Origin of the sequence: Flavobacterium aquiphilum (assembly GCF_027111335.1) — a bacterium.
GTDB lineage: Bacteria > Bacteroidota > Bacteroidia > Flavobacteriales > Flavobacteriaceae > Flavobacterium > Flavobacterium aquiphilum.
Genome location: NZ_CP114288.1, coordinates 1326033 through 1787405, shown reverse-complemented (window position 1 = coordinate 1787405; position 461373 = coordinate 1326033). Strand labels below are relative to the sequence as shown.

Here is a 461373-nt window from a genome sequence, read left to right as displayed (position 1 = left end):
TTTATGTTGTTCCCACCCATGATACAAATTAGGCCCAACCAAAACCAACTCAACATCGTCAATCTCTTCTATATTATCCCCTACCACTCGTTTCACTCCTTTTCCATTCAATATAAAATTGATCTCATATTCCGGATGATAATGAATCGGATAATCAAACACATCTTTGACTCTATCAAAAACCAAAAAACTATCCTGTGCCGCAAGAGGAACAATTTCCCTGTGAAATTTTTTAAAAGCGCTCATAATTCATTTTTTATTTGCAATAATAAGATATAAAATTGATAAAATAATATTAATACAGAAGATCTTATTAGCATATCTTTGAAAAATGAATTTATGCTTTTTAACTAAAAAGACGATTAAAAAATATATTCTATTTTAAAAGCATTACTTTATTGACTTTTTGATAAAAAATTAATAAAAAACACAAAACAACAATTTTAAAACTCAACCCTTTTACATTAAACTGGAATCAATTTTAATTTTAACTAAAAACTATCAAAAAAGCATTAGTATAAATATGACAAAAACTAACTACATACTCACTCTTTTTCTAAGCTTTAGCATGTTTTTCACCTCTTATTCACAATTTAGTGATACTAAATTATCATTATCAGATAAAAAATCTACCAACAACACAGTTCAGTTGTACCAAAATTTTAAAAAAACAACTCAAAAAGGTATACTATTTGGTCATCAGGATGATCTTGCCTACGGTGTAAATTGGAAATATGAACAAGGAAGAAGCGATGTAAAAGATGTAGTTGGAGATTATCCAGCAGTATATGGATGGGATTTAGGTGGACTTGAAACCAAATCGGACAAGAATATTGACGGTGTGCCTTTTGACAAAATGAGACAATACATCGTTGATGCATATAAAAGAGGCGGAATTATCACTATCAGTTGGCATTTCAACAACCCGTTAACGGGAGGAAATGCCTGGGATACCACTCCAAAATCATTGGCATCTGCTTTGCCAGGAGGTGTAAGCCACGAAAAATATACAACTTGGCTTGATGAAGCTGCAAAATACCTATTAACTTTGAAGGACAAAAAAGGGAATTTAATTCCAATATTGTATCGTCCATTTCATGAACTGACAGGAACTTGGTTTTGGTGGTGCAAAAACAACGGAAGTCCCGAAGAATTTAAAGCGCTTTGGAAATTCACAACCGAATATTTTCAAAAAAAAGGAGTTCATAATTTGATTTATGTGTACAATACTGCCGATTTCAATTCAAAAGAAGATTTCCTGGAATATTACCCAGGCGATGAATATGTTGATATTTTAAGTTTTGACAAATACAATTATAACGATCCTTTAAAAGACAATTCGTTCGTAGAAAGTTGCCAAAAACAATTTGGGATAATGGATAATATTACCAAAGAACACAATAAAATAATGGCATTTGCGGAGACGGGTTACGAAGCTATTCCGTATGACAAATGGTGGACAGATACTTTGATGAAGGCCATAGGCAACTATAAAATTTCTTATGTACTGGTTTGGAGAAACCATGGCTGGCAAGAAAAAGAGAAAAAAATGCACTACTATGCACCATTCAAAGGACAAACAAGTGAAAAAGATTTTATCGAATTTTACAATCTTGACAATACCCTTTTTGAAAAAGACGCCGCAAAAATAAATCTATATAAAAAACAAAACCATGACGACAAACCCAAAGAAAGGAATGGATATTAAAATTAGTTTAAAAGAAAAAATTGGTTACGGACTAGGAGATGCTGCTTCCTCAATGTTTTGGAAAATTTTCAGCATGTACCTTATGTTTTTCTACACAGATGTTTTTGGGATCGCACCGGCCGTGGTTGGAACCATGTTCCTGATTACCCGTATTTGGGATTCTTGCTTTGACCCCTTGGTAGGGATTCTTGCGGACCGCACCAAAAGTCGTTGGGGAAAATTCAGGCCTTATTTGCTGTGGACTGCAATTCCATTTGCAATAATTGGTGTACTTACATTTTACACACCCGATTTTGACGAAAAAGGAAAAATAATATACGCATACGTTACCTATTCTCTAATGATGATGGTGTATTCGATAATAAATGTCCCTTATGCATCATTGTTGGGAGTTATGTCAAGCGACCGAAAAGAGCGTACCACACTTTCCTCCTACCGCATGGTTTTTGCCTTTGGCGGAAGTTTGTTGGCACTTTGGTTAATTGAACCTTTGGTAAATCATTTTGGCGGAAATTTAAATTCCAAAACAGGTTGGTTATACACGATAATTACTTTTGGAACCATCACTACTATGTTCTTTTGGTCTTGTTTTTTCCTAACCAAAGAAAGAGTACAACCGATTAATGACGAAAAACCAAATTTAAAAGAAGATTTAAAAGATTTGATTAAAAATGGTCCTTGGTGGATTCTATTGGGCGCAGGAATAGGTGCTTTGATTTTCAACTCTATCCGTGACGGAGCTGCCGTATATTATTTTAAATATTACGTAAGCAGTACAGTAAACTACAGCTTCAATATTTTGGGCGAAAATTTCACGATGACTCCAACCACACTTTATCTTGTCTTGGGACAGGCCGCCAACATCATCGGTGTAATTGCAGCCACTCCTATTGCCAATCGGATAGGCAAAAAGAAAACTTTTTTTGGTGCCATGACACTTGCCACAATTTTAAGTTTCTTTTTTTATTATTTAGGCAAAGAAAATATTGCTCTTATCCTATTTTTTCAAGTACTAATCAGTATTTGTGCAGGATGTATTTTCCCTTTAATCTGGTCTATGTATGCTGATAGCGCCGATTACTCCGAATGGAAACAAGGAAGAAGAGCCACTGGACTTATATTTTCGGCTTCTTCGATGTCCCAAAAATTTGGATGGACTATCGGAGGTGCCGCGACAGGATGGCTTTTGGGATACTTTGGTTTCCAGGCCAATGTTGCACAAACTGCCATTGCACAAAACGGAATATTACTAATGCTAAGCTTTCTTCCGGCAATCGCCGCTGCATTGTCGGTACTTTTCATACTCTTCTATCCCCTTTCAGAAGAAAAAATGCAAACCATTGAGGATGAACTTAACCTCAAGCGAAATTTAAATAAATAATTATTTGACATAGAACTTTTTAGTTATGAACACAAATGAAGTAATGGCCGATTTTAATCAAAAAAAAATCGAGCTTAAGGGACAGTTTATTGCCTTAATCGAACGTAAAAACGAACCTCTGAACGAAATTGGAAACGGAATATACACACGTTATAAATACCCTGTTTTAACGGCTTCGCACGCTCCTTTGGAATGGAGATTTGACTTTAATCCTGATACAAATCCTTTGTTTTTGGAAAGAATTGCCATCAATGCGACTTTCAATGCAGGTGCTATGAAATGGAAAGACAAATACATTCTTGCTGCCCGTGTAGAAGGTGCCGACAGAAAATCTTTCTTTGCTGTAGCCGAGAGTCCAAATGGGATCGATAATTTCAAATTTTGGGACAAACCATGCGTGATTCCGCAAACGGAAGAACCTGATACCAATGTGTATGACATGCGTCTTATAAACCATGAAGACGGATGGATTTACGGTATTTTTTGTACCGAAAGAAAAGACCCGTCAGCGCCAAAAGGCGATACGAGCACAGCTGTTGCCAATGCTGGAATTGTGCGTACCAAAGACTTAATCAACTGGGAAAGATTACCTGATTTGATTTCGAACACGGGACAACAGCGCAATGTAGTCTTGCATCCTGAATTTGTAAACGGAAAATACGCTTTATACACCCGCCCGCAGGACGGATTTATTGACGTAGGAAATGGCGGCGGAATAGGACTTGGATATGTTGATGACATGAAAAATCCAATCGTAAAAGACGAAGAAATCATTTATGGAAAACAATACCATACTGTTTATGAACTAAAAAACGGTCTTGGCCCAGCTCCTATTAAAACTGAAAAAGGCTGGTTACATTTGGCTCACGGAGTTCGTAATACCGCGGCTGGTTTACGTTATACCCTTTATATGTTCATGACCGATTTGAATGATATTTCCAAAGTAACACACGCTCCTGCTGGACATTTTATGGCTCCTGAAGGTATTGAAAGAGTTGGTGACGTATCCAATGTTTTATTTTCAAACGGATGGATTGAAGATGAAGATGGAACCGTTTATATCTATTACGCTTCGTCTGACACCCGCATGCATGTAGCGGTTTCCAGCGTGGACAAACTTGTGGATTATGTCATCAATACTCCTGAAGACACCTTGACTTCTGCAGGTTCTGTCAACACAATTATCAAACAAATAAATAAAAACAAAGAAATTTTTTAATTGTGCAAACCGATTTAAAAAATCTAAAAACAGAATTAGAGCTTGAGCTTCAAAGCATCCTTTCCTATTGGATAGAAAAAACTATTGATACAAAAAACGGAGGTTACATTGGACAAATAGATTACAACAACATAACAAATTATGAAGCAGAAAAAGGGTCTGTATTAAATGCAAGATTACTATGGACCTTTTCTGCTGCATATAAAATATCAAAAAACAAAGAACATTTAGACACCGCAAAACGTGCTTTTGAATACTTTTCGGAGCACTTTTACGACAGTGAATTTGGTGGTGTTTTTTGGAGTGTTCATTACGACGGAACCCCAAAAGACACTAAAAACCAAATTTACGCTCTGGCTTTTGCTATTTATGGATTGAGCGAATATTATTCGGTTTCCAAAGATGAAGAAGCATTGAAAATGGCAATTGCTCTCTATCAAAAAATTCAGGAACACAGTTATGATACCAAAAACGGCGGCTATCTGGAGGCTTTTACCCGCGAATGGCAACCCATTGCCGACTTGCGCTTAAGCGAAAAAGATGCCAACGAAAAGAAAACGATGAATACCCATTTGCATATCGTAGAAGGATATGCCAGTTTATATACTGTTTGGAAAGATGAATCGCTGCGAAAAGTCATAGTTGAACTATTAGAAACCATCGAAAAGTATTTTATCAATACTGAAACCGGTCATTTAAATTTATTTTTTGATGAAAATTGGGTAGAAAAGAAAGACGTTATTTCCTACGGCCACGACATTGAAGCCGCTTGGCTTTTATTGCAATGTGCCGAAATTTCAGAAGATCCTAAACTAATTGTCAATTATAAAAAACACGCCATTCAAATTGCAGATGTAACCAGAGAAGGGCTTGATTCTGATGGTGGTTTATGGTACGAATACAACCTTGAAACTTTCGAATTAATCCCAGAAAAACATTGGTGGCCACAAGCCGAATTGATGATTGGTTATTTTACCGCCTGGCAACTTTCCGGTAAACAGGAATATCTGGACATCGTTTTCAAAAACTGGGATTTCACGAAAAAACACATCATTGACAAAGAAAATGGCGAATGGTTTTGGGGAATCAACTCCGATTATTCCACTATGAAAAAAGATAAAGCGGGATTTTGGAAATGTCCTTATCACAATGGCAGAGCCTGTATTGAATTAATTCATAGAATCTAAAAGATATTGTGGTATGAGAAATCCTTTTTTAAAAATCATAATCCCAAGTCTTATAATCGCACTTAGCAGTTGTTCCAAAGACGACCCTGCGCCCGATCCCGTAGTAGTAGTTCCTCCAGTTGAAGTTACTGACGGACTAACAACTCAAAACGTAAAAACCTATCTGGTTGACAAAAATGCCACCACCGAAACCGTTGCATTATTCTACAACTTAAAGAAATTAGCCAAAACCAAATTTGCAATTGGCCAGCAAGACGCTTTTAACGGGTTTTACAACAATGGTTCTACAGCAGAATCGGATATCAAGAAAACGACGGGCTATGATCCTGCGATTCTTGGTTCAGATTTTATGTTTATTACCGATAAAAATAACAACGGACAAGCCAGCAATTGGTTTTACCAACAAGAAGTTATCATTACCGATGATGTAAAAGAAGCTTACGCCAAAGGGATGATCAATACTTTTTCGTGGCATATCCGAGAACCATATAATGACAATAGCTTTTATGCTGCCGACATGACGACGGAACAAAAGGCGACCGCATTCAAAAGTATTCTACCAGGTGGCGTAAACAATGCCTGGTACAAAACAAAACTGGATAAAGTCGCCAGTGTGGTATCCAATTTAAAAGGTTCAAAAGGAGAATTGATTCCGATTATTTTCAGGCCTTTTCATGAATTTGACGGAAGCTGGTTTTGGTGGGGAGCCGATTATTGTTCACCAGAAGATTATAAGGCAGCTTATCAATTTACTGTGGAGTATTTAAGGGACACGAAGGGAATTCATAATATTTTATATGCTTTCTCTCCTGATAATTCCTATTCGACATCAACGAATTATTTAAGTCGTTATCCTGGTGATGCTTATGTCGATGTTTTGGGAATGGACAATTATGGAGATTTTAATAATCAAGGACAAACTGGAGCAGATAAAGCGAATGCTAAACTGAAAATGATATCCGACTTAGCGATTTCAAAAGTAAAAATTGCCGCAATGGCCGAAACGGGTTATCAGGTTACCGCAACGATTCCGCCCATCGACAATTGGTTTTCTACGTATTTGTACAGCGCACTGACGGCAAACAATATCCAAATAAGCTATGTACTATTTTGGAACAATACCCAAAATGCCTATTGGGTACCAACGCCAACTGCATCGAATGCGGCAGATTTTAAAACTTTTGTAACCAAATCGAAATCGGCATTGGTGAATTCGTTGCCGAACATGTATGTTTTGCCGTAATTGAGTATTAAGATTTTGAACGTTGAACTCAAACCTTTAAACTTTTAAACCATAAATTGAATAGCATAGTCTCTAGCCCTGATAACAGTGGAAAGCCCAGAATACCGATGGCTTACATTTCATGTAGTGGCAAAGCGACCAGAGGAAGCTCTTGCCGGTACAAAAAAAATGTTGCCAGCGGTATGAGGACTTGAAACGGATAGCAGGATAAAGCTCCTGAAATAAATCAAATTAATTATGAAGAAATCGGCATTAACAATCGTTTTGGTTCTTTTTTGTTTGACCAACATCACTTGTCAAGCGCAAAAACAGCAAGCCAGAATCACCGTAAAAGGAACTCAATTTTACAAAGGCGACAAACCTTATTCCTACATTGGAACCAATTACTGGTACGGAAGTCTGCTTGCTTCAAAGAAAGTGGGCGACCGAAAAAGATTGCTTCGAGAGCTGGATTTAATGCTAAAAAACGGAATTGACAACCTGCGAATTTTGGTGGGTGGTGACGGTGGAAAATACGATTATACCGTTCGCCCCGCTTTACAATACGAACAGGGAAAATACGATCAGGATTTACTGGATGGATTGGATTTCCTGATTGCCGAAATGGGTAAACGCAATATGTATGCGGTTTTGTACCTGACGAATAACTGGGAATGGTCCGGCGGAATGTCACAATATTTGGAATGGAATGGTCATGGGCCGATTCCGATTCCTGCTATTCCACCAAATACTTGGCCGCAATTTATGTCCTATACTGAAAAATTTCATAGCTGTGAACCGTGTATGGAGGCACTGAACAATCATGTGAAATTTATTTTGGGCAGAACAAACACCTATACGAAAAGAAAATACACCGAGGACAACACGATTATGGCGTGGCAGGTGGGCAATGAACCGCGCTTATTTACTACCGAGAACGAAGAAAAATTCACGGTTTGGCTCAACAACATTGTGAACTTGATTGACAGTTTGGACAAGAATCACTTGATTTCTACCGGCTCCGAGGGGAAAAACAGTTCCAACGACAGTATGGAAATTTTTGAAAGAACGCATCGCAATCCGAATATTGATTATTTAACGATGCATATTTGGCCTAAAAACTGGAATTGGTACAAGGCTGATGATGCCGAGAAAACACTGCCGATCACATTGAAAAATGCTGGAGAATATATTGACCTGCACGTAAAAGTTGCCAATGATTTAAAAAGACCAATCATCATTGAGGAATTTGGTTTACCAAGACAAAACGAAGGTTTGGACGCTACTGTTTCTGTGACTAACAGGGATATTTTTTACAATTATATTTTCAACAGAGTTGCCGAAAGCCATAAAAACAACGGAGTGTTACAAGCCGCTAACTTTTGGGGATTTGGCGGAGAAGGAAAAGCAGTTACCAAAGACGGGAAATGGAATCCAGGAGATCCTTTAACTACAGATCCATCACAGGAACCACAAGGGCTTAACTCGGTTTTTTCGACTGATAAATCGACTTTGGATTTGGTTAAGAAGTACAATTTGGAATTGAGTAAAAACTAATAAAATTGATTTAAAACATATACATAACTAAATTATTTTAAAGATGAAGAAGGAATATGCTGTAGGATTAGATATTGGAGGGACTCACATTACCACTGGTGTCATTGATATTACCAATATGGAAGTTCTTGAATTTACCATGCGAAAAGAGTCTTTTAATTCTAATTTACCTGTAAATCAGGTTTTGAATATTTGGGAAAAAACGATTCGCGCTTCGTGGGATAGTTCAGGAGTCGAAAACATGGAGGGAATAACAGTCTGTATGCCCGGGCCGTTTGATTATGAAAAAGGGATTTGCTGGATAAAAGGGCAATCAAAATATGAGCATTTTTATGGTGCAGATGTTGGAGATTTGATTCGCAAACAAATAAAACTTCCAAATGATTTTAAAGTGTTGTTCGAAAATGATGCTGTTTGTTTTGGAAAAGGAGAAGTGCATAAAAACCCTACTAACCTTTCAAAAAAAGTAATGGCTGTTACACTCGGGACAGGTTTAGGTTCTTGTTTTATAGACAAAGGAATTTCAATCAGTTCTGGAAGTCAAGTACCAAAAGACGGTGAAATATGGAATCTCTCGTTTAAAACCAGCATGGCCGAAGATTATGTTTCCCTAAGAGGGCTTATCGCCAATTATTATTGCAATAACGAAACATCTGTAGAAAACGGATTGGAGCTTTATAACCGAGCAATTCTTGGTGATGGAGCAGCAATCAAAGCATTTGAAAAAATGGGAGAAGATTTAGCCGAAATTGTAATTCCTCTGTTAAAAAACTTTTCGGCAGAACATTTTATTATTGGTGGTAAAATTGCCGACTCGAGTGCGCTTTTTCTTCCTACTTTTGATAAAAAAATAAAAGCAGCTGATTTAGAGATTAGTATACAAGTTTCGACTGACAATGAGAATGCGGCTTTATTGGGTGCTGCCAGCTTGCTATACAATTCAAAACGCCATTTTGATATTACCGTCAACTAGTGATATTATTTTTAGAATTATGAACAAAGCAATTTTACTACTAGCACTATTTCTTTTTAACCCCGTTTTCTCCCAAAAGAAACAAAACTTTCAATTGGCTTCCCCAAATGGAAAAATTGAAATTGCCATTGTTCTTTCGGATAAAATAACTTGGGAAGTCACACATGAAAAGGAACCGATTTTGAGTACCTCCCCCATGTCGATCACTCTGAATGAAGGCGAAATATTGGGTAAAAAACCAATGCTTTTGAATTCTAAAAAAGAAAGCATACGAACTTCTTTTGACACTCCGTTTTACAAAAAGAAAGTTGTCGAAAACAATTACAACCAACTCGTATTGAATTTCAAAGGTGATTTTGCTATTGAATTTCGAGCTTTTGACGAAGGGGTCGCTTATCGTTTTATAACCAAAAAGAAAGGGGATATTGTTGTAAAATCAGAAGAAGCTGTTTTAAATTTTGACAAAGACTACCCTACTCTAATGCCTTATGTCAGAGATTTAAGAAACCCAAAAGATCCGTTTATTTCTTCTTTCGAATCTCATTACGAAAACAAAAAAATAAGCGAGTTTACTAAAGATACGTTAGCATTTTTGCCCTTTCTGATTGATTTTAAAAACCATAAAAAAGCCGTTTTCTTAGAAGCAAATCTTCAGGATTATCCGGGAATGTTTGTGACCAACAATAAAGAAAAATCAGGATTTGAAGCCCGTTTCCCAAAATATCCTTTGCAGGAAATGAACGGCGGATTCAACAACCTCAACAAATTAATCACCCAAAGAGCCGATTATTTGGTTAACACAAAAGGCAGTCGGAATTTCCCTTGGCGAATTTTGGTCATTTCAGAAAGCGACAAAGATTTGGCCAATAATGACATGGTTCAACGATTATCCGAACCACCTAAAATAAAAGATGTAAGCTGGATTAAACCGGGAAAAGTAGCTTGGGACTGGTGGAACGATTGGAATATCTACAACGTCAATTTTCAAGCTGGAATCAATACGGAAACCTATAAATATTACATTGATTTTGCTTCCAAAAACAAAGTCGAATACGTTGTTTTGGACGAAGGCTGGAGTGTTGAGACTAACATTATGAAGCACAATCCTAAAGTAGATCTAAAAGCCTTAATTGCTTATGGCAAGGAACGAAACGTTGGGATTATACTTTGGTCTTCATGGATGGCTTTACACGAAAATATTGATGTGGTATTCAAAAACTACACTGATATGGGCGTAAAAGGTTTCAAAGTTGATTTCATTGACCGGGATGATACCAAAATGGTAAATTCGGTTTATGAAATTGCGCAAAAAGCAGCCGATCATAAATTATTGCTGGACTTTCATGGTATGTACAAGCCTACTGGAATACAACGAACTTTCCCGAACATTTTGAACTTTGAAGGTGTAAAAGGACTCGAAAACAACAAATGGACACCCAATGATGATGTTCCTACTTATGATTGCTCTATTACTTACATCCGAATGATGGCAGGGCCAATGGATTATACACCGGGCGCAATGCGAAATGCCACAAAATCCGAATTCAAACCTAGTCATTCCAACCCTGTAAGTCAGGGAACAAGATGTCATCAACTGGCGTTATACACTATTTTTGAGGCGCCATTGCAAATGATGGCCGACAGTCCGACCGCTTATATGAAGGAGCAGGAAAGCACAGATTTTATAGCAAAAATCCCGACCACTTTTGATGAAACGGTTGCTTTAGAAGGAGAAGTCGGAAAATTCGTTTCAATTGCCCGAAAAAAAGGAAACAATTGGTATTTGGGAGCTATCACCAATTGGAATAGCAGGGATATTACGGTTGATTTTTCGTTTTTGGAGAAAGGAAAAACATTCGAAGCCGATTTGTTTACCGATGGTTTAAATGCCGAGAAAGCGGCCGTAGATTACAAAAGGGAAAAAATCACTGTTGATTCAACTACCAAAATGACAATACATTTGGCCAGCGGTGGCGGTTTATCGGCGATTATTTCGCCTAAAAATTAATTTTATCACATTGTTAAAAACGTAGAGACGCACGTTGTAGAGACGCACTGCAGTGCGTCTCTACGCATACGTTTTACCAAACGTTAATAATCTTTTATTTCAAAATAGATTCAATAGCCTGTAATTCATCTGATGAAAATTCCAGATTTTTCAACGAATCAATATTATTATTCAATTGTCCCACAGAACTGGCACCAATTAATACCGAAGTAACTCTTTTGTCTTTTAATATCCATGCCAATGCCATTTGAGCCAAAGACTGATTTCTTTGTTTGGCAATTTCGTTCAATTGGATAATTTTCTGAATTTTTTCTTCAGAAACCTCTTCTTCTTTTAAATGTCCATTTGGATTGTGCGCACGAGAATTTTCTGGAATTCCTTTTAAATATTTATCGGTTAAAAGGCCTTGTGCCAAGGGTGAAAAAGCAATACAACCCACTCCTTTTTCTTCAAGAACGTCAAGCAATCCTTGTTCGGGAGTTCTAACGAACATTGAATATTTAACCTGATGAATCAAACAAGGCGTTCCCAAACGTTGTAATATTTCGGTAGCCTGTTTTGTTTGTTCCGGATTGTAATTTGAAATCCCAGCATACAAGGCTTTTCCGCTTCTAACGGCATAATCCAAAGCCATCATTGTTTCTTCCATCGGTGTTTCAGGATCTGGGCGGTGTGAATAGAAAATATCCACATATTCTAAATTCATTCTTTTCAAACTCTGATCCAAACTGGAAAGTAAATACTTCCGAGAACCCCAATCTCCATAAGGTCCGTCCCACATAGTGTAACCAGCTTTGGTTGTGATTACTATTTCGTCACGAAGGTTTCCCTGGAAATTATTTTTAAGGATAGTTCCAAAATTGGTCTCTGCCGAACCAGGAACCGGCCCATAATTATTAGCCAAATCAAAATGGGTTATTCCTTGGTCAAAAGCTGCTTTGGCAATACTTTCAGCATTTTCAAAACTATCTACAGAACCAAAGTTATGCCATAATCCTAATGATATTTCAGGCAACAACAACCCGCTTTTTCCACATCTATTGTATTTCATATATGTAAAATTTATATGTTATAAGTCATATATGTTATCGCTTTTATTTATAGGTATTTGCTTTCGCAAATTTATTGTAATGGCGATTTCATTATATTGATTTAAGGTTTGAAATTTAATTTTTAGAATTTGGTAAAGTTCGCATTCATAATGTAATAATACAAATAAACCCAACCTGTTTTTTAATACAAGCCGGGTTTATAAATAAAAAATATAATTTGATTTACTTCAATTCAAATCCACTTTCCAAACCTTTATCTGAACTTCCTCCTACCCAAATTTTAAATGTCCCAGGTTCAACCAAATAATTCCCTTCATTGTCGAAGAAGCCCAATTCTTTGTCTGTTAAAGTGAAGATTACTGTTTTGGTTTCTCCTTTTTTCAAAGTTACCAAATCAAAACCTTTTAATTCTTTCACAGGTCTTGCAATACTTGCAGCAACATCCTGAACATACAATTGTGCCACTTCTTTTCCGTCATAATTTCCGGAATTGGTTATATCCACCGAAACCACTACCTGCTCCCCTTTTGCGAAAGCGGACTTATTTATTTTTAAGTTTTTATAATCAAAAGTTGTGTAGCTCAACCCAAATCCAAACGGATACAATGGTGTTTTTTCCACATCAATATAATGCGACCAAAACACATTTTTATCACTGTTTACAGGTCTTCCTGTATTGTAATTATTGTAGTAAATTGGCACTTGACCTACGTTTCTTGGGAAAGACATTGGCAATTTCCCGCTTGGGTTATAATCTCCGTAAAGTACTTGTGCCACCGCATTACCCGTCTGTGTTCCCAAATGCCAAGCCTCAACAATCGCAGGGATATGGTCTGCGGCCCAAGGCAAAGCCAACGGTCTTCCATTATTTAAAACCAAAACAATATTTGGGTTCACTTTGTAGATTTCTTCAAGTAATTCCTGTTGCACTCCAGGCAAATCGAGATTGGTTCTGCTGCGGCCTTCTCCCGTTTGAAAACCGTGTTCTCCAAGAACCATCACAACCACATCAGCATTGGCAGCTGCTTTTTTGGCCGCCTCAAACCCGCTTTTATCAGTGGTATTAAAAACCAATTCGTCCACAAAAGTCGCTTTGCCCACAATCAAATCGGCTCCTTTTTCAAACGTTAATTGATTGCCTTTATATTGTTGCATTCCCTCGAGAACTGAAACTGCAGTGTTGTCATCCGAAGCGATTCTCCAACTTCCCAACGGACTGTTTTTGTCATTGGCCAAAGCCCCAATCAAAGCGATTTTCTGCCCTGATTTTTTCAACGGAAGCAATCCTTTTTCATTCTTCAAAAGCACAATCGCTTTTTTAGCCATATCCAACACCCCGTCGTTATTAGCTTTGCTACCTATCGTTTCTTTCTCCCTTTCCTCATTACAATATCTATAAGGGGCATCAAACAATCCTAATTCAAATTTCACACGCAATATTCTTCGAACGGCATCGTCAACCAAAGCCTCTTTGACTTTACCATCCTTAACCAGTTTTACCAATTCGGAGACAAACAAATGCGACTCCATATCCATATCCGATCCGGCAATCACCGCTTTGGCTGTTGCATCAGCACCGTCTTTTGCAAAACCATGAGAAATCATCTCCCTAACTGAAGCCCAATCCGAAACCATAAAACCGTCAAACTTCCATTTTCCTTTCAAAATGTCTCTTTGCAAAAATACATTCCCCGTTGCCGGCACACCGTTCAAAATATTGAACGAATTCATAAACGTACGCACACCAGCCTCGGTTGCTGCTTTAAACGGAGGTAAAACTGTATTGAACAATTTTGAATTACTGATATCCACCGTATTGTAATCCCTGCCGGATTCGGCAAAACCATAAGCTGCAAAATGTTTGGCGCAGGCAGCAATTGTATTCACCTTTTGCAAATCGGCTCTCGTTTCTCCCTGAAAACCGGTAATTCTTGCCTTTGCAATTTTACTTCCCAAATAAGGATCCTCACCCGCACCTTCCATCACACGCCCCCAACGCGCATCCTGCGAAATATCCACATTTGGTCCAAAAGTCCAATTAATTCCAGATGCCGAAGCCTCAGCCGCTGCTATCTGAGCCGACTTTTTAATCGCTTCCATATCCCAACTCGCAGCCTCTGCCAGCGGTATCGGACTCAACGTTTTGTAACCGTGAATGACATCAAAACCAATAATCAATGGAATCCCCAATCGGGTTTCCTCTACAGCGATTTTTTGAACTGCCCTAACTTCTTTCACGCCACGAACAGACAACATCGAACCTACCCAACCGTCTCTCAAATGCTTATATTTCAATTCAGCGTTACCGCCCTTTGGTGCCGGCCCTGTTACTTCCCAAAAACCGTTATATTGATTCATTTGTCCGACTTTTTCCTCCAACGTCATTTCTTTCATCAACAAATCAATACGCTCTTCAATCGGTTTTGTTTGGTCTAAATGTGGTAATTTTTGTGCAATCATATTTCCTGTACTAATCAGGGTAAAAATCCCTGCAATCATTAATAGTTTATTCTTCATACTTTGGTTATAATTTTTATGGCGTGTCCCTTGTCCTGAAGAAAAATCAGGACAAGGGTCGGGCTATACGGCTTTATCTCTCCTCTCATCCCAAAAGACGAGATGCGAGGATATCGCCTGCTATCCCTCACGCAGCCTTTGCAACAGCATTCAATTTTTTAGTTTTCAGTCTCAGTTTTCAGTGTCGAATAGAATCCAGTGAAAACTGCGACTTACCTTATTCACTTATAAAAGACGAAGCCGGCAATTTTGCCTTATTGAAAAGAGTCGATTGATCGGTATTCTTCCAGGCGTAGCGCACTTTCACAGGAACTTTAACCTCATCCGACTGCACCACAACCGTATTATTTTTAATCACGGCTGTCGCTTTGTAAAACACATTATCTGCTCCGGCTATTTCAAACAAATCGGCTTTTTTATCCTTAAAATACAAACCGTCTGCATACTCAAAAGTGACCGTTACTTTATTCTTCTCAATCTTCATCCCTTTATAAAGTGGGCCGTTTACCAATGCCTCATTCATTTTGTAGGTATTGGCCAAAGCCAAATTTGCCAAACGGATTCCCACCGATTTTTTATCTTTTGGATGTATGTCATCTATGGGCGAAATATCGCTAGTCAAAACCATTCCTGTATTGGGAACTTCCTGTAATACCTTTCGCTGTGCATCCCGAATTATAGCTCCGCCAAAATGATTTTCACCATATTTATAAGGCGCTATCTGAACATAATAAAATGGAAAATCATATCCCCATAATTTTCGCCAAGAGGTAATCAAAGCCGAAAGCGTTTTATCATAAACCGTTGACCCCACATTACTTTCCCCCTGATACCACAAGGCTCCGGCAATTTTGAATTTAGTCCAAGGAAAAATCATTGCATTAAAAGCCCTTCCGGGTTGGTTAGGGCCATAACTTTCTTCTTTCCTCGTCTTAGCCGATTCCAATAAAACAGGATCATTTTGAATCACTTCTTCAGGCATCCATATCTCCGCCGGTGTTCCGCCCCAATTGGAGGAAATCAAACCAATAGGCACATCTTTCAATTCTTCCTGCAAATGCTTTCCAAAAAAATATCCCACCGCACTGAAATATTTCATAGTTTCAGATGAACATTCCGTCCAAGTCCCTGATATATTATTTTGCGGCGTGGTAGCTGTTAATTTTGGCACCAAAAAAAGTCGGATATTTGGATTTGCAGCATTTTTTACTGCTTCATCCCCATTCTCAATTCCCCAACTGGCATTCATTTCCATATTGGATTGTCCGGAACAAATCCAAACCTCTCCAATCAAAATGTTTTTCAGTACGATTTCATTGTATCCTTTTATAGAAATGGTATAAGGCCCTCCTTCTTTTGGAGTCGGAATTACAATCTCCCATTTTGCTTGATTGCTAGTTTTTGCTTTATATGTTTGATTATTCCAACTTGGTGTAATCACCACTTCTTCCTGCGGATTCGCCCAACCCCAAACGGTAACTTCGGTATTTCGCTGCAAAACCATATTATCCGAAAACACGTTCGGCAGCGTAACATTTGCGAAAGCGGTATTTGAAAGAATCAAGAAGAGAACAAAAACAATACTTTTATTTTTCATTTAATATTTTTTAAAATAAGGAATCAACTGAGATGCCATGGCTTTATCATCAGCTATATCAGGATGGTAGCCACAGCCTTTTGGTGTCATCGGTTGGAACTCGAATAATGTAATTGACTTGTGCAAAGTATCGTTTTCAAAAGCCTGAATCACTTTTTTCAGACATTTAATAAGAGTAACATTTTTTTCGCCCGAAACCATCGGACTGGACAAAAGTACAATTCGGGTATTTGGAGCATGTTTGTAAACCGTTTTGATAAAATCGATATAATTAGAAACGTATTTTTTCTCATTAAATGGTAATCTCGCTTTTTTTCCGTCACCGTCAGAAAGGTCATTCGTACCTAAACAAATACTCACCAAATCGGGTTGAAAAGCAAAATCATACGGTTTGGAACTATCTTTATTTAGGTATAAATTTTCATAAACATCAGGAATGATTGGCTCGTCGATATGCTCGTCATTCCAGTTGCGGTACATCCCGTAACCTGAAACGGAGCTCAACACAAAATCAAGATCCAAAGCCCTTGCCAATATTGGCCCGTAAGCCCAATAAGCATTGTGCTGGTCATACCATTCTCCACTGCCGCAAGGAATCGTAGATGCATCATTCCCAAAACCGCAAGTTATGGAATCGCCTATGAGTTCAATTTTTTTTCTTTTTTTAGTCGCAGGACTTTCAATTAATTTTGCATTGGTTCCGCCAAACAAAACACCTCCGTTGGCAGCTTCCGTAGCTTTATAAATTGAAAGATGGTGCGTTTTTTTTCTATCGGAAACCGCAACCGGATAACTTTTCATTTCTCCGGCATCGATTCGGACCCTCCCGATATACTTTCCATCGAGTTCCAGTGAGACATAAACTTGATGGTCAACAGCACTTTGCAAAGAAACAGAACAAGAATCCCCACTAAAATCAAAAGAAACCGATGAAGCTGAGCCTACTAGCACCACCTTATCGTCAGCCAATTTTTCGACTCTTCCGTGATATTCAAAATATGACTTGGTTTCTGCCTGTTTCTGGGCAATTGAACCGAATGAAACGGAAACCAATAAAAATAGAAAACCAATTTTTTTATAATTCATAGTGGAAAATTGTAATCATTAATAAACAGCAAACAAATTTACAGATTCCACTTAGTCTGAAAGAATACTAAAATATCAAAAGATGACAAAAAAATGTCATTTTAAATGCATTTACTATTTTAATTAAGAGAAAAAAGTATAATTTGATTGTTTTTTTAACAGCTTACAGAAATTCCAACAGCGGCCAATTATTTATAAAGCCATTTTTTTATTAGTTTGGTGTACCTTGGCATAAGCCAATAAACCATTATAAAGACAACAGTTCCTGAAATAAAAAATGAATTTACGAATCGGTTTTCGGGAAAATGTAAAGTATTCAAAACAGGTAAAACTATCAACGGAATGAATATGGACAAAGGAAAAATGGCTGACCAAGTGACCAAATATTGTTTCCAACGAACGGGTGCTTTCTGATTTCCCTGTTCTGGCAAAAAAAGAAAATCCAAACCACTTTTAATAAAATATTGATCACCGATAACAAAAAAAGGCTTGGCTTTTTCTATTAGATTTTTTCTTGTATCTGATTCCATCCAAAATTTCAAATTTTCTACAGTATCAAAGCGAATGATCACCGTATAAGTAAAAGTCAAATTAGGGATTGGCTTGACTATTTGCAAATCCATATTTCCCTTATAACTTCTACAAATCGGAACAACTTCTTCCAACCATTCCTCGTATTGTTTTTGTTTTCCCTCCTTAATTTGATGAGATATTACAACAGTTGCTCCTTGATTTTCCATGTAATATAGGTTATTTGTTTAACTACAAAAAAACTTCGGTACGATTTAAAAGAATAGTTTACTCAAAAATATCAAATTAAGATTAAGTTAACAAATGTATAAGTGGCATTAAATCAAACATTAAAATCTACTTTTTTTCAACCATTATTAATAGTAATTTTTTTTCCTTTTTTAAACTTGGCAATTCCGATTTTTCTTCTAAATTTGTAACCATTGTATAATGTTAAACAACATGGTTATGAATGAAGAATATATGACACTTTCTGAAACTTCGGAATACATTGGTAAAAGTAAAGAAACTTTGAGACGTTGGGATAAAGAAGGTAAATTGACTGCTGTTCGTGAACCGATGAGCAATTACAGAGTTTACAGAAAATCTGATGTTGAGACTTTATTTTTTAATTTTTTAGATGAAAAAATTCAAGAGACAGTATCTAATTATACAGAACCTCATAATGAATATACTGTTTTAGAGCTTTTTGCGGGAGCCGGTGGATTAGCCGTTGGGATGGAAAAAGCAGGACTAAAATGTGTTGCTTTAAATGAAATTGATAAATGGGCATGTCAAACTTTGCGAAAAAATCGTCCAAATTGGAATGTTTTGGAAGGAGATATAAAATCTTTTAATTTTTCTGAATATAATAACAAAGTTGATATTGTAACTGGTGGATTTCCTTGCCAAGCATTCAGTTATGCAGGAAAAAAATTAGGTTTAGCAGATGCAAGAGGAACTTTATTTTATGAATTTGCAAGAGCTGTTAAAGAAGTAAATCCGCCTATTTGTATTGGGGAAAATGTACGTGGTTTGCTAAGTCACGAAAATGGAAAAACTCTCGAAGGAATGATTTCTATTTTAGATGAAATAGGTTATAATGTTGTCCCTGTTCAAGTTTTAAAAGCAATAAATTATAATGTCCCTCAAAAAAGAGAACGATTAATTCTAGTTGGAATTAGAAAAGATATTGATTTAAAATATGAATATCCCAAACCTTATAAGAAAATATATAACTTGAAAGATGCTCTTAAAAAAGGTGATTTATTTGATTGTGACGTCCCTAAATCAGAAGGTTCAAAATATCCGAAAAGTAAAATTGATGTTTTAAAATTAGTTCCGCAGAAAGGCTATTGGAGAGATTTACCTCTTGAAATTCAAAAAGAATTTATGGGAGGAAGTTTTCATCTTGGCGGTGGAAAAACTGGAATTGCAAGGAGAATAGGCTGGGACGAACCTTGCCTTACACTAACTTGCAGTCCCGCACAAAAACAAACAGAAAGATGCCATCCCGAAGAAACTCGCCCATTTACTGTTCGAGAATATGCTAGAATACAAACTTTTCCTGACGACTGGAAATTTGAAGGATCTATTGCTCAACAATATAAGCAAATAGGAAACGCAGTTCCTGTTAATTTAGGAAAAGAAGTTGGCTATTCGATTGTGAAGTTTTTAAATAGTTATTATAATTTATTGAAGTCAAAAAGTTGAGAACTTTCAATTTCTTTTGCAAGTTCTTCAACTCCTTTGTTAATTAAATCCTGAGTATCAATATTGTTAATTAATCTTTGTAAACTATCAACTAGACCATCATAAAAACTAGGAAATCCAGTAACTCTGTGCCAAAAATCTTTTCCAATAATAACTGGATGTGTTTTATCTATGACTTTGTAATGCATACTTAACTCATTCTGTTCACCATAAAGAACACCAACTATAAAGTCTGTATTATTTATATTTTTAAATGCTTTGTTTGTTCTGGCAAGATTAATTGTATCTGTAAACTTTTTTATTAAAGGTTTTACATCTTCAGAATTAATTGTATTTGGCCCAGACTTTAATTGACACCATTTTCGTCGATTATCAATTTTATCTATAAATTCTATATCCATTCCTTTAATTAAAGAGCCTTCACCAATTTTTAAATCAACAAACATATTTTGAATTCTTGTACCAAAAGAAGTATTTATTGAAGTTCCTAAAACCCTAGGATAATAAAGTGCCTTAGCCACACCAACTGCATTATAATTTCCTTCTAAAACTTTTGACAAATACTTCACTACAATAGGATTAATATTGTAGGATTTGAGTTTTGAGTGAACTTTTAAAGCAGCATTTATATGATTTTCAAAAATATATAAATTGAAATACTCTACAATTTCAATTAAAAGTTCTTTTTCAGTTCTATTTGGCATTTGATTTATCAATTTAATTTTAATGGGCTAAAATAGCACTTATATTTTACAAAGGAATATTTCCGTGTTTTCTTTTAGGCGTATCAACAACTTTATTCTCCAACATACTAAACGCCTTTATCAATTTGCGTCGGGTATCTTGCGGTAAAATTACCTCATCCACAAAACCGCGCTGGGCAGCCGTGTAAGGATTCGCAAAAAGTTCAGCATATTCAGCTTCTTTCTCCAAAAGTTTGGCTTCATGGTCTTCGGCGTCGTGGATTTCTTTTTTAAATATAATTTCCGAGGCTCCTTTGGCTCCCATCACCGCAATCTCGGCAGTTGGCCAGGCAAAATTCATATCGGCTCCAATGTGCTTGGAATTCATCACATCATAGGCACCACCGTAAGCTTTGCGGGTGATTACGGTTACCCGAGGCACCGTAGCTTCGCTCAAAGCGTAAAGTAGTTTTGCCCCGTGAACAATGATTCCGTTCCATTCCTGATCGGTTCCCGGCAAAAAGCCCGGCACATCCACCAACACCAAGAGCGGTATATTAAACGCATCACAAAAACGGGTAAATCTCGCCGCTTTTTTGGAACTGTTCACATCAAGACATCCCGCCAAAAACATCGGTTGGTTGGCAACAATCCCTATACTTCGTCCTCCCAATCGAGCGAAACCCACAAGAATATTTTCGGCATAATTTTTATGTATTTCAAAAAACGAATCTTCGTCTATAATTCCAGCTATTACGCTGTGCATGTCATAAGGCTTATTTGGGTTCTCTGGAATAATGTTTGCCAATTGTTCTCGTATTTCTTCTTTCAGCTCATACGGCAAATTCTTTGGCGTTTCTTTGTTGTTTTGCGGCAAATAACTAAGTAGCTTCTTAATATCCTCCAAACAAGCCACACCATTAACAGCAGTTCGATGTGCCACACCCGACTTAGTGGAGTGTGTGCTGGCACCTCCCAACTCCTCCGAAGTAACCGATTCGTTAGTCACGGTTTTCACCACGTTTGGTCCCGTTACAAACATATAGCTGGTTTCCTCTACCATAATCGTAAAATCGGTCATAGCCGGAGAATAAACCGCTCCACCTGCACAAGGTCCCATAATGGCCGAAATTTGAGGAATCACACCGCTAGCCTGCACATTTCGGTAGAAAATATCGGCATAACCTCCCAATGAACGAACACCTTCCTGAATACGTGCCCCGCCCGAGTCGTTAAGTCCGATCATGGGTGCTCCCATTTTGACAGCCATATCCATAACTTTACAGATTTTCTCGGCGTGAGTTTCGGACAATGAACCTCCAAAAACCGTAAAATCCTGTGCAAAAATATACACCAACCTTCCGTTGATGGTTCCGTAACCCGTGATGACTCCATCACCGTAATACATTTCTTTTTCCATCCCGAAATCGGTGGTTCGATGTGTCACCAACATCCCAATTTCTTCAAAAGAACCTTCATCCATCAAATAATCGATACGTTCCCTTGCCGTGAGTTTTTTACTTGAATGCTGTTTGGCTATACGCTTAAGTCCTCCACCCAAAAGGGCTTGGGCAATTTTATCGTTGAGTGTTTTTATTTTGTCTTGCATATTTTTTCAACCACTAAGTTTTATTAATTCTTCTTTTTGGCTAAAGCCAAATAAACATTCATTCTTTTTTTGAACCATTAAGAGATTAAGAAAATTAAGTTTTGACTTCCTTAATGAAACTTAATAACTTAATGGTTATCCATTTAACCCCCATTTTTACCAATTCTTTTCTTTTGGCCAAAGCAAAATAAACATTCATTCCTTTTTTTTAAAACCATTAAGAGATTAAGAAAATTAAGTTTCACTTTTTCTTAATGAGACTTAATATCTTAATGGTTCAAATTAATTTTTATAATTCAAACTAATTTTTCAATTCGGTAAGCGAACGATCTTTTGATCTTCAAAATATTGTTTCAATGCGATCAAAGCTGCAATCTCCGCTTCCTGAGCCATTTGGTTTTTCAACACATCTGCATTGTAATATTTCTTAACAAAATGCGTGTCGAATTTCCCCGAACGAAAGGCCTCGTGTCCGAAAACAAATTTCCCGAAAGGCAAAGTCGTCTGAACTCCTTCCACACGGTAATTTTCGATCGCTTTAATCATCAACTGAATCGCTTCTTCACGAGTTTTCCCATAAGTGATTAATTTCGCCAACATCGGATCGTAATAAATCGGGATGTCCATACCCTGATCAAAACCGTTGTCCACGCGAATCCCTTCGCCAACAGGCAATTGATAAACATCCAAATGTCCTACACTCGGCAGGAAATCATTCATAGGATCTTCGGCATAAACACGCAATTCAAGTGCATGGCCTTTTATATGCAAATCTTCTTGTTTTATGGTCAATTCTTCTCCCCTTGCAATTCTAATCTGCAATTCAACTAAATCAGTTCCTGTAATCAATTCCGTAACGGGGTGCTCTACTTGCAAACGAGTATTCATTTCGAGGAAATAGAAATTATTATTTTCGTCCAATAAAAACTCCACTGTTCCCGCTCCCAAATAATCACAAGATTTAGCCACCAAAACAGCTGCCTCACCCATTTTTTTACGCAATTCAGGTGTTAAAACTGCCGAAGGTGCTTCTTCTACCACTTTTTGGTGACGACGCTGAATACTGCATTCCCTTTCAAAAAAATATAAAAAATTGCCGTGACTGTCCGCCATCACCTGAATTTCGATATGACGCGGTGATGCCACATATTTTTCTATAAAAACCGATCCATCTCCAAAAGCAGCCATTGCTTCGCTTATGGCACGATTCATTTGCGATTCAAAATCAGCTTCGTTTTCCACCACTCGCATTCCTTTTCCTCCACCACCCGCCGAAGCTTTTATCAAAATAGGAAAACCAATTGCAGTGGCAGCCTGTTTTGCTTTTTCGATATCGGTAATCACTTGGTCAATACCGGGAACCATTGGGATATTATAAGCTTTTACGGCATCTTTGGCAGCCAGTTTACTTCCCATCATTTTTATAGCCTTTGATTTTGGACCAATAAAAATGAGGTTGTTTTTATCTACTTCTTCGGCAAATTCTGCATTCTCACTCAGGAATCCGTATCCCGGATGAATCGCATCTACATTCAAAGATTTTGCCACCTCAATAATTTTACTTCCCATCAAATACGATTGGCTCGAAGGAGCTTCCCCAATCCAAACCGCTTCATCAGCAAATTTCACATGCGGGGCGTTTCTATCCACAGTCGAATAAACGGCAACGGTTTTAATCCCCATTTTTTGCGCAGTTTTCATCACCCTAATGGCAATTTCCCCTCTATTGGCAACCAGTATTTTTTTCATATTTTACAATTATAAAGAATAATAGAGTAGAGAATATAGATTTTTCAAAAGGCTGAAAAATAAACAGCTTAATTTTCTATTCTCCTTACTCAAACTCAATTAACAACTGACCTTTTTCCACCGCATCGCCCTTACTCACCGAGATAGATTTGATAACCCCGTCACGAGGCGAAAGAAAACTATTCTCCATTTTCATCGCACTCAAAATAATCAAATTGTCATTCTCCTTGACGGTTTGTCCTGCAACGACATTGATTTCCAAAATAAGCCCCGGCATTGGTGCTTTGATCGCATTGACCTGTTTAGCCGATCCAATTTCAAATCCCATTTCCTTGATCAAAATATCCAACGCGTTGGCAATAGAAACAGTATAATCGGTATTATTCACCTTCACTGTATAGCGTTTATGATTAAAATCCGAAGAGATGATTTCCGCTTTATAAGGCGTGTTTTGATGCAGGACATGAAATTCATTTACCTCTGTAGGTATTGCATCCAATTTGGAAACGCTTTCTTTTTCAAAATCAAAATGGAAAGCATCGTTTACGGTTACTTTGTAGTTCGAACCCATTCTTTTTCTTTTTAGCTTAGTAAAAATAGGAAAGAAAACGTTTTCGTGAAAAAAATTATAAAAATAAGATTGATTTAGAAGCAAATAAAAAACTTCCATTTCAAAAAAAAGGAAATGATTTCAATAAAAACAATATCTATAATCAATCTTTTTGCGCAAAATTCAGTAGTCATTGCAATTATTATTTAGTGTTATTATCTGATAAATTAGACTCAAAAAACGACCTTATGACCATACAAATTAGGATCGAATAAGATCAAATTATTGCACTTTTTGCTCTCCGCTGACGTTTATTTCAATCAAATTATTCTCTTATCGACTAAATCGATATAATTATACCGAAAAAGGCATTGTGATAAATGTTAAAAAAACACTTTTTTATTAATTTTAACATATTTGCAATTTCATTTTATTTGACAATACTTCAATGAATTTATAAAAAACAATCAATAAAATATAAAAATCATTTTTAAAGTATATTTTTTTTATTCAATTCTCTTTTTTGACTACTTTTAGAATACAAAATAAAACAACGGTTTTTAAATAAAAAACAATATAAATTTAAATCATAATATCATGAAAAATTCAATCTTTTTTTTAGGAATTGCTTTACTTTCTTTCATTACTGTTTCAACAGCTTCAAACAATATTCCAACTGCAAAAAATGAATTCGCAACTGTAGCATACGATGATGATGTAACACCATTGTGTCAAGCTATCATCAAAGGAGATGTTGAAGTAGTTAAAAAATTCATCGAATACGGAGTGGATGTAAATCAAAAATCTAACGGGTTAACCCCTTTGATGATTGCTGCCCGTAGCAACAAAGTAGAAATTGTTAAATATCTTATTGAAAATTGCAAAGTAAAAATCAACGAAAAAGATTCTAACGGATTTACTGCCTTGAAATATGCTGAACTTTCAAATGCTACCGAATCAATTGAAATTTTAAAAAACCATAAATAACCAATTTTAACCAAGCACGCACCTAAGTTTGCCCCAAATCCTTATCGTCCTCAATAAAATTCATTTTTTGAAAATTATTGGGGACGATTTTATTTTTGGACATTATAAAACCAACAATCCAAATTCCCTCAAAGTGTTTACAGGTTTCGAATACCAAAACAACTCGAAGTCTTCCGATTGCTTTTCAAAATCGGCTTTTATTTCCTGAAAAGAATAAGTTTTCACGTTTGAAATCGAGATTTTTTGAAGTATTTCGACAAGCCATTCGCCTTCATTTTTTGAAGTTTGAATCGTAAAACTTTCCTTTTTGTCATGAAAAGTTAAAGACAACATTTCCCATGAGTTACCTTTTTTTGATTTGGTGAAATGTTCAACAGTAGGTTTTCCGCCTAACCAAACAATTTTGGCAGTAGGCTTAATATTAAAATTGGCATCTTTCTGAAGTGCATCATAAATAAAATCGGGACCAATTTTGCTCTTTGGAATTTTGAAATCGAACCATTCCTGCAAGTCATAATCAAAACAGATTCCGTGCATATAATTGAACAGCGATTTCTTCAATCCAAAACTGAATTTATCGTGGTCGATTCCTGTTGAATCTATAAATTGTATATCGTTATTGGCAAAAACCACCCCTAGCCCCTCCAAAGGAGGGGAAGTTGGAACAGCTCCATACTGCTCCGGAAACATTCCCACCGGACTGTGAGCCGTCATCGCAAATTGATGCCAAAACCCCGATTGCAAAACGCCTGCTTCAAACAATTGACGTACCATTTCAAGGCTATCCACCGTTTCCTGAACCGTTTGGGTTGGATAACCATACATCAAATAAGCGTGTACCATAATGCCCGCTTCGGTAAAATTACGGGTAACTTTGGCCACTTGCTCTACCGTAACACCTTTGTCAATTAGTTTCAGCAATCTGTCCGAAGCTACTTCGAGTCCGCCAGAAACGGCAATACAACCAGAAGCTTTTAATAGCAAACACAAATCGGCCGTAAAACTTTTTTCGAAACGAATGTTTGTCCACCAGGTAACCGATAATTTCCTGCGAAGGATTTCGAGTGCCAAAGCCCGCATCAAAGCAGGAGGCGCAGCTTCGTCAACATAATGAAAACCGGTTTCTCCAGTTTGGACAATCATTTCCTCCATTCGGTCGCAAAGCAAACTCGCCGCGACAGGTTCATACAACTTGATATAATCCAGAGAAATGTCGCAGAAAGTACATTTTCCCCAATAACAGCCGTGCGCCATCGTAAGTTTGTTCCAGCGTCCGTCACTCCACATTCGGTGCATCGGATTTACAATTTCGATAACCGAAATGTATTTATCCAACGATAAATCCGAATAATCCGGTGTTCCCACTTGGGATTGTTTGTAATCCGGTTGAGTGGAATTGTTTTTATAAACTACTTTTCCATCTTCTAACAGAAAAGTCCTTTTAAACTCCCCTAGCCCCTCCAAAGGAGCAGGATTCGATACCAAATTGCATAACAATTCTATTGGCGTTTCGCCATCATCCAAAGTGATATAATCAAAAAACTCAAAAACCCGAGGATCCGAGAGCGAACGCAATTCGGTATTTGGGAAACCGCCGCCCATTGATATTTTTATATTTGGGTAATGCTTTTTTACCCATTGTGCAGAGCGGAAAGCACTGTATAAATTTCCCGGAAATGGAACCGAAATCAAGAATAATGTCGGCTGAATATTTTCTATTTTTTCCTTTAAAATCGAAAGCAGAATCGAATCAATATAAGTTGGTTCCTGTTGCAAGGCTTCATACAATTCATCAAAAGAATTGGCACTCCGACCAAGACGTTCCGCATAGCGGCTGAAGCCAAAATTTTCATCGATGCATTCCACGATAAAATCCGAAATATCTTCGAGATACAAAGTTGCCAAATGCTTTGCTTTGTCCTGTGTTCCCATTGTTCCAAAAGCCCAATCCAATTCTTCCAACTGAGCAAAACGAGAAGCTTCGGGCAAGAAATCCTCCTGACAAATTTGAAGTGCCAATGTTGGATTTTTTCCCTGCAAAAAAGCAATAACCGAATCGATGGTTTTGATGTATTCGTCTTTTAAGGCAAAAATTCTTTGGGCATTTGTTGTTTTTGGTTTATCGCTTATTGTAGTCTGACTAAAAATAGCTTCTAATCCTTCTTTTGAGAACAATTCCAATATCACATCAATACCCAAATCCGCCTGAACCGATTCGATGTTTTTAGTATTCAAAAAACCCTTTATGTACGCAGTTGCCGGATACGGAGTATTCAGTTGGGTAAAAGGCGGTGTGATGAGGAAAAGCTTTGGTTTCAAGAGAAATATTTTCTGCAAAAATAAGGGATATTTATAATCTTTTTTTGGAAAAGATTTTTCTGGTCAACATTTAATTTTTTATTTTGTCTTGTAGATATTTAATTACATTTGTCAAAACCCAAATTATTCAAATGAAATATAAATTACTTCTTATATTTTTCTTTATCGCTTTACAACTGTTTTCTCAAAGCAAAAACCAATCTACAGGTTTTAAAGAAAACAAGGGGCAAATTATTGATCAAAAAGGCAAACCCAACAATGCTGTAAAATATCTTTTGAACTCTAGTGGGCTAAATGTTCAGTTAAAGAAAAATGGATTTTCATATGATATATACGAAGTAAAAAAAAGTCCTATCACACCTTCAAAAACAGCTAAAACACTACCCTATCAGATTCCTGAAAAAGATAAAAACGAGGAACAAAAATATAGTTTAGAATACTTATATCACAGAATTGATATCGACTTTGTAAACTCAAATCCAAAAGTAGAATTGGTTACAGATCAAAAATCTACAGATTTTGACAACTATTATAATGTTCCAAATAAACCCGAAGGAATTACTGGAATTTATCAATACAAACAAATAACCTATAAAAACATTTACCCAAATATTGATATTGTTTTTTCAATTCCGAATGATCCTAAAAAAGTCGTTGAATATAATTTTGTGATTTATCCTAAAGGAAAAGTTTCTGATATTCAATTAAAATTTAGTGGAGCTCAAACAGATTTAGTTGACAACAAAATCCAAATGGATGTTCGTTTTGGAAAAATGGAGGAAACGCTGCCTGCCAGTTGGGTTGAAGATGAAGCCAAAAAGAAAGAGATAACTATTGCGTATCGAAAAATTAAGAATAATATTTATGGATTCGAAACTTCCAATCAGGTTTCAGATAAAACTGTAATTATTGATCCGGTGCCTACAAGATTGTGGGGGACTTATTATGGGGGAGATGGAGAAGAGAATAATTTTAACGGAATCGTTAAGACAAATAATCAATTTGTTTATATCGGAGGGTATACCACCAGTTTAACAAATATTTCAACTAGTGGAAGTTATCAACCAAACTTTATTTCCAATGAAGATGGCTTTATTGCAAAATTTGATTCGGATGGCCAGAGAATCTGGAGCACCTATTATGGAGAATCACATAGAGATATATTTAGAGCTTTAGATTTTGACACATATAACAATATTTATGCCGCAGGGCAAACTGGCAGTACAAATAACATTTCTACATCTGGTTCACATCAGCAAAATTACAACAATTGGTATGATGGTATGATAGTTAAATTCGACTCAAATGGTCATAGAATATGGGGAACTTATTATGGAGGAGGAGGTATAGACCAAATTACTAGCATTAAAGTTGACCACAATCAAAACATAATTGTGACGGGATATACCCAGAGTGTAAGCGATATTGCAACACCAAATAGTTTCAAACCCACAGCAAATACTTACGTTAATAATTCTGGAGAAGATGGTTTTTTAGCTAAATTTAATGAAAATGGAGTAAGAATATGGGCAACTTATTACGGAGGAGATGGACTAGATAATTTTTTTTCAGTTGATATTGATTCAAATAATAATATTTTTTGTTCTGGAACAACTAGTAGTTTTCAGGGAATTTCAACCCCAGGATCCTATAGAGAAACATTTAATTACAAAACCATATTGTGGAATGACACTTTTGTTGTAAAATTTAATACTAATGGAGAAAGGTTATTTGGAACTTATTATGGTGGATTAGATTACGATGTTAATTCTCAAATATTAATTGACAAAGAAGATAATTTTATAATTTCTGGTTACACTAGAAGCACCGATGATATTGGAAAAACAAATTCTTTTCAAGCAAACAACAATGGTCAATATGATTCTTATTTAGCAAAATTCACTAATAAAGGAAATCTAATCTGGAGTACATTTTATGGAGGCGAAGGGTTTGATGGCCATTGGGGCAAAAATTCAGTAGCTATTGATGAAAACAACTCAATTTATTTATATAGCAGCGGAACAAGTTCCAATAACATTTCGACAATTGGTTCTTTTCAGGAAAATTTAAAAGGATATAGCAATCTGTATATAGTCAAATTTAGACCGAACGGTGAAAGAGTCTGGGGAACATATTATGGAGGGTCATCCTCTAATTATTCAGGAGATATTTCCTATGATAAAAATGGCATTTTTTATCTTTCTGGTTGGACTTATAGTAGCACAGACATAGCAACTCCTAATGCCTTTCAGACGCAACTTAAAGGCACATATGATACTTTTCTAATAAAATTTAAAGACTGTGAATCAACCACTTCAGCAACAAGTAACTCACCGATATGTAATGGAAATTCCTTAGAACTTAAAGCATCAGGTGGAACAAATTATTCTTGGACAGGGCCAAATGGGTTCATATCAACGGATCAAAACCCAACGATACCAAATGCTACTACAATTAATAGTGGAGAATATAGTTGCCTAATCACAGGAACTGGTAGTTGTGATGACACCAAAAAAATCAATGTTGTAGTTGCTAATACAGCTTCTCCAACAGGAAATACAAATCAAACTTTTTGTTCTAATCAAAATGCAACAATTGCAAATATCCTAGTTACAGGAAGTTCAATAAAATGGTATGATGCTGCAAACAATGGTACTTTGTTAGCCGAAACAACAAGTTTGCAAAATGGTAAAACCTATTATGCTTCACAAACCATCAATAATTGTGAAAGTCCTAGATTTGGAATTACTGTTTCTATAGTAAACACCCCTTCTGCTCCAACGGCAAATGCTAATCAAGCCTTTTGTAAAAACCAAAATACAATGTTGAACAACATTCAAATATCAGGACAAAATATAAAATGGTACGACACTAATTCTTCGACTACCAGTTTGTCAAATACAACTTTATTAGAAAACAATAAAACCTACTACGCCTCACAAACTGTAGGATGTGAAAGTGCGAGAACAGCCGTTTTAATCCAAATTAATGTTACGCCTTTACCAACCGGAAATAATAACCAACAATTTTGCATCTATGAAAATGCCACTTTTTCAAATCTCAATATTACAGGGACTAATCTAAAATGGTACAATTCGGCAGTAAATGGAAATAATTTACAAGAATCAATATTGCAAAATGGTGTTTATTATGTAACCCAAACATTGAATAATTGTGAAAGTGAAAGATATGCTGTTACTGTAAAAGTTCAGGATACTCAAATTCCGATAGCCGATTCCCCACAGGCATTTTGTATTCAAAAAAATGCTTTAATTAGGGATATTGATATTACGGGACAAAATATAAAATGGTACGATAGCAACACTTCTTCTACAAGTTTGACAGAATCAACTCTGCTTGCAAACGGAATTACATATTATGCTTCACAGATTATAAACAATTGTGAAAGCGATCGAATCCCAGTAGCTATAAATATTCTTAATGCAACCGCTAGTGATTGTATCAACCTTATTGACGAACTTCCCTATCCCAAATTCTTCACACCCAATAATGATGGATTCAATGATCATTGGACAATTGACTTTGCTTATTTGGCACCAAATTCAACCATCAAGATATTTGATCGTTATGGAAAATTAATCAAAGAATTAATATCTGGTACTTCCTGGGATGGAACCTATCAAAATCTACTCTTGCCCTCAACGGATTATTGGTTTGTAGTAACCCTATTTAGCGGTGCTGAATTCAGAGCTCACTTTAGTTTAAAAAGATAAAATAGACATAAAAATAAAGCCCTTAATTGGGCTTTTCTTTATTTTACCTGCTTCAAAATCCAACTTGAAATTTCCTCCAAGGCAACTGGTGAAAAGGTTTGCTCAATTGTTTCATATTCAGTAGGTAAACCTGTTTTACATTCCTGAAAAAGATGATTCAAATTAGGCAATACTTTGGTCGTTGTTTTTTTATTTTCTCCTTTAGCGAGTGCTTTTTTTATCGCATTCAAGTTTACATCAGCTTGAACTTGAAGGTCTTTATCACCGTTTATGGCCAAAACAGGACATTTCACTTTTTCTAAAGCTGATGCCGGATCAAATTTCAGAAAATAAAACATCCAGGGATTCGTAATTTGAGTAGTTAACCCACTTATTTGTTGCTCGCTCATTTTATTTCCAAATTGCGATTTGAAGTAGCTATTGATTTTCATTTTTAGATTATCATCATTTGCGGTCGATGCCAAAATTATATCATACACTCCCTTAAAAATTCCCTGTCCTTTTTGGATTTCGCCTTCAGGAACTCCCATTTGGCGCTCTATTTTTTCTTTTTGCAAAAGCATCAATTTATCCCCGCGAATTCCAGTTCCGGCTAATAAAACTATGAAACCTACATCCTTTGAATTTCCAGCTACAATCGGTGCTATCACTCCTCCTTCACTATGTCCTATCAATCCTATTTTGGTTTTATTAATTTCTTTTCTGGTTTTCAAAAAATCAATTCCTGCCTGAACATCACGGGAAAAATCCATTGTAGTCGCTGTTTTAAAATCACCTGTTGATTTTGCAACACCACGATCATCAAATCGCAACACCGCAATTCCTTTTTTAGTCAAATAATCAGCCAAAACAAGAAAAGGTTTGTGACCAAATAACTCTTCATCCCTATTCTCCGGCCCACTTCCGGTTATCAAAATTACAGCGGGAAAATTTCCTTGTTTTTTGGGCAAAGTCAAAGTTCCTGCCAAAACGTTCTTATCGGTTTTATTTTCGAAGGTAACTTCTTCAGAATAATATGGATAAGGTTTTTGCGGCTCTTGTGGTCTTACTATGTCCTTTTTTTCAACTGCTGTTCTTGATAAATTCAAAGGAAAAACTTGGCCTCTTTGCGTAAATTCACCAACTAAATTATTATCACCATCTAACTTTCCTTCGTAAACAATTAGAGCGCTTGGTATTTCTAATTTCAAAATAGAATTCTCAAAACTGGTCTTTGTGAATGGAATTCCTTTTGCCCCTTGATCGGGACTGTCCATAGTTGAACTATAGCCCTTTTCGGATTTAGTAATATTGAACACAACTCTTAATTGACTTCCCGGCACTTTTATGATACCATTCCATTGACCTGTGATTTCTTGTCCTGTCATTATAAAAGCAGACAAAATTGTCATTACAAAAATTACTTTTTTCATCATTTGATTTGATTTGATTATCATGAACTATAACTGATCTTAAAAATGAACTCAGATTTTTAAACACTCTTATCTTTTTTCTCTAATTCCTTAAACTTAACATAGGAATAAACCATTGGGACAGTAGCTAAAACAACAACTAAGGAAATAAACACAAAAGCAAACGAAGGATTTTGAAAAATCAATCCTCCCAATACGATAAGAAGCCCTCCCATAAACCAAAGTTTTCCGGCAAAATTATGAGTAGCTTTCCAAACCTCATTATTTTCCAATGTCCAAGGAGTACGAATCCCGATAAAATAATTGGGTTGAATTACTTTGAAATAATTTCCCAAAACCAAAAATAAAATTCCGATCAGAATGTAAATGAAATTTGGACTCGAAAAAGAGGGATTCTTGGTTATGAAAATGATAAACAAAGCCATTATCGACATGCATAAAACAAGGAAAAACCTTAATTGATAAAACTTCCCACCCATTAAAGCGATTCTTTTCTTGGGATCTATTTTTGGAACAACTAACAATAAAACATACATTAAAACCGGCAGCATAAACACCATTCCTATTAAGGAAAACTTGTCGCCCCAATGATCCACTTCGCCTTTGTAATTCCAATGAGTAGGCACTTTTTCCGGTAATGTTTTCCAAATAAAAGCCAAATAGGCAAACGGCATTAAGACAAGTGCGATAATAGGAAGTTCTTTCCTAAAAGTTGAGTTCATAACTTATTTTTTAAAGGTTAAAATCCATTGTAAAACATCTTCCATTATCGTGGTATTTATGGAATAGAAAATAAATTGTCCCGATTTTTCGGCAGTAATCAAATCGGCACGTTTTAAAATATCCAAATGATGCGAAATACTGGGTTTTGAAATATTAAAAGCATCTGCAATTTCTCCTGCAGTCAAATCCTTCTCTTTCAAAAGCTCCAAAATCTCTCTCCGAGTAGCATCATTCAATGCTTTAAATACATCATTCATCATCTAAATCATTTAAATATTTAGACAAATATCTAAATACTTTTTTAATCTGCAAAAAAAATGGACAACAATTTAATTTGCTGCCCATTTTATATAGTGTTTAAATGAATTTTAAAATTTATGTTCTTGCTTACTAATTACCAATAATGCAATTAGCGAAATACAAGCTGCAGCAGTAAGATACATCCCCACTGAAGCTATTCCATAAAGATCAGATAACTTAATTGCGATCATTGGTGCAAAAGCTGCACCTAAAATCCCTGCCATATTAAAAGTCAATGAAGCTCCTGTATAACGAACGGTTGTTGGAAATAATTCAGATAAAAAGGTGCCTAACGGTCCGTATATGAATCCCATTAATGACATTCCCAAACAAACAAAAGTGGTAACCAGTACAATATTATTTGTCGTTAAAAAGAATGAAAAGAAGAAACCAAAAATAGCTATTGCAATAGTTGTGTAAATAAGCATTTTTCTGCGACCAATTTTATCTGCTGCCAAGGCTGAAATTGGAATAAAAATAGCAAAAAACAATACTGAGAACAACTGAATTAAAAGTGCTTCCCTATTAGAAAACCCTAAACCTTTAGTATTCCAATTCAACATAAAAACAGTCATTAAATAGAACACCAAGAAGGTTGTAACAGCGGCCAACGTACCAAAAATCAATTGATTTTTATACAATTTAAAAACAGTTACAAAAGGCACTTTCACTTCCTTTTGTTCCTCTTTTGAATTTTCAAAAGCTGGAGTTTCAGTAATTTTTAATCGAATATAAAAACCAACAATCACCAAAAGAGAACTGGCAAGGAAAGGAATTCTCCAACCATAATCCATAAAATCGGCACTACTCATACAATCCGTCAAAACTAAAAAAGTACCTCCTGACAACAATAAGCCTATCGGTGCTCCTAGTTGCGGGAACATTCCATACCAGGCACGTTTGTTTGGCGGTGCATTTTCGATAGCCAATAAAACGGCTCCACCCCATTCGCCTCCTAAACCAACACCCTGACCAAATCGGCAAAGCATTAATAAAATAGGTGCCAAAATCCCAATACTAGCATAACCTGGTAAAAAACCAATGCTTATTGTCGAAAGACCCATCGTCAATAGAGCAACAACCAACGTTACTTTCCGCCCAATCTTATCGCCATAATGACCAAAAACCGCCGACCCTAAAGGTCTTGCAAGAAAGGCTATGGAAAAAGTAGCTAATGATTCTAAAGTAGAACTTGTACTATCGGCACCCGGAAAAAACAATTGAGGAAAAACCAACACAGCAGCATTGGCGTAAATATAAAAATCAAAAAATTCGATGGTTGTACCTATTAAGCTTCCAAAAAGAACATGCTTAAGAGAATTCACCTGATTAGGTTTATTTTTCATTCTGGTTTTAATCTAATTTTATTTTTAAGAAAATTGGGTGTAAAAATGCTTCTATTTTTTTAAAGCAACAAACATTTATTTATTAAAACAGGACTTTATTGTGAAAAATTCAAAATTGACAACTAAAATCAAACCTCTTTTTCAAACACGAATTGCACTAATTTTCACGAATTAATTATTGCTTTAAATCACACAAATCAGAAAATATGCCTTTTAAAATCCATGCATTCCCGTTTGCTTTTTGAATTTTGCCTTTTGCTCTTTGCTTTTACCCCTTGCTTTTATTTATTTTCATTAAATTTACAGCTATCAAAAAATAAATCTAAAATTATGCCTACCGACTGTATCAGCTATCAAACCTCAGGATATTTTTCCAAATTGATACATGATTATTTAGATCAAAAACCAGAATTAAAGCCCTTATACAACCATTTCCCTACTCTCGAAAACTTTGAAAAACAAATCGAGGAAAAAAAAGTCAATTTCAATGACAATTACAAAAGACAAACTTTAGTTAATGTCTTAAAAAGTCAATATGCTGAATTGAACGTTTCCAAAGAAACTTTAAACAATATTGAGCTTTTAAATAATGACAATACTTTCACGGTTACGACTGGACATCAATTAAACTTGTTCAGCGGCCCATTGTACTTTTTATACAAAATCATTTCAACCATTAATCTTACCAAGGAATTAAAAGCAAAATATCCGGAAAATAATTTTGTCCCAATTTATTGGATGGCGACGGAAGACCATGATTTTGAAGAAATCAATTATTTCTGTTTCAAAGGGAAAAAATTCCACTGGAACAGAGAAAGTTCCGGCCCTGTTGGACGACTATCTACTGAAGGTTTGGACGAATTCCTTGAAATATTTGCTCTTGAAATTGGGCACAGCAACAATGCCAACACTATCAAAAAGTTATTTGAAGATTCGTATCTAAAACACGATAAGCTTGCCGATGCCACTAGATATTTAGCAAACGCTCTTTTTGGCGATTCAGGATTAGTTATTCTGGATGGAGACAATGCCGAATTGAAGTGCAGTTTTATTCCTTATATAAAAGAAGAATTACTTCAACAGACTGCAGTCAAAAAAGTAAACGAAACCAACGAAAAACTCAGCGATTACTTTGTTCAGGTGAATCCACGAGAAATCAATTTATTCTATATCGAAGATAATTTACGTGAGCGAATTATTCTGGAAAACGGAATTTACAAAGTCAACCACACTAAAATCGAGTTTACCGAAACTGAAATCTTAGCACTATTAGAAAGCAATCCCGAAAAATTCAGTCCGAACGTAATCATGCGTCCTTTATACCAAGAAGTGATTCTGCCTAATTTATGTTACATTGGCGGTGGTGGAGAAATTGCTTATTGGCTCGAACTTAAATCTTTTTTCGCTTCCGCAAAAGTGACTTTCCCAATGTTGCTGATACGAAATTCTGTTCTTTTGGCTACCGAAAAGCAAAACAAAAAAGCTAATAAACTCAACTTAACTTGGTCTGATTTATTTTCAAAGCAAGCAGCTTTAGTCAATCGCATTACTGAAAAACTTTCAGATTTTCCAATTGATTTCTCCGAACAAAAAGAAGCATTACAAAAGCAATTCGAAAAACTTTTAGAACTTGCCAATCATACCGACAAATCGTTCTTAGGAGCTGTAAAAGCACAGGAAGTTAAACAAACCAAAGGATTGGAAAATTTGGAAAAACGATTTCTCATTGCCCAAAAAAGAAAATTCCATGACGAATTGCAACGCATCATTGACCTCCAAAACGAATTGTTCCCGAATCAAAGTCTTCAGGAGCGTCAAGCCAATTTTTCGGAATTCTACTTGGAAAATGGAGAACAACTTATTCCCAAATTAATGAATGAACTCAAACCATTGGAACAAAATTTTAATATAATTATTTTCTAAGCTACTAAGATTCTAAGTCACTAAGTCGCTGAGATATTAAATCTCAAAAAACTTAGTAACTTACAAGCTTAAAAACTTAGCAACTAAAAAAGATGACCAAAGACCGCCTTATTTCACTTGATGTTTTTAGAGGATTAACCATTTTATTAATGACCATTGTCAACAATCCTGGTAGTTGGTCAACCGTTTATCCTCCATTACTTCACTCAGAATGGCATGGTTGCACTCCAACCGATTTGGTTTTCCCTTTTTTTATTTTCATTATGGGAGCGGCAATTCCTTTGGCAATGCCAACTAAAACTTATGACGAAACCACCTTCAACAAAATCCTGACCCGTTCGCTGCGGATGTTTTGTTTGGGTATTTTTTTCAACTTTTTTGGAAAAATACAACTCTTTGGTCTGGAAGGAATTCCTTTAATGATTGGTCGTTTAGCTATAGCGGCTGCTGTTGGATACGCTTTGATGGGGAATTTCAATGCCAAAACAAAAACTATTTTGGCACTTTCAATTTTGGTAATCTATTTAATCTTAGCCTATGGCGACTTCGAAGATTACGAAATAGTAAGGCTTCCTGGAGTCTTACAACGTATCGGGATTGTTTATTTTGTTGCCTCCCTTTTGTACCTAAAAACCAGTCAAAGAACGCAATTATTGGTTACGATTGCAATACTTCTTGGTTATTGGGCAATCATGACGCTTATTACAGCTCCAGGCTTTGAAATCACAAATCTTGAAAAAGAAACCAACCTTGCCGCTTGGGTGGACAACCTTTTGCTAAAAGGACACATGTGGGAAGCTACCAAAACATGGGATCCAGAAGGAATCCTCAGCACCATTCCGTCAATAGCAACCGGAATTATCGGTTTATTCGTTGGACAATTACTCAACAATCCTCTGTCAAAATTGGAAAAAGCCAAAAAAATGGCAATTTCAGGAATCGCTCTAACCATTTTGGCATTGCTTTGGAATATCGTTTTCCCAATAAACAAATCGCTTTGGACCAGTTCTTATGTATTATTAACAGCAGGATTGGGCACATTTATCTTTTCCTTTTTATACTATTGTATCGACATCTCAGATTATAAAAAAGGAACCAAATTATTCCTGATTTGGGGCGTAAACCCAATGATAGTATTCTTCCTGTCCGAAATTATTCCACAGGCAATGATTATGGTTTCGTTCCCAAACCCATCAACGCCCGATGAAAAAATCAATCTTTTAAACTACCTTTACACCTTTGGAATACACCCGTATTTCGATAACCCAATGACAGCTTCCTTAGTGTTTGCCTTGCTTTATGCCGGTTTATGGTCGTTGCTGTTGGCCTATTTTTACAAAAAGAAAATGTATTTCAAAGTTTAAATCCGAAGTTTGTTTATTGTTTTTAGGAGCAGAACATTTGCATTTCTATCAACATTGTTCCTGCCGTCCGCTATATCTGCGCCGAACCCCGGGACCACAGGATGCCACTCCCGTCAGGGCTAAAAATCAACAATCTGCATTTATACAATAATCCCAAAAGACCTATACGTCCCTAAACTCTCAATAATGACAAATTTTCATCACTAAATTGACAATTTGCTAAAATCATTCGATAAAAAAAGTATATTTTTGCACAAATTTTTAAAACACAGAAAAAAATGGCGACTAATAGAACATTTACAATGATTAAACCTGATGCGGTTCAAAACGGACACATCGGAAACATATTAGCAATGATCACAAACGGTGGTTTCAAAATCGTTTCTTTGAAATTAACTCAATTAACTGTTGCAGATGCTAAAGCATTTTACGCAGTTCACGCAGAAAGACCTTTCTACGGAGAATTAGTAGAATTCATGTCTCGTGGTCCTATAGTTGCCGCTATTTTGGAAAAAGAAAATGCAGTTGAAGATTTCAGAACTTTAATTGGTGCTACAAACCCAGCTGAAGCTGCTGAAGGTACTATCCGTAAAGCATACGCAACTTCTATCGGAGAAAATGCAGTTCACGGTTCTGACAGCGACGAAAACGCTGCTATCGAAAGTGCATTCCACTTTTCAGGAAGAGAGCAATTTTAATTTAAGATTTCTGAATTTAGATTTTAGATTAAAAAAACATAAAAAAATCCCGTTTCGGTTTAATTCGAAACGGGATTTTTGTTTCTAAAATAGTACACCTAAAAAATCATTTCACTGTAGCCACATTTCCTGTTCGTGTGAGCACTCCCCAGCTTTGACTTTCGCCTTTTAGAGCTTTTCTGAGTGCCCTAAATAAAATCACATACATCAATTGTCGGTAAACAAATCGTTGTGGGATTAACCAAAACAATTTGGTCAATTTTTCTTTTTCAAAAATAAAGGCAATCACACTAACCAACACGTCAACCAACATAAAAACGAGATAGTAAATCAGTATTTTATAAAGACTTTCGGGATTGTTATGATTCCATATTAAGCTCAAAATAAGCACTAAATCAGCCAAAGGAGCAAATATCGGCAACACAATCTGAAAAATCAGAATATTCGGCAATGCGACCATTCCCAATCCTCTGTATCTAGGATTAAAACACGCATCACGGTTTTTCCAAAAAGCCTGCATGATACCATAACTCCATCTAAAACGCTGCTTCATAAACTCTTTCAAACTCTCGGGAGCCTCGGTTACCGCAATAGCTTCAATGCAATTGATAATGCGATAATCGCTTCTCAAAATACGAATAGTCAAATCGCAGTCCTCCGCAAGCGTATCGGTCGTGAAGCCTCCAGCTTTTTCAATAGCAGCTTTCTTAAACGCTCCAATTGCACCTGGCACAACTGTTATTCCATTAATCAAATCAAAAGCTCTTCGGTCAAAATTCTGTGCCGTGGTATATTCTATGCTCTGCCATTTGGTAAGCATGGTATTTTCGTTTCCTACTTTTACATTTCCGGCTATTGCACCAATTTCAGCATTATTTTTAAGCCGCATTGTGAATCCTTTCATTAATTGCGAAATGGCATTTTTTTTCAGTTGCGTATCAGCATCAATACAAACAACATAATCATTTTGCGTCAATTTGATTCCGTAATTCAATGCCGATGCTTTTCCTCCATTAGGTTTGGTATGCACTTGTACTTTCGGATTATCTTTGAAAGCTGTACTTACCATCTCAAAAGTTTTGTCTTTGGAACCATCATCCACAAAAACAATATCAAAATCCGGATAATCCTGGCAAAGTAAATTTTCAATGGTTTTAACCGCATTGATTTCCTCATTGTAAGCAGGCACAATAATGCTTACTTTAGGATTTCCTTCATTTACTTTATAAACTGGCGGATATTTATAATTTCTCCATTTATTTGTAAAAGCCATTATCGCCATTAATGCGATACGCAGAAAACCAAGCAAAATAGCAACCCAAAATGTGGCAATGATAAAATGTCCTAACCAATAACCAAAATCAAAAATGATATTATCGACCGTTAAATAAGGGCCTTTTGCTTTAGGCATGATTTCGTTTTTCTTCTTGCCTAATAATTGATGAACCGTTGTAAACTGAATATTTTTACTTTTAAAATATTTGATAATTCGAGGTAAGGCATCAACTGTCGCCTGTCTGTTTCCACCGGCATCGTGAAGCAGAATAATTCCTTTTTCAGGATTTGCCTCATATTCTTTTACTATTCGTTTGTAAATAGTATTGGCTGTTACTCCTTTTTCCCAATCGTTTGGATCAATACTTTCCCCGACTGTATAATAATTTTGCGCTTTACTTAACGCAATTGGTTTTAATTCGGTTTCCGTTGTTGGCTCGGCATCGGCATTATAAGGCGCCCGAAAAAGCACAGTGCTTCTTCCAGTAACGGCTTCGATTAACAATCTGGTTGTTTCCATTTCTGATGAAGCCCGTTCAGGACTAACTAATGCGATATTAGGATGGGTAAAAGTATGATTCCCAATTTCGTGTCCTTCATTATAAATTCTTTGCAACAGAGGAATATTATCTTCACCCTGAAGGCCTATAACAAAAAATACAGCCGGCACTTTTTCTTTTTTCAGAATGTCTAAAATTTGTGGTGTATAGATTGGGTCAGGTCCATCATCAAAAGTCAAAATGACTTGTTTGTGCACGTTTCCGAATTTACTAATGACATATTTGGTTGGCAATTCCAAATACTTTTGTTCGGTAATAATGTGATCACCTTTATCGATTTCCAAATGTATTTTTCCGGGTTCAGGATCGGCGATAACATTTAGAATTTCTCCGTCTCCAATATAAGAAGGACTCTCGATTCGGGTATTAATAATCTCCATTGACTTAAAATCAAAAGACTTATTGTTGAAGCTTTCGTTGGTCAAACTCCTTTGATAATAACTCCACAAACGTTGATCTTCGCTGCCCAATCTCCACAAAGCAGTTCCAGCCAAACCATATTCATCGCTAAATCGGATGGTATTAAAATTGGTAGCCGCATCGGTAAAATTTACCTGATGTTTTTTACCGTTTATATCGGTATAGCTGAAAGAATTGTTGTAACTGTTGTCATTGAACTTAATGGTTGCTTTATACTGCTTTGCCATAGCAATTGCCTCATCGTAGGTAATCGTTTCTCCTTCGTCTTTTTCCTGCCAATCGTAGCCATACCCCGCAAAACAAAGAATGATTTTGTTCGACGGAATCTCTCTTGCGGTTTTATCTACAACTCGTTCAATCCATTTCTGGCTGCTGATATCGCCGGGAATACTACTTGCATAATGTTCATCATAGACCATCAAAAACATATAATCATTGTATTTTGACAATTCTTTTATATTAAAATCTTCGTCATTGGCCATTATATCTTGGGTAACCGTATATCCAAGTGGATGAAGTTTTTCATACAACTCTTTCTGAAAAGCAATTATAGGTTCATCACTATTTTCTTTGAATTCCTCAAAATCAATATTTATTCCTTGTAATTTGTATTTATTTAAAGTCTTAACAATATCATTAATAAGTCTTTCTTTTTTTGACTTATCATGAAGAATTCGATGAATAAGATTTCCATCAAAATCGCCTTCTCCTATTGATTCGTTGATGTTATTAATTAATGGAACGATTTTCACTTTGGATTTCTTCATTATCTTCAAAGCTGCTGTATCAATTTCAGTTTTCAGCAAATCGGTTTTCGGGTCAATAAAAAACCATTCCGGAACCACCATATTGAGTTTGTCGATATTTTTTTGAAGAGAAAACAAACTTTGCGGATCCCAGTCAACATAAAAGGCAGCGCGAATTTCTGCGGCAGTTTTGGTTGTTTCTGGTTGTTTTTGCAGTTTTTCGACTTTTGATTTTGCTCTTAGAAAATAATCAAACCCTTTGAACTTTTTTAATTCCTTTGCGCTTAAATCTCTTGGAATTACTGGATTTTCCAAACTATGTTCAATCTGAGTACTATTTGCCAGAAGTGGTAATTTTGGTTTCAACCCACTTTTTAAAGTGATATAAAAAATGGGAATCATTAAAATCAAAAGAAACAAAATTAGTCGGCTTGACCATTGAAAAGTTCTCCAGCGATTTTTTGTCGCAGTCTGAAATATTTGTTTTTTATCATCCATATCCTTATTGCTTTTAAACGAATATTGAAAAGAAAACCAATCGAAAAACTTAACTTATAAATTCTAAAAATTCCGAGAATTTCGATATATCAAATCAATTTTAACTAGAGAAAAACATTTTCCTCATAAATAAAATTCTTGATAAATATAAAAATGACAAATGAAGATAAAATGAATATAGAATAAATACAGCGATTAGCTCCCAAAATCCTAATTCCATAAAATTACAAAAGAAAACTTCCAAAAAAAACAACTAACAAAAAGACTACCAATACATTAAGCCAATTACAAACCATAAAAAAAAGCCTGAACACATTATTATGCATTCAAGCTTTTTATATTTTTTTCTAAAATGAAACTGAAAAACTATCTCAGCACTACATCCTTCACAACATCTCTACGCAACTCTTCATTGATCATTTTAATAATCTTTGATTTACCATGACTTAACTCCTCGCGCAAAACCGATGAAGTCAATTCAACATACAATGTAGTTCCTTTCAGAATAACATTTTTAGTATACGTTTTCACTCCATTCCCCATCAAATTGCACCAGGCTTCCCTCACATCAATTTGATCCATTCCGGATTGCAATTTATTAACCTCAATAATTTGCTTCAGAACATCACCTACACTGCTGTGATCATTTAGTCTTTTTGCCATCGTCCGTCAGATTTATAGGTCCAGTTTTTTTATAATGATATTCCTTTTTTTCAGCATTCAAAACCACTAATTCCTTGTCTGTCAAAGTTAGTAATTCCTCGCTCCACTTCATATATGGTGTATTGTAATCCAAATAAATATGCTCATCAGCAAATCTAACTTTCACATTTTCAAACGTATTGTTTACCAAAAAAGTGCCATCCAATTGTGGTACTACTTTCTTTCGTATTCCAACATTATTTTTGTCAATTTGAAAATAATCATACGCCTCATTCATTCCATATTGCTTCTCTTGCCCATCATCAAAAACCACTTTTTCAATCTCCCAATAACCGTTGATTTTAGCAACATCAGCTGGAGTTATTTTTTGCTTACAACCCGAAAATAAAAGGGCAACTAGTAAAACACCAAATACTTTTTTCATATAATAATTATTTTTAGAAGCTAATTCCTGCTATCAAAGCACATTAATTAATGCGACAAAGTTAAACTTTATAATTCCAAAGAAAATAAAAAAACACCTTCACACTAAACTATTTTGCATATTTTTGGTCTTACCCAAAACTAACTTTCACAACCATGTCTAAATCAATACTTTTAATAGTTTTTGCATTTTTCTGCATCAATTGTTCTTCAGATAATAACGAACCTGCTCCTACGCCAACTCCTACAGAAACCTTATATTTTCCGCCGCTTTCAGGAACCACTTGGGAAACCAAAACCTTAGAAAGTCTTGGGTGGAAACAATCTGCAGTACAACCACTATTGGATTATCTCGAACTAAAACATTCTAAAGGCTTCATTATCCTTGTTAACGGTCGTATTGTTATGGAAAATTATTTTAATGGCCATGATGCCATTACCAATTGGTATTGGGCTAGTGCTGGCAAAACATTGACATCTACTATGACCGGAATCGCACAACAAGAAAACCTTATCAATATCAACAATAAAGTATCTCAATATATTGGAACTGGCTGGACAAGCATACCACTTGCCAAAGAGAATTTAATAACCTGTAAACATCTATTGACAATGACTTCTGGCTTGGATGACAGTACTGATGATGTTTCCCCTGCAGCACTTACCTATGTTGCAGATGCAGGAACACGCTGGGCATATCACAATGTATATGTAAAATTACAGGATGTCATTGCACAGGCAAGCGGGCAATCGTGGAGTAATTACTTCAATGCCAAATTAAGAGATAAAATAGGAATGAATGGCACGTGGTTTACATCCGGCAACAATATTGTTTACTACAGTACCACAAGAAGCATGGCCCGTTTTGGATTACTGATGTACAATAAAGGAAAATGGGAAAATAACGTAATCCTTAACGAAAATTATTTTAATGAAGCCACCAATACTTCTCAAAATATCAACTTAGGATACGGTTATTTGTGGTGGCTCAACGGTAAAGCCAATTATCATCTACCACAATCACAGCTTACTTTTCAAGGGAGTATTATTCCTTCTGCACCAAGCGATATGTTTATGGCTTTGGGTAAAAACGATCAAAAAATCTATATCGTTCCAAGCAAAAAAATGGTAGTTATCCGAATGGGAGATGCCGCCGATAACGTAAATCTCGCCCTATCCGATTTTGATGACACGCTTTGGAAAAAAATAAATGCTTTATATCAGTAAAAGCTTTTTACTATTTATTTTTAACTCTTTTTATTACGCCCAAAACAAAGAAAATAACGCCAATTAAAAGTAAAGCATAATATAGAGGAATGCTTTTCCCTCTAAAGACATTAGCTAATACAAAACCAACAATACTTACAAAGTAAAAGTGGATAGGACTAAAATTTTTCATAAAAACAACAGTCAATTATTTAAAAAAACTATCCACAAACTCGTACTTATTGAAAACCTGTAAGTCTTCAATACCTTCACCAACACCAATATATTTAACCGGAATCTGGAATTGATCTGAAATACCAATAACAACACCACCTTTGGCTGTTCCGTCCAATTTGGTAACCGCAAGCGAAGTTACTTCGGTAGCGGCAGTAAATTGCTTAGCTTGTTCGAAAGCATTTTGTCCTGTAGAACCATCCAAAACAAGCATTACATCATGTGGTGCATCGCCAACCACTTTTTGCATTACACGTTTTACTTTTGAAAGCTCATTCATCAGGTTAATTTTGTTATGTAAACGCCCAGCTGTATCAATAATAACAACATCTGCATTTTGAGCCACCGCTGATTGTAAGGTATCAAAAGCAACCGAAGCAGGATCACTTCCCATTTCCTGACGAACAATAGGAACACCTACTCTATCAGCCCAGATTTGCAATTGATCAATAGCTGCCGCACGGAAAGTATCGGCTGCACCCAAAACCACTTTTAAACCAGCCTTCTTGAATTGGTAAGCCAATTTCCCAATTGTAGTTGTTTTACCCACACCATTAACACCAACTACCATTAAAACATAAGGTTTTGTGTTTTGAGGTATTACAAATTCTGTAGTGTCAGCTGTATTGGTTTCCGATAGTAATCCTGCAATCTCATCTCTCAAAATATGGTTGAGCTCATCAGTTCCAAGATACTTGTCAGCTTCTACTCTTTTTTCAATTCGGTTAATTATCTTAAGGGTTGTATCGACTCCTACATCCGAAGAAACCAGGACTTCCTCTAAATTATCCAAAACATCATCATCCACTTTTGACTTTCCAGCCACAGCTTTGGTTAATTTGGAAAAGAAACTGGTTTTTGTTTTTTCTAGACCTTTGTCTAATGATTGCTTCGCCTCTAGGCTAAAGTTCGAGTCTTTTTTCTCTGAAGAGAATATTTTTTTAAAAAAGCTCATTTAAAATGAAATTTTACGGTTTGGAATTTACATTTATCAACTTAAACAAGAAAAATCAATTAAAAACAGAGTAATTTGTCTTTAAAGAAATTCCTAAAAAAGTATCTTAATTTCAAGATGTAAATATAGAAAATAAAAAAGCTACTTCCGAATGAAAGTAGCTTTTCTATAAATTGTAATAGTTATTATTTCTTTTTCAAGAATTCATCAACTTCTTCAGGAGCCATAATAGATTCTACGAATGTATATGCTCCAGTTACAGGAGATTTCACCATTTTAATGGCTTTTGATAATCTCTTAGAAGATGTTTGTAACGATGCTACGGTTTTCTTTGCCATGATTCAAATGTTATTTGAGTCTTATAAATCTTCAAATGTTTCCACTTTAGATTTTAATAAAATCTCTAATTATTATTTAATTTCTTTATGAACAGTAACTCTTTTCAAGATTGGATTAAATTTTTTAATCTCTAATCTGTCTGGAGTATTTTTTTTGTTCTTAGTTGTAATGTATCTTGAAGTTCCAGCAACACCTGATGCTTTGTGCTCAGTACATTCTAAAATTACCTGGATTCTATTTCCTTTCTTTGCCATCTTGCTATATATTTATTTTGGAAAAGATTATTTAATAAACCCTTCTGACTGCGCTTTTTTCAAAACTGCAGCGATTCCATTTTTATTAATTGTTTTTATCGTAGATGCTGCTACTCTAAGAGTAATCCATCTATCTTCTTCTGGAAGATAAAAACGCTTTTTAACTAAGTTCACAGAAAACTTTCTCTTAGTTTTGTTCATAGCGTGAGAAACGTTATTTCCTACCATCGCTCTTTTACCTGTAAGGTCACAAACTCTTGACATTATGCTTATCTTTTATCGTTATTCAAAATCAGGGTGCAAAGAAAAGAAAAATAAACCATCTACCAAAATATTTATTACTCTTTTTTAGAAATTTCTTTCAGTAATATTTCAAGCCCTTTTACCGAAGCTCTATCTATCACTTTTTCACGTGGTTGGCCAAAATCAAACCCTTCTACCAAAACTTCATTTGGCGTAGCCAAAGCAACATAAACCGTTCCCACACCAGCATCTGCCTCACCTTTTGACGGACCGGCATTACCGGTCGTCGCAATGGCATAATCCGTTTTCAGTAACTTTTTCACATTCAGAGCCATTGCTTTTGCAACCTCTGCACTTACAACAGAATGTTCCAGAATTAAATCCTCAGAAACTCCAAGAACGTTTATCTTCACTTCTGTTGCATAAGCCACGACACTTCCTTTAAAATAATTGGAAGCCCCCGGAACCGAAGCAATCATTTCAGCCATTTTTCCACCGGTGCAACTTTCGGCAGTTGATAAAGTAAGATTTCTTTTAGACAACATTCTCCCCAAAATCACTTGTATGGTTTCATCTTCCTCAAAACCAACAATAATATCCCCAATTATTTTAGTCAAAGAAAACACATTCTCCTCTATAGCTTTTTCTAGCAAGTCCCTATTAATTCCTCTCGCCGAAAGGCGCAAATTCACCCTTCCATACGAAGGCAAATAAGCTAACTTTATAAATTCGGGTAAATTATCTTCCCATTCTTCAAGTTGTTCGGCAACTGCACTTTCTCCACGTCCATAAGTCAGGATCGTTTTATGAAGAATATATGGTCGCTTGTAATCTTGAACAATTTTAGGAATAACTTCATTTTCAACCAAATATTTCATTTCAAAAGGAACACCCGGCAATGACACAAAAACAGTATTTTCCTTTTTTATCCACATCCCGGGAGCAGTACCAACCTTATTATAAAGAACAGTACACTTAGAAGGAACCAACGCCTGATCCTTATTGATTTGAGTAATAGGCCGTTTATAAAAACCTTCTATCAATTGGGTTACATGTTCAAGAACCGCAGCATCAACAACCAATTCATCTTCAAAATAATCACAGAATGTTTTCTTGGTAATATCATCCTTGGTTGGCCCTAATCCCCCCGTAATCACAACAATATCCACCTCATTTTGGAGTTTTAAAAAGGTATTTAAGATATGCTCTCGAGAATCACTTACAGACAGCATTTCATGAACCTCAACACCAATCCTATCCAATGATTTGGCTATAAAACCAGAATTTGTATCTACAATTTGACCAATCAGAATTTCATCTCCAATTGTAACTATGGCTGCTTTCATATTTTTAAACTTCTTCTATTATCTAAATAAAAAAATCCAACTATTGTACTTCCATACAACCGTTAGATTTTTATGTTTTATACTTTTTATAAAAAAATCAATACAATCATTAAAGGTCAAAATCTTTCCTCAACTCTTTAATAGCATCTTTCACTTGGGTTTTAACACTCTTATAAGTCTCGATTATCTCTTTCTTTTTCCCTTCAGACTTTGTCCAAGCCTCTATTTGCAGGATTTCTTCAAATGCCACATTCAAACCCAATAAATCCAAAGTAGGCTTCAATTTATGCGCAAAGGCATAAGTGTGTTTAAAATCCTTGTTCTTTATTCCTTCACCAATTTGCTTTAAATCTTCTGGAACTTCGGTAACAAATAAATTTAAAATTTCATCCACAAACTCCGGATCATTGTCTGAAAGTGCGTACACTTTTGATAAATTATATTTTAAAGCCATTATTTTACTTGTATTCTAAATAATTTTTTTTCTTCTAAAAACCCTTCCAAAACATCATTGGGTTTTACGGCCGCAACGCCCGCCGGAGTCCCGGTAAAAATAATATCTCCAATCTTTAATGTGAAAAATTGAGAAACATAAGACACTAACTCATCGATACTCCACATCATCATATTGGAATTTCCCTTTTGTACCGTCTCATTATTATTCTTCAATTCAAAAGTAATATTTTCCAACGAAACAAATTGGCTTTTAGGCAAAAAATCACCTATGACTGCCGAACCGTCGAAAGCCTTAGCTTTTTCCCAAGGCAACCCTTTTTCTTTCAACTTAGATTGTAAATCTCTTGCCGTAAAATCTATCCCCACACTAATCTCATCATAATATTTATGAGCGAATTTGGGCTCTATATACTTTCCTACCTTGCTTATCTTTACAATAAGTTCAATTTCGTGATGCACATCTTCCGAAAATTCAGGAATCACAAAAGGATGTTGTTTTAACAAAATTGCCGAATCCGGTTTCAAAAAAACAACTGGCTCCGTAGGGCGTTCGTTTTTTAATTCCTCAATATGATTGGCATAATTTCTACCGACGCAGATTATTTTCATTTTTTTTCTAAGTTGCTAAGCCTCTAAGAAACTAAGTTACTAAGAAATCCCAAAAACTTAGAATCTCAGAAACTCAAAGTCTTAGAAACTTACTTCGTATTTAATTTTCTTAATTTGATTCCGGTTAAAACCTTCTTAGTATACAAAGGAAAATCGGCATTTTGAATCCAACTGAAATAACCTGGTTCTATTTCTAGGATTTTTTCGACTTTAGCTCCTTTATGCTTTCCAAAAGTAAAAATCTCTTCATTATCATTATCAAAAGCAATCATTCCGGCAAAATCGGCTATTTTTTTTCTGGTAGTAAATTCAGATAGCGATTTCATGTCGTTTTCCAATTCCGGATAACGTTCCAACTGCGCTTTCAGGATTTCGTAAGTCGCCATTGTATCAGCCTCAGCCGAATGTGCATTGTTTAATTCTTTCCCACAGTAAAATTTCAAAGCCGCACTCAAAGTTCGCTCTTCCATTTTATGAAAAATAGTCTGAACATCAACAGAAACCCTGTTTTTCATATCAAAATCAACCCCTGCACGCAACAACTCTTCGGCCAACAATGGTATATCAAAACGATCCGAATTGAATCCCGCCAAATCACTATCCTTAATCATATTATAAACATGAGGAGCCAGTTCTTTAAATGTAGGCTCATTAGCTACCTTTTCGTCACTGATTCCATGAATAGCCGTTGACTGTGGAGGAATTGGAATTGTTGGGTTTACCAACCACGTTTTACTTTCCTTATTTCCGTTCGGAAAAACTTTAAAAACTGATATTTCCACAATTCTGTCTTTTCCGATGTCAATTCCCGTAGTTTCAAGATCGAAAAAACAAATTGGCTTATTAAGTTTGAGTTCCATTTTTTTTGTTTGAATTGGCGCAAATATAAAAATTTGAGATTGATTACCTTTAAAAATAACTCAAAAACACCAAAAAAAAGAAAACCCGACAAACGATAAAATTTGTCGGGTCCATTTTCAATATATACTGAATTAATAATCTCTATTTACATCAAAGGCTTCAAGATATTCCGCTACCCTTTTTACAAAACTACCTCCCAGCGCACCATCAACCACACGGTGGTCATAACTGTGCGATAAGAACATTTTTTGACGGATTCCAATAAAATCACCTTCTGGAGTTTCAATAACGGCCGGTACTTTGCGAATAGCCCCCAAAGCCAATATTCCCACTTGCGGCTGATTGATAATTGGAGTTCCAAAAACACTTCCAAAAGTCCCCACATTGGTAACTGTATAAGTCCCACCTTGAGTATCATCCGGTTTTAATTTTCCGGCTTTTGCACGATTTCCTAAATCATTTACTGCTTTTGCCATACCTACCAAATTCAATTGGTCTGCATTTTTAATTACCGGCACAATCAAGTTCCCGTTTGGCAAAGCGGCAGCCATCCCAATATTGATATTTTTCTTTTTAATTATAAAATCACCATCAACAGAAATATTCATTCCCGGAAAATCTTTCAGCGCTTTAGCAACCGCTTCCATAAATATAGGAGTAAAGGTCAATTTCTCTCCTTCTCTTTTTTCAAAAGCAGTTTTTACTTTATCACGCCATTTTACAATATTAGTCACATCAACTTCTATAAACGATTGTACGTGAGCCGAAGTCTGAATCGAAGTCATCATGTAACCCGAAATCAACTTGCGCATTCTGTCCATTTCCACAATTTCATCAGCTCCGTTTATAGAAACCGGAGAAACTGGTTGTGATGGAGCAACCCCAGAAACAACTCTTGGTGCTTCAATAACTGGAGCTGGAGTCGACACAACATTTGCAGGCTGTGAACCTCTATTTTTTATATATGCTAAAATATCATCTTTAGTCACGCGACCATCTTTGCCGGAACCTACAATATTTTCAAGTTCTGCCGAACTAATACCTTCTTCTTTTGCTATATTTTTAACTAACGGTGAAAAGAACTTTTCACTTTCGCCAAAACTAATCGGTGCAGCAACCAATTCTTTTGCCACCTCAACTGTTTTTAAAACCTCTTCAACAATAGCCGGAGCAACTTCTGGAGCTGGAGATTCAGCACCTACCGCCTCAGTTTCAATTATAGCAATAGTTTGTCCAACCTGAACTAAATCGTCTTTTCCAAATAATTTTTCGACAAGAATACCGGAAACTTCTGAAGGGACCTCAGAATCTACTTTATCGGTAGCAATTTCCAAAACGGCATCATCCGTTTCAATTTTATCGCCAACTTCTTTCAACCAATTTGTTATGGTTGCTTCTGCAACGCTTTCTCCCATCTTTGGAAGCTTTAATTCAAATCTTGCCATATTGTTAATCTAAAAGATGATTTTGATTTTTCGATTGCGAAATTAATAAAAAAAATGAATTAAAATTTTATTAAATTTATTTTTTACTCAAATTTTATAATTTCTCCTCTTTCATTAGAAGAATCACTTCCGATAATAAATTTTGAACTTTTAGGCACAATCCTAAAGGTAACGCCCATGTTTTTAAACCTTTCCAGAATATTTATACATTCTTTGAACGTAACAAACTCATTATCTAATATAACCCGCACTCCATTTCTTACTGAAATCGATGACAAATTTACCTCTTTTTCTGTTTTCCAATTGAGAAAATCTACCTTTTTTTGGACAAGATCGGCTATTATTTTTATCAATATTTCGGAGTCCGATATCAATAAATACTTTTTGGGAACAATTTTTTCTTTCACTCTACCCTGTATTCTTTTGATTATTGAAAAAAGGACAATTCCACACTTCATGAATACCGAAAAAAGAAAAGAAACCTTAAAATGCTTTTTATAAAAAAACTCCATAGCTTCCTTAAAGCGTTTCATATAAATTCCATCCTTGACGGTGCTTTCTCCTTTATAATGTATTACAACTGTTTCATGGAAATAAAAATTACTTCTTCCCTTTTGTAAAACCCTATAAGAAAGATCAATATCATCAGAATACATAAAGCAATCTTCATCAAAGCCCCCAAGTTCCTGATACAATTCTTTTTTAAGAAGCATAAAAGCCCCAACCAATATTTCCACTTCACCTGTTTCATTTTCGGATAGATGCTGGGCATAATATTTATTAAAAAGAGGTGATTTTGGAAATATTTTATACAAACCTGCAACTTTTGTAAAGGCAACCCATGGTTTTGGAATCCCTCTTTTACTTTCTGGCAAAAAAATACCGGTTCCGTCGATAAGTTTCGTACCAACGATTCCTAGATTTTTTTGTTTTTGGGCAAATGCCAACGCTTTTTCAAAAGTATCTTCGGCCACGACCGTATCAGGATTCAGAATACAGATATAGTTTCCTTTGGCTTCATCAACACCGATGTTATTTCCTTTCGGAAAACCAACGTTATCATTATTTTGAATGAGTTTGACATTTGGAAAACGAGATTTTACCATTTCACAACTGTCATCGGAAGAATTATTGTCAACGACAATAATTTCGGAATCGATGTTTGTCAAAGCGCTTTGTACGCTTAACAAACACAGCTCCAAAAAATAATGGACGTTATAATTGAGGATGATTACGGATAGTTCCATTTTCAAAACAATTACAGCAACTTAATTAAGTCAACAGGATTTTTTGAATTATTCCAAAACAAAATTAATTCAATTTGATTTTGGAATTTATTAATTCTATAAAACAATGTAGTTTGTTTTGAAATAACGAATGAATAGATTTCTTTTTCTTTTCTGTATCTGCCAATTTCAGGATGGATAGACAACCTTTCGATAGCCATTTCAACCAATTTTATAAATTTTAAGACTTCTTCTAAATTCCATTTACGGAAAATAAAATCAACCTCATCATTGAATGATTCTTTGGATAAAACTGACCAATAAACGAAATATGTCATCAAGAAATATTGAATTTTTTCTTAATATCGTTCATTACTTTTTCGTGAGGAATTAATTCTCCATCTTCACACTGTTTTATGCCTTTTTCAATTAATTTATGCAGTATTTCAGGCATGCTATGCCAATCATCATCCGAGATTTCACTTCCTAAATCTACTTTAGATTGGTAAACAGCAGGACTTTCTTCTACTTTTGGAAGGCTTTTGTTGTCTTTATCTTTTTTGGAATTTGAATTCATTGCCATTCTTTTGATTATCAAATATACGACAAAATTCTTGTCTCTTCTCTAAAAATTCTCCGAAAGCGCAACCCGGAACGTCCAATCGTCCTTGCTGATTCCGTAATCCAAAACGAGATTAGAATCATTGATTTTGTTCCATTTTATGCGCAATCCGGTGCCGATTGCGGGAGTCCAATTATTGAAACGATAAGTATCTAAATTAGAAACTGATGAATAGTTAGCATAAAACACGGCACCAAGAAATCCGTTTTTGGTGATATCGGTGCGGTATTCCGATTCAAAATACAACAGGGAATTACTGCGGTAACGGTTTCGGGTAAATCCCCTGCCGGTTTTACCGTAACGATCCCAACCAATGCTGGGTAAATCCAAATAATGGGGTTTTCCATCAAAAACTGCCCAATAAAAGGCTCTGGTTGCCAAAACCTTATGTCTTATTTCGCTAAAAGAATGGTATTTTCGGGCGTCTATGTAGATAGATTTCCAATTGGTGTCGCTTCCAAAAGCTTTGGAATTAATGCGATAATCCGCTTCAAAATAATAACCTTGTTTGGGATTCAATATGTTTTTTCGGGAATCGTACAACGCCTGAAAAGCGATTCCGGAGGAAAGTTCGTCAGAGTAATTGCCTTCTTGGTATTTATTGAAATCCGTTTGGCCCGTAATCTCCACGTCTTCGGAGATATCTTGGTAATTATCCAACTGAAAACCTAATCCTAAATTAAAATTCCCTACTATTTTTCGGGTTACAAATTGATAGAAACGAATTTGCTGATAATGCACCTCCGATTGTGGATTCTTGGAACTGTTTCCTCCCAAACCATAAGTGAATTGGGGATAAATCATAAAACGGTAATCGCCTATGAAATTGTATTTATTATCCTTACTGTAGATATAAGACTGAATAGGAAACGAATACTGCCCGGAGAAACTGGTTGTCGGGGTAAAATAAACCTCAGACATCTTAGTAGTTTCATGATTTTTATCCAAAAAGAAAGTGGTCACGAATGACACCACAAGCCCGCCTTCGGCGCTTTTCATATCGGGTGCAGGCATTAATGCAAACGCAACTTTATTTGGATTTTTTTTCTGAATGGTATCGTTTTTCAAAAAAACACTTTTCAGAATATACTTCATATCCAAACTGTCGCTCCTGAAATCAATTTTCTGGGAATAGGACGAAAATGAAGAAACAATAATCAATGTCAGAAGCCAATTTCGCTTAATAAAACCCATATAATTTGGTTGGTATTTTAGAAAAGGTATGATTTGTTTAGTTTCTCAAATATAATAAAAGTTGGAAACATTTAGGGCGGTTTTGAGTAAGGTTTTCTATTTCCCGAACGACTTATTTGAGTGAAAATATGGCGCGTTGATTTAGCAGATTTTCGCAGATTAAAATCGAGGGTGATTTCTCGCAAAGGCGCAGAGGCGCAAAGTTTTTCTTTTGTTCTTTGCGTCTTCGCGCCTTTGCGTGAAAAATTTCAATCACCCTTCAAGATGAAAATTTCACAAAACCATAATGGCTCTTGAGCCCTGATGGAGCCGGTATCCTCGTAGCGTAGCGGAGAGATAAAGGCGACAGCAGGAACCCATGTTTCCCGAAAACACCTAATCATTCGCTCCTAATCATTTTTATTTGGGAATTGTTTAATATCTTGCTTTTGGATTTCTTTTTGGACAAATGATGCAAAAAACACTGTTGCTTTTCTTTTTGTTTATAACCGGTTCCTATGCCCAAACCAAAGGGTGTACGGATCATTTTGCGAAAAATTTTGACCCAAATGCAACCGAAAATGACGGAAGCTGTGTGTATGCTTCCGCAAAAGTGAAAGCGCAGTTCTCTGAAAAAATAAGCGACACGATAAGGGAAACTTCGGGACTGACGACCTTTGACAATTTGCTTTGGACGCACAATGATGACGGGGACACGGCTATTTATGGAGTGAGCACAAAAGGCAAAATCGAGAAAAAAGTTATTTTTCCGAGGGTAAAAAACAATGACTGGGAGGAAATTTCGCAGGACAGCCTGTACCTGTACATAGGCGATTTTGGTAATAATTACAGGGGAAATCGGCAGGATTTACGGATTTTGAGAATCGAAAAAAAGTCGGTTTTGGACAATGCGCCCGTGGTGGACACCATTGCTTTTTCGTATGCAGACCAAACGGATTTTACGGTTCAAAAACCCAATACGACTAATTTTGACTGTGAGGCTTTTGTGGTTATGAAAGACAGTATTTATTTGTTTACCAAGCAATGGACGGGAGGAAAAACGGGTGTTTACACCTTACCAAAAACTCTAGGAACTCATATTGCCCAACTTAAGGAAACGCTGGATGTTCAGGGACTAGTTACCGGCGCAACGGCTTTGCCTGACGGGAAAGGTGTTGTTTTATGCGGATATTCGCGAATGCTTCAGCCGTTTGTTTACTTGCTTTATGGTTACAAAAACAATGATTTTGCCAATGGAAACAAACGGAAAATTAAAATTGAGCTTCCGTTTCACCAAATCGAGGGAATTGCCACCGAAGACGGTTTGTTATTTTACCTGACGAACGAAGCAACGGTAAAAAAACCTTTTGTAAACACGCCACAGCAAATCCATACGATTGATTTGGAGCCGTATTTGAAGAAATAAAAATCAAACACGAATTGCACGAATTTGCACGAATTCTAATCATTATTAAAAATTACATTAATTATCCCTTTGACAACAAGTTCGTGAAATAATGCATCAGGCAGATTCGTGTAAATTAGTGAAATTCGTGTTTTTTTCCTTTGAATCTGATGTTTGCTGAATAGTTACAAATAAACAATTCGCATTTAGTTACATAATAGCTTACTTTTGCCAAAAAATTAACCTTGTGAATTATTTATCAGTCGAAAATATATCTAAATCTTTTGGGGAGCGCACGCTTTTCAAAGATCTTTCCTTTGGGATTAACAAAGACCAAAAAATTGCTTTTATTGCCAAAAACGGTTCGGGAAAAACCACACTTATGAATATCCTCAACGGTTTTGACGAACCTGATACAGGACAAGTGGTGCTTCGAAAAAGCATCCGAATGGCATTTTTGTCACAGGACAATAAACTTCAAGACGAGCTGACGATTGAGGAAAGTATCTTTGCATCTGATAATGAAAGTTTGAAAGTAATTGAGGCTTACGAAAAAGCATTGGAAAATCCTGAAGACGAGGAAGCTTACCAAAAAGCCTTCGACGCGATGGATCGTCACAATGCTTGGGATTTTGAAACGCAATACAAACAGATTTTGTTCAAACTGAAACTGGAAGACTTCAAACTGAAAGTCAAAAGTCTTTCGGGAGGGCAGAAAAAACGTTTGTCACTTGCCATCATTCTGATTAACCGTCCTGATTTGTTAATTCTCGATGAGCCGACAAACCACTTGGATTTGGAAATGATCGAATGGCTGGAAAGTTATTTTGCCAAAGAAAACATTACGCTATTTATGGTAACCCACGACCGTTTCTTTTTGGAGCGCGTGTGCAACGAAATCATCGAACTGGATAACGGACAACTGTACCAATACAAAGGAAATTACTCTTATTATTTAGAGAAAAAAGAAGAGCGAATTGCCTCCGAAAATGCAAGTGTGGACAAAGCGCAAAACCTGTTCGTGAAAGAATTGGAATGGATGCGCCGTCAGCCCAAAGCGCGAACCACCAAATCGAAATCGCGTCAGGATGATTTTTATGTGATTAAGGAAAAAGCACAAAGTCGCCGTCGGGAAAATAAAGTAGAACTCGAAATCAATATGGAGCGAATGGGAAGTAAGATTATCGAGCTTCACAAACTTTCCAAAAAATTCAAAGACCGCGTTATTCTGGACAATTTCAGTTATGATTTTCAGCGTGGCGAACGCATCGGGATTATTGGTAAAAACGGAACCGGAAAATCTACTTTCCTGAATCTTTTGACGGGAACGATACCTCTTGACGGCGGAAAAGTAGTTGTGGGAGACACCATCAAAATAGGTTATTATACCCAAGCTGGTATTGACCCGAAACCCGGTCAACGCGTGATTGATGTCATCAAGGAATTTGGTGAATTTATTCCGCTGACGAAAGGAAAAATTATTTCAGCTTCGCAATTATTGGAACGTTTTCTATTTGATGCCAAAAAACAATACGATTATGTCGAAAAATTGAGCGGTGGCGAATTAAAACGTTTGTATTTATGTACCGTTTTGATTCAGAACCCAAACTTTTTGATTCTGGATGAGCCTACGAATGATTTGGACATTGTAACTTTAAATGTTTTGGAAAGTTTCCTTTTGGATTATCCGGGATGTTTGGTAGTGGTTTCGCACGACCGTTATTTTATGGACAAAATCGTGGATCAGTTATTCGTTTTCAGAGGTCAGGGAGAGATTGAAACCTTCCCAGGAAATTACTCCGATTTCAGGGCGTATGAAGACAGTGCCGATGTTGCCCAAAAAGAGGAAAACAAAGCCGAAAAGAAAGATTGGAAACAAAACAATCCAACCGGAAACCTGACTTTCAACGAGCAAAAGGAATACCAAAAAATTGAGCGCGAAATCAAGGATTTGGAATTGGATAAAGCCAAAATCGAGCAATTATTTTCCGAAGGAAAAGTAGCCGATGCCGACATTGAAAAGAAAGCCAAAGAACTGGAAAACATCATCAAAAAAATTGAAAATAAAGAGGAACGATGGTTTGAGCTGAGTGCGAAGATGGAAGGATAGAATGTCATTGCGAGGAACGAAGCAATCCCACTTTGTTGCTCTCGATATGTGATTGCTTCGTTCCTCGCAATGACGAAAAGACTAATTATTATTATAAAACAAAAACCACAACAGAATCTAACTCCGTTGTGGCTTTTTTCTTTATGATAAAAGTCATTACCAATTTAAAGACAAAAATGTATTTTTGAAACAGTAACAATTACAGATCAAAATTACCTCTCAAACCTCATCCATGAAAAAAGCATTACTTCTTGTTTTTATTGCCTTTTCGATGCAATTACAGGCCCAATCTGCAAACGGAACAGACACAAATAGCAAATGGAATTTCGGAATCGAACTAGACGTTTTGCCCTACGCCACCGGAGGTTATTTTGGTGCTGGCTGGATAGGTAAGGACAAATGGCGAGGCAGAGCCCTTTTTGCAGATGTCAACAAACCCGATTTTGTGACCAAAGATGGTTTTACTGATCATCACATAAAAGCGTATGCCGTTATTTTGGATCGTTTTTTAAAAGACAACTGGAAAGGTTGGTGGATTGGTGGAGGACCTGTTTATTGGAAAAGTGATATTCAAAGTGACAGCAGCAGCGCTACCAAAAATTTCGATAACTTCTTATTGAATGGAAGCTTGGGTTATAATTTCACTATTTATAAAAATATCTACGTTTCGCCTTGGGCAGGTTTAAGCCTTAAAGTTGGAGGCAACGACAATTTCGTTTTGGACAACAAAGAGTACAATTTGCCTTTGCTTAATCCGGAAGCTTCAGTCAAATTTGGAATTTATTTTTAACAATTAGCTTTAAACAAATTAGCACAGATTAAAAAGATTGGCACAGATTTTATTTCTTCGTCCAAAGAATCTGTGTTAATCAGTGGCAAAAAAATTTCATAGAAAATCCACGCACAATTTTTAACAAAAATCACAATCTCATTTTGTTATATTTGTCGCTTATAAAAAACAACCCATTTCTATGAAAAAATTATTATTTGCCTTAGTGGCCATGACTCTTTTCATTTCTTGTAAAAAAAATGAAGAAACAAACGAAACTGCAAAAGGAGAACCAGTTGATTTAGTTGCCAAAAACGACAAAGAGATCATCGACTATCTTGCCAAAAATAATCTAAAAGCACAAAAAAGCGATTCTGGTTTGTACTATGTAATTAACGAACCAGGAACAGGAGCGCAACCTACAGCAACTTCAAATGTAACCGTGGCTTACAAAGGATCATTCACTAACGGAAATGTTTTTGACCAAAGCGGTCCTGAAGGAATTTCTTTTGGTTTAAACCAAGTGATTAAAGGTTGGACTGAAGGTATTCCTCATTTAAAAGTTGGAGGTAGCGGAATCCTTTTGGTTCCTTCTCATTTAGGTTATGGAGATAACGACATGGGACCAATTCCTGGAGGTTCAGTACTTGTTTTTGAGGTTAAATTAATTTCCGTAAATTAAAAGTAATCGCCCATAAAGAACAAGTATTAAAACCATAATATAAAAAAAACCACATCGGAATCTTAATTCTGTTGTGGTTTTTTCATTATATGAGCCCATGATCATTATCGAAAACTACAAACCAAATCTTTCTATTTAAAACCCGTTGAAAAAAAACTATCTAATATTTTGCCACTTCACCCGAGAAAACATCGCCAGATTGAAGCTATATTTTATTTATTATTTTAAATAGTCATATTCCAAAAATCCTGATAATTTACAGAGCATCTATCGTTCAGAAAGACATATATTCTTAAAAAAAACAATGACAAAAAAAGATTTACTCAAAATAAAATTCTTAAATTTAATATGGTTTTTTACAGCTTTCTATTTCAACGCAGAAAGCTGGATTATAACAAAACAATCTCACAATCAATTTGTTACTATTTTTTTTTTAATCATACCACTTACTTATACTTGACAATTATGGAAATTTTTAGTTTAAGACCAAAAGGGGATTTTATCTGGACTGCCGAATACAAAGAATTATATATTCTGACCGAACATTGGCAGTCAGATTTGAAGTTCTACAAAGAGGATTTACACTTTTTGTATCATCTTGTTGATAAATATTTCATTTCGTTGATCAATAAAGAAAATCTGGGAGAAATGAGAAACCTATCATCTGGTTTGTCGGAAACAAACATGGACTGTGACAGACTTCTTGAAAAAACATCCAAACATCTGAGTCATTTAGCAGAACTAATCGATGATCCTTTTAAATATGATTCTCATAAATTTAGAAGCGAACACGAGGAATTAGAAAATGAAATTTCATTATTTGAAAAAAAATTTCGAAAAATCAAAAAAGAAACCTTCGTCGATATGGAACAAATTATCCAAAAAGAAGTCAAAAAATTAATGCCTTAAGACTATTGCAAATTCAAAACCAATTGAATCAGCCCAAAATCAGAGTTGCTCGAAATATATCAATATTCATTCGATGAAATATTTTAATAAAGTAACAATAACCCACAACAGAATTGGATTCTGTTGTGGGTTGTTGTTAATAGGAACATTCGAAATTAAACCTCATTTAATGTAAAAAATATAGCTTAACTTTATAGATGAATTTGTCCTGTTTATCAAGATTTATCCAATTGGGTTAATCTTGAGAAATTGTTTTTTCTCATCACTATACTTTTGCAAATCAATTTAAAACTTTATCGGCGTGAAAAAATTAATTTTACTTTTAATTTTTGCCCCAATAGTCGGATGTAGTCCCGTTTATTATGTTCCAAACACCCAAAATGTGCCCGCAATAACTGAAAAAGGCCAAACTAATATCTCTTTTGGTCTCAACAGCTCTGAAAGTACTGATGGAATCGAATTTCAAGGCGCATACGGATTGACAGACAAAATTGCCTTTCAATTTAATACTGACTGGCCTAAATATTCAGATGATTCTTCAAATGGCTCTGGCCATATTATTGAATTTGGTCCTGGTTATTATAAACACTTATCAGAACACTTTGTCTTTGAAATATATGGTCTAATAGGTTTTGGAGGTTTAAAATATGAAGAAAACAATACCAATTATCAAAGTATTAAAGCTAACTTTTTCCGTATTGCTGCACAACCCAGTATTAGTTTTACCAGCAAGTACTTTATTGCTTCTTTTTCTAATAGAATTTCAAATCTAAATTATAATTCTATCAGTGGAAATTATTATGATATTGAATACTTAAAAGCAAATAATTCGCAATGGTTATTCGAGCCTGCTTTAACACTGCAAGCTGGGATCAAAAATATTAAATTACAACTGCAATATCAACACAGTATAAATCTGACAGACTCTAATTTTCTCCAAGATTATGATTTCGTTTCACTGGGCCTAAAAGTTAATTTTAATGCTTTAAAAAATTAAGTTTTTTTGAAGTCAAATGCCTTTTCCAAAAAAAAATCGTCCAAAAATAAATTTCTTGGACGATTTTTTAGTTTAAAGCTTTTGATTATTTCTTGAATAAAGGATCTGCTCCAATGGTTCCAATCAAACTGTCAATGTAGTCAGGTGAACTGGCAGTTGCCAACAAACCTTTTACGTTTTGCAAACGCGTATTCAAATCCATTTCGGCAACCAATAATTTATTTCCGTCATTGGCTATAAAACGCTCTAAATAACTTATCTGATTTGTATAGAAATTAATGTCTTTTTGTTGTTTCAGGTTCAATCTTTCTTTGTACCAATCACTATTGATTACATAATCCCTTTCAAAATAAGCTCTCAATTCAGGATCGCTCATTTCTTTGCCTTCATAATTTCCATACGCCATCATGTGCAGCAATATTTTCAATGGTGGTATAGCCGATTCGATACTACCGTCTTCAAAATAGCTCAAAGCCACTTTTTGCTGTGCTTCGACAATATTGGCGATTCCATCAACATAATCCTCTATTCCCTGCAGTTCCGGTTTCAGCATTTTTTCGTTGAAAACGGCATTCGGCTCATCAAATAAACGATTCAAACATCTTAAAGAGAAAGTACTTGTAATTCGGTAACCTAATCTACTAGCCAATACTTTTTTGCCTTGGTATTCAAAATCATCAATTTTCTCCAAAGAACCATTGGCTATCAAAACCTTCGGATCGCGATCTGCCGGAGCCAAACGAGCCCAAATTTCGGGTATCAAAAGACTGATATCATGATCTACTTTATTTTCGCCACCAACATAACCCGCAGCAGTACTGAAAGCATTTGATTCGGTCAAAATATGCGATAACAAAGCATTATTCAAATCAGTCGTTGGAATCAACATATTAAAAGGGCCTTTTGTCAAAGCTCCTTCAGAACCAGCTCCAGTTGTTGAAGGTGATTTACCGGTAAGGCTGCAAATAAAATCCATGAACAATTCAGGTGTTTCCTGATAATGGATTGGATTATAAACCGCTAGCGGACGAATTCCTGCTTTTTTATCCACAGGATTATTTCTTCTTCCTGGCAATACGGCATTTACCACGTTGATAACCGGATCTTCTGATTTAATTTTTCTGTATAAACGAACACCTACTTCTCCCAAATAACTCGCCTCAGTTTCATTAATGAAAATGTTGCGCTCCAAATAACGGGGATTCTGGGTAGGTTTACCATCTACGATTCGGGTATGTGATGGCAAACAAAAATATTCCTCTTCGTTTGGACTATTTACAATATTTAAAATCAAATCCTTAACCGGCTGGGTATATTTATCAAAATTGATAGTGTCTTCAAAAATCTCAATAGCATCTTTCTTTCTCAACAATTCATAGTTGGTCAAAAACACATTGTCGCTCACAATATCCAATTCGGCACCTTTATCATACCCTCTGATAATTGCTTCATCAGGTCTTTGGAACAAATGCGCTTCACAGTTGGCAACCACTTTTAAACTTTGGTTGGTATATTGCGGATTAAGATTTTTTATCTGATTTCTTGGTAAAGTGATTGATGCCGAAATATCGTCCTCCATCTGGATTTTTTGACTCGCAGAAAAATCAGAACGCAATTTATTCAATAGCCAAACTCCTTTTTGATTAAAACCGATTCGAACATAACTTCCCACAACCGGAGTGTTATGGTATTGCAAACCTGTTCCGTTTTTACCATTCATAATTTCAACCGACATGCAATCTTTCCAGTTCAAAGCGCCATGATCCTGACGATACAATCGTTTTACAAACAATACCAAAGATCGGATATGCACAGGAATATTTTTGATAAATTCATTGAACTCATCACTGTTTTCCTCCGAAGGCGTTAACAATTTTACTGCCGAACCTAAAGTTCTACGCTGATCCAAAAACGTTCTTGAAGGCGGCAATGATGGATCTTTTTTCTTCCATCGGTTGGAATAATTGTATTCAATGATTTCATCTGCCTTTTTAAAATCTTCTTCAATATCTATAATGTTAAATGCGCTGTAGGTAATCGCATTTTGCATCGATTTGGAAATCTCCGATTTTCCACCACCCGAAACCGTACAAGGTTTGTGGCAAAAAACACCTTCCGGGGACGTATTTACAATTCTCCACAAAGCAATGGCATTGTGTTTTTCTAATTTGAATTTATTTCCCGTAGGGTGAATGTAAACTTTATTTGGAGATAGAATTAACTTTTGTTCAGCATCTTTGTATGTCCAGGTTATGCTGTTCGTATTTGTGTTTATATAAGCGTTTTCTGGTATGTAAACCAAATTTGGATACTTTTTATCAATCGCATAATTACCTGGCTTTACCTCTATTCTATTGCCCAAAAAAGCTTTTACTCCTTCAAAATTATATTGATTCCCAAATTTCTCCGAATAAGCTGCACCATCGACAATATCCCCCATTACACCGCGAGGATATGCAATCGCTCCACCCGAATGTTCTTCCTCTACCAATCCAAATAAATTAGCCGAATAACTGATTTGAGTTTTGATTTCTTTTTTAGAATAGCCATAGTAATTATCGGCAATTATGGTAACCACCACTCCTCTATCGTCTCTGCAAGTTACTTTAAAGGCGCCTCCATTATTATACAACTCATTTTCATCTTTCCAGCACATTCCTTCACTTTTTTGACGGTCTGTGGCGTTATCAAAATGAGGCAAACCAATGTCTTTTTTCTTTAACAAACGTAATTGCGGAGCAAGAATAACACAACCGGTGTGACCTGTCCAATGTTCAGTATCCAAAGCGGCATCATTTTGGGCAAGACCCGGATCACCGGCATTTCCAAAAATAGCTTCTACGAAATCCAAATTACTTACCAAACTTCCCGGTGCAAAAAATCGGACTTCCATCGACTTTTTAGAAATAATCCCTTTTACTTCCGGGCAAACCATTGGTCGCATTAACAACGAAACCATCAATTTGGCTTTTTCTTCTTGATTAGACGTAAAAGGCAATATTTTTAACTCATCCGAAGGATTAAAAGCTGCATTCAGAAAATGTGCAAAAGCAATTTTAGGAACTTCTTTTTTATCCAAAGGTACTGGTAAATTCCCCTCCACAATATGAAAAGTACCTACGGTAGTCCTTTTATCATTGGTTGGATTGTTCAAAATCCCTTGTTTAATTCTGTATGAAGTAACGTCCTCCCCCTTAAAAACAGTTCCATTAGGAGGCAAACTCAATTCTCTTGCATGACCACTTTGTGTTAGGACTAAAGTATCATTTGGCAAAAGATAAGATTTATCAAAAGGAACTTCTTTTAGATAATCATTTAAAAAGTTCTGAATTCTGGTATCCGCTGGTGAAAGATGACTGGACAACAACCTTGATTTCTCACGAAAATTTTTGATCAAACCGTTGGTTAATTCCTGAAATTTTGGATTGCAAAAAGGTTGTTCTGAATCTTCATCGTCCTTGTAAATAGGCTGTCCCAGTGAAGCCAATTGGAGGTTTATATACTGAACGGTGTCTTTTCTACTTTGTTTTACTAACTCTTGACTTGCATTAATTACTGTACTCATAAATAAAAAATTAATTGAAGGACTTATAATAAATCATTAAAAAAGGTTGTTCAATACACAGAAAAACAAAACACATTTCGCTGATTATTAACAAAATAAAGATCAAAAAACCTTGCTTACAATTTACACCTTAATTTTTGATGGATTACTTTAATATTTGATATTTATTCAGAGGTCGAACATAAACAAATAATTGATTTACAATTAACTAAAAAAAATTACAATATATTTAACACCTTTAAACATTCTTGTTATAAACCATCAATAAACTAATTTAGGCTAAAGATTAAAAACAATAAAACCACAACAGAATAAATTCCGTTGTGGTTTTCAGTTTTATAACAAAAAGTTTTACCAAGCGATAGGTCGGTAATCTTTCAGGAATTTTCCGGACCAATGCTTTCCGGTGTTGATTCCGTCAAATAACGGATCCATCACACGAGCGGCACCATCTACGATATCCAACGGCGGCTGAAAGTCTTGTTCTTCCTGTTTCCGTTTGGCTAATTCAGCGGGATCTTCATCAGTCACCCAACCGGTATCGACAGCATTCATAAAAATTCCGTCTTTTGCCAAAGTCCCTGCTGCAGTATGTGTCAGCATATTCAATGCTGCTTTTGCCATATTGGTATGCGGGTGACGATCTTCCTTAAAATCACGGTAAAATTTTCCCTCCATCGCCGAAACATTGATAATATGTTTTTTTCCGGTATTGTCCTTTTTCATCACTTCCGAAAGACGATTGCACAACACAAAAGGCGCAACTGAATTGACCAATTGCACTTCGATCATCTCGGTAGTTTCAATTTGTCCTAATTTCAATCGCCAACTGTTAACTTTTCTCAAATCAACTTGTTGCAAGTCGGCATCAAGCTCCCCTTCGGGAAAAACTTCCTGTGCAACCAAAGTATTGTCAAACGAATAAGGAATCTGTGATAATTTGGCGGAAGCCCTTAAACCAATTCCAGGTTCAGGCCCGTGCCAGGTTACAGGCATATTTTGATTGGAAGAAGCTCCTGTTGTCAACACTTTTAGTTCTTCCAAACAATTAGTATGATCGAGCAATAAATCTTGTGCTTGTTGCGGCAAAGAACCAATTGGTCGTTCTTCATTTTCCATTAAATGAGTATAAAAACCAGCCGGTCGTCTCACAGTTTGAGCAGCATTATTGATTAGAATATCCAATCGACCGTATTTTTGTTCAATAAAATTGCAAAAAATCTCCACACTCGGAATATGACGCAAATCCAATCCGTGAATTTTCAAACGGTCACCCCATTCATGGAAATCCTCTTCCTTAGAAAAACGCAATGCCGAATCCACCGGAAAACGTGTCGTTGCAATAACCGTCGCACCTCCGCGCAAAAGCATTAAAGTAATATGATAACCAATTTTTAAACGGGAACCTGTGACCACTGCAATTTGACCTTTTACATCAGCCGATTGAAAACGCTTGGCATAATTAAAATCACCGCAATCTGTACACATCGAGTCGTAAAAATGATGCATTCTGGTAAATTCCGTTTTGCATACATAACATTTTCTTGGCGTTTCGAGTTCCAATTCCTCTTTACTTGCAAACTCATTCAAAGCCAATAATTTTGGAGCCACAAAGACTGTCGCTTCACGTGCTGAACGAATTCCTGTTTCTTTACGGGCAGTTCTATCTTTCTTTTCCTGTTTACGTTTGGCCAGTGCTTTCGCATCTTTCTTTCTTTTGGCAAACTCATCACGATCGGGACGCGAAAATTGTCCAGCCGCTTTAATTAAAGCAGTTCTTTGTTCTTTTGGGATTTCAAATATCTGCTCGGTATCAATATTCAATTGCGTCAGAATAGCGATGCACCTATCAATTTCTTCAGTATTTATTACAATCTTTTCTTTTATTTCTTCCATTATCATTTATAAAAAACAGCTCATTCATTGAAAAAAATGCTGCGATGCAAATATAGTGTTTAAAGCCCCAAACTATTTCTATAAGAGACACAAAACGAATACAGATTCTTATAAAGTTTAATTTTTTGTTTTTAAATTTTTAAAAAATCTCTGTGTATCTTCGCGTTTTCTTAGTGAACCTTTGCGTAATTTCTATGTTATTCCAAATAAAATCATATTTACAATTTCTGTGGCATTCCAAAAACGAACACGCTGTGCATTCGCCATTTGTCTTTAATTTATTGACAAAATGCTTTTATGATAAAAAAATCAAACCAGAATACAGTATTTTAAAAGAGTATAGAAACTCGCTTTTGCAAAATAAAAACACTATCGAAGTAACCGATTTTGGTGCAGGTTCCAAAGTTTTCAAATCCAACACAAGAGCAATAAACGAAATTGCCAAAAACGCGGGAATCAGTCGCAAACGAGCCGAGTTATTGTTCAGAATCACCAACTATTTTCAACCACAAAATATTCTGGAAATTGGAACTTCATTGGGATTAGCGACTTCTTCCTTAGCCTTAGGGAATCCAAAAGCTACTATCACAACATTAGAAGGATGCCCTAACACAATGGCAATTGCAAAAAATCAATTGCAATCATACGATATTACTAATGTAGAATGCATTACAGGTGAGTTTAACGATTACTTACAAATCTGCAATCTAAAATCTAAAATCTTCAATCTCATTTATTTCGACGGCAATCATTCTAAAAAAGCCACTTTAGAATACTTCGAATTACTTTTACCTACGATAAACAACGAAACAGTATGGATTTTAGACGATATTCATTGGTCTTCAGAAATGGAAGAAACCTGGGAAATTGTAAAAAATCATCCAAAGGTTACCGTAAGCATCGACACTTTTCAATGGGGACTCGTTTTCTTTAGATACGAACAACCCAAACAACATTTTATAATCAGAAGTTAGAGATTTGAAAATAGAAATTAGTAACCTCAGATTTATGGATTTTTAAAAATCCTTTTTTAATCTGTGAATTTGTGGCAAAAAAAACCAAGCAGAGCTTCTAGGAATTAAACCTAAAAAGATTAAACCTTTAAACAATTAAACTTTTAAACAATTAAACCCTTCAATATGAAAATCAAACAAATTTTTGAAAACAATAAAAAATGGGTGATTAAACAACTCGAAATGGACGAGCATTATTTTGAGAAACTCTCAAAAGGGCAAGCTCCGGAATTTCTGTACATTGGTTGTTCAGACAGTCGGGTTTCAGCCGAGGAACTTATGGGACTTGAACCAGGAGAAGTTTTTGTACATCGCAACATTGCCAATATGGTTCCCAATACCGATTTGAATTCCATGTCAGTTATCAACTATGCAGTTGTTCATTTAAAAGTTAATCACATTGTTGTGTGCGGGCATTATGGCTGTGGCGGTGTTCATGCTGCCATGCAACAATCTGACTTGGGAATACTAAATCCATGGTTGAGAAATATCAGGGATGTTTATCGACTCCATCGAAAAACACTTGATGCCATAACAAATGAAGAGGAAAAATACAAAAAGCTAGTCGAATTGAATGTTCAGGAACAATGCATTAATGTTATTAAAACTGCGGAAGTTCAAAAAGCAAATAATGAGCGAAACCTCAAAGTATATGGATGGATTTTTGATATTCACAGTGGTAAACTAATAGATCTTGATATCAACTTTACCGAAATATTAAAAGACATTACTAAGATTTACAAAATATCGAACTAACAATTTTATAAAAAGCGCCTTGATAATAAGGCGTTTTTTTTATTCCAAAACTCAAAATATTCAATAATACCATTTGTGCATACAAAAACTCTTTTTTGTAACAATAAATTAAGACAAAAAAAAGACAGTCACCCCCATGACTGTCAATTTTCATTTTGAAAAACAAAATCTAAAACCTAACCAAATAAAATTAAAGATTAAAAAAAACGTTCAAAATAGTAAAGTTTGAATTTGATAACCTACTAACTAACTCATAAACTTATAATGCAAAGCTACAATTCTTCAATAAATTTTATTTCTAAAAAATCGTTAAAATTTATATTTTTATCGACTAAATACGTTTTTTAAAAAAATTAACACTATTTAACTTTCTATTTAGATTTTGAATTATATACACAAAATACTATTTTCTAATATATGATTTCATAACCCAAATTTCGTGCCAAATAATTAAAAATACCTAAAACCAAAAAGCATGTAACAAAATTCAGTCTATAACTACTTATGAATAAATTAAAAGTCTTTTGTACTTTTAAAAACATAAATCAATAATCTGCTCAAAAGCTCAAAAAGCGAACTGGCGAAGCAACCAATATTAATCCTAATGAAAAAGCCACTTATAAAAATTACCAATATAAAACGAGATTTTGCACTTGGAAATGAAATTGTATATGTATTAAAGGGCATCGATTTAGAAATTAATAAAGGAGAATATGTAGCCTTGATGGGGCCTTCGGGATCAGGAAAATCAACATTAATGAATTTATTAGGGTGTTTGGACACGCCTACTTCCGGGACTTATATTTTAAATGGAAAAGATGTGAGCCACATGAGAGACGACGAATTGGCCGAAATCAGAAACAAAGAAATTGGTTTCGTTTTTCAGACGTTCAATCTTTTACCCAGAACAACCGCACTAGACAATGTAGCCTTGCCGATGATTTATGCAGGCCATTCAAAAAAAGAACGAACTGAACGTGCCTCCGAAGTATTAAGCCAAGTAAACCTTAGCGACCGAATGGACCATCAGCCCAATCAGCTTTCGGGAGGACAACGCCAACGTGTTGCCATCGCAAGAGCATTGGTCAACAAACCTTCCATTATCCTTGCCGATGAACCAACAGGAAATCTCGACAGTAAAACTTCATTGGAAATCATGAAGCTTTTTAGTGAAATCCACGCCTCAGGCAACACCGTAATCCTAGTAACCCATGAAGAAGAAATCGCCGCTTACGCTCATCGTGTAATTCGTTTGAGAGACGGTATGATTGAAAGTGACACGATAAAATAATTTTAGAAAGTAGAAGTTAGAGATCAAAACTTAAACAACTGACTACTAACCTCTATTTCTATTTGCTAACCTCTATTTTCTAACTTCCAACCTCTAACTTAAAATGAAAGTATATACAAAAACCGGAGATAGCGGAACTACAAGTCTTTTTGGAGGAACACGAGTTCCAAAAGACCATATGCGCATAGAAAGCTACGGAACTGTAGATGAACTGAATTCTTACATTGGACTAATCCGCGACCAGGAAATCGACAAACATTACAAAGACATACTTATCGAAATACAAGACCGTCTTTTTACTATAGGCGCAATCTTGGCCACACCTCCTGAAAAAGAAGTGATGAAAAATGGCGAGCTTCGTTTAAAAAAACTCGGAATTTTAGAAACCGACATCGAATTATTGGAAAAAGAAATTGACAGTATGGAAGATGCACTTCCACCAATGACTCATTTTGTTTTACCCGGAGGCCATCAAACTGTGTCATATTGTCATATAACTAGATGCGTTTGCCGTCGTGCTGAACGACTTGCAGTGCATTTAAGTCATAATGAACCTGTTGCCGAAATAGCAATTAAGTACTTAAACCGACTTTCTGACTATCTTTTTGTATTGGCACGAAAATTGTCTGTTGATCTAAAGGCAAATGAAGTAAAATGGATTCCTAGAAAATAGTATCCAATTTACTGATGTTAGCTAATTAGGAAACAGTATTTAGAATTGATTTTCAGGCATTAAATCTGAAATATTTTTCTTTAAAAATATTGTCTGAAAATACGTTCTTAACTTTATAAAAAATAAATCATTTTTTACTTGTCTTTTTCAGTAAAAAATTTATTTTTGCAGAAACTAAATCGACAAATATGTATTGGACATTAGAATTAGCATCATATTTAAGCGATGCACCGTGGCCTGCTAACAAAGACGAACTTATTGACTACGCAATTAGAGCGGGTGCTCCATTAGAAGTAGTAGAAAACCTTCAATCGATCGAAGATGAAGGCGAGATATATGAATCAATGGAAGAAATTTGGCCAGATTATCCTACAGACGAAGATTATCTTTGGAATGAGGATGAATATTAAAAAAGTAAACCAAGAAAAAGTCTCAGAAGAGGCTTTTTTTTTGCTTAATTTTACGCAGTTTTTTTACAATTAGAATAAAATAGAAATATAAATAAAATTATGAGCTTCATAAACAGTATTATTAAAATCTTTGTTGGAGATAAATCCGAAAAAGATGTCAAAGCCCTTCAGCCGTATTTAAATAAAATCAAAACTTTTGAAGGCCCTTTACAATCTTTGTCTAATGACGAATTAAGAGCAAGAACCGTTTTTTTTAAAGAAAAAATAAAAGAAGCCCGTGCCGAAAAAGACGCAAAAATAGCCGCTCTTAAAACAGAAGTGGAAAGTATTGAAGACATTGACAAACGCGAAGATATTTACACTGCAATTGATGCCCTTGAAAAAGAAGCTTACGATATCTCTGAAAAAACTTTGAAAGAAATTCTTCCTGAAGCTTTTTCTGTTGTGAAAGAGACTGCTAGACGTTTCAAAGAAAACTCTCAAATAGTGGTTACCGCTACCGCAAAAGACAGAGAATTATCTGCAACAAAAAGCTATATTACCCTTGATGGGGACAATGCTATCTGGGCAAACCAATGGAATGCTGCAGGTAAAGACATCACTTGGGACATGATCCACTATGATGTTCAGTTAATTGGAGGAATGGTATTGCACGAAGGTAAAGTTGCCGAAATGCAAACGGGAGAAGGTAAAACTTTGGTGGCTACTTTGCCTATTTACTTGAATGCTTTGACCGGAAACGGTGTTCACTTGGTAACTGTGAATGACTACCTTGCAAAACGTGACAGCACCTGGAAAGCACCATTATTCGAATTCCACGGTTTGACTGTTGATTGTATCGACAACCACCAACCAAGTTCTGAAGGAAGAAAAAAAGCATACGAAGCTGATATTACTTACGGTACAAACAACGAATTTGGTTTTGACTACCTAAGAGATAATATGGCTCATTCACCGGAAGATTTAGTTCAGAGAAAACACAACTTCGCAATCGTCGATGAGGTTGACTCTGTTCTAATTGACGATGCCCGTACTCCACTTATCATTTCTGGCCCAGTTCCACAAGGTGACCGTCACGAATTTAACGAATTGAAGCCAAAAATTGAAAATTTGGTTGCTTTACAACGCCAATTGGCAAATGGTTTTCTTGCTGAATCCAAAAAATTAATCAAAGAAGGAAATACCAAAGAAGGTGGTTTCCTTTTATTGAGAGCTTACAGAAGTTTGCCTAAAAATAAAGCATTGATTAAGTTTTTGAGTGAAGAAGGAATCAAACAACTACTTCAAAAAACCGAAAACCAATACATGGAAAACAACAACCGCGAAATGCCAAAAGTGGATGAAGCGTTGTATTTTGTGATTGAGGAAAAAAATAACCAAGTTAGTTTAACTGACAACGGTATCAAATTCCTTTCTGGAGATACTGAAGCCAACTTCTTTGTACTTCCGGACATTGGAACAGAAATTGCCGCTATCGAAAAGAAAAAATTGGATAAAGACGCCGAAGCAGAAGAAAAAGAAAGATTATTCCAAGACTTCGGAGTAAAAAGTGAGCGTATTCACACATTGACTCAACTTTTGAAAGCCTATACCCTTTTTGAAAAAGATGTGGAATATGTAATCATGGACAACAAAATTTTGATTGTTGATGAGCAAACAGGACGTATCATGGATGGCCGTCGTTATTCTGACGGTTTGCACCAAGCTATTGAAGCCAAAGAAAACGTAAAAATCGAAGCTGCAACCCAAACATTTGCTACCATTACATTGCAGAATTATTTCAGAATGTACAACAAATTGGGAGGAATGACCGGTACAGCTGTTACCGAAGCTGGTGAGCTTTGGGAAATTTACAAACTGGACGTAGTTGAAATCCCAACCAATAGACCATTGGCTCGTGTTGACAAGGAAGATTTTATCTACAAAACAACTCGTGAGAAATTCAATGCCGTTATTGAAGACGTAACCGAATTATCAAAAGCAGGAAGACCGGTTCTTATTGGAACAACTTCGGTTGAGATTTCAGAATTATTAAGCCGTATGTTGAAAATGCGCGGTATTCCTCATAACGTTTTGAATGCCAAAATGCACAAACAAGAGGCTCAAATCGTTGAAGAAGCAGGAAAACCTGGAGTAGTAACTATTGCCACCAACATGGCGGGTCGTGGTACCGATATCAAATTGACTCCTGAGGTAAAAGCTGCTGGAGGTTTAGCAATCGTGGGGACAGAGCGTCATGATTCCCGTCGTGTGGACAGACAGTTACGTGGTCGTGCCGGTCGTCAAGGAGACGTGGGAAGTTCTCAATTTTATGTTTCCCTTGAAGACAACTTGATGCGTTTGTTCGGTTCTGAAAGAGTTGCGAAAGTAATGGACAGAATGGGATTGCAGGAAGGTGAAGTTATCCAACATTCTATGATGACCAAATCAATCGAACGTGCTCAGAAAAAAGTGGAGGAAAACAACTTTGGTGTTCGTAAACGTTTATTGGAATACGATGACGTAATGAATGCGCAACGTGAAGTGGTTTACAAACGTCGTCGTCACGCTTTGTTTGGTGAGCGTTTGAAATTGGATATCGCAAACATGCTTTACGATACCTGCGAGTTAATCGTTGATGAAAACAAAGCTAAAAACAGCTTCAAAGATTTCGAATTCGATATTATCCGTTACTTCTCATTTACTTCGCCAATTACACAAGATGAGTTTTCTAAATTAACTGAGATTGAAATCACAGGTAAATTGTATAAAGCAACTCTTGCTTTCTATAACGAAAAAACAGCGAGAAGCGCTAAAGAAGCTTTCCCAATCATCAAAAATGTTTACGAAGACAGAAACAACCATTTTGAGCGCATCGTAGTTCCGTTTACAGACGGAATAAAAATGTTCAACGTAGTTACTGATTTGAAGAAAGCCTACGAAACTCAAGGAGCTCAATTAGTAGCCGATTTTGAAAAGAACATCACTTTGTCTATTGTTGATGAAGCTTGGAAGAAGCATTTACGCAAAATGGACGAATTGAAACAATCAGTTCAATTGGCTGTTCACGAACAAAAAGATCCGTTGCTAATTTACAAATTGGAAGCCTTCAACTTGTTCCGCGGTATGCTTGATAACGTGAACAAAGAAGTGATCTCGTTCTTATTCAAAGGTGATTTGCCTGTTCAAAATGCGCCAATCGAGGAAGCAAAAATTGAACGTCAGGTTGAGGATTACCAATTAAGCAAAGACGAAATTCCAAATAGTGAAAGTGCTAATCGTGAAGCGGGAGAAACCCAACAACGACAAGTTACCGAAACTATCGTAAGAGATATGCCAAAAATTAACCGTAACGATACTGTAACGATTAAACAAGTGGCAACCGGAAAAACGGAAAGCATGAAATACAAAAAAGCTGAAAGTTTATTATCTACCGGAGAATGGGTTATCGTAAAAGAATAACTTTATTCTAAAACAATTAACAAATCCCCAACCTTAAAATCGTTGGGGATTTTTACATAAAAGACATCTGTGTCTCAAATAAATCCGTTACTTTTGCATAAAAATAAAACAGTCTGAAACGCATTTTTGTCATATTACTTTCATCCATTATTTTGATTCCATCTTTTGGAACCTTAATCATATATGTCAAATTCAAAATAAATCAGGACGAAATTGCGAGAACAATCTGCGTTCAGAGCAAGTTTCCCAAAAACACTTGTCAGGGACATTGTGCCCTTAAAAAAAGCCTAAAACAACAGGAAGAGAATGAAAAAGAAATGCAAAACAACCTCAAAGAAAAAATGGAGTTGGTTTACATTCCAAATACTCATGAAACAGTTGCTACTTTCATAGTTTCTTCTTTTTCTTCTCAAAAAAACTATCTTCATAATGACGGAAAACCAATTTCGGTTGTGTTATCCAATTTCCGTCCACCGTCCTATTTTATATAAATTATAATTCAGCCGGTTTTAACGTAAAACCCTAAGTCCGATTATTTTTATTTTTTGGAGCAATAACTTTTGATTTTCTCTCAAGTTCCCTCCCGCTTTCCGCTACAATCTTGTGAACCTCTCGCCTTTTGGGACGAGACGTTCCACAAGGATTTTCGCTGCAATCGGGGCTAAAAATCGACATTCTGCTTCATTAGCGATTCCAAAAAGTTGAAAATTCAACAATCGCCTTCGGGTTAACCGTTTCAAACAGAAAGAACACAAAGTTTTGTTTTCTTAAAATTATCCTACAGTCAGGAATCCACCCCGCCCCTTGGGCACCCCTCCAAAGGAGGGGAAGTCGTTCGTATTCCCCTCCTTTGGAGGGGTGCCTGAAAGGCCGGGTGGTTTTCATAATATTTATACCAAGACATCGGATAATTATCGGAATTATGCAATCCTTTGCGCCCTTTTCCGTTAAACCAAAACTAGCTTTCAAACCTCTTTTCATTGCTAAAAATCAATGAAACGATAGCTATTATATTCAATTTATATAACACAAAATGAAGAAAACACTATTTACTCTTTTGTTAATGACACAGATAGCTTTTGCACAAAACAAAACAACAAAAGACAGCACAAAAACAGAGACACTTGAAAATGTATTCATAACTGCCAATCGTTCGGCAACTTTGCGCAAAGAAACACCGTCTGCGGTCAGCAAATTGACTGCCAAAACCATTAACGAAACCAAAGCCGTTGCGGCTTACGAAATCATCAATAAAGCACCGGGCGTATTGATGGTTAATCTCGGAAACGAACAGCACATGATGGCTATTCGTCAACCGATGACAACCAATGCCTATTATTTATATCTTGAAGATGGATTGCCAATTCGTCCGATGGGGATTTTCAACCATAATGCCTTATTGGAAATCAACCAATTCAATCTTCAAAACATAGAAGTGGTAAAAGGCCCTGTTTCGTCATTGTACGGTTCAGAAGCCGTTGGTGGAACCATTAACCTAATCTCAATTAAACCGCCCGTTAATCCCGAATTCAAATTTGGAATCCAAGCCGATCAATGGGGCTACAGACGACTTCAAGCTGCAGGAGGAACAACCATCGGTAAAGTGGGTTTTCATATCGCCGGAATTTCAAGTTTACAGGAAAACGGTTGGATGACCTACTCGGATTATAAAAAAGATAATCTTAATGCGAGAATCGATTACAACATCAACAGCAAAACACGATTAATTAGTAATACCATGTGGGGCAAATATTATTCTGACATGAGCGGAACGGTTAATGAAGAAGCTTTTTACAACAGGACATATAAAAGCACTACTGATTTCACCTATCGCAAATCGGATGCCTTAAGAACACGGTTGACCTTAGAACATGATTGGAATGACAATGCCAACAGTTATATCACGGCCTATTACAGAGACAACAAATTGGGACAAAATCCATCCTACGGAATCAAATGGAGCCCGACACTTAACCCAACTACGGCAACGGGCGAAGTTAATTCTAACAACTTCAAAAGTTACGGTGCGATTGGACAGCACGCCCAAAAATTTAATTTTTTAAATGCTAAAATCGTTGGAGGAGCATTATATGATTATTCTCCTGTAAACTACTGGGCTTATTTGCTTGAAATGAAAGCAAATCTAAATCCAGGTGCTCCTGGAAAACAAACGGTGAATTATTATGAAATTACCGCTGAACGTCCCGATGTGAAATTAGCCGATTATACCGCCGATATTTTTAATAAGGCCGCTTATGCGCAACTTAGCTTCAATCCTTTGGAAAAATTATTAATTACCACCGGTGCCCGTTATGACAATCTGAAAGTTAATTACAACAATGCTTTGGACCATTCAAGCGGAACAAAAATTTACGACAAACCCACTTTCAAAGTTGGAGTAAATTACAATCCGTTTGAATCTACAGGATTTTACGGCAACTATGCACAAGGATTTGCTCCTCCGGGAATCACTTCTATTTTTAGAGCCAAACCCGGAACTGGCGGAACAACCGGAAAACCAGCCGAGTTCTACTACAATCTGGAGCCAGCAACTTTCGATAATTACGAAATTGGAGGTTGGCTTTCGTTTTTAAAAGGAAAACTAAACTTTGATTACGCCTTTTATTATATGGAAGGAAAAAATGAGTTATTGAGCGTTCGTTTGCCTGACAACTCAACCGACTACCGTTCTGTTGGAGAAACTAGGCACAAAGGCGTTGAATTTGGAGGTAATTACAACTTCCTTTCTAACCAATTAAATATTCGCTTTGGAGGAACCGTTGCTGAACATACTTTTATAGACTTCGCGGTTTCAGATAAACCAACAGATGCTTTGCAAAACCTGAACGGAAAAGAAATGCCTCAAGCCCCGAGATGGTCCGGCAATTCCGAAATCAGTTATTATCCGAACTGGTTCCCAAAATTCAGAACTTCATTTGAATGGCAGACTGTCGGAAACTATTATCAAGACCAAGTTAACACTGTAAAGTATGCCGGTTATGACATCTTTAATTTCAGGGCTGGTTATGAATGGAAAGGGATTGAAATCTACGGAAACGTAATTAATCTTACCGACAAATTATATGCTTATAATGTTTCCAGAGCAAATACAGCCAGCTCCCAACCTACTTATACTGCTGCTGCCCCAAGAACATTTTTAATTGGTTTACAGTATAATTTTTCCCTAAAAAAACAACCGAAATGAAAAACAAATATTTATCCTTATTGATTTTGCTTACTATTAATATATCAATTGGGTTTGCCCAAAAAACAAACTCATTGCCAATATCCATTCTGAATGAAAGCAATACCAAAACGAGCTGTCCATTTTTTACAAAGAACTCAAAAGGAATTACCGTAATGAGTTTTGCAAAAGAAATTAATAAAGAAACTGTTCTCTGTTATTCCTTATTTGATTCCAACAAAAAGAAATTTGGTAAACCAATTGCTATCGAATCCAGCAGAGGTGTAGAATTGCACGGTGAAAATGCGCCAAAAATAATCTTCAAACCCAATAACGAAATCATTGCGGTTTGGGGTGTTAACAATGCAAGCGAAAAGAAAAAGTACGGTGGATTAGTCAAATATTCGCAATCATTTGACAATGGAAAAACATGGACGAAAGCTATCAATTTAGTAAAAGAGCCATCAAGCATCGACCAACGTTATTTTGATATCGATTTGCTTCCAAACGGAGAAGCTGCAATTATCTGGTTAGACAACAGAACAAATACCGACAAAGAAGGCTCAACATTGTATTATGCAGCGACTGTTGGAAAATCAGGTTTTCAAAACGAAAAACCTATTGCTGAGACTACCTGTCAATGTTGCCGAACCGATTTGTTTATAAGCAAAAAAGGAAAAATCAACGCTGCATTCAGGGATATTATCAACGAAGAAATCCGCGATATGGTTTTAACCTATTCGAATGACAATGGAAAAACTTTTTCGCAACCCAAACGAATCAGCCCGGACAATTGGAAAATTAACGGATGTCCTCACACAGGTCCGACTATGACCGAAAACGAAAATGGATTACATTTCGCTTGGTACACTTCGGGCGGAGGATCGGGAGTTTTTTATTGCAATTCTTCCGATTATGGAAAAAACTTCTCAAAACGAAACATTGTCAGTGACAAACCATCGGCAAGGCATCCACAAATTACATCATTGAACAATAAAGATGTATTTGTTGTTTGGGATGAAACCGTAACCGAAAATGATAATATGTCGGTTAAAATTGGGTTACAGCACCGGGACAAAAATGGAAAAATCATTAAAACAAAATTCATTTCCCCAAAAGGAAAAACAGCGACTTTTCCAATTATTAAAGCAATTAACAAAAATCAATTACTCGTTGCTTGGAGCCAAGAATCTACGGATGAAAATGTTTACTATAAAATAGTTTCGATGAATTAATTCAACGTTTAGAATTTGCTTTTCAAAGCCATTAACCGTTATTTTTTTTACCATTAAGAAATTAAGTTTCATTAAGTCTAAATGTTATTTAATTTCTTAATGGTTATTTTTTTAGATGATGGCAAAATGCCAATTGCTTCCTTTTAGCCCCGGGTGAAGCGAAAATTCTCTTGTCCTGGGGTTCAGGACAAGAAATTGAAGCGGAAAACGGGAACCATGTTTATTAATATGCCTCATCTTTCCGCTCCAAAAAAAGAATAATCAACTTGGATTTAAACGTAAACTTCAAAATTTATTTCGTTAAATTTACTTTCAACAAAATAAAACCGAAAATCAAATGAACGAAATAATAAGCAAACTAATCGATTTCATTGACCTGCATAAAGGAGAAGAAGACAAAAAAAAGGTTTTAGAAAATATAATCAGTAACATCTCGTTCAGAGGTTCTAATCTATGGATTTTGGCGTGTGCCATTGTTATCGCTTCGGTTGGGCTTAATGTGAATTCGACTGCCGTAATTATTGGCGCTATGTTGATTTCGCCATTGATGGGGCCAATTGTTGGAGCTGGTTTTGGATTGGGGATGTATGATTTTGAATTGGTTAAAAAATCAATAAAAAATCTTTTGATAGCAACAGTTGTCAGCCTGATTGTTTCGACATTTTACTTTTATATCAGTCCGTTTAAAGAGGTGCAATCGGAATTGTTGGCGCGTACTTCACCCAATATTTATGATGTTTTGATTGCTTTTTTTGGTGGATTGGTTGGTGTTATTGCCGTTACGAGAGTCGAAAAAGGGAATCCAATTCCGGGAGTTGCCATTGCTACGGCTCTGATGCCTCCTTTATGTACTGCCGGTTACGGACTGGCAACCGGAAATTATTTATTTTTTGGGGGAGCTTTGTATTTATACACTATCAATTGTGTTTTTATATGTATCGCTACTTTTATCATTGTCAAATTTTTGAAATACCCAATTGCCAAGCAAATCGATATAAAACATCAAAAACAGGTGAAGCAAGGAATTACAGTGCTTCTTTTAATAATGATTGCTCCGAGTGTTTATTTTGCCTATCGTTTATTTGACGAAAAAAAATACGTCCAACGAACTGAAAATTTTATAGAAACAGAATTCCCTCAAAAGGATTTTACACTTATTTATAAAAAAACAGATTATAACACCAATCCAAAAATTATTGAATTGGCTTTTTTGTCCAAAAAATTCAGCGCTTTGGAAATCAAAAACTTTAATCAGAAGCTAAAAGAATATAATTTATTGAATACGCAACTTCTGATCAAACAAGACACTTTTGACTTAAAAAACGACATTTTAAATACGATTGGTCATTACAAAAAATCAGGAGTCGATAAAGACCAATTAATCGAGGATTTACAAAAAAAGATTTCCAATTTCAAAGCGAACAACACAAAGGTCAGTCAGGAAGTTTCTATTTTATTCCCCGAAATAAAACCAATTGCTATCACACAATATACGAGTAAAGACAAAACGATTCCGGTCTTATTGTACAAAAGCAAAATACCAATAAACTCTAAATCTCAAGAGAAATTAATCATTTGGCTAAAGCAAAGATTGGAAAAAGACAGCGTTGAAGTTTACAGACAATAGTAAAATACAAAAGGCAAATTGCAAACTAAAAAAACAAAAAAGTGTTCAGCTAAAAAACTGAACACTTTTTTTATCGAATGCTGAAAACTTATTTTACGGGTATATTTTTCAAAATTTCCAAGATAAATTTCCAATATTTTTGTGCTGAAGAAATGCTAGCCCTTTCGTCTGGAGAATGTGCACCGTGGATTGTCGGTCCAAAAGAAATCATATCCATGTGAGGATAATTTGTTCCAAGAATACCGCATTCCAATCCGGCGTGACAAGCCGCTACATTTGGTTTTTCTCCATTTTGTTTTTCATAGATGGAAACCAAAACATCCAATATCTCTGATTTTGGATTTGGAGACCAACCCGGATATGAACCTGAAAATTCTACCTCGCAGCCCATTAACTCGAATGCAGAACGCAAAGCATTCGCCATATCAAATTTGGATGATTCAACTGAAGAACGTGTCAAACATTGCACCGAAAGTTTCCCCTCACCTACAGTAACTTTGGCAATATTGTTTGAAGTTTCAACCAAATTTTCAAAATCGGCACTCATTCGGTAAACGCCATTGTGCGCAGCATACATCGCTCTAACGAAATAAAATTGGGCTATTGGTGGCAAAACTTTTGCCGGAACTTTATCTAGTTTTTCGAAAACCACTTCCAAATTTGGTTCGGTTGTTTGAAACTCCGCTTTGATTTCATTTACGATTTGTAACATATCAAAAACAAAAGCCTCGTCGTAAACAGCGGCTATAATTACTTTCGCCGCACTTTCACGAGGAATTGCGTTACGAAGGCTTCCCCCATTGATTTCGGAAATTTGCAATCCAAAATTATCAAAACCATCAAACAATAAACGGTTCATGATTTTGTTTGCATTTCCCAAACCTTTATGAATATCCATCCCTGAATGCCCACCGTTCAAGCCTTTTACTTTTATAAGATAACCAACGGAACCTTCAGGGGTTGGCTCTTCGTCGTACTCAGCAGTGGCTGTAACATCCATTCCTCCGGCGCATCCAATACCTATTTCATTATCTTCTTCGGTATCTAAATTCAATAAAATATCACCTTTAAGAATCCCTCCCTGCAAATTCAAGGCTCCGGTCATTCCGGTTTCCTCATCAATGGTAAACAAAGCTTCAATTGCCGGATGTGGAATCTCTTTGCTTTCCAAAATCGCCATTATAGTAGCAACTCCAAGACCATTATCGGCACCAAGTGTTGTCCCGCGGGCACGAACCCAATCCCCATCAACATACATATCGATTCCTTGAGTATCAAAATCAAAAACCGTATCGGCATTCTTTTGATGAACCATATCCAAATGTCCTTGCAAAACAACCGTTTTTCTGTTTTCCATTCCCGGAGTGGCAGGTTTGCGGATAATTACATTTCGGATTTCGTCCTCAAAAGTTTCTAGTCCCAAACGGGTACCGAAGTCTTTCATAAATTCAATTACACGCTCTTCTTTTTTCGAAGGACGAGGTACCGCATTCAAATCGGCAAATTTGTTCCAAAGCTCTTTTGGTTCTAGATTTCTTATTTCTTGACTCATTTATATTTTTGTTTTTATTCAATTCCTTCAATACGATCCATAAAAACGTTCACTAGTTTGTGGTTTTTATTTATTACAACAATATCATCCCAAAGTTTTGTAATTGTTTCAAAAAAAGAATTCATCTTCATGTTTCCAAAACGAAGATGAATAACCCTAGGAGGTGGATCTACAAACATTATTTTATTTGAAAAGTCACTATCCTTACTGATAATAGTTAAATTATTTATTTTGGCATAATTCCAAATTTGCTCATCTGTCCATTCATCGTTAATATCCTTAACATGAATAAAATCGGGAGTATTCCAAAGCGAAAAGTAGTAGGGTAAATTGGCATCGATAACAAACTCAGCCATTAAGCGACTCTTTTTATGGTAAAATTTCTATTCATCAATTCTGATGCAAATTTCAAGCAAGCATCAATATCCTCTGCTTCTAATGAAGGATACTGTTTTAAAATTGTTTCTTTTTCTTCGCCGGCACTTAAAAATTCAAGAATCGTTTGCACAGCTATTCTCTTGCCTCGGATAGTGGGTTTTCCGTTGCAAATTTTATCATCAATGGTAATCCTGTCTGCAATATATTCCATGTTCTTTAATTTTACTCAAATTTACAAAAAAAAGGGTGCGCAAATTTCAATTATAGATTTAATAAAATCTAGTCTTGGCATCATTTCGAAAATATTATATTCGCATTAAAAGCCTCATAATTCTCCAAGCTTCACAAAATTACAAAAAAGAAACAGTACTTCTTTATTTATAATTAAATTTACCGTCAAATTCTACATTGTGAAAAAAAGCTACATTCTACCTATATTTTTGCTGATACAAATCCTAATCCTAAAAATACTCCGGTCTTTTCCGGAAAGTGTTGAGCGTTTTTACAGCAACGGATTTTATCAATTCCTTTCAAAACCTTTGCGAATTATTTTGGGGAAAATTCCATTCTCGGTGGGCGATTGTATCTATTTTATTCTAATTTTATTTGCTTTAAAATGGTTTTGGAAAAACAGAAAATCTTGGAAATCCGAATGGAAAAAAAATATCTTAACTGTTTTAAGTGTTTTGTCTGTCTTTTATTTTTTCTTCCATTTCTTTTGGGCATTGAATTATTACCGTGAGCCACTTTTTGAAAAAATGAACATTGAACGAGACTACACTGATAAAGATTTGTTGGCTTTTACCAAAAAATTAATTGCCAAAACAAACGATATCCAAAATCAGATTACCAAAAATGACAGTTTGAAAGTAGTATTTCCGTATTCTCAAAATCAGGTTTTTGACATGAATCAAAATGGATATGAAAATTTATCCAAAGAATATCCATTTTTCACTTACACTCATTTAAGTATAAAAAAATCACTTTTTAGTTTACCACTTACTTATATGGGTTTTGGTGGCTATCTGAACCCGTTTACCAATGAAGCGCAAGTTAATTATTTGGGACCAATGTACAGTTTCCCGATGACCACAAACCACGAAATGGCACATCAAATGGGGTATGCGAGCGAAAGTGAATGCAATTTTATTGGTTTTATGTCTTCTATAAAAAATAAAAATCTGTATTTTCAATATTCGGGTTATAGCATGGCGTTGCGTTACTGTTTGGGTAATTGGCAGGTAAGAGACGAAAAAGTGTTAAAGCAATTACTGAAGATCGTTAATAAAGGAATCCTGAAGAATTACAAAGAGAGTGAGGATTTTTGGGATCAATACGAAACCCCGATCGAAACCGGTTTCCATATTTTTTATGACCGTTTCCTAAAAATCAACCAACAAAAAGACGGAATGGACAGTTATAGCAAATTTGTGAATTTGATGGTGAATTATTACAAAGAAAGACCCTTATAAATCACTTGTAATCTTTAATTTGTACACAAGAAGCATTTTTTACTTTGCTTTCAGAGCATTTCTTTAACAAACCTGTAACCAAATCTCTTTTGAAAACAACTACATTTCCAGTCGATTGATTGGCTACAATTACAAATTTTCCTTGTGGATCAATAGCAAAAACTCTTGGAGTTTTGCCAAAAGTAGGCTGATATCCCACCAATTTTAAAGTTCCGTTATTTTCAATCGAAAAAATAGCAATATTATTTTCTTCACCACGATTGGAAGCGTACAGAAAACGACCATCGGGAGAAATGTGAACCTCGCTGCTGCCAAAGCCTTTTACAATCTCATCAGGATGTGTTGCGATTCTTTGAATTCGGTCTAATTTACCGTTATCATAGTTATAAATGCAAACAAAACCAGCCATTTCTTCAATGCAATAAGCAAATTTTCCATTGGGATGAAAGGCAAAATGTCTTGGTCCACTTCCTAAAGTAACTTGGGTAAATGGATACTGAGTCTCTTGGAGTGGCTCTTTTTTTGAACTGTCAAATTGGTAGCATCTTATTTTATCAGAACCTAAATCAGGCAGGAAGACATAATCACAATTGGGAGAAAACACACTGGAATGAACATGAGATCGGTCTTGTCTTTCTTTGTTTACACTTCCTTCCGAATACGAAAAACTTTGAACAAGCGGACTTATTTTTCCATCTTCGCTTACTGCATGAACGTCAACACTTCCTTCTGTATAATTGGCATTTACAATCCATTTTCCGCTTTTATGTACCGAAATATAAACGGGATTTTCGCCACCGCTTTTTTCACTATTTATAAATATCAACCTCTTATTTTGAGGTTTAAACTCAAAACTACTTACACTTCCTGCTTTTGGTGTTTTGGCATCGGTACAGGAATAAACATATTTTCCGTTTGGAGAAACTGTTAAATAAGCGGGATTTAAAACATCCTTAACCGTTGTAATTTTCTTTAGTTTACCTTTTACCGTATCCAACTGGAAAACATAAATTCCTTTTTTGGCTTTATCTAAATTATAAGACCCTACAAAAACATATTTGCTTTGAGAATAAAAATTGAAGCTTATAAAGGATATGAATAAAATAGTAAGCATCGATTTGCTTTTTTTGGAAATCGCACTTTTAATTCTTGAAAGGAAATTTGATGGCTGCAAAATTTTTGTATTTAATATATTTTCAGAGTTGCTAAGTTATGGCATTTTAATTAGGTTTGCGGCCAAAAATTATTGAATATTCGTCGTCTAAGGGCTTATGAAAAACTAAACTCCCGGATTAGCCCCGATTGCAGCGAAAATCCTCTTGTACTGGGGTTCAGTACAAGAGATTACTTCGTCAGTTCGCTATCGCTCGTGTGTAGCGGAAAGCGGGACAAATGTTGTTATACAAAATGTTTTTCTGCTCCTAAAAATTAAAATATAAAAACTGTTTTGTAACAAAATGTTCAGTCGTTGTACTAATGGAATATGAGTGAAAATTTAGAACCTTCTTTTGTCAAGCAACTGCAAGAAAACCAGAATATAATCCACAAGATTTGTCGATTGTATACAGCTGGTGAGGATGCGCACAAGGATTTGTTTCAGGAGATCACGATTCAGCTATGGAAGGCTTTTCCAAAATTTAGGGGCGAAAGCAAATTTTCTACTTGGGCTTATCGAGTCGCCCTGAATACAGCAATCACATTGTACCGAAAAAACAAACGCAGTATTGCAACTGTTGAGTATGAAGGCAAACAACATTTTACACATGACATAGAATACAATTATGAAGAGGAAGAACAGTTGAAATTGATGTATCGGGCCGTTTATCAGCTGAATGACATTGAAAAAGCATTAGTATTTATGTATTTAGAAGACAAGGACTACACTGAAATATCGGAAACTTTAGGAATTAGCGAAGTGAATGCAAGGGTAAAAATGAATCGAATAAAAGGGAAATTAAAGAAAATCTTAAATCCATTAGGTGTATGAAAGAGTTGGATTTATTAAAAAAAGACTGGCAGAAGAATAGTGGATCTTTTGAACAGGTATCGGAAAATGACATTTACAAAATGATTCACAAAAAATCGTCTTCGGTAGTGAAGTGGATTTTTATTGTGAGCATCATCGAACTTGGATTGGGACTGGTTTCAGGACTGGCTTTATCTTTTACAAAATATGACGAAAAAAATGTAGAATTGATTAAACGTTTGGGTGTCTATGGTTACTACATTGCAGCCACTATTGTCCTTTATATTGTCATTTTGTATTTTATATTTAAGTTTTACACTATGTACCGTAAAATTGCGGTAGATGACAACACCAAAAAACTTCTTTCGACGATATTAAAAACACGAAAAGTGGTAAAACAATACATTGCATTTAACTTATCGTTTTTTGCATTGTTTTTTATCATTTTTGGAGGGTATTTGTTTTATGAAGGCTACCTTGAAGGAGCATCCAAAAATGGTGTGATTCATCCCGAAATGCCATTAAACATAGCTTTGATATCTTTCATAGTATTAATACTGGCCACAGCAATTTTTACTTTTGTTTTATGGTTAATCTACAAATTAATCTATGGTCTATTATTAAAACGACTGCAAAATAACTTCGAAGAATTGAAGAAAATTGATTTATAAAAAAGGAGGCTATCGTTTTGAAACAGCCTCCTCTTTTTTTAATAATTCCATTGTCGCGTTTTATTCAACTCTTCTTGTTCCTGTAATTCTTCTATTGGAATTACTTTAAGGAAAGAAGGATGTTGCTCTATCGCATATTCGATCATTTCAACAATTTCTTCAATAGTATCATTTTCATAATCGATAGCCAAAGGTTCTTTTATAACAAGTGACTGAAGGATTCCTTTCTTTTTCATATACAGCCCTTTTCTGCAAAACGAACGTCTAAAGCCATCAATTACAATAGGAACAACTATAGGCTTGTGCTGTTTTATGATGTGTGCCGTTCCTTTTCGAACAGGTTTAAAAGATTTGGTTGTCCCCTGCGGAAAGGTAATTACCCACCCATCTTCCAATGCAATTTTGATATTCTCAGTATCATTTGGATTTACTTCTTTTTTCTCCGCAACATCCTTTCCTTTGCTACGCCAGGTTCGTTCTACTGAAACAGCACCAGCATAAGCCATAATTCGAGGCAATAAACCGGCTCTCATCGTCTCTTTGGCCGCCACATAATAAATATTCAATTTTGGTCGCCACATATACCATACATTCTTTATAGAATCTTCCCTACCACTCAAACTAGCATTAAACACATGAAACATTGCTGTTACATCTGCAAAATATGTTTGATGATTCGAAATAAAAAGTACGTTTGTATCTGGAAGTTTTTTGATAATTTCAGAACCTTCTATTTGTAGTTCGTTAAAACCACGGTAGCGTCTGTGGCTAATAAATCCAAAGAATCGGATTAACCATTTTTTTATAAACAGTATATGTCCAAAAGGATTTCGTTTAAATAATCCCATAAGATTGTTTTGTTTGTTTTTGGGACTGCAAAATTACGAATTATTTCCTCTTTTTTATATTAAAAAACTTAGCTTTTAACAAAACAGATTGCTCAAAAACCTATTTCCCTAAAAATTGTACTCAAAACAACTTTTAGCTCACTTAACATCATAGCTGTTGCCCCCCAAACAATATGCTCCTCAATTTTAAAAGCTGGAACTTCGACAGATTTAGCATACGAAGTTGTCATTTCGGCATTAACAAGAATCGAGTCGCTTAAGAATGTAGTTAACGGTAATTCAATAATATCCGCTACTTCCACCGGATCGGGATAAAAAGTAATTTCCTCTCTACAAATGCCCAAAAATGGGTAAACCATAAAATTACTCGGCGGAATGTATAAATGGGTAAAAGCTTTCAAGACTTCTATTTTCTCCTGACGAATCCCAATTTCCTCATAAGTTTCTCTCAAAGCAGTCTGCATAAAATCGGCGTCTTCATTTTCATATTTTCCACCTGGAAAAGCTATCTGTGAAGAATGAACTCCTTTGTACGAATTCCGTACTATTAAAACCAAATGTGTAATACCTTCTTTAGGATAAAACAGCATCATTACACCAGCTTTTTTGTATTTGATGTGATCAAAATTCAATTTTCTGGTAATTTCAAGACGTTCCTTTGGCACCATAATATTATGAGCCTCTTCACCTGGAAGACTTACAGAACTAAAATAAGGAACAATTCGTAAAAAATCTTGAAAATCCATAATCAAAGGTTATTTTTGCAAATAAATCAACACTTAAATATACTTTAGAAATAAGTACCAAACAAATTTTAAACATCCAAACCCAACAATATGTATAGTAGAGAAGAAAATCAAAGGTTAAAACATGAATTTTGGGTTGAATTTGCTCAAAAATATCCAAGAAAATGGATTTTATACGATACTAAAATCAAAGATTTCTCCTTTAAATTTTATGTAGAAAACAAAAAAGCTCAAGTACATATTGACATCGAAATGAGAAATACGGAATTACGCATGCAATATTTTGAAAAACTCGTTGCACTAAAAAATATTCTCGAAGAAGAATTCATAAAAGATCTAGTCTTCGAAAAAAATTATACTTTGGACAATGGAAAAACCATCAGCCGCATTTGGGTTGAAAAACTAGATGTAAGTGTAAGTAACCGCAATCATTGGAATGAAATTTTTGATTTTTTCTTTGAAAAAATGAACGCTCTTGAACTATTTTATTTCGAATACGATGAATTCATTAAAGACATTGAGAAATAGTATTTATTTTTTGTAAATTACTTATCCAAAAACTATTTGAAATGGACTTATTTGAAACAAAAAATGATTGGGAGGCCAAATTAGTCCCAATATTAGAGAAATACAAAGGTCAAAAACATCCGTTAGATTACGAAAATCTGTATCAACTTCTTGTTATGGTAGTTCTTTCTGCTCAGGATTCCGATGCGAATATCAATAAGATAGCACCTGCTCTCTTCGAAACTTTTCCCAACATGGAAAGTCTCTCTGTTTCAAATGTTGATGCATTAATCCCATATATTTCAAAAGTTCGAAATTTTGGCACGAAAGCCAGTTGGCTTATTGACATTGCCCAAACCATTCAAAAAGACGAAAACATTCCTCTAACAATGAATAGTTTAACCGCATTAAAAGGAATTGGCCGAAAATCTGCCAACGTCATTATGCGGGAAGCAGGAGTTCCTGCTGAAGGTATCATCGCCGACTTGCACGTGATTCGTGTCTCCCCCAGAATAGGATTAATTCCTGAAAATCAGGATGGCAATAAAGTCGAAAAACAACTAATGCAAATTTTACCAAAAAGCATTTGGGGAGAAATTGGCTTGGCCATTTCTTTTCTAGGAAGACAAATATGTAGACCCAAACCAAAATGTCCGGAATGCCCAATCAATATGATTTGTGAGTATTATAAAATTAATCCAATCGTATAAAACTTATTGCTTTCATTTCAAAAATCTTCAATCACTCAATATTTATTTAGACATTACATGCCGAAAAAGCCGGATAGGAATATACAATACATTCTAAATAACAAAAATTGAGAATAATTTTAAAGCTCTTTTTTCATTCCCACCAGAAGAAATGATATTAGCCAAACTAAACCACTCTGCACTGAAAGTGCAGAGGTTTGTTTTTACGAGGGACTAAAAGTCCCTCATTTCTTTCATTCGAGAATGAAATTTGAATTGTCATCACTCTCTTTTCTTCTATGATGCTCCAAATATTCATTTACCATTTTATCCGTAATATTTCCAGTACTCCAAACACCATAACCACTTGCCCAAAAATGTTGTCCCCAATATCGTTCCTTCAATTCTGGAAATTCCATCTGCAATTTTCTCGAAGTTCTTCCTTTGAAACTTTGTAAAATCGAGCTAACATTATGTTTTGGAGCGTATTCTATATGCATGTGAACATGATCTGAGCTAACAACTCCTTTTAAAATTTCTATTCCTTCAGCTTCACATATCTGTATTAAAATCTCAAGGCAACGTTTTTGAATATCGCCTTTCAAAACTTTAAATCTATATTTAGTAACCCAAACAACATGGCAATGTTAGTCGGCTTACTGTGTGCGAACCTTTTCTTAAATCTGTACTCATAAGCTAAAGATAAAAATTTTTTCGCATTACTAAAGTACTGCAATAAATTGCAGGGTTTTAAACCCAAACCTGAGACCAATAAAAAAAGCTCCAAACAAAGTTTGAAGCTTTATGTACTCAGAGCGGGACTTGAACCCGCACGAACATTGCTGTTCACTGGATTTTAAGTCCAGCGTGTCTACCAATTTCACCATCCGAGCATTATAAAGTGGTACCTCCAGGGATCGAACCAGGGACACATGGATTTTCAGTCCATTGCTCTACCATCTGAGCTAAGGTACCTAATCTATTACCAGATTTTTATAAAAAACCCCTCATCATTTGATGAAGGGTTTTTAAAGAATCTGAAACAAGTTCAGATTAAAGAAAGGCAGCGACATACTCTCCCACAAAATTGCAGTACCATCTGCGCAGGCGGGCTTAACTTCTCTGTTCGGGATGGGAAGAGGTGAGCCCCGCCGCAATAACCACCTTAAGGTTGTTAGTGATTAGTGAATGGTAATTAGTGATTAGCTAATCATTAGTTACTTTTTACTAGTCACTGCTCACGTCGAGCTAATATTTTAACATACTGAGATAAAGAACATAAAAAGTTTTAGAAAGTTTCTTCTCCTCCCGTTTTGAACGGGAGGAGAGGAGTCGTACATAAGCTTACGGGTTATTAGTACTACTCGGCTATGACATTACTGCCTTTACACCTATAGCCTATCAACGTGGTCATCTTCCACGACCCTTAAAAGAAATCTCATCTTGTGGTGGGTTTCGCGCTTATATGCTTTCAGCGCTTATCCCTTCCAAACGTAGCTACTCTGCGGTGCCCCTGGCGGGACAACAGATACACTAGAGGTTTGTCCAATTCGGTCCTCTCGTACTAGAATCAGATCCACTCAAATTTCTAACGCCCACAGTAGATAGAGACCGAACTGTCTCACGACGTTCTGAACCCAGCTCGCGTGCCACTTTAATGGGCGAACAGCCCAACCCTTGGGACCTTCTCCAGCCCCAGGATGTGACGAGCCGACATCGAGGTGCCAAACCCCCCCGTCGATATGAGCTCTTGGGGGAGATCAGCCTGTTATCCCCGGCGTACCTTTTATCCTTTGAGCGATGGCCCTTCCATGCGGAACCACCGGATCACTATGCTCTACTTTCGTACCTGATCGACCTGTATGTCTCTCAGTCAAGCTCCCTTATGCCATTGCACTCTTCGCACGGTTACCAAGCGTACTGAGGGAACCTTTAGAAGCCTCCGTTACTCTTTTGGAGGCGACCACCCCAGTCAAACTACCCACCAAGCAATGTCCCCCGGTTTACGGGGTTAGGCCTCAGATAAACAAAGGGTTGTATTTCAACAATGACTCCACAACGCCTGGCGACGCCACTTCACAGTCTCCAACCTATCCTACACATCATTTATCCAAGGTCAATACTAAGCTATAGTAAAGGTGCACAGGGTCTTTTCGTCCCACTGCGGGTAAACGGCATCTTCACCGTTACTACAATTTCACCGAGCTCATGGCTGAGACAGTGTCCAGATCGTTACACCATTCGTGCAGGTCGGAACTTACCCGACAAGGAATTTCGCTACCTTAGGACCGTTATAGTTACGGCCGCCGTTTACTGGGGCTTCAATTCAATGCTTCTCCGAAGATAACATCTCCTCTTAACCTTCCAGCACCGGGCAGGTGTCAGGCCCTATACTTCATCTTACGATTTTGCAGAGCCCTGTGTTTTTGATAAACAGTCGCCTGGACCTCTTCACTGCGGCCCCGATTGCTCGGGGCGACCCTTCTCCCGAAGTTACGGGTCTATTTTGCCTAATTCCTTAGCCATGAATCTCTCGAGCACCTTAGGATTCTCTCCTCAACTACCTGTGTCGGTTTACGGTACTGGTACTAATTACCTGAAGTTTAGAGGTTTTTCTTGGAAGCCCTTAGGTACACTATCTCTTTGTCCGAAGACGCCGAGTACTATCGCATTTCACCAAGTTTTACGGATTTGCCTATAAAACCTATAGCTAGGTGCTTTAACGAACTATTCCGTCAGTTCGCGGTACTTTCATCACTCCGTCACCCCATCACAGTAATTAGTAGTACGGGAATATTAACCCGTTGGCCATCGACTGCCCCTTTCGGGTTTGCCTTAGGTCCAGACTAACCCACAGCTGATTAGCATAGCTGTGGAAACCTTAGTTTTTCGGTGTGCGGGTTTCTCGCCCGCATTATCGTTACTTATGCCTACATTTTCTTTTCCAGCCAGTCCAGCATACCTTACGATACACCTTCAACCCTGCTGGAATGCTCCCCTACCACTTACAGTAAACTGTAAATCCATAGCTTCGGTAATATGTTTATGCCCGATTATTATCCATGCTCGTCCGCTCGACTAGTGAGCTGTTACGCACTCTTTAAATGAATGGCTGCTTCCAAGCCAACATCCTAGCTGTCTGGGCAGACAAACCGCGTTCTTTCAACTTAACATATATTTGGGGACCTTAGCTGATGGTCTGGGTTCTTTCCCTCTCGGACTTGGACCTTAGCACCCAAGCCCTCACTGCAAGGAAACATTATATAGCATTCGGAGTTTGTCAGGAATTGGTAGGCGGTGAAGCCCCCGCATCCAATCAGTAGCTCTACCTCTATATAACTTATGCCTTGCGCTGCACCTAAATGCATTTCGGGGAGTACGAGCTATTTCCGAGTTTGATTGGCCTTTCACCCCTACCCACAGGTCATCCGAAGACTTTTCAACGTCAACCGGTTCGGACCTCCACACTGTGTTACCAGCGCTTCATCCTGCCCATGGGTAGATCACACGGTTTCGCGTCTAACACTACTGACTAAAGCGCCCTATTCAGACTCGCTTTCGCTACGGATCCACTACTTAATAGCTTATCCTCGCCAGCAACGTTAACTCGTAGGCTCATTATGCAAAAGGCACGCCGTCACCCCACTTAAGGGCTCCGACCGCTTGTAAGCGTATGGTTTCAGGATCTATTTCACTCCGTTATTCACGGTTCTTTTCACCTTTCCCTCACGGTACTGGTTCACTATCGGTCTCTCAGGAGTATTTAGCCTTAGCGGATGGTCCCGCCAAATTCAGACAGGGTTTCACGTGCCCCGCCCTACTCAGGATACCACTATCTATTACACTTGTTACCCATACGGGGCTATCACCCTCTATGGCATCACTTTCCAGTAACTTCCGGTTCCTTGTGCATAAAATCTCGTGGTCCTACAACCCCAACATTGCCGTAACAACATTGGTTTGGGCTAATCCGCGTTCGCTCGCCACTACTTACGGAATCACTTTTGTTTTCTTCTCCTCCGCCTACTTAGATGTTTCAGTTCAGCGGGTTTGCCCACCTATCGGTGTACTATGTCTTCAACATAGTGGGTTGCCCCATTCGGATATCTACGGATCAATCGGTGTGTGCCCGTCCCCGTAGCTTTTCGCAGCTTATCACGTCCTTCTTCGCCTCTGAGAGCCTAGGCATCCCCCATACGCCCTTATTTTGCTTATTGTACTTACGTTTTTATCCGTTTCCAGATAAAAAGCGTGTTCTTTCTACTTTTTAAATATTTTTTTATCTCAATATGTCAATGAACTTTTTCTTTTTAGAATAAAGAACACAGAGAATAGATATTAGACATTGTCTATATTCTTTTTTCTATATTCTATCTTCTTAAAGATAGTGGAGAATAACGGAGTCGAACCGTTGACCTCCTGCGTGCAAGGCAGGCGCTCTAGCCAGCTGAGCTAATCCCCCAATCTAATTATGAATTGTGAATTATGAATTATGAATGACTATTCATAAGAACTCAACTCTAGAATTTCCTTGTAAATTAAGCTTTTCAGTTTCTTTTCTAATCTTAAATCTAAAATCTAATTTCTTAAATCTAAAACCTTTAAAAAAGTAGTCCCGGGCAGACTCGAACTGCCGACCCCTACATTATCAGTGTAGTACTCTAACCAGCTGAGCTACGAGACTCTGTTTTTACTTAATTCTTTATTCTTTTAAATTAACAGCAAGAGTAATAAAATTTTAATCTCTGAAACCAAAAGTCTCTTCGTCTTCTTTCTTTGGCGTGCACTTGGCTAACACCAAAGCTCTAGAAAGGAGGTGTTCCAGCCGCACCTTCCGGTACGGCTACCTTGTTACGACTTAGCCCTAGTTACCAGTTTTACCCTAGGCAGCTCCTTGCGGTCACCGACTTCAGGCACCCCCAGCTTCCATGGCTTGACGGGCGGTGTGTACAAGGCCCGGGAACGTATTCACCGGATCATGGCTGATATCCGATTACTAGCGATTCCAGCTTCACGGAGTCGAGTTGCAGACTCCGATCCGAACTGTGACCGGTTTTATAGATTCGCTCCTGGTCGCCCAGTGGCTGCTCTCTGTACCGGCCATTGTAGCACGTGTGTAGCCCAAGGCGTAAGGGCCGTGATGATTTGACGTCATCCCCACCTTCCTCACAGTTTGCACTGGCAGTCTCGTTAGAGTTCCCGACATGACTCGCTGGCAACTAACAACAGGGGTTGCGCTCGTTATAGGACTTAACCTGACACCTCACGGCACGAGCTGACGACAACCATGCAGCACCTTGTAAATTGTCTTGCGAAAGATCTGTTTCCAAACCGGTCAATCTACATTTAAGCCTTGGTAAGGTTCCTCGCGTATCATCGAATTAAACCACATGCTCCACCGCTTGTGCGGGCCCCCGTCAATTCCTTTGAGTTTCAGGCTTGCGCCCGTACTCCCCAGGTGGGATACTTATCACTTTCGCTTAGCCACTGAAATTGCTCCCAACAGCTAGTATCCATCGTTTACGGCGTGGACTACCAGGGTATCTAATCCTGTTCGCTACCCACGCTTTCGTCCATCAGCGTCAATCCATTAGTAGTAACCTGCCTTCGCAATTGGTATTCCATGTAATCTCTAAGCATTTCACCGCTACACTACATATTCTAGTTACTTCCTAATAATTCAAGTCTAGCAGTATCAATGGCCGTTCCACCGTTGAGCGATGGGCTTTCACCACTGACTTACTAAACCGCCTACGGACCCTTTAAACCCAATGATTCCGGATAACGCTTGGATCCTCCGTATTACCGCGGCTGCTGGCACGGAGTTAGCCGATCCTTATTCTTACGATACCGTCAAGACATTACACGTAATGTTGTTTCTTCTCGTACAAAAGCAGTTTACAATCCATAGGACCGTCATCCTGCACGCGGCATGGCTGGTTCAGGCTTGCGCCCATTGACCAATATTCCTCACTGCTGCCTCCCGTAGGAGTCTGGTCCGTGTCTCAGTACCAGTGTGGGGGATCTCCCTCTCAGGACCCCTACCCATCGTTGCCATGGTAAGCCGTTACCTTACCATCTAGCTAATGGGACGCATGCTCATCTTTTACCGTTGGAACTTTAATAGCTGATTCATGCGAAACTGCTATACTATGAGGTATTAATCCAAATTTCTCTGGGCTATCCCTCTGTAAAAGGTAGATTGCATACGCGTTACGCACCCGTGCGCCGGTCTCTAGTTCCGAAAAACTATACCCCTCGACTTGCATGTGTTAAGCCTGCCGCTAGCGTTCATCCTGAGCCAGGATCAAACTCTTCATCGTATATTGTTTATCCTGAATTTATTTCAGGATCATTTTATATTTGACTCCGATTCTAGTGGTTTTAATTCAAATCTCTCGATTATATTACTCTTATTTTATTTGTCTCGTCTTTTGGACGAGACGGCTGTCAATTCAATATGTCTACGAACGTATATTCCTTTTTTCGCTTTTCGTTTGTCTCTCAAAGCGGGTGCAAAAGTAGTATTTTCTTTTTAACTGGCAAGAACTTATTGAAGTTTTTTTGAAAATTTTTATTTTCGTTTTTCTTCTCGTTTTCTTATCAGCCTGTCAAAGATCATTGCATGTTTTGCGGGGTGCAAAAATAAACTACTCTTTTAAATCTCACAAGCTTTTTTTAAATTTTTTTTGAAAATAAATTTCCAATTTGTTTTGTTATACTTGTCAGTCTTTCCAAGAGCGCCATCGCTGTTGCGGGTGCAAAAGTAGATAGTTTATTCGTTTAAACAAGGGGTTTTTGCATTTATTTTATATTTATTTTTTAAAACTCTGATAACCTTAATTTTACAAACACCCTTTTCTTAAAACCTTTCCGCTTTTTGGCGTGACGAGCTCGTTTTACTGCAAACAACACTACCCTTATCTATAATATTGTCCCTTTTTGGATCGCTGAATTATGCCCATTTTTTCTTGATTCCCTTATACTTCTTGACTCTTTTACTCCTTTGCAGGCCAAAATCGCTCCCAAAGGCGCTAAGAACTTCATTGGATTATATTAAAAACCATCCTTCGGATACTTTTTTCCTTATACTATATATAAGTATTGATTTCTTTCTGATGAAATACCACTACCCTAGCCCTGATAGTAGTGAAAAGCCCACAGTGAATATGGCTTACATTTTATGTAGAGGCAAAGCGACCAACGGAAGCTATTGCAAATACATAAAAATGTTGCCAGAGGAACGAGGACTTGCAACGGATAGCGGGAAAGAGCTCCTATAAATATGCAAATTATTACAATCAGTCTCTCCCCTCATTAACATATACAAAACAAACCTTACACATCTATTGTATGTGTTTTGCTAATACTTTATATTTGCAGCCTTAAAACACAAAAAAATGATTAAGATTACTTTGCCCGACGGGTCAGTTAGAGAGTTTGCTCCCGGAGTAACTCCAATGGATGTTGCAAAAAGCATCAGTGAAGGATTTGCCAGAAATGTTATTTCGGCTTCTTTTAATGGTACAACTATTGAAACAGCCACTCCATTGACGACCGACGGCAATCTTATATTATATACTTGGAATGATGCTGATGGGAAGAAAGCTTTTTGGCATTCGACTTCCCACGTAATGGCACAGGCTTTGGAAGAAATTTATCCTGGAATAAAATTAACTCTTGGACCAGCAATTGCCAACGGATTTTACTATGATGTTGATTTTGAAGACCAAAAGATTACCGAAGCCGACTTTAAGAAAATAGAAGACCGTGTGCTTGAGATTTCAAGAGAAAAACACGAATTCAAAATGCGTCCTGTTACAAAAGCAGAAGCTTTGGAAATGTACAAGGACAATGTTTACAAAACAGAATTGATCACCAACCTTGAAGATGGTACGATTACTTTTTGCGATCACTCTACTTTTACAGACCTATGTCGTGGAGGACATATTCCAAATACCGGAATTATCAAAGCAATGAAGATCATGAGTGTTGCTGGTGCTTACTGGAGAGGTGACGAGAAAAACAAACAGTTGACTCGTGTTTACGGAGTTTCGTTCCCTAAACAAAAAGACCTAACAGAGTACTTGGAATTACTTGAGGAAGCAAAACGTCGTGACCACAGAAAACTTGGTAAAGAATTGGAATTGTTCGCTTTTTCACAAAAAGTTGGTCAAGGTTTGCCATTATGGCTACCAAAAGGAGCTGCTTTGAGAGACCGTTTGGAGCAATTTTTGAAAAAAGCACAGAAAAAAGCAGGTTACGAACAAGTTGTCACTCCACATATCGGGCAAAAAGAACTATATGTAACTTCTGGACACTATGCCAAATACGGTGCCGACAGTTTCCAACCAATCAACACTCCGGCTGAAGGAGAGGAATTCTTATTGAAACCAATGAACTGTCCTCACCACTGCGAAATCTACAACGTAAGACCTTGGTCATACAAAGATTTACCAAAACGCTATGCTGAATTCGGAACCGTTTACAGATACGAGCAAAGTGGTGAATTGCACGGTTTGACTCGTGTACGTGGGTTTACTCAGGACGACGCACACATATTCTGTACTCCGGAGCAATTGGACGAAGAGTTCAAAAAAGTAATTGACTTGGTACTTTATGTATTTGGTTCATTAGGCTTTGAAGACTTTACCGCTCAAATTTCTTTGAGAGACCAAGAAAACAGAGAGAAATATATAGGTTCTGACGAAAACTGGGAAAAAGCAGAAAACGCAATCATCAACGCAGCAGCAGACAAAGGATTGAATACTGTAGTTGAATACGGAGAAGCTGCTTTTTACGGCCCGAAGCTTGATTTCATGGTAAAAGATGCCCTTGGCAGACAATGGCAACTAGGAACGATTCAGGTTGATTACAACTTGCCGGAGCGTTTTGAATTGACTTACAAGGGATCTGACAATGAATTACATAGACCGGTAATGATTCACAGAGCACCATTTGGATCTATGGAGCGTTTTATCGCGATTTTACTAGAACATACAGCAGGAAATTTCCCTCTTTGGTTAATGCCTGAACAGGCAATTATACTGTCACTGAGTGAGAAATATGAAAATTATGCTAAAAAAGTTTTAAATCTGCTAGAAAATAACGAAATTCGCGCCCTAATTGATAATAGAAACGAGACGATTGGGAAGAAAATCAGAGATGCAGAGATTCAAAAAATCCCATTTATGCTGATTGTTGGTGAAGAGGAAGAGAAAAACGGAACGATTTCTGTTCGTCGTAAAGGTCAAGAAGGAAAAGGAAATATCAGCGTTACAATAGAAGAATTTGCTTCGATTGTTAACGAAGAAATAAAGAAAACATTAAAAGTATTTACAGTTTAACTTAAAAATTATAAAGCCATAGCAATAAGAAGCAATAGAGGTTACCAACCTCGAGTAGAAAAGAAAGATGCTCACAGAATAAATAATCTTATTCGTGTGCCGGAAGTACGTCTTGTAGGAGATAATGTAGAAACAGGTGTTTACAAAACTTCTGAAGCTTTAAAATTAGCCGACCAATTTGAATTGGATTTGGTTGAAATTTCTCCTAATGCAGAACCACCTGTATGTAAAATAATGGACTATAAAAAGTTCCTTTACGAACAGAAGAAAAGAGAAAAAGAACTTAAAGCAAAATCTACTCAAATTGTAGTAAAAGAAATCCGTTTTGGTCCTCAAACAGATGAGCACGATTACGACTTTAAGAAAAAGAATGCTGAAAAATTCTTAAAAGAAGGATCTAAATTAAAAGCCTTTGTTTTCTTTAAAGGACGTTCTATTATCTATAAAGACCAAGGGCAAATCTTGTTATTGAGATTAGCTACGGACTTGGAAGAATACGGAAAAGTTGAGGCGATGCCGGTTCTTGAAGGAAAGAGAATGATTATGTTCATCGCTCCTAAGAAGAAAAAACAATAGCTATTACAATCTCAGTGTTCCGTTTTGAACCTGAAAATTGAAATAAAATATAAGTAAGTAATAATAAATTAAAACACTAGGAAAAAATGCCTAAAATGAAAACAAAATCTAGCGCCAAAAAACGTTTCAAAGTTACTGGCTCTGGTAAGATTAAAAGAAAGCATGCTTTTAAAAGTCACATCTTGACTAAAAAATCTAAAAAACGTAAATTGGCTTTGACTCACTCAGCGCTAGTTCACTCAACAGATATGAAAAGCATCAAACAACAATTAAGAATTATCTAATATTAGTAATTAGTCCTTAGTAATTAGCACTAAGCTAGTCACTAATCACTGTTTTCTAATCACTAAGATTTCTTTAGGTTAAAACAAATTTAATAACCTTGGAGTATGGCCAACAAGTTCCTTTGATTAAATTCAGGACGCCTACTACAAAAAAACAATAAAATTATGCCAAGATCGGTAAATTCAGTTGCTAAAAGAGCAAGAAGAAAAAAAATAATGAAGCAAGCCAAAGGTTTCTTTGGTAGACGTAAAAACGTTTGGACAGTTGCAAAAAATGCGGTAGAAAAAGCAATGTGCTATGCATACCGTGATAGAAAAGTGAATAAAAGAAACTTCCGTGCATTATGGATTCAACGTATCAACGCTGGAGCTAGATTGGAAGGAATGTCTTATTCTCAATTCATGGGTAAAGTAAAAGCTAACGGAATCGAATTGAACCGTAAAGTTCTTGCTGATTTAGCGATGAATCACCCTGAAGCTTTCAAAGCAGTACTTAATAAAGTAAAATAAACGTTATATAAACTCAATTTAGAATTACTTACTTATAGAAAAACCCATTCACCTCGGCGAATGGGTTTTTTGTTTTTCTATACTTTTTTTATTATTACTTTTTGGAGCAGAACATACTGCATTTCAACAAGATTCCGCCCGCTTTCCGCTATATCTTTTCCTTTTTAAAGAAAAAGGAAAAGGATGCCGCTTCACTCGGGGCTAAAAATCAACATTCTGTTTTTTTACTAGCGACTGTTTTTGTCCATACCAAGACCTAACAGGTTTTAAAAATCACAAAACCAATAATGGAGCTATAAATCCAAAGCCCAAAAGTCCCGTCGTATAATCTTTGACTCCAAATGCATTTTCGGCATAGCTTGTATAATTATATTTTCGGGCTGTGTAGGCAAGATAAAATTTGATATTTAAGTCTTTGAAAGGCATATATTGGATTGTTGGAATTAGTCCATAACTAGTCGATAACCTTGAACTGCCATTTGGATCCGGATTGTCTTTCCAGGAATGATTACTGTTCATTACTGTCAAGAGCAAATTAATCTTTGGAGAAGCCGCATACTCCGCCCTTACCCAATTTTCTAAATAAACAGCCTTTTGTGCCGCATATTGATATTGACTACTTATAATACTTGAGACAATTCCTTTGCGGTCGAGTCCTTCATCGCTGTATTGAAAATCATAATACAAAACAAAATTCTTGGCTTTGTACTTATTTCCAAGAGCAATATAGTTCATGTGCGCACCTTTTGCCTCATTGAAAAAACTATAACTATAAGTAGTTTCAAATTTCCCATCAAAAAAACTGCCTCTCCAATTCGCAACAGCCGCCAAAGGATATTCTGAAGGGTTGATGTTCGGAGGAGCTGTACTACCATACTGCTCTTCATAGGTTTTGGTTCTTGAATTTAGCAACTGAAAAGACAAAGAGTTTTTACCATCAGCGAAATCATGCGAAATCCCCGCCCCCACCAAAAAGTTATCCGCATATTCGATAACATCATTATACGTTAAGATATCAATTGGATTAAAATCAAACTCATAACCTCCCCAATCTGCGCATAATTTACCAACAGAAAGTTTAGTGCTTTTAGATAAATCTACTCTAATAAAAGCAAGATCGACTGACCGGCTTATGTTATCCAAATTCCCGGGAACAGGTTCTCTAGTGTATCTGTTACGGAATCTGAAATATACCTTATCATGAATTTTTCCTTTCATCTCAAATCGGAGTTGGTCAACGTTAAAAGCAGAAAGCGTATGATCACCATCCATAAATTCACTATTGTAAGCCATTCGTGAATTAAAGATTACATCAACGTCTCTCAACAATGATTGCTTGGTAACAGGTATCAACGATTTTAATGAATCCGGTATAAAAAAACTACCTTCATTCGTCTGTTTTTCTAACTGCTTCACTTGGGCTGAAGCAATAATTGGTAACAGACCAATCATCAAATAAGTAAAATATTTTTTCATAATTGTTCAATTTTAAAATTTACAATAAAAATGATCCCAATAAAAAACCAACTGCAATTGCCACACCAATAGCAACTACACCCGGTAAATTAAAACTATGATTAATCACATATTTACCAATTCTAGTACTTCCTGTTCGGTCAAAATTTATCGCAGCCAACAAAGTAGGGTAACCCGGTAATACAAAATCACTGTTTACGGCCGGAAATATAGCTATCAAAGCCGAATGCGGAAGTCCCAATGCAATTCCTAAAGGCATCATGGTTTTAGTAGTGGCCGCCTGACTAAACATCAACACTCCCATAATGAATACTGCTATGGCAAAAGTCCAAGGATATTCGGCAACAATTCCTCCCAAAGCTTTCTGAATTAATTCATTATTGGAATGCATAAAAGTGGAACTCATCCAAACCACACCAAACACCGAAACTACCGCAGAAGCCATAGAGGTAAATAAACTGGCTTTGGTCACATCTGCAGTACTAGTTTTGGTTATCAACATCATGGCAGCAGAGGCAGTGAGCGTTATCACACTGATTATGGTCACCATAGACAATGAACCATCGGCTCCAACTGCAAGGCTTTTGGCTCCTGGTTCAAAACTGGGAATTAGATTCGGAAAAGCTCCTGCAACAACAATTAATATGATAGCACAAGTAAAAATCAAAACCGATGTTTTAGCCCCCTTCTTCAATGTTTTTTCCCCACTGCCTTCTTCCATATCCATACTTTTGGCAAATTCAGGGTCTTTCATTTTTTCTATAAAAATAGGATCCTCGCTTAATTCAACGCCATATTTATAAACGGAAAAACAACCAATAAGCAAACCAATGATACAAGCCGGAATACAAATCATCATAATGTCCATCAATGCTCCCGGATAAGCCAAAACAACCACCAAGGCAGCTGTAGCCGCACTCATAGGACTTCCTGTAAGAGCCAGATGAGAGGCAATAACTGAAATACTCAATGGCCTTTCAGGACGGATTCTTTTTTTGGCTGAAACTTCGGAAATAATAGGCAACAAAGAATAAACGATATGTGCTGTCCCTGCAAAAAGACATAAAAAATAAACCGTAAACGGAGCAATAAACGTAATGTTTGACGGATTGCTCCTGATTATTTTCTCTGCCAACTGAACTAAATAATCCAATCCTCCAGATGCCTGTAAGGTTGCTGCAGTTGTCACAATGGCCATAATAATCAACATCACGTCAAGAGGGGGATCTGTAGGTTTCATCTTGAATACAAAAAGAAAAAGAAACAACCCCACCATCCCCATAACACCCAACCCGATTCCTTTCATTTGAGCCCCAATAAGGATCATTGTCAAAAGAACGGCAAATTCTATCCAAAACATAGTGTCGAGATTTTAATGGTTAATAATTTAATAGATTGCGACAAGTTTTTTACAGATAACCATCCATTAATATTCAAAGAAATTTTGCTGAATTTTGGTTCTATCAGCCGTTTCTGTCAAAGACAACATCAATAAAACCCTGGCTTTTTGAGGATTCAAATCGTCCGACACCACAAAACCCAACTCCTCGTCTTTCACTTCATTATCTAAAGTAATTCTTCCTGAGCCTGCTCTGGCAGAACGACAAACGACAATTCCTTTTTTTGAAGCTTCTGCAAGTGCTTTACCCACCGGTTCTCCAAAATTACCATTTCCCATCCCGGCATAAACGATGCCTTTCACCTCCGAACCTAGTATTCCTGTCACTGATTGTGGACTAGCATCTGCATATCCATAAACGATTTCTACCTGAGGCAAAGAAGTCAATTTAGTAACATCAAATTTTTTGGAAGGATTTCTCAAAGATTGGTAGTAGTAATTCACTTTTCCGTCATAAATCAAACCAATGGGACCAAAATTACGGGACTGGAAAGTTTCCAAATTTGTCGAACTGGTCTTGGTAACGTCTCTGGCGTCAAAAACCTTTTCATCCATAGCCACGATCACTCCTTTTCCTTGGCTTTTTGGACTTGCCGCAACCATTACCGCATCCAATAGGTTTCGGTTACCGTCTTGACTCATGGCCGTTGATGGACGCATAGCTCCAACTATCACCACCGGTTTATCGGACATAATCGTTAAATCCAAGAAATAAGCCGTTTCTTCCTGGGTATCTGTTCCGTGAGTCACGACAACCGCATCGGCTTCGTTGTTTTTGAAAATTTCGTTTATTCTTTTGGACAGTTTTAACCAAGTAACAACATTCATATCTTGGCTTCCGATAGAAGCAATTTGTTCTCCGGTGATTTTTCCGTAATCGTGAATTTGGGGAACCGCATTCAACAAATCATCAATAGGCACTTTTCCTGCTGTGTAAGCCGCTTTGGTGGATGATTCTCCCGAACCTGCGATAGTACCTCCGGTAGCCAAAATTATGATTCTGGGAGAGGTTTTGGCTGTTTTCGGTTTGTCTTGCGCCTGTAATTGTAATGTCGCAAAAGACAATAAAAATAAAAAGGCAATTTTTTTCATGGTCTTAAAGTTTTTGGTTGTAATTATTTGTTTTGGTATTTAGATTTATCCAATCCGGTCATATTAGCCGGTGAAAGGATTTCTTTGATTTCATCTTCGGTAAGCAATTTTTTCTCACGAACCAATTCTATGATTCCCTTGCCCGTAGCTTGGGCTTCCTTGGCCAATTCATCGCCAACGTGGTGTCCTAATTTAGGATTTAATGCCGTCACAATTCCGATGGTTGTTTCCAAATTGTGGGCATCCACTTTTTCATTAATCGTGATTCCGTCTATGCACTGAACGCGGAAGGCCTTCATCGTATTCGTCAATAATTTTTGTGATTCGAAAATGGCGAGACCTGCCACTGGCTCGTAGGCATTCAATTGCAAATCGCCATCTGAAGCAGCAATATTCACCGTCACATCATTGCCTATAACCCGATAACTGACCAAAGCCATCAATTCCGGCATCACGGGATTTACCTTGCCCGGCATGATAGAAGAACCCGGTTGTCTTGCCGGAAGATTGATTTCATACAAACCATTTCTTGGCCCGGAGGAAAGTAGAATCAGATCATTGGAAATTTTGGACAAAGTCGTGGCCAATGTTTTCAATGCCGATGAATACACCACAAATCCATGTAAACTTGAGGTTGCAGCAATCATATCGTCACTGTTGACAAACTCTAAACCCGTAATTTGCTTCAAATGTTTGATAACGGCAATATCATATCCTTTGGGAGCATTCAGACCTGTACCAATTGCAGTACCACCCATATTGAGAGTCATCAACGATTTATTAGCAAAATCTAGATTGGCAATGTTCCATTCCAACATCGTAGCATAGGAATGAAACTCCTGCCCAACAGTCATCGGCACCGCATCCTGAAGTTCGGTTCGTCCCATTTTGACCACGTCGATGTATTTGTTCCCCAACGTACGGAAAGATTTGGCCAACAAACCCAATTGCTCTTTCAGGTGTTCGTTGTGCAAAATCATGGTCAATTTCAAAGAAGTAGGATAGGTATCATTGGTGGATTGCGACATATTGAGATCGTCATTGGGCGAAATCTTGTCATATTGCCCTTTTTTGAGACCTGCTTTAACAAGTGCGATATTGGCAATAACTTCATTGGCATTCATATTCGTTGAAGTTCCTGCACCTCCTTGATACAAATCCAATTTGAATTGATCTAGATATTTTCCGTTAATCAATTCCTGACATGCGGGTTCGATAAGCTTCAGTTTGGCTGCTGGCATTTCGCCCACTTCGGTATTGGCACGGGCGCAAGCCAATTTTATCATTCCCCAAGCTTTAATAAAATCGGGATAATCGTTATTGTATTGATCCGAGATTTGAAAATTTTCCATACCTCTGGCCGCCTGGGCTCCATAATAGGCATCAGCGGGAACTTTTATTTCCCCTAATAAATCAGTTTCGGTTCTGGTTTGAACTTGACCATAGGAGCCAAATCCCAAAACAAGAAAAGAAATTGCCAATAGAATTTTTCCTTTATTTTTCATTTGCTTCATTATTTTTAACTATTAATATCTCAGTCTGAATAGTTTAAATCTTGAAAAAAGCGCTTATGATGTAATAAACTTAGGATTAATTAGATTTTCTAATGAATAAATTTCATCCCATTTTTCCTGGGTTATCAATTTACGTTCAACCACGGCAATTTGATGGACACTTTTTCCGGTTTTCAATGCTTCGCCTGCAATACTGGCACTTTCTTCATATCCAATGATTGGGTTTAGTTGAGTCACGATCCCGATGCTGTTCATTACCATGTTATAACAATGCTGTTCATTTGCAGTAATTCCAACAATACATTTATCAATTAATGTTTGGATAGCGTTTGACAAATAATCAAATGAAGTAAACATTGCAAAAGCGATTACCGGTTCCATCACATTTAGTTGCAATTGTCCTGCTTCAGCAGCCATAGTCACCGTCAAATCTTGTCCTATCACATAAAAACAAGCCTGATTTGCCACTTCGGGAATTACCGGATTTACTTTACCAGGCATAATGGACGAACCCGGTTGGCGTGGCGGAAGGTTTATTTCATTAAGACCTGTTCTTGGTCCTGAACTCAACAATCTCAAATCATTGCAAATTTTTGAGATTTTAACAGCAGTTCGTTTCATGGTTCCCATTATTTGCACATAAGCACCCGTATCAACAGTTGCTTCAATCAAATCTGGCGACAATGTCAATGGAATTCCAACTTCTTTGGCCAAATAATTAACACAAATTTCGGGATAACCTTCCGGCGCATTTACTTTGGTACCTATTGCCGTTGCCCCCATGTTTATGTCTAGCACCAAACTTTGCGCATCTTTTAACCTCAAAACATCTTCACCTATCGTAGTTGCATAGGAATGAAATTCTTGTCCCAAAGTCATTGGCACTGCATCTTGTAGCTGAGTTCTTCCCATTTTTAAAACATTTTTAAACTCATTGCCTTTGGCTAAAAATGCTTTTTCGAGATTTTCGACTGTTTTTATAAAATGGTCCATTTTTAAATACAATGCTATCCTAAAGGCCGATGGATAGGCGTCGTTGGTTGATTGGGAGCAATTCACATGATTGTTGGGATGCAAGAAGTTATACTCTCCTTTTTTATGACCTAAATATTCCAATCCAATATTGGCGATGACCTCATTGGCATTCATATTCACAGAAGTCCCCGCTCCTCCCTGAATCATATCACTGACAAATTCTTTATCAAACTTACCCGCAATTACCTGATCGCTACCATAACAAATGGCTCCGGCTATTTTTGGATCCAAAGCTCCGCAATCCCTGTTGGCCATAGCTGCCGCTTTTTTCACATAACCCAATGCCTTAATAAACAATGGCTCTTTTGAAATTGGAATACCGGTTATGTTAAAATTCTCAACGGCCCTAAAAGTTTGTATTCCGTAATATAGATGATCTGGAATTTCCAATTCTCCCAAAAAATCGTGTTCTTTTCTTGTTGTTCCCATAATTAGAATTAATAATATTTATGTTAGAATTTATTTGATACTATTTCTTTAGTTCATCATTGAAACCAAAATAGGTCCCCAAGCAGTCAAGAGAATATTTCCCAAAGCATAAGGGATTGTATATCCCAAAACCGGAAATTTACTAGCCGAGGCATCCTGAATTGCTTTTAGTCCAATCGTTGAAGTTCCCGCTCCTGTTTGGGCACCCAATAAAATTATCGGGTTCATTTTTAGAATATATCTCCCGAAAAATAATCCGATGACATGAGGCACAACAGCCACAATAAAACCTGAAATCACAATGCTAAATCCCATTTCCTGAAGTCCGGAAATAAAACTAGGCCCCGCCGCCATTCCCACCAAACCTATGAAAGTCGCCAATCCCACATTGTCAAAAATCCATAAGGCCGGCTCTGGAATACTCCCAAATATCGGTGTTCTGGAGTGCAACCATCCAAAAATCAGTCCCATGACCAATGCGCCGCCACTCGTGGTTAACGTAATCGATATTCCAAAAACCGTAACCGAAAGCAAACCAAACAGCCCTCCCAAAACAATTCCAAGCCCCAAAAAAACAATATCGGTTGCTGAACTTAATCTGTCCAAATACCCTATTTCTTTTGCTGCTTTTTCTATTAAAACCATTTTGCCTGTAACTTTCAAAACGTCGCCCCTTTGCAGAACAGTATCTAAGTTAAATGGTATCTCCTGATATTCTCTAGTAATCTTGTCTAACATTAACCCATTACCAAAACGATTGCGTAAACTCCTAATTGTTTTACCTGAAATTTCTTTATTTGTAATGGTAATATCCATATGAGCTAATGGAAATTTCAGTAATTCTTCATCTAAAACTTCAGGGCCAATATTAGAAAGACTGTTTAAGATAATACCATGTTGTGCCATTATAACCAATATATCACCTTTATGAATAATCGCTTTGGGCGAAGGTTCAATCAACTCTTCGTTATGTCTCATTCTCTGGATAACCAATCTTAAATCCTTATTCTTTTTTTCAAATTCTGAAATAGTAAGACCAATCCATTTTTCATTGGTTATTTCGTATGCCCTGATAATCCATCGTTGATAAGCAGATTGTATGCCCGGTTCATGTTCGGTTTCGCCTGTCAATGTTTTACTAAGTTTTTCACTTTCTACAACTAAATTAATTCCCAACAATTTTGGCGCAATCGATGTCAGAAAAAAAACAAATGAAGTTGCTCCTATAAGATAAGTAAGAGAATAAGCAACGGGTATGTGGTTGACTAATCTTGTTTTCTCCATTTCGGAAATCGGTAATTGATGAATGGCTTCGGAAGCGGTTCCTATAAGTGTTGACTCCGAAAATGCCCCTGCCAAAAGTCCTGCTGCCGTACCCGTATCATAATTCAAAAACATGGATATTCCGAAAGCAATCAACAAACAAGAAACACAGATTACAATTGTCAGCATTAATTGTGGGAAAGCATTTTTCCTTAATCCCTGAAAAAATTGAGGCCCTACTTTATAACCTGTAGCAAAAAGAAAGAAATCAAAGAAAATAGTTTTGACAATTGGGGGAATTTGTATGTTCAATTGTCCTATGAGTACGCCGGCGAACAAAGTTCCCAAAACGACCCCAATTTTAAAAGTACCGATTTTTATATGCCCTAAAGCAAAACCCAATGACAATGTCAAAAAAACAGCCAACTCAGGATGTTGTTGTAAAATATGTGCAATTTTTTCCATTAACTTCAGATTAAAAAAATTAAAAAGAACACATTCTTAAAAAACAGGGCTAACTTTTAAATTATCACTAAGTTAGTACATAAATACAGACAAAAAAAAGTTTTTTACAATCAAACTAAACCGAATATAATTAATGATAAAATTATATTCAATTTGAATACTATTTATGGAAATTAATAGGTTAGAATTCTCTTTAATCAATTCAAAAAAAATAACTTAAAAAAGAAAAAAAAAGATAAGGGGGGCAATTTATTTATATTCGGGTACGTACATTTTACTTTTGATAAAATCACAAATGCTTTCAGGTCTTTCTACACTCGCCAAACCTGAATTAAAAATTTCTTCGGCAACTTTCACAGCGACATTCTCCGACACTCGCAAAATATCGGCAACATTGGGGTAAATCAATCCTTTTTCAAAGTCAGTCAAACACACTTGTTTTGCTACTGCTTCAGCGGCAGTCAATAAAATATCATCCGTAACTCTTTTAGCTTCGGTGGCAAAAATGGCTAATCCTAATGCCGGAAAAATAAAGACATTATTTCCTTGGCCTGGCGTAAAGGTTTTCCCTTCATATTCAACTGGGGCAAATGGACTTCCACTAGCAAAAACAGCTTTTCCTTTACTCCAATTATAAGCTTGCTCAGCAGTACATTCTGAATGGGAAGTGGGGTTTGAATAAGGAAAAATTATCGGTCTTTCATTGATGGCACTCATGTTTTCTATTACCTGCTGATTGAAAGCTCCACCAACAGTGCTGACACCAACAATAGCTGTAGGTTTTATTTTGAGAATAGCTTCGGCAAAGTCTGTGCAAGGCTCCAAATCGTGGGCAAACTGCAATTGATGTTCGGCAAGATCGGTTCGGCTATTGACCAACAATCCATTTACATCAAACATCCAAATTTGCCCTAAAGCTTCATCCTCTGTCAAACCATCTCTTTGAAACTTTTTGACTAACATATCGGCTATGCCAAATGCGGCCGCCCCTGCTCCCAAAAATAAAAACCGCTGGTCAATAAACCTTTTTTTCATAGAACGGCTTATTGAAATAAAACCTGCAATGGCAATCGCTGCAGTTCCTTGGATATCATCATTAAAAGTACAGACTTTCTCTCTGTAGTTGTTTAAAATCTTAATGGCATCGACTCCGGGGAAGTCCTCCCACTGAATGCATATTTTAGGAAAAACTTCATTTATGGCTGCTACAAAAGCAGCTACAAAATCATCAAATTCCTTACCTCTAATCCTTTTGCATTTCAAACCTGGGTACAGTGGATCATTCAAAAACTCTTCATTATTGGTACCCACATCCAAAACAATTGGTAACGTATATTCGGGCGGGACGCCTCCACAACTGGTATAAAGAACTAATTTACCGATGGGAATACCTAAGCCAAAAATACCTAAATCGCCCAATCCCAAAATACGACCACCGTCTGTAACAACGGTAAACCGCACATCTTTTTCGGGCCAATTTTTCAGAATCTTCTTTAGATTGTCTTTGTCTTTTATGGAAAGGTACAACCCTCTAGGTCTTCGGCTAACTTGACCAAATTTTTGGCAAGCCTCTCCAACTGTCGGGGTGTAAACTAAGGGAAGAAACTTAACCGGGTCATTAGAAATGGTTTTGAAAAACAAGGTTTCATTGTTTTCCAACAACTGCATTAAGTACACGTATTGATTTATCGGTTTGGAAAAATTGTCAAGTTGTTCATGGATACGTACTATTTGAGTTTCGATAGTTTCAACAGCTTCCGGCAACAATCCTTGCAAACCATATTTTTCCCTTTCTTCTAAAGTAAAAGCAGATCCTTTATTTAATCGGGGATTTCGCAATATTGAATAACCGGTATTGTCTTCCATTGTAGTAATTTTGAAGTATCTATTTATAAAAACAACCTAAAACCTATTACCTGAAAACAGAAATGATTCATTTTTAAATCATTTCACCAATAAAAAAACAATTCAAAAAAACTTTTTTTGAATTTTAGAACATAAACTTACAAAAAAATTTTAATACCCGTTCTTTAAATAACGGTTAAGAGTGATATAATCCGTTGTCATCTATCTTAAAAATTACTCATCGCCCGAATGATGATCTGGAGCTTTGGCCACTTTGTGTTTTATAACTGAATTCAAATAGAAAAACAATCGGATGGTATGATTCATATCATACTGATATCCTGAATATTTTTGTTGACTGACATTCATATATCCTAAATCAAAGCTCAATTTTGGACTAACATTTTGTTTAATTCCAACAAAAAATCGATTTTGATCAAAGGTATTGTAAACCACTTCTTGACCAAAATGAATTAAAATTTCATCAGACAGAACCAAAGAAGGCAGTCTTTTATCGTTAAAAACCGGAATCGTAAAACTGGCTAAATACCGTACCCTGTTCGTAAAACGATTTTTACCGGTAGGTTCGTCATTAACTATTTTTTCCTGCCATCTTTGTTCGTTCCTCAATCTTTGGAGAACACTTACTTTCCCAATCTTTGTTGTTAATTGTACCTGTTCATAAATTCTGTTTTCATCAGCATAAGTTGACCATCCTTCCTTTGTTGGAGCCAGCCACATGTGCGCGTAGCCCCCCGTAACTGAAACGGATGAATTGGGGAAATAAGAAACACCACCTCGTAAAAAATAAAAATTATTACTTTCAAAAAATCCGTTTTCACGAATATGCGCATCTGCAACAACTCCCCAATGATCACTGAACTTTGTCACAGTATTTAACGAAACCCAAGTTTGCACCTGCTCATTAACATCTTTTTGTGTAGGTACTTGGGAAAAAACCAAAAAAGGAAACAAAAAAACTAGAACTCTAAATAAGTTTTTCAAAATAATATGAAATTTGAATGGAAATAAATTTTTATAAAATTAATTAAAATAGCACTGATTTATCGCATTAAAATTAATTTGCTTCATTGAATATTAATATGACTTTTATCAGTAGAAAAGCATAAAAATCAATTTAAATTGATTCTAAAAAATAGAATATATCCTTTTCACAATAATGTAAAACCATAAATTTTTAATAGAAGCTTACCTAAAAATAAGATACATTTGCGGGCTGAAAATCTTTGCCTCAAAATGAAAACAAAACTTCTTTATTTCTTTTTCTTAAGCTCTTTAACTGTATTTTCCCAAACCAAACTCCTTTCCTGGAATCTGGAAAACTTTGGAAAATCCAAATCAGACCAAGAAATTGCTTTTATAACCAATACAATAAAAGACTACGACATAATTGCCGTCCAGGAAGTAGTAGCAGGAAATGGTGGCGCACAAGCAGTGGCAAGACTTGCTGACGAACTTAACCGAAAAGGAACAAAATGGGATTATCGAATAAGCGACCCTACTTCCAGCAGTTCTAAAAAGACCGAACGTTACGCTTTTTTATGGAAAACAACCAATCTCAAACTAAAAGGCAAACCTTGGCTGGAACAAAAATACCATTCCGAAATTGAACGGGAACCCTATTTTGCCACATTCGAAATAAAAGGAAAGACTATAACAGTTGCTTCTTTTCATGCCATTACCAAAAGTCATCAACCTGAAACTGAGATTAAATATTTCAAGCTTTTGCCACAGGAATATCCATCGTTAAACCTAGTCTTTGCAGGAGATTTCAATTGTCCACAATCACACTCGGTTTTTACCCCTTTAAAAAATATGGGCTTTTCTCCTATCCTAAAAAATCAAAAAACATCATTGAAAACAAAAGTCAAAAAGGGTAATTATCTTGCATCCGAATATGACAATATCTTTTATAAAATAAATTCAATAACCTTTATAAAATCGGACGCAATTCTATTTTATAAAAATTTCATTTCTTTAAAAGAAGCCCGAAAAATATCAGACCATCTGCCCATTTGGTTTGAGTTTTCCCTGAATTAATTTTCTAAAAATTCCAAAAAAACAAAATCCCAAATACCAATTATTGCAATTGAGATTTGGGATTTTCAGTTTTAGTTTTATTCTTTTATGTTTTTTGCTTTTTCTTTCTGGCAGCAGGGAAAAGCACATTATTCAAAATCAATCTATAGCCAGGCGAATTAGGGTGCAAATCCAAAACTGTTGGAGGATCACCTACCTGGTGCTGGTAATCTTCAGGATCATGGCCTCCATAAAAAGTAAACATTCCTTTTCCTTTTTCGCCGTGAATGTAACGGGCTTCACCATTCAGCTCACAAGTTCCCATAATCAGGACATTTGATTTTATCAAATTTTGATCAAATGAAGTCGTTTGTCCCATAAAACCTTTAACCAATTGTGTGTGGTTTTGGCATAACATACTTGGAATAAAATCCCATTTGGCCGAATATTCCATCAACGTAAAATAATCTTTGTCCATAGGAATCTTTCTTTTCAAGGTCATATCGATATCCGAAAACTCATATTGCTCAGGTCTTCGCTCCAAAGTAAAATTCTTGAAAGCAAAAGTATTATTAAAATTCAGTTTGGACTGATAATTAGGCTCACTAGGATCACCATCAAACATAGATTCGCAAATATCGACTCCATCTGCTGCCAATGCAATATCAAAGCTATCTGTAGCAGAACACATTGCGAACAAAAATCCTCCGCCAATTACAAAATCCCGAATCTTCTTAGCAACTGCCCCCTTTTCTTGAGAGACTTTTGCGTAGCCTAACTTTTTAGCCAAAGCTTCGGCATCTCTTTTCTGATCGATATACCATGGTACATTTTTATAAGCCGCATAGAATTTTCCATACTGCCCTGTATAATCCTCATGATGCAAATGCAACCAATCATAAAGCAATAATTGGTCACTCAATACTGCTTCGTCATATATCGGAGTGAACGGAATTTCGGCATAAGTTAGTACCAAAGTAACTGCATCATCCCACGGCTGTTTACCTTCTGGAGTGTAAACCGCAATTTTTGGAGCTTTTTCTAATACTACAGCTTCCATATTTTGTGAAGGACTTGAAATCTCATTCAATATTGCTGTTTGTTCAGCATCCGAAATAACTTCAAAACTTACCCCGCGTATTTGACATTCCTTTCTGATTTCCTCGGCATCCGGCAATAGAAAAGAACCACCTCGATAATTAAGCAACCAACTGGCTTTATAATTTTTGGCCAAAACCCAATAGGTAATTCCATATGCCTTGAGATGATTTTGCTGCGTAGTTTCGTCCATTGGCAACAAAATAAAAGAAGCCTTCGAAGAAATCGATAACAGAAAAATAAATAAGAAAAGAATTCTTTTGCGTGCCATTATGAAACTATTTTACAACAAAGATAATCGGAACGAGTTAAAGTATCTCTTTTATCCTTTATAATCATGCAAAAAAACTTTTTATAACTAGAATTAAATTTCCAAAGTCACAATTGAATTTTGAATGGCATAAACCACCAATCCAGCCACATTCTTTGATTCGGTTTTGATGAGTAGATTATTTCTATGTCCTTCAACCGTTCTCGGGCTTATGAACAGTTTTTCACCAATTTCCATGGTACTTTTTTGTTTGCAAATAAGTTGTAAAACTTCCAATTCCCGAGAAGTAATAAAATTAGTATCAAGATTGCATTTTATTTTTTTATTGGCAATCAAATCATTTTGGATAATCCCCATCACATATTCAGAATAATAAAATCCTTTCGAAGCCACTTCATTTATAGTTTCAAACAATTCCTGTGGTGTAGTATTTTTAACCAGATAAGAAACAGCTCCCACATCAATCATATTAGCTATAAATGATTTTGAATCGTAACTTGTCAAAGCAATGATTTTTATTTCCGGAAAATCCCTGTGAATAATCTTAGTGGCTTCAATTCCATTAAGCAAAGGCATTTTCAAATCCATAATCACGATATCTGGTTTAGGATTATCTCCTTTCAGAAAATCAATTAATTCAACACCATCTGAAGCTTCAAAAATCACTTCAATATTTTTTTCTTTGGATAATAAAAAAGAAATTCCTTTTCTGAACAGGATTTCATCATCCACTAAAATTATTTTTATAGTTTCCTCCATAATTTAGAAATTAAATATCACTGAAACTCCATTATTCATTTGTGACTCGATAGAGAAATTCCCCTCCAAAACAGAAATTCTACTTACCACATTTCGCATTCCAAGACCTTTATGATTAGCCAATTGATTCAAATCAAAACCAGTTCCGTTATCTGAATACCTACATGTTTTTTTACCATCAATTTCGTCAAAAAAAACAGAAATTGAAGTTGCTTTTCCATGTTGAATCGAATTAGCAAATAACTCCTGTAAGATTCTAAAAACATGTATGTGTCTACTATTCTCTTTAAAATCAAAACTTAAATTGTTTTCATATTGAATATCAACTGTTGCGTTTCCGATTAATTCAGAACACAATTCTTCAATTCCTGCATGAAGTCCAAATTTATCCAAGACTGGAGGAAGTAAACTATAGGTCATTTTCTTAGAACTATCCAAAGCCATTGATGTATATTCAATAATATTTTTGGTAATTTCTTCAACATCTTTCTGAGGTAAATTTGGAATCCTTAGAAGATGACAATTCAATGATATTACATTCAATTTTGAACTTATATCATCATGCAGATCTTGAGCAATTCGCTTTCTTTCCAATTCCATTGTTCGAATCGCTGCCGACAATTGACTGTTTTTCAACAAAAGGTCTAAATCATTAAATTCTAATCTTTTTCCCATATTTATTTTATTGAAGTACAACTAATTTTTACATTTCTAATCTACAACATATTTATAATACTTATCTTATTATTAAGATAAAAATACGCATTTCATCTTTATTTTTTTAAACTTTAACGATAAATATAATCAAACTTAGTCTTTTTCTTAATAAAATAAAATATTTTCCCTCAACACAAACTTAATGAAAAATCTTATTCAAAAAGATCGAAACGAATATTAAATAATTGTAAAACAATAATATACATGTAAAATAAAACTTTTTATCATAAAAAAAAGAGAATATCCTATTACTAGTATATTCTCTTTTTTTTAGAAATTATCCTTTTAAATTTTAAAACGGAACATCACCATCGTCATCGTCATCATGGTTAAAATTGCTTCCAAAAGCCTCATTTGCCGATGGAAGATTTTTAGTAATGAAAGGACTATCATCGTGATTCATACTTGAAGGCAAATCATCATAACCACTTCCATAATCTTCTAAGTTGTCAAATCGCCCAAGATGTCCAATAAATTTCAAACGGACATTTTCGATTCCACCATTTCTATGTTTAGCAATCATAATCTCTGCCTGTCCGGCTGTTGGAGAAGCTTCTTCATCGTCCCATTCCTCGATTTTGTAATATTCAGGACGATACAGGAACGAAACAATATCCGCATCCTGCTCAATAGCTCCCGATTCACGAAGATCCGAAAGCAAAGGTCTTTTACTAGAACCACGGGTTTCAACAGCACGCGATAACTGAGAAAGGGCAATTACCGGAACATTAAGCTCTTTTGCCAATGCTTTTAGGTTTCGGGAAATTGTCGAAATCTCTTGCTCTCTGTTTCCGCCGCCTCCTTTAGCTGAACTTCCGGCAGTCATTAACTGCAAATAGTCAATAATTATAATTTTAATACCATGTTGTGACACCAAACGTCTCGCTTTGGCACGCAAATCAAAAATCGATAACGAAGGAGTATCATCAATAAAAATTGGAGCTTTTTCCAAATTCTTAACTTTCGTACTCAACTGTTCCCACTCGTGCTTTTCTAATTTTCCAGTACGTAATTTTTCCGAAGACAATCCTGTTTCAGACGAAATCAAACGCGTAATCAACTGTACCGAAGCCATCTCAAGAGAGAACAAAGCAACTGGCTGATTAAAATCAATAGCAATATTTCTAGTCATGGACAAAACGAAAGCCGTTTTTCCCATCGCAGGTCTCGCAGCAATAATGATTAAGTCACTCGGCTGCCATCCCGAAGTCAATTTATCGAGTTTATCAAAACCGGTAGCCACTCCACTAAGTCCTTCCTTACCGGCAATCTCCTCGATTTTTTTCTTAGCCTGTAATACTAAACTTTGCGCTGTCTCGGAACTTCGTTTAATATTTCCTTGGGTCACTTCGTAAAGCTTCGATTCGGCTTTATCCAATAGATCAAATACATCGGCGGTTTCATCATACGAATCTTCAATGATTTCAGAAGAAATTCGGATCAAACTACGTTGAATAAACTTTTGAAGGATAATTCTAGAGTGAAATTCAATATGCGCTGACGAGGAAATCTTTTGCGTAAGCTGAATTAAATAGAAATCACCCCCCGCTACGTCCAATTTGGCATTTTTTCGAAGTTGAGCCGAAACGGTCAATAAATCGATTGGCTGAGTGTCGTTAAACAATTGTACAATTGCCTCAAATATATATTTGTGTGCATCTTTATAGAATGCATCAGGTTGGAGAATATCAATTACGTCATCTACTCCTTTTTTGTCAATCATCATTGCCCCAAGCACAGCCTCTTCCAAATCTACAGCCTGTGGGGGTAACTTGCCTTTTTCCAGGTTAATAATCGTTGATTTGTCCACTTTGACGGGACTTATATTTTTGAAATTTTCCATATAGCGAAAGTAACTAAAACTTAAAAAAAATCACAATTGAGTTATTAGGATTTATTGTTCATAAATTCTTATTTTTTGTTTATAACCAAAAAAAAATCCGAAACGATAAGGCTTCGGATTAAGGTCTTAAAAATGGTGTTTTACTCTTTAAACTCACCCATTTTACAGTATTTATCCATTCTCTGCGCGATTAACTCTTCTGTTGATAAGTCTTTCAACTCGTTGTATCCTTTCAAGATAAATTGCTCAACTGTTTTAAAAGTAGTCTCTCTGTCATAGTGAGCTCCCCCAAGTGGTTCCGGAATGATATCATCAACTAATTTTTGTTTCTTCATATCGGAAGAAGTCAGTTTCAATGCTTCGGCAGCTTGCTCTTTGTAGTCCCAACTTTTCCATAAAATAGAAGAACATGATTCTGGTGAAATTACGGAGTACCATGTGTTTTCCAACATATAAACACGGTCTCCAACACCTATTCCCAAAGCACCTCCAGATGCACCTTCACCAACAATAACTGTTATGATTGGCACTTTCAATCGCACCATTTCAAAAATATTTCTTGCGATGGCTTCTCCTTGTCCTCTCTCTTCAGCTTCCAATCCTGGATAAGCACCGGGAGTATCAATTAAAGTAACTACAGGAATATTGAATTTCTCAGCCATTTTCATCAAGCGCAATGCTTTTCTGTATCCTTCAGGATTAGCCATCCCAAAGTTTCTGTACTGACGTGTCTTAGTATTGAATCCTTTTTGTTGTCCGACAATCATAAAAGATTGCCCTCCAATTTTTCCTAAACCACCAATCATGGCCTTGTCATCTTTGAAACCTCTGTCGCCATGAAGCTCCAAAAAAGTATCTCCACAAATCCCTTTGATATGATCCAAAGTATAAGGTCTGCTAGGATGTCTCGATAACTGCACACGTTGCCAAGCAGTTAAGTTTTTATAAATCTGTTTTTTAGTTTCTTCTAATTTTTTATTGATTTGTTTACACGTATTCGTAACGTCAACATCCGACTCTAAACCAATAACAACACATTTATCTAATTGCTCTTCAAGCTCTTTTATAGGAAGCTCAAAATCTAAATATTCCATAGGATTTGTGCGTATAATTTTTGTTCTTAATTTCTCAATTTGGAACTGCAAATATAGAATTTAATATCGTTTTACACTTATTTTTTTGTCCAAGTAGAAAAAAATAGGCTTTGCTAAAATAAAAATCTTACAGTTCGTCTTCTTTTCTATAATGTTTTATAATTCCGTTCAAAAGTACCGTAATCACGATTACTACGGCACCGATATAAAATTCAATGCTCATTTTTTCTTTTCCTCCAATGATAAAATAAGCCAACACAATACCGTAAACTGGCTCTAAATTAGTGGTTAACATTACTGTGTAAGGAGATAATTGACGCATCACTTTTACCGAAGCTGTGAAAGCATAAGCGGTACAGATGGATGCCAAAATTAAAATCAAAATCCAGTTTTTGGCTGACATGATAAAAATTTCAGGCGAGAAAAAACCTTTGAATAAAAAATAAATGGAAATAAAAATAAATCCAGCAGAAAACTCATAAAACGAGATCACCGAAGGATCATGATTTGCAATTAATTTTCCGTTTATCAAAGTGAATAAAACTCCTAAGAACACCGAAATTAAAGCCAATAACATTCCGCTCCAATAATTGATCTCCACCTGCATAATCAAACCTAAACCACCAATGATAAGTAATCCGAAGAAAACTTCGTACCAAAGCACTTTTCGCCCATAAAACAAAGGTTCCAACAATGAGGCAAAAAAAGCGCCCAATGAAAAAACAGACAAAGTAATCGAGACTGTCGAGATTTTTATGGATTCAAAAAACAAAATCCAATGCAAGGCTATTAATAGACCAACTATAACAAACTTCAATAATGACTTGGGAGCCACTTTGAATGATTTCTTTTTAATAGCAAGAAAAATTGCGATAAAAACCGCCGCAAAAAACATTCTGTACCAAACCAAAAACTCAGACTGAATGGTAATTAATGCTCCTAAAATTGCTGTAAAACCCCAAATAAAAACAATTAAATGTAAATTAAGGTAACTTTTTAAATTATCGTTTTGCATTTCGTAATAAGTAAACGGCTAATATTCCAAAAAAGACATTCGGTAACCAAACCGCTATAAGAGGTGAAAATGTAGATTTTTCGGCCAATACGCCAAATATTTTATCAAAAAAGACAAATGAGAAAGCCACTGCAATTCCGATGGCTAGATTTACTCCCATTCCCCCTCTTCGTTTCATTGCAGACACAGAAACAGCAATAATAGTCAAAATAAAGGCCGAAACAGGAACGCTGTATTTTTTATATAAAACAACCAAATAGACATTGATATTTGATGAACCACGCTTTCTTTCCTTATCAATAAAAGCATTCAAATCACCAAGGCTCAAGGTTTCGGCAATATAAACTACCGGTGTCAAATCCTCCAGGTCAAAAGTAAATTTCATCTTTTTTTCAGGAGCTTTTTCAATCACATCGCCTTCAGTTCCAACAATTCTTTTGGTGTAATCATACAAGGTGTAATTCTTTTCTTTTGGGTTCCATTGGATTCTGCTGGCTGTAATTTTGTATTCCAGTTTCTCTTTTTTAAATCGTTCCAAAGAAAAATTATAAGCCGTCTGAGACTCTGTATTAAAACTGTTTACATAAATAAAATCATTATCATTTATCTGTCTGTAAACATCAGTATTATCGCCCCGCATAAGTGCTTTTCCATCATTCCGGAGGTAGGTGTACCTAAAATTATTATACCCCTCACTGGACACTGGAATAACCCAAAATCCCATGAGCAAAACTATAACAGAAACAATCGAAGCTCCAATAATATAAGGCCGCATAAAACGCGTAAACGAAATCCCGGAACTTAAAATAGCAATAATCTCCGTATTGTTTGCCAATTTTGATGTAAACCAAATCACCGATAAAAACAAAAATATCGGAAAAAGATTGTTCATGAAATAGATCGTAAAATGATAATAATAAATTGCAATTTTCAGAACCGGAACTTGATTCTGAAGCATTTTATTGATCTTTTCCGAAATATCTATAACAATCCCAATTGGGGCAAATAACAAAAGCATCACCGCAAAAGTGGCTAAATATCTTTTTAAAATGTATTTGTCAATTATTGTTAATTTCATACGAAGTTAGAGGTTAGAGGTTAGAGGTTAGAAATTAAGTCTAAAAGCTGGAAATTAAAATAAAAGAGAAAAACTAATTTAACATTCACTCCATTATTTCTAATTTCTAACTTCTAATTTCTAACTTTATAATCGTTGGCTCATATTTTTAACCATCATCTCTTTCCATGGCTTGAAATCACCTGCTAAGATATGTTTTCTTGCCTCACGAACCAGCCACATATAAAAACCAAGATTGTGTATCGTTGCAATTTGTTTCCCTAAATATTCGTTGGCTGCGAATAAATGACGTAAATAAGCTTTAGAATATTCCAAATCCACAAAAGTGTGCCCCATTTCATCAATTGGAGAGAAATCGGCTTCCCACTTCTTATTTTTAATATTGATCGATCCATTTGCAGTAAACAACATACCGTTTCTGGCATTACGTGTAGGCATCACACAATCAAACATGTCGATTCCAAGCGCGATATTTTCCAAAATATTAATCGGAGTTCCTACACCCATTAAATATCTTGGCTTGTCTTCAGGCAGGATCTCACAAACCACTTCGGTCATTGCGTACATTTCTTCTGCAGGCTCCCCTACTGAAAGTCCGCCAATGGCATTTCCTTGTTGACCGGAATTAGCAATATACTCCGCCGATTGACGACGCAAATCTTTATAAGTACTTCCCTGAACAATTGGAAAAAACGTTTGCTGGTAACCGTATTTAAAAGGTAGTTTTTCTAAATGATTGATACAACGGTCCAACCAACGGTGTGTCATGTGCATTGAGCGTTGTGCGTAACGGTAATCACAAGGATACGGCGTACACTCATCAAAAGCCATGATAATATCGGCACCTATGGTACGTTGGATTTCCATCACACTCTCAGGTGAAAAAAAATGATAAGAACCGTCAATATGCGATTTAAACTTTACCCCCTCTTCCTTAATTTTTCGGTTACCCGAAAGAGAATACACTTGATACCCTCCAGAATCGGTCAAAATATTTCGGTCCCAATTCATGAATTTGTGCAATCCCCCTGCTTTTTCAAGAATTTCAGTTTGCGGACGCAAATACAAATGATAAGTATTTCCAAGAATAATATCTGGGTTTATTTCTTCTCTCAATTCCCTTTGGTGTACTCCTTTTACTGAAGCAGCAGTTCCAACGGGCATAAAAATAGGTGTTTCAATTACACCGTGATCAGTGGTGATACTTCCCGCACGGGCTTTTGATTGCGGATCTGTTTTTAGTAAATCAAACTTCATATAGACTTTTTATCAGTCGGCAAAGATAATTTATTTAAGATTTAAGATTCAGAATTTAAGATTTTATTTAACAATGAACTCTATTTGGGCGTAACACCACCTCCGCAAGCTACGGCGCTGTCGGGCTGTACGCTATATCTCTTCGTTTCACTACGAGGATGCCGCTTCCATCCCTTACGCGATTTACAGAACATAAAAACTCCAAAAACAACAGCTATTACACTAATTAATAGTAAATTAGATACACAAAATCAAATTCTATCCAAATTATGATAAAAAGATCCATCTTAATAGAAAACAAAACCTCCATTACTACCAAAAATTCACAATTAGTCATTCTATCAGAAATTCGGGAAAGTACTATCCCTATCGAAGATATTGGCTTTTTAGTTTTGGATCATCAGGAAATTTACATCAGTTTACCAGCGATGAATTTATTGGTCGAAAACAACACCGCAATTATTATTTGCGGCAAAAACCATTTACCTAATGGAATGTTCCTGAACCTCAACAGTCACTACATACAGCAGGAAATTTTCAAGAATCAGATTGAGGCTTCGGTTCCTCTAAAAAAACAATTATGGCAACAAACCATTATTGAAAAAATCACCAATCAGGGAATCCTTTTGAAAACTATTTCCGGAAATAAAAATTCTTTTGATTTTTTGGCTTCCAAGGTTTTAAGCGGAGACAGCTCCAACATGGAAGGTGTTGCCGCAGGACAGTATTGGAAATCATTTTTTGATACCTACGACATAAATTTCAGAAGGGAGCGCTTTGGTGATTATCCCAATAGCTTTCTCAATTATGGCTACGCCATTTTGAGGGCCGCTACAGCCAGATCCTTATCCGGAAGCGGTTTATTAAACACTTTGGGAATCCATCATAAAAGTAAATACAATCCATTTGCCCTCGCCGATGATATTATGGAACCCTTTAGGCCGTTGATAGATGAAAAGGTTTTTGAAATCATGCAAACCTATGACGAACAGGAACTAAACACCAAAATTAAATCCGAACTTTTACAAGTTCTTACTAAGACCGTTTACTTCAAAGAGGAGAAAAGTCCGCTGATGGTGGCTTTACAAAAAACGGCTAGTTCCTTGCAACAATGTTATACAGGCGAACGAAAAAAGATTAAATATCCAAAATTATGGAGCTAAATGCCTATCGGATTATGTGGCTATTTGTATTTTTTGATTTACCGACGGAAACCAAAAAAGACCGAAGAAACGCTTCGGGATTTCGAAACAATTTGCTTAAAGATGGGTTCTCCATGATGCAATATTCCGTTTATGTGCGTCATTGTGCCAGTGCAGAAAGTGCCGATGTACATGAAAAACGTATTCATAAACTTTTACCTCCGTTAGGAAAAGTAAGCGTTTTACGCATTACCGACAAACAATTCGGCAATATCCAAAATTTTTGGGGCAAAGCCGAAATACCAAAAGAACCTCAACCCACACAATTGGAATTGTTTTAATGATTTTCAAAAAAAGTATCTACCACCCATTTTTCAGGATTCGAGTCAATGTAATTACTTATATTTTAATAAGATCGCTCATTTCGAATAATATGATCATGAAAAGATCGTTGCCAGGCAAAATCTGCAAAACCAACCTGATGAATCATTTTTGACGATGTTGTTTTAAAGGCTCCCATCAAACTTGACAATGATTTTATTTTTATTTTTTTATCCTGTACGGACAGATTACCTTCCAACAGGTGCACGGACTGATCGCCTTCCAACAAATGTACGGACAGGTCGCCTTCCAACAAATGTACGGACAGGTCGCGACCTGTCCCTACCGTTAATTTCTTCTTATCAATTTCAATAATCATATGAACATGATTGGGCATTATCACAAAATTATGGACATCAACATATTTATATTGCTCGAGATTAACTCTAAAACTTCTAATCTTTGAGATTCTTCAAGACGTTGTTTTTTTCCATATTCAATATTATTTATAAACTTATAGGCTCTAAATTCTTCAAACAAAGGATGAGATAAATGGCAAGGTGTTTTTCCTTTTTGAATATATTTCCCTATTTCATCTTTCAAGTCAGTCTCAAATCTACATTTCGCTAATAATTTCTTTTGAGATTGTAATGGTCTCTGCCAAAACAAAACACTTTCACTACTTTTAAACTTTAGATTTCCTTCGTCATCATTTTCAATTTTACCAGCCAAAAATTCTTTCAATGGTAATTTAGTGGTCACTTTTAAAAACAATTTCTCCTTACCTTCATTTAGAGTAATAATCTCTACATTTTCAGACCCTTTTGTTAATTTAAGATGTTCAATTTTTTTATTATTCCTTTTGTTTCTTATACTACCATTCAAAAGCCTTGTTTTCACATTTAAATAATCAATAACATCTAAACCAAGTTGATGTGATTGTCTATTCCAAATTGCTTCAAATTCCGTAACATACATATCTCTCAATGTGTATCTGGATCTAACTCTTAACTCATTTCCGGCTTCATCTTGAATGATTTTATAAGGCTCTCCTTCTTTTGGTAAAATATTAAACAGATATTTCCCTAAAGTAGAGTTTTCTAATTCTTTCTGAGTAGCATCAATTCCTTTTACATTTTCTTTTCCTTTGTAAATTGCTCCATCATCTTTACCTTTTCTATTACTTAAAAACCCTCTTCTTTGAATTAAGTGATATAAAACTCTTCCAAACTCTTCTAACGTTAAATCCTCATTTAAAGCTTTATCTCTTAATTGATATGGATTTTGTTTTAGCCATAAATTATAAATATGATTACTAGGAAGAGATAATTCTGGAGCCATTCTTCCTTCTTTCTTTTTTTGCTTATCCCATTTGCTCCAAACATCAAGTTCATCATGCCTCAAAGGACACATGTTAAAATTAATAAGAGTTCTTAATAATTTTATTTTTCTTAATCTCTTTCGGTAAAATTGCTTTCTAAGTTGTCTGCCATTTCGTCTTTTAGCATTCTTGCTTTCTTCTTTATCTCCTGAACCAATAGTCTTTGCAATAACTCCTTCTGGAAATATTCTAACACCTGAGTCGATAATTTTATTATCAACATCATCAACAATCGCCCACCCAATCGAGTTTGTCCCTAAATCCAATCCTAAAATTTTCGCCATAATCTTCTGGTTTTTTAACTTTCTAAAACTACAAATAAAAAATCTTATTATTTACTATTTTTCTTATGTAATTACAACTTTTTTATTTAAGTTTGCATCAGATTAAAACAATTCTAATCTTTAATCTTATCACAATAAGGCTATATGCCGTAGATGAAAATCTTTAGTCCTGCTTCGGTGGGACTTTTTTGTTTTCTTTTAGCAATTTTATTTCTCAATTTTTCCTGCGTTTTCCCTTATGTAACTTTTGTTACCAAAAAACAAAATTCTCTCCTTTACTTTTGTCATCAAATCCAAAAACAAACACTTTTATGACATTAGAAAATATAATTAAAGAAAATCAAGGCACCATTGTAGATGTGCGAACCCGCGAAGAATTTATGGGCGGACATGTTGCCGGTTCCATCAACATTCCTTTGGGCGAAATTCAAACCCGCATTGAAGAAATTGAAAACCTAAAAATGCCATTAATCCTTTGCTGTGCTTCCGGGAATCGAAGCGGACAAGCGCAACACTATCTTTCGCAAAAAGGAATCGACTGCTACAATGGTGGTTCGTGGTTAGACGTCAATTATTATCAATCCAAGTAAAAAAATAAAAATGATAAAAATACTTCAAAAGTTATTCGGTTTCGGGACAACTGTAAATTATACCGAACTTATAAAAAAAGGTGCCATTATCCTAGACGTGAGAAGCAAAGGTGAATTTTCCGGCGGACATATCAAAGGAGCTATCAATATTCCCGTAGATGTTTTAAAAAACAACCTGAATCAATTAAAAGACAAAAACAAAATCATCATTACCTGTTGTGCTTCGGGAATGAGAAGCGCTTCGGCTAAAAACATCCTGAAAGCTCACGGCTATACCGATGTTCACAATGGCGGTGGATGGAGTAGCCTGAAAAATAAAATATAAATTTTTTACAGAATTTTGTGAATATTTTTCATTTACTCTTCCTAATTGACCAGAAGAAATTTGTATTAAAACAATCAGATAACGGATAGCACCAAACCATTAATTTACGCAACCGGTTGCTTATATAAAGCCCTGCCACGTTGAGAAAGCAGCTTTATAAACATTGACGTAAGTAAGTCCCTGTACCCCATGTAAACACCCCAAAACTATTCGGAAATCAAGAGTCCATTAGATGTTTTAATTTCATCGAAATTGTCTTTAGCATTGAAATTGCTCTTGAAATCATTTGCCGTACTGCAAAAAAAAATTACTTTTGCACCAGTTTAACTTTTACATAAAAAATGAAGCCTAACACACAACAATTAAACGATTTAACTATCCAAGTAAGAAGAGATATTCTTCGTATGGTTCATGCTGTTAATTCAGGTCACCCGGGAGGGTCTCTTGGATGTACCGAATTTTTAGTGGCCTTATACCAAAACATAATGGATCGCAATGAAACCTTTACAATGGACGGAATTGGAGAAGATTTATTCTTCCTTTCAAACGGTCATATTTCACCTGTATTCTATAGCGTTTTGGCAAGAAGCGGTTATTTTCCGGTAAAAGAATTGGGAACTTTCCGTTTGATCAATTCAAGATTACAAGGACACCCAACAACACATGACAATTTACCGGGAGTACGTATTGCTTCAGGTTCATTGGGACAAGGATTATCTGTTGCAATTGGTGCGGCTCAGGCTAAAAAACTAAACAAAGACAACCACCTAGTTTACACACTTCACGGTGACGGTGAATTACAGGAAGGTCAAAACTGGGAAGCTATTATGTATGCTTCCGCAAAAAATGTAGACAACCTTATTGCAACTGTTGACCTTAACGGAAAACAAATTGACGGTACCACCGACGAAGTTTTAGCAATGGGAAGCCTAAAAGCCAAATTTGAAGCTTTTGACTGGGAAGTTGTTGAAATCACAAAAGGAAATGACATCGAAGCTATCATTGGCGGAATGAATGAAGCAAAAGCAAGAACCGGAAAAGGAAAACCAGTTTGTGTATTGCTACATACTGAAATGGGTAATGGTGTTGATTACATGATGTACAGCCACGCTTGGCACGGTAAAGCACCAAATGACGCACAACTTGCAAATGCTTTGGAACAAAATTACAACACTGGAGGCAATTCAGATTATTAATCCCCTCCCAACCTACCGCCACCGCGATGAGGAATAATTAAAAATCGATAAATAACATAAACCCTATTACCCCAATAGGAACTCCCCTCCTTCGGAGGGGTTGGGGGAGGAAAATGAAAAAATATATAAACACAGGAAGTAAAGATACCCGTTCAGGTTTTGGAGTGGGAATGACTGAATTAGGTCAGAAAAATGAAAATGTAGTAGCACTTTGTGCTGATTTGATTGGATCGTTAAAATTCGATGATTTCAAAAAAAATCACCCAGAGCGTTTTTTCCAAATTGGTATTGCTGAGGCAAACATGATTGGAATTGCTGCTGGTTTAACAATCGGAGGAAAAATTCCTTTCACAGGAACTTTTGCTAACTTTTCTACAGGAAGAGTTTATGACCAAATTCGTCAATCGGTTGCTTATTCTGATAAAAATGTAAAAATCTGTGCGTCTCACGCAGGGTTAACTCTTGGAGAAGATGGTGCAACTCACCAAATCCTGGAAGACATCGGATTGATGAAAATGTTACCGGGAATGACTGTAATCAACACTTGTGATCACAATCAAACCAAAGCGGCTACAATTGCATTAGCTGATCACCACGGTCCAGCTTACTTGCGTTTTGGACGCCCTGTAGTACCTAACTTTACTCTGGCTGACGAACCATTCATCATTGGAAAAGCGATTATGTTAAACGAAGGTACTGATGTAACAATTGTTGCTACAGGTCACTTAGTTTGGGAAGCTTTGGTTGCTGCAGAGAAATTGGAAGAAAAAGGAATTTCTGCCGAAGTAATCAACATCCACACCATCAAACCTTTGGACGAAGAAGCTATTTTAAAATCAGTAGCTAAAACTAAATGTATTGTAACTGCCGAAGAGCATAACTACCTTGGAGGTCTTGGAGAAAGCATTGCAGGTGTATTAGCTTTAAACAATCCTACTCCACAAGAGTTTGTAGCAGTTAAAGATAGTTTTGGTGAATCTGGAACTCCTGAGCAATTGATGGAGAAATACAAATTGAACAATCAAGCGATTGTTGAAGCTGTAGAAAGAGTTATCAAAAGAAAGTAATCTTTCCCTATAAATACAAAATCCCATTCACTAAACGAATGGGATTTTTTTTGCCTAAATTCTTTTTTAGGAGCAGAAACAATAGGTTTATCAGGAAACATGGTTCCCGCTTTCCTTTACAATCTTTTTACCTCGTCGCAAAAGACGAGATAAAAAGGATTTCCATTTCAATCGGGGCTCACTGGAAACAATTAGCTTCCTTAAATCCAAATTTAAACCCGAGACAGGTTTTAAAAACCTGTCGGTCAAAAAATTCAAACCATAATTTCAAACCATAAAAAAAGGAACTTTCACTCAACATGAAAATCCCTTTTTCTATTTAATTACAAAAACAAACTATTGATTCATTTTGATACAATTTTTATCTAAATGTCTTTTAATTCTGTTTGGATCAGTCTGATTACCTGAACAATCCGGGATTTTATCAAATGCGTAGTAATTTCCATTTGCATCTTTGATTTCACCTCTTGTGGCATAATTATCACCATCATCATCAAAATCATTAAAGTTTGGAATTCCATCACCATCAGTATCATCAGCTAAAACTCCATTTACAAAAGTATTCACATACCTGTCTCCACCCAAATCTTCCTGATAAGAAGGAATACCATCCAAATCATGATCATATCTTTTTACGCTGTACAATTTCACACTGAACATCAAAGGTGAATAAGCAGGAATAGTTCCTTGAGCACTATTATAATACCCCAAGCCTGAGGGAATAAACATAACACCGACCCCAAAATCATTATATTTAATTGTACCATCCGTATTAGAAGAAACCCATCCCGTTTTGAATTGTGGAAACCCTTCTGACCAACCACGAATTACACCTGACCCACCATCATGAGTACTTCCATCAAGATTAAACAAAGTTTGCCCATTATTTGAAGAATCAAATACAGTTCCTGCTTCATCTAACAAAGTTCCTTTATAACCTGCGTATACTCCATCAACATTACAAGGGTATTCTCCTCCTCCATTTGCAGCATCATTCCTAATCCCTTCTCTAATCACTAAAGTATAAAACTTATATGTTACACCGTGAGTAGCTACATACACATCTCTGGAAGTTAATCTTGGAACAGCAGGATACGTATTTGCAGAATAAGACATCAACGACTTCTGCGTGGCAGGATCGGTAATTTTATCAATTATTACATCCTGATCATCTGGGAATCCTGGATGATTTACTACTTCCTTTATATAATGTGTATTTAAATAATCTTCTATCGCCGCAATATCTGTTTTGTATTGTTCGTCAAAAGGTCTTGGTGGCGTTACATCCGGACTATCATCTTTATGACATGAACTTATTGCAACAGCCGCAATCAATAAAATAAAATAAAACTTAATTTTGCTCATTATTGGGTATAGTTTAGGTCGCAAATATACATTAATGATTTACTTTTGTAAAGTATTTAACTCCGATTTTAGAATTTTCAATGAGAATAGATAAATATTTATGGTGCGTAAGGTATTACAAAACCAGAAACATGGTTACAGAGGCTTGCAAAAAAAATCACGTAACCGTAAATGGAATCATTGCAAAGCCTTCAAAAGAGGTTTTCCCTACTGATAAAATTACATTCAGAAAAGACCAAATCACACATATTATTACGGTATTAGACATTCCTGAAAATCGTGTGGGTGCAAAACTCGTTGATATCTATCGAAAAAATGAAACCCCGGCCGAAGCTTACGAACATTTGGAATTATTAAAACTATCCAAACAGCATTACAGAAAAACCGGCACCGGAAGACCTACCAAAAAAGATCGAAGAGATATCGATGATTATGGAAACGAAATTGAGGAAGGCGATGATGAATTAGAATAAATAGTAAACACAATTCATCCAACTTTTTTATCTTTGAAAAAACAAACAACAATACGCCATGAGCAACAATATAATCCTTACCAATCAACAAATAGAACATACTACAAAAAGGATAGCATACCAAATCTACGAGACTTTTGTCGATGAAGAAGAAATTGTGATTGCAGGGATTACAGCAAATGGTTTTATTTTTGCCCAAAACATTGCCAAAGTATTAGCAACTATTTCTCCGATAAAAATTTCGATTTGCGAGGTGAACATCAATAAAGAAAACCCAGAACTTCCCGTAACAACTTCGTTGACAAAAGAACAATATAGCAATAAAGGACTAGTACTTGTTGACGATGTATTGAGTTCAGGAACCACATTAATATATGCAGTAAAACATTTTTTGGATGTTCCTTTGAAAAAGTTCAAAACCGTTGTTCTTGTAGATAGAAACCACAAAAAATTCCCGATTAAAGCCGATTTCAAAGGAATATCACTTTCTACATCACTATTAGAGCATGTGAACGTTGTTTTTGATAACAATGGACACAGCTATGCCAGCTTAAGCTAACAAATTTAAAATATCGTTTACAGTTTCCTCGATGGTTTTATCATCGACGGTTACTTTATGCTGTGCATGATTGTAATAAAAACTTCTGTCAAAAAGATGCTTGGCGATGAACTCTTTCATTTCCTCTTCGCTTTTATCTGCAATAAGAGGTCTTTTGCTTTTATTAGACACCAATCTTTCAAATAAAGTCTCTACAGATGCTTTTAAATAGATAGAAACCACATTATCCCCTATCAACAATTCATGATTATTGGCATAACAAGGTGTTCCTCCTCCCAAACCGATGATATTTTGCTCAGGAGTATTTAATAATTCCAGAAAATATTTGTGCTCTAATTTTCGAAAATGGATCTCTCCAAAATTTTCAAAAATCTGTTTTATGGACATTTTTTCGTTTTTTTCGATAAATTCATCGAGATCAACATAGGGAATTGAGACGATTCCGGAAAGTTTTTGGGCAATTGTAGACTTACCGCATCCCATATAGCCTAACAAGATAATTTTTTTCATTTTAATAAAAGCTTACGTATTAAGGGGTTAAGAGTTTTTATTTAAAAAAGACAAATTTATAATAAAATTGCTTGGAAACTTCGAAAATAAGTCCTTATATTTGCACCCGCATTCAAGAAACGAAATGACTCGATAGCTCAGTCGGTAGAGCACATCACTTTTAATGATGGGGTCCTGGGTTCGAGCCCCAGTCGGGTCACAAATTTTGTGATTAACAAATTAGTTTCTTGAAGCAATGACTCGATAGCTCAGTCGGTAGAGCACATCACTTTTAATGATGGGGTCCTGGGTTCGAGCCCCAGTCGGGTCACTAAAAGGTTGTTCGCCTAAGCGAATGACCTTTTCTTTTTTAAGGCCATGTGGAGAAACGGTAGACTCGCCATCTTGAGGGGGTGGTGCTCGCAAGGGCGTGAGGGTTCAAATCCCTCCATGGTCACATATAGCACTGTACTCATTGACTTAATATCAATTTTTGCTACACATTTGCTACACATTTTTAAAAACGCTTTCATAACGAAGCGTTTTTTTATGCAATGTCACCAACTACAACACCCCCTCATCTTAAATTACTCAAATCAAATTCTTTCAATTTACAACTAATTAGTATTTTACGAGGTAGATTTTTTTAATCTCATGATTTTTATCATCCCTATTTGCGTCAAAACCAAATAAATTTGTCCCGCATTTAAAATCAATAGTTCTTCTACGTAATTAAATTAAGCATTAGCATAAAATTCAAGTGTTTTTTTTATTTAGATTTTACAACTATTCTCTATCGAAAGCGAATAAACTAAATAAATCTGCTTGAAAAAACGATAAAAATCCAAATACGGATTTTGAATTAAATAATGTAATTTTACCTTAAAGGCTTATTTTCAAAAGAAAAAATTTTAACTGCAACCCTATTTTTCTTTTTTAAAGTTTACTTATTTCGAATTTCTAATTCATTTAATGAACTTTTTAATATTACAACAATATAGAATACTAATTGGCATAAATAATACAACTATTACTTGTGCGTGATTTAATCCAAATAAAATTAACCTGTAAACAGCGCAATAATGTTAGAGAAAATTTTCAAACTTCAGGAAAGAAACACATCTTTCAAACAAGAAGCCATTGGTGGAACAGTTACTTTTTTAACGATGGCCTACATCATTTTTGTAAATCCTAATATTCTTTCAGCTGCAGGAATGGACAAGGCTGCACTTATCAGTGTAACTTGTATCGCCGCAATCATCGGAACGCTTTTAGTTGGACTTTGGGCTAATGTCCCTTTTGCAATGGCACCAGGAATGGGACTCAACGCAATGTTTGCTTTTACACTTGTAATGAGCCACGGAACCTCATGGCAACAAGCCCTAGGAGTCGTTACCTTGTCCGGGATTGTATTTATCATTATTTCCATCCTCGGAATTCGCCACAAAATAGTCGATGCCATACCCGAATCGCTCCGGGTTGCCATTGGAGCAGGAATCGGATTATTTATTGCTTTCATCGGTTTCAAACAAATGGGACTAATTGTTGCGAATCCAGCGACTTTAGTTGGACTAGGAAAATTCACGCCGGCTGTAGTCATCGGACTGATTGCTTTTATTGTCACAGTATTTTTGGAAATCAAAAAAGTAAAAGGCTCAATTCTAATAGGAATTTTACTTGCCACCATTCTTGGTTTCATCTTTGACGACAGCATAAAATTACCCACCGAATTCATAAGTACTCCACCATCAATCACTCCTGTTTTTGGAAAACTGGAAATTATATCGGTCTTAAAAATCACTTTCATTGCTCCTATATTTTCATTTTTGTTCGTAAACCTATTCGATTCCATTGGAACAGCAATTGCGTGCTCTATGGAAGCAGGACTAATTGACAAAGACGGAAAAATGCCTCACATCAAAAGAGTTCTAGAAGCCGATGCCGTAGCAACTGCTTTCAGCGGGGTTTTAGGAACAAGCAGCACGGTGACTTATATAGAGTCGGCTGCAGGAATTGCGAATGGCGCCAGAACTGGTTTGAGTTCTGTTTTTACAGCTGGATTATTCTTTCTAGCCATGTTCTTTGCTCCTGTCATCGGGATTGTACCTGTTTACGCTACTGCGCCGGCGCTTATCTTGGTAGGAATTTTCATGGCCAAACATTTAATCAAAATTGATTTCTCAGAACTTTACATAGCTGTCCCTACTTTCCTGACATTAATTCTAATGCCATTAACTTATAGCATCAGTTCAGGAATTGCATATGGTTTTTCATCATTCATCATTCTTTGTCTTTTAACAAAAAACACTGATAAGGTTCACCCAATCATGTGGGGAATTGGAGCATTCTCCATACTAGAAATAATCCTTTCACAAATGGGATAATCTCAAAACAAAGAACATAAGCAATATGAAATTGCCTTTATCCAAACATTTGCGTAAGCAAACAAAAACGATTCCATATATAACCGTCGACAAATAAACTTTAGATATATGAAAATAAAAATTTTACTATTTATTCTTCTGTTTTCTTCTTACGCCAAAGCACAAGAATTACAATTACACTATGACTTTTTACCCGAAAGAGATTATCTTACATTTACATTCGAATTTTTTAAACCAGACAAATTAGGAAGCACGTTCTTCTTTACCGATTTTAACTTTGACCGAAAAGACGCAGCCAATCTTGCTTATTTTGAGCTTGCAAGAAAGTTCAATATCAAAAACGACCTCATCGAGGGATTAAATTTTCATATTGAATACAACGATGGACTTCTAATGACCAACGACAAAGCAGGTAGCCCTGAAAATCCGCTCGGATTCCCAATCAATCGGGCATTTTTGGTTGGTTTTGGCATTCCAATTAAGATTGGCAATTTTACCCTGAATACTACCTATATGTATAAAAACACACATGGTTCTTCGGGACTTGATGGACAATTTACAGCCGTTTGGTTCCAAAACCTATTCAACAACAAAGTAACTATAAGGGGATTTCTTGATTTCTGGTCTCAAGACCGGACTGATGGTTCAAGCAAAAAAGCAATATTATTGACGGAACCACAAGTGATGTACAACTTCAATAAAAACTTCTCGCTTGGTTCCGAGATTGAAATCAGCAATAACTTTGTTCCATCAGAAGAATTTAAAGTGTTTCCAACTATTATGGGCAGATACGCATTTTAAAAATCAAAATTCAATAAAAACAACAAAAAGACACTACAAAACAAATACATTACAATTTTAACACTCTTTTTATTTCAAATTCATTTTAAAAACAATAAAAAATTAGATATTATGCATTTTTTTAACTTTTTTTAATGCTTATATAAAAAAAAGAATTAATTTGGTATCCCTAAAGATTTTAGGCGTCCTTTTCTACTATAAATAATAAAGCCTATGGAAAAAAATACTATTAAACAATTGAAGAAAAACTTATCGCTATGTTTTAGCCTTGCGTTTATGTTTTTTACTGCTGGAAATATGTATTCACAGGCAGTAAAATATGATTCTGTTAAAAAACAGAAGTTCATTCTCGTTGATGTCCAAAAAACATATCAACGAATTGCCGATAAAGGATATGAATCTTTGGAATTATTTGAATATTTGGGTAATTTCTACTATGAAAACAATAATCCCAAAAAATCAAAATTATATTTCGACAAACTATTCGGCAAATACAACATATCTTTAATTTCCCCTACAAGTAAAGAGAGATATTCATTAATCAGTAAATAAAACCAAAAACCATACAACCACACAAAACAGTAGCTATACACAATTTATAGCTGCTGTTTTTTTTTATTTATAATTCTCACCATCGATCTTCTTCAAAAAAAATTAAATATAAATCTTTAAAAAAAAGTCATAACTTTCAACTTCTTAATTGCAAAATTGAAATTCAAATGACAACACTACTCATAAACAAGAAGAAATACACTATCGATATTGATCCGGAAATGCCTTTACTTTGGGCTATCAGGGACAGTATAGGTCTTACGGGAACCAAATTTGGATGTGGTATTGGTGCTTGTGGAGCTTGTAAAGTATTGGTTGATAATGTAGCAACTTTTTCATGTTTGACACCCGTTTCAACTGTTGTCGGTAAAAACATAACAACGATTGAAGGAACTTCCGAAAATTTGCAATTATTACAAAAATCCTGGGAAAAATTCAACGTTCCCCAGTGCGGTTATTGTCAGTCCGGGCAATTAATAACAGCCACTTCCCTGCTCAACTCTAATAAAAATCCCTCAGATACAGATATCGATGACGCGATGAGCGGCAATATATGTCGTTGTGGTACTTACCAACGTATTAAAAATGCCATTAAGCATACTGTAGAACTTAAAAAACAACGCTAATCATGAGTGAAATTCAAAACATAAGCCGCAGGCTATTTATTAAAAACGTGGGATTAGCGTCTGGTGGATTAATTTTAGCATGCAATTACACTTTATTTTCCAAAGATATTGAATCAGGAAATCTAACTGAATTCAATCCTAACCTATTTGTACAATTAAATTCGGACGGAAGCCTTATTATAGTTGCATCTCGTTCAGAAATGGGTAATGGAGTACGTACTTCCCTCTCCTCTGTTGTTGCTGATGAAATGGAAGCCGATTGGAGCAGGGTTACTGTTAAGCAAGCTGTAGGCGATGAAAAATATGGTGACCAAAACACCGATGGATCCAGAAGCGTAACGTATTTATACGAAACGATGCGAAAAATGGGTGCGATGACACGAATGATGCTTATAACCGCTGCTTCAAAAAAATGGCAGGTTCCTGAAAATGAATGTACAGCCAAAAATCATTTTATTCTTCATTCCAGCGGAAAAAAAATAGGTTTCGGCGAATTAGTAGACACAGTACAAACATTACCGGTTCCGACGACTATTAGCTATAAAAACCCAAAAGATTTCAAGTACATTGGAAAAAACTTAAAAAGTATCGACATAAAGAATTTTGTAAATGGAAGTGCCGTTTACGGAATTGACAAACGATTGCCCAATATGAAATTTGTAGCGATTGCAAGATGTCCGGTAACTTTTGGAACTGTCAAATCCTTCGACAAAACGGCAGCTTTAAAAATTAAAGGCGTTTTAAATATAATTGAACTTCCTAAAATCGACAGACCCTTTGGCCCTCTTGGCGGCGTTGCTGTTATCGCTTCGAATACCTGGGCTGCTTTTAAAGGTAGAGAAGCCCTTGAAATAAAATGGAATTACGGCAAAAATGAAGGCTATGACTCCGAGAAATACATGGCCGAATTAACTGAAAGAGTCCACAAAGATGGTAAAATAGAAAAGGAAATTGGCGATATCAACAAAGCTTTTGGAGAAGCTTCAAAAGTTGTCGAGAGCACTTTTCAATTACCTCATCTTGCTCATGCTCCTATGGAAGTCCCTAATGCTGTGGCCTGGGTACAAGGCGACACTTGCGAAGTTTGGGCTCCTACTCAATCTCCGCAAACTGCAAGAGAAGAAGTTTTAGCCTATTTGGGAACAACAAAAGACAAAGTTACGATCAATGTAACTTTTCTAGGCGGTGGTTTTGGACGAAAATCAAAACCCGACTATATCGTGGAAGCTGTTATGGTTTCAAAAACCATAAATGCTCCAGTACAAGTAGTTTGGTCACGTGAAGACGATATCAAACACGGTTATTACCATACCGTAAGTTCGCAATACATGAAAGCCTCACTGGATACACAAGGTAATGTTACAGGCTGGTTGCATAGATCTGCTTTCCCTACTATCATGTCCACCTTTAAACCCGGCACCGAATATCCCGCAGGATGGGAAGCATCAAGTGCTGCCGACATACCTTTTGAAATAAAAAATCTTAAAATTGAATCGGGGCAGGCTCCTGCAATGGTTAGAATTGGCTGGATGCGATCTGTAATCAACATCCTTCACGGTTTTTCCATCAATGTTTTTACCGATGAATTAGCATATGCTGCAAAACAAGATCCATTAGAATTCCGATTGAAATTAATTGGAAGCGACCGTATAGAAGACACCAAAGACCCCATAAAATACGATACAGCTCGTCTTAAAAATGTTTTAAAAAAGGCTGCAAAAAATGCCAATTGGGGAAAACCATTACCCAAAGGACATGCTCATGGATTAGCGGTTCATTACAGTTTTAACTCTTATGTAGCTTCGGTAGTGGAAGTTTCAATGGTCGATGATAAAATAAAAACACATAATGTCCACACCGTTATTGATTGCGGAACGGCAGTTAATAGGGATACTATCAAATCTCAACTGGAAGGTGCGGCTATTTTTGGAATGTCTATAGCCTATTACGGAAAAATCACAGCCAAAGACGGAGCTATCGAACAAAACAGTTATAGTGACTACCGTATGATCCGCATGAACGAAATCCCAAAAGTTCATGTAGAAATTGTGGAAAGTACTGAAATCCCAACTGGCGTTGGTGAGCCGGGCGTTCCGGTAATTGCCCCAGCGATAATTAATGCTGTTTACAAACTTACAGGTAAAAGATATTACAACTTGCCATTGAGTGATTACGATCTAGCCTAACAAATAAAATCCCCAACGAATATTTATTTTAATGAACAACTGGATTGAGCAATTACTCGAATTCAAAAGCAAAAAAAAGGCTGTTGCACTCGTTACCATTACCAAAATTCTTGGCTCGGCTCCCTGTAGGCTCGGGTCAAAAATGATTGTTACGGCTCAAAAAAAAATTTATGGAACCATTGGTGGAGGAAAATTAGAATTTCAGGTAATCGAAGAGGCCGTTCGAGCTATAAAAGAAAATAAAATTTTAGAATCGACTTACACTTTAGGTCCCGAGTTTGAGCAATGCTGCGGAGGAAAAGTCGAATTAATCATTGAACCCATGAATCAATCCCCTGAATTATATCTTTTTGGTGCCGGACATATCGGAGTTGCGATTTGTGATGTTTTGAAAGACACTCCCTTCTCAATTACACTCCTTGACACCCGTAAAAACTGGGAAGAAACTTTCAGCATTGACCCAAGCGTTACCTATAGCAACGTTCCTTTTGATCTTTACAAACAAACAGTAAACTGGGGTCCTAACTGTTACGTAGTTATTTTGACACACGACCACAAACTGGATTTCGAGATAACAGCTTTGGCTTTGCACGAACAAACAAAATACATCGGATTGATTGGAAGTAAAACCAAAAAAAACAAATTCAACAATTTGCTAATAAACGAACTGAATTTCAAACCCGGAATCACACCGGTTAATTGTCCTATCGGATTGGATTTAGGAGGGAATTCTCCAAAAGAAATTGCTATCAGCATCGCCTCGGAGCTATTGAAAGTTTATTATGGAAAATAATCCCGTATTTGTTTTATTAGCAGGTGGAAAATCAGAAAGAATGGGATTTCCAAAAGGATTATTGGAATACGAAAACACCTATTGGATTTTGGAACAAATAAACCGTATTTCAACTTCAACCATAACTAAAGTCTATATCGGGTTGGGGTATCATCAAGAAGAATATTCAAATAAAATTCCTTGGTTTTCCCAAGCACAATTGGATTTTGTAGTTTATAATAATTTAAAAATAAAAATTGTAGTTAACCAAGATCCGCAACTGGGTTCTTTTTCAACGCTGCAAACCGTTTTGAGGCAAATCCCTAAAAACAAATCGGTTTTAATTACCCCTATTGATATTCCGATTTTGAATACAACCGAATTACAAAAGATTATAGAAGCACATAATCAAATTGTTCTTCCCAATTTTGAAGGCAAAAATGGGCATCCTATAAAACTGCATTCTGAATTTTGGAAAACTTTACTCTCGCTTAACCCGACTGATGAAAAAAGTCGATTGGATTTGGAAATCAAAAAAACAATTCCTTCCAAAATAACAACACTTACCGTAACCGATTCCGTTATTCTAAAAAACTTAAACGCACCGGATGATTGGGAAGCCTATTCAAAAACCAACTTGAAATAAGCATAAAAAAAGCGTCTCGATATCTACCGAAACGCCTTCTTTAAAATTAAATTCTAACCCTATTTCTTTATTAATCCCTGCAAAGGCTTTAACTGCTCCAAATCAATTTTTGATTCTTTCAAAACCGAAACCATATTCATAATATTCGTCGGATTCATATCTTTTCCCAAAACCCTTACGACAGCAAAACCCGCATCATTTTTATTGGCAAAAACTACAAATTCATTGATCTTACCATCCTTTTCAATATAACTCACAGAAGCTCCTTCTTTGCCCGAACCAAACTTTATCAATTGTTGGTACGTTGGATTTTTCAGAATCAAATTTACTTTTGTGCGTTCTGTCTCAAATTCGGCTTTGTTTTTATCATCTAATTTAAAAGCCAAAACATTTATTTTATCAAAAGATTGCAAAGCCTCTTTCTGAACTGCTGTCAATTTGGTTTGATCAACATTCAAAATATTTGATGAAATATCCAAAGCGATAAAATCTTTCTTTTCGTTATTTTCAACAAAATATTTTTGCAGAGTAGGTTCCGAATTACAGCTCCCTAAAAGCAAACTACTCAAAAAAGCGATTATGAATAAAGTTGGCTTCATTTTACTTTTTGCCTTTAGTTGCTTTTTTCAAATCATCTCCGCCAGGAATTTTCATTTTGTCGGTCAACACCGAAATTTCACTCAAATCAAAATCTCCTGTTAAAGACATCAAAACGGTATCTTCCTCTTTTCCGCCTTCTATAAACATCAACAACTCTTTAATTTGGCTGTCTTTCGCACCGGATTTCACCATAATTTTTATGTTTTTTCCCTTATCATTTACACGCATTAATTCTTCCAAACCGGCGGTTTTGATGTATTTGTCAGCTGTGGCTTTCATTTCACCTTCAACTCTTGTACTCTGAGTAGTAAATACTTTTAAATTATCCAATTTCTTGATCAGGTTCATATACTGCTGAGCCTCTTTATCTGAAGTATCCACTTTTACTTTACTCATCAACTCGAACATTTTCTTATTGACAACAATTGAGGTTACATCGTCTTGTCCGTCAAATTTATCGAATGCATTCTGAGCAAAAAACGGACTTGATACTAATACTAATACTAATGTTATTATTAACTTTTTCATTTTAATTTATTTGATTTAATGATTGTTTTTTAAATTCAATTCAACTATTGGGCCAGAATGCTCTAGAATCACTCTCGCTTTATTTTTAATTCTAATTTCTCTCTTTAACTTTTACTTCAAAAGCCACGAATGCACAAATGTTATGTCCTTTGCTTTTTGATTTCCCTCTTTGCTTTTTGCCTTTTTGCTCTTTGCTTTTTGCCTTTTCCCTATCTATTCAACAAACACCTTGTCTTTGGTTACTTCATATACCTGTAGGTACTGTACTCCTCCAACACCAACATTTACATTAGTTGACAACATTGCCAATGCTTTTTGGGTTGCTTCAAAAGCTTCTTCCGGATCATCATACGTTCCTAATTCCTTACTTTCTTTTTCTGTCTCCATCGAATTGAAATAAGTGTAAGCTCCTACTCCAATCAAAACTACAACAGATGCCGCTATTGATAACCATAACGCTTTTGGTTTTTTAGAAATCAATGAAACATTATTGGTAAACTTCTGCTCTCTTGCTTCTGTAAAATATCTAAATAATGGTCGGTATTGTTCAAAATCTGGCGCAACATTTGAAGAAGAAAAATACTCCTTCAACTCATTTTCTTCGTCAATACTTGTTTCTCCTTCAAAGTATTTTTCTAAAAGTGCTTCCATTCTATCGAACTCCATAACTGTGTGTTTTTAACATGTATTCTCTAATTGTTTTTCTTGCTCTAGAAAGTGCTACTCTTACGGCAGCTTCATTCATCTCTGTTATTTTTGCGATTTCCGAAAATTCGCATTGCTCTATGTCCCGCAGCTGAATAATCAAACGCTGCTGTTCCGGCAATTGATCAATAATTTTTTCTACCCAAATTAAGCTATCGGTATCTTCAACTTTTCTATCCAAACTTGGTTCCCGATCTGTAAAATTATTGTGCACAATTTTAAGATTGCCTGCTCTTTTCGATTTTAACTGATCCAAACAGTAATTTTTGGTCATTGTCATTGCCATAGCCTCCACACTGTTATACGAATCTAAATTCTCATTCTTGCTCCATAATTTCACCAAAACTTCCTGCGTCGCATCTTCAGCTTCCTCAGTGCTCACAAGCAATCGCTTGGCCAACCGAAAGAGCTTATCCTTGAATGGATTGATTAAATGCACGAATTCATTTTGGTTCATAAAACTATTTTATCAGTTCGGTTATACAATCAAGACGACTCACTATCACATTTGTAACAAAAAAAAATATACTTTAGACTAAAGTTAGTATTTTTGCGTTCTATACCTACAAATAAATTAATAATATGAAGACATCTTTCAAAATTGCGTTTCTATTATTCATAGCCTTTTTTACTTTTCAGAGTTGTGAAGACATGGATGATGTTCCAGCTCCACAAAACCTGGAAATCAATGACTTTATTTGGAAAGGTCTTAATTTATATTATTTGTGGCAAGCCGATGTTCCTAATTTGGCCGATAACAGATTTACGAATCAGTCTGAACTGAATAACTTTTTAGCTCAATATACAAAACCTGAAGATTTATTTGATGCACTACGAGTTGATAAATCAATCGATCGATTCAGCTGGATTGTCAGTGATTATAACGAATTGGAAGGAATGCTCCAAGGAACGACGAAAAATGACGGAATGGATTTTGGACTCTACTATAAATCTTCTGGTTCAAACGACATCTTTGGTTTTGTTCGCTATATTATCCCAAATTCTGATGCTTCGACCAAAAACATCAAACGTGGAGATATCTTTTATGCCGTTAACGGAACACAACTTACAGCGAGCAATTATCAAACCTTATTATTGAATGCTGAAACGTACACGTTAAATCTAGCCGATTACAACAACGGTCAAATTACACCAAATGGAAAATCAGTAACCTTGACCAAAACAGAACTTTCCGAAAATCCAATTTTTCTAAATAAAGTAATGGTAAATGGAACCCATAAAATAGGTTACTTAATGTACAATGGATTTTATTCCAATTACGACACTCAATTAAATGATGCTTTCGCCTCATTAAAATCACAAGGTGTTACCGATTTAGTTCTTGATTTACGCTACAATTCAGGTGGTTCCGTACAATCGGCAACAAGATTGGCCAGTATGATTACCGGACAGTTTACAGATAAAGTGTTTTCTAAACAAAGATGGAATGACAAAATCAATGCTTATTTCGAGTCTGAAGACCCAGATGCACTGAAAAATTTATTTACCAGCACTATTGGCAGTACTCCAATAAACAGTTTAAACCTTACTAAGATTTATATTTTGACCACAAAAAGTACTGCTTCGGCAAGTGAACTGGTTATCAATGGATTGAAACCTTATATCGACGTGGTTCAAATTGGGGATATAACAACCGGAAAAAATGTAGGTTCTATTACCATTTATGATTCTCCTACTTTTGGAAAAGAAAACAGAAACCCAAATCACCGTTATGCAATGCAGCCTATCGTTTTGAAAATTGTTAATGCTTCTGATTTTGGCGATTACTTTAATGGCTTGACACCAACCTATTCTTTAAAAGAAAACCTAAACAATTTGGGTGTATTAGGAGATAGTGCTGAACCTTTATTAAGTACTGCAATCGGAAAAATTACGGGAACTGCCAAAATGGTTAAAATTACTGAAGGAAAACAATTCCCTTATTTTGAAGATGCAAAATCAATTAGCGGACAAAATCAAATGTATGTTGAAAAAGTACCTGCTGGGCTTTTAAAATCTTTATAATTACTGATAAATATCTTTAAAAGAATATATCGCTTCAAATTAAACAAATTGCTTTAGCCATACTTCTTTTCTCTGTTTGCTATTACTAATTTTTTAAGTAAAAATCATTTTGATTGCGGTATTCACCTGGCGTTAAGCTAACTATTTGTTTGAATATTTTTGAAAAATGCGGTAAATTCAAAAAACCCGTATCCATAGCTATTTCCAAAAAACTCTTGGCAGTCGTTGCGATAAGGTATTGCGCCCGTTCTATTTTTTTCTCATGAATATAATTTAAAGGACGCTGCCCTGTGTGAATTAGGAATTGTTTCGAAAAATAATCCTGATTTTGATTGACTCTTTGGGCTAATTCGGCAACAGTCAGTTTTTTGTCTAAATGAAGCTGAATATAACTCATGCTGTCCAGAATTTTTGAAGGTGTGCTTTGCGGAGCATTTTGTTTGAAACTTTTATCATTCAAAAATCTAGAAATCAACAATAACAGGATTCCTTGGTTTTCAAATTTCAACGGCGTTTTCATAGTGTCATTGAGCGAACGATATTCTTTGTAAAAAGCTTCTTTTTCATATTCTTTCGGGTTGTCTGATCTGTTTATACCTCTTCCGGGATTGCCTTGAAGCATTTGTTTGATAAGAATAATATCAATTTCGGTAGCGGGTAATTTCATCACATTTCTATTTTGATTAAATAACGAAATTCCATCGGGTGATTCTTCGAAAAACTGAATGAAATATTGACTTAAATAGTCTTCACAATTCAAATTGCAGATTGTAAAACTCGGAATAAGATATAAATAACCGGGCTCCAAAATTAATTTTTCCGAACTGTTCGAAATCGACCCCATTCCTTCATCAATATAATACAGGCGATAATAGGGACTAATTACATTATTGAAATTCCATTTATGGTTAAGTTTCACATAATCAATATGTAATAGGGAGAATGAGTATTTGAAAACGTTTTTGGACATAATGATAGAAAAAAGATGTAAAAATCGTTTTTGAATAATAAAAAGTCGTTTTTGAATAATAAAGATATACGATAGCTAAGCTACATTTGTTTTTATTAATACAAAAATAAGCGATTAAAAAAACTAATAATCAAATTTATATCTAAAATAGGTGCCATTAAAAAAGTATAAGTCCTGTTTTAGTACTGAATTTAAAAAAGAAACAAACCGACAAAATCGGAAATAAATAATTATCATACTATCCAAATCATAAAAAGATGAACAGAAGAAACGCTTTAAAACTAGGTGTGTCTGCTTTAGCCGGACTTTATTTATCTCCTTTATTGGGACAATCCTATATACTTAACTCCTCTGCTTTAAATGGCCCTTTTGAGCCTACTTGGGATTCGTTGGAAAAATACCGCGTACCCGATTGGTTTCGCGATGCCAAATTTGGAATGTGGGCACATTGGGGACCTCAGTGTGAACCCGAAGCGGGAGATTGGTACGGTCGAGGAATGTATGAAGAAGGTTCAAGGCAGTATAAATACCATGTGGAAAAATATGGACATCCGTCAAAATTTGGATTCAAAGATGTCATCAATGTTTGGAAAGCTGATAAATGGAATCCGGAAGAATTGGTGAATTTATATAAAGATTCCGGAGCTAAATATTTTATGGCAATGGCCAATCACCACGATAATTTGGATTTGTATGATAGTAAGTTTCAGCCACAATGGAATTCGACCAAAGTTGGACCTAAAAAAGATATCATTGCGGGTTGGGAAAAAGCAGCCCGTAAAGCCGGATTGCCTTTTGCGGTGAGTGTTCACGCTGCCCATGCCTGGAATTGGTTTGATACTTCTCAAGGAACTGATAAAAACGGACCATTAGCAGGAGTTCCTTATGATGGCAAACTAACTAAAGCGGATGGAAAAGGAACCTGGTGGGAAGGTTTAGATCCTCAGGATTTGTATGCGCAAAATCATGAATTAAGTGCTAAACCGTCTGGAAATTCATCTGTTCATAGCCAATGGGATTGGGCTGACGGAGCTTCGGTACCTTCATCGGCTTATTGTGAAAAATTCCACGACAGAACCATTGATCTGATTGATAAATACAATCCTGACATGGTTTACTTTGACGATACGGCATTGCCTTTATGGCCTGTGAGTGATGCAGGTTTGCGTATTGCGGCTCATATGTATAATAAAAGTTTGCAAAAAAATAAAACGGTTCAGGCGGTTATAACAGGTAAAATTCTAACCGAACAACAACGTAAAACCATGGTTTGGGATATCGAAAAAGGACAAAGTAACAACATCGAACCTTTGCCTTGGCAAACCGATACCTGCATTGGAAACTGGCATTATGATCGTGGCGTTTACAATAACAAACGATACAAATCGGCTAAGACGGTTATTCATACACTGGTAGATGTCGTGAGTAAAAACGGAAATCTGATGTTGAATATTCCAGTGCGTGGAGACGGAAGTATCGACGAATTAGAACGTGAAATCGTAAAAGAAATTGGGGTTTGGATGAAATTAAATAGTAAAAGCATTTATGGAACCCGTCCCTGGAAAATATTTGGCGAAGGCCCGCAACAAGCAAGTGCCGGAGCTTTAACTGCTCAGGGATTCAACGAAGGAAAAGGGAAACCTTACACAGCTGAAGATATTCGTTTTGCACAAAAAGACAAAACACTGTATGCTACTATAATGGCTTGGCCGGAGAATGGAGTTGCAGTTATTAAAAGTTTGGCAAAATCAAATCCGTATCGTACAGAGAAAATTAGACAGATAAAATTAGTGAGCACAGGAGAAAAACTGAAGTTTAAACAAACAGAACAAGCTCTTGAAGTGTATTTCCCAAGTCAAAAACCGGAAGCTTCGTATGCTAATGCTTTGGAGATTGTTTAAAATTTGAATAGTCTCGTTAAAACGAGTTAATAATAAATTTAGCCAAATGAGAAGATTTTTCAAAGTGTTAATGATTGTAACAATATTAAGTCAGACAGTTGAGAGTCTAAATGCACAAAATCAACCTTCACCTCCAAGAGTTACAATTGAGCTCCCAGGCGGAAAGGCTGCGGCAATCCCGAAAGGGCCCTATCAGCCAACATGGGAATCTATAAAAGAAAATTATAGTACTCCGGAATGGTTTTTAGATGGAAAATTTGGAATTTTTATTCATTATGGTGTATATACTGTTGCTGCACATGCAAGTGAATGGTATCCGCGTCATATGTATAGCAATCCGGAAGTTCAGCGTTGGCATACAGAACATTTTGGAGGAACTGTAGATAAAATAGGCTACAAAGATTTAATTCCATTGTTTAAAATGGAGCAATTCAATGCTCAGGAGTGGGCCGATTTATTTGAAGCATCCGGAGCTAAATATGTGGTACCAACAGCTGAGCACCATGATGGATTTGCAATGTACGACAGTAAACTTACTAAATGGGACTCAAAAGATATGGGGCCTAAAATTGATTTTATAGGCGAATTAAGTAAAGCTGTTCGTAAAAAAGGTTTAAAATTTGGAGTATCCAACCACAGAATGGAGCATTGGGATTTTATGTATCCAAAACTCGGTACGAAAACAGATTTATTTGATCCTGCTTATGCTGATTTCTATGGGCCACCTCAGCCAGAGCCTGTGCGTAAACCAGCAGTAGGTGGAGAAGAAGTGATAGAAGATCAGAATTATGCACCCCAAAGTCAGGCCTTTTTGGAAGAATGGTTGGCTCGTTGTCAGGAATTAGTGGACAAGTATAAACCTGATATGTTTTGGTTTGACAATGGTGTAAACAGTAGAACTTTAGACCCCATAAAATTGCGTTTTGCAGCTTATTATTACAATAGAGCAAAACAATGGAATAAAGCTGTTTCTATAAGTACAAAAAGCGATGCCTATCTATCTGGCAGCATTCGTGATTTTGAACGTCAAGGCAGAGCACCAAAAGAGCTTACAGATTACGTATGGCAAGTAGATGACCCTATTGGCGATAAGTTTGGCTATGTAGAGGGAATGAAACTAAGCAATTCAGCAATAATAATCAGAAGATTGATCGAGAATGTGAGCCGTAACGGCAACCTCATGTTGAATATTTCTCCAAAAAGTGATGGTACTATTCCACAAGAACAAAAAGAAATTCTTTTAGGAATAGGTTCCTGGCTTAAAATAAATGGTGATGGTATTTATGGAACAAGAGCCTGGAAAAAATATGGTGAAGGGGCAATACGATTTACATCCAAAAATAAAAATTTATATGCTATTTGTCTTAAATGGCCGTCTGAACCGATTTTTATTGCGTCTTTGCCAATTATTGAAAGTAAAGTTCGAAAAATTTCTTTTTTAGGTTTCCCGAATGAATTAGAATTTGAACAGAATGAACAGGGACTTAAAATTATCTTGCCAAAAGAAAAAATTACTGAAAATCCCTTTACTTTAAAAATAGAAGGAATTAATCTCTGAAAATATTTTTTAATCATAAAACCGAATAAGGAACAATGAAATACATTGGTTTAATTGCATGTCTATTTATTTCAAGCGTATTTTCAATAAATGCTCAGGAAATTTTGTCGCCAAATAAAAAGATTAAGGTGATTGTTACTGCGGATAATAACTCTTTTGGACAAGTATATTTTAAGATTTTGTATAAAAACAAATTAGAATATATCGAAGTACTGCCAAATTCTCCTATGGGTATTGTTAGAGATGATCAGCAGTTTACGGATAACCTGAAACCGGTAGATGCATCTAAAGTTCAAGAGGTGAACCAAAAATATGAAATGATTTCGGGCAAGCGAAAACTCTGTACTAATCAGGGTGTAGAGAAAGTTTTTAAATATGTAAATTCAAATAACAAACCCTTGAATATTGTTTTTAGGGTTTATAATGATGGTGTAGCATTTCGTTATGAATTCACGGATAAAATGGATTCATTAGTGAATGTCATTGACGAAACAACCACTTATGTTTTTCCATTGGCTACAAATCGTTGGTTGCAGTCATATACAGAATCGTATGAAGATTTTTTTCCTTTTTCAGACAATGGAAAAGCAAATAACAATAAGCAGGAATGGGGATTTCCTGCTTTATTCAAAGTAAATAATAATCCTCTCTGGGTATTGATTTCGGAAGCAAATATTACTGAAAATAATAGCGCTGCAAGATTGAGTAATTTGAAAAATCCGAATGAGTACAAAGTAAGTTATGCTTCCCCCAGAGATAATTTCAAACAAACAGGAGTTAAAACAATGTTGCCATGGAATTCACAATGGCATACTTTGATAATTGGTCAATTGTCTGATATTGTCGAATCGACTTTAATTACGGATGTTAGTGAACCAAATCAATTAAAAGAAACGGATTGGATAAAACCGGGTCCGGTTTCCTGGATTTATTGGGCATATAATAGAGGTTCTAAAGATTATCAAAAAGTTGTTGAATACACCGATTTAGCCGTAGCAATGAAATGGCCTTATGTACTTATTGACTGGGAATGGGATGTTATGACTAATGGTGGAGATATAATAGCTGCTGTAAATTATGCAAAAAGTAAAGGAATTAAACCTTTGATATGGTATAATTCGGGTACATCCTGGCTTGAACCAACTCCAAATGACCGTATGTTGACAGCTGAAAAAAGAGCTAAAGAATTGGCCTGGCTTAAAGAAATTGGAATATATGGTATTAAAGTTGATTTTTTTGCCGGAGACCAACAGGATATGATGAAACTTTATCTTGATATTTTAAAAGATGCTGCAAAATACCAAATAATGGTGAATTTTCATGGAGCGACAGTTCCAAGAGGATGGGCAAGAACGTATCCGAATTTAATGACTACAGAAGCGGTATATGGAGCCGAATGGTATAATAATAAACCAACGCTTACTGCTAAGGCTGCTGAACATAATGCTACGCTGCCTTTTACCCGCAATGTAATTGGTTCTATGGATTATACTCCGGTAACTTTTTCAAATTCGCAGCATCCTCATATTACCTCTTATGCGCATGAACTGGCATTGTCAGTTGTTTTTGAATCAGCTTTACAGCATTTTGCCGATAGGCCGGAAGCTTATAATAGTTTGCCACAAGAACCTAAAGATTTTCTTAAAAATGTTCCTGTAACCTGGGATGAAACCAAACTTCTGGATGGATATCCCGGAGAGAAAGTTATTATGGCTCGAAAAAAAGGAAATCAATGGTATTTAGGAGGACTTAATGGTAAGGATGAAAAGCAAACATTAAAAATTGATTTTGGTTTTTTAGATAAGGCTAATTATAAATTAAAGCTCATTAAGGATGGAGTAAATGACAAATCATTTGCTGTGGAAATTATCAATGTAAAAAAAGGAGCTGTTTTAAATGTAGAATGTCTTCCAAGAGGTGGATTTGTAGCTGTTTTAGAATGATAATAGTAAAAATGAACTTATGAAAGTAAAGAGAATATGTTACGCTTGCGATTTAGTTGATAATCCAGAATTGATTCAGGAGTATAAGCGTTATCATTCTAAAGAAAATGCCTGGCCGGAAATTACCGAGAGTATTAAAAAGGCCGGTATTTTAGATATGGAAATTTATATCTTGGCTAACCGCTTGTTCATGATTATGGAAGTTGATGAAACCTTTAGTCCGGAACGCAAGCAAATGATGGATGCTGCGAACCCAAAAGTGCAGGAATGGGAGAAATTAATGTGGCAGTTTCAGCAGGCACCTCCGGGAGCAAAAGATGGTGAAAAATGGTTGCCGATGGAACAGATTTATAAATTGATTTAATGCTTTTTGAAAACAAAAAAATGAACCCCGATTCTTTTTTCTTTTATATTAAAAAATAAAGAAAGTTACTCAATATGAAGATGGCTCAGGTTTGTTAAAAAATGCTATTAGTTCCTTTATTTACAAAAAAGAGACGATCTGTAAAATTGAACAGAAAGCCTCTTTTTCTTCCAAAAACAATTCAAATACACCTTAATCTAATAGAATACCACAACTATTAAACTAAGAACCGTATTATATTGTAGAAAACAACAAATTAATCATTAAAATAAAATCCTGCAGGAATAACTCCTACTGAGAATGTTTTTTCCAATGAACCAATAGATGGTGAAGTCAATGCATAAACATATACTTTTCCATTATGTGTGTAATCACCAGCATCACCAACATAAATATGGCTTCCGTGAACTGCAAAACTATATACGCCGTAAACCCCTTGTGATGTAGTGCTAAATGCAGAAGCAGTTGGCAATGCAGTTGCAGAAGCACTCATTTTGTAAACATCAGAATCAATCGTATAATAAACATCACTGCCATTCAAAACCAAATTCGATAAATGCTTAGTGGCATCTGAATAGGCAATCGTACTACTCACAGTATTTGTCGATAAATTCACTTTCACAATTCGTCCGGCAGTTTCTACCAAAGGAGTACTTACATAACTTGGGTTTCCAGAACACGCTACCCATAAAGTTCCGTCTTTGATCTCCATACTTTCAGGAACATCTCCAACAGTAATTGTTGTAGAAACAGTATTTGAAGTGGCATCAATAACAGAAACCTTAGTTCCATAGCTATATCCTCCTTTGTGAGCAACATATAATTTTCCGGAATTAGCGATAATTTTTTCAGGTCCTTCCACAACCGGAATTGAAGCAGATACCTTTTTTGCAGTCAAATCGATTACAGCTACGTAATCATCAGTTGCAACACCACCGTCACCCCAGTTGGTAACATATCCTTTACCATTTGCAAATGCGATATACCTAGGATTCTTCAATCCAGTACTGATAGTTCCCGCACTCTTTAAAGTATAGCGGTTTACGATTTCAATTTTATTGCTTCCATTCAAAACGATATAAGCCAAATCACCGTTAAAACCAACATCTTGCCCAACATCCCCAAGTGTTATAGAAGGATTTACTACCGAAAAAATATCATTCTGAGCAGTCGCAAAATCTGCTGAAACGTAAGAAACCGAAGCATCATAATGACCGAAACCTCCTTGGTTCAAAATCAAAAATCCATTATCATAACTTCCTAATGGAGTGTCACTATTATTATCATCATTGGTACACGAAACAAAAAATATTGAGAACGTTACCATTATTAAAATTAGCTTACTGAAATTCATTGTATTAAAATTTAAAAGTTAGGTTGATTAAAAAATTTCTTCCCGGCATATAATGTTGGGATATGCTTTGATAATTCTGATTAAAAAGATTCAATGCCTGTAATCCTATTTTACAGGTATATTTAGCTCCAAAATCATAATAAGCACCCAAATTGGATACCCAATATTCTTTGACTAGATGGTATTTTTGCGAAGGCGTTGTAACCGCTCCATTAAACAGAAACTGATACATTGCTGATATTTTTTTATACGAATAAGAAACATTGGAATTCAATTTATGATAAGGAACATAAATCAATTGCTCTCCGGTTTCTACATTTTCAGAAACCGTGTAGGCATAACTTGCATTTAGCGCAACATTATTTTTCCCGTAAGAATTAGCCCAACTCAAATTCGTTTCGGAGCCATAACTGTTTACGCGATCAATATTTTCAGGTGTCCAATTGCTTCCGTCCAAGGGAGCCCAACGAATCAAGTCGCTTATTTTCATGAAATAAACCGTTTCCGACAAAGTGAACTTCTTATAGGTAAAAACATTACCAACCTCAACCTGATAAGAGCTTTCCGGTTTCAAATCAGGATTTCCACCAGTTTCCCAATACAAATCGTTGAATGTCGGAATTCTGAAATTTCTGGAAACATTGAATTTTAAATTATAAAAAGAATTGAATTTATAAGATGAGCCCAACGAAAACAAAAATGGGCTTTCATAATCCGTAGTCGCCTCTTTGCGAAAGCCTAATTCATTTTGCCATTTTTCATTGTGCTGCGCCACTGCTTTGACAGCAATGCCACCAATCTGTCTGGTATTGTCACCAAAACTCGTCCCAAAACCTTTAGTTCGATTGTAATCTAAAATCCCATTCAGCTTGATGAAATCGGTTATTTTATAACCCAAATCCATTTTGGCAATGAACGATTCGGATTTTCCAAAACTGAAATCTTTGCTTTCGATATTTTCAAAATATTGGTATTGCTCAGCGAGATATGCCACTTTATAATTACTGCTGAAACGATCTTTGGTTGTTGCATATTCCAAAAGATTTCGGCTGAAAGTATTCACATATTTTGTTTTGGAATCAGATTCTGATATCAAAGAGAGATTCCTGTCCGTATTCGAAGATTGACTGTAAAAAGTAATAACCGAATTAGGCTTTACTTTGTAACCAATATTGACATACAAATTAGTCGTTGCATATTGCCCGTTTTCATTTTTCCTTTGAACATCATCCCAGGTATATTGACCAACATAAGGATAATCATTATCCGAACTATTTCTGGAAAATCCGAGTTGAGTACTCCATTTTTTATCCGCGAGCACCAATTTGTAATTAACTCCAACAGTATTGAAACTACCGTAATCCAATCGCAAATCGTTTTCAAATTTATTTTTGAAAACCAAATCATTGCTCAAATGAACAGTTCCTCCAATGGCGCCACTCCCGTAGCTAACGCTTCCTCCACCCGCTTTTATGCTGATGGTGTTAAAATCGGGCGCCGTGAAAGTGTTGAAATCGGCACTGCCGTTGAGTTGGGAATTAACGTTTATTCCGTTCCAAATCACAGCCGTTTGCGAAGCTGTGGTTCCTCTAAAAGAAACAGTTGATAGCATTCCTCGCCCGTATTCCTTGAAATACAGTACACTGTTGTAATTTAATAAATTGGAAAGGGAAGATTGGTTTTTGTTTATAACCGAATCATTCAGAATTTGAATAGATTGTGATTTATTGCTTAAGTACAAAGTACGATCTGAAACTATAACTTCTTTTAAATTGTTTATAGAGTCATTCTGTGCCCAAACGAATTGGCACGATAAAGCAAAAAGGCTAAAAAGTAGTTTTCTTAATGTCATAATTTCTGAACCTTTTTTCCCGAAAGTTCGATATTTGTTAAGAAAAAAGGCAGGTCTCCTGGCTTGCGTCTTGTTGTTTGCCTTCCCATTTGAGGTTAGAGGAAAGAAGAATGAAGTACGAAGTATAAAACTTCTAATTCTAACTTCTACTCTCTAACTTCGAGACAGTGGCTTTGTAGATAACAACAAGCTTTGTAGCTTACAGTTGCGGGAACAGCGCAAGATTTTTGAATTTTGATGTTTGATACTTGATTTCAGATGTTAAATCCTGAAATTAAAAATCGTTAATCAGCAATCTTCAATCACTTGCTTCCCTTTTAATGTGTTTCCAAAAAATATCAAAAACACAACCTTAATTCGAGTGCAAATATAAAGTTAAAAATATCGAAAACTAAAATTAATGAGACATTTTAATTCGAATACAAATATAACCAATTGTTTAACAACTAATTAAAAACACAAGTTCTACATTTCAACTTTGATTACAGCACCATAATCCAATGGTGTTTTGAAAGCTTCCTGCAGGGGAAGATTGTTTATTTTGCACAAAATGCTTCGAATAACTCCCGAATGCGCCACGATGATAATTGGTTTAGAGTGTATTTTCGAAATGCCATTGTCCAAAAATTCCCGAACCCTTGAATCCAATTCTACAAACGATTCTCCGTTAGGCACATTTACGGTGACAAAATCTTCCATCCAAGGATCCAAAACTTCACGGGGAATAGCATCCCAACTTTGTAGTTCCCAATCCCCGAAATGCATTTCCATCAATCTTGAGTCTTCAATAATGGAATCGATTTGAGTATTTTCCTGAATATGTTTCGCCAAAATAACACAGCGTTGCAACGGACTGGAATACAAAACCGCTTCCTGTGGCAATTGATTCAGAATCGATTCAAAAACGGCATCGTACGGTTCGCGAATTCCAACATCACTCTGACCATAACAGATTCCTTTTTCACAAACCGTTTCGGTGTGGCGGACTAAATAAACTTCCATATTCCAATAATTGACAGGTAAAAAATCACCTCACAAACCTGTTGGGTAGCTCCCAAGCAATCTCCGGTATAACCATCAATCCATTTTTGAAAATAACGGGCAAGAAAAAAACGAGCGATAAAAACAGGTATTATAGCCAACAATAACTGCCATTGAAAAAACGACAAAGCAACAAGTGGCAATAATCCAAAAAACAAAGCACCAATCACTTCTTTCCAAGTGAAATTTTGGGCAATCGGTTTGCTCTTACTCGAAGCGTCTTCCCTTGAATATTGATGAGTAAAAACTATTGAAATTGCAGACAAACGACTAACTGAATGGGCGGAAACAAAGAGAAGAAAAATTGTAAATTGTAAATTGTAAATTATTAATTCCGACTTCTGTAGTTCATTTATCATTTGATTTAAACTCTGAAACTTCAGCAAAAAAAGTAAAACCAAACCAATCGATCCATAAGCTCCGATAGTGCTATCTTTCATTATCAAAAGGATTTTCTCTTTGGTCCAACCTCCGCCAAAACCGTCGCAAACATCGGCAAAACCATCTTCATGAAAAGCTCCGGTTGTCAAAATTCCGCCAATGATTGCAAGAATTACAGCAATTTCATTGGAAAACAAAATCGCCGATAAATAATAAACCGTAAAAGAAATTCCGCCCACAATCCAACCAATCAACGGAAAATAACGAGAGGCTTTGTTTAAATAGTCAGGATTGTGATCGATATTTTTGGGACACGGAATTCGGGTGTAAAACATCAATGCCGTGAAGAATATATGTAATTGTTTTTTCATTTTTTATTTATAATTCTGTAGAGAGGCACTGCAGTGCCTCTCTACGTCGTGTATTTCTACAATAAATTTACGAACGACTAACCCCTGCAGATTCAAAACTCGCCATCTCATTCAAAAAACTAACTGCCGACTGTATAATTGGAAATGCAACAGCACAACCCGTTCCCTCTCCCAATCGCAAGTCCAATTGCAACAAGGGCTGAACATCTAAATAATCCAATATTTTTTGATGTCCTTTCTCTGCAGATGAATGACAGAATATCGAGTTTTCTTTCACCGATGGGTTCATTTGATAAGCTATTAAAAAAGCGACGGTACAAATAAAACCATCCACCAAAATGAGCATATTATTTTCCTTCGCCTGAAGCATTCCGCCTGCCATTTGCAGAATTTCAAACCCTCCAAAATAGGCCAATTTACTTTGCAGATCATTTGGACCGTTATATTTTTCAATGGCTTTTTTCAGGATATTTTGTTTTTGAGTCAGCTTTTCATCAACTACGCCTGTACCTTGACCAACACAATCTTCTATTGGCAATTCCAAAAGAATACTCATCAATACCGAAGCCGTGGACGTATTCCCTATTCCCATTTCGCCAAAACCAATGCAGTTACTTCCCGTTTCAAAAATGGAATTCACTACTTCCTTTCCTTTGGTAAAACACAAATTCAATTCGGTTTCACTCATTGCTGAAGTATGCAAAAAAGATTGTGTTCCCTTCCCTATTTTGGCCGAAACCAAATTGGCATTTGTCGGAAAATCATAATTGACTCCGGCATCCACTATAGTTAAGCCAATATTATTTTGTTCACAAAAAACATTGATACCTGCTCCGCCTTCGAGAAAATTAGTCACCATTTGTCGGGTAACATCCTGCGGATAGGCGCTTACACCGTGATTGGCAATTCCGTGATCGCCGGCAAAGACTGCTATGTGCGGATTTGTAATTTGAGGTTCTAAAGTTTGAAAAACAATTCCTATTTGCTTTGCTAAAGTTTCCAAAACGCCGAGTGAACCTGTGGGTTTGGTTTTATTATCTATTTTTTGTTGCAAAGCTTTATCCAAATCCGAACTTTTTGAACTCAAATCAGAACGAGATTGCTTCGTTCCTCGCAATGACTCTGTTGCCGTTATTGGAGTAAAAACTAAAATCTCCTCAACAATTGGCTTTTCGGCTTTTTGCTTCCAATTCAATTGCTGAAGCATCGGTTGGTTATCATAATTGGTTGCAGGTTTACCCACACAAAAGTATCCCAAAGGTTCAATATTTTCGGGCAATCCCAAAAGCTGTTTGAATTGGTAATAATTTAAAATCGAAACCCACCCCATTGAATAACCTTGCTCTGTCAATGACAGCCAAATATTTTGTGACGCACTGACAGCGCTAAACTTTATCGCTTCATTGCTTCCGACAGTTCCAATGGTAAAATGATTTAAAACCGAACGGTCATAGCAAATTACCAATCCAAGCGGTGCTTCTTCAATAGCTTCGAGCTTTAAAGCCTGATACTGCTTTTTTTGCAATTCATCATCGGTTAAATTGGAAGCCTTTTGATCGTAATCCAAAAATAGTTTTTTCACCTCCTTTTTGATTTCATCCGATTTTATGAGATAATACCTTGTAGCATCTGTCAAACCTACTGAAGGAGCATAATGTCCCGCTTGAAGTGCTCTTTGAATTACTTCTTCCGGCACTTCATCTTGTGTAAAATGGCGTGTGTCTCTACGGGATTTTATGATTTCATCTAATGTCATTATGTGCAGTATTTGCGTTAGGGATGGTAGTGACATCTCCCGATTAAAAAAAACAAGGCTTTTTAGCCGTAGTTTTTATTATCGGGAATATAACGAACAGCCCGACCCTTGGGAAACGCCCAAATTTATAAAATCTATCCTTTTATTTTTACCGGAATTCCGGAAACCATCAACACAACGGTTTCGGCTTTTTGGGCGATGTATTGGTTCATCCAACCTTGAAGTTCCGTGAATTTCCTGCCAATATGTGTTTCGGCATGGACTCCCATCCCTATTTCGTTGGTCACTATGATGATGGTTGCACCTTCCTGTTTTGCAATGGCGTCCAATTCGGCTTTGGCTTGTTCCAAACTTAAAGCAACGTCATTTTTGGTATCCACAAAAAAATTGGTTAGCCAAAGCGTTACACAATCAACAATCGCAACTTTTCCGGAAAAATCAATTTCGCTCAAATGTTTTTCCTTTTCGATATTCACCCAACGTCCGTCGCGATCTTTTTGATGGCGGTCAATGCGTTTTTGGAAATCTTCGTCCCATTTTCTGGCGGTTGCCACATACATTGGTTTTTCGGACAATCCTTTGGCTAAATTCTCGGCATAACTGCTTTTTCCGGAACGCTCTCCGCCTGTAATCAAATAAATCATTTATGAATGGTTAATTATTAATTGTAAATTGTAAATGCTAATCTCTACCTAATTTCTTTTGAAACTAATTGATTTTTGGAAGTTTTAAGGATGCTTGTGATTAATTTTAGGAATGTAATTGCATCGTTATAAATGTTTTCGAATTCTTTTTCATTTAAATAATCAGTTGCTTTTAAAAGTTCCAACCAATAAACAACTTCGTTCGCTTCTTTCTGAGCAATTGCAAATTTATGAATGAAATCATTTTTGCTTTCAGCGTGTTCCGCTTCTCGAATCATAGCTCCAATACTTGTTCCTGATCTCAAAAGTTGTTTAGATAATACAAATTCCTTTTTATTATAATTCAAATATTGATAAAGTTTGACAATTCTAATTGCAAAATCAAAGCTTTTGTCTTTAACAATGTTATCCCTCATAATTAACAACTAACAATTTATAATTAACAATTAATAAGGGCAATGCGTGCAATCACTTTTACAGCAATATCCTCGTTTGAGATGAAACCAAGGCTTAAAAACATAGTTTCCGTCTTCAAAATAATAATCAATTCCCTCAATTATATTTACGGTTTCGGGCAATTTTGAAGCTTTGTTTCCAATGGCAGTTTCGGGAGTTATGGTTGCTACGAACTCGTCAATTTTATCGGAACAGGCTTTTTTGAAACAAGTCGGGCAAAGACAATCATCGATATCAAAAGGATTGAAAATAGGCGGAAAATCATTGCACCAACACGTTTCACCTTGAGGAGTATCTCCACAATTAAAGGGCTTTTGACAGGCCGAACAATGCTTCTCTTTTATAACATTCATTTTGTAAAGATAGCGTTTGTCTTAATTTTTTAGTGCAAAAATTAAACAAGAAATTTATAATTTACTATACCTTTGCCTTCATCGAAAAAAATAGTCTATGCGATTTTCAATCTACAAAGTTCTTTTAATCAGTGTTCTTTTTTCATTTATCGGATGCAAAAAAAATGAAAAAAGTGAAGTTCAAAATGATGCCAACACCCCAAACAGCATTCAATACGCCAAAAGTTTAACCATTCACAAACACAACGGTTATACTGTGGTAACTGTCTCAAATCCTTGGCCAGATGCGGTTAAAGATTTCACTTATATTCTAAAAGAAAAAGACGGAATTGTTCCTGACAGCCTGAAAAAATATACTGAAATTCCTGTTCCATTAAAATCTATCGTAGTAACTTCGACCACAAATATTCCGTTTTTGGAAATGTTGGGTGTCGAAAAATCATTGGTTGGTTTTCCGCATACCGATTATATTTCGTCCGAAAAAACAAGAGCCTTAATCGATGCCGGTTCCGTTAAAAATGTGGGACAAAACGAAAAACTCAATATCGAACAGCTTATAGATTTGTCTCCGGAACTTATTGTCACTTTTGGTATTGACAACAACAATCCAAGCATTGAAAATTTACAAAAAAGTGGTTTAAAAGTCCTCATTCAAGCCGATTGGATGGAGCAATCCCCACTTGGAAAAGCAGAATGGCTGAAACTTTACGGAGCTTTATTTGGAAAAGAAAAAGAAGCGGATGCTTTATTTGAAAACATTGTAAAAGAATATAATAATGCTTTGGCTTTGGTTGCCGATAAAAAGCCAACTTCGACTGTTTTATATGGTTCAATGTACCAAGACCAATGGTTTGTCGCGAGAGGAAGCAGTTGGGTTGCCCAATTTATGAAAGATGCCAAAGCAGATTATCTTTGGAAAAAACTCGAAGGTACCGGAAGTCTAGGATTGTCGTTTGAAAACATATTGGACAAAGCCAAAACGGCTAACTTTTGGATTGCTACAGGTTCGTTCAAATCGTTGTCTGAACTAGGAAAAGCAAACCCTCATTACGGTCAGTTTGATGCTTTCGCAAATAAGACTATTTATACTTTTGAAGGAAAATTGGGAGCTACCGGAGGTACGGTTTTTTACGAATTATCGCCTTCCCGACCAGATTTAGTTTTGAAAGATTACATCAAAATTTTTCATCCTGAATTGCTTTCGGATTATGTTTTTACTTTTGCGACAAAATTAAATTAATCCTCTCCCCAACCCTCTCCGAAGGAGAGGGAGCCTAAACCGAATATCATTCTTTTAAAAAAACATCAAGAAATTCACAATTAATTGAACAATCAAAAGCGAAATACAATCTTATTCTCATTGCTCTTTTTGGGGCTGATCGTACTGTTTTTTGTGAACATCAGTTTGGGATCGATTACGATACCTTTCAAAGAGGTTTACACTAGTTTGACAGGCGGTCACGCGAGTAAATCGACTTGGGAATATATCATTATCAATTATCGTTTGCCCAAAGCGATTACGGCAGTTTTGGTAGGAATGGGATTATCTATAAGTGGATTGTTGATGCAGACTTTGTTTCGAAATCCGCTTGCAGGACCTTATGTTTTGGGACTTAGTTCGGGTGCGAGTTTAGGCGTTGCTTTTGTGATATTAGGAGCAGGTGTGTTGCCTTCTTTTTTGAGTGGCATTGTATTATCGCCATACGGAATCGTTTTGGCTTCAACTCTTGGAAGTACTTCTGTATTATTATTAGTTCTATTGGTTTCGCAACGTTTGCGGGACACCATGGCTATTTTGATAGTGGGACTGATGTTTGGTAGTTTTACCAGTTCGGTTGTTGGGGTTCTTACCTATTTTAGTTCGGCCGAACAATTGCAGAAATTCACCTTTTGGTCTCTAGGGAATCTCGGTAATTTATCATGGACATCCATTCTGATTTTAACAATTTGTGTGTTATTTGGTTTATTCCTCAGTTTACTTAGTATCAAACCTTTGAATGCATTACTATTAGGCGAAAATTACGCTAAAAGTATGGGATTGAACTTCAACAGAGCCCGACTTGTTATCATAATTGCAACGGGAATTCTGGCTGGAAGTATAACAGCTTATGCGGGACCAATCGCCTTTGTCGGATTGGCCGTTCCCCATATTGCCAAGTTAGTCTTTCAAACCAGTAACCATACTGTTTTATTTTGGAGTACTTTGCTTTTTGGAGCCGGAATTATGCTGATTTGCGATATGGTTTCGCAAATGCCGGGAATGGAAATTACGTTACCAATTAATGCTATTACTTCGATATTAGGAGCGCCGGTTGTTATTTGGTTGTTAGTTCGAAAGAGGAATTTTAAGTAAAGCATAAATAATTTAAACACATAGACACATAGATTTTATAGTTAATCTCTAAGAAATAAATAGAAATAATATTATTTTTCACATAGATTAATTGTGTAAAAAAGAAAACATTTCTCAAACTCTTTTAAATCATCAAAAAAAATTATAACTATGTAATTAATAATAATTTCTCAAAAAAGTTGCATTAATAAACTATAGTAAATGATTACTCAAAAATTTTTAGATGAATTAACATACGAAATTATTGGTTCAGCTATCGAAGTCCATAAATCTATTGGCAAAGGGTTACTTGAAAGTGTATATCATCAATGTATGATAGAAGAATTATCCCAAAGAAAAATAAATTTTCACACAGAGATGAATGTTCCAATTATTTATAAAACAAAAAAATTAACAACGAATTTCAGATGTGATTTATTTATTGAAAACTGTATAGTGTTAGAATTAAAATCTGTATTGGAAATGAATTCAATATTTGAGGCTCAGATTCTAACCTATATGCAACTTTTAGAAGCTCCTAAAGGAATAATCATAAATTTCAATTGTCATAACATTTTCAAAGAAGGACAAAAAACTTTTGTGAATGATTTTTTTAAACTTCTTCCTAAACACTAATAATCTATTAAAAACACCTTGACTACAGAATTTTTAATGCAATCTTCTATGTGAAAAAATTATGATTTTCTAAACAATCCTCAATTTTAAATTAATTCTATGTGTCTCCTATGTGTTTAAAAACATTTTCAAAAAGTATATAACTTAAAATATGCCGACCAATATCCTCACCACTCAAAACCTAAGCATTGGTTATTCCTCCAAGAAGGAAGCTACAACCATAGCCGAAAACCTCAACCTGAACTTACAGGCAGGGAAACTGATTGCTTTGATTGGTGCAAACGGTATTGGAAAATCGACATTGTTGCGCACTATAACAGGAATTCAAAAACCTTTGCACGGAACTGTTTTATTAAATGACAAAAAAATAAACGACTATGAACCTTTGGCATTAGCCCAAAATTTAAGTGTGGTTTTGACCGAAAAATTACCGCCAAGTAATTTAACTGTGTTTGAATTGGTCGCTTTGGGAAGACAGCCCTACACCAATTGGATTGGCACTTTATCAAATGCGGATATTCAAATTGTTCAGGAAGCTATTAGACTAACGCAAATCGAACATTTGTCACAAAAAAGACATTTTGAAATAAGTGATGGACAATTGCAGAACGTTTTGATTGCAAGAGCATTGGCACAAGACACTCCATTGATTATTCTGGACGAACCCACGACTCATTTAGATTTACTCCACAAAGTTTCATTGCTAAAACTCCTAAAAAAACTAACCCACGAAACCAGAAAATGCATTTTGTTTTCGACTCACGACATTGATATGGCTATACAATTGAGTGATGAGATGATTATCATGACGCCAGAAACTGTTGTTCAGGACGAACCTTGCAATTTAATTACAAAGGGAAGTTTTAATACTTTATTCAAAGATGAACATATCATTTTTGACTGTGAAAAAGGGAAGTTTATAATTATTTAATTTTCATTCTTTTCTCAAGCCTTCACAATAATTTCTTCTCAATAATTCCGCCTAAGACAAACCGTTAAAAACATTTCTCCCTTATAAATAAAAAACACTGATTAACAAATTGTTACACAGAAAAATTGTAAATTTGACGTCCACTTTTTAACTATCCCTGAATCTTTACTTATCTACATATTAAAAACAATTTTTAAACTTTTTAATTATGGAAAATTTGTACAGAATCCCCAAAAAAATTATTGCTTTAGGTTTACTATTTTTCTTCTTTTCCTGTAGTCAGGACGAAGCGGTTAATAGTGATTTACAAACAAACGAATCCCAATCGTTTACTGCGAAAATGAGTGATGCAAAACTCAATGTCTTTAAAGGTCCTGAAGTTGCTCTTGGATACGGAAAAGTACGTTCTTGGGTAAGTTTAAACAAAGATGGATTTCCTAGTGAAATAGGAATTGAAATTACTCCGGAAGCCTTTAAAAATCTTACCGTTGAAGGCGACAAGAAAACCCCACCGGAAGGCTCAACAATTATTGTTCCGCTACATCTTAAAGCAAAACAAGCCACTCCTTTTGACCACATTGGACTAAACTGGAATCCTCACGGACATGAGCCTGCACACGTTTTTGATGTACCTCATTTTGACATACATTTTTACATGATTTCTGTTGAGGAGCAAATGGCAATACCGGCTTGGTCTCCAGAAACAGACGCTTGGTTCAATAATTATCCGCCTCCTGGTTATTTACCTGCCGATTATGGAACTCCTCCTGGTCCAGCTACAGCAGAACCTGAAATGGGTAAACATTGGGCACCGAATAATTTACCATCTTTACTTCCTTTTACAAAAGTCTTGATTTATGGTACTTTTAATGGGAAATTTATTTTTGTTGAACCAATGGTAACTTTGGCTTATTTTGTTTCAAATAAAAACTCATACACTCCTTACTCACAGCCTGATTTTTTTGCAAACTCTGGAAATTACCCAACAAAATATAACATTTTCCACGACCCAACGACAGGGAACACTTATGTAACACTAAGTGATTTTGTGTGGAGAACTAAAAAAATGTAAATAAAATGAGGAAGTACTTTCGCTTCCTCATTTTATAACTTTTATCACTTTCCTTTCAGCAAATTGACACTTACTGTTGCTATTTCCGAATCAGGGAATTTTTTAAAATAATTGAGATCAGGAAATAATCCCGCTTCTCCCGCAATTTTGTGCAGTACATCAATTTCGACAATGTATTGATCTGAAAAACCATGCGTAGTATCATAAGCCGTTGCGGCCGTTTTTCCGATATTCTGAGCTGCCAAATTAGGTGGTATCGTGTGCAATTCGATGATTAGCAATCCGAATTTATGAACATAAGGTGACCATTTTGAGAAATGTTCCAATAAATTATCTTCCACCAAGTTATTGCTTATCCGAGCACCTCTATCTGCAAATGCACCAGTCGAACTGCTTATTCTTTCTTTATTGATTTGTTTCGGCATTTCCCAAATCCGGTTGTGGTCGAGAAAAGTCCTCACATTGAGCAAATCCTGTAAATCAATATTGTAATTTTCCTTTAAATCACTTGCCAGCAAATCGGGGCGGCCTATATCTCCCCAAATCACTTTCGCCCAAATATCGGCTTTAATCAAATTAGCTCTCGTTACTTTGAGCGCTGTCTGATTATAATCGGCTCCGACTAAAAACAAAGGGTATTTATCAAGCATTTTCCCTCTCAAAGTCTGACGGTCAATCACGTCAAAAACATGTTCTAGAAAAGCACCGTTACCACAACCCATGTCCAAAATCCCTTTGGGTTGTTCCTCTATCGGCAAATTAAACAGCTTGATGATAATTTCATCGACAACTTTAAAATAAGTATCATGTGCGCCACCGCTTCCCCATACGTTCATTTCGCGGTCTACATGAATCTCATCTTCTCCTTCCCCAACAATTCTTAAAATATTAGGATTACCAAAAATCAATTCGTCCATTTTCCTGAAAGTGGGCAAATAGGAAACGGTCACGCCATAAGCCGAAGCTCTTTTGGCAAAAAACAAACCAGTTTCGGTAAACTGGTAATTTCCATTTTTTCTAGAAAACCATCCCAAATGGGACAAAAAATTAAGCACAATTTTGAAGTTTTCGGGAGATTTATGAAATTCTTCCGGACTAAACGATATTTCCATAAAATATTTATGAAACATCCCGCTCATCCCCAAATGAACCGTTATTTGCCCCACCAAAAAACCCTCGATATGCTTAAGGATTTGATGCTGAATTTGATTGGTTAAATTATCATCGGATAATGAGATTCCATAATTATTTTGGCACTTTTCAAATATTAATTTCATCTGAGTGAAAAGGTCTCCTTCAAATAATTTCGGACGCAAATCAGCAGAAGATTGCAGTAAATCGACCACATCTTTATACAATGGAAATAACGAAAAAGCAGTTTCGCTCTTTTCATTAATACGAAAAGCGATCAGATCGGTCTTTGTGTTAACATAATAATCGAGAAAACCTTGCGAAGCCAACGTTCGCAGTGCCACATTGAGATAACCTTCGTTGGTTTTGAATTTGGAAGAAAGTTCGGAAAGGCATATTTCTTTTCTTTCCAAGATATAGGCCAGAACTCCTTTTTTATGCAAAGAAAACGCCACAGGAGCAGTTACTAAACCGTCCAGATGTCTAAAAATAGTACTTCGAAGGGTAACGTTATCTATCATAAAATGAGATTTAAGACAGAAGAATGCCTATCTCAAATATATGAAATTTCTCTTTAAAAAGCAGGTTCTCTTTATAACAAAATGGAATCTAAACGCTTAACACTAGAGATTCAATCCAATCTGCCTCTTCGCTTCACCAACAACAAAGGCAACGGAATTGGCGATATTAAAACTTCTGATTAACGATGACATCGGAATAGTCAAATAATTTTCAAACAATACCATAACTTCGGGGCTTAAACCAACACTTTCCTTTCCAAAAACCAGCCAATCCCCGTCTTGAAATTTTGCGTCATAAATTGATGTAGAAGCATGGGAACTCATCAGGAAAACCCTTGATTTATCTGGAATTTGCTGCATCCATTCTTCGACATTTTGGTATTCGGTGACATCTAGATGCACCCAGTAATCAAGTCCGGAACGTTTTAGGTTTTTATCATTGATTACAAAACCAAAAGGATGGATTAAATGTAGTCGGCTTTCAGTACCTACGCACAAACGGCCTATATTTCCGGTATTATTTGGTATTTCAGGTTCTACGAGAACGATGTTTAGCATTATGATTTTTGATTTTTGATTAACGATTTTTGATTGCAGATGGGAATCAGTACTATTTAGATTGTTTGACTTTCAACATTGAAATTGTCATTGATATTGAAGTTCTCAACTTCTTCCACTTCTCCGGCCTGCAGATTATTCAAATATACATTTCCTATTCTCACTCTTACTAATCTCAGAGTTGGAAAACCAACTGCTGCCGTCATTTTACGCACTTGCCTGAATTTCCCCTCATTGACCGTAATAGAAGCCCAGGAAGTTGGGCCATGTCGTTCGTCCCGAATCTTTTTGCCTCTTGCTCCAAAATTAGGAATTTCGTTTACAATAAAAGCTTCGCAAGGTTTGGTTTTGTATTTTGTTCCGTTAAAACCAATTTCGACACCTTTTTTCAACTGCTCAATGGCATCTTGAGTAATAATGCCATCAACTTGCACATAATATTCTTTATCGACTTTTTTACTTCGGATGATTTCGCTCATTTTCCCGTCGGTGGTCAATAAAAGTAAACCTTCCGAATCTTCATCGAGCCGACCGATTGCCATTGTTCCTTCTGGGAAATCATATAATTCTCCCAAGAGTTTTTTCTTGCGCTTCAATTCGTAAATAAACTGACTTAAATAACCGTAAGGTTTGTGAAGTAAGAAATGGTGATGGGACATTCTGTCTTTATTTTGAGAATGCAAAGATAGCCATTTGTTTCAGCAATTTTCACAGCAAAAAAGCAAGATGTTTGCTTTTAGCCCTGATGGAAGCGGCATCCTTTGTGTCCAGGGTTTGGACACAAAGATATAGCGGACAGCAGGTACCATGCTCCCTAAAATGCCAAATGTTTTTGCTCCTAAAATTTAACATTCAGGCCAAAATTAAACATCCATTGGAATTGATTAAAAGATTGGTTTTCTAACGGATTGATGTAATAATTCATCCCAGGTTCAATGAAAAAATAAGTCTTTTTAAAGAATTCGTATTGCATTGTACTGCTCAATAAAGTCCCGTAAACAAAGTTATTTACGTTTTTATTTTCTCCTATTGAAGTTCCATTCAGGGCAATATCATTGGAAATTAATTTGCCAACAAAACCACCTGTATTCATGATAATATTAGTTTTCTTTTTGCTCAAAAGCGAATAAGAAACCTCCAACGGCATTTCGAAATACTTCAAATTTTGTGTCACATCTCCTTTTTCCATGCCAACATTACTTTTCGGATCGGCAGCAAAAAGATATTCTGAATTATTTGAAATAGCTACCAACTGATAATTGGTCGATGAGCTAGGCGTGTAAATAGCATTGCTTAGTGGCACATAACCCGCAACGCTGCTAGCCTGTTGCTGATTATTGTAATAAGATACTCCAGCTATTTTTTGTCCCAATTCATTGATTTTAAAACCTGAACTTACGCCCCATTTTTTGTTTAACTTGTAATTCGTTTTTACACCATAACCGCTGGACTGTTTTGAAGCAACGGTGTTTCCCAAAGTTTTTTCATTATTAAAATTCTGAGAACTTGTAACACCTGCAAAAACTTGGAGTGACCATTTATCGCTGTTTTTTGGTGCCTCTTTTTTCTCGGTTTTATCTTTATCAGATTTTGCCAAAACCTTCTCCAATTGCGCCACTTCGGAATTGATTTTGGCCAAAGAATCTTTTGAAGTTGTGTTATCTACAATTCCTTTTTTATTGTTATTCGAGCCTGAAAAATCACTGTTTTGATTGCTTACTAAAGATTTTTCACTGGCATTGGATTGGCTAATTGATGCCGCTTTTGAAATAGTATTTTCTGCGATTCCGTTAGAATGATTTGTTGCGGAATTATTATTGTTTTTATTACTAAGACCAGAATTTGAATTAGTAACCTGAATTGATTTATCTTCTGATGATTCCGAATTAGAAACAACTGAAGTTGAATTTTGATTTGAAACTATCTCATTTGATTCAGATTTACCAGTTGCTGTTCGAACCATTCCATTGTTTCCAGACTGATTCAAATTTGTGCTTTTTGAAAAATTATTCGAAACTGTTGAAACCGCTACTTGATTACTATTTAAATTGTCATGATTATTTTCTTTACCATTGAGATTTTCATTTTCATTTTGGCTTTTATTCACTTTCAGCTTTTCGTTTTTCTCATTTGAATTCTTTTGCAAAACAACTCCATTTGTATTGCTTTCAATATTCAGTTCAAATCCATTTCCTCGATTACTATTGAAATACAAAACAGCAGGAACAGAAAACCCAATTACTAAACTAGCAGCAATCGACCACCAAATAATGGCTCGTTTCTTCTTTTTAGGTTCATCTAATTGTGCTTCAATTTTATCCCATAATTCGGGAGGCGGAATACTGGAGTAGTTTTCCAATGAAGAAAAAATAGATTTTGCTTCTTTATTTTTCATGATTGTTACTATTTTCTTTTGTGGTATTTTTTCATGCTGTTTTGGAATTCGATACAGCCAAAATTTTCTTTTTCAAAATACTTTTGGCCCTGTTCAAATTAGATTTTGATGTTCCTTCCGAAATTTGAAGCAGCTTAGAAATCTCTTTGTGCTTCATTTTTTCGAAAATAAACAAATTGAAAACCATTCTATATTGATCGGGTAATTCCTGAATGTATTCTAGTAATTTTTCTTGCTCAATTGGAGCCAATTCCAGTTCCTCTTCCTCTATGACCTCGGTTTCAAAAACATCAAGAAAGAATACATCCTTTTTCTTTTTCTTTAATGTTTCCAATAATTTATTGATGAAAATCCGTTTGATCCAACCTTCAAAACTTCCTTCAAATTTGAACTGATCCATTTTTTGAAAAGCAATTACAAATGCCTCCTGAAAAACGTCTTTTGCGTCATCCTCATTCCGCATGTATTTAAGACACAAACCATACAAAATAGGAGAAAACAACTGATAAATTTTCAGTTGTGCTTCCCGGTCGTTTTCGACACATTTTTTAATGTATGATTCTATGTTTTCTTTCAAGAAATAAGTTTTAAACTCTTTATTTGTCGCCTTTACTTAAAGATAAAATTGGTAAAATAATTGAGATTTCGAATGCTCTATAAATTGATCAAAAAGAAATTCCATTTTTACAAACCTTCAGAATTGAGATTACAAAAATAGGATTTCGATTTATACACTTACCAATTTTGTTTGGTTGTCTTTGCGGGTGTAAATTCTCCTAAGTCTGTAAAAACAAATATTTTCCAAACCCAACTATCCATAATTTCTTTTTGAGATTTTGAATCAAAACCAGCATTATTAGTAACACAGGAACAAAAAGTAAGAACGATAAGAATTATAAATAATAATTTTTCCATTTCGTAAGTATTAAATATTGATGTTGGTTTTATCGTTCCTATTCTAAAAGCCATTTATTGCTTATCAAAGCAAGTTTTTCAGCTAGAGCTAGGAAAAACTTATCAAAAAATTTGGTTTCAATTTGCACTAAACCAGCAAATGGCTTCTAACTGCCATTGTCAAATCCTTTTTATTTTACAAGTATCTTATAAATTCCTGTTTGCTTATCCACTTCAAATTCAGAATCTGTAATTTTAATTTCATTATATTGTGTATAACTGCAACATTCTTCATTTTTTCTTTCGGCATCAACATATAAACTAAAAATTAAATTATCATTTGCTTTAACTTGAAGATTCACTTTTTCTGTTTTCCAACCAATTGAATTAATTACAATAACATTTCTATTATTTTCAGTTATAACATTAAAACTTACTTGTTCATTATTGTTCAAAACATTTTTTATCGATATGTTTTCAGGTTTATAAGTTCCGTTTGTTAATAAATTTTCACCCGTCGTCTTATCGATAATTTCAAATTGAAAACTGTGCGGTGGTGTAAAGCAAAGTATATTATCACAGTCATCACCTTCATTTCTGCAACTTTGAAAAATGATAAAAAATAATACTAAAAGTAAACTGAATTTTTTCATTCTTTATAAAATGTTTGGCTGTTTAAAGTTTCTGTCAACTGTTCATTATCAAAAATCTTTTTTGGTTTTTCACTCCTTATGATTTAGTTTTCAATTCAGCTATTTTATCCTGAATCACTTTCTTAAAATTGATAACGTTTTGAGATTGATCAGTGGAATTATCGTTATCCAAATATATTTTAGTAACAATACCTCCTTGACTCCATTCAAAATATACTCCTCCTTGATCATGAGAATCGGGTGCGCCGAATGTTTTTGTCTGCCCTTTTAAAGCTGCAAGTTCAGTTGGGATTTTCAAAAGAAAAGCTGCCAAATCATCTTTGAATCCAAGTGTTTTATAACTGTACTGATTGAAATTATAAGAATTGTAATTCACGTTTAAATAACGAAGAACCTTATCATTTTCTATTCTGAAAAACTGTTGGCAATCAGTTCCCACACAGTAACCGTAAAAACTTCCCACAACTGCATAGTCTATGGCATTAACCTTTCTGAATAAAATAGGTTTATTGGATTTTGGAAGTACAATATAATCCGAAGGATACGTAATAACTGTAAGCACAACCTCATCATCTTTTGGCTCTGTTTCAAAATAATTAACCGTTATCTGGCAATTATCCTCCTGTACTGATTGAATTTTTATGCCATATCCACTTGATGGTTTTGGTCCTGCCAAAAGTCCTAATATTCTTTTTTGGGTAAAATCAGGTAAGGCAACGGTAAAAGTTTCACATGTTGTAAACAACTTTTGCATTTCCTCATTAGAATTTACAATTACAAAGGAAAGTTGTTTGGGACTTTCTTTCAAAGTACCACAATAACTAAAACTCTCATAAGCTACATTGCTAACAGCACCACAATCTTGAACATTTTCATCACCTAAATCCGAACAAGAATAAAAGCTTAAGACAACAAACAAAATTGAAATTAAATTCTTCATATTATATTTTTATTAGATTATATAGTAAAGATGGCTTACGAACAAAAAGGTTGCGCAGAGACTTAAAAAAAATGTTCATTTAGTCTTAGATTTAGAATAATTCGTGAAATTTCATTTTTAAAAAATAAGTACTACGTATTAATGCGTACTTTTACGTTTTTTAAAAAGAAAATCTATGTCAACAATACTTCCTTTTTTATTGGTTTTTATAATTGCCTTTGCAATAGGCATCTTTATTGGGAAAATCATTTTTTCGGCACGTTTTCAGTCGGAAAAAATTAGTCTGGAAGAGAAACTAATTGCGCTGAATTCACAGCTAAACCAACAAAAAGAACAGTTTTTATCAGACAAAAACACTTTTGAAAAACAATTGGAATTATCCAATATTGAGAAAGAAAACATCCGAAACGAAAAAGACAGCCTGGCTATTCAACTCACCAAAAAGGAAGTCGATTTTGAAAATCTTTGGGAACGAAATAAAGAACAAAGAGATGAAGTAGAAAAGCTTCAGGAAAAATTCACCAAAGAATTTGAGAATCTTGCCAATAAAATATTGGACGAAAAGTCAAATAAATTTACTGAGCAAAACAAAGAAAACTTAAAAAGCATCTTGTCACCTCTACAGGATAAAATTCAACTTTTCGAGAAAAAAGTCGAAGATACCCACAAAGAAAGCATTGACTACCATGCTGCTTTGCGTCAACAGATATTAGGTTTACGCGAAATGAACCTTCAAATGAGCAAGGAAACTATCAACCTGACCAAAGCTTTGAAAGGCGACAGCAAAATGCAGGGGAATTGGGGTGAATTAGTGCTGGAACGCGTACTCGAAAAATCAGGATTGGAAAAAGGGCGTGAATATGATGTTCAGCAAAGCCACACCACCGAAGATGGAAGCCGAGTATTTCCTGACGTTGTAATCAATTTACCTGACGGGAAAAAGATGGTTGTCGATTCTAAAGTTTCATTGACTGCCTACGAGAAATACATTAATGAAGATGACGATGAAACGACCAAAAACCGCTACTTAAAAGAGCATGTCAATTCAATAAAACTTCACGTAGAGCAATTGGGAAATAAAAATTATCAGGATTTGTACCAAATTGAAAGCCCTGATTTTGTTTTGCTGTTCATCCCGATGGAACCTGCATTTGCAATAGCGCTGAACGAAGACCCAACATTATACAACAAAGCATTCGAGAAAAACATCGTGATTGTTACTCCATCAACTCTGTTGGCTACTTTACGCACTATCGACAGTATGTGGACCAACCAAAAACAGCAAGAAAACGCCTTTGAAATTGCAAGACAAGCCGGAGCTTTGTATGATAAATTTGAAGGTTTTGTTGCCGATTTAATAAAAATTGGCAAAAAAATAGACGAAAGCAAAGTGGAATACCAAGGTGCTATGAACAAACTCGTGGACGGAAAAGGAAACCTTATCACCAGCGTAGAAAAACTCAAAAAAATGGGAGCCAAAGCAAAAAAAGCACTCCCAGATAATATTTTAAGAAGAGCAGAAGCTGACGAAAACAAGCTCTTGAATTAAAACCAATTATATAACAAAATGGAAAATTCCCCTCTAAAAGAAGAAATCAAACCAATGGAAAAAATATACAAAACAGTTGAATCATCTCACGTGAGCATTTCGGTATTAATGCTTCCTTCACATACTAATTTTAGCGGAAAAATTCACGGTGGTTACATTTTGTCACTGCTGGATCAAATTGCTTTTGCCTGTGGTTCCAAATTTTCAGGAAACTACTGCGTGACAGCTTCTGTAGATACCGTTAACTTCTTGAAACCAATCGAAGTGGGAGAACTCGTGACCATGAAAGCCTCAGTAAATTATGTTGGAAAAAGCTCGATGGTTGTAGGAATTCGTGTAGAAGCCGAAAACATTCAAACCGGTTATAAAAAACATTGTAATTCTTCGTATTTCACAATGGTTGCCAAAGATGACCAAGGGAACAGCGTACCTGTTCCAGGTTTGATTCTTTCTAATTTTGAAGACATCAAACGTTTTTGCAATGCATTAAAACAAATAGCCTTGAAAAAAGAGCACGATATACACCAGGAAGTTTTCAATTACACTTCAAAAGAAACAATCGAAAACCTAAAAAAATACAATGTCCAAATCGATATGGATTAGATTTTTTTAAGTTTCTGAAACTGAGAGCGCCGATATAAAAAATACAATTCTTTTTTATATCGGCTCTTTTTTTGGGGCAATTTTAAGACAATTATTTAAAAAAAAACGTAACTTTAAGATGAACCTTTAATAGATGACGATTATGAAAAAATTTACTCTATTAGCCCTGTTTTCTATCTTTTATCCTATCGTTGCCCAAGAAAAATTAAGCACTTCAAAGTGTACAATTTACTTCGAAGCTTCTGTGCCCCTGTTTGAGGCTGTTGAAGCAAAAAACGATATTGTTAACTGTACATTAATCCCAGATAAAGGCCAAATCACTTTTACAGCTGTCATTAAAAACTTTCAATTCAAAAGAGATTTAATGAAAGAACATTTCAACAGCAATTATATGGAAAGTGATCGTTATTCCAAAGCCATTTTTAAAGGGGTTATAGAAAAATTTGATTTGAAAGTCATAAACGAAACCGAACAAAATTTTCAAATCAAAGGGAAAATAACGATTCACGGTCAAACCAGAATGATTAACGTAATTGCCGCAATTAAAAAAGTTGGGAACGGCATTAGCATCAACTCGCATTTCGCATTGAACACAGACGATTTCAAAATTGAAATCCCCAACATGGTAGTGGCAAAAATTTCAAAAACGGTGAATACTAAAGTTGATTGTGTTTTAAACTAAGGTATATTTTTAGCAGCACCAAAAATAATTAGTAATTAGCAACTGTCAATTTTTCAAAATTATTCGCAACTGCTAATTACTGATTACTAACAGCTAATGTGGTTTTCAAGCAGTCTTTCAATGCTTTTTTAAGACCTTTAAATTGAAATCTAAAACCTAGTTTTTTTATTTTATCCGAAGAAACTCGCCTCCCTGTCAAAACAATATCTGCCATTTCACCCAATCCAATTCGGATGAAAAGAGAAGGTATATTTGGAAGCCATAATGGGCGCCCAAGACAACTAGCCAAAGCTTTGACAAAAGACAAATTGGTAGTACTGTCATTAATAGTGGCATTGAAAGCCCCGGACATATTTTTATTTTCAATTGCTTCAATATACATTCGGCATAAATCGTGTACATGAATCCAAGGCATATATTGTTTTCCTGATCCCAAAGCACTTCCGAGTCCTCGCTTAAAAATTGGTGCAAGTTTCTTTACAACTCCTCCTTCTCTTCCCAAAACCATTCCGGTTCTGATTTTTACGGTTCGAATACCCAAACCCGCCATCAAATCGGCAGATTTTTCCCATTCCTGACAAACCTTTCCAATAAAATCATCTGCTGGCAATGTATTTTCGGTACAAATTCCCTCGCCTTTCATGGCTCCATAATAGCCAATCCCCGACGCCGAAACAAAAGCCTCAACCTGTTTATTATTCTTTTTCAAAACGGAGTAAATCAATTTCGCAGAATCAATCCTGCTGTCCCTGATTTCCTCTTTTCGTTTGGATGTCCATTTTTTATCGGCAATATTTTCTCCTGCCAAATGAATAATATAGTCAGTGTTGAGTATAGCCGCTTCCTCCATTTGCTGACGTGAAACGTCCCAAATATAATAGGAGACCCCATCCGTATCTGGCCTGCTATTTCTTGTTAGTATCGAAACGGAATACCCTTTCTTTAATAATTCTGCTGTTAAATACTTTCCTACAAAACCAGTTCCACCTGTTATTAAAACATTCTTTTTCATTACTTTAAAAATTAGGGGCAATCAATTATAGCTATACAAATATAAGTTAATGTTTTGTTTAGCATTATTAATAATAAGTTAAACATTATTACCTTTATGAACCAATAAAACTTGAAAACATGGCAACTAAAAAAATAAATTTATCCAAAGACCTTATTCTGTCAATGTATATGAACTATACATTAGAACACGATGAAAAACCAAAGTCTGTATTTCATTTTTCAAAAGTAAATGGCTTTACAGAAGCCGAATTCTATACCTTTTTTGGCACACTCGAAAGTATCGAAAAAGAAATATTCAATGTTTTTTTTGATAAAACAATCGAGCTATTACAAAAAGATGATAATTACGAAAGTTACGATATGAAAACCAAACTTTTGAGCTTTTACTTCACTTTCTTCGAATTAATTACCGCCAATAGAAGTTACGTAGTCATGACTTTGAAACAACATCAAAATCAACTGGAAAACCTAATGCTTTTATCCGAGTTAAGAAATAAATTCAAAGACTATATTTCCGAAATAATTACAGATGATTTCCGCATTAAGATTGAAAAACTACAGCAATACCAAGAAAAAGTATTAACAGAATCGTTTTGGATTCAATTTCTGTTAACCTTAAAATTTTGGATGGAAGATTCTTCTCCTTCCTTTGAAAAAACGGATATCTACATTGAAAAATCGGTTAAAGTTTCTTTCGAACTAATTGACATTACACCCATTGACAGTCTAATTGATTTTGGAAAATTTATTTTCAAAGAAAAAATAAACAGCAAATAATGAAAACGATAGATTACATTCCAACTTCCAAAATTGAAAGAGCATCAAAACTAGTGCAAACTGGTGCTAAAGTCGGCGTAAATTATTTGAAATATTATGGGGAAAAAATAGTCAATTCTGATTTGAGTCGGGACAAACTCAACGAAAATAATGCCGAAGACATTTACGATGGTTTGAAGAGTTTAAAAGGAAGTGCACTCAAAGTCGCTCAAATGCTGAGTATGGACAAAAGTTTCCTGCCACAGGCTTATGTTGAGAAATTTTCCTTGTCTCAGTTTTCGGTACCGCCGCTTTCGGCTCCATTAGTTTTGAAAACCTTTAAAACCAACTTGGGAAAAACCCCTAATGAAATTTTTGATGAGTTCAATCCCAATTCGGTCAATGCAGCCAGTATTGGTCAAGTGCATATTGCTGTAAAAAACGGTAAAAAACTGGCCGTAAAAATTCAATATCCAGGTGTTGCCAATAGTATTTCATCAGATTTGGCCCTTGTAAAACCCATTGCGATCCGAATGTTTAATCTGCAAGGCAAAGACTCTGATAAGTATTTTAAAGAAGTCGAAGATAAACTGATTGAAGAAACCAATTATTTACTGGAACTTCAACAAAGTCAAGAAATCGTTGCAGCTTGCAAAAAAATTGAACATTTGCTTTTTCCCGAATACTACCCCGAGTTCTCGTCCGAAAAAATTATTACGATGGACTGGATGACAGGAATTCATCTTTCTGAATTTACCGCCAAAAACGAAAATCAAGAATTGGGCAACCAACTCGGACAAGCGTTATGGGATTTTTATATGTATCAAATTCATATTTTGAGAAAAGTACATGCCGATCCGCATCCAGGTAATTTTTTGGTTAATGACAGCAATCAATTGGTCGCTTTGGATTTTGGCTGCATGAAGAAAATACCGAATGATTTTTACATTCCGTATTTTGAATTAGTTGATCCAAAAATACTCAACAATCCACAATTATTTAATGATAAACTCTTTCAACTGGAAATTCTAAGAGCAGATGATTCTCAAGAAGAGATTCTTTATTTCACCCAGATGTTTTATGATTTATTGTCCCTTTTTACTCAACCGTTTCAAGGAGAAACATTTGATTTTTCGGATGCTGAATTTTTTGAAAATATTGCGCAGTTGGGAGAACGATTTTCAAAAGACACCAACTTAAAAAAAATGAACGGTAACCGTGGTTCCAAACATTTTATCTATATGAACAGAACCTTTTTTGGACTGTATAATCTATTATTTGATTTAAAGGCCAATATCGTAGTGAATCAGTATAAAAAATACGAATAATTCATTTGAAAAAAAATGCAAAATATAGTAATCATAGGCGGAAGTAAAGGAATTGGAAGTGCTATCCTATTGCAACAATTGGAAAACAACAAAGTGTATAACATCAGCAGGTCGGCTCCTGATGTCACACATCCCAATTTAATTCATTATCCCATTTCGGTTCTTGAAGATGACTTACCCGAAATTGAGCCCGTGGATGTCCTTATCTATTGCCCCGGTTCGATTACATTAAAACCTATTTTGAGTTTGAATCTTGACGATTTTAGAAATGATTTTGAAATCAACGTCATTGGCGCTGTAAAAGCGATTCAGAAATATTTACCCGCCCTTAAAAAAGGAAATAATCCGTCCATTGTATTATTCAGCACCGTTGCGGCCAAACTGGGAATGCCTTTTCACGCCAGTATCGCTACCGCAAAAGCAGGAATTGAAGGTCTGGTAAAATCCCTAGGTGCCGAATTGGCTTCGGTGGTTCGAGTGAATGCCATTGCTCCAACCATCACCGAAACTTCGCTTTCTGCAAATATTCTTAGGAACGACCGCATGAAAGAAAACATGATGGAACGCCATCCGATGAAAAATTACCTAAAACCCAATGAAGTTGCCGAAATGGCCAATTACTTAATCTCCGAAAATGCCAAATCCATTTCGGGACAAATTTTTGAAATGGATTATGGAATCGTAAGTTTTAAATTGTAATGAGATGCAAATTCTTTTAACAGGCACAACAGGATACGTAGGCAAACGGCTTTTACCTATTTTGGTAGAACAAGGTCATCATGTTATTTGTTGTGTTCGGGACAAACAGCGTTTTTTTTGTCCAAAAGAATTTGAAAAAAACATACAAATTATTGAAGTTGATTTCTTAAAAAAAGAAACTTTGGAAAAGATCCCCAAAGACATCGACACCGCTTATTATTTAATCCATTCCATGTCGGGTTCGGCTAACAATTATGATGAATTGGAACATATTTCGGCTAAAAATTTTGTTGATAGAATCAATCTGACAGATGCCAAACAAATCATTTATTTAAGCGGAATTGTCAATGACCAATCACTTTCCAAACACCTATCCTCACGAAAAGCCGTAGAAGATGTTTTGAACACAGGAATTTTTGCCACGACTACATTGAGAGCAGGAATCATAGTAGGTTCCGGTAGTGCCTCTTTTGAAATCATTCGGGATTTAGTTCAAAAATTACCTGTAATGATTACACCAAAATGGCTCAATACCAAATGCCAGCCCATAGCTATTGGCGACGTTTTGGATTTTTTGACAAAATCACTTTTAAATCCATCAACATACAACCAAAGTTTCGATATCGGTGGCCCCGATATCCTCACTTACAAAGAAATGCTTCTAGGTTTTGCCAAAGCAATTCACCTCAAAAGGTATATTTACACTATCCCCGTAATGACACCCAAATTATCCTCATATTGGCTGTACTTTGTAACCTCAACCTCTTATAAATTAGCTTCTGCATTGGTAAGCAGCATGAAAGTCGAAGTCATTTGCCGAGACAACAGCATCAATTCAATTTTGAATATCACCCCCATGTCTTATGAATTGGCTTTATCCAAAGCTTTAGTCAAAATAGACAATGATGATATCGCTTCGAGTTGGAAAGATTCCATGATTAGCGGTCAATTTGTAGGCAACGTAAGCGATTATCTCAAAGTCCCCAAGAAAGACTGCTTTATCGACCGAAGAAAAATGGAAATCCAAAACCGCGAATTTACCATTAACCAAATTTGGTCGATTGGCGGTGAAACCGGTTGGTATTACGGCGATTGGCTTTGGGAATTGCGTGGATTTATCGACAAACTTTTTGGAGGCGTAGGTTCGAGAAGAGGGCGCACCAACAAACACGACATTCACGCGGGTGATGCATTAGATTTTTGGCGGGTTTTGTATGCCAACAAAAAAGAAGGCAAACTCATTCTCTATGCCGAAATGAAACTACCCGGCGAAGCTTGGCTGGAATTCAAAATCATCAACAATACCCTGTACCAATCGGCTACTTTTAGACCCGACGGAATTTGGGGAAAATTGTATTGGTATTCCGTTTTACCTTTTCACGGATTTATTTTTAAAGGAATGCTCCATAGGCTAATTTCATAATTTCGTTCAAATAAACAAATCCTTTCTAAATTAATTTGGGCGTGCCACGCATACACAACAGCAATAAAACTCCTAAAACCCATCTGTCGTTCGTACGAAAAATTAGCAACAAATTAAAAGTCCATTTGCTGATTTGTAAAACTATTTTTATTATTTTCACAAAAATATAATACACCAGCGAATTGCGCCAATCAAACCTATTTGGGTGTATATGCGCCATTTTATGGCTAGTATAAATGAGTTAGCTGCTATTTCACAACTGAATCTAAAAACATGAAAGCATATATACAATTTACGCATGAAATTAATAGGCTTTTAGCTTTTTATAAAGCTACTATTTATGCTTACGAACAAACAGATGAACTTTTATGGAAATGGCGAAAAAACAAAAGTGAATTTATTGAATTAGGATTAAATGTAAAACAACCAACTTTCTACAAACATAAAAAGAGGGCAAAAATTGAAAATCGTAAAAACCTTTCAGAAACTGTTTATGTAAGGATTGTTTCTGCTTTGGAGGTATTTTTAGTTGATTTAATTCGAGACATCTTCATTGACACAAAAGAGCCTTTCAAAAAACAAGATATAATGATTCAATTTACACAAGCAGAATTATTATCAATTCATTCTCCTGCTGACATTTTTAATAAAATAATAAATAAAGAATGTAGAAAGCTTACAAGTGGAGGCTTTAATGACATAATCAAATATTACAAAAAACATTTTGATATTGATTTATCAAGTTTTGCTCCAGGTAAAAGTAAAATGGAAGAATATCATGAAAGAAGACATATTCTGGTTCATCGTTTAGGTAGAACTGATCAACAATATAGAGTAAAATACAAAACAAAAAGTCAAACTATATCAATTGACGAAACTTACCTAATAGATTGTGTTAAAGATTTTAAAGATTTCTCTGAACTTGTTTTTACACAAGTAAAATATAAGTTAAAAAACGGGTTAAAATCTGATAAAATAAAAGAGAAAATTGTTGAGGCTAAAAATAAAATTACAATTGAAATACTTAAAGATGAAATAAAATATTTTGAGCCAAATTTTGAGTTTTGGGGAGGTGACGAATTTTCAATGTTTAGCAACATCTTAGACACAAAAAGACAAATTGAGACAAATAAGTTTGAAATACAAATATCTGGAACAGAAAGACAAATAAATGCATTTATTAGAATTATAAAAAAGGGAGTGATTCACAAACAAATAAAAGCAGAGTTTCATAAATATAGAGTTCCTAAGCCTGAGACAATATCTGAGCCAAGGTTTCTTGATGAAAAAATCATTTTAACAATTAAAGAAAAACTACCTCCACAACCTTGGGAAACTGGAGTTCATAAAAAGGTAGCATCTGAACTTGGAATATCAAATAAATTAGTTTCTATAGCTATTCAGCAATTAATTGGAAAAGGTGTTTTTAAGAATCAAATTGACGGAATTATAATTGATGAACCTCAATCAGATGAAGAAAACAAAACTAAAGAAACAGACAGTTAACAGGCGTTTGGCAAGATTGCGAATTTTGTAGTAAATTACGTTTACATTTTGTAAGAAATTTTATCTTTAACAGAAAATAATCGGTTCCGAAGCTCGCAGCCTCGCCAAGCGCCGGAACGTCAAACTGTCTAAAAACCTATATCAAGCTTCTGAGAATTGCTTATTTGAGATTTTTCAAAGACAGGGGACCGAATATAAAAATTAAAAACGGAGGTCATTAGACAACTGACGTTGTGTGCTATTTTACAAAGACCCCCGCTAGTCCGAGCACTAGGCAACAACAAGGCTAGTGCGAGTGTCACACTCGTACCCACAATCATAAGCAGGCAAAACAAAAACTACAACCCTAAAAAGTTGTAGTTTTTGTTTTATGAATAATTATATTTAACAAAAAGACAAATGAGCAGAAAATATAAATTTGCTTCGCCTGTTCGCTATCGCTTGGGTAAAGAAAAAGGCGGTGCTTATTTTGTAACCTGAGCTCCTACCAAAACTATAGGAGCTCCTATCAAAATCATAGGAACGCCTACCAAAATCATAGGAGATCCTACCAAAACTATAGGAACGCCTATCAAAATCATAGGAACACCTACCAAAACTATAGGAACGCCTACCAAAACTATAGGAACACCTACCAAAATCATAGGAGATCCTACCAAAACTATAGGAGCTCCTATCAAAATCATAGGAACTCCCCCGATAGTAAGAGCATTAGGCAACACAGGGCTAGTGCAAGTGTCACACTCGTACCCACAATAAAAGTCTTCCGCCTTTTTCAGTACTCCAGCTAAATAAATATATAATTTAAACTCAGTTTAAACCCCCCGCCTTATAAGTAGCAATTGCCCTATCCCGTGCAAAAGCGTGATCAACCATCGGTTCGCAGTAACCCAGATCAAATTCGGGAATCCATTTGCGGATATAAATTCCTTTTTCATCAAACTTTTTGAGTTGGATATCGGGATTAAAAACCCTGAAATAAGGTGCCGCATCACAGCCCGTTCCTGCCGCCCATTGCCAATTTCCGACATTGGCCGACAAATCATAATCCAACAGTTTTTCGGCAAAATAGGCTTCACCCCATTGCCAATTGATAAGCAAATGTTTGCACAAAAAACTTGCTACCACCATGCGTACCCTGTTGTGCATATAACCCGTTTCATTGAGTTGCCTCATCCCCGCATCGACCATAGGATAACCTGTGTTCCCTGTACACCAACGCTTAAAATCTTCTTCATTATTTCGCCATTGAATTCCGTCATAAGCCGATTTGAAATTATGATTGACCACTTTCGGAAAGCAAAACAAAATTTGCATAAAGAATTCACGCCAAATCAATTCACTCAAAAAAACAGCATTTTCCTGAGCCGCCCAATTAACCAATTTCCGAATACTCACTGTCCCAAAACGCAAATGAGGTGAAAGGTATGAAGTGCTGTCTATAGCAGGAAAATCACGGGTTTCATGGTAATTTGCAATCTCTGTGAGCTTATAAGGAATTACTTTTATGTTATTTTCTTCGAAACCTATTTGTTCTAAAGTGGGAAAATCAAAATTACTTCTGTAAAAATTGAATAAGTAATTTAAAGTAATATACTCTTGAAGCGGTGCCAAGGATTTGTATTTTTCCAACCACTTATTTTTGTAAGGCGTATAAATAGTGTAAGGCGTTCCATCAGCTTTGATGATTTCCTTTTCTTCAAAAATAACCTGATCTTTAAAAGAAAAACATTGGGCATGATTGGTTTTTGCCAATGCAGCTATTTCCAAATCCCTTTTGATGGCATACGGTTCATAATCTTTATTGAAAAAAACCTCCGAAACAGCATATTCCTGAAAAAGAGACTTCCAAACTTCGGTTGTTGTTCCTTTTTTGATTAAAATTGAACTCTCAATGGCCTTGAGCTTTGCATTTATTTTTTGAAGTGATTCGTATATAAAACCAACACGGGCATCGTTTTTGGGCAAACTGTCCAAAATATCGGTATCAAAAATAAACAAAGGAATTACGGGATATTTGGATTGTAGCGCGTGATACAAAGCCACATTATCCTCGAGACGCAAATCACGTCGGAACCAAAATATCGATACTTTTTGTTTTGACATTTCTCTTTATAAGTTGCTTAGATTCTGAGTTTCTAAGAATCTAAGTTTTGTTAATATTGACTTTCAAAATTGTCCGCATAAATCTTAGTCGCTTAGAATCTTAACAACTTAGAATCTTTTTAATTAAAAAGTTGATCGACTTTTGCAAAACGGTAATCAAAAATCTCTTTCAGCTTATTCTCGACGACTAAAGCATTTATAATTCGTCCTAAAAAACCCAAAGGCAATGCGTAATGCACCACATCGGTCATTTTGACTCCGTTCGAGGTTTCTTCAAAAAAATGTTTATGGTGCCAAAAACTATAGGGTCCGAAACGCTGCTCATCTATGAAATAAGCGTTCTCCTCTACTTTGGTAATCTCGGTGACCCAATTTAACTTTAATCCTAAAAGGGGTGAAATTTTGTACTGGATAATTTGCCCCGCATACATCGATTGGTTGTCAAAATCAGTGATTTCGAATCCCATGGTTTTAGGAGTTATTTTTTGCAAATTTTCTGGACGGGAGAAAAAATCCCAACATTCATCTAGAGTCGCATTGATGTGTTGAACACTTACTTTTTTATATACTTTCATTTTTCTTCTCAATTATTTTCATCAAAATCAAACTCATCAACAACATTGTAAAAGCATAACCCGTGTCTTCAATCGGTATTGTCCCCAATCGAATACCTAAATTTTCATTGTCATTATAATAAACGACCGGCTCCTCTATAAAACTGCCGGTGAGAATTCCGTTTACGAGTAAAAACGGAATTAAAATGATTAAAAAAGTAATGAAATACGTTTTCAAAACCTCCGAAAACTTAAAAACGGCCACGGTTAAAACCAAAATAAACAAACTGAAATTCACAAAAGTGTACCATCTGTCATAATTAAATACAACTATAGGAATGATTATAACCATCAAAATACAATAAACCCATTTTACAGTGCTGTCACTCAAAGCCACATTGGGAAAGAAATATTGGAAAGAAAAATGAATAAACAAACTCGCATACGGAATGCAAATAAAAAAAAGCCATTCCTCTATTGGCAAACCAAAAAATTCTATCCCTGAATGATATCTTGGATTAAAACTCCAAACTCCTATTTGGGTAAAAATAATATCCCAAACAATAAAAAAAAAGGCGGTAATAACCAAAGATGGAAAAATTACTTTCCACCGCTTACTGTATTTCATTCTTTTTTCGAAACTATACAGAAACGGAATTAGGAACGAACCAATATTCAAAAAAAAATATAACGACATATTTGTGAGTGCAATTATTTTTAAACACATAGAAACATAGAATTCATAGTGTTTAAAAGAGTTTGATAGACATTTTACTTTTCATATAGTGAATCTATGTGAAAAATAGTCCTATTTCTATTCATTCTTTAATGATTTGTTATTAAATCTATGTGTCTATGTGGTTCATTTTTATTGAAACAGATATTACAACATATTACATTTTATAATATTTAAAAGGAACAAACAACATCCCAAAACATTCCCCATCCTGTTTCCCCAAATGTTTATGATGAACTTTGTGCGCCTTACGCAAACCAACCAAATACTTGTTTTTGGTATTTTTGAACCATTTGAAACGCTGATGAATCAATACATCATGAACTATGAAATAACAAAAACCATAAGTAGTAATGCCTAGCGCAATGAAAAATAAATAATTCACCCCTTGCTGTACGCCAAAATAAAAGAGGACAATGCTAGGTACGGCAAAAATCACAAAGAAAATATCGTTTCTTTCAAAAGTGTGTGCGTATTTCGGCTGATGATGATCCGAATGAAAATACCACATGAATCCATGCATAACATATTTGTGCGTAAGCCAAGTAACACATTCCATACTTAAAAAAACACCTAAAAAAATCAAAAAGGAAACCATATTTTTTTCATTGAATTAAATTTGTCTAGTGAATAGTGAATAGCTTTTAGTAATTAGTTTAAATCAATTTTAAATTATAAAATCATTTAAAAATTAATAGAAAACGGCACAAATAGCTTTAGTACATTTAATCATTTTGTTTTATAACACTAACAATCTAATCATTAACAACTATTCACTAATCGCTCACTTTTACACTAATTTCAACTTGTAAGATACAAAAGACTGCGCCAATAATCCTGCTTTTGAATAATTGGAAACCCTTATTCTAGTATTTCCTATTTCGTTACAAGGCGTATGTGCCAATTTTTTGAGCAGTTTTTTGTAATAAACATAAGCCGTGTAAACGCCAAATTTTGCTTCCAACGGTAATTTTTTGATTCCTTGATAGGCAACTCTAAAATCTTCCTCTATTTCAGCGATTATTGCTTTTTTTGACTTTTCATCAAAAGACTTTAAATCGAGTCCCGGAAAATAATTTCGATTTAAGACTAAATTGTCTTCTTTTAAATCACGAAGAAAATTCACTTTTTGGAAAGCAGAACCCAACTTCATAGCTTGGTCTTTCAACTGATTGTATCTAGCTTCATCTCCTTTGACAAAAACTTTGAGACACATTAATCCTACTACATCAGCAGAGCCATAAATGTACTCGTTATATTCTTCTTTGCTATTATAATCCAATTTGATTAAATCAAGTTTCATGCTTTTTAGAAAAGATTGAATCAAATCATCAGTTATATTGTACTCCTTTACCGTTTGTTGAAAAGAATTCAAAATCGGATTCAAACTGATGCCTGATTTCATTGCTTTGTAATATTCGTTTTCGAAATCAATCAGCAAATTTTCTTTGTCATAACCGTGAAAAGAATCCACAATTTCGTCCGCAAAACGCACAAATCCGTAAATGCTGTAAATGGCTTCTCGAATACTAGGTGCGAGCATATAAACCGCCATAGAAAACGAAGTACTGTAATTCTTGGTCACCAACTTACTACACTTGAAGGATACTTCATCAAATAATTTCTTCATAGCTATTGATTTAAAAGTTGTTTATTTATTAATTCTGACACCAATTTCCCCGAAATTAGGGGAACGCCGGGACCCGGAACGGTTAATTGCCCCGTAAAGTATAGATTCTTGACTTTTGCACTTTTGAGTTTTGGTCTCAAAAAAGCGGTCTGCATAAGTGTATTTGCCAAACCGTAAGCATTTCCTTTGTATGAATTATATTCAGAAACAAAGTCGTTTTTGCAAAATGATTGTTTGACTATAATGTTATCCCTAACCTTTTGTTGGGTCAAAATTTCAAAGCGGTCTATTACTTTATTGAAATATTCTTCTCGCAAGGTTTCGGTATCTTCAATTCCCGGAGCAAGGGGAACAAGGAAAAAACCTGATTCCATACCTTCGGGAGCTGCCGTTTTATCTGTCAATGATGGAAAATTGGCATAAAACAAAGGTTCCCTAGGCCACCTTGGTTCATCATAGATATCCTTGGCATGCTGTTCGAAATCGACATCAAAAAACAAAGCATGATGTGAAATATTTCTTATTTTTTTGTTGAATCCCACATAGAACAATAAGGAAGATGGGGCAAAAACACGGCTATCCCAATACTTTTCAGAATAGGCACGATGTTGAATATCCAATAGGGTTTCGGTATGATGATAATCGGCACCGCTCAAAATTACATCAGATGGAATTGTTCTTCCATTGACAACCAATGATCGGGCTATTTTATTTTCGACATTAATTTTCTCAACATTGGCATTGGTTACAAAAACTACGCCCAACTCTCTAGCTAGGTTCTCCATTGCCCGAACGACATCGAACATCCCTGTTTTTGGATGCCAAGTGCCCAAACCAAAATCGGCATAATTCATGAAACTGTAAAAAGAAGGAGTATCAGATGGTTTTGCACCGAGAAACAAAACCGGAAACTCCAAGATATGAATGAGTCGTTCGTTTTTGAATTTCTTTCTAATGTCTTTGCTGATGTTACTAAAAAACTGACCTATTTTCTTGGCGGTTTCAACCGTTACTAATTCCAGAGGAGAAACACCTGGGCGATAAACCAACTCTTTTATGGCGATATCATAATTATTTTTGGCTTCACAAATAAATTCTTTCAATACTTGACCGCTTCCTTTTTCGATAGCCTCGAAATCGGCAACTATTTGGGGCAAATCATCTGCGATTGCAATAAAATCTTCTATTCCATAATAGACCCGGTATGCCGGAGAAAGCTTTATAAGTTGGTAATAATCGGTTGTTTTTTTACCAAAATCAGCAAAAAAGCGCTCAAAAACATCGGGCATCCAGTACCAACTGGGCCCCATGTCAAATGTAAACCCTTCAACTTTCAATTGACGAGCTCTCCCTCCTATGGATGGATTTTTTTCATAAATCGTTACCTCATAACCGCTTTTTGCTAAATAGCACGAAGCGGCCATTGCCGAAAACCCTGAACCTATTATTGCTATTGTTTTCATAATTTGTTTAACAAATGTACAAAAACATTAAACAAAAAATCAAATCTTTTCTATTAAATCTGGTATGGAACCAAAAACTTTAACACCTTCAGGAATTAAATTCAGGTCAATATGTTTTACCAACTCCCCTATCAACCATATTTGAGAGCCGTCACCCAAGAGTTCCGAAGCCATGGAATTCACATAATCATTAACACTATCACGTTCAGGTTGTATAGTAAAATAAGACAGGTAAACAATTGAGCTGTAATGCTTTTTCAAGTCTTTTAAATATCCAAAAGGCATACTTTGTCCCAAATAAATCACCCTAAATCCTTTAGAAACTATTTCGTAATGCAGATACATTAAACCTAACTCATGTATCTCATTAAGAGGAAGCGACAAAACATAAACTCTGCTGTCATTTATAGACATATCAGCTTCCACTTTCTCGATATTAACCAATATTTTCTTCAATATCAAACAGCTGATGAAATGCTCATGCGCCGGAGTAATCGTATCTGTCTGCCACAATAGGCCAATATCTTCCATCAACGGAATGAACACTTGACGAAAAATTTCCCTAAAGGACTTTTCTTCAGATAACCAATCATAGGTATTGAAAAAAAGTTTCTGGTCAAAATTCATCATAGCCATTTTAAACGCATTGACAGCATGATTTTTGGCATTCTTATTCAAGACAACTTCCCGAATCAATTCCGTTATTTTTTCATCGGCGAAAGTTGAAATTTTGGAAATTTTATACCCATAATCGAGCAACAGGGCAATATTCAATAGTTTTTGGAGACTTGACAAGGAATACAAACGTATATTGGTGTCTGTACGCATTGGCTGTAAAACATTATATCGTTTTTCCCAAATTCGAATGGTGTGTGCTTTTATCCCTGAAAGATTTTCAAGATCTTTAATACTGAAAACATTTTTTACATTGTTCATCGATACCATTTTTTTGTTAAACAAATATAACTTTAATTAGGAGATAGTTATAACAAAAACAACCCGTTAATTTCTAAATCTTTCAATTACATCGAACAAACGAGTTTTTTATCACTAATTTCTTCATCAAACCTTAAAAATCATACCCCTTAATCCCTAAATTCTCTATATATTTGCACCTTTCGAAAAAACAACAAAAAATGACTAACCTGAACGAATTGAATGCTATATCGCCAATCGACGGTCGTTATAGAAGTAAGACAGCATCATTGGCTCCTTTTTTCTCTGAAGAAGCCCTAATCAAATATCGCGTATTAATTGAAATTGAGTATTTCATTGCTTTATGCGAAGTGCCTTTGCCTCAACTAAAAAACGTTGACTCTTCGTTGTTCGAAAGTTTACGTGACATTTATAGAAACTTTTCTACCGAAGATGCTCTTTGGATAAAAGAAACCGAAAAAGTTACCAACCACGACGTAAAAGCCGTTGAATATTTCATTAAAAATGTTTTTGAAAAATTAGGCTTATCCGAATATAAAGAGTTTATCCACTTCGGATTGACTTCACAAGACATCAACAATACGGCAATTCCGCTTTCTACAAAAGACGCTTTTGAGAAAGTTTATATGCCATCATTGATTTCTGTAGTATCCAAATTAAAAGAATTGTCACAAGAATGGGCAGCTATCCCGATGCTTGCCCGTACACACGGACAACCAGCATCACCTACTCGTTTAGGTAAAGAAATTGCCGTTTTTGTGGAGCGTTTGGAAGAGCAAATGCGTTTATTGTTTAATACTCCTTTTGCAGCCAAATTTGGCGGGGCTACCGGAAACTACAATGCGCACCACGTTGCCTATCCACAAATTGACTGGAAGCAATTCGGAAATAAATTTGTTGAGCAAAACTTAGGACTACACCATTCTTTCCCAACAACACAAATTGAGCATTACGATCACTTCGCAGCTTTCTTTGATGCTTTAAAAAGAATCAACACTATTATCATCGATTTGGATCGTGACATTTGGACGTATGTTTCGATGGAATATTTCAAACAAAAAATCAAAGCGGGCGAAATTGGATCATCGGCGATGCCACACAAAGTAAACCCAATTGATTTTGAAAACTCCGAAGGAAACTTGGGAATTGCCAATGCTATTTTCGAACATTTATCGGCTAAATTACCGGTTTCAAGATTGCAACGCGATTTGACCGACAGTACCGTTTTGAGAAACATTGGAGTTCCAATGGGACACACTTTAATCGCTTTTGAAGCCACTTTGAAAGGATTGAACAAATTATTGTTGAACGAATCAAAATTCCACGAAGATTTGGAAAACAACTGGGCTGTTGTTGCCGAGGCGATTCAAACGATTTTAAGACGTGAAGCTTATCCAAATCCATACGAAGCTTTAAAAGGATTGACAAGAACTAATGAAGCCATTACCAAAAATTCTATTCATGCTTTCATAGAAACCTTAGACGTGTCACCTGAAATTAAAACCGAATTGATGCAAATCACACCTAGTAATTTCATAGGAATTTAATCAGAAGGCAAAAAGCCAATAACGAATACTAGAAGCTATCCTTTTCGGGTAGCTTTTTTTGTTGCAACATCAATAATGAAAATTTAACCGCAGGCATTTAAAAAATCTCGCAAAGACGCGAAGACGCAAAGATTAGAACGTATTTCTTTGTGCCTTTGCGCCTCTGCGAGAACAAATTTAAGGCATTACGAGGAGGACACGCAAAGCTTTGCGAACTTTGCGGTTAATTTTTTCATAAGCAACAGCCTTGAAGCTTTAAAAAAAATTCTTTTTTCGTAAATTAGCCATCAACGATTTTTACCTACAAAATACTATATGAGTCTATTAACCGATGTACCTGAAACTACAAGCCATTTAAACCCTCTAATCAGCGATTTAGGTCTTATCCTAATAACGGCGACTGTCGCTGTCCTGCTATTTAGAAAACTAAAACAACCTCTAGTATTGGGTTATTTAATTGCCGGTTTTATGGCGGGTAACCATTTTGATTTTTTCCCTACTATAAAAGAAATCAAAAGCGTTGAAGTTTGGGCTGAGATTGGTGTTATCTTTTTATTGTTTAGCCTCGGACTGGAATTCAGTTTCAAAAAATTGATGAAAGTTGGCGGAACAGCTTCGATTACAGCAGGAACACAGATAGTAAGTATGTGTATTTTGGGTTATTTTGTTGGACAATGGTTAGATTGGCCAAAGATGGACAGCATCTTTCTCGGGGTAATTCTCTCCATATCTTCGACAACAATTATTTTAAAATCATTTGATGAATTGGGTGTTAAAACCCAAAAATTTGCCGGAATCGTTATTGGTTCTTTAATCGTTCAGGATATATTGGCTATTTTGATGATGGTTTTACTATCAACGGTTGCAGTAAGTAGTCAGTTTTCCGGTGGTGATCTTTTGATGTCTGTCTTAAAACTGGTCTTTTTTCTTGTGATTTGGTTTTTGGGCGGAATCTTTATCATCCCAACCGTACTCAAAAAAACCAAACACTTACTCACCGATGAAATGCTGCTTATTATTTCGCTCGCACTGTGTTTGGTCATGGTTATTTTTGCAGCCAAAGTTGGTTTTTCGCCCGCTCTTGGCGCTTTTATCATGGGATCTATCATTGCCGAAACTACAGAGGCGGAACATATTGAACATTTGGTAAAACCGGTGAAAGACTTATTTGGCGCCGTATTTTTTGTATCTGTCGGAATGTTGATTAATCCGGAAGCCTTGTACGAACACGCTATTCCGGTAGTTATTCTGTCTTTTGTTACCATCATTGGCCAATCCGTAAGTTCAACATTTGGAGCCATATTATCGGGACAACCTTTGAAAGATTCTATCCGAACCGGAATGAGTTTATCACAAATTGGTGAATTTTCCTTTATCATAGCGACTTTGGGCGTAACACTAAAAGCTACCAATTCCTTTTTGTATCCGATAGTTGTTGCCGTTTCGGCAGTGACAGTATTTACAACACCTTTCATGATTAAATATTCGCTCCCAATTTCCGAATATTTGGCGCATAATTTACCACGTAAATGGACTAAGAGAATCGAACGTTACTCAGCTAGTACCCAAGCGATAAAAACGGTAAGTTTGTGGCAAACGGTTATCAATGCCTTTTTAATTCAGGTGATTGTACTGGTCGTCATCATTCTTGCCGTCATCTTGCTGTCCTCCCGTTTTATTTTGCCAATAGTCGAAGATTATCATTTAGGAAAACCTATAGGCGCTTTGATAACTTTGGCGATAGTTTCTCCTTTTTTGTGGGCACTGGCTTTCAGAAGGGTTGCTGTCCAAGAAGTGGGACAATTAATGCTCGACCGCAAATCCCGAGGACCATTGACGATGTTATTTTTCATCCGAATAGTACTGTCCATTTTCTTTATCGGGCTATTGCTAAACACTTTCTTCTCTCCAAAAATTGCATTAATCACGTTAATAATTGCCATTGTAATTTATTTGGCCTTCCAAAAAAAACTGCACATCCAATACCACAAAATTGAAAATCATTTCCTCACCAATTTAAACGATCGGGAAATTGCAAGAGCCAAAAGAAGCCGAAGCGATTTAACACCCTGGGACGGCCACATGGCGGTATTTGACATCGCAGCCGAATCCAATATAGCCGGGGAAGCACTGAAAAACCTTCAAGTCAGGGAAAAACTAGGAATTAATCTTGTTTCGATAAAACGAGGCGACATCACGATTCACATTCCGGATGCCAACGAACGTATTTTTCCGGGAGACGAAATTTGCGTCATTGGGACTGATGCCCAAGTACAGGCGTTTAAAAAATATTTGGATCAACACGAAATGGACGTTTCCCCTGAAGTTGTTGAACCCGATATTGTTTTACGCCAAATCGAATTGAAAAACCACACTTTTATTGGAAAAAGCATAAAAGAGTCCAAACTACGCGAGAAAACACAAGGACTAATTGTGGGAATCGAAAAAAGAGGAAAACGAGCACTGAATCCGGAATCCAATGTCATTTTAGAAAAAGATGATATTTTATGGATTGTTGGCGACAAAAAACTGCTGGCGGATTTGGCACATGATTAATTTTAAAAATAAAACAGATAAAGCACTGGTCGAAAGACTGGTGTGTTTTTTTAGGAGCAGAACAATAGTATTTCATAACAGCTTCTCTCCCGCTTGCCATTACAATCTTTTGTCTCGTTTGAGAACGAGACAAAAGGATTTTCGTTTCAATCGGGCTAGCGACAAAGTTTTGTTATTCTTAGAAATTATTTTAAAAAAAAAAATGTATTGCAAAGCGAAAAACACTAACAATTTGTAATCCGTTTTTTATACATTTGAAAACAAATAAATCCTAATACCTATCAGACAAAGCGACCTTATTTTGAGTAGATATGTCTGATTTTCTAAGGACTAAGAAGTAGTTATGTGCAATTTTAGAAAACCCTCATACAAATTGAATCTACAAGAAATTTATCAAAATCAGCTTAAAGAACTTAGAGAAAATCCAAATCTTCTAGATAATTTATCAATTGAATCAGCTAAAGACAATAATTACAATCAAATAGCAAGAAACAAAGTTTTAATCGCTATCTTCAATGATATAAAAACTTCTGATTACAATATTGTCAACTATATTTTTATTGCAGAGAAAGAATTAAGACAATCAAAAAAAAGCATAGAGAATTACGAAGTTGACGTATTATATCTAGCAGCTTATTTATTAACAAAGTTTAATAACATTGATGATATTTGGCAGTTTTGGAATTCTAAAGAAACTGATTTTGATTCTTCAATAGGATTTGATACTGAATATCTATTGTCTTTTGGTGTAGATAAGGTACTAGAATACCTTAGACTTTGTGACAATCCTAACAAAGAAAAACTTATTCAATTAGTAACTGTAGACAACTCCACTCCAATTTATACTCAAGAAGAAATCAATGAATGGAAAAACTATAAGCACCAATATTTTGCTGTCTATGAATTCCCAATAAAGGATGAAGTTGATTTTGCATTTCAAGCAAAAGAATACGAATATTTAAAACAACTATTATCAGATTGGCTACTTAAAAAAAATGAGTGGACAGAATATCAAAACTTAACAAATATTGGAATTGGAAAAGAATTAAAGTTAGACGATTTTCTACTTGATTCATTGATAAACTATAATAATAAGTTTCAAAACTCTATAAGAATTGAAATGCATAAAAATGAAATTGACGCTCTAAGTAAAAAACTTAATCGGAATATATCACGCGAAACAAATAAAAATGACAATAATCTAATTGATAGATTTCTATTTTGGAAAAAACGAAAAAAATCATAAAAACTGCATACAATAGCAAAGATTTCGTTGCGTGCGCAGACTAGATGGCTCGGATATACCTAAATTTTCCTCAAGAACGATCGCGGATTTGATATATACTCGCCATCAGCTAATCACCTAAAAAAATCACATCCAAACAAAAAAGGCGCAAGAACTAAATCTTCCACGGCACATTCATAATGTCTTAAACTATTGTTTTTCAATAAAATAGTTGTTATATTAGAAGAAACAAACCCCGAAATTGCTCAAAACGAGTCAAAAACGGGGTTTTCTTTTAAAGTGTGATGCCAAAAATAGTACGTTTAAGCGAATTTCAATACGAAATTCCAATTTTTTCCATCAATACCGATTTTGATGGTTTCTACGCCCAATTTCTAAAAACAGATTTGGGTAAAATTTACCTTTCGATGCCTTTTTTTTTAGAGCTTGGCCAAACTTTCAGGCTGAAAGATTCTCAAAAAGGGACTCATTGTTATTTTAGCCCCAAGGGTAAGATTGCCCTGATGATGCTCAAGAATTACTACGGTTGCTCCGACAGGAAACTCATCGAGCTTTTGAATGGCAATATTTTTATGCAGTTTTTTTGTGATATTTTGATTCCCATCGACAGACCACTAACCAACTTTAAAATTGTGAGTCAAATTAGAATGGAACTTTCCAAGGGTTTAAACATAAGAAAATCACAAGAAATACTTTCTAAGAATTGGATTGGGTATATGAAAGATTTGGACAAAATCTTTACTGATGCCACTTGTTATGAAAGCGAAGTACGTTTTCCAACCAATCAAAAATTGCTTTGGGAATGTGTGGAGTGGAACTATAAACAAATGGAATCTTTATGTCGGATTTTAAAAATCAAATTACCCAGAACCAAGTATTTAGACTGGTGTAGACGCTATAATGAATATTCTAAAAAGAGAAAAAAGCCATCAAAATACCGCACTAAAGTAACTCGGGGACTTCTGAAATTATTATACAAACTCAATGGAGAACTCAGTAAAATAGAGAACCAAAACAACTTTAAAGTTACCGAAAAATACAAACGACAACGTGCCACTATTGCAAAAGTTTACAGCCAACAGGCACAAATATTCAAAACAGGAAAAAGTGTTCCCGATAGAATTGTAAGCATTAGTAAAAGTTACATTCGCCCCATAGTGCGTGGCAAAGAAGTCAAACAAGTAGAATTTGGAGCCAAAGTCAATAAAATCCAAATAGACGGAATCAATTTTATTGAACACATCCAATATCGTGCATTCAACGAAGGAACACGTTTACAAAGCACCGTCTTTTGCGCCCAAAACCTCACTAAAACCAAAGTAAGAATGCTGGGAGCCGATGCTATTTATGCCACCAACAAAAACAGGACATTTACCACTTCAAATGCTATCCAAACCGATTTTGTTCGAAAAGGAAAAGCAGGTAAAAACGAAGAGCAGCGTAAAATTTTAGCCAAAGGAATCAAAAAAGAACGTGCCACACGCTTAGAAGGAAGTTTTGGAAAAGAAAAAGAACATTACAACCTGAGAAAAATTAAAGCCAAAACTCAAAAGAGCGAGATACTCTGGATTTTTTTCGGAATACATACAGCTAATGCTCTTGAAATTGGAAGAAGAATTTACAACTCTCGATTTAAAAGTTTAACAGCTTGAAAAAAACGAAAGATTAATTCCATGGGATACTTGTGTCTTGTTGGAAACAAAAACGCATTTTTTTTACAAAATAATCCTTGAAAAACTTCATAAAACAAAAATGACCGATAATGAATATCAAAATCGATCATCTTTTTTATGGATTACGTCAGAAGTCAGCTTACTTCTGAATGAGCCTTCCACCTTTTGCTTTTTGCCTTTTGCTATTTGCCTTTTGGCTATCTTATCTCGAATAATTCGGAGCTTCTTTTGTGATGGTCACATTATGAGGGTGACTTTCGTTGATACCGCTTGCGGTGATACGAACGAAACGTCCAGTATCCTGTAATGTAGCAATATCTTTGGAACCGCAATAACCCATACCGGCACGAAGACCTCCTATGAATTGTTGCATACTTTCGTTCAACTCTCCTTTATAAGGCACACGTCCTACGATTCCTTCCGGAACAAGTTTTTTCACGTCATCTTCAACGTCTTGGAAATAACGGTCTTTTGAACCTTCCTGCATCGCCTCAACAGAACCCATTCCTCTGTAGGATTTGAATTTTCTTCCTTCAAAAATGATAGTTTCTCCTGGAGACTCTGCTGTTCCTGCCAATAATGAACCTAACATGACACAATCAGCACCAGCAGCAATTGCTTTAGGAATATCTCCTGTGTAACGAATTCCACCATCGGCAATTACAGGAACTCCTGTTCCTTTTATGGCAGCAGCCACTTCAAGTACCGCTGAAAATTGAGGAAAACCAACACCTGCAACGATTCTTGTAGTACAGATAGAACCAGGTCCGATTCCTACTTTTACACCATCAGCACCGCTTTCAACTAAATATTGTGCTGCTTCCGGAGTGGCAATATTACCAACAATTACATCCAATTCCGGAAATTTGGCTTTCACCGCTTTCAATACGTCAACCACACCTTTTGTATGTCCGTGAGCTGTATCGATAATTACGGCATCAACTCCTGCGTTTACCAAAGCTGTTGCTCTTTCAACAGCATCAGCAGTAACACCCAAAGCGGCTGCTACTCTCAAACGCCCAAATTTATCTTTGTTGGCATTTGGTTTTTGAGCCAATTTGGTAATATCCCTAAAAGTGATTAAACCAACCAACTCATTTTTATCATTTATAACAGGTAATTTTTCAATTTTATGACCTTGTAATACTACTTCAGCTTCTTCCAATGAAGTTCCTTCGGCAACTGTTACCAAATTTTCGCTGGTCATAACCTCGGTAATAGGACGTGTTCCGTTTTTTTCAAAACGCAAATCTCTGTTGGTAACGATACCTCTTAGAATTTTATTTTCATCAACAACCGGAATACCGCCAATACCATATTCTCTCATGGCACTTTTGGCATCATTGACTGTAGAATTCATCAATAAAGTGACAGGATCGATAATCATACCAGACTCAGCACGTTTTACTTTACGCACTTTGGCAGCCTGTTGTTCGATCGTCATGTTTTTATGCAAAACACCAATTCCTCCTTCTTGTGCCATAGCAATAGCCATAGAACTTTCGGTTACTGTATCCATAGCTGCAGATACAATAGGAACATTCAGTGTAATATTTCTTGAAAATTTTGATTTTATACTCACTTCACGCGGAAGAACATTCGAGTAGTTGGGAACTAACAGTACATCATCGTAGGTTAAACCTTCGCCGACAATCTTGGAGTTGTGTGCTTTCATGTTGCAATTTCTAGTTGAATTGCGTGCAAATATACACAATCTTGACGAGCTAAAAAAACTCTTATCTCTCTTTTTTTTATTAATAAAAGAAGTCTGAGCTTTTTCAACCCAATAAGACATTAATGCTATTTAAGACCAAATGTGTTTTTTATATGGGTAGATTATTGATTTTTTGTTATTCCAAAAAATCCCAAAAACGCAAAAATGCTTCCTTTTAGCCCCGATGGAAGTGAAAATCCTTGTGAACCGTCTCGTCTTTTGGGACGAGACGGTTCACAAGATTGCAGCGTACAGCGGGAACGATGTTTATTAAAATGCCTAATCATTCTGCTCCAAAAAGACAAACAAATTCAAGTTTACCCCCCCTAATCTACTTACTGCTTCCTCCTGCGATTATATTGAATCCGAGTTGAAATGTGAGTGCATTTGCCTTGGAGACATCCTTATAAGACAAAAGATTATCTGCCATTGCATAAAAATTAAACATACCTATCTTGGTTGTCAAGCCCAAACCTACATTGGAAAAGGAATAGGAATCGATAGTATAAGTCGCTTTCATTTGCAATCCCTTAAGAATTCTTCTTCTATAATAAGCGGTCAAGGCCAACATAGGAGTTCGTGGAGTTGACATTGCAAAAAACTGTGCTCCAACTGCACTTCGATACATGGACTCGTCATTACCTTCACAATTACATTCGCCATCCCCCCTATCTTCTTCAAATGAATATTGGAAAGAAGAATAAAATTTCAGAGGACGTTGTGTCTTGTATTTTTTGTAAATGGTATCAAAAGGAATTGCATCCTTAAAATCTTGATAAGCATCATCAACAGTACCATCTTCGTTAAAATTAGTAAGCACCCCTTTGAAGGCATAATCTCCTTTGAATGTATATCCCACAACATCTTTTGTATGGTTAATGAATCCAATATCAACCAAACTTGCCGTTAACTGAATATTTTTTTGAGGATAATATGTAAGTCCCAAATCCATTCCCAATCCTAAATTTCCACCAAGAAAAGCCTTTTTAGGAATATCATTTACCAAATCGGTTCCCAGATCACCATTATAGTTTTCGTCCAAATATTTGGCAGCACCAGAAGTGTTAAGTTGCAAATCGGAATGGATAACCTGATTATAAATTAAATTAGAATCTTGTGTTGTATAAAAATATCCAGAATTATGGGTTGATGTCGCATTAAATATACTGGAGTAAATTTTTGCGCGCCCACCAACTATCAATTTTTCATTCAGCTGCTTATTAAAACCAACATGAAAAACAGACAATACCTCAGCTTTTGCATTCAAATCGCCCAAATTAAAGTTCTTACCTATATAATCTTTGTTTCCATACAAAGCCAAAATAGCTGGGTCTTTTGGCATGTAAATAAAGGAATCAAATTCTTGGTACATCCCAAAAGAAATATACGACGGATCATCCTCTCCTCCTATTCTTACTCCTCCTGTAAATATTTCCAATTGTTCATTGGCAGTAACATAATCGTTTTTGCTGGTTGCAGCAACCACATTTTTTACTTTGGTTGTAAAATCCACATTATTTTTAGCAAACAAACTATAAGCATCAAAACCTGTTGATCCTGCATTAGCCGATATCCCAGACAGCAATGGTACTCCAAAAAACCATTTGTATTTTACATCGGCTCCCGGATTAGTCAATAAGGTTTGTGGTGTTGGTGTGAAATTGTATAAAACTTCTTTATTTTGGGAAAAACAATAAAAAGAAACTAACAAACATAAAAGGGTTACTATTTTTCTCATTTCACGTCAAAATAAGCAGTTACACTAGAACTCAACTCTATCCTACCTGGGCTGGATTCCGTTAATGGAGGCCCTGGAAGCATAACAATAGTAAAGGCTAGCTTGGTTGTATTCTTTAAAATAGCAATATTAGCAGCTGCAAATGTTTCTGTTTTTTCTGTTAGGGTTTCAGTTCCACTATAAGCCGGAACATTCATTGCTATGGTATAAATAGGAGTACCTGCAGCATTTAGAAAAGTAACATTGAAACGATAAGCTCTATTGATGGTATTTTTTATTCTGAAGTACATTTCAGCTTTAACCAAATCTTGATCTACAAAAGTATTGTTTAAAAATTCTGTATTAGTCAAATAGCCGAAAATCGGTTGCTCCACATTATTCTCAACAAAATCAGGTGCTTTCGCCTCTAAATATGCCAAATTGGTAGTAAAAACGGGCTGAATATTAAAATCATTAACCTGATTGTAATCTAAATCGCTGCTACACGAAAAAGAACTCAAAACCAGCAGAGTTAACAGAATAATCCTATTGCAAAATCTATATTTCATGCTATTGCTCTATTGTTTTATTACTTTTTTTAAAACGGTCTTAAAAAGATTTTAAAAATAACTATAAAAATTCTTAATTACTTAGTCTCAACCTATTTAATTTAAGGAATAAAGCTAAAAAATCAATGAAATTCACCAAATAGTTTGGAAGCTTCGTTATAAGCGCTTTCAAAACTCATTGGACTGCAATTGGTCTTTTCTTTTTGAACTGTAAAATAAGACAGCAATTTTTCTGTAGGCATATTGCCTGTCAATTTATCAGTAGCCATGGGACAACCTCCAAATCCCTGAATGGCCCCATCAAAACGCCTGCAACCTCCTTTATAGGCTGCATCGATTTTCTCTAGCCATTTGTCTGGAGTCGTGTGAAGATGGGCACCGAATTCTATTTGTGGATATTGAGGAATCAGATTAGAAAATAAATATTCTATCACTTCGGGAGTAGAACTTCCAATAGTATCAGAAAGCGATAAAATCTTCACTCCCATTGAGGCTAATTTTTCAGTCCATTGTGCTACAATTTCAACATTCCATGGATCTCCATACGGATTTCCAAAACCCATCGAAAGATATGCAACGGTTTCTTTATTGGTCTTACTGGCAAGATTTAGAATTTCGTCTAATGTGACTAAAGATTCCGCGATAGTCTTATGCGTATTTCGCATTTGAAAATTCTCAGAAATTGAAAAGGGAAAACCCAAATATTGAATAGCAGCATGTTGAGATGCCTGAGTAGCTCCCTGAACATTGGCTATGATGGCCAATAATTTACTCTTGGTTTTGGACAAATCGAGCTGTTCCAAAACTTCGGCAGTATCTTGCATTTGAGGTATGGCTTTCGCCGAGACAAAACTCCCAAAATCGATGGTATCAAAGCCTACACGTAACAAAGATTGTATATAACTTACCTTTCTTTCGGTAGGAATAAAGGCCTTTATGCCTTGCATCGCATCACGTGGACATTCGATAATTTTTATTGCCTTCATAACCACCAAATATATAAAAAGGTTTTGGGTTACACAGAAAGAAAAATTGTTATCCTACTATTTTCTTAACAAAATTGCTTTGTTTATTTCTTTTATCAATGCTGGTCCTTCATAAATAAAACCAGTATACAATTGAATTAAACTAGCTCCTGCATCTAATTTCTCCAAAGCATCCTTTGCAGAATGAATTCCTCCCACTCCAATAATTGGGAATGCTTTATTGCTTTTTTCAGATAAAAAACGAATCACTTCAGTAGATCGTGATGTCAATGGTTTACCGGATAATCCTCCCGTTTCTGTTTGATTACCAGAACGTAATCCGCTGCGGGAAATTGTAGTATTGGTTGCGATTACCCCAGCTATCTTAGTCACTTTTACGATATCAATAATATCAAGCAACTGTTCATCGGTCAAATCTGGAGCTATTTTAAGTAAAATTGGCTTTTGCTTTGGCTTTGCCAAATTCTTATTTTGTAAAGTTTGAAGCAATTGAGTAAGCGGTTCTTTTTCTTGTAACGCTCTAAGATTTGGCGTATTTGGCGAACTCACATTCACCACAAAATAATCCACATAGTCAAATAAAGCATCAAAACAAATCTCATAATCTAAGGTTGCATCTTCGTTTGGAGTCACTTTATTTTTCCCAATGTTTCCTCCAATAAGAACTCCGTTATTTTTCTTTAATCGCTCAACAGCCTCCAGAACTCCTCCGTTATTAAACCCCATTCTGTTGATGATTCCCGAATCTTCTATTAATCGGAATAAACGTTTTTTATCATTTCCGGGCTGAGCTTTTGGGGTAAGTGTCCCAATCTCTATAAAACCGAAACCTAAACTTGATAATTCTTTGTACAAAATAGCATCTTTATCCAATCCTGCTGCCAATCCCACCGGGTTTTTGAACTTTAGACCAAAAACTTCAGTTTCCAATCTTTTGTCATTTACTTGATATAGAAATTTAAAAAGTGAAGAAACTCCTGGTATTTTTGAAACTAATTTAATAAAAGAAAAAGTAAAATGGTGCACTTTTTCAGGGTCAAAACAAAAAAATATGGGACGTATTAAAATCTTGTACATAGTTCAAATATTGATTGCCGCAAAAGTAAAGAAATGTTTTCAGTTTTAAGGTATGGAAACACTTTTAAAGTCATTGATTTATTCAATTAATTAACAAAAATTAGATCAGAACAAAACTTTTTTTAAACATTAAAATGAAGCTCTATGAACTTTGATGTGTTTTTGATGGAATTTTTCAAATGTGAACTAAAATGTTATTGGGCTACATTTGAAATTCATTTTTTAAACCAAATAAAAACCACTTTATGTCTAAAAAACTACTCCTCACTTTATTAATTAACTTTTGTTTTTATGCACTTATACATGCACAAGTTAGTCCCAAAAGAGGCGTTGCTTATGGAAACCATTCTGTTTCTGATTTGAATATTTTAAAACCCGGAATTTCTTGGTGGTACAATTGGTCACCAGAACCCGAGGCTGCTGTAAATACCAACTACGAAACTTTGGGTGTTGAATTTGTTCCAATGGCTTGGGGAAAAATAAACAATCCGGATGCATTTATTGCCACCATAAAACCCGGAGCCAAATATTTACTGGCGTTCAACGAGCCTAACTTTAATGATGGTTCAAGATTAACTCCTCAAGAAGCCGTAAATGCCTGGCCGAATATCGAAAAAATCGCTGCTGCAAAAGGTCTAGAAATTGTGAGCGCCTCCCCAGCCTACAATGGGCCTTCTAATTACGGCGGTTACCAAAGTCCCATCGCCTGGCATGATGAATTCTTCCGTCTTTGCCCAACCTGCAAAGTAGATTATATTGCTTTTCATACTTATGATTCTTCAGCCGCTTCAGTTATTGGAGTTACGGATGGATTAAAAAAATACAACATCCCAATTTGGGTAACCGAATTTGCAAACAGAGTTGTACAATCTGCCACAGATAAAACCAATTTCATGAAAGATATTGTAACCTCTTTTGAAAATGATCCGGACATTTACCGTTATTCCTGGTTCACCTGAAGAGTTCCTTCAGATTGGACCGATATGCTGGAAGGACAATTACTTGGTGCCAATAGTGGCGAAATCAGACCCATTGGAACTGCCTATCTTAACGTTCCCTATGCTTCAAAGAAAATGAATGTCCCGGGAAGAATCGTAGCCAACCAACATTACCGTCGAAGAGGAACAGGTTTACAAAACACTAACGATGGAAATACAGGTCAAAATGTGTGCTTTACAGATCCTGGTGACTGGGGCGAATACATGATAAATGTGGAAAAGAACGGTTCATACAGAATGACTTTCCGAGTGGCTTCCTTAGTTCAGGGTAAATTCGATATCAGTGTAAATGGTGCTATTATAAAAACCGATGAAACTTTTGAAGCAACAGGAGGATTACAAACTTATACTGATAAAGTGGTTTCCGGAATCACCTTGCCACAGGGAGAAAATTACATCAAGATCCATTATAAATCGAAATTTAATTTTAACTATATAGATGCAGCCGATGAAAGCAATCTCGGAATTGAAGACAAAACTTCAATTAGTAATCCAGATGTTTTTTATCCCAATCCATTCACAAATGAAGCTACTATTCAAATTAAAAGTGCTTTTACTGAGCCTCTCCAAATTAAAATAATTGATATGAAAGGGCAAATTTGTTTTTCCGGCAACAATTTTCAAACCAATCAAAACATAAAAGTCGGCAATCATTTGGCCAACGGAATTTACACTGTAGTTGTTGTTTACGGAAATACAAAAAACACATTCAAAGTGATTAAAAATTAAAATCTTCATAATAAATTTTAATACCAAAACCACTTTCGCATCAAAATTCATTTGTTCAAAACATCAAAACCAAAATCAAAACAATTGCTTTTTTTTTCTAAATTAGTTGGTTTAAAACAAACAAAACCATGAAATTAGTCGCCAAAGCATCCATACAAATTCAAAAGCCAATCAAAAAAGTCTTTGAAGGCATTGTAAATCCAGAAAAAATGACCAACTATTTCATATCCGAAAGTACAGGAAAAATGGAAACCGGAAAAGAACTAACCTGGAAATTCCCCGAATTCGATCAACGATTCCCCATAAAAAACATCACAACCAAAATCAACAGTTCCGTTTCATTTGTCTGGGACCTGGCAACCATAGTAACAATAGCACTGGAAGCTCAACCCGACAAAAGTACTGTTGTAAAAGTAACCGAAGACGGAAAAGAGTTCAATGAAGAAAACCTGAAATGGGCGATTGGAAACACCGAAGGTTGGGCCAATTTCCTTGCCTGCATGAAAGCCTATCTTGAATACGGAATACATCTGCGAAAAGGAGCGTTTGATTTTATGCGCGAAAATTAAGGATAATTAAAAAAATTTGAATCTTATTCTTTTTAAACTCCTTTCAATAAAGCTCGATTTATCAAAATAAATCTTCACAAACTAAAATGTGATGTATTTCATTATTCTTCTATAATTTTAACAGTACTATATTTAATATTTTGTCGATTATTATATTAACTAGAAACTTTTTTAATTAAATTTGGCTCAAACATTAACTAATTCACATTGAAAAAAGCACTCAAAATTCTCTTAAAAGCAGTCTTCTTTTTTTTAGGTTTCATCTTCATCTATGCACTATCGGCTTACACTCTTTCTAAAATCACAATTGACAAGGAAGATGATACAAAACCTGAGATTAAAATCTTTATCCTTACAAACGGCGTCCACACCGACATTGTGATGCCTACAAAAAACAGACAAATCGATTGGAGCCAAAAGATCCAGTTCCAAAATACTAAGACAGCAGATTCTACTTATCATTATATTGCCCTTGGCTGGGGAGACAAAGGATTCTATTTGGAAACACCCACTTGGGCCGACCTAAAAACTTCAGTTGCATTCAAGGCGGCAACCGGATTAAGCACAACTGCAATCCACGCAACCTATTACAAACAAATGAAATTAGGAAGCGATTGCAAATCAATGATGATTAGCAAAGAACAGTATAATCGACTGATAACTTATATTACAAATAGTTTTCAGAAAGATGCAGATGGAAATTTTATAAACATTAAAACAAATGCAAATTACAGCAACTCAGATGCTTTTTATGAAGCAAACGGAAGCTATAGCATATTTCAAACCTGTAATTCTTGGGCGAACAAAGGACTTAAAGCAAGTGGTCAGAAATGTTGTTTTTGGACAATCACAGATACCGGAATTTTTTCAAAATACTAACCAAATATAAAATTATGATTCAAAAAACATCAAACGCATTTATTGCCGCATCATGGGTAGCTCTTGGAGCAGGGACAATTGGATTTATTGTTGGACTAGCAAGAGCTGAAATGCTATTAAACGAAAAAGGTTATTATTTTACTGTCTTATTGTTTGGCCTTTTCGCAGTTGTATCATTACAGAAAAGCGTTAGAGACAGACTTGAAAATATTCCAGTTACTGATATTTATTATGGAATCTGCTGGTTCGGGACTCTTGCATCAATCGTCCTTTTAACTATTGGTCTTTGGAACGCAACAATTCTGCCAAGCGAAAAAGGATTTTATGCTTTTGCTTTTTTATTGGCTTTGTTTGGTGCCATTTCTGTTCAAAAAAACACAAGAGATAATATGTCATTTATTAAACAAGATGAATAAAAATCAAATGAGCAACACAAAAAAAGCCCCAAAACTGGGGCTTTTTCATATTTATAGATTTGAGATTATTTGCTCAAATACATTTTTCTTCTAGAGTACAATTCGTAGAATTGATCGTCTTTCAAGTCATCGATAAACAAGATGCTTTCTCCTGTAGATTTCATCTCTGGTCCTAATGCTTTGTTTACATTCGGGAATTTGCTGAAAGAGAAAACCGGTTGTTTGATCGCAAATCCTTTCAATTGTGGATTGAAATCGAAGTCGGTTACTTTGCTGTGCCCTAACATTACTTTGGTAGCATAGTTCACATAAGGTTCACCATAAGCTTTTGCAATAAACGGAACCGTTCTTGAAGCTCTAGGATTCGCCTCAATGATGTAAACAATATCGTCTTTTATCGCAAACTGGATATTGATTAAACCTACAGTTTTTAAAGCTCTGGCAATTTTATGCGTATGGTCTTTTATTTGTTGCATCACGAATTCTCCTAAGTTAAAAGGAGGCAATGTAGCATTACTATCCCCAGAGTGAACTCCACAAGGCTCGATATGCTCCATAATTCCGATGATATAAACATTACCGTCAGCATCACAAATCGCATCAGCTTCTGCTTCGATAGCTCCGTCCAAATAGTGATCTAGCAATAATTTATTTCCTGGAATCGTTTTCAACAAGTCGATTACGTGCTCTTCTAACTCTTGTTTGTTGATTACGATTTTCATCCCTTGACCCCCTAATACATAAGAAGGACGAATCAATAATGGGAAGTCCAAAGAATCTGCTAGTTTAGAAGCCTCATCAGCCGTTTCTGCAATTCCGAATTTAGGGAAAGGAATATGTAACTCTGTCAATAAATCAGAGAAACGTCCTCTGTCCTCGGCTAAATCCAAGGCATCAAAACTCGTTCCGATGATTTTTACACCATATTTCGATAATTTTTCAGCCAATTTCAATGCAGTCTGACCTCCTAATTGAACGATTACACCTTCTGGTTTTTCGTGTTTGATGATGTCATAAATATGCTCCCAGAATACTGGCTCGAAGTATAATTTATCAGCTGTATCAAAGTCAGTCGAAACCGTCTCAGGGTTACAGTTGATCATGATCGTTTCATAACCACATTCTTTTGAAGCAAGAACTCCGTGTACACAAGAGTAATCAAACTCGATTCCTTGTCCAATTCTGTTTGGTCCTGAACCAAGAACAATTATTTTCTTTCTATCAGTTACGATACTTTCGTTATCAACATAACGCTCTCCGTTTGCTTTTTCAATTTCAGCTTCGAAAGTAGAGTAATAATAAGGGGTTTGCGCTTTAAATTCGGCTGCACAAGTATCAACCAATTTAAACACACGATTGATGTTCATTGACATACGCAAATTGTGAACATCACTTTCCACACAACTCATCATGTGAGCAATCTGTCTGTCGGCAAAACCTTTTTGTTTTGCTTCAAGCAATAATTCACGTGGCAAAGTATCTACCTTGTATCCGGAAATTTCTTTTTCCAAAATATAAAGCTCTTCGTATTGTTTCAAGAACCACATATCGATTTTTGTGATTTCGTGGATGCGGCTCAATGGAATTCCCATTGCAATTGCATCATAAATCACGAAAACACGATCCCAACTCGCATAAGTCAGTTTCTCGATAATTTGCTCATAATTTTTATATCCTTTTCCGTCAGCACCAATTCCGTTTCTTTTAATTTCAAGGGATTGAGTCGCTTTGTGAAGTGCTTCCTGGAACGAACGCCCAATTCCCATTACCTCACCTACCGATTTCATTTGAAGTCCCAAAGTTCTGTCAGCACCTTCGAATTTATCAAAGTTCCAACGCGGTATTTTCACAATCACATAATCCAAAGTAGGTTCAAAAAGAGCCGAAGTTGATTTTGTGATTTGGTTTAACAATTCATCAAGATTGTATCCAAGAGCAAGCTTAGAAGCAATTTTCGCAATTGGATATCCAGTTGCTTTTGATGCCAAAGCTGATGAACGAGACACACGAGGGTTGATTTCGATAGCCACGATATCTTCTTTTTCGTCTGGAGAAACAGCAAACTGTACGTTACATCCTCCAGCAAAGTTTCCGATACTACGCATCATCAATATTGCATAGTCACGCAATTTTTGGAAAGTTGTATCAGACAAAGTCATTGCCGGTGCAACCGTGATCGAATCCCCAGTGTGGATTCCCATTGGATCCATATTTTCAATAGAACAAATAATAACTACGTTGTCATTTTTATCTCTCAATAATTCTAATTCATATTCCTTCCAACCCATTAAAGCTTTGTCAATCAAAACTTCGTGAATTGGAGATGCTTCCAAACCTCTTGTCAAAAGCTCATCAAAATCTTCTTTTTTGTAAACAACAGCTGCCCCGGTTCCTCCCAAAGTAAACGAAGGACGGATAACCAATGGGAAACCAAATTCCTGTGCAATCTCTTTTCCTTGTAAATAAGATGTAGCTGTTTTTGCTGGAGCGGTAGGAACGTTAATTCTTTCCAAAAGCTGTTTGAATTGCTCTCTGTCCTCGGTAATATTGATAGCATTAACATCTACCCCGATCAATCTTACTCCAAAATCTTGCCAAATCCCTTTTTCTTCAGCTTCCAAACACAGGTTCAAAGCCGTTTGTCCTCCCATTGTTGGAAGTACTGCATCAATCTGTGGATGTTCTTTAAGGATTTCAACAATAGACTTTGTCGTTAATGGCTTTAAATAAACATGGTCCGCCATAGATGGGTCGGTCATAATCGTTGCAGGATTGGAATTGATTAAGATTACTTCAATTCCTTCTTCGCGAATAGAACGTGCTGATTGTGAACCTGCATAATCAAATTCACAAGCTTGACCAATTACTATCGGACCTGAACCTATTATTAAAACTGATTTAATTGATGTGTCTTTTGGCATTTTATTATGTATTGTAGTTGTTTTTGATTTTATCACTTAAAGCATGACATTTGTTAGAAAAACACAAATTTCAAACTTAATAAAGCAGTACCGCTTGGGTATAAAAAAAGGCGATACTAAAAAAAGTAACGCCTTATAGATGTTTATACAAACATTATTTTTTGTGTCTAGTTTCGCTAGAAACAGTCAATTTATGTCTTCCTTTAGCTCTTCTACGCGCTAGAACTTTTCTTCCATTAGCAGAAGCCATTCTATCCATAAATCCGTGTTTATTTCTTCTTTTTCTTTTCGATGGTTGAAACGTTCTTTTGCTCATTGCTTTGTATATTTAAATCTTAATTATAGTATCTTTTTCTTTTTAGGTTTTGCTTATTTCAAAACCGAGTGCAAATATACAAAGACTTTTTTTTCTGGCAAGTAGTTTTTAAAAAATATTTTTAAATCCTTTTACTATCTTTGCAGCCACAAATATACATCAATTATGTTTAATAAAATTATAAAACTTATTCTAGCCGGACTTCTTGTAGTTGCTGGCGTTTACGAGATTGTCGATGACTCTGTAGGAAACGGAATTTTCCTTATATTATTGTCTGCAATCCCAATTTTTCTTTATTTCAAAAACGAATTTATTCTACTTGCCTTTTTAAAATTAAGAAAACAAGATTTTGCAGGAGCCAAAAAATGGCTGGCATACATCAAAAATCCAGAAACCGCTTTGGTTAGAAAACAACAAGGATATTTTAACTACCTACATGGAATCATGCTTTCGCAAACAAACATCAACCAAGCCGAAAAACATTTCAAAAAAGCTATCGAACTTGGATTATCCATGGACATGGATTTGGCTGTAGCCAAATTAAACCTAGCCGGTGTCGCTATGTCCCGCAGAAGAAAACTAGAAGCAACCGCTTTATTAAACGAAGCAAAGAAATTAGATAAGCAAAACATGCTTAAAGATCAAATCGCCATGATGAAAGAACAAATGAAGAAAATATAATCCCTGATTAATTCTTTATTCTATCATATTCCAAAAACCATCCTAAAACACGGATGGTTTTTTCATGTTAATGCATTACATCGGATTAATTTACTATTCAACGTCATTTTTGTATTATTCAGAACAAAGGAGTACATTAGCACATCATTTCAGCCCCCTAAGTGATTTATGCGCAGTTTCTTATACACATTAATCTTGTTTCTGTCCTTGACTACTTCCTATAGCCAAGACAAGATCACATACCTATCTGATGCCATAAAAGAGAACATTAATCCCTATAAAAAAGCAAGCAACAAAGCTTACGAAAAAAGAGAGATTGAAGAAGGAAAGATTCTTTTTGATTCTTTGGTAAAAAACAAGCTAATAGGGACAAAGTTTGACGATTTCAACTTAAAAGTCTATAAAGACAAAAACGTAAAAATAAACCGAATCCAAAAATCTGTTTTTATTATAACATACGCTTCTTGGTGTGTAATTCCCAAAGGAGAGATCCCCGCTTTAAATATATTAGCCAAAGAGCATCGCGACGACCTGCAATTTATTGTAGTTTTTTGGGACAAAAAAAAGGACATAAAAAATATCGCCAACAAATTTAACGAGCACATTAAAGTATGTTATGCGAACGAATACTATTCGAAAGATTCTCATATTGTAGCTACCATCAAGCACACTTTAGGCTTCCCTACCTCAATCTTTCTTGACGAAGATAAAAATGTCATAGCTATCAAACATTTTAACTACAAAACAAAAATAAAGGCCCCTATCAAAGAAGCCATAACCAACAGTTACAATTACTTCAGCAAAGATATCAATGAAAATTTGGTAAAAACACTTTAATAAAAAAAGAGCCACACATAATATGACTCTATAATATATTTTAATCCCAATTCTTACACTTCATACTTTTGGCCCAAAATAATTTTAGGCAAATTCAAATTCAACCATTTGTATTTTGTTAAAATCATTATATGACTACCTCCTTTTACAACTATACAATCCTCTATATTTTTAATTGGAAAAATATCATCGACATCTCCGTGTAAATGTACCACTTCGTGATCAACCACATTTCTATCCCACAAAACAACCTGCTCAATAGCCCAATCTAAATAATGCTCGTTTCGCACCGAAAGGAATTTTTCGTACAATTTCAGCCTTTCATTCACCTTTTTTCCAAAAGAAAATCGGGCAAAACTTTCAATATTTTGAGCAAAACTTACCGGAATTAACTTATAGGCCTTCGTCTTTTTGGCAATCTGTATTCTTTTAGGAAATTCCAAATTACTCTTTACACTGGATATAATTATAACTTTGCGGGTAGGAATAAAACGTTTCATTTCCTGAACCAAAATACCTCCAAAAGAAACTCCTATCAAAACCGGATTTTCATGTTTAATCTTTCCCACCATCCGCTTGGCGTAATTCGACAAAGACTCCTTTTCCTTTGGAATTTCCCACTCCAAAAAAAACATTTCAAATTCGGATTCAGGAAGCCTTATTCTTTCAAAAATCGCGGAACTTGCCGCCAAACCCGGCATAAAATAAACAGGAATCTTGTCCATAACTAACTTTGTATTATTCAATACACATATTCGTCAAATCGCTCTTAAAATTAAATATTTTTATTCCCATTTTGAGACCTATTTCAAACAAATATCAAAACAAAATACAGTAGTAAATTCATTTTTTACAAAACTTTGCTTTGCAATAAAACACAAAAAACAATCATAACTGATTACCAAATGATTATCTTTGCATATTATTTAAAAAAGTCTTCATTTCAATCAATAAAACCAAAATGGAAGCCACTATAAAATTAGAAATTAAAGACAATACTTTTGCACAACAATTCGAAACAAAAGTAGAATCCGGAATAATTTCTGTTGAATATTCGATTCAGGAAAAAAAATTATTCCTAACCAAGATCAACGTTCCCAAGGATTACAATGACGAAGAGTTTATTACCAATTTCCTAAAAAACATTATGGAAATCGCTATTGAGAAGAAAGCAAGAGTAGTTCCCATTCATCCAAAAATTGTTGTTTTCTTTAAAAAGAATCCAATCTACAAAGAATTACTTCCGGCAGGAATACGAATTTAAAACCATAAAAAAAGGCAGAAGTTTTATTTCTTCTGCCTTTTTTCTTAGAATTGAAAATTATTTTTCAATTTCTTTCATGCTATCCATTTTCTTGTGAGCCAAGAAACCGGTAATATCTTCAAAATGCTCAACAACACGTTTGTTTCCAAATTCAAAAACTTTTGTTGCCAGCCCGTCAAGAAAATCACGATCGTGAGAAACCAAAATTAAAGTTCCGTCAAAATCACGCAAAGCATCCTTAATGATATCTTTGGTTTTCATATCCAAATGATTTGAAGGCTCATCCAGAATAAGTAAATTCACAGGCTCAAGCAATAATTTAATCATAGCCAAACGTGTTTTCTCTCCACCGGAAAGCACTTTAACTTTCTTAGTAATATCATCTCCCTGAAACATGAAAGCTCCCAAAATATTTTTAATTTGAGTTCTAATATCACCTACTGCAATTGCATCGATAGTTTCAAAAATAGTAGCATTCTCATCCAACAATGAAGCCTGATTCTGCGCAAAATAACCAATTTGAGAATTGTGTCCAATTTCGACAGAACCACTATCAACGCCAATTTCCTTCATAATAGCTTTGATCATTGTTGATTTTCCTTCTCCATTTTTCCCGACAAAAGCAACCTTCTGCCCTCTTTCAATCACAATATTGGCATCTTTAAAAACCACATGATCTCCATAGGATTTCGACATTTCTTTCACAATAACAGGATATTGCCCTGAACGCGCTGACGGAGGAAATTTTAATCGCAAAGCAGAAGTATCCACCTCATCTACTTGAACTATTTCTAATTTTTCAAGCATTCTAACACGTGACTGAACAGCATCTGTTTTTGAAAAAGTCCCTCTAAAACGCTCAATAAAAGCACGATTATCAGCAATCATTTTTTGTTGCTCGTCATACGCTTTTTGCTGGTGAATACGACGGTCTTTTCTCAATTCCAAATAATGAGAGTATTTAGCTTTGTAATCATAAATACGCCCCATCGTTACTTCAATCGTACGATTCGTAATATTATCAACAAAAGCCCTGTCGTGCGAAATTACCACAACCGCTTTAGCTGAATTAATCAAGAAATCTTCCAACCACTGAATACTTTCAATATCCATGTGGTTTGTAGGCTCATCCAGCAAAATCAAATCGGGTTTACGTAAAAGAATTTTAGCCAATTCAATTCGCATTCTCCAACCTCCTGAAAACTCAGATGTTTGACGCGTAAAATCTTCACGAACAAATCCAAGTCCCATCAATATTTTCTCAACTTCAGCCTCATAATTCACCTCTTCGATAGCATAAAATTTCTCGCTTAAGTCCGAAACTCTTTCGATTAATTTCATATAAGCATCACTTTCGTAATCGGTACGAACAGTCAATTGCTCATTTATATCATCAATTTCGGCTTTCATGCTAAAAATTTCGCTAAAAGCTTTCGAAGCCTCTTCCATCACCGTAGCATTGTCTTTGGTCAACAAATGCTGAGGCAAATAAGCAACAACCGCTTCTTTCGGAACAGAAACACCACCCGTAGAAGGCTTACTTTCACCCGCAATAATCTTCAAAAGTGTTGATTTACCAGCACCATTTTTCCCCATAAGGGCAATCTTATCATTTTCATTTATAGCAAAAGAAACATCACTAAAAAGAGTTGTACCACCAAATTGAACCGAAATATCGTTAATTGTAATCATTTAGACTTTTAGATTTTAGACTGCTTTGATTTTTAAAATCTCAACAGGTATTTTTTTTGAAGGTGCAAAGATAGATTAATTAGATAATTAGGCAATTAGAAAATGTGTCAATTTGATAATTGACCCATTTTATGCTTAAAACAAAAAAAACTCCGCAAAGCATTTAACTTCGCGGAGCATTATCTAATTATCAAATTGACTAATTCATTGAATTAAATTAGTCATTTCTCCATTTTTTAGATTCATCAAAAACATGCTGTAAAATAGCAGCTTCTTTTTCATCAAATTCAACACCTCTGCGCCCCATAACCAATCTTGCCGTTTCAAAAGCTTTTTTGGTCACATAAGTCGTAAATCCGGTTGCACCACCCCAAGAAAAACTCGGCACAAAATTACGAGGAAAACCACTTCCAAAAATATTAGCACTCACCCCTACTACAGTTCCGGTATTGAACATAGTATTGATTCCGCATTTACTGTGATCTCCCATCATCAATCCGCAAAACTGAAGACCTGTTTTGACAAAACTCTCGGTTTCGTAACTCCACAATTTCACTTCTTCGTAATTGTTTTTTAGGTTCGAGTTATTACTATCAGCGCCAATGTTACACCATTCCCCTAAAACAGAATCACCAAGGTATCCTTCATGTCCCTTATTGGAATTAGCAAAAATAACCGCATTCTTAACCTCACCTCCTATTCGGGAATGAGGACCAACGGTAGTTGCACCATAAATTTTGGATCCCATTTTCACCTGTGCATTGTTACCTAAAGCAAATGGTCCACGTATAACAGCACCTTCCATTATTTCAGAATCTTTACCTATATATATTGGACCTGTTGACGCATTCAAAGTAACAAATTCTAATTTTGCCCCTTCTTCAATAAAAATATTCTCTGGAGCAATTACATTTACACTTTGAGGTATTGGCTGTGACTTTTTATTCTCAGTCAAAAACTCAAAATCTTCACGGATTGCTTCATCATTCTTAGAAAAAATATCCCAAGTACGCTCTATCGTAATGCAATCATCATTGTATTCCAGAATCTCGTAAGTATCAAAATCTACTGATTCCTGTTCGCCTTTTGTATAAAAAGCGATAACATCTTCTCCTCTAAAAATAGCCTGATCAGGCCCTAAATTAGTAATCATTTCCACCAAAACTGAATTGGGCAGATAGGAAGCGTTAATCATTACATTTTCTTCCAATTCAACCATTGGAAATTTCTCCGACAAATACTCCTCTGTAACTGTTGTTGTGGTAGAACCTAAATGCGCTTCCCATTTCTGGCGAATCGTCATAATTCCTACAAGAACATCAGCTACTGGACGGGTAAAAGTAAATGGCAACAAAGCATTTCGAGCGGGGCCGTCAAAAAGTATGTAGTTCATAAATTAAATTATAAATCGTTTAAATCTGATTTGGTTATCGGCCGCAAAGTTACAACTAATTTTAATGTTTAAGGAAGTAAGAGACTACACACAGCTAAAATATTTTAGTAATTTCCCATAAAAAAAGCCCCGCAAAATGCGAGGCTTTTTATGTGTTTGAACACACTAAAATTATTTAACGTGTTTAGCGTATTTAGTTTTGAATTTATCAATACGTCCAGCAGTATCGATAAGTTTAGATTTACCTGTGTAAAAAGGGTGAGAAGTTCTAGAAATCTCCATTTTTACAACTGGATATTCAACACCTTCGTGAATAATAGTTTCTCTAGTCTCAGCAGTAGATTTAGTGATAAAAACTTCGTCATTTGACATGTCTTTAAAAGCAACTAATCTGTAATTTTCTGGGTGTACACCTTTTTTCATCTTGAATCTTTTTTATTTGTTAATTATAATTTGCCTTGAAGCTTTTCTTCTTACAGAAAAGGTATAGACCCACTATAACTTTTTGTTTTTACTTTATTATTTTGAGTTTGCAAATTTACACTTATTTTTTAATATACAAACCTTTGCATTAGTTTTTTTATATCATCGTAAAAATCATTTTTTACACTCCCATATTTTGGGAATTACTATATTTGTGGATTATTTAAAATCTATTACTAATGGTAAATGAAATTGTAAAAAGAAACGGAATAAGTTTCGGGGTACTAATCGGAATTGTTTCAGCACTAATAACAGCAACAATATATGCTGTAAACATCAATCTTTTTATTTCAGGTTGGCTTGGAGCATCCATTATTGGGATCTATATTATCATTTCTATTGTTTTATTGGTAAAAACAAAAAAAGACTTGAAAGGGGTTTTTCCTTACAAAGATGCTTTTACCACTTATTTTATTGCAGCAGTTATTGGCATAGCAATTTCAACTTTATTCAATATTATTCTGTTCAATTTTATTGATCCATCTCTCAAAGACACTTTAAAAGAATTAACGGCAAAATACACTGTAGAAATGATGAAGAAATTTGGAACCCCAACCTCTGCCATCAATGAAGCCATGAAAAAATTAAACGAAAACAACCCTTATTCAGTAATTGAATTATTAAAAGGTTCAGTTTACAATATTGTTTTCAATTCTATTTTTGGTTTATTAATGGCCGCGTTCTTTAAAAGCAACACTACACAGCAAGCATACAAATAATGAATTTATCAATACTCATACCGCTTCTAAACGAAGAGGAATCACTGCAAGAATTGTACACTTGGATTATTTCGGTAATGAAATCTAACAATTATAGTTATGAAATCATTTTCTTGGATGACGGAAGTACTGATGAATCCTGGAACATCATTTCTGGATTTGCCTCCGAAAATCCAAACGTAAAGGGAGTTCGGTTTATGAAGAATTTTGGAAAATCACAGGCTTTGCATGCTGGTTTTGCAAAGGCAAAAGGAGATGTCATTATCACCATGGATGCCGATTTACAAGACAGCCCTGACGAAATTCCGGAATTGTTTGAAATGATTACCAAAGAAAAATACGATTTGGTTTCGGGTTGGAAAAAGAAACGTTACGACTCTGTTGTAGCCAAAAATCTTCCTTCAAAACTATTTAATTGGGCTGCCAGAAAAACATCTGGTGTTGAACTGAACGATTTCAACTGCGGATTGAAAGCCTACAAAAATGTTGTCGTAAAAAACATTGAAGTATCTGGGGAAATGCACCGATACATCCCGGTTTTGGCCAAAAATGCCGGTTTTGGAAGAATTGGTGAAAAAGTGGTTCAGCACCAAGCCAGAAAATATGGTGAAACCAAATTTGGGATGGAGCGCTTCATCAATGGTTTCCTTGATTTGATTACGATTTGGTTCCTTTCCCGATTTGGAAAAAGACCAATGCATTTATTTGGCGCAATAGGTTCCTTAATGTTTATTCTTGGATTTTTATCAGCGGGATACATTGGAGCCTCGAAATTATACCATATGTATATGGGAATGCATTATAGCTTGGTAACCAACAATCCCTGGTTTTATATTTCCTTGACAACAATGGTTTTGGGAACACAATTGTTCTTAGCAGGATTTCTTGGAGAAATTATTTTGAGAACCAAGCACAACGAGGAACGTTACAAGGTTGCCAGCGAAGTGAATTTTTAATTCCTCACCCCCGACCCCTCTCCGAAGGAAAGGGAAGCAAGGACGTGACAAAATAGCGCTTGAAATTATTTTTTGAAGTTGCAAATTGTGACCTCAAAAAATTTAAAAATAAATTAATTACAAAAACTGAGCTTGTCGCTTTGGCATATTAGCCCTGATAGAAGTGGAAACCCTTTTTTGAATAAATCTATTTTTTCCTGAACGGGCAGAGCGACCAACGGAAGCTCCTGACAGTTCTTGGGAAAAAAGATTTAAGAAAAAAAGGTTGTAACGAATAGCAGGACGAAGCTCCTAATAAAAATGACTAATAATTTAAACTAAAAATAAAATGCACATTCCTCAAAACATTTTAGATGCTTTAAACGAATGGTTGACACCAACATTCGACAACGAAACACAAGTAGCGGTTAAAGAATTAATGACCACTTCACCAAAAGAATTAGAAGATAGCTTTTATAAAAATTTAGAATTCGGAACGGGCGGTATGCGAGGTGTAATGGGAGTTGGGAACAACCGCATCAACAAATATACGCTTGGAAAGAACACTCAAGGACTTTCCAATTATATGCAATCTGTGTTTCCGGGAGAGGCTTTGAAAGTTGTTATTGCTTACGATTGCCGTCATAACAGTCAAACTTTGGCCAAAGTGGTTGCCGATGTTTTCTCTGCCAATGGCATTCAGGTATATTTATTTTCGGACTTGAGACCTACTCCAGAATTGTCTTTTGCACTTAAATATTTAGGATGCCAATGCGGTATTGTACTAACGGCTTCACACAATCCGCCGGAATACAATGGTTACAAAGTGTATTGGCAAGATGGCGGGCAAATTGTTCCTCCGCAGGACGGAGAAATTATCCAAGCCATCGAAAAACTGAATTATAACGAAATCAATTTTGCTGCTGATGAAAAATTGATACAATATATTGATACCGAAATCGATGAGGCTTTTGTAAAATCATCGGTTGAAAATGCTAGTTTCAATACTCCACAAGAAGCCAAAGACAACTTGAATATTGTATTTACTTCTTTACACGGAACTTCGATCATGTCTGTTCCTGCGACTTTGGAAAAAGCGGGTTATAAAAACGTGAACATCGTTCCGGAGCAAGCTAAACCGGACGGAAATTTCCCAACAGTGAAATCACCAAACCCAGAAGAACCGGAAGCTTTGACAATGGCACTTGCTTTGGCTGACAAACTAAATGCCGATATCGTTGTGGGTACCGACCCTGACTGTGACCGTTTGGGAGTTGCTGTTAGAAACAACGAAGGCAAAATGATTTTGTTGAACGGAAATCAAACCATGATTTTGATGACGGCTTTCTTATTGGAACAATGGAAAAAAGCCGGAAAAATAAATGGAAAACAATTTGTGGGCTCTACGATTGTTTCTACACCAATGATCATGGAATTGGCAACTGCTTATGGCGTGGAATGTAAAGTAGGATTGACCGGCTTCAAATGGATTGCCAAAATGATCAAAGATTTCCCTGAACTGGAATTTATTGGTGGTGGAGAAGAAAGCTTTGGTTTCATGGTTGGTGATGCGGTTCGTGATAAAGATGCGGTTGCAGCCACTTTATTGATTTGCGAAGTTGCGGCTCAAGCTAAAGCCAAAGGAACTTCGGTTTACAACACCTTATTACAATATTACGTAGACTTTGGTTTCTACAAAGAACATTTGGTTTCCCTTACCAAAAAAGGAAAAGAAGGATTGGCCGAAATCAATCAAATGATGGTTTCGCTACGCGAAAATCCTTTGAAAGAAATCAACGGACAAAGAGTCGTAATGGTAGAAGATTATAAATCATCAATAGCCAAAAACTTGTTTACCGGCGAAGAAGAAACAATGGATATACCAAAATCTGATGTGTTGATTTATTATACTGAAGATGGTTCTAAAATTTGCGCCAGACCAAGTGGAACTGAGCCAAAAATTAAATTTTACATCAGCGTAAAAACCGAATTAGACAGCGTTGCCAATTTTACCAAAGTGGAAGAAACTTTGAACGAAAAAATTAAAAATATAATTACTGCAATGCAGTTGAACTAATGGACGAAAATTTAAGAAAAATATTTCCCTATATAAAGCCTTACAAATCACACGTAACTTTAAATGTGTTTTATAATGTTTTATATGCGCTTTTCAGCACGCTATCATTTATATCATTAATTCCTATGATGCAAGTGCTATTCGATAAAGCAGAAAAAGTAACTTCAGAGCCTGTTTACAAAGGCATTTTTGACATAACAAAATATGGCAAAGATTATTTATATTTTTACATTTCTCAATTATCCGAAGAAAGCGGTCCTCAATATGCTTTAGTTTTAGTCGTTTCGATAGTAATATCAACTTTCTTGCTAAAAAATATTTTCAACTATTTAGCTTCAAATCATTTAACACTCCTAAAAAATGGAGTTTTAAAAGATTTGAGAAATACAATGTATAATAAGATTATTGAACTTCCTGTTTCCTATTATTCCGAAAAAAGAAAAGGTGACATCATGGCCCGTATGCTGGGCGATGTTGGCGAAGTTCAAAACTCCTTCTTTGCAATTTTAGAATTAATTGTAAAAGAACCAATGACAATAGTGTTTACCATCGTTGCCATGTTTGTTATCAGTGTCAAACTAACGCTTTTCGTCTTCGTTTTCATACCTGTTTCCGGGTATTTAATTTCAATAGTCGGGAAATCACTCAAATCAAAATCAGAACGAATTCAATCCGAAGGTGGTCATCTAATTTCGATTGTTGAAGAATCGCTTTCAGGAATGAAAGTGGTAAAAAGCTACAATGCCGAGAATAGCTTCAAAAACAAATTCAATGATTCTGTCATGAGACTATTACATCTGTCTAACAGCATTGGCAAAAAAAACAATCTTGCTTCACCAATGAGTGAATTCATGGGGATAGTTGTTATTGCCGTTTTACTTTGGTATGGCGGAAATATGGTACTGGTTGAAAAATTGACAAATGGACAACCTTTATTGGACGGAGCCAAATTCCTTGCATACATGGGATTGGCCTATAATATTTTAACTCCTGCCAAAGCAATTTCAAAAGCTACCTATTCTGTAAAAAGCGGTATGGCTGCGGCAAAACGTGTATTTGAAGTTTTGGAAGTTGAAAACACCATTACCGACAAACCAGACGCTATAGTTAAAAAATCGTTTGACAATATCATTACTCTTGAGAACATCAATTTCAAGTATGAAGATGAAAATGTTTTGCATCATTTTTCTTTAGAAGTCCCTAAAGGCAAAACTGTGGCTCTTGTTGGTCAGTCGGGTAGCGGAAAAAGTACCATTACCAACTTATTGACCCGTTTTTATGATGTTCAGGAAGGGAATATAAAAATTGACGGTATCGACATCAAAGACATGACTTTGACTTCTTTACGTGATTTGCTTGGCTTGGTGACTCAGGATTCGATCCTTTTCAACGATACCATAAAAAACAATATCCTTATTGGAAAACCAGATGCTACTGATGAAGAAATTATCGAAGCGTTAAAAGTTGCCAATGCCTACGAATTTGTCAAAGATTTACCAAACGGAATTTATTCCAATATTGGTGACGCAGGAAACAAACTTTCCGGTGGGCAAAAACAACGTCTTTCGATTGCCCGAGCTGTTTTGAAAAATCCTCCTATTATGATTTTGGACGAAGCAACATCTGCTTTGGATACCGAAAGCGAAAAATTCGTTCAAGTTGCCTTGGAAAACATGATGCAAAACCGAACTTCAATTGTAATTGCTCACCGTCTTTCGACCATTCAAAAAGCTGATTTGATAGTTGTAATGAAAAAGGGAAAAATCGTAGAACAAGGAAAACACGAAGAACTTATTGCCATGAATGGCACTTACAACAAATTGGTAAATATGCAGTCTCTCGAATAGATTAATTTTGACATAAAAGCACAGAAGGGTTATAAAGTTTAGAAGTTTAGCATATAAACTAAATTTTATAACCCTTCTAAACTTTACAAACCTTCTAAAAACAAAGCATGTACCTCAACAATCCCAACATAAAACTTCCGGAAGATTCAGATACCATTGTGTGGAAATACCTGGATTTGTCAAAGTTTTTGGATTTATTGCTTTCCCGAAAACTATTTATGTCACGGTCGGATAAATTTGAGGATCAATACGAAGGTACTTTTAGCGAACCTACGTTTGAGGAAATCAAAAAACTCTCCATTGACAATCCTGATTTTTTGAATTACTACAAAACACATCGGGAAAAAGTAGCCATAAGTAGTTGGCACATCAATGAATATGAATCGTTTGCCATGTGGCAAATTTTCACCCAAAACAGCGAAGGATTAGCCATACAGTCCACAGTAAAAAGACTTCAGGATGCGCTGCACCCAGAAAACAATCACAAGCAATACATTGGCGAAGTCAATTATATCGATTACAAAAAAGAATACATTCCGTTTGACGACATGTTTTTCCCTTTTTTGTTCAAACGAAAAAGTTTTCAGTACGAGCGTGAAGTGCGCATCATCACTGACGTGGCCGAAGACAACATCAAATTAAACGACGGTTTGAAAATCAATGTAGACATCAATCAATTAATTGAAAAAATCTACATTCATCCCAAATCCGAGAATTGGTATAAAAATTTGGTGATTCAGTTGGTAAAACAACTAGGATTTGATTTCCAAATTGAAAAATCTGATTTGGAGAGCGATATTTTGATTTAGGATTTTTGAGCTAGAAATTACACCTATCAAAAATTTAAAAAAAAATTACCATTAAGATATTAAGTTTCATTAAGCATTACGCATACTTAACTTCCTTAATATCTTAATGGTAAAAAATATATTTTGTGATTTCTAGATCGGATTATAACTCTCCGCTTTCCAATCTTTACTTGTTAAGTCAATATAATAGTAATGCACCACATCTTTACTATCAAATTTTCCATTCTTGCTGGTATCTTCAACCGTTCTAAAATACAGTCGCTTTTGCGATTCGATTAAATTCCAATCTATCAGTTCCTGAAAATCGGGTGAAACTTTAGTAAAATTCTCTCCGCTAATATCACTCAAATACAAGGTCGTAATATCGCTCACATCCAATTTTCCATCTTTATTGGTGTCAATATCCATCATTGAATACACCATAATTTGTCTCTTTATTTTAGCAGAAACATCTTTCAGGTAAGTTGCAGTCTGAATCAAAACAGTCTTATCTGTCAAGGCTTTTATCGAATCGGAACCAATTCTTTGAAATTTAAGATTCTGTAAATAACCCGTAATTTCATTCTCCGAAGCGTTCGATATCGTAAAACTCGCATCATTCACGCTCGAAGATCCATATCTGTTTTTCGAACCTTTTTCAAACACATTCAAATCCCCCACCGGATGTATCAAATAATTCGTTCCTTCCAGTTGTATCGGCAAATCGGCAATTTCTATCTGAGTGGTATCCACTTTGGCGGCCTCCCTTACTCCTTTGGACGCTCCATAAATCACTTTCGGTTTTTCAACCTCCTCTTTACAACTTGCCAAAAGCAAAAGTGAAATCCCAATATAGGCGAAATGTGATCCTCTCATAATATTTTACTATTTAAAATAATCTCAAATGTAATCATTTTTAAAAATCGGAAGAAACTATACAACAGATTTTATTCTCCCTCTCATTCATCAAAAAAAGTCGAATATTTATTTTTGGGAGCAGAAACATTAAGCCTTTTCAGCAAGCATTGTTCCCGCTATCCGCTATATCTTTTCCTTTTTAAAGAAAAAAGGAAAAGGATGTCGCTTCACACGAGCAAAGCGAACTGACGAAGTAATCGGGGCTAAAAACCAGCATTTTTGCTTTTTACAGTTACTCCAAAAACAATCTTCAAAGACTACAACCTCACATTCAACTTCAAGTTAAAAACTCGTGTGGTCATATAATTTGGAATTGCATATTCCGTTTTCGTATAAACATCCCGAACCCAAGTATTCGTTATAGCATTCTGATTATCAAAAAGATTGAAAATCTCAAATCCTAAAGACAATTCTTTAAAGTTCTTGAAAAACTTCTTCTTTGACATTCCCGTTTTCTGATCGATAAAAACTTTTGAAAACCCTACATCTGCACGACGATAATCCTTCAATCGGTTTTGGTACAAATAAGGATCAGCATAAGCAGGTGAACCACCCGGTAATCCAGTATTGTAAACCAAATTCAAATACAATTTCAAACTCGGAATCTTTGGCATATAGTCTTGAAATAAAAGTCCAAATTTCAAGCGTTGGTCAGTTGGTCTAGAAATATATCCTCTATTATCGATATTCTCTTCAGTTTTCATATAACCGAAACTAACCCACGAATCCGTTCCCGGAACAAATTCACCATTCAAGCGCAAATCCAATCCTTGCGCATAGGCAACCGCATTATTGTCTGCTGCATAACGAATCCTTACATTATCAATCGTATAAGGATTCACATCTGTCATCTTTTTATAATAAGCTTCGGTAACCAATTTAAAAGGTCGTTGCCACATTTTGAAACTATAATCATTTCCCAAAACAAAATTTAAAGATTTTTGAGCTTTAACATCAGGCTGTACCACGCCGTTATAATCGCGCAACTCCCTATAAAAAGGAGGTTGACTATAAACCCCAACAGTAAACCTAAAAAGCATATCTTTTTTCCAATCGGGTTTGATGGCAAATTGCCCCCTCGGACTAAAAACAGTTTGCAAATTGCTTTCTAAATTATCTCCCGTCACTTCCCAACTCTGCATTCGGGCACCCAAATTATACCAAATTTCATTTCTTCCCCAGTTATCTTTTCGTCCCCATTGCGCATAAGCCGAAAATCGGTTAATGTTGGTGAAGTTTTTGACTTTTACATATTGGTAAGGAATCAACAGACCTTCATAAGGCTGATAAGGCTCATCATTTTTGGGCAATACAATTGGCGGTCGTATAGAAAATCCAGCCGAGTCAATAACTTCCCATTCCGAAATTCGATCACGGATATTTTCTCTGGTGTATTTTACTCCCCATTCGATTTGATTTTGCTTCCAGTTTTTCAAACCCTTCACTTCCAAATTGGCAATTAAAGCATCCAAATCATTTCGAGCGTGATTGAGCTGCGAACCCACGCCTCTTGAATAAGTTATATCACCATAAGTATCCGAACCGATATTTGTATCAACTTCACCCAAACGGTATTGCGCATAAATATCAAAATATTCCTGCTCGATGGTATGAAATACGGAGCCAATAATTTTCAGTGTAAAAGTATCATCCACCTCATAGGTCGTTTTTAATGCACCAAAATAAGTACTGTATTTATCTTTTTCTATACCATTGTAATAAACAGCAAGAGCCATTGGAGCATCGGCTGTACCAAAATTGGTTTGACGTGTCAATGGTTGATACAAATACTTATTTTGAGAAATATTTCCTAGAAAACTCCATTGCCATTTGGATGAAGCCTGATAATTGATATTAGTTTGCAAATCGGCAAAAGTTGGAGTATAATTGGTTTGCGTTTCCTGACTATTCACAAGTAGGCTGTTATTTCGATACCTTATTCCCGTAATCGCCGACCATTTTTTATCTTTTGAAACTGCATCGACAGAAAGGCTTCCGCCAAGAAAGCTTATTTCAAGATTGGCACCAAATTGTGTTGGGTTTCTATAAGTAATGTCCAAAACCGAAGACATTTTGTCTCCATATTTCGCCTGAAAACCTCCCGCCGAGAATTCTATATTCTGAACCAAATCAGTATTCGTAAAACTTAATCCTTCCTGTTGTCCAGACCGAATCAAAAATGGACGATAAACTTCGACCTCATTCACGTAAACCAAATTCTCGTCATAATTACCGCCACGAACAGAATATTGTGTACTCAATTCATTATTCGAATTGACTCCCGGCAATGTTTTCAAAACATTTTCGATACCGGCATTGGCTCCAGGAATAAAACGAATGTCCTTGGCTTCAAAAGTAATAATACCCTGAACCGTTTTTTTATTATTGCTATTGATTACAACCTCTCCCATCTGCTCCTCATAAGCGTTCATATTCATGTTGAACTCATAAACTTCATTTGAGGATAATAAAAGTTTTAAACTAACTTTTTTTAAAGAGACATGTGTAAATTCAACGATTACATTTTGATTCGAAGGGACAGCAATTTGATAAAACCCCTTTCCATTAGTTTGAGTTTTAGAATCGGAGCACGATACATTCACGCCTTCAACCGGAAGGTTTTTTTCGTTCAAAACGATCCCTTTTACAAAAGCCGTTTGAGCAAATGAATACATTCCCATCCATAAAAAAATAAAAAGGCAAAGGGATTTAGAAATATTCAATTGATTTTACTTTTACTGTTTTTGATTTCTTAAAAAACGAGTTTCAAAGGTAGAAGAATTCCCTACATTATCAACAACAACAAGTTTTAATTGATTCTCTCCCTCAGCAACAATTCCGTCACTAAAGTCATGTGTCAAAACCCCTGTTTTGTTATCATACTCCATCAAAATCCATTTCCCGTTTAGATAACCATTATACGATTTAATCCCCGACATATTATCCGAAATGCTTACCTGAAGTAATTTCTGATTATCCAATCTTTTCCCTTCAATAGGTTTTGCAATTTTTATTGTTGGCGCTATTGTGTCAATCGCTAACTTATAACGTCCCAATAATTTCACTCTGGTTTCATAAACATTGTTTTTTTCACGAGTCGAATTATAACTTACTCTGTTGCCTTCTATTCTCCCAATGAAAACTTTGTCTTTTTTATTAGCAGGAAAAGCATCACTCGCCATTGTAATTGTAAAGTTGGTGTGCGCTGGTACAATATCTTCGTGAACTGTCATAACATCATCCTTTACATCAAAATTCAAATTAAAATCGTTGTAAAATGTCCCTGCCGGAAAAAATACTGAACACTTATTTTTTTCAAAAAAGCAATCTTTTGAAGCTTTCACAACGTAATTAGCGACAGCCGATTCTTTTTCGATTATTGGAGTCAACATATCATATTCGACCGGAATAGAAATTATCGTTTTGTTTCCATAATAATCGGAAACCTGTAAACCACAAACCGAAGTCAGGTTGGGCTGGGGTACCAAAACGCCATTTGATTCATCAGCCTTAATAATGCTTAAATTATATGGCGGATCCATAAACAATTTTTGAATCCTTTGTCCTGTCTTTTTATATTTTGCATAATCGATTAAAGCATTTACATATCGCATTTCATCAAATGCATACGTATTGAATTGGTAACCAAAAATCGATTTTCCGTTGCAGGTCAAATTCACATCAAAAACTCCATTTCGATTAAAAGAAACATCATCGTAATCATAAGCTATGACTCCAAAACCAATTTTACCGTTGGCAACAACTTTATCAGCCATATAAGTTCCGTCCTTTTGCAGCGATAAATTAATCGGTATAGGACGCTGCGAATGATTTACGGTTGTTTTGGAATCCAACGGATAAGCATACAAGTTGGTAACAATCGGTTTCTTCGTGTCCTTCATCAAGGCGTCAAAACCAAAGAACATCGGGTTAATAATTTTCTCGGTTTTAGTATCCCTAAATTCAAAATGAAGATGTGGCCCCTCAGAAGCACCCGTATTTCCAGAAAGTGCAATTAATTGTCCTTTTTTAACTGGCATTTCATTGGGCTTGAAATACATTTCAATTTCAAAAGACTGTTCTTTATAATGCGTTTTCTTTATAAAACTCTCAATCGAATCCGTAGCTCTTTGCAAATGGCCATACACTGAAGTAAATCCGTTTGGGTGATCGATATAAATAGTTTTTCCATTTCCAAAAGTAGAAATCTTAATTCTGGATACATAACCGTCAGCAACAGCATGTACTTCCAGGCCTTCTTTTTGAAGTGTTTTCATATCAAAACCCGCGTGAAAATGATTGGGTCTCAATTCACCAAAATTCCCTGACAATTGTAAAGGTATATCTAATGGAGGACGAAAATAATTCTTCGGGTAATTTGTTTGAGCAAAAAGAAAACTGGTAAAAAGGATAGATAAAAGGGAAAATTTCATAGGTAAGTATATATTTATTTTCAACGATCATTTGTAATTCGCATATCTTGATCAGTTCTAAGAATCAATTTCTATACATGCTCATTTCATAGAATACATTTTCGCTAAGATAAAAAAAGGAAGCTATCCTCACAAGGTAAAACAAATACAAAATTTAATCATTTGATCTACAAATAGTTAATTAATTTAACGTAAAAAAATCGATAAAATATTGCATTAATAAAAAGGAATACTAACTTTGTAAGATTAAGTAATGAATAGGAATTATAATGAGTGTGATTGCAGAAATAATTGATACTCTAGAAAATAAGATTGGAAAACTTTTTTTAAAAATAAAAAGTTTAGAGCAAAACAATCAAGAATTACAGATAGAGTTAAAAAATGCTGCACTGTTGATACAAAACCAATCCAAAGAGATTGAAACGTTAAAAACACAACTGGAAACGCTCAAAATAGCCAATACATTATTAGGCAGCGACGACAATAAGAGAGATACAAAGCTTAAAATAAATTCAATAATTCGTGAAATTGATTACTGCATAGCCCAGCTATCAGATTAATAAAAAAATGGACGAAAAGCTTAAAATTAAAATATCAATTGCTGACAGGGTTTACCCATTAACGGTAGATTTTGCTCAGGAAGAAGGACTTAGGAGTGCTTCCAGAAAAATTGATGCGATGATAAAGCAATTTGAAGAAAATTATGCCGTGAGAGACAAGCAAGATGTATTGGCAATGTGTGCTTTACAATTTGCTTCTCAAGTAGAACAAAAACAGATTGATAACATTATAAATGGTGAAGAAACCATTGACAGATTAAACAAAATCAATTTGCTTTTGGACGACTATCTCGAAAAATAGAAAACGAACGTTCTTTACATAGACTAAGATACTGCCTACATTAGTTCATATTGGTAAACTCAACACTAACAATTTAGAATGAGCAAATCGTCACTACTATAGCATGCCACGCTTCGGCGAGGAAACTTGAACAGTGAGTTAGCTCAAAACTTGTCTATACGAGTTTATACAACTTCTAATGTAGGCTTTTTTTATATATTAATTTTTTAACAAACATGGAAATCATAACAATAATTATTTCAGCAGTTATAGGTATTGCAATTGGATTTGGTATTGCCAAAATCATCGAAAAAAGCAACATCTCTAATATGATCAAAGGCGCAAAAAAGGAAGCCGCTTCTATCCTAAAAGATGCTACTCTTGAGGCCGAAAATATTAAAAAAGATAAAATTCTTCAGGCAAAAGAAAAATTCATTGAATTAAAAGCAGAGCACGAACAAGTAATTCTAGCCAGAGACAAAAAAGTCGCTGAAGTAGAAAAAAGAGTGCGCGATAAAGAATCTCAAGTTTCAAACGAATTATCAAAAGCAAAAAAAGTTAATGATGATTTTGAAGCTAAGACCGCTGAATACAATTCAAAAATCGAAAATTTAGATAAAAAACAACAAGAGGTTGAAAGACTTCACAAAAGTCAATTACAACAACTAGAAGTTATCTCCGGATTATCAGCAGAAGAAGCCAAAGAACAGCTTGTTGAAGGCCTTAAAAATGAAGCGAAGAGCAAAGCCATGTCTCACATTCAGGAGACTATCGAGGAGGCTAAGTTAACAGCACAACAAGAAGCCAAAAAAATCATCATCAACACGATTCAAAGAGTTGGTACTGAAGAAGCAGTAGAAAACTGCGTTTCAGTTTTCAACATCGAATCGGATGACGTGAAAGGTAGAATCATTGGACGTGAAGGTAGAAACATCCGTGCACTTGAAGCAGCAACCGGAGTTGAGATTATCGTTGACGACACTCCAGAGGCTATCATACTTTCTTGTTTTGACCCAGTGAGAAGAGAAATTGCTCGTTTGGCTCTACATAAGCTAGTTACAGACGGACGTATCCACCCTGCACGTATTGAAGAAGTTGTTGCCAAAACAACTAAACAAATTGATGACGAAATCATTGAAGTAGGTAAACGTACTGTAATCGATCTAGGAATTCACGGTTTACACCCAGAATTGATCAAAGTAGTTGGTAGAATGAAATACCGTTCTTCTTACGGACAAAATTTATTGCAACACTCCCGTGAGGTTTCTAAACTTTGCGGAATCATGGCTGCTGAATTAGGATTGAACGTAAAACTTGCCAAAAGAGCTGGATTACTTCACGATATTGGTAAAGTACCGGATGCAGAAAGTGATTTACCACACGCATTATTAGGTATGCAATGGGCCGAAAAATACGGTGAGAAAGAAGAAGTTTGTAACGCGATTGGAGCTCACCACGACGAAATAGAAATGAAATCATTACTTTCACCAATCATCCAAGTTTGTGATGCTATTTCGGGAGCAAGACCAGGTGCGAGAAGACAAGTTTTGGATTCTTACATCCAACGTCTGAAAGATCTTGAAGATGTTGCTTACGGATTTAGCGGTGTGAAAAATGCTTATGCAATCCAAGCTGGTAGAGAACTTCGTGTAATTGTAGAAAGCGAAAAAGTATCTGATGAGAATGCCGCAAATTTATCATTTGAAATTTCTCAAAAAATACAAACTGAAATGACTTATCCAGGTCAAGTGAAAGTCACTGTAATCAGAGAAACAAGAGCCGTAAACATAGCAAAATAAAAACCGAAAGGGTTCAAAATATAAATTCCAAATTCCAATTTACAGATTGGGATTTGGAATTTATTATTTATCCAAAAATGAACTTTGACGGCTCTTTAGCCCTGATGAAGCCGATATCCTCGCAGAGATAAAGGCGACAGCAGGAACCCATGCCTGCCGACAAAGCCTTATCATTCGCTCCTTATTATTTTCGATAAGCTATTATCCTTTTTTGAAGTAGATTTTGAAAGTAGTTCCGAAGTTAAGAGTGCTTTCAACTTCAATTTTACCACCCATATTTTCAATTTGGTTTTTGGTCAGGTATAAGCCAACTCCCCTTGCATCGTTGTTTCTATGAAATGTTTTGTACAATCCAAAAATAGAATCCCTATGTTTTTCCAGATCAATTCCTAACCCGTTGTCTTTTACATTTAAGACAACGAAATCATCATTGGCTTCAGTCGTAAAAATGATTTTTGGTTCTTTTTTAGGATCCGAGTACTTAATTGCATTAGTAACGAGATTCAACATGATACTTTCCAAATAGGCCGGCACACAAAACACCTCTACTTGGGTTGAAACATAATTCATGACCTGAATTCCATTTTGTTTAATTGAGTCGTTCAAAACATCCAGGACTTTATCAATAAAACTATTAACTTTTAATGATTGCATATTACTTTCCTTCTCGGCATATATGCTAACCAAATCATTTAAGTTTTCTATGGTTGAGAACAATTCATCCGAAACGATCTGAATATTACTCAAAGTATCAACATCTGACAAAAGCGCTTCTTTGTTCAAATCCAACAATGACTTTATGTTTCCGCTATGAGTTCTCAAATTATGGGAAACAATGTGCGCAAAATTCAATAATTTATTATTTTGAATATTAACGATTTCAAGCATTTTAGCCAGCTCAATCTCCCTTTCTTTTTGTGCCGAAATATCGGTGTGAGTACCAACGATTCGCAACGGTTTTCCATCTGAATCTCTTTCAATTACTTTACCCCTGTCCAGAATCCATTTATACTTGCCGTTACATAAAACCCGGTGGCAAGTTTCATAAAAAGGAATTTTATTGTCAAAATGTAGATTTATGTTACCGTAATACTCTTCCCTGTCATCTGGATGTACTCTTTCATCCCATTCTTCTGGCGCGGCAACCAAATCTGATTCTGTGAGTTCCAGTATTTTCATTGACTCAGAAGAATAATATACTTTATCAGTTATCAAATCCCAATCCCAAACTCCCCTATCAGAAGCCTGTACAGCAAAGTGATATCTTTCGTCAGCTACTTTTAATCGTATTTCCTGTTCTTTTACAACCGTTACATCCGAAATCAACCCATAAAAAACAACCTCATTGTTATCATTCTTTTTGGGTGTTGCATCAATTCGAATCCATTTATAACCACTTTCAGGCAATAATAATCTAAAGTCGATTTCCCATTTCTCATTGCTCGTAATTGCCTTTTCATATGAATCTAAGAAACCCTTTAAATCTGGCTCATAAATTTTATAATTCGATAGTTTATATGAATCTTCCAAAAACTCATTTATCGAAAATTCATTTAAAAACTCAATTGGTTTACTTAAGAAATCGACAGCAATTTGTTTTTGGGAATTCACCCGAATTTGAAAAATAATATTCGGAAGCTGTTTAATTAAACTTTCGTATAATTTATTTAAATCCTCTGGGTTTTTATTGGCTGTAAAAATCATTATTTATAATGTTTTTTTAATGTAATGGCAAAAATATTGAATTACAAACAGATATTAACACAAAATACTGAATTTCATCTAAAATTATTTCCTTGGGTGATAGGCATTCATCACTTCGGTAAGAAACTTTCTATCCAAATGAACATAAATCTCCGTAGTCGTAATGGATTCATGACCAAGCATCAACTGAATCGATCGTAAATCGGCACCATTTTCCAACAGATGAGTAGCGAAAGAATGCCTGAAAGTATGCGGACTAATTTTTTTATTCAAATTGATTTTCACTGTCAAATCCTTAATTATCGTAAAAATCATCGCACGGGTTAACTGCCTGCCTCTTCTGTTTAAAAACAAAGTATCCTCAAACCCTTTTTGAATATTAAGATGATTACGGATATTATTTCTATAAATGGTTATATATTTTTGGGTCAAATCGCCAACCGGAACAAAGCGCTGTTTATTCCCTTTTCCGGTAATTTTAATAAATCCTTCTTCAAAAAATAAGTCGGATATTTTTAAGGCGACCAGTTCAGAAACCCGAAGCCCACAACCGTATAAAGTTTCCAGCAAAGCCCGATTGCGTTCGCCTTCATTCGAACTCAAATCAATTGCCGATATAATAGCATCGATTTCTTCAACTGCAAGAGTGTCGGGTAGTTTACGACCTGTTTTGGGAGATTCTATCAATTCCAAAGGATTGTCAGTTCTAAAATCTTCGAAAATCAAATACGAAAAAAAGCTTTTCAGTCCCGAAATTATCCTGGCCTGTGAACGTGGATTTACTTCTTTGGAAACGGCATAAATAAATTGTTGCAATGTTTCTTCTTTGATGTTTATTGGTGAAACCTGAATCGAATTTTGGTTTAAAAACAAACATAAGCGCTCAATATCAAAAGAATAATTATCAATAGTATTTTTTGATAACCCTCTTTCAATCTTCAAGTAAGACTGATAACTCTTTAAATACGATTCCCAATTCATAAAGCCAAAGTAACATATTTTTTAAGCATAAAAAAACCTTCCGGATTAAGGAAGGTTTTAAATATTGTTTTTCTTTTGATTAGAAATGTAATGCAAATCCAATGTTCAATTGGAAAATATCTTTTCCACTTCCATAATTATCATTTAAAGTAATATTATAACGAAGACCAGGCTCAAGAGATATATTTGGCCCAATAAACCATGCATATCCACCTTGCAATCCAAAATAAGATGGATTTTCATTAGCATTTTCTAAGCTTGCTCCAGTAAAAGAAGCCTCCAAAGGAAATTTATTTAACAAATAATATTTTGCTCCTACTTTATAAGAGAAAACATTAGTACCAAAATCTCCGTAACCCAAACCTGCCTTAACAGCTAAATTATCAATAACAAAGTAACCAGCCTCAGCCCCTAAGTTCCAATTAGTTTCTCCATCTTCAGATGATAATTGAAAACTTGTGTTACCGGCCATTGGAGTTCCAAAGTTTGTGTTAGCTTCAACTAACCATTTTCCTTTTTTTGTTTGTTCTTGTGCATTTGCAAAACCAAATGCTAAAACAGCAACCATTGATAAAATAATCTTTTTCATTTTTTTTTAAATTAATTGGTTATTTCGTAAGACAAAACTATATCTTTTAACGTCAAACAACCAAATCTTAATATAAAATAACTGTTAAAATATGTTAAAAAAAGTACTTAAAACTATCAAAACACTAATTACCAATAATTTAAAATAAAAGATGCTCACAAAAAACAATAAGAGAAAGACAATCATCAATTTTGGTCAAATTCATTTGAAAAACATTAATTAACTGTAATTGATTTAAATACTAAAATTTCAAATTGAGTAAAAAAATTACTCTTCCCTAAAATTTAACTGTAAAATTGACTACTTGTTTTAGGTTCAGAAAATAATATCACATACTTTTATAAAAACTGATCTAATTATATAAAACGGTTTTTTTATTTTTACAGACATTCTGAAATCTTTTGGTGAAATGTAAAATTGAACCAACCCAACTTTAATAAAATACAAACCATTTATGAAAATCTGCATTATCAACGGACCTAATTTGAATCTTTTAGGAAAAAGAGAACCTGAAATTTATGGAAGTCAGACTTTTGAAGACTATTTTGAGATTTTAAAAAACAAGTTCCCTCAAATAGAGTTTACTTACTACCAAAGCAATATTGAAGGCGAATTGATAGACAAAATTCAAGAATGTGGTTTTACTTATGATGGCATTATTCTTAATGCAGGTGCTTATACTCATACTTCCGTAGGGATTGGTGACGCTGTCAAAGCAGTAACTACTCCTGTAATAGAAGTTCATATTTCAAATACTTACGGTCGCGAAAGTTTCAGGCATCAGTCCTATATTTCCGGAAATGCCAAAGGAGTAATTTTAGGTTTTGGTTTAAAAAGTTATGATTTGGCCATTCAGTCTTTTTTGTGATATTTTTTATACAAAAATTAACAAAACCACTTTCGTATTTACGTAACATTACTTACAAAAAAGCGTCCAACATCAAAAAACACATTTTATGAAAAACGCTTTTTTGCTTCTTTTTTTAATTTCTGGACTTTTTAGTTTTGCCCAAATTAAAGGCAAAATAACTGACGAAAAAGGAAATCCTTTGCCTTCCGTCACCATCTACGAAGACAACATCTATAACGGAACCACATCCAACGATCAGGGATTTTATGAACTAAGCACTAAAAAGCAGGGAAAACACACCATTATTTTTCAGTTTCTAGGGTTTAAAACTCAAAAACTAACGTTAGACATTGCCTCTTTTCCTTATAATTTGGATGTAAAATTAATAGAGGAAAGTTTTACCTTAAATGAAGTTGTTATCAATCCCAAAGACAATCCTGCAAATCAAATCATAAAAAAAGCCATTGCAAATAAAAAAGCAAACATAGAAAAAACGGCAAAATACAAAGCCGATTTCTATTCTCGCGGTATTTTCCGAATCAAAGACGCTCCCAAAAAAATTCTAGGACAAAAATTGGATATGTTCGACGAGGTTCTAGATTCCACACGCAGCGGAATACTCTATTTGTCAGAAACCGTTTCTAAAATCGCCTTTCAGAAACCTGACAAAATGAAGGAAACCATTATTGCCTCCAAAGTAAGCGGCAATGATAACGGATTCAGTTTTAACAATGCGGCCTCGGCCAATTTTGATTTTTATGACAATTATTTAGATTTTAATGTAAATGTGGTTTCCCCTATTGCCGACAACGCTTTCAGTTATTACAAATACAAATTGGAAGGTTCTTTTTACAATGAAAACAATCAGCAAATCAACAAAATAAAAGTAACCCCCAAAAGAGATTCTGATCCCGTAATGGAAGGCTACATTTATATTGTTGATGACAGTTGGGCAATTTATGCTGTTGATGTCAATATTAAGGGGGAACAGATGCAAAATCCTGCATTAAAACTGCTGACTTTAAAACAAAACTTCAGTTATAATTCAGATTCAAAAATCTGGGTAAAAACCACTCAAACAATTGATTTTACATTTGGAATGCTGGGCATCAATGTTTCAGGGAAATTTACCTATGTATTTTCTAATTTTGAATTTGAACCTCAATTCACAAAAAAAACGTTTACAAAAGAACTCCTGACATTTGAAGAAAATGCCAACAAAAAAGGGGATGAATATTGGAATGCAATTCGTCCAATCCCTTTAACCATCGAAGAAAGTACTGATTATACCAAGAAAGATATTTTGCAAACCAAAAAGAAATCTCAAGTTTATCTTGATTCTATCGACAAAAAGAGCAATAAATTCCGTGTTCCCGAAATCATTACCGGCTATACTTATAAAAATTCCTTTGGAAAATGGTCTGCCAAATATGATGGTTTTTTAAAAGAAATAAATTTTAATACGGTTCAAGGTTGGAATATTGGAACTGGCTTTTCATACACAAAAAACGACCGAGAAAAAGGGAAATACACCAACTTTGGAGTTGATTTTGATTATGGTTTCTCCGAAAATAAATTCAGATCTACTGGAAGCTTCATTCATAAATTCAACAATATAAATAAAAGCGAAATTCAAATTTCGGGAGGAAGCGAAGTTGCCCAATTTAATGAACAAAAGCCGATAAAAGAGTTATTAAACTCTGTTGCAACTTTATTTTTCGAAGAAAATTTAATGAAGATTTACGAAAAGAATTTTGCTTCTTTTTTATACCAAAGAGAAGTCACCAACGGAGTTTTCATGAAAGCCAAAGTCGATTATCTGGAAAACAAACCATTAGCAAACACTACAGATCAGACTTTTTTTCCAAAACAAAAAGACTATACTTCCAATAATCCTTTGGCACCACATGATTACACGACTCCTGCATTCGAAAAATACAATTTGGTAAAAGCCAATATAGATGCGAAAATTAATTTCGACCAATATTACCTCTCTCGCCCTGACGGAAAGTACAATTTTCCAAACGACAACTATCCTACACTTACATTAGGTTATGAAAAAGGTTTTGCAGGAAGCGAAAAAAAATATGAATATGATCATTTGAAAGCCAAAATCGAATACAATCCAACATTAGGAAACAAAGGCGTTTTATCACTAAGTGCTAAAGGAGGCAAATTCTTTAATGGAGAGCAAATTTCATTTGTGGACTACAAACATTTCAACGGTAACCAAACCTACATCGGATTCTCCGAAAGCTACCTGAACGTATTCAATTTAATGCCTTACTACACTAGCAGCACCAACGATAGCTATTTTGAATTGCATACGGAACATAATGACAAAGGTTATGTGATGAATAAAATTCCGCTGTTGAATCTCTTAAAATCAAACCTGGTTTTAGGATATCATCTGCTTTCCATACCTCATCGAAACCCCTATTCTGAATATAGTGTTGGTTTGGACAACCTAGGTTTTGGGAAATTCAAAATGCTTCGAGTCGATTATGTCCGTTCCTATCAAAACGGATTTCAAAAAGACGGTGTGGTTCTTGGATTAAAATTCCTGAATTAAAAAAAATGCCACGGGTTTAAAAACTCGTGGCATTTTTTTCTAATCCGGCTCAATATGAATAAGAACATGTCCCAATTCCGGTATTTTCTCCCGAAGTGTATCTTTTAGCAAATGGGCCAAATCATGTCCTTCCTTTACTGTAATTGATCCTTTTACTCTGGCATGAAGGTCAACATGATATTTCATTCCCGCTTTTCTGATAAAACATTTTTCGGTATCGATAATACCATTCACTTCATGCGAAACCTCCCTGATTTCCTCAACTAAATCATCATACAAATGCTCGTCCATAATTTCGCCAAGCGCCGGTCTAAAAATCAGGTAACTGTTATAAATTATAAACAAAGCGGCAAATAAAGCTGCCCAATCATCGGCCGCTTCATATCCTTTTCCAAAAAATAACGCAATTGAGATTCCAATAAACGCAGCAACCGAAGTCAGAGCATCGCTTCTGTGATGCCAAGCATCAGCTTTCAGCGAAGAACTGTTGGTTTCCTTACTTCTTCTCATCACCAATCTAAACGAATATTCTTTCCAAAGAATAATAGCGCCAAGCACATACAGTGTCCAAGATTTTGGCAAATCATGCGACGTTTGGATATTTACAATACTCTCATAACCAATAATTGTAGCAGAGGTAATTAAAAAACCAACCACCAAAAAAGTAATTAATGGTTCGGCTCTTCCATGTCCATAAGGATGATTTTCATCAGCGGGCCTGTTGGAATATTTTATACCAAACAAAACCAAAAATGAAGCAAAAATATCGGTTGTTGATTCAATGGCATCAGCAATCAGAGCATAGGAATTTCCAAAAAAGCCGGCCGCACCTTTTATAAGAGCCAAAGAAGTATTCCCAATTATACTGAAATAGGTTGCCTTTACAGCTTTTTCTTCATTAGACATTTTTCTCCTTTTTTTGCATTAAAAAATCGCTTAAACAAATTTAATTTCTCTTGAAAATAATTTCTTTAAGCGATTTTTAAAATTATTATTCTAGTGATTTATTGTTTTTCTCGAACTATTTTGGCTCCAATCGCTCTTAAACGTTCGTCGATTCGCTCATATCCTCTATCAATTTGCTCAATATTTTGGATTGTGCTGGTTCCTTTGGCAGACAATGCCGCAATCAATAATGAGATTCCTGCACGAATATCAGGAGATGACATTGTTGTCGCTTTCAATACCGATTTAAAATCATGACCAATAACTACAGCCCTGTGCGGATCACACAACATAATTTTTGCTCCCATATCGATAAGTTTATCAACGAAGAACAAACGGCTTTCGAACATTTTTTGGTGAATCAAGACATCACCTTTGGCTTGTGTGGCAACGACTAATACGATACTTAATAAATCAGGGGTGAATCCTGGCCAAGGTGCATCGGCAATAGTAAGGATTGAACCATCAATATCTGTTTTTACTTCGTAACCATCTTTGTGTTCCGGGATATAAATATCATCTCCACGTTTTTCCAAAGTAATTCCGAGTTTTCTGAATACATTTGGAATCAAACCTAGATTCTCCCAACTTACATCTTTGATTGTGATTTCGCTTCTTGTCATAGCCGCAAGACCAATCCAAGAGCCAATTTCAATCATATCCGGTAAAATTCTGTGGGTACAACCGCCCAATTTTTCAACACCTTCAATAGTCAATAAATTTGATCCTACTCCGGTGATTTTAGCCCCCATAGAATTTAGCATTTTGCAAAGTTGTTGCAAATAAGGCTCACAGGCAGCATTGTAAATTGTTGTTATTCCTTTGGCTAAAACTGCCGACATCACAATATTTGCAGTTCCTGTAACAGAAGCTTCGTCCAATAACATATTAGCACCGACAAGTCCATCTGGAGCTTCTACTCCATAAAAATGGTCTTCTCTGTTGTATCTAAATTTAGCTCCTAAATTAATGAATCCTTCAAAATGGGTATCCAATCTTCTACGACCAATTTTGTCTCCACCTGGTTTTGGGATATATCCTTTTCCATAACGTGCCAAAAGTGGCCCAACAATCATGATAGAACCACGAAGCGAGCCTCCCTCTTTCTTGAAAGCTTCAGTTTCTAGATACCCAACATTTACCTCATCTGATTGAAAAGTATAAGAACCCGCTCCTAATTTTTCAATTTTAACTCCCAAATTCCCCAAAAGTTTTATCAATTTATTGATATCGATAATATCCGGGATATTGTTGATTGTTACTTTTTCCGGCGTTAAAAGTACAGCACACAAAATTTGCAATGCTTCGTTTTTTGCCCCTTGAGGTATTACCTCTCCTTTTAGACGAACGCCTCCTTCTATTTTGAAAACTTCCATGTGTTTTTTTTATCTATGTTTTATTTTTAAAGTTTCTAAGACAACAAAATTCTAAGTTTCTAAGATTTATATGTTTTTTAATCAATATCTCAGAAACTTAGAATCTCAGTATCTTAGTATCTATTTATTTGTTCTTTTGAAACGGTTTTAATTTTCCCGTTTTATTCTTGTTGCTTTGAATTTTTGGTTGCCCTGAAGGTCCTGTTTTATTGGAAATTCTTTTATTGGTTCTTAGCAAATCGGTAGTATTTAACAACTCCTCTGAACTTTGCAGTAAATTAAGTTTCCCATCTGACAATTCATAAAGATGCTCAAAAATCACATCGTCTTTTACCGTGTCCTTATTCCAACTCAAATAGGATTTTTTCATGTGATTGGCAATTACTTTCACCAATGCACTTTTCATTTCTCCTTCTTCCCATTTATTGGCAACGTCAATCATGTACTTGATGTTGTTACCGTAATATCTGTATTTTGGATAGTTTTGAGGGTATTTCAAAACATCCGGTTTCAGTTGCAACACTTCTCTTGACGGAATAGGATAAGGCGAATCGGCCACTAACTTAAAATCGGACATAATGAAAAGTTGGTCCCAAAGTTTATGCTGAAAATCAGGCACGTCACGCAGGTGCGGGTTCAAGCTTCCCATCACCTGAATGATGTATTTTGCCGCTTTGTTGCGTTCTGCATCATCTTCAATAAGGGTAGCCTGCTCGATCAATTTTTGCAAATGACGACCATACTCAGGAATGATTAAGGGTTTTCTTTCGGAATTGTATTCCAAATTGAAAACTACATCATTCGCATTTTCTTTTTTATATTTTTCGATCATAATTATAAGGAAACTATACCTTCTATAGTGGATAATTCTTGGTACTTATCTATTATTTCTTGTGAATCTTTGACCGTTACATCTACAGAAACGCTGGTAAACTTCCCTGTTCTTGATTTTGTTGTTTTGATTACGGCTCCCATACAATTAAATGCATCTTCCACTTTTTGGATATTTTCCTCGGTTGTGGGAACTATAAATTTAAACAAATATTCTGCAGGCCAAGAATTACTAAGATCCAATTCGGCCTTTAGTCTTTCGTAAAACTCTGCGGTCTTTTTTTCTTTATTGTCGTCCATTCTTAAATTAAAAATAAAGGCAAATATACGTTTTAGATTTTAGAATTTTAATTTTAGGTTTAAGAATTAAGGATCAAGAATTAAGATTTTTGACATTTAATTATAAACTTTCTATCGATTTTTGTTTCCAAAAACGCACTATGCTCCCTCTTTAGCCCTGATTGAAGTGAAAATCCTTGTGAACTGGTGTTCAGTTCACAAGATTGCAACGAAAAGCAGGAACCCATGTTTACTGAAAAAAACCAATCATTCGCTCCTTACTTTTGATACCAACCGATAAACTATAAACTTTTTTAATTCCCAATAAGATTGAGTACTTTTGCCCTTTAATTAAAGAACGTGCAGAAAGAAATTATCGTTATCATTGGCGGTCCCGGTACAGGAAAAAGCTCTATTATTAAAGAATTGGAAACGAAAGGCTATTGTTGTTATCCCGAAATTTCCCGAGAAGTTACGCTTGAAGCCCAAAAAAGAGGAATTGAACAATTGTTTCTGGAGGATCCTTTATTGTTTAGCCAAATGTTGCTAGATGGTAGGATCAACCAATTTAAAAGTGCCGAAAAAGAGCCTCACCAATTGGTCTTTATTGACAGAGGTATTCCGGATGTTGTTGCTTATCTTGACTTTATTGGGGATGATTTTCCTGAACATTTTGACAGTGCCTGTCGTGAGAATGTGTATTCAAAAATTTTCATGCTTCCGCCTTGGGAAGAGATTTATGAAAGCGACAGCGAGCGTTATGAAAATTTTGAACAGTCAAAAACCATTTATAAACACCTCAAAAAAACCTACACCGATTATGGCTATAATCTAATTGAGGTACCAAAAGATACTGTAGATAACAGAATTCTTTTTATATTGGACAAAATTTAGCAATTCCCAAAAATAATACCATTTATCCATATAAAATAGTCTAATCTACTCGTTCTTTTTTTCCAATACTTCCTCAAAAAATAATTCCGTAGCTAAGGCTATGCAATGATTTTTATCGTTGTCTTGAAGAAAAATAACTTCGCATCTTTAGACTATTTTATATGCACAAATGGTATAAGATCGCAAATTATTAAAAATCTAAACTTGAAATAATGCCGGAAGCATTAGCGATTCTTCAAAAATATTGGCAGCATTATTCCTTCAGATCACTCCAAAAAGAAATAATTGATTCGGTTTTGAGTGGTGAGGACACATTTGCCCTGATGCCCACCGGTGGCGGTAAATCGGTATGTTTTCAGGTTCCGGCCATGATGAACGAAGGGATTTGTCTGGTTATTTCTCCGCTGGTTGCCTTGATGAAAGACCAAGTTGCCAATTTGCAAAACCGAGGAATTAAAGCCATTGCTTTGACGGGAGGCATCCGATCTGAAGAAATGATTGATTTGCTGGACAATTGTCAATTTGGGAATTATAAATTTCTGTATGTTTCTCCTGAACGATTGCAATCGGATTGGATTTTGGAACGCATAAAAAACCTTCCCATAAATCTGATAACCATAGACGAAGCGCATTGTGTTTCGCAATGGGGACATGATTTTCGTCCTGCTTATTTGAAGATTTCGACATTAAAAACCTTTTTCCCAAAAGTTCCATTTTTGGCTTTGACCGCCACAGCCACACCTAGGGTAAAAGAAGATATTATTAAAGAATTGGGACTACACAGCCCAAAGCAGTTTGAGAAATCTTTTGCTCGAAAGAATATTGCCTATATGGTTTTTGAGGTGGAAGACAAACTTTTCAGGATACAGCAAATCCTCAAAAAAAATCCACAACCTTCCATCATATATGTTAGAAATAGAAAAGCGTGTCTGGACATTTCGACCCAACTACAAAGTTTAGGATTCAAAGCCACATTTTATCACGGAGGTCTTACTTCAAGAGAAAAAGAGCAAAACATGCAACTCTGGATGGATGAAAAAGTACAGGTTATTGTTGCCACAAATGCTTTTGGGATGGGAATTGACAAACCGAATGTCAAAACCGTTATCCATATTCAGTTGCCTGAAAACATGGAAAACTACTATCAAGAGGCCGGACGAGCAGGAAGAAACGGTGAAAAAGCATATGCTGTTTTGTTGACAAGCCCCTCGGATATCATCCAAACCGAAAACCAATTCATAAATATTCTTCCGGACAAAGCTTTCCTGAATACCATGTACATCAAGCTCTGCAATTATTTTCAAATAGCCTACGGAGAGGGAATTAACGAGGAATTTACTTTTAACCTGCATCATTTTTGTTTGAAATATGGATTTCCGGACCTAAAAACTTTTAATGCGATTCGGTTTTTGGACGGACAGGGAGTTTTGACATTGTCACAGGAATTTTCGGAAAAAATCACATTGCAGTTTTTGATTTCTTCTAAAGAGGTTATTCGCTATACAAGTTTGAACCCCAATGACGAAGAAATCATTCTGACCATCCTAAGAACTTATCCTGGTGTTTATGACATGCAAACTGCCTTCAACCTACCATTGATTGCTAAAAAATCGCATCACTCGGAATCTGAGGTTTTGGCAGTATTACACAAATTGAAAGACAAAGAAATTATAGATTACCATTCTAAAAATAATGATGCGACTCTAACCTTCAACGAAATCAGGGAAGACGAAAGAACCATCAATAAAGTTGCCAAATATTTGGCTAGACAAAACGACCTCAAAAAAGAACAACTCCAATCGGTATTGAATTATGTAAAGGAGAAGAATATTTGCAAAAGCAAAATGATTTTGGACTATTTTGGAGAAAAAGCAACTACCAATTGTGGCATCTGTTCCTACTGCATAACGCTGAACAAACCGAAAAAGGATTACCAGACTCTTTCAAAAAAAATCGTGACTTTGTTGCAAACTGAAGATTTAAATTCGAGAGAAATACAAGACAAGACAAAAAGTACCGCAGACGATGTTATCTTTGTACTGCAACAATTATTGAAAGATGAACTTTTGATAATTCAAAAAAACAATAAATACACTTTAAAAACCTAATGGAAAAATTACGAATTATATTTATGGGAACTCCGGAATTTGCCGTTGGTATTCTTGATTCCATAATCAAAAACAATTACGAAGTAGTTGGAGTAATCACCGCTGCTGACAAGCCGGCCGGAAGAGGACAAAAACTAAAATATTCGGCAGTAAAGGAATATGCACTTGAAAACAACTTAAACTTATTACAGCCTACTAATTTAAAAGACCAAAGTTTCCTTGAAGAATTAAAATCATTGAACGCAAATCTTCAAATTGTTGTCGCGTTTAGAATGTTGCCAAAAGTAGTTTGGGACATGCCTTCATTGGGAACATTTAATCTTCACGCTTCGCTTTTACCTAATTATAGAGGGGCAGCTCCAATAAACTGGGCAATTATCAATGGAGAAACAAAAACAGGTGTAACCACTTTTTTTATAGATGACAAAATAGACACAGGAGCAATGATCCTAAGTGCAGAAACAGCAATAGAACCTACAGAAAATGCCGGACAATTGCACGACAGGTTAATATATATAGGATGCGACACTGTTATAGAAACTCTAAAAATGATCGAAAGCGGAAATGTAACAACTACAATACAAAATGATCCTTCGGATATCAAAACCGCATACAAACTAAACAAAGAGAACTGCAAAATTGATTGGTCAAAATCAATTTCGGAAATTAATAATTTAATCCGTGGATTAAGCCCCTATCCTGCTGCCTGGTGTTTCTTTAGTGACAAAGGCGAAGAATGGAATGTGAAAATTTATGAGACCAAAACTGTTCTTGAAAAACATTCTCATCCAACTGGAAGCCTGATTTGTACCAAAAAAGAAATGAAAATTGCGGTAAATGACGGCTATATTCAAATAGTATCTCTTCAATTTCCGGGCAAAAAGAAAATGACCGCTTCAGAATTATTAAATGGTATTACTTTTTCGGAGGAAGCGAAAGTCTACTAACACCAATAAAAACAGGAGTTAAGCAATGTTTTTTCAGAATTTTAGCCTACTTTATGAACAAAGAAGCTAAGTTATTAACAAAATACGCTAAAAAAGTACAAAACACTTGCAAAGACCGTATTTCCTGTTAATTTTGTTTAAACAATTATTTTAACCAACAATTAACATCAAATTATTATGAACAAATCAGAATTAATCGACGCTATCGCTGCTGATGCAGGAATTACAAAAGCAGCTGCAAAATTGGCATTGGAATCATTTTTAGGAAATGTAGGCGGAACTTTGAAAAAAGGTGGAAAAGTATCTTTAGTAGGATTCGGTTCATGGTCAGTATCTTCAAGAGCTGCTAGAGACGGAAGAAATCCTCAAACTGGAAAAACTATTCAAATTGCTGCAAAAAATGTTGTAAAATTCAAAGCTGGTGCAGAATTAGAAGGAGCAGTAAACTAATAAATAGTTTATCTTAAAAATATAATTGAACCTTCCTATTGGAAGGTTTTTTTTTGCCTTTAAACGATTAAACCTTCAAAACCTTTGTGTTTGTATTTAAATTTTCTTAAATTTAATTAAAAATATAGCCTTATGATTTCAGAAAAATTAAAAAAAGGATATTTACTTATTGCCGAACCCTCTATAATTGGAGATTTGTCATTTAATAGATCAGTAATTCTTTTGGCAGATCATAACGAAGACGGGTCGGTAGGCTTTATCATGAACAAACCATTGAAATACACTATCAATGACTTGATTCCAGAGATAAATGCAAATTTCAAAATTTTTAATGGTGGCCCCGTTGAACAGGACAACCTGTATTTCATTCACAACATTCCAGACTTAATCCCTAATAGCATAGAAATATCGAGTGGGATTTATTGGGGTGGTGATTTTGAATCCACAAAGGATCTCATCAACAAGGGGAAGATAAAAAAAGAAAACATTCGTTTCTTTTTAGGATACACAGGATGGGAAGAACACCAACTCGAAAGAGAAATGGAAGCTAACTCCTGGATCATCACCAGAAATAATTATGAAAACAAAATAATAGGAAGACCAACTGCCCATTTCTGGAAAGAACAAATCATAGAATTGGGAGGCGAATACCTAATTTGGTCCAATGCCCCCGAAAATCCATATCTTAACTGAGAGTCTGTTTAAAATTTATTCATTGACTTTCTTATAATTCTTTTTAACTGCAACTTCGTTGGATTTTTTAGTTGTAGTGCCACTATAACGAAAAAATCGGCCTCGTTTCGCTCAAAAATAATTACAGAAGCAATCTCAGCAATAAAATTTAAACTGACTCTAAACCAAATTTAAAGTTTCATTCAGTTTTGCAACTAACGTTTTTGAAACTTCAATCGAGAATTCTTTTTTTCTATATTTTGTAATTGGTTGCACACCTTTAATAACATTCGTCACAAATAATTCGTCCGCTTTTTGAAGATCAAAAGGCGAAATGGTTTCTTCTGCGACTTCAATACCATTTATTTTTTTAGCCAATCCTAAAATTTGTTTTCTCATAACCCCATTCAAACAACCTTCAGAAACAGGAGGCGTAATTAATCGATTTCCTTTTAACATAAAAATATTGCCTTGTAAAACCTCAACAACATTTTTGGTCTCATTTAATAAAATACAATTATCCAATCCATTTTCGTTGGCATAAATACTTCCTGTTACATTTATCAAACGATTTGTCGTCTTTATCGAAGACAACAATTGCTTTGTGACATAAAAATCCTTGAACAAATCGACTTCATATTCTCCTTCATTCAGAGAATAAGCCGTGTTTTCAAGCGGGGTAGCTTGTATCAAAAAAGAAACCGAATTATTTTGAGGCAAATAATATCCTCCGTCATTTCGACAAACCGTAATCCTAGCTCTGGAAGACGATTCTATTTTATTATTTTTAACCAACGAAAGAATTTGATCTTCCAGATATTCCATTGTAAAATCCATCGGAATCTCCATTCGGATCACGCGCATCGAAGACATCAACCTAAAATAATGATCTTCTAAAAAAAGAATTTTTCCATTTACAATTTTCACAGTTTCAAAAACCGCATCACCATATAAAAAACCTCTATTTTGAACTAATATGTTTGTATCCTCAGATACTATTGCACCATTAAAATTTATCATACTAAAGAACCTGTTCAAATTTTATATAATTATTTTGTTGTGATTCTTTTAGGCTACAAATTCATTAAATTTTTGAAGATAGTACAAAACTATCTTTGCAAAATTTGCCTTTTTCGCTCAAAAAGAATCACAACAATTCTAAAATACAAAACTTAAACAGGCTCTAAAAAAAATGTCACACTAAAAAGCGTGACAAATATAAGTTATAATATACAATTCTACTATACCGAACCTATAACATGTTTCAGATCCGAAATTTGATTTTCCCACAATTGAGTTGCTTCTTCTATTTCGTCTTTACGGGCAAAATCAACCACCATCAAAGAAACGTCCTTAGTCAGTTCGTCTTCTAAGATATTTAATTCAAAAAAATACTCTGTATCCTTATTATTCTCGTCAACCCATCTGAATTTCACTTTCTCACCCGATTTTTTAGAAGCCAATCTTGCTTTCTCCTGAGAGTCATTCCAAATAAAGGTAAAAAACTCACCGCGAGAATTTACGTTGTCAGCAAACCACTCAGACAATCCCGAAGGAGTCGATATATATTGATACAACAATTGTGGAGATGAATTTATGGGGAATTCTATTTCGTAACGCACTTTTAAATCCATGAATTTTATCAATTTTTTTGGAAATATATAGATTATTACTTCAATAAAAAAACGTTTTGAAAAATAATTTTTTTTTGTTGTTTTTTACTTGCAAACTCTAAATATTGTTTTATCTTTGCACCCGCATTCAGGGATAGCATATATCTCAAGTATGGCGAGGTAGCTCAGTTGGTTAGAGCGCAGGATTCATAACCCTGAGGTCACGGGTTCAACTCCCGTCTTCGCTACAAAAAACAAAACCCTTAAACAGAAATGTTTAAGGGTTTTTTATTGCATAAAAAGCTGTTTTCATTCTAGACTTTTTTCAAAAAGAGTGAGGAAGAGGAGTGACTTTTTAGAGATCAGTTACAAAACCAGAGGATTAAACAAAAAGATTGGACTTTCATAATCAAAACAAACGAGGTAAACTATTTCTTCAGAAATTCAATCCTATTAAACTAACGTTATTATGTTTAAAAAAAAATTAGCACACTTAATTATAAAAACTTAATTTGCGATCCCATTTCTAAACAATACCCCCAAATTCATGCGTTTTTATATTTTATTTTACCTGCTAATGCTTTGTGGCATTCCTACTGCACAAGCACAACTAAAAGCCATCACTGACCAAACCGACTATCCTTTCTGGATTAATCTACCCAGTCAGGATGTGCTGGATAAAAAAGCACCAATCATTTTATTTTTACATGGAAAAAGCCTGTCCGGAACTAACTTAAATCGCGTAAAACGTTATGGCGTGCTGCGCGCAATAGAAACCGGAAAAGAAATACCCGCCATTGTAATTGCGCCTCAAGTAGCACATGGCGCTTGGGATCCGGACAAACTTTTGAAACTTTTGGAATATGTACAAAACAATTACAACACTGATTTGTCGAGAGTTTACGTTTGTGGAATGAGTCTTGGTGGTTACGGAACTTTTGATTTTGCCGGCAAATATCCTGATAAAATTACGGCAGCCGTTGCCATTTGTGGAGGCGGAAATACCAAAGATGCCTGCAATCTGGCTACAATTCCGCTATGGGTGATTCACGGAAACAGAGATTATATTGTTCCTCTTTCGGAATCAAAAAAAATGGTAAAAGCCATTGAAACCTGTAATCCCGATGCGAATCTGACTTTCACCATTGTTAAAGGCGGAAATCACGGCAGTGTCGAACATTTTTTCAGGGAAGATAAAATCTATAACTGGATGTTAAGTCAAGCTAAATTTATCCCATAAAAAAAGGCTGCATTTCGCAGCCTTTTTGTTATTTTAAGATCTCTTTCAATTCGTCTAAATTGACTTTCTTCTGTTCTCCGGAAACTAAGTCTTTCAAACTATATTGATTGTCGTTCATTTCTTCGCCACCCACGATTACCGCATAAGGAATGAATCGTTTGTCGGCGTGTTGAAATTGTTTACCCACTTTTACATTATCAGGATATAATTCTACTTTTATACCCGAAGCTCGCAATTCTTTAATAGCTTTCATCGAATAAAAAGCTTCTTTTTCTCCGTAGTTGATAAACAACGCTTTTGAAGTTGAAGTCACCGCTTCCGGGAATAATCCTAATTCTTCCAGAACCAAATAGATTCGGTCAAGACCAAAAGAAATTCCAACACCACTCATGTTTTTCAATCCAAAAATACCGGTCAAATCGTCATAGCGTCCACCACCTCCTATGGAACCCATTGCAACGGTTTTTGGAGCGGCTACTTCAAAAATAGCTCCTGTATAATAATTTAGTCCTCTGGCCAATGTTACATCCAAATCCAAACTAGCTTTTGATAATTCCAAACTATTGACAGTATCACAAATGAAACGCAGTTCTTCTACCCCTTTCAAACCTTCGGCTGATGAAGAAAGCAAAGCTGATAATTTTTCGATTTTCTCCGAGATTGTTCCTGTAAAATTGAACAAAGGCTGAACTTTGGCAATTGCTTCTTCGGAAATTCCTTTTTCAATCATTTCTTTCTTTACGCCGTCCTCTCCTATTTTGTCCAATTTATCCAAAGCAACAGTAAAATCAATCAGCTTATCTGATGCTCCGATTACTTCGGCAATTCCTGAAAGTATTTTTCGGTTGTTGATTTTTATGGTAACGCCTTCAAGACCCAAAGCTGTAAAAACAGAATCATACAACTGTACTAATTCCACTTCCTGCCACAATGATTTAGAACCAACTACATCGGCATCACATTGAAAAAATTCTCTGAAACGCCCTTTTTGAGGACGATCGGCGCGCCAAACTGGCTGAATTTGGTATCTTTTGAATGGAAATTCGATATCGTTTTGGTGTTGCACTACGTAACGCGCAAACGGAACGGTCAAATCGTAACGCAAAGCTTTTTCAGAAATACTTGAGGTTAATCGCGTACTGTCTTTAGCTTCCAAATGGCTTTCATTTGCCTTTGACAAATAATCCCCAGAATTCAATATTTTGAAAATTAAACGGTCGCCTTCTTCTCCATATTTTCCCATTAAGGTTTCGGAGTTTTCAAAAGAAGGAGTTTCTATAGGTTGAAATCCAAACTTTTCGAAATTGCTTTTTATGATTTGGATAATATATTGTCTTTTTGCCACCTCAGCAGGTGAAAAATCTCTGGTTCCTTTTGGAATACTTGGTTTTGATGCCATTTTATTGATTTTAGAATTCTGATTTTAGATTTTAGATTTTGACTAAATTCTAAATCGACTGCAAATATCTTACTTTTAAAATAATTACGTTTGAAAAATTTGTGAATTAATTTCACACTATCATTTGTGAAATTAATTCACTTTACCTTCCATCATTTTTGTCTTTTTGTGCCTTTGCCTCTTGCGAGATTTATTTTTTCTCGCAAAGACGCAAAGGCGCAAAGTACTAATCGTGTTTTTACTTAAGTTTCTGAACAGTATTATTATATTGAATACTTCATCAATGCACACATGCCCTAGCCCAGATAGCAGCGACATCCTTTTATGCCGTCTCGTCTCAAAAGACGAGACGGCATAAAAGATATAGCGGATAGCTGGATAAAGCTCCAAAAACATATAATTTGTTTTTTTTGAACCATTAAGATATAAAGGTTATTAAGCCCAACACTTAATTTTCTAAATATCTTAATGGTTTTAAATTTACTCTGATGTTTAATTTTTTTTTCAAATAGTAATTGTAACAAAAAACGTATTTTAGTGTCAAACAACGCATGATGCTAAAACTATTCAAAGAAAATATCCGAATTGCTTTTGGTTCTATTCGGACACAGATATTGCGAACTACTTTGACCGTAATAATTATTGCTATCGGTATAACGGCACTGGTTGCAATCCTTACCCTCGTATCGGCATTGGAACACACTTTGTCATCCGATTTTGCTTCGATGGGAGCCAATACATTCAACATTAATCAATACGAAAACACTTCGCGAAGACGAGGCGGAAGGGAACGGGAAATTATCAATCCTATTATTTCCTATCCCGAAGCTGTAGCTTTCAAAAACAAATACAATTATCCGTTTACCGAAACTTCAATATCATTTACCGCAACTTCGACTGCCGAAGTACGATATGAAGCCTTAAAAACGGATCCCGAAATAAAGGTTCTTGGGGTTGATGAACACTTTTTGGTCAATTCGGGTCTTGAAACCAACATGGGACGAAATTTCACGAATTTTGATGTTTCGAACAATACCTATACTTGTGTAATTGGTTCTGATTTTTCAAAAGGAATCCTCAAAGATGTTAATCCTATTGGCAAAATCCTTTCCATAAGAGGCGCCAAATTTAGAGTAATTGGCATCCTGAAAGAGAAAGGCTCTACCTTCGGAAACAGCCAGGATTTAAGGATTTTGATTCCTATTCAAGTTGCACGTTCGTTATTTACCGCACCAAATATCAACTACAGCTTAAGTGTTATCGTGGGCAAAAAAGAATTATTGGACGAAGCCATTGATAATGCCAACAGCACGATGCGTAGAGTTCGCAAATTAAGCCCAGTTAAAGACAATAATTTTGGAATTGTACGAAGCGACGATTTAATTAACAGGATCCTTAGCATCACCCAATATCTAGGTTTGGCGGCGTGGCTCATCGGTATCATTACCATTCTTGGATCGTCAATCGCTTTGATGAACATCATGATTTTTTCAGTAACCGAGCGCACCCGCGAAATCGGTGTTCGAAAAGCTTTGGGAGCCAAAAAATCAACCATTGCGTTTCAGTTTTTTATAGAAACACTTCTTATTGGGCAAATTGGTGGTTTAGTCGGGATTATTTTCGGAATCTTAATCGGTTTTGGAATTGCAACGGCCATGCATTTCTCTTTTGTAGTTCCGTGGGGTGCTATTGTGGCGGCTTTTGTTACCAGTTTTATTGTGGCTTTGGTTTCTGGCTTGTATCCCGCAATTAAATCAGCAAATCTGGATCCAATTGAGGCATTGCGTTATGAGTAATTTAAATTGGCCACGGATGACACGGATTAAACAAATTTACGCAGATTTATTTTAAAAACTTACATAAAATCGATAAGAATCCGTTTAATCCGCGTCATCTGTGGCCCAATCTTCTGCTATTTCACAGCTTCTACTAGTCGAATAAACTCTGCTTTGTAACCATCCGCATCATTAGACAAACCTTCTTTGGCTAGTTTTTTAATGTCTTCCGAAGATTTATTAGAAACTAGTTTTGAATCCCTCAATTTCAATCCGAACCAAGCTACGGCAGAACTAAATTTCATATCGTCACTCGCTTTCTCCAAAGCAACCGCTTTGTTTTCTATTACCTGAACCATTTCAATACTTTTGTCCCCATCTGGTTTTTTGTAACGGAATTTTATGGTTGCCAATTCATCACTGTAATTATTCGAATTTGTTTCCGTTTTAGTGTATTTTAAATCATCTGGTTGTTCGGCTAAATAATCGCTTTTTACGCCAGTAGGAATAATTTCATACAAAGCCGTAACGGTATGTCCGCTTCCTAATTCGCCTGCGTCGATTGCATCATTTTTAAAATCTTCCGGACGCAATTTTCTGTTTTCGTAACCAATCAATCGATAGGCCTGTACTTGTTTTGGATTGAATTCAATTTGGATTTTTACATCTTTGGCGATAGCAAACATAGAACCTTTGAATTCTTTGCCCAAAAAACGGTTGGCTTCCTGAATGTTGTCGATATAAGCGTAATTTCCGTTCCCTTTATCCGACAGCGTTTCCAATTTACTGTCTTTATAATTGCCCATTCCATACCCCAAACAAGTCAGGAAAACACCTGTTTTTCTTTTTTCTTCAATCAATTTCTCCATATCAGAATTAGAAGAACTTCCTACGTTAAAATCGCCGTCTGTTGCCAGAATTACACGATTATTCCCTCCTTTGATAAAATTTTCTGACGCAATTTTATAAGCCAATTCAATTCCCGCGCCGCCAGCTGTACTTCCTCCAGATTGTAATTGATCTAAGGCATTTATTATCGTTTGCTTTTCATCTCCGTTTGTAGGAGGCAAAACCATTCCTGCCGCCCCGGCATAAACAACAATAGCTACTTTGTCTTTTTGACGAAGTTCGTTCACCAATATTTTCAATGATTGTTTCAATAAAGGAAGTTTGTTGGCATCACTCATAGAACCCGAAACATCAATCAGGAAAACAAGATTTGATGCTGGTAAATCTTCAGTTGGAATATTTTTTCCTTGCAAACCAATTTTTAAAATTTGATTTTTAGAATTCCAAGGCGAATCGTTCAATTCGGTATTTATAGAAAAAGGGTGTTCATTTTTTGGCTGTGGGTAAGTATATTTGAAAAAATTAACCATTTCTTCTACACGTACTGCGTCTTTTGGAACTTGTTGGCCATTATTTAAAAAACGTCTGATATTAGTATAAGATGCGTTGTCAACATCAATTGAAAATGTAGAAAGTGGTGCTGTTCTTGGACTTTCGAAAGCATTTTCTACAAATGAATCATAGTCTTCCTGAGTCGGTTCAGAAGGAATTGGCATGATATTTAATTTTTTATCCAATTCTTGTTCAGTAAGATTTTTGTAAAGTTCATTTTTAGTCGAAATAACGACCACACCATTTGAAGCTTTATTTCCATAAATAGAAGTTGCAGCAGCATCTTTCAGCACTTTCAAATCTTTAATATCATTTGGGTTGATTTTTGACATTTGATTGGCTTTAGCTGGAACTCCGTCAATAATATACATCGGTTCATTTTTTGGAGAAACAGAGGCAGCTCCACGGATTACAACATTTTGACTTGGATTATAAACGGCGTTATTTTGAACCTGAACTCCCGCCACTTTTCCTTGCAATGCTACCGAAGCAGTTGCCGCCGTTTTAGCTTTTTTTCTCTCTGCACGATCGTAACTTCTTGTACTGTAATCTGAAGTACTTTCGCCATAGCCTACAACAACGACTTCTTGCAATTGATTACTGCTTTCCTTCAATGCGACATTGATAACACTTGATGATTTGACCTTAATGGTTTGAGAATCCATTCCGATAAAACTAAAAATAAGTGCATCTCCTGTTTTTGCTTGAATAGAATAGTTTCCGTCATAATTCGTTTGTGCATAATTTTTAGTGCCTTTAATATTTATTTGCACTCCCGGAAGCGGCACATTGGATTGATCCGTAACAGTTCCTGTAATAGTTCGTTCTTGTGCCATGGATACAAAACACATAAGCATAGCAATGGCTGATGAAATAAGTTTTAGACTTTTCATGATAGTAAGTTTTAAGATTAATTTTTGGATTTGACTTTGTCAAAGTTTGAAACTTTGACAAAGTTTTGTTGAATTCAGATTATTTTTTCGGGGTTGGCTTTCCTGTTTTTGTGGTAATTATTACAACTCCTTTTTTTCCTTTTTCGCCGTATTTTTCAACAGCTTCAATATCTTGTAGAATTGTGATTGTTTTTATATCCTGCTGATTTAATGGCGCATAAGGACTTGTTGGATTTTCTCCAAATAAATCATTTTCTGAATAATATATGCCATCAATAATATAAAGAGGTTCATCTAGAATTACCAACGATTCTACATTTTCGGGCTTTAAATTTTCCATTTCGGCTTGCATCATTTTGTCTCTTTTTGCCTCATCGTTATGAGCAATTGCCTTCCCGTTCAAAATAACCAAAGGCGCGCTTTGTTTCATTTGCAAGGTTTGTTTATCCGCAAAAGCAAGGCTTGCAGATTCTCTTTGAGGACGACTCGAATAGCCTATTCGTAAAACTTCTTTTTTGGAAAGCATTTTATCGCTTTCATCTTCAATATTTTCATCTTTTGAAGGTTCTGCCGCAGCAACTGCCTCTACACTTGCAGGCATATTGTAGGATTCAGTCTGTATATTTGTCACAGGTTCCTGAATTGCAACGCTTTCTTTATTTTTTATTTGATTTTCCAAAATCTTTTCAGCTTTTTCTTTTGCAATCAATTGTGAATCAGAAGAAACTATCGTTTGTTCTTTTTTTGTATAGTTGTTTTCGACAGATTCTTTTGGAGTTTCTGTGGTCACAACTTTATCTGTGTTTTCTAAAGTTGAATTTTTATCTGTTTTTAGAAATTGATAACCCAAAGAAATTACCAATAAAAGAGAAGCTGCAACTGCAATTTTTTTCCATAATAAAATGGTTCTTTTGTCTTCTTTTTTATCGAGTTTTTCTGCCACGCGCTCCCAAACTTTTTCCATTCCCGGAAAATCCTTCTCTTCGGCTTTTTGGGAAGCCTTTTTGATTTTTTCGAATATTTTATCTTGATTGTCCATGACTATTTTGCTTTTTGATAATACAAATTGTTCACTAATTCCTTTAGCTTAGTTTTCGAAACATTCAATTGTGATTTCGATGTACCTTCGGAAATGTTAAGCATAACAGCAATTTCTTTGTGACTAAAACCTTCGATAACAAAAAGATTAAAAACTGTTTTACAGCCATCAGGAATACGATCCAACAAACCCAATAAATCTTCCTCTTCAAGTTCGGTTACTTCATCAGTAAAAGGCTGAGAAAGTGTTTTGACGTCATCGAGATACAAATTGAAATTGGTATTTTTCTTGATGGTTGCCAAACAATGATTGACTGTAATTTTTCGGGACCAAGCTTCAAAAGCGCCAAGTTCTTTGAGCTGTTCCAATTTTGTGAAAATAGTATAAAAAGCATCGGCCAAGGCTTCTTCTATTTCTTCCTCTTTCTTTAGGTAACGCTTACAAGTGCGATACAATTTTGGAGCCATGAGCTCATACACCTGACGCTGGGCATCGCGGTGCATTTTTTTGCAGTCGGAAATTAGTTTTTCGTTTATCACAATTGTTGTCTTTCTACTAAAGAGGATTAAAAAGCGAAAAAGGTTGGGAAGAAGTTGAAAAAAAATTAAATTATTTTATAACATCTTCAAAAACAAAGTAGTATCAGTTTAAAAAAATCAGCCACAAATTACGCAAATAGATAATAATTTAAAACGAATTATACCGATCATAATCATTTTTACAGTATATCTACATAAATCTGGAAAATTCGCATCATCTGTGAGCCAAAGTCATCCTGTCATTACCGTAAATATCTTTGCGGAGTTCAATATTTTCAAAATTCATTTTTTCTAGTAAATCAATCATTTCCTGACCTAAATATTGATTGATTTCAAAATACAATTGTCCTGAATTGGATAAGTTTTTTTGAGCCAATTCGGCTATTTTTCTATAAAAAAGTAAAGCGTCATCATCTTCAACAAAAAGTGCCAAATGCGGTTCATTGTCCAAAACATTTTTCTTGATTTCCTCTTTTTCGAGATTTCGCACATAAGGCGGATTCGAAACAATAATATCAAACTCTTGTCCCAAATCCATGGTTTCAAGAATATTTTTCTCAATAAAAGTAACTTCGACGGAATTTAGTTCGGCATTTTTTTGGGCTGTAGCCAAAGCTTTTTCAGAAACATCAATCGCAAAAACCTTTGCATTTGGCAGATTCTTAGCTAATGAAACAGCAATACATCCACTACCTGTTCCAATATCGAGAATTTTTACTTTTTGCCCTTTGCCTTTTGCCTTTTGCCTTTTCAAAATCCAATCCACCAATTCCTCAGTCTCCGGCCTCGGAATCAAAACAGCTGAATTGACTTCAAAATCCAATCCATAAAAACTCGTTTTTCCCAATAAATATTGAACCGGAACCTCTAATTTCAATTGTTCCAAAATTGAATCCCAAACAGCAAGTTCTTCCTCTGAAAGTTCCAAATCCGGCTTTAGAGCCAAATCAATTCTTTTCAGTTGCTGTTTTTCTTCCAATATCAAATAGAAAAAGCTCTCCGCTTCGACTCCATCATAAATTGGAGCAAGTGTTTGAATAAATTGGGTTCTGTATTCTTTTATTTTCATTTTCTAATATAAAAATGTATTAACCGCAAATGCGCAAATTTCTGTTTTAATTTTAAAATCATAAATCGTTAATCTGAAATTATAATTCTTTAAGCATCCAAACCGGACAACTTGTATGGCCTGTACTTCCCATTGGCGAACAAATATATTCGAAACCAACTTTTTTATACAACTTTTGAGCATCGTGCATAAAAGGCATTGTTTCCAAATAGCATTTTTCGAAACCAAATTCGCGGGCACTTTGCAGACACTTTTCCATTATTTGGCTACCGATTCCCTTTCCGCGAGCTTCAGGAAGAAAATACATTTTTTGTAATTCACAATAAATAGCCGCTTCATTTGCCAAGGGTGCGACTCCTGCACAACCAACAATTCGACCTTCATTTTCTACAACAAAATAGACTGATCTTGGCTTATTGTATTCTTCAAACATCAAATCGAGATAGGGATCTTCATAGGCCGTTCCAATTTTTGGAATATTCAACTCGTCGAAAACATTCCTTATCAATTGGGCAACCGCTTGATTGTCTTCTTTTTGTATTTTTCTAATAAGCCACTTGTCCATAAAAGCTCTAAAATTATTAATTCGTAAACAAAAATAGCCATTGTATTTGGGAAACATCCTAAGTTCTAAAACTAAATCCTAAACTCAAAAATCACTACTTTTGCAAAGTGAAGATACATGAAAAATATATCAACCGTTGCATTTCCTTGGCCAAAAATGGACTCGGAGCAACTTATCCTAACCCGATGGTGGGAAGTGTCATTGTTTATGAAGACAAAATCATAGGCGAAGGCTGGCACAAAAAAGCAGGCGGTCCCCATGCCGAAGTCAATGCTGTAAATTCGGTTAAAGACAAATCGTTGTTAAAAAAATCCACTATTTATGTTAGTCTGGAACCTTGCAGTCATTTTGGAAAAACACCTCCTTGTTGCGATTTAATCATTGAGAACGAAATTCCAAATGTTGTTATCGGCACTGTGGATCCTAATATAATGGTAGCTGGAAATGGCATTAAAAAATTAATCGAAGCCGGAATCCATGTCACAGTAGGGGTTTTGGAAGACGAATGCAACGAACTCAACAAACGTTTTTTTACTTTTCATCAAAAGAAAAGACCTTATATATTATTAAAATGGGCAGAAAGTCAGGATGCATTTATTGCCCCTCTTGAAAAACTGGAAAAAAAACCGGTTTGGATTACCAACACCTATTCCAGACAATTGGTACATAAATGGCGAACCGAAGAACAGGCTATTTTAGTGGGAACACAAACCGTTATCGACGACAATCCTCAGCTCAATGCGAGAGATTGGCACGGAAACAACCCTGTTCGATTAGTGCTGGATCAAAACAATCGTATTCCGAAAGACAATGCCGTTTTTGACAATAAAATTAAAACAATAGTCTTTACCGGTTCCGAAACTTCTGTTTCCCAAGAAAACACTACCTTTGAGGTAATTGATTTTAAACAAAACATAGCCGAACAAATTGTGAATTCACTTTACAAACACAATATCCAATCGGTTATTATTGAAGGTGGTCTTCAAACTTTGCAGACCTTTATCGATGCCAATCTTTGGGACGAAGCTAGAATTTTTAAAGGAAATACATTTTTAAAAGAAGGTATCAACGCCCCTTTGATCCCCAAAACGAGTTCTGAAAAATATAAAATTGAAGAGGACAAACTCACAATAACAAAAAACTATGATTGATGCTATAATTTTTGATTTTGGAGACGTGTTTATCAATTTAGATAAACAGGCCACGATGGATGGTTTAAAAGATCTGGGCATACCTGAATGGAATGAAGATTTGAACCAATTGAACCTACAATATGAAGTGGGGGCAATTTCGGAAGCAGACTTTTTGACCGGAATTCAAGAACACACCAACAATGCCCCTATCGAAAAAATTGCCAAAGCCTGGAATGCGATACTATTGGATTTTCCTCTGTATCGTTTGGAATTTCTGCAAATGCTTTCGCAAAAATATCGCTTGTTCCTTTTGAGCAATACCGATGCAATACATATCAACACTTTTGAAGAAACAACAGGGTCCTCATTTTATAGTGCCTTTTACCAATGTTTTGAAAAAGTATATTTTTCGTTTGAAATCGGAATGAGAAAGCCGAGTCCTGAAATTTATAGTTTTGTATTGGATCAAAATGGACTGCAAGCAAAACATACTTTATTTATAGACGACAAAAAAGAAAATACCGATGCCGCAAAGGAACTTGGTATTCAGGTTTGGAATCTACAAGTTGGAAAAGAAGATGTTATCGATTTAATTGACAAAAAGATTCTTCAATAACAATCACAAAAATCAAAAGGCAAAGGGCAAAGGGCAATGACAAACTTGAATAAAAAATAAATCAAAACACAAAATCTTTAAATTTCAAGATTTAATATTGTAATTGACATTGACCTTTGACATTAAAAATGAAAGACACCTATAATACCATTGCATTTCCATCGGAAGAATCGCTTTTCAAGGAAAAAAACAGCAAGTTTTTTGGCTATGCCTACCCAATTGAGTCGGAGGAAGAAGTAAAACCTTTGATAGAAATCTTAAAAAAACAACATCCTCACGCTGTACATTATTGTTATGCCTATCAAATAGGAGCCGAAAAAATTCAATATAGAGCCAATGATGATGGTGAACCTAGTGGCACGGCCGGGATTCCAATTTACGGACAAATTCAGTCTTTTGGTCTTACCAACATCCTTGTCGTTGTAGTCCGAATTTATGGCGGAATAAAATTAGGCGTTGGGGGATTAATTTCTGCTTATAAAACTTCGGCACAAATCACTTTGGAATCCTGTGAAATTATAGAAAAAACAATCGATGTTCCCTTTCTGATTTCATTTGACTATAAAAACATGAACAAAGTAATGCGTGTAATCAAAGAGAAAAAATTAGACATCGTTTCTCAGGAAATGGAAATAAATGAAGAAAACAATTTACCGATTGGAAAAATTGTAATAAAAAGCAGAAAAAAAAATGCCGAAATGGTATTCGACACTTTTAAATCATTATTTGAAATAAACATAAAAAAACTATAAATTCTCATTTAAAAGAACTCATTCTGATTATTATTCAAAAGTTTTTAGTAGTTCCAAAATGTAATCCGGAGGAACAGTTGGCCTACCCGTTTTTAACGAAACAAAAACTAACATAAATTGAGCAGTTGTTAATAACTCTTTCGCTTCATTGTATATAGCGCAATCAAATTCTATCTTCACGGACGTCTGACTTTTGAAAACGGTATGCACAGTCAACAACTCATCATAAACCGCCGATTTTTTATAATTGATATTCATATTTACAATAGGAAGCCCGATGCCGCTTTCTTCCATCTTTTTATATGAAATCCCTTTGTTTCTAAGCCATTCCACTCTTCCTATCTCAAAATAAGGGATGTAATTCCCATGATAAACGACTCCCATTTGGTCTGTTTCCGAATAACGAACGCGAACTTGAATTTGATGATCTTTCATTAATTTTGACGTATTTTTTAAAATTTTAAAACCCTCCTTACAACTTTTTTTTTGAAAAATTAAGACCTAAATATTTTTTTTTACAGATAATTGTTCACATATTTGTTATCCCGAAAAAAGATATTTTTTCACATCTTTTTTGTAAGACAATAAATACCCTGATAAAAATAATTTAACTAGATATATGAACAAGACTGCACAATCTGTATGGGAAAACTGTCTGTCCTTCATAAAGGACAACATTCAAGATCAAGCCTATAAAACTTGGTTCGAACCAATTAAATCAGTTGAGCTTACCGATAATGCATTATATATCCAAGTACCAAGTAAATTTTTCTACGAATGGCTAGAAGAGCACTATGTAAAATTATTAAAAGTAGCCCTAACCAAAGAACTTGGAAAAAATGCAAAGTTACTTTATAAAATCAAAATGGAAAACACTTATGGCAATAAACAACCGTTTACGGAACAATTGCCAAGTGCCAACAGAGCTCCAATGAAAGCACAAGAAGTGGACGCTCCATTCAAAAACTTAAATCCGGAATTAAAAAATCCATTTGTTATACCAGGAATTCGAAATTTAAAAATCGAATCCCAATTGAATCCTAATTATAGCTTTGACAATTTCCTTGAAGGAGATTCCAATAGACTAGCCCGTTCGGCAGGTATGGCAGTTGCCAATAAACCGGGCGGAACCTCATTCAACCCATTGTTGATTTTTGGTGGTGTTGGATTGGGAAAAACTCACTTAGCCCATGCTATTGGTGTTGAAATCAAAGACAAATATCCGGAGAAAACAGTTTTATATATTTCGGCCGAAATTTTCACCCAACAATATATCGACTCGGTTAAGAAAAACAACAGAAATGATTTCATTCATTTCTATCAATTAATCGACGTTTTAATCATTGACGATGTTCAATTCCTTTCGGGAAAATCAGGAACACAAGATGTATTTTTCCATATTTTCAATTATCTGCACCAAAACGGGAAACAGGTTATCCTTACTTCAGACAAGGCTCCTGTTGACATGCAGGATATTGAACAACGCTTATTGTCTCGTTTCAAATGGGGATTATCAGCTGAGTTACACCAACCGGATTACGAAACAAGAATTTCCATCTTGAAAAACATTCTATATCGTGATGGCGTTGAAATGCCGGAAGATATTATAGAATATGTTGCTCGTAACATTAAATCAAATGTTCGTGAACTTGAAGGCGCAATTATTTCATTGATTGCACAATCTTCTTTCAACAAAAAAGAAGTGACAATCGAGTTAGCCAAAAGTGTTGTAGAAAAATTTGTAAAAAACGTAAAGAGAGAAATATCAATCGATTACATTCAAAAAATTGTTTCCGATTATTTCCAATTGGATATAGAAACCCTACAATCCAAAACAAGAAAAAGACACGTTGTACAAGCAAGACAGCTAGCCATGTTTTTTGCTAAAAAATTCACCAAAGCCTCATTGGCCAATATAGGTTCACAAATCGGAGATCGAGATCACGCAACGGTATTACATGCCTGCAAAACAGTCGATAATTTGGTCGCAACCGACAAACAATTCAAAAAATACGTTGAAGATATCAACTCAAAATTAACGCTCTAAAAACAAATGTCCGTCAAAATTTTAATGGTTTGTCTAGGCAATATCTGTCGATCACCGTTGGCAGAAGGTATATTGGCCTCCAAACTTCCTAATGATAAATTCTTTGTAGATTCAGCAGGAACAGGTTCTTGGCACGTTGGTCACAGTCCGGACAGACGTTCAATAGCCACCGCCAAAAAAAACGGCTTAGACATTACCAACCAAAAAGGCAGACAATTCAGCAGAAGCGATTTTGATTCCTTCGACTACATTTTTGTAATGGACAGCAGCAATTTAAGAGATGTTATCCACCTTGCCCAAAACGATACCCAAAAAGAAAAAGTACAGCTAGTTCTGGACGCCATTTTCCCAAATGAAAATGTTGATGTCCCTGACCCATATTACGGAACAGCAAATGGATTCGATATGGTTTATCAAATGCTTGACGATGCCTGCGAAGTAATCGCACAAAGACTGATCGCCAAACATCGTTAAAAACCAACTCCGTTTTTATACCTTTGTAAAAATCGAAAACAGCTTAAATGAAATCAGCGCCGCTTCTTGGAAAATTATACCTAATCCCAACCACCATGGGCGAATGTGACCCAATGGACGTATTACCGCAAACCATAAAAAGATGCGTGGATTTAATCGATTACTATGTAGTTGAGAATGACAAAACCGCCCGAAAATCGATAAAACTTACCAATCCCGAGAAAAAACAATCTGAGTTAAAACTTTTTGTTCTCAACAAACACACCGAAACCCAAGACCATAAGGATTTCATCAAACCACTTCTTGAAGGTAAAAACATGGGATTAATGAGCGAAGCAGGTTGTCCAGGTGTGGCTGATCCCGGTGCCGCAATCGTAAAATTGGCACACGAAAAAGGAATTCAAGTCATTCCTCTTGTTGGCCCATCTTCCATATTATTAGCTATGATGGCATCAGGAATGAATGGCCAAAGCTTTACTTTCAATGGTTATTTACCTATCGAAAAGGACGAGAAAAAAGCCTGTTTAAAAAGTTTGGAGCGTATCTCTTTCGAAAAAAATCAATCTCAAATTTTTATCGAAACACCTTACCGCAACAACAAATTGCTTGAAGATTTAATCCAGACATTACATCCCGAAACCCATTTATGTATTGCTACCGATATAACTTTACCAACGGAATACATCAAAACAAAGAAAATATCGGCTTGGAAAAAAGAAACTGTTGATTTACACAAACGCCCTACCATTTTTATCATTCATAAGATGTAAAATATAATCACTGCTTTCAAAAGCAACCCATTCTGCCCCAAAAAAAATAATTCGATTTACTTTTTAAAGCTTTATCACCCCCTAACGTTACTCATTCTATATTCAACAGATTATTAAGTGCTTATTTTTAATGTAATCGATTGCATTAAAATGATTTTATTGTATATTGCGCTGATTTCAACCACGAATCTACAACCAAAAACCACTTATTAAATGAAAAAACTATTGCTTTTAACTGCCTTACTGAGCCTTTATAATGTTTCGGCTCAAAATTATTACATGTCTAGTCCACAAGGATTTGGCGCAAGCGCAACAGGCGCAGGAACACCAACCGCATCCAATACCGTTACAGTTGACACCTATACCAAATTAAAAGCAGCTCTTACATCTACTGCATCGTCCAATGCTGTGATTTTGGTTTCAGGAACAATTGACTGCGTCTATACAAGTGTGCAACTGAATAACAGAACCATTATAGGACTACCGGGAGCAAAACTTAGAAATCTACAAATAACTCCCGGAGATTCACCAACATCCGCTACTAATTCCGGAACCCTTTACATAAAATCCGGTTCAAACAATGTTATTATAAGAAATCTTATTTTCGAAGGTCCTGGTGCCTATGACGTTGACGGAAGAGACAATCTTACCAACGAAGGAACAAATATCTGGGTCGATCACTGCGAATTTCAGGACGGAATGGATGGAAATTTTGACAACAAAGGAACAGCCGATAACGTAACGGTTTCATGGTGTAAATTCACCTATCTAAAAGCACCAACAGCGGGAGGATCCGGAGGAACAGATGACCACCGATTTACAGATTTAGTAGGTTCAGGCGCAACAGATTTTCCTGCCGATGGCAATTATAGCATCACTTTCCAAAACTGTTACTGGGCGGAAGGCTGCAAAGAAAGGATGCCCCGAGCCCGAAATGCAGAATTACACATTCTTAACTGTTACTACAAAACCTCTGTAAGTGGATCTTTGGCGATCGGTTTAGGTGGTGGAAACAAAAACACTACTTGTTATGTCGAAAACTCCAACTTTGCAACAATTGGCACCGTTTATAAAGGTTATCCTACTGACGGAGGAACCGTTGGAATAGCATTTGATGGCTGTATCAATCAGACCAATTCAAATACCGGAATTTCAAAACCAACCTATACCTACACCCCATTGACAGCCACCGATGTAGCTACTTATATCCCAAATTCGACTTGTGGTGCTGGGGCTACTTTAAACGTTACAGATACCGGAGTGATGTCGACTTCTTGTACCAATTTAGGTCTCAATGACCAAACTTCGAACAAAAACATCAAAATGTATCCAACAGTTGTCGATACAATTTTAAACATTGAATTACCAAATACAGTTTCAGGAGATGCAACAATAAACATATATACATCTACTGGTGAAAAAGCTTATTCAATATCAAAAAAAACGAACCCTAACGAAAAGCTTACTATCAATGTTTCCAATTTACCCAAAGGGTTATACTTGTGCAATATCAAAATAGCCGATTTTTCGAATACTTGGAAATTCATAAAACATTAATTTATTCAAAAATTTATCCAAATAGCTTTTGAAATTTGGGCGTGCCACCATCCCAATTAAAAAGAGGTATCTTCTTTACGTTGATACCCCTTTTTATCGGGATGCTGTCGGGTCATCCGCTCCGTCGCGGCGGACTGCTACTACCCCTCACGCAAGTTCATATGAAGATTTGTGATACTTGAAAAGCTTTCTTTTTCGTAAGAACTTTTAAAGATTTCCCAAAAATAAATTCATTGATACATTTTTTTTTAATTTTGAAATCAAAGAAATTAAAATGCGATACACATGGCCTCCTTTTCTAAGTCAACAATAATTATGAAAACCTTCATTTTAGTTATAAGCTTTTTTGCAAGCATTTGTTGTGTAGCGCAAGACAAATTAAATTTCGATTCAAAACCTATCGATTGTGAAAATAAATGGATTGTCTTTCCATCTGACTCAAATGGCTCCTACAACTATGGCTTTGTATACATGGACACTGAAGCAGGTTTAACTTTCGATTTTGGTGGTTCATTCAAAATAAGTAATGATGGAAAATTTCTTATCACTCAAAAAGAAGATGGCAGGACTATGAAATTCAGATTACAGCCAAACAAATCATTAGTGGCAATTATTCCTGAATCTTATTTCGCCGAATTTCACATTTCGAAAACCCCTGATTGGCTCAAAGCATACGAAGAAGACGAAAACTCAACCGACAGATTATTCATATGGGGCAATACATATAACATCTGGAACGAATGTGCAAAAGGATTGACTTATCTAGAAAAAGTAAAAAAGATCGACCCAAATTACAAAGGACTTAAAACTGAGATTGCTTTTTCATACAATTGCTTAAAACAATATGGAAATGCTATTACTATTTTGAAAGAAGCGATTAAACAAAAACCTGACGATGCCTACGCCTACAAAGAATTACTTTATTCGCAAGTATATAACAATCAACTCCCTGATGCAATAAAAACCTATTACAAAATAGAAAAAGATATAACAGACAAAACTTATAAGTCTGAAAATGCATTCAATATTTTATGCGCATTCTACAATCAGAATAACTTACAAAAATTCAATGAGTGGATAAACTTTACTCAAGTTGACAAAGACAGTCGCTTTGGACCTTATGTTGAAAAATTAAAAACGGATTTGGAAAAGATAAATCAAAGACCTGCTAAAAAACATAATTAATTCTATTTGATATTCTCAAGAAATTATTTTGCAAAAAACTTTCATTGTCATTTAGAAAAATTGACATTAGCATAATATAGTTTTAAAAAACTACTTTTATGCTCCTGAAAAAATTCATCGATTAACATGAATAAATTACCAAACGTAACGACCAGCATCTTCACAACAATGACCAAAATGGCGACAGAATACAAAGCTATCAATCTTTCTCAGGGTTTTCCAAACTTTCCTGTTGACGAAAGACTGACGCAAATCGTTTCCAGACTGGCTTTTGAAGATGTCCACCAATACACCCCAATGGCAGGCTATCCGCCTTTACTCAATAAAATTCAAACATTAATAAAATCGTCATATAACCGCAACATCATTCCGGAAACTGAATTACTCGTCACAGCTGGAGCAACTCAAGCAATATTTACCACATTATTGGCATTGCTAAAGCCAGACGACGAGGTAATCATTCTAGATCCCAGTTATGATTGTTACGAAGCACCAATCCTTTTGAGCGAAGCAAAACCAATACGAGTGTCTCTTAACGATGATTACACGCCCAACTGGAATACGATTGCCAATGCATTTTCGGAGAAAACCAAAATGATTATCATCAATAATCCCCATAATCCAACAGGTAAAATCTTAAATGAATCTGATTTGGAAAATCTGGAAAGTCTTTTGGAAAAACACCCGGATGTACTTTTGCTTTCTGACGAAGTTTACGAATACATCACTTTTGAACAAAAACATATTTCGACTCACACCCGAACAAAACTGCTCGATCGCTGCATCACGGTTTCCTCATTCGGAAAATCATTTCATGTTACAGGATGGAAAATTGGTTACCTGATTGCACCAGAATACTTGATGAAAGAAATCAAAAAAGTGCACCAATTTTTGGTTTTTAGTGTCAATAGCATTTGTCAAGTTGCGGTTTCTGAATATTTAGGTTTGGTCGACATCAATGAAATCAGTCCTTTTTATCAGGAGAAAAGAGATTATTTCAGATCATTATTAAAAAACAGCCGATTCCAATTAATGCCTTGCGAAGGAACTTATTTCCAAGTGGTTTCGTATGCCGATATTTCGAATGAAAACGATGTGGATTTTTGTAAACGATTAATTACTGAATATGGTGTTGCAGCGATTCCGATCTCTAATTTTTATGCCGATGGAAAAGATTTAAAATTAATCCGTTTTTGTTTTGCCAAAGACAATGCCACTTTAGAGGAAGCAGCGAGAAGGTTGAGTCGAGTATAGATTCTAAGCTTTTAAGTCACTAAGTCCTCTAAAATCTTAGAATCTTAGCAACTTCATATGCATGCATATTATTTTCTTTTATTACATTTACATCCAAACAAATAAGTTATGAGTTATACTGATAAAATGTTAAGAGACGATGCTTTAAAAGGCAAAGTAATTGTAGTTACTGGAGGCGGAAGCGGTTTAGGTAAAGCGATGACTAAATATTTCTTGGAATTAGGTGCGAAAGTTGCCATTACTTCAAGGGATTTGGAAAAACTAAAAAACACTGCACAAGAACTGGAAACCGAAACAGGCGGTACTTGCCTACCCTTGCAATGTGACGTTCGCCATTATGAAGAAGTCGAAAACATGCTTCAGGCAGTCTTGAAAACTTTCGGAAAAGTGGATGTGCTATTAAATAATGCGGCTGGAAATTTCATCTCTCCAACCGAACGCTTATCGGCCAATGCTTTTGACACTATAATCGACATTGTTTTGAAAGGAACCAAAAACTGTACGCTTGCTTTCGGAAAACATTGGATAGATACCAAACAAACTTCGGCAACCGTTTTGAATATTGTCACAACTTATGCCTGGACAGGTTCCGCCTACGTTGTTCCAAGCGCTACTGCCAAAGCCGGAGTTCTCGCTATGACCAGAAGTCTTGCTGTGGAATGGGCAAAATACGGAATTCGAACCAATGCGATTGCCCCTGGACCATTCCCAACAAAAGGTGCTTGGGACCGATTATTACCAGGAGATTTGGCTGAGAAATTTGATATGTCGAAAAAAGTGCCTCTAAAAAGAGTTGGAGACCATCAGGAATTGGCGAATTTAGCCGCTTATTTAGTATCTGATTTTTCAGCTTACGTAAACGGCGAAGTGATTGTCATTGATGGTGGTGAATGGCTGAAAGGCGCTGGACAATTCAATTTATTGGAAGCTATTCCTGAAGAACTTTGGGATCAATTAGAAATGATGATTAAAGCAAAAAAAAGGAGTTAGCAACTTGCAGTTCTTTTGGTTAATCTCAATAAAAAATAACACAACTTAGACGATAAAAAGAGAACTATTCATACAGTTCTCTTTTTTTGGATATAATAAATAACAAAAAAGCAAAGAAACTACACTATTGTTAAGATAAATTAAGGCACGTGAAAACTATTTGTTTTTGTTAACAAAATAGATTTTCAAAACCCATAAATAATTGTATTTTTACCGTTCAAAATTTAGAAAATAAATGGGCAAAATCATAGCGATTGCGAATCAGAAAGGTGGAGTTGGAAAGACAACTACTTCGATTAACCTAGCTGCTGCGTTAGGAGTTTTAGAAAAAAAAGTATTATTGATAGATGCTGATCCTCAGGCAAATGCCACTTCAGGATTAGGAATTGATGTCGAAACAGTCGAAATTGGAACCTATCAAATTCTCGAACATAGTCATACTCCAACGGAGGCTACGATAAAATCTTCCTCTCCAAATGTAAATGTAATTCCTGCGCATATTGACCTTGTTGCGATTGAAATTGAACTTGTCGATAAAGAAAACAGAGAATACATGCTTAAAACTGCGTTGGAAAGCGTAAAAGAGCAATACGATTACATCTTGATTGATTGCGCACCATCTCTTGGACTTCTGACCTTGAATGCCTTAACGGCTGCGGATTCGGTAGTTATTCCAATTCAATGTGAGTATTTTGCGTTAGAAGGTTTGGGTAAATTATTGAATACGATAAAAAGTATCCAAAAAATCCACAATCCTGATTTGGACATTGAAGGCTTATTACTAACCATGTTTGATTCCAGATTGCGTTTGTCAAACCAAGTAGTAGAAGAGGTTCAAAAACATTTTAACGATATGGTTTTTGAAACCGTGATACAAAGGAATGTAAAATTGAGCGAGGCACCGAGTTTTGGAGAAAGCATCATAAACTATGATGCTACCAGCAAAGGAGCGGTAAATTACATCCACTTAGCTCAAGAAATTATAAAGAAAAACAGTAAATAGTTGTATGTCAAAAGCAATAAAAAAACAAGCCTTAGGAAGAGGTTTATCTGCATTATTAAAAGATCCTGAAAACGATATTCAATCAGTTGAAGATAAAAATGCAGATAAAGTTGTAGGAAATATTATAGAGCTTGAAATTGATGCTATCGAAATAAATCCGTTTCAGCCCCGAAGCAATTTCAACGAGGAATCATTACGTGAATTAGCCACTTCCATCAAGGAATTAGGCGTAATTCAACCTATTACTGTTCGTAAATTAGACTTCAACAAATACCAATTAATTTCTGGGGAGCGTCGTTTACGTGCCTCCACTTTGATCGGACTTACAACAGTTCCTGCATACATCCGTATTGCAAACGATAACGAGTCTTTGGTAATGGCGTTGGTTGAAAACATCCAGCGTCATGACTTAGATCCAATAGAAATTGCGCTTTCATACCAACGTTTGATTGATGAAATTCAATTGACTCAGGAGCAAATGAGTGAAAGAGTTGGTAAAAAACGCTCAACTATCTCTAATTACCTGCGTCTTTTAAAATTAGACCCAATCATTCAAACCGGGATCCGTGACGGCTTTATCAGTATGGGACATGGACGTGCCATCATCAATATTGAAGATCACGATGTTCAAACTGATATCTACCAAAAAATCGTAAGCCAAAACCTTTCGGTAAGAGAAACGGAGACTTTGGTAAAAAATTATCATGATAGTCTAAAACCAAAACCAGTAATCCCAACAAAATCGGCTTCTTTTGAAATAAATGATGAAGATGTAAAAACTTTCAACAAATATTTTGGAACAAAAATTGATGTAAAAGTTGCCGGAAATGGAAAAGGAAAAATCACCATCCCTTTCCATTCTGAAGAAGACTTTAATAGAATTGTAAAATTAATAGAAGGGTAGTGAATAAAATCATATCCATAGGGCTATTGCTTTTTCTTATAGGAAACGCTTCGGTTTTTGCACAAGCAAAAACCGAAGCTGTTTTAAAGCCAAAAGATACTTTAAAATCGATTGACATAGACCCTTTGACTCCTGCAAAAGCCGCATTTTATTCGGCTATATTACCGGGCTTAGGCCAGGCATACAATAAAAAATACTGGAAGATTCCACTAGTATATGGTGCTATTGGAACCAGTTTATATTTCTACACTGACAACAAAAAAAAATACAACGAATATCGAGACGCCTACAAAAGCCGTTTAGCGGGAAATCCGGACCCTACTTACGCCTATCTTTCTGATAAACAATTAATTTCTGCTCAGGAATTTTACCAAAGAAATTATTCGTTATCGGGACTTTTTGTGATTGGATTCTATGTACTAAACATAATAGATGCCAATGTCGATGCGGCTTTAATACAATTTAATGTTAATCAAAGTTTATCAGTGAAACCAGAAATAAGCCCAGACACTGTAACATTAAAATCAAATTTGGGACTAACCATTAATTATCGCTTTTAGACTCGGATATTATTCGTTTCTTTTAAAAAAAATAAAAAATAAAATACAGATGAAAATTGCACTTTTAGGATACGGAAAAATGGGACAGGTAATTGAAAGAATTGCTGTAGAAAGAGGACACGAAATTGTTTTGAAAAAAGACGAATTCAATACTTATGACGGACTTTCATCTGCCGATGTTGCTATCGATTTTAGCGTACCAACAGCTGCAGTTGATAATATTTCAAACTGTTTTCATGCTAATGTTCCAGTGGTTTCCGGAACAACTGGATGGCTAGAGCATTATGATGAAATGATTGCACTTTGTAAAGAAAAAAATGGAGGGTTCATTTCCAGCTCTAACTTTAGTCTTGGAGTGAATTTATTTTTTGAATTCAACGAATATTTGGCCAAAATCATGGCTCCATTTGATCACTACAAAGTAGATATGGAAGAAATACACCATGACCAAAAACTAGATGCCCCAAGCGGAACCGCTATTTCATTGGCCAAAGGTATTATCGAAAATAGTAATTATACTGGTTGGACACTGGACACTCCAAAAGAAAACGAAATCCACATTAAAGCAGTGAGAGTAGGAACTGTTCCGGGAACTCACACCGTAACCTACAATTCTGCTGTAGATTCTATCGAAATAAAACATACGGCCCACAACCGTGAAGGTTTTGCCTTAGGTGCCGTAATCGCAGCAGAATGGCTTGCCGGGAAAAAAGGTATTTTTTCAATGAAAGATGTTTTGAATTTAAGTTCAAAATAAAATTTCCAAACCCAAATAGAGACTTAATCTAAAATCTAATAGTTTAAATTTTAAAATTATGACACAATTTCACTGGTTCGTATTTTTCTTGGCCGTTCAGGTTATTCATTTCTTAGGAACATGGAAATTATATGAAAGCGCAGGAAGAAAACGTTGGGAAGCTGCAATTCCAGTTTATAATGCGATTGTTTTGATGAAAATAATCGGAAGGCCAACTTGGTGGACACTTTTACTATTTATTCCAATCATTAACTTGATTATGTTTCCGGTTATTTGGGTTGAAACCATCCGCAGTTTTGGAAAAAAAACCAAATTAGATACAATCCTTGTAATTGCAACTTTAGGCTTTTACATCTATTATCTTAATTACACACAGACTTTAAATCACGAATCTGATAGAAGTTTAAGTCCAGACCATAAAGCAGCTGACACTGTTAGTTCATTACTTTTTGCGATAATTGTCGCTACTATTGTTCACACTTATTTCATTCAGCCTTATACCATTCCTACTTCTTCATTAGAAAAATCCTTACTGGTTGGAGACTTTTTATTTGTAAGCAAAATGAACTATGGAGCAAGAGTCCCAATGACCACTGTAGCTATGCCAATGGTACACGATACCATTCCATTAACTAAAAAGAAATCGTACCTTACTTGGCCTCAGTTGCCTTATTTCAGACTTCCTGGCATCCAAAATATCAAACGATGCGATATAGTTGTATTTAACTGGCCCGCAGACACCGTTTATAAATTCAGAGATCGCTCTGGACAAAGAGTTGACAAACCGATAGACAAAAAATCAAACTATGTAAAACGCTGCGTGGGTATTCCCGGCGATAGTTTATCAATAAAAGATGGACTGGTTTATATTAATGGAAAAGAATTGATTTTACCTGAACGTGCAAAACCACAGTACTCATACAACGTAGTTTTGGATGGTAAAACACCTATTGATTTTGAATATCTTTTCAAAGATATGGACATTACTGATGGTGCCGGTTTCTTAAACCAACAAACAAAAGATACTTTGTTCATAAGTGCTCTAACGGCTGCCAACGCAGAGAGGTTCAAAAATGTTCCTGGAGTTAAAGCAGTTGACAGAATTATTTCCAAAGGCGTTGAAGATGGTATTTTCCCTCATATCAACAAATGGAACAGAGATAATTTTGGGCCAATTTACATCCCGCAAAAAGGCAAAACAGTTGCTTTAAATCTTCAAACTTTACCTTTCTACAAAACCATCATAACCGATTATGAGAATAATGATTTAAAAGTAAATGGTAATGAAATAAGAATTAACGGTAAAGTAGCCACGACCTACACTTTTGGTCAAGACTATTACTGGATGATGGGAGATAACCGCCACAACTCTGAAGATAGCCGCTATTGGGGTTATGTTCCGGAAAACCACATTGTTGGAAAACCAATTTTTATTTGGATGAGTATCGACGGTATTAATGGCCCTAAGAGTGGCTGGAAAATTCGTTGGGAGAGAGTATTCACAACAGTTGACGGCGAAGGACAACCACAATCATACTTTAAATACTTCCTAATTGCCCTTGCTGCCTTTTTTGTTGGTGAATATTTTTGGAAAAAAAGAAAAGCTAAAAATGCTTAAAAGTTTATATTGTTTATAAGGTTTAGTTTAAAAAATTAAACCTTATAAGCTCTAATCTTCAAAATAATGAAAATTCTAATACATCCCTCCTATTTCCCTTCCATAAGCCATTTTGTGGCCATGGCGCAATCAGACAGTATTACGTTTGAAATGGAGGATAATTTTCAGAAACAAACCAATCGTAATCGGACTTATATTTATAGCCCAAATGGAGTTCAGTTATTGAATATTCCTGTAAAACATTCCAATTTAGCACATCAAAAAACAAAAGATATTAAAATTGAATCAGAATTTGATTGGCAAAAGCAACATTTCAAATCACTAGAAGCCGCTTACCGTAGTTCTCCTTTCTTTGAGTATTTTGAAGATGATTTGCTTCCTTTTTTCCAAAAGAAACATACTTTTTTGATGGATCTAAATTTTGAGGCTTTTGAATTAACTTGCAAATGTCTACGCATGAAATTGCAGTTTGACACTACAGCAGAATATTTCCACAATATTGAAGATCCTCAAATTTCTGATTTTAGATATTTGGTAAACGGGAAAAAAGACCTTTCGGTTTTTGAGAACTATCCTCAGGTCTTTGATGATAAATTCGGTTTTTTGAACAATTTAAGCGTTCTTGACTTATTGTTTAATGAAGGAAAATTTGCTGTGGATTATTTAAAAAATCAAGTTCTCATCAAATAAATTTAAAACGATATAAACCTAAAAACCCATCACTAGAATTAGTAATGGGTTTTATTTTTTTCTTAAAAGTAAACTTATTTCATGGACAATTTTGCCATAATTGGAAAATGATCTGAATTTTGAAATTCTGAAAAACTTTGGAACTGTTTCACTTCCATCGTTTCATCTGCAAAAATATAATCAATCCGGGCAGGATAATACTTAAACTTATAGGTAGCTCCAAAACCTACTCCTGCTTCCTCAAAACTGTCTTTCAGTTTTCCTTTTATGTTTCGATACACATAAGAAAAAGCACTGTTATTCATGTCTCCACAAATAATAATTGGGTATTTACAATCCTTTTCATGCTCCTTAAATATAGCAGCTTGTTCCTGTTGCTGCGTAAAAGCTTTACTAATACGAATAAAAAGAAACTTGGATTTTTGTTGGTCAATAGCATCGATATTTTCCGAAATTTCGTTGACATCCGGAGAAATTTTTATGGATTGCAAATGCATATTATACACTCGAATGATATCTTTTCCTTTCTTAATATCAGCGTAAACCACGTTGTTATTAGAGTTCGGAAACACAATATTTCCGTGTTCAATAATAGGAAACTTTGAAAAGATGGCCTGACCTGTTTTAATTTGATTCCCCTCCATCAAAACAAATTTATAGGGATACACTTTTAGATCAATATCGGCAGAATTCGAGAACTCTTGTATACATAATATGTCCGGATTTTGAGTATTTATAAACTCTAAAATTGTATCGGGAATATCGTCTCGATCTAACCATTTAAAGACGTTAAACAATCTTACGTTATAACTCATAACTGTAAAATCCTTGTCGCTTTCCTGAAATTCTTTGGCTGAAAATTTATAAAATTTATTAAAAAAAGTGATCCCAATCAATAGGACAAGCCCTGATAAAATCATTCTTTTTTTAAACTGAATTGCCCAATACAAAAAGAACAACCCATTTGCCAAAAAAAACAAAGGCATAAATAAAGTGAAAACCGACAATAGCGGAAATATTTTTGGTGCCAAAAAAGGAAGTAAATAGGCAATGAATGTCAGCGCGATAAGCACCAAATTCAAAAAATACATTACTTTATTAAACCATGAAAGGTTCCTCATATTTATTTGATGTATTCAAACTTTTAATCAAAAGTTTATGTTTTACACTTCAATAATCAGATAAAAATAAACTATTTTCCGGCTTGAAACAAGAATTCTTTTTCCTCTTGGGTCAAACTTTCGTAACCAGACTGACTGATTTTGTCCAAAATCTCATCGATTTGCTGTTGTTTTTTATCTTTCACAACAATTCTTGAAATCGGTTTTTCTACTGGTTTTTTATAATTTTTATGTACTTTTTTGAAAGGGGTTCCAGGCTTTCTGAAGATATTAAAAAAGAAATCCAAAACGATACTTACTATCTTGCTTAAATCAGTTCCGTTTTGAAGCAATTTAACATAGATAAACCCAAAAAAAGCTCCTGCTAAATGAGATATGTGTCCGCCCGAATTTTCTAATCGGAATTGCATTAAATCCAAAATAAGAATTACCGCTGTTATGTGCCATAATTTTACATTCCCAAACAAAAACAACCGAACCCCCATCAATGGGCTGTAAGTTGTTGCCGCCACCAAAATAGCCATTATTGCCGCTGAAGCCCCTACTATTGCACCGCTATAATGCAATAAATTAAAGCCCAAGGCGAATATCAATCCTGCAAAAATGGCACTTAAAAGATACAGCCCCAAATACTGTTTGGAAGAGAAAAAAGTCAAGAATAAGTAGCTGGCAAAATTCAACACCATCATATTAAACAGCAAGTGAAAAAAGCCATCATGAAAAAAAGCATACGTCAAAAATGTCCATGGTTTCAATCCAAAAACCATTGGCTCAGATGATAAGGCAATCCAATTAGGAAATTCAAAAACTCCAGTCTTAAATTGATAGAAAAACGCCAACGAAACCAAAAAACAACCTATATTCCAATAGATCATTTTTAAGGCGATTCCTCCCAATTTATATTGCATTTTCAGATCTTCTAAGATGCTCATATTTAGATATAACAGTTATGTTTTGTCAATAGTATAATTTTCTCTTTCGAAATTTAGAAAATTTAATTCCAACGGCGATCATTGAATTGATTTTTCTTCCAGTACCACATCATTAAATAACCTACCAGCGCTCCTCCAAGGTGCGCAAAATGGGCAATTCCGCTTGAACCACCAAATATAGAACCTCCGGAAACTCCCAAATACAAATCAACCAACAGTAATCCAGGAACAAAATATTTTGCTTTAATTGGAATCGGAATAAACATCAAAGCCAATTCAGCATTAGGAAACATAAATGCAAAAGCCACCAATAACCCATAAATAGCTCCTGATGCTCCTACAACATTTCCTAAATAGGCTCCAATAAACCCTTGAAAATCGGAAACAGTCAATAATTCTTGCCAGCGAGTATCAATTTTTCCTTCACCTAATAGCTTTAATATTTCTGCTTTTTGATAACCATTTTGCATTAAAATATTTATCCCATTTTCAAAAAAATAATAATTCACCGCAGTGTGTAATAAAGCAGCTCCCACACCACAAGAAATATAAAAAAACAAAAACTTTTTACCTCCCCAAAAATGTTCCAGTGCAGAACCAAATGAATACAAAGCAAACATATTGAAAGCAATATGCATGATATTTGGCAATGGTGCATGCATGAACATGTGCGTAAAAATTTGCCAAAAATGAAAATCGGGATTCTCAAAAAAATACATTGAAAGTATTTTGTAGGCAGGCTCACCAACGAACATGGAGCCAATATAAAACAATATATTTATAATTAATAACTGCTTTACAGTAGGTGTGATACTCATCATAATGCAAACTTTTTATCTAAATCTTCCACACTCATTGTGATGAAAGTTGGTTTTTGAAATGGTGAAACATTTGGGTCTTTACAGGCAAAAAGACCATTTACTAAATTTTCCTGTTCTTTTTCGGTTAAATACGCCCCAGTTTTTACAGCCAAACTTTTAGCCATCGATTTGGCAATCGTATCATTCTGACTGAAACTATTTTCTGGGATTCCGTTATGCAAATCACTCAACAACTGATCCAAAACGACTACAACTTCACTCTCTGTAATATTCACCGGAATACCCGAAATCACAACATAATCTTTATTCGATTCCTCAAAAACAAATCCAGTGTTGATTAACGATTGCTCTAACTCTGCAATAAGTTCCATTTCGGTCGCTGAATAAAACAGATTAATAGGGAACAGCAATTGTTGACTTGCTGCGTGATGCACTGTCATATTTACCAAAAATTGCTCATACAAAACACGTTGATGCGCCCTGTTTTGATCGACAATAACCATCCCCGATTTAATAGGCGACACTATATATTTTTTATGGATTTGATACGTTTTATGAACCGTTTGCTCTACTTCTTCATCATCAAACAAAGACGAAGTTACTTCTTCATTTTCAAAAGAAAATTCATTGTTCTCAAATGTAAAGCCATTGTTGTTACCCGAAACAAATTCAGTATCACCCGTAATCACTTCGGTATCCTGTTTCACTCCAACATACAAACTCTCCCAACTGGCCGTTGGTTCTGTTTTTTTATACGAAGAAGATGAAGAAAAAGAAGATGAGGACAAACTTTTAACAGGTTTATCTTCGGCAAAAGGGTTAAATGTGCGGTCAACCTGAATTGTTGGCATTTCTGCTTCCAAATTTTTATAATGGTAAGGCGTATCCAAATTAGCATCACGCTCAAAATCCAAAACAGGAGCCACATTAAATTGTCCCAAACTGTGCTTAATCGAAGCTCTCAGAATAGCGTACATTGCACTCTCATTATCAAACTTGATTTCAGTTTTTGTAGGGTGAATATTGATATCAATCGTATTTGGCGGAACCGTTAAATACAAATAATAACTAGGTTGAGAACCCTCTTTCAAAATCCCCTCATAGGCAGCCATAACCGCGTGATGCAAATACGGACTCTTTATGAAACGGTCATTGACAAAGAAAAACTGCTCTCCTCTATTCTTTTTGGCAAATTCAGGCTTACTTACAAAACCTTGAATTTGCATCATCTCCGTATCCTCGGTAACAGGAACCAATTTTTCATTGGTTTTTCCACCAAAAAAATTAACAATTCGCTGTCTTAGAGTTGACGGAGGCAAATTATACATATCACTACCATTATGGTAAAATGAAAAATGAATTTTAGGATGTGCCAAGGCCACACGTTGAAATTCGTCAATAATATGACGGTATTCCACTGTATCTGATTTCAGGAAATTACGTCGGGCCGGTATATTAAAAAATAAGTTTTTAACGGCAAATGAAGTCCCCTTGGGCAAAACCGCTACATCTTGGGACATAAATTTACTCCCTTCAATAACGATGTGAGTTCCTAATTCCTCTTGCTCCAATTTGGTTTTCAATTCCATATGAGCAATCGCCGCAATAGAGGCTAATGCTTCCCCACGAAACCCCTTGGTATGAAGTGAAAATAAATCTTCCGCTTGTCTAATCTTCGAAGTAGCATGACGCTCAAAACACAAGCGCGCATCAGTAACATTCATTCCTGATCCATTATCAATCACTTGAACCAATGATTTTCCCGCATCTTTTATGATTAATTTAATGTCGGTTGCTTTTGCATCCACAGCATTTTCCAACAGCTCTTTCACTACCGAAGCAGGCCTTTGCACCACTTCTCCAGCGGCAATCTGATTGGCAACATGATCTGGAAGCAATTGAATTATACTCGACATTGAAAAATTTTAGATTTAGGTTTTATAGGTTTCGGTTTAAATTAAAACCAAAGGACGACAAATTTAAGAAATTTCCATTCGGTTTCACCCTTTTGACAATCATAAAAAAAACAAAAAAACTGCTAACTTTTATAAACAACTTTTCGTCAATACTATACAGAGTTGAACTTTTAAAAGATAAAATCATAAAAAAACCTATCCCATTCAATGAACAGGATAGGCTCTTGAAATTTTAAAATTTTTCTTATTCTTCTATTTGCAGAGGATTATTTTCTATTCGCAAAGCACCTTGAGACAACAAATGTTGATCATCTATTCTGTGTGTCAACGAAGCTTGCTGACGAATATAAGCCATTTTTATAGCCGCAATAGCCGCTTCAGTACCTTTGTTCCCGTGAATACCACCACTTCTATCAATCGATTGCTGCATAGTATTATCTGTCAATACACAGAAAATTACCGGAATATCAGTTTGAACATTCAAATCTTTAATCCCTTGAGTCACTCCTTCACATACAAAATCAAAATGTTTTGTTTGCCCCTGAATCACGCAACCAATAGCGATTACAGCATCTACATTTTGAGTTTGCAACATTTTTTTTGAACCATAAATCAGTTCAAAACTTCCTGGAACATTCCAACGAATAATGTTATGGGCAAAAACTTCATTTTCCAACAATGCAGCCAGTGCGCCATTATAAAGCCCTTCTGTGATGTTATCATTCCATTCTGAAACAACAATCCCAAAGCGAAAGTCTTTCGCGTTTGGGACTGAGTTTTTATCGTAATCCGATAAATTTTTATTTTCGGTAGCCATTTAATTTTAGATTTTAGTCCCGATAGCTATCGGGATAGATTTCAGATATAAAGTTATAATTTTTGAAATCAAAAATCAACAATCTCAAACCAACAATTTTAAATCTTTTTATTGCGCCAAACCTATCAAACCATCTACTGTAGCAGCTTCTGGCGAATTTTCATACTCTTCTTTAATTTGAGTAAAGTATTTCAAAGCATCTGCTTTATTTCCTAAACTCAAAGCAACTTTACCTGCTTTCATCAAGAAACGTGGCGTTGTAAAATCATTTTTACTAGCTTCGAAAGCCTTAATATAGTTTTCCAAAGCCTCTTTTGGTTGATTTTTTTGAGAATAAGCATCACCAATAGCTCCTTTTGCCAAAGCTCCTAACATGACATCATTTGAACTGAATTTACCTAAATAACTGATTGCTTCATCATATTTACCTGTATTCAAGTAAGCAATTCCCGCATAATAGTTAGCCAAATTTCCAGCAGCAGTTCCAGAATATTCATCGGCAATTTTTACAAAACCAAATTTACCTTCGGAACCATTCAATGACAATTTGTATAATGAATCACTTGCAACACCGTTAACTGCTTTCTCAAAATTAGATTGTGCCACAAACATTTCACTTGCTGCATCTTCCTCTTTAGGATTTGCAATAAATTTTTGATAAGCAAAATACCCAACAGTTACCAACGTAATAGCACCAACAACCCCAATTATAATTTTCTGATTCTTAGCAACCCAGTCTTCTGTTTTAGAAGCTGTCTCATCTAATTTTGAAAAAACCTCAGCCGTAGCGCTGTCTTTTTCGTCAATCATTACATTTTCAACTGCATCGTCTTTTACTTCCTTTTCTTTTGGTGTCTTATATCCTCTTTTACTGTAAGTAGCCATTTAAAATTTAATTTAGTGAACGGCAAAAATAAAATTTTTATTCTAATGCGCGTAAAAAAAATGGATTTTATATTAAATTTTAGAAAAATATTTTTAATCCCTTATTTCCAATGCAAAAATGCCCTTCAATACTCAAATAATCAAAGTAAATCAACCATGAATACTATAGAATTTACTTTCAAAAACAAAATGCAAAAAATTGTACAGCAATATATGAAATATCACTATAAAAATAAAAATTATCCTTTATTAGTAATTCACAAGATAAATTATAAGCCATGCTGTACTGTAATAGTAAAAAAATAAATCAGGTTCCTAGTAAGCATTACGAAAATCTTATTTTTAAAATTATTTAAAAAATTACACATACTGTAAAAAAAATTAGCTACTTTTAGTAAAGATCGAATTTACTTACACAGCTGATTTTTTTATTTTTTCAAATAAATAAGAATTTTATATGCATAAACCTGAAATTCCCCAAAATGAAGTCATTCGTTCAAAAGCCTTAAAGGATTATGAAATACTTGACACATTACCTGAAGATGAATATGATGCTTTAACAAAAATAGCATCTCAAATTTGCGGTACACCAATTGCATTAGTAAGTTTAATTGACGATGAAAGGCAATGGTTTAAATCGCATCATGGTCTGGATACAAGAGAAACGTCAAGAGATTTGGCTTTCTGTGCCCATGCCATAAACAATCCTGATGAGTTGCTTATTATACCAGACGCAACTATTGACGAACGATTTTATGATAATCCATTAACTGTAAATGATCCACATGTAATATTTTATGCCGGTGCTCCTTTAAACACTAAAGACGGGTATCCCTTAGGCACACTTTGTGTTATAGATACAAAACCAAGAGAAGGTCTTACAGAAAATCAGAAAGAATCTCTAAAGGCATTAGCAAATCAAGTTATTTCGCAATTTGAACTTCGAAAAAAGAATAGACTTCTGGAAGAAATTAACGAAGAAATTACAAAAAAAAATGTACAGTTAAACCAATTTGCGCACCGTCTTACCCATGATTTAAAAGTTCCAATTCGTGGTATCAACTCTTTATTATGTTTCATAAAAGAAGATCATAAAGCACTTATCAAAGACACTGAGGTAGAAGAATGGCTTGATTTAATTTATTCACGTAATGAATATATGGACTTTTTAATTAATGGTATCTTAGAATATACTAAGGTTAGTAATGACAAAATAGAATTTGAAGATTTTAATGTCCAAAATCTAATTCAACACATACTAAAGAACGGTACTCTGGATACCCCAATTCAGATACATTATACTAATTGCGACATAATTGTAAGACATTCAAAAATAAGCTTTATACAAATCATACAAAATCTTTTATCAAACACAGTAAAACATACCGATAAGCCAATATGTAATATTTGGATCTCATTAACGCAAGACGAAAGCAGCTTTTCTTTCACCTATGAAGATGATGGCCCTGGAATACCTGATAAATATTGGGGAAAAGTATTCGAATTATTCGAAACTGTAAATCCTAAATCTGCTAAAAACTCTGGCATTGGTTTAGCAACAATAAAAGCAATAAGCGATCGCTTTGGAGGCACTATACATTTGAAGCATCGTGAAAATAACAAAAGCGGTGTCTGCTTTTGTTTTGTTCTGCCAAAAGAAAACAAAAGCTAATTTTTTAATTGATTGCAGCACGAATAACCTATTTAATCGAAATCAGTTTTAGACTTGTATTTAGCAAAACACTGCTAACCTAAATCCCATTGACAAACATTTTATATAAGGTGTAAACTTAATTACTTATTAGTTTTTCAATATATTTAATAATCATTAAAAATCAAACAAATATATTTTCTCTGCAACCCTATGTAACAATAAAAAGAAAAAGGGATAGACACTACAATTATTACGAAAAATAAACTTCTAAACATTATTGTCAAAAAGGAGAAAAAATCAACCATCTTTCTCGCACTTTAGTTTAAAAAAATACATTTATAACATACAATTAATCGAATAATTATTTCTTTTGATTAGAAAACATAATTTTAAATGAAATCAGATTTGTTAGAAAATTTTTGGAATCGAATTTTAAAAGGTAAAATCAAAACCGAGGAAGAGTCCAATTGGATAAGTGAAACTGGATATTTATACAAATTAGGTATTAGTATGGAAGAGACCTTGCAATACCTTTATCAAGAGAAACCAACATTGATAGTTTTTAAAGAGTGGATAAAAGCTAAAAGCATAAATGTTACAAATACGATTGATGTTGAAAATACTCTTTCTGAAAAAGACTTGGCTTTTTGGAATACTAATGGCTATATTGTTATAAAAAATGCCATTTCGCTTGAAGATTGTTTAGCTACCCAAAAAGCAATTTTAGAGTTTTTGGAAAAAGACATGAATGATAGTAATACCTGGTACACAATGCATGAAAAACAAAGAGGGCTAATGGTTAACTTTTTCAATCATCCTACATTAGAAAAAAACAGAGCTTCGGTAAAGATTCAAAAAGCTTACGAACAATTATATGGAACTAATAAAATTTATAAAACTATTGACAAGGTAAGTTTTAATCCCCCAATTACTAAAAGATATAATTTTCTAGGAAGTAATTTACATTGGGATGTAAGTTTAAAACAACCTATTCCTTTTCGTTTGCAAGGCCTATTATATCTTTCAGATTGTGATGAAAACGACGGTGCTTTTCATTGCGTTCCTAATTTTCATCATCAAATTGCCAATTGGATGGATTCAATTCCTTTGAATCAAAATCCAAGGGAATTAGCTTTAAAGACACTGACTCCAAAGCCTGTAATTGGTAAGTCAGGCGACTTTATTATTTGGCATCAAGCCCTACCTCATTGTGCTACCCCGAATTACGGAAAAACACCAAGATTTGTTCAATATTTAACTTATTTCCCCGAAGAATATACAGAAAGCACAGAATGGATATAACATTTCAAACACTACTAACCCACTAAATTTCATAGTTTTTAAACAATAATTAGTACTCCATTTAATTTTTAAACTTTAAGCAAACAAGAATCGCATATTCCGAACAAGTATTGAACTGATTATTAGTGCGATTATTTACAAGGATTAAGAGAATTTAGCGAGAATTGGGCAAATTTAAATCAATGTAAAAATAATATCCTATTAGAAATCAGCCGCATAAAATAATTGAAAAACCTTTGTGTGAGACAGAAACGTCTACATCTTCATGATTTGCGGAACACTTTTTTTTTATTCAGATCATAAATCAGTTATAAATGCTTTCGAAACTCAAAAAATAAAGGTACTTCAAATACCTCAATATTGCCCTCCTAGTTAAAGAAGGGAAGTCAATAATTTTTTATAATATTGCTGTAGGACATAAACGTGTGCTTTAATCATTAAATTACTCACTATATATCAATATTTTTCAATAATTTGCGTCCAACAACACAAATTTGCAACCTATAAATTAACCATTAGATGCGTATCTCAAAAAAAATAAAAATTGTATTCGCCATTTTAATACTAATGTTGACTGTCAACACATATGGACAATCCAATAATTTCATAGTCATATTAGATGCGGGACATGGCGGTAAAGATGATGGAGCTAAATATTTTGACAATAAAGAAAAAGATTTAACCTTAGCAGTCACCTTAAAAGTGGGCAAAATATTAGAACAAACCCCTAATATTAACTTAATCTATACCAGAAAAACAGATGAGTTTATTGAACTTAGAGAAAGAGCAAAAATTGCCAATCGAGCTAATGCCAATTTATTCATTTCCATTCATTGCAATGCAAATAGAAACCCAACAGGAAACGGAAGCGAAACCTACGTAATGGGTATGACAAGAGCAAATATGAATTTAGAAGTTTCCAAAGCAGAAAACTCTGTAATCTTTTTGGAAGACAATTACCAGACAACCTATAAAGGTTTCGATCCAAATAAACCTGAAACTTTAATAGGACTGCAAATCGTACAGGAAAGTAATTTAACGAGCAGTATTGATTTGGCTACTAAAATACAGAATAACTTCTCAAATTCTATAGCCATAAAATCCAGAGGCATAAAACAAGAACCACTTTGGGTTCTTGACGCAACCACCATGCCCGGAGTTTTAATCGAGATCGGTTTTATTTCCAACAAAATTGATGTAAGCACATTAGAATCTGAAGATGGACAAAATGACATTGCAAAAGCAATTGCCAATGCCATAATAAGCTATAAAAATGAAAATTTTTGAGACAGCAAAACAATAACTCTTGAAGAAAAACTCAGCAATCTGAATTGTGCTAGATTCAAAAAAACGAAAACGCAGATTGACCTCTTTTATCTCGATATTTTTCAATAATTTGCACCCGCTTTGAAAACACTAAAAAAAAGACCTCAAAGCCAACAATTCCAGTAAGACATCGAGATGTATTTAAAGAAAATATCCTTATTCAATTACAAAAACTTTTCCGAAGCCAATTTCGAATTTGACAGCAAGATCAATTGTTTCGTTGGCAAAAACGGCATCGGAAAAACAAATATCTTGGATGCCATCTATCATTTGTCTTATGGAAAAAGTTATTTCAATCCGCTCGCTGTACAAAATATCAAACACGGAGAAGAATTTTTCGTAATTGACGCCGAGTTCGAAAAAAATGAAAGAACAGAGCAAATCGTGTGCAGTCTCAAAAAAGGTCAAAAAAAAGTCCTGAAACGCAACGGAAAAGCCTACGATAAATTCTCTGACCACATCGGATTCATTCCGCTTGTAATTATCTCCCCTGCCGACAGGGATTTAATCGTGGAAGGCAGCGAAACCCGAAGAAAATTCATGGACAGCGTGATCTCGCAATTGGATCCAAACTATTTGCATCAACTTATCCAGTACCAAAAAGTGATGAGCCAGCGCAATGCCTTGCTAAAGTATTTTGCCCTGAACCAGACTTATGACAATGACACCTTATCCATATATAATGAGCAACTAACCGATTTCGGGCAATCCATTTTCGAAAAAAGAAAAGCTTTCGTGGCTGAGTTCATCCCTGTTTTTAACTTTCACCATCACAATATTACGGGCTCACAAGAATCCGTACAATTGATTTATGAAAGCCATTTATTCGAAAATGATTTATTGACGCTTTTACAACAAAGCATCAACAAAGACCGCATCCTGCAATATACCAGCATGGGAATCCACAAAGATGATCTTTCTTTTGAAATCGACAATTACCCAATTAAAAAATTTGGTTCCCAAGGACAACAAAAATCATTTTTAATAGCATTAAAACTTGCGCAGTTCGAATTCCTAAAAAAACAAAGTGGTGTAAAACCTATTTTGCTTTTTGATGATATTTTCGACAAATTAGACGAAAACCGAGTTTCTAAAATCATCGAAATGGTCAACAACGACATCTTTGGACAGCTTTTTATATCGGATACACATCCCGAAAGAACAGAAACAATTGTAAAATCAACTCACCAGAGCTATACGATTTTCAATTTGTAATTTAAGATTCCTTAAAGATTCGAAAAGACAAAAATTGATTAATTTTACACATTATAATACTTACGTCCCAATGAAAATTAACAACTTATATTTATTTATCGTTTGCTTTATTGCATTTTCCTGCACCGGACAAACTTCGCCAGCTATTAAAACTATTGACGCTTCCTCCTATTCAGAGAAAATAAAAGCGACTCCAAATGCCCAAATCCTTGATGTTCGAACTCCCGAGGAATATGCTACGGGACATATCGAAAACTCAGACAATGTAAATTGGCTCAGCAACAGCTTTGTTTTAAGAACCGATAAATACGACAAAACAAAACCAGTTTTTGTGTATTGCAAAAGCGGTGGGAGAAGTGCCAAAGCAGCCGATAAATTAGCCGAATTGGGCTTTAAGACTATCTACAATCTCGATGGAGGTATGCTGAAATGGGAAGCAGCGGGCTTGGCTAAACCAGACACCAAAATAATTGGTATATGTAGTCAGGAATATGCCGAATTACTGAATACTGACAAAGAAGTACTGATTAGCTTTTACGCTCCTTGGTGTGCTCCATGCAAAAAAATGGAACCTTACATTCTAAAAATGCAAAAAGAAATGAGCGATAAAGTAGTCATCGTCCGATTGAATGCCGATGAAAACAAAACAATCATGCAGGAATTGAAAATCAGTGAACTTCCAACTTTATTATTGTATAAAAACAAAACAATAAAATGGCAAAAATCAGGATTTACTAGCGAAGAAGATATAAAAAAACAATTACTCTAATTGGTCTATGCTTACAAAAGATACACTACAGTTCCTCGACGATTTAAAAGCCAACAACAATCGTGATTGGTTTCTCGAAAACAAAAAACGTTACGAAGCCGTAAAGAAAGACTACCACCAGTTGGTTGGCTCTTTGCTTGATGCAATGAAGCCTCTCGATTCATCATTGGAAATGTTAGAAATCAAAAATTGTGTTTTCAGAATCAATCGTGACGTTCGATTTTCTAAAGACAAATCGCCCTATAAAACAAATTTGGGGATTTGGATTTCTCCTGGCTCGAAACATATAGAAGCTCCAGGTTATTATCTTCATATCGAAAACGGAAACTGTTTTGTCGGCGGCGGATTATACTGTCCACAACCAGATCAACTTCAAAAAATCAGAAAAGAAATTCACTTTTTCTATGATGATTTAACGGAAATCCTAAATGACCAAAAATTCAAATCTACTTATCAAAATTTAACCAGGGACGAAAATTCGACCCTAAAAAATCCTCCTAAAGGCTACGACAAAGAAGATCCAGCCATTGAATTTTTGAAACTAAAAAGCTTTACCGCTATTCAAAAATTTGACACCAAACTGGCAACCCAAAAAGATTTTGTATCGATAATAGCCGAAAAAATGATTGTTTTAAAACCGTTCAACAGTTTTATCGACAGAGCGTTATCAGAATAATTTCAAAGCCAAACACCACTCATTAATCACAATTCCTTATGGAGATTTTGCATCATTTTTCTTTAAAAAATTACAATACTTTTGGTATCGAAGCCAAAGCCGAAAAATTTATCGCCGTTCACAGTCTAGCCGAATTGAAAAGCGTTTTGGAACAAAACAAAAGCCAAAAAAAATTCATTCTTGGCGGGGGTAGCAACATGCTTTTGACAAAAGATATTGAAGCTCTTGTAATCCACATTGATTTAAAAGGGAAAAAAATACTGAAAGAAGATGATGATTTTGTTTGGGTTGAAGGACAAGCAGGCGAAAACTGGCATCAATTTGTGCTTTGGAACATCGAGCAAAATTTCGGTGGATTAGAAAACATGTCCTTAATTCCGGGGAATGTTGGCACGACACCTGTACAAAACATTGGCGCTTATGGAGCCGAAATCAAAGACACTTTTGTTTCCTGCGAAGCCATGAATATTGAAACTCAAGAAATGAGAACTTTTACAAGAGAGGAATGCAACTTTGGATACAGAGAAAGCATCTTTAAACACGAAGTAAAAGACCAATACATCATCACTTCCGTAGTTTTCAAACTGACGAAACAGAACCATAAAATAAATACTTCATACGGGGACATTCTCGCCGAATTGGCCAAAAACAACATTACAACTCCTAGTCTAAAAGACGTGAGCAATGCCGTAATTGCCATCAGAAAAAGCAAATTACCTGATCCTGCCGAATTAGGAAACAGCGGTAGTTTTTTCAAAAACCCAATACTTTTAAAAACCGATTTCGAGAAAATCCATCAAAATTTCCCCGAAATGAGATTCTTCGATATTTCAAAAACCGAAGTCAAAGTTCCTGCCGGCTGGCTAATAGAACATGCCGGTTTGAAAGGAAAACGTTTTGGCGATGCCGGAATTCACAAAAATCAAGCTTTGGTTTTAGTAAACTACGGAGGCGCAACAGGACAGGAAATTTTGGATGTTTCCAAAAAAGTGCAGGAAACTGTTTTTGAAACCTTTGGCATTCATATTGAGGCCGAAGTGAATATAATTTAGCTCCAAAGCAATGCTCACTATAAAAATTTCAGATCCAAACGCTCCAGAAGCTTACGCAATAACAGAAGAGCTATCGCAAAATCTTTATGAACGATTTGGAAGCGACGGTAAAAACTCATTTACAGATTGGGAATACGACAATCCCAGATATGTATTTATTATAGCAGAATTAAACACTGAAATTGTGGGATGCGGGGCAATAAGACCACTCTCACCAAAAACAGGAGAAGTAAAACGAATGTTTACCAAATATCCGGGGAAAAATATTGGACAATCCATTTTATCCTTTTTGGAAACAAAAGCAAGAGAGTTGAATTATGAAAAACTGGTTTTGGAAACAAGAGTAAAAAACAAAGAAGCCTGTTCCTTTTACCTGAAAGCAAACTATACAAAAATACCAAACTATGGTAAATACGTAAACCGACTAGACGCCATTTGTTTTCAAAAGACACTCTAAAGCGACATAAATATGTATTCTGGACTTAAAGCAAACCGAAAATCAAAAGTCCCCTCAAAAAAACCTTTAACCCAGACTACTGCAAAAGAAGCAGCCAAATAAAAAAAGTAATCACTTATTTACATTGAAAATTCACAATTGCTAATTACATTTGCAATCGTTTTTAAAAAGCCAAAAAATATAAGATGCTGAACTTTACTCTCTATTTTTTTATTGCAATTGTTGTTATTCAACTTTTTTATTATCTAGTTGTTTTTACAAAATTTTCTTTTGCCAGATCACAAGAAATTGAGCCAAAAAACATTCCTATTTCAGTTATAGTTTGCGCCAAAAACGAAGAAGAAAACGTCGTAAAATATATTCCTTTATTAGCCGAGCAAAATTATCCCGATTTTGAAATCGTCCTGATTGACGATGCTTCAAGAGATAACACCTTAGATATTTTTGAAGAATTCGAAAAACAATACCCCAATATTCGTTTGGTAAAAGTAAAAAACAACGAAGCATTTTGGGGAAACAAAAAATACGCTTTAACATTAGGAATTAAAGCCGCCAAAAAAGAATACCTTTTATTTACAGATGCAGATTGCTACCCAACGTCAAAAGACTGGATCACTGCGATGAGTTCCCGATTTACAAAACAAAGAACTATTGTTTTGGGCTACGGTGCTTATGAAAAAATAGCCAATTCTTTTTTGAATAAAATAATCCGTTTTGAGACGTTGCTTACCGCTATCCAATATTTTTCGTGGGCAAAAATTGGCAAACCTTATATGGGTGTAGGACGTAATTTGGCTTACAAAAAAGAAGAATTTTTCAAAGTAAACGGTTTTATCGACCATATCCAGATTCGTTCCGGGGATGATGATTTATTTATCAATCAAGCTGCCGATTCTAGCAACACCACTATTAGTTATGTTCCTGAAAGCTTTACTTATTCGGCTCCAAAGACTACTTATTCTGATTGGTTTATACAAAAAAGAAGACATGTTGCCACCGCTACACATTATAAAACATTTGACAAAATACAATTAGGACTTTTCTTTAGTTCCCAGTTATTATTCCTATTATTACCAATTGCATTACTGTCTTTTCAATTCCAATGGATTTTGGTAGTAAGCCTTATTGGCTTTCGATATTTGGCAACTTGGATTGTAACCGGATTTGCTGCAGGAAAATTAAAAGAAAAAGATGTGATCTATTGGTACCCTATTATAGAAATTATACTTATATTCACTCAAATTAATGTCTTTATAACAAACATCTTTTCAAAACCTGCGCATTGGAAATAAATAAACAAATAGAAAAAGCAAAAAAAGGAAACCAAATTGCCTTTACCTTTCTATTGGATTATTATTGGAATGAAGTGTACGGCTTCATGCTGAAAAGAACCGAAAACGAAACCATTGCCGAAGACATTACTATCGAAACTTTTTCGAAAGCATTTGACAAAATAGCCTCGTACAATCCGGAGTACCAATTCAACACTTGGCTGATTTCTATTGCCAAGAACGTGCATATCGATTTAATCCGCAAGAAAAAAGCAAGTCTATTTATCGAAATAACCGACGAAGAAGATCAAACAGCTTACAATGTAGCCGATACAACCCCTACAGCAGAAGATGTATTGATTACCGAGCAAAACCTTTCTCAATTATTACAGTACATCAAAGAATTGAAACCACATTATCAGGAAGTAATCCAGTTGCGCTATTTCCAGGAAATGAGTTATCAGGAAATTGCCAATAAAATAGACGAGCCTCTGAGCAACGTAAAAATAAAATTACTTCGTGCCAAAAAATTACTTTCTGAAATCATCCAAAACAAAAGGTAATTCTATTTCAGCAAAAATACTTTTATCCCAGAAAACCGACTTCAATTATTATTTTTTGAAGTGAAAACATGTAGCCTTTTTGTAAACATTCAGCTTTCCACTACACACGAGCGAATTAGATAACGAAAACAGTCTGAGCAATCAGGTAATCCTTAAAATAGATAAGGATAATGTTAGTCGAATCTGGATATTGACTATTCATCAGAATGAAAATGGATTTGTTTGGATGGGAACCAATGGGTATGGAATTAATGGCTTTGGTATAAGTTTAATTTTTCCCAGTTTAGTTACAATGATGACTCCTTTTTTAGTTCAATAACGTTTGATCGCTTGGCGATGTGGCGGAATAAGAAAGCCTAATCTTTCGGTTAATGACTAATTTTCCAAGTACAAAACCAACTTCAAATTAAGCCAAATCCCGCCATATTACCAAACGACGGTTATCCACAGAATACTTATTTACAACGAATTACTGTTTGTAAGTTAAAACCATTGAGGAAGAAATATTCCCATATTTTTGCCAATTTGCTTGACTTCCAAATTTATAATAATGGGTTGAACCGAATGAAGGAATTATTATTGGAAGATTTAATTTGTTTCCATCATTTGAATGTTCAATCCATTCAACAGTTATAACAATATCATCTTGAACTAAAATATTAAATGCTGATAAATCTACATTAACCCAGTCAGTTAATTTTTTATTGACTTGAAGTATAATATTTGATTTATTAATTTTTTTATCAGGTCTATTATTTTTTATAGTATAGCAATTAATTCTAAATTTAACCATTTCAAAATTATTGTCTTTTATGAAAAACTTAAATTCTGTTAAAAAGCTTGGCTTTTTTGTGCCTAGTGAAAATTTTCTTCCTATTTCTGTCCCTAAATTTATGTTTTCGTAATTTGGATTTGCAAAGATTACCTCATGTTTTGTTTCTGTTCTTTGTTTTCCATCACTATATGTTCTTAAATTAGTTTTATTCACAACCACTTCATCAAGATTTTCGATATAATTATCAAGTGAAATTTTAATTTTTTCTGTGATATTAGATAAGTCTTTAACAATAATTTCTTTAGACTTAAATCCCATACAAGAAATTTTCAGTGTATCTAACTCTATTACATTTTTTGATGAAAAAGTAAATTCTCCTTTATCGTTTGTAACTGTTCCGACTGGCTTATTTAGTATTCCAATGTTTACATATTTAATAGGATTTTTCAAGCTATCAATTATTATTCCGCTAAATATTTTTTCTTGCGAAAAAGTGATTATTGGAAAAAGTAATATTAAAAATAATCGAATTGAATTTTTCATAAAGTATAAATTATTGATATGATTATATAAGAATGTTTTTCTGATTTAATTCTAATAATAAATTATTCTCAATTTTATCAAAATTTTGTTTTTCTATTAATTTAAATAGCTCATTTGAGATTGGATAAGATTTATACGAAAATAAATCAAATAAGAAGTTAGAATCATTCACTTCAAATAAATTATATCGATCGGAGTTAAATTTTGTAATATTTTTTGATGGCTCGCTAAATGAAATTTCAATATCACGGTTAAACCATTTATGGATATAACCCCAACATTCCCATTGGGTAGGGTATTTTAATAATTTTTCTTCCAATAGTGAGTAACAATATTCTATTGATTTTTTTTCAAAATCTTCTTTATTTTCAAAGTCAGAAATTGAAATTTCTTTAAAAATTTCAATTGTATTGTTATATTCTTCATTCTCGTTTACCCGATAAGATAATATTGGAATAATCTTTGCATTTAAGATTGATGCTAATTTACCAACTCCATATTTTACATTAATCTGCTGATTTAAAAAATTAATTGGAATAAAATTTTTTGAAAAATTTTGAGCTTCAACATTAATTCCTGAATTTCCATCTAAATAAACAGCCATTACATATCCGTTTTCAACTAATTGTTTTAATTTAATTATAGATGTCCTTTCTTTTACATTTAATATTATTAAGTCGGAATTAATTTTACCTTTTAAAATATTTGTTACTGTCTCTTTAAAAGCATCTAATTGGCTGGTAAATACACTATCATCAATTATTAATGCGACTTTGAATCCACACTCATAAAGGTATGAAATTATTGTCCTATATGATCCTAAATGAAAAGTAGCAAATATGATATTTTCGGATATTTCTCCATTTATAATTTTAAATTTTGTATTGTTTATGATTTTAGAATTTTTAAGATATTCTTTACTATTTTGCTCCAAAGCAGAGCAATGTTGACAATAAATTGTTTCAAAAAACAATTCTTTATAGTTACTTTTTTTTATATGAGACAGAAATTTATTGATATTAGCACTAAATAACGCAAAATAATAACTTTGTAGATTAAAATCTTTTTTTTTGAGATTAAATACTTCTTTACGTTTATTTTTTTTTTGTTTTTAAGAGACATACGTTAGAATTTGTTTAAACAAATGATACGCTATATAAATAATTAAAATGACTTTTAAAATACTATATATTTTTATAAATGTTGGAGTGTTATTTTTTTTAAAAATATTTTTAAGAAAAGTATTTGATACTTGGTTTAAATTCTTTGCTTTTATTAAATCAGTTAATACCCAATACCCATCAAATTGAAAAAAAGGATTTAAGTTTAAGATTAAAACTGCAAAATTAATATTAAATAAATAACCAAAAATCTTCAAATCAGAAACTGAAAATATAATTAATAAAATGAAACCTATTATCGATTGAAAATATATCCCTGAAAGATTAATTAAAATTCTTTTGGTTTTGTCCAATTTCCAAATTTCATCTAAATTTACGTACAAAACAGGTACTATTCTGTATATTCCGATGCCAATTTCTTTTACCTTTGTGTTATGATATTTAGCACTAATAATATGTCCAAATTCGTGAAAAATTAATATGACAAACAGTAGTATGTATGCTAACATTTGTTGTTTCAGCGTAAGGTCGCACTTTTTAGAAATGGTAAAGTAAAATATTACATTAGCAACAAATGTTAAGCATAATAAAATGTAAAAAAAGTCAATTTTAAAAAGCTCAAATATGAAATTTGGATAATAAATTTCTGAACTTAATTTTACTTTTAATATCTTTCTTAAACTTCTTTTTTTCTTTGGATTTATTAACAACTTATTTAGCTGTAAATCAATTAGATTATTAATAGTTTCAATTTCGATAGTCGTATTATATTTTTCCGAAAGTATTATAGATATGTTTTTATTTGAAATATGGTCTTTTAATAATTCAACAATATCTTTTACAATAAATCCCCCATAAATTAGGTTGTTATCTTTGATAAATAAATATTTATTTTCTTCGTCTGTCGGGATAATTTGAATTTCAGAATACATATCTAATATTTCAGTATTATAAAGAGGCATTTCTGCCTCTTTAAATTAAGACCATTGATTACATAGGATAACCAAAACAACAAGGAGGAGTTGGGTCACACCAACAAGTGTCTGGTGGTGCAGAGAATTCTTTTCTTTCTTGAAGTTCTTCAATAGAAAGTCCTTTTAACATTTCCTCTTTTGAAAAATTGTTCATTACTTCTTCATTTTTCATAAAAAATATGTATATAATTTTGTCCACTCTTTTTCAGGTTTTTCGACTTCCACCTTTTCCGTTATGTTTGTGAACATCTTGTGCCTAACACATTTATAAACATAAGTAGTTATATATATTACAGTCAGATCCTGATATATCTGTTGACTTAATCAAATTATTAACAGATGATACATCCTCTTCTAATAATAGATTCATACCTGTAACATTTTTATAAGGATTATTTTTAGTATCATATTCATAAACGACTGTTCTTGAAGAACCGCCATTATCAGTACTTTCATCTTTTATTAGATTGCCATCTTTAAAAGTAAATTTTCCCGCAGTACCATATTTTCTTCAACTCCAGTCAAAAAAATTCCTCTAACTTCATCATAAGAAACAGTTCAATCTGTGTTGTTACTTTTTTTTACCAAAACTGAAGGTTCTTTAGACGGATTATTGTCATCATTATTTGAACAAGAAGCTAGTACAAACATTGTGGCACTAACAAAAAATAGATTTTTTTTTCATAAGATTTTTTTTTAAATTTCAAACAAATATAAAATAACACTTGTTAAAAAAATGTAGCTATTTATACTTTTTTTTGTAGATTTTACTCTACTTTTAATTTGTACCCACGTAACCAAAGCTATTAACCTAAACTCGATTAATAAAATACTGCTAATTGGTTAGTTTTAACCGTTTCGTATTTCAAAGAAGGTTTTTTAGGCAGAAAATTATAAGCAATTATTCCAGCGATAAGATTTGACAAAAAGTTGATAAATGAGCGATGCCTAGAGTGTTCAACTTGGCAAATATTTTTAAGTTCATCGTTAACCGTTTCTATTATTGAGCGTTTACGGAGTAAGATTTTATCACTCATTTCCATCAAACTATTTTTCATATTATTGCGAATGCTTGTAATTAATTGAACTCCATCAACAAATAATAATTGGGAGAGTTTTTCGCTTATATATCCTTTATCACCAAATAGTTTTCCGAAAATAGCATTCAAAAAGCCCTCATTTTTCAGTGGCTCTCTATCATCTACGTTGGCTTGAGTTACAGCAAAGCTTAACAATTCTCCTTTGTCATTAATGATAATATGGAGCTTAAACCCATGAAACCAACCCATTGTAGATTTTCCTGTAGTGGCAATATCTTTAAAAACTTTATTTCTACTGATTCGTTTGTTTTTACAAACTCTTATTGGTGTTGAGTCTACAAATGAAATACCTGTACAATTGCCTAAACAACAGGTTTTGGCAAAAATTGTCATTGGCAAAAGAACACTTTGCATCAGTTCTAAAAAGCGATTATAAGAAACTGTATTAGGAAATTCATTTTGCATATGCTTTTGGACATAAAAAATGTAATAATGCTTGAAACAACGAAAACCACTCAAATGAAAAAGTAAATAAATTGTAATTACTTCTGATTTTGACATAATCGAAGGACGTTTGGAAGGTTTTCCTAGCAGAAAAGGCTGTGTGGTTTTCTCAAAATCTTTACAAAATTCATCAACAATAGAAAAAATATCTGTAATTTTATCGAAACAAATCACAAGGTAGAGTTTAGTTAAATATTTAATTGTCAGAGATTTAAATATACTAAATTTTACCTTTTTCTATAATATTTTCAGCCTAAATTATTAATCGAGTTCAGGTTTACAAGCCCCTCGTTTTTTTTTGGGGAAGAGACGGCTTATAAGGATTTACGTTTCACACGAGCGATAGCGAACTGACGAAGTAATCGGGAATAAAAGCCAACATTTGCTTCGCCCGTTCGCTATCGATCTGGTTGCTTTTTTTATAATCTAACAAACAACAAAAACATAAAAAAATTTCCTAAAATAATATTGTTTTGCTTAAAAACATTTCTTACATTTATACATATCCTTAACTTTTAACAATTAAGTTAAGAATCAATCATTCGTTCATAAAAGTTTTTGTTATTTTTTTTAGAAACCAAACCATAATACTGCTTATGATTTAATTTTTACTTAACCATTAAATCCATAAATCATGTCTAAATTAAACATCTACGAAACCAGCTGGACCAATCTTGTATTCGAAGACAGAAACAAAGAATACGGAGCGTATAATTTACGTCAGGAAAACGCCAAAACATCCTTATTTGCTCTCTTAACAGGAGTATTACTTTTAGCAGGAGCCATTAGTGTCCCTGTGATTTATAATCACCTGAATCCGGACCATACCATCCCGACAATTATCCCGGAATTAGCACCGGCTACTATTGTGAATGTCAATCCCTATACTCCTCCTCCAGCTGGACCTGAAGAAGCTGCTATACCCCGAATTAAAGAACCAATTACGAACGAACCCATTACGAGTCAACAACTCATCAACCCGCAAGTAGTAACTTCAACTGATGCGACTCCTATGGACGTTACTCCCAATGCAGACCTCAAACCTCTTTCCAGCACAGGAACAACTGAAGCATCGGGTTCAGGAGTTGGCACATCATCTGGAGCGGGATCAGGCACAGAAGTAAGCACCCCTGGCATCCCTGACAATGCTGTTGTATCGAGTGCGGTATTGGATAAACTACCTGAATTCCCAGGAGGAATCAATAAATTTTATTCCTATGTTGGTACTAATTTTGAAAAACCTGAACTAGACAGCGAAAATGCTGTTCGTATAACTGTTGCATTTGTAGTTGAAAAAGATGGAAGCATGACCGATATCCGAGTTTTGAAAGACCCTGGTTATGGATTGGGAAGAGAAGCTATTCGAGTTTTAAAATCTTTAAAAACAAAATGGTCTCCGGGTATGATTGATGGCAAAGCAGTTCGAACTGCTTACAATCTGCCAATTACTATTCAGCCAAATTAAATATTAAGATAAAAAAAGCAAAAAGCCGGACTTAAAAAGTTCGGCTTTCTGCTTTTTTATTATCTCTAACTACAAATTACTTCTTTGTAGTAGTTTTCTTTTTAGTCGTAGTGGTCTTTGTTGTTGTTTTCTTTACAGGAAGAGCTCCATTCACGATCGGCTTTTTAGTATAAGTTTTATAGACACCATCTTTCTCAGCTCTTGCTTTAGCGGTATCAGCTCTCAAATTAGAATCTGGGTGAGAACTCATCATTTTGTCAATAAATGAACTTTCCTCACTTTGACTCATTTTAGCCAATGTTCTAAAAGCAGATTCCTCTGCATTTACATCGTATCCATTTTTTTTCATGAATTCATAAGCAAACAAATCCGCTTCTGATTCTTGTTTTCGGCTATATTTGCTGTCAATCATGGCGCTTCCAATTTTAGCCAATTGACTATCGGTAACAGCAGCTACTTTATTAGATTGTGAAGCTGCGGCATCGATTAAAGCTTCTTTTTGGTAGGCAGCTTTCATCGCATCTCTTGAATCATGATTATTCACGTGACCAATTTCGTGACCAATCACCGCAATTAATTCATTATCATCCATTATATCCATCAAACCAGAAAAAACACGCACACTACCATCCGCAGTTGCAAAAGCATTAACATCTTTAGTCAAATATACTTTATAATTTAAGGTATAATTATCTCCCTTAGTATATTTCCCAAAAACTCTGGCTAAACGAATTGCATAAGGATCTGTTGGTCCTGCAACTTTATTTTCAGCATCCATTTTATCAACTGCCGCTTTAGACAAAGCCGCTGCATCAGCATCGCTAAAAGTAAACCCAGTTATTCCTTTTTGAACAGCTCCCAGTGCTCTTTCTCCCAAATTAATTTGTGCCTGAGCAGCTGAAAACCCAGCAAAAGTCACAAAAATTCCTAATAATAATGATTTTGTATTCATCTCTATTTTTAATTATTTGAAGGGCAAATATACAACAATCTAAAAAAACTTAATCCATTTTAGTTTTAACTTTTAAAAGCAAAACCTACAAAACCATAAATTAGGCATTTACAAAATCCCTTTTAATCCTACGAAAATCAAAAATTTGACTGACAATCAAACAGCTTTGATCAAAATTCATAAATAGTGAGTTCAAATTCTAAAACTACATTCCTTATCTTTGTACTCAGAAAATTGAAATATGGAAACTGCTTTAGATAATACATTACCTGTTGGAACCCGAGGCAACGCCGAATCGAGCATAGCTAAACCAAAATGGCTAAAGGTAAAACTACCAATTGGACAAAAATACACTGAACTTCGTGGTTTAGTAGATAAATACAGCCTCAATACTATTTGTACTTCCGGAAGCTGCCCAAACATGGGTGAATGCTGGGGAGAAGGAACAGCTACATTCATGATTCTTGGAAACACTTGTACACGTTCCTGCGGTTTTTGTGGCGTAAAAACCGGAAGACCAGAAACGGTAGACTGGGACGAACCTGAAAAAGTAGCTCGCTCAATAAAAATAATGAACATCAAACATGCTGTAATCACCAGTGTGGACAGGGATGACTTGAAAGACGGCGGTTCAATTATTTGGGGAGAAACTGTAAAAGCCATCCGCAGAATGAACCCAAACACAACCTTAGAAACTCTTATTCCAGATTTTCAAGGAATCGAAAGAAATATCGATCGTATTGTAGAGGCAAACCCAGAAGTAGTTTCGCATAATATGGAAACTGTTCGAAGATTGACGCGTGAAGTTCGTATTCAAGCCAAATATGACCGAAGCCTTGAAGTTTTGAGATATTTGAAAGAGAAAGGCATCAACCGAACTAAATCGGGAATTATGTTAGGGCTTGGTGAACAAGAAGAAGAAGTTTTTCAAACCATGCGTGATTTACGTGCTGCCAATGTAGATATTGTTACCATTGGTCAATATTTACAACCAAGTAAAAAACACCTCCCTGTAAAAGAATTCATAACTCCGGATCAGTTCAAGAAATATGAGACATTCGGTTTAGAATTAGGTTTCCGTCATGTAGAAAGTGGCGCATTAGTTCGTTCTTCTTACAAAGCTCAAAAGCATATTTTATAAATTGTTTAATCGGTTAATCGTTTAACCGATTAGCCCATTAAACAAATTTAACTTGAAAACAAGAATTGCCATTAACGGTTTCGGAAGAATCGGACGAAATTTATTTCGCTTACTTTTGAACCACCCTTCCATAGAAGTAGTCGCCATAAATGACATTGCTGATAAAAAAACAATGGCTCATTTGGTAAAATACGACACTATTCACGGTGTTTTGCCTTTTGCGGTAAGCCACGATGAAAAAGGAATTATTGTTGACGGAAAGCACTTTTTGTTCTTTCACGAAAGAAGCATTCCAAACCTCGACTGGAAAAGCATTGATATTGATTTTGTTGTAGAATCGACTGGTAAATTCAAAACTTTTGATACAAGGATAAATGCCCATGTTTTGGCTGGTGCCAAAAGAGTGATTTTGTCTGCTCCATCTGAAGTAGATACTATCAAAACAGTTGTTTTGGGAGTTAATGAATCTATTCTTGACGGGACAGAAACCATTGTATCCAATGCTAGTTGTACAACCAATAACGCTGCGCCAATGATTAAAGTTATTGAAGAGCTTTGCGGAATTGAACAAGCCTACATCACCACCATCCACTCTTTCACAACTGACCAAAGCTTACACGATCAACCTCATAAAGATTTACGAAGAGCAAGAGGTGCCAGTCAATCAATTGTACCTACAACTACTGGTGCTGCAAAAGCATTGACTAAAATTTTTACTTCTCTGGAAAGTAAAATGGGAGGCTGTGGAATTAGAGTACCTGTTCCGGATGGTTCCTTAACTGATATCACTTTTAATGTAAAAAAAACAGTGACTATTCAAGAAATCAACAACGCCTTTAAATTAGCCTCTCAAACCAATCTGAAAGGAATTTTAGAGTACACAGAAGATCCTATTGTGTCCGTTGATGTAATTGGCAATAAAAATTCATGTATATTTGATTCACAACTTACTTCTGTGATCGATAAAATGGTAAAAGTGGTAGGTTGGTACGACAACGAAATTGGTTATTCCTCCAGGCTCATAGATCTGATTTTGTTACTAAACAATAATAAAAAAAGGTCCCTATCATGAAATACTTTTTATTATTTACTGTTTTTTTTCATTCACTACTCTATTCTCAAATAGACCAAAAAGTAGACAGCGTTACTTATTATTCCAAATCAGCAACCGAGAATATCAAAAACAATAATTATAAAAAGGCCTTATCATACATTCAAAAATCAATTGATTATAGTAAAAAAACAAAAAATCTTGAAGCCGAAGCTATTCAGACTTACAACTTAGGAAAAATCTATTTTGACCTGAACCTACACAATGATGCAATCGAATTATTAAGCAAAAGCATTAAATTATTCGAAAACATTTCGAAAGCCCCAAACAATAAAGTAGCCAATGCCTATTACTATTTAAGTTTATCCTGCACAGAGAAAAAAAACTATTCCCTTGCCGAAACATGCATCCTCAAAGCCGAAAAAATTAAGCAAAAGCTAAAAATCAAGGACGAGGCGGATTTAATTAAATTACAGAAAGGAATCCTTTCGAAAATAAAAGGTAATAAAGACTTGGCCTCAAACCAATTCAACGCCATTATTTCAGAACCCAACAGTGATGTTTTAACCAATTCAAAAGCCGAAGCCTTTTATCAAATTGGAATAATTGAAGTTTCTAACAAAAGATACAATCTAGCTTTAAATTACTTTAACCGAGCTTTAGAATTAAATAGAAAGGCAAAAAACCTAAATCAAAAGTCTAATATCTTATTAGCCTTAAGCACCGTTTATGACAAATTACTGGACAAATCCAATGCCTATACTTACTTAAAAAAACATTTGAATGTAAAAGAAAGTATCGTTCTTGCCAATGAAGAAAAATTAGGCATTAACGACTATGAAATCTTCAAGCAATCCCAACGAAAACAAGAAGAATTATTGCTCGAAAAAGAAAATAAGGAAAAAGAAAAAGCCGATAAATTCTCTAAACTCATCAGTATTTTAGCAATTGCAATCATATCAATTTTGTCGCTTTTGAGTTTATCTCTTTACAAAAACAATATCATCCGCAATCAAATCAATACGTTGTTAAGAGAAAAAAACAACGAATTAATTGCTGCCAAAAACAAAGCAGAAGAAGCGTCTAAAGCCAGAGCTGATTTTCTTTCCACCGTAAGCCACGAACTTCGAACACCGTTGAACGCTATCAATGGAATTACGCATTTATTATTGGAAGAAAAACCAAAAAAATCACAGATGCATTATTTGTCCTCATTAAAATTTTCGGGCAACTACCTCACCAACTTTATCAATGACATTTTAGAAATAAACAAAATCGAGTCAAACAAGGTAGAAATTGAATATATAAACCTAAACCTCAAACAATTATTAGGAGATATCCAAAACTCTCTCAAAGAAATTGCTACGATAAACAACAACAAATTTGTCCTCAAAATAGATCCTGCCATTCCTGAAAACTTAATAGGGGATCCAACAAAGTTGTCTCAAATTTTCATGAATTTAATCAATAATGCATTAAAATTTACCAATAACGGCACTGTTAGTGTAATCGCACGATTGAGAAATTATCAAAATGATACCGCTACCATCTATTTTCAAATTATCGATACTGGCATTGGCATTCCCAAAGACAAATTAAAAACAGTCTTCGAAAGTTTTTCGCAAGGATCAGTAGAAATTAACCGAAAATTTGGAGGTACGGGTTTAGGATTAACCATTGTGAAAAAACTGGTTAAGATTTTAGGAGGACACATACGATTGAAAAGTACCGTTGGAGAAGGCTCAACTTTTTCCTTTGAATTGAATTTCAAAGTTGACAGTAAACCAATGCCTTATAAAGTTGTTTCCAAAAATTATGATTCGGAAATTTTTAAGGACAAAAAAATATTGGTTGTTGAAGACAATAAAATCAACCAAATGATTACCCAAAAAATGTTGGTAAACAAGGCAATGAAATGCACCATTTTGGACAACGGTGAAGACGCCATCCAACTGGTAAAAAACGAAACTTTCGACATGATCCTAATGGACGTTCATCTATTAGGAATCAACGGAACGATCGCAACACAGCATATCAGGGAATTTGACACCAAAACCCCAATCCTTGCCCTTACAGCTATTTCATTAAATGAAAACAGGGAAATGCTACTTTCCTATGGTATGACTGATGTAATTACGAAACCATTTGTGGCTGAAGATTTTTATAGCACTATTGCCCAAAATTTAATCATTACCTAATTTCTTACGATCAACTCTCTAATTAGGCTACGCAAATGGGGTTCAGCGCTTTTTGCAGCTTCCAACACCTCATCGTGTGAAATTGACAATATACTTTCTTCATCTCCCATATCAGTTATAATCGAAACACCAAAGGTTTCCAAATCCATATGACGAGCCACAATTACCTCTGGAACTGTTGACATTCCCACACAATCAGCACCCAAAATCTTAACCATTTTGTATTCTGCGAGAGTTTCAAATGTTGGTCCTTGCAAACCTAAATAAATACCGTCATGAATTTCAATCCCCAACTCTTGGGCAATTGTTTTGACTTTGCCTATCATTTCAACCGAATACGGCTGGCTCATATTCACAAACCTTGGTCCAAAACGCTCGTCATTTTTTCCTCGTAAAGGATGTTCAGGCATAAAATTGATATGATCTTTGATAATAACAATAGAACCTACTTTATATTTTGGGTTTACTCCTCCGGAAGCATTCGATACAATTAATTTTTCAATACCCAAATACTTCATCACACGCACCGGAAAAGTCACTTCTTTCATGGAATATCCTTCGTAAAAATGAAAACGTCCTTGCATGGCCACCACTTTTTTGCTTCCAATAGTACCAAAAACCAATGCGCCTTTATGTCCTTGAACTGTCGAAACCGGAAAATTAGGAATTTCTTCGTATGGTAATGTGTATTCAATCACAATATCATTGGTAAATCCTCCCAATCCCGATCCTAGAATAACACCAAACTCCGGAGTGAAATTTACTTTTTCTTTAATATAACTAACGGTTTCCTGAACTTTGTCCCACATAACTCAATATATTTTTATCAAAATTATCTCCGTCTGAAAGAAACGAACTTTTTATGGGTAAAAAATAAAGTTGTTCACTCAAAATACTTCCTTTCAGTCGCACATAATCTTTTTCGGTTGTTACAATAATCTTGTTTCCTGCTTTTTCTTTAATTTCCTGTAGTTCGCTTTCGCTAAAATGATGATGATCTGGAAAAGTCAGACATTCGTCATTTCCATTTTTTAAATGCGCAAAAAAGGGTTCCGGCTTAGCAATTCCAGCCAAAAGTATCCTGTCGATCTTTTTTATTTCTTCAACTTTTATCGTTTTTTCATCAGAAAAAACCGAGTCATCATAGTCGATAAAGGTAAAAAACAAACTTTGATTTGTAGAAAGATTCAGCTGTTTTTTTATCGAATTTTGTTCTTCCAAAGATAGGTCTGAAGGACATTTTGTAACAACTACAATATTAGCTCTTTGCACACCTTTTCTGCTTTCTCTCAAATTCCCGGTAGGCAACATAAAATCATCACAAAACAAATCACCATACGCAGTAAGCATAATATAAAATCCAGCTTTTACCTTTCTATGCTGATAGGCATCATCCAACAAAATGACTTCCGGTAAATCCGATTGGGAAAGCAATTGTTCGATTCCGTTCTTTCGATTGGCATCGACTGCAACCTGAATATTTTTGAATTTTTGATAAAACTGAAACGGTTCGTCTCCCAATTGCAATGCATCCGAATTTGAATCTGCCAAAACAAAACCTTCAGATTGTCTTTTATACCCTCTGCTCAATGTCGCCACTTTGTATTTATCCGAAAGCAACCGAATTAAATATTCAATCTGAGGCGTCTTTCCCGTCCCACCAACACTAAGGTTACCGACGGTTATAACAGGTAAATCAAAAGAATAAGATTTTAGGATTCCCACATCAAAAAGAAAATTACGAATGCTGGTAATAAAGCCATATAAAATAGCAAATGGGAACAATATTTTTCGCAGTAAATTCATTTTACGAAAGTATAATATTTTATCTTTGAACGGAAATTATTAAAAAATAAACAAACGGTGACTTTACAAATAATTTTCAATCAATTTACGTTATTACATTAACAAAAAACACAGCTAACAAATATCCTGAAAAGATTAAAAAATGAGTACAATAAAAGAAATCCTTTCTGTTCTTGAAGAAATGGCTCCATTGGCATATGCCGAAGATTTTGACAACGTAGGTTTAATAATAGGGGATGAAAATGCAAAAGCGACCGGAATTTTGGTTTGCCACGATGCCTTAGAAAACGTAATTGATGAAGCCATTACCAAAAAATGCAATTTGGTTGTTTGTTTCCACCCAATTCTATTCAATGGAATTAAAAAAATAACAGGGCAAAATTATGTAGAACGTGCCCTTCTCAAAGCAATTAAAAATGACATTGCCATTTATGCTGTGCACACCGCACTTGACAACCATCCGGAAGGCGTAAACAAATTATTTTGTGATGCTTTAGGACTCATAAAAACTCAGATTTTAATCCCAAAACAAAACAATATTCGAAAACTGGTTACCTATACCATCAGAGACAATTCCGAAAAAGTTCGAAATGCCTTATTCGAAGCCGGAGCAGGAAGCATAGGAAATTATGACAAATGCAGTTTTAATTCCGAGGGAACTTTCACCTACCAAGGTAACGAGAAAAGCGAACCGACAATTGGCGAAAGAGGAGTAATGTCTAGAGGAACCGAAGTTAAAATTGAAGTGGTTTACGCCAAACATTTGGAAGCAAAAATCATAAAAGCACTAAGAGAAAATCATATTTATGAAGAAGTTGCTACCGAAATCTACAATATGAAGAATACTTTTAACCATATTGGTTTGGGAATGATTGGTGAGCTTGAAGAAGCCATGGATGAGAAAGAATTCCTTGCTTTTACTAAAGATAAAATGCAGGCTAGCGGTATTCGTCACTCTGCCTATACAGGAAAAAAAATAAAAAAAGTAGCAGTTTTGGGCGGTTCAGGAAGTTTTGCCATTAAAAATGCAATTCAGGCCGGAGCCGACGCTTATTTGACCTCCGATTTGAAATACCATCAATATTACGAAGCCGAAAACAAGCTTTTATTGGCTGATATCGGACATTTTGAAAGTGAGCGCTATACAAAAGAGTATATTGTTGATTATCTTAGAAAAAAAATTCCTAATTTTGCAATCATTTTATCGGAAGAAAATACAAATCCAGTTAAGTACTTATAGAATATGGCGAATACGAAAGAATTAAGTGTTGAGGACAAGTTAAGAGCAATTTACGATTTACAGTTAATTGACTCTAGAATTGACGAAATCAGAAACGTTAGAGGAGAACTTCCTTTAGAGGTTGAAGATCTTGAAGATGAAGTTGCAGGTTTAAGCACTCGTTCAGAGAAATTGAAAGGGGAACTCGAAGTAATCGAAAACCTAATCAAAGAAAAAAAGAATGCAATTGACGAACATAAAGAAGCTGTCAAAAAATACACTAAACAACAAGAAAGCGTTCGTAATAACCGCGAATTCAACTCTTTAACAAAAGAAGTAGAGTTTCAGGAATTGGAAATTCAGTTAGCCGAAAAGCAAATCCGTGAGATGAAAGCTTCTATAGAGCACAAAAAAGAATTAATTGCTACTTCTAAAGAAAAATTGGAAGCTAAATCAGCTCACTTAAAACATAAAAAGTCAGAATTGGATGCTATCATGGCCGAAACTCAAAAAGAAGAGACTTTCTTAACTGAGAAATCAGCAGAATTTGAAGCATTAATCGAAGATCGTCTTTTGGCTGCTTACAAAAGAATTAGAAGCAGTGTACGCAACGGACTTGCAGTTGTTTCCATCGAAAGAGGTGCATCAGCTGGGTCATTCTTCACGATTCCACCACAAACACAAGTGGAAATCGCATCGAGAAAGAAAATCCTAATCGATGAACACTCTGGAAGAATTTTAGTCGACACCGTTCTGGCTCAAGAAGAAAGAGAGAAAATGGAACATTTGTTTTCAACATTCTAAAAATAATTAAGCCTCGAATTTCGAGGCTTTTTTTATATACCCCATCATTTTGGATTTTAAAAAAAGCATTCGGTTCCTGACAGTTAAAATTGTTGGGCAGTACATCAACCTACTCCATTTAGTGCATCCAAAAAAAGCACTCCAATTATCGTATGCCCTTTTTACAAATCCAAGAACAGGTAAAATTTCACACAACAAACTTCCCGAAATCCTTAAGGACACCATAAAAGAAACGTTCCATCACAACGAACACCATTTCCAAACCTACACATGGACAGGAAATGACACCAAAATTCTTTTGGTTCACGGTTGGGAAAGCAATTCGGCACGATGGGAGAAAACCCTTCCCTACCTTCAAAAATCCGGAAGTACCATCATCGCCATAGATGCCCCGGCTCACGGACAAAGCAGTGGCGAAGAATTCAATGTACCACGCTACGCCGAATTCATCAACAAAGCGGTAAAAAAATACAATCCAAGCATTATCATCGGCCATTCCATTGGTGGTTCAGCCTGTATTTATCACCAATACTTACACCCGGAAACTAGCATTGAAAAAATGGTAATCCTCGGTGCTCCCTCCGATTTGAAAACGCTTCTCGACAATTACATCCAAATGCTGAGCCTCAACCGTAAAATGTTTCATCTTTTGGAAAAGCGTTATTTAGAAAATTTCAATTTCAAGCTCGAAGATTTCTCAGGCGGTACATTTGCCAAACACATTAAAATCGACGGAATAATCGCCCACGATAAAAGCGACACAGTAGTCGCCTTCCAGGAAGGCCAAAAAATCGCAAACGGCTGGAAAAAAAGTCACTTTATCACCACCAACGATTTAGGCCACTCAATGCACGACGACAAACTATATCAGGAAATCTATCAATTTTTATTTGAAGCAAAAGAATAGGCATTTTTGTAAACATGGGTCCCGCTATCCGCTTTATCTTTTCCTTTTTAAAGAAAAAAGAAAAAGGATGTCACTTCTATCCTACCGTCTGGACACATCTTTTTATAGGCCACAGATGACGCGGATTGAACGGATTTACACAGATAAATTTGTTGTTTTTAAAAAAATGTATTGAAAAAAACATAAGTTTTACAAATAATATTTTTAATATGCAACCAAAAAATCAGCGATAATCTGTCTAATCCGCGTTATCTGCGTGCCATTTTTAATATAAAATATTTGTGTCCAGACGGTAGGAAGTAATCGGGGTTAAATGGGACACAATAGCTATTTTTCAGTAAGTCTTTAAAACTCTAAGTCTTTAAGAATTTGTAACAAAAAATCTTAACGACTTAGAATCTTAGAAACTCAGAAACTTATACTTGATAAAAAAGACTATTTTTGCAGTATGGAAGAAAATCTAAAACGCCTCAATAAATTCATAGCCGAAACGGGTTATTGTTCCCGCCGTGAAGCCGACAAATTCATAGAAGAAGGCCGAGTAACCATCAACGGTGCAGTCCCGGAACTGGGAACAAAAGTAGCACCGGATGACGAAGTGCGTATTGACGGAAAACTAATTCGTGAGAAAACCGAAAAACCTATATATCTTGCTTTCTACAAACCTGTAGGAATAGAATGCACCACCAATCTGGAAGTCCGCAATAATATTGTGGATTACATCAATTATCCCAAACGTATTTTCCCTATCGGCCGTTTGGACAAAGCCAGTGAAGGATTAATTTTCATGACCAATGATGGCGATATCGTTAACAAAATATTGCGTGCCAGAAACAATCACGAAAAAGAATACACCGTAACGGTGAACAAACCCATAACCGACCGTTTCATTGAGCGAATGGGCAATGGCGTACCAATTCTAGACACTGTAACCCGAAAATGTAAAGTAGAGCAAATTAGTAAATACATCTTTAAAATCATTCTGACACAAGGTTTAAACCGCCAAATCCGTAGAATGTGCGAGTATTTAGGCTATGAAGTTACCGCTCTGAAACGCATCCGAATTATCAATATTTCACTGGACGTTCCTGTAGGGCGCTATCGTGATTTAACGGATGCCGAAATTAAAGAACTTAACCAATTAATCGAGCCTTCCAGCAAAACCGAGGAAGCAAGTTTGCCAAAACCAGAACCTCAAAAAAGAAGAACTGAATTCATCAAAAAGGATGATCCCCGATTTAAGAAGAGAAGAGATTATTAAACTAAAAAAGCCGTTTCAATTGATTGAAACGGCTTTTTCTTTGTATCAAAACCATCTTCTTCTTTTAAATAAAAAAACACCAAACATAGAAAGCAAAACTGAAACAAGTATAATAATTGGCATACCGTAATTATTGTTTTCTAAGTTATTTGGCACATTCATCCCATACAAACTGGCAATTACTGTAGGAATCATCAAAATAATGGAAATAGAAGTCATTTGTTTCATAATCGCATTCAAATTATTAGAAATAACCGAGGCATAAGCATCCATCATTCCTGTTAAAATGTCGCTATAAATATTAGTTGTTTCTTGCGCTTGACGCAACTCAATCTCTACATCTTCCAACAATTCAGGATCATAAGAATCTCTTTGGGATTTGACATTCTTGATTCGATGGAGTAATATATCATTGCCTTTCAAGGAAGTCATAAAAAAAACCAAACATTTTTCTATTTGCAACAAGGCTTGTAATTCTTCATTTTTGATGGATTCTTCCAAATTATCTTCGGCCAATTTTATCTTTTGATTAACCTGTTTCAAGTATTTCAAATACCAAACGCTTGATGATAAGAGCAATTTTAAAACCAAATCAAAATTATCTTTGATGTCTTTATTTTTTCGCTGAGTGTAAATTACAAAATCCGTCAACATTTCCGTTTTATGAAAACTAATGGTAACACAAATTTCTTCCTTAAAAATAACACCAACAGGAATTGTGTTAAAAGGCAGTTTTACATTATCTGAACTTACTGGAATCCTAATAATAATCAAAGTCCAGCCATTCTCTACTTCTATACGGGGTCTTTCATCAATATCTTCAATATCATTGTAGAATTCTTCAGGGATTTGTAATTCTTCTAAGAGGTATTTTTTTTCGTCTTCTGTTGGACATTCAATATTTATCCAGCAGTTTGGAGTCCACTCTTTAGACTCGATTAATCCGTTATTGTTTTTGTAAAAAGCCTTCATTTCAAAATTCCATAGGTTAAATTATAGCATCTTGAAAGTTTTTCAAGTGCTTTATTCTTTCAATATTTCCGAATAATAATCGTCCATTGAGTTGTTCTTTTTAAGTTTTGCAAAAATATCCTTTATATTTTAAAAATATCAGGAAGGAATGGATATTTAATAAAGTCTTAAGCAAAAAAAACCTCAAACTTTCATTTGAGGTTATAGGGGGAAGTTGTCTAAAACAATTTTATTTATTTCTGCTTCTGATTTCTCTTGCCAAAAGTGTGTTTTTCAACAACATTGCAATAGTCATTGGCCCTACTCCTCCTGGGACCGGAGTGATGAAAGACGATTTTTTGCTTACGCCGTCAAAATCAACATCACCTGTAATTACATATCCTTTTGGATGTGAAGCATCTTGAACTCTTGTGATTCCCACGTCAATTACAACTACTCCATCTTTCACCATATCAGCTTTTAGGTAATTTGGAACACCAAGAGCAGTGATGATGATGTCGGCATTTTTAGTGTACTCTTCAATATTTTTGGTTCTGCTATGTGTAAGCGTTACCGTTGAATCACCAGGATATCCTTTACGGCTCATCAAAATACTCATAGGTCTTCCCACAATATGACTACGCCCAATAACTACAGTGTGTTTACCTGCAGTTTCCACTTTGTAGCGCTCTAACAATTCCATAATCCCGAATGGAGTCGCTGGCAAGAATGTTTCCATATCCAAAGCCATTTTTCCAAAATTAGCTGGATGAAAACCATCTACATCTTTATCAGGATCAATAGCCATCAATATTTTTTGCTCGTCGATGTGTTTTGGCAAAGGTAATTGAACAATATAACCATCCAAATTATCATCTTCGTTCAATTCTTTAATCTTAGCAAGCAATTCCTCTTCGGTAATTTCAGCAGGCAAACTTACTAAAGTAGATTCGAAACCAATTTGTTCACATGAACGCACTTTGCTTCCCACATAAGTTAAACTTGCTCCATCCGTTCCTACAATTACTGCAGCCAAATGAGGCACTTTTTCCCCATTTTCTTTCATTGTCTTTACTTTGGCAGCAATTTCATTCTTAATATCTTCCGATGTTTTTTTTCCGTCGAGTAGTTGCATTTTTACTGTTTATGTTTATTATTTGTTGTCTAAAAAACTTGTTTACTTAAATTAAAAAAGTTTCAAATTTTCAGTCTCAACAACTTGATACTTAAAATTTGAAACAGTCTTTTTATTATCTAGGCATTCCAGGCATTCCTTTCATACCACCCATCATTTTCATCAGGTTTTTTCCTCCTGGCCCTTGCATCATCTTCATCATTTTACTCATTTGATCAAACTGCTTCATCAATTGATTTACCTGTTCGATTTTTGTCCCGGAACCTTTAGCAATTCTGGCTTTTCTTTTTACATCGATTATAGCAGGCTTACTTCTTTCGCCTGGTGTCATCGAATGGATAATCGCTTCGATATGTTTGAAAGCATCGTCTTCAATTTCGATATCTTTCATTGCTTTCGAAGCACCCGGTATCATTCCTACCAAGTCCTTCATATTACCCATTTTCTTAACTTGCTGAATTTGTGACAGGAAATCATCAAAACCAAATTCATTTTTAGCAATTTTCTTTTGGATTTTTCTAGCTTCTTCTTCGTCATATTGTTCTTGAGCTCTCTCTACCAACGACACCACGTCCCCCATACCAAGGATACGCTCAGCCATACGATTTGGATAGAAAACATCAATCGCATCCATTTTCTCACCAGTACCCACAAACTTAATTGGTTTATTCACTACCGATTTGATCGAAATCGCTGCTCCACCACGAGTATCACCATCTAATTTGGTCAAGATAACTCCGTCAAAGTTTAAGATATCGTTGAATGCTTTAGCTGTATTCACTGCATCCTGTCCCGTCATAGAATCCACAACGAATAAAGTTTCCTGTGGCTGGATAGCTTTGTGAACTTTCTCAATTTCATCCATCATTTCCTTATCGACAGCCAAACGACCAGCAGTATCGACAATTACAACATTGAATCCATTCGCTTTGGCATGCTTAATCGCGTTTTGTGCAATTTCAACAGGATTTTTATTTTCAGGTTCAGAGTAAACCTCCACACCTATGGAATCCCCAACAACATATAATTGTTGGATAGCTGCCGGACGGTAAATGTCACAGGCTACCAAAAGTGGTTTTTTATTTTTTTTCGTTTGAAGATAATTCGCCAATTTACCGGAAAAAGTAGTTTTTCCCGATCCCTGCAAACCAGACATTAATATAATCGAAGGATTTCCTTGAAGATTAATTCCTGCAACATCTCCTCCCATCAATTCTGTAAGCTCATCTTTGACAAGTTTTACCAATAATTGCCCAGGCTGCAATGTTGTCAATACATCTTGACCTATCGCTTTGTCTTTTACTTTGGTGGTAAAATCTTTAGCAATTTTAAAATTGACATCGGCATCAAGTAAAGCACGACGAACTTCTTTCAAAGTTTCGGCTACGTTTACTTCGGTGATTTTCCCGTGTCCTTTTAATATATGAAAGGCTTTGTCTAGTTTATCGCTTAAATTATCGAACATAATTGTATTTCTCTTTAATTAAAGGCGCAAATTTAATGATTTGATATTGAAGTTTAAAAAGTATTAGAAATAAAAAAAGCAATTGTTTCAAAATAAAGTCAAAAACAAAAAAAACAGACCAGACAAATCCGATCTCCTTTTCCCAAAAACAAAAACATCAATGGTGTAAAAATGTTGTTATCAAATTATTCTTTACTGCAAAAGTAAATATGAGTCGAATCAATTTTCAGATGTCATATTTACAATATCCAACACTTCCATTTCAAACATCAGTTATAGCTTTTTATTAAGATTTTACACTTTTAGTACGAATTTCATCAAACGTTTTCGTTTATTTTATTGTTTACACGAAAACGTTTTAGAAATATTTTGAAAATTGTTAAAATATTAAATATAATTCTATTTAGAATCAAAATAAAAGCAAAAAACAGAACAATAATCAAAAAATTACTTGTTTTTTTATCAAATTAATAATTAAATATTTTTTTGTTCCAAAAATAGATTGTACATTTACTCTATCAAAAAGCAAAATTTTTTCTCACAAAAAACAATATAAAAAACACAAAACCATGAAAACAATTTTCACATTCGCCCTATCCTTAAGTCTATTTACAGTTACCTATTCACAAGATAAAAAAACAGAAGCTGTAAAAATTGAAGAATTACCAACAGTAGTAATTTCACAGGTTAAAAAATACATTCCGGACAACAATCCTGATGCAGTTGTCAGAACTACTCAAAACGAGTTCCTCTTGTATAAAGTAGATGACGAATGCAAAAATTTTGACCAATATTTAGTAACCTTAGAAAGCAGAAAAGGTGCCTTACAAGCAACTTTCGATGAAAAAGGAGTATTAGTATCTGTTTCCGAAAAATATACAAACGTAGAATTACCAAGAGAAGTTAGTAAATCTGTTTATATGTCATATCCACTATGGACAATCGTAAAAAGTAAATTTGAATATTCCCAACAAAAAGGAGAAATATTAACAAAAGTGTACCATCTAAAACTAAAAAAAGATAATAAAACTCAAATTGTAATGGTTAGTTCATCAGGAGATATCATTACAGAAACAAAAGATATAGCAATGAATTAAAATTGCTTCATCCATTAACCCTAAAATCCGCATTAGACTTCTAAACAAAGTTTGATGCGGATTTTAAATTAAAAATAATCAGCAAAAAGTTACCCCAAAAAAACATGAACCAACTTCCCTATTTAGCCAAAACATAATTTCGTTTGGCATAAATCATAAACAAAAAAAGAGACCAAACAAGCCGGTCTCCTTTTCCCAAAAACAAAATAAAAACTAACCAAAAAAGTTCTTAGGCTTTAGCTCATTTATCATAAACTTTAATCTGTCACAGAAGAATAAAATTGTCATAATAAATACACCTATTTTCAAAAACAGACTTCGGTAAAATCAATTTGTAGAAATTCATTTTCTTCCCTTTGCAAAAGAGGAAATAAAACAAATAAGAATAACTTCTTTTCAATATTTTCAATTCGGAATCACTTTTGATATTTTTGACAAATATATTTTTTTATTTTTATTTATTCTAAATAAAAATATTATTTTTGTCTACAATATTATTCAAATAATTTAAAAACAACAGCAACTAAAGCTGAAATGGAAGCAATAATTGATTCTTTTGTGATCAAATAATAATTTAAAAACTAAGTTTATGTGCAATCTGAGAATTTTGAACCGGACTTCTGATGGCATTTTACTTTTTTGCCAGCAAAGAGATAAGTATCAATTGCTATTCAATAATTTGACCTATGAATTGAGTGGTATAGAAATGACCAGTTTTGCCAATTATTTGGATCAAATAGATATTGATTATTGGGAAAGTGAATATAAAAATTCCATATATGACAAGAAAATTCCAATACCGACTTTGCAGTCCAACTTTATTATTTTGCTGAACAGAAAAGAACTTGAAGAATTACGCTTTTTAGTTGATTGTGTTTCTAAAGATAAAATCCTTAAACCAGCCGAAATCAATTATCACATTATTTCAAATTGATAATACATATAGAAAGCAGCGCATAAAAAATCTGAACTAGAAAAGTTCGGATTTTTTTCGTTTTACCTTTATTTAAAAACTTATATAATACGCAAAACCATTTTTTGACTTATATCAAAGTTTTGAAATTGAAACGCCTTTAGATTTGCGCTTTACAATTGCAACAATAAATTATTTCAAAAATATTAAAAATCATAGCCAAAATGATAATTACAACATCACATCCATTGGAAAAATTCGGAATTACAAGTCAAGATCGTATTGAAAAAGCACTGGAACAATTGCAAAACGGCAAAGGAATTTTATTGATTGATAATAAAAACAGGGAAAATGAAGGTGATCTAATTTTTTCTGCCGAAAACTTAACTGTTAAGGATATGGCCTTGATGATTAGGGAATGTAGTGGTATTGTTTGTCTTTGCCTGACCAATGACAAAGCCGATGAATTGAACCTTCCTTATATGGTTAAAGAAAATACGAGCAATTACCAAACCCCTTTTACAATTTCAATCGAAGCAAAAGAAGGAGTCAAAACAGGAGTTTCGGCAACTGACCGAGTAAAAACAATCCAAACGGCATGCGCAGCAAAATCCTCTGCATCTGATTTAGCAAGGCCTGGTCATATTTTTCCACTACGAGCAAAAGACAATGGTGTTTTGGAAAGAGACGGGCATACAGAAGGTAGTATTGATTTAATGAAATTGGCAAATTTAAGACCTCAAGCGGTTTTATGTGAGTTGATGAATGCTGACGGAAGCATGGCTAAACTAGACGAAATCATTAATTTTGCTGAACAGAACGATCTCGTAGTTTTATCTATCGAAGACATTATCCACTACCGAAAATTCATCAGAGATTACAATTAAATATGATTTACGAACAACTTGGCTATTATATAAAGAAAAATATTAAAGTTTCTGACGAAGATTTGAATACGATTATTTCTTACTTCAAACCCTTAAAACAAGACAAAAATGATCTACTACTTTCACAGGGACAAATTAGTCAGTGTACTTATTTTGTAAGCAAAGGTTGTTTAAGAATTTATTTTATTAATGAAGAGGGAAAAGATGTCACTCGGTATATTGCTTTCGAAAACCAATTAGCAACCGCTTTGGTAAGCTTTATTACCGGATTGCCTTCAACAGAATATATACAGGTAATTGAAAAATCAGAGCTTTTGTATATCTGTCACGAAGATTTTAATCATTTGATAAACATTATGCCGCAATGGCGGGAATTCTATTGCAAATATCTCGAAAAAGCATATGTAAATAACACAAACCGGCTGATGTCTTTTACAACTATGAATGCTTTAGAACGTTATAATCTACTGCTAAAAATAAATCCAACAATTGTAAAAAGACTTCCAAATAAGATTGTTGCCTCATATATTAACATTTCACAAGAAACTTTAAGTCGATTAAAATCTAAGATTTAATTACAAATAAAAAGCCCCCAAACAGCATTTCACTTTTTGGGGACATTTATATTAATTTTAAGCTTTATAAAATTACATTCTCTCCGGAACATTTATCCCAAGTAAACTAAAAGAATCAGCAATAACATCTGCTACTTTTTTGGACAGCTGTACTCTGAATGTTTTTTTAGCTAAATCAATTTCCCCAAGTATGGAAACAGCCTGGTAAAAAGAATTGTACTCACGCACTAAGTCATAAGTATAATTGGCAATCAAAGCCGGGCTGTGATTATTGGCCGCGTTCTGAATCACCTCAGGGAACAATTCCAATTGTTTTATCAATTCTTTTTCCTTTTCGTGCATCTCGACTACGCTCGATATTACATTTAGATCAAAATCGGCTTTTCTTAAAATGGATTGAATTCTGGCATAAGTATATTGAATGAAAGGTCCTGTATTTCCAGCAAAATCAACCGATTCTTCTGGATTAAACAGGATTCTTTTCTTTGGATCCACTTTCAAGATATAATATTTAAGTGCTCCAAGACCAATTGTATTGAATAGTTTTGCTTTTTCATCAGCAGAATAACCGTCCAATTTTCCTAAATCTTCAGAAATCTTTTGAGCTGTTCCGGTCATTTCATTCATTAAATCGTCGGCATCTACAACGGTTCCTTCTCTCGATTTCATTTTTCCCGAAGGTAAATCTACCATCCCGTATGATAAATGGAAAAGATTTGAAGCCCAGTCAAAACCTAATTTTTTCAGAATCAAGAACAATACTTTAAAGTGATAATCCTGCTCGTTTCCTACGGTGTAAACCATTCCGCCAACATCCGGCATATCTTTTACACGTTGGATTGCAGTTCCAATATCCTGCGTCATATAGACTGCAGTTCCGTCTGAACGCAATACAATTTTACGATCCAATCCTTCATCAGTCAAATCAATCCAAACCGAACCATCAGGGTCTTTTTCAAAAATACCTTTGTCCAATCCTACCTGAACAACATCTTTACCCAACAAATAAGTATTGCTTTCGTAATAATAACTGTCAAAATCAACCCCAAGGTTTTTATAAGTTGTTCCAAAACCATCATAAACCCATTGGTTCATCTTTTTCCAAAGCTCGATAATTTCTGGTTTTCCGCTTTCCCAATCCAAAAGCATTTTCTGTGCTTCAAGAATGATTGGCGCTTGCTTTTTCGCTTCTTCTTCGGTTTTTCCTTGTGAAATTAATTGATTTATTTCATCCTTATACGCTTTATCAAAAGCCACATAATAATTCCCAACCAATTTATCACCTTTCAAACCTGTGGATTCGGGAGTTTCTCCGTTACCGAATTTTTGCCAAGCCAACATTGACTTGCAAATATGGATTCCTCTATCGTTGATGATTTGGGTTTTATATACTTTTTTACCGGAAGCTTTTAAAATTTCGGCAACCGAATAACCCAATAAGTTGTTTCTAACGTGGCCTAAGTGCAATGGCTTGTTTGTATTTGGCGAAGAATATTCCACCATCACCGCCTTATCATTTGCCGAAGGCGTAACAAACCCATATTGATTAACATCTTTGATTCCATTAAAGAAATTCAGATAATATTGGTCGGCAATCACAATATTCAAAAATCCCGAAACCACATTAAAACGGGCTACTTCGGCAACATTCTCTACCAAATAATTTCCAATTTTATTTCCTAATTCAACAGGATTGCTTTTTACCACCTTCAATAACGGAAAAATAACCATCGTGATATCGCCTTCAAACTCTTTTCGCGTGGCTTGAAACTCAATTTTATCAATGGTTACATCAAACAAAGTCTGAATTGCTTTTTCTATAGATGGGGTAAGAATATTGGATAATGACATGGATACTTGATTTTTTTAAGTGTGCAAATATAGGGCTTATTCGCTAAATATCGAAAGTGAATAACTACATTCTGTTTTTCACTGTTTAATAGAAACTATTGGATTATATATTATTCAAAACAATCTTCAAATTATGCCCATCTTCAATCACAAAAAACAGGAAAACACTACAAAACTAAATATTTTTCAAAAAAATTTTCTGCTGACAAACCTTTAAAAATCAAAGCTTCTCAACGAAATCCAAAAGCAAAGTTTATTTTTCGCTAAAAAAAAGTGTTACAAAAAGAAGATAAAATAGTCTTACATACAATCATCATCAAAATAATCAATCACAAAAAGTTAAAACAAAACATGAAATTCAAACTATTTACATTTTTCCTATTGAGCATTATAGGAATCGCAAATGCCGAAAACCCGGGAATCATTTCGGGAAAAGTAACAAACAAAACAACAAAACAGCCTGTACAATTTGCTTCAGTAGTTATAAAAGATGGTCCAAAAGTAGTTAGCGGTGTTGTTGCTGACGAAAAAGGAAACTTTCAGATTAAAAACCTGGAATTAAAAAAATACACTTTAGAAGTAGAATTCATTGGATATAAAAAATACGCTACTTCTTTAGAATTGAGTTCATCAAAAAAAAGTTCCTCTATCGAAATCGTTTTGGAAGAAGATATTACAGAACTCCAATCGGTTGATATTGTCAAAGAACATTCTATAATCGAACAAAAAACAGACCGAAAAGTTATCAATGTAGGCAAAGATTTGTTGAGCGCAGGAGCGACTGCTGCCGAAATCATGAACAACATTCCTTCGGTAAGTGTTGATCCACAAACCAACGCGATAAGCCTTAGAGGAAACTCAAACGTTAGGGTGTTTGTAGATGGCAAACCAACTACAGTTAGTGCTTCTCAATTATTGCAACAAATTCCGTCAACGTCAATCAAACAAATTGAATTGATTACCAATCCTTCGGCAAAATACAATCCGGAGGGAATGAGCGGAATCATCAATATCGTTTTGAATAAAAATGCAAAAATTGGCTTTAATGGAAGTGTAAACAGTGGTGTTACTTTTGGTGAAACTCCAAAATCAAATTCGTCTTTTGACATGAATTACCGTAGCGGAAAAGTGAATATGTACGCCAACTATGGTTTAACAACTGGAAAAAATCACAACCACGGTCAAATAAATACAACTGAACCGAATGATTTGAATACCCAATATTTTGATCTTTCGAATAGAAACACTTCGCACTTGGCCAAAGTAGGACTTGACTTTTATTTGAATGACAGCAATACTATCTCGATCTACACAACACAAAATATCAACGGTTATAAATCAGAATCCAAGGTAAATGTAAATTATGTCGATCCTGCAAAAACTGATATTTACCAATTGTTCAACAGCGACAACGATAATTATACACAAACCTATAATTTAGATTACAAGAAAAATTTCAAGAAAGAAGGACATACTCTTGAATTTGAAGGTAATTATAGCAACAACGACAATACCGAAGACAGTCAGTACAATACTCCGCCTGCTCAAAATGATATTACGAACAAAGGTGAAAATGTTTTACTTAATTTAGATTACGTAAACCCATTAAGTGAGACTGTAAAATTGGAAGCCGGACTTGAAACCCGAATTGAAAACACCAAAAACAATTTCTTATTGAACGGTGCTTATAATTCGAATTTCGAATATCAAAGAAATATTTATTCAGCCTACACCACTATTGCAAAAAAATGGACAAAATGGAACGCTCAAGTTGGTGCCCGTTTTGAAAAATACACTGCTGATGCGTTATTCAAAAAAGTGAATGAAGCCGATGGTAAGTTCAATGACAATTTGTTCACAATTTACCCTTCCGGATTTGTGACCTATACTCCAAACGATAATGATTCTTATAATTTCAGTATCTCAAGACGTGTGGACAGACCAGGTATCGATCAGGTAAACCCAATTCGTCAGTGGAGCACGCCTTTGATCGACTCTCAAGGAAATCCGGAATTACTTCCTCAATTCACCAATTCGATTGAAGTAAATTACACCCGAAAAACAAAAATCGGTTCTATTACTTCAGGAGTATTTTACCGTCAAATTAACGACGAAATTAACAGAACCCTCACTGAAAACCCAAACAATCCACAAAAACAAATTTTATCGTACGCCAACATAGGCGACAACCACGCTTTCGGATTTGAAGCTTCAGCAAATTTAGACTTTACGAAATGGTACAGTGCCAACATCAGTTTTGATTTGTACAACAAAATCACCAAAGGATATGTTGAAACCGATTATGTGGAAGTTGATGTTACTACTTTCAATTCTCGAATTAGCAACACGTTCAAAGCCAGTAAAAATTTACGTTTCCAATTGACAGGAATGTACCGTGGCGAAGATTTGACATTGCAATTTCTAAGAAAACCAATGTGGAAAATAGATGCCGGTTCCAGTTTAACAGTCCTTAAAGGTAGCGGAACCATAACTGCCCGTGTAAGCGACGTATTCAACACGATGCATTTTGCATTCGATGCAACAAAACCAAAAGCACAAAACGGAGAATTCCACTGGGAAAGCCAAACAGCTTACATAGGATTCAATTACCGATTTGGAACCGGTAAAAACAGAGCGATTCAAAGAAAAGAAAGAGATAAAAACGAAACCCAAAAAAGTGGTGGATTTTAAAATCTAAATCATTTTTTGGAGCAGAAACAAAAGACATTTTTTGCCGGCATTGGTCCCGCTTTCCGCTACAATCTCCCGAAAAAAAAAATCGGGAGGATTTTCGCTTTAATCGGGGCTAAAAGAAAGCATTTGGCTTTTTTGCCATCATTTAAAAAAAATGAATTAAAAATTAGTTTTAATAAATAGATTGCCAAAAGAAGAAACCCCAGAGAATGCCAACTCTTGGGGTTTTTTATTGTTTATTATAGTTATATCTAATTCTTAATCAGCACGTAAATAATTTACCATTTTATAATGGCGCTTGCCCAGGTAAAACCACTTCCGAAAGCAGCCAATACGACCGTATCTCCAGATTTTATTTTTCCCTGTTCCCAAGCTTCGGTCAAAGCAATTGGTACAGAAGCTGCAGTTGTGTTACCATACTTCTGAATATTATTGAACACCTGATCGTCATTCAAATTGAATTTCTTTTGTATAAACTGAGAAATTCTCAAATTAGCCTGATGTGGAATCAACATATCAATATCCGAAACCTGCAGATTATTAGCTTCCAATCCTTCGTTGATTACTTCAGCAAAACGAACCACCGCATTTTTGAAAACAAATTGTCCATTCATATAAGGGAAATAACTTTCATCATTTGAATCATTATCAGCAAGAATATCAGTAACCCAACGGCCTCCCATTCCCGGTGCCTTAAGTACCAGTTCTTCGGCGTGAATCCCTTCTGAATGCAAATGTGTTGACAAAATCCCTTTGGTCAAATCTTCCTCTCTGCTCAAAATAGCAGCTCCTGCCCCATCTCCAAAAATAACCGAAACACCTCTTCCTCGCGTTGTCATATCCAATCCCGTAGAATGCACCTCCGAACCTATCACCAGAATATTTTTATACATTCCTGTTTTGATAAATTGATCGGCTACAGAAATGGCATAAACAAAACCCGAACATTGATTTCTCACATCCAAAGCTCCAACTGTTCTCAATCCTAAATCACGCTGTACCAAAACTCCCGGCCCTGGAAAATAATAATCCGGACTTAATGTTGCAAAAACCACAAAATCGATATCATCTGCAGAAACTCCTGCACGTTCCATTGCAATTTTGGCAGCCTTCACTCCCATTGAGGTGGTAGTATCTTCACCCCTAATAATATGTCTTCTTTCCTGAATCCCCGTTCTTTCCTGAATCCATTCGTCACTTGTTTCGATAATTTTAGTCAAATCATCATTGGTTACTACATTATCTGGGACATAATAGCCCAATCCCGTTATTTTTGAATGGTACATATTTTTATTATTTTATTAAAATGAAGGTAACGAATTTAAATATTTCAAAAAAAATTTGATCACAAATTACTCATTTTTTGACAATATTTAATTTCTTTTTTTAAGAGCTTTTCCTTTGATTACTATTTTTTCAACTGACAAAAAACTACAGCAAAAATCTTGAAGTTCTCGTAACTCAATTTCAGTTCAAAACACTAAAAAAGCTATTTTTGTTCTAAATGTAACAAAAATGGTTTGTTTCGACATATCGACTATTACTAATCAAAATATTTTTACTCTATGAAATTAAGAATTCCCTTGTTGGCATTTCTATGTATAGGCTTATCTTCATTGGCACAAGAAAATCTAAGCTACCAAAAACCCTCCAAATCAATACTGGATTTAGCTGATTACCAAAGAGCTCCATCGGTTTCTTTAGACACCAAAAAAGAATACATGCTATTGAGTTACAGGCCCACTTATAAATCTCTTGATGATCTAAATCAGGAAGAAATGCGTTTGGGAGGTTTAAGGATCAATCCTATAACTAATATTTCAAGCACTATAACCTACATCAACAATATCAAACTTAGAAAGGTTGTTGACAAAAACGAAATACAGGTTACGGGTTTACCATCAAATCCACGAATAAGTAATATAATTTGGTCCCCAAACGAGAAAAAAATTCTTTTTTCAAACACTGCCGCCACAGGAGTTGAAATGTGGGTTTTGGATGTTGCATCTGCTAAAGCAACCAAATTGACTGATGCAACTTTAAACGCAAATCTAGGGACTCCATATAGCTGGTTTACTGACAATGAAACTGTTTTGGTAAAAATGTTGCCTAAAAACAGAGCCGCATTATTAGATGCAAAAAAAGACTTGCCAACCGGGCCAATCATCTCAAATTCAACTGGTACTAAATCACAAAACAGGACTTATCCTGATATGTTGAAAAACAAAAATGATGAAATCAATTTCGAAAATATCATTACATCTGAACTATATAAAGTTACTTTAGACGGAAAAGCGACTTTATTCAAAACTGCAGATATGTATGCTGGAGAAAGAATTTCACCTGACGGAAATTATTTGATGGTCACAACCATTCAAAAGCCTTTTTCATATATCGTCCCAATAAATCGTTTCCCTTCAAAAACGGTTGTTTATGACAAAAATGGAAACGAAATAAAAACAGTTAATGAAGTCCCGTTGAATGAAATTATGCCAAAAGGCTTCATGGCAGTACGCAAAGGAAAAAGAGATATGGGCTGGAGAAATGACAAACCTGCCACATTATATTATGCAGTAGCCTTAGACGAAGGAGATCCGGCAAACAAAGTAGATTTTAGAGACGAAATCTTTTCATGGGAAGCCCCTTTTACGGCAGACGCTACATCATTAGTAAAAACACCACAGCGTTATAGCTACATTATTTGGGGAAATGAAACAACTGCTGTTATCTCAGATGAATGGTATGACACTCGAAATACCAAGACTTACTTGATAAATCCATCAGATCCGAATCAAAAACCAAAAGTTATTTCGGACAGGAACTCACAAGACATTTATTCGGACCCAGGGAATTTTGAAACCAAAAAAAATCAATACAATAAAAATGTATTAGCAATAGAAAACAATAATGCATACCGCATTGGAGATGGTTTTACCAAAGAAGGTCAATTTCCTTTTATAGACGAATTTAATCTAAAAACGCTACAAACAAAACGCCTTTACACTTCTCTTTACAAAGACAAAAAAGAAGACTTACTTGAAATTGAAGATTTTAAAACCGGAAAAGTATTAGTTCAAATTCAGTCAAAAAATGAATACCCAAACTATTATTTTAGAAACATCAAACAAAAAAACAGCTTAACTCCCATTACCGCTTTTACAAACCCATTTGAAAGCATTAAAAATGTGAGCAAAGAAGTAATCAAATACAAACGAAAAGACGGAGTTGAATTATCCGGAACGTTATACTTACCTGAAGGTTACGACAAAGTCAAAAAAGAAAAATTACCTTTACTAATTTGGGCATATCCGGCTGAATACAAAGACAAAAACAGTGCTGGGCAAAACAGTCAAAACCCTAATGAATTTACATTCCCTTATTATGGTTCATTTGTATATTGGGTGACAAAAGGATATGCTGTTCTTGATGATGCGTCCTTTCCAATCATTGGAGAAGGAACTACAGAACCGAATGATAATTTTATCTCACAATTAGTCGATGATGCCGAAGCCGCAATAAATGCTGTAAATGCTTTAGGGTACATCAATACTAAAAAAGTGGCTATTGGCGGACATTCCTACGGAGCCTTTATGACGGCAAATTTATTAACCCATTCCAAACTTTTTGCCTGTGGTATAGCAAGAAGCGGTGCCTATAACAGAACCTTAACCCCATTTGGTTTTCAAAGCGAACAGCGTAATTACTGGGAAGTCCCCGAAGTGTACAATACAATGTCTCCCTTTATGAGTGCCGATAAAATGAAAACACCTATGCTTTTAGTTCACGGCGAAGCTGATAATAATCCGGGCACTTTTACTTTGCAAACAGAACGTTATTTCCAAGCTCTAAAAGGATTAGGTGCGCCAGTGCGAATGGTAATATTACCTAAAGAAGCGCATAGTTATGTTGCCAAAGAAAACATTTTGCACCTATTATGGGAGCAAGACCAATTCTTAGAGAAATATTTGAAAAACTAACTGAATAGAAAAAGGGATGGCTTAATAATAAACTATCCCTTTTTTTATTTGCAAAAAATATACTTAAATAATTTTCAAAACTACTTCCTGATTAACTTCCAAAGCAGATTCATGTTCAAAGAAAATGACTTTCTTATCAAATACAGCTTTGATCAAATAGCGGCTTCCCTTAAAAAAAGACTGCTTGGCAACAGCTTTTATCGAACCACTTGGATCCAATTTCAATTGGTGTGGATACAATAAAATAATTTCATCCTCACCATCAATAGGCATCAATTGAGACAATTTCAGTTCATTCACTTCGCCAAAAAGAGAGGCAACATATTTATTCAAAGGATAATTATAAACATCAGCTGAAGGTCCTTTCTCGATAATTCTGCCTTGATGCAAAACTATCGTTTCATCCGAAAAAGAAAGAGCATCTGTACTATCATGGGTCGCAATAAAAGTAGTAATTCCCTTTTTCTTCAAATAAGCAAAAAGGTTTCTGCGCAAAGCATTTTTTCTAAAATTATCGATATGGCTAAACGGTTCATCAAGCAACAAAACTTCCGGTTCGAGTGCCAAAACTTTCGCCAATGCCACTCGCTGTTGTTGTCCACCACTTAGTAATTTGGCTTTTACATTAGCATATTCTGTCATTTCAACCATTTCCAGTAATTCCTGAATACGTAGTTTTTTTAAAGGCAAAAAACCATTGGAAAGAAACTTGCCCACGTTTTCGGCTACCGTTTCATAAGGCATCAAATCAAAATCCTGAGCCAAATATTTCATAAATGGCATCCCTGGAATCAAATTAAATTTTGGTCCCAAAATCTCCTTTTCGTTATAGAAAATCTGCCCCTCATTTAGGTCGTACATACCATAAATAAGTTTTAAAAGGGTACTTTTTCCACAACCACTTTCCCCAAGAATTGCAATATTCTGACCTTTGGAAACTGTAAAACCAACGTTTTGGATAATGATTTTTTCGGTATAACCGAATGAAATATTTTGAACCTGAAGCATTCTATATCATTAAAATTTGAGAAAACAAATATAGTTTCTTTACCAAAAAAAATATGTTGATAATTCATTTATATCCAAAAAAAAACTGCTTCGTAATAAAGCAGTTTTTTTTAACATTTTTAAATATCATTATTGTCCTTTTTTGGCATCTTCAATCATTTTTTGATTGGCAGTAATAGCAAATTCTACACGACGATTTTGACTTCTTCCTTCTGGTGTATCATTTGTTGCAATTGGATCAGCAATTCCATGACCTGATGTTTTGAAACGGCTGGCTACTAAACCTTTTGAAATCAAATAAGCTTTTACCGATTCGGCTCTTTTTTGTGAAAGGGTCAAATTATATTCCGGTTTTCCGGTACTGTCAGTATAACCAAAAATTTCAATATTTGTATCACCGTATTCCTTAAAAACTGGAACCAATTTGTCCAAATTAGCCTTTGCCTGAGCAGTTAAAGTTGCTTTATTCAAATCAAAACGAACGGCATCTTCTTTAAGAACCAAACGAATTCCTTCCCCTACTCTCTCCACATCGGCACTTGGAAGCGCTTCGTCAATTTCCCTAGCCTGTTTATCCATGTTGTGCCCAATAATTGCTCCTGTTCCTCCGCCAATCGCAGCTCCAATTGCAGCACCTCCTGCAGTACCAATCCCGGTATTGTTCCCAATAATTGCTCCAATAACTCCTCCTGCAACAGCTCCAATCCCTGCTCCTTTTTGGGCATTATTGGCGTTATTCACTGATTCACAACTTGTAAAAAGAAAACTTAATACTAATAAAGTGCTAATTCCTAAAATTGCTATTTTTTTCATCTTTGTCATATTATAAATTAGTTAACTCTTTGAAATTGGTAAACAACATCGGTAGGTTTACTTCCTACATTTATTTTATCAATCAATTCAAATGAAGTTTCAGTTTGGTTTCTAACTCCTAGAACAAAACCAGTTTTTACTTTTTTAGATTTTAATCCTTCGTCCAAAATTTTCAGTACAAACTGTCCTTCTTTATTTACATACCAAGTAATTTCAGATGTAAAAGCTGAACAATCAGGACTGTTCAAAGTCATGTTTCCTTTGTTGTTATTTGAAATGAATTTCCATGTACTGCCTATGAAACATTTTGAATCCGCAAGATTAAAAGAATTCACTTTGATATAATTAGATCCAGGGTAAGAGACATTGGTAATCTGCCAATTTCCTTTTATTCCAACTTGGGAAGTCTTGTCTAATTTTGTCATGGGAGCATTTGAAACCGGCTCTGGTGCTGCTGGTGCAGTGGACGTGGGTTTGCATGCAAAAACCAAAAAGGCCATTGTGCACATCAAAAGAATTTTCCTCATTTTTATTACGATTTTAAATTAATGTAAGTGCAAAGATACGTATCAAATCCATAATTTTTGACTTTATATACATAATTTCCTTACGACAATTTGTCATTCTTACAACAATTGGTACTCTATTTGAAAGATAGTTTTACCAATTGTAAAACCATTAATAAAGATAAAAACATGACAACAGGTAAAATTAATGTTTCGGTTGAAAACATCTTTCCTTTAATCAAAAAGTTCCTTTACAGTGACCACGAAATTTTCTTGCGTGAATTGATTTCAAACGGAACTGATGCGACTTTAAAATTAAAACACCTTACTAGCATTGGTGAAGCCAAAGTCGAATATGGTTCTCCGATTATTGAAGTTAAAATTGACAAAGAAGGAAAAAAAATCCACATTATCGACCAAGGTATAGGGATGACTGCCGATGAAGTTGAAAAATACATCAATCAGGTAGCTTTTTCAGGAGCTGAAGAGTTCTTGGACAAATACAAAGATTCCGCAAAAGACTCAGGAATTATAGGTCATTTTGGACTTGGTTTCTACTCTGCTTTTATGGTTGCCGAAAAAGTGGAAATTATCACTAAATCTTACAAAGACGAACCTGCAGCTCATTGGACATGTGACGGTAGTCCTGAATTTACATTGGAACCGGCTGACAAAACTTCCAGAGGAACTGAAATTATTTTACACATTGCCGAAGATTCCCTTGAATTCTTGGAAGAATTTAAAATTTCAGGCTTGTTAAATAAGTATAACAAATTCATGCCTATTCCAATTAAATTTGGAACAAAAACAGAAACACTTCCAAAACCTGAGGATGCACCAGAAGATTACAAGCCTGAAACTATTGAGGTTGACAATATCGTTAACAACCCAAATCCGGCTTGGACAAAACAGCCTTCTGACTTAACTGACGCTGACTACAAAGATTTCTACCGCGAAATGTATCCAATGCAGTTTGAGGAGCCATTATTCCATATTCATTTGAATGTAGATTATCCTTTTAACTTAACCGGTATTTTATATTTCCCAAAATTAAGCGGAGATCTTCAAATTCAGAAAGACAAAATCCAATTGTACCAAAATCAAGTATTCGTTACTGACAATGTAGAGGGAATTGTTCCTGAATTCTTGATGATGCTTCGTGGTGTAGTTGATTCTCCGGATATTCCTTTGAACGTTTCCCGTTCAGGATTACAGGCTGATGGTGCGGTTAAGAAAATTTCCAACTACATTACTCGTAAAGTTGCCGATAAATTGAAATCTCTATTCAATGAAAACAGAGAAGATTTCGAGAAAAAATGGAACGACATCAAAATCGTTTTGGAATACGGAATGCTTTCTGAGGATAAATTCTACGAAAAAGCCGGCGCATTTGTATTGTACCCAACTGTTGATGACACTTATTTCACTCTTGATGAACTGAAAGAGAAAATAAAAGAAAATCAAACTGACAAAGACGGAAAAATTGTTGTTTTATACGCAGGAAACAAAGAAGCGCAACATTCATATATCGAAATTGCAAAAGACAAAGGATACGAAGTATTGCTTTTGGACTCACCGATTATCTCGCATTTAATCCAAAAAATTGAAGGTGACAACAGCGGCTTACATTTTGTTCGTGTGGATTCTGACCATATCGATAACTTAATCAAGAAAGAAGATAATGCTGTTTCCAAATTATCTGATGAAGAAAAAGAAAGTCTAAAAACCGTTCTTGAAACTATCGTTCCTAAACAAACCTATACCGTACAACTTGAAGCTTTGGACAGCGAAGCAGCTCCGTTTATCATTACACAGCCAGAATTTATGCGTAGAATGAAAGAAATGAGCCAAACCGGTGGTGGCGGAATGTTCGGAATGAGCAATATGCCTGAAATGTACAATTTGGTTGTTAACACCAATTCGGATTTAGCTTCTAGCATTTTGAACAACAAAGACAAATCAGCTCAGGAAAGTTTGGTGAAACAAGCTTTGGATTTGGCCAAATTGTCACAAAACTTACTAAAAGGAGAAGCGTTGACCGCTTTTGTAAAAAGAAGTTTTGAATTGATCAAATAATCATTTTTCCTTTTTTCAAAGGAAAAATCCAAACCTGCAAGCTCCAACTTGCAGGTTTTTTTATTGCCAAAAATCATCATTTTTCAATACTAACTTCAAAGAACGACAAAGCTATTTATTGTAAAATAAGCAATTACACATCATTTTTTGTTGTTTTTTTATTTAATTTTAAGAATTGAAATTAAAATACCTTCCTGCTTCAGGAAAACGAGTTCCTTCCTTTATTCAAAAAATTAAGTTTCGCAAACCAATAGAACTGATTTGATTTTGAACCTAATTAAAACCTACGATTATGGCAAATAAAGAAAACAAAAGTCTAAATGAAACGGAATTAGAGAACGAAAAAAATACAGTAAAAGAAGCTGAAACTTCAGTTTTACTCGCTTTATACATGGGACTCTTTCTAGGTATGATTCCTGTTATTGGTTTCCCCATCATTATTCCTGAAATGGGCGGAAAAATTCTTTTTATAGGGGTAACTTTAGGAATTGCTACTTTTATAAGTTCTTTTTTCGTAGGCTCTTTATTTGGTATGCCCAAAAGAAACAATCAAAAAGGAACTAATAATTCGTTCAATAATAGTTTGGTCGAAATCTCGGATTGGCTAAGCAAAATTATTGTAGGTCTCGTATTAATCAATCTAAAAGAAATTCCCTTTTATATCTTCGCTCTTGTTGAATACATAAGGGTTGCTTCAAATTATGACAGCCAATTATTGAATGTATATACAATTGGGATTATTATTTATTTTGGCTTTTTGGGATTGTTCATTGGTTACAATTATATGCGATTGGTACTTTCCAATAAATACAAATATGCAGATGACAATTTGGTTCGAAGAGAACTGGAACTGTTAAAAGAAAAAATTCTTGAAATTAGGGAAGAGAACCATCTAAAAGACAACAAGATTATTCATTTTCAAAGTTTGGTTCAAGAAAAAGAGCAATTGACCAAAACTCTAATTGACAAGTTAAACGAACCTTTGATGTCGAATGCCAACGTTCAAACAGTCATAAAAAAATTAATCACCGCTGATGAAGCTAAAAAAGACAACCAAAATCAAGTTTTACATTTGGATAAAATGATAGATGAAGCCAAATTAAAACTACATAAAGGACTTATAACCCATAATGATGACCCACAAAAAGGACAATGGAAATCCAATGCTATAAATAATGAACGTGAATTAAAAGCAACCGTTATTGAAGAAGCCAAAGGATTTTACAAAGTAAAACTACAGGTAGTCTCAATAAATCCGAAAGACAATCCATTAAAAAACGGTGATTTGATATTATTTGCTCTACATAATACTTTTGGAGATTCACCATTCAAACTTGTAAAAATCGACAAACAATCGGCAGAACTGAACTTCTACTGCTATGGTTCTTTTACTATAGGAGCTTTTGCTGATAATGGCTCAACCGAATTAGAACTCGATCTCGCTGAATTGCCAAATGTCTCCAGTCATTTCAAAACTCATTAAACTACTTAAAATAACATCTATCAAAATTTGAAAAAAAATAAAATGTTTGATTTGTAATTAAAATCACTCAAAAATTATCATTCCTACTGTTTTTTAACAATTACAACGGCAATTACTTCAAATAAAATAATAAATTTGCCCACCCATAGTAAATTAACTTAACCAAAACAAATTTTATGAAGAACCGTTTACTTTCATTAGCTGTATTTTCCTTGTGCTGTTTTCAATTTACTTCTTGTACCAAAGAAGAATCTTTGGCAGCCACTGACAGCACTCCAGTAGTAGCTTCTGCATCGATTGATTTAGCAAATGAGTTGGATATACAAGCCGGATTGCAGGTTTCCTACGAAAAATTAACTGCTAAATTAACTGGAAAAACATTAACCGCTTCATGTGCACTAGTAACAATGGATCCGGTAACAACCACTTTTCCTAAAACATTCTACGTTGATTTTGGAACTGCTGGATGTACAGTAAACAACATTACTAGAAAAGGAAAATTGAAAATTACTTTTTCGGGAAATATCACTGAAACAGGAAGTACCATGACTGTAGAAAGAGTTAACTACTATATAAATAGTAATAAAGTAGAAGGTAAAATCACATACAAAAATTCTACAGTAACTGCTGCTACACCAGAATGGACCAGAACTGTTGCTGATGGAATATTTACAGATGCCAAAGGAAATGTATACCAAAACTCAGGTTCATATACTGTAAGACTAACAGCAGGAGCTTCAACACCTACGTTCGATGACAATTCATACGAAATGACTCAAGGAACTACAACAATTACTAACCAAAATGGAGGCAAAATGACTTTAACCGTTACGCAGTCATTAATTAAAAATGCCTCTTGCGATTTTATTTCCAAAGGAAAAATAAAAGTAGAAAGTACCATCTTGAATGGAACAATTGATTACGGAGCAGGTGATTGCGATAACAAAGCGACTTATACTCAAAACGGAATTGAATTTCCAATTACGATGTAAATCTAATTTACATTTAAATATTTCAAGAAGAGACTGTTTTCACAGTCTCTTCTTTTTTTCTCTAAAACTGAATACAAAATATTTTTTTGATAAAAAATATATGACAAAAAACATTTTTTTAAACCTCCAAAAAAATACAATTAAAAATTAAATACTAAATTTGTTTCATATGTGTAAAATGATCCTTAATAGACACCACATATAATGTCGCTGTTTATTTTTGTATGTTTTTCCAAACATATCCTAATAGCGATTTTATAAGTTATCTGAAATTCAAAAGAATAAAAACAAAATCTATTCATTATGTATAAGTTAGATGCCAGCGATTATTACACCCCTTTTTATTTAAAATCTGATTTATTTAAAATTATTTTAGTTGCATTTGTTTTCAATGTACTTGCTTTTTTGAGCTTTAGGATAACTGTCTCACCGGACAATCTATCTCCAATTTTCCCCGATGTAGGATTTGCTCTTGCAGCCTTATTAATTATTGGGCGTAAAGCAATAATTGGAGTTTGGATAGGATCATTTGTTGCAAATATGTTTTCCTTTTGGGATGTTTGCAAAATGCTGGACAAATCATTACTTGAAACCATACTCTCTTCTGCATCTGTAGCTACTGGAGTAGCGATCGGAGTAATTATTTGTTCTTATCTGATTAATTTAGTCAACAAAGGCCAATATCCATTAAAAACAGGGACTTCTGTCATGTCCTTTTTAGCAATTAGCACTTTATATTGTGGTATCACTGCTTCATTATGTGTTTCAGCTATTTCATTTTGGGGATTAAGTACTCCAAATCACTTTATTTCTAATTGGATAACTCTATGGAAAGGTGATTTAATAGGCACTATACTTATAACTCCATTTCTAATATCATGGTTTTATCGCCATCACATAAAAATCATTTCCACATCACTTTTAGAAGCTATTTCATTAGGAATAGCAACTATATTTGTCTGTATTCTTATAGCTTATGACCACCCAAATGACCAATATCTATTCATACTAATATTACTGTGGGCAACTTTTCGCTTTAGAATTAGAGGTGTATCTATTTTAGCCTCAATGTTTGCCCTTTTGTCCTCCATTTACGGATACCTCGGTTACGGTTCATTTGTAGTAGTCGATTCCGAAGATTCATTGATCAACATTAATCCATTTTTCGGAGCTACAACGGTCATTGCTTTAATATTATCAGGGTTCTACTCTGATTACTTACATAGAAAACTGGAGGTATAAAAACATAAGAATAGCTTGATTATATGGCCTATAACTCTTTTAGTAGCGGAATCATGAGGCCTTTTTGGGGGCATTGTTCCCGCTGTTCACTGCAATCCCTATCAAGAAAAACTACGGCAAAAAAGCCTTGTTTTTCTAAATTGGGAGATTTTCGCTTTCATCCTACCGTCTGGACACATCTTTCTATAGGCCACAGATGACGCGGATTGAACGGATTTACACAGATAAATTTGTTGTTTTTAAAAAAATGTATTGAAAAAAACATAAGTTTTACAAATAATATTTTTAGTATGCAACCAAAAAATCAGCGATAATCTGTCTAATCCGCGTTATCTGCGTGCCATTTTTAATATAAAATATTTGTGTCCAGACGGTAGGAAGAAATCGGGGCTAAAAGTATACATTTTTTCCCTTTTGCCATCATTCTAAAAAAAAATTGGTTCTGGATTATAAACAAAAAACAGCTCTTTTTTTAGAGCTGTTTTTTTGTTTCGAAGTAATGCACCAAAAACTATCCAATTAATTAACCGTAACCACATTTTTGTTTTCCATTTTCAAGTCCCCTTTGTAAACCTCGGCTATAGACTTTCTCGATAGTGTAGAAGCTTCTTTGGCAACCACAATTTCGTGGGTTACTTTCTTTTGGCTCGTTTCTACTTCCAGGAAGTAAGTCCCTTCAGGAAATTCCTCAAGGCTGTAGGTTTTCATAATTCCATCTGTACCGGTAACTTTTTCAGAATAGATCAAAGTATGTTCTTTATCATAAATAGCCACATTGGCCTTTTGGATCCCATTTACCGAAAAACAAATTTCCTTACCGGTTGCTTTTTTCACATTTAGCAAAAAATCACCTCCTATTGCGTGAGCGCCCATCGTGGTCATCGCCACCAATACTATCAGACTAATTTTTAAAATCGTTTTCATGATACTCTTGTTTTAGATTAGTAATTATTTCTATTGCTAAAGTAAAACGATTATACATCCGAGAGCACAACTCCATTTTCTAATACAGATGCTATTTTAACCCTGCGAAAACGTTGTAACCACTGTAAAGATAATATAGAATAGAATCGAGATAATTGAGAATAGTTTCAAAAATCTGGTTTTCTAAAATTTTGAAAATTCTCAAAGCAATTTAAAACAAAAAACCCCTCATCATTTGATGAAGGGTTTTTAAAGAATCTGAAACAAGTTCAGATTAAAGAAAGGCAGCGGATCGATCTCGTCCCAAGACGAGGGACACGCTGCACCTATAAAAAAAATAACCCCGACTTTTCAGTCGGGGTTAACTAAAGAAAGGCAGCGACATACTCTCCCACAAAATTGCAGTACCATCTGCGCAGGCGGGCTTAACTTCTCTGTTCGGGATGGGAAGAGGTGAGCCCCGCCGCAATAACCACCTTAAGGTTGTTAGTGATTAGTGAATGGTAATTAGTGATTAGCTAATCATTAGTTACTTTTTACTAGTCACTGCTCGCGTCGAGCTAATATTTTAACATACTGAGATAAAGAACATAAAAAGTTTTAGAAAGTTTCTTCTCCTCCCGTTTTGAACGGGAGGAGAGGAGTCGTACATAAGCTTACGGGTTATTAGTACTACTCGGCTATGACATTACTGCCTTTACACCTATAGCCTATCAACGTGGTCATCTTCCACGACCCTTAAAAGAAATCTCATCTTGTGGTGGGTTTCGCGCTTATATGCTTTCAGCGCTTATCCCTTCCAAACGTAGCTACTCTGCGGTGCCCCTGGCGGGACAACAGATACACTAGAGGTTTGTCCAATTCGGTCCTCTCGTACTAGAATCAGATCCACTCAAATTTCTAACGCCCACAGTAGATAGAGACCGAACTGTCTCACGACGTTCTGAACCCAGCTCGCGTGCCACTTTAATGGGCGAACAGCCCAACCCTTGGGACCTTCTCCAGCCCCAGGATGTGACGAGCCGACATCGAGGTGCCAAACCCCCCCGTCGATATGAGCTCTTGGGGGAGATCAGCCTGTTATCCCCGGCGTACCTTTTATCCTTTGAGCGATGGCCCTTCCATGCGGAACCACCGGATCACTATGCTCTACTTTCGTACCTGATCGACCTGTATGTCTCTCAGTCAAGCTCCCTTATGCCATTGCACTCTTCGCACGGTTACCAAGCGTACTGAGGGAACCTTTAGAAGCCTCCGTTACTCTTTTGGAGGCGACCACCCCAGTCAAACTACCCACCAAGCAATGTCCCCCGGTTTACGGGGTTAGGCCTCAGATAAACAAAGGGTTGTATTTCAACAATGACTCCACAACGCCTGGCGACGCCACTTCACAGTCTCCAACCTATCCTACACATCATTTATCCAAGGTCAATACTAAGCTATAGTAAAGGTGCACAGGGTCTTTTCGTCCCACTGCGGGTAAACGGCATCTTCACCGTTACTACAATTTCACCGAGCTCATGGCTGAGACAGTGTCCAGATCGTTACACCATTCGTGCAGGTCGGAACTTACCCGACAAGGAATTTCGCTACCTTAGGACCGTTATAGTTACGGCCGCCGTTTACTGGGGCTTCAATTCAATGCTTCTCCGAAGATAACATCTCCTCTTAACCTTCCAGCACCGGGCAGGTGTCAGGCCCTATACTTCATCTTACGATTTTGCAGAGCCCTGTGTTTTTGATAAACAGTCGCCTGGACCTCTTCACTGCGGCCCCGATTGCTCGGGGCGACCCTTCTCCCGAAGTTACGGGTCTATTTTGCCTAATTCCTTAGCCATGAATCTCTCGAGCACCTTAGGATTCTCTCCTCAACTACCTGTGTCGGTTTACGGTACTGGTACTAATTACCTGAAGTTTAGAGGTTTTTCTTGGAAGCCCTTAGGTACACTATCTCTTTGTCCGAAGACGCCGAGTACTATCGCATTTCACCAAGTTTTACGGATTTGCCTATAAAACCTATAGCTAGGTGCTTTAACGAACTATTCCGTCAGTTCGCGGTACTTTCATCACTCCGTCACCCCATCACAGTAATTAGTAGTACGGGAATATTAACCCGTTGGCCATCGACTGCCCCTTTCGGGTTTGCCTTAGGTCCAGACTAACCCACAGCTGATTAGCATAGCTGTGGAAACCTTAGTTTTTCGGTGTGCGGGTTTCTCGCCCGCATTATCGTTACTTATGCCTACATTTTCTTTTCCAGCCAGTCCAGCATACCTTACGATACACCTTCAACCCTGCTGGAATGCTCCCCTACCACTTACAGTAAACTGTAAATCCATAGCTTCGGTAATATGTTTATGCCCGATTATTATCCATGCTCGTCCGCTCGACTAGTGAGCTGTTACGCACTCTTTAAATGAATGGCTGCTTCCAAGCCAACATCCTAGCTGTCTGGGCAGACAAACCGCGTTCTTTCAACTTAACATATATTTGGGGACCTTAGCTGATGGTCTGGGTTCTTTCCCTCTCGGACTTGGACCTTAGCACCCAAGCCCTCACTGCAAGGAAACATTATATAGCATTCGGAGTTTGTCAGGAATTGGTAGGCGGTGAAGCCCCCGCATCCAATCAGTAGCTCTACCTCTATATAACTTATGCCTTGCGCTGCACCTAAATGCATTTCGGGGAGTACGAGCTATTTCCGAGTTTGATTGGCCTTTCACCCCTACCCACAGGTCATCCGAAGACTTTTCAACGTCAACCGGTTCGGACCTCCACACTGTGTTACCAGCGCTTCATCCTGCCCATGGGTAGATCACACGGTTTCGCGTCTAACACTACTGACTAAAGCGCCCTATTCAGACTCGCTTTCGCTACGGATCCACTACTTAATAGCTTATCCTCGCCAGCAACGTTAACTCGTAGGCTCATTATGCAAAAGGCACGCCGTCACCCCACTTAAGGGCTCCGACCGCTTGTAAGCGTATGGTTTCAGGATCTATTTCACTCCGTTATTCACGGTTCTTTTCACCTTTCCCTCACGGTACTGGTTCACTATCGGTCTCTCAGGAGTATTTAGCCTTAGCGGATGGTCCCGCCAAATTCAGACAGGGTTTCACGTGCCCCGCCCTACTCAGGATAACACTATCTATTACACTCGTTACCCATACGGGGCTATCACCCTCTATGGCGTCACTTTCCAGTAACTTCCGGTTCCTTGTGCATAAAATATCGTGGTCCTACAACCCCAACATTGCCGTAACAACATTGGTTTGGGCTAATCCGCGTTCGCTCGCCACTACTTACGGAATCACTTTTGTTTTCTTCTCCTCCGCCTACTTAGATGTTTCAGTTCAGCGGGTTTGCCCACCTATCGGTGTACTATGTCTTCAACATAGTGGGTTGCCCCATTCGGATATCTACGGATCAATCGGTGTGTGCCCGTCCCCGTAGCTTTTCGCAGCTTATCACGTCCTTCTTCGCCTCTGAGAGCCTAGGCATCCCCCATACGCCCTTATTTTGCTTATTGTACTTTTTTTTTAGTGATTAGCTATTAGTAATTAGTGATTAGCCGAAGCTAATTACTAGTCACTTTTCACTACTTACTAAAAAGTGTTCTTTCTACTTTTTAAATATTTTTTTATCTCAATATGTCAATGAACTTTTTCTTTTTAGAATAAAGAACACAGAGAATAGATATTAGACATTGTCTATATTCTTTTTTCTATATTCTATCTTCTTAAAGATAGTGGAGAATAACGGAGTCGAACCGTTGACCTCCTGCGTGCAAGGCAGGCGCTCTAGCCAGCTGAGCTAATCCCCCAATCTAATTATGAATTGTGAATTATGAATTATGAATGACTATTCATAAGAACTCAACTCTAGAATTTCCTTTTAAATTAAGCTGTTCAGTTTTTTTTTAATCTTAAATCTTAAATCTAATTTCTTAAATCTAAAATCTTTAAAAAAGTAGTCCCGGGCAGACTCGAACTGCCGACCCCTACATTATCAGTGTAGTACTCTAACCAGCTGAGCTACGAGACTCTGTTTTTACTTAATTCTTTATTCTTTTAAATTAACAGCAAGAGTAATAAAATTTTAATCCTTGAAACCAAAAGTCTCTTCGTCTTCTTTCTTTGGCGTGCACTTGGCTAACACCAAAGCTCTAGAAAGGAGGTGTTCCAGCCGCACCTTCCGGTACGGCTACCTTGTTACGACTTAGCCCTAGTTACCAGTTTTACCCTAGGCAGCTCCTTGCGGTCACCGACTTCAGGCACCCCCAGCTTCCATGGCTTGACGGGCGGTGTGTACAAGGCCCGGGAACGTATTCACCGGATCATGGCTGATATCCGATTACTAGCGATTCCAGCTTCACGGAGTCGAGTTGCAGACTCCGATCCGAACTGTGACCGGTTTTATAGATTCGCTCCTGGTCGCCCAGTGGCTGCTCTCTGTACCGGCCATTGTAGCACGTGTGTAGCCCAAGGCGTAAGGGCCGTGATGATTTGACGTCATCCCCACCTTCCTCACAGTTTGCACTGGCAGTCTCGTTAGAGTTCCCGACATGACTCGCTGGCAACTAACAACAGGGGTTGCGCTCGTTATAGGACTTAACCTGACACCTCACGGCACGAGCTGACGACAACCATGCAGCACCTTGTAAATTGTCTTGCGAAAGATCTGTTTCCAAACCGGTCAATCTACATTTAAGCCTTGGTAAGGTTCCTCGCGTATCATCGAATTAAACCACATGCTCCACCGCTTGTGCGGGCCCCCGTCAATTCCTTTGAGTTTCAGGCTTGCGCCCGTACTCCCCAGGTGGGATACTTATCACTTTCGCTTAGCCACTGAAATTGCTCCCAACAGCTAGTATCCATCGTTTACGGCGTGGACTACCAGGGTATCTAATCCTGTTCGCTACCCACGCTTTCGTCCATCAGCGTCAATCCATTAGTAGTAACCTGCCTTCGCAATTGGTATTCCATGTAATCTCTAAGCATTTCACCGCTACACTACATATTCTAGTTACTTCCTAATAATTCAAGTCTAGCAGTATCAATGGCCGTTCCACCGTTGAGCGATGGGCTTTCACCACTGACTTACTAAACCGCCTACGGACCCTTTAAACCCAATGATTCCGGATAACGCTTGGATCCTCCGTATTACCGCGGCTGCTGGCACGGAGTTAGCCGATCCTTATTCTTACGATACCGTCAAGACATTACACGTAATGTTGTTTCTTCTCGTACAAAAGCAGTTTACAATCCATAGGACCGTCATCCTGCACGCGGCATGGCTGGTTCAGGCTTGCGCCCATTGACCAATATTCCTCACTGCTGCCTCCCGTAGGAGTCTGGTCCGTGTCTCAGTACCAGTGTGGGGGATCTCCCTCTCAGGACCCCTACCCATCGTTGCCATGGTAAGCCGTTACCTTACCATCTAGCTAATGGGACGCATGCTCATCTTTTACCGTTGGAACTTTAATAGCTGATTCATGCGAAACTGCTATACTATGAGGTATTAATCCAAATTTCTCTGGGCTATCCCTCTGTAAAAGGTAGATTGCATACGCGTTACGCACCCGTGCGCCGGTCTCTAGTTCCGAAAAACTATACCCCTCGACTTGCATGTGTTAAGCCTGCCGCTAGCGTTCATCCTGAGCCAGGATCAAACTCTTCATCGTATATTGTTTAAGTCTTACGACTTGTTTTATATTTCGACTCCGATTCTAGTGGTTTTAATTCAAATCTCTCGATTCTATTACTCTTATTTTATTTGTCTCGTCTTTTGGACGAGACGGCTGTCAATTCAATATGTCTACGAACGTATATTCCTTTTTTTCGCTTTTCGTTTGTCTCTCAAAGCGGGTGCAAAAGTAGTATTTTCTTTTTAACCGGCAAGAACTTTTTGAAGTTTTTTTTGAAAATTTTTATTTTCGTTTTTCCTCTCGTTTTCTTATCAGTCTGTCAAAGATCATTGCATGTTTTGCGGGGTGCAAAAATAAACTACTCTTTTAAATCTCACAAGCTTTTTTTAAATCTTTTTTGAAAATAAATTTCCAATTTGTTTTGTTATACTTGTCAGTCTTTCTAAGAGCGCCATCGCTGTTGCGGGTGCAAAAGTAGATAGTTTATTCGTTTAAACAAGGGGTTTTTGCATTTATTTTATATTTATTTTTTAAAACTCTGATAACCTTAATTTTACAAACACCCTTTTCTTAAAACCTTTCCGCTTTTTGGCGTGACGAGCTCGTTTTACTGCAAACAACACTACCCTTATCTATAATATTGTCCCTTTTTGGATCGCTGAATTATGCCCATTTTTTCTTGATTCCCTTATACTTCTTGACTCTTTTACTCCTTTGCAGGCCAAAATCGCTCCCAAAGGCGCTAAGAACTTCATTGGATTATATTAAAAACCATCCTTCGGGTACTTTTTTCCTTATACTACCCGTTGGGTGAAATTAAATTAGTTGATTTTTAATATTGTTTATAGGTCTGTCAAATATAAATTTATTGATATACTGTATCAAAGTCATCGCTGTAATTTTTGCTAAAATTCTTGTTTTAAAGCCTTCAAAAGATTTAGCATAATTCCTTCGAATTAAAAATTGATCGCATAATTGTGAAAACAAAGTTTCAATTCTTTTTCTAGATTTTCTAAAAATATACGGTTGTGATTTGTAATCTTTTTGATTAATTCTTTTTGGGGTTTCTAATTTAACTTTAACCGTCTGAAATAAATCTAATTGAACACTCTCAGAGAGATATCCTCTGTCTCCAAGAATCACACAATCAGACATTTGTTTTTTAATATTCTTTAAAAAATTTACATCGTGAACTTCTGCTTTTGTAATGTCTAAAGAATGAAACACACCAGTTACTGAGCAAACCCCATGAAGCTTATATCCATAAAACCAACTGTTTTGCGAAGCACAAAAACCTTTGGAAGGAGCTGTTTCAAATTCATCTTTGCATATTTTAATTCTTTTGTGACGAGAAAATTTGCAGATTTCCAACGGCATACTGTCAACAATAAAATAGTCCTCAAACTCAAGAAATCGACTAGCTAGTTTAGTCCTGATCTCTTCAGAAAATAAAAACAGTTTCCTTCTTCTTTTATTGAATTGACTACGTTCAATTAGATTAGGAATCATAATCGGACTAATTTGTTTGAAAAGTGAATTCTCACTGTCAATAGACATAAATTCAGCAGTCAAACTAAGTGCTATTACCTCTAAATCAGACATCTTACCACTTCTTCCAACTCTTGGTTTAAATACCAAATCATAATTCAAAGAACATATAACTTCTAAAACCTTAAAATAATTTTTAACTATATTTGACATGAATATTGGTTGTTTAGCGACTTCAAGATACTGCTTTGCAGTGTCTTGACCAATATCTAATCAATTTTATTTACTCCAACTAATTTCACCCAACGGGTTTATACTATATATATGTATTGATTTCTTTCCGCTGAAATATCACTACCCTAGCCCTGATAGTAGTGGAAAGCCCACAGTGAATATGGCTTACATTTTATGTAGAGGCAAAGCGACCAACGGAAGCTATTGCAAATACATAAAAATGTTGCCAAAGGAACGAGGACTTGCAACGAATAGCAGGAAAGAGCTCCTGAAAATTTGAATTTTGATTACACCTATATTATATACTCACATTTATATTTTACAAACCACTACCGTTTCTTTCATTAATGCGTAAAAAAAACGAACTTTGTACACTAAAATTTACACAAATGACACTTCATGTAGAAACTCCTGCTTTATTGTTTTCGGCTACTTCGTTAATCTTACTGGCTTATACTAATCGGTTTTTGACGGTTGCAACCATTGTACGTGGACTAAAGAAAGTTTACAAAGAGAAAGAAAACAGTATGATTTTACTGGAAATAAAGAACCTAAACCGAAGATTAACACTTATTCGTTTTATGCAAATGGCAGGCGTATTCAGTTTGTTCTTGTCTGTTTTTACAATGCTTTTATTGTTCTTAAACTATCAATTGGTTGGAATTTATTTGTTTGGAGCCAGTTTGCTTGCCTTACTGATTTCATTGGCTTTATGTTTTTGGGAAATCAACATTTCGGTTGATGCATTACGTTTGCATTTGAGCGACCTAACTCATAAGGAACTTGGAAAAGAACAAAAATAACGACTGTTAACAACAAATAGCTTTCTAAAACAAGCGATAATAGTAGGTTTTTCGTTTTTATATTATTGACAATAAGACCTTTTAAACCTTTTGCAACAAAAGAAGTCTTATAGCAATAATTCTTCGAAATATGAAAAACGAAATCTTATGGTCACTCCGTTTAGGATTTAGCGCCGAGCAATCTAAAACTATTGAAAAATTAGGAATCGAGGGGTTTTTGAAACAATCTTTTGAAGCTCCTTACAACACTACAGTCCCAGATTTACTAAATGACAGTCCCAAGACTTTCGAAGATTTCAAAGCAATTCGGAAAATCAAGAAAGAAGACCCGGAAAAATCGAAAGAATTAATAAAGAAAGAATCTCAAACGCTTCATGAACTGAAGGCTTGGTGGATTGAACAAATCATATCTAATGAATTTCCGCTACGGGAAAAAATGACACTTTTTTGGCACAATCATTTTGTTACTTCATCCCAAAAGGTAAAAGTTAATTATTGGCTTTTTCAAAATAATCAGCTCTATCGTGAAGAGGCTTTTGGCAATTTTAAAACACTAACCAAAAAAGTATTGCAAACCAATGCAATGGTGCGATACCTTGATAACACAGACAACAAAAAAGGTAAAAGCAACGAAAATTTAAGTCGCGAACTACTCGAACTTTTCACACTGGGGATCGGAAATTACTCTGAAACTGATATTAAAAATGGCGCAAAAGGCCTTGCCGGATTGGGCATAGGAATCGACGGTGCAAAATATCATCCCTTTTACGAAGACAATGACCCAATTGAATATTTAGGCAAAAAAGGAGTTTTAAAAATGAATGAAATGGTGGATGCTATTTTTGATCATCCCAAAATTCCTTATTTATTGACTAAAAAGATATTTCAATGGTTTATTTATGACCAACCAAAGGAAGAGCTAATACATTACTATGGCAATTATTTCAAAAAAGTAAACTTTGAAATCAAACCCTTGTTGGTAAAAATATTTACCGAAGAATTTGCAAAAAAGGAAACCGCAGGGGCAAAAATCAAAAATCCACTGGAATATTCATTACAATTAGTTGATGAACTCCATATAGAAAACCCTAATATTAATGCCTTAGTATTATTTCTAAGACAACAGGGAATGGACTTGTTTAACCAACCGAATGTAAAAGGTTGGGACGGTGGAAACAGTTGGCTTACTTCCCAAATTTATTTACAGCGAAACAATCTGGCTGATTTGCTATGTAACGGTCGAAATTTTAACCGGCAAAAATCACCCTCAGAAAATAACATTCCCAAAAAACAATCCGTTACAGTATCATTGGAATGGAATCCAAATGAAAACAACAAAGAAATCATAAAAGAATTAACCGACAGAACGCTTTTTTCCGTTGATAAATCTTCGCAGGAAGACTTCGAAAAAATACTAAAATACGATTTCGACCCAAAATCTCCAGGAGCCAACAATGCTGTATTAAGGCTTTTTAATGCAATAGTAAAATCACCCGAGTTCCAAATTATTTAATTTTTGTAACCATGAACAGAAGAAACTTTCTCTCCTTAACAGGAACTTTTACTGCAGGCTCACTTATTTTGCCTGATTTTTTACATGCGTTTGGCACACAAAACAATCTCTTGATTGGAGACCAATGTGTCGTTTTTGTTCAATTGAATGGAGGAAACGATGGACTAAACACTTACATTCCTTTTCAAGACGAGCTGTACTACAAATCCCGACCTACAATAGCGCTTTCGAAAGAAGAAGTTATTGCAGGCAATAATGGCATGGCATTCCATCCTTCGTTAAAAGATTTTGCCACCATGCAGCAAAATGGTGATTTATCTGTTATCCAAAATGTAGGTTATGCAAATCCAGTTCGCTCGCATTTTCGAAGTCAGGAAATTTGGCAAACAGCGCCAACGAATCAAGAATACTTAAACCAGGGCTGGCTGGGCCGTTACCTCGACTTTCAATGTAATGACCATGAACCGACAGCGGGAATCAACATAGACAGTATCGACAATTTGGCACTAAAAGGGGAAGAACCAAACAGCATTACCGTAAAAGACCCAGATCGATTTACCACCAAACAAACTACTGACAATTCGGAGCAATTATCTGGAAACCCACAATTGGATTTTGTTCGAAAAATTGCAAACTCTGTTGTAGAAGGCTCCGACGCTATTCAAGATGCCTTGAAAAAAAGTACCGCATCTGAAGTGAATTACACAAAAAATGGGTTGTCTAAAAATCTGGAATGGATTGCCCGATTGATTAAAGGAAATCTTCATTCGAAGGTATATTACACTTCAATGGGTGGTTTTGATACGCACGACAACCAACTGGCAATTCATCAAAATAGATTAAAAGAGCTCAACGATGCTGTTTTTAGTTTTTATAATGATTTGAAAAAAGCGCAATTATTATCTAATGTAACAATAGTTGTTTTTTCTGAATTTGGAAGAAGAGTTGCTGATAACGGAAGAGGAACCGACCACGGTACTGCAGCTCCAATGTTTATAATTGGAGGAAACAATCAGGGAAAAGTAATTGGAAACAATCCAAATCTAAGCGATTTAGACAAAGGAGACCTAATACACCAAATTGATTTCAGAAGTGTATATGCTTCTTTGTTGGAACAAAAATTAAATTTTAGCGCCAATAAAATCGGAATTAAAAACAGTCCATTAAAAGGATTGTTCTAAATAGTCTTGAGACTTTAAAACTTTTTTGAATTCAAAATGACCTATCTTTGTCCGCTTTTTTAAATTAAAAAAATGACAAAGAATCAAGTCTTAAAGGGAACTTTATTGGTAGCCTTGGGCGCTACAAGTTATGGCATGTTAGCCACATTTGTAAAAATGGCCTACGATGAAGGATATACTACCGCCGAAGTTACTATCTCGCAATTTATATTAGGAATCATCGGAATTCTTATTATTAATGGATTTAAAAAAGCCAAAAGTGAGAGCGAAGTTATCAAAGCCACAAAAAGAAATATATTCCAGCTGATGATAGCAGGAACCTCTATGGGGTTGACCAGTGTTTTTTATTATATATCTGTAAAATATATTCCCGTTTCCATTGCCATCGTATTATTAATGCAAACAGTATGGATTGGTTTGTTATTGGAAATGTTTTTGGAGAAAAAAATCCCCTCTACGCAAAAAATCGTTGCCGCTCTTATAGTTTTAGCAGGAACATTTTTGGCTACCAATATTTTTAAAAACGAAATTCAAATGGATTGGCGAGGTTTTGTCATGGGAATGCTCGCTGCCTGTTCTTTCACAACAACAATGTTTACAGCTAATCGTGTTGCCTTAGGAATTTCATCAGCTCAAAGAAGTTTATACATGCTTTTCGGAGGAATCATAATTGTTCTTGCTTTTGGCATTGCCACACAAAACACACCATTTCAGTTTGGTATATTTCTAAAATGGGGAATCGTATTATCACTTTTTGGAACCATCATTCCTCCAGTACTTATGAATACAGGATTTCCTCTTACTGGAATTGGATTAGGAAGCATTGTCTCGGCACTGGAACTTCCTGTTTCGGTATCAATGGCCTACTTCCTGCTAAGCGAAAAAGTTGAATTATCACAATGGATTGGTATACTCCTTATTATATTAGCCATTATAATGATGAATATCAAATTCAAAAAATACTAACTCCACTGATTATCAATATAAAACACAACAAATATTACAATTACTTGTTAATTTTTTATAAATTCGTAATCCATACAATTCTTACTAAATTTTAAAGACATTGTATTGAAATACTATTTTCATTCATTTTCACCTATTAACGATTCTATTAACTTAATTTTTTTATCATGAAAAAACTTTTTGCAGAATTTTTCGGTACATATTGGTTGGTTTTTGGAGGTTGCGGAAGTGCATTATTTGCTGCAGGCATACCAAACTTAGGAATTGGATTTGTTGGAGTTTCATTAGCTTTTGGATTAACCGTTTTGACTATGGCCTATGCAGTTGGACATATTTCAGGAGGGCATTTTAATCCCGCAGTTTCTTTCGGATTATGGGCTGGCGGCCGATTTCCAGCTAAAGATTTGATTCCGTACATTATAGCACAATGCATTGGTGCTTTTGCTGCTGCAGGAACACTTTTCACAATTGCTTCCGGAAAAGCAGGTTTTATGATAGACAATACAAAAGCCGGGGCTTTTGCATCAAATGGATATGGTGCTTTTTCTCCCGACGGCTATTCGATGCAGGCTGCTTTTATTGCCGAATTGGTACTGACTTTATTCTTCCTTTTAATTATACTTGGTGCCACTGATAAATTTGCCAACGGAAAATTCGCCGGAATAGCTATTGGACTGGGACTTACTCTTATACACTTGATCAGTATTCCTATTACAAATACCTCTGTAAATCCTGCAAGATCATTATCTCAGGCTGTTTTTGTAGGCGGCGAACCATTATCCCAAGTATGGCTGTTTTGGGTAGCCCCAATTTTAGGAGCTATTATTGCAGGTTTTATTTATAAAAATTTATTACAAGATCATTCAGAAGCTTAAACTAATAAACTCAATATATTTAAAGAGAAAAACAAAATACTACATTTTGCTTTTCTCTTTATTTTTGTAAAATGAATTCACTTTTTCACTCAGAGCCAATATATTTTAATCTGCCAGATGCCGAAATCATCTACTTTCCCTCTTTTCTTTCAAAAGAAGAAGCTGATTCTCTTTTCACGGAATTGCTAGAAAAAACGCCTTGGCAACACGATGAAATTACAGTTTATGGCAAAAAACATTTGCAACCGCGATTAACGGCTTTATATGGAAATGAAGGAAAACCTTATTCCTATTCCAATATCACTATGCAGCCTCACTACTGGACATTGACTTTGCAAAAAATAAAATCGATGGCCGAAGCTATTTCCGGAACGAATTTCACCACCGTTTTATTGAATTATTACAGAGACGGCAAAGACAGTAACGGTTGGCACGCCGACAACGAAAAGGAATTAGGTACCAATCCTACAATTGCATCACTAAGTTTGGGAGCCAAACGCAACTTTCAATTGAAACACAATATTGATGTCTCCCAAAAAAAGAATATTATTTTAGAGAATGGCAGTTTACTGTTAATGAAGGGCACTACACAGCATTTTTGGAAACACCAAATTCCAAAAACATCAAAACCAATTGGTCCAAGAATAAATCTAACCTTTCGAACGATTGAATAAAATTAGCATTAAAACTGTTGAAACTATAACACACAAAAAAAACAGTAAATGTGAGTATAAATCAGCTTCTCCTTTTAAAAACACAGCGAATCTGAAAGGAATTAAAATTTGAATATTTTTTTTACTTAAAATAAAAAGTAATAATTTTTTTTATTAATATTGGTATAAGATTAAAATCCGATTTATTAATAATTAAAACAAAATAGAATTAATTTTCACGTGATGAAAAAGAGTAACCGCAAAGAATTAACTTGGGAACAAACAGAAAGACTGATGATATTAGCCCAAGAAGAAAAAAATCCATTTGAAATTATCAAAAAAGAATTTGGATTAGCAGAGAAAGAGGTTCTTGAAATTATGAAAAAGAAGATGCCCGTTGAAAAATTTGAAATGTGGAAAAAGAAAGCTATTGCAAGTAAACCTAAACCAAAACCTCTTAAAATCGACGATTTTGATGACGATTTAGACGGCAAATATTATATAAAAAACAAACTAGACTAACCAACGTTATAAAACTCCCGAATTTCGGGAGTTTTTTTTAGAGCCTGTTTAAGTTTTATATTTTAGAATTGTTACCGCTTATTTTTGAGTGAAAAGGCAAATTTTGCAAAGATAGCTGAGACTATCTTTGCAAAATTTAACGCATTTGTAACCAAAAAGAAACGTAACAAAATAATTAGATAAAATTTAAACAGGTTCTTATAATAACTTCTTTAATGTCTAAATCCATTTGTAACATTTTTTGACATTGAAATACTAATTGACAAAACAAACATTAACAAAATGAAAAAAATAATCTTCGCATTTGCTTTTTCTTCTCTACTGTGGACAAGTAAAGCTAGCACTACACACTCTGTAGAACAAAAAAAAGAAGCAATTGAAGTCAACATCAATCTTACTGATGTAAAAGACGACCAAGTTTTGGTAACCGTAAAAGCTCCAAAAATCAAAACAGATGAAACCATTTATAGCCTTCCAAAAACAGTTCCTGGAACTTATTCGGAAGATGATTACGGAAAATATGTTGCCGATTTCAAAGCTTATGATGCAAAAGGAAACTTATTGACTGTTACCAAATCCGATGACAACACATGGTCTATCAAAAAAGCAAACACTTTAGCAAAAATCACCTATTTAGTAAACGACACCTTCGACACTGAAAAAGGTCGAGGCTTTGGAAAAGACGATGTGTTCTCTCCTGCCGGAACCAATATAGATGCTAATAAAAACTTTATGTTAAACTTACATGGTTTTGTTGGCTATTTTCAAGACAAAAAGGAAAGTCCATATAAAGTTACTGTAACGCATCCTGCAAATCTTTGGGGAGCAACTTCAATGATTGACAAAGATGGTTCTTCAACAACAGATGTTTTTGAAATGCCTCTTTACTCAGAGTTATTGGAAAACCCAATCATGTATTCAAAACCCGACTACACAACTTTTACGGTAGATGGTATGGATATTCAAATTGCTGTTTACTCTCCTACTGGAAAATTCACGGCAGAAAGCATAACGCCAGAGATGAAAACCATGATGACTGCTCAAAAAACATTTTTGGGCAAAATCAATTCAACAAAAAAATACACTGTTATTATTTACCTTTCTTCTATGGCCCCTACTGATGCGAAAGGTTTTGGAGCATTGGAACATCCAACAGCAACAACAGTGGTTATGCCCGAAATGATGCCAAAAGATGAACTGGTTGAACAATTAAAAGATATTGTTTCTCATGAATTTTTCCATATTGTAACACCGTTGACAATACACTCTAAAGAAATTCAATATTTTGATTATAATGCGCCAAAAATGTCTCAGCATTTATGGATGTATGAAGGTGTAACCGAATATTTTGCCAATCTTTTCCAAATCAATCAAGGATTGATAAAAGAAGACGCCTTCTATTCTCGCCTGTCCGAAAAAATAGAAAGCGCCAAAGCCATGAATGACACTATGCCATTTACCACTATGAGTGCCAATGTACTTACAGAACCTTATAAAGACCAATACTTAAATGTATATCAAAAAGGAGCTTTGATTGGAATGTGCGTTGATATTATAATTAGAGAAAAAAGCGAAGGAAAAAGAGGAATTTTGGATTTGATGCATCAACTATCAACAGAGTACGGAGTTTCAAAACCATTTAATGATGCCGATTTATTTGCAAAAATTACATCATTAACTTATCCTGAAGTTGGTGAATTCTTAACCAAATATGTATCTGGCCCAACTCCAATTCCATATTATGACTATTTAGTAAAAGTGGGAGTAACAAAAGTTACCAAAAAAACACCTGAAGGAATATTTCTGAAAGGACAAGTTCCATATATTGGCGTTGACAGATCAAACAAAGAAATCTTTATTGCTCCTGACAAAGAATTGAATATTTTCTATACTACATTAGGCTTAAAAGGAGGAGACAGAATTGTTTCCATCAATGACAAAGCTTATTCGCTGGACAATATTTATGACATGATCAGTGAAAGTCAAAAATGGAAAGAAAACGATCCGATTTCTATAAAAATCAAACGTGACGGAAAAGAGGAAGTAATCAAAGGAGCTGTAAAATTCCCTTATATTGATACTGATGGCCTTGAAGCAACAGATAGCTCAAAAGCAACTTTGAGAGAAGCCTGGCTAAAAGGATAATCTTAACAAACCCATACAAAATCCCATTCGTCTCAGCGAATGGGATTTTTTTTTAAATTCATTTCCATTAAAACCATTATTCAAACTATTTTCTTTATTTTGCGCCAAAAATAAACAAAACTAAAATCGCGATCATTCAATTCGAACAAATTGTGTTTTTATGTTTTCAAAAAACAAATTATTATTTACACATGAAATAAGCATGACTGCAAATTGGTCATAATACCAATGATGATATGCGAATTACATGTGACCTATTAAAAACAATAAACATTAACACATGAAAAATTCAATTATTGCTTTTGCTGCATTAATCCTTTTGGTTGCCTGTAACAAAAATGAATCTAAAACAAACCTGCATATCACAGGAAACGTAAAAGGATTAAAGGAAGGTACTTTGTACATTCAGAGGTATGCTGATTCTTCCCTTGTCGCAATAGACAGTATCAAAATAGATGGAAATTCTGCTTTTGAAAGCAACATTGATTTGAAATCACCCGAAATGCTTTACTTATATCTTGACAGAGGTGTTACCAACTCACTTGACAACAACATTATGTTTTTTGCAGAACCAGGAACAATCAATATCGACACGAACTTAGATTCGTTCATCACAAGTGCAAAAATAACCGGTTCAAAAAATCAGGAATTATATGAAGAATACAAAAAAGTAAACTCCCGTTTTACGGATGAAAATCTAAGTTTGATCGAGAAAAAATTTAAAGCTTTAAAATTCAAAAACACAAAAGCACTAGACAGTTTAAACGCTTTACAAGAAAACAATATTAAACGTAAATACCTTTATGCAACCAATTTTGCAGTAAACCATAAAGATCACGAAGTATCTCCTTATATTGCTTTGGCCGAAATTTATGATATCAACATCAAATACCTTGATACTATCCAAAAATCAATGACACCAAAAGTAGCCAACTCATTTTATGGTAAAAAATTAACTAAATATGTTAATGCAATAAAAGAAAGCGAAAAAAACAATTAAGATTTACTTACCTCATCTAAACCGTCTTTGAAAAGGGCGGTTTTTTTTTGACTTTAACTTAATCGCAAAGCCCACAAAGAATTTAAACAACATTACAAAATAAACTACCTCGGGGCAGATCCCCAGAGGTATTAGCTAAATAGTAACCTAAGATTTATAGATTTTTAAAAATCCTTTTTTAATCTGTGAATCTATGGCAAAAAAAACCGAAGCAGAGCTTTGAGGAATTAAACCTAAAGAGATTAAATCCGCGAAAAATCCGTTCAACACGTGTTATACGTGACCATTTTTTTATTAAAACAAAAAACCACCTAACAAAAGTTAGATGGTTTTCTATTGAGCCGATAGAGGGACTCGAACCCACGACCTGCTGATTACAAATCAGCTGCTCTAGCCAGCTGAGCTACATCGGCATTCAATATGTTTTGTAATGTTCGTCAATTTAAATAAAAAACCACCTAAAGAATAGATAGTTTTTTGAGCCGATAGAGGGACTCGAACCCACGACCTGCTGATTACAAATCAGCTGCTCTAGCCAGCTGAGCTACATCGGCCTCATTACGGGTGCAAATATAAGTCCGAATTTCATTTTTCCAAAATAAATTCGAACTTTTTTGCCCTTTTTTTTACTACAAATCGTTGATTTTAGCAATCAATTGATTAGCAGCTTGTTCCAATTCTACATTTATTTGTTTGAAATGTGCCTTCTTGTTTTCAACGTTTTTAGCGTTCACTTTAGTAATTAAAGCATCAAAAACACCAATAGCTTCGTCAATCAATGCATTTGTTTCATCAGTTGGTTTTCCTCCTGTAGTAATTTCATACAGGTAAACTGCTTCAATAATATCCCCTAAAACGTAATTGATGTCTTTCTTTAAATTCTTAACGTTTGCCATTTTTTATAATATTTAATTTGCGCTTGCAAAAGTACATATAATCTTTGTATTACTTGCTATGAAATCGCCACAAAAACAGTTTGTTGCAAAACAATTGAATAATCATCGAACACCGATGAAAATAAATTATTGTGAGATAAACACCTTTAAACAAAAAGTGATAACATAGATGACCTATAAAAAATATTTTTTTACATCTATGAAATGTAAATTTCTAAAACAGAAGCTTTTCCCTTCAAATTATAGTTTTTCAATCCTGCCGGAACAAGCACTGTATCTCCTTGTATGTATTTATTAGACACACCATTGTATTCTAATTCAAACGAACCTTCAATACACATAAACACCGTAAAAGACAATCCTGAACCCGCAACCTGTTTTTCGCCTTCCAATGGAATAAAATTAGTTGTAAAATAAGGACAATCAACCACTGTATTTGATTGATTTTGCTCTTTGGAATATTCTTTATAGGTATCAACTTTTTTGTAATTTATAGCATCCAATGCCAAGTCAACATGAAGTTCTCTAGTATTTCCCTGAGCATCCTTTCTATCAAAATCGTATAAACGATAAGTAATATCTGAAGTTTGCTGAATTTCAGCAATAACCAATCCCGCCCCAATAGCATGAACCGTTCCAGTCTCCAAGAAGAACACATCTCCCGGTTTCGCTTTTATACCATCAAGAATATTTGTTAGGGTTTTATTATTCAGATTTTCCAAGTATTCCTCACGGCTGGAATCTTCTTTGAACCCAACAATAATTCTGGCATCGGCATCAGCCTGCATAACATACCACATTTCAGTTTTACCAAATGAATTATGACGCGCTTTAGCCAATTCATCATTCGGATGTACCTGAATCGACAAATCTTCACGGGCATCCAAATATTTAAACAACAATGGAAATTGATTCCCAAATCTTTTGTAAACAGCAGTTCCAAGAATTTCATTTGGAAATTCATTGATTAACTCAGTCAAAGCTTTTCCTTTGTAAGCACCGTTTGCCACAACGCTCACATCGCCTTCAACCGTAGACAATTCCCAACTTTCCCCAGTAATTTTGGATGTAATTGGTTTATTCAAAATCGTTTTTAATTTTTCACCACCCCAAATTCTTTCTTTGAGGATTGCATCAAACTGCAATGGGTATAATTCTGCACTCATTTTTTATTTTTGTTTTTTGTTTTTTCAACTAGAGTTTTTTTTATTTTTTTGGAGCAGGGAGATTTGAATTTTACACAAGTATCCTACCGCTATCCGTTGCAATCTTATGTGCCGAACCCCGGCACACAAGGATTTCCACTACTATCGGGGCTAAAAGGCAACATTCTGCTTTTTTACAATCACCAAAAGACAAATTTTTAATTGCTTCATAAGCTACTTCAATGTCTTAATCGCCTCCAAAGCCTTTTGAATATGTTGCTCCGCCTTAACACTATCAAAAATCATAATAATAGTTCCGGCCTTATCAACAACATAAGTGGCCCTTCCTGGCAATATCCCAAACCAATCCGGAGGAACACCAAAAAGCTTTCTTATTTTCTTATCCGAATCTGATAAAAGTGTAAAAGGCAACCGGAATTGTTGAGTAAATTTTTGATGCGACTCAACACTATCACTGCTAATCCCGATTACTTCAGCACCCAAATCCGTGAAATCCTCGTATTGATCCCTGAAACCACAGGCTTGAACTGTACAGCCAGGTGTATTGTCCTTTGGATAAAAATAAATAACCAAAGGTTTTTGTCCAATCATTTCCTGACTGTCAAAATCATTCCCATTTGTGTCTTTGACCTTAAAATTTGGAATTTTGTCCCCTACTTTCAGTTGCATCTATTCTCCTCTATAGGTTACAAAATTGCGCGGTGTTTCATAAAGAACCACTTCCAAATCCAATTCCGGTTTTACTTTTTTTCTGATTTTATTCCAAATCACCACTACAATATTCTCGGCGGTTGGATTCAAATCTTGAAATTCGGGTACATCCAAATTCAAATTCTTATGATCAAATTGGTCTTCAACTTCTTCCTTTATAATATCGGTTAGAAATTTCACATCCAATACGTAACCGGTTTCTTTATCGATCTCACCCGTAACACTTACAATCAATTCATAATTATGACCGTGAAAATTAGGGTTATTACATTTGCCAAAAATAGCATCGTTTTGCTCGAAAGTCCAATCTTTTCGGTACAAACGGTGTGCTGCGTTAAAATGTGCTTTTCTGGACAGGGTTACTTTCATGGAGTTTTATATTTATGATTTTGGGTTTTTAGACTTTAGATTTCAGATCAAAAATCTAAAATTAGAAATCTGCAATCTTAAATCGTATGTTCTTCTAAAAAATGATAAAATTCATCAAAAATAATTTTAAACCAAACCGTGTAATCATCAGGATTTTCAAGCATATCATTTTGAACATCTTCAATTTTCATCCATTTCCAATCTTCTACTTCCTCAGGATTAATTATTGGCTCGTCATTATAATAACCAATCATAACGTGATCCAACTCATGTTCGGTCAATCCGTTATCGAATGGAGCTTTGTAAATAAAATGGAAAAGTTCTTTTAATTCCGCTTTAAACCCCATTTCCTCATACAATCTTCGGCTACCGGCTTGAATATTTGTTTCACCATCTCTCTGATGACTGCAACAAGTATTTGTCCATAATAAAGGGGAATGATATTTGTGATGTGCTCTTTGTTGGAGCATAATCTCATTTTTGTCATTTAAAATAAAAACAGAAAAAGCACGATGTAAAATGGCTCTTTCATGTGCTTCCAACTTAGGCATTAAACCAATCTGCTGATCTAATTCATTAACTAATATTACTTGTTCTTCTTCCATATTTTCCATTGAAGAAGCAAAAGTACAAAAAAGATATCCTTTCTAAAGCCTTTGCTATCGTTTTGCTTTTTGTGGAAGCTATTTCTTTTGCGAAACCTTCAAAACTTAAGCCTAAAAATTGCAACACTACTTTTTTGTATATTTGATACTGAAATTTTACAATCAGCAATATGATTCACATCCGAAAAAGAACACTAGACGAATTAACAATATTATTGGAATTCTAAAAAGGAATTATTGCGATTGAACATCCCCTTGATTCAACATTGAAAGAAAAAAATAAGTTATTACAATCTAAAAAAGTGATTTAACAACTGATTTTAAAGTTATTGCTTCCTTTCTGAATAAGCAGATTATCAAAACACTAATCAACTGGGGTTGCTCGCAATCTGTATTTGAAATGCGATTGGATGTTTATAACGACTGTCCTTCCGCAAAAGAGTCTCTGAAAAAGTAGTGTTCAAAAAACATTTAATCAATATGTGAATTGACTTGTAGAAAATCACATCATTTATATTTTTTTGAAACCAAATAGTCATTTTTAACGTATCTAACAATAGTTAAAAATTGTATAAAAGAATTTGAATTGTAAAATACACGACATTTCAATTCCTATTTGTCCATTACTTTTGAAGTATAAAAAATAAACATTATGAAAACAACATCCTTTTTTTGCATTTTACTATTACTGCCTCTGTTTACTTTTCAGGCCTGTGGGCAAAATAAAGAGACAAAGAGCAGTACAATAATTCCTGTCGAAAAAAACCAGGGCAAACCCGGAAATCCTTACTACTCACATACTGATACGAACAAACTAAATTTGAGTAATGCCGAATGGAAAAAAGTTTTACCGGAAGACGTTTACGCTGTAATGCGTGAAGCTGAAACAGAAAGAGCATTTACCGGAAAATATTGGAACACCGATGTAAAAGGAACTTATTATTGCGCCTCTTGCGGAAACCTTCTTTTCCGTTCAGGAGCCAAATTCGCCAGCAGTTGCGGATGGCCAAGCTTCTTTGAACAAGAAAACAAAAAAAGCATCGTTTTTAAAGACGACAATTCCCTTGGAATGGAAAGAATTGAAGCGCTTTGTGGTAGATGTGGAGGACATTTAGGACATATATTCGATGATGGTCCTGCCCCAACCGGAAAAAGATATTGCATGAACTCTATCGCACTTGATTTTGTCCCTGATACCAAATAAAAAACTTAAATTATGAAATCGCCATTAACAAAAAGTTTGCGTAAGCAAACTCCAATAAATAAAAGACGACCCGAGTGGTAGCGAATTGGCGAAGCATACCATATATGACCAATGACAAATAAATTTTACATATATGAAATCGCCATCAACACAAGTTTGCGCAAGCAAACACCGATGATTAAAAAGGCGATACCATATGTGACCTCTAAAAAATAAAATTTACACATATGAAAACACTATTTTTATCCTGTTTACTATTAACCGGAACATTATTTTCGCAAAACAATAATACATCTAAAAAAATGACACAATCTAATCTTGAAACCATAACCCTTGGCGGCGGATGCTACTGGTGCGTTGAGGCTGTTTACGAAAACCTGAAAGGAGTAAAATCTGTTGTTTCTGGTTTTTCAGGCGGCAAAACTGTCAACCCAAGCTATGAAGAAGTTTGCACAGGAACAACAGGCCATGCCGAAGTAGTTCAAATTACTTTTGACAAAACCGTAACCAGTCTCGATGAAATCTTCCAAGTATTCTTTACCGTTCATGACCCAACAACTCTAAACAGACAAGGAGGCGACATAGGAACACAATATCGCTCGGTAATTTTTTATAGTAATGGAGAACAAAAACAAGCAGCTTTATCCATTATAGCCGAATTAAACAAAGCTAAGGTGTATCCACATCCCATTGTAACAACAGTTGAGCCTTTCACGAAATTTTACGAAGCCGAAGATTATCATCAGGATTATTATGCCAATAACAAGGACAAGCCATATTGCCAATTAGTTATACAGCCCAAATTGGAAAAATTTGAAAAAGTCTTCAAAGACAAACTGAAACACAAAAGATAGTTTTAACCCATCTAAGCCGAAATTCATTTTTCGGCTTTTTTATTTATCAAAAATTAAATTTTGAAGAAAAACTGAAAAAGTACTCCGAAAGATTTAATTTTAATCCAAAATATAAACAGAATGAAAGCACTTACCTTCTCTGAATTTGGAAATTCTGATGTCCTTAAATATATAGAAATCCCGTCGCCAAAATTAAAATCTGATGAAATACTAATCGAAATGAAAGCCATCGGACTCAACTTCGCCGATGTTTACAGACGAAAAGGAAATTACCACCTTAAAGGAAATCCTCCATTTATTGCAGGTTATGAAGGCGCCGGAATTGTAGTGGACACCAACGGAAATTCAGATTTTAAAATTGGTGATAGAATAGCATTTGCTGATGTGCCTTTTGCCAATGCTGAATATGTTGCTGTTCCCCTTGACCATGTAATTCCTCTACCGGAGCCTATCTCTTTCGAAACCGCCGCAACCATTTTATTACAAGGTTTGACAGCGCACTATTTGGCAACAGATAGCCATAAAACCCAAAAAGGAGAAACAGTGTTAGTTCATGCTTCTGCTGGAGGAGTTGGACAATTTTTGACGCAAATCAGCAAGCTTTTAGGTGCCAAAGTTATTGGACTCACCTCTTCCCCTGAAAAAGCGGAAGTTTCAAAACAAAATGGAGCAGACGCTGTTTTTTTATACGCCCAAGATTGGAAAAAACAAATATTTGATTTTTGTCCAAATGGAGTTGATGTCGTTTATGACAGTATTGGCAGCACTTTGACAGATAGTTTTGAAGTAACCAAAATGTGTGGGCAAGTCGTTTTTTTCGGAATGGCTGGAGGCGACCCTGAATTTGTCAATCCTCGGATGTTGATGGACACTTCCAAAACTTTGACTGGTGGTGATTTATGGAGCTATTTGGTATCAAAAGAAGAACGCATCAAAAGAGCGAACCAATTATTTGATTGGATTATTAGCGGTAAAATAACAATTTCAGCACCGACTATTTTCAAACTATCAGAAGGAAAGTTGGCACACGATTATTTGGAAAGCAGAAAAAGTACTGGAAAAATTATCTTGATTCCTTAAGCACTTCGGCGATTTTCAAAGCGCATTTTTCTCCGTCAATAGCTGCAGAAATAATTCCCCCTGCATAACCAGCTCCCTCTCCACAAGGATACAATCCTTTTATCTGCAAATGTTCGTATGAAATCGGATCTCTGGGAATACGCACAGGTGAAGAAGTTCTTGATTCTGGCGCATGTAAAATGGCTTCATTGGTCAAATAACCTTTCATTGATTTTCCAAATTCTGAAAATCCTTGTCGCAATATTTGAGAAAGAAATCCGGGGAAAACCTGCCCCATTTCCACAGAAGTAGTTCCCGGAACATACGATGTTTTAGGAATATCTGCAGATACTTTATTTTGTGTAAAATCAATCATTCGCTGCGCGGGAACCCTTTGTGTGTTTCCTGCCAAATGCCATGCTTTTTGTTCGATGCTTTTTTGAAATTCCATTCCCGCCAAAGCGCCGAATTTAGCAAACGGTTTAAAATCTTCTAATTTCAATTCGACCACAATTCCTGAATTGGCAGTTGATTGATCTCTTTTTGATGGCGACCATCCATTGGTCACTACTTCTCCTGGACTTGTGGCGCAAGGTGCAATTACGCCTCCCGGACACATACAAAACGAATACATTCCGCGACCATTTACTTGTTTCACTATTGAGTAAGGCGCCGGAGGCAAATGTTCTCCCCGATAATCACAACTGTACTGAATACTGTCAATCAATGACTGTGGATGTTCGGCTCTTACGCCCAAGGCGAAAGGTTTCGCCTCGATAAGTACTTTCTTTTTGTCTAATAATTCAAAAATATCACGGGCAGAATGCCCTGTCGCTAAAATTAATTTATTCGCCAAAATTGTATCACCGCTTTGGGTAACGATTCCTTCTACTTCATTATTTTTTATCAAAATATCAGTCAAACGGGTTTCAAACAAAACCTGTCCGCCACATTCAATAATTTTTTCTCGGATATCTTGTATAATTTGAGGCAATTTATTCGTTCCAATATGCGGATGAGCATCTACCAAAATATCTCCGGTTGCACCAAAAGCGACTAATAATTCTAATATCCTATTGACATCGCCACGTTTTTTGGAACGGGTATATAATTTCCCATCCGAATAAGTTCCTGCACCACCTTCTCCAAAACAATAATTGGAGTCCTCGTTTACGATATGGTCCCTGTTAATCGCTTTCAAATCACGGCGACGGCCACGAACATCTTTACCACGCTCGATAACAATTGGTTTCAGACCTAGTTCTATTAATTGCAAAGCTGCAAAAAGTCCTGCCGGTCCTGCGCCAACGACAATAACCTCTTGGGCATTGGAAACATTTTTATAATCCGGCAATTCTATTTTATTTTCCTGAAAAGATTCTCCTTTTAAATAAATCACAACTTTCAAATTGATTTTAATCGCTTTCTGACGTGCATCGATTGATCGTTTCAAAATAGCCACGTGCTGAATTTCATTTACTAAAACCTTTATTTGTTTGGACAAATGGATTTTCAATAACGATTCGTTGGCGGCAATTTCCGGAGAAACTTGTAATAGGAGTTCTTGTGGCATAACTTAATTTATTAGCTTTTCTTTTTATGAAAAGAACATGCAAAAATACTATTTTGAAACGAAATAGACCTTTAATATAAAATCCATTTTAAAAATAGACTTTGTACCTTTGCCTCTTCAAACTCTTGCACTTATAAATAATGTCCAGAAAAATAAAACTAATATGGGATTTTCGTGGTCCTGCTTCGGCAAAAACAGCCGAACATCACGAGATCCATTTAAAAGAATATATTGTAATTGAAAAATTACCCATAAATATTACGGGATTTGAAATTCTTAACGAAATGTATGCAACCGCTTATATGGTGGTAACTGAAGAAAATATGATTCAGGTAAGGGATGCTTTAAAACCGCATCGTGGGGAGGTTTATCAAGAGTAAATTCTAAAAATGAAAATTCCAAATTCCAAGCTACTCGTTTCGAGTTTTGGAATTTGGAATTTAAAATATTGTAATTTGATTTTAATTCGCTACTTCGCTAATGAATTTTATTCGCATCAAGCGCAATTCGTCTATATCGTAATCTCCATCAAATTCTTTAAGTGCTTTCTCTATACTGTCTGATTCGGATTCCATAAAATAGTCATGAATTTCTTCCTGCTGATCGTCATCAAGCATTTCGTCCAACCAATATTTTATATTCAATTTGGTTCCAGAATAAACAATTTGTTCCATTTCTTTAATCAAATCGTCCATTTTTAGTCCTTTTGCGGAAGCGATATCGGTCAAGGCCAACTTTCTATCGATATTTTGAATAATGTATAATTTATTAACTGAGTTAACTCCTGTCGATTTTACAACCAAATCATCGGGACGGATAATGTCATTTTCCTCCACATAACGGCTTATTAATTCAACGAATTCTTTGCCGTATTTTTTGGCTTTTCCTTCACCAACTCCGTGAATATTCACCAACTCCGATTGGGAAATCGGGTATTTCAAAGCCATATCTTCGAGGGAAGGATCCTGAAAAACCACAAATGGAGGAACTCCTAATTTTTTAGCTACTTTTTTACGCAATTCGCGCAACATTGACATCAGTAATTCATCAGCAGTTCCAGATGATTTTGAAGCCGTTACTATAGCTTCATCATCAGCCTCGCTGTATTCATGGTCTTCGGACATCATAAAGGATTCCGGATTTTTCATGAAAGCCAAACCTTCTTTGGTTATCTCAATAATACCATAAGTTTCAATATCTTTTTTCAATAATCCCGCCACGAGAACTTGTCGCAATAAAGCCATCCAAAATTTCTCATCGTGATTCTTTCCTGAACCAAAGAAAGATTGAGAGTCTGTTTTATGGGCATTGATAACCGCATTTACACGACCTATCAAGGTAAATACAATCTCTTTGGATTTGTAAATATGTTTGGTTTTTTTGACGACTTCTAATAGTTTAACCACTTCTTCTTTGGCTTCCACTTTTGTTTTTGGGTTGCGGACATTATCATCCATGTCGGCTCCTTCTCCGGTTTCGCTGTCAAATTCTTCTCCGAAATAATGCAATAGGAATTTACGTCTTGACATTGAAGTTTCAGCATAGGCAACAACTTCATGCAACAAAGCAAATCCTATTTCCTGCTCAGCAACCGGTTTCCCGGATAGAAATTTTTCTAATTTCTCAACATCTTTGTATGAATAATAAGCAAGGCAATGTCCTTCGCCTCCATCTCTACCTGCTCTACCTGTTTCTTGGTAATAGCTTTCCAAAGATTTTGGAATGTCATGATGAATCACAAAACGCACATCGGGTTTGTCAATTCCCATTCCAAAAGCAATAGTTGCAACCACGACCTCAACATCTTCCATCAAAAACATATCTTGGTGTTTGGCACGTGTTTTAGCATCCAATCCCGCATGATACGGAACGGCACTTATACCGTTTACCTGCAAAACTTCGGTGATTGATTCCACTTTTTTGCGGCTCAAACAGTAAATAATTCCTGACTTTCCTTTGTGTTGTTTTATGAAACGAATGATATCCGATTCAATGTTTTTGGTTTTCGTACGAACTTCATAAAACAGATTTGCTCTATTAAATGAAGCTTTAAATACAGTTGCATTGGCCATTTCCAAATTCTTCAGGATATCTTCCTGCACTTTTGGAGTCGCTGTGGCGGTAAGTCCAATAATTGGAACCTCTGCCAACTGTTTAATGATATTTTTTAGATTGCGATATTCCGGTCTGAAATCATGTCCCCATTCTGAAATACAGTGCGCTTCATCGATTGCAACGAATGAGATTGGCACAGTTTGGAGAAAAGCAACATATTCTTCTTTGGTAAGAGATTCGGGGGCAACATATAATAATTTCGTTATTCCCTCCGAAATATCTGCTTTTACTTGTGCGATTTCTGTTTTTGTGAGCGAGGAATTTAAGACATGAGCAATTCCATTTTCTGAAGAGAGACTTCGAATAGCATCAACTTGATTTTTCATTAATGCTATCAAAGGCGATACAACAATTGCTGTACCATCCTGAACCAAAGCCGGTAATTGATAACAAAGTGATTTTCCTCCTCCCGTCGGCATAATAACAAAAGTATTTTGTTTATTAAGCAGACTCGTTATTACTTTTTCTTGTAAGCCTTTGAATTGGCTAAAGCCAAAATATTTCTTTAATTCTTTGTGTATGTCAATTTCGTTTGAATTCATTCTTTAATATGTGGTATTTTATATAAATTTGCGGAACATAAAGATACAACTTTCTTTTAGACTTACAAATTTTAAATTATCAGTTTTGATTACAAAGGAAAATATATTGGCTAGCGCCAAGAAAACTATTGAATCTGAAAGCCAATCCATTGCTAAATTAATTGATTACATTGACGACACTTTTGCCGAAGCCGTTCAGTGTATCTACAATTCCAAAGGAAGATTGGTTGTAACCGGAATTGGTAAAAGTGCCATTATTGCGCAAAAAATGGTAGCCTCATTCAATTCAACAGGGACGCCCTCTTTATTTTTGCATGCCTCTGAAGCCATTCATGGTGATTTGGGAATGATCCAAAATGACGATGTTATCATTTGCATTTCCAAAAGTGGCAATAGCCCGGAAATCAAAGCATTGGTTCCGCTTTTGACTCGTTTTGGCAATAAATTGATAGGAATGACTGGGAACATGACTTCCTTTTTGGCCAAAGGCTCTCATTATGTATTAAACACAACCGTTGAAGCCGAAGCTTGCCCTTTGAATCTGGCTCCTACAAACAGCACGACCGCACAATTGGTTATGGGTGATACCCTGGTTGTTTGTCTAATGGAAATGAGGGACTTTAAAGCGGAAAATTTTGCAGTGTACCACCCTGGCGGAGCTTTAGGAAAAAAATTATTGCTTCGTGTAAAAGATATGCTGGAACATACTTTGAAACCTGAAGTAACTCCTGATACTTCAATCAAAAAAGCGATTTTCGAAATTTCAGAAAAACGTCTTGGTGTAACTGCCGTGGTAGAAAATGACAAGGTTGTCGGAATCATTACCGACGGAGATATTCGAAGAATGTTAAACGACCGCGACACCATTGCCGACTTGACCGCAAAGGACATTATGAGCAAAAGCCCAAAAACAATAAAATCGACAGACATGGTCGTGGATGCCTTTAATTTAATGGAAGATTTTTCCATCACTCAATTGATCGTTGTTGACAATGGGGAATACAAAGGCGTATTGCATTTACATGATATTTTAAAAGAGGGAATCGTATAATGGCACAGAAAAACCTGGGCGAAATGTCCTTTTTAGACCATCTGGAAGAATTAAGATGGCTTTTAGTTAGAAGTACCACTGCTGTAATTATCATGGCATGTGTAACTTATTTCATCAGTGATTACTTGTTTGACACCATCATATTTGGTCCAACAAGACCTACTTTTTTCACCTACCGCTATTTTTGTGAATTATCACATCAATTGGGTTTTGCTGATAGCATTTGTATTACCGAAATGCCTTTTATTATCCAAAATACCGAGATGGAAGGGCAGGTAAATATTTTTGTTTGGATGTGCATCTTGGCAGGTTTCATTTTGAGTTTTCCTTACATTTTATGGGAAGTTTGGAAATTTATCAGTCCTGCTTTGTATGAAAAGGAAAAGAAAAACGCAAAAGTGTTTATATTCACTTCGTCATTACTCTTCTTTTTAGGAGTTCTATTTGGATATTACGTGGTTATCCCAATGTCGGTAAATTTTGTGGCAACTTTTACAATAAGTAGCGTTGTCCACAACCAATTCACTTTGGATTCTTATATCGGAATGGTAAAAACCAGTATTTTAGCTAGCGGTCTTTTCTTTGAACTTCCTATTATCATTTACTTCTTAACAAAATTAGGACTCGTAACTCCAGAATTTTTAAGAAAATATTGGAAATATGCCGTTGTAATAATCCTGATTGTTGCTGCAATTGTTACTCCACCTGATGTTGTGAGCCAAACTATTGTTGCTATCCCAATGTTGCTTATTTATGAAGTGAGTATTTTGATTTCAAAAATTGTGTCAACGAAAAACAAAAAAATAGAAAATGGCTGATATCGTACAAGAATTTAACGACTACCGTTCTAAAATGAACGAAAAATTATTGGCAGACAATAATAAAATAGTGAAACGCATTTTCAATTTGGACACCAATGCCTATGCCGAAGGTGCATTGGACGTGAAAACCAAAGAGCTTTTAGGACTGGTAGCCTCGACCGTTTTGCGTTGCGATGATTGTGTGAGATACCATTTGGAAACGAGCTATAAAGAAGGCGTTACAAAAGAAGAAATGATGGAAGCCATGGGAATTGCAACCCTTGTGGGAGGTACGATCGTAATACCTCATTTGCGTAGAGCTTATGAATTTTGGGAAGCATTGGAAGGAACCGAAACTAAATAATTGTTAATACTTTATTTGTTGAATCGTTTATTCGTTAATTTGTAGCGTTTAAACGATTCAGATGTTTAAACAATTAAACTTAAAAGATGAAATTAAGAGCAGAAAATTTAATAAAAACCTACAAAGGACGAAGTGTTGTAAAAGGGATTTCGGTGGAAGTGAACCAAGGCGAAATCGTTGGGCTTTTAGGACCTAATGGTGCCGGAAAAACAACTTCTTTCTACATGATTGTAGGGCTGGTAAAACCAAATTCCGGAAATATCTATTTGGACGATTTGAATATTACCGATTATCCAATGTACAAGAGAGCTCAACAAGGAATTGGGTATTTGGCACAGGAAGCTTCTGTTTTTAGAAAATTAAGTATCGAAGACAATATTCTGAGTGTATTGCAATTGACAAAACTTTCCAAAGAACAGCAAGAAGAAAAAATGGAAAGCTTAATTGCCGAATTCAGTTTGGAGCACATCCGAACCAATCGTGGTGATTTGCTTTCGGGAGGAGAACGTCGTCGTACTGAAATCGCTCGTTGTTTAGCAACCGACCCAAAGTTTATATTACTTGACGAACCTTTTGCGGGAGTTGACCCTGTTGCGGTAGAGGATATTCAACGAATTGTAGCCCAATTGAAAAACAAAAATATCGGAATCTTAATAACAGATCACAACGTACAGGAAACACTGGCTATTACCGACAAAACCTATCTTATGTTTGAAGGAGGTATTCTAAAAGCAGGTGTACCCGAAGAATTGGTTGAAGACGAAATGGTTCGTCGTGTGTATCTTGGACAAAATTTTGAGCTGAGAAAGAAGAAATTGGAGTTTTAAAAAGTACTCCGTTGCAGTTTTCAGTTTTTATTATTCAAAAAAAAGGGAAGATGAATTCAAGAAAACCAACTCAGGAAGATTATAACAATTGGCACAAAGATCCCAACAATTGGAAATGGGGTCTTTTTTATTACAACAAAGAAGACGATCGCATTCTTGTTCCAAAAAAAGCAGAATGGATGGGAATAACCGTCAATTTTGCAAATAAAAACACAAAATGGTTTTGTGTCATAGCACTTTTGTTTTTCTCAACAGTGTTGTTTTCTATTCTTAGGAAAAGTTAATTCAACCAAAGGTTTTCCGAAGTAAATATCTATACTTTAAGACATAGCAATGATCAACATTTTATCTCATTTGAATTCATATATTAGCGCATTTATAATAACGCCACTATGACTGCAAAATTGAGTGAAAAAAAATCCTATCCTTGGATAGTTGTTGGCTTATTGTGGTTTGTCGCATTGTTGAATTACCTCGATCGTCAGATGCTTTCTACCATGAAGCCCGCAATGGTGCTTGATATTCCGGAATTGGCCAAAGCTGAAAATTTTGGGTTACTAATGGCTATTTTTCTTTGGGTTTATGCTTTGATGAGCCCTGTTTCCGGGATTATTGCCGACAGGTTGAACCGAAAAAACATGATTGTCTGCAGCCTTTTTATATGGTCTGGCGTAACAATGACTATGGGCTTTGCCACTACTTTTAACCAAATATATGTTTTACGCGCCATCATGGGCTTCAGTGAGGCCTTTTACATTCCGGCCGCTTTATCATTAATAGCCGATTACCATCAGGGGAACACCCGATCTTTTGCTATAGGCATTCATACTACCGGCATCTATCTAGGTCAAGCATTAGGTGGGTTTGGTGCCACCATTTCCAAACAATTTTCTTGGCATTTTACCTTTCATTCAGTAGGTCTGATAGGTATTGTTTACAGTATTCTGCTGATTTTTTTCATTAAGGAAAAGAAAGACTATGTTTTTGACACCTCTCAAAAATTATCGATAAAAAAGGAATTTAAACAAATGTTCAAAAGTTTGGGCATCCTGTTTGGAAATATCTCTTTTTGGGTTTTACTTTTCTATTTCTCCGCTCCAAGTTTACCGGGTTGGGCGGCCAAAAACTGGTTACCTACTTTGTTTTCAGAAAAACTGCATCTGGATATGGCTCTTGCCGGTCCAATCGCAACAGTTAGTATTGCGATGTCATCCTTTGCTGGGGTTTTATTCGGCGGGTTTATTTCAGACAGATGGGTTATTCAAAACCTTAAAGGGAGAATTTACACTAGTGCAATCGGTTTGGGATTTACAATTCCGGCACTTTTTTTATTGGGTAAATGCAGCAGTATTGAAGCCATTTTAGTTGGCGGAATGCTTTTTGGTTTTGGATTTGGGATCTTTGACACCAACAACATGCCCATTCTTTGTCAATTTGTCTCACCACGTTATCGCGCCACCGGATATGGCATTATGAACTTTGTTGGGATTTCTGCCGGAGCGATTATTACCGAATTTCTTGGAAAAGCCGCCGACAATGGAGGAATGGAACAAGTATTCGTTCTGTTGATCTTAGTGGTGGTAATCGCCATCGTTTTGCAACTCGTAAGTTTACGTCCCAAAACAATAAACATGACCGAAGAAATAGCATACAAATAATAACTGATTTTTAATTTGGAGCGGAAAGATGTAGCTTTTTTGCTGACATGGTTTCCCGCTCTCGCCTTTATCTCTTATCTCGTCCCAAAAGACGAGATAAGAGGATATCGGCTCCATCGGGGCTAAAGGCAGGCATTAAGCTTTTTTGCAGTCATTAAAAAACTATTTCTACCTCCGCTTTTTTTTAAAACAGCCCAATTTGTCAGTTCGAGCGGAGTCGAGAACCCTCAGTACATCTCGACTGCGCTCGATGAAACAAAAATAGGATTGGACTATTTCTAATTTACTTTTTGTACTACAATACCTTAGTAACCTTGATTTCTATTTCTTTAATAGTGTCAATTACCTTAGTCATTTCTTTTTCGTCAAAAGAAGTAAATGGCGGAGCAATATTTCCTTTCACGATTCCCAATGCCGACAAAGCTCCTTTGAGTCCTTTCAAATAACTCGAACCATAGGAACCAACGGTGTAAATCCTGGTGCTAATTTCCATTACCAAATCTTGCAATTCCTCAATTCGGGCAAAATCTTTGGCTATTGCGGCATTGTACAGCGCGACATATAATTTTGGAAAAAGATTGGCACCACCATTAACGCCTCCATGCGCACCCGTCATGACCATCTGCGCGGTGATTTCTTCTGGGCCTACCAAGAGCGTGAAATTTGTTTTCAGCAGATGACACAGTGACTGAAAATAAACCGCATTTCCCGAACTGTCTTTTAATCCGATGATATTTGAATGTTCTGCCAATCGAACCACGGTTTTTGCGTCAATATTTATCTTCGTGTGCGATGGCATGTTGTACAAAAACAGCGGTAGGTCCACTTGGCTGGCTAAACTCCAATAATACTTAAACAATTCTTCCTGCCCCAAACCATAATAATAAGGAGGAGCAGCCACAACTGCCGAAGCTCCCTCTTTTTTAGCGATCTGCGCCAAGCGAATGCTTTCTTCAATAGCTGTATCAGTGATTCCGACAAAAATGGGAACCCTTCCTTTGACCGCTTTACAACTTTCCTCAATGAGTTTTTTCCTCGTAGCATAACTCAAACTTGTTGATTCTCCGGTTGTTCCCAAAATGAATATTCCGTGAACTCCACCCAAAATCAAATGTTCGATTAGATGGTTCATTGCTTTTAAATCCAAAGTAAGATTATCTGATAATAATGGCGTTACCATTGGAGGGATAATCCCTTTAAAAGAAGGTTTGTTTGCTAGATTTGACATTGTGTTCAAATTTTAGTTAGAACTGCTTAGAGTAAGTTCCCCAAAAGATATTTTAGAATTTCCTTTTTAACTTTTCTAAAAATAACAAATATTTTAATTCAACCTTACTATCAGGAAATCACTCCACGGTAATATAGCCCAACTGCTGTAAATCGCCGTTGTAAACATTCACATCGACAGTAGTATCGATTCCCGGTACACTGGCTTTTTCAGTAAATTGCCAAAACAGCCAATCCTCTTGAATTTCTTCGCGGTAAAAATTATAATTGGCTATCCAAAAAAGATATTCACTAAACTCTTCCTTTAGGAAATCGTCGTAATACTTCTCCCCAGTGTAGATAATTGGTCTAACTCCATAATGAAGTTCTACCGCTTTCAACCAACGTTTCAAACCTAATTTCAACCGTTCCATTGACTGATCTTTGGGCAGTTTTTCAATATCCAAAACCGGTGGCAAATCGCCTTTTTTTAGTGTAACAGTTTTTATAAAAAGTTCGGCTTGTTCAAGAGAATTTTCGTTGGGACGGTAATAATGATAAGCACCACGTATCATTTTATTTTTTTTGGCGCCAAGCCAATTATTTTTAAATTCATTGTCAACCCTATCGTTTCCGACGGTTGCACGAATAAAAACATATCGTAGGGGATATTTCTCCTCAATAGTATCGACATAGGACCAACGGATTTTCCCTTGATATTCGGACACATCAATACCAACCGTTTTTCCTTCGTTTTTTTCCAAAACCTTTAGATTACGCGCTTCAGAAAAAATATCAACTTTGCTTTTAAAATGAGGTGTAAAACCTAAATAATTAATTAAAGCTGAACGATAATGATTGGCACCCCCAAGAATAATAAGAACAGCTATCCCAATAAAAAAATATTCAATCCATTTTCCTGAGAAAAAACTTTTCTTCTTTTTGGTTTTTCGTCTTGGTACCGTTCTGACATTCCTTTTCATCCAAAAAAATTACTTTTTTAGAAATTTATTATTGATTACCGAAAGTAAAACATAGAAAATAATCACCATTGGGACGGCCAAGTAATTCAAGAAAACCAAAAACAAAAGGGAACTAGTGAGGAAAATTACTTGGAGTACGTTATCTTTTAAAGTAAACTTTTTTATTTTTAATGAAAACAAAGGAATCTCGGCATTCAAAATATAAGCACTAAACAAAGCAATCATCAACAAAACCCATTTCTCAGTCAAAATTTCCAACACCATTAATGACTCACCCGAATAATGCTCTAAAACTAAAGGAAGACTCAATATAAAAAGCGCATTCGCAGGAGTTGGCAATCCTATAAAAGAATCGGTTTGACGGATATCGATGTTGAATTTTGCCAAACGAAAACACGAGCCAAGTGTAATGATAAAACCCAAATAAGGAAAATACTGAAGCCAACCTTCAGCCATATAAACCGAACTGTTTTGCATCATTTTAAACATGACAAAACCTGGAACAACACCACTGGTCACCATATCTGCCAGTGAATCCAACTGTAATCCCAACTCACCGGTTACTTTAAACAAACGGGCAAAAAATCCATCAAAAAAATCCAAAAAGATTCCGAGGCAAACAAAAAAGAAAGCCATTTCAAACTGATCTTTACTTACAAATACCACAGCAATACAGCCACAAAATAGATTAAGCAAAGTAATTGTATTCGGAATATGTTTTTTGATGTTCATAGTATTTAAATTGAATGATAACTCGGCAAATTTAATACAATACCGTTTGTTATTTCAAATTAGTCCAATAAAAATTGGCCTAAATAAAATATACAACGGCATTACACCAAAAACCATTGGACTAAGGTATAATATGCGAAAGCTATACAGGTTTTCTTAAGAGTTTTTGGCTTCTTGTCTACAAAAATTAGTATTTCATTGAATTGAAGCCACTACATCATTAAAAAACTTTATTTTTGATAAAAATTAAAAACTTATAAAGCCCTTTTGAAAAAAACACAGCTCATTTTCTTCCTAATTATTGCAAATGCCATCCATGGTCAAACGGTTCGAAAATACTCGAATGAGTTCATGAATATTGGTGTCGATGCTGCGGCGCTAGGAATGTCAAATGCGGTGGTGGCTTTTACTTCTGATGTTAATTCGGGCTATTGGAACCCGGCAGGATTAACTCATCTTGAGGACGACCAAGTGTCTTTAATGCACTCCAACTATTTTGCCAATATAGCCAAATATGATTATGCCGCTTATGCCAGCCCTATTGACGATCGCTCGGCTTGGGGTATTTCGTTAATTCGCTTTGGCGTAGACGATATTTTGAATACCACCGACTTAATAGATAATGAGGGAAATATAGATTATAACCGAATTTCTCTTTTCTCCACAGCCGATTATGGTTTTACTTTTTCATATGCGGTTAAATTACCAATTGAAGGATTTCAGTATGGTGTAAATGCAAAAATTATTAGGAGAATCATTGGGGATTTTGCAACTTCCTGGGGATTTGGGTTTGATTTTGGATTGCAATTTGAAAAGAATGATTGGCAATTTGGATTAATGCTTCGTGACATTACGACCACTTACAATGTCTGGAACATCAACGAAGAAAAGTATAAAAAAATAGCAGCTGCGATTCCCGGACAAAATCAGGAAATGCCAGAAAGTACAGAGATAACATTGCCAAAGGCTCAACTTGGGGTAGCAAAAAAAATCACATTTCACGACGATTACAGCCTTTTGGCTTCTGCCAATATCAACATGCAATTTACCCAGACCAATGATTTAATTTCAAGCAGTTTTTTAAGTATAGATCCTGCAATTGGTTTGGAATTTGGTTATACAGATATTGCCTTTTTAAGGGCGGGCGTTGGCAATTTTCAACATGTAACGCAATTGGACAATGGAGAAAAAATAGGCTTTCAACCCAATATTGGCTTGGGATTCAAATACAAAGGAATCGCTATTGATTACGCATTGACCTCACTAGGCAATCAAAGTACAGCATTATATTCAAATGTATTTTCTTTAAAAATTGATTTATCCCTTTTTAGAAGTTAACTTTGAAAATCGAAAAAAACACGTATATGAAATCCTCTTTATCAAAAAAATTATCCGTTTACATTCTTTTACTGGGTTTTATTCATAATTCATATAGTCAATATGTTACCTTGTCAAAAAACGCACATATTAGTGTAGTTACCTGCGGGACAGGAAATGAAGCCTATTCTTTATTTGGACACACTGCCATTAGAGTTAGCGACATTGACAACAATCTGGATGTTGTTTATAATTATGGCGCTTTTGATTTTGACACACCAAATTTCGTATTGAAATTTACCAAAGGTGATATGAATTATTTCATTGCAAACAATCGATATGTCGATTTTTTAAACCAATACAATTACGAAAGAAGAGATGTTTATGAGCAGGAATTAAACATTCCATTAGAATTAAAGCAAAAATTATTTGATAATCTGTATCAATCAATGTTATCTGATGAACGTTTGTACCAATACAAATTCATTGATAACAATTGTACTTCAAAAGTTGTTGAAGTAATCAATAAAACTTTAAGCGCTCAAGTAATCACAAAAAAAACAGATACCGACCAAACATACAGAGCGATTTTGTTTCCCTATTTCGACAATCATTTTTATGAAAAATTGGGAACAAGCATCGTCTTTGGCACAAAAGTAGATCAGATGGGAACCAAAATATTTTTGCCTTTTGAACTTCAAAAAAGCTTAAAGCTTATTCAGTACCAAAACCATCCTTTGTGCAAAGAGAATAAAGCGATTATGGTTTTCGAAAAAGAAACTCCTGCTTCATGGTGGAATAACTGCTACACCTTTCTTTTACTGTTGGCGCTTGTAGTTTTTATAAACAAAAAAGTAGTCGATTATATTTATCTGCTGACAGTTGCTTTATTAGGCTCCGTTTTTTTGTTTTTAGGATTCTATTCTTTCCATCAGGAATTAGCGTACAATTATAATATATTATTGTTTAGCCCTTTTCTTTTCTTGGTATTGTATTTTTGGTCAACAAAAAATTCCAAATGGACGTACAAATTTGCTGTTTTCAATATTCTTTTAACGATTTTATATTTCTTCGTAATCTTCACAAAAGTTTACTTACTGATCGTTTCTCCAATTATTATAACCAATCTTGTTGTTTTAACCCGACTGGCAATTAAACACAAAAAAAGAATTCCGATTATTATTTAATGTGGTAATTTGATAATGAGATAATGATGTTATTAGCAAATTATTCCATTGTCTAATTTGCCAATTATCTAATTACTGCCCTCTATAAAACAAAACAGTTGAAATTGTTTTGAAAACAATGTTCAAATCCAAATAAATACTTCGATGCTTGATATAGTATAAATCGTATTGCAATTTTATCAAACTGTCTTCCAATTTTTCCCCGTAGGAATAATTAACTTGAGCCCATCCGGTAAGCCCCGGTTTAATAATATGGCGGGTTTCATAGAAAGGCATCATTTGGGCTATTTCATTAACAAATTCGGGGCGTTCTGGCCTCGGACCTATTAAAGCCATATCTCCCTTTAGTATATTAATAAACTGAGGGAACTCGTCCATTCTGGTTTTCCTTAATAATTTTCCAAATTTAGTTATCCGAACATCATTGGATTTAGCAAAAACAGCCTTGCCATTTTCTGCATTTTCAATCATTGTCCGAAACTTGACAATCTCAAAGGAAACTCCATCTTTTCCAACTCTTTTTTGGGTATAAAACAATCCGCCATTGTTCCAAAAAAGATTCCCAACAAAAATTAAAGGAATCAAAAAGAAGCCAATCCCAATTCCAATTAATGATATAACGATTTCAGTCAGCCTGACAATAGATAAATACAGTTTGTTTTGATTACTGCGGCTGAAAGGAAAAAAACGATAAAAATCCCTCGAAATATATTGAACCGGAATACGCTGGGTTTTACTCTCATATACATGGGTATATTCCCTAATACTCTTTCCGGACTCTAATAATTGAAGCAATTGATGATATAAATCAGCTGTAATACCTTCCGTTTTTTGGGAAGCAACCACTATCTCAAAAATCCCATTCTTACGAACAAATGAAGTCAAATCTTCCGCTTTTATAGATCTTAAAGAATGATATCCCTCATTAGAAAACGAATCCTCATCCGAATTTACATAGCCAATTATCTTGTAATGTGGGTCAACACTTTCAAGCCCCATAACAAGCTCTTTTACTTGTCCTCCTTCGCAGATTAAAACCACATTTTGTGAAAATCTGGTGGATGCCAAAAACTTAACATAAATCATTCTCCAGGTGTACAATGCTATAAAAAAAACAGCGTAGAAAATCAGTAACTGTAAACGGTTTTTGGGCAATTGAGGAGAAAGAACAGGAGTTAGCAAATAAAACAATACGGTAGAAGAAGTTGTCAAAACTGAACTCTTCAAGACCAGAAATTGATTACTGGCTACCTGAAGATTGTACATTTCGAAAATGGCTCCAAATATGTTAATATAGATAGCCAAAACAATCGTCCAATAGTAATTTGTGGCTGAAAATTTAAAATAATGGAAATTAAAAATAAGGCCGATAAAGTACAAAAAAAACAAAACAAAAAGCACATCAAAAACACGCAAAAGCACTTTACGCTCTGATATTTCGAAATGTATTTTCTTTTGACTATTCATAGTGGGGGGAACATCTGAATTGTTGCGCAAGATACTCAATCTATAAAAAACAAAGCTTTATTATTTTAAAATAACCATCCATTTATTTCTAATAATTTTCCAATCAAATTGTTCAGATTTTAGCCTTCCATTAGTTGTAATTTTGTCGAACAAATCTTGATCTTCTATTAATCTTTCGATTGCATTAACCATCTCATTAACATTATCATCAGAAACTAATAAGGCATCTTTTTGATTTTCTAATAAAAAAGGAATCCCCCCAACATTGGTTGAAACTACTGCTAATCCCAACGACATTGCCTCAACAACACTGACAGGCATATTGTCAAAATGAGTTGTATTGATAAAAATATCGTATTGTTTAGATTCATTTATCCAATCTTCTTTTGATAGTTTTCCTGTAAATTGTATATTGAGTTCTAAATTTTTAGCTTTTTGTTTGGCGGCCAATAAACTACCATCTTTTTCAGGTCCCACCATACAAAGTGTCGCTTCGAGATATTTCTTTTTTATGGAGGCAAATACATCAACTGCCATTAATGGGTTGTATATTTCCGCAAAAGAACGCACCCACAATAAATTAGGTTTTGCCTTTTTCCGTTCCAAAAAAGCATAATTCTCAATTTCAATAACATTCGGAATATGCCTAAGATTTTGAAATCCTTCAGATTTGAATTGATCCATTAAAAAAAGTGAAGGAGATACATTTTGAAAAGAATAGTTGAAAATCATTCTGCAAATTCTTGGGTTGTTTTTCAATCTGAAAGCCAAATTACCTCCGTGCAAAATTGGAATGTATTTCATTTTCAAACACCTGCACAATTGAGAAGTAGCAAATGCATACCAAAAATTGACCGTGCTGTAAGTGTCAATTAAGACATAATCTGATTTTCTATATTGAAACACACTCCACAACATAGCCGTCAATCGCAGTAACTGATTTTTTTGGGAGGAGCTATAGTGTACTGCAAACCCTTCCTGCTCTAAAAGCGAGCCAAGAATTTCTATGGTAGTTGGTGTAACTCCATGCTTGGACAATTTATTACCTATGTAAAGTAGGGTCTTCAACAATAGATACTTTTAACAATGAAAGTGCATATACAAAAGCTGGAGCTGCTAGCCGCATCGCTGCATGGTTAATGGTTAACAACCAAAAAGCAAAAAATGAAAGTGCCAATATATTTTGTCGATTATTTAAAAACAAAACCAAAGGAGTCAACAACAAAATCATTAAATCAATTAAACCAAGAGTACCGTGCTCAGCCAGCATTCTGGTTATTTCATTATGAGTAGCTAAATCAATTCCTGTTTGTTTTCTTCTTAATTCTTTATTTTTACCTACACCAACCCCTAAAATAGGATTATCCAAAAACATCTGAAATTCAGACTCCATAAGCACCTCTCTTCCACTTAATTGACTTTTTTTCTTTCTTCCCAAAGCATCTTCATTAGCGTAGCGTTTATCGATCAATCCATGTGTTTGAATAGAACTGTAAGCCCAGACTCCCAACCCAGTCAATAATGATAACATAATAATAAATCCTATTTTTGGCTTAGTATTAAAATTGGCCTGAAAATACATTATTGCCAGAAGCAAAAAAACCATCGCGATCGCTGTCATTACACCTCCTCTGGAAAAAGTGACGAGACCCCTAAAAGCAAAAGTCAAAACCAATATTGCATTCAGTATTTGCAATAACTTGGTTTTAGAATTCAATAAAAGCTGGACAAAAAAAACAAAAATGCCCAGACCTAAGATAGTAGATACTTGATTAGGTCCAAATCCACCTGAAGTTTCAAAATTAGATTGAGTTCCTGTAACAACATCCTTAATACTTGGAGTATAGAGATACAGATAAACCCCAATAGAAATTAAAGGTAAAGAAAATGATGAAATAATTCCTTTTAATTTATCAAATGTAATTTTTCGCTGATAGCAATAAATAGAAGAAATTCCCAAACAAACGGGTCCTGATATATTAAAAGCGATGGCTTTTCTAATATCAGTATCAAAATTTAACGAACTTGTTGATAAAATAACCCCTGGAATTAAGAATAAGAAAAAAAGCCAATATAACCAGGCATTCTTGGAAAAACCGGAATATATCATTCCTAGAAACATAAAAATTAAAATCGAATATTTCCCAAATTCATTTAAAATAGCCCCATCTGTCATCCTTAAAAGTACTTCAACTGTTACTACATAAGCTGAAACGACTAGCACCTCGTTGTTTTTGTTTTGGGTTTTTATAATATAATAAATCCCAAAAACAAATAATACCAATGCATATAATTTTGTAAGAATTGGCAAAACAAAAAACAATACTCCAAGTAATGCATGAAGTAGTAGCAAATAAATATAAGTTGATTCTTCTCTTTTCATCTTAATTTATTCAACCAATTTAAATATTTTTCTAAAACATTTTCGGCGGTATATTCCGATTGAATGTTTTCATAAAGAGCATTGCCAAAATCAAATCGTAAAGATTCATTTTCTACCAATTCAACAAGTGATTGATAAAACAATTCCGACTCATTCGAATCCACTACAAACCCATTCTTCCCATACTGAACTATTGTTGGTATTTCTCCTACTCCAGTGACCACAACAGCCTTTTTACACAATCCATATTCCAAAAGTGCAACGGGAAGTCCCTCCGATTGGGATGTCAAAATGGCTATATCTGATTGATTTAAAATAATCGCTACGTCTTGTCTGGAACCATAAAGAAAAACATTATTTTCCAAATTAAATTCCAAAATCAAACTTTTGATTTGTTTCGAATAAGCATCTTCAAAATCTTTTCCTACCAAATGAAATGTACATTCAGGATGGGATAATTTCAATTTCTGAGCCACTTTCAACAGTAGAAAATGATTTTTTTGTTCCCTTAGATTAGCCAAAGATATAATTCGTTTTCCTTTAGTCCCTTTAAGGATTGTGCCTTCACAAACTCCTGTTTTTATCACGGGAAAATTAGGTAAATAAATAACATTTTGAGCTTTCAACTTCTGTTCCGACCAATCTTTTAGTTTCTGATTTACGACTATAAGACCGTTGAAAAAACAGCTTACACTCTTCAATACAAAACAAGGTCGATTAGCTAAAAATTCATTGTTTCCATAGTGATCATGTCTAATAATTATGAGTGAAGGTTTAATTATTTTTAAAAGAAAAGCTAGAAAAAAAGAAGTACTATGAGCATGGATATGGGTAATCATATTGTTCACAACAAATGACCGTAATCTTAATAAAGAACCAATATCAAATTGCTTTTTTTTATTCAAAAACAAATAAGAAACGTTCTGGTTAATTTCGTCTAATAAAGAACCTTCTTTACGAGTAGCAACTAAACCAGAAAATTCAATTTTATCGGCCAAGCCATTGGCGTAATTGACAGCCATCCGTTCTGATCCACCTGCTTCTAAAGAATCTATAATTTGAACTATTCTCATTAGTTTAGTATCCAATTTTTCAAATCAATATAGTTCCACTTTAAGGGACCAAAAATATTTATTCTTTTAGTATTGCTATTCAATCGATTACCATCATACACATAATAATAATGATTAGCATCCAATTTTTGAACGTCCAACTGATGCATTCCAGCATCGAATTCTTTAATTTCTTTATTCGCCTTTAAAAAAAATGGAGCAATTCTTTTGGTCGTATAAGATCCATTCTTAAAATAAAAACGATACAATGACAAACCATATCCATATCCGTTGGTACAATTTTGGATAGGCAAAATCAATCCTTTTTTATCTGCAAAAAAACGTCCCCCAGCCCTTGCTTCTGTTCCCATCAAAGCAATTGGCTTTTTATGCAATTTCCATTTTCCAAAAAGAGAATCAGCTTGATATACATACATATTTAGTTTATCATCGGATGCCATCATAACATTTAAGGTATCCGACACGTAAATTGAAGGATCTTTTAACCTGACATTCTTCACCAGAGTATCACAAATTTTCCAATCATAAGGAAAATGTTGGGCTTTATATAACAAAACAGCATTGGCCTGTTTTGATTCTGGAACCATATAAAAACAATTTTTATATTTAAACACCTGTGGATAGGACAAATGAAATTTTTGGGTCAATACCGTCCCTTTATATTGATAATTTTTCCCATCGACAGAAGTCAGTAAACCAACATCACCATTTGCTTTTACTTTTTTATGTTCAAAAAACAAATAAAAAGTATCTTTCTCTTTTACAAAAAAAGGATCCGCAAGAAAAACAGTGCTATCATTTTGAGCTTTTAGTTTTTCAATAGAATAAATTCGATTTTCTTTTGGATTAATTTTTTTTGGATATACTTGAGACATCCCATATCCTACAGACCATCCACCACCATCCTGCTGAAAAAAAGGTGTTCTACTGTTTATTAACAAAGCAACCAAAATTCCCAAAAACAAAATTCCAAATATGTATTTCTTCATTTCTCTCTATTTTTTTATCATTTTTTTTATTTCAGATTCAAAAAAATCCAAGGTATATTTTCGAGACCAATCCGATGATTTTTTTCTCTTAGTATCAAAACATTCTCCATCATTTAGTATTGGTTCCAATTGCTGAATATCAAGATCTAATTCCTTTTGCAATAAAACACCTCTATTACCAGAATCCAGCATAAAAGGAACACAGGAAACGTTGGTCGCAATAGGCACACATCCCCAAAACATACCTTCAGCAATGGCTTTTGGCCAGCCTTCACTTTTAGAAGGTAAAATCACGAAATGACTATTCTGATAAGCTTCGGTAATAACATTTTGATTTTGATTTCCTTTTAATACTATATATTTTTCTAAACCATTCCATTCAATATAATTTTCCAAGGTTAGACGTTCTTCACCTTCACCATAAATATCCAAAGATACATTATATCCTTTCTTATATAGATTTTCGACTAACTGAATAGCATACAATGGATTTTTTCCAGGCGATAAAGTTCCAACAAAAACAAACTTAATTACACCTTTCAAATCCAAATCGTTTATTGGTAATTTTTCTTTTTCAGAATACGAAGCGGTAAAAAAAGGTTTTATATTATGTGTCATTTTCTTCCACTCACCATAAACCAAAACCTGCATGTTTCGGGTTAAAAAAGTATTACTCAAAATCCATTTTTGCAAACGATAGCTCCAGGGCTGTTTTGCTTTCGGATCCCAATTCCCTGCATATTTTGCAGTTTTGGGTTTGTATGGAAATAAAAGCTGAACAAAACAGCCCAACAAGCCAACATTCCCGGGACATCGCAAATGAATGTGATCGGCTTGTCTCATGGCCTTAAAAATCTGCCAACTTATTTTTGGAATTTTAAAAATTGCATTACAAATGGATTTAAAACCCAATAAATTAATATTTTCAATCTTAAAAAATTTAATATTTTCCTGATTATAAGAACTATCAATAGCTGAGCATGGAGTTTGAATAATTGGAGCAACAATAATTACTTCATCAACATATTTTGCCCAAATATTCATTTCCCGAACATAGGGAGCGTATGCAAAATATTTATTTTCTTTTTTTATATGATTGACATGGGTGACAATAGCAAACTTCATAGTTAAAACAAATTATTATTTCTTCTGCATTAACATAGTCAAATGCATACAACTGAATAAAACAGAATATGAAGTTTTTGACTTATCCCAATCCTCTCTATGCCATTTTTCTCCGATTTTATTTTTTCTTTCATCCGATATTGGAAGCATTGAAATCAATGCCAACCATTTTGATTTACCAAGAAGCCCTCTCCTTTCAATAATCGTAAACGATTTTTGAAACTGATAAAATATTTTTTTAGTAAACGGCCATTCCCATGCGGCATCCGACTGAAAAGGGCGATACAATGTTCGCATTATCTTTATGGGCAAACTGGTTTCCAATGGATCATAACTGATTATTTGGCCATTCGAAGCTAATTTTTCATTAAGTTTCTCTATTAAAATCTCAATATTTTCAAAATGATGCAGAACCCCATAAGCATAGATTAAATCATAGTCTTTCTCCTTAAATTCCGCTGAAAGAAAATCAATAGTTTTTGCACTTGCATTTGGAAAAGGCTCGAGTCTATCGTTCAATTTTGCAATAGCAACATCGCTTAAGTCAATTCCTAAATATTCTTTTGAATGTTCTGCCAAATACATTGACCAATAATTTCCCGAAAAACAGCCCAAATCCAATACTTTTTTGGTACTCAAATCACCAAACCACTCTTTGTGTTTCAAATAGGCCTGATCTTGAATACCGCTGCTTTTTTTAATCTTATTTAAGACTCCGTTTCTAAATTTCGACCAAATACGCGTAGCTAAATTTTTCTTTTTTGTATTATAAAATTCGGCTTGCTTAATATTGGTCTCCAATATCTTTTCTATTGTTTTCATTCACTTAATTTTGGTTTACTAAAAATCAAACTCCACCAACCAATAGTTCGCCCTAATGCTTCAATAAAAGCCTCCTTCCTTTTTAATGTGGTAAAGGCATTGCTAAATCGTATGATTGTTAAAAGTATTGTGATGGCATGCCATTTAAAAAAATCAATCGAATTTGGATCAGGATTTTTTACACGCCACACATACCAACCGTTTCTGACAACCATTTTTCCATATTTATACCGATTGGGACGTCCGGAAGGATCATGAAAATGATATAACTGAACTTTTGTATTAATTACATTTTTACCAAAACATAAAGCTCTAAGGCTAAAATCGGCATCTTCATACAAACCATATCCATCAAAAAATGATGAAAACTGAATTTGCTCAACAACATTTTTCCTAAAAGACATCGACATCCCAATTAACAAGTCAACTTCATAGGTTTTATTATTCATCGGGAAACCACAAGTACGTCCATGAGAATAATTTGGCATTTTGCCTGCTCCCAAATTAGATTGCAATCCCAAATAATTACGTACAACATTACGTTGTCCTTCTTTATAAACATATCCGTCAAAAGAATAATATTTTTTATAATTATACTTTTTATTGGGTTCAATTGGCTTCCAATTATTCTCATTGATAGCCACTCCTCCTACTCCTGTAATTGCTACATCTGATTTAAAAGTCTTTATTAACTCTTCAAAATAATCTTTCTCCAAAACAGTGTCATCATCCAAGAAGCAAACCACTTCTGTATTAGACTCAACATGAGCTATACCAAAATTACGCTGTCTAGTCAACCCTCGATGCTCTTTTGGGACTAAATAATAATGAAGATTTTCTAAATAATTCTCTTTCAATATAAATTCAGTATCATTGTTTATTGAACCATCTATAATTAAAATTTCATTAGGGTATAATGTTTGTTCCTTAACCGATTGCAATAATTCAAGCAAGGGCTTAGAGCGCATATAGGTGCAAATAATTAATGAAAATTTCATTTTTTCCCTTTTAATTTGTTAGCCCAATATAAACTTTGCTCCCAACGTTTTCTATAGTTATAAAAATATACAAAGGGGTTTTTAATGGCCTGTATTTTGTAAAATTTTAAAAACAAAATAGTTTTATATCCATTAATTTGTTCTTTACCTAAATGCAATTGTTTATAAAGCATTACAGTTGGTGATGGCTTTGGCTGGATGATATCATCTCCCCATTCTAAAATTGGTTTTGTTCTAAACCCTCCTATAGGTGCTTTCAAATGCAATATTTCTGGTTCTGGAAAAAACAAAATGTCGTTTCCTTTGTTTCTCAATTGCATCCCAAAATCAGAATCCTCTCCATACCCAAATTCAAAAGCTAAATTATATAAAATAGACTTTATATTCTTTGATTTTACCATACTGCAACCAGAACCGAAACTTCCCCATTGAACTCTTTGTTTGAGTTTATTTTTTTGCGAATAATCAGCTTCATAACATCCGAACGTTACTTGTTCCGAACCCTCTTTTTTTATAACATTAAAAGCTAACTCCAAAAAAAAATTCTCAATCCGAATATCATCATCTGCCATAAAAACCCATTCACTATCAACTTGACTCAATGCAACATTCCTCGCATTACACGCTCCTGTCTGATGCGTAAAAGTATGTTTTATCATAAATGGCCAGTTTTCGCTATTAATATAATCTAATTCGCTAGCGCTATTACTATCTGGGTTTTGCTCCACAATAATAACATTTTTTGGCAGATGTGTTTGCTGTGCTAAATCTTTTAAAACATCATATAAATATTGCTTTCTTCCAATAGTTGGAATAATTACATCTACTGTTCCTGTATTCAGAACTTTTTTTGTGGATTGAACCTCAATCTTCTCTAACAAATTCTTATCAATTTTTCTTTTGCGGTAAAAAAAACTGAATAAAAATGGCAAAACAGCCAATTTTCTTTCATACAAAAACAAATTGAGCAACAACCCAAATACCCATCGGGTCTTATAATGTTGCTTTACAAATCGAAATAAAACAAATAAATTGTTTTTATACTTCGGAACTTTATTAGGAATACCTATCACCAATTGAGGTTCAGAATAGCACAAAAGTCCGTTGGGCATAGCTAATTTGGCCATGGAATTCAAAAAATAATCGAACTCATTAATTCTTTTCACCTCATCTTTTAATGCAATTAAAACAGATGCATAAACTCCACCAATATCACTGCTCATTATCCAAGTAGGATAATTGACTTTTTTATTGACTTTTATAAAAGGTGATTCCTCCACATAACCTATTGCCCCAGATATAATTAAATTTTCCGACAAATTATATGACGCCATTATTTTATGATGATGAAAAATATTTTGAATTTTTAAATAATTTAAATTGGATTTAAAATCGATACAACACCAAATTATTAACTTTTCCGGATATGCCAAAGCAATCTCAAATAATGTCTCTATAATAGAAGTTTGCGAAAAACCAATATTTTCATCTTTACAGTCAATTTCTAAAACCCTATTGTTTTTATGATAAATTATTATCATTATTTCTGGAGATTCTGAGTTATTACTTTTTGATAAAATTCCAAATTACGCATTGAAATCACCTGTACATCAAAGCATTGAATTACTTTCTGTCGAGCTTCCTTTCCTAATTTAATACTCAAAACTTCATCCTCGAGAAGATCGCTAATTTTTTGTGCATAGACTTCGTGATCTGTCGGGTCTACCAAAAAACCATTAACTCCATGGTCAATCATTTCTTTGGCCCAACCCATGTCAGATGTAACAATTGGTTTTTCCATTGCCATTGCTTCTAACCACGAAACAGGAAAGGCTTCCGCAAAAGAAGGAAAAACACAAACTCTAGCTTGTTGGATTTTTTCCTTTATTTCTGAATAGGGAACACTTCCCAAATAAGCCACATTTTGTATAGCCTTTTCAGAAAATAGTTGCTGCATCATTTGCCAAGTTGAAGGATTTCCAGAAATGACATCCGGAACATCTTGGCCGATTAAAATCAATTTTGCATTGGGATTATTTTCAATTACTTTATTAAAAATCAATGGTAATTCCAGAAGTCCTTTTTTCCGAATTAGACTTCCAAAATATAATACTGTTTTCTCTTTCTGATAATTCTCATTATCTGGTTGAAATAAATTTACATCTATTGGATTCGGAATAATTGTAAATTCCTTATCCAAATCAAAAATCCTATTTGTCATATCGGCTGTAAACTGGCTTACAGACAGAAATCCATCTGCTTTTTGTAATGCCCTTTTTTCATGGAACTTATTAATCCATTTTACCGGTCGATTATCCAAATGGCAAAAATAGGTGTCTGAACCATTTAATCTAATAATCAACGGACATGATTTAGGTTTTATAAATGATGAAATACCTGTCCAATCTGGCACTTCGACTAAATCAATTTCCTGATTTAAGTATAATTCATTAATTATTCTTTCTATTTTTTTTCGAGTTAATAACCAAGATAAACCTTTAAATTTTATATTTTTTATTTGTTGAATAGTAATTCCGTCGGCAATAAATACTCTGTCTTCATTTTGTCCATATACCAATACCCGCACAGAAATGCCCTGAGCTAAAAGGCCAATAGCTAAATTTTTAATACTAGTACCTATTCCTCCGACACTTTTCTCTCCTTGAAAAGGAAAATGTGAGGTTATAAAAACTATGCGCATCTTTTACTTTTTTTTATTACTTTCTTGATCTTAGTCTTAAAAAAAACAATCCATTTTCGTTTTTGCATTAAAAAATAATGTTCAAACTCAAAAAAACCTTTTACTTTCCCCGAAAAAGAAAAGAAAAGTTCAAACCCTATAGATTTAAACTCCGCACTGCTAGTCCTATTAAAAATCGGAAAGTTAGTATTCAATTTATCTTTAGAAAAAAAAACAAATAACAATTTATTCGTTTTTTTTATTTTTAATTTATGCCGCATCATTTTTACAAAAAGACCAAAATCAAATTGTTTTTTAAGAGAATGACAATCAAAGTATTTCGAAATAGTAACAAAATTCCCTTTTAAAAGAGCTGCTGAGTTTTCAGTATATTTAATAGCATTATATATACAAAGAGGAGGAATTATAGCATCATTAATCAATAACACCCTATTATTATTGACTTTACTGAAAGAATCTTCCAATTTATCCAAAAGCAGAATTTTATTTTCATTTATAAACGAGAAATAATGGCGCAAATAATCTTCAATTATTATATTTTCTTTTTGGAGAACAGCTACCGTATTACCTAAATCTATTTTCTTATTTAAATGATTATACCTCATCCAGCGTTTTGGAAAATAATCCTTATCATTATCTATCGCATTTTTAGCCTCAGTAAAATAATGAAATGGGCGCACAACTATACTTTCCTTTTTCTCACCTAACCAGGCACACCACCATGAAAATGTTGAATTACTTATTATAAAATCATCGCAGAGACTGGCTATTCCTAATTGTTCAATTGCAGACAAATTATCTGCAAAGAAAACATTATCAAGAAAAGAAAAGTGAAATTTACAATAATCGATATCATCACTTAAGACTACTAGATTTTTTTCTTTCCAATCAGAGAAATTGTCAATTAATGCATTAATATAATAGTTAATCGGCAATTGAAAATAATCACGATGATCAACAAAATCTCCTCTTCTAATTGAAATTAAAATTGTCTTTTTCTCAAAAATGACCTGATTTTTTTTCTTCAATTCATCAAGAAATGTTTTTTTAAACTCAAAATAATACTTAACAGAATCTATGTCAAAATATTTCTCAGATTGAAACCAGCCTTCCAGATCATAATTTCTATTACTGAATTTCTTAAATGCAAAATGAAATGTTTCTTCTTTATAAATTTCAAATTCTTCTAATTTTTCTACAGGCAATTCATTTTGGAAAAAATTACTATAACTCCATTTTGGAAAACCAAATCTTTGATTATTTGATTTAGCAATTCCAATTGTAGAAGCAATTTGAAATAATTGATTCCCCAAATGCCCCTTCTTTTCTAATTTAGAGAATGTAATCATTAATTTTTATTAAAAAAATCTTTCAAAATCCTTGCTGTGAATAGTCTTGCACCTGAATCATTCATGTGTCCACAAGACGAAAAATAGTTGTTCTCCACAACTACATTTTCATAATTATGAATTTCGGGATAGGTCTTTTTTACTTTATCAAAATAATTCATTCCAACAACATTTTCACACATTGGGGTCATTATCGCGATAAACCTGATGTTGTTCACCTTGCAAATGCTTTTGATTTCTTCGTAATATTTATTGTGTGGCAAAGGTTTTAAACTGACAATATTATTTTTCATGTTGCCTTTTTTATGCTTCACTAATGGATAATAACCTAAATTATCCAAAGTACTTGTTCTTTCGTTTTTCACAATTTTATAAATTTCTCTAAAACCTATTTTAGTTTCGAACTTTATATACCTGTAAAAAGGAATATAATACAATTCATTAAAATCCCCCTCCGACTTAAAATGATCTTTTATAACTTCAGAATTATGAATATAAGGTAAAAACTTAGCCGAAATTCCTTCAGCCTGATGATCGTTTGATAAATTTAAATCGGCTTCAAGAATTACATTCTTGATTGTATATTTTCTTTCGACCATTAATTTCAAGAGTAAAGACGCTTCAAATAAATGCCCTCCACTCATTCCGTAATTAAATGTTTTCAGTCCTTTGTCTTCAAATAGTTGTGCCACAAAATGATTATTCGCACGAGAGGAACCCAAAATTACAACATCATATTTTTGCGCTTTTGAATTAAAAACAGTTTCAATTTTTCCTCGGTTCCTTGATTGAAGAAAGACATAAGTGTACAAGCCGTCGAGAGCAAATGCAACTAACAGCACTACAACAAAAATTTTGACGATATAGATTAAAAACTGTTTCATTTAATATTAACTTTTAGACTATCAGTAAAGCGCACTTGTTTTTTTGCCACTGATTTCACAGATTCTTACAGATTTTAAAATAAAAAATTTATGCTAATTTGTGCAATTTGTGGTCAATTTTATCGGTTAGGTATAAATCACGGAAGTCATATTAACTTTTATATAATCTCTCAATTTTAATAGATTAAAAACTGCTTCATTTAATATTAACTTTTAAGACTGTCAGTAAAGCGTACTTATTTTTTTTCCACTGATTACACAGATTCTCACAGATTTTAAAATAAAAAATTTGTGCTAATTTGTGCAATTTGTGGTCAATTTTATCGGTTAGGTATAAATCACGGAAGTCATATTAACTTTTATATAATCTCTCAATTTTAATAGATTAAAAACTGCTTCATTTAATATTAACTTTTAAGACTGTCAGTAAAGCGTACTTATTTTTTTTCCACTGATTACACAGATTCTCACAGATTTTAAAATAAAAAATTTGTGCTAATTTGTGCAATTTGTGGTCAATTTTATCGGTTAGGTATAAATCACATATAGTCATGCTAACTTTTATATAATCACTCAATTTTAATAGATTAAAAACTGCTTCATTTAATATTAACTTTTAAGACTGTCAGTAAAGCGTACTTATTTTTTTTCACTGATTACACAGATTCTCACAGATTTTAAAATAAAAAATTTGTGCTAATTTGTGTAATTTGTGGTCAATTTTATCAGTTAGGTATAAATCACATATAGTCATATTAACTTTTATATAATCAGTCAATTTTAATTGAACTAATATCAGGTCGAGCGCAGTCGAGACCTCCATAATACTCTTCTTAAACAATCTCGACTGTACTCGATTTTACAAGTAAGACTTTTTAAAACTGAAAATATATAAATTCTTTATAATCCGAAAAAGTCCCGAAAGCCATAATAGCTAGTATCGCCAAAACTACTTTTAACAAACTTCTTTTTCCTGAGATAGGTTCTGCTTTCGTTCTATTATTCCATTCAACCCAAACAAATAAGCCAATCATTAATAAAAGCTCGTAATTATACCTCTCATTATCGAGATACTGTGAACTAAAATCACCGTTAGTGATAATTTGCTTTAAATATAAAATGGCATCGCTTATAGTTTTTGCCCTAAAGAAAACCCAAGCAACACAAGTAATCAAAAAAGTAGAAAGAATATTTATCACAGTTTTTACCGAATCAAAATCCCATCTTAATGCTATAGTATCTAAATTTTTCCTATTGCTATTCGATAAGAGTAGAGGCAAAAAGTAAATAGCATTTATTAACCCCCAAACGATATAAGTCCAACTAGCACCATGCCAAAATCCGCTTACCAGAAAAATAATAAAAGTATTTCTGACTTTCATCCAAACTCCGCCTTTACTTCCCCCCAACGGAATGTACAAATAATCCCGAAACCAAGTAGTAAGCGAAATATGCCAACGACGCCAAAACTCTGCTATATCCCGCGAAAAATAAGGATAGTTAAAATTACGCAATAAATCCAACCCAAATAATTTTGACATTCCCAATGCCATATCGGAATAGCCCGAAAAATCGCCGTAAATCTGGAAAGCAAAATAAACTGCTCCCAAAATCAACGAAAGAGAATTCATTGACGTATAATGATCAAAAATGGCGTTGGCATAAGTTGCACATGTATCGGCAATAACGACTTTCTTAACCAATCCCCAAATAATCTGATAGACCCCTTCTTTGGCTTTTTCAAAATCAAACTCTCTTTTAACCTTTACTTCGGGCAGTAAATGGGTTGCTCTTTCAATAGGACCTGCCACAAGAAGTGGAAAATAACTCACGAAAAGGGAGTAATCAACAAAATTATATTCGGCTTTTATTCGTTTAAAATAAATATCGATTACATAAGACAATCCATGAAAAGTATAAAAGGAAATACCTACCGGCAAAATCACATCCAATAAAATAGGACTAGCTTTAAATCCAACTGAAGTAAGCATTTCTGCAAAGGAAACCGAGAAAAAATTATAGTATTTGAAAATTCCCAGAAAACCCAAATTGACTCCAATACTCAACCAAAACCAAAATTTCCGCCCCTTTTCGTTGGCACTCTTTTCGATTCGGATACCGGTATAATAGTCCAAAAAAGTGGAAAAAACCAATAGAAACAAAAAACGCCAATCCCAACAGGAATAAAAATAATAACTGGCTATTATAAGAAGGGTATTTTGGCTAGTCTTTGTTTTATTAAAAACAAACCAATGAAGAAAAAAAACAATTGGCAAAAAAATGGCAAAAGCCAAAGAGTTAAAAAACATAACTTATTTTAAAAATTCCATACGATTTTGATTCGCAAAGAAAAGGATTATTCTTTAGAAATGATGGTTTTAATTCCATTCCAAATTCTTCTCGAAGCATTTTGTGGCGGATGCTGATTAATAGTTTCAAACCATTTTTTTGCATTTTCAACAACCAAAGAATCAGTTGTTAAAACTTGTTCAATTATTCCTGCTATATCATCAGGACAATTTATCCAAAGAACGGCGTCTTTAGAGGGCATGGAACGAAAATGGACGTACTGATAACATTTAAATAAATCCCAATTCTTATCTGAACGTTTTTTTTGGTTATAACGAAAATAAGCACATGCTTTATTATGGGAAACAAAATCAAACACCATTGAAGATCCCAAATTAAGGACCATTTCACAATGTTCTCCCAAATTTGACAATAATAAGTTATCCTCTTTTGTAGGTAACACACTATTCCACTGAGAAGTTAGAGGTTTCCACAGAGGATCTATTGGAACAATAACATCCGAATACTTTTGTAAAACTTCATTATAGCGATTTGAAAAATCTACGGGACATCTTCTAAATATTATGCCTAGATTATACCCCTTAGCATTTAACAACTTTATGGCCTTGGCCGCATCTTCTAAATATAAAGGATCATCAGGACTTGTCGTTACATCATCTCCCGAAAAGCAAATATACTTTTTGTCAATATTTAACTTATTTTGCTGAAAAAACACAGTCTTTGATAGAAAATTTCCTCTTTCAAAATGAGATTCAAATTGTGGCGTACCGGTCACAAAAACCTGTGATTCTTGAATATATGGATAATAAAAAAGTAGTTCATTTTTCATCAAGTCACTCCACACAAAATAATGATCCGTTTCCACAGCCATCGTAGCTTTTGGCAAATTATCCCAAGAAAAAATAAAAGTTGCAGTAGGAATCCCTAAATCCTGAGCCGCTAACAATGGCGCGATCGCTGTCATCGGACGTTGATTAGAACAAAAAACCATCGCAGGCTTTTCTTTTCGGAGTATTTCAAGACTTTGATAATAATACAGCGTTTTTCGCTCTTCTTGCTTAATTTTTTTTCGAATACGGTTCAATCCATATTTTGAAGAATGAGTAAATGACAGCAGTTGGGTCAACAAACTTTTTACCGCTTTGGAACTTGTTGTGTACGAAAAAGGAAATCGATAGGTATCATAAACCTTGTCCTTACTTCTTCTGATATTGAGGTTTAATTCAATTTGTTTACGGGCATTTTTATAGATTTCAGTAAGAGGATGTGATTTCGAATTTAAAATTTTTATTTCCTTAAATTGCAATTCGGTTAAATCAAAAGGGGTATTATTCCAAAAAATGACATCGAAATTTTCCTGTAACCCTATAACCTGAAAATCGGTATAGGCAAAATTGCGCAGACCAATACCATCCGGCAAAAAAATGAATATCTTATTGTTTTCCATTTTCTAAATTGATAAACTCCCAATTCTTCCATGATCTGAATAAGATCTATGCACTACAAATTCCCTGTCCAAATAATCTTCGGAAAGAAATGTAATATCGCAAAAATAATTTTTTTCAATAGGATTTAATCGCCAAGGCACTATTGATTTATGATCCAAAATCCATCCATTTTTTTCTAAATCTTTAGTTTTCAAATCATTCCAAGAGGTAATATAATCTATCCAAGAATAACCTAATTGCCATGCTTCCTTTTCTAATTGTTGAAGATTTTCAATATCCACAATTCTCAAGCCCCCAACATTTTCCTGACTTATTGCTCTTGAGCCATCATTTAATACAATACCTTTTATAGAAGGTTGGCAAAAATAATGCGTATCTTTTTTTATCAAATGATTTATATCAACATTAATGGCATTGCAAATAGCAGTAAAACTTTTATCTGAAATATTAGGGTTAATTTTCACATAACGAACTAAATCATAATATCGAATCCATCTCATATTTTTATAAAGTCCCAAACCTGCCTCGTTTGCAGCTGTAGCGGCTAATGGATAATAATTGCGTGCTAACTCATACAATCTCCCTAAAATCCCTTTGCCTCTACATTCCTCATTAAGATAGACATTGATAATCCATGCTAATCCTCCTCCAAAATTTGCACCTACATGGCCAACTACTTCTCCATTATCGCTTAAACAAATAAAAGAACGTCCATACTTAAAATCTCCAAACTGCCATTCCCAAAATTCTTTAGAATGAAGCGGATGATTTTCCCTATAAATTATTCTAAAAAAAGATTCTAAAATTTCCCAATCTTTTATAGTAGCTTCTCTTGTAATCATTTTTTTTCGTTATATTTTTTTCCTCCAGCCAAATCATTACAATCAAATCTCTTTAATAATAAATGATTTTCAGCTACAGTATTAATACCTCTTGTCGTTGTAAAACCTATTTTATATCCTGCCTTTTCTGCTAATTCAGCAACTTTTCCGTTAGATGTTTCAGGAGTTCCATAAGGATAGGAAACCATGTCGATTTTTGAATCGGTCAATTTTTCCAAGTATCTTTTTGAATTCTCCAGTTCAAATTTAATAATATTTTTCTCCAATAAACCTAATGGATAATGATTATGTGAATGGCCTCCCAAAAAGCCATTTTTTGCCAAATCTTTCAGGTTTTTTTCGCTCATGTATAGCGAATCTAAAACGGTTTTTTCATCAAAATAATTGTCAAATAAATTATTTACGACTTTTTCCTGTTCATTGAAATCTAATTTAAAATTTAAAATATATTTCAAAATAGCACTCTCATTATCATCATATATATAAATATTCCTTGCCTTTATTTTTTCAAAATCAGAAAAAGAAACATTGGATATTTTTTTCAAAAATTCTGAAGAAGATATAATGGATCTAAGAAGATGAATTTTATGAACCGTACTAACTTTTTTATCTTCAAAATTACTTGAATTCACAAAAAAAATAGCCGGTATATTAAGCTCATCTAAAATAGGCAAAGCAAAATCAAATTGTTCTTTCAATCCATCATCAAAAGTTATAAGTATCCTATTATCTTTTGACTCCAATGCTTCTTTTACATTAGCGGCAAGATTAATAGGTGAAATAAAATCTCCTTGCTTTTTTAGTAACAATAATTGTTTTCTAAAACCATTTGGAGTCATTCCAAAAATACTTGGATATGGATCATTATATTCTTGACGAATATAATGATAATTACTTACAGTAAGCATATTAAAAATCTCTAAACTGTTTTTGATGATTAAGTTCCCAAATGTCTTTTTTCATAAGACTTTGTAAAAATAACTCGGCACTATTTCCTTCTCCAAAATCATTGTTTGAAATTTGAACTTTATGCGAATCAATCAGTAAAAGTGCTTCTCTTATTTTCTTTTGAGAATAATCTGTATTAACAATATCAGCATGAACTGCTCTGTTTTGCTGACGGGTTCCTATATTAATAATTGGTATCCCATAATAAGGAGCCTCTCTGATACCGGCACTGCTGTTACCAATTATAAACTGACTATTTTTTAAAAGCGTCAAAAAGTATTCAAAACGCAGTGAAGGAAAAATTCTAAACCTTAAATTTTCTTTTAATTTTTGGTAAGCATCAATAATAAACTGGCTCCCTAGATCATTATTCGGAAAAATCACTATGTAATTATGATTATCTTGTAATAAGGAATCAACAAAAGCTTCTGCATATTTTTGCATTTCATTAACTTCTGTAGTTACAGGATGAAACATGACAGTTGCAAACTTTTCAAAGTCAATATTATAATATTCTTTGACAGTTTGCAGATTCGGCAACTGATCCGAAAACATGATATCAATATCAGGAGATCCTATGATAAAAACAGATTCTTTTATCTCTCCCATCTGTTTCAGTCGATTTGCCGCTTCCGCATTGGAAACAAAATGGATATGGCTCAGTTTGCTTACGCTGTGGCGAATCAATTCATCGACCGTTCCCGATATCTCCCCTCCTTCAATGTGTGCAACCAAAATATTGTTCAGGGATCCCACAATGGCTCCTGCCAAAGTTTCAACCCTATCACCATGCACGATAATTAAATCTGGTTCCACATTTTTCACATAAGTGGAAAGCCCTTCAATGGTTTTCGCGAGTGTTAAATCCATTGTGGTTTCATGAGTGTGATTTTCGAAAGTAAAAACGTTTTTAAAATTACAGCGTTCAATTTCGATTAAAGTATAACCATAAACTTCCTGTAGATGCATACCTGTGACAAAAACAAAAACTTCAAATTCAGGCTGTTTTTCCAAAATTGAAATCAATGATTTTATTTTACCAAAATCGGCACGGGTTCCTGTAAGGAATAGGATTTTTTTCATTTTTATTTTTAGTATTACACACCCCTAACCCCTCTCAAGAGGGAATAAGCTACTGCTAACATTCAAATTTAGGTTTTAAATATGTTTCCAATTTCACAAATCCCTGTTATTTGCACTCCTAACTCCCCTCTGCAGAGGGGCTGAGGGTGTGTTTTTAATCCACATCCTCCCAACTCAACTGCTCATCATTATCAATATCTCTCAAAGCAGTTTTACCAAGTAATTCATTAAAGTGCTCAGCAAGAATCTTACCTGTTCCGGGACGTTTAACCCAAATATTTTCTTTAGTTAAAATTCCCCCCTTCTTAATTGGCGCAATAGCACAAACCGTTGCAAAAGCAAAATCAATTGTTACCTGCTCTTCCAAAGCTGGCTTTTTTGTCCCACCTCGCATTTGTGCTATTTCTGCCGAAGAAATTATTAACTCCTCACACGCTTTTTCATCCATACTGCAAACAATATCAGGCCCTGTACGTTGCATATGATCCGTAAAATGGCGTTCCAAAATACTAGCACCCAAAGCTACCGCACCCAAACAGGCGTTGTTATTCAGTGTATGATCGCTTAATCCGAATACTTTATCTGGAAATGCATGGTGCAACTCGGTCATAGCACCATAACGTACCAAATGAATTGGGGTTGGGTATAAGTTTGTGGTGTGTAATAAAGCAACCGGAACTTTGTGTTTATCAAAAACAGCAACCGCCTTCCGGACACTTTCAATTGTGTTCATTCCGGTGCTTAAGATAACCGGTTTGCCAAATGAAGCGATATGCTCCAACAAAGGATAATTGTTACACTCACCTGAACCAATTTTGTAGGCAGGAATATCGAACTTTTTCAAACGTTCGGCTGCTGCTCGTGAAAAGGGTGTCGAAATAAAGATCATTCCTTTGCTTTCCACATATTTTTTAAGTTCCAATTCATCGGCCTCATTCAACGAACAGCGTTCCATAATTTCGTATATCGAAACATCTGCATTACCCGGAATGACTTTTTTGGCTGCTTCGCTCATTTCGTCTTCAACGATATGCGTTTGGTGTTTTACAACCTCAACACCGGCTCTGTAAGCCGCATCGACCATTTCTTTTGCAACCTGTAGCGAACCTTCATGGTTAATTCCGATTTCTGCAATTACTAAAGGCGGATAATCAGGGCCTATTTTGCGGCCACCAATTTCTATATATGGATTCATAGAGTATATTTTATTTTTTTTGAAAAAGATATTTTGCATAATCCAAATCTTCCAAAGTATCTATATCAACTTGAGCAAAAATATGATTTACTTCGAATGGAAAAGCATCTTCCGAAATAATAATGTCTTTCAAAATTAAAGAGACTTTGGTAATGTACAACAATCCATTTTCGAAAAATAAAGGCTCCAAATCCTGGCTTCGCTGCCCAATTTCATAATTAAAGGGTATGAATTTATTTCCTGCTATTTTACCAAATTTTTGATGGTTTCGAGTTACGGTAAACAAACTGTCAAACTCTCCGTTTTGATATATTTCAAATCCTTCTTTCAACAAATTTTTAGGACGAAACGGATTTGTAGCCTGTAATAAAATGACATTTTCCACATCCTTTTCAATTGATTCTAAAACATGTTTTAATGCCGAAACAGTAGGCTCAAAATCTCCCGAAATAGAGGTAGGCCTATCAATTACTTTGGCACCAAATTGCAAGGCCGTTTTTTTTATTTCAGAATCGTCAGTCGAAACATAAATTTCGTCAATAATATCACTATTTGCTTTTGCATATAAAATGCTATGGGCAATCAGCGGAAAATTCCCTAGTAGTCTTATATTTTTTTGAGACAGTCGCTTAGAGCCTCCACGTGCGGGAATAATACAAATAGTTTTCATAGTAATATTATTTATCTTCCTGTTTCCAGTAAATTTTTGCACCTGCTAACTCTTGATAGTCCCGATATTCTTTAACCGTTAACCGATTTACATTTTTAACTATTTTGGGAATTGCAATAAACAAATCCGAAATGGCGAATAAAAGAGCTTTTAAAGCCTGAAAATCTCCTTTAATAACTTTTAATTTTACCTGTACCCAAATCGAATATGCCAATCGTTTGGGAATAAAACGAATGGGGATAAACAAAAAATACAAATACCAGCCCGATCGTAAAGAACGCCTTAATCGCAGACTATAATCTGAAACTTTCTTTCTTGCTTTAATGTCAACTCTGTGATTCACCAAAACTTCCGGTAAATAATGAATTTCCCAATTCTTTTTGAATAACTGATAAGAAGCAAAATCCTCTTCCCCATAAAAAACAAACCACTCGGGGTAATTTGGTATTTCTCGCCAGACCGACATTCGCCAAACGTGTGCACAGCCCACAAAACTTTTCATTCTGACAGGCAAATCATTTGAAAATACATTGTCTGGAGCTTCTTTTGACCAAAATATTCTAAATCCAAGTAATCCTGTCTTAGGGTTTTGATCAAAATAAGCAGCAATTATCTCTAATGGTTTCTCAGTTACAAAATGGGCATCATCATCAAGAGATATGGCAAAATCAGCTTTTGTTTCATTTAACATTTTATTTCTGCAATACAAATATCCCTTTGAAACTTTGTTGGAATGCAAAATAATTTGAGGATGGTTTTTAGCAATATAATCTTTAGTCCCATCACTAGAGCCATCATCAAAAACAACACATTCAACATCAGATCTATCAATTAAATACTGAATTTTTTCAAGTGTAAAAACTAAGTCTTCCAGACGGTTTTTGGTCGTAATCAAAATTGAAAATTTTTTGGCCACTTGTCCTGTCTTTTAATATTTTGCAATCATCCGTTGCGGTAGTCCTTTCCATTTCAAGAAAAATTTCACTAGCATCTTTACTGAAATAAACTTGATAAAAAATCGATTTTTTATAAAATACGAGATACCATTTACCCTTTTTCTTTTTCCAAAATTATATGCTAAAATATCGTTTTGATATTTCTCACCTAAAGTAGGCTTCATCCAGTCCTCTAATGTATTTCCCATGTGATAAGCATAATTATCGTAGGTAGTTAATCTCCAATAACCTTTTTGTAAAGGCAAGGTGTCTAAATACCCCTCACTGTTCCCGCCCATTTTATAGCCAATATAGGAAACAATATTTTCGAACATATCTTTTTTATAAGTCGCTACAAAATGTCCGGAACCAATTAAAACATTCAATTCTGCATTAATTTTTAAGCCTAAAGTATATTCGAGATAATCCTGATTATAATTTCTGTCCCAGCCTATACTATCATAAAACCTCACTAAAGCTTCTTCATTTTTTACGGGAATAAATTGGAGATTGGACTTGAATATGTTGTCAAATAACACATTTCCACAATTGCTTTCATACATTTTAAATTGAGGAACAACGCCAACTACACCAGCTTTGGGAACTTCATTGAATATTTTTACGGTTTCCTTTTGCCAATTTGGCAAAAAGAAAACATCCGAATCTGAAATGGTGACCAGTTCTATGTTGTTTCCTGCTAATCCTTTGAGTATGGCATTCAGCTTACCAATATTTTCTGTATGAATAAGTTCCTGAATTTTGTTTTCTGCAAAAAGAGAATCCAGAAAATCAGCAATTATTTTATCACTTCCGTTATTTACAACGGTAATGAAAGTTTGGATGTGAACCGTATTAAGAAGAGACTCCAAACACAATTTCAAAATAGCAAAACTGTCTTTAAAATACCCCTCATGATTTGGAATGTAGACAGGAACAATCACTTGATGCAAAAAACCCGATTTTTCCTGTATTTTATCTTTATGTGGATTATATCCGATTCTCATTATTTAATTCTGTGCATCTATAAAAAATAGATTTCCCAAACTTTTATTTATTAATGTTTTTCCTGCAAGAATGTAATTTTGCTCAAATAAGTATAGTGACAATTCATTCCCAAAATCATTTTTTAAATCCAATGCCGTCTCAATTAGAATAACTTTTGGTCTAAATTTATTCCAATCATTTGATTTAAGCACATTCAAATCAAAACCCTCTACGTCAATATCTAAGAAATCAATTTGATCAGTTTCACTGATATGCTTTTCAAGTACCGCTTTCAAACTTACTGTAGTTATCTTAATTTCATTAACAACTTTATTTTCTAAGTTGTTATTTTTTATAAAATCAAAATCCAAAGTATTCATTGAAGAATATTGGTTTTCGAGCATATAGTAAATAAGATCTTCATTCCCAGAACCAATTGCCACATTAACAAATATATCTGATGATCTTTTTTGCAAAAATAAATCTTTCATCTGAGGGTTAGGATCAATACAAATTCCTTTCCATCCTCTTAAATGAAAATAGTAACTGTTTGATGCTTTTATTGGATCCCAACAACCAACATCGACATATATCCCTCTATGATTGGAGCCTAAAAGTTGTTTTAGTTGCATATCTTCTCCCGATTTTGAAAAACTGATATTATAGCGACTGTAAATTTTTCTTCTAATTAACTCTTTTATTTTATTTAACATAATAAACTAGTCATTTATCTTTTCGTTAATATTACACTTAAACTTTTATTAATATTTTTTAATTGTAGTTTAATTCTTTTATACAGTCCTTTCATTTTCTTTGCAAAATTGTCTTTTTGTATTTGAGTCTTAAAAAAATCTTTATTTAGTTTAAGTAGTTCAGGAAAACGTTTCTTTATTTCATTATAAACGTCATTTTTCTTTTTATTAACGTACAAATTTTCTTCATCGTCCGGAAATTTTGCTATGTAAAGAGCTTCTATAATTTTCCAGCAGTTAATTAGGCTTTTCGCTTTGTTTAAAGAGTTGAGCATACTTACATTTTGGTGTAATGACTGTCTGTACAAAACATAAGTATTTTCGTCAAATAGTATTTTTCGCGAATTTGAAATGACCCGGAAAAAAAATTCTGCATCTTGGCTTTTTAATAAATCTTCATTCCAAAAACCACTTTTTTCAATGAGCTTTTTAGGAATTAAAAAACAATGTGGAGGAAAAAAACCACCTATTTTCCCTATCAAGTCAAAATAATTCTTTGGGGATTCAAAAATCTTGTAATCCTCTTTCTTATTAAATTGAATTACCGTGTTTTTATCTTTAAAATATTCCCATTTACAGGAAATTAGATAGTAATCCGACTGCTGTTTCAAAAGGACGGTCATCTGTGATTCCAATTTGTTTTTTGCTAAGAGGTCATCAGAATCCAAAAACTGTACAAATAATCCTTTTGAAACTTCTAAACCATAATTCCTTGCACCGTTTCCTCCGATATTATATGTGTCAGGTCTTTTATAATAGTGAAAACGCTTATCTTTTTCGACATAAGTTTTTACGACTTCATTGGTATTATCCTTACTTCCGTCATCAATGATAAGGCATTCCCAATTTGAATAAGATTGCTCCAAAACACTATTTAAGGTTTCACCAATTAAAAGTGCTCTATTATAAACTGGTATAATGATTGAAATTAATTTATCCGGCATCTTTAAAACTTCATATTTTTAATCTTCTAAAAATTGGGAACGTTTTATAACCCCTCTTTAACAGTAATAAGGAAGGGTAGTTTAAAACATTTGAAAACCAAAAACCCAAATCAGAATTCAATTTTTTATCATTTAAATTTCTGTTAATCCATACTTTTTTCCAGATTAAATCAATTCTCTTAAGAGGTATCTCTTTTTCAAAACTCCAATGCAGCAACGATTCATACATTCTTAAATTATTGACTGTGTACAAATCTTTTTCTTTAAAAGACGTATTTGCATTGTGAATCCCTCTCATTGCTACGGGCTCAATAATATTTCCTGATTTCAAATTTACTGTGAGAGCCATTTTTATCCATAACTCTGTATCCTCAGCAACTTCCAAAAATTCATTAAAAAGACCTGTCTTTTCAAAAACACTTTTCTTTACAGTTATTCCAATACCCGAAAAGTAACCAAAATGACCAATTGGCCCCATACTTTCAAATAATTTTTCCGGCGGAATTACATCTCTAACCGTTGTTAATCGCAATTTATCGTTCTCTATTGAAGTAAAATCTCTATAAAAATGAGCACTTATCGCATTATAGACTCCATCTACGGAATCTTCTTTTAACATTTCAATATCATTAACAAACCTATTGGGCAAATAATAATCGTCGGCATCAAGAAATGCGATATAAGTACCTTTTGCATTTCTGATTCCGAGATTTCGACTTGCAGATCGTCCATGATTTTTTTTATCCGGGTGTTGTACTATTTTGATATTCGAATTATCACATGATAGTACCTCACAAATAGATAACGAGTTATCAACACTTCCATCATCTACTATAATAATTTCAATGTCTTCAGGTTGTTCCAAAACAGATTCAATTGCTTTTTGTATATACAGCTCAGAGTTGTAAACGGGAATTATTACTGATATCATTTATAATTAATTTTTATTTTTTGCCATATTCGTTTAGAATAATACTGAGTAATAATCCCCCTAAAAAAAAAGAAATTCAAAACAAAAAAGAAGGGAAATCCCTCTTTAGTCTGTTCAAAAATTCTCTTCTTGGCACTTAAGACATATTCTATTTTCTCACCTATATAAAATGGTTCCAAATGATTTTCAATTAGTTCCCAACTATATTTTAATTTTTTTAATTTTTGATTTGTATAGCTGCTTAATCCATTTTCATTATTTTTCCTGTAAAAAACAATTGCTTTTTCTACATATACAATTTTAGTTATTTTTAATAATAATCTAGTAAAAAACTCTCCATCATCATTAATACACAAATCTTCATTCCACTTTCCTGCATTTGCAACCAAATTTCTTGAAATCAAATACGAGTGTATTGGAACGTATAGTCCATATTCTCCTAAAACATTAAAAAAATCTTTAATAGAAACCCAATTTTTGTAGTAAGGCATATTTTCTTTTACAATGCTTTCTGCAGCATACTTGTCAAAAACTCCCCATTTACAAATTGCGCAAGTAGTTTCACTCTCTCCCAAAAGCACCTCAAGTTGAACTTCTAATTTATTAGCAGAAATTATATCATCTGAATCTAAATATTGAATATATTCCCCTTGGCTCAATTCAAAACCAATATTTCTGCACGAACTGGCTCCTTTTGTTCTATCATCTGCTCTTCTAAAGAACTTAAATCTAGAATCTCTTTCAATATAACTTATCAAAACGCCAGCTGTATCATCTGTACTCCCATCATCTACCACAATACATTCCCAATTCGTGTAAGTTTGTGCCAAAATACTATCAAGCGTTTCACCAATTAAGTGGGCTCGATTGTAAGTAGGGATGATGATGGATATTAGAAGTTGTTTCATTATTAAAAACTTTTCAAGAATCTTCTTGTAAATTTAAAAAAGGGAATAAACTTAAAATTTTGGACATATTTCAGAAACAAAATATGCCATTCTTTTAAACTTAATTTTCTATATTTTTTTATAGATACCTCTGCTTTCATTAAAAACTGAAAACGCGTTCCTCTCTTAAATAAATTCAAATTATGCTTAACTAAATCCATATAAAACATAGATTCAGCTATTCTCTTATCTTTTAAATTAGTTGTACTTCCAGTTAAACTTTCATTTGATACTCTTATCCATACTTTTTCATTATTTATTGCAAATATTGGTTTGTTTTCCGCAAACTGTATCCAAGCATAATCATCACTATGCCATGCCAGTGGGTAATCTTGAAAAGAATAATTTAAATAACTTTTCTTTCTAAAAATATGTTCAGACAAAGAGCATCTTACCAAACCTAAATCTCTTCTACAATAAAAATCAACAGCCTTTTCAAATTTAGGGTTTACAAAAACCTTAGAAGTTGAATTAGTAATTTCATCTATAACTTGCGTCGCAAACCGCACCACATTACTTCCCTCTTGTTCAATTTCTGGCAAATTTTCATAAAACGCCTCCACAACATTATCTCCCAACACATCATCATCACCCAAAATCATAATCCATTCTTCATTTCCAGATAAAGCAATACATCGCTCCCACTGTTTAGTAAGAGCTGCACCCCCTAAATTGGTTTCAAAGCGATGATAAACAAAATCAAATTTTCCCTTATATTTTTCTAATAACATTGAAGGATCTTCGGGACTCGCATCATTGCCAATGTACACTTTAAAATTTTGACAGGTTTGCTTTGCCAAAGACTGTAAAGTTGCCTCGAAAAAAGTGAACTTATAGTATGGAATGATGATGGCAAGCATTACTTTAAAACTTCTTTTGTAGCTTCTAAATAGGCAGTTCCCCATTTCTGACAGGGTTCTAAATGATTGCCTTCTGCCCACTCATTCCAAGCATTAATAAACAAAAATTGTTCTGGAACAGTTTCCCAAGGATAATTTTCTTTAATATAATTTAACCACTCTTTATATTTTTCAGGAGTTGAATTATGGAGTATAAAAGGATGTTCTTTGCGACGAGCAGAATTATCCCACATAGGTGTTATCCCGGGGTAAACATTTGAATTAAAACCAAAGTCAATTTGGGTTTTAGCATAATTCCAATAGTCATAAAAACAACTCAAAGATTCCAACTTTATTCCTAATTTTTTCTTTATTCTATATCCGAGTGCTTTTTTAAATCTATATTTTAATATTTTGACAGTAGAGAGCCCATAAGATATACCATTAGATTGAGTTCCAAAACTAGGCTGAAATTGAAATCCAAAATCAAATCCTTTTTCTTCAGGTGAAAAAGAATGTTCCTTATTTTGTGCAAATCCTATGTAAAGATCTGGAAAACCAGCTTCTTTAACTGCTTTCCGCCAAATAGCAATAGTCTTTTTTATATCAGGAAATAATTTGGGTCTATAAACAATAAAAATCGGTTTCCCATTGACTTTAATATAACGATTATCTCTAAAAAAATTAATTAAATGTTTTATGTGAGTCAAATCGTCTTCAAAACTATATTCTTGTTTTAATAAGACTTGATGGTCAGCACCATCCCAAGTTCTGGTCCAATTTTCATTCGCCCAACACATCATAAAAGGTAAATCTTCGTTTGGATTTTGCATTTTTCGATCCAAAGGTTCTTCCAAAACCCGTTTTCCATTAAACCAATAATGATAATAACAAAAACCATATATGCCAAAAGTCTTAGCTAATTCCTCTTGGGCTAAACGTGCTTCTTCTAATCTCAAGTCATAAAAACCTAAATCTGCTGGCAAATGCGGTTGGTAATGCCCCTCAAACCTTGGCTGGGCTTTGGTAACATTAGTCCATTCAGTAAAACCCTTCCCCCACCATTTATCATTTTCAGGAATGGGATGAAATTGAGGGAGATATATCGCTATGGGTTTTATTTTATTTTGCATGATTTTCGATAACTTTAAATATTGCTTTAATAATTTTTTCACCAACAACATTTATATCGTATTCTCTTAATACTTTTTCTTTAATATTCATTCCCATTTCATTCTTAAATTGCTCATTCTCTATCACTCTAATTATCGCTTCAGCAAACATATTTAAGTTCCCATATGGTACTTTGATACCACAATTTTCGCTTACTAATTCTTCCGTTCCTCCAGTATTTTCAAAACAAATTATAGGAACTTGCCAAATTGCTGCTTCCAAATTAACTAAAGGGAAAGGATCCTCTCTAGAAAGCATCATAAAAACTTCAAATTCATTAAAATATGTATTTGCCTCTGGAATATGCTCAATAAAATGTATATTATTTTGAAAATTAGATTTTATGCAATCAAAAACTAATTCTTCGGCTGTATGACCTCCAATCCAAACAAAATGAATTTTTTTACTTTTAATCTTTGTTAAAACTTGTATGGCTATGGGAATAAACCAATCTTTTCCTTTTCTGAAATTTTCACGTCCAGATGCCGCAATAATTATGGAATCTTCAGGTAAATTCAAAAAAAACCTTATACTCTTATTTTTACTTTGTTGTAAAAGCAACTGACTATCAATCCATTCATAAACTACTTCTACATTATTTATATCCGCAATGTTGTTTTTTAATAAATAGTTTTTTACTGACTTTGAAGCTGCAAGATAATAACTTGTAGAAGCCTTAATTCTATTTAAATTTTCTACTCCATTTTTTTTAATCCAATACTCTAATTCATGGACATGAGTAATAATTGGTATTTTATTCAGCTCTAAAACACTCGAAAGCTCCCCATTAGAAAATGTATTATTATATATTAAATCGTACTTTTTATGACTAATATCATTATAAAAAAATTTTAATTTAAGTTTATAAATGATTTTGTCTAAAACAGTGGCTCTCTCTTTAGGAAGAGGCATTTTGAAAACATTAGTAAGCTTTTCAAAATCAGCAGTCAGTATACCTTCCCCTGTCAATAAAACATCAAATTCTATTTCAGCATGATACTTTTTTATCCACTTTAGCAAATTCAACAGCAATATCTGAGCTCCAGCCAAATGTGCATCGTGCGATATGAAAAGAATTTTCATTTACTTAATTTTATTTTTAATACTAATAAGCAAATCTAAATTATCCATTATATTTTTAGAAGAAAGTTCTAAATGATTTTCCTTTATTATTGAAATAGGCCAATCCCACCATTTTATTTCTAATAATTTATTAATAATTTCATCACTAAATCTTTTTGATATCATTTTTCCTGGTACACCTACTATTATTGAATATGGTTCAACATCTCTGATAACGACAGTTCCTGCTCCAATTACAGCTCCATCTCCAATAGTTATACCATTCTTAACAAAAACATTAGCTCCAATCCATACATCGTTACCTATAGTAACTCTTGAATTCCCAAAAAACAAATCTTTAGTTGCATTAATATCAAAATATGTATGTTTACTGTAAAATATTGGAGAAGTTGATAAAAGATTAGTTGGATGATCGCCATATCCTACAACTACATTAGGTCCAATAGAACAAAATTTTCCAATATTTGTATTGTGAACAATCGAATTTTTCGATATATAAGAATAATACCCTATTTCAGAATTTAAAAATTCAACATTATCATATAATACCTTATTATTACCTATATAAATAATATTTTCCAAAATATCTTTTCTTTTTTTTGCTATAGAAAATATAGATTTAAATAATCTTTTAATATTTTTCATCCCATTTACAATTAACAAAAACATTTCCATAATTATTATCAAAATACATATCTGAACCTGTTTCAAGTACAGTTATTTGACAAATATCACTAACATAATCATAAAGTATTCCTGTTGTATTGAATAATGCAACGTCAAAAGAGTATAATCCTGGGCAAATCGTTTTACTAGGAATATTACAAGTAAAATACATTTTTTTCCTCGCGTTGGAAATATTTGATAAATCAAAATGAGTTGTGAAAACTTTATTTTTATTTCTATCCAACAATGCTACTCCGACTTTAGTTGATAAAATATTTTCATAAATTACTTCAATACATATTTGAATTTCATCATTTATTCCAAATTGATTAATTTTCACACCCTTATTCAAGATTTCAACATCTGATATATAATTTTGAACTTCTTTATGACATTTGTAATTTTCTGAATTAGAATTTGAGCTTATATACGAATCAATTATTTTTGATATATGATCTTGCATAATAATTTTTCCGTTTTCCATATAAATTCCTGATTTACACAAACTGGCTATAGACCCCATATTATGACTCACAAACAAGACCGTTCTCCCTTCACCCTTAGAGATATCCTGCATTTTACCAATGGCTTTTTTCTGGAACTCGGCATCACCAACAGCTAAAACCTCATCAATCACCAATATTTCAGGTTCCAAAAAAGCAGCCACAGCAAAAGCCAATCTAACCGTCATTCCAGAACTATATCTTTTTACTGGAGTATCTATATATCGTTCGCAGCCCGAAAAATCAATAATCTCACCAAGCTTTGAGGTAATTTCTCTTTTAGTCATTCCTAAAATAGCTCCATTAAGATAAATATTTTCTCTCCCAGTCATTTCACCATTAAATCCGGTTCCAACTTCTAAAAGTGATGCAATACGACCACGGGATTTAATACTTCCTGTAGTGGGTGCCGTAACTTTAGATAAAATCTTTAAAAGGGTTGATTTTCCGGCTCCGTTCTTGCCAATGATTCCCAAAACTTCACCTCGTTCTACTTCAAAGTTAATATCTTGTAAAGCCCATACATATTCACTCTCTCCTTTTGTGCTTCTATCATTGGTATCACCAACTTTTAGATAAGGATCTTCCTTTCCACGCAACTGATGCCACCAACGATTCAAGTCATGGCTCAATGTCCCGGTTCCTACCTGCCCCAAACGATATTGCTTGGAAATATTTTCGGCTTTTAATATAATGTCTTTCATGTAAGTCGTGAGTCGTGAGTCGTGAGCCGTGAGCCGTGAATAGCCAGCACACTATTCACAACTCACTTTTCACAGTTCTCACAACTTTTTATCAATATAATTTTTAAATCCTAATAAAAGTTTCTTCACTTCAATCAGTTGTTTTTCCACAATGGATTCATTAGATAGAAATCCTAGTCGCATTGCAATCAAATATTGTGTTTCAAGTTCTGCAATTGAACCAATTGCAATATAAAGAAACTGTAACAATTCTTTATCCCCTTTCCTGGCAGAACCTTCTGCAATGTTAGATGGAATCGAAACTGCCGATCTTCTCATCTGACTTATTAGTCCAAACTTTTCAGTTTCTGGAAATTGATGAGTCAATTTATAAACAGATTCAACTAAATCCATACTCTTTTTCCAAACATCTAAATCTTTATGATCCATATTTTTTCACTTTTCATCATTCACTTTTCACCATTAACTTTTCACCATTCACTATTCACTATTAAACAGTATCAATAAAACTCTTCTCCGTTCTATTAAAAATCAAAAGCCCTACAAAGAACAAGACAATAGTAACCAACAGCGTATAACTTAAGCCTAACACCGAAATTTCACCGGTATTCAAAAGCATATAACGAGATGTTTCTATTATATAAGCTAATGGGTTGTACTCGACCAACCAGCCAAATTCTGGTAATTTATCTTTTATCAATGTCATTGGGTACATTACAGCAGATAAATACATCAACAATTGTATTCCAAAACCTATCAAATAACTTAAGTCGCGATATTTAGTCACCATCGACGATATCACCATTCCCAATCCCAATCCTAATATTCCCATTATAACAACTAAGACTGGAAAAAAAACAACTAATGGATTTATACTTAAATCAACTCCTTTCAAAACGAAAAAAACATAAAACACTATAAAAATCAGAAACTGGATTCCGAACTTTATCAAATTGGAAATTACAATAGATAGCGGTGTAATAATCCTCGGAAAATAAACTTTCCCAAAAATACCGGCATTGGCTTTAAAAGTATCTGAAGTACCGTTAAGACAGGCAGTAAAATAATTCCAAACTGAAATTCCTGCTAAATTAAATAAAAAAGGAGGCACCGTTCCTGTGTCTATCCCTGCTACGTTGTTAAAAATAATAGTAAATGTAACAGAAGTAAACAATGGCTGAATCAAATACCAAAGTGGCCCCAAAACCGTTTGTTTATAGACTGTAATTATATCTCGTTTTACAAACAGAAATAACAAATCCCTGTATTGCCAAATTTCTTTAAAATTTAAAGAGAAAAATTTATTCTTTGGTGTTATCTCAAACAGCCAATCGCCAGACTTATCTATACCATTCATTACTACAAACTAAATTCATTTTTGATTCATTCCTCATTTTATCCCATTATCTCAATATCCGGCAAATTAACGCCGTCTCTATCAGACAAGGCTTCGCCCTTCAAAGTCACAAAACTATGATTAACCATAAGGGCAAAACATCTTAATCATTCAGTAAAAAAGAGGTTTCCACTAAGCTTGCGAAGTTATAGATTTTAAGAGCCTATTTAAAATTTATTTTTTAGATTTATTAGAGCCTGTTCAAATTTATTTTATATGACTGTCCGCAAAGCGTACTTACTATTTTTTGCCACTGATTGCACGGATTCTCACGGATTTTAAAATAAAAAATTTGTGCTAATTTGTGTAATTTGTGGTCAATTTTATCGGTTAGGTATAAATAACGGATAGTCATTTTATTTTAAATAAGAAATTTCAATTATCCTTAGCTTTCGCAGTCGAGTGTCAAATGTTTGAAGAATGCGTAACCCGAGCGAAGCGAATTGGCAAAGCAAAAGAAAAGCTGTTTGAGCGTAGCGAAATCGAAGATTCGTAAATAGCGAAAGAATTAATAAATAATCATTGATACTAACAACCAATAAACTCACAACTCACCATTAACCATTAACCATTAACCATTCACAACCCACAACTCACAACTCAACGCCCCACGCCCCCCACCTCGCGACATCTTTTTTATTCTAAAAAAAATCTAAAATGACGTTACAGTTTACTCGTCAGTTCGAGTAAATTTTCAGAAAATGCGAACAGCTTTTTCTGAAAATTTGTATCGAGAACCATTTTTATTCTAAAAAAAACAATATGAAATGACGTTTGTTTTACCAGGTCGAGCTTCGCGCTTTTGGGCATGAAAACCCAAAAATCGATCTCGACTATAGCCTGTCCTAAACTTTAGCCGAAGGCCTTGGTATTACAAAAAGAATCATTGTAAATGAATCTAGGGACTTATTCGTTTGTATTTAAACTTTTAAACCATTTTAAACCTTTAACCCAGAATTTACAATTGGTATTAAATGAAGTGGTTTAAACTTTTTCGATTGAAGCGAAAAATAGGGGTTTTTTCCCCAGATTTTAACTTTTTTGCACTGCATAGCAGAGCTACGGAGTAAAAAAAAAGGTAAAAAATGGAGTAAAAAGACCATTTTGTAGCCAATTGCAAAAAATTTAAACCCCTTCGATGTTAAATTTTATCGTAACTCCGAACCGTATTGGGAAAAAAAACAAAAGAAAGAAGTCAATTTTGTTTCATAACAATTTAAAGCAAATGCATTTAAATTTTAGTTCAAAATAATTCGGTTATATATAAGACAGCAACTTATGAAATCGCCATGATTCCAAATCACAAACTGGAATGAAGAATGGCGATACCATATTCCATTAAAAAACAAATATTATCTTCATATGAAAATAGTACAGAAAAGAGTGTGTATCTATCCAAAAGACGTTCAGATAATTACAGGCAAAAGTTATCGCTATTCAAGATTACTTCTGACGGAGATAAAAAAGAACTTAAACAAGCAAGAACATCAATTTATAAGTATTGAAGAGTTTTGCTTATACACTGGTTTAAAATTAGAAGAAGTACTGCCACTGATCGTGGGCTGATTGTTGTATTTATTGAACTGCGTAATCAGGTGTATCGCTTTCAGTCCTTAGTGGTTTACAAAAAAAAAGCCCAGACCGAAAGATCTGGACTCATAAAATTCAAAATTCGTAATCCAAAATTCGTAATTATTTACTTTTCTTTCGAACCAGTTTCTTAAGAAGTATAGTAATTGTGAAACTTACAATTGCTCCTAAAATTGCGAGTACAACTGTTTTCAAAATGTCTTCCGAGTGTATATTTGGTAATACACTCAAAAAGGTACCGCTGGCAGTCCCTATTAGCGGACTGTTGCTACTCTGCATCGGACTCTGTATTAGTGTCAGTAGTTAGCTGGCTAACTGCAGATAATACACCTCCTGCAACTGTTAGGTAACCGCCTAGTGTAACTACTGTCACAGGCAAAACTATCGGAGCAGCAATAATACTGCCACCAACTGCTGCCACAACTAGTCCAATGTTGCGCAGTACTTTAAAAAATTTTGGGGTGGGAGCTTTCGCTCGTTTGATAACATTCATAATTTTTACATTTTATTTATTCCCTGTCACCCCGAGCACGTCATCCTGAGCGTGTAATCCCAAGCGCGTCATCTCGAGGCATCATTTTTATTCTAAAAAAAGTAATATAAAATGATGTTTGTTTTGTCACCTCGAGCGCAGTCGAGACCCTACTCAAATAAAAATGTCATCTCGAGCGAAGTCGAGAGACGAGAGACGAGGGACAAGAAATCAAGATTGAACAAGTAATAAAACACTTTCTTTCATGTCCAGTTGGGCATAAATCAAATTTTTAAGCTTTGTGAAAGCTTTTTTTGATTGAAGCCCTATTCCGAAACCTGAAAGTTCGCTAACAGGGGCAATACAGCCTTTAAGCTCTTTTAAGGCAATATTGGCAGGATGAAACAGTATCAAACTTCTGTTCGGGACACCCAAAATTTCCAAATGCCAGCCAAATCGCGTGCTGTAGCGCTTCTCTATAAAATACTCCCCCTCGGGAATACAGGAAACTTGGTGTTGATTATCCTTCCAGGGCAATTCAATCGCGTAGCAGATTAATTTACCTTTATGGGTAAGCATCCCGTTAGTTCCCTCGGGGAAATATGTTCTGGTTAAAACCAAAACCATTCTATACCCCACTTACGGTTACCAAGGCCAATGGGTTATAAGAACCATTTTTCAGGGAGTACATTTTTCCATTGACTTCTTGGAAAAATTCCAATCCCAAAGCCAGAAAAAGCGGTTTAGTACTGTTGGGTGTCACCATATTGGTATGGGTAATAGCGATAGTAGGCAACGTATTCCATGGTAACACAGCAGTTTCCGAATGGGCTTCGATAAACGTTTCGGCTTCAAAGTCAACTTCAGTACCGGCTGAAATGATTTTAAAATGAGTGGTTCCTCCTGGGGCAACAACCATATTGGCAGGTACAAAAGGGGCAAGTGTTACTTTGATTTCACCGGTTGCCCTGTCGATGGTTGCCTCATAAGGGGCAAACAGGCAGGAACTCAATATTCCATTAGCGTTAAACTCGAAACCGGTTAATAATTCAGCTTCCCCGTCAATGACGTTTCGTAAACCGCGTACACTGGTGCCATCAGCTTGAATCACCTTCATCATTGATTGTGTCAATCGGCTGACCATTCTGCTGTCAGCCGCATTCAAAAGTAAAGTGCGTAACGAAGAACGCAAGACTTTACCAGCTTTTCCGGCTCTTCCAAATTCAGAACCATTTTCACGAGTGCGCTGAAAGGCTGGATCGCTAGCCATTCTTTTGGCGTCAATGCCTCCTTTTTCACGAGCCATGTGACCGTCTTTGGTTTTGTAGAAAGTAATATCACCAATAGTACCTCTCAATTTAATTATACCTTTTTGTTGGGCCATAATTTCTATTTATTATAATGTTGCTATTTAAAATGTTTAGGTACATTTTTTCAAACCTTATAAAACCAATTTCGATGCATCTAAAAGCGGAATTATAGTACAAAGCTTCAACTATAGAATTTAAAATCAAAATGTTATGGTTCTGTAATGATCAATAAGGACCAATAAGTACTAAAAAAGACTTTTTTTTCAGGGCCACACGAAAGGATTAGCTTCGCTGAATTTCATTTCGTGGGGCTGCTGGGAGGATTTTTTTTCATTTATGTGGATGGTGTGGAGCCTTTCGCCCTCGACTGGGGTACCAATGACGTTTTTTAATAATCTCATCCAGCGGTTTCGGATTCTATTCTTTATCAAATTATGCCATAAAAAAAAACAGCAATCCTTTTCAATCCGGAATTGCTGCTTCTAGTTTTCGTAGTTACGCTTTTTAGCCTAAATCTTCCCTGGCCATTTTTTGCTGTAAATTAAGGGTTAATTCTTCCAAAAATTTTGTCTTACTGCTTTTTCGGGCTTTGATTTCGGTGTAGGTTTTATAGATGTTATCCAGTTTAATATTGAAAAAATCTTCAAAGGATGCCGTTATCATATTGATGTCTGCCGCACCGTGATTAATTGTTCCGTTTGAAAACAAAGCATATATTAATTCTGTTAAGGCTGTTTTTGGCCCTGTCCACACCAATACCTTGTGTTTTTTCTCTTCAAAGATTTCGGAATCATCCACTTTTAGTCGTTTTAGTGCTTGGCGGATGTAATGAATAAATCGGTACATCGCTTTTACTTTTGCCCAAAGCATATCTTGTGAAGTCGAAAATTCCGGAAACTGATAGTAATCGGTCATCGGTGTGAATGGAAAATTATCGCGATGGTTTCTGGTAAAGAATTGGTGATCCAAATAACTGTATCCTTGCTCCATGTAATGCACAAAATCGGCATTTTTATAAAAGAACTTATTTATTTTACGCAATTCTTTTTGAAGAAACTGAACTTTATAGGTGTTTCCCGCTTTGGGCATTCTTACTTCACAGGAACGTACTTCAGTAAAATAAATTAAAAAACTCATAGGGATGGGTTTTATGTTCTTGAAAAAATCAATTTCTTCCGGAACGGTATTAAAATCTTTTTTATCTACTAAATCTTTTAGGCTCGTTAATGTCTTATTGCATAAAACAATTCCATTACTGGCCTTGTTTTGCATTGATTCGTTTGATTCTAATAGTTCATTGCAAGAAAGATTAAATTCTTCAATTGTTTTTTTATACATGTTTTTCTTTTTTAAACCTCACCTCCAGTCCCTCTTTCCTCCCCCAACCCCTCCGAAGGAGGGGAGTAAGACAGAGAAGGGATCGAAAAGTGGGTTGTTTTATTTTTTTGTTTTGTCTATGAAGTAATCTATATCAAAGAATCCAACCATTCCAATGGATACTACTGTATCATTTTGTTTAACTATCTTGGATCTTTTGACGATATTCAGACGGAGTACATTGAGTATGCTTCTTAAAAAAGACGGTAAAAGAAGCAGAACTTTCAAACTTAAGGTGTTCTGAAATTTCATAAATGGAAAGTTGTGTCTTCAATAACTTCTTGGCTTCATCAACTACCCTTATAGTTATCAACTCTTTAGGAGTTCGCCCAAATGTATTACTTACTGCTTTAGTAAGATATCTTCTGCTTACAAAAAGTTTATTGGCATAATACTGAACCCGGCGAATGGAATTATTTTCTGTTTGAAGAATTTTTAAAAAATCCCTGGCCAAAATTTCTTCCCTACACATAAAAGGTTTCCCACGAATTAAGATTTCGTTTAAACAGTGCAAAAAAATACTAAGGTAGAATCGGGATATCAGGTTGTTCTTTCCCTTCTTATATTGTTGATCAAGCTTTCTAAGTATCTTTTCAAAAAATACAGACTCATCAGTGTTACATTCAGCCAAAAAAAAGCCAGAAAGCAATTGTAAAAGTAAAGGATGAAATGTCAAAATAAAGTTGTTATTGATTTGCAGAAGGTAAATTTTATGATCCATTACTGAGGTTGTCTCAATATTGTTCTGCAGTTCGCCAATACGTTTATTTCCATGCATAACTAGTACATATCGCAGCTCTCCTTTTAAATTAAAGGGAAATATTATACTGAAAGTTTCAGCATTGGAGACATGAATCCGGCTAAGGACTTTTTCCTTTTTTTCTCTCATTATTAGATACTGAACAATTTCCCTAGCCGTTTCCATCAATTACAAATTACTCCGTGGCGGGGAAAGATTCTGAATTTAGAGTTGTATTTGAAAAGTTCTCTGATGTGCCGAAACTTGTAACCTTAAATGTACCAACAGACAACTCCCAGTCTCTGTCCTTTCTGCCTCCATCATCAGCCTCAGTGCTGGCGTATGTATCATATTGTAATAAAGATAGTGACGGAAGTAAGATTTCTTTCTCTTTGGACGAAATATTTGATGCCATTACTTTAGTCTGAAACTCTACCATATAGGCATGAACTTCTTCATAGGAGGCCCCCTCCTGCTTTAAACGCAATATTTCATTGATAGAAGATATCAAAAGTTTTTGCCCTTCATTACTAATATCAAACTTTGAAATAGCTGAAGAAAAATTCGATGTATCAGATGTCCCGATACTGGATGGAATACTTTTCTTCGAAACATTATTTTGTAAAGCGCTATCTTCTTCATAAGATTCAGTAGAGCATGCTGCAGCAATAAAAAGCAGCACTAAAAAGGATAATTTTTTCATTTTGTCAATAGGTTTTGTTTACTATTTTTTTACTCAGCCCATTAACCCGGATTAGTGAACCTGGATTGGCAAATTATCCAACCCTGCTCGTGAATTCGTAGCAAACATAGACACTCCCATCAATGCTCACAAACGATAGTAAGATCCTTTCCGGAAAAGAACATATTGAATTCTGGAAACAAACAGACTATTTTGTCTATAAAAAGCTTACAATATCAATTGTTTACTTATATTTATAAGCCTAAAAATTGTATGCCCTCACAATTCTGCTATAAACCTATTAATCTCCTCAAAAAAAACCTGCCAAATGATTAACAGACGAAGCTCCCTATTATGCATTTTGACGCTTATCAAGTTTTCCTTTATTTTTTCCCAGCAGCATCGTGATCTTTTACAAATGGATTATAATTCTCTTTATGATAAAATTGATCAATATAAAAGCAAGAAAAATGTTTATCCTTATCTGGAAGCTTACTTAACAAAGGCTAAAAAAGAGAATAACTTAACCGAAATTATCACTGGATATAAAAACTATATCTATGAAGTTGAATACAGCCAAAGACTTATCTATGCCGACAGCATGATTGCTGTAGCAGAACTTACTAAGAACAATGAAGAAATTGGCTCCGCTATCCTCACAAAGGGCATAATATACTACAGCGAAAAGGAGCATAACAAAGCATTAGACTGCTATTTGACAGCAAATAAACTTATTGTTTCCACTAACAATGATTATCTTAAATTTAAAACTCAATACAATATTGCCCATGTCAAATATTATCTCGGTTTTTACAATGAAGCGATATCCCTTTTTTTAAAATGTTCTGATTTTTTCCAGACCAAAAATCCAAGGGCGTATATAAATTGTCTTCATTCACTAACGCTCTGTTATACGAGAATTGGAAATTATCAGGCTTCGGCTGAAACGAATAAACTGGCAATAGATAAAAGTAAGAAGTATCAAGATTTTTCAATGATCCCCTACCTCAATCATTCTGCAGGCATAAATGATTACTTTAGAAAATCATATAAAGATGGATTAACAAAACTAAAAAGTTCGATACCAGAATTAATTAAGCAAAAAGACTTAGCTAACCTTTCTGTAGCCTATTTTTACATAGCATCTATTTACTGGGATACCGGCAAAAGAGAATTAGCCTTTCCTTATCTTCTAAAAGTAGATCAAATATTCAGCGACAAAAAATATATCAGACCAGATTTGCGCAAAAACTATGAGATGATCATCGATTATTACAAAGGCAAAAGCGACAATGATTCTGTGCTATTGTATATGACCAAACTGCTGGAAGCAGACAAAATCATCGAAACAAATTCCAAGTATCTTTCTACCAAAATTACTAAAGAATATGACACGGTAAAACTTATTGATGAAACCAAAAAAATCAAGGATGAGGCCAAAAATGAAAAAGCCATGAAGATAGGTCTGTTTGTTATTGTCCTATTTCTTCTGCCTGCTTCAATCTATCTGCTGTACAAAAACAGAAAACTTACAAACTCTAAGCGCCATTTTGAACTTTTTAAAAAAAACGACCCTAAAGAGGATACTCTTGGTTCCAGCAAAATACAACGCCCTAATATCCCGCAGGAACTAGAAGAAGAACTTTTAACAAAACTCGTGAAATTTGAAACCAACCTGGGATTCCTAAAAAAAGATTTGAAAATTGAAAAGCTGGCAACAAGTTTTAATACAAACTACAAATACCTATCACAAATCATCAATTTTCACAAAGGTCTCTCCTATCCAGACTATATGAGCGATTTAAGAATATCTTATATTATAAAAAAGCTCGAAGAGGATCCCAAATTAAGAAAGTATTCCAACAATGCTTTGGCGGAAGAATCCGGTTTCAAAAATGCTCCGAGTTTTGCCAATGCTTTTAAAAATAAGACAGGGATGTCTGTTAATTTTTTTATTGATCAGATAAAATGAAATTAATGGTAAATATCTCATACTCTATCCAAGTCTTTGAGCAGGCTTTGAGAAGCTGTGATTTAACCGCGTTGTAAACGCTCTAGTTCATAAACAAAAGAAAGTAGGTACTCGTTGCAAACGAGCCAGAGGGGAAAGTCCATGATTATTGTAATGCGCACGGAATGCAATTTCGCGCGATCGGGATATTCTTAATCTTGTTTATAATAGTTTTAATTTTGTAATTTATACTTGTTTTTATGAAATAATCAAGGCAAAAAAGTGCTATTGCACTAATTAAGCAGGGAGTTAACTTTCTTAATGTAAAGTCAAAGCGAATCCATTTGAAAAGAGCTATACATAAAAAGAACAGCGTCAGAAGATATATTATTGATAATAGGATTATTAGGATTATAATAACATTAAAATCAAATTGAATGCTGTCCAACACTGTGTGTACTATATTGAAAGTAATAACCTTTTGTAAAACAGGTAAAAAAATAGTAAGGCAGTGTGTTGTATCTTTGACGTCATGGCTTGTAAATATTTTTTTTTATGGCTTATAATAATTTTAAATAAAATTAACCAGTTCTACTAATAAAACTGGCTAATTTCAATCCCAGAATATAATCGGGGTTACTTCTTGGTAACTCCTTTAAAAGGAGTACCGTCTTGCTTTACATCCATAAATCTTCCAGTGGTATTGTCTCTCTTTACCCACTGCTCAGTTTTTGGATTATAAACCTGACTCCTGTTGGTCACGGCGCCATTTCTGTGCCCGTCACCTGGTTTCCCATTTGTTGCCATCGCTTACTAAATTTGGAACTACGAACTATTTAATACTGAGGTGTCGTAAATTAAACCCAAGGAAATCAGTAATACAAACTATTATAGTATATTTGCAGGATAAATTTTTGGTCGAATAAAAATTTTAACCCGCCGAAGCCTGATTCCGTTATGCTTCGGTTTTTTTATTTACCCAATCGCTTTAGCGATTTTTCAAGGTTTCCCATACTTTTATTAATATCAGAGATACTTTTGCTAACGGAACCTCCGCTATCAGTTAATTGAATAGTTATCCCGCATCCACATTTGATATTTTTTCTATTAGAAACGTCTTGTAATGTGACACTATGTTTTCTTCCACAATTGCATTTTACTTCAATTTTTTGTTTTCCTAAATCAAACATATTTCTTGGTTTTTAATTAAACACCTACAAATTCGGTAGCATTTACTGCCACAGCTTTTTCAAGTAGCACATTAAATCTTGCACATATGCTTTTTAAATCACTGATTGCTTGGTTAGAGGATATGTTGTTTTTCCACAAAGTTGTGTTTGGTAATTGATATGTCTTTCCTGTTCCATAATGCCAATTATCCGTATAACCTAACGCTTTCATTGCGTTTTTTACTTCAATATGCAATCTGTTGATGTCATAAGAGACTAAAATTGCTCCAACAGTCATTCCCATTTTTAATAATTTAAATATTTAAAAAAATGTCCTAAAATATGCAAGTAAAAACCGGTCTGGACTTTTAGTTTTTATCTTTTCTTTTTTGATGGGAATGGCATATTCATTACCCTAATCAACATCTAACTGCGGTTGTAGCGATTAATTAATAAATGTTGTTTTTAGGAAAAAATATGAAGAAATATATAGGGATTGAATTGGAGTTTCGAATCCTTATATTACATTTGTATCGACTAAGATGAAAATGTAATTCGTATTTTATCCTAAAAACAGAATTAGTTTTCTTAAAAAGGGGCTCGCAAGGCCTCTTTTATTTTATACTAATTATTGAAAGCTTTTAAATCAAAAGCATATTTCTTGTAACTTATTATATTTCTATTATCGTGATTGTCAATCCAAGCGGGTTCTTTATGGCTTGTATTTACAATTTCAGTAGTGTTTTTATTCTTGAATTTTTTTGCAATATCTTCTAAAACTTTTAATTCAATTTCGTTAAATAATTCAGAATTGAACTGAATGTTTGGAATAAAGCGTTCAACATAATTGTGATCAATCTGGAATTGTTCGATATCAATTATATCTTCATCACACAATTGACGAAATATTTTTTCATATTCTACAGGTACTGGTCCAAAAGGAATTGCTCTGTATGTAATCCCCATCATTGAGGTTCCAAATCTTTGATAATTTAAAAAATCAGTATAAAAAAGTAATTTATTAACCTTGGTTTTAAATAATTCTAAACCTCTTGATTTGAAAAAACTCAAAACATTTGCAATTTTATCAAAATCTAATAGTTTAAATCCTGAGTTATCGTCAATTGTCTTGTATGCACAATTGTCTTCAAATATTTTTTTCCAAGCGTTTCTTTCAACATCAATTAAATGTTCTACATTTTTTAATAATTTTTGATATTCATTTTCTTTTAATAAATGAGTACTAAACTCAATTTGTTTGCGGAATTCATCAGCTTCCTTGATTGATGCAATTAATCGTCCGATAGATACGGAAGGAATTTCACCGCTTTCGTATAATCTATATGCATTTGAACCTAAACCTAGTATCTCAGACATTTTTTTTGCCGAAACTTCGTATTTCTCTCTAATGTTTTTAATTTCTTCGGGGAATGGAATCCCGTATTTCTCTCTGTACAAATTATGAACCTGATTAATATTTATTAAATCTAACTCATCATTTGTAAATCTTTCTTTTGTTTTTTCACTTTCATATGCGTGATAAACAATTTCGAATTCGTCTTTTCTATAAGGTAATGTTGCATATTCCCTAATTAGTTTCATTTCCTCACCGGTAAATGGATTTTTCATAATTTAGTTTTTAAAGGGATAGGATATAGCAAATTCTGCAATATGAAAAGAAATACATATAACCGGCAGATTTTCGAAACCGATTGATATTTTTATATAAATTTCTTTCCCTTTGTAATGTTTGCCAAAAACCCACATGGGGGGCAAGCCATTTAGTGTGTCTTTAACAGGCCCTTCACAATAATCTGTAAGTTCTAATTTTTTTAATATTTCTTTCCTTTCTACGGGAAGCATGTCTAAGCTTAAGATTGATAATGTATTCTTTTTTCGATCGTCTCTAAAAACTACATTATAAATACTCATTTTAACCTTAAACTCGTTAAGGAAATCTTTAACGTCTTGTTGTACTTTTAACTGTGTTTGCATAACTACACGATAAGACAATTTAAAAATGTTGTAATCTTACCATTGTCGAAATACAACTTTAACATTGCAAATTTATCAAAAAAATATATAAATACAACTTTTTAGTTTAATTTAGCATTAAATTTATTTTGTAATTTTATTTTAATTTTTTTTAAAATATTAAATCAAACGGTTTATGATTTGTCAACTTTGTCTAGAGGATAAGCAATTAATAAAGAATTCACATATTATCCCTAATTTTATGTATAAGGGACTGTTTGGTATAAAACATAAACTTGCTAATGTAAATATTCAGGATTTCACCAAAGTAACATATCAACAGACCGGATTTAAGGACAGTGACATTTTGTGTGCTGAATGTGATAATGGTGTTATTGGAAATTTTGAGCGTTACGCTTGTAATTATTTATATAATGGCCATGACAGCATTGAAACTGAAACGTTTCCCGGTGATGCCATACATGTTCCTTTTGTTAGATATAAGAACTTAGATTACGCAAAAATTAAATTATTTTTTCTTACGATACTTTGGAAATCGCACCTCTCACAAAATCCCTTTTTTCAAGATGTTAACCTTGGTACTGTTTACGGAGAGCGATTAAGAAAAATGATTTTGGATAATGATGCAGGAGCAGAGGATGAATTTGAAGTTATTTTGATTAAGATTGCAAATAATGAAACAAAACCTATTCAATCTATTATTCAGCCAAGACGATTAAAAGATAACGGTAATACTACTTATGTTTATCATATTAACGAAATTATGTATCATTTTAATATATCGAATTACAATAAGATGTCTATGTTTGATAAAGGCATTATTAAAAAAGACGGTATCATTGATATCGCGATAATAGAAAATGATTTTGGGAACGAATACTTTGATAGTTTTGTTGGACAAAGCTTTTTTTTGAATAATAATAAAATGGATAAGTAAACAATATGAAAAAGCAGTTGCCTAAGCCTGAGTATTGGCAAGATTTTGAGGATTTATGTAAAAACTTGTGGGGACAATTATGGGGAATACCACTTAAAATTAAAAAGAATGGACGATCAGGCCAGTCCCAGGATGGCGTTGATATTTATGGAGTGCCAAAAGGACAAATTGATTTTTGGGGTATACAATGTAAAGGCAAAGATTCCTATACAAATGCTGAACTAACTGTAAAAGAAATAAATGTCGAAGTTGAGAGAGCGAAAAATTTTAAACCAAAATTAGCAGTTTTTATTATTGCTACTACTTCGAATAAAGATGTTAAAATTGAAGAGTATATCAGGCTTTTAAATATAGAGCACCTGCAAAATGATTTATTTGAGGTGTTATTGTTTTACTGGGAAGATATTGTGGATGAAATCTTAAAAAGAAAAACGGTTTTAGATTATTATCTTAATACGGTCAATTATAATCAAGGACATGGTTTTGGTATTTCAATAAATGGAATTGAAAATAGTGATCTTATTTTAAATCCAAAATTCAATCGCGGTATTATTACCGATAAAGTAGGACAGTCACCAAAATATAATCCTAGATCAACTTCTGGAAGTGTACTTAATTTAATGGTTGATGGATTTGGTTCGAGTTATAAGAAGACTATGTTGAACTGTTGTCTTTTAAGTTTTGAGCTTACTAACACAGGTAATTGTGTTATTGAAGATTGGAAGTTTATTGTTGATTTTGGAGATGAGTTTGTTTATGTAGATAAAATTAATTCTGGCTGGAAAAAAAATCTTCATTATCATATTAAATCTTCGGTAGATATTGATAATCGCATAGTCGTTTTTTGTGATGAAAAGCCTTTAATACAAAAAGATAATCGAGGATTTCAGGTGTGGATTACTCCTCATGAGAAGAGCTACGAGACTAATATTGTATGGAAACTATTAGCCAGAGATTTTAGTATTGATGGTACTGTAAACGTAATTGTTATACCTAATTATGAGGATAAAGACCTAATTAATGAAGTAAAACATCAATATGAAATTAAGAAACCCAGACCATATACAAAGCCTATGATTTCTTATGAAAATTAAAAATATCTGTTTTTACAATTTTGTACTGTAACTAAAAAACAAACCTCCTTCAAATCGCTTTAAAAAAGGTTTGCAATTTTACTTTTTTAGAAATAGCTTTAAAATATTAGGAGTTGTTACAGCCATTACCACTATTAAGCTAGTTTTATGCATTCATTATCGTCTTTTCATCTTCTTCCAACAAACTAGTGAGTATGTTTCTGCTAGCTTCGGGAATTCTATTAAAATCCTTTTTAAAAAAAAGCAAAAAAAGTTTATTTAAGTAATAAACATTTTTTTCAAAATTACTTTTCCAAATGCCAAAATCTTTTCTTGAAAATGAACTTGTTTTTCTAACATCCTTCTCACATTGAAAAAAAATTGGTGATTCTCCATGTATATGTTTAGAAAATGTCTTCCAGTTTTTAAATATGTTCTGAATCAAAGGCCTAATATCAGTTTCGAAATTTGGATGATTGTTAAAATACTCTTGTAGTTTGTCAAATTTTATAACAAAGTCACCTTGCAGCCAAAGTTTATATTCAATTGGATGATGTAAAAAATATAACAACTGAAAAGAAAGTTCTATACTGCTGCGCATATGCATATGGGCTGAACGATATAATCCTAAAAGAGCTAAAAAAAATGACGCATTGATATCTTCAAATAATTCATCAAAAATTAAATCTAAATTTTTTATATCTATGCTATTTAATGATACTTTCCAATTTTTAAAAACTAATGATGAGCGATATGTAGTGTAGAGTTCATCATCAGTCATTTCAGCTACCGACTTATTCCAAAAAGTATTAAAATCTTGAAAATATAAAGGTAAATCCTCTTTTGCGTTTGCTATGATTTTATCTTTCATAAATTTCTTAAAATTTCAGCCCATTTTGAAAAACTAACAGCGCTTTCTTGTTCACGTTTGTTATTATATGATTTTTTATGAACTTTTTGATTTCTGATGTTTAAAACAGCAATTTTCATTTTCTCTTTCAATTCAGGAGTTTCCTCGATTCTATTTAATATTCTTCTGATAGTTACATCACGTGCTTCTTTTTGGTCGACAAAATTTAATGATAACTCATTATTTGCAAACTCAATAACATCTTTTATCCTAGGGAATGCTTTTTTATCTTCTAAAAATGTTTTTATAATTCCTAACTTTTCTGAAAAGCTAAGCAATTGACCATACCTGCTTTCTTCAATTTTTTGAAGCTTTTGAAAAGTCTTCAAATTTTTCAAAAAAAGTCTCAAAGACGACGTGTCAAGACCTTTCTTTTCATATTCTGAAAGCTCTTTCATCAATTTTTCTATAGTGTCTATGTATAATTCTAACATTTTATTCTTTTTCAACTTCTTCAAGTAACAATATTAACTCATTAGCAAAGCTTTTGTACGATGTTACTCCATCAGAATTTGGGTTAACAATGAATGCCGGTTTGTTAAGGGTCGCTGCTTCGCTTATTCGAACAGTGTCGGGAATCACCGTTTGAAAGGTTTCAATTCCAAGTTCTTCACATGTCTTTCTGACACTATCCATTCTCTCGGTATGATTATTAGTGGTTCTTTTTACTTTAGTAAACACCACACCAAGGATTTCTACAACGCAATTTGGAAGTCGCTTTTTAAGTTGTTCAATTCTATTAACTAAAAGTGGCAATCCAATTGATGGGAAAAACTCTGGTACTACTGGCACAACAATAAAGTCACTTACTACCAGGGCATTTTGAGGTGCTAATGTTAAATTAGGTGGACAATCTATAAGAATGAAATCATAATCTGTTAGACATTTTTTCAATCGATTCTCTAAAATTATTTCACGTCCCGGTTGACCGCTTAAGTCCAAATCTAAAAATGTTAATTCTATGTGGGACGGAATTAAGTCAAGACCATTGATTTTACAAACATTTTTTACTATTGCTTTATTAATATCATATTCCTTATCACGTGAAGAGAAACCATTATTCATTCCTAATACATCTGCAATCGTTGCATTATCTTTAATCTTTTCCCACTCTTCAATTCCCATTAGTGAGAATGTTGCATTAGTTTGTGGATCCATATCAATAATCAGAACTGATTTATTATGTTCTTTAACTAAAATTGTTGCTAGCTCTACAACCGTGGTAGTTTTTCCGACACCACCTTTCATATTAATAAATGAGATTACCATAAAATCTATATTTGGAATTAAGGGTATGATTTTTTCTTAATTAACTAAGACCAGAAATATTGTTACTAACTAGTTTATATTGCAATAAAGGAACTCCAATATATCTCAAAATTACATATTGTCAGCACTTTGTGGCTTTTTTTATATTTCCCAAATATATAGTATTTTTTCTATAAACAATCAATTACTGATAAAAAAAAACTCACAGTATCTTTCATTTCTTCCAATTTTTCCAACACTCTTTGAAACGCTTTTTTTATAAGTTCATCAGATCTTTCCCTCTGCTAATGTCCACGAACCACAAAATAGCTAGTCCTATTATTTCATAACATTCACCTTATAAAAAATAAAAAAAGTCATACATTTGTTCGACAAAAAATCAATTAATATGGAAATTATGAAAAACCTTATCTTAGCTACCATATTTTTATCTCTTTCATTCCTCTTCCCTACTGAAGCATTAGCATGGGGTAAAAAAGGTCACGCTTTAGTTGCCGAAGTAGCATTTAATTATCTGGACAAAAACACCAAAAAAATTGTTTTGGAATACTTAGATGGGATGACTATTGAAGATGCGGCCAATTGGATGGACAACATCAAAGACGATCATAGTTATGATTACATGAAACCCTATCATTATACAAACATTGAAAAGGGGGAAGAAGTTGTTGAAAAATCAGGAAGTAACATTATTTATATTTTAAATCAGACGATTAAAGAGCTGCAAAACAATAAAAATCTAACCAAACAGGAAATCAAAAGCAAACTACTGATTGTTTTTCATTTGGTGGGCGACTTGCACCAACCATTACATGTTGGATATGGTTCGGATAAAGGAGGAAATACAGTACAGTTAAACTACAAAGGACAGGGTTCCAACCTGCACGCATTCTGGGATTCAGGAATCATTTTTGATCAAAACATAAGTCTTGAAAACTGCTTAAACGCAAATAAATTTTCACCCAAAGAAATTAATAACTTGCAAACAATTGATGTTATAGCCTGGTCCAAAGAATCTCGAAGCCTACTCGATCCTATTTACAATACTGGAGGAGCAAAAATAAAGGAAGAGTATATAATTACTAGTGCAAAGACTATTGAATCACAAATTCAAAAAGCGGGCATTAGATTGGCTTCAATTTTACAAAAAGTCTTCCAAAAATAGACATATCAAAAGTTTTTCCCAAAAAAACATATAAGACTTGGAAATGAACAGGGTTCAAAGTTTTTTTATTTACCACCGAAAGAATAAATTAAAAAGTTAAGGCTTGGATTTTATAATCTGAGCCTTTTGTCATGACTAATATAATTAAAAATCAAAAAAAGATGCCTATATCTCAGCATCTTCTCATTTCTTCCTTGTCTTCCAGCTATCATTATGCTCCGAGCCATAACTCTTTCTAAACTCATAAAATTTTCCTCTCAAATAAAGCCCAAAAATCCAGATAACAACTAGTCCTATTATTTTATACCATTCCATATTTCAAATATAATAAAACTAAAATTGCCTACTCAATAAAATTCATATAACAAAAAACGATTAATTAATTTTTCTATAATTTATTAAGAATTAGAATTATATAAATTTCTATTTCCTTTTTTTATGATCTTTAGAATGTTAGCTTTCGTAAATCTAAGTAATATAACAGAAACATTTTTAGACTCAAAATCTGAATCATATTCTTCTTTCAGTTTTTGTACTACCTCACTAGTTGACTTAGGCGTTTTAAAATAATTATTCTGAATATAAACATTAATTCTATCTGTTAATCTCGATTTTTCAATCCTAGAAGGCGATAATTGAAATCTAGACTTTACATCCAATTCTACATCCATAATTTCTTTTGGATGGCAATTCAAAGCAAAACAAACTTCAATGAAATAGGAAAGATATGTTTCATATCCATTTTCCATATTGGAAATAGTATTATAACTAAACCCCGTCATTTCAGCCAAATCATCAATCTTCATTCCTGCTTTGATTCTTTGAGCTTTTATTTTTTCTCCTAAATGTTTTAATGCAATTTTATTTCTGTATCTAGTCATACTCAAATTGACAACTTCATTAGACGACAAAAAATATTTTAAAATGAAATTTTGTAGTCATATAAAATTTGTTTATATTTGATTTTTAAAATAATTTTGCGATACTTCATAAAAAACATTTGAAGCATTCGCTTTGAATCTCGCCTTAGAAAACTGGTAATTTTTGCAACGAGATGATAAGTACGATGCTCACGTCATTGGCGTGGGCTCACTTATTGTTGCAACGGTATACCAGTACCTCTAAGGCAGTAAGCTGAGTTCCATGCCATTTTTTTACCCAAAACTCACTTATAGTTCTTAGCAGTGATTCTTCTTGTTTAAGTTTCGCAACAAAAACGAACTTAACTTTTGCTGCTTATAGACTAATAAAGTATTCTTATGACCATTAAGCCGTTTACTTAATGCATAAAAAATGGCCCTCTACCATGTCGCCAAACTAGTATAGAGGACCGTAGCCAATTAAAACCTGTTTAACTAACCAATCCCAAAATTATGAATTACTTTTCATTATCCAAGGATGGGAAAGCGCTTTATTGCCTGCTTCTAACCGGCCTACTGCTGTCTTTTTCATCCTCTTTTGCCCGAAATCCCAAGCGGCAATCTCCATCTATTTCACAACAGCATCAGGTTCAGGGAACCGTCACCGATGGAAGTACTCCCCTCCCCGGCGTTACCATTACCGTCAAAAACAATGCTGCCCTTATCGCAATCACAAATTACAACGGGCATTATGCAATACCTACAGCCCCAAATGATACTTTGGTGGTGTCATTTATGGGGTACAAAAAAAGAACTATCCCAATTGCGGGACAAACTACGATAGATATTGTACTGAAATCAGACGTTACCACTCTCCAGGAAGTCCGCGTTAATGCCGGGTACTACTCCGTTAAAGAAAGCGAGCGTACCGGAAGTATTTCCCGCCTGACTGCAAAAGATATTGAAAAACAACCTGTAACCAATGTCCTAGCCGCCATGCAGGGACGTATGGCTGGAATTAGTGTCATACAAAACTCTGGTATGCCCGGTGGCGGCTTTCAAATAAAAATTCGGGGACAAAACAGCCTTCGAAGCGATGGTAACAACCCCATGTATATCATCGACGGAGTGCCGTTTTCCACCCAAAGCATTGGGAGCAGTTATACCTCAACCAATATGCCTGCCCAAAACAGTCCTTTAAACAACATCAATCCAGATGATATTCAAAGTATCGAAGTATTAAAAGATGCCGATGCAACAGCTATTTATGGTTCAAGGGGTGCCAATGGGGTCGTTTTAATCACCACCAAAAAAGGAAAGCAAGGAAAAACAGCTTTTTCTGCAAACTATACCGGAGGCCTAGGAAGGGTATCCGGCCACATGAATTTAATGGATACTCCCACTTATCTTGCCATGAGAAAAGAAGCTTTTGCGAATGATGGAGTAACAAAATACCCCACCAACGCTTATGATGTAAATGGTACTTGGGATCAAAATAGTTACACCGACTGGCAAAAAGAAATTTTAGGAGGAACTGCTGAATACAATATGGCACAGCTTTCTATTTCCGGAGGTTCTGCACAAACGCAATACCTTATTTCAGGAAGTTACAATCGAGAAACTACGGTATTTCCAATGGAATTTAAATCGGCCAGAGCGGGTACACGGGCTAATTTTAACCATACTTCACAAGATCAAAAATTCAAAATCTCTTTTGCTTCTGGCTATACCTATCAGGACAGTGACCTTCCTTCTACCGACTTGGCTAGGGATGCGCAAACTCTGGCACCTAATGCCCCCGCATTGTTCAATCCTGACGGATCACTCAACTGGGAAAACGGCACTTTTAGTAATCCTCTTGCCAAATTACTTAGAACTATAGAAAGCAAAACCAATGATCTGATGACTAATGGCGTTATATCCTATAATTTTACTCCATCATTTCTCGCCAAAGTAAACCTGGGCTTTACTGACCTTAGACAAAGCCAAATTACTTTATTGCCTTCAACTGCCTTTAACCCGTCCTTAGGACGTGGAAGTGAGTTTTCATCTGTATATTACAATACTTTAGATCGCACTTCCTGGATACTGGAACCACAACTAGGCTGGAACAAATCGTTTGAAAAAGTACAACTGGATGCACTTATTGGGACTACTTTCCAACAACAAAGTGGTGAACAAACCGTTAGTTATGGAGAAAACTTCCCAAACAACAGCTTGCTTGAAAACCCAGCTTCTGCATCGATTTACAGAATTTTGGAAAGCAATCAATCCGTTTATAAATACCAAGCGACCTTCTTTCGGATAAATGCCAAGTGGCACGAAAAATATATTCTCAATATCACCGGAAGAAGAGACGGCTCTAGCCGTTTTGGTCCCGACAAACAATTTGCAACATTCGGAGCCGTTGGCGCAGCATGGCTTTTTTCAAAAGAAGCCTTTATGCAAAAAATGGGATTCTTAAGTTTTGGTAAACTTCGTGCCAGCTGGGGAACCACGGGAAATGATCAGATTGGCGATTATCAGTACATTGATACTTATACCGTTTCAAGCAATACCTATCAGGGCGTTAAAGGGCTGTCTCCTTCCAGGCTGTTTAATCCTGAATTTAGCTGGGAATCCAATACTAAATTAGAAGGCGCTATTGAACTCGGCTTTCTCAACGACCGTATTAGTACATCTTTGAGTTTGTACCGTAACCGTTCTTCAAACCAGCTGGTTGGGATCCCACTACCCGGAACGACAGGCTTTACCCAGCTTACTGCCAATCTTGACGCGGAAGTACAGAACAGCGGAATTGAACTTACTCTAAATACACAAAATATAATTTCCAAAAATTTCAGATGGACGAGCAGTTTTAATATTACAAAAGCAAAGAACGAACTGCTTTCCTTCCCTGGACTGGCAGGTTCACCCTATGCCAATCAATATGTAATCGGGCAACCGTTAAACATTATAAAAGTGTATCAAAATACAGGTGTAGATCCGCAAACCGGAAACTATACGTTTACTGATTTCAATAAAGATGGCAATTTTTCGGCTGTTGATGACAAAAAAATTATCAAGGATCTTAACCCTCAGTTTTATGGTGGATTCCAAAACACACTGACCTATAAAGCAATTACTCTTGATTTTCTGTTTGATTTTGTCCGTCAGGAAAATTTCAATGAAATGTACCGATTCACCATGCCCGGAACAATGTCAAACCAACCCACCCGTGTAGCGGATCATTGGCAACAGACTGGGGATACTTCATTCATTCAGGGCTACAGTAATTCTAACAACCTTAGAAGCACCGCTTACACCCGATTCGTTCAAAGTGATGCAGCCATAGGAGATGCTTCCTTTATACGATTGAGGAATATTTCGCTTTACTATGATGTTCCCAAACATTGGACAAAAAGCTTCACTTGTAAAGTCGGCCTTCAAGGGCAAAACCTTTTGACGTTCACCCATTACAAAGGTATTGATCCCGAGTTTACCTCTACTGGCTATCTGCCACCACTCAAAATTTTTACCAGCAGTCTTCAAATAGCTTTCTAATGTTAAAAAAATGATCATGAAAATAAAAATCAACAACTATTGCATAGTAATATCCCCTGTCCATTACAGGAGGGTGATACCCGTTTTGGGAGTATTGTTTCTTTTTTTATCCTGTGACAGTTTCACACAGGTTGACCTTCCTTCTTCTCAACTTAATGCCGATGATGTATTCGAAGATAAGGCAACCGCAACTGCTGCCCTAACTGAAATTTACAGTAATCTAAGGGATAACGGAGTTCTTACCGGCTACCCGTCGGGTGTTAGCTGTCAGCTTGGGTTGTATTGCGACGAACTTGATTTCTATGGCATTCCTGCCAGTGGAAATGCTTCTTTTTTCAACAATGGACTACTTCCCTCCACCTCGGATGTTTCATTGCTATGGTCACGAAGCTATACGCAAATCTATGCTGCCAATGCGGTTATAGAAGGAGTTACCCATTCCACTGTCTTAAGCCATTCCGATCGTGATAAAATCATTGGTGAAGCTTTATTCATCAGGGCTTTGGTTCATTTTTACCTTGTCAATCTCTTTGGAGACATTCCCTATATTACCCAGACCGATTACCTACAAAACAAAGCCGTAAAGCGAATGTCAGTACAGGCCGTTTACCAGAATATCAAAGATGACCTTACTGAAGCATCACTATTGATGACGGCTGACTACCCTACAACCGAACGCGTGCGTCCGAATAAATGGGCAGCCAAAGCACTATTGGCAAGGGTACTTCTCTATCTGCAGCAGTGGGATCAGGCCTCTGAAGAAGCTTCCGCTGTCATTATTCAAAGTAGCCTTTACCGCATGCCTACAGACATCATAAAAGTTTTTCTAAAAGACAGTCCTTCTACTATCTGGCAGTTTATGCCTTCAGCAGCCGGTGCCAATACCCGTGAGGGAAGCCTCTTCATCTTTCAAACCGGGCCTCCTCCCTCTTTTGCATTGACCAACGGATTCGTCTCTAGTTTTGATGCCAATGATCTCAGAAAGCTAAACTGGATCAGAAAGGTGACAACTGGAACCAATTCCTGGTACCATGCCTATAAATACAAACAAAGTACCAGTACAGGAACATCAGTAGAGTATTCGATCGTTTTGCGCCTTGCGGAACTCTACCTGATCCGCGCCGAAGCAAGGGCTATGCAAGGTGATTTTATAGGTTCCCAACAAGATATCAATGTGATCCGAAATTATGCAGGGCTTTCCAATACAGCTGCCTCCACGCAATCTGCGCTTATCGATGAAATCATCAAACAAAGAAGACTTGAATTTTTCTGCGAGTTTGGTCACCGCTTCTTTGATCTTAAAAGGATGCAGAAACTAGACGAGACACTACAAAAAACAAAACCGGGTTGGAACACAAGTGACAAGCTCCTGCCTATACCCGAATCTGAACTTTCTCTAAACCCTAATCTCGCTCCACAAAATGATGGCTACTAATTTTATCTATTTTAAGTTCCAAAGGCATTTAAGGCACCCTTTCCGACTAGCCTTTCTATTGTTATGCCTGTATCTGAATCCGCTAAAGGCGCAGGAATCCTTAAAACCGCTTGACCCTTCTAAATATGGCTTCTGGAACGAAACCCTGATCCGGAATGTATCCCCTAATGGAAAATGGATTAGTTACTTGTTGATGTATGAATCCAAAAATGATACCTTACATGTAAAATCGTTGATCTCTGATAAATCTTATTACTTTCCCGGAAACCGTCAAGGCTACTTTCTGGGCAATATGTTTGTCACCCAAAACAAGGAAACGCTCACATTGCAGGACCTTGAAAATGGACAGCGCAGGGAAATTACGGGAGTTACCGGATTCCGATATAGTGCCGACAGAAACTATCTGGTAGTGGCAAAAAAGACAGATACTAAACTCAAAAGTCTTTCGATAGAAAATCTTCAGGGAACACAAATGAAAGAGGAAAAGGATATTGAAACTTTTGAACTGTCGGACAACGGGCATCAAATCGTATACAGCAGTCAATCCAACAACAAAATGACGGTTACCTTAATGGACATGGGTCCGCCCGGTAAAGCGGTCAAAATGCTGGAGAAAAACACCGGAAATGTATCGGGGTTTGCATGGAAAAACAATACCATCGCTTTTCTTTTAAAGGAAAAAGACAGTGTAAAACTTTACAGCTATAACATCAGTAAACGTATCCTGAAAGAATGCCCTTTTCAAAGTTCGGCACCGGCATTATCAAAAATGACAATTTCTTTTAAGGAATATCGCAGTATGCTTATTAGTGATAACGGAAATAAAATATTCTTTTGCATTTCCGAACCTGTACAAAAGGAAAATGAAGATCAAAAGATTGTTGAAATTTGGAATACCAAAGACAAACGTTTTTTAGATCGAAAAAAAGTTATGGGCAGCTACAATACTATTGATAAAATAGCCGTATGGGATGTTGAAAATGACACCATAAAACAAATAACGGACCGGGAAAACCCTTCCTTATTTTTAAACGGTACCTACTCCCATGCTTTTATCTATAACCCCTCCGCCTATGAACCGCATACCCAAATGCACGGCCCAGTTGATCTTTATGCCGTCAATCTTGACACGAATGAAAAGTGGCAAGTCGCAAAAAAAATAGCTGCTGATTATTTACCGTCACCCTCACCCGATGGAAGATTTCTTTCTTATTTTCAGGAAGGACAATTATGGCTTTACAATGTCGAAAATAAAAGCCGTAGCAGTCTGATGACGGAAAACAGTGCACCGCTTTATAATCACGATAGTAACATGCCCAATGACGTTTCTCCTTGGGGTATTGCAGGTTGGAGCCAGGATAACCGTTACCTTCTAATCTATGACGAATTTGATTTGTGGCAGATTGACCTAAGAACAAAAGCTGCTGTCCGAATTACCCACGGAAGGGAAAAACAGCAGGTTTTCCGTATTGCCAAACCACTATATGAGACAGGACCAAGATTCCATCTTTTGAAGAATCTCCTTCCACTAAATCTTGAAAAGGGTCTGATCCTTTCCGTAAGGGATGTAACACGGGGTCTTTCGGGATTTTACTGGTGGGAAAACAAAAAAGGATTAAGAAAGATGGTCTGGGGAGAAAAAAGAGTAGACCAAATTGCCAGAACATCACTTGGCCAATTTGTCTTTTTGGAACAACGGTTTGACCGCCCCCACACTATCATGCTAACACAGGAAAAGGGAGCTGAAAAAATGATCATGGAAAGCAACCCCCTGCATAAAGAATACCTGTGGGGAAAAGCATCGCTCGTCAAATATGAGTATCAGGGAAAGAAGCTTTCAGGGATATTGTACAGCCCACCTGGATACAAAAAGGGGGAAAAATATCCTATGATTGTCCACATCTACGAAAAGGAGTCACAGTTTTTTCATTATTACATTAAACCAAGTGTGCATACCAGCGATGGGTTTAACATCCCCCATCTCCTGGCTCAAGGTTATTTTGTACTGCTACCCGATATCACTTATACCTTTGGTACGCTGGCCGAATCGGTAACGGGAAGTGTACTGGCTGCGGTCGATGCCGTTGTAGCAAAAGGAGATGTAGACAATTCAAAGATTGGTTTAAATGGGCATTCCTTCGGAGGCTATGAATCTTATTTAATTGCAACGCAAACAAACCGTTTTGCCACCGTAGTTGCCGGCAATGGCTGGACTGATTTGGTCAGTGCTTCCCTTTATTTGGGACCAACCCTTAACATTCCGGATTTCTATCGAGCCGAATACGATCAGTTGCGCATTGGAAAATCTTTGTTTGAAGATATGAATGCCTATCTGGACAATTCACCGGTACTGTTGGCACAAAAAGTGACAACTCCGGTGCTGGGATGGGTAGGCAAAGAAGACCGTCATGTGAATGCCCTGCAAGGTCAGGAATTCTATTTTGCTTTACGCAGGCTAGGTAAAGAAGAGGTACTCCTTCGCTATAACGATGAAGGACATAATATTAACAATACTAAAAGTCAGGAAGACCTCACGCTCCGCATCCAGCAATGGTTTGACCGCTATCTGAAAAACGGTCCTATTAAGGACTGGATGATACCAACTGAAGATTAAAAAAAGATGCCGTTTTTTAGCGGCATCTTCCATTTTCAATTTTTGAAAATTAGTCCTCTGTATTTCTTTTCAAAGGAACAAGGCATGATGACTCTGAACCTGCATACAGTTGGGTGTTGTCGGGAGCCGTACAATCAAAAGTTCCAGAGTTGGAACATTCCTGTACCGGTTCGCAGGTACTCTCATTTTCAATCTGTCTCCATCCCATAACTGGAGCTAATTCAGACTTTGTGATGGAACTTGTGCTTGCTGCACTCGTTAATCCGATAATGGCTATTGCCATCGGAATCGCGTAATTAAAAAAATTAGTTTTCATAATAATAAAAATTTGGTTTGTGATCTACTCTGTTACAGGTTTTCGATCTTGTCCTGCTATTTGGCCAATAGATGGTTGCTGGTTCCCCAACTTTACTGTTCATATTGTTTCATTCTCTTTCGGTTCAGTTTACTATGAAACAGATAACTGCCGATTAATGCATACAAATTATCCCCATTGATGATAAAACTTCGCATTTTTCTTCCTGCTATATCGTAGATACAAAACGTATACAGATAACTGTTGTCCTTAAGGTTATAGACATCGATAATGCTGGCTGATTTCCAAAGCGCATCCTTTTCATATTTACCCGGTACAGCTGAATTCACAAAGAGGATATGCCCAGATGTGGCACTTGACTTGTTGACGAACAAAGGCGGTTTGGCTAGTTTTCGGACATGGTTGTTTTTTACTTTTACCACTTCCAGTTTGGCTTTAGAAATAGTATCAATAGTCTTTCCCCGTTTTAGCAATTTTAAGTTGAGGTCAGCCTGCGTATATTGGTTTCTATATGCATACAGATAAATGACCTGTCGTAACTCTTCATTGTAATGCAGCTGCCCATCCAGGTCAAAAACGCCGTCAAATTGTTTTACAAGGAGTTGTGGATTCAGTGAAGTTTTATCGGTTGTGGTATTGATTGTTCCCAGAATGCTTTCCCCTGTAATGGAACTATGCGTCCGCAGCACCAGCGACACCGAATCCATTGCCTCTGCTGCAGCAAAATATTCACCTCCTTGTTTTACCACCCTGGCTTTCCAATTGGAAATAATGCCTTTGTAAATAACAGGGACTGTTCCATCGGTCACAAAAAAATAAGGAGGTTTCACATTTATTCTTAAGCCATGAAAAACAAAATTATACTGATTGAGTTCTATTCTTTTTCTCTCGATAATTTCCATTTTGTCATTCACTACGGTAATAAGAAGAGGTGCCGTTGTATTACCTAAATAAATGGCATTCTGACCTACACCAGCGATATAATAAGAATTGACTCCAAGATCCAAATTCATTTTCTTTTCAATTGGTGTGTGTGGAAAACGTCTTACCAGAGTGTTGTGATAATGAACTATATTCTCTGACAATAAAAAAAGTATGATAACAATACCAACACCAAGCATTGTAATAATTAGAGATAATGAACCAAACCTGATAATTTTGGTTCTCCTTCCGTTTTCTGCTGATTCAGGTATTCCCAAATAAAGAGCAATCAGAGCTAAGATTACAAGTACCGAATTAAAGATCAAATGCTCTGTCCAATTCATTTTTTCCAATATCCCTCCACAGGAGCATGGAACAAAGGAACTGTAATTGAGAATTATAAAAATATAGGCCGTAAACATTACCATAAAAAAGTAACAGGCATACAACCCAATTGTTCTTGTTTTTGGAAATATTAGAAGTGCCGAGATTAACAGTTCCAATAACGGAACAGACCATGAAACATAGACAACAAAAGCACTAATGAGTGGCGACTGGCTGAGTTGGATTTGAAAATTCTGATAATCGAAAAGTTTGCTCGCGGCCGCGTAAGTAAAAACCAATACATGAAGATAGCAAACCGAGGTGATAAAATAGTGGAGGTAAATCGAACGTTTCATAGCCCTGTATTTTTACAATTAAAACTTTAGGACTAAATTAAAGCAGTCTAACAATTGAAATGTTTTCGATAAGGAATGGAAAGCTTTCAAAAAGGAGACAAATAATTTGAATAGTTTTTTCAAGGCAACGGGATTGTCTTTTCTAAAATCTGAGATGCTGTGGTAGTTTGGGCGAATGCCTTCCAAAAGTCATTGCATTTCAATATTTCTGAAGGATTCTTTTTCTAATTTTCTGGAGCTTCTTATTCCGTTGAGATAGCCGTACAGATAGGTTTTAAGGAACACTTTGGTGTTAAAGCTCGGACGGCCTTCATTTTTGATCGTCTGTACAGAAAAACCAAGTCTGGAGATATCCACAAACGTTACAAATGCTTCTATAAATCGCACTTGGTTATCTAAAGCTATAGCGTCTTCCAAACTGGAAATACGCATTTGGTGACGAGAAATTCCTGAGATATGTTGCATTCTTAAAAATACGAAAATTCATATTTTTAAGGAACTTTTTTGCTATATTTGATCAAATAGAAACGGAAGTTTTTTCACAGACTGACGTTAGCAGAAATAGTAAACCAATAATCAACTAATATGGGAATTTTTGACTTTTTCAAAACCAAAGTAAAAAAAGAGAGTGAATTAAAAGAGAATGAAAAATTGAGCTCTCAATTTGAAAAATCTATTGAAGAAATTAATAATAACAAATATCATAAACCTTCAAATTGGACATCAAATTATATTTATGGTTTTATAAATAATAATCCAATGCAAAAAATTTCCAATCACGATGATTTAATAGAAATTATTAAAAATACTGTTGGACCCCTCTGGTGCTCGTTCAATATCATTAAGTTAAGAATGATTTGGTCGTTACTGTGTCATTTCGACCAGCGGGAGAAATCACATAATGTGATAAGCTAGTGAGATTTCTCCTGCGTCGAAATGACAAAAAAACTCTTAACTTAATGACATTGGGTGCTCATTTGCAACGAGTACCTACTTTCTCCTACCATGAACTAAATAAAGCGTTTGCAACGCGACTATTTTATAAACTTACCATAATGGCTCTAAAGATGCGAAGTCATTTTTCTTCAAGACAAGGATAAAAATCATTGCATAGCCGTAGCTCCCTCTGGTGCTCGTTTGCAACGAGTACCTACTTTCTTCTACCATAAACTAAATAAAGCGTTTGCAACGCGACTATTTTATACACTTACCATAATGGTTCTATGAGGGAAGTTCTATTAATCCATTAGCAGTCATTTTTATAAATATAACTGAAAAACTAGAACAAAAAGATGAAAAAAGACGCTCAAAAAATTTGCTGAACTAAAACAATAATTAAGTTTACATCTGCAAAAGGGGATGAAAAGTATCCCTTTTAATAAACATAAACTTAAATGATAAGGCAATACGGTTATCTAGAAGACTTTATTAACGAACTGCGTTCCAATGAAAGGTATGCATTTTCATTACAAGAAGTACGAAACCAATTTGAACAGTCAGATGAAGCCATTAAGAAGTCACTCCAAAGACTTAAGAAGAAGAAGAAAGAAATTGCCTTGATAAAAAATGAATTCTATGTAGTCATTACACCTGAGTACAGAAGTAAGGGCACCCTCCCCCATCTTTATTTATTTTCTGGGTATAATGATAGTTGGAGGAGTAGGAAGAAGAAATGAGAAGATGCTGGGGAGGTGTCTTTTTTTTGTTTTAATATAAGCTCAAGTAAGTGAGAAAAATACTCAATAAACAAAAATTCTTTTGATATTTTGTAAGAAAAAATTAATATATTTGACAATAGATAAAGTCTTATAGAATAAAAGATAAGTAATAAACTTTCATACTTTTTTAAAAATGACCGATAATGAGCGCCTTTTTGCAGCCTATAATTTTCTAAAGAAAAAGGGACATATTAAGACATATGCTCACCTAGCTGAAGTGCTTGGTATTGATAAGGCTGGGATAAATGATTTAAAAAATGAAAAACAGAAAGTTTCTATTGGCAATCTTAGAAGTATGATAAATGCATACCCCGAGATATCTTTGAATTGGTTGGTTTTAGAAAAGGGTAGTATAGAAATTAAAAAAGATGATATTTCGATTTTTGATGTAAACAAAGAACTTTTAATACTTCAAAAGGAAAAAATTGAAGAACTTAAAAAAGAAATCATAAAATTAAAAATACAATCAAAATAATACAATTCTTTATAAATTAGACCTAATTCAGTACCTAAATTAACTAAAATAAAACATTAATAATTAGTTATTAATGTTTTAATAAGTAGTAGGAAGTAATAGAAAGATGCTGATGAGATTAGGAATCTGGATTTAAACAGGCTCTAAAAAAATGGCAAAAGTAATAGCAGATTTTAAAATTATAGGGACAATCGATGATTTGAATTTTTATGACACTTCTGATACAGGGAATCTGGTTCGGATAAAGGGAAAAACAGGAATAACTAAAGAGCAATTTACAGCCAATCCTATTTTTGAACGTATTCGCCAACACGGTACTGAATTTGGTTTGTGTTCTCAAAAGGCCAAAGTTTTCAAAACATTAGTCCAGCCGTTTTACAAGTGTTCCCAAGACGGATCCATTTTCGGACGCTGCATTCAACTGTTATTCGCTATTTTATGTGAGGATACTCAAAACCCTATTGGGAACCGCCAACTTTGTAATGGCCTGCAAACTCAAACCGGATTGACTTTTTTAATTGGTTTTGAAGGGAACAGCAGCCGTCCTTTGAAGAATGTACTGCCGAAAAAAGTCGTTTTTGATTGGGACAATTTGGCACTGAATTTGACTTTTTTTAATCCCTTATCAGATCTTATTTGGCCGGAATTAGCTACACAGGTTCATATTCAGCTTGCTGTTGCAAATTGGAATTACGAGGAAGACCGTTTTGAAACATCATACAGCAATGTACTTGTTTTTCAAAAACAAACCGGCAGGGAATCACTATCTTTTGATTTGACTCCCCCATCCGAGAAGCAATTATGGCTTTGCTTTATCCATTTTAAATTTGGGCATACTTTGTATAATAAGACAAAGTTAATGCATAATAAATACAATACCACAACGCTGATTGGATACAAGAATTCTTTTTAATTTTTGAATTATACCATTTGTATTTATAAAATGGTATAAAGATGCGAAGTTATTTTTTCTTCAAGACAAGGATAAAAATCATTGCATTCCCGATAGCTATCGGGATAGCCACGGAATCATTTTTTGAAGAAGACTCGAGCGTAGCGAACAGGCGAAGCAATTGGAGAAAAAGAACGAGTAGATTGGACTATTTTATATGTATATGTATAAATGGTATTATATTTTAGTTCAAAATATTTTGGTATAAGTTGTCACTTCGATACATCATATTTATTCTTAAAAAAGGAATATAAAATGACGTTAAGTTTTATTAATTATGATTAAATTGTTGTTTCTACAGTTCAGATTGTCCTTAGCACCACTTAAAATAAAAATTAAGTGAGCTAAAAGAAAAAATATCCTTTAAGAAAAACAGAAATAAACTTATAAAAACGTCTTCATTTCGCCCTTATATTTTTATTCCAAAAAATCACGGAAGGATTTGCGCATTGGCCGTAGGGAGTACCCCCCTAGCGAAGCGGCTGGGGGTACAATAGAAAAAATCCGTTCGATGATTTTTGGAATGAAAATATTCTAGGCTTGATTTTTTTGTTACTTTTTTCATCAAGGAAAAAAGTAAAATCCGATTATATCAAATAAAGTTCTTCAAATCCGTCGGATCATTTTTTGCAAAATATTCAAGTCTTGAAATTAAAGATTCACGAGCTCCAATAAATTATTAATTCGTGAATAATCAAGACAAATCGAAGATTCAGCGAACACCACTTAAAATAAAAATTAAGTGAGCTAAAAGAAAAGAACTTTGAGATGACGATAACCAAAAAAGGTCCACAAGCAACAACTTGTGAACCTTTTTATTAGTGTCTATTGAAAAAACTTTTATTTATCCAAAACTTCAAATGTAGAATTCATACTCTTAAATTCAGGAACGATAACCTTCATTTTAGCAACAATATCATCATTGTCAAAGAAATTAGCTATCCCTATCAGTTCATTGATATCAAGATGTAAATTTTCAAATTCATCTTGAATTTCCTGGGCAATCATAATTTTTTCATGATACGTCGGCATGGTCTTCGCGGTATCATTTAACAACTCCTCATATAATTTTTCGCCGGGACGCAAACCTACCACTTCAATCTTAATATCTCTTTCAGGAATAAACCCGGCCAATTTGATCATTTTCTTGGCCAAATCCAAAATTCTAACTGGTTTACCCATATCAAAAATATAAATCTCTCCTCCGTTCCCCATCGCTCCAGCTTCCAAAACCAACTGACAAGCCTCTGGAATGGTCATGAAATAACGGATAATGTCTGGGTGTGTAATCGTTACCGGACCTCCATTAGCAATTTGCTTGGTAAACAAAGGCACTACAGAACCATTAGATCCTAATACGTTTCCAAAACGGGTAGTAATAAATTTAGTCGCATCAGATTTATTTTCACTTTGATTTTTAATCTGCAAAGACTGAACGTATTTCTCAGCAATTCTTTTACTGGCTCCCATCACATTACTTGGATTAACCGCCTTGTCAGTAGATACCATGACAAATTTTATCACTCCATATTCACAAGACAAATCAGCTAAATTTTTGGTTCCCTCTATATTGGTCAAAATCGCTTGCGACGGATTTTCTTCCATCAAAGGAACGTGTTTATAAGCTGCAGCATGATATACAACTTGGGGGCTATACAATTTAAACACCTTTTTCATCGCTTCCTTATTTCTAATATCAGCGATGACATTATGTATTTTTGACTTCGTATGTAATTTTTCCAGTTCAAGGCTCAAATGATGCAATGGAGTCTCTGCCTGATCCAAAATAATTACTCTTTTTGGACTAAAGGTCAAAACCTGTCTTGCGATTTCACTTCCAATAGAACCTGCCGCACCCGAAATCAAAACAGTCTTGTCTTTCAGCTGTTTAGAAATAGACTTATTATCCAAAACAATGGGTTTTCTTTCCAATAAATCTTCAATTTCGATGTTCTTCACTTTTTGGGAAATCTCTTTCTGATTCTCCCAGTCTGAAATCAAAGGAACGGTATAAACCCTGTAATTGAATTCCAGACATTGATCCACGATTACCAATTGTTCGTCTTTATCCAAACTTTTATCGGCCATAATAACCGCTTCGGCTCCAACGGAACGCATCAAAGAAGGCAGTTTCTTCCTTTGGACCAAAATCGGTAAATCCAACATTCTTTTGGAAGCATTTTGGCTGTTTCTGTCAACAAACCCGACTATTTTAAAACGTGTCGGAGTTTCAAACTTCAAGGCATTGGCTACAGAAATAGCATTGGCATCGGTTCCATAAATGACAGTTCGTATTAATTTGTTTGCACTCTTCTCTGAAAAATACAATTCAAAAGTTTGTTTAACGACAACTCGGTACAAAAACAATCCGCAAAAAGAAAGTACAACATTGATAAAAAGAGCAGTAGTCAAAAACACCCTTTCGTTATACAATAACTCATAGGCAAAGTTAAATATGAGGAATACCATCAATACAGACATCTGTGAAAACAACAACTTCACTGCATCTATATAAGAAGAATGCCTGATAATTCCCGAATAAGTTCTGAATAACCAAAAAAAGAAAATATTAACTCCGAAAAAAGAGCAAACAAACAATACATCATTAGCTGTATTAATATATCGCAATCCCGTACCCCTGAAAATAAGCACGGTAAAGAAAAAAGCAATAATCAAGACAGAAAAATCAATCATAATAATAATCCATCTTGGCAGATAGCTCAAATTACGAATGCTTAATTTTAAATTATCTCTTGAAAAAAATCCAGTATGCATGGAATTTTCATTCATAGTATAAGGTATTTAATTTGTTCAAATAAAAAACAAAGAATGAAAGCAAAAATACAAATTATTATGTTTATTAAAATTAATTAACACTATTGAAATGCATTTTTTGGATGAAATATAAAAAAGAACATCAATTTTATTCTTGAGTACATTGTTTTTAACCTAAATCGACCAAAAAACAACTATTTTATTTATCCAAAATAACTTAATTAGAATAAAATATTTTAAAACTTTTCTGTACACATTAAAAATATGTAATGCTATTTAACCCGCTAACTGAAATTGTTCTTTGAATTAAATTTTTCATCAGTTCGAGGAATCATTTTTATTCTAAAAAAAGTAATATAAATGCCATTTTAAAATAGTCATAAAAAACGGCTTCACCCACGGCCTTATATTTTTAAACCAAAAATCACGATAAGGATTTGCGCGCTGGCAGCTGGGAGGGCCCTCCTAGCGAAGCGGCTGGGGGCACGATAGAAAAATCCGCAACGAAATAAGGTTCATCGAACACCAATAAAAATAAAAAATTAGTGAGATAAATCCGTTCGATGATTTTTAGTAAAAAAATATTGAGGCTTGATCTTTTGCTTCTTTTGAAATCAAAGATTCACCAACTCCAATAAAATATTAATTCGTAAGTAATCAAGACAAATCGAAGATTCAGCGAACACCACTTAAAATAAATATTAAGTGAGCTAAAAGAAAAAATATCCTTTAAGTAAAACAGAAATAAACTTATAAAAACGTCTTCACTCCGCCCTTATATTTTTAAAGACAAAATGACGATAAAGATTTGCGCGCTGGCTGTTGGGAGTGTCCCCCGAGTGAGTGCTCGGCACGAACGGCTGGGGTCACGATAGGATAAATCTGTTCGATTATTTTATCTTTAAAAATATTCAGGCTTGATTTTTTGTTTCTTTTGTATCAAGACAAAAGAAAAAATCCTCTTCACCCCACTTCTATCCCCCTTTAGGAAGCTAGGAGGTCGATGATTTTTAGTTAAAAAATATTCAGCCTTGAAATCGAAGATTCATGAATTCCAAAAAAACAATAAGAGCCTGTTTAAATTTTATTTTTGAGATTTATTATTAGAGTATTTTTGAGTGAAACAAGGCAAATTTTTATAAAATAGCAGAGCTATTGTATAAAAATTTAACGAAGTTGTAACCAAAAATTGTCATAAGAGAGCCAATAAATAAAACTTAAACAGGCTCTAAGAGACCATGAATATTTTTTGCTTCTTTTGAAATCAAAGATTCACGAACTCCGATAAAATATTAATTCGTGAGTAATCAAGACAAATCGAAGATCCAGTGAACACCACTTAAAATAAAAATTAAGTGAGCTAAAAGAAGAGAAATGTCAAAAATCTCTTTTTATAAATACGTCATTGGTAGATATCATTTTTATTCTAAAAAAGAAAAATAAAATGACGTTTGTCTTGTCAGGTCGAGCTTGTCATCCCGAGCGCAGTCGAGGGACGAGACCCTACTTAAATAAAAAAGTCATTGGTAGCGCAGTCGAGAGACGATGAACGAGAGGCACAACTCACTTCTCACAACTCACTCTTTTTCCCAAGAATAAATCTACAAGTCCTGAAAATAATTTTCAAATCTACCAACAAACTGTGATGATAATAATAATCCAAATTTAATTGCACTTTATCAGGAAACAGAACATGATCATTGTAATACAGCGGATCTTCTTGAGCCGCTAACAAATCATCTTCATTAAAATATTTTAAGGAAGCCGTACTAGTGAGCCCCGGCTTTAATTCGAGAATTTTTCGATTTTCTCCTTCAAGCAAATCATAATATCCTGTGATATCTGGTCTTGGCCCTACGACACTCATGTCTCCTTTCAAAACATTAATCAATTGTGGCAGCTCATCTAACTTATAGTTTCTCAGGAACCTGCCAATTTTAGATATTTGAAAAGTCTCTGAGTTGGAAGAAATTTGAATAGTACGTAATTTGTAAATTTTAAATCCCTTTCCAAACTGGCCTATACGCTCATGAATAAAAACCCCATTAGTTCGCGTATCAATAACCGCCAAAAACCAACTCAATAACAATAACCAGAAAAATAATGATAGTCCGACTACCGAAAAAAACACATCAAAAAGTCGTTTAATAATAGATTTCAACTGAATAGTAAATTAGTATATCCCCAACAACATAATTTGTCACCTCGAGCGCAGTCGAGAGGCAACCCGAGCGTGTCACCCCAGACGCAGCCAAAGGGCAAGAGCCACAAGAGATAACCGATAATCAAAAACAGATAACCAATAACAGATAACAGAAAACCGATTACAGACAACTTAGCAAGTCATGCTTTTCAAATTCACTTTTTCAACAACATTTTTTCTAACTAACAAATAAACCATTACCTGAAAAACCAAAAATAAAACAATAACAGGTACTGTTAATTCCCCTATTCTATCTAAGTAAATTACTAATCCATTAATCAACAATTGAATTCCTGCATACAATAAAGACACAGTAATGTGAGAATATCCCAATTCATTGGCTAAATATTGATATAAATGTGACCGATGTGGTTCAAGGATATTTTCTTTCTTTTTGATTCGGGTAAAAATGGTAATGATACCATCAATCCCATAAACCGACAAAAAGAACAAATACCCAATTTGCCCCGAAAGCATGATCGTTTTAATCATAAAATAGGCCAAGAACAACGCCATACTAATACTCCCTACATCACCGGCAAATGTTTTGGCTTTTTTTCTAACATTAAAAAAACCAAAGGCACAACACGATAAACCAACGGTAATCAATAAGGGAAGACTGTCTTTACTAACTTCTAAAAAAGAAAAACTGGCTATGGCAACAAACGAATACAGAACAGTGATTCCGTTAATACCGTCCATGAAATTGAAAACATTGACCCACCCAAGAAACAAAATAAATATTAAGGGTAAAAGCCATACCGCCTGAGAAAACAAATTCAATTCATAAAAAACCAAACCTATTGCGATAATATGAGATATAAATCGAGGTAATGTGGACAATGGTTTTATATCATCAATAAAACTGACAACAGCCACCAAAACAACTGCTGTAACTACAATCCAGGAAGTATATCCTAACAAACAGGCAACCAAAATCGCAATGGGAAAAATAATCCCCCCCCCTCTTAAAGTTATAGCTGTATGCGAAGAACGGCTATTAGGTTTGTCAATAATATTGTAATAATCGGCAATCCTGAAATAAATCAATTCAATACCAATGAATAAAAGTAATAAAATAGTATAAGTCATATATTCCTAATGTTATCCGTTTTCTGTTATCCGTTATTGGTTGTCGATAACTGATAACAGAAAACCGACAACAGATAACTACAATTTATGTTTCAAAAGCCCCAGCAGGTACTCACCATAACCCGACTTTTTCAAAGGCTCAGCCAAATCCCTCAATTGTTGTTCTGATATAAATCCTTGCCTCCAGGCGATCTCTTCAATACAACCTACTTTTAGTCCTTGACGTTCTTCCAAAACCTGAACAAATTGTCCGGCTTGCATCAAACTATTAAAAGTTCCTGTATCCAACCAGGCAGTACCTCGGCTCAAAATACCGACTTTCAATTTACCTTTCTCTAAATATACTTTATTCACATCGGTAATCTCATACTCCCCTCTGGCACTTGGTTGGATATTTTTAGCAATTTCCACAACCGAATTATCATAAAAATACAAACCTGGAACAGCATAATTGGATTTTGGTTCCAATGGCTTTTCCTCGATAGAAAGAGCTTTCAAGTCTTTATCAAATTCAACTACACCGTATCTCTCCGGATCCGAAACATGATAAGCAAAAACAACTCCCCCATCAGGTTTTGTATTTGACTGTAAAAGTTCATGCATATTGGCACCAAAGAAAATATTATCACCCAAGACCAATGCAACATCATCATTACCGATAAATTCTTCTCCAATCACAAAAGCCTGTGCCAACCCATTTGGAATAGCCTGCTCTGCATAACTAAACTTGCATCCTATTGCCGATCCATCTCCCAAAAGCTTTCTGAAATTTGGTAAATCATGAGGCGTCGAAATAATTAGTATCTCACTGATTCCCGCCATCATCAATGTCGATAATGGGTAATAAATCATTGGTTTATCATAAACCGGCATCATTTGCTTACTCATCGCAAGCGTTAATGGATGCAAACGCGTTCCGGATCCTCCGGCAAGTATAATTCCTTTCATTACATTTATATATTATTTATGCTCTCTTTAAAAACTATTATTTATTTAATTTTCGGCTCTCTTCAGGGTCGGGGTAAAACGAAAATTCCAAACTGCTTCAGATTCGTCTGTTTTTGATTCCCATCACTATGTCACTCATAACCGACAACTGATAATGTCAGTCACCTCAAGGCATCATTTTTATTCTAAAAAAAGCAATATAAAATGACGTTTTAAAATAGTCATAAAAAACGGCTTCTTCCACGGCCTTATATTTTTAAACCAAAAATCACGATAAGGATTTGCGCACTGGCCGTAGGGAGTGACCCTGGAGTCGAGTGTGAAACACGAGCGGCTAGGGTCGCGATAAGGGAATCCGTTCGATTATTTTTAGTTTAAAAATATTCAGCCTTGATTTTTTGCTTCTTTTGTATCAAGACAAAAGAAGAGAAATATCAAAAATCTCTTTTTATAAATACGTCATTGGTAGCGCAGTCGAGAGGCCAATGTCATTAAGTTAAGCGTTTTTTTATGTCATTTCGACAAAGGAGAAATCACATAACGTGAGCCACTAGTGAGATTCCTCATTCTTCGGAATGACAAAACGATGGCTTTATATTCTTAACTTAATGACATTGGTCGAGAGGCAGCAACTCACAACTACCCTTTCAATAATTCCATGCATCTAACCAAACTCTCTTTATACTCCGGAACAACAACGCCAAACGTTTCCTTAATTTTGGTTTTATCCAACAAAGAATATTGAGGGCGTTTAGCTGGTGTTGGATAGTCTGAAGAAGGAATACCGCTTATGGCACATTCAAAACCACCTATTTCCTGAATCGCCAAAGCAAATTCAAACCAACTGATTTCCCCTTCATTTGAAAAATTATAAATTCCGGCTTGCCAATGACTGTGAGTAATTATAGTCATGATAGCTTGAGCCAAATCGGCTGCATAAGTCGGGCTCCCTATTTGATCATTGACCACATTCAATGAATCCCTTTCTTGCATCAAACGGGACATTGTTTTAACAAAATTATTTCCAAAACTTGAATAAACCCACGAAGTCCTAATTATGATCGCATCTGGATTTTCTCGCAAACAAGCCTTTTCCCCTGCCAATTTGGTCACTCCGTACACATTGATAGGATTAGGTTCAGCCGTTTCAGTTAAAGCTCTGGATGCAGTACCATCAAAAACATAATCAGTTGATACATGTATCAATTGACAATTGTTTTCTTTACTCCATTTCGCCATAACTGCAACCGATTGATGATTCAATACATCTGACAATTCAAACTCTGATTCGGCCTTATCAACAGCAGTATGTGCAGCACAATTGATAATGATTTGAGGATTAATTTCCGCAATCGAAGTTTCTAAATTTTTCAAATCACACAAATCCAATTCTTGGTAATCCGTAAAAACCCATTCAAATTGGCTATATACTTTCGACAAAACCTTCAATTCAGACCCTAATTGTCCGTTACCGCCTGTAACTAATATTTTTTTCATATCTACTTTTTAATCTATCTAAAACAATTAGTCATCAACAATTAGTCGATTAGTAGTTTACTTTTAACTCACAACAATCTGTTCTTATGGTCTTAGTTAAAAACAAAATGATTTTTCATAATTTTAACAAATTACAAATAAAATAGTTGTTTTTCTATGAATAAATTGTCCTTAGCTTCCGCAGTCGAGTGTCAAATGTTTGAAGAATGCGTAAAAAGAAAATCTGTTTGAGCGATAGCGAGTTATTTTCTTTTAGCATTTGAAAACTAATTTGACCGACGAGGAAGCACAGACTTGATTTTTTTGTTTCTTTTTTGATCAAGCAAAAAAGAAAATTGATAACTCTAATTTTTACTTTTAAAAAACATAATTAGTTTCGAAGTAGAAAAGCCATTAATCGGTAACCGACAACTCAAAAAAGACTATTACACTCCCCAATAAAAGGCAAAACCTGATCCTTTTCAGAAACAATAGCATCGCCTAACTCCATACCCCAATCAATATTCAAATCCGGATCATCATAACGAATCCCCCCCTCTGAAGCTTTATTATAAAACTCATCACATTTATACATAACTACAGCTGTTTCGCTCAACACTGAAAAACCGTGAGCAAAACCTTGCGGTACCAACAATTGTTTTTTATTTTCAGCCGTAAGTTTAACACTGAAATGTTTTCCATAAGTAGGTGAATCTTTTCTTAAATCAACCGCCACATCTATAATTTCTCCATCCAAAACACGCATTAATTTAGTTTGTGCAAAGGGCGGATTTTGATAATGCAAACCTCTAAGAGTTCCTTTTTTTGAAAAAGACTGATTATCCTGTACAAACTCAATGTCAATACCTAAACTTTCAAATTTAGTTTTACTGTAAGCTTCAAAAAAATAACCTCTCTCATCACCAAAAACAGTAGGCTCAATAACTACTAAATCTTTTATAAATGTTTCTTCAATATTCATGTAATAATTTTATTTTTAACAATTCGAAAAATAGAAAATTAGACTAAGAAATAAAATTTCGAATACCTGACAACTTCAACCTTTCATCTTCGATAACTCACTTTACCACCCCAAGCATTTGATATTAAGAGTAGTACTGCCATTAGCAGTCAGGTATTTATAAATATTTTCAGTAAAATCCTAAAATACATAAATAATGTATTGCTCACAACCCACCATTCACTATTCACTACGAGCGCGTCATCCCAAGCGCAGTCGAAGCACAAGGAGCCAAAGACCACAACCGATAACAGATAACCGATAACAGATAACCGAAAACAGACAACCGATAACCGCTAACCGCTAATCGACCACATCCCACTCTCAAACCGCACATCATCCTCAGCCGTCCTACTAAGCGGTAAAGTAGAAAATGACATCAATTTAGAACCTTCCTCAAACGATTCAATCGCGTTGGCATAACCTTCCGGAATATGTAACACATTGCTCTCAGAAGCACTAAGTACCAGACTCTCCACTTTCAAATCTCTCGAAGGCGAATCCCAGTTATCAACTTTTACAAAATGAACTCTTATTGAACCCTGTATACAATAAAAAAACTTATTGTCAATTTTATGTCCTTGCCAGGCTCTCAAAGGGTTCTCTGCAGAATTACTGATGATATAAAATCGTTCGATAGCATCAAACTTCATATCATTCACAAAAGAAATCTGCCCTCTTTGATCGGTATATATCCCCCCTTTGATTAATTGAGGAACTTTATTTTCTTCTATCATTTTTTATTCTTCTTAATCTTGTCATGCTGACGCAGAAAGCATAACACAAGAAATTCCATCCCTAAAATCACGTCCAAAACACAACTTTAAACTTTTAAACAATTTAAACTTTTAACTTACAAAATCTGTCACCTCGAGCACGTCATCCCGAGACATCATTTTTATTCTAAAAAAGCAATAAAAAATGACGTTTTAAAATGGTCATAAAAAACGGCTTCTTGCACGGCCTTATATTTTTGAACCAAAAATCACGATAAGGATTTGCGCACTGGCCGTAGGGATTGACCCTGGAGTCGAGTGTGAAACACGAGCGGCTAGGGTCGCGATAAGGGAATCCGTTCGATTATTTTTAGTTTAAAAATATTCAGCCTTGATTTTTTGCTTCTTTTGTATCAAGACAAAAGAAGAGAAATGTAAAAAATCTCTTTTTATAAATACGTCATTGGTTGTACGTCATCCCGAGTAAAGTCGAGGGACGAGAGGCGACTCATACCCCACAACAGACAACAGACAACAGACAACAGACAACAGACAACCGACAACCGAAAACAGACAACCAAAAACAGATAACTGCCAACTACAAATACTCCTCCCCAAAACTTGCCACCATCTTAGCAGCAACAGGTTTAATTTCTTGCTCGTTCCCTTTTGGGTAAATCAACAACACCTTACTGTCATCCACGACAATATAATCTTCCAAACCTTTAATAACGGCCGCTTTTCCTTTCGGCAAATGAATAATACAATTCTGGGTTTCTTCCAAATGTAAATGGTCTACACTCAATGAATTGTTAGCAGTATCTTTATCTGATATTTCATGTAAAGAAGCCCAAGTACCCAAATCAGACCAACCAATATCTGCAGGAATGGTAAACACATTATCCGCTTTTTCTAAAATCGCATAATCAATGGAGATATTAGGGCTTTTTGGATAATTTTCACTTATAAAATCAGCTTCAGCATCGGTATTATAAACTTCATTTCCTTTTGTAAACAAAGTATCTATTTCAGGAGCATAATTTTGAAAAGCATTCTGAATACTTTTCGCACTCCAGATAAAAATCCCGGCATTCCATAAATAATCTCCGCTGAATAGATATTCCTTTGCTTTCTCCAAAACTGGCTTTTCCAAAAACTTCGCTACTTTGTGAACGCCATTTACTCCTTCTTTTCCAAAATTGATATAACCATAACCGGTATCAGGTCTCGTAGGGCTAATGCCAAGGGTAACCAAAGCATCATTTTTTGAAGTATAATCCAAAGCTTGGGTAATTTTATCCAAAAACTCCGTCTCTTTTAAAATCAAATGATCCGATGGTGCCACAACTATATTGGCATTTGAATTTTGTTTCAATATTTTATACGAAGCATAGGCAATGCAGGGAGCCGTATTATTACGACTTGGTTCCTGTAAAATATTGTTTACAGCAATTCCATCCAACTGCTCTTGAATCAACCCTAAATAGTTTTGATTACTTAGTATATAAATATTCTCTTTAGGACAGATTTTCAAAAAACGCTCATATGTCATTTGCAGCAAGGATTGCCCTGTTCCTAAAATATCTATAAATTGTTTTGGGAAATGGTTACGGCTTTTAGGCCAAAAACGGCTTCCCAAACCACCAGCCATGATTAGGACATAGCTATTATTTTTATTTGTTATCATTTTTATTCTAAATACATTATTAAAAAATTCTCTATTTTGAAGCAATCATTCTGTTTTTTGTTGAGTAAACTCCAGGGCGCAATTTTCTCACACTATCTCTCTTTCAATCCGAAAGAAAAGCCTCATCCAAAAGACAATTAAACAGTTTTAAACCCTTAAATTTTTAAACCAAAACGGATAACCGATAACCGAAAACAGACAACCGAAAACTACTTCCAGTCATTATCTTTAATTTCATCATATACTTTTTGGATTCCTTCTTCCAATGTGGTTTTAGCTTTCCAGCCCAGACCATTCAATTTAGAAACATCCATCAATTTTCTCGGTGTCCCGTCGGGTTTTGTAGTATCCATTAAAATCTGTCCTTCAAATCCAACTATTTTTTTTACCAAATGGGCTAAATCCAAAATAGATATATCATCACCTATACCAATATTTACCAATCCTTCTTCATTGTAATTCTCCATCAAAAACAGGCAAGCTTCAGCCAAATCATCAGCATGCAAAAATTCCCTTTTGGGACTTCCGGTTCCCCAAATGGTTACTGAAGCATCATTATTTCGCTTTGCTATAATAAATTTTCTTAGCATAGCGGGAAGAACGTGAGAATTTTTTAAATCATAATTATCATTTGGGCCATACAAATTGGTTGGCATAACCGAAATAAAATTACAGCCAAACTGACTTCTGTAGGCATCACACATTTTGATCCCGGCTATTTTTGCAATAGCGTAGGGCTCATTTGTTGGTTCCAAAAGACCCGTTAGTAAATAATCCTCTTTTAAAGGCTGTGGTGCCATCTTAGGATAAATACAAGAAGACCCCAAAAACATTAGTTTTTTTACATTATTTACATAAGCCTGATGAATCACATTGTTCTGTATCATCAAATTCTCATAGATAAAATCCCCTCTAAAAGTATTATTGGCAACAATTCCGCCTACTTTAGCTGCAGCCAAAAAAACATAATCGGGTTTTTCTTGTGCAAAAAAATCAGCAACTGCTTGCTGATTTCTCAAATCCAATTCTGATGATGTTTTTAATATGAAATTGGTATATCCCCGAGCTTTCAAAGCCCTCAAAATCGCAGACCCCACCATACCACGGTGACCTGCTATATATATTTTATCTTCTTTATTCATTTTTATAATACAAAATATTTCAAACTATATTATGCATTGTTTTTCAAATCGAGGATTAATTCGATAAACTAAAAACAATGGAAATGACGTTTTAAAATAGTTATTTCAAAATAGTACTAATTTCCGGCCTTCGAATCCGCAGTCGAGTGTCAAATGTTTGAAGAATCCGAAAAAAGAAAAACTGTTTGAGTGTAGTGAAACGGAGCGAGTTTTTTTCTTTTAGGATTCAAAAACTAATTTGACCGACGAGGATTCCAGCCTTGATTTTTTGCTTCTTTTGAAATCAAAGATTCACGAAATCCAATAAATTATTAATTCGTGAGTAATCAAGACAAAAGAAGAATTAAATTTGATATGAAATGTTACTACTGAATTTTAAAGTACATTTTTTTACTTATTCATCAGTAGACCAGTCGAGGTTCAAGCACTAAAATTACTACTTAACACCCAATCTCACTTTCTTCAACATCTTCTCCCTTTGAACATACAAAAGATCAGACGCCATCATCTCTTTCACTAATCCAGCCAAATCATATTGAGGAACCCATCCCAATTTAGTTTTCGATTTCGTAGGATCTCCTATAAGCAAATCAACCTCTGTTGGACGAAAATACTGAGGGTCAACCGCGATAACCTGTTTACCAATTTCAAGCTGATAAGCAGGATTACTGCAGGAAGCTACATATCCTTTTTCATTCACACCTTCACCTCTGAACTCGATTTCGATTCCCACTTCTGCAAAAGCCATTCTAACAAAATCGCGCACGTAAGTAGTTTCTCCCATAGCAATGACATAATCATCTGGAACATCTTGTTGCAAAATACGCCACATGGCTTCAACATAATCTTTAGCATGTCCCCAGTCACGTTGCGCATCCAGATTCCCTAAATACAAACAATCTTGTTCTCCCAAAACAATAGCAGCAGTTGCCATAGTTATTTTACGGGTTACAAAAGTTTCTCCTCTACGAGGCGACTCATGATTAAACAAAATTCCGTTACAAGCAAACATATTATAAGCTTCACGGTAATTTTTGGTAATCCAGAAACCATAAATTTTAGCGACTCCATAAGGGGAACGCGGATAAAATGGAGAGTTTTCATCATACAAGCCTTTTTCGTTTTTATTCTCTGGCAAACCACCATACAATTCCGAAGTAGAAGCCTGGTAAATACGGCATTTCTTTTCCAAACCTAAAATACGTACCGCTTCTAAAATTCTCAAAGTACCAATTCCATCTACATTAGCCACATACTCCGGCGAATCAAAAGACACTTTTACATGACTCATCGCTCCTAAATTATAGATTTCATCAGGCTGTACTTCTTGAATAATTCGAATGATATTGGTAGAATCTGTTAAATCTCCATAATGCAGTTTAAAATTCACATGCGCTTCATGTTGATCTTGGTAAATATGATCAATACGTTGTGTATTGAAAGAAGAAGCCCTTCTTTTCACCCCATGAACCATATACCCTTTTTCCAATAATAATTCGGCCAAATACGATCCGTCTTGACCTGTAATTCCTGTTATAAGGGCTGTTTTCATTTTTGCAATTTTATTAAATAATTATTTTTGCTAAGATTTTAAACAATTTTCAATTATTACAAATTATTGTATTTTAAATAATCTAATACAGACTGCGGGTCCCAACCCAATTCTCTTGCTTTTGAATCATCAAAAGTCAAATCGGAAGTAATTTTTTTAAGTTTCATTGAATTGATTGGTGCTTTATTTCCCAACAAATCCCCAACATACCCCATTAACTTTGCAATAGACAAAGGTAGATTAAAAGGTGTTTTCTTATTCTTACGTTCTGAAATAATAGTGCTCAACTCATTAAAATCAGGATGGACTCCATCAGTTAAATTATACGTTCCTCCTACAGCAGCCACTTTAGGGATAAAAGCAGCCACATCTTCTGCCAAAACCATACTCTTTCTCGCTTTTCCACCTGCTATATTAAAATAAAAACCTTTATCAATAGCTTTTAACATTGCGCCTAAATTCCCCGGAGGATTTTCACCAACTAATAAAGGTAATCGTAAAATAGTACAAACTATATTATGTATACTACACCATTTTATCACTATCTCCTCTGCTTCAATTTTACTTGATCCATAAGGATCTTTAGCTACTACTGGAAATTTTTCATCTATATTATTCCCAAATTCCTGACCGTAAACCGAGACAGAACTTATAAAAACAAATTGTTTTGGAACGCCTGAATTCTCTAACCCTCTTAGTAAATTTAGAGTACCAATAACATTTACATTGTGAAATTCATTTCTTTCAACCTCTGTTTTTGGGATAAAATGTGCTTTTCCGGCAGTATGAACTACTAATCCAAACTTCTTATTAAAAATTGGAATTTCATTTTCTAACGAAACCTTATAATTTCCTGATGATCTCGACAAACCAAATACATTATAACCATCTACTAATTCTTTTAAAATTAGTTTCCCTAAAAAACCATTTACACCAGTAATCAAAACATCATTTAACATTATTAACTCTCTAAAACACTTTTATATTTTGACACCAGTTCGTTAATCATTTTCTCTTTAGTAAAAAGCATATTATACCTATTTTTTGCACCCTCAGATACTTTTTTTTGAAAATCAACATTTAAAAAAACCTTATCTATAGCTTTTGCAATTTCTTCACTATTTTCAGGAGAAACTGTCAAACCTGATTCACCTTCCTTATTCACCCAGTCAACACCTGAGCCCTCTATTTTTGTTGACAATACAGGTACGCCAAAAGCCATTGCTTCGACTTGAACTATACCATAAGCTTCTGTTTTATAGAGAGAAGGTAAAACAAGCATATCACTAGACTTAACATAAGTAAACTTTACATTATCATCAACTTCTCCTAAGAAAAGGACTTTATCTCCAATGGCCAACTCATTTACTAAATTTTCCATCTTAGCTTTCAATTCGCCAGAACCAATTAAAAATAGTACACAATCAGAATCAACTAAACTCATAGCTCTAATGAGATATTCTATACCTTTGTAATAAACAAACCTGCCTACAAAGACTAATCTCTTTCTAGATTCATATTCTGTTTTAATTTTCAATTCGAGATTACTATCTAAAGATGAAATATCAATATCCAATCCAATAACGACATAAGAAATTTTACCTTTATAAGGTGCTAATGTCTCATTATTTAAGGAATATTTTGGAGTTGTACACAATATTAAATCACATCTTTTCAACAACCAGGATTCAAAATACTTTACAAAAAGATATGCATACTTTTGCCTTAAAATATTACTATGCCAATGGACTACTATTTTAGATTTCGGTCTAGTAATAAATATGGCTACTAAAGACATTGGATCTGGTAAATGAACGTGAATAACATCATATTTATTCTGAATCCTCCGTAATTTAAAAATCAATGAAATAGAAAAAAAAGTTGATTTTGCCTTGAACAATAAAGGTTCCCTAAAAACAAAGCCTTGCTGCGCATATTTATCAACTTTTCTTTCATAACTATCATTAGCTCCTAAAACATCACATTCTACTCCTGATTCATTTAGTCCATAATAGAAATATTCCATTACCTTTTCTACACCACCAAGCTTTTTAATTGGAGGGAAAGCCTTCCCAAGTTGTAATACTTTCATTCGCGTTTATATTATCTTTAAAAACATTAGTTATATAAATGGGTTACTAATTAAATGAATCAAAAATATCTAAATGCTGCTGAGCAGTACGTTTCCAATTAAATTTTTTTAACTGATCTTCGTAATCTAAAATTTGACATTTAATTTCTCCTGTAAGAAATCCGTTCAATTTACTTACTAAGTCATTTACATTTGTTGAATCAAAATAAATTACACTTTTACCCGCAACCTCGGGTATTGAAGCGCTATTCGATGCAATAATAGGTAATTTAAACTTCATTGCTTCAAGTATTGGCAAACCAAAACCCTCATAAGTCGAAGGAAATAAAAACAATTTTGCATTTTTGTAATAATTTTTCAATTCATCATCAGATACATAACCCGTAAAAGAAACTCTTTCTTTTAAATTTAATATATACTCACTTAGAGATTTATCAGATGTTATAAAACCCTCCTTTTGACCAACTATGTAAAATTTAATTGTTTTATCTTCAATTTTAGAAAATGCTTCTAAACTTAATCTTAAATTTTTATGAGGCTTGACGTTGCCAACATATAGTATGTAGTCTTCCAAAATTTCGGGCAATAGTACCTTACTACTAAAATTATCATCAACACTCAAAAAAATTACAGTTATAGCATCAGGAACAATTTTTGTGAATTTAATAATTTCATTTTTAGAAAATTCCGATACAGTTATTACATTTTTATAATTACTTTTTATAAAAAACATATAAAATTTAACCATACTTATTTTAAATGGTGAAAATTGAAAAGCATTTGCCAAATGATAGACATCATGAATAGTAACAATACGATTTTTTGCTCTAATAGGGAAAAGTGGTACATTCCAATTAGGAGACCAAAACAAATCGCATTTAGGAATTTTTAGAAATAATTCAAACTGCTCTTTGATTGATAAAATTGGAGCCTTTAAAGGGATAAAAACAACTTGATCAAACCAATAGAAGGTTTTTAATTCATCATATCCCAAGCAAGTCACTCTGTATTTACCATAAGAAATAATTTCTGGTAATATGTTTTTCAAGTATGTTCCAATTCCAGACTTGTTAATCATCCTACAATCAACTACAATGTGCTTTTTTTCAATATTCATGTAAAAAATTAAAAAACATTAAATATAACATTCTTATATGGAAGATAAAGTGTCCCAAAAACAGGATCAAACAGAATCTTAAAAATAGAATAACAACAATAAATCACAATTAATAAAGTAATCATATTTTTTTGTAATCTTGTTTTTCCAAATGAAACAAACATTGGAAGAATTACACATTCTAATATTTTAAAATAATTTGAAAAACGAAATGCAAACTCATTAACAGAATTAAAAATCATATACAAACAAATACCATAAAAATACAATCTTAAAAATTTATCATAATTTTTAAAACGAATTATTCCTAAATCGTAAAAAAATACCATCATTATAAAAATAAACAATCTTAATAATAAAGAAAGATTCAAGCCTAAAGGAAGTGACTCTTCCTCAGTCAAAACATAAAGTGCAACCCTTGATTCTAATTGTGAAAAATGCACATTTTCTATTAACAACATTAAAAGATTTTTAATATCATTAAAAACAAAGTAAAAAAGGCACAATAAAACAAAAGCCATATTAATAGGCTTAAAGAATTTCATCCTTAATAAAAAATAAACAGGAAAAACAATTATCGCTGAAGAATGAATTAAAAAAGCAACAAATACTTTTAAAAAAAAAAACTTGTATTTTTCTTCAAATAAATCGTCTAAAGCCCATAAAGCAACTGCGAATGCTAGACCATTACGCATTTGCCCCATATCACTAATTAAATATGTAATACTAAAATAAACTAGTAATGATATAAATGAATATGGCGAATATTTATTAAAATATATATATTTTAAGGTAATACTTACTAAAGCAATAAAAACTGTGAATCCAAAAAAAGGAAAATGCATTAAATTGAATAAAGTAATTAAAAATGCAAAACCTAGTTCTATTCCATTTTCTATAAAATTTGAAATTCTTACTTCTTTATAAATATCCATATAGCTGTCATAATCAAAACCTACTGACCTAAAACCAGCAACTATTATAAGGACACAATTTATAAAAAAAAAGAATAAATAATAATCTAACTTATAATTTATAGTTAAATCAAAATTAACTTCTAAAACAATGAAAAATATTATAAATAAAAAAATGAATAAATAAATCATTTTACAAATTAATTATTCCTTGCCACTTATTAACAAAACTTGAAACACTAAATCGACTAACATCTTCTGATGATTTATCACTATAAATCTTTCTTTTCTCAATATCTAACATGAGGTCTAACAATGCTTTTGCTAATAAGTCAATGTCTTCTGGTGGCACAAGTACACCATCAATATTGTGTCTTACAATCTCCCTAGGTCCCGTTTTACAATCAAAACTAATAATAGGCAAACCAAATGACTTTGCTTCAATAAGCACTAACGGTAAGCCCTCAAACCTAGAACTCATCACATATATCGAAGAAATTTTATAATATTGACTTATATTATTAGTTGGTTTTTCAAAAATTAAATTTTTCTCTAATTTTAATGAACCTGCTAGAGCAATTAATTCATCTTTAAGTTCTCCATCGCCAACGATTGTTAGTACCCATTCTTTTTCATAATCACAAACAATTCTCCACGCCCTTAACAAGAGATCAAAACCCTTTTGATCTGTTAATCTTCCAATTGCTAATACTCTTCTAGCTCTTAAATCTGCCTTTTCATCCTCACCTATCGTTACGGTAATTGGATTACTTATAGTAATTCCATTCTTAGCAAAAAACTTATTTTCATAGTTTTTCTTATCCGTGTCAGTTAACGTTACAACTTTATATGAAAATTGAGCAGCTAAAAACCTAGACAATCTTGCAGTTAAAAAGTTCCAATTTACACTAGTATTAAAATGTTCCCAAGTGATAACTTTACTTTTCGAAAACAAGGTTGCAGGAATAGACAATAAACTCATTGCTGTACAAACATCGATTACCTTGTCAGGCTTAATACTATTAATGATTTTCCTGTACTTAATTAAAGAAGGCAAATAGCTCTTAAAAATATTAATTTGATGGTCGTAAAGATTATGAATTACAATAGATTTATCTAAATCAAAAAAACACTCTTTAGGACCAATCCAGGAAACAAAAGAAACTTCGTGTCCAATTTTAACAAGATTGTTTGCCAAAACAGTTGCAACCCTTTCAGAACCACCAGCTTCAGATATCCTATTAATAAGAAAAATTATTTTTGCCATATATCAATATATCTCTTTGCTATTATTTTTGAATCATGATACCTCTCAACAAATTTTCTGGATTCAATTCCAATATCCTTTATTTGCTCTCTTTTTTCTAACAAAATAAGTAATTGTTCATAGATTTGATTTACATCTGGTTGAATATTTAAAATAGGGCAATCATTTCTCTCTATTCCTAATTCAAATAATGCCTCAGGTTCCGATCCCGACATAACTACCTTACCTTTAGCTAAAGAATACAAAGCATTCATTCCATAAGAATAACCCTTACATTGATCTAAAACAACATTTGCATCATTTAAGACCGATAAATATTCTTTTTTACTCATATTCCCTGCAATAGATACTTTTACATCATCAGGATAATTTGATTTTAATTTATATAATGCTTCCTCAATGATACTAGTACCTTTAAAGAATGGCCTATTTAAGCCATGAAAAAAGTGAATTTTTTCATTTATTAAATTATTTTCATTACAAACTATACTGTCTGTATCAATAGGTAAAGGAATAGTACAAGTAACTTTATCATAATCTCTATAGCCCATAGCATATTCCACCATAACAGGTATAATTCCATCTACTTTTTCTACAAAAAAATTATGAATATTGGCATATGTCTTACTATAGGTGGGAATATGGCTAATACCATCATCCTCAATAGCAGAATAAGGATGATACCTAAATTTATCTAAATTTTTATAGAAAACAGGATCATCACCGCAGGCTAATAAAAAATTTTTCTTGCTAAATGTCAATATCTTTTCGTACAAAATTTTATTAACCTTACAGACCGTTAATGGATTAGAATTTATGAATTGAGTTACATCAAATCCTTGAAAAGAATTTATTTCCAAAAAAGGCCTTATTAATCTATCTATTTTACCAAGCAATTTTGGTGATGAACTTCCAAGTGAAATATCAGATGGTAAATCCTTAAAACCATCTCCATTAGAAGCTACTTTTACAGAATGTCCCAATTTTTCTAATCCAATTTGCAAATTATTATGCAAACCACTATAATCTCCAAATAATAATATATTCATTAATCTTCCTGTTTAAAAAAGTAATTTCCTAAAAGCAATCAACACAAATAAAAAATAAAAAAAATAATTTACTGCAAAAGCAATAACAACTCCTTCAAGTTGAAATACCATAGAAAAAAGATAACCTAATATCACGTAACTAAAACCAAAAACAATTTCGGAAAATATATACATCTTTGTCATAGACTTGGCCAACATGACATATGCTAAAACCCACGCTGTAATTTTAAAGAAATCCCCTATCAATTGCCAAAGGAACAATTGTTCCATATCAATAAAATCAGAAGTGAAGAAAAGCTTAATTAAAATAAATCTAAAAAAATAAATACCAAAACAACTCAGTAATACGAAAGGAATTATCAATTTATATCCTTTAAAAATCTCATCACGCAATTCAATATTATTCTTTATCGACGATAATTTTGGTAAAAAATAAGTTGAAAGCGACGTTGTTATAATCATTAAATACCCATCTGAAATACGCATCATTCCCTGCCATATACCAGCAGATTCTATTCCTAAGGAACCTATTAACATGTTCCTTAAAACAATTTGCGAAACTGGAACTGTCAGTGCAGTGACAATTGCCATCAAACTATAATGAGACAATTTTTTAAAAATATCTATATCAAATCTATTTTTAAAGTAATTAATATTGTACCAATCACTTTTTGCAATCATAAAAACTGTCACAAAAAATACTATTGACTGTGAAAGCACTAGAGCGTACAATGCTCCTTCCAACTTGAAAAAATATACCAAGATTAAAGTAAATAACAAACCAACAATACTACCTATTGTGTTTACAATTGTGTATACCTTAATTTGTTTCTTTCCATTTAATATTGCGATCAACAACGAATTTAGTGAATACAAAATTATTGTACCTCCAAAAATCTTAATTAAATAAGAGTATTTGTCCGTGACAAACACCAAGTTGGACAAAAAAGATGATAACAATAATAGTAAAATACCAACTATCCCCGAACAATAAAAACTAATTTTTAATGAAGTACTGAACAAGGATTTCAATTTATCTTTATCTCCTTCATATTCAGCAGTATATTTAATAACCCCAGTATTGATTGCACCATTTGCGAAAGTAAGTACTATAGTTATAAAATTTGAGAAAGCACCCACCAAAGCTACTCCGCTTGTACCTGTATAAATAGCAATTACCTTGCTTGAAATAAATCCTGACGAAATACGAATAAGTGTAATAATCCCAGAAAATAAAGAAGTTTTAATTAATTTCAAAATTTTACTTTAATAAGCGTTCAAAACATTGATAACTCCATCTACTTCTTCAGATGTCATAACAGCACTTAAAGGTAAACTTATAACCGTCTGATGAATTAATTCTGAAATTGGAAAACTCATATCATTCCACTCTTTATAAGCTTCTTGCTTATGTGGGGGTATTGGATAATGAATTACAGTTTGAATTCCATTATCATTCAGATATTCTTGTAACTCATCTCTTTTGTCTGTCATAATTACAAATAAATGCCAAACATGAGCCGAATCAATTGTAACTTCAGGTAAAGTGATTTTTGGATTTTTTATCTCAGTTAAATACCTTTCAGCTATTTTACGTTTAACGGCAGTTTCTACATCTAAATTTTTCAATTTAACACTTAGTAAAGCTGCCTGCAATTCATCTAAACGACTATTTACACCTTTATACAAATTCTTATATTTTACTTGAGATCCATAGTTTAACAATGCTCTTAAACAGCTTGCTAGATTATCATCATTCGTGGTAATTGCTCCTGCATCTCCTAAAGCACCTAAATTTTTGCCTGGATAAAAACTAAAACCAGCTGCATCTCCCCAATTACCAGCTTTTTTATTTTCTAATATTGCTCCATGCGCTTGAGCACAATCCTCTATAACTTTAAGATTATACTTTTTAGCAATTGTAATAATGACGGGCATATCGCATAATTGTCCATAAAGATGGACTGGCAATATCGCTTTTGTTTTCGAAGTAATTTTTGATTCAATTAATAAAACATCAATATTGAAAGCCTCTAGCTTTGGCTCAACTAAAACTGGCACCAAATTATTAGCAGAAATAGCCAAAATACTCGCAATATAAGTGTTTGATGGGACTAAAATCTCATCACCATCTTGAAATATTCCCATTTCTTTATACGCTCTAATAATTAGAATGAGTGCGTCCAAACCATTTGCAACCCCTATAGCATGTTTTGTTCCACAATAATTAGCAAAATCTGTTTCAAATAATTTTAACTCGGCTCCCATAATATACCAGCCAGAATCTAAAACACGATTAAAAGCCTGTGTTAGTTCTGTTTTATATTGCGCGTTTATTTTTTGTAAATCTAAAAATTTAATCATTACTTTATATATAATTAATTATAAAACCGAAACCTGCCTTGTTAACATATTAACCAAATCATAACCATCCCAAATTAAAGAAAAATCGGTAGTTTTGCCTATAGGAACCACTCTATCTATTCCTGAAAGTGATTTGTCATTAACAAATGATAATAATTCCTCCTTATCAAAACCATAGTAAGCCATTGTTTGATATTTTTTGTTAACTATTTTAGATATAAAATTTAAGTTCTCTGCATAAAATTCGGAAAAATAACCCGCAGGACACCTAAAATTTTCAATATTCTCTGTCAAATCATTTACACTAACTCTCCACAACAGATTATCAGAGTCAACTTCCTTATTAATATCCATAAAAACAGCTTGCCTATAAAAATTAGTTAATTTATCAATTGCTAAAATGGAAGATACATTATACTTACTTTTAAGAAGGTTGCTCATAGCTGACCAAAATATTTTTTTTGCCTCTTCAACCTTGTCTATATTTCCTACCCAAACAATTAAATGGGGGGCAGTACATGCATTTTGATCAAATAGATAAGTATCGTTATAAAAAAGCTCAGCTATTTTACTGGCAAATTCCTTCGTTCCATTGATATTTACATCGTTTAGATAACTTAACGTATTAATCGCACAAATTGAATATCGATCTGCAAATGTTATATCGAAAGCTCTAGGTGCTAAAGGATTATTATTTCTTATCAAACTAATAGTTTCATCACCTCCCCATATTATGCGAACATCACAAATAGCTGACAAATATTTAGTAACATCACTCCCCCTATTATACCTAATTAACAAAATTCTTTCTTCAAAAAGCTTAAAAGATAGATCTTTAGTCACTTTTTTTAAAGCTTTTAAGATAATATCAACTTGCTTAAAATCTTTAGACGGCACACGAACTATATTTGAATTACCTGATAACAAGCCACATATAAGTGAATATGCAAAATTCACTGGCACATTGGAAGGCGCAATATGAAATAACAAACCTCTACCAAATCGTATGTTATTTGACTCATATTTTTTCTTCAAATTGAGAATATTCGCTTTTCTACAAAAAAAAGCAAAAGTAATTACATCAGGATATGCTCTTGATTCAGAATCTTTCATCAAAACTGAAGAAAGTTGATTTAAAAAATCAACAACTTCATCTGAATATGGAGCATTTTTATCTCCATTTGTTAAACATTTAATATCCAAAAAATCTGGAAATAATATATCTACACCTTTAAAATTGTTCTGCATAAGTATCACTGCATCCTCGTATTTCTGCATCCTTTATTCTTCCTAAAATTTTAAAATATTTACCCAAACGCCCACAATAGCAATTATCTTCTCCTAATAAAATACCTTCATCCTCTGTTAAAAGAAGATGTCCCGGATAACTTTCAGGCAATACTGAAATTACTTGAACTATACCCGCTTCTCCTACTTCTGCAATAGAAAAATCTGTTGGTCTCCTAATGATAATATCCGAAAAAATGGATGTGTGCAAATGCCCATGTTCACATTCCATATAGATAGATCCCGTCTGCTCAACCATACCATAATAGTCATAAACTTTATTTATGCCACATACATCATACAAAGCTTCTTTAAATGACTCTGTTGAAACAGATTCGCTTACTAATTTTTTCCAACCACCGCCATGAATTAAAATAGCTTTAGATAAATCAGGTTTGTAGCCTGTTTTAACTAATTCTTTGTAAAAATGTTGCCAAATCATAAATGTAAAGCCAAAAACAAAAATAGGCTGTCCTTTAAACTCATTCAAAAAAGCATCAATTTCATCTATATTCAGATTCATTTTATCATCTAAAGCATAGAGTCTTTTAGATCCAAACATTGAAAAACCTAAAACACCAGCACCTCTGGCTGAAAACATGGCTCTATTCCTAACAACTTCTGAACTATCTAATATTAACATTGGTATTCTTTTCTTACCAATAAAAGAAGATACTATTTTTGTTAATACTTTAGTCTGACTAGATGCAGTCTCCTTATTTAAAAAAATTTTAGAAACTTTTTGCCCTGAAGTACCAGATGAAGTCATTGTCTTTATAACATCATCAGATTCTATACTTAATAAATCTAATTCTTTAAATAATCTAACTGGTAAATAAGGTAAATATTCATAGCTAGGTAATTCTTCAATGTTAACATTGGAAGCATCTAACATTTTTTTATACTCCAAACACGAATTGTAATGATTTATCGTTAATTCTTTTAAAATAGAATTTAACATTTCTTTTTTATTTTCGCTTGAAAGAGAATATGGATCAAGTCCCTCCATTTGTGCAATTCCATTCATAATGAATCTAGCTTAAAATTGAAATAACATTTAGCTCTTTAATTTAAAGTGAGAGCGGAATAAAGAATTTTGCCTGAGGAGTTTAACGGTATCTCGTCAATTTCTTTAACTAAAAAAGCACTATGATTTAATCCTGTTTTTAAAGAGATAAAACTTCTTATCTCCTGAGCGTAGTTTTTATGCGTTGTATATATAATCATATTATCATCTTCTCCTACGCAAGCCACGTCATCAACAATAGTTTTAATTAATTGCTCCACTTCATCAAGATTAATTCTATTACCAAAAATTTTGATGAATCTTTTTTTTCTTCCTACTATATGATAAAAGCCGTGCCCATCTCGCTTGGCCAAATCACCTGTAAAAAGCACACCCTTATTTTCATCTCCTTTTGATAAATCATCATAAGATTCAGCATAACCAAGAGTAACATTATCTCCTTTATAAACCAACTCTCCTAAAACGTTTGCTTTATCAACATTCTTTCCATTTTCATCAACTATCTGAAATTCTCCATCTGGTATTGGAATACCAATACTGGAAATATTATCTAAGACACTTTCACTAGGTAGATAACTCATTCTTGCAGTAGCCTCTGTTTGGCCATACATTACAAAAAATTTTTTATTTCTACTTTTACAATAATTCGCAAATTCAAAAACTAAATCTTCTGAAAGTTTGCCTCCAGCTTGTAATAATGTCTTAAGGGATGGCAGTTCCATTTTAAAAAATCGCAATTTTTTTAAAACTTTATAAGTAAAAGGAACTCCTGCTAAAGAAGTGGCTTGATGATCATTTAAAAATTGCCAAAATTCTTTTTCCATAATACTACGATTAGTTAGTAAAATGGTAGCTCCCTTTAAAATATGACTATTGATAACAGATAATCCGAACGAATAATACATTGGAAGGGAAGTTATTGGTTTTTCGTCCTGCGTTATTCCTAAATATTCGCCAATTGAGTTAGCATTAGATATAATATTTTTATATGTAACCCTAACTAATTTAGGACTTCCTGTTGAACCAGAAGTTGTAAGTAGTAATGCCAATTCAGGAAATAATTTATGTTTTATCCCAAAAGAAGTTCGCAATAAAACAAAACCATATTTTTCAAAGACAGCATCATATTTAGAAATTATATCATCTCTTTTAGCAGGAACCCATAAAAAATTAGGTTTATATTTTTCCATCAATTCTTTAAACAATTGAAGATCAATCGTCGCATCTAATAATAATGGAACATTTTTAGTATGATAAAAAGAAAGATACCCACACAAAGATCCTATGGTGTTATTGGATAACGAAAACAATAATTTCCTTTCTCCAATTATACCTTTGAATTTCTCATTAAGATAATCCAAATCAGAATTAATTAAATGATTACCCGAATCATCAATTGCTATACTTTTATCAAAAAAATTTGAAGTCATTAATTAAATTTTAAAAAGACATTGAACCATCTATACCGATAATTTGTCCACTTACATATTTCGATAAATCGGAAGCAAGAAAAACAACAGTATCGGCCACTTCTGAAGGACTCCCCATTCTACCCATACCAATTTGAGAGATTTTTTTTTCCATTATAACATCCGATATATTTTTAATCAACTCTGTTTCAATTACTCCAGGCGCCACTGCATTAACTCGAATAGAATACATACTTAATTCTTTTGAAGCAGATTTTGTCAAAGAATTTATAGCTCCTTTACTCGCAGAATAAACTAATTGCCCTCGATTACCATGGATACCCATAACTGAAGAAATATTAATTATGGAGCCGCTTTCTGATTTTTTCATTAATTTACTGGCATACTGCATAAAATTAATAACAGCAAAAACGTTAACTGAAAAAGTTTCTTGAATTTGCTTTTCTGTAATCATTCCTAGTAAGGAATCCTGCATTACTCCAGCATTATTAACAAGGATATCAAGTTTATTCTCTTCCTTCTTAATTTTTATAAATAATTCTTTGACTGCCCCTTGATCAGTCACATCTAAATAACATGGAATCAGCAATTCATTACTAGAGTATTCTGAAAGACTATTTATTGTTCTGGTAACAGCGTATACTTTTGCACCCTCTTCAAGAAAATTTTCAACAATGGCCTTACCTATACCTTTTCCAGCACCAGTAACCAACGCTACTTTTCCACTAAGCAATCTAGAACTGAATCCCATATTTCTCCTTTAATATCTCCATACCTTTTTCGAATGAAGAAAAGTCAACAATATCATCTGTTTCCAACATAATATCAAAGCCTTCCTCTAATTCTGAAATTAAATTCATATGCCCAATTGAATCCCAACCTATTACATCTTGATATTTAAGACCTTCAAGATCTTTATTTTCAACTTCCAATGCTTCACAAAAAATAGCACTATACTTTTCTATATTATTCATAATTTTAATTCGTTAACATTCTTAAAAATTTGACTTTATATTTTTCAAAATCTACTTTATGTAATTCGAAGTAAAAATTTTCAGCATCTTCATCAACAACCTTAGGCTTAAACATATGCTGATACTTTAAAACATTTCTATTACCTTTTCTTACATCAAATTTCAACTTTTTTTGCGGAAATAAATCAAATCCAATTTCTCTCGTAATAATATCCCCCAAAAGTGCAGTTCCTTTTGGCGCATCACTAGAAAATATCCAACTCCCAATAGTAAACGACAAGGGCTCAAATTTGTATAAACGACAAAGCCCTATTGGCAAATCTTCATTTAAAAACACAAAATAGTATTCTTCACCTCTAGATTCACGAATCTTATATTGTTTAATCCATTTTTCTTGTTCATCTATATTGGAATTTGTTTTATTTAAAAAAAGACTTAACTTTTCATCGCTCCGCAATTTCACAATAAATTCAGCATCCTTCTCAGTCACTAATCTAGTAGTCAAACCGTATTTTTTTAAAACAAACTCTTTTTCAATCATAATGTATACTTTAAATATGCTTCATAATCCCTAATATAATCCCCCTCATCATACTCATGTGAAGCAAGTACTAAGCAAATAGAACCACTCGAAAAATTAATTTCTGAAGCCCATATGCCTGGTGGTATATGCAGACCCAAATCTGGCCTATTTAGCATAACTTGCCTTTTTGTTTGTCCATCATCCAATAGAACTTCAAAACTACCGCTTGCCGCTACCAAAAATTGATGACATTCCTTATGAGCATGCGCCCCTCTTGATTCTCCACCAGGAATATCATACAAATAAAAAATCCTTTTTACAGCAAAAGGGACCTCACTATTATTATTCACAGCTGTAATATGTCCATTTCTATCGCCAATTTGATGTAAATGTAATAGGTTACATTCAAAAACAGTACTTCTACTCTGCATCTATAACATTTTTAAACTCCTCAAACTCTCTAATATAATCTTCTGTAGAAAAAAATTCACTAGAAAC

General features: G+C 34.9%; 407 protein-coding genes, 12 tRNA genes, 6 rRNA genes, 1 pseudogene and 1 riboswitch (2 of these 427 running past the window's edge). Of the genes and pseudogenes, 182 read left to right on the top strand and 244 right to left on the bottom strand.

Annotation, left to right across the window (positions count from 1 at the left end):
* On the bottom strand, positions 1–246 hold the beginning of the coding sequence (locus tag OZP12_RS07590) for a helix-turn-helix domain-containing protein (protein WP_281228438.1). It extends 633 nt beyond the left edge of the window; the window shows 246 of its 879 coding nt (coding positions 1–246); the start codon lies at positions 244–246; its stop codon lies off the left edge, out of view.
* A 277-nt stretch (positions 247–523) separates the two neighbouring features.
* On the opposite strand from OZP12_RS07590, the gene OZP12_RS07585 reads away from it, so the two are divergent.
* From OZP12_RS07585 to OZP12_RS07550, 8 genes are all read left to right on the top strand, one after another.
* Entirely contained in the window at positions 524–1708 is a 1185-nt protein-coding gene (locus tag OZP12_RS07585) for a glycoside hydrolase family 26 protein (protein ID WP_281228437.1), read from the top strand.
* On the top strand, positions 1674–3089 hold the full coding sequence (locus tag OZP12_RS07580) for an MFS transporter (protein ID WP_281228436.1): 1416 nt from the start codon (positions 1674–1676) through the stop codon (positions 3087–3089). Before OZP12_RS07585 ends, OZP12_RS07580 begins: the two co-directional genes overlap by 35 nt.
* A gap of 43 nt (positions 3090–3132) precedes the next feature.
* A complete protein-coding gene (locus tag OZP12_RS07575) occupies positions 3133–4308 on the top strand; it encodes a glycoside hydrolase family 130 protein (RefSeq protein ID WP_281229034.1) in 1176 nt (391 codons plus the stop codon).
* 2 nt (positions 4309–4310) lie between these two features.
* Entirely contained in the window at positions 4311–5495 is a 1185-nt protein-coding gene (locus OZP12_RS07570; RefSeq protein ID WP_281228435.1) for an AGE family epimerase/isomerase, read from the top strand.
* Between the two features lie 13 nt (positions 5496–5508).
* Positions 5509–6738, top strand: coding sequence for a glycoside hydrolase family 26 protein (locus tag OZP12_RS07565; protein ID WP_281228434.1), 1230 nt, complete (start codon positions 5509–5511; stop codon positions 6736–6738).
* A 237-nt stretch (positions 6739–6975) separates the two neighbouring features.
* Positions 6976–8274, top strand: a complete 1299-nt coding sequence (locus tag OZP12_RS07560) for a glycoside hydrolase 5 family protein (protein WP_281228433.1) — start codon at positions 6976–6978, stop codon at positions 8272–8274.
* Positions 8275–8317: 43 nt separating this feature from the next.
* Complete coding sequence (locus OZP12_RS07555) at positions 8318–9247, top strand: ROK family protein (RefSeq protein ID WP_281228432.1); 930 nt, start codon at positions 8318–8320, stop codon at positions 9245–9247.
* Between the two features lie 19 nt (positions 9248–9266).
* Complete coding sequence (locus OZP12_RS07550; protein ID WP_281228431.1) at positions 9267–11255, top strand: retaining alpha-galactosidase; 1989 nt, start codon at positions 9267–9269, stop codon at positions 11253–11255.
* A gap of 94 nt (positions 11256–11349) precedes the next feature.
* Here OZP12_RS07550 and OZP12_RS07545 read toward each other — a convergent pair whose 3' ends face one another.
* The 5 genes from OZP12_RS07545 to OZP12_RS07525 form a co-directional block, all read right to left on the bottom strand.
* The gene (locus tag OZP12_RS07545; RefSeq protein WP_281228430.1) at positions 11350–12306 is read right to left on the bottom strand and encodes an aldo/keto reductase; all 957 of its coding nucleotides are present in this window, start codon (positions 12304–12306) and stop codon (positions 11350–11352) included.
* A gap of 223 nt (positions 12307–12529) precedes the next feature.
* A complete protein-coding gene (gene bglX / locus OZP12_RS07540; RefSeq protein WP_281228429.1) occupies positions 12530–14824 on the bottom strand; it encodes a beta-glucosidase BglX in 2295 nt (764 codons plus the stop codon).
* Positions 14825–15041: 217 nt separating this feature from the next.
* Positions 15042–16421 (bottom strand): sialate O-acetylesterase, encoded by a 1380-nt coding sequence (locus tag OZP12_RS07535; protein WP_281228428.1) that lies wholly within the window; start codon positions 16419–16421, stop codon positions 15042–15044.
* Positions 16422–17507 (bottom strand): SGNH/GDSL hydrolase family protein, encoded by a 1086-nt coding sequence (locus OZP12_RS07530; RefSeq protein ID WP_281228427.1) that lies wholly within the window; start codon positions 17505–17507, stop codon positions 16422–16424.
* A gap of 188 nt (positions 17508–17695) precedes the next feature.
* Positions 17696–18247 carry an antibiotic biosynthesis monooxygenase gene (locus OZP12_RS07525; RefSeq protein WP_281228426.1) on the bottom strand — a complete coding sequence of 184 codons (552 nt, stop codon included), beginning with the start codon at positions 18245–18247 and terminating at the stop codon, positions 17696–17698.
* Positions 18248–18479: 232 nt separating this feature from the next.
* Between OZP12_RS07525 and dcm the strand changes: the two genes are divergently transcribed.
* Complete coding sequence (dcm, locus tag OZP12_RS07520; protein ID WP_281229033.1) at positions 18480–19730, top strand: DNA (cytosine-5-)-methyltransferase; 1251 nt, start codon at positions 18480–18482, stop codon at positions 19728–19730.
* Here dcm and OZP12_RS07515 read toward each other — a convergent pair.
* The 4 genes from OZP12_RS07515 to OZP12_RS07500 form a co-directional block, all read right to left on the bottom strand.
* Entirely contained in the window at positions 19703–20434 is a 732-nt protein-coding gene (locus OZP12_RS07515; RefSeq protein WP_281228425.1) for a PmeII family type II restriction endonuclease, read from the bottom strand. The genes dcm and OZP12_RS07515 overlap by 28 nt on opposite strands.
* 46 nt (positions 20435–20480) lie before the next feature.
* Entirely contained in the window at positions 20481–22022 is a 1542-nt protein-coding gene (locus OZP12_RS07510; RefSeq protein WP_281228424.1) for an acyl-CoA carboxylase subunit beta, read from the bottom strand.
* 309 nt (positions 22023–22331) lie between these two features.
* Complete coding sequence (gene accC / locus OZP12_RS07505; RefSeq protein ID WP_281228423.1) at positions 22332–23771, bottom strand: acetyl-CoA carboxylase biotin carboxylase subunit; 1440 nt, start codon at positions 23769–23771, stop codon at positions 22332–22334.
* 85 nt (positions 23772–23856) lie between these two features.
* Entirely contained in the window at positions 23857–24342 is a 486-nt protein-coding gene (locus OZP12_RS07500; protein ID WP_281228422.1) for an acyl-CoA carboxylase biotin carboxyl carrier protein subunit, read from the bottom strand.
* 576 nt (positions 24343–24918) lie between these two features.
* On the opposite strand from OZP12_RS07500, the gene OZP12_RS07495 reads away from it, so the two are divergent.
* Positions 24919–25308, top strand: coding sequence for an ankyrin repeat domain-containing protein (locus OZP12_RS07495; protein WP_281228421.1), 390 nt, complete (start codon positions 24919–24921; stop codon positions 25306–25308).
* A gap of 102 nt (positions 25309–25410) precedes the next feature.
* Here OZP12_RS07495 and OZP12_RS07490 read toward each other — a convergent pair whose 3' ends face one another.
* Positions 25411–27627, bottom strand: a complete 2217-nt coding sequence (locus OZP12_RS07490; protein ID WP_281228420.1) for a B12-binding domain-containing radical SAM protein — start codon at positions 27625–27627, stop codon at positions 25411–25413.
* Between the two features lie 131 nt (positions 27628–27758).
* Between OZP12_RS07490 and OZP12_RS07485 the strand changes: the two genes are divergently transcribed.
* Entirely contained in the window at positions 27759–31361 is a 3603-nt protein-coding gene (locus OZP12_RS07485; RefSeq protein ID WP_281228419.1) for a DUF7948 domain-containing protein, read from the top strand.
* Positions 31362–31399: 38 nt separating this feature from the next.
* Here the strand turns inward: OZP12_RS07485 and OZP12_RS07480 are convergent, their stop codons facing one another.
* From OZP12_RS07480 to OZP12_RS07465, 4 genes are all read right to left on the bottom strand, one after another.
* On the bottom strand, positions 31400–32776 hold the full coding sequence (locus OZP12_RS07480) for an alpha/beta hydrolase family protein (RefSeq protein WP_281228418.1): 1377 nt from the start codon (positions 32774–32776) through the stop codon (positions 31400–31402).
* A gap of 56 nt (positions 32777–32832) precedes the next feature.
* Entirely contained in the window at positions 32833–33495 is a 663-nt protein-coding gene (locus OZP12_RS07475) for an SdpI family protein (RefSeq protein WP_281228417.1), read from the bottom strand.
* A 3-nt stretch (positions 33496–33498) separates the two neighbouring features.
* Positions 33499–33753: an autorepressor SdpR family transcription factor gene (locus OZP12_RS07470; RefSeq protein ID WP_281229032.1), complete on the bottom strand. Its 255-nt coding sequence runs from the start codon at positions 33751–33753 to the stop codon at positions 33499–33501.
* 111 nt (positions 33754–33864) lie between these two features.
* Positions 33865–35142: an MFS transporter gene (locus tag OZP12_RS07465; protein WP_281228416.1), complete on the bottom strand. Its 1278-nt coding sequence runs from the start codon at positions 35140–35142 to the stop codon at positions 33865–33867.
* A 330-nt stretch (positions 35143–35472) separates the two neighbouring features.
* Between OZP12_RS07465 and bshC the strand changes: the two genes are divergently transcribed.
* The 3 genes from bshC (at position 35473) to OZP12_RS07450 (ending at position 39127) form a co-directional block, all read left to right on the top strand.
* Positions 35473–37065 (top strand): bacillithiol biosynthesis cysteine-adding enzyme BshC, encoded by a 1593-nt coding sequence (bshC, locus tag OZP12_RS07460; RefSeq protein WP_281228415.1) that lies wholly within the window; start codon positions 35473–35475, stop codon positions 37063–37065.
* A gap of 92 nt (positions 37066–37157) precedes the next feature.
* Positions 37158–38429: an acyltransferase family protein gene (locus OZP12_RS07455; protein WP_281228414.1), complete on the top strand. Its 1272-nt coding sequence runs from the start codon at positions 37158–37160 to the stop codon at positions 38427–38429.
* 278 nt (positions 38430–38707) lie between these two features.
* Positions 38708–39127, top strand: a complete 420-nt coding sequence (locus OZP12_RS07450) for a nucleoside-diphosphate kinase (protein WP_281228413.1) — start codon at positions 38708–38710, stop codon at positions 39125–39127.
* Positions 39128–39233: 106 nt separating this feature from the next.
* Here OZP12_RS07450 and OZP12_RS07445 read toward each other — a convergent pair whose 3' ends face one another.
* The 3 genes from OZP12_RS07445 to OZP12_RS07435 all read right to left on the bottom strand — a co-directional run bounded on the left by OZP12_RS07445 (position 39234) and on the right by OZP12_RS07435 (position 43713).
* Positions 39234–42626: a trifunctional glycoside hydrolase family 18/polysaccharide deacetylase/glycosyltransferase family 2 protein gene (locus tag OZP12_RS07445; protein WP_281228412.1), complete on the bottom strand. Its 3393-nt coding sequence runs from the start codon at positions 42624–42626 to the stop codon at positions 39234–39236.
* A gap of 366 nt (positions 42627–42992) precedes the next feature.
* The gene (locus OZP12_RS07440) at positions 42993–43289 is read right to left on the bottom strand and encodes a DciA family protein (RefSeq protein ID WP_281228411.1); all 297 of its coding nucleotides are present in this window, start codon (positions 43287–43289) and stop codon (positions 42993–42995) included.
* Entirely contained in the window at positions 43270–43713 is a 444-nt protein-coding gene (locus OZP12_RS07435) for a lipocalin family protein (protein WP_281228410.1), read from the bottom strand. Before OZP12_RS07435 ends, OZP12_RS07440 begins: the two co-directional genes overlap by 20 nt.
* 155 nt (positions 43714–43868) lie before the next feature.
* Between OZP12_RS07435 and OZP12_RS07430 the strand changes: the two genes are divergently transcribed.
* On the top strand, positions 43869–44939 hold the full coding sequence (locus OZP12_RS07430; RefSeq protein WP_281228409.1) for a serine hydrolase domain-containing protein: 1071 nt from the start codon (positions 43869–43871) through the stop codon (positions 44937–44939).
* A gap of 187 nt (positions 44940–45126) precedes the next feature.
* Here OZP12_RS07430 and ftsY read toward each other — a convergent pair whose 3' ends face one another.
* From ftsY to OZP12_RS07365, 13 genes are all read right to left on the bottom strand, one after another.
* On the bottom strand, positions 45127–46107 hold the full coding sequence (ftsY, locus tag OZP12_RS07425) for a signal recognition particle-docking protein FtsY (RefSeq protein WP_281228408.1): 981 nt from the start codon (positions 46105–46107) through the stop codon (positions 45127–45129).
* 185 nt (positions 46108–46292) lie between these two features.
* A complete protein-coding gene (locus tag OZP12_RS07420; RefSeq protein WP_100429907.1) occupies positions 46293–46445 on the bottom strand; it encodes a DUF4295 domain-containing protein in 153 nt (50 codons plus the stop codon).
* A 72-nt stretch (positions 46446–46517) separates the two neighbouring features.
* On the bottom strand, positions 46518–46700 hold the full coding sequence (gene rpmG / locus OZP12_RS07415) for a 50S ribosomal protein L33 (RefSeq protein ID WP_035640032.1): 183 nt from the start codon (positions 46698–46700) through the stop codon (positions 46518–46520).
* Between the two features lie 27 nt (positions 46701–46727).
* On the bottom strand, positions 46728–46964 hold the full coding sequence (gene rpmB / locus OZP12_RS07410) for a 50S ribosomal protein L28 (RefSeq protein WP_024980263.1): 237 nt from the start codon (positions 46962–46964) through the stop codon (positions 46728–46730).
* Positions 46965–47038: 74 nt separating this feature from the next.
* Positions 47039–48289 (bottom strand): CinA family nicotinamide mononucleotide deamidase-related protein, encoded by a 1251-nt coding sequence (locus OZP12_RS07405; protein ID WP_281228407.1) that lies wholly within the window; start codon positions 48287–48289, stop codon positions 47039–47041.
* 109 nt (positions 48290–48398) lie between these two features.
* Complete coding sequence (locus OZP12_RS07400; protein ID WP_281228406.1) at positions 48399–48743, bottom strand: Hpt domain-containing protein; 345 nt, start codon at positions 48741–48743, stop codon at positions 48399–48401.
* Positions 48743–49354, bottom strand: a complete 612-nt coding sequence (locus OZP12_RS07395) for a fumarylacetoacetate hydrolase family protein (protein WP_281228405.1) — start codon at positions 49352–49354, stop codon at positions 48743–48745. Before OZP12_RS07395 ends, OZP12_RS07400 begins: the two co-directional genes overlap by 1 nt.
* 89 nt (positions 49355–49443) lie before the next feature.
* On the bottom strand, positions 49444–50214 hold the full coding sequence (locus OZP12_RS07390; RefSeq protein WP_281228404.1) for a 3'-5' exonuclease: 771 nt from the start codon (positions 50212–50214) through the stop codon (positions 49444–49446).
* A gap of 132 nt (positions 50215–50346) precedes the next feature.
* The gene (locus OZP12_RS07385) at positions 50347–51660 is read right to left on the bottom strand and encodes a dihydrolipoamide acetyltransferase family protein (protein ID WP_281228403.1); all 1314 of its coding nucleotides are present in this window, start codon (positions 51658–51660) and stop codon (positions 50347–50349) included.
* Between the two features lie 83 nt (positions 51661–51743).
* Positions 51744–52907 (bottom strand): glycosyltransferase family 2 protein, encoded by a 1164-nt coding sequence (locus OZP12_RS07380; RefSeq protein WP_281228402.1) that lies wholly within the window; start codon positions 52905–52907, stop codon positions 51744–51746.
* Positions 52908–52918: 11 nt separating this feature from the next.
* The gene (locus tag OZP12_RS07375; protein ID WP_281228401.1) at positions 52919–53224 is read right to left on the bottom strand and encodes a type II toxin-antitoxin system RelE/ParE family toxin; all 306 of its coding nucleotides are present in this window, start codon (positions 53222–53224) and stop codon (positions 52919–52921) included.
* Positions 53224–53463 (bottom strand): hypothetical protein, encoded by a 240-nt coding sequence (locus OZP12_RS07370; RefSeq protein ID WP_281228400.1) that lies wholly within the window; start codon positions 53461–53463, stop codon positions 53224–53226. Before OZP12_RS07370 ends, OZP12_RS07375 begins: the two co-directional genes overlap by 1 nt.
* A gap of 48 nt (positions 53464–53511) precedes the next feature.
* A complete protein-coding gene (locus OZP12_RS07365; protein WP_281228399.1) occupies positions 53512–54702 on the bottom strand; it encodes a BamA/TamA family outer membrane protein in 1191 nt (396 codons plus the stop codon).
* A 451-nt stretch (positions 54703–55153) separates the two neighbouring features.
* On the opposite strand from OZP12_RS07365, the gene OZP12_RS07360 reads away from it, so the two are divergent.
* From OZP12_RS07360 to OZP12_RS07335, 6 genes are all read left to right on the top strand, one after another.
* A complete protein-coding gene (locus OZP12_RS07360) occupies positions 55154–56107 on the top strand; it encodes a T9SS C-terminal target domain-containing protein (RefSeq protein ID WP_281228398.1) in 954 nt (317 codons plus the stop codon).
* A gap of 226 nt (positions 56108–56333) precedes the next feature.
* Positions 56334–58196, top strand: a complete 1863-nt coding sequence (locus OZP12_RS07355) for an ABC-F family ATP-binding cassette domain-containing protein (RefSeq protein ID WP_194643678.1) — start codon at positions 56334–56336, stop codon at positions 58194–58196.
* A 232-nt stretch (positions 58197–58428) separates the two neighbouring features.
* The gene (locus OZP12_RS07350) at positions 58429–58986 is read left to right on the top strand and encodes a hypothetical protein (protein WP_281228397.1); all 558 of its coding nucleotides are present in this window, start codon (positions 58429–58431) and stop codon (positions 58984–58986) included.
* Between the two features lie 181 nt (positions 58987–59167).
* Positions 59168–59647 (top strand): FKBP-type peptidyl-prolyl cis-trans isomerase, encoded by a 480-nt coding sequence (locus OZP12_RS07345; protein ID WP_281228396.1) that lies wholly within the window; start codon positions 59168–59170, stop codon positions 59645–59647.
* A gap of 465 nt (positions 59648–60112) precedes the next feature.
* Positions 60113–60556 (top strand): hypothetical protein, encoded by a 444-nt coding sequence (locus OZP12_RS07340; RefSeq protein WP_281228395.1) that lies wholly within the window; start codon positions 60113–60115, stop codon positions 60554–60556.
* Positions 60557–60857: 301 nt separating this feature from the next.
* Positions 60858–61553, top strand: coding sequence for a hypothetical protein (locus OZP12_RS07335; protein ID WP_281228394.1), 696 nt, complete (start codon positions 60858–60860; stop codon positions 61551–61553).
* 85 nt (positions 61554–61638) lie between these two features.
* On the opposite strand, the gene OZP12_RS07330 is transcribed toward OZP12_RS07335, so the two are convergent.
* Together OZP12_RS07330 and OZP12_RS07325 are read right to left on the bottom strand one after the other, a co-directional pair.
* Positions 61639–65118: a PPi-type phosphoenolpyruvate carboxykinase family protein gene (locus OZP12_RS07330; protein ID WP_281228393.1), complete on the bottom strand. Its 3480-nt coding sequence runs from the start codon at positions 65116–65118 to the stop codon at positions 61639–61641.
* Between the two features lie 351 nt (positions 65119–65469).
* Positions 65470–67020 carry an SDR family NAD(P)-dependent oxidoreductase gene (locus OZP12_RS07325; RefSeq protein ID WP_281228392.1) on the bottom strand — a complete coding sequence of 517 codons (1551 nt, stop codon included), beginning with the start codon at positions 67018–67020 and terminating at the stop codon, positions 65470–65472.
* Between the two features lie 188 nt (positions 67021–67208).
* Between OZP12_RS07325 and OZP12_RS07320 the strand changes: the two genes are divergently transcribed.
* From OZP12_RS07320 to OZP12_RS07275, 10 genes are all read left to right on the top strand, one after another.
* Positions 67209–67988: an O-methyltransferase gene (locus OZP12_RS07320; protein WP_281228391.1), complete on the top strand. Its 780-nt coding sequence runs from the start codon at positions 67209–67211 to the stop codon at positions 67986–67988.
* A gap of 165 nt (positions 67989–68153) precedes the next feature.
* Positions 68154–68783: a carbonic anhydrase gene (locus tag OZP12_RS07315; protein ID WP_281228390.1), complete on the top strand. Its 630-nt coding sequence runs from the start codon at positions 68154–68156 to the stop codon at positions 68781–68783.
* Between the two features lie 604 nt (positions 68784–69387).
* The gene (locus OZP12_RS07310) at positions 69388–70074 is read left to right on the top strand and encodes an ABC transporter ATP-binding protein (RefSeq protein ID WP_281228389.1); all 687 of its coding nucleotides are present in this window, start codon (positions 69388–69390) and stop codon (positions 70072–70074) included.
* 103 nt (positions 70075–70177) lie between these two features.
* Positions 70178–70747 carry a cob(I)yrinic acid a,c-diamide adenosyltransferase gene (locus tag OZP12_RS07305; RefSeq protein WP_281228388.1) on the top strand — a complete coding sequence of 190 codons (570 nt, stop codon included), beginning with the start codon at positions 70178–70180 and terminating at the stop codon, positions 70745–70747.
* A gap of 188 nt (positions 70748–70935) precedes the next feature.
* Positions 70936–71157 carry a DUF2795 domain-containing protein gene (locus OZP12_RS07300; protein ID WP_007138072.1) on the top strand — a complete coding sequence of 74 codons (222 nt, stop codon included), beginning with the start codon at positions 70936–70938 and terminating at the stop codon, positions 71155–71157.
* A gap of 99 nt (positions 71158–71256) precedes the next feature.
* Entirely contained in the window at positions 71257–74598 is a 3342-nt protein-coding gene (gene secA / locus OZP12_RS07295; RefSeq protein WP_281228387.1) for a preprotein translocase subunit SecA, read from the top strand.
* A gap of 152 nt (positions 74599–74750) precedes the next feature.
* A complete protein-coding gene (locus OZP12_RS07290) occupies positions 74751–75089 on the top strand; it encodes a hypothetical protein (protein ID WP_281228386.1) in 339 nt (112 codons plus the stop codon).
* Positions 75090–75631: 542 nt separating this feature from the next.
* Positions 75632–77803, top strand: coding sequence for a TonB-dependent receptor (locus tag OZP12_RS07285; RefSeq protein ID WP_281228385.1), 2172 nt, complete (start codon positions 75632–75634; stop codon positions 77801–77803).
* Positions 77800–79017 carry a sialidase family protein gene (locus OZP12_RS07280; RefSeq protein WP_281228384.1) on the top strand — a complete coding sequence of 406 codons (1218 nt, stop codon included), beginning with the start codon at positions 77800–77802 and terminating at the stop codon, positions 79015–79017. Before OZP12_RS07285 ends, OZP12_RS07280 begins: the two co-directional genes overlap by 4 nt.
* Before the next feature lie 337 nt (positions 79018–79354).
* Entirely contained in the window at positions 79355–80644 is a 1290-nt protein-coding gene (locus OZP12_RS07275; RefSeq protein ID WP_281228383.1) for a DUF389 domain-containing protein, read from the top strand.
* 88 nt (positions 80645–80732) lie between these two features.
* On the opposite strand, the gene OZP12_RS07270 is transcribed toward OZP12_RS07275, so the two are convergent.
* From OZP12_RS07270 to OZP12_RS07260, 3 genes are read right to left on the bottom strand one after another with little or no spacing between them, the layout of a single operon-like run.
* Positions 80733–82196, bottom strand: coding sequence for an aminoacyl-histidine dipeptidase (locus OZP12_RS07270; RefSeq protein ID WP_281228382.1), 1464 nt, complete (start codon positions 82194–82196; stop codon positions 80733–80735).
* Positions 82197–82210: 14 nt separating this feature from the next.
* Positions 82211–82552, bottom strand: coding sequence for a DUF5615 family PIN-like protein (locus tag OZP12_RS07265; protein WP_281228381.1), 342 nt, complete (start codon positions 82550–82552; stop codon positions 82211–82213).
* Positions 82552–82785: a DUF433 domain-containing protein gene (locus tag OZP12_RS07260; RefSeq protein ID WP_281228380.1), complete on the bottom strand. Its 234-nt coding sequence runs from the start codon at positions 82783–82785 to the stop codon at positions 82552–82554. Before OZP12_RS07260 ends, OZP12_RS07265 begins: the two co-directional genes overlap by 1 nt.
* Positions 82786–82984: 199 nt before the next feature.
* Between OZP12_RS07260 and OZP12_RS07255 the strand changes: the two genes are divergently transcribed.
* A complete protein-coding gene (locus OZP12_RS07255; protein WP_281228379.1) occupies positions 82985–84046 on the top strand; it encodes a DUF3810 domain-containing protein in 1062 nt (353 codons plus the stop codon).
* A gap of 1 nt (position 84047) precedes the next feature.
* On the opposite strand, the gene OZP12_RS07250 is transcribed toward OZP12_RS07255, so the two are convergent.
* A complete protein-coding gene (locus OZP12_RS07250) occupies positions 84048–85160 on the bottom strand; it encodes a lactonase family protein (RefSeq protein WP_281228378.1) in 1113 nt (370 codons plus the stop codon).
* Positions 85161–85529: 369 nt separating this feature from the next.
* Here OZP12_RS07250 and OZP12_RS07245 point away from each other — a divergent pair, with 369 nt between their 5' ends.
* Both OZP12_RS07245 and OZP12_RS07240 read left to right on the top strand, forming a co-directional pair.
* Entirely contained in the window at positions 85530–86033 is a 504-nt protein-coding gene (locus tag OZP12_RS07245) for an RNA polymerase sigma factor (protein ID WP_281228377.1), read from the top strand.
* Positions 86030–86683: a DUF8845 family protein gene (locus OZP12_RS07240; RefSeq protein ID WP_281228376.1), complete on the top strand. Its 654-nt coding sequence runs from the start codon at positions 86030–86032 to the stop codon at positions 86681–86683. The genes OZP12_RS07245 and OZP12_RS07240 overlap by 4 nt, the downstream gene beginning before the upstream one ends.
* Positions 86684–86721: 38 nt before the next feature.
* Here the strand turns inward: OZP12_RS07240 and OZP12_RS07235 are convergent, their stop codons facing one another.
* Together OZP12_RS07235 and OZP12_RS07230 are read right to left on the bottom strand one after the other, a co-directional pair.
* Positions 86722–87531, bottom strand: a complete 810-nt coding sequence (locus OZP12_RS07235) for a lysophospholipid acyltransferase family protein (RefSeq protein ID WP_281228375.1) — start codon at positions 87529–87531, stop codon at positions 86722–86724.
* A 92-nt stretch (positions 87532–87623) separates the two neighbouring features.
* Entirely contained in the window at positions 87624–88277 is a 654-nt protein-coding gene (locus tag OZP12_RS07230; RefSeq protein WP_281228374.1) for an NUDIX hydrolase, read from the bottom strand.
* A 90-nt stretch (positions 88278–88367) separates the two neighbouring features.
* On the opposite strand from OZP12_RS07230, the gene OZP12_RS07225 reads away from it, so the two are divergent.
* Positions 88368–88805: a DUF4268 domain-containing protein gene (locus OZP12_RS07225; protein WP_281228373.1), complete on the top strand. Its 438-nt coding sequence runs from the start codon at positions 88368–88370 to the stop codon at positions 88803–88805.
* 41 nt (positions 88806–88846) lie between these two features.
* A complete protein-coding gene (locus OZP12_RS07220; RefSeq protein ID WP_281228372.1) occupies positions 88847–89494 on the top strand; it encodes an endonuclease III domain-containing protein in 648 nt (215 codons plus the stop codon).
* Between the two features lie 233 nt (positions 89495–89727).
* Here OZP12_RS07220 and tnpA read toward each other — a convergent pair.
* From tnpA to OZP12_RS07180, 8 genes and pseudogenes are all read right to left on the bottom strand, one after another.
* A pseudogene (tnpA, locus tag OZP12_RS07215) lies at positions 89728–90166 on the bottom strand (IS200/IS605 family transposase).
* A 114-nt stretch (positions 90167–90280) separates the two neighbouring features.
* Positions 90281–90366 (bottom strand) — tRNA-Leu (locus OZP12_RS07210).
* 9 nt (positions 90367–90375) lie between these two features.
* Positions 90376–90448 (bottom strand) — tRNA-Phe (locus OZP12_RS07205).
* Between the two features lie 83 nt (positions 90449–90531).
* Positions 90532–90641 (bottom strand): 5S ribosomal RNA (gene rrf, locus OZP12_RS07200).
* A 166-nt stretch (positions 90642–90807) separates the two neighbouring features.
* Positions 90808–93690 (bottom strand): 23S ribosomal RNA (locus tag OZP12_RS07195).
* 171 nt (positions 93691–93861) lie between these two features.
* A tRNA-Ala gene (locus OZP12_RS07190) sits at positions 93862–93935 on the bottom strand.
* A 148-nt stretch (positions 93936–94083) separates the two neighbouring features.
* Positions 94084–94157, bottom strand: a tRNA-Ile gene (locus tag OZP12_RS07185).
* Positions 94158–94282: 125 nt separating this feature from the next.
* A 16S ribosomal RNA gene (locus OZP12_RS07180) occupies positions 94283–95796 on the bottom strand.
* Together the 16S, 23S and 5S rRNA genes with 4 tRNA genes alongside form the textbook arrangement of a ribosomal RNA operon.
* Before the next feature lie 795 nt (positions 95797–96591).
* Here OZP12_RS07180 and OZP12_RS07175 point away from each other — a divergent pair.
* The 5 genes from OZP12_RS07175 to rplT all read left to right on the top strand — a co-directional run bounded on the left by OZP12_RS07175 (position 96592) and on the right by rplT (position 100190).
* Entirely contained in the window at positions 96592–96756 is a 165-nt protein-coding gene (locus OZP12_RS07175; RefSeq protein WP_281228371.1) for a hypothetical protein, read from the top strand.
* 117 nt (positions 96757–96873) lie between these two features.
* The gene (thrS, locus tag OZP12_RS07170; protein ID WP_281228370.1) at positions 96874–98820 is read left to right on the top strand and encodes a threonine--tRNA ligase; all 1947 of its coding nucleotides are present in this window, start codon (positions 96874–96876) and stop codon (positions 98818–98820) included.
* 18 nt (positions 98821–98838) lie between these two features.
* Positions 98839–99396, top strand: coding sequence for a translation initiation factor IF-3 (infC, locus tag OZP12_RS07165; RefSeq protein ID WP_432419525.1), 558 nt, complete (start codon positions 98839–98841; stop codon positions 99394–99396).
* A gap of 86 nt (positions 99397–99482) precedes the next feature.
* Entirely contained in the window at positions 99483–99680 is a 198-nt protein-coding gene (gene rpmI, locus OZP12_RS07160; RefSeq protein WP_007810722.1) for a 50S ribosomal protein L35, read from the top strand.
* Positions 99681–99845: 165 nt separating this feature from the next.
* Complete coding sequence (gene rplT / locus OZP12_RS07155) at positions 99846–100190, top strand: 50S ribosomal protein L20 (RefSeq protein WP_035633036.1); 345 nt, start codon at positions 99846–99848, stop codon at positions 100188–100190.
* A gap of 273 nt (positions 100191–100463) precedes the next feature.
* Here the strand turns inward: rplT and OZP12_RS07150 are convergent, their stop codons facing one another.
* The 8 genes from OZP12_RS07150 to OZP12_RS07115 form a co-directional block, all read right to left on the bottom strand.
* Positions 100464–101666 (bottom strand): porin, encoded by a 1203-nt coding sequence (locus OZP12_RS07150; protein WP_281228369.1) that lies wholly within the window; start codon positions 101664–101666, stop codon positions 100464–100466.
* 19 nt (positions 101667–101685) lie between these two features.
* Positions 101686–103026, bottom strand: coding sequence for an anaerobic C4-dicarboxylate transporter family protein (locus OZP12_RS07145; protein WP_281228368.1), 1341 nt, complete (start codon positions 103024–103026; stop codon positions 101686–101688).
* A gap of 66 nt (positions 103027–103092) precedes the next feature.
* A complete protein-coding gene (locus OZP12_RS07140) occupies positions 103093–104157 on the bottom strand; it encodes a type II asparaginase (RefSeq protein ID WP_281228367.1) in 1065 nt (354 codons plus the stop codon).
* A 23-nt stretch (positions 104158–104180) separates the two neighbouring features.
* Complete coding sequence (locus tag OZP12_RS07135) at positions 104181–105662, bottom strand: aspartate ammonia-lyase (RefSeq protein ID WP_281228366.1); 1482 nt, start codon at positions 105660–105662, stop codon at positions 104181–104183.
* A gap of 63 nt (positions 105663–105725) precedes the next feature.
* The gene (gene aspA / locus OZP12_RS07130) at positions 105726–107135 is read right to left on the bottom strand and encodes an aspartate ammonia-lyase (RefSeq protein WP_281228365.1); all 1410 of its coding nucleotides are present in this window, start codon (positions 107133–107135) and stop codon (positions 105726–105728) included.
* A 48-nt stretch (positions 107136–107183) separates the two neighbouring features.
* A complete protein-coding gene (aspT, locus tag OZP12_RS07125) occupies positions 107184–108863 on the bottom strand; it encodes an aspartate-alanine antiporter (protein ID WP_281228364.1) in 1680 nt (559 codons plus the stop codon).
* 249 nt (positions 108864–109112) lie between these two features.
* The gene (locus OZP12_RS07120; RefSeq protein WP_281228363.1) at positions 109113–110729 is read right to left on the bottom strand and encodes an NAD-dependent malic enzyme; all 1617 of its coding nucleotides are present in this window, start codon (positions 110727–110729) and stop codon (positions 109113–109115) included.
* Positions 110730–110942: 213 nt separating this feature from the next.
* Entirely contained in the window at positions 110943–111713 is a 771-nt protein-coding gene (locus OZP12_RS07115) for a DUF2490 domain-containing protein (protein ID WP_281228362.1), read from the bottom strand.
* 252 nt (positions 111714–111965) lie between these two features.
* On the opposite strand from OZP12_RS07115, the gene OZP12_RS07110 reads away from it, so the two are divergent.
* The gene (locus OZP12_RS07110; RefSeq protein ID WP_281228361.1) at positions 111966–112769 is read left to right on the top strand and encodes an endonuclease/exonuclease/phosphatase family protein; all 804 of its coding nucleotides are present in this window, start codon (positions 111966–111968) and stop codon (positions 112767–112769) included.
* An 85-nt stretch (positions 112770–112854) separates the two neighbouring features.
* On the opposite strand, the gene OZP12_RS07105 is transcribed toward OZP12_RS07110, so the two are convergent.
* The 8 genes from OZP12_RS07105 to tgt form a co-directional block, all read right to left on the bottom strand.
* Positions 112855–114117 carry an asparagine synthetase B gene (locus tag OZP12_RS07105; RefSeq protein WP_281228360.1) on the bottom strand — a complete coding sequence of 421 codons (1263 nt, stop codon included), beginning with the start codon at positions 114115–114117 and terminating at the stop codon, positions 112855–112857.
* Between the two features lie 93 nt (positions 114118–114210).
* Entirely contained in the window at positions 114211–114876 is a 666-nt protein-coding gene (locus tag OZP12_RS07100; RefSeq protein ID WP_281228359.1) for a response regulator transcription factor, read from the bottom strand.
* Between the two features lie 3 nt (positions 114877–114879).
* On the bottom strand, positions 114880–115551 hold the full coding sequence (locus tag OZP12_RS07095) for a sensor histidine kinase (protein WP_281228358.1): 672 nt from the start codon (positions 115549–115551) through the stop codon (positions 114880–114882).
* 334 nt (positions 115552–115885) lie between these two features.
* Complete coding sequence (gene dnaB, locus OZP12_RS07090; protein ID WP_281228357.1) at positions 115886–117436, bottom strand: replicative DNA helicase; 1551 nt, start codon at positions 117434–117436, stop codon at positions 115886–115888.
* Positions 117437–117576: 140 nt separating this feature from the next.
* Entirely contained in the window at positions 117577–118530 is a 954-nt protein-coding gene (locus OZP12_RS07085; protein ID WP_281228356.1) for an acetyl-CoA carboxylase carboxyltransferase subunit alpha, read from the bottom strand.
* 127 nt (positions 118531–118657) lie between these two features.
* Positions 118658–119545 (bottom strand): DMT family transporter, encoded by an 888-nt coding sequence (locus tag OZP12_RS07080; protein WP_281228355.1) that lies wholly within the window; start codon positions 119543–119545, stop codon positions 118658–118660.
* Positions 119532–120623, bottom strand: coding sequence for an LptF/LptG family permease (locus OZP12_RS07075; protein ID WP_281228354.1), 1092 nt, complete (start codon positions 120621–120623; stop codon positions 119532–119534). The genes OZP12_RS07080 and OZP12_RS07075 overlap by 14 nt, the downstream gene beginning before the upstream one ends.
* 126 nt (positions 120624–120749) lie before the next feature.
* Entirely contained in the window at positions 120750–121880 is a 1131-nt protein-coding gene (tgt, locus tag OZP12_RS07070; RefSeq protein WP_281228353.1) for a tRNA guanosine(34) transglycosylase Tgt, read from the bottom strand.
* Positions 121881–122149: 269 nt separating this feature from the next.
* On the opposite strand from tgt, the gene cas1 reads away from it, so the two are divergent.
* Positions 122150–123043, top strand: a complete 894-nt coding sequence (gene cas1, locus OZP12_RS07065) for a type II CRISPR-associated endonuclease Cas1 (RefSeq protein ID WP_281228352.1) — start codon at positions 122150–122152, stop codon at positions 123041–123043.
* Entirely contained in the window at positions 123034–123363 is a 330-nt protein-coding gene (gene cas2, locus OZP12_RS07060; RefSeq protein ID WP_281228351.1) for a CRISPR-associated endonuclease Cas2, read from the top strand. Before cas1 ends, cas2 begins: the two co-directional genes overlap by 10 nt.
* Positions 123364–123428: 65 nt before the next feature.
* On the opposite strand, the gene OZP12_RS07055 is transcribed toward cas2, so the two are convergent.
* Positions 123429–123740, bottom strand: a complete 312-nt coding sequence (locus OZP12_RS07055; protein ID WP_281228350.1) for a transposase — start codon at positions 123738–123740, stop codon at positions 123429–123431.
* Positions 123741–123742: 2 nt separating this feature from the next.
* A complete protein-coding gene (gene cas9, locus OZP12_RS07050) occupies positions 123743–125008 on the bottom strand; it encodes a type II CRISPR RNA-guided endonuclease Cas9 (RefSeq protein WP_281228349.1) in 1266 nt (421 codons plus the stop codon).
* A gap of 311 nt (positions 125009–125319) precedes the next feature.
* Between cas9 and OZP12_RS07045 the strand changes: the two genes are divergently transcribed.
* The 4 genes from OZP12_RS07045 to OZP12_RS07030 all read left to right on the top strand — a co-directional run bounded on the left by OZP12_RS07045 (position 125320) and on the right by OZP12_RS07030 (position 128186).
* Positions 125320–125598 (top strand): rhodanese-like domain-containing protein, encoded by a 279-nt coding sequence (locus OZP12_RS07045; protein WP_281228348.1) that lies wholly within the window; start codon positions 125320–125322, stop codon positions 125596–125598.
* A gap of 10 nt (positions 125599–125608) precedes the next feature.
* Entirely contained in the window at positions 125609–125923 is a 315-nt protein-coding gene (locus tag OZP12_RS07040; RefSeq protein WP_281228347.1) for a rhodanese-like domain-containing protein, read from the top strand.
* Between the two features lie 341 nt (positions 125924–126264).
* Positions 126265–127119 carry a transketolase gene (locus OZP12_RS07035; RefSeq protein WP_281228346.1) on the top strand — a complete coding sequence of 285 codons (855 nt, stop codon included), beginning with the start codon at positions 126265–126267 and terminating at the stop codon, positions 127117–127119.
* Between the two features lie 113 nt (positions 127120–127232).
* Entirely contained in the window at positions 127233–128186 is a 954-nt protein-coding gene (locus tag OZP12_RS07030; RefSeq protein ID WP_281228345.1) for a transketolase family protein, read from the top strand.
* Between the two features lie 336 nt (positions 128187–128522).
* On the opposite strand, the gene bamM is transcribed toward OZP12_RS07030, so the two are convergent.
* Positions 128523–129551, bottom strand: a complete 1029-nt coding sequence (gene bamM, locus OZP12_RS07025; protein ID WP_281228344.1) for a BamM family beta-barrel-assembly machinery protein — start codon at positions 129549–129551, stop codon at positions 128523–128525.
* 80 nt (positions 129552–129631) lie between these two features.
* On the opposite strand from bamM, the gene OZP12_RS07020 reads away from it, so the two are divergent.
* Positions 129632–130024, top strand: coding sequence for an RNA-binding S4 domain-containing protein (locus OZP12_RS07020; RefSeq protein WP_281228343.1), 393 nt, complete (start codon positions 129632–129634; stop codon positions 130022–130024).
* A gap of 58 nt (positions 130025–130082) precedes the next feature.
* Positions 130083–130583: a phosphoribosyltransferase family protein gene (locus OZP12_RS07015; RefSeq protein ID WP_281228342.1), complete on the top strand. Its 501-nt coding sequence runs from the start codon at positions 130083–130085 to the stop codon at positions 130581–130583.
* Here the strand turns inward: OZP12_RS07015 and OZP12_RS07010 are convergent.
* The gene (locus OZP12_RS07010) at positions 130575–131093 is read right to left on the bottom strand and encodes a shikimate kinase (protein WP_281228341.1); all 519 of its coding nucleotides are present in this window, start codon (positions 131091–131093) and stop codon (positions 130575–130577) included. The two genes, OZP12_RS07015 and OZP12_RS07010, sit on opposite strands and share 9 nt — an antisense overlap.
* A gap of 126 nt (positions 131094–131219) precedes the next feature.
* Here OZP12_RS07010 and OZP12_RS07005 point away from each other — a divergent pair.
* From OZP12_RS07005 to OZP12_RS06960, 10 genes are all read left to right on the top strand, one after another.
* A tRNA-Lys gene (locus tag OZP12_RS07005) sits at positions 131220–131292 on the top strand.
* 38 nt (positions 131293–131330) lie between these two features.
* Positions 131331–131403: transfer RNA gene (locus tag OZP12_RS07000), tRNA-Lys, on the top strand.
* Between the two features lie 43 nt (positions 131404–131446).
* A tRNA-Leu gene (locus OZP12_RS06995) sits at positions 131447–131529 on the top strand.
* 625 nt (positions 131530–132154) lie between these two features.
* Positions 132155–133456 carry an NCS2 family permease gene (locus OZP12_RS06990; RefSeq protein WP_281228340.1) on the top strand — a complete coding sequence of 434 codons (1302 nt, stop codon included), beginning with the start codon at positions 132155–132157 and terminating at the stop codon, positions 133454–133456.
* Between the two features lie 108 nt (positions 133457–133564).
* Positions 133565–134257: a DUF5020 family protein gene (locus OZP12_RS06985; RefSeq protein ID WP_281228339.1), complete on the top strand. Its 693-nt coding sequence runs from the start codon at positions 133565–133567 to the stop codon at positions 134255–134257.
* A gap of 213 nt (positions 134258–134470) precedes the next feature.
* Entirely contained in the window at positions 134471–134809 is a 339-nt protein-coding gene (locus tag OZP12_RS06980; protein ID WP_281228338.1) for a hypothetical protein, read from the top strand.
* A 167-nt stretch (positions 134810–134976) separates the two neighbouring features.
* The gene (locus OZP12_RS06975) at positions 134977–135435 is read left to right on the top strand and encodes a (2Fe-2S)-binding protein (RefSeq protein WP_281228337.1); all 459 of its coding nucleotides are present in this window, start codon (positions 134977–134979) and stop codon (positions 135433–135435) included.
* Between the two features lie 2 nt (positions 135436–135437).
* Positions 135438–137621, top strand: a complete 2184-nt coding sequence (locus tag OZP12_RS06970) for a xanthine dehydrogenase family protein molybdopterin-binding subunit (RefSeq protein WP_281228336.1) — start codon at positions 135438–135440, stop codon at positions 137619–137621.
* Positions 137622–137652: 31 nt separating this feature from the next.
* Positions 137653–138414, top strand: a complete 762-nt coding sequence (gene xdhC / locus OZP12_RS06965; protein ID WP_281228335.1) for a xanthine dehydrogenase accessory protein XdhC — start codon at positions 137653–137655, stop codon at positions 138412–138414.
* Positions 138404–139039 (top strand): nucleotidyltransferase family protein, encoded by a 636-nt coding sequence (locus OZP12_RS06960; RefSeq protein WP_281228334.1) that lies wholly within the window; start codon positions 138404–138406, stop codon positions 139037–139039. The genes xdhC and OZP12_RS06960 overlap by 11 nt, the downstream gene beginning before the upstream one ends.
* Positions 139040–139098: 59 nt before the next feature.
* Here OZP12_RS06960 and OZP12_RS06955 read toward each other — a convergent pair whose 3' ends face one another.
* The 4 genes from OZP12_RS06955 to OZP12_RS06940 all read right to left on the bottom strand — a co-directional run bounded on the left by OZP12_RS06955 (position 139099) and on the right by OZP12_RS06940 (position 141329).
* Complete coding sequence (locus tag OZP12_RS06955; protein ID WP_281228333.1) at positions 139099–139638, bottom strand: GFO_1091 family lipoprotein; 540 nt, start codon at positions 139636–139638, stop codon at positions 139099–139101.
* A 1-nt stretch (position 139639) separates the two neighbouring features.
* Complete coding sequence (locus OZP12_RS06950) at positions 139640–140167, bottom strand: DUF4252 domain-containing protein (protein ID WP_281228332.1); 528 nt, start codon at positions 140165–140167, stop codon at positions 139640–139642.
* 213 nt (positions 140168–140380) lie between these two features.
* Positions 140381–140833: a PG0215 family putative anti-sigma factor gene (locus OZP12_RS06945; RefSeq protein WP_281228331.1), complete on the bottom strand. Its 453-nt coding sequence runs from the start codon at positions 140831–140833 to the stop codon at positions 140381–140383.
* Positions 140820–141329 carry an RNA polymerase sigma factor gene (locus OZP12_RS06940; RefSeq protein WP_281228330.1) on the bottom strand — a complete coding sequence of 170 codons (510 nt, stop codon included), beginning with the start codon at positions 141327–141329 and terminating at the stop codon, positions 140820–140822. Before OZP12_RS06940 ends, OZP12_RS06945 begins: the two co-directional genes overlap by 14 nt.
* A 125-nt stretch (positions 141330–141454) precedes the next feature.
* Between OZP12_RS06940 and OZP12_RS06935 the strand changes: the two genes are divergently transcribed.
* Positions 141455–142897, top strand: coding sequence for a GFO_1087 family putative carboxy terminal peptidase (locus OZP12_RS06935; RefSeq protein ID WP_281228329.1), 1443 nt, complete (start codon positions 141455–141457; stop codon positions 142895–142897).
* A gap of 85 nt (positions 142898–142982) precedes the next feature.
* Here OZP12_RS06935 and OZP12_RS06930 read toward each other — a convergent pair whose 3' ends face one another.
* The gene (locus tag OZP12_RS06930) at positions 142983–143867 is read right to left on the bottom strand and encodes a helix-turn-helix domain-containing protein (protein WP_281228328.1); all 885 of its coding nucleotides are present in this window, start codon (positions 143865–143867) and stop codon (positions 142983–142985) included.
* A gap of 257 nt (positions 143868–144124) precedes the next feature.
* Here OZP12_RS06930 and OZP12_RS06925 point away from each other — a divergent pair, with 257 nt between their 5' ends.
* From OZP12_RS06925 to OZP12_RS06910, 4 genes are read left to right on the top strand one after another with little or no spacing between them, the layout of a single operon-like run.
* Positions 144125–145768, top strand: a complete 1644-nt coding sequence (locus OZP12_RS06925) for an alpha-L-fucosidase (RefSeq protein WP_281228327.1) — start codon at positions 144125–144127, stop codon at positions 145766–145768.
* A 46-nt stretch (positions 145769–145814) separates the two neighbouring features.
* The gene (locus OZP12_RS06920) at positions 145815–147326 is read left to right on the top strand and encodes an alpha-L-fucosidase (protein ID WP_281228326.1); all 1512 of its coding nucleotides are present in this window, start codon (positions 145815–145817) and stop codon (positions 147324–147326) included.
* A 35-nt stretch (positions 147327–147361) separates the two neighbouring features.
* A complete protein-coding gene (locus OZP12_RS06915; RefSeq protein ID WP_281228325.1) occupies positions 147362–149269 on the top strand; it encodes a glycoside hydrolase family 97 protein in 1908 nt (635 codons plus the stop codon).
* 19 nt (positions 149270–149288) lie between these two features.
* The gene (locus OZP12_RS06910; protein WP_281228324.1) at positions 149289–149633 is read left to right on the top strand and encodes an L-rhamnose mutarotase; all 345 of its coding nucleotides are present in this window, start codon (positions 149289–149291) and stop codon (positions 149631–149633) included.
* Positions 149634–149889: 256 nt separating this feature from the next.
* Here OZP12_RS06910 and OZP12_RS06905 read toward each other — a convergent pair whose 3' ends face one another.
* The 8 genes from OZP12_RS06905 to OZP12_RS06870 form a co-directional block, all read right to left on the bottom strand.
* A complete protein-coding gene (locus tag OZP12_RS06905) occupies positions 149890–150987 on the bottom strand; it encodes a DUF5074 domain-containing protein (protein WP_281228323.1) in 1098 nt (365 codons plus the stop codon).
* A gap of 4 nt (positions 150988–150991) precedes the next feature.
* Entirely contained in the window at positions 150992–152839 is a 1848-nt protein-coding gene (locus OZP12_RS06900; RefSeq protein ID WP_281228322.1) for a TonB-dependent receptor plug domain-containing protein, read from the bottom strand.
* A gap of 31 nt (positions 152840–152870) precedes the next feature.
* Positions 152871–153209: riboswitch (cobalamin riboswitch) on the bottom strand.
* Positions 153210–153304: 95 nt separating this feature from the next.
* Positions 153305–153841, bottom strand: coding sequence for an alpha-ribazole phosphatase (gene cobC / locus OZP12_RS06895; RefSeq protein ID WP_281228321.1), 537 nt, complete (start codon positions 153839–153841; stop codon positions 153305–153307).
* Positions 153826–154632, bottom strand: a complete 807-nt coding sequence (locus OZP12_RS06890) for an adenosylcobinamide-GDP ribazoletransferase (RefSeq protein WP_281228320.1) — start codon at positions 154630–154632, stop codon at positions 153826–153828. The genes cobC and OZP12_RS06890 overlap by 16 nt, the downstream gene beginning before the upstream one ends.
* Positions 154633–154699: 67 nt before the next feature.
* Positions 154700–156388: a nicotinate-nucleotide--dimethylbenzimidazole phosphoribosyltransferase gene (gene cobT / locus OZP12_RS06885; protein ID WP_281228319.1), complete on the bottom strand. Its 1689-nt coding sequence runs from the start codon at positions 156386–156388 to the stop codon at positions 154700–154702.
* A gap of 134 nt (positions 156389–156522) precedes the next feature.
* On the bottom strand, positions 156523–157032 hold the full coding sequence (gene cobU, locus OZP12_RS06880) for a bifunctional adenosylcobinamide kinase/adenosylcobinamide-phosphate guanylyltransferase (protein ID WP_281228318.1): 510 nt from the start codon (positions 157030–157032) through the stop codon (positions 156523–156525).
* Positions 157033–157076: 44 nt separating this feature from the next.
* Positions 157077–157448, bottom strand: coding sequence for a four helix bundle protein (locus tag OZP12_RS06875; RefSeq protein WP_281228317.1), 372 nt, complete (start codon positions 157446–157448; stop codon positions 157077–157079).
* A 30-nt stretch (positions 157449–157478) separates the two neighbouring features.
* Positions 157479–157841 (bottom strand): DUF5522 domain-containing protein, encoded by a 363-nt coding sequence (locus OZP12_RS06870; protein ID WP_194643185.1) that lies wholly within the window; start codon positions 157839–157841, stop codon positions 157479–157481.
* 97 nt (positions 157842–157938) lie between these two features.
* On the opposite strand from OZP12_RS06870, the gene OZP12_RS06865 reads away from it, so the two are divergent.
* The 5 genes from OZP12_RS06865 (at position 157939) to OZP12_RS06845 (ending at position 162812) form a co-directional block, all read left to right on the top strand.
* Positions 157939–159081, top strand: a complete 1143-nt coding sequence (locus tag OZP12_RS06865) for an ABC transporter substrate-binding protein (protein ID WP_281228316.1) — start codon at positions 157939–157941, stop codon at positions 159079–159081.
* A gap of 84 nt (positions 159082–159165) precedes the next feature.
* Positions 159166–160194 (top strand): iron ABC transporter permease, encoded by a 1029-nt coding sequence (locus OZP12_RS06860; protein ID WP_281228315.1) that lies wholly within the window; start codon positions 159166–159168, stop codon positions 160192–160194.
* 201 nt (positions 160195–160395) lie between these two features.
* Positions 160396–160809, top strand: coding sequence for a GxxExxY protein (locus OZP12_RS06855; protein WP_194643190.1), 414 nt, complete (start codon positions 160396–160398; stop codon positions 160807–160809).
* A gap of 151 nt (positions 160810–160960) precedes the next feature.
* The gene (locus tag OZP12_RS06850) at positions 160961–161740 is read left to right on the top strand and encodes an ABC transporter ATP-binding protein (RefSeq protein WP_281228314.1); all 780 of its coding nucleotides are present in this window, start codon (positions 160961–160963) and stop codon (positions 161738–161740) included.
* Between the two features lie 208 nt (positions 161741–161948).
* Complete coding sequence (locus OZP12_RS06845) at positions 161949–162812, top strand: DUF5602 domain-containing protein (RefSeq protein ID WP_281228312.1); 864 nt, start codon at positions 161949–161951, stop codon at positions 162810–162812.
* Between the two features lie 44 nt (positions 162813–162856).
* Here the strand turns inward: OZP12_RS06845 and OZP12_RS06840 are convergent, their stop codons facing one another.
* The 8 genes from OZP12_RS06840 to OZP12_RS06805 form a co-directional block, all read right to left on the bottom strand.
* Positions 162857–164464, bottom strand: a complete 1608-nt coding sequence (locus OZP12_RS06840) for a class I SAM-dependent methyltransferase (RefSeq protein WP_281228311.1) — start codon at positions 164462–164464, stop codon at positions 162857–162859.
* A 102-nt stretch (positions 164465–164566) separates the two neighbouring features.
* Positions 164567–165022 (bottom strand): tRNA (cytidine(34)-2'-O)-methyltransferase, encoded by a 456-nt coding sequence (locus OZP12_RS06835; RefSeq protein WP_281228310.1) that lies wholly within the window; start codon positions 165020–165022, stop codon positions 164567–164569.
* 56 nt (positions 165023–165078) lie between these two features.
* On the bottom strand, positions 165079–165681 hold the full coding sequence (locus tag OZP12_RS06830; RefSeq protein ID WP_281228309.1) for a pseudouridine synthase: 603 nt from the start codon (positions 165679–165681) through the stop codon (positions 165079–165081).
* A 179-nt stretch (positions 165682–165860) separates the two neighbouring features.
* Complete coding sequence (locus OZP12_RS06825; protein WP_281228308.1) at positions 165861–167417, bottom strand: hypothetical protein; 1557 nt, start codon at positions 167415–167417, stop codon at positions 165861–165863.
* A 31-nt stretch (positions 167418–167448) separates the two neighbouring features.
* Positions 167449–167994, bottom strand: a complete 546-nt coding sequence (locus tag OZP12_RS06820; protein WP_281228307.1) for an RNA polymerase sigma factor — start codon at positions 167992–167994, stop codon at positions 167449–167451.
* A 158-nt stretch (positions 167995–168152) separates the two neighbouring features.
* Positions 168153–168386, bottom strand: coding sequence for a hypothetical protein (locus tag OZP12_RS06815; protein WP_281228306.1), 234 nt, complete (start codon positions 168384–168386; stop codon positions 168153–168155).
* A gap of 116 nt (positions 168387–168502) precedes the next feature.
* A complete protein-coding gene (locus OZP12_RS06810; protein WP_281228305.1) occupies positions 168503–168964 on the bottom strand; it encodes a hypothetical protein in 462 nt (153 codons plus the stop codon).
* Between the two features lie 76 nt (positions 168965–169040).
* Entirely contained in the window at positions 169041–169904 is an 864-nt protein-coding gene (locus OZP12_RS06805) for a protease complex subunit PrcB family protein (protein ID WP_281228304.1), read from the bottom strand.
* Between the two features lie 175 nt (positions 169905–170079).
* Between OZP12_RS06805 and OZP12_RS06800 the strand changes: the two genes are divergently transcribed.
* The 3 genes from OZP12_RS06800 to OZP12_RS06790 all read left to right on the top strand — a co-directional run bounded on the left by OZP12_RS06800 (position 170080) and on the right by OZP12_RS06790 (position 172738).
* Positions 170080–171453: a DNA recombination protein RmuC gene (locus OZP12_RS06800; RefSeq protein ID WP_281228303.1), complete on the top strand. Its 1374-nt coding sequence runs from the start codon at positions 170080–170082 to the stop codon at positions 171451–171453.
* A gap of 54 nt (positions 171454–171507) precedes the next feature.
* Complete coding sequence (locus OZP12_RS06795) at positions 171508–172056, top strand: acyl-CoA thioesterase (protein ID WP_281229030.1); 549 nt, start codon at positions 171508–171510, stop codon at positions 172054–172056.
* A gap of 142 nt (positions 172057–172198) precedes the next feature.
* Entirely contained in the window at positions 172199–172738 is a 540-nt protein-coding gene (locus OZP12_RS06790; protein WP_281228302.1) for a YceI family protein, read from the top strand.
* Between the two features lie 76 nt (positions 172739–172814).
* On the opposite strand, the gene OZP12_RS06785 is transcribed toward OZP12_RS06790, so the two are convergent.
* The gene (locus OZP12_RS06785) at positions 172815–173750 is read right to left on the bottom strand and encodes a TIGR01777 family oxidoreductase (RefSeq protein WP_281228301.1); all 936 of its coding nucleotides are present in this window, start codon (positions 173748–173750) and stop codon (positions 172815–172817) included.
* Between the two features lie 119 nt (positions 173751–173869).
* Between OZP12_RS06785 and OZP12_RS06780 the strand changes: the two genes are divergently transcribed.
* The 5 genes from OZP12_RS06780 (at position 173870) to OZP12_RS06760 (ending at position 179464) form a co-directional block, all read left to right on the top strand.
* Positions 173870–174529, top strand: a complete 660-nt coding sequence (locus OZP12_RS06780; protein ID WP_281228300.1) for a TetR family transcriptional regulator C-terminal domain-containing protein — start codon at positions 173870–173872, stop codon at positions 174527–174529.
* The gene (locus OZP12_RS06775) at positions 174529–175836 is read left to right on the top strand and encodes an ABC1 kinase family protein (protein WP_281228299.1); all 1308 of its coding nucleotides are present in this window, start codon (positions 174529–174531) and stop codon (positions 175834–175836) included. The genes OZP12_RS06780 and OZP12_RS06775 overlap by 1 nt, the downstream gene beginning before the upstream one ends.
* Positions 175837–175851: 15 nt before the next feature.
* Positions 175852–176535 carry an SDR family NAD(P)-dependent oxidoreductase gene (locus tag OZP12_RS06770; RefSeq protein ID WP_281228298.1) on the top strand — a complete coding sequence of 228 codons (684 nt, stop codon included), beginning with the start codon at positions 175852–175854 and terminating at the stop codon, positions 176533–176535.
* A gap of 4 nt (positions 176536–176539) precedes the next feature.
* Positions 176540–177958 carry an SDR family oxidoreductase gene (locus OZP12_RS06765; RefSeq protein ID WP_281228296.1) on the top strand — a complete coding sequence of 473 codons (1419 nt, stop codon included), beginning with the start codon at positions 176540–176542 and terminating at the stop codon, positions 177956–177958.
* 273 nt (positions 177959–178231) lie between these two features.
* Positions 178232–179464 carry a hypothetical protein gene (locus OZP12_RS06760; RefSeq protein ID WP_281228295.1) on the top strand — a complete coding sequence of 411 codons (1233 nt, stop codon included), beginning with the start codon at positions 178232–178234 and terminating at the stop codon, positions 179462–179464.
* A 464-nt stretch (positions 179465–179928) separates the two neighbouring features.
* Here the strand turns inward: OZP12_RS06760 and OZP12_RS06755 are convergent, their stop codons facing one another.
* The 8 genes from OZP12_RS06755 to OZP12_RS06720 all read right to left on the bottom strand — a co-directional run bounded on the left by OZP12_RS06755 (position 179929) and on the right by OZP12_RS06720 (position 186889).
* Positions 179929–180150 carry a hypothetical protein gene (locus OZP12_RS06755; protein WP_281228294.1) on the bottom strand — a complete coding sequence of 74 codons (222 nt, stop codon included), beginning with the start codon at positions 180148–180150 and terminating at the stop codon, positions 179929–179931.
* Positions 180151–180274: 124 nt separating this feature from the next.
* Complete coding sequence (locus OZP12_RS06750; RefSeq protein WP_281228293.1) at positions 180275–181570, bottom strand: cryptochrome/photolyase family protein; 1296 nt, start codon at positions 181568–181570, stop codon at positions 180275–180277.
* 119 nt (positions 181571–181689) lie between these two features.
* On the bottom strand, positions 181690–182145 hold the full coding sequence (locus OZP12_RS06745; protein ID WP_281228292.1) for an SRPBCC family protein: 456 nt from the start codon (positions 182143–182145) through the stop codon (positions 181690–181692).
* Positions 182132–182821, bottom strand: coding sequence for a lycopene cyclase domain-containing protein (locus OZP12_RS06740; RefSeq protein ID WP_281228291.1), 690 nt, complete (start codon positions 182819–182821; stop codon positions 182132–182134). Before OZP12_RS06740 ends, OZP12_RS06745 begins: the two co-directional genes overlap by 14 nt.
* A gap of 196 nt (positions 182822–183017) precedes the next feature.
* Positions 183018–183458: a sterol desaturase family protein gene (locus OZP12_RS06735; protein ID WP_281228290.1), complete on the bottom strand. Its 441-nt coding sequence runs from the start codon at positions 183456–183458 to the stop codon at positions 183018–183020.
* Between the two features lie 192 nt (positions 183459–183650).
* Entirely contained in the window at positions 183651–184490 is an 840-nt protein-coding gene (locus tag OZP12_RS06730) for a phytoene/squalene synthase family protein (RefSeq protein WP_281228289.1), read from the bottom strand.
* A 2-nt stretch (positions 184491–184492) separates the two neighbouring features.
* Positions 184493–185956, bottom strand: a complete 1464-nt coding sequence (locus tag OZP12_RS06725; protein ID WP_281229029.1) for a phytoene desaturase family protein — start codon at positions 185954–185956, stop codon at positions 184493–184495.
* Between the two features lie 36 nt (positions 185957–185992).
* Complete coding sequence (locus tag OZP12_RS06720; protein WP_281228288.1) at positions 185993–186889, bottom strand: MerR family transcriptional regulator; 897 nt, start codon at positions 186887–186889, stop codon at positions 185993–185995.
* Positions 186890–187089: 200 nt separating this feature from the next.
* On the opposite strand from OZP12_RS06720, the gene purB reads away from it, so the two are divergent.
* The 4 genes from purB to OZP12_RS06700 all read left to right on the top strand — a co-directional run bounded on the left by purB (position 187090) and on the right by OZP12_RS06700 (position 193890).
* Positions 187090–188436: an adenylosuccinate lyase gene (gene purB, locus OZP12_RS06715; RefSeq protein ID WP_281228286.1), complete on the top strand. Its 1347-nt coding sequence runs from the start codon at positions 187090–187092 to the stop codon at positions 188434–188436.
* A 315-nt stretch (positions 188437–188751) separates the two neighbouring features.
* Complete coding sequence (locus OZP12_RS06710; protein ID WP_281228285.1) at positions 188752–190992, top strand: cation:proton antiporter; 2241 nt, start codon at positions 188752–188754, stop codon at positions 190990–190992.
* Positions 190993–191365: 373 nt separating this feature from the next.
* A complete protein-coding gene (locus tag OZP12_RS06705) occupies positions 191366–192238 on the top strand; it encodes a hypothetical protein (RefSeq protein WP_281228284.1) in 873 nt (290 codons plus the stop codon).
* A 284-nt stretch (positions 192239–192522) separates the two neighbouring features.
* Positions 192523–193890, top strand: coding sequence for a transposase (locus tag OZP12_RS06700; RefSeq protein ID WP_281228283.1), 1368 nt, complete (start codon positions 192523–192525; stop codon positions 193888–193890).
* Positions 193891–194113: 223 nt separating this feature from the next.
* Here OZP12_RS06700 and guaB read toward each other — a convergent pair whose 3' ends face one another.
* The 5 genes from guaB to OZP12_RS06675 form a co-directional block, all read right to left on the bottom strand.
* Positions 194114–195586 carry an IMP dehydrogenase gene (guaB, locus tag OZP12_RS06695; protein WP_281228282.1) on the bottom strand — a complete coding sequence of 491 codons (1473 nt, stop codon included), beginning with the start codon at positions 195584–195586 and terminating at the stop codon, positions 194114–194116.
* Positions 195587–195956: 370 nt separating this feature from the next.
* Positions 195957–197363, bottom strand: a complete 1407-nt coding sequence (locus OZP12_RS06690) for a DUF5723 family protein (protein WP_281228281.1) — start codon at positions 197361–197363, stop codon at positions 195957–195959.
* Entirely contained in the window at positions 197360–197911 is a 552-nt protein-coding gene (locus OZP12_RS06685; RefSeq protein WP_281228280.1) for a hypothetical protein, read from the bottom strand. The genes OZP12_RS06690 and OZP12_RS06685 overlap by 4 nt, the downstream gene beginning before the upstream one ends.
* Before the next feature lie 122 nt (positions 197912–198033).
* Positions 198034–198897 (bottom strand): hydroxymethylglutaryl-CoA lyase, encoded by an 864-nt coding sequence (locus OZP12_RS06680; RefSeq protein WP_281228279.1) that lies wholly within the window; start codon positions 198895–198897, stop codon positions 198034–198036.
* A 57-nt stretch (positions 198898–198954) separates the two neighbouring features.
* Positions 198955–199974 carry a quinone-dependent dihydroorotate dehydrogenase gene (locus OZP12_RS06675; protein ID WP_281228278.1) on the bottom strand — a complete coding sequence of 340 codons (1020 nt, stop codon included), beginning with the start codon at positions 199972–199974 and terminating at the stop codon, positions 198955–198957.
* Between the two features lie 245 nt (positions 199975–200219).
* Between OZP12_RS06675 and OZP12_RS06670 the strand changes: the two genes are divergently transcribed.
* From OZP12_RS06670 to yiaA, 5 genes are all read left to right on the top strand, one after another.
* On the top strand, positions 200220–200933 hold the full coding sequence (locus tag OZP12_RS06670) for a glycosyl hydrolase (protein WP_281228277.1): 714 nt from the start codon (positions 200220–200222) through the stop codon (positions 200931–200933).
* Positions 200934–200957: 24 nt separating this feature from the next.
* The gene (locus tag OZP12_RS06665) at positions 200958–201701 is read left to right on the top strand and encodes a carbohydrate-binding protein (RefSeq protein WP_281228276.1); all 744 of its coding nucleotides are present in this window, start codon (positions 200958–200960) and stop codon (positions 201699–201701) included.
* Positions 201702–201829: 128 nt separating this feature from the next.
* Positions 201830–202270: an SRPBCC domain-containing protein gene (locus OZP12_RS06660; RefSeq protein ID WP_281228275.1), complete on the top strand. Its 441-nt coding sequence runs from the start codon at positions 201830–201832 to the stop codon at positions 202268–202270.
* Between the two features lie 207 nt (positions 202271–202477).
* On the top strand, positions 202478–203149 hold the full coding sequence (locus tag OZP12_RS06655) for a TIGR02117 family protein (RefSeq protein WP_281228274.1): 672 nt from the start codon (positions 202478–202480) through the stop codon (positions 203147–203149).
* A 14-nt stretch (positions 203150–203163) separates the two neighbouring features.
* Positions 203164–203565, top strand: coding sequence for an inner membrane protein YiaA (gene yiaA, locus OZP12_RS06650; protein WP_281228273.1), 402 nt, complete (start codon positions 203164–203166; stop codon positions 203563–203565).
* Positions 203566–203630: 65 nt separating this feature from the next.
* Here yiaA and carB read toward each other — a convergent pair whose 3' ends face one another.
* Positions 203631–206486 carry a carbamoyl-phosphate synthase large subunit gene (gene carB, locus OZP12_RS06645; RefSeq protein ID WP_281228272.1) on the bottom strand — a complete coding sequence of 952 codons (2856 nt, stop codon included), beginning with the start codon at positions 206484–206486 and terminating at the stop codon, positions 203631–203633.
* 154 nt (positions 206487–206640) lie between these two features.
* Positions 206641–206802: a 50S ribosomal protein L34 gene (rpmH, locus tag OZP12_RS06640; protein WP_281228271.1), complete on the bottom strand. Its 162-nt coding sequence runs from the start codon at positions 206800–206802 to the stop codon at positions 206641–206643.
* A gap of 165 nt (positions 206803–206967) precedes the next feature.
* On the opposite strand from rpmH, the gene OZP12_RS06635 reads away from it, so the two are divergent.
* Both OZP12_RS06635 and OZP12_RS06630 read left to right on the top strand, forming a co-directional pair.
* Complete coding sequence (locus tag OZP12_RS06635; RefSeq protein ID WP_281228270.1) at positions 206968–207483, top strand: DUF2892 domain-containing protein; 516 nt, start codon at positions 206968–206970, stop codon at positions 207481–207483.
* A 168-nt stretch (positions 207484–207651) separates the two neighbouring features.
* Complete coding sequence (locus OZP12_RS06630) at positions 207652–208320, top strand: TlpA family protein disulfide reductase (RefSeq protein ID WP_281228268.1); 669 nt, start codon at positions 207652–207654, stop codon at positions 208318–208320.
* A gap of 53 nt (positions 208321–208373) precedes the next feature.
* Here the strand turns inward: OZP12_RS06630 and OZP12_RS06625 are convergent, their stop codons facing one another.
* Positions 208374–209045, bottom strand: a complete 672-nt coding sequence (locus tag OZP12_RS06625; protein ID WP_281228267.1) for an alpha/beta hydrolase — start codon at positions 209043–209045, stop codon at positions 208374–208376.
* A 236-nt stretch (positions 209046–209281) separates the two neighbouring features.
* On the opposite strand from OZP12_RS06625, the gene OZP12_RS06620 reads away from it, so the two are divergent.
* Entirely contained in the window at positions 209282–209584 is a 303-nt protein-coding gene (locus tag OZP12_RS06620; protein WP_281228266.1) for a GNAT family N-acetyltransferase, read from the top strand.
* Positions 209585–209641: 57 nt separating this feature from the next.
* Here OZP12_RS06620 and OZP12_RS06615 read toward each other — a convergent pair whose 3' ends face one another.
* The 3 genes from OZP12_RS06615 to OZP12_RS06605 form a co-directional block, all read right to left on the bottom strand.
* Complete coding sequence (locus tag OZP12_RS06615; RefSeq protein WP_281228265.1) at positions 209642–211276, bottom strand: ABC-F family ATP-binding cassette domain-containing protein; 1635 nt, start codon at positions 211274–211276, stop codon at positions 209642–209644.
* A 217-nt stretch (positions 211277–211493) separates the two neighbouring features.
* Positions 211494–212669 carry a GlmU family protein gene (locus tag OZP12_RS06610; protein WP_281228264.1) on the bottom strand — a complete coding sequence of 392 codons (1176 nt, stop codon included), beginning with the start codon at positions 212667–212669 and terminating at the stop codon, positions 211494–211496.
* 171 nt (positions 212670–212840) lie between these two features.
* The gene (locus OZP12_RS06605) at positions 212841–213092 is read right to left on the bottom strand and encodes a type B 50S ribosomal protein L31 (RefSeq protein WP_281228263.1); all 252 of its coding nucleotides are present in this window, start codon (positions 213090–213092) and stop codon (positions 212841–212843) included.
* A 239-nt stretch (positions 213093–213331) separates the two neighbouring features.
* Between OZP12_RS06605 and OZP12_RS06600 the strand changes: the two genes are divergently transcribed.
* From OZP12_RS06600 to OZP12_RS06580, 5 genes are all read left to right on the top strand, one after another.
* A complete protein-coding gene (locus OZP12_RS06600) occupies positions 213332–213871 on the top strand; it encodes a DUF4199 domain-containing protein (protein ID WP_281228262.1) in 540 nt (179 codons plus the stop codon).
* Positions 213871–214827, top strand: a complete 957-nt coding sequence (locus OZP12_RS06595) for a glycosyltransferase family 2 protein (RefSeq protein WP_281228261.1) — start codon at positions 213871–213873, stop codon at positions 214825–214827. Before OZP12_RS06600 ends, OZP12_RS06595 begins: the two co-directional genes overlap by 1 nt.
* A 328-nt stretch (positions 214828–215155) precedes the next feature.
* Positions 215156–216883: a phospho-sugar mutase gene (locus OZP12_RS06590; protein ID WP_281228260.1), complete on the top strand. Its 1728-nt coding sequence runs from the start codon at positions 215156–215158 to the stop codon at positions 216881–216883.
* Positions 216883–218730 (top strand): ABC transporter ATP-binding protein, encoded by a 1848-nt coding sequence (locus OZP12_RS06585; RefSeq protein ID WP_281228259.1) that lies wholly within the window; start codon positions 216883–216885, stop codon positions 218728–218730. The genes OZP12_RS06590 and OZP12_RS06585 overlap by 1 nt, the downstream gene beginning before the upstream one ends.
* A gap of 107 nt (positions 218731–218837) precedes the next feature.
* Positions 218838–219539 (top strand): DUF2971 domain-containing protein, encoded by a 702-nt coding sequence (locus tag OZP12_RS06580; protein WP_281228258.1) that lies wholly within the window; start codon positions 218838–218840, stop codon positions 219537–219539.
* Positions 219540–219671: 132 nt separating this feature from the next.
* Here OZP12_RS06580 and OZP12_RS06575 read toward each other — a convergent pair whose 3' ends face one another.
* The 3 genes from OZP12_RS06575 to OZP12_RS06565 all read right to left on the bottom strand — a co-directional run bounded on the left by OZP12_RS06575 (position 219672) and on the right by OZP12_RS06565 (position 224869).
* Entirely contained in the window at positions 219672–220394 is a 723-nt protein-coding gene (locus tag OZP12_RS06575) for a hypothetical protein (RefSeq protein ID WP_281228257.1), read from the bottom strand.
* Between the two features lie 299 nt (positions 220395–220693).
* Positions 220694–223117, bottom strand: a complete 2424-nt coding sequence (locus OZP12_RS06570; RefSeq protein WP_281229028.1) for a TonB-dependent receptor plug domain-containing protein — start codon at positions 223115–223117, stop codon at positions 220694–220696.
* 54 nt (positions 223118–223171) lie between these two features.
* Positions 223172–224869 carry a M23 family metallopeptidase gene (locus OZP12_RS06565; RefSeq protein ID WP_281228256.1) on the bottom strand — a complete coding sequence of 566 codons (1698 nt, stop codon included), beginning with the start codon at positions 224867–224869 and terminating at the stop codon, positions 223172–223174.
* 269 nt (positions 224870–225138) lie between these two features.
* Here OZP12_RS06565 and OZP12_RS06560 point away from each other — a divergent pair, with 269 nt between their 5' ends.
* The 3 genes from OZP12_RS06560 (at position 225139) to rny (ending at position 227508) form a co-directional block, all read left to right on the top strand.
* Positions 225139–225429: a hypothetical protein gene (locus OZP12_RS06560; RefSeq protein WP_281228255.1), complete on the top strand. Its 291-nt coding sequence runs from the start codon at positions 225139–225141 to the stop codon at positions 225427–225429.
* A gap of 7 nt (positions 225430–225436) precedes the next feature.
* Entirely contained in the window at positions 225437–225730 is a 294-nt protein-coding gene (locus tag OZP12_RS06555) for a cell division protein ZapA (RefSeq protein ID WP_281228254.1), read from the top strand.
* Between the two features lie 215 nt (positions 225731–225945).
* Positions 225946–227508, top strand: coding sequence for a ribonuclease Y (gene rny / locus OZP12_RS06550; protein WP_281228252.1), 1563 nt, complete (start codon positions 225946–225948; stop codon positions 227506–227508).
* 201 nt (positions 227509–227709) lie between these two features.
* On the opposite strand, the gene OZP12_RS06545 is transcribed toward rny, so the two are convergent.
* The 3 genes from OZP12_RS06545 to OZP12_RS06535 all read right to left on the bottom strand — a co-directional run bounded on the left by OZP12_RS06545 (position 227710) and on the right by OZP12_RS06535 (position 230782).
* The gene (locus OZP12_RS06545) at positions 227710–229212 is read right to left on the bottom strand and encodes a PAS domain-containing sensor histidine kinase (protein ID WP_281228251.1); all 1503 of its coding nucleotides are present in this window, start codon (positions 229210–229212) and stop codon (positions 227710–227712) included.
* 84 nt (positions 229213–229296) lie between these two features.
* Positions 229297–230193 carry a site-specific tyrosine recombinase gene (locus OZP12_RS06540; RefSeq protein WP_281228250.1) on the bottom strand — a complete coding sequence of 299 codons (897 nt, stop codon included), beginning with the start codon at positions 230191–230193 and terminating at the stop codon, positions 229297–229299.
* A 79-nt stretch (positions 230194–230272) separates the two neighbouring features.
* The gene (locus tag OZP12_RS06535; protein ID WP_281228249.1) at positions 230273–230782 is read right to left on the bottom strand and encodes a porin family protein; all 510 of its coding nucleotides are present in this window, start codon (positions 230780–230782) and stop codon (positions 230273–230275) included.
* A 454-nt stretch (positions 230783–231236) separates the two neighbouring features.
* On the opposite strand from OZP12_RS06535, the gene aroQ reads away from it, so the two are divergent.
* A complete protein-coding gene (aroQ, locus tag OZP12_RS06530) occupies positions 231237–231650 on the top strand; it encodes a type II 3-dehydroquinate dehydratase (RefSeq protein WP_281228248.1) in 414 nt (137 codons plus the stop codon).
* An 88-nt stretch (positions 231651–231738) separates the two neighbouring features.
* On the top strand, positions 231739–234204 hold the full coding sequence (locus OZP12_RS06525; RefSeq protein WP_281228247.1) for a DUF5686 and carboxypeptidase regulatory-like domain-containing protein: 2466 nt from the start codon (positions 231739–231741) through the stop codon (positions 234202–234204).
* Between the two features lie 39 nt (positions 234205–234243).
* Here the strand turns inward: OZP12_RS06525 and OZP12_RS06520 are convergent, their stop codons facing one another.
* The 4 genes from OZP12_RS06520 to OZP12_RS06505 all read right to left on the bottom strand — a co-directional run bounded on the left by OZP12_RS06520 (position 234244) and on the right by OZP12_RS06505 (position 237656).
* Positions 234244–235110, bottom strand: coding sequence for a cation diffusion facilitator family transporter (locus OZP12_RS06520; protein ID WP_281228246.1), 867 nt, complete (start codon positions 235108–235110; stop codon positions 234244–234246).
* A 98-nt stretch (positions 235111–235208) separates the two neighbouring features.
* Complete coding sequence (murA, locus tag OZP12_RS06515; RefSeq protein ID WP_281228245.1) at positions 235209–236525, bottom strand: UDP-N-acetylglucosamine 1-carboxyvinyltransferase; 1317 nt, start codon at positions 236523–236525, stop codon at positions 235209–235211.
* Positions 236526–236649: 124 nt separating this feature from the next.
* Positions 236650–237357, bottom strand: coding sequence for a DUF4290 domain-containing protein (locus OZP12_RS06510; protein WP_281228244.1), 708 nt, complete (start codon positions 237355–237357; stop codon positions 236650–236652).
* 2 nt (positions 237358–237359) lie between these two features.
* Positions 237360–237656: a DUF493 family protein gene (locus OZP12_RS06505; RefSeq protein WP_281228243.1), complete on the bottom strand. Its 297-nt coding sequence runs from the start codon at positions 237654–237656 to the stop codon at positions 237360–237362.
* Between the two features lie 339 nt (positions 237657–237995).
* Between OZP12_RS06505 and OZP12_RS06500 the strand changes: the two genes are divergently transcribed.
* The 5 genes from OZP12_RS06500 to OZP12_RS06480 all read left to right on the top strand — a co-directional run bounded on the left by OZP12_RS06500 (position 237996) and on the right by OZP12_RS06480 (position 242727).
* On the top strand, positions 237996–238529 hold the full coding sequence (locus OZP12_RS06500) for an AAA family ATPase (RefSeq protein WP_281228241.1): 534 nt from the start codon (positions 237996–237998) through the stop codon (positions 238527–238529).
* Between the two features lie 212 nt (positions 238530–238741).
* On the top strand, positions 238742–240637 hold the full coding sequence (locus OZP12_RS06495; protein WP_281228240.1) for a RecQ family ATP-dependent DNA helicase: 1896 nt from the start codon (positions 238742–238744) through the stop codon (positions 240635–240637).
* The gene (fmt, locus tag OZP12_RS06490; protein ID WP_281228239.1) at positions 240637–241584 is read left to right on the top strand and encodes a methionyl-tRNA formyltransferase; all 948 of its coding nucleotides are present in this window, start codon (positions 240637–240639) and stop codon (positions 241582–241584) included. The genes OZP12_RS06495 and fmt overlap by 1 nt, the downstream gene beginning before the upstream one ends.
* A 177-nt stretch (positions 241585–241761) precedes the next feature.
* Complete coding sequence (locus tag OZP12_RS06485; protein WP_281228238.1) at positions 241762–242034, top strand: HU family DNA-binding protein; 273 nt, start codon at positions 241762–241764, stop codon at positions 242032–242034.
* A gap of 132 nt (positions 242035–242166) precedes the next feature.
* A complete protein-coding gene (locus tag OZP12_RS06480; protein ID WP_281228237.1) occupies positions 242167–242727 on the top strand; it encodes a YqgE/AlgH family protein in 561 nt (186 codons plus the stop codon).
* Between the two features lie 159 nt (positions 242728–242886).
* Here OZP12_RS06480 and OZP12_RS06475 read toward each other — a convergent pair whose 3' ends face one another.
* On the bottom strand, positions 242887–243726 hold the full coding sequence (locus OZP12_RS06475) for an aminotransferase class IV (RefSeq protein WP_281228236.1): 840 nt from the start codon (positions 243724–243726) through the stop codon (positions 242887–242889).
* A 221-nt stretch (positions 243727–243947) separates the two neighbouring features.
* Positions 243948–244340 carry an START-like domain-containing protein gene (locus OZP12_RS06470; RefSeq protein WP_281228235.1) on the bottom strand — a complete coding sequence of 131 codons (393 nt, stop codon included), beginning with the start codon at positions 244338–244340 and terminating at the stop codon, positions 243948–243950.
* A gap of 153 nt (positions 244341–244493) precedes the next feature.
* On the opposite strand from OZP12_RS06470, the gene OZP12_RS06465 reads away from it, so the two are divergent.
* Positions 244494–244567: transfer RNA gene (locus OZP12_RS06465), tRNA-Met, on the top strand.
* 299 nt (positions 244568–244866) lie between these two features.
* Positions 244867–245559, top strand: a complete 693-nt coding sequence (locus tag OZP12_RS06460) for a carboxylesterase family protein (protein ID WP_281228234.1) — start codon at positions 244867–244869, stop codon at positions 245557–245559.
* 28 nt (positions 245560–245587) lie between these two features.
* On the opposite strand, the gene hisS is transcribed toward OZP12_RS06460, so the two are convergent.
* On the bottom strand, positions 245588–246958 hold the full coding sequence (gene hisS / locus OZP12_RS06455; RefSeq protein WP_281228232.1) for a histidine--tRNA ligase: 1371 nt from the start codon (positions 246956–246958) through the stop codon (positions 245588–245590).
* A 551-nt stretch (positions 246959–247509) separates the two neighbouring features.
* On the opposite strand from hisS, the gene OZP12_RS06450 reads away from it, so the two are divergent.
* Positions 247510–248754, top strand: a complete 1245-nt coding sequence (locus OZP12_RS06450) for an ABC transporter permease (protein ID WP_281228230.1) — start codon at positions 247510–247512, stop codon at positions 248752–248754.
* A 116-nt stretch (positions 248755–248870) separates the two neighbouring features.
* Here the strand turns inward: OZP12_RS06450 and OZP12_RS06445 are convergent, their stop codons facing one another.
* From OZP12_RS06445 to OZP12_RS06425, 5 genes are all read right to left on the bottom strand, one after another.
* Positions 248871–251027, bottom strand: coding sequence for a YfbK domain-containing protein (locus tag OZP12_RS06445; protein ID WP_281228229.1), 2157 nt, complete (start codon positions 251025–251027; stop codon positions 248871–248873).
* A 79-nt stretch (positions 251028–251106) separates the two neighbouring features.
* On the bottom strand, positions 251107–252066 hold the full coding sequence (locus OZP12_RS06440; RefSeq protein WP_281228228.1) for a hypothetical protein: 960 nt from the start codon (positions 252064–252066) through the stop codon (positions 251107–251109).
* 2 nt (positions 252067–252068) lie between these two features.
* Positions 252069–252569 carry an RNA polymerase sigma factor gene (locus OZP12_RS06435; RefSeq protein ID WP_281228226.1) on the bottom strand — a complete coding sequence of 167 codons (501 nt, stop codon included), beginning with the start codon at positions 252567–252569 and terminating at the stop codon, positions 252069–252071.
* A 250-nt stretch (positions 252570–252819) separates the two neighbouring features.
* Positions 252820–253674 carry a peptide chain release factor N(5)-glutamine methyltransferase gene (gene prmC, locus OZP12_RS06430; RefSeq protein ID WP_281228225.1) on the bottom strand — a complete coding sequence of 285 codons (855 nt, stop codon included), beginning with the start codon at positions 253672–253674 and terminating at the stop codon, positions 252820–252822.
* A 79-nt stretch (positions 253675–253753) separates the two neighbouring features.
* Complete coding sequence (locus OZP12_RS06425; RefSeq protein ID WP_281228224.1) at positions 253754–254239, bottom strand: GNAT family N-acetyltransferase; 486 nt, start codon at positions 254237–254239, stop codon at positions 253754–253756.
* A 107-nt stretch (positions 254240–254346) separates the two neighbouring features.
* Between OZP12_RS06425 and ribD the strand changes: the two genes are divergently transcribed.
* From ribD to OZP12_RS06410, 3 genes are all read left to right on the top strand, one after another.
* Positions 254347–255390 carry a bifunctional diaminohydroxyphosphoribosylaminopyrimidine deaminase/5-amino-6-(5-phosphoribosylamino)uracil reductase RibD gene (ribD, locus tag OZP12_RS06420; protein ID WP_281228223.1) on the top strand — a complete coding sequence of 348 codons (1044 nt, stop codon included), beginning with the start codon at positions 254347–254349 and terminating at the stop codon, positions 255388–255390.
* A complete protein-coding gene (locus OZP12_RS06415; RefSeq protein ID WP_281228222.1) occupies positions 255383–255988 on the top strand; it encodes an HAD family hydrolase in 606 nt (201 codons plus the stop codon). Before ribD ends, OZP12_RS06415 begins: the two co-directional genes overlap by 8 nt.
* A gap of 128 nt (positions 255989–256116) precedes the next feature.
* On the top strand, positions 256117–256740 hold the full coding sequence (locus OZP12_RS06410) for an IMPACT family protein (RefSeq protein ID WP_281228221.1): 624 nt from the start codon (positions 256117–256119) through the stop codon (positions 256738–256740).
* A gap of 30 nt (positions 256741–256770) precedes the next feature.
* Here OZP12_RS06410 and OZP12_RS06405 read toward each other — a convergent pair whose 3' ends face one another.
* A complete protein-coding gene (locus tag OZP12_RS06405) occupies positions 256771–257175 on the bottom strand; it encodes an acyl-CoA thioesterase (RefSeq protein ID WP_281228219.1) in 405 nt (134 codons plus the stop codon).
* Between the two features lie 184 nt (positions 257176–257359).
* Here OZP12_RS06405 and dnaA point away from each other — a divergent pair, with 184 nt between their 5' ends.
* The 13 genes from dnaA (at position 257360) to OZP12_RS06340 (ending at position 270549) form a co-directional block, all read left to right on the top strand.
* Positions 257360–258787, top strand: coding sequence for a chromosomal replication initiator protein DnaA (dnaA, locus tag OZP12_RS06400; protein WP_281228218.1), 1428 nt, complete (start codon positions 257360–257362; stop codon positions 258785–258787).
* A gap of 6 nt (positions 258788–258793) precedes the next feature.
* The gene (locus OZP12_RS06395) at positions 258794–259261 is read left to right on the top strand and encodes a low molecular weight protein-tyrosine-phosphatase (protein ID WP_281228217.1); all 468 of its coding nucleotides are present in this window, start codon (positions 258794–258796) and stop codon (positions 259259–259261) included.
* Between the two features lie 47 nt (positions 259262–259308).
* Entirely contained in the window at positions 259309–260031 is a 723-nt protein-coding gene (locus OZP12_RS06390) for an SAM-dependent methyltransferase (RefSeq protein WP_281228216.1), read from the top strand.
* Between the two features lie 213 nt (positions 260032–260244).
* On the top strand, positions 260245–261588 hold the full coding sequence (locus OZP12_RS06385; RefSeq protein WP_281228215.1) for a T9SS type A sorting domain-containing protein: 1344 nt from the start codon (positions 260245–260247) through the stop codon (positions 261586–261588).
* A 315-nt stretch (positions 261589–261903) separates the two neighbouring features.
* Complete coding sequence (locus OZP12_RS06380) at positions 261904–262773, top strand: tetratricopeptide repeat protein (RefSeq protein WP_281228214.1); 870 nt, start codon at positions 261904–261906, stop codon at positions 262771–262773.
* 126 nt (positions 262774–262899) lie between these two features.
* A complete protein-coding gene (locus OZP12_RS06375) occupies positions 262900–264027 on the top strand; it encodes a methionine aminotransferase (protein WP_281228213.1) in 1128 nt (375 codons plus the stop codon).
* A 108-nt stretch (positions 264028–264135) separates the two neighbouring features.
* Positions 264136–265017: an SDR family oxidoreductase gene (locus tag OZP12_RS06370; RefSeq protein ID WP_281228212.1), complete on the top strand. Its 882-nt coding sequence runs from the start codon at positions 264136–264138 to the stop codon at positions 265015–265017.
* 235 nt (positions 265018–265252) lie between these two features.
* Positions 265253–266020 (top strand): ParA family protein, encoded by a 768-nt coding sequence (locus tag OZP12_RS06365; RefSeq protein ID WP_281228211.1) that lies wholly within the window; start codon positions 265253–265255, stop codon positions 266018–266020.
* Positions 266021–266024: 4 nt separating this feature from the next.
* Entirely contained in the window at positions 266025–266924 is a 900-nt protein-coding gene (locus OZP12_RS06360; protein WP_281228210.1) for a ParB/RepB/Spo0J family partition protein, read from the top strand.
* A complete protein-coding gene (locus OZP12_RS06355) occupies positions 266924–267484 on the top strand; it encodes a DUF5683 domain-containing protein (protein WP_281228209.1) in 561 nt (186 codons plus the stop codon). The genes OZP12_RS06360 and OZP12_RS06355 overlap by 1 nt, the downstream gene beginning before the upstream one ends.
* Positions 267485–267533: 49 nt before the next feature.
* Positions 267534–268241 (top strand): 4-hydroxy-tetrahydrodipicolinate reductase, encoded by a 708-nt coding sequence (gene dapB / locus OZP12_RS06350; protein WP_281228208.1) that lies wholly within the window; start codon positions 267534–267536, stop codon positions 268239–268241.
* 58 nt (positions 268242–268299) lie between these two features.
* Positions 268300–269859: a signal peptidase I gene (gene lepB / locus OZP12_RS06345; protein WP_281228207.1), complete on the top strand. Its 1560-nt coding sequence runs from the start codon at positions 268300–268302 to the stop codon at positions 269857–269859.
* A 66-nt stretch (positions 269860–269925) separates the two neighbouring features.
* The gene (locus tag OZP12_RS06340) at positions 269926–270549 is read left to right on the top strand and encodes a WbqC family protein (protein ID WP_281228206.1); all 624 of its coding nucleotides are present in this window, start codon (positions 269926–269928) and stop codon (positions 270547–270549) included.
* A 74-nt stretch (positions 270550–270623) separates the two neighbouring features.
* Here OZP12_RS06340 and OZP12_RS06335 read toward each other — a convergent pair whose 3' ends face one another.
* The 6 genes from OZP12_RS06335 to OZP12_RS06310 form a co-directional block, all read right to left on the bottom strand.
* Positions 270624–271670, bottom strand: coding sequence for an endonuclease/exonuclease/phosphatase family protein (locus OZP12_RS06335; protein ID WP_281228205.1), 1047 nt, complete (start codon positions 271668–271670; stop codon positions 270624–270626).
* Between the two features lie 71 nt (positions 271671–271741).
* Complete coding sequence (locus OZP12_RS06330) at positions 271742–272602, bottom strand: rhomboid family intramembrane serine protease (RefSeq protein WP_281228204.1); 861 nt, start codon at positions 272600–272602, stop codon at positions 271742–271744.
* Positions 272603–272664: 62 nt separating this feature from the next.
* Complete coding sequence (locus OZP12_RS06325) at positions 272665–273423, bottom strand: rhomboid family intramembrane serine protease (protein WP_281228203.1); 759 nt, start codon at positions 273421–273423, stop codon at positions 272665–272667.
* Positions 273420–275339 carry a DNA mismatch repair endonuclease MutL gene (gene mutL, locus OZP12_RS06320; protein ID WP_281228202.1) on the bottom strand — a complete coding sequence of 640 codons (1920 nt, stop codon included), beginning with the start codon at positions 275337–275339 and terminating at the stop codon, positions 273420–273422. The genes OZP12_RS06325 and mutL overlap by 4 nt, the downstream gene beginning before the upstream one ends.
* 244 nt (positions 275340–275583) lie before the next feature.
* Positions 275584–276156 carry a 6,7-dimethyl-8-ribityllumazine synthase gene (gene ribH, locus OZP12_RS06315; protein ID WP_281228201.1) on the bottom strand — a complete coding sequence of 191 codons (573 nt, stop codon included), beginning with the start codon at positions 276154–276156 and terminating at the stop codon, positions 275584–275586.
* 108 nt (positions 276157–276264) lie between these two features.
* Positions 276265–277041: a tetratricopeptide repeat protein gene (locus OZP12_RS06310; RefSeq protein WP_281228200.1), complete on the bottom strand. Its 777-nt coding sequence runs from the start codon at positions 277039–277041 to the stop codon at positions 276265–276267.
* A 457-nt stretch (positions 277042–277498) separates the two neighbouring features.
* Between OZP12_RS06310 and OZP12_RS06305 the strand changes: the two genes are divergently transcribed.
* From OZP12_RS06305 to OZP12_RS06260, 10 genes are all read left to right on the top strand, one after another.
* A complete protein-coding gene (locus tag OZP12_RS06305) occupies positions 277499–278713 on the top strand; it encodes a sensor histidine kinase (protein ID WP_281228198.1) in 1215 nt (404 codons plus the stop codon).
* A gap of 375 nt (positions 278714–279088) precedes the next feature.
* The gene (locus OZP12_RS06300) at positions 279089–279997 is read left to right on the top strand and encodes a phytanoyl-CoA dioxygenase family protein (RefSeq protein WP_281228197.1); all 909 of its coding nucleotides are present in this window, start codon (positions 279089–279091) and stop codon (positions 279995–279997) included.
* A 519-nt stretch (positions 279998–280516) separates the two neighbouring features.
* Positions 280517–281284: an N-acetylmuramoyl-L-alanine amidase family protein gene (locus OZP12_RS06295; protein WP_281228196.1), complete on the top strand. Its 768-nt coding sequence runs from the start codon at positions 280517–280519 to the stop codon at positions 281282–281284.
* A gap of 174 nt (positions 281285–281458) precedes the next feature.
* Positions 281459–282538 (top strand): DNA replication/repair protein RecF, encoded by a 1080-nt coding sequence (gene recF / locus OZP12_RS06290; protein ID WP_281228195.1) that lies wholly within the window; start codon positions 281459–281461, stop codon positions 282536–282538.
* Positions 282539–282608: 70 nt separating this feature from the next.
* Entirely contained in the window at positions 282609–283307 is a 699-nt protein-coding gene (locus OZP12_RS06285; RefSeq protein WP_281228194.1) for a thioredoxin domain-containing protein, read from the top strand.
* 7 nt (positions 283308–283314) lie between these two features.
* Positions 283315–283983 carry a DUF2461 domain-containing protein gene (locus OZP12_RS06280; protein ID WP_281228193.1) on the top strand — a complete coding sequence of 223 codons (669 nt, stop codon included), beginning with the start codon at positions 283315–283317 and terminating at the stop codon, positions 283981–283983.
* Between the two features lie 38 nt (positions 283984–284021).
* Positions 284022–285035, top strand: coding sequence for a UDP-N-acetylmuramate dehydrogenase (murB, locus tag OZP12_RS06275; protein WP_281228192.1), 1014 nt, complete (start codon positions 284022–284024; stop codon positions 285033–285035).
* 10 nt (positions 285036–285045) lie between these two features.
* Entirely contained in the window at positions 285046–285492 is a 447-nt protein-coding gene (locus OZP12_RS06270) for a GNAT family N-acetyltransferase (RefSeq protein WP_281228191.1), read from the top strand.
* Positions 285493–285677: 185 nt separating this feature from the next.
* Positions 285678–286784, top strand: coding sequence for a glycosyltransferase (locus tag OZP12_RS06265; RefSeq protein WP_281228190.1), 1107 nt, complete (start codon positions 285678–285680; stop codon positions 286782–286784).
* Positions 286775–287326: an RNA polymerase sigma factor gene (locus OZP12_RS06260; RefSeq protein ID WP_281228189.1), complete on the top strand. Its 552-nt coding sequence runs from the start codon at positions 286775–286777 to the stop codon at positions 287324–287326. Before OZP12_RS06265 ends, OZP12_RS06260 begins: the two co-directional genes overlap by 10 nt.
* A 469-nt stretch (positions 287327–287795) precedes the next feature.
* Here OZP12_RS06260 and OZP12_RS06255 read toward each other — a convergent pair whose 3' ends face one another.
* From OZP12_RS06255 to OZP12_RS06235, 5 genes are all read right to left on the bottom strand, one after another.
* On the bottom strand, positions 287796–288644 hold the full coding sequence (locus OZP12_RS06255) for a carboxypeptidase-like regulatory domain-containing protein (protein ID WP_281228188.1): 849 nt from the start codon (positions 288642–288644) through the stop codon (positions 287796–287798).
* A 22-nt stretch (positions 288645–288666) separates the two neighbouring features.
* Positions 288667–289578, bottom strand: coding sequence for a lysophospholipid acyltransferase family protein (locus OZP12_RS06250; protein WP_281228187.1), 912 nt, complete (start codon positions 289576–289578; stop codon positions 288667–288669).
* Positions 289579–289755: 177 nt separating this feature from the next.
* On the bottom strand, positions 289756–290727 hold the full coding sequence (locus OZP12_RS06245) for a M50 family metallopeptidase (RefSeq protein WP_281228186.1): 972 nt from the start codon (positions 290725–290727) through the stop codon (positions 289756–289758).
* Between the two features lie 28 nt (positions 290728–290755).
* A complete protein-coding gene (locus OZP12_RS06240) occupies positions 290756–290911 on the bottom strand; it encodes a hypothetical protein (protein WP_281228185.1) in 156 nt (51 codons plus the stop codon).
* A gap of 649 nt (positions 290912–291560) precedes the next feature.
* Positions 291561–292457: an IS982 family transposase gene (locus OZP12_RS06235; RefSeq protein WP_432419519.1), complete on the bottom strand. Its 897-nt coding sequence runs from the start codon at positions 292455–292457 to the stop codon at positions 291561–291563.
* A 460-nt stretch (positions 292458–292917) separates the two neighbouring features.
* On the opposite strand from OZP12_RS06235, the gene OZP12_RS06230 reads away from it, so the two are divergent.
* The gene (locus OZP12_RS06230; protein ID WP_281228184.1) at positions 292918–293748 is read left to right on the top strand and encodes an energy transducer TonB; all 831 of its coding nucleotides are present in this window, start codon (positions 292918–292920) and stop codon (positions 293746–293748) included.
* A 76-nt stretch (positions 293749–293824) separates the two neighbouring features.
* Here the strand turns inward: OZP12_RS06230 and OZP12_RS06225 are convergent, their stop codons facing one another.
* Positions 293825–294700: a M48 family metalloprotease gene (locus tag OZP12_RS06225; RefSeq protein ID WP_281228183.1), complete on the bottom strand. Its 876-nt coding sequence runs from the start codon at positions 294698–294700 to the stop codon at positions 293825–293827.
* Between the two features lie 241 nt (positions 294701–294941).
* Here OZP12_RS06225 and lipA point away from each other — a divergent pair, with 241 nt between their 5' ends.
* The 3 genes from lipA to OZP12_RS06210 are packed head-to-tail and all read left to right on the top strand — an operon-like array spanning position 294942 to position 299090.
* Positions 294942–295841 (top strand): lipoyl synthase, encoded by a 900-nt coding sequence (gene lipA, locus OZP12_RS06220; protein WP_281228182.1) that lies wholly within the window; start codon positions 294942–294944, stop codon positions 295839–295841.
* Between the two features lie 52 nt (positions 295842–295893).
* On the top strand, positions 295894–296913 hold the full coding sequence (gene gap, locus OZP12_RS06215) for a type I glyceraldehyde-3-phosphate dehydrogenase (protein ID WP_281228181.1): 1020 nt from the start codon (positions 295894–295896) through the stop codon (positions 296911–296913).
* Positions 296910–299090, top strand: coding sequence for a tetratricopeptide repeat-containing hybrid sensor histidine kinase/response regulator (locus OZP12_RS06210; protein WP_281228180.1), 2181 nt, complete (start codon positions 296910–296912; stop codon positions 299088–299090). The genes gap and OZP12_RS06210 overlap by 4 nt, the downstream gene beginning before the upstream one ends.
* On the opposite strand, the gene OZP12_RS06205 is transcribed toward OZP12_RS06210, so the two are convergent.
* Together OZP12_RS06205 and lpxK are read right to left on the bottom strand one after the other, a co-directional pair.
* Positions 299087–299899: a purine-nucleoside phosphorylase gene (locus OZP12_RS06205; RefSeq protein ID WP_281228179.1), complete on the bottom strand. Its 813-nt coding sequence runs from the start codon at positions 299897–299899 to the stop codon at positions 299087–299089. The two genes, OZP12_RS06210 and OZP12_RS06205, sit on opposite strands and share 4 nt — an antisense overlap.
* Complete coding sequence (lpxK, locus tag OZP12_RS06200) at positions 299871–300896, bottom strand: tetraacyldisaccharide 4'-kinase (protein WP_281228178.1); 1026 nt, start codon at positions 300894–300896, stop codon at positions 299871–299873. Before lpxK ends, OZP12_RS06205 begins: the two co-directional genes overlap by 29 nt.
* A gap of 142 nt (positions 300897–301038) precedes the next feature.
* On the opposite strand from lpxK, the gene OZP12_RS06195 reads away from it, so the two are divergent.
* The 4 genes from OZP12_RS06195 to rluF all read left to right on the top strand — a co-directional run bounded on the left by OZP12_RS06195 (position 301039) and on the right by rluF (position 305087).
* Positions 301039–302136 carry a Nif3-like dinuclear metal center hexameric protein gene (locus OZP12_RS06195; protein WP_281228176.1) on the top strand — a complete coding sequence of 366 codons (1098 nt, stop codon included), beginning with the start codon at positions 301039–301041 and terminating at the stop codon, positions 302134–302136.
* A gap of 3 nt (positions 302137–302139) precedes the next feature.
* The gene (locus tag OZP12_RS06190; protein WP_281228175.1) at positions 302140–302919 is read left to right on the top strand and encodes a zinc ribbon domain-containing protein; all 780 of its coding nucleotides are present in this window, start codon (positions 302140–302142) and stop codon (positions 302917–302919) included.
* Positions 302920–302968: 49 nt separating this feature from the next.
* Complete coding sequence (locus tag OZP12_RS06185) at positions 302969–303826, top strand: alpha/beta fold hydrolase (protein WP_281228174.1); 858 nt, start codon at positions 302969–302971, stop codon at positions 303824–303826.
* A 448-nt stretch (positions 303827–304274) separates the two neighbouring features.
* The gene (rluF, locus tag OZP12_RS06180) at positions 304275–305087 is read left to right on the top strand and encodes a 23S rRNA pseudouridine(2604) synthase RluF (protein ID WP_281228173.1); all 813 of its coding nucleotides are present in this window, start codon (positions 304275–304277) and stop codon (positions 305085–305087) included.
* 45 nt (positions 305088–305132) lie between these two features.
* Here the strand turns inward: rluF and OZP12_RS06175 are convergent, their stop codons facing one another.
* From OZP12_RS06175 to ffh, 3 genes are all read right to left on the bottom strand, one after another.
* A complete protein-coding gene (locus tag OZP12_RS06175) occupies positions 305133–306059 on the bottom strand; it encodes a magnesium transporter CorA family protein (RefSeq protein ID WP_281228172.1) in 927 nt (308 codons plus the stop codon).
* Between the two features lie 229 nt (positions 306060–306288).
* Positions 306289–307173, bottom strand: coding sequence for a bifunctional 5,10-methylenetetrahydrofolate dehydrogenase/5,10-methenyltetrahydrofolate cyclohydrolase (locus OZP12_RS06170; RefSeq protein WP_281228171.1), 885 nt, complete (start codon positions 307171–307173; stop codon positions 306289–306291).
* A 115-nt stretch (positions 307174–307288) separates the two neighbouring features.
* Positions 307289–308638, bottom strand: a complete 1350-nt coding sequence (gene ffh / locus OZP12_RS06165; RefSeq protein ID WP_281228170.1) for a signal recognition particle protein — start codon at positions 308636–308638, stop codon at positions 307289–307291.
* Positions 308639–309207: 569 nt separating this feature from the next.
* On the opposite strand from ffh, the gene OZP12_RS06160 reads away from it, so the two are divergent.
* The 4 genes from OZP12_RS06160 (at position 309208) to OZP12_RS06145 (ending at position 312110) form a co-directional block, all read left to right on the top strand.
* A complete protein-coding gene (locus OZP12_RS06160; RefSeq protein ID WP_281228169.1) occupies positions 309208–309735 on the top strand; it encodes a hypothetical protein in 528 nt (175 codons plus the stop codon).
* A 589-nt stretch (positions 309736–310324) separates the two neighbouring features.
* Positions 310325–310669: a DUF6686 family protein gene (locus tag OZP12_RS06155; protein ID WP_281228168.1), complete on the top strand. Its 345-nt coding sequence runs from the start codon at positions 310325–310327 to the stop codon at positions 310667–310669.
* A 203-nt stretch (positions 310670–310872) separates the two neighbouring features.
* Positions 310873–311535 (top strand): 3,4-dihydroxy-2-butanone-4-phosphate synthase, encoded by a 663-nt coding sequence (gene ribB, locus OZP12_RS06150; protein ID WP_281228167.1) that lies wholly within the window; start codon positions 310873–310875, stop codon positions 311533–311535.
* Between the two features lie 2 nt (positions 311536–311537).
* On the top strand, positions 311538–312110 hold the full coding sequence (locus OZP12_RS06145) for a Crp/Fnr family transcriptional regulator (protein ID WP_281228166.1): 573 nt from the start codon (positions 311538–311540) through the stop codon (positions 312108–312110).
* Positions 312111–312182: 72 nt separating this feature from the next.
* On the opposite strand, the gene argS is transcribed toward OZP12_RS06145, so the two are convergent.
* Positions 312183–313961 (bottom strand): arginine--tRNA ligase, encoded by a 1779-nt coding sequence (gene argS, locus OZP12_RS06140; protein ID WP_281228165.1) that lies wholly within the window; start codon positions 313959–313961, stop codon positions 312183–312185.
* A 351-nt stretch (positions 313962–314312) separates the two neighbouring features.
* Between argS and OZP12_RS06135 the strand changes: the two genes are divergently transcribed.
* Positions 314313–316652, top strand: coding sequence for a TonB-dependent receptor (locus OZP12_RS06135; protein ID WP_281228164.1), 2340 nt, complete (start codon positions 314313–314315; stop codon positions 316650–316652).
* 281 nt (positions 316653–316933) lie between these two features.
* Here OZP12_RS06135 and OZP12_RS06130 read toward each other — a convergent pair whose 3' ends face one another.
* A complete protein-coding gene (locus OZP12_RS06130) occupies positions 316934–317941 on the bottom strand; it encodes a 3-oxoacyl-ACP synthase III family protein (protein WP_281228163.1) in 1008 nt (335 codons plus the stop codon).
* 279 nt (positions 317942–318220) lie between these two features.
* On the opposite strand from OZP12_RS06130, the gene OZP12_RS06125 reads away from it, so the two are divergent.
* A complete protein-coding gene (locus OZP12_RS06125; protein WP_281228162.1) occupies positions 318221–320632 on the top strand; it encodes an alpha/beta hydrolase family protein in 2412 nt (803 codons plus the stop codon).
* Positions 320633–320695: 63 nt separating this feature from the next.
* On the opposite strand, the gene OZP12_RS06120 is transcribed toward OZP12_RS06125, so the two are convergent.
* The 3 genes from OZP12_RS06120 to OZP12_RS06110 form a co-directional block, all read right to left on the bottom strand.
* Positions 320696–321640 carry an ABC transporter ATP-binding protein gene (locus OZP12_RS06120; protein ID WP_281228161.1) on the bottom strand — a complete coding sequence of 315 codons (945 nt, stop codon included), beginning with the start codon at positions 321638–321640 and terminating at the stop codon, positions 320696–320698.
* A 129-nt stretch (positions 321641–321769) separates the two neighbouring features.
* Positions 321770–322453, bottom strand: a complete 684-nt coding sequence (locus tag OZP12_RS06115; RefSeq protein ID WP_281228160.1) for a YiaD family glycine zipper/OmpA-like lipoprotein — start codon at positions 322451–322453, stop codon at positions 321770–321772.
* Positions 322454–322470: 17 nt separating this feature from the next.
* Positions 322471–322980, bottom strand: coding sequence for a lipocalin family protein (locus OZP12_RS06110; RefSeq protein ID WP_281228159.1), 510 nt, complete (start codon positions 322978–322980; stop codon positions 322471–322473).
* Between the two features lie 168 nt (positions 322981–323148).
* On the opposite strand from OZP12_RS06110, the gene htpG reads away from it, so the two are divergent.
* From htpG to OZP12_RS06090, 4 genes are all read left to right on the top strand, one after another.
* Positions 323149–325035 (top strand): molecular chaperone HtpG, encoded by a 1887-nt coding sequence (gene htpG, locus OZP12_RS06105; RefSeq protein WP_281228158.1) that lies wholly within the window; start codon positions 323149–323151, stop codon positions 325033–325035.
* Positions 325036–325327: 292 nt separating this feature from the next.
* A complete protein-coding gene (locus OZP12_RS06100) occupies positions 325328–326518 on the top strand; it encodes a pYEATS domain-containing protein (RefSeq protein WP_281228157.1) in 1191 nt (396 codons plus the stop codon).
* A 176-nt stretch (positions 326519–326694) separates the two neighbouring features.
* Entirely contained in the window at positions 326695–327510 is an 816-nt protein-coding gene (locus OZP12_RS06095; RefSeq protein WP_281228156.1) for a hypothetical protein, read from the top strand.
* A 303-nt stretch (positions 327511–327813) separates the two neighbouring features.
* Positions 327814–328752: an MASE1 domain-containing protein gene (locus tag OZP12_RS06090; RefSeq protein WP_281228155.1), complete on the top strand. Its 939-nt coding sequence runs from the start codon at positions 327814–327816 to the stop codon at positions 328750–328752.
* Positions 328753–329271: 519 nt separating this feature from the next.
* Here the strand turns inward: OZP12_RS06090 and OZP12_RS06085 are convergent.
* From OZP12_RS06085 to OZP12_RS06055, 7 genes are all read right to left on the bottom strand, one after another.
* Positions 329272–329676: a T9SS type A sorting domain-containing protein gene (locus OZP12_RS06085; RefSeq protein ID WP_281228154.1), complete on the bottom strand. Its 405-nt coding sequence runs from the start codon at positions 329674–329676 to the stop codon at positions 329272–329274.
* A gap of 370 nt (positions 329677–330046) precedes the next feature.
* Positions 330047–330156 (bottom strand): 5S ribosomal RNA (rrf, locus tag OZP12_RS06080).
* Positions 330157–330322: 166 nt separating this feature from the next.
* Positions 330323–333205 (bottom strand): 23S ribosomal RNA (locus tag OZP12_RS06075).
* Positions 333206–333425: 220 nt separating this feature from the next.
* Positions 333426–333499, bottom strand: a tRNA-Ala gene (locus OZP12_RS06070).
* Between the two features lie 147 nt (positions 333500–333646).
* Positions 333647–333720: transfer RNA gene (locus OZP12_RS06065), tRNA-Ile, on the bottom strand.
* A 125-nt stretch (positions 333721–333845) separates the two neighbouring features.
* Positions 333846–335359 (bottom strand): 16S ribosomal RNA (locus tag OZP12_RS06060).
* Between the two features lie 780 nt (positions 335360–336139).
* Positions 336140–337024: an IS982 family transposase gene (locus OZP12_RS06055; protein WP_432419518.1), complete on the bottom strand. Its 885-nt coding sequence runs from the start codon at positions 337022–337024 to the stop codon at positions 336140–336142.
* 410 nt (positions 337025–337434) lie between these two features.
* On the opposite strand from OZP12_RS06055, the gene OZP12_RS06050 reads away from it, so the two are divergent.
* From OZP12_RS06050 to OZP12_RS06010, 9 genes are all read left to right on the top strand, one after another.
* Positions 337435–337848, top strand: coding sequence for a DUF2721 domain-containing protein (locus tag OZP12_RS06050; protein WP_281228153.1), 414 nt, complete (start codon positions 337435–337437; stop codon positions 337846–337848).
* Between the two features lie 130 nt (positions 337849–337978).
* Positions 337979–339361, top strand: a complete 1383-nt coding sequence (locus tag OZP12_RS06045; protein WP_281228152.1) for a DUF1800 domain-containing protein — start codon at positions 337979–337981, stop codon at positions 339359–339361.
* An 11-nt stretch (positions 339362–339372) separates the two neighbouring features.
* Positions 339373–340542, top strand: coding sequence for a DUF1501 domain-containing protein (locus OZP12_RS06040; RefSeq protein WP_281228151.1), 1170 nt, complete (start codon positions 339373–339375; stop codon positions 340540–340542).
* A gap of 72 nt (positions 340543–340614) precedes the next feature.
* Positions 340615–341508 (top strand): DMT family transporter, encoded by an 894-nt coding sequence (locus tag OZP12_RS06035; RefSeq protein WP_281228150.1) that lies wholly within the window; start codon positions 340615–340617, stop codon positions 341506–341508.
* A gap of 167 nt (positions 341509–341675) precedes the next feature.
* Positions 341676–342383 (top strand): aquaporin Z, encoded by a 708-nt coding sequence (gene aqpZ, locus OZP12_RS06030; protein ID WP_281228149.1) that lies wholly within the window; start codon positions 341676–341678, stop codon positions 342381–342383.
* 71 nt (positions 342384–342454) lie between these two features.
* On the top strand, positions 342455–343057 hold the full coding sequence (locus OZP12_RS06025; protein WP_281228148.1) for an alpha-ketoglutarate-dependent dioxygenase AlkB family protein: 603 nt from the start codon (positions 342455–342457) through the stop codon (positions 343055–343057).
* A 222-nt stretch (positions 343058–343279) separates the two neighbouring features.
* On the top strand, positions 343280–343558 hold the full coding sequence (locus OZP12_RS06020; protein WP_281228147.1) for a DUF2805 domain-containing protein: 279 nt from the start codon (positions 343280–343282) through the stop codon (positions 343556–343558).
* Between the two features lie 282 nt (positions 343559–343840).
* A complete protein-coding gene (locus OZP12_RS06015; RefSeq protein WP_281228146.1) occupies positions 343841–345703 on the top strand; it encodes a M61 family metallopeptidase in 1863 nt (620 codons plus the stop codon).
* A gap of 280 nt (positions 345704–345983) precedes the next feature.
* Positions 345984–346703 (top strand): DUF4369 domain-containing protein, encoded by a 720-nt coding sequence (locus tag OZP12_RS06010; RefSeq protein WP_281228145.1) that lies wholly within the window; start codon positions 345984–345986, stop codon positions 346701–346703.
* 339 nt (positions 346704–347042) lie between these two features.
* On the opposite strand, the gene OZP12_RS06005 is transcribed toward OZP12_RS06010, so the two are convergent.
* The 7 genes from OZP12_RS06005 to idi all read right to left on the bottom strand — a co-directional run bounded on the left by OZP12_RS06005 (position 347043) and on the right by idi (position 350450).
* Positions 347043–347116: transfer RNA gene (locus OZP12_RS06005), tRNA-Thr, on the bottom strand.
* Between the two features lie 67 nt (positions 347117–347183).
* A tRNA-Thr gene (locus OZP12_RS06000) sits at positions 347184–347257 on the bottom strand.
* 75 nt (positions 347258–347332) lie between these two features.
* Positions 347333–347599, bottom strand: a complete 267-nt coding sequence (locus OZP12_RS05995) for a hypothetical protein (protein WP_281228144.1) — start codon at positions 347597–347599, stop codon at positions 347333–347335.
* A 197-nt stretch (positions 347600–347796) separates the two neighbouring features.
* On the bottom strand, positions 347797–348765 hold the full coding sequence (locus OZP12_RS05990) for a type I phosphomannose isomerase catalytic subunit (protein ID WP_281228143.1): 969 nt from the start codon (positions 348763–348765) through the stop codon (positions 347797–347799).
* 213 nt (positions 348766–348978) lie between these two features.
* The gene (locus tag OZP12_RS05985; protein ID WP_281228142.1) at positions 348979–349434 is read right to left on the bottom strand and encodes a peroxiredoxin; all 456 of its coding nucleotides are present in this window, start codon (positions 349432–349434) and stop codon (positions 348979–348981) included.
* Positions 349435–349845 (bottom strand): 6-pyruvoyl trahydropterin synthase family protein, encoded by a 411-nt coding sequence (locus tag OZP12_RS05980; protein WP_281228141.1) that lies wholly within the window; start codon positions 349843–349845, stop codon positions 349435–349437.
* Positions 349846–349922: 77 nt separating this feature from the next.
* Positions 349923–350450, bottom strand: a complete 528-nt coding sequence (gene idi, locus OZP12_RS05975) for an isopentenyl-diphosphate Delta-isomerase (RefSeq protein WP_281228140.1) — start codon at positions 350448–350450, stop codon at positions 349923–349925.
* Between the two features lie 652 nt (positions 350451–351102).
* Here idi and msrB point away from each other — a divergent pair.
* The 3 genes from msrB to OZP12_RS05960 all read left to right on the top strand — a co-directional run bounded on the left by msrB (position 351103) and on the right by OZP12_RS05960 (position 353588).
* Complete coding sequence (gene msrB / locus OZP12_RS05970) at positions 351103–351654, top strand: peptide-methionine (R)-S-oxide reductase MsrB (protein WP_281228139.1); 552 nt, start codon at positions 351103–351105, stop codon at positions 351652–351654.
* A 227-nt stretch (positions 351655–351881) separates the two neighbouring features.
* Positions 351882–352508 (top strand): peptide-methionine (S)-S-oxide reductase MsrA, encoded by a 627-nt coding sequence (gene msrA, locus OZP12_RS05965; protein WP_281228138.1) that lies wholly within the window; start codon positions 351882–351884, stop codon positions 352506–352508.
* A 120-nt stretch (positions 352509–352628) separates the two neighbouring features.
* Complete coding sequence (locus OZP12_RS05960; protein ID WP_281228137.1) at positions 352629–353588, top strand: quinone oxidoreductase family protein; 960 nt, start codon at positions 352629–352631, stop codon at positions 353586–353588.
* Here the strand turns inward: OZP12_RS05960 and OZP12_RS05955 are convergent.
* On the bottom strand, positions 353572–355140 hold the full coding sequence (locus tag OZP12_RS05955) for an NAD(P)/FAD-dependent oxidoreductase (RefSeq protein WP_281228136.1): 1569 nt from the start codon (positions 355138–355140) through the stop codon (positions 353572–353574). The genes OZP12_RS05960 and OZP12_RS05955 overlap by 17 nt on opposite strands.
* Before the next feature lie 140 nt (positions 355141–355280).
* On the opposite strand from OZP12_RS05955, the gene OZP12_RS05950 reads away from it, so the two are divergent.
* Positions 355281–355520, top strand: coding sequence for a hypothetical protein (locus OZP12_RS05950; RefSeq protein ID WP_281228135.1), 240 nt, complete (start codon positions 355281–355283; stop codon positions 355518–355520).
* Positions 355521–355601: 81 nt separating this feature from the next.
* Here the strand turns inward: OZP12_RS05950 and recQ are convergent, their stop codons facing one another.
* Positions 355602–357797, bottom strand: a complete 2196-nt coding sequence (recQ, locus tag OZP12_RS05945; protein ID WP_281228134.1) for a DNA helicase RecQ — start codon at positions 357795–357797, stop codon at positions 355602–355604.
* Positions 357798–357882: 85 nt separating this feature from the next.
* On the opposite strand from recQ, the gene OZP12_RS05940 reads away from it, so the two are divergent.
* From OZP12_RS05940 to OZP12_RS05915, 6 genes are all read left to right on the top strand, one after another.
* The gene (locus OZP12_RS05940) at positions 357883–358848 is read left to right on the top strand and encodes a KpsF/GutQ family sugar-phosphate isomerase (protein ID WP_281228133.1); all 966 of its coding nucleotides are present in this window, start codon (positions 357883–357885) and stop codon (positions 358846–358848) included.
* Positions 358848–359666 carry a twin-arginine translocase subunit TatC gene (tatC, locus tag OZP12_RS05935; protein ID WP_281228132.1) on the top strand — a complete coding sequence of 273 codons (819 nt, stop codon included), beginning with the start codon at positions 358848–358850 and terminating at the stop codon, positions 359664–359666. The genes OZP12_RS05940 and tatC overlap by 1 nt, the downstream gene beginning before the upstream one ends.
* The gene (locus OZP12_RS05930) at positions 359659–360012 is read left to right on the top strand and encodes a carboxymuconolactone decarboxylase family protein (protein ID WP_281228131.1); all 354 of its coding nucleotides are present in this window, start codon (positions 359659–359661) and stop codon (positions 360010–360012) included. The genes tatC and OZP12_RS05930 overlap by 8 nt, the downstream gene beginning before the upstream one ends.
* A gap of 86 nt (positions 360013–360098) precedes the next feature.
* The gene (gene lptB / locus OZP12_RS05925) at positions 360099–360839 is read left to right on the top strand and encodes an LPS export ABC transporter ATP-binding protein (protein WP_281228130.1); all 741 of its coding nucleotides are present in this window, start codon (positions 360099–360101) and stop codon (positions 360837–360839) included.
* A gap of 50 nt (positions 360840–360889) precedes the next feature.
* The gene (locus OZP12_RS05920) at positions 360890–361123 is read left to right on the top strand and encodes a DUF5808 domain-containing protein (RefSeq protein ID WP_281228129.1); all 234 of its coding nucleotides are present in this window, start codon (positions 360890–360892) and stop codon (positions 361121–361123) included.
* 108 nt (positions 361124–361231) lie between these two features.
* Positions 361232–362497, top strand: coding sequence for an MFS transporter (locus tag OZP12_RS05915; RefSeq protein ID WP_281228127.1), 1266 nt, complete (start codon positions 361232–361234; stop codon positions 362495–362497).
* Positions 362498–362792: 295 nt separating this feature from the next.
* Here OZP12_RS05915 and OZP12_RS05910 read toward each other — a convergent pair whose 3' ends face one another.
* From OZP12_RS05910 to OZP12_RS05900, 3 genes are all read right to left on the bottom strand, one after another.
* Positions 362793–363725, bottom strand: a complete 933-nt coding sequence (locus OZP12_RS05910) for a dihydrodipicolinate synthase family protein (RefSeq protein WP_281228126.1) — start codon at positions 363723–363725, stop codon at positions 362793–362795.
* 118 nt (positions 363726–363843) lie between these two features.
* A complete protein-coding gene (locus OZP12_RS05905) occupies positions 363844–364686 on the bottom strand; it encodes a glycoside hydrolase family 25 protein (protein WP_281228125.1) in 843 nt (280 codons plus the stop codon).
* A gap of 9 nt (positions 364687–364695) precedes the next feature.
* A complete protein-coding gene (locus tag OZP12_RS05900; protein WP_281228124.1) occupies positions 364696–365418 on the bottom strand; it encodes a CDP-alcohol phosphatidyltransferase family protein in 723 nt (240 codons plus the stop codon).
* Positions 365419–365685: 267 nt separating this feature from the next.
* Between OZP12_RS05900 and OZP12_RS05895 the strand changes: the two genes are divergently transcribed.
* Both OZP12_RS05895 and OZP12_RS05890 read left to right on the top strand, forming a co-directional pair.
* Entirely contained in the window at positions 365686–366756 is a 1071-nt protein-coding gene (locus OZP12_RS05895) for a putative type IX sorting system protein PorV2 (RefSeq protein WP_489886112.1), read from the top strand.
* Between the two features lie 26 nt (positions 366757–366782).
* Positions 366783–367922 (top strand): lipoprotein N-acyltransferase Lnb domain-containing protein, encoded by a 1140-nt coding sequence (locus OZP12_RS05890; RefSeq protein ID WP_281228123.1) that lies wholly within the window; start codon positions 366783–366785, stop codon positions 367920–367922.
* A 72-nt stretch (positions 367923–367994) separates the two neighbouring features.
* On the opposite strand, the gene OZP12_RS05885 is transcribed toward OZP12_RS05890, so the two are convergent.
* The 38 genes from OZP12_RS05885 to OZP12_RS05695 form a co-directional block, all read right to left on the bottom strand.
* Positions 367995–369389, bottom strand: coding sequence for an exopolysaccharide biosynthesis polyprenyl glycosylphosphotransferase (locus tag OZP12_RS05885; protein ID WP_281228122.1), 1395 nt, complete (start codon positions 369387–369389; stop codon positions 367995–367997).
* Between the two features lie 60 nt (positions 369390–369449).
* A complete protein-coding gene (locus tag OZP12_RS05880) occupies positions 369450–370457 on the bottom strand; it encodes a glycosyltransferase family 4 protein (protein WP_281228121.1) in 1008 nt (335 codons plus the stop codon).
* Positions 370432–371772, bottom strand: a complete 1341-nt coding sequence (locus OZP12_RS05875; RefSeq protein ID WP_281228120.1) for an O-antigen ligase family protein — start codon at positions 371770–371772, stop codon at positions 370432–370434. The genes OZP12_RS05880 and OZP12_RS05875 overlap by 26 nt, the downstream gene beginning before the upstream one ends.
* Entirely contained in the window at positions 371769–372845 is a 1077-nt protein-coding gene (locus OZP12_RS05870; protein WP_281228119.1) for a glycosyltransferase, read from the bottom strand. The genes OZP12_RS05875 and OZP12_RS05870 overlap by 4 nt, the downstream gene beginning before the upstream one ends.
* A complete protein-coding gene (locus OZP12_RS05865) occupies positions 372845–373834 on the bottom strand; it encodes a glucosamine inositolphosphorylceramide transferase family protein (protein ID WP_281228118.1) in 990 nt (329 codons plus the stop codon). Before OZP12_RS05865 ends, OZP12_RS05870 begins: the two co-directional genes overlap by 1 nt.
* Before the next feature lie 6 nt (positions 373835–373840).
* Positions 373841–374959: a glycosyltransferase gene (locus OZP12_RS05860; RefSeq protein ID WP_281228117.1), complete on the bottom strand. Its 1119-nt coding sequence runs from the start codon at positions 374957–374959 to the stop codon at positions 373841–373843.
* A 15-nt stretch (positions 374960–374974) separates the two neighbouring features.
* Positions 374975–375781, bottom strand: coding sequence for a class I SAM-dependent methyltransferase (locus tag OZP12_RS05855; protein WP_281228116.1), 807 nt, complete (start codon positions 375779–375781; stop codon positions 374975–374977).
* Positions 375778–376779: a glycosyltransferase family 2 protein gene (locus OZP12_RS05850; protein WP_281228115.1), complete on the bottom strand. Its 1002-nt coding sequence runs from the start codon at positions 376777–376779 to the stop codon at positions 375778–375780. Before OZP12_RS05850 ends, OZP12_RS05855 begins: the two co-directional genes overlap by 4 nt.
* On the bottom strand, positions 376776–378320 hold the full coding sequence (locus tag OZP12_RS05845) for a glycosyltransferase family 2 protein (protein WP_281228114.1): 1545 nt from the start codon (positions 378318–378320) through the stop codon (positions 376776–376778). Before OZP12_RS05845 ends, OZP12_RS05850 begins: the two co-directional genes overlap by 4 nt.
* Positions 378320–379480 carry a glycosyltransferase family 4 protein gene (locus OZP12_RS05840; RefSeq protein ID WP_281228113.1) on the bottom strand — a complete coding sequence of 387 codons (1161 nt, stop codon included), beginning with the start codon at positions 379478–379480 and terminating at the stop codon, positions 378320–378322. Before OZP12_RS05840 ends, OZP12_RS05845 begins: the two co-directional genes overlap by 1 nt.
* Positions 379471–380829 (bottom strand): alpha-1,2-fucosyltransferase, encoded by a 1359-nt coding sequence (locus tag OZP12_RS05835; RefSeq protein ID WP_281228112.1) that lies wholly within the window; start codon positions 380827–380829, stop codon positions 379471–379473. The genes OZP12_RS05840 and OZP12_RS05835 overlap by 10 nt, the downstream gene beginning before the upstream one ends.
* The gene (locus OZP12_RS05830; protein WP_281228111.1) at positions 380829–381713 is read right to left on the bottom strand and encodes a hypothetical protein; all 885 of its coding nucleotides are present in this window, start codon (positions 381711–381713) and stop codon (positions 380829–380831) included. The genes OZP12_RS05835 and OZP12_RS05830 overlap by 1 nt, the downstream gene beginning before the upstream one ends.
* An 875-nt stretch (positions 381714–382588) precedes the next feature.
* Positions 382589–384022: an MBOAT family O-acyltransferase gene (locus tag OZP12_RS05825; protein ID WP_281228110.1), complete on the bottom strand. Its 1434-nt coding sequence runs from the start codon at positions 384020–384022 to the stop codon at positions 382589–382591.
* 47 nt (positions 384023–384069) lie between these two features.
* Positions 384070–385470, bottom strand: coding sequence for a glycosyltransferase family protein (locus OZP12_RS05820; RefSeq protein WP_281228109.1), 1401 nt, complete (start codon positions 385468–385470; stop codon positions 384070–384072).
* A gap of 3 nt (positions 385471–385473) precedes the next feature.
* Positions 385474–386313: a GNAT family N-acetyltransferase gene (locus tag OZP12_RS05815; RefSeq protein ID WP_281228108.1), complete on the bottom strand. Its 840-nt coding sequence runs from the start codon at positions 386311–386313 to the stop codon at positions 385474–385476.
* The gene (locus OZP12_RS05810; protein WP_281228107.1) at positions 386310–387221 is read right to left on the bottom strand and encodes a polysaccharide deacetylase family protein; all 912 of its coding nucleotides are present in this window, start codon (positions 387219–387221) and stop codon (positions 386310–386312) included. The genes OZP12_RS05815 and OZP12_RS05810 overlap by 4 nt, the downstream gene beginning before the upstream one ends.
* Before the next feature lies 1 nt (position 387222).
* The gene (gene neuC / locus OZP12_RS05805; RefSeq protein ID WP_281228106.1) at positions 387223–388344 is read right to left on the bottom strand and encodes a UDP-N-acetylglucosamine 2-epimerase; all 1122 of its coding nucleotides are present in this window, start codon (positions 388342–388344) and stop codon (positions 387223–387225) included.
* Positions 388345–388498: 154 nt separating this feature from the next.
* A complete protein-coding gene (gene neuB / locus OZP12_RS05800; protein ID WP_281228105.1) occupies positions 388499–389539 on the bottom strand; it encodes an N-acetylneuraminate synthase in 1041 nt (346 codons plus the stop codon).
* 10 nt (positions 389540–389549) lie between these two features.
* Positions 389550–390209, bottom strand: coding sequence for an acylneuraminate cytidylyltransferase family protein (locus OZP12_RS05795; RefSeq protein WP_281228104.1), 660 nt, complete (start codon positions 390207–390209; stop codon positions 389550–389552).
* A gap of 7 nt (positions 390210–390216) precedes the next feature.
* Complete coding sequence (locus tag OZP12_RS05790; protein ID WP_281228103.1) at positions 390217–391125, bottom strand: glycosyltransferase family 2 protein; 909 nt, start codon at positions 391123–391125, stop codon at positions 390217–390219.
* A 12-nt stretch (positions 391126–391137) separates the two neighbouring features.
* Entirely contained in the window at positions 391138–392148 is a 1011-nt protein-coding gene (locus OZP12_RS05785; protein WP_281228102.1) for a glycosyltransferase family A protein, read from the bottom strand.
* A 3-nt stretch (positions 392149–392151) separates the two neighbouring features.
* Positions 392152–392841 (bottom strand): FkbM family methyltransferase, encoded by a 690-nt coding sequence (locus tag OZP12_RS05780; protein WP_281228101.1) that lies wholly within the window; start codon positions 392839–392841, stop codon positions 392152–392154.
* 14 nt (positions 392842–392855) lie between these two features.
* Positions 392856–393824, bottom strand: coding sequence for a glycosyltransferase family 2 protein (locus OZP12_RS05775; protein ID WP_281228100.1), 969 nt, complete (start codon positions 393822–393824; stop codon positions 392856–392858).
* Positions 393825–393834: 10 nt separating this feature from the next.
* On the bottom strand, positions 393835–394755 hold the full coding sequence (locus OZP12_RS05770; protein WP_281228099.1) for a glycosyltransferase family 2 protein: 921 nt from the start codon (positions 394753–394755) through the stop codon (positions 393835–393837).
* Positions 394752–395663: a glycosyltransferase family 2 protein gene (locus OZP12_RS05765; protein WP_281228098.1), complete on the bottom strand. Its 912-nt coding sequence runs from the start codon at positions 395661–395663 to the stop codon at positions 394752–394754. The genes OZP12_RS05770 and OZP12_RS05765 overlap by 4 nt, the downstream gene beginning before the upstream one ends.
* Before the next feature lie 2 nt (positions 395664–395665).
* Positions 395666–396562, bottom strand: a complete 897-nt coding sequence (locus tag OZP12_RS05760; protein WP_281228097.1) for a glycosyltransferase family 2 protein — start codon at positions 396560–396562, stop codon at positions 395666–395668.
* Positions 396562–397716: a glycosyltransferase WbsX family protein gene (locus tag OZP12_RS05755; protein ID WP_281228096.1), complete on the bottom strand. Its 1155-nt coding sequence runs from the start codon at positions 397714–397716 to the stop codon at positions 396562–396564. Before OZP12_RS05755 ends, OZP12_RS05760 begins: the two co-directional genes overlap by 1 nt.
* The gene (locus OZP12_RS05750) at positions 397664–398797 is read right to left on the bottom strand and encodes a glycosyltransferase family 4 protein (RefSeq protein ID WP_281228095.1); all 1134 of its coding nucleotides are present in this window, start codon (positions 398795–398797) and stop codon (positions 397664–397666) included. The genes OZP12_RS05755 and OZP12_RS05750 overlap by 53 nt, the downstream gene beginning before the upstream one ends.
* Positions 398798–399442: a CatB-related O-acetyltransferase gene (locus OZP12_RS05745; RefSeq protein ID WP_281228094.1), complete on the bottom strand. Its 645-nt coding sequence runs from the start codon at positions 399440–399442 to the stop codon at positions 398798–398800.
* Entirely contained in the window at positions 399429–400670 is a 1242-nt protein-coding gene (locus OZP12_RS05740) for an ABC transporter ATP-binding protein (RefSeq protein ID WP_281228093.1), read from the bottom strand. Before OZP12_RS05740 ends, OZP12_RS05745 begins: the two co-directional genes overlap by 14 nt.
* Before the next feature lie 78 nt (positions 400671–400748).
* Positions 400749–401099 carry a four helix bundle protein gene (locus OZP12_RS05735; protein ID WP_281228092.1) on the bottom strand — a complete coding sequence of 117 codons (351 nt, stop codon included), beginning with the start codon at positions 401097–401099 and terminating at the stop codon, positions 400749–400751.
* 61 nt (positions 401100–401160) lie between these two features.
* Complete coding sequence (locus OZP12_RS05730) at positions 401161–402027, bottom strand: ABC transporter permease (protein WP_281228091.1); 867 nt, start codon at positions 402025–402027, stop codon at positions 401161–401163.
* Positions 402028–403924: 1897 nt separating this feature from the next.
* Positions 403925–404077 carry a hypothetical protein gene (locus OZP12_RS05720; protein WP_349293567.1) on the bottom strand — a complete coding sequence of 51 codons (153 nt, stop codon included), beginning with the start codon at positions 404075–404077 and terminating at the stop codon, positions 403925–403927.
* A 282-nt stretch (positions 404078–404359) separates the two neighbouring features.
* Positions 404360–404755, bottom strand: coding sequence for a DUF5675 family protein (locus tag OZP12_RS05715; RefSeq protein ID WP_281228087.1), 396 nt, complete (start codon positions 404753–404755; stop codon positions 404360–404362).
* Position 404756: 1 nt separating this feature from the next.
* Positions 404757–405512 (bottom strand): hypothetical protein, encoded by a 756-nt coding sequence (locus OZP12_RS05710; RefSeq protein ID WP_281228086.1) that lies wholly within the window; start codon positions 405510–405512, stop codon positions 404757–404759.
* A 430-nt stretch (positions 405513–405942) separates the two neighbouring features.
* On the bottom strand, positions 405943–406776 hold the full coding sequence (locus OZP12_RS05705) for an RteC domain-containing protein (protein WP_281228085.1): 834 nt from the start codon (positions 406774–406776) through the stop codon (positions 405943–405945).
* 178 nt (positions 406777–406954) lie between these two features.
* Positions 406955–407704 carry a helix-turn-helix domain-containing protein gene (locus OZP12_RS05700; protein WP_281228084.1) on the bottom strand — a complete coding sequence of 250 codons (750 nt, stop codon included), beginning with the start codon at positions 407702–407704 and terminating at the stop codon, positions 406955–406957.
* Positions 407705–407750: 46 nt separating this feature from the next.
* Positions 407751–408257, bottom strand: coding sequence for a hypothetical protein (locus tag OZP12_RS05695; protein ID WP_281228083.1), 507 nt, complete (start codon positions 408255–408257; stop codon positions 407751–407753).
* A 397-nt stretch (positions 408258–408654) separates the two neighbouring features.
* On the opposite strand from OZP12_RS05695, the gene OZP12_RS05690 reads away from it, so the two are divergent.
* Positions 408655–410208, top strand: coding sequence for an AraC family transcriptional regulator (locus OZP12_RS05690; protein ID WP_281228082.1), 1554 nt, complete (start codon positions 408655–408657; stop codon positions 410206–410208).
* 615 nt (positions 410209–410823) lie between these two features.
* Here OZP12_RS05690 and OZP12_RS05685 read toward each other — a convergent pair.
* From OZP12_RS05685 to OZP12_RS05665, 5 genes are all read right to left on the bottom strand, one after another.
* A complete protein-coding gene (locus tag OZP12_RS05685) occupies positions 410824–410994 on the bottom strand; it encodes a hypothetical protein (protein ID WP_281228081.1) in 171 nt (56 codons plus the stop codon).
* 164 nt (positions 410995–411158) lie between these two features.
* Positions 411159–411377 (bottom strand): hypothetical protein, encoded by a 219-nt coding sequence (locus OZP12_RS05680; RefSeq protein WP_281228079.1) that lies wholly within the window; start codon positions 411375–411377, stop codon positions 411159–411161.
* A 16-nt stretch (positions 411378–411393) separates the two neighbouring features.
* Positions 411394–411660: a hypothetical protein gene (locus OZP12_RS05675; protein WP_281228078.1), complete on the bottom strand. Its 267-nt coding sequence runs from the start codon at positions 411658–411660 to the stop codon at positions 411394–411396.
* A 320-nt stretch (positions 411661–411980) separates the two neighbouring features.
* A complete protein-coding gene (locus OZP12_RS05670) occupies positions 411981–412985 on the bottom strand; it encodes a type II toxin-antitoxin system antitoxin SocA domain-containing protein (RefSeq protein ID WP_281228077.1) in 1005 nt (334 codons plus the stop codon).
* 3 nt (positions 412986–412988) lie between these two features.
* Positions 412989–413351: a hypothetical protein gene (locus tag OZP12_RS05665; protein ID WP_281228076.1), complete on the bottom strand. Its 363-nt coding sequence runs from the start codon at positions 413349–413351 to the stop codon at positions 412989–412991.
* Between the two features lie 241 nt (positions 413352–413592).
* Between OZP12_RS05665 and OZP12_RS05660 the strand changes: the two genes are divergently transcribed.
* On the top strand, positions 413593–414288 hold the full coding sequence (locus OZP12_RS05660) for a hypothetical protein (RefSeq protein WP_281228075.1): 696 nt from the start codon (positions 413593–413595) through the stop codon (positions 414286–414288).
* A gap of 5 nt (positions 414289–414293) precedes the next feature.
* Positions 414294–415382, top strand: coding sequence for a hypothetical protein (locus OZP12_RS05655; protein ID WP_281228074.1), 1089 nt, complete (start codon positions 414294–414296; stop codon positions 415380–415382).
* Positions 415383–415527: 145 nt separating this feature from the next.
* Here the strand turns inward: OZP12_RS05655 and OZP12_RS05650 are convergent, their stop codons facing one another.
* The 3 genes from OZP12_RS05650 to OZP12_RS05640 are packed head-to-tail and all read right to left on the bottom strand — an operon-like array spanning position 415528 to position 417540.
* On the bottom strand, positions 415528–416232 hold the full coding sequence (locus OZP12_RS05650) for a hypothetical protein (protein ID WP_281228073.1): 705 nt from the start codon (positions 416230–416232) through the stop codon (positions 415528–415530).
* Positions 416229–416705 carry a hypothetical protein gene (locus OZP12_RS05645; protein ID WP_281228071.1) on the bottom strand — a complete coding sequence of 159 codons (477 nt, stop codon included), beginning with the start codon at positions 416703–416705 and terminating at the stop codon, positions 416229–416231. The genes OZP12_RS05650 and OZP12_RS05645 overlap by 4 nt, the downstream gene beginning before the upstream one ends.
* A 1-nt stretch (position 416706) precedes the next feature.
* Positions 416707–417540, bottom strand: coding sequence for a ParA family protein (locus OZP12_RS05640; protein ID WP_281228070.1), 834 nt, complete (start codon positions 417538–417540; stop codon positions 416707–416709).
* 397 nt (positions 417541–417937) lie between these two features.
* Between OZP12_RS05640 and OZP12_RS05635 the strand changes: the two genes are divergently transcribed.
* Positions 417938–418705, top strand: a complete 768-nt coding sequence (locus OZP12_RS05635) for a S1/P1 nuclease (protein ID WP_281228069.1) — start codon at positions 417938–417940, stop codon at positions 418703–418705.
* A gap of 398 nt (positions 418706–419103) precedes the next feature.
* Here the strand turns inward: OZP12_RS05635 and OZP12_RS05630 are convergent, their stop codons facing one another.
* Positions 419104–419586: a helix-turn-helix domain-containing protein gene (locus tag OZP12_RS05630; protein ID WP_281228068.1), complete on the bottom strand. Its 483-nt coding sequence runs from the start codon at positions 419584–419586 to the stop codon at positions 419104–419106.
* Between the two features lie 492 nt (positions 419587–420078).
* On the opposite strand from OZP12_RS05630, the gene OZP12_RS05625 reads away from it, so the two are divergent.
* From OZP12_RS05625 to OZP12_RS05615, 3 genes are read left to right on the top strand one after another with little or no spacing between them, the layout of a single operon-like run.
* Positions 420079–423108 carry a SusC/RagA family TonB-linked outer membrane protein gene (locus OZP12_RS05625; RefSeq protein ID WP_281228067.1) on the top strand — a complete coding sequence of 1010 codons (3030 nt, stop codon included), beginning with the start codon at positions 420079–420081 and terminating at the stop codon, positions 423106–423108.
* A gap of 16 nt (positions 423109–423124) precedes the next feature.
* Positions 423125–424543 carry a RagB/SusD family nutrient uptake outer membrane protein gene (locus OZP12_RS05620; protein ID WP_281228066.1) on the top strand — a complete coding sequence of 473 codons (1419 nt, stop codon included), beginning with the start codon at positions 423125–423127 and terminating at the stop codon, positions 424541–424543.
* Positions 424530–427157, top strand: a complete 2628-nt coding sequence (locus tag OZP12_RS05615) for a S9 family peptidase (protein ID WP_281228065.1) — start codon at positions 424530–424532, stop codon at positions 427155–427157. The genes OZP12_RS05620 and OZP12_RS05615 overlap by 14 nt, the downstream gene beginning before the upstream one ends.
* A gap of 49 nt (positions 427158–427206) precedes the next feature.
* On the opposite strand, the gene OZP12_RS05610 is transcribed toward OZP12_RS05615, so the two are convergent.
* From OZP12_RS05610 to OZP12_RS05600, 3 genes are all read right to left on the bottom strand, one after another.
* Entirely contained in the window at positions 427207–427473 is a 267-nt protein-coding gene (locus OZP12_RS05610) for a DUF6520 family protein (RefSeq protein WP_281228064.1), read from the bottom strand.
* Between the two features lie 92 nt (positions 427474–427565).
* A complete protein-coding gene (locus OZP12_RS05605) occupies positions 427566–429074 on the bottom strand; it encodes a MauE/DoxX family redox-associated membrane protein (protein WP_281228063.1) in 1509 nt (502 codons plus the stop codon).
* A 189-nt stretch (positions 429075–429263) separates the two neighbouring features.
* Positions 429264–429539 carry a transposase gene (locus OZP12_RS05600; RefSeq protein WP_281228062.1) on the bottom strand — a complete coding sequence of 92 codons (276 nt, stop codon included), beginning with the start codon at positions 429537–429539 and terminating at the stop codon, positions 429264–429266.
* A gap of 1386 nt (positions 429540–430925) precedes the next feature.
* Here OZP12_RS05600 and OZP12_RS05595 point away from each other — a divergent pair.
* Positions 430926–431267, top strand: a complete 342-nt coding sequence (locus tag OZP12_RS05595) for a hypothetical protein (RefSeq protein ID WP_281228061.1) — start codon at positions 430926–430928, stop codon at positions 431265–431267.
* 151 nt (positions 431268–431418) lie between these two features.
* Positions 431419–432180: a hypothetical protein gene (locus OZP12_RS05590; RefSeq protein ID WP_281228060.1), complete on the top strand. Its 762-nt coding sequence runs from the start codon at positions 431419–431421 to the stop codon at positions 432178–432180.
* A gap of 879 nt (positions 432181–433059) precedes the next feature.
* Here OZP12_RS05590 and OZP12_RS05585 read toward each other — a convergent pair.
* The 26 genes from OZP12_RS05585 to OZP12_RS05460 form a co-directional block, all read right to left on the bottom strand.
* Positions 433060–435009, bottom strand: a complete 1950-nt coding sequence (locus OZP12_RS05585; RefSeq protein WP_281228059.1) for a polysaccharide biosynthesis protein — start codon at positions 435007–435009, stop codon at positions 433060–433062.
* Between the two features lie 1555 nt (positions 435010–436564).
* A complete protein-coding gene (locus tag OZP12_RS05580; protein WP_281228058.1) occupies positions 436565–437155 on the bottom strand; it encodes a sugar transferase in 591 nt (196 codons plus the stop codon).
* A 174-nt stretch (positions 437156–437329) separates the two neighbouring features.
* A complete protein-coding gene (locus OZP12_RS05575; protein ID WP_281228057.1) occupies positions 437330–438289 on the bottom strand; it encodes an MraY family glycosyltransferase in 960 nt (319 codons plus the stop codon).
* Positions 438290–438367: 78 nt separating this feature from the next.
* Entirely contained in the window at positions 438368–439237 is an 870-nt protein-coding gene (rfbA, locus tag OZP12_RS05570) for a glucose-1-phosphate thymidylyltransferase RfbA (RefSeq protein ID WP_281228056.1), read from the bottom strand.
* A gap of 639 nt (positions 439238–439876) precedes the next feature.
* Entirely contained in the window at positions 439877–440734 is an 858-nt protein-coding gene (gene rfbD / locus OZP12_RS05565; protein WP_281228054.1) for a dTDP-4-dehydrorhamnose reductase, read from the bottom strand.
* Positions 440735–441146: 412 nt separating this feature from the next.
* Complete coding sequence (gene rfbC, locus OZP12_RS05560) at positions 441147–441695, bottom strand: dTDP-4-dehydrorhamnose 3,5-epimerase (protein WP_281228053.1); 549 nt, start codon at positions 441693–441695, stop codon at positions 441147–441149.
* Between the two features lie 335 nt (positions 441696–442030).
* The gene (locus OZP12_RS05555) at positions 442031–442471 is read right to left on the bottom strand and encodes a WxcM-like domain-containing protein (RefSeq protein WP_281228052.1); all 441 of its coding nucleotides are present in this window, start codon (positions 442469–442471) and stop codon (positions 442031–442033) included.
* Between the two features lie 577 nt (positions 442472–443048).
* On the bottom strand, positions 443049–444137 hold the full coding sequence (locus OZP12_RS05550) for a mannose-1-phosphate guanylyltransferase (protein WP_281228051.1): 1089 nt from the start codon (positions 444135–444137) through the stop codon (positions 443049–443051).
* A 209-nt stretch (positions 444138–444346) separates the two neighbouring features.
* Entirely contained in the window at positions 444347–445279 is a 933-nt protein-coding gene (locus OZP12_RS05545) for a GDP-L-fucose synthase family protein (RefSeq protein ID WP_281228050.1), read from the bottom strand.
* A 436-nt stretch (positions 445280–445715) separates the two neighbouring features.
* Positions 445716–446831: a GDP-mannose 4,6-dehydratase gene (gene gmd, locus OZP12_RS05540; protein WP_281228049.1), complete on the bottom strand. Its 1116-nt coding sequence runs from the start codon at positions 446829–446831 to the stop codon at positions 445716–445718.
* Positions 446832–446887: 56 nt separating this feature from the next.
* Positions 446888–447790, bottom strand: coding sequence for an NAD-dependent epimerase/dehydratase family protein (locus tag OZP12_RS05535; protein ID WP_281228048.1), 903 nt, complete (start codon positions 447788–447790; stop codon positions 446888–446890).
* 2 nt (positions 447791–447792) lie between these two features.
* Positions 447793–448923: a glycosyltransferase gene (locus OZP12_RS05530; RefSeq protein ID WP_281228047.1), complete on the bottom strand. Its 1131-nt coding sequence runs from the start codon at positions 448921–448923 to the stop codon at positions 447793–447795.
* A 46-nt stretch (positions 448924–448969) separates the two neighbouring features.
* Positions 448970–450040 carry a glycosyltransferase family 4 protein gene (locus tag OZP12_RS05525; RefSeq protein ID WP_281228046.1) on the bottom strand — a complete coding sequence of 357 codons (1071 nt, stop codon included), beginning with the start codon at positions 450038–450040 and terminating at the stop codon, positions 448970–448972.
* Positions 450041–450048: 8 nt separating this feature from the next.
* Positions 450049–451146 (bottom strand): EpsG family protein, encoded by a 1098-nt coding sequence (locus tag OZP12_RS05520; RefSeq protein ID WP_281228045.1) that lies wholly within the window; start codon positions 451144–451146, stop codon positions 450049–450051.
* Between the two features lies 1 nt (position 451147).
* On the bottom strand, positions 451148–452221 hold the full coding sequence (locus OZP12_RS05515; RefSeq protein WP_281228044.1) for a glycosyltransferase family 4 protein: 1074 nt from the start codon (positions 452219–452221) through the stop codon (positions 451148–451150).
* A complete protein-coding gene (locus OZP12_RS05510; protein ID WP_281228043.1) occupies positions 452209–453270 on the bottom strand; it encodes a glycosyltransferase in 1062 nt (353 codons plus the stop codon). Before OZP12_RS05510 ends, OZP12_RS05515 begins: the two co-directional genes overlap by 13 nt.
* A 12-nt stretch (positions 453271–453282) precedes the next feature.
* The gene (locus OZP12_RS05505) at positions 453283–454527 is read right to left on the bottom strand and encodes an O-antigen translocase (protein ID WP_281228042.1); all 1245 of its coding nucleotides are present in this window, start codon (positions 454525–454527) and stop codon (positions 453283–453285) included.
* A gap of 9 nt (positions 454528–454536) precedes the next feature.
* The gene (locus OZP12_RS05500) at positions 454537–455634 is read right to left on the bottom strand and encodes a DegT/DnrJ/EryC1/StrS family aminotransferase (protein WP_281228041.1); all 1098 of its coding nucleotides are present in this window, start codon (positions 455632–455634) and stop codon (positions 454537–454539) included.
* Between the two features lie 18 nt (positions 455635–455652).
* Positions 455653–456912 carry an acyl-CoA reductase gene (locus OZP12_RS05495; protein ID WP_281228040.1) on the bottom strand — a complete coding sequence of 420 codons (1260 nt, stop codon included), beginning with the start codon at positions 456910–456912 and terminating at the stop codon, positions 455653–455655.
* Positions 456866–457948, bottom strand: a complete 1083-nt coding sequence (locus OZP12_RS05490) for a LuxE/PaaK family acyltransferase (RefSeq protein WP_281228039.1) — start codon at positions 457946–457948, stop codon at positions 456866–456868. The genes OZP12_RS05495 and OZP12_RS05490 overlap by 47 nt, the downstream gene beginning before the upstream one ends.
* A 38-nt stretch (positions 457949–457986) precedes the next feature.
* Complete coding sequence (locus OZP12_RS05485; RefSeq protein WP_281228038.1) at positions 457987–459378, bottom strand: AMP-binding protein; 1392 nt, start codon at positions 459376–459378, stop codon at positions 457987–457989.
* Between the two features lie 10 nt (positions 459379–459388).
* Positions 459389–460129: an SDR family NAD(P)-dependent oxidoreductase gene (locus OZP12_RS05480; RefSeq protein WP_281228036.1), complete on the bottom strand. Its 741-nt coding sequence runs from the start codon at positions 460127–460129 to the stop codon at positions 459389–459391.
* Positions 460113–460352, bottom strand: coding sequence for an acyl carrier protein (locus tag OZP12_RS05475; protein ID WP_281228035.1), 240 nt, complete (start codon positions 460350–460352; stop codon positions 460113–460115). The genes OZP12_RS05480 and OZP12_RS05475 overlap by 17 nt, the downstream gene beginning before the upstream one ends.
* Positions 460353–460356: 4 nt before the next feature.
* Positions 460357–460893, bottom strand: a complete 537-nt coding sequence (locus tag OZP12_RS05470) for a GNAT family N-acetyltransferase (protein ID WP_281228034.1) — start codon at positions 460891–460893, stop codon at positions 460357–460359.
* Positions 460890–461306 (bottom strand): sugar 3,4-ketoisomerase, encoded by a 417-nt coding sequence (locus tag OZP12_RS05465; RefSeq protein ID WP_281228033.1) that lies wholly within the window; start codon positions 461304–461306, stop codon positions 460890–460892. The genes OZP12_RS05470 and OZP12_RS05465 overlap by 4 nt, the downstream gene beginning before the upstream one ends.
* Positions 461296–461373, bottom strand: partial view of a sugar 3,4-ketoisomerase gene (locus OZP12_RS05460; protein WP_281228032.1) — the 3' end only. The gene runs 327 nt beyond the window's last position; only the last 78 of its 405 coding nucleotides appear in the window; the start codon falls outside the window, past its right edge — the gene reads right to left on this strand; its stop codon occupies positions 461296–461298. Before OZP12_RS05460 ends, OZP12_RS05465 begins: the two co-directional genes overlap by 11 nt.

What these genes read in the sequence shown, in the direction of transcription:
- OZP12_RS07585 (WP_281228437.1), top strand. Translation starts at nt 524, where the DNA reads ATGACAAAAACTAACTACATACTCACTCTTTTTCTAAGCTTTAGCATG.
- OZP12_RS07580 (WP_281228436.1), top strand. Translation starts at nt 1,674, where the DNA reads ATGACGACAAACCCAAAGAAAGGAATGGATATTAAAATTAGTTTAAAA.
- OZP12_RS07575 (WP_281229034.1), top strand. Translation starts at nt 3,133, where the DNA reads ATGGCCGATTTTAATCAAAAAAAAATCGAGCTTAAGGGACAGTTTATT.
- OZP12_RS07565 (WP_281228434.1), top strand. Translation starts at nt 5,509, where the DNA reads ATGAGAAATCCTTTTTTAAAAATCATAATCCCAAGTCTTATAATCGCA.
- OZP12_RS07560 (WP_281228433.1), top strand. Translation starts at nt 6,976, where the DNA reads ATGAAGAAATCGGCATTAACAATCGTTTTGGTTCTTTTTTGTTTGACC.
- OZP12_RS07555 (WP_281228432.1), top strand. Translation starts at nt 8,318, where the DNA reads ATGAAGAAGGAATATGCTGTAGGATTAGATATTGGAGGGACTCACATT.
- OZP12_RS07550 (WP_281228431.1), top strand. Translation starts at nt 9,267, where the DNA reads ATGAACAAAGCAATTTTACTACTAGCACTATTTCTTTTTAACCCCGTT.
- OZP12_RS07545 (WP_281228430.1), bottom strand. Translation starts at nt 12,306, where the DNA reads ATGAAATACAATAGATGTGGAAAAAGCGGGTTGTTGTTGCCTGAAATA.
- bglX (WP_281228429.1), bottom strand. Translation starts at nt 14,824, where the DNA reads ATGAAGAATAAACTATTAATGATTGCAGGGATTTTTACCCTGATTAGT.
- OZP12_RS07535 (WP_281228428.1), bottom strand. Translation starts at nt 16,421, where the DNA reads ATGAAAAATAAAAGTATTGTTTTTGTTCTCTTCTTGATTCTTTCAAAT.
- OZP12_RS07530 (WP_281228427.1), bottom strand. Translation starts at nt 17,507, where the DNA reads ATGAATTATAAAAAAATTGGTTTTCTATTTTTATTGGTTTCCGTTTCA.
- OZP12_RS07525 (WP_281228426.1), bottom strand. Translation starts at nt 18,247, where the DNA reads ATGGAAAATCAAGGAGCAACTGTTGTAATATCTCATCAAATTAAGGAG.
- dcm (WP_281229033.1), top strand. Translation starts at nt 18,480, where the DNA reads ATGGTTATGAATGAAGAATATATGACACTTTCTGAAACTTCGGAATAC.
- OZP12_RS07515 (WP_281228425.1), bottom strand. Translation starts at nt 20,434, where the DNA reads ATGCCAAATAGAACTGAAAAAGAACTTTTAATTGAAATTGTAGAGTAT.
- OZP12_RS07510 (WP_281228424.1), bottom strand. Translation starts at nt 22,022, where the DNA reads ATGCAAGACAAAATAAAAACACTCAACGATAAAATTGCCCAAGCCCTT.
- accC (WP_281228423.1), bottom strand. Translation starts at nt 23,771, where the DNA reads ATGAAAAAAATACTGGTTGCCAATAGAGGGGAAATTGCCATTAGGGTG.
- OZP12_RS07500 (WP_281228422.1), bottom strand. Translation starts at nt 24,342, where the DNA reads ATGGGTTCGAACTACAAAGTAACCGTAAACGATGCTTTCCATTTTGAT.
- OZP12_RS07495 (WP_281228421.1), top strand. Translation starts at nt 24,919, where the DNA reads ATGAAAAATTCAATCTTTTTTTTAGGAATTGCTTTACTTTCTTTCATT.
- OZP12_RS07485 (WP_281228419.1), top strand. Translation starts at nt 27,759, where the DNA reads ATGAAATATAAATTACTTCTTATATTTTTCTTTATCGCTTTACAACTG.
- OZP12_RS07480 (WP_281228418.1), bottom strand. Translation starts at nt 32,776, where the DNA reads ATGATGAAAAAAGTAATTTTTGTAATGACAATTTTGTCTGCTTTTATA.
- OZP12_RS07475 (WP_281228417.1), bottom strand. Translation starts at nt 33,495, where the DNA reads ATGAACTCAACTTTTAGGAAAGAACTTCCTATTATCGCACTTGTCTTA.
- OZP12_RS07470 (WP_281229032.1), bottom strand. Translation starts at nt 33,753, where the DNA reads ATGAATGATGTATTTAAAGCATTGAATGATGCTACTCGGAGAGAGATT.
- OZP12_RS07465 (WP_281228416.1), bottom strand. Translation starts at nt 35,142, where the DNA reads ATGAAAAATAAACCTAATCAGGTGAATTCTCTTAAGCATGTTCTTTTT.
- bshC (WP_281228415.1), top strand. Translation starts at nt 35,473, where the DNA reads ATGCCTACCGACTGTATCAGCTATCAAACCTCAGGATATTTTTCCAAA.
- OZP12_RS07455 (WP_281228414.1), top strand. Translation starts at nt 37,158, where the DNA reads ATGACCAAAGACCGCCTTATTTCACTTGATGTTTTTAGAGGATTAACC.
- OZP12_RS07450 (WP_281228413.1), top strand. Translation starts at nt 38,708, where the DNA reads ATGGCGACTAATAGAACATTTACAATGATTAAACCTGATGCGGTTCAA.
- OZP12_RS07445 (WP_281228412.1), bottom strand. Translation starts at nt 42,626, where the DNA reads ATGGATGATAAAAAACAAATATTTCAGACTGCGACAAAAAATCGCTGG.
- OZP12_RS07440 (WP_281228411.1), bottom strand. Translation starts at nt 43,289, where the DNA reads ATGGCAAAAAGACTAAATGATCACAGCAGTGTAGGTGATGTTCTGAAG.
- OZP12_RS07435 (WP_281228410.1), bottom strand. Translation starts at nt 43,713, where the DNA reads ATGAAAAAAGTATTTGGTGTTTTACTAGTTGCCCTTTTATTTTCGGGT.
- OZP12_RS07430 (WP_281228409.1), top strand. Translation starts at nt 43,869, where the DNA reads ATGTCTAAATCAATACTTTTAATAGTTTTTGCATTTTTCTGCATCAAT.
- ftsY (WP_281228408.1), bottom strand. Translation starts at nt 46,107, where the DNA reads ATGAGCTTTTTTAAAAAAATATTCTCTTCAGAGAAAAAAGACTCGAAC.
- OZP12_RS07420 (WP_100429907.1), bottom strand. Translation starts at nt 46,445, where the DNA reads ATGGCAAAGAAAACCGTAGCATCGTTACAAACATCTTCTAAGAGATTA.
- rpmG (WP_035640032.1), bottom strand. Translation starts at nt 46,700, where the DNA reads ATGGCAAAGAAAGGAAATAGAATCCAGGTAATTTTAGAATGTACTGAG.
- rpmB (WP_024980263.1), bottom strand. Translation starts at nt 46,964, where the DNA reads ATGTCAAGAGTTTGTGACCTTACAGGTAAAAGAGCGATGGTAGGAAAT.
- OZP12_RS07405 (WP_281228407.1), bottom strand. Translation starts at nt 48,289, where the DNA reads ATGAAAGCAGCCATAGTTACAATTGGAGATGAAATTCTGATTGGTCAA.
- OZP12_RS07400 (WP_281228406.1), bottom strand. Translation starts at nt 48,743, where the DNA reads ATGGCTTTAAAATATAATTTATCAAAAGTGTACGCACTTTCAGACAAT.
- OZP12_RS07395 (WP_281228405.1), bottom strand. Translation starts at nt 49,354, where the DNA reads ATGAAAATAATCTGCGTCGGTAGAAATTATGCCAATCATATTGAGGAA.
- OZP12_RS07390 (WP_281228404.1), bottom strand. Translation starts at nt 50,214, where the DNA reads ATGGAACTCAAACTTAATAAGCCAATTTGTTTTTTCGATCTTGAAACT.
- OZP12_RS07385 (WP_281228403.1), bottom strand. Translation starts at nt 51,660, where the DNA reads ATGGCAAGATTTGAATTAAAGCTTCCAAAGATGGGAGAAAGCGTTGCA.
- OZP12_RS07380 (WP_281228402.1), bottom strand. Translation starts at nt 52,907, where the DNA reads ATGGAACTATCCGTAATCATCCTCAATTATAACGTCCATTATTTTTTG.
- OZP12_RS07375 (WP_281228401.1), bottom strand. Translation starts at nt 53,224, where the DNA reads ATGACATATTTCGTTTATTGGTCAGTTTTATCCAAAGAATCATTCAAT.
- OZP12_RS07370 (WP_281228400.1), bottom strand. Translation starts at nt 53,463, where the DNA reads ATGAATTCAAATTCCAAAAAAGATAAAGACAACAAAAGCCTTCCAAAA.
- OZP12_RS07365 (WP_281228399.1), bottom strand. Translation starts at nt 54,702, where the DNA reads ATGGGTTTTATTAAGCGAAATTGGCTTCTGACATTGATTATTGTTTCT.
- OZP12_RS07360 (WP_281228398.1), top strand. Translation starts at nt 55,154, where the DNA reads ATGCAAAAAACACTGTTGCTTTTCTTTTTGTTTATAACCGGTTCCTAT.
- OZP12_RS07350 (WP_281228397.1), top strand. Translation starts at nt 58,429, where the DNA reads ATGAAAAAAGCATTACTTCTTGTTTTTATTGCCTTTTCGATGCAATTA.
- OZP12_RS07345 (WP_281228396.1), top strand. Translation starts at nt 59,168, where the DNA reads ATGAAAAAATTATTATTTGCCTTAGTGGCCATGACTCTTTTCATTTCT.
- OZP12_RS07340 (WP_281228395.1), top strand. Translation starts at nt 60,113, where the DNA reads ATGGAAATTTTTAGTTTAAGACCAAAAGGGGATTTTATCTGGACTGCC.
- OZP12_RS07330 (WP_281228393.1), bottom strand. Translation starts at nt 65,118, where the DNA reads ATGAGTACAGTAATTAATGCAAGTCAAGAGTTAGTAAAACAAAGTAGA.
- OZP12_RS07325 (WP_281228392.1), bottom strand. Translation starts at nt 67,020, where the DNA reads ATGATAATGGAAGAAATAAAAGAAAAGATTGTAATAAATACTGAAGAA.
- OZP12_RS07320 (WP_281228391.1), top strand. Translation starts at nt 67,209, where the DNA reads ATGTTATTCCAAATAAAATCATATTTACAATTTCTGTGGCATTCCAAA.
- OZP12_RS07315 (WP_281228390.1), top strand. Translation starts at nt 68,154, where the DNA reads ATGAAAATCAAACAAATTTTTGAAAACAATAAAAAATGGGTGATTAAA.
- OZP12_RS07310 (WP_281228389.1), top strand. Translation starts at nt 69,388, where the DNA reads ATGAAAAAGCCACTTATAAAAATTACCAATATAAAACGAGATTTTGCA.
- OZP12_RS07305 (WP_281228388.1), top strand. Translation starts at nt 70,178, where the DNA reads ATGAAAGTATATACAAAAACCGGAGATAGCGGAACTACAAGTCTTTTT.
- OZP12_RS07300 (WP_007138072.1), top strand. Translation starts at nt 70,936, where the DNA reads ATGTATTGGACATTAGAATTAGCATCATATTTAAGCGATGCACCGTGG.
- secA (WP_281228387.1), top strand. Translation starts at nt 71,257, where the DNA reads ATGAGCTTCATAAACAGTATTATTAAAATCTTTGTTGGAGATAAATCC.
- OZP12_RS07285 (WP_281228385.1), top strand. Translation starts at nt 75,632, where the DNA reads ATGAAGAAAACACTATTTACTCTTTTGTTAATGACACAGATAGCTTTT.
- OZP12_RS07280 (WP_281228384.1), top strand. Translation starts at nt 77,800, where the DNA reads ATGAAAAACAAATATTTATCCTTATTGATTTTGCTTACTATTAATATA.
- OZP12_RS07275 (WP_281228383.1), top strand. Translation starts at nt 79,355, where the DNA reads ATGAACGAAATAATAAGCAAACTAATCGATTTCATTGACCTGCATAAA.
- OZP12_RS07270 (WP_281228382.1), bottom strand. Translation starts at nt 82,196, where the DNA reads ATGAGTCAAGAAATAAGAAATCTAGAACCAAAAGAGCTTTGGAACAAA.
- OZP12_RS07265 (WP_281228381.1), bottom strand. Translation starts at nt 82,552, where the DNA reads ATGGCTGAGTTTGTTATCGATGCCAATTTACCCTACTACTTTTCGCTT.
- OZP12_RS07260 (WP_281228380.1), bottom strand. Translation starts at nt 82,785, where the DNA reads ATGGAATATATTGCAGACAGGATTACCATTGATGATAAAATTTGCAAC.
- OZP12_RS07250 (WP_281228378.1), bottom strand. Translation starts at nt 85,160, where the DNA reads ATGCTTACTATTTTATTCATATCCTTTATAAGCTTCAATTTTTATTCT.
- OZP12_RS07245 (WP_281228377.1), top strand. Translation starts at nt 85,530, where the DNA reads ATGAGTGAAAATTTAGAACCTTCTTTTGTCAAGCAACTGCAAGAAAAC.
- OZP12_RS07240 (WP_281228376.1), top strand. Translation starts at nt 86,030, where the DNA reads ATGAAAGAGTTGGATTTATTAAAAAAAGACTGGCAGAAGAATAGTGGA.
- OZP12_RS07235 (WP_281228375.1), bottom strand. Translation starts at nt 87,531, where the DNA reads ATGGGATTATTTAAACGAAATCCTTTTGGACATATACTGTTTATAAAA.
- OZP12_RS07230 (WP_281228374.1), bottom strand. Translation starts at nt 88,277, where the DNA reads ATGGATTTTCAAGATTTTTTACGAATTGTTCCTTATTTTAGTTCTGTA.
- OZP12_RS07225 (WP_281228373.1), top strand. Translation starts at nt 88,368, where the DNA reads ATGTATAGTAGAGAAGAAAATCAAAGGTTAAAACATGAATTTTGGGTT.
- OZP12_RS07220 (WP_281228372.1), top strand. Translation starts at nt 88,847, where the DNA reads ATGGACTTATTTGAAACAAAAAATGATTGGGAGGCCAAATTAGTCCCA.
- OZP12_RS07175 (WP_281228371.1), top strand. Translation starts at nt 96,592, where the DNA reads ATGAAATACCACTACCCTAGCCCTGATAGTAGTGAAAAGCCCACAGTG.
- thrS (WP_281228370.1), top strand. Translation starts at nt 96,874, where the DNA reads ATGATTAAGATTACTTTGCCCGACGGGTCAGTTAGAGAGTTTGCTCCC.
- rpmI (WP_007810722.1), top strand. Translation starts at nt 99,483, where the DNA reads ATGCCTAAAATGAAAACAAAATCTAGCGCCAAAAAACGTTTCAAAGTT.
- rplT (WP_035633036.1), top strand. Translation starts at nt 99,846, where the DNA reads ATGCCAAGATCGGTAAATTCAGTTGCTAAAAGAGCAAGAAGAAAAAAA.
- OZP12_RS07150 (WP_281228369.1), bottom strand. Translation starts at nt 101,666, where the DNA reads ATGAAAAAATATTTTACTTATTTGATGATTGGTCTGTTACCAATTATT.
- OZP12_RS07145 (WP_281228368.1), bottom strand. Translation starts at nt 103,026, where the DNA reads ATGTTTTGGATAGAATTTGCCGTTCTTTTGACAATGATCCTTATTGGG.
- OZP12_RS07140 (WP_281228367.1), bottom strand. Translation starts at nt 104,157, where the DNA reads ATGAAAAAAATTGCCTTTTTATTTTTATTGTCTTTTGCGACATTACAA.
- OZP12_RS07135 (WP_281228366.1), bottom strand. Translation starts at nt 105,662, where the DNA reads ATGAAAAATAAAGGAAAAATTCTATTGGCAATTTCTTTTCTTGTTTTG.
- aspA (WP_281228365.1), bottom strand. Translation starts at nt 107,135, where the DNA reads ATGGGAACAACAAGAAAAGAACACGATTTTTTGGGAGAATTGGAAATT.
- aspT (WP_281228364.1), bottom strand. Translation starts at nt 108,863, where the DNA reads ATGGAAAAAATTGCACATATTTTACAACAACATCCTGAGTTGGCTGTT.
- OZP12_RS07120 (WP_281228363.1), bottom strand. Translation starts at nt 110,729, where the DNA reads ATGGAAGACAATACCGGTTATTCAATATTGCGAAATCCCCGATTAAAT.
- OZP12_RS07110 (WP_281228361.1), top strand. Translation starts at nt 111,966, where the DNA reads ATGAAAACAAAACTTCTTTATTTCTTTTTCTTAAGCTCTTTAACTGTA.
- OZP12_RS07105 (WP_281228360.1), bottom strand. Translation starts at nt 114,117, where the DNA reads ATGGCACGCAAAAGAATTCTTTTCTTATTTATTTTTCTGTTATCGATT.
- OZP12_RS07100 (WP_281228359.1), bottom strand. Translation starts at nt 114,876, where the DNA reads ATGGAGGAAACTATAAAAATAATTTTAGTGGATGATGAAATCCTGTTC.
- OZP12_RS07095 (WP_281228358.1), bottom strand. Translation starts at nt 115,551, where the DNA reads ATGGGAAAAAGATTAGAATTTAATGATTTAGACCTTTTGTTGAAAAAC.
- dnaB (WP_281228357.1), bottom strand. Translation starts at nt 117,436, where the DNA reads ATGGAAAATTTCAAAAATATAAGTCCCGTCAAAGTGGACAAATCAACG.
- OZP12_RS07085 (WP_281228356.1), bottom strand. Translation starts at nt 118,530, where the DNA reads ATGGAATATTTAGATTTTGAGCTTCCTATAAAAGAGCTTGAAGAGCAA.
- OZP12_RS07080 (WP_281228355.1), bottom strand. Translation starts at nt 119,545, where the DNA reads ATGCAAAACGATAATTTAAAAAGTTACCTTAATTTACATTTAATTGTT.
- OZP12_RS07075 (WP_281228354.1), bottom strand. Translation starts at nt 120,623, where the DNA reads ATGAAATTAACAATAATTGACAAATACATTTTAAAAAGATATTTAGCC.
- tgt (WP_281228353.1), bottom strand. Translation starts at nt 121,880, where the DNA reads ATGAAGTTTGATTTACTAAAAACAGATCCGCAATCAAAAGCCCGTGCG.
- cas1 (WP_281228352.1), top strand. Translation starts at nt 122,150, where the DNA reads ATGATAAAAAGATCCATCTTAATAGAAAACAAAACCTCCATTACTACC.
- cas2 (WP_281228351.1), top strand. Translation starts at nt 123,034, where the DNA reads ATGGAGCTAAATGCCTATCGGATTATGTGGCTATTTGTATTTTTTGAT.
- OZP12_RS07055 (WP_281228350.1), bottom strand. Translation starts at nt 123,740, where the DNA reads ATGCCCAATCATGTTCATATGATTATTGAAATTGATAAGAAGAAATTA.
- cas9 (WP_281228349.1), bottom strand. Translation starts at nt 125,008, where the DNA reads ATGGCGAAAATTTTAGGATTGGATTTAGGGACAAACTCGATTGGGTGG.
- OZP12_RS07045 (WP_281228348.1), top strand. Translation starts at nt 125,320, where the DNA reads ATGACATTAGAAAATATAATTAAAGAAAATCAAGGCACCATTGTAGAT.
- OZP12_RS07040 (WP_281228347.1), top strand. Translation starts at nt 125,609, where the DNA reads ATGATAAAAATACTTCAAAAGTTATTCGGTTTCGGGACAACTGTAAAT.
- OZP12_RS07035 (WP_281228346.1), top strand. Translation starts at nt 126,265, where the DNA reads ATGAAGCCTAACACACAACAATTAAACGATTTAACTATCCAAGTAAGA.
- OZP12_RS07030 (WP_281228345.1), top strand. Translation starts at nt 127,233, where the DNA reads ATGAAAAAATATATAAACACAGGAAGTAAAGATACCCGTTCAGGTTTT.
- bamM (WP_281228344.1), bottom strand. Translation starts at nt 129,551, where the DNA reads ATGAGCAAAATTAAGTTTTATTTTATTTTATTGATTGCGGCTGTTGCA.
- OZP12_RS07020 (WP_281228343.1), top strand. Translation starts at nt 129,632, where the DNA reads ATGAGAATAGATAAATATTTATGGTGCGTAAGGTATTACAAAACCAGA.
- OZP12_RS07015 (WP_281228342.1), top strand. Translation starts at nt 130,083, where the DNA reads ATGAGCAACAATATAATCCTTACCAATCAACAAATAGAACATACTACA.
- OZP12_RS07010 (WP_281228341.1), bottom strand. Translation starts at nt 131,093, where the DNA reads ATGAAAAAAATTATCTTGTTAGGCTATATGGGATGCGGTAAGTCTACA.
- OZP12_RS06990 (WP_281228340.1), top strand. Translation starts at nt 132,155, where the DNA reads ATGTTAGAGAAAATTTTCAAACTTCAGGAAAGAAACACATCTTTCAAA.
- OZP12_RS06985 (WP_281228339.1), top strand. Translation starts at nt 133,565, where the DNA reads ATGAAAATAAAAATTTTACTATTTATTCTTCTGTTTTCTTCTTACGCC.
- OZP12_RS06980 (WP_281228338.1), top strand. Translation starts at nt 134,471, where the DNA reads ATGGAAAAAAATACTATTAAACAATTGAAGAAAAACTTATCGCTATGT.
- OZP12_RS06975 (WP_281228337.1), top strand. Translation starts at nt 134,977, where the DNA reads ATGACAACACTACTCATAAACAAGAAGAAATACACTATCGATATTGAT.
- OZP12_RS06970 (WP_281228336.1), top strand. Translation starts at nt 135,438, where the DNA reads ATGAGTGAAATTCAAAACATAAGCCGCAGGCTATTTATTAAAAACGTG.
- xdhC (WP_281228335.1), top strand. Translation starts at nt 137,653, where the DNA reads ATGAACAACTGGATTGAGCAATTACTCGAATTCAAAAGCAAAAAAAAG.
- OZP12_RS06960 (WP_281228334.1), top strand. Translation starts at nt 138,404, where the DNA reads ATGGAAAATAATCCCGTATTTGTTTTATTAGCAGGTGGAAAATCAGAA.
- OZP12_RS06955 (WP_281228333.1), bottom strand. Translation starts at nt 139,638, where the DNA reads ATGAAGCCAACTTTATTCATAATCGCTTTTTTGAGTAGTTTGCTTTTA.
- OZP12_RS06950 (WP_281228332.1), bottom strand. Translation starts at nt 140,167, where the DNA reads ATGAAAAAGTTAATAATAACATTAGTATTAGTATTAGTATCAAGTCCG.
- OZP12_RS06945 (WP_281228331.1), bottom strand. Translation starts at nt 140,833, where the DNA reads ATGGAGTTCGATAGAATGGAAGCACTTTTAGAAAAATACTTTGAAGGA.
- OZP12_RS06940 (WP_281228330.1), bottom strand. Translation starts at nt 141,329, where the DNA reads ATGAACCAAAATGAATTCGTGCATTTAATCAATCCATTCAAGGATAAG.
- OZP12_RS06935 (WP_281228329.1), top strand. Translation starts at nt 141,455, where the DNA reads ATGAAGACATCTTTCAAAATTGCGTTTCTATTATTCATAGCCTTTTTT.
- OZP12_RS06930 (WP_281228328.1), bottom strand. Translation starts at nt 143,867, where the DNA reads ATGTCCAAAAACGTTTTCAAATACTCATTCTCCCTATTACATATTGAT.
- OZP12_RS06925 (WP_281228327.1), top strand. Translation starts at nt 144,125, where the DNA reads ATGAACAGAAGAAACGCTTTAAAACTAGGTGTGTCTGCTTTAGCCGGA.
- OZP12_RS06920 (WP_281228326.1), top strand. Translation starts at nt 145,815, where the DNA reads ATGAGAAGATTTTTCAAAGTGTTAATGATTGTAACAATATTAAGTCAG.
- OZP12_RS06915 (WP_281228325.1), top strand. Translation starts at nt 147,362, where the DNA reads ATGAAATACATTGGTTTAATTGCATGTCTATTTATTTCAAGCGTATTT.
- OZP12_RS06910 (WP_281228324.1), top strand. Translation starts at nt 149,289, where the DNA reads ATGAAAGTAAAGAGAATATGTTACGCTTGCGATTTAGTTGATAATCCA.
- OZP12_RS06905 (WP_281228323.1), bottom strand. Translation starts at nt 150,987, where the DNA reads ATGAATTTCAGTAAGCTAATTTTAATAATGGTAACGTTCTCAATATTT.
- OZP12_RS06900 (WP_281228322.1), bottom strand. Translation starts at nt 152,839, where the DNA reads ATGACATTAAGAAAACTACTTTTTAGCCTTTTTGCTTTATCGTGCCAA.
- cobC (WP_281228321.1), bottom strand. Translation starts at nt 153,841, where the DNA reads ATGGAAGTTTATTTAGTCCGCCACACCGAAACGGTTTGTGAAAAAGGA.
- OZP12_RS06890 (WP_281228320.1), bottom strand. Translation starts at nt 154,632, where the DNA reads ATGAAAAAACAATTACATATATTCTTCACGGCATTGATGTTTTACACC.
- cobT (WP_281228319.1), bottom strand. Translation starts at nt 156,388, where the DNA reads ATGACATTAGATGAAATCATAAAATCCCGTAGAGACACACGCCATTTT.
- cobU (WP_281228318.1), bottom strand. Translation starts at nt 157,032, where the DNA reads ATGATTTATTTGATTACAGGCGGAGAGCGTTCCGGAAAAAGCAGTTAT.
- OZP12_RS06875 (WP_281228317.1), bottom strand. Translation starts at nt 157,448, where the DNA reads ATGAGGGATAACATTGTTAAAGACAAAAGCTTTGATTTTGCAATTAGA.
- OZP12_RS06870 (WP_194643185.1), bottom strand. Translation starts at nt 157,841, where the DNA reads ATGAATGTTATAAAAGAGAAGCATTGTTCGGCCTGTCAAAAGCCCTTT.
- OZP12_RS06865 (WP_281228316.1), top strand. Translation starts at nt 157,939, where the DNA reads ATGCGATTTTCAATCTACAAAGTTCTTTTAATCAGTGTTCTTTTTTCA.
- OZP12_RS06855 (WP_194643190.1), top strand. Translation starts at nt 160,396, where the DNA reads ATGATTACTCAAAAATTTTTAGATGAATTAACATACGAAATTATTGGT.
- OZP12_RS06850 (WP_281228314.1), top strand. Translation starts at nt 160,961, where the DNA reads ATGCCGACCAATATCCTCACCACTCAAAACCTAAGCATTGGTTATTCC.
- OZP12_RS06845 (WP_281228312.1), top strand. Translation starts at nt 161,949, where the DNA reads ATGGAAAATTTGTACAGAATCCCCAAAAAAATTATTGCTTTAGGTTTA.
- OZP12_RS06840 (WP_281228311.1), bottom strand. Translation starts at nt 164,464, where the DNA reads ATGATAGATAACGTTACCCTTCGAAGTACTATTTTTAGACATCTGGAC.
- OZP12_RS06835 (WP_281228310.1), bottom strand. Translation starts at nt 165,022, where the DNA reads ATGCTAAACATCGTTCTCGTAGAACCTGAAATACCAAATAATACCGGA.
- OZP12_RS06830 (WP_281228309.1), bottom strand. Translation starts at nt 165,681, where the DNA reads ATGTCCCATCACCATTTCTTACTTCACAAACCTTACGGTTATTTAAGT.
- OZP12_RS06825 (WP_281228308.1), bottom strand. Translation starts at nt 167,417, where the DNA reads ATGAAAAATAAAGAAGCAAAATCTATTTTTTCTTCATTGGAAAACTAC.
- OZP12_RS06815 (WP_281228306.1), bottom strand. Translation starts at nt 168,386, where the DNA reads ATGGCTTTTAGAATAGGAACGATAAAACCAACATCAATATTTAATACT.
- OZP12_RS06810 (WP_281228305.1), bottom strand. Translation starts at nt 168,964, where the DNA reads ATGAAAAAATTCAGTTTACTTTTAGTATTATTTTTTATCATTTTTCAA.
- OZP12_RS06805 (WP_281228304.1), bottom strand. Translation starts at nt 169,904, where the DNA reads ATGAAGAATTTAATTTCAATTTTGTTTGTTGTCTTAAGCTTTTATTCT.
- OZP12_RS06800 (WP_281228303.1), top strand. Translation starts at nt 170,080, where the DNA reads ATGTCAACAATACTTCCTTTTTTATTGGTTTTTATAATTGCCTTTGCA.
- OZP12_RS06795 (WP_281229030.1), top strand. Translation starts at nt 171,508, where the DNA reads ATGGAAAAAATATACAAAACAGTTGAATCATCTCACGTGAGCATTTCG.
- OZP12_RS06790 (WP_281228302.1), top strand. Translation starts at nt 172,199, where the DNA reads ATGAAAAAATTTACTCTATTAGCCCTGTTTTCTATCTTTTATCCTATC.
- OZP12_RS06785 (WP_281228301.1), bottom strand. Translation starts at nt 173,750, where the DNA reads ATGAAAAAGAATGTTTTAATAACAGGTGGAACTGGTTTTGTAGGAAAG.
- OZP12_RS06780 (WP_281228300.1), top strand. Translation starts at nt 173,870, where the DNA reads ATGGCAACTAAAAAAATAAATTTATCCAAAGACCTTATTCTGTCAATG.
- OZP12_RS06775 (WP_281228299.1), top strand. Translation starts at nt 174,529, where the DNA reads ATGAAAACGATAGATTACATTCCAACTTCCAAAATTGAAAGAGCATCA.
- OZP12_RS06770 (WP_281228298.1), top strand. Translation starts at nt 175,852, where the DNA reads ATGCAAAATATAGTAATCATAGGCGGAAGTAAAGGAATTGGAAGTGCT.
- OZP12_RS06765 (WP_281228296.1), top strand. Translation starts at nt 176,540, where the DNA reads ATGCAAATTCTTTTAACAGGCACAACAGGATACGTAGGCAAACGGCTT.
- OZP12_RS06760 (WP_281228295.1), top strand. Translation starts at nt 178,232, where the DNA reads ATGAAAGCATATATACAATTTACGCATGAAATTAATAGGCTTTTAGCT.
- OZP12_RS06755 (WP_281228294.1), bottom strand. Translation starts at nt 180,150, where the DNA reads ATGATTTTGATAGGAGCTCCTATAGTTTTGGTAGGATCTCCTATGATT.
- OZP12_RS06750 (WP_281228293.1), bottom strand. Translation starts at nt 181,570, where the DNA reads ATGTCAAAACAAAAAGTATCGATATTTTGGTTCCGACGTGATTTGCGT.
- OZP12_RS06745 (WP_281228292.1), bottom strand. Translation starts at nt 182,145, where the DNA reads ATGAAAGTATATAAAAAAGTAAGTGTTCAACACATCAATGCGACTCTA.
- OZP12_RS06740 (WP_281228291.1), bottom strand. Translation starts at nt 182,821, where the DNA reads ATGTCGTTATATTTTTTTTTGAATATTGGTTCGTTCCTAATTCCGTTT.
- OZP12_RS06735 (WP_281228290.1), bottom strand. Translation starts at nt 183,458, where the DNA reads ATGGTTTCCTTTTTGATTTTTTTAGGTGTTTTTTTAAGTATGGAATGT.
- OZP12_RS06730 (WP_281228289.1), bottom strand. Translation starts at nt 184,490, where the DNA reads ATGAAGAAATTATTTGATGAAGTATCCTTCAAGTGTAGTAAGTTGGTG.
- OZP12_RS06720 (WP_281228288.1), bottom strand. Translation starts at nt 186,889, where the DNA reads ATGAACAATGTAAAAAATGTTTTCAGTATTAAAGATCTTGAAAATCTT.
- purB (WP_281228286.1), top strand. Translation starts at nt 187,090, where the DNA reads ATGACTAACCTGAACGAATTGAATGCTATATCGCCAATCGACGGTCGT.
- OZP12_RS06710 (WP_281228285.1), top strand. Translation starts at nt 188,752, where the DNA reads ATGAGTCTATTAACCGATGTACCTGAAACTACAAGCCATTTAAACCCT.
- OZP12_RS06700 (WP_281228283.1), top strand. Translation starts at nt 192,523, where the DNA reads ATGCCAAAAATAGTACGTTTAAGCGAATTTCAATACGAAATTCCAATT.
- guaB (WP_281228282.1), bottom strand. Translation starts at nt 195,586, where the DNA reads ATGAAAGCACACAACTCCAAGATTGTCGGCGAAGGTTTAACCTACGAT.
- OZP12_RS06690 (WP_281228281.1), bottom strand. Translation starts at nt 197,363, where the DNA reads ATGAGAAAAATAGTAACCCTTTTATGTTTGTTAGTTTCTTTTTATTGT.
- OZP12_RS06685 (WP_281228280.1), bottom strand. Translation starts at nt 197,911, where the DNA reads ATGAAATATAGATTTTGCAATAGGATTATTCTGTTAACTCTGCTGGTT.
- OZP12_RS06680 (WP_281228279.1), bottom strand. Translation starts at nt 198,897, where the DNA reads ATGAAGGCAATAAAAATTATCGAATGTCCACGTGATGCGATGCAAGGC.
- OZP12_RS06675 (WP_281228278.1), bottom strand. Translation starts at nt 199,974, where the DNA reads ATGTACAAGATTTTAATACGTCCCATATTTTTTTGTTTTGACCCTGAA.
- OZP12_RS06670 (WP_281228277.1), top strand. Translation starts at nt 200,220, where the DNA reads ATGTCTAAAAAACTACTCCTCACTTTATTAATTAACTTTTGTTTTTAT.
- OZP12_RS06665 (WP_281228276.1), top strand. Translation starts at nt 200,958, where the DNA reads ATGCTGGAAGGACAATTACTTGGTGCCAATAGTGGCGAAATCAGACCC.
- OZP12_RS06660 (WP_281228275.1), top strand. Translation starts at nt 201,830, where the DNA reads ATGAAATTAGTCGCCAAAGCATCCATACAAATTCAAAAGCCAATCAAA.
- yiaA (WP_281228273.1), top strand. Translation starts at nt 203,164, where the DNA reads ATGATTCAAAAAACATCAAACGCATTTATTGCCGCATCATGGGTAGCT.
- carB (WP_281228272.1), bottom strand. Translation starts at nt 206,486, where the DNA reads ATGCCAAAAGACACATCAATTAAATCAGTTTTAATAATAGGTTCAGGT.
- rpmH (WP_281228271.1), bottom strand. Translation starts at nt 206,802, where the DNA reads ATGAGCAAAAGAACGTTTCAACCATCGAAAAGAAAAAGAAGAAATAAA.
- OZP12_RS06635 (WP_281228270.1), top strand. Translation starts at nt 206,968, where the DNA reads ATGTTTAATAAAATTATAAAACTTATTCTAGCCGGACTTCTTGTAGTT.
- OZP12_RS06630 (WP_281228268.1), top strand. Translation starts at nt 207,652, where the DNA reads ATGCGCAGTTTCTTATACACATTAATCTTGTTTCTGTCCTTGACTACT.
- OZP12_RS06625 (WP_281228267.1), bottom strand. Translation starts at nt 209,045, where the DNA reads ATGGACAAGATTCCTGTTTATTTTATGCCGGGTTTGGCGGCAAGTTCC.
- OZP12_RS06620 (WP_281228266.1), top strand. Translation starts at nt 209,282, where the DNA reads ATGGAAGCCACTATAAAATTAGAAATTAAAGACAATACTTTTGCACAA.
- OZP12_RS06615 (WP_281228265.1), bottom strand. Translation starts at nt 211,276, where the DNA reads ATGATTACAATTAACGATATTTCGGTTCAATTTGGTGGTACAACTCTT.
- OZP12_RS06610 (WP_281228264.1), bottom strand. Translation starts at nt 212,669, where the DNA reads ATGAACTACATACTTTTTGACGGCCCCGCTCGAAATGCTTTGTTGCCA.
- OZP12_RS06605 (WP_281228263.1), bottom strand. Translation starts at nt 213,092, where the DNA reads ATGAAAAAAGGTGTACACCCAGAAAATTACAGATTAGTTGCTTTTAAA.
- OZP12_RS06600 (WP_281228262.1), top strand. Translation starts at nt 213,332, where the DNA reads ATGGTAAATGAAATTGTAAAAAGAAACGGAATAAGTTTCGGGGTACTA.
- OZP12_RS06595 (WP_281228261.1), top strand. Translation starts at nt 213,871, where the DNA reads ATGAATTTATCAATACTCATACCGCTTCTAAACGAAGAGGAATCACTG.
- OZP12_RS06590 (WP_281228260.1), top strand. Translation starts at nt 215,156, where the DNA reads ATGCACATTCCTCAAAACATTTTAGATGCTTTAAACGAATGGTTGACA.
- OZP12_RS06585 (WP_281228259.1), top strand. Translation starts at nt 216,883, where the DNA reads ATGGACGAAAATTTAAGAAAAATATTTCCCTATATAAAGCCTTACAAA.
- OZP12_RS06580 (WP_281228258.1), top strand. Translation starts at nt 218,838, where the DNA reads ATGTACCTCAACAATCCCAACATAAAACTTCCGGAAGATTCAGATACC.
- OZP12_RS06575 (WP_281228257.1), bottom strand. Translation starts at nt 220,394, where the DNA reads ATGAGAGGATCACATTTCGCCTATATTGGGATTTCACTTTTGCTTTTG.
- OZP12_RS06570 (WP_281229028.1), bottom strand. Translation starts at nt 223,117, where the DNA reads ATGGGAATGTATTCATTTGCTCAAACGGCTTTTGTAAAAGGGATCGTT.
- OZP12_RS06565 (WP_281228256.1), bottom strand. Translation starts at nt 224,869, where the DNA reads ATGAAATTTTCCCTTTTATCTATCCTTTTTACCAGTTTTCTTTTTGCT.
- OZP12_RS06560 (WP_281228255.1), top strand. Translation starts at nt 225,139, where the DNA reads ATGAGTGTGATTGCAGAAATAATTGATACTCTAGAAAATAAGATTGGA.
- OZP12_RS06555 (WP_281228254.1), top strand. Translation starts at nt 225,437, where the DNA reads ATGGACGAAAAGCTTAAAATTAAAATATCAATTGCTGACAGGGTTTAC.
- rny (WP_281228252.1), top strand. Translation starts at nt 225,946, where the DNA reads ATGGAAATCATAACAATAATTATTTCAGCAGTTATAGGTATTGCAATT.
- OZP12_RS06545 (WP_281228251.1), bottom strand. Translation starts at nt 229,212, where the DNA reads ATGATTTTTACAGCCAATAAAAACCCAGAGGATTTAAATAAATTATAC.
- OZP12_RS06540 (WP_281228250.1), bottom strand. Translation starts at nt 230,193, where the DNA reads ATGAATTGGGAATCGTATTTAAAGAGTTATCAGTCTTACTTGAAGATT.
- OZP12_RS06535 (WP_281228249.1), bottom strand. Translation starts at nt 230,782, where the DNA reads ATGAAAAAGATTATTTTATCAATGGTTGCTGTTTTAGCATTTGGTTTT.
- aroQ (WP_281228248.1), top strand. Translation starts at nt 231,237, where the DNA reads ATGAAAATCTGCATTATCAACGGACCTAATTTGAATCTTTTAGGAAAA.
- OZP12_RS06525 (WP_281228247.1), top strand. Translation starts at nt 231,739, where the DNA reads ATGAAAAACGCTTTTTTGCTTCTTTTTTTAATTTCTGGACTTTTTAGT.
- OZP12_RS06520 (WP_281228246.1), bottom strand. Translation starts at nt 235,110, where the DNA reads ATGTCTAATGAAGAAAAAGCTGTAAAGGCAACCTATTTCAGTATAATT.
- murA (WP_281228245.1), bottom strand. Translation starts at nt 236,525, where the DNA reads ATGGAAGTTTTCAAAATAGAAGGAGGCGTTCGTCTAAAAGGAGAGGTA.
- OZP12_RS06510 (WP_281228244.1), bottom strand. Translation starts at nt 237,357, where the DNA reads ATGATCGAAAAATATAAAAAAGAAAATGCGAATGATGTAGTTTTCAAT.
- OZP12_RS06505 (WP_281228243.1), bottom strand. Translation starts at nt 237,656, where the DNA reads ATGGACGACAATAAAGAAAAAAAGACCGCAGAGTTTTACGAAAGACTA.
- OZP12_RS06495 (WP_281228240.1), top strand. Translation starts at nt 238,742, where the DNA reads ATGCCGGAAGCATTAGCGATTCTTCAAAAATATTGGCAGCATTATTCC.
- fmt (WP_281228239.1), top strand. Translation starts at nt 240,637, where the DNA reads ATGGAAAAATTACGAATTATATTTATGGGAACTCCGGAATTTGCCGTT.
- OZP12_RS06485 (WP_281228238.1), top strand. Translation starts at nt 241,762, where the DNA reads ATGAACAAATCAGAATTAATCGACGCTATCGCTGCTGATGCAGGAATT.
- OZP12_RS06480 (WP_281228237.1), top strand. Translation starts at nt 242,167, where the DNA reads ATGATTTCAGAAAAATTAAAAAAAGGATATTTACTTATTGCCGAACCC.
- OZP12_RS06475 (WP_281228236.1), bottom strand. Translation starts at nt 243,726, where the DNA reads ATGATAAATTTTAATGGTGCAATAGTATCTGAGGATACAAACATATTA.
- OZP12_RS06470 (WP_281228235.1), bottom strand. Translation starts at nt 244,340, where the DNA reads ATGGATTTAAAAGTGCGTTACGAAATAGAATTCCCCATAAATTCATCT.
- OZP12_RS06460 (WP_281228234.1), top strand. Translation starts at nt 244,867, where the DNA reads ATGCGTTTTTATATTTTATTTTACCTGCTAATGCTTTGTGGCATTCCT.
- hisS (WP_281228232.1), bottom strand. Translation starts at nt 246,958, where the DNA reads ATGGCATCAAAACCAAGTATTCCAAAAGGAACCAGAGATTTTTCACCT.
- OZP12_RS06450 (WP_281228230.1), top strand. Translation starts at nt 247,510, where the DNA reads ATGATGCTAAAACTATTCAAAGAAAATATCCGAATTGCTTTTGGTTCT.
- OZP12_RS06445 (WP_281228229.1), bottom strand. Translation starts at nt 251,027, where the DNA reads ATGAAAAGTCTAAAACTTATTTCATCAGCCATTGCTATGCTTATGTGT.
- OZP12_RS06440 (WP_281228228.1), bottom strand. Translation starts at nt 252,066, where the DNA reads ATGGACAATCAAGATAAAATATTCGAAAAAATCAAAAAGGCTTCCCAA.
- OZP12_RS06435 (WP_281228226.1), bottom strand. Translation starts at nt 252,569, where the DNA reads ATGCACCGCGATGCCCAGCGTCAGGTGTATGAGCTCATGGCTCCAAAA.
- prmC (WP_281228225.1), bottom strand. Translation starts at nt 253,674, where the DNA reads ATGAAAATAAAAGAATACAGAACCCAATTTATTCAAACACTTGCTCCA.
- OZP12_RS06425 (WP_281228224.1), bottom strand. Translation starts at nt 254,239, where the DNA reads ATGGACAAGTGGCTTATTAGAAAAATACAAAAAGAAGACAATCAAGCG.
- OZP12_RS06415 (WP_281228222.1), top strand. Translation starts at nt 255,383, where the DNA reads ATGATTGATGCTATAATTTTTGATTTTGGAGACGTGTTTATCAATTTA.
- OZP12_RS06410 (WP_281228221.1), top strand. Translation starts at nt 256,117, where the DNA reads ATGAAAGACACCTATAATACCATTGCATTTCCATCGGAAGAATCGCTT.
- OZP12_RS06405 (WP_281228219.1), bottom strand. Translation starts at nt 257,175, where the DNA reads ATGAAAGATCATCAAATTCAAGTTCGCGTTCGTTATTCGGAAACAGAC.
- dnaA (WP_281228218.1), top strand. Translation starts at nt 257,360, where the DNA reads ATGAACAAGACTGCACAATCTGTATGGGAAAACTGTCTGTCCTTCATA.
- OZP12_RS06395 (WP_281228217.1), top strand. Translation starts at nt 258,794, where the DNA reads ATGTCCGTCAAAATTTTAATGGTTTGTCTAGGCAATATCTGTCGATCA.
- OZP12_RS06390 (WP_281228216.1), top strand. Translation starts at nt 259,309, where the DNA reads ATGAAATCAGCGCCGCTTCTTGGAAAATTATACCTAATCCCAACCACC.
- OZP12_RS06385 (WP_281228215.1), top strand. Translation starts at nt 260,245, where the DNA reads ATGAAAAAACTATTGCTTTTAACTGCCTTACTGAGCCTTTATAATGTT.
- OZP12_RS06380 (WP_281228214.1), top strand. Translation starts at nt 261,904, where the DNA reads ATGAAAACCTTCATTTTAGTTATAAGCTTTTTTGCAAGCATTTGTTGT.
- OZP12_RS06375 (WP_281228213.1), top strand. Translation starts at nt 262,900, where the DNA reads ATGAATAAATTACCAAACGTAACGACCAGCATCTTCACAACAATGACC.
- OZP12_RS06370 (WP_281228212.1), top strand. Translation starts at nt 264,136, where the DNA reads ATGAGTTATACTGATAAAATGTTAAGAGACGATGCTTTAAAAGGCAAA.
- OZP12_RS06365 (WP_281228211.1), top strand. Translation starts at nt 265,253, where the DNA reads ATGGGCAAAATCATAGCGATTGCGAATCAGAAAGGTGGAGTTGGAAAG.
- OZP12_RS06360 (WP_281228210.1), top strand. Translation starts at nt 266,025, where the DNA reads ATGTCAAAAGCAATAAAAAAACAAGCCTTAGGAAGAGGTTTATCTGCA.
- dapB (WP_281228208.1), top strand. Translation starts at nt 267,534, where the DNA reads ATGAAAATTGCACTTTTAGGATACGGAAAAATGGGACAGGTAATTGAA.
- lepB (WP_281228207.1), top strand. Translation starts at nt 268,300, where the DNA reads ATGACACAATTTCACTGGTTCGTATTTTTCTTGGCCGTTCAGGTTATT.
- OZP12_RS06340 (WP_281228206.1), top strand. Translation starts at nt 269,926, where the DNA reads ATGAAAATTCTAATACATCCCTCCTATTTCCCTTCCATAAGCCATTTT.
- OZP12_RS06335 (WP_281228205.1), bottom strand. Translation starts at nt 271,670, where the DNA reads ATGAGGAACCTTTCATGGTTTAATAAAGTAATGTATTTTTTGAATTTG.
- OZP12_RS06330 (WP_281228204.1), bottom strand. Translation starts at nt 272,602, where the DNA reads ATGAGCATCTTAGAAGATCTGAAAATGCAATATAAATTGGGAGGAATC.
- OZP12_RS06325 (WP_281228203.1), bottom strand. Translation starts at nt 273,423, where the DNA reads ATGATGAGTATCACACCTACTGTAAAGCAGTTATTAATTATAAATATA.
- mutL (WP_281228202.1), bottom strand. Translation starts at nt 275,339, where the DNA reads ATGTCGAGTATAATTCAATTGCTTCCAGATCATGTTGCCAATCAGATT.
- ribH (WP_281228201.1), bottom strand. Translation starts at nt 276,156, where the DNA reads ATGGCTACCGAAAATAAAAATTTATCGGATTACGATAAAAACTCAGTC.
- OZP12_RS06310 (WP_281228200.1), bottom strand. Translation starts at nt 277,041, where the DNA reads ATGGCTACTTACAGTAAAAGAGGATATAAGACACCAAAAGAAAAGGAA.
- OZP12_RS06305 (WP_281228198.1), top strand. Translation starts at nt 277,499, where the DNA reads ATGCATAAACCTGAAATTCCCCAAAATGAAGTCATTCGTTCAAAAGCC.
- OZP12_RS06300 (WP_281228197.1), top strand. Translation starts at nt 279,089, where the DNA reads ATGAAATCAGATTTGTTAGAAAATTTTTGGAATCGAATTTTAAAAGGT.
- OZP12_RS06295 (WP_281228196.1), top strand. Translation starts at nt 280,517, where the DNA reads ATGCGTATCTCAAAAAAAATAAAAATTGTATTCGCCATTTTAATACTA.
- recF (WP_281228195.1), top strand. Translation starts at nt 281,459, where the DNA reads ATGTATTTAAAGAAAATATCCTTATTCAATTACAAAAACTTTTCCGAA.
- OZP12_RS06285 (WP_281228194.1), top strand. Translation starts at nt 282,609, where the DNA reads ATGAAAATTAACAACTTATATTTATTTATCGTTTGCTTTATTGCATTT.
- OZP12_RS06280 (WP_281228193.1), top strand. Translation starts at nt 283,315, where the DNA reads ATGCTTACAAAAGATACACTACAGTTCCTCGACGATTTAAAAGCCAAC.
- murB (WP_281228192.1), top strand. Translation starts at nt 284,022, where the DNA reads ATGGAGATTTTGCATCATTTTTCTTTAAAAAATTACAATACTTTTGGT.
- OZP12_RS06270 (WP_281228191.1), top strand. Translation starts at nt 285,046, where the DNA reads ATGCTCACTATAAAAATTTCAGATCCAAACGCTCCAGAAGCTTACGCA.
- OZP12_RS06265 (WP_281228190.1), top strand. Translation starts at nt 285,678, where the DNA reads ATGCTGAACTTTACTCTCTATTTTTTTATTGCAATTGTTGTTATTCAA.
- OZP12_RS06255 (WP_281228188.1), bottom strand. Translation starts at nt 288,644, where the DNA reads ATGAAAAATTCAATTCGATTATTTTTAATATTACTTTTTCCAATAATC.
- OZP12_RS06245 (WP_281228186.1), bottom strand. Translation starts at nt 290,727, where the DNA reads ATGCCTCTTTATAATACTGAAATATTAGATATGTATTCTGAAATTCAA.
- OZP12_RS06240 (WP_281228185.1), bottom strand. Translation starts at nt 290,911, where the DNA reads ATGAAAAATGAAGAAGTAATGAACAATTTTTCAAAAGAGGAAATGTTA.
- OZP12_RS06230 (WP_281228184.1), top strand. Translation starts at nt 292,918, where the DNA reads ATGTCTAAATTAAACATCTACGAAACCAGCTGGACCAATCTTGTATTC.
- OZP12_RS06225 (WP_281228183.1), bottom strand. Translation starts at nt 294,700, where the DNA reads ATGAATACAAAATCATTATTATTAGGAATTTTTGTGACTTTTGCTGGG.
- lipA (WP_281228182.1), top strand. Translation starts at nt 294,942, where the DNA reads ATGGAAACTGCTTTAGATAATACATTACCTGTTGGAACCCGAGGCAAC.
- OZP12_RS06210 (WP_281228180.1), top strand. Translation starts at nt 296,910, where the DNA reads ATGAAATACTTTTTATTATTTACTGTTTTTTTTCATTCACTACTCTAT.
- OZP12_RS06205 (WP_281228179.1), bottom strand. Translation starts at nt 299,899, where the DNA reads ATGTGGGACAAAGTTCAGGAAACCGTTAGTTATATTAAAGAAAAAGTA.
- lpxK (WP_281228178.1), bottom strand. Translation starts at nt 300,896, where the DNA reads ATGAATTTACTGCGAAAAATATTGTTCCCATTTGCTATTTTATATGGC.
- OZP12_RS06195 (WP_281228176.1), top strand. Translation starts at nt 301,039, where the DNA reads ATGAGTACAATAAAAGAAATCCTTTCTGTTCTTGAAGAAATGGCTCCA.
- OZP12_RS06190 (WP_281228175.1), top strand. Translation starts at nt 302,140, where the DNA reads ATGGCGAATACGAAAGAATTAAGTGTTGAGGACAAGTTAAGAGCAATT.
- rluF (WP_281228173.1), top strand. Translation starts at nt 304,275, where the DNA reads ATGGAAGAAAATCTAAAACGCCTCAATAAATTCATAGCCGAAACGGGT.
- OZP12_RS06175 (WP_281228172.1), bottom strand. Translation starts at nt 306,059, where the DNA reads ATGAAGGCTTTTTACAAAAACAATAACGGATTAATCGAGTCTAAAGAG.
- OZP12_RS06170 (WP_281228171.1), bottom strand. Translation starts at nt 307,173, where the DNA reads ATGCAACTACTCGACGGAAAAAAAACATCGGAAGATATTAAGAATGAA.
- ffh (WP_281228170.1), bottom strand. Translation starts at nt 308,638, where the DNA reads ATGTTCGATAATTTAAGCGATAAACTAGACAAAGCCTTTCATATATTA.
- OZP12_RS06160 (WP_281228169.1), top strand. Translation starts at nt 309,208, where the DNA reads ATGAAAACAATTTTCACATTCGCCCTATCCTTAAGTCTATTTACAGTT.
- OZP12_RS06155 (WP_281228168.1), top strand. Translation starts at nt 310,325, where the DNA reads ATGTGCAATCTGAGAATTTTGAACCGGACTTCTGATGGCATTTTACTT.
- ribB (WP_281228167.1), top strand. Translation starts at nt 310,873, where the DNA reads ATGATAATTACAACATCACATCCATTGGAAAAATTCGGAATTACAAGT.
- OZP12_RS06145 (WP_281228166.1), top strand. Translation starts at nt 311,538, where the DNA reads ATGATTTACGAACAACTTGGCTATTATATAAAGAAAAATATTAAAGTT.
- argS (WP_281228165.1), bottom strand. Translation starts at nt 313,961, where the DNA reads ATGTCATTATCCAATATTCTTACCCCATCTATAGAAAAAGCAATTCAG.
- OZP12_RS06135 (WP_281228164.1), top strand. Translation starts at nt 314,313, where the DNA reads ATGAAATTCAAACTATTTACATTTTTCCTATTGAGCATTATAGGAATC.
- OZP12_RS06130 (WP_281228163.1), bottom strand. Translation starts at nt 317,941, where the DNA reads ATGTACCATTCAAAAATAACGGGATTGGGCTATTATGTCCCAGATAAT.
- OZP12_RS06125 (WP_281228162.1), top strand. Translation starts at nt 318,221, where the DNA reads ATGAAATTAAGAATTCCCTTGTTGGCATTTCTATGTATAGGCTTATCT.
- OZP12_RS06120 (WP_281228161.1), bottom strand. Translation starts at nt 321,640, where the DNA reads ATGCTTCAGGTTCAAAATATTTCATTCGGTTATACCGAAAAAATCATT.
- OZP12_RS06115 (WP_281228160.1), bottom strand. Translation starts at nt 322,453, where the DNA reads ATGAAAAAAATAGCAATTTTAGGAATTAGCACTTTATTAGTATTAAGT.
- OZP12_RS06110 (WP_281228159.1), bottom strand. Translation starts at nt 322,980, where the DNA reads ATGAGGAAAATTCTTTTGATGTGCACAATGGCCTTTTTGGTTTTTGCA.
- htpG (WP_281228158.1), top strand. Translation starts at nt 323,149, where the DNA reads ATGACAACAGGTAAAATTAATGTTTCGGTTGAAAACATCTTTCCTTTA.
- OZP12_RS06100 (WP_281228157.1), top strand. Translation starts at nt 325,328, where the DNA reads ATGGCAAATAAAGAAAACAAAAGTCTAAATGAAACGGAATTAGAGAAC.
- OZP12_RS06095 (WP_281228156.1), top strand. Translation starts at nt 326,695, where the DNA reads ATGAAGAACCGTTTACTTTCATTAGCTGTATTTTCCTTGTGCTGTTTT.
- OZP12_RS06090 (WP_281228155.1), top strand. Translation starts at nt 327,814, where the DNA reads ATGTATAAGTTAGATGCCAGCGATTATTACACCCCTTTTTATTTAAAA.
- OZP12_RS06085 (WP_281228154.1), bottom strand. Translation starts at nt 329,676, where the DNA reads ATGAAAACGATTTTAAAAATTAGTCTGATAGTATTGGTGGCGATGACC.
- OZP12_RS06055 (WP_432419518.1), bottom strand. Translation starts at nt 337,024, where the DNA reads ATGTCAAATATAGTTAAAAATTATTTTAAGGTTTTAGAAGTTATATGT.
- OZP12_RS06050 (WP_281228153.1), top strand. Translation starts at nt 337,435, where the DNA reads ATGACACTTCATGTAGAAACTCCTGCTTTATTGTTTTCGGCTACTTCG.
- OZP12_RS06045 (WP_281228152.1), top strand. Translation starts at nt 337,979, where the DNA reads ATGAAAAACGAAATCTTATGGTCACTCCGTTTAGGATTTAGCGCCGAG.
- OZP12_RS06040 (WP_281228151.1), top strand. Translation starts at nt 339,373, where the DNA reads ATGAACAGAAGAAACTTTCTCTCCTTAACAGGAACTTTTACTGCAGGC.
- OZP12_RS06035 (WP_281228150.1), top strand. Translation starts at nt 340,615, where the DNA reads ATGACAAAGAATCAAGTCTTAAAGGGAACTTTATTGGTAGCCTTGGGC.
- aqpZ (WP_281228149.1), top strand. Translation starts at nt 341,676, where the DNA reads ATGAAAAAACTTTTTGCAGAATTTTTCGGTACATATTGGTTGGTTTTT.
- OZP12_RS06025 (WP_281228148.1), top strand. Translation starts at nt 342,455, where the DNA reads ATGAATTCACTTTTTCACTCAGAGCCAATATATTTTAATCTGCCAGAT.
- OZP12_RS06020 (WP_281228147.1), top strand. Translation starts at nt 343,280, where the DNA reads ATGAAAAAGAGTAACCGCAAAGAATTAACTTGGGAACAAACAGAAAGA.
- OZP12_RS06015 (WP_281228146.1), top strand. Translation starts at nt 343,841, where the DNA reads ATGAAAAAAATAATCTTCGCATTTGCTTTTTCTTCTCTACTGTGGACA.
- OZP12_RS06010 (WP_281228145.1), top strand. Translation starts at nt 345,984, where the DNA reads ATGAAAAATTCAATTATTGCTTTTGCTGCATTAATCCTTTTGGTTGCC.
- OZP12_RS05995 (WP_281228144.1), bottom strand. Translation starts at nt 347,599, where the DNA reads ATGGCAAACGTTAAGAATTTAAAGAAAGACATCAATTACGTTTTAGGG.
- OZP12_RS05990 (WP_281228143.1), bottom strand. Translation starts at nt 348,765, where the DNA reads ATGAGTGCAGAATTATACCCATTGCAGTTTGATGCAATCCTCAAAGAA.
- OZP12_RS05985 (WP_281228142.1), bottom strand. Translation starts at nt 349,434, where the DNA reads ATGCAACTGAAAGTAGGGGACAAAATTCCAAATTTTAAGGTCAAAGAC.
- OZP12_RS05980 (WP_281228141.1), bottom strand. Translation starts at nt 349,845, where the DNA reads ATGAAAGTAACCCTGTCCAGAAAAGCACATTTTAACGCAGCACACCGT.
- idi (WP_281228140.1), bottom strand. Translation starts at nt 350,450, where the DNA reads ATGGAAGAAGAACAAGTAATATTAGTTAATGAATTAGATCAGCAGATT.
- msrB (WP_281228139.1), top strand. Translation starts at nt 351,103, where the DNA reads ATGAAAACAACATCCTTTTTTTGCATTTTACTATTACTGCCTCTGTTT.
- msrA (WP_281228138.1), top strand. Translation starts at nt 351,882, where the DNA reads ATGAAAACACTATTTTTATCCTGTTTACTATTAACCGGAACATTATTT.
- OZP12_RS05960 (WP_281228137.1), top strand. Translation starts at nt 352,629, where the DNA reads ATGAAAGCACTTACCTTCTCTGAATTTGGAAATTCTGATGTCCTTAAA.
- OZP12_RS05955 (WP_281228136.1), bottom strand. Translation starts at nt 355,140, where the DNA reads ATGCCACAAGAACTCCTATTACAAGTTTCTCCGGAAATTGCCGCCAAC.
- OZP12_RS05950 (WP_281228135.1), top strand. Translation starts at nt 355,281, where the DNA reads ATGTCCAGAAAAATAAAACTAATATGGGATTTTCGTGGTCCTGCTTCG.
- recQ (WP_281228134.1), bottom strand. Translation starts at nt 357,797, where the DNA reads ATGAATTCAAACGAAATTGACATACACAAAGAATTAAAGAAATATTTT.
- tatC (WP_281228132.1), top strand. Translation starts at nt 358,848, where the DNA reads ATGGCACAGAAAAACCTGGGCGAAATGTCCTTTTTAGACCATCTGGAA.
- OZP12_RS05930 (WP_281228131.1), top strand. Translation starts at nt 359,659, where the DNA reads ATGGCTGATATCGTACAAGAATTTAACGACTACCGTTCTAAAATGAAC.
- lptB (WP_281228130.1), top strand. Translation starts at nt 360,099, where the DNA reads ATGAAATTAAGAGCAGAAAATTTAATAAAAACCTACAAAGGACGAAGT.
- OZP12_RS05920 (WP_281228129.1), top strand. Translation starts at nt 360,890, where the DNA reads ATGAATTCAAGAAAACCAACTCAGGAAGATTATAACAATTGGCACAAA.
- OZP12_RS05915 (WP_281228127.1), top strand. Translation starts at nt 361,232, where the DNA reads ATGACTGCAAAATTGAGTGAAAAAAAATCCTATCCTTGGATAGTTGTT.
- OZP12_RS05910 (WP_281228126.1), bottom strand. Translation starts at nt 363,725, where the DNA reads ATGTCAAATCTAGCAAACAAACCTTCTTTTAAAGGGATTATCCCTCCA.
- OZP12_RS05905 (WP_281228125.1), bottom strand. Translation starts at nt 364,686, where the DNA reads ATGAAAAGGAATGTCAGAACGGTACCAAGACGAAAAACCAAAAAGAAG.
- OZP12_RS05900 (WP_281228124.1), bottom strand. Translation starts at nt 365,418, where the DNA reads ATGAACATCAAAAAACATATTCCGAATACAATTACTTTGCTTAATCTA.
- OZP12_RS05890 (WP_281228123.1), top strand. Translation starts at nt 366,783, where the DNA reads ATGAAATCCTCTTTATCAAAAAAATTATCCGTTTACATTCTTTTACTG.
- OZP12_RS05885 (WP_281228122.1), bottom strand. Translation starts at nt 369,389, where the DNA reads ATGAATAGTCAAAAGAAAATACATTTCGAAATATCAGAGCGTAAAGTG.
- OZP12_RS05875 (WP_281228120.1), bottom strand. Translation starts at nt 371,772, where the DNA reads ATGAAAAGAGAAGAATCAACTTATATTTATTTGCTACTACTTCATGCA.
- OZP12_RS05870 (WP_281228119.1), bottom strand. Translation starts at nt 372,845, where the DNA reads ATGAGAATAGTTCAAATTATAGATTCTTTAGAAGCAGGTGGATCAGAA.
- OZP12_RS05865 (WP_281228118.1), bottom strand. Translation starts at nt 373,834, where the DNA reads ATGAAGAAATACATATTTGGAATTTTGTTTTTGGGAATTTTGGTTGCT.
- OZP12_RS05860 (WP_281228117.1), bottom strand. Translation starts at nt 374,959, where the DNA reads ATGAAGTTTGCTATTGTCACCCATGTCAATCATATAAAAAAAGAAAAT.
- OZP12_RS05855 (WP_281228116.1), bottom strand. Translation starts at nt 375,781, where the DNA reads ATGAAAACAATAGAAAAGATATTGGAGACCAATATTAAGCAAGCCGAA.
- OZP12_RS05850 (WP_281228115.1), bottom strand. Translation starts at nt 376,779, where the DNA reads ATGAAATTTTCATTAATTATTTGCACCTATATGCGCTCTAAGCCCTTG.
- OZP12_RS05845 (WP_281228114.1), bottom strand. Translation starts at nt 378,320, where the DNA reads ATGATAATAATTTATCATAAAAACAATAGGGTTTTAGAAATTGACTGT.
- OZP12_RS05840 (WP_281228113.1), bottom strand. Translation starts at nt 379,480, where the DNA reads ATGCGCATAGTTTTTATAACCTCACATTTTCCTTTTCAAGGAGAGAAA.
- OZP12_RS05835 (WP_281228112.1), bottom strand. Translation starts at nt 380,829, where the DNA reads ATGATTACATTCTCTAAATTAGAAAAGAAGGGGCATTTGGGGAATCAA.
- OZP12_RS05830 (WP_281228111.1), bottom strand. Translation starts at nt 381,713, where the DNA reads ATGAAACAGTTTTTAATCTATATCGTCAAAATTTTTGTTGTAGTGCTG.
- OZP12_RS05825 (WP_281228110.1), bottom strand. Translation starts at nt 384,022, where the DNA reads ATGTTTTTTAACTCTTTGGCTTTTGCCATTTTTTTGCCAATTGTTTTT.
- OZP12_RS05820 (WP_281228109.1), bottom strand. Translation starts at nt 385,470, where the DNA reads ATGGAAAACAATAAGATATTCATTTTTTTGCCGGATGGTATTGGTCTG.
- OZP12_RS05815 (WP_281228108.1), bottom strand. Translation starts at nt 386,313, where the DNA reads ATGATTACAAGAGAAGCTACTATAAAAGATTGGGAAATTTTAGAATCT.
- OZP12_RS05810 (WP_281228107.1), bottom strand. Translation starts at nt 387,221, where the DNA reads ATGCTTACTGTAAGTAATTATCATTATATTCGTCAAGAATATAATGAT.
- neuC (WP_281228106.1), bottom strand. Translation starts at nt 388,344, where the DNA reads ATGAAAAAAATCCTATTCCTTACAGGAACCCGTGCCGATTTTGGTAAA.
- neuB (WP_281228105.1), bottom strand. Translation starts at nt 389,539, where the DNA reads ATGAATCCATATATAGAAATTGGTGGCCGCAAAATAGGCCCTGATTAT.
- OZP12_RS05795 (WP_281228104.1), bottom strand. Translation starts at nt 390,209, where the DNA reads ATGAAAACTATTTGTATTATTCCCGCACGTGGAGGCTCTAAGCGACTG.
- OZP12_RS05785 (WP_281228102.1), bottom strand. Translation starts at nt 392,148, where the DNA reads ATGAGAATCGGATATAATCCACATAAAGATAAAATACAGGAAAAATCG.
- OZP12_RS05780 (WP_281228101.1), bottom strand. Translation starts at nt 392,841, where the DNA reads ATGTTAAATAAAATAAAAGAGTTAATTAGAAGAAAAATTTACAGTCGC.
- OZP12_RS05775 (WP_281228100.1), bottom strand. Translation starts at nt 393,824, where the DNA reads ATGCCGGATAAATTAATTTCAATCATTATACCAGTTTATAATAGAGCA.
- OZP12_RS05770 (WP_281228099.1), bottom strand. Translation starts at nt 394,755, where the DNA reads ATGATATCAGTAATAATTCCCGTTTACAACTCTGAGCTGTATATACAA.
- OZP12_RS05765 (WP_281228098.1), bottom strand. Translation starts at nt 395,663, where the DNA reads ATGAAACAACTTCTAATATCCATCATCATCCCTACTTACAATCGAGCC.
- OZP12_RS05760 (WP_281228097.1), bottom strand. Translation starts at nt 396,562, where the DNA reads ATGCTTGCCATCATCATTCCATACTATAAGTTCACTTTTTTCGAGGCA.
- OZP12_RS05750 (WP_281228095.1), bottom strand. Translation starts at nt 398,797, where the DNA reads ATGAAAATTCTTTTCATATCGCACGATGCACATTTGGCTGGAGCTCAG.
- OZP12_RS05745 (WP_281228094.1), bottom strand. Translation starts at nt 399,442, where the DNA reads ATGAAAAATATTAAAAGATTATTTAAATCTATATTTTCTATAGCAAAA.
- OZP12_RS05740 (WP_281228093.1), bottom strand. Translation starts at nt 400,670, where the DNA reads ATGAAAGACATTATATTAAAAGCCGAAAATATTTCCAAGCAATATCGT.
- OZP12_RS05735 (WP_281228092.1), bottom strand. Translation starts at nt 401,099, where the DNA reads ATGGATCATAAAGATTTAGATGTTTGGAAAAAGAGTATGGATTTAGTT.
- OZP12_RS05730 (WP_281228091.1), bottom strand. Translation starts at nt 402,027, where the DNA reads ATGAATGGTATAGATAAGTCTGGCGATTGGCTGTTTGAGATAACACCA.
- OZP12_RS05715 (WP_281228087.1), bottom strand. Translation starts at nt 404,755, where the DNA reads ATGGTTTTGGTTTTAACCAGAACATATTTCCCCGAGGGAACTAACGGG.
- OZP12_RS05710 (WP_281228086.1), bottom strand. Translation starts at nt 405,512, where the DNA reads ATGGCCCAACAAAAAGGTATAATTAAATTGAGAGGTACTATTGGTGAT.
- OZP12_RS05705 (WP_281228085.1), bottom strand. Translation starts at nt 406,776, where the DNA reads ATGTATAAAAAAACAATTGAAGAATTTAATCTTTCTTGCAATGAACTA.
- OZP12_RS05700 (WP_281228084.1), bottom strand. Translation starts at nt 407,704, where the DNA reads ATGAGAGAAAAAAAGGAAAAAGTCCTTAGCCGGATTCATGTCTCCAAT.
- OZP12_RS05695 (WP_281228083.1), bottom strand. Translation starts at nt 408,257, where the DNA reads ATGAAAAAATTATCCTTTTTAGTGCTGCTTTTTATTGCTGCAGCATGC.
- OZP12_RS05690 (WP_281228082.1), top strand. Translation starts at nt 408,655, where the DNA reads ATGGATTATAATTCTCTTTATGATAAAATTGATCAATATAAAAGCAAG.
- OZP12_RS05685 (WP_281228081.1), bottom strand. Translation starts at nt 410,994, where the DNA reads ATGGCAACAAATGGGAAACCAGGTGACGGGCACAGAAATGGCGCCGTG.
- OZP12_RS05680 (WP_281228079.1), bottom strand. Translation starts at nt 411,377, where the DNA reads ATGTTTGATTTAGGAAAACAAAAAATTGAAGTAAAATGCAATTGTGGA.
- OZP12_RS05675 (WP_281228078.1), bottom strand. Translation starts at nt 411,660, where the DNA reads ATGGGAATGACTGTTGGAGCAATTTTAGTCTCTTATGACATCAACAGA.
- OZP12_RS05670 (WP_281228077.1), bottom strand. Translation starts at nt 412,985, where the DNA reads ATGAAAAATCCATTTACCGGTGAGGAAATGAAACTAATTAGGGAATAT.
- OZP12_RS05665 (WP_281228076.1), bottom strand. Translation starts at nt 413,351, where the DNA reads ATGCAAACACAGTTAAAAGTACAACAAGACGTTAAAGATTTCCTTAAC.
- OZP12_RS05660 (WP_281228075.1), top strand. Translation starts at nt 413,593, where the DNA reads ATGTATAAGGGACTGTTTGGTATAAAACATAAACTTGCTAATGTAAAT.
- OZP12_RS05655 (WP_281228074.1), top strand. Translation starts at nt 414,294, where the DNA reads ATGAAAAAGCAGTTGCCTAAGCCTGAGTATTGGCAAGATTTTGAGGAT.
- OZP12_RS05650 (WP_281228073.1), bottom strand. Translation starts at nt 416,232, where the DNA reads ATGAAAGATAAAATCATAGCAAACGCAAAAGAGGATTTACCTTTATAT.
- OZP12_RS05645 (WP_281228071.1), bottom strand. Translation starts at nt 416,705, where the DNA reads ATGTTAGAATTATACATAGACACTATAGAAAAATTGATGAAAGAGCTT.
- OZP12_RS05640 (WP_281228070.1), bottom strand. Translation starts at nt 417,540, where the DNA reads ATGGTAATCTCATTTATTAATATGAAAGGTGGTGTCGGAAAAACTACC.
- OZP12_RS05635 (WP_281228069.1), top strand. Translation starts at nt 417,938, where the DNA reads ATGAAAAACCTTATCTTAGCTACCATATTTTTATCTCTTTCATTCCTC.
- OZP12_RS05630 (WP_281228068.1), bottom strand. Translation starts at nt 419,586, where the DNA reads ATGACTAGATACAGAAATAAAATTGCATTAAAACATTTAGGAGAAAAA.
- OZP12_RS05625 (WP_281228067.1), top strand. Translation starts at nt 420,079, where the DNA reads ATGAATTACTTTTCATTATCCAAGGATGGGAAAGCGCTTTATTGCCTG.
- OZP12_RS05620 (WP_281228066.1), top strand. Translation starts at nt 423,125, where the DNA reads ATGAAAATAAAAATCAACAACTATTGCATAGTAATATCCCCTGTCCAT.
- OZP12_RS05615 (WP_281228065.1), top strand. Translation starts at nt 424,530, where the DNA reads ATGATGGCTACTAATTTTATCTATTTTAAGTTCCAAAGGCATTTAAGG.
- OZP12_RS05610 (WP_281228064.1), bottom strand. Translation starts at nt 427,473, where the DNA reads ATGAAAACTAATTTTTTTAATTACGCGATTCCGATGGCAATAGCCATT.
- OZP12_RS05605 (WP_281228063.1), bottom strand. Translation starts at nt 429,074, where the DNA reads ATGAAACGTTCGATTTACCTCCACTATTTTATCACCTCGGTTTGCTAT.
- OZP12_RS05600 (WP_281228062.1), bottom strand. Translation starts at nt 429,539, where the DNA reads ATGCAACATATCTCAGGAATTTCTCGTCACCAAATGCGTATTTCCAGT.
- OZP12_RS05595 (WP_281228061.1), top strand. Translation starts at nt 430,926, where the DNA reads ATGACCGATAATGAGCGCCTTTTTGCAGCCTATAATTTTCTAAAGAAA.
- OZP12_RS05590 (WP_281228060.1), top strand. Translation starts at nt 431,419, where the DNA reads ATGGCAAAAGTAATAGCAGATTTTAAAATTATAGGGACAATCGATGAT.
- OZP12_RS05585 (WP_281228059.1), bottom strand. Translation starts at nt 435,009, where the DNA reads ATGAATGAAAATTCCATGCATACTGGATTTTTTTCAAGAGATAATTTA.
- OZP12_RS05575 (WP_281228057.1), bottom strand. Translation starts at nt 438,289, where the DNA reads ATGACTTATACTATTTTATTACTTTTATTCATTGGTATTGAATTGATT.
- rfbA (WP_281228056.1), bottom strand. Translation starts at nt 439,237, where the DNA reads ATGAAAGGAATTATACTTGCCGGAGGATCCGGAACGCGTTTGCATCCA.
- rfbD (WP_281228054.1), bottom strand. Translation starts at nt 440,734, where the DNA reads ATGAAAAAAATATTAGTTACAGGCGGTAACGGACAATTAGGGTCTGAA.
- rfbC (WP_281228053.1), bottom strand. Translation starts at nt 441,695, where the DNA reads ATGAATATTGAAGAAACATTTATAAAAGATTTAGTAGTTATTGAGCCT.
- OZP12_RS05555 (WP_281228052.1), bottom strand. Translation starts at nt 442,471, where the DNA reads ATGATAGAAGAAAATAAAGTTCCTCAATTAATCAAAGGGGGGATATAT.
- OZP12_RS05550 (WP_281228051.1), bottom strand. Translation starts at nt 444,137, where the DNA reads ATGATAACAAATAAAAATAATAGCTATGTCCTAATCATGGCTGGTGGT.
- OZP12_RS05545 (WP_281228050.1), bottom strand. Translation starts at nt 445,279, where the DNA reads ATGAATAAAGAAGATAAAATATATATAGCAGGTCACCGTGGTATGGTG.
- gmd (WP_281228049.1), bottom strand. Translation starts at nt 446,831, where the DNA reads ATGAAAACAGCCCTTATAACAGGAATTACAGGTCAAGACGGATCGTAT.
- OZP12_RS05535 (WP_281228048.1), bottom strand. Translation starts at nt 447,790, where the DNA reads ATGTTAAATGATGTTTTGATTACTGGTGTAAATGGTTTTTTAGGGAAA.
- OZP12_RS05530 (WP_281228047.1), bottom strand. Translation starts at nt 448,923, where the DNA reads ATGAAAGTATTACAACTTGGGAAGGCTTTCCCTCCAATTAAAAAGCTT.
- OZP12_RS05525 (WP_281228046.1), bottom strand. Translation starts at nt 450,040, where the DNA reads ATGAATATTGAAAAAAAGCACATTGTAGTTGATTGTAGGATGATTAAC.
- OZP12_RS05520 (WP_281228045.1), bottom strand. Translation starts at nt 451,146, where the DNA reads ATGATTTATTTATTCATTTTTTTATTTATAATATTTTTCATTGTTTTA.
- OZP12_RS05515 (WP_281228044.1), bottom strand. Translation starts at nt 452,221, where the DNA reads ATGGCAAAAATAATTTTTCTTATTAATAGGATATCTGAAGCTGGTGGT.
- OZP12_RS05510 (WP_281228043.1), bottom strand. Translation starts at nt 453,270, where the DNA reads ATGAATATATTATTATTTGGAGATTATAGTGGTTTGCATAATAATTTG.
- OZP12_RS05500 (WP_281228041.1), bottom strand. Translation starts at nt 455,634, where the DNA reads ATGATTAAATTTTTAGATTTACAAAAAATAAACGCGCAATATAAAACA.
- OZP12_RS05495 (WP_281228040.1), bottom strand. Translation starts at nt 456,912, where the DNA reads ATGCAGAAATACGAGGATGCAGTGATACTTATGCAGAACAATTTTAAA.
- OZP12_RS05490 (WP_281228039.1), bottom strand. Translation starts at nt 457,948, where the DNA reads ATGAATGGAATTGCACAAATGGAGGGACTTGATCCATATTCTCTTTCA.
- OZP12_RS05485 (WP_281228038.1), bottom strand. Translation starts at nt 459,378, where the DNA reads ATGACTTCAAATTTTTTTGATAAAAGTATAGCAATTGATGATTCGGGT.
- OZP12_RS05480 (WP_281228036.1), bottom strand. Translation starts at nt 460,129, where the DNA reads ATGGGATTCAGTTCTAGATTGCTTAGTGGAAAAGTAGCGTTGGTTACT.
- OZP12_RS05475 (WP_281228035.1), bottom strand. Translation starts at nt 460,352, where the DNA reads ATGAATAATATAGAAAAGTATAGTGCTATTTTTTGTGAAGCATTGGAA.
- OZP12_RS05470 (WP_281228034.1), bottom strand. Translation starts at nt 460,893, where the DNA reads ATGATTGAAAAAGAGTTTGTTTTAAAAAAATACGGTTTGACTACTAGA.
- OZP12_RS05465 (WP_281228033.1), bottom strand. Translation starts at nt 461,306, where the DNA reads ATGCAGAGTAGAAGTACTGTTTTTGAATGTAACCTATTACATTTACAT.